Here is a 452,439-nt window from a genome sequence, read left to right as displayed (position 1 = left end):
ACGTCGGTGCGGTTCTTGGTGTGGTCGGAGTCCACGCCCGTGGCCAGGTAGGCGCTGAGCTCGGCGCCGCTGAGGTTGGGGCAGTGGCCGTCCAGGATCGTGCCCTGGGCCCGGGCGGCGGCGGTGACCGCGGCCATCCGCGGATCGCCGGCCACGACCGCCCGGTAGTCCATGACCTCGCCCAGAGCCACCACGCCCGGCCAGCGCAGCATCTCCGCGATGTCGCCGGCGGACAGCGCCGCACCGGCGTGCTCAAGACCTTCGAGCGCGGGCACGCACGAGGGCACGCCCCACAGCTGGGTCTGTGGCGTCCGGTCACCGGCGTCGATCATCCACCGCATGGCGTCCCGGCCCGCGACGTTGACGATCTCGTGCGGGTCGGCGAGGACGGTGGTGGTGCCGCGGGCCAGCGTCACGGCGGCGAACTGCTCCGGCGTGAGGAAGGCGCTCTCGATGTGCATGTGGGCGTCCACGAAGCCGGGGACGATCCGCATGCCGGTGGCGTCGATCTCCTCGCGCGCCTCGGCGGGGGTGCCCGGCGGCAGTACGGCGCTGATCTGACTCCCCCGGACCAGTACGTCCGCGGGGAACTCCTCGCCGGTGAAGGTGGACACCACGCTCCCGCCGAAGATCCGGAGGTCGTGCTGTTCACTCATGTCGTCGTGCTCCTTCGTGGACGGTGTCGTCACGGGACGAGGGTGTAGAAGTAGTAGCCGAGCGGGATCATCACGATCCACAGCGGCCAGGCCACCTCGCGGATCCGTCCGCTGACGGTCTTGACCAGGACGTGCGCGGCCAGGCCCGTCGCGATGCCGGTGCCGAAGTTGCCGAAGAACAAGGTGGTCGCGACGGTCAGCGCCGCGGGGACGGCGTGCGTCGGGTCCTTGAAGTCGACGTTCTTGAGGGCGCCGAGCATGTTCAGCCCGATGTACATGAGGACGGGCGCCGTGGCCGCGGACGGGATCAGTGTCGCGAACGGAGTGACCAGGAGCAGGAGGCCGAAGCCGCAGGCCGCCCACACCGACGCGAGGCCGGTCCTGCCTCCCGAGTCGGCGCCGGCCGACGACTCCAGGTAGGCCGTCATCGAGGGCGCGCCGACGGCGGCCCCGCCCATCACGGAGACGGAGTCGACGAGGAACGGGCGGCGGGAGCCGGGGATGTTGCCGTCCTTGTCGAGGAGTCCGGCCCGCCCGGCGACGGCCAGCAGCGTCCCGGTCATGGAGAAGAACTCCGAGACGAAGAAGGCGAAGATGTACGGGAAGTACTCGGGCTTGAGGGCGCCGAGGATGTCGATGTGGAAGAGCAGCGGGCCGGGCGAGTCCGGCGCCGAGAAGAGGCTGTCGGGGACCTCGGTCACACCCAGCGGGATACCGGCGACCGTCACCGCCGCGATGGTGATGAGGAACGCTCCGGGCACCTTGCGCGACGCGAGCGCGGTGAGCAGCAGCAGGCCGGCCAGGGCCAGCAGCCCGGCGGGCTTGGACAGGTCACCGACGGCCAGGGCCGCCTTGTCGGCGTTGCCGACGACGAGGTCCGCGTCCCGGAATCCGATGAGGGCGATGTAGAGGCCGAGGCCGCCGCTGATGGCGTACTTGAGGTGCATCGGCATCAGACGCGTGACGAGGTCGCGGATGCCGAGGAGGGTGAGCACCAGGAAAGCCACGCCGGACCAGAAGACCATGCCGAGCGCCGTGTCCCAGGGGACGTGGTCCTGGCCGACGATGGTGAAGGCGACGAGCGCCACTCCGCCGAGGCCCGGGGCGACGACGAAGGGCAGGTTGGCCATCAGGCCCATCGCCAGGGTGGCCAGGGCTATCGCGATGATGACGGCGGTGGTGGCGGCGCCGTGCGGTACGCCGGCGCCGGCCAGCTGACCGGGCACGACGACCACGGCGTAGGCGGCGGCCATGAACATCGAGGCGCCCGCCACGAGTTCGGTGCGGTGGGTGCTGCCGCGGCCGCGGACGCCGAAGAGCCGTTCGACGCGCGAGGCGGGTGGCTCGGTCGTGACGGCGGTCTGCTCGCCGGTGGTCGGAGCGGTGGGTGGCATACGAAACCTCGGCGGGGATGAGGGTCGGGCAGGACGGCCTGCGGCGGCGTCGGCGCGGGGAGGACTCGCGGGAGGTGGGGGCACCCGGCTTGGGCCAGGTCTCTGCAACCGGGTTCTGTAACCGGTTGCAGAGACCGGTTGCAGGTATGATGACATGCCGTAAAGCGAATGTGAACACAGGGGCCCGCGCACGCTCGGCGGGCACGTCAGGCAGGGGGTGGCGATGGCGACGCTGATGGATGTGGCGCGCGCGGCGGGGGTGTCCAAGGCCACGGCCTCAAGGGCCCTGCAGCGCCCCGAGCTGGTCGCGGAACCCACCCGCCTGCGCGTGCTGGACGCCGCGCAGCGCCTCGGCTTCCACCCCAACGCCGCCGCCCGCGCGCTGACCACCGGGCGGACGGGACTGGTCGGCCTGGTCGTACCGACGCTCTCCAACCCGTTCTTCGCGCCGCTCGTGATGGGCGCCCAGCAGACCGCCGAGAAGACCGACCATCACCTCCTGATCGCCGTCTCGGAGTACGACCCCACGCGTGAGGCGGAGCTCGCCGACCGCCTGGCCGAGCAGGCCGACGGGCTGATCATGGTCACGCCGGTGGGCACCGACGCCGCGCTGCGGGAACGCGCGCGGCGCTTCCCCCTGGTACTGGTCGACCGCCAGGTGGGCCGGCTGCCCGCGGTCGTGGCCGACACGGCGACGGGCCTGGCCCAGCTCATGGACCACCTCCTCGACCAGGGACACCGGGACATCGCCTACGTCTCGGGACCCGCCGGTTCCTGGGCCGACGGGCAGCGGTCCGCGATCCTGACGGAGCGCGCGGAGCAGGCGAAGGCCCGGCTGCACGTCCTGGGCCCGCTGCCGCCCACGTTCGACGCGGGGATAGAGGCCGCCCGCGACCTTCCCTCCGACGCCACGGCCGTGCTCGCCTACAACAGCTATCTGACGCTCGGCCTGCTGCACGGACTCGCGGCGGCGAATCGCCGGGTGCCCGAGGACGTCAGCCTGGCCGCGGCCGACGACCTGAGCAGCCTCAGGTCCACGACACCTCCCGTGACGGCGCTCGACGTCCCGGTGGAGGAGGTGGGCGCACTCGCCGTCACGCGCCTCATCGACCTGCTCGCGGGCCACCACGTCACGGTCACCTCCCGCCTGCCGTCCCTGCCGGTGCTGCGCGCGTCGACGGCTCCGCCTGCGGACTCCGCGCGCAGGTAGGGCGTCACCCGGTGCCGGTCACCGCGTCCAGGTAATCGTCCAGAAGCCCGGCCTGGCGACGAGGCGGGAACGCCTCGGGGTCGAACAGTGCCTGCACCACCAGGCCGAGCACGAAGGCCTGGGCGCCGGCCGCGATGCGCGCCGGGTCCCCGTCGGGCAGTTCGCCCGCCTCCTGAGCGGCCACGACCAGGTCGCGCAGCTTGTCGCGGCTTCGCGCGTACTTGCCGGCGTAGTCGTCGCTCAGCCCGGGGTCCGCGAGCGCGGTGTCCCAGGAGGACACCCAGATCCGGTTGCTGTCGGTGGCCTCGCCCGTCAGCGGCAGGATGCCCATCAGGGCGGTCCTCAGCGCGGCCAGACCCTCCCCCGCGGCAGGCCGTGGGCGCGAGACGGTCCGCTGCTCGAGCAGGTCGAGGGCGTACGCGACCAGGTCGCGCTTGGCCGGGAAGTAGTGGGTGAGCAGGCCGGTGGACGCGTCGAGTTCGGCGGCGACGGCGCGCATCGTCAGGCCGCCGAATCCATGCGCGACCAGCACCCGCCAGACCGCCTCGGAGACGTCACGGCGACGGGCCTCATGGTCCCCCTTGGTACGTGGCATGCTGCTACGGTACATAGCCAAAACACTTGTTGTGCGAATGGGGTCCCTCATGTTCTCTCTCCCTCTGCGGGACGACGCCCGTCTCGCCCCGCTCGAGATATGGCACGCCGAGGAGTTCGCCGCCCACCTGGACCGGGCGCGCGAGCACATCCGGCCGTGGGTGGGGGCGGGGTTCGTCACCGTCGACGTCGACGGGGCGCGGGCCACACTGCGCCGGTACGCCGAGCGCCGGGCCGCGGACGGCGGCCGCCTCTTCGGCATCTGGCTCGACGGCACGCTCGTCGGCGGCGTGATGTTCGTGGACTTCGACGCCGCCTCGGGTTCCTGCGAGATCGGCTGCTGGCTGGAGCCGGACGCCGAGGGCCACGGCCTCATCACACCGGCGTGCGGCGCCCTGCTCGACTGGGCGTTCACCTCGCGGGGCCTGCACCGCGCCGAGTGGATCTGCCGGGCCGACAACGAACGCAGCGCGGCGGTGGCCAAGCGGCTCGGCATGACGCTCGAGGGCGTACAGCGCGAGTCCTGGCCGTACAAGGGCACCCGTCACGACAAGCAGCTCTGGGCGATCCTCGCCCCGGAATGGCACACCCCGTAGCCACGACACCGCGCGCCTCAAACCGGCTGTCCCGGTAGCCACCACACTGCGCGCCCCCGATGCTCGTACGCGTCCCGTGCACACGTTCCCGTGGTGCGGGACGGCGCACGATCATGTTCCGCCCGACCGTCTGCCTCATTCGGCAGGTTTGCACTTCCAGGACGCGAAATCGCCCCCTTCGCGCCGTACCTGGCCACCACTCCCGGCTGCTTGCCTTGTGGGTGCAACGAGGAGCTTTCGTACCACCGATCGCTTCGCTCACCCTCGTTACACCTCCTGGGAGGGAATGTGTCCGTATCGGACAGCGCCACCGGTCCCGCGAGCGACGAAGAAACCGCACCTGAAGACCCGACCGACCAGCAGCTGACCAGTCTCGGTACCCATGCGGCACGCCGGCTGGCCACGACCACCAAGTCCGCGCCGCAGATGCAGGCCATCACCTCACGATGGCTGCTCAAATCCCTGCCATGGGTGGACGTCAAGGGCGGTACGTACCGCGTCAACCGGCGTCTCCAGCTCAGCATCGGCCGCGGCAGGGTGCAGTTCGACCAGAACAGCGGGAACGACATCAAAGTCATTCCCGAGACGCTCACCGAACTCCCCGTCCTGCGCGGGTACGACGACATCGACGTACTGAAGGAAATCTCCTCCCGGTTCCGGACCCGGGAGGTGCGGGCCGGACAGGTCCTCTTCGAGGCCGGCCAGCCGGTGACCGAGACGTACCTGGTGGCCCACGGGCGGTTCACCCGCTTCACCGAAGGAAAGTACGGCGAGGAGGAGGTCATCGGCGTCGTCACGGACGGCGACCAGATGGGCGACGAGGCCATCGGCCAGCCGGACCCACTGTGGCTCAGCTCGGTCCGGGCCGAGACCGCGGGCACGGTTCTCGTGCTGCCCTGGCACGTCGTCGAGGAACTCACCGAGCGGACGCCGTCCCTCGCCACGCACCTGCGGGACTACGCCGAACGGCAGCGGCTGCCGAGGAACCGCAAGGGCGAGGCCGACGTCCCCGTACAGTCCGGGCACACGGGTGAGCCGACGCTGTCCGGCGGCTTCGTCGACTACGAACTCACGCCGCGCGAATACGAGTTGTCCCTCACCCAGACCGTCCTGCGCGTCCACACCCGCATCGCCGACCTCTACAACGACCCGATGGACCAGACCGAGGAGCAACTCCGCCTCACCATCGAGGAGATCCGCGAGCGCCAGGAGTGGGAGCTCCTCAACAACCGCGAGTTCGGGCTGCTGCACAACGTCGACTACGGCCAGCGCATCAGCACGTTCTCCGGGCCGCCCACTCCCGACGATCTCGACGAACTGCTCTCCATGCGCCGTAAGACACGGCTCTTCCTCGCCCATCCGAAGGCGATCGCCGCGTTCTTCAGGCAGTGCAACCGGCGCGGCCTGGTGCCCGGCACCGCGAACGTCGACGGTCACGAGGTGCCCGCCTGGCGCGGCGTCCCGATCTTCCCCTGCGGCAAGATCCCGGTCACACCGCAGCACACGACCAGCATCCTCGCGCTGCGCACCGGGGAGTCCGACCAAGGGGTCATCGGCCTCTACCAGACCGGCATCCCCGAGGAGTACCAGCCCGGACTCAACGTCCGGTTCATGGGCATCAACACCACCGCGATCATCAACTACCTCGTCACCGCCTACTACTCGCTGGCGATTCTCGTCCCCGACGCGGCGGGGATCCTCGAGAACGTGCAGATCGGACGGACCGCCGAATGACGCACGACGACGGACGGGGTACGCGATGAGCGCACCCCCCGACACCACCACCCCGTTCTCGCCGCCGGGGCCGCCCAACCTGGCGCACACCCTGCAGACACGACGCGGCGGGGCGGTCCCCGGGCTCCGTCACCAGCCGGCGGTCCCCGCCGACCCCGTGAAGGTCGAGGAGGTCGACCGCAGGCTGGAGATCTGGGCCCGCGGGCTCGATCTGTTCCCCGAGGCGTGGTTCGAGGACTTCGCGAGCTTCCAGGTCGGGCGGGCCGTGGTGCTCCAGCACCCGGGGGCGGCGGACCTGGACCGCCTCACCGCCGCGGGCAAGCTGCTGCTCGCCGAGAACGTGGTCGACGACTGCTACTGCGAGGACAAGGGCGGCTCGCCGCGCGGCCTCGGCGGCCGGCTGATCATGGCGCAGTCCGCGATCGATCCGTACCACGGGACAGCCGAGACCGAGGGACAGTGGCGCCACGGCATGCAGGCCGACGGCCCGCTGCGCTCGTACCACGCGGCCTTCCAGGACTACGCCGCCTTCGCCACGCCCAGCCAGACGTCCCGGTTCGTCCACGACATCGCGCGGCTGCACCTCGGGTACCTCGCCGAGGCCGCGTGGGCGGAGACGCGGAACATGCCGCGCGTGTGGGAGTACCTCGTCATGCGGCAGTTCAACAACTTCCGCCCGTGTCTGTCCCTCGTCGACGCGGTGGACGGCTACGAACTGCCCGAGGCCGTCTACGCCCGGCCCGAGATCCAGCGGATCACGGCGCTGGCGTGCAACGCGACGACGCTCGTCAACGACCTGTACTCCTTCACCAAGGAACTGGCCAACGACCCCACCCATCTCAACCTTCCGCAGGTCGTCGCGGCCAACGAACGGTGTGGCCTCAAGGCCGCCTACCTCAAGTCCGTCGACATCCACAACGAGATCCAGACGGCTTTCGAGGAGGAGGCCGCGCTCGTGTCCGCCATGTCACCCCTCGTCGAGCGGTACGTCCAGGGGCTCAGCACCTGGGTGGCCGGCAACCACGAGTGGCACGCCACGAACAGCCACCGCTACCACCTGCCGAACTACTGGTAGCCCGCGCCCCGGCCCAGCCACTCGGACCCGAGGGCTCCACCCGCTCCACCCGCTCCACCATCTCCACCCGCTCGACCTGATCGACCATCAGATGCACTGCGAGGAGTAACTGTTGACCACCGCTCCCCACTTCACCTCGGCCGCACCGGTGCCGACCCAGTCCACGTACCAGTCCCGTGTCGCCGAATACTGGAACGCCGAGGAAAACCCGGTCAACCTCGAACTCGGCAAGATCGACGATCTGTACCACCACCACTACGGGATCGGCCCCGCGGACAACTCGGTGCTCGACGAGCCCGACCCCGCGCGGCGCAACGACCGGCTCACCGCCGAACTGCACCGGCTCGAACACGCCCAGGCGAACGTCCTCGCCGACCACCTCGGGCCGCTCGCCCCCACCGACCGGGTCTTCGACGCCGGCTGCGGACGCGGCGGCGGCAGTGTGGTGGCGCATCTGCGGTACGGCTGCCAGGCCGACGGCGTCACCATCTCGGCCAAACAGGCGGACTTCGCCAACGCCCAGGCCGCCAAACGCGGCATCGACGGCCAGGTCCGCTACCACCACCGCAACATGCTCGACACCGGTCTGCCGACCGGCGCGTTCGCCGCGTCGTGGAACAACGAGTCGACCATGTACGTCGAGCTGGAGCTGCTCTTCGCCGAACACGCCCGGCTGCTGCGCCGCGGCGGCCGGTACGTGGTCATCACCGGCTGCTACAACGACAGTTACGGCCGGGCGTCGCGCGAGGTGTCGCTGATCAACGCCCACTACATCTGCGACATCCACCCACGCTCGGAGTATTTCCGCGCCATGGCCCGCAACCGCCTGGTCCCCGTGCACGTCGAGGACCTCACCGAGGCCGCGCTGCCCTATTGGGAACTGCGCAAGCAGGCCGACCATCTGGTCACCGGCATCGAGGACACGTTCCTCACCGCGTACAAGAACGGCAGTTTCCAGTACCTGATGATCGCTGCCGACCGCGTCTGACTCCGGCCCCGCCCCGACCTCTGATCCGTTGCCGTCAGCGTGAATTGACCTTCGTGGGGTAGGAAGGCATGGCCCGCACACCGGGCTCACGGATCACGCGGATCAAGGAAAGGGCGGTCGGATCATGGCGCTGGAGCAGACGGCCCAAGGAGTGGTTCAGGCGGTCGTCGTCCACAACGGACGCCTGCTCCTGGTGGAACAGCCGGACGGCAGTGCACTGCCGTCCGGCGTTCCCGAGCCCGCCGAGTCGGCGGAGGCCACCGCAGCACGGCTGGTGTACGAGCTCACCGGCTATCTCGTCGACGGTTCGTCGACGCTCGCACCGGAAGCGGCTCAGGTCGATTCGGGGTCGGCTGTTCTGTGCCAGCTGCTGACCGAGGACCCGTCGGACGGAGCGCGGCTCGCGCCGGAGCAGATCCACTGGGTTCCGGTCGCGGAGGCGGTCGACATCACGCCGCCCGGAGTCGTCCGCGACTACTTGGAGGGCCACACGCCCGTGTGAACCCTCCACGTGTAGGGGCCGGACCTCGTCACGGGGCCCAGCGGCCGTTGGCCTTGCGGTGATCGTGGGACTGCTGGGACTTGCCGGGCAGCTGGTCCTTCGCCTGCTTGAGAGCCGCCTGCGGGATCTGCGAGTGGAAGTACAGCAGCTTTCCCTGCCCCCGGGCGCCTATGCCGTGGTGCCCTTTCGCCGGTGAGTTCTTGCTCATGACTCGGCACCTCGCCATCTCACGTCGGCTTCGCGCGGCCGGAACTCTCCGCCCGCGCATTCCGTAGATTTCACGGTACGCCGACCCTGCCGAATACGACGGGTCGAGTACGACGGGTGGAGCCGAACCCCAGTTCAGGGGGCGTACCACGTTACTCGTCGGTTGGCGGTCTCCACCTGCGGGTACGGGGGATCGATGCGACGCTGAGACGGTGCATACCTCCGAACTCACTCCCGAAATCCGTGCCGCCCTGAGCAAGCCGCGGCCGTATCCCGCGATCACGTTGGTCACGCCGACCGATCCGGAATCCCCCTTCAGCGACAAGGACCGCATCCTCATCCGCGACCTGGTCACCGAGGCCAAACGGCGACTGGTGGACGATCCTGACGTGGAGCGGGAGACGAGGTTGGAGCTGCGGGATCAACTGCTGGATCCGGCGGAGATCGAGCGCGCGACCGATCCTTTCCACCCGGACGACGCCATGGTCGTCTATCTGGCCGTGAACGAGCCGGTTCAGGTATGGCGGATGACGTCGCTCGCACCGGTGGAACCCCGCGTGGAATTCTCCACGGCATTCCTGACGCGATACCTGGTGGCAGCCGAGCAGCGTTCCCGCCCGTACCTGGTTCTGGTCCTCGACCAGGAGATGTGCCGTCTGTACCACGGGTCCGTACGACGGCTGGAGGAAGTCGAGAAGAACGGATGGCCGGACAAGCCGCAGATCCCGTCGCCCGAGGACGCAATTCCCGGGTCCATCCCCCACTCCACGCCGTACGAGGGGCATGAGGAGCGGGTCGAGCAGTATCTGCGGACCGTGGACAAACGGCTGGGACAGTCCTTCGAGGAGCACGACGGACTGCCGCTGTTCGTCATCGGCGGCGACAAGATCCTCGCGACGTTCAAGAGCATCACCCGCTACGGGAATCTGATCGCCGGGACATTGCCGCTCACGGGCATGGACAAGGAATCGGCCCGGGATCTGGAGAAGCGGCTTCAGCCGGTCCTCGCCGACTTCTACGCGAAGCAGGTCGCCGAAGCCGTCTCCGAGCTCAGCGAAGCGCGTGGACAGGGCAAGTACGTCGGCGGCGCGCCGGAGGTGTGGACCTCGGTCGCCGACAAGCGCGTGCGCCGACTGGTGGTGGAAGAGGGCCTGATGCTGGCGGGCCGCATCACCGAGTCCGACCGCCAACTGGAACTCGTGGACGTACCGAAGCCGGTGACGTTGCCGGACCCGAAGAAGGACATGGAACCGTCGGCGCACGCAATCGGTGTGGCCACCGACATCGTCGAGCGACTCGTGGACAACGCGATCGCGGCCGACGCCGGGGTTCTGTTCGTCCCCGACGGCACGCTCCAGGAGGCCGGCGGCGTGGCGGCGCTTCTGCGGTACTGATCAGAACCACGAGCACGAGACATCAGAGACGGGATCCCCCGGCAGGGGATCCCGTCTCTCACACATCTCCGGGCAATCTAGAGATACGGCGAACCGGAAACATCAATCACGTGTGTATGGCGCTTGCCGCGTGTCATTTCCACCCTCGGGCCCGGCGCGACGACAGCGGTACTGCCGTCCGCGAAGGTCACTTGGTAGAGATCCCGATTCGCACCGGAGATGATCTCATCGACCCTCACGGTCCGGTCACCCTTGACACTGTGCAGGGTCAGATAATCGCCCTTCTTGGCTTCCATGTGATCAGCCTCAAATGCTGACAGCTTCCGACGCCTCTGATGTGGGGCACCGATTCCACTCAATCCCGGTGGTTGCCGATCCGCAAGCGGAGCGGAAACTGCTCGCCGTCTCCCGGCTCCAGCTCCGCCCGATCCGACGCCCATTTGTGCTAAAGATAGCTTTTGCCCGAATGCGGGGAAATCCGGCGGAGAGAAGGTGCAGTGGTACTAGCAATCGCTCAAGAGACCATGGCGCGATGGCAGTTCGGCATCACCATCGTCTACCACTTCCTCTTCGTCCCGCTGACGATCAGTCTGGCCTCCATCGTGGCGGGCTTCGAGACGGCCTGGGTGCGGACGGGCAACGCGAAGTATTTCCATGCCACGAAGTTCTGGGGCAAGCTCTTTCTCATCAACATCGCGATGGGTGTCGTCACCGGCATCGTCCAGGAGTTCCAGTTCGGCATGAACTGGTCCGACTACTCGCGCTTCGTCGGCGATGTTTTCGGCGCACCGCTGGCGATGGAGGCGCTGATCGCCTTCTTCTTCGAGTCCACGTTCATCGGCCTGTGGATCTTCGGCTGGGACCGGCTTCCCAAGAAGCTGCACTGCGCGTGCATCTGGCTGGTCGCCATCGGCACCTTGCTCTCCGCGTACTTCATTCTGGCGGCCAACTCCTTTATGCAGCACCCGGTCGGCTACCGGATCGACAAGGAGTCCGGACGGGCCCAACTCATCGACATCGGCAGGGTGTTGTTCCAGAACACCACACAGGTGCAGATGTTCCACACCGTCACCGCGGCGTTCCTCACCGGCTCCGCGCTGGTGATCGGCATCTCCTCGTACCATCTGCTGCGCGCCAAGCGCGGCAGGGAGACCAACCGCCGCAACATCGCTCCGATGCGGACCTCGCTGCGGGTCGGCCTGATCATCGCGGTCGTCGCGGGTCTCGGCACCGCAATCAGCGGTGACCGGCTGGGCAAGGTCATGTTCGAGCAGCAGCCGATGAAGATGGCCGCCGCCGAGGCGCTCTGGGACACGCAGGCTCCCGCCCCCTTCTCGATCTTCTCGATCGGCAACGTCTCCGAGGGCCACAACACCGTCGCACTGGAGATCCCCGGCCTGCTGTCCTTCCTCGCCAAGGACAACTTCCACTCCGCCGTCCCCGGCATCAACGACAGGGCCCGTGAGCAGGCGGCCCAGTTCGGCGGTGAGCCGGAGGACTACATCCCGAACATCTTCATGACGTACTGGGGCTTCCGCCTCATGATCTTCTTCGGGATGACCAGCTTCGTGGTGGGTCTGATCGGGCTGTGGACCACACGTCGGAAGTTCTGGCTCACCCGGCCGCGCAAGACGGACGACGACGAGCCGCCGATGCTGATGCTGACCGACAAGGTCGAGATGAACGCCTTCTTCACCAAGTGGAGCTGGCGGGTCGGCATCCTCACCATGGCCTTCCCGCTGGTCGCCAACAGCTTCGGCTGGATCTTCACGGAGATGGGCCGCCAGCCCTGGGTGGTCTACCACCTGATGCGCACCTCCGAAGCCGACTCCCCCAACGTGACCACCGGCACGGTGATCGGCTCGCTGACCGCGTTCACCGTGCTCTACGCGGTACTCGCGGTGATCTGGGTGAAGCTCATGGCCAAGTACGCCATGGCGGGCCCGGACTCCGGTGAGCGGCCGCCGACCAAGGACCCGACCCTGGGCGGGCCCTCCGCGCAGGACGCCGACCAGCCCCTCGCCCACGCGTACTGAGGACGGATCGTCATGCACCTGCACGATCTCTGGTTCATCCTGATCGCTGTCCTGTGGATCGGCTACTTCTTCCTCGAGGGCTTCGACTTCGGCGTCGGCGTCCTCACCAAGCTGCTGGCCCGCGACAGCACCGAGCGGCGGGTCCTCATCAACACCATCGGTCCGGTGTGGGACGGCAACGAGGTCTGGCTCATCACGGCCGCCGGTGCGACCTTCGCGGCCTTCCCGGACTGGTACGCAACGATGTTCAGCGCCTTCTACGTTCCCCTGCTGATCATCCTGTTCTGCCTGATCGTCCGTGGTGTGGCCTTCGAGTACCGGGCCAAGCAGTCCGGTGCGCGCTGGCAGCGCAACTGGGAGGAGGCCACCTTCTGGACCTCCCTGCTGCCCCCGTTCCTCTGGGGCGTGATCTTCGCGAACATGGTCCGCGGGCTCGCGATCGACGCGGACAAGTCGTACGTGGGCGGCCTCGGGGATCTGTTCAACGGTTACGCGATCCTCGGCGGCTTCATGACTCTGGTGCTGTTCGTCTGCCACGGCGCGGTGTTCGCGGCGCTGAAGACGCTCGGCGAGATCCGCGACCGATCCAGGACCCGGGCGACCCAACTGGGCGCCGTGGCAGGCCTGTTGCTGATCGCCTTCCTGATCTGGACGCAGGCGGACTCGGGCAACGGCCGGAGCCTGGGCGTGATGATCGTGGCGTTCGTGGCCCTGGTCGGGGCGCTCGTCATGACCCGGCTCGGCCGTGACGGCTGGGCGTTCACCCTGTCGGGGCTGACCGTCGTGGCGGCGTTCGCGACGTTGTTCCTGGCCCTGTATCCGGACGTCATGCCGTCGACGCTCGACCCCGGCTGGTCGCTGACGGTCTCCGGCGCCGCTTCGTCGTCGTACACGCTGAAGGTGATGACGATCGTCGCGGCGGTGTTCACGCCGATCGTGCTGATCTACCAGAGCTGGACGTACTGGGTCTTCCGCCGGCGGATCGGCGTCCAGCACATTCCGGCCGGCCACTGACCATGCGACCTGTCGACCCCCGGCTACTGGCGTACGCCCGCACCACCCGCGCCTTCCTCACCGGATCCGTGATCCTCGGCGGGGTGGGCGCGGCCCTCCTCGTGGCCCAGGCAAGCCTCATCGCCGACATCGTGGTGCGGGCGTTCAAGGAGCACACGTACGACCTGAGCGGGCCGCTGCTGGGTCTGGTGGCCGTCGCCCTCGGGCGGGCGGTCGTGGCCTGGCTGACCGAGCTGACGGCCCATCGGTCGGTGGCCCGGGTGAAGTCCACCCTGCGGGAGCGGCTGCTCGACCACGCCACCGCGCTCGGCCCGTCGTACCTGACGGGCCGGCGCACCGGCGAGCTCGCCACGCTGGCCACCCGGGGAATCGACGCCTTGGACGACTACTTCGCCCGCTACCTCCCGCAGTTGGCGCTCGCCGTCGTGGTGCCGGTGGTGGTGCTGGCCCGGATCGTCGGTGCCGACTGGCGGTCGGCGGCCGTCATCGCGGTGACGCTGCCGCTCGTCCCGCTGTTCATGGTGCTGGTCGGGCTCGCGACGCAGGACCGGATGACCCGGCAGTGGGCCGGCCTCTCCCGCCTCTCGCACCACTTCCTGGACGTGGTGGCCGGCCTTCCGACGCTGAAGGTCTTCAACCGGGCCAAGGCGCAGGCCCGTTCGATCAGCCGGATCACCGACGATCACCGCAGGGCGACGCTGCGGACGCTGCGGATCGCGTTCATGTCCTCGCTGACGCTGGAACTGCTGTCGACGCTCTCGGTGGCGCTGGTGGCGGTGGCGATCGGGTTCCGGCTGGTCAGCGGCGAGCTGGATCTGCGGACCGGCCTGCTGGTGCTCGTTCTCGCCCCGGAGGTCTACCTGCCGGTTCGTCAGGTGGGCGCCCTGTACCACTCGAGTGCGGAAGGGCTGACGGCCGCGGGCGAGATCTTCGAGGTTCTGGAGACCTCGCCGCCTCGGCCGGGGTCCGATCCGGCACCGTCCGGTGCGGAGATCACCCTGGCGGCGGTGAGTGTCGCCTACGAGGGGCGCTCGGTGCCGGCGTTGCAGGACGTGTCGCTGACGCTCGCGCCCGGGGAGACGGTTGCCCTCACCGGGCCGAGTGGCGCGGGCAAGTCCACCCTGCTCGCGGTGCTGCTCGGGTTCGTCCGCCCCTCGGCCGGTGCCGTGCTGGTCGACGGGCACGACCTCGCCTCCCTCGGCCCGGAGAGCTGGCGTCGGCAGATCGCCTGGGTGCCGCAGCATCCGCATCTCTTCGCGGGAACGGTCGCCGACAACGTACGCCTCGCCCGGCCCGAGGCGACCGACGCGGAGGTCCGGGCCGCGCTCGGCTGCGTCCACGCGCTCGACTTCGCGGAGCCGGGCCTGGTGCTCGGGGAGGGCGGCGCGGGACTCTCGGCCGGGCAGCGCCAGCGGCTGGCGCTGGCCCGCGCGGTACTGGCGAACCGGCCGCTGGTGCTGCTGGACGAGCCGACCGCCAACCTCGACGGCGAGAGCGAGGCCGCGATGGTCGAGGCCGTCCGCTCACTGGCCGTCGGCCGCACGGTCCTGCTCGTGGCCCACCGCCCCGCGCTCCTCGCCATCGCCGACCGACGCGTTCACCTGGGCATCCCTCATGGGGGCGGGGAACAGCGCCCTGCGGAACCCCGGCGTCCCGGAGTGCCGGTCACCGCTCCCGCCCGCCCCCAGCCGGTCCAGCCGCGCCCGTGCTCCGAGCACGGCGAAGAAACCCGGCCGCGGCTCGGCCTTGCCGTGCTCCTCGGGTCACTCGCGCTCGGCTGTGCCGTCGCGCTCCTGTCGACCTCCGGGTGGCTGATCTCCCGGGCCTCCGAGATGCCGCCCGTGCTCTACCTGATGATGGCCGTGACGTCCGTCCGGGCGTTCGGGATCGGGCGGAGCGCGTTCCGATACGCGGAGCGGCTGGTCTCGCACGACGCCGTCCTCAAGGCTCTCGGCGGGGTACGAACGGCCGTGTACCGCCGACTCGAACAGCTGGCCCCGGCCGCGCTCCCCGCCTACCACCGGGGGGACCTGCTCGCCCGGCTGGTCTCCGACGTGGACGCGGTCCAGGACCATCACCTGCGCTGGCGGCTCCCTGCGGCCGTCGCGGCGGTCGTCTCGCTCGGGGCTTCCGCCGCCCTCGGCGCCTTCCTGCCGGCGGCCGGTGCGGTGCTCGCCGTGGGACTGCTGCTGGCCGGTGCCGTGGTGCCCGCGCTGGCGAGCAGCATCTCCGGCCGGGCGGAACGGCAGCAGTCCCCGGCCCGCGGAGAGCTGGCGACGTGCGTCGTCGACACGTTCACCGGAACCGCAGAGCTGATCGTGGCCGGGGCCCTGCCGGCCCGTCTGGCCAGGGCCCGGGCTGCCGACCTGCGCCTGACCGCTCTCGCCGCCCGCTCGGCGGCCACCGCCGCGCTCTCGGCGGGCCTGATCGCCCTGATCACCGGGCTGACCGTCACCGGCTCCGCCGCGCTGGGCATCCACGGCGTGGCCGGCGGCGCGCTCCCAGGAGTGTGCCTGGCAGTCGTCGTGCTCACCCCCCTCGCCGCCTTCGAGGCCGTCGCGGGCATGCCAACAGCCGTGCGGTTCCGGGAGCGGGCGCGCGCGGCGCGGGCCCGGCTGGACGAGGTGCTCGCGGCCCCCGAGCCCGTCGCGGAGCCCGCCGTCCCGGTCGCACTTCCCGCCGAGCCGGCGCCCCTGACGGTCCGCGGCCTCACCGCGCGCTGGCCGGATGCGCAGCGTGACGCTCTGCGAGGCATCGACCTGGACCTCGCCCCTGGCAGACGTATCGCCGTGGTCGGCCCGTCCGGTTCGGGGAAGACCACCCTCGCCCTGGTCCTGCTGCGTTTCCTCGACCAGACCTCGGGAGCGGTCACCGTCGGCACCGGTCCCCGGGCCGTCGACACGCGGACACTCGCTTCGGACGACGTCCGCAGAGTGATCGGGCTGTGCGCGCAGGACGCCCATGTCTTCGACAGCTCACTGCGGGAGAACCTGCGCCTCGCCCGCCCCGACGCCGAGGAGTCCGACCTGCGGGCCGCACTCGCCAGGGCTCGTCTGCTGGAGTGGGTCGACAGCCTGCCCGCCGGGCTCGACACGATGGTGGGCGAGCACGGGGCCCGCCTCTCCGGGGGACAGCGGCAGCGGCTGGCGCTGGCGCGCGCGCTGCTCGCGGACTTCCCCGTACTGATCATGGACGAGCCCGCCGAACACCTCGACCTGCCCACCGCCGACGCCCTGACCGCCGATCTGCTCGCCGTCACCGAGGGCCGTACCGCCCTGCTGATCACCCACCGGCTGGCCGGGCTTCACAGCGCCTGCGTCGACGAGATCCTGGTCCTCGATCATGGCCGAATCGCCGAGCGTGGCAGCTGGCAGGAGTTGATCGATCGGCGGGGCGGACGGCTCCATGACATGTGGCGGCGTGAGCAGCAGGCGGACGCTCTGGTTGCCGCGGGCGACGGTGTCTCCGGGCAGGTGGCGCCCATTGATCAACCGGCATAGCCTGACTGAATCTAAGGTTTTGTCGGCTTATGCCCGTTATCGCATGGTCGAAGGGTTGAGTGTCTTGAGCATCGACAATGAGGCGAAGGAAGAACTGGAACCCAGGGTGGGGCCGCTCCCCAAGGAAGATCCGGAGTATCACCCTTACCATCACCCGGCCGCCGGCTGGGGTGCCGCGAAGAGCGTGACCCAGTTCCTCGTACGCGAGCGCGAACTGGTGGACGGCCCGCGGGCGATCATGAAGATGAACCACGAGAACACGGGCTTCGACTGTCCCGGTTGCGCGTGGCCGGACGACACCAAGGGCCTCAAGCTCGACATCTGTGAGAACGGCATCAAGCACGTCACGTGGGAGATGACGCGCAAGCGCGTCGGGCCCGAGTTCTTCGCCGCCCACACGGTCACCGAGCTGTTCGAGTGGAGCGACTTCCAGCTGGAGGACCAGGGCCGGCTGACCGAGCCGATGGTCTACGACCCCGACACGGACCGTTACGCCCCGATCAGCTGGAAGGACGCGTTCGAGCTCGTCGGCAGCACACTGCGCGGCCTCGAGAACCCGAACCAGGCCTCCTTCTACACGTCGGGCAGGCTCGGCAACGAGGCCACGTTCCTCTACCAGTTGATGGCCCGTGAGCTGGGCACGAACAACCTGCCCGACTGCTCGAACATGTGCCACGAGGCCAGCGGCCGCGCCATGCAGGCGTCGCTGGGAACCGGCAAGGGAACCGTCGACCTCAAGGACTGGGAGAGCGCCGACGCGCTCTTCATCATGGGGGTCAACGCCGCCTCCAACGCGCCCAGGATGCTCACCGCGCTCGCCGAGGCGTACCACCGCGGCGCGCAGATCGTGCACATCAACCCGCTCGTCGAAGCGGCCGCCACACGCACCATCGTCCCGCACGACTTCATGGACATGGCGCTGTTCAAGACCACGAAGACCAGCACGCTGAACCTCCAGCCGCGGATCGGCGGCGACCTGGCGCTCCTGCGCGGCATGGCCAAGGCGGTGCTCGAGGAAGCCAAGCTGGATCCCAAGGCGCTGGACCAGGAGTTCATCGACCGCCACACCACCGGCTTCGACGCGTACCGGGAGTTGTGCGAGAACACGTCCTGGGAGGAACTGGAGAGGCAGTCCGGGGTCAGCCGCGACGACATCCTCAAAGCGGCGCGCGTGTACTGCGATGCCGACCGCAGCATCGTCAGCTGGTGCCTGGGCGTGACCCAGCACGAGCACGGCGTCGACACCGTCCGCGAGATCATCAACCTCCTTCTGCTGCGCGGCAATCTGGGACGCGAAGGAGCGGGCCCCTCCCCCGTCCGCGGTCACAGCAACGTCCAGGGGAACCGCACCTGCGGCATCGATCACCGACCCGACGACGCGTTCCTCGACCGCCTCGCCGAGTACTGCAAGATCGACCCACCGCGTGATCACGGCCTGGACACCGTCGGCACCATCCAGGCCATGCGCCGGGGTGATGTGAAGGTCTTCGTCGGCATGGGCGGCAACTTCGCCCTCGCCGCACCGGATTCGCCGATCACGTACGAGGCCCTGCGCAACTGCGACCTCACGGTCCAGGTGAGCACCAAGCTCAACCGCAGCCACCTCGTGCACGGCCGCAAGGCGCTGATCCTGCCGTGCCTCGGCCGCACCGAGAAGGACCACCAGCGCAAGGGCATCCAGAGCACGTCCGTCGAGGACTCGATGAGCATGGTGCACATGTCCGTCGGCATGAAGCGCCCCGCGTCGCCGCACCTGCTGTCCGAGCCCGCGATCGTCGCCGGCATGGCCCGCGCGGCCCTGCCCGACAGCGTCACGCCGTGGGAGTGGTACATCGAGGACTACGACCGGATCCGCGACACCATGTCCCGGGCCCTCGACGGGTTCGAGGACTTCAACCGCCGCGTGCGCCTGCCCCTGGGCTTCCGCCTCAAGCAGCCCGCCCGCGAACTGGTCTTCCTCACCCCGTCCGGCGGCGCGGAGTTCTCCGACGCCGCCCTGCCCGACGTCGTACCGGCCCCCGGCACCCTGGCACTGGGCACCATGCGCTCCCACGACCAGTGGAACACCACCATCTACTCGGACAACGACCGCTACCGCGGCATCAAGAACCTGCGCGAGCTCGTCTTCATGAACCAGGACGACATGCGCGAGCGCGGCATCGACGAGTTCGACCCCGTCGACATCACCAGCACCGCCAGGGACGGCAGCCACCGCTACCTCAACGGCTATCTCGCCATCCCGTACGACATCCCGCGCGGCTGCGCGGCCGGGTACATGCCCGAGATGAACGTGCTGTGCGCACTCGTCGACTACAGCACGCAGAGCGACCAGCCGATCATGAAGCACGTCAAGGTGACCATCGAAGCGGCCGCCTGAGCGGGACAGGCCCGAAGGCGGGGCCTCGGCCGGGCTGACGCCGGCCGGGGCTCCGCCGCGTTCGGCGGCAGCGGAAAGGGCCGACGGGAGCAGAATCCGTAGGACCCTTAGGACCCCTCGCCTCGTGACGCTGCGTCAGACGACTTGTCCGATTCCGAGATGCCGCAGCGCGGACGTCGCCACCCCGGCGCCGCACATGCCTCGTGCGCCGGGGCCGGGCGGAGTGGCGGCGGAGCGGATGAACACTCCGGGCCGGGTGAGCGGGCGCTGGCCGGGCTGCGCGAGACGCCACGAACGTTCCTCACCCACCACCGCAGCTACGCGGCCACGGCACAGGCGGTGAATCTGCACCGCGACTCCGTCCAGTACCGGGTGCAGCAGGCGATTGCGTTGCTGCCGCGCGGCGACCGCAGCCTCGGCGACGACTTCGACGGCCACGCCGCGCTGCCTGCCGCGCAGGGGCTGGGCGGCACGGTGCCTACGTGCCGGATCCCTCGCGCCCGCCGCCTGCTTGCCGGTGCCGACGGGGTCCACCGTGATGGCGGGGCCGGAGCCGTCGGAGACCGGTGATGCTCACGGGCAGGGTCTGGGAGTGCGTCTCGTCGGGCGACCAGCCTCGCGACCTTGTCCGCCACGCGCTCGCGGTCCTGCTCGGGGCCACCACTGCGGAGGCGCCGTGGCATCAGCTGCGCTCTACCACTGAAGCTCCGGCATGACATCGGTTCGGCTCGACTGCTGGAGTTCCATGACATCGGTTCGGCTCGACTGCTGGAGTTCCATGACATCGGTTCGGCTCGACTACTGGAGCTCCATGACATCGGTTCGGCCTTACGGCTGGAGTTCCATGACGTCGGCGACCACGCAGCCGACGTTGTCGGGACCGCCGATGCCGTTGGCGAGGGCCACCAGAGCGCGGACCGTCTCGTCGGGCTCCCTGGTCTCGGCGAGCACGCGCAGGATGTCTTCGCCCGGGACGACGGTCGACAGTCCGTCGGAGCAGAGCAGATACCGGTCTCCGTGCTGCGCATCGTGCAGGCGCATGTCCGGGGTCTCGTCGGCTCCTTGCCCGAGGGCCCGCGTCAGCAGCGACCGCTGGGGGTGGGAGAGGGCCTCTTCAGGGCTGATGCGCCCTTCGTCGACCATCGACTGGACGAGCGTGTGGTCGTGCGTGATCTGGAACAGCTCTCCGGCGCGCAGGAGATAGACGCGGGAGTCACCGATGTGCACGAGAGCCAGCTGCGCGCCGGTCCAGAGCATCGCGGTGAGTGTGGTTCCGACCGCTGCTCGTGAGGCCTCATCGGACGAGGAGCCGGCCGACGGAACGCCGTGCACGGCCCGCTTGGCTTCTTCCACGGCGTCTTCGAGGAGGCTGAGGAGATCGCCTGCGGGGACACTGTCGGTTTCGAAGCGCTTGAGTACGTCGACAGCCGCGGCGCTCGCGGTGGCTCCACCGCTGCCGTAGCCATCGGCGACGGCGAGCACGCGGGACCCGGCGTACGCGGTGTCCTGGTTGCTCTCACGGACGAGGCCCGTGTCGGACAGTGCGGCGTAGCGGATTCCCAGGGGCTTGGCGGTCGGGGACATGGCGGGGTCCTTCCAGGACAGATGGTCGATGAGGAAGGTGGCCAGGTCCCGCCGTGCGGCGGTGTCTGCTTCGACCTGGGCCCAGAACGCGCGGATCTCCTGCGCCGCCCCGGCCGCATCCAGCGCGGTGACGTGCCGGATGCGGGCCAGGGGCATTCCCAGGCGCCGGAGCCAGGCGACGAGTCGGGCCTGGTCGAGCTGGTCCATCGCGTAGAGGCGGTAGCCGGTCACCGGGTCGACGCGAGCGGGGTTCAGCAGGCCGAGCTCGTCGTACAGACGAAGTGCCTTGCGCGACAGCCGGGACGCCTTCGCGAACGCGCCGATGGTCAGCAGCCCCATGCTCGCTCTCCTCCTCATGCCGAGCACGTCGCCCGGCCCCACCGATGCTGTGGCTTCCCCCAAGGTGAAGGTCAACCGTGCACGCTGCTCGCCCTGTCAGAGCATCCCGGAGTTGGTTACGGCGGGGCACTGCCGACCTGACGGATCAGGCCAGTTCGGCGTCCAGCCACTTCAGGACGTCGGGGGTGACCGGGTCGGTGATGTCGGCGAACTCCTCATGCTTCTTGAGGAACTTGGCGACGTAGGGGCAGACGGGAACGATCCTCTTCCCGGACTTGCGGACGTCGGTGAGTGCCTCCTGGACAAGCCGGCCGGCCAGGCCCTGTCCGGCATACGCCTCGTCAACCTCCGTATGGAAGAAGACGCGTTGCGCGCCGTGGTCGCGGAAGGCGGTCAGGCCGGCACGTACGCCGTCGACCAGGATCTCGTAACGATGCCGCTCGTCGTTCCGCTCGACGGAGGGAACGGGGGAAGGCTGGGTCATCGGGTTCCTTTCGAAGGGGTCAGCGACGCGGAGGGTTCTTGCGCGGCGCGATGGTGGCATGAGGCAGAGCGGGAGCGGGGAGACGGTCTCCGGGGTAGCCCTCGACGGCGCCGAAACGCTCCGAGGCGCTCTCCCATTCCTCTCGCGCCCGGACGATGTCCTCGTGGCTGCGGCCGATGAAGTTCCACCACATCACGATCTCCTCCTCGAACGGCGCTCCGCCGAGAAGGACCGTCCGGGCCGTCTCGTCCGACTCGTTGACGAGGGACAGGGTTTCGGCGCCGGGGTGGACGTATCCCAGGTCCGCGGGGCGCAGCACGGTGTCGGCCACACGGACGTCCCCGTGGTCGACGAGCAGACCGTGCTCGAAGTCGGCATCCACGGCGAGCACGAGCGAAGCGCGCGGCGCGAGCGTGATCTCGGCGCCGAGCAGGGGTGTGAAGGTCGGCACCGGGGAGGCGGAGCCGGCGAGGGCACCCAGGAAGACCCTGATCTCGGCCCCCTCCGTCCGCACCGGCTCGGGCACATGGTGCTGGAAGTCCCGCCCGGTGTGCCGGTGTTCCTCGGGCAGCGCCACCCACAGCTGGACGCCGTGCAGGGTCGTGGTGCGTGGGGTGGAGACCTCGGTGTGGCTGATGCCGTGCCCGCCGGTCATCAGGTTGAGCTCACCGGGCCGTACGTAGGCGTGGCTGCCGAGGCTGTCGCGGTGCTCGATCTCGCCGCTGAACAGCCAGCTCACCGTCTGCAGTCCGGTATGGGGATGCGGGGCGACGTCCATGCCGCCCGTGCGGCCGACATCGTCGGGGCCGTAGTGGTCGGCGAAACACCAGGCACCGATCAGGGTGCGGGATCGCTGCGGGAGCGTACGTCGCACGGTCATCGCCCGCGGCCCGCCGAGCGGGACATCGCGCGGGGCGAGTACGTCGATCCGTGGACCCGTGGCCGGCCGTTCGCCTGCCACCCGGGATCCGCCACGCACTCCGACCTGACCTGCTTCCGCGTCACTCATCGCGGCCACCTCCTCCAACCATGATAGTTTTACGTTCAACCACTTGCCATGATCTTAGAACACGAATCGGCCCCGCGTACACATCGGAGCAAGGGCGCCGCGAGCGGCCCGGAGGAGTCCACGGTGAACCAACCGACGGCGGGATCCACACCCCGGCGGATCTTCATCGACAAGCAGAGCCCCAAGGCGTACCACGCACTGGTGCAGACGTCGGAGGCGGTGCGCGCGGTGGCCGCGGACGCGGGCCTCGACCGCACACTGGTGGAACTGGTCAACCTCCGCGTCTCGCAGATCAACGGCTGCGCCTACTGCCTCCATGTCCACACCCGGGCCGCCCTGCGCGCCGGCGAGACGACACAGCGACTGGGCGTGCTGCCGGCCTGGCGGGACACGGAACTCTTCAGCCCCGCGGAACGAGCGGCGCTGGGACTCGCGGAGGCGACGACGGAGCCCGCCGACGCCGCCGCGCAGGAATCCGCCTACACCGCCGCCCGGGCCGCGCTCACCGAGGACCAGATCTCCGCCGTGATCTGGGTCGCGATAACGATCAACGCATTCAACCGCGTCTCGATCCTGAGCAAACACCCGGTACAAGCCGGTAGTTGACGCAATCTGAGGCGTTCCCACCCGGCGCATCCGAGGCGTTTCCCGCCCGGCACATCCGAGGCGTTCCCGCCCGGCGGATTCCGGGCGGACGAAGGCATGCGGTCCAGCAGCAGCCGTCAAGGGCAAGGCCTGCCGAAATTCGTTTCGGGCGCCGTGGTGGGTGCCTCTACCCTGGCCCGGTGACGACTCAGGTGATCGTGTTGAACGGTGGGTCCAGCTCGGGCAAGTCCGGGATCGCCCGGTGTCTGCAGGCGGTACTGCCGGATCCGTGGCTCGCCTTCGGGATCGACTCGCTGATCGAGGCGATGCCCGCGTCCCTGCGGGAATCGGGCGACGGACTCGACATCGCCGAAGACGGCGGAGTCGATGTCGGATCGGTCTTCCGGGAGCTGGAGGCGGCATGGATGCGGGGCGTCGCCGCGACGGCCGGTGCGGGCGCCCGGATCATCATCGATGACGTCTTCCTCGGCGGAGGAGAGTCCCAACTGCGGTGGCAGAAGGCCCTTGGCACGTTGGACGTGCTGTGGGTGGGGGTCAGGTGCGACAGCGAGGTCGCCGCAGGCCGCGAGATCGTCCGCGGGGACCGGGCCCAGGGAATGGCCGCATCGCAGGCGGAGACGGTCCACCGGGGCGTGGTCTACGACCTGGAGGTGGACACCACCCACACGGAGTCCGTGCAGTGCGCGCGGACCATCGCCGCCCAAGTCACGTCGTCTCCTGTGGGACGGCCCGAATCTTCTGTGGGACAGCCCGACCACGGTCCCCGCCAAGGCGCCGTCTAGGGTGCGATCATGACCTCGCAGAACTACCTCTCCGAACTGTTCTCACTCGACGGCCGGACCGCCGTGGTGACCGGCGGCAGCTCAGGCATCGGCAAGGCCATCGCCGGGGCGCTCGCCCGCGCGGGGGCGAGCGTGGTGATCGTGGCACGCAAGGAGGCGGAACTCGCCTCCACTGTCGACGAGTTGACGGCGGACGGCTGCCGGGCAGCCTGGGTGAGCGCGGACCTGAGCACCCGCGACGGGGTGCGCGCGGCGGCGGAGCAGGCGGCCGGGGTGTTCGGCGAGCCCGACATCCTGGTCAACAGCGCCGGGATCAACCTGCGGCCGCCGATGAGTGAGCTCGGCGACGAGGTGTGGGACACCACCATGGCGGTGAACCTGGAGGCACCCCACCTCCTGGGGCAGCGGTTCGGACCCGGCATGGCCGAGCGGGGCTTCGGACGGATCATCCACATCACCTCCCAGCAGGCGCACCGGGCGTTCGTGCAGAGCGGCGCGTACGGGGTCTCCAAGGGCGCCCTCGAGGCGCTGGCCCGCTCGCAGGCCGAGGCGTGGTCGCCCCACGGCGTCACCTGCAACACGCTCGTACCGGGCTTCGTCATGACGCCGCTCAACGCGCGCCTGTCGTCCGACCCGGAGAAGGTGGCCGCGCTGGCCGCCCGCACGATGGTCGGGCGCAACGGCCTGGCCGAGGACTTCGCCGGAGCGGCGGTGTTCCTGGCCGGCCGCGCGTCCGCCTACGTCACCGGTCAGGCAATCTTCGTCGACGGCGGATTCTCGGTTCACTGACGGCTGACTCTCGGTTCACCAGAGGCGCCGCGCGGGCTCAATTGCCGTTCAGGTCAAGCCGACCGCGTCTACGCGTCTCGGTCGGCTTCCCGCGCCGCACGTTCCAGCCGGCCGCGATGGTCCTCCCACCACGCCGGGTCGTCGGACGGCATGCTGTCGTTGTCCTTGTTCATCCCCACGGCGCCGTCGACGAGTTCGCGGACGATGTCGGCGTGCCCGGCGTGGCGGTGCGTGTCGGCGATGACGCGTACGACGGCATGATTCAACGTCACCTCGTCCCTGCCACTGGGCCACCACGGGACCTTGCCGACGGTGTCCAGTGGCAGCGCGTCGATCGTCGCGTCGGCATGCGCCCACGCCCGCCGGTACAGCTCCACGATGAACGCACGCGACTCGTCGGCGGGGACCCACATGTCCGCGTTGGGTTCGGCGCCCTCGTCGACCCAGGGCAACGACTCACCGGACGGCCGTCCGAAGGTGTCGCCGAGATACCCCAACTCCACGCAAGCCACGTGCTTCACCAGACCGAGCAGGTTCGTGCCGGTCGGCGTCAGCGGGCGCCGGACGTCGTACTCGGAGAGCCCGTCGAGCTTCCACAACAGGGCGTCGCGGGCGGACTGCAGATAGAAGTGAAGGTCAGCTTTCGGATCCGAAGCGGTCATGGGACCAGTCTGCCGCCCGCGTGAGCGTCGCTCGGGGCGTTCAGCCTTCGTCAGCGAACAATATGAACGCTACTGATCACCTCATGGGATTTCGGCTCCGCCCTACCTAGCATCTCCCCCGCCGCGCAACGGTGCGCGCCGGAGGACGAGGAGCAGGCCCATGGGTATGACCAGACGCGTCGCATGGGGTTTCCGCAGGAGGTCCGGGAGCCGTCGGCACCACCGACGCGCGGCGATGGTGGCCGGTGTCGCGGGTCTCGTCGCCTGCGCGCTCCCCGTGCCGGCTTCGGGTTCGGCGACGTCCGTTTCATCGGCCGGGAGCGGACCGGCGTCCACCGCCTGTCCCACGGATCTGACCGGGAAGGCCACCTGTTACACCGGCCAGGACGCGAACGGCGCCTACTACGCGATCGCCATCCCCAAGACTTGGAACCGCTCGCTCGTGGTGCACGCCCACGGAGGCCCCGACCTCGGCGCGGGATCCGACCCCGACCGCAGCGTCGACGACCTGAACCGCTGGTCGGTGATGGTGGACGAGGGTTACGCCTGGGCCGGGTCGTCGTATCGGCGTGGTGGCTACGGAACGCGAATGGCCGCCGCCGACACCGAGAATCTGCGTCGCCTGTTCGTGAGCGAGTTCGGCAAGCCGAGGCGGACCTATGTGCACGGCCAGTCCTGGGGCGGCGATGTCGCCGCCAAGGTCGTGGAGACCTACGGCGCGGCGAAGCACGGCCCGTACGACGGAGCCCTGCTCACCAGCGGCGTTCTCGGCGGCGGTTCACGCGGATACGACTACCGGGTCGACCTGCGCGTGGTCTATCAGTACTACTGCCGCAACCATCCCCGGCCCAGTGAGCCCCAGTACCCGCTGTGGGAGGGGCTGCGCGCCGACTCGGCCATGACGGCCACGGGGTTGCGGGCGCGCCTTCAGGAATGCACCGGGTACGCCTCCGATCCCAAGGAGCGGACCGCGGCGCAGCAGCGCAACCTCGACGACATCCTCGCGGTCACGAAGATCCCCGAGCGCACTCTCGAGTCACACCTGCGGTTCGCCACGTTCACGTTCCGCGACATCGTGCACAGCCGGCTCGGCGGCCGCAATCCGTTCAGCAATCAGGGCGTACGGTATTCCGGTTCCCACGACGACCGGGCGCTGAACGCCGGCGTCGAGCGCTTCTCCGCCGACCCGAGCGCCGTACGCGACCTCTCCTACGACAGCGACCTCACCGGCAAGGTGACCATTCCCGTCCTCACCATGCACGCGATCGACGACCCCACCGCGTTCGTCGAGCACGAGGCCGCCTACCGGGCCGCTCTCCAAGGCGCGCACAGGGAAGGGCACTTGGTGCAGACGTTCACGCGGGAGAGCGAACACAGCGAACTGAGCAACTCCGAGTACGCCAACTCGCTCTCCGCACTGGACGCCTGGGTGCGGACCGGGAAGAAGCCGACACCGCATGCGATCGCGGCCTCGTGCTCCGCGTTCGACCACAGGTACGGCACCGGCTGCTTCTACGACCCGGGGTTCTCCCCCCACTCCTACGCGTCACGGGTGAACCCCCGTCCGGGTGGCCTGCGTTGGCCTGCCATGACCGCCGCCCAGGAGAGGACCTGGAGCCGGATCGACGGCGTGGGAATCGCCCCCTGAGACCGTCGGCGTCGACAGACCGTCGGCGTCGGCCTTGGCGGACCAAGGCCCGATGCACCGGGTGGCATCACACCGTGGTGATCAGGCCTCCGTCGATCACGAAATCGGAGCCGGTCACGTTGGCGGTTCGGTCGGAGGCCAGGAGCAGTACGAGGTCGGCGACCTCCTGGGGGCTGGTGAAGCGGCCGGTCGCGGCGTTCCGCGCGGCGTGTTCGGCGACCGTGTCCGCCTTGAGTCCTCCGGCCTGACCGACCGTTGCCGCCACGCCGTCCTTCCCCAGCCACAGATCCGTGGCGACCGGCCCCGGACTGACCGTGTTGACGCGGATGCCGCGCGGTCCCAGCTCCTTGGACAGCGACTTGCTGAAGCTCAGCAGGGCCGCCTTCGCCGCGGAGTAGTCGATCACGAGCGGGTCGGGCAGGCGCGCGTTGACGGACGCCACCGTGATGATCGACCCGGCGGCGTGCTGGAGCATGAGCGGCAGGACCTCGCGAGTGGCGCGCACCGAGGCGAGGAAGTTGATGTCCAGGGTGGTCGTCCAGTCCTGGTCGGTGACGGACGCGAACCCCTCGGTGCGTGGCCGGACGGCACCGACGTTGTTGACCAGGATGTCGGGCGGCCCGAAGGCGGATGCCGCCGCCTCGACGAGCGCGGCGGGCCCTTCCGGAGTCCCCAGATCCACCTCGACGGCCTGTACGGACCCCGTCCGGGCGAGGTCGGCGAGTTCAGCGCCCATGTGGCGCGCCCCGGCCGTCACGCGGACCCCTTCCGCCACGAGGGCCTTGGTGATCGCCAGTCCGATGCCCTTGCTCGCACCGGTCACCACCGCGGTTCTGCCCTGCAGCTTCAGTTCCATGACACGCCTTTCTGCGCCGAGCGGCGACGGACCACCGCACGAACGGGACGGCGCTTCACGATACGGATTCCGGCGGCACACGCGGCGCGACGCGCGGCAACGCCATGTGGCGGCGAATGGGGGTCATGGTGTCCGCCATCAGCGTCGACGGCGGGAACGTCGTCATTACCCGGGCGCCGGTCCGGCAGACACGGCCGTAGAGGGATCGGTCACGATCGCGGCCCACTGCTCGGCGAACGCACCCCACAGCGCGCGCAACTCTGCCTCCGCCCGAGCCACCTCGGCCACCACACCGGCGGGTTCGAGTCCGAGGTCGTGCAGCGGGCCGACGTCCGACGTTCCCCAGGTGCGGATGTCGTCCGCCAGGACCTCGGGGTGGAACTGCACTCCCCAGACCGATGTGCCGATCCGGTAGGACTGGTGGGCGCAGCGTTCGCTGGTGACGAGTGGGACTGCTCCGTCGGGGAGAGTGCCGGTTTCCTCCCAGTGCCATTGCACGGCGCGCAACCCTCCACCCGTATCCGTGAGGGGACCGAACAGCCGGTCCTCCAGGGCTTCCTGAAGCGGCGTCAGTTCACAGAGGCCTACCTCGGGGAGCGCGGCGCGCCGGACTTCGCCACCGCACGCCACAGTCAGCAGTTCCATGCCCAGGCAGATCGCCAGCGTGGGCAGGTCGCGAGACACGGCCTGGCGCAGCAGTTCACGTACGGCAGGCAGCCAGGGCGCGCGTTCGTCGTCGTGCGGGCCCATCGAACCGCCGAGGACGAGCAGCGCGTCGTAGGCGTCCAGATCTCGGGGCAGCGCGTCTCCCGCCCAGGGACGGCGCATGTCCGTCAACAGCCCTTGCCCGGCAATGCGTTCACCGACCTGGGCCGGACCCGTACCGTCCTCGTGCTCGACGACGAGCACCCGCGCAGCGCTCACCGGCGCCCCTCCTCGATCCGTACATCCTGATGCAGGAAACACAGCACCGCCTTCCCTCAGAGGGTGGTGGACAGGTCGTCCCATGGGACGTGGCCGACCGCACGGCCATGGGGGTCGAGGAGTCGGCCCATGCGCTTGACCGTGATGAGCGTGACCGTGCGGTCGAGCACGCGCAGATCCGGTAGCTGCTCACACATGTGGGCCTCGAAACCCGTGACCTCCTCCGTCGTGCGCAGCCAGGCGATGACCAGGAAGTCGGCCGTCCCGCTCACGGCGCTGCACAGCCGGACCTCGGGCATGAGGCCGAGCGTGCGCGCTGCCGCGGTCAGTCGGTCGGCGGGGAGGTCGATGCGGTAGGTGGCGGTGAGCGGCCAGCCGGCGGCGCCCTGGGCGAAGTCGCAGCGGAAGTGGACCGATCGCGTCTCCATCAGCCGCTGGAGCCTGCGGCGCACCGTCGCCTCGCTGACGCCCAGGTCCCCGGCCAGTTTCTGATGGCTTCGCCGCCCGTCCCGGCCGAGCGCGGCGATGAGTGCCGCGTCGGCGGTGGCTCCGGTCAGGGAGCGGCGCGGAGGTTTCTGTGGGGGCACCAGGAGTGAGCGTTGCTGCCGGTCCAGGGCGCGCATGCGCCAGCCGCTCCCCTCTTGGTAGAGGCGCAGGCCGAGGTGGAGGGCCGTCGCCTCCACGCCGGGCGCGGTGGGCAGATCCCGGCGGACGAGGGCGGCGAGGTCGGCCGGCGTAGGGGCGGCCACGGTCAGGAACAGATCGAAGTCACCCGTGACCTCCTCGACGCTGAGGACTTGGGGCAGTGCGCACAGGTGGCGCGTCACATCGTCGACGGTGTTCGGCCGGCAGCGTACGTCGACGTAGGCGAAGCTCGTCGTACTCGCGGACGGGTAGGCCGTCAGCCAGGCGAGCCCCTGGCCGACCAGCCGGTGCCAGCGCCGGGACGCGGAGGTGGCGTCCACGCCGAGCGCGGGCCCGATCTGTGACCAGGGCGCTCGCGGGCTGTGCTGGAGAGCCTCGATCAACGCCAGGTCCGACTCCTGAAGCGAACCGGCCGCCGCATCCCGGTGTCCGGACGAAGCTTCCGGGCTGCTATCGGGCATGGCTCATGGATCTCCGTCGAATTCCTGCGTTGCCACGGGCAAGTGATCAACGATCCCCATCCTGGACTCACTACGGCCCCGGTGTCGACCCCCGACCCCGCCGGAGACCTGGGAGGACTGACATGGCGACCGACGGATCCCTGACCGCTGCCGCGCCGCGCGAGGGTGTTGCCCTGCGCGACGGCCTCGACGCCCGGCTGAACGGCCTCGGCCTCCTCTACCGCGATCTGCACTCCCATCCTGAGCTGTCCATGGGAGAGCACCGCACCGCCGGGATCGTCGCCGCGGAGCTGCGCGGACAGGGCTGGGATGTCACCGAGGGCGTCGGCGGCACGGGAGTGGTCGGGTTGCTGCGCAACGGCCAAGGACCGGTGGTCGCGCTCCGGGCCGACATGGACGGACTGCCCGTACGCGAGGCGACGGGACTCGACTACGCGTCCACGGATACCGCGCTGTCGCCGGACGGGGAGCCGGTTCCGCTCATGCACGCCTGCGGCCATGATCTGCACACGGCGGCTCTGCTCGGTGCCACCGCCCAGCTCGCGGCACACCGGGAACTCTGGCGCGGCACGCTGCTGGCGGTCTTCCAGCCCGGGGAGGAAACAGCAGCCGGTGCCAGGGCCATGCTGGCCGACGGTCTGCTGGAACGGTTTCCCCGGCCCGATGTGGTGCTCGGCCAGCACGTGGGGCCGCTCCCCCTGGGTTCGGTGGCCACCCGCGCCGGTGTGCTGATGGCCGCCGCGGACAGCCTGAGGGCACGTCTGCTCGGACGGGGCGGGCACGGTTCGGCTCCGCACACCACGGTCGACCCGGTGGTCATGGCGGCGGCGACGGTCATGCGGCTGCAGGGAATTGTGGCCCGCGAGGTCTCACCGACGGAGTCGGCGGTCGTCACGGTGGGCTCGCTACGGGCCGGTACCAAGGAGAACATCATCCCCGAGGAGGCCGAACTCAAGATCAACATCAGGACGTTCGACCCCGCTGTGCGGGAGCGGGTGCTCGCCGCGGTGCGCCGTACGGTCGAAGGGGAGGCGGCGACCTCCGGCGCGCCTCATCCACCGGAGTTCAGCGAGCTCAACTCCTTTCCGCTGACGGTCAATTCGGACGGGGCGACGGAACGCACCGTCCAGGCGATCGCAGCGGGCGGCGCCCAGGTGCACACCATGCGCTCCCCGCTGTCGGGCAGCGAGGACTTCGGCCTGCTCGCCACCGCGGCCGGGTGCCCGTCCGTCTTCTGGTTCTTCGGCGGTACGGAGCCCAGCCGCTGGGAGGGAGCCGATCCGGCCGGCGAGCAGCCGTCCACCGTGCACGGCAACCACTCCCCGTTCTTCGCACCGGTGGCGGATCCGGCGCTGCGCAACGGGGTCACCCATCTGCTCGACGCCGCCGCGGAGTGGCTCGATTCGGTGTGAACCTGGCACCGGTCCCGGGCCGGGGTCTACGCGCACGCGAACCGTGGGGTCGTACGGCGCAGCAGTCAGCCCCGGCCCTCCGGACGCCGCGCGACGAAGACGAACTCCCGGCCGGGGCGGTCAGCGGCATCACGCACCTCGTCGACCACGAAGCCTCGGGAGACCAACTGCGCCTCGATCTGCGGCCGTTCACGAAACCGCAGAGTCGAGTCGGAGGTCAGCACCTCACCGTCCTCGGCGAATACGTACGTCCACCGAAACGTCACCAACGGCCCGCTCACGTCGGTCACCTCGGCCCAGCTCTCGACCACGCCGACTCCCGGGATCCGCGTCTTCGAGTACGACTCCTCGCGGTTCCACTCCTCCCAGACGCGTCCGGCCGGGTCCCGCGTCTCGAACACAAGGCGCCCGCCGGGCCGCAGCGCCTCGTACGCCCCTTGCAGCGTCCGCCGCCAGACCGTCGGGTCGACGATGGCCTGCGCGACGTTCGCGGTCATGGTCGCCAGATCCGTCCGCAGGGGCGGGAGCGCTGTCGCGTCGCCGCAGATCCAGCGCACCCGCTCACTGCCGGGCTTGCCCCGGGCCACATCGACGGACGCCCGTGCGGGGTCGACCCCCACGACCTCGATCCCCCGATCGGCCAGGAGCAGCGCGAACACTCCCGTCCCGCAGCCGATGTCCAGCACCCGACGCGCTCCGAACTCCTGCGCCATATCCACGTACGCGTCGAGATCGCTGCGGTCAGGATCAAGCGCGTCGTACACCGCGGCGAGCCGTGGATGCTCGAATTCCTCATCTGCCATGCGCTCGAAGGTATCGGGCGCGATCAGTGGGCCTCGCACAAATTCCGGCCAGTTCCGCTCGGCACAACCGCGGCGCGCCCTCGTGCGTCCAACCACAGAACGCCGGCAGGAGCCGGCGACGGGGGAACGGGGACGCCAGGCGTGGGGAAATACACGGTCGCCCAGCACATCACACGGTTCTTCTGGTTTCCGCGCGGTGCGGAGCGGCATCGACCCACGTCGTACGCACGCCTGACAGGGATCTGGCTGGCGTCGATCGCCGTCGGGGCGGCGGTCACCGCAGCCGGTGGGGACGAGGAGTTCAGCGGTGCCGACATCATGACGGTGATCGTGGTCCTGAACCTCATCGACGACATCATCACGGGCGTGCGGCACCGTTGGCCGGCCGCACTCGCGGCAGTGGCCCTCCTGTACGGCGGGAGCCGGCTCGCCGAAGCCCTTCTGTCCGACTCCCTCGCTCCGGCCTGGGCCAGGAGCATCGCCGCCGCTGTCGGTGTCACACTCGCCCTCGCAGCAACGGCCACCATCACCCGGCTCCCGCAACGCCCAGCGATGACAGCCCGTTGAGCCGCATGGCACCTCGCTTCGCCCCACAGGTTGAGCGAAGTCGGCACGTGCGCCGTGGCTCCCTGACCGCATGACCATCGAGGTTCGCCCGGCTTCGGTCTTCGAGGATCTCCGTACTCCCGTCGGCCCGAAGTCGCCCGAGTCAACCGTCTGCTGGTGCCTGAGCTACCGGATCCCTTCCAAGCTCGACAACGAGCTCCGTGGACCGGCCCGCGGCGAGTACGTCGCCGAGCTGTGCCGCACGGGTCCCCCGCTCGGAGTTCTCGCCCACGACGCTGACGCACCCGTCGGCTGGGCCGCCGTCGCACCCCGCGCGGACACCTCTTTCGCGCGTAACCGCAAGATCCCCCCTGTAGACGACCTGCCCGTGTGGTCGCTGTGGTGCATCCGCGTCCGTCCGGGCCACCGCAAGAAGGGGATCTCGCACGCCCTCATCGCCGTCGCCGTCGAGTACGCCCGCGCGCAGGGCGCACCGGCGATCGAGGCGTACCCGTTGGACAACGGCGACGCGAAGGTCGACCTCACGATGGCGTACGCGGGCTGCGCAAGAACTTCGAGCGCGCGGGGTTCACCGTCGCCGCCCGGACCACCTCGGTCCTGGCCGGCCGACCGAGGGTCCTGATGCGGCTCAGCCTTGAGTGACCTGGACGAGATGAGGGAGACACCCGCCGGCCCCGCGATCCCGCTGAGTAGGATGCCTCGCACCCCACCCCGAAGGGTGAGGCTCGGGGCAGAGGTTCGGGCGGCGAGGGGCATATGAGATCCGGGATCGGGGACTTCGTCCGCGCGGGAGTGGGCCTGCTGCTGGCAGTCGTGCTGCTCGGGGCGTCCTGGCCTCTGTGGCAGACCGCGCAACAGGGACGACGGGACGACGTCGACTTCTCGAAGGTGGCCATCGTCGAGAACGGTCATCGCACCGGCCAGTTGAAGGTGTGCGGAGACCGCTACCGCAAGCCGTACTGCATGCAGCGCGAACGCGTCACCGTGCGGGACTCCGACTACACCGTCAGTCGCTACCACACCAAGTACACACTGGAGCTGACCCGGGCCGACCATCGCCGCACGATGGAACTCGCCTACAAAGACACCCGCTCCCATGACGAGGCGGACTCGGTGTACGGGCGGGCACAGGCCGGAGAGCCGGTGACGCTGTTCTGGTGGCGCGGCTCGGTACGCCTGATCCAGACCGGTAAGGACAGCGGCGACGACGAGAGGTCGGCCGTACAGACCAGCCACTACCCGGGACAGCTCTTCACCCTGCCCGCGGCCCTGGCCTCCGTCCTGTGGGGGCTAGGGCTCGGGCCGCTGTGGGCGGCGGTGTGGCTGCTGCTGCGTGGTCGGCGCAACCCGCTGACGATGGCGTGGCAGTGGCTGGCACCCGCACTCGCCCTGGCCACCGCGGGCGGCGTCGGCGCGCTGACGGCATGGGTCGAACCCCGGCCCCGAGCGGTGGTGCTGAGCTTCGCGGTGACGGCCGTGGCCCTCCTGGTACCCGCTCTGCTCGGGCTGCGCCGGTGGACGCGGACCCGTCTGCCATGCAAATGCGACGTGGAGCCGGTGCAGCCGGTCGCAGTGCACCCGGTGGACGGCGGCGTCTCCGGCACCGGCCCGTGGAAACTCGGCATCAAGGGCCCGCTGTACGTAGGACCGGACGTCATCGGCACGACTCCCGACCCGGCCGCGAAGGTGGGGCTCAAGCCGCTGCCGGGTCCGCTGCGCGTGATCACCGTACGGCCGCCGTACCGCAGCGACCCGCATGCAGTACGCCGGTACGCGATCCATCCCTACCGGGACGAAGAGGCACGCGCCCGCATGGCAGAGCTGAAGCGCTGGTACACACCCCGCGCGCAGCAGACCGAACCGACCTACCCCCTCGTCGCCGTCTGCGAGGTCCTCGACGGCCCGGGCCGCGGCTCGCAGGTACTGATAGGCGCACCGGAACAGGACATGCCGGAGGTGCTGGGCGCCATTGCCGCTCATGCGCGACGGCGGCAGTGAGCCGGGCAGTGCCTGCCGCGAGCCACTCGGGCAGGTCACCGTCACGGCGTGAGGGAGTTGACTTCGGGGGTCACACAGCAGTGAAGTCACGAATCAGTCACCTACTGTTCATACTTCCTTCACATACTCCGCAGGCGTCATAGCCTCATCCCACCTGTAACACCTCAGGGGGGACAACATGACCAACGCGTACACAACGCCGCCCGCACCGCGCCCGGTTGACACCCGTCCACTGCGCAAACGGAAGCGCGTGTGGCTCGGCGGGTCCGGGCTGCTGCTCACCGGCGCGCTCATAGTGGGCGCCGGGAACGGCGATCCGCAGCCCGTCGCCGCCGAGGCCAAGCCCGCGCCGACGGTCACCGCCACCGTGACCGCGACGCCGGAGCCCGCGCCGACCGTCACGGAGACCATCAAGGCCAAGGCGAAGCCGCGCCCCACGGTCACCGTCACCAAGACCGCCCGGGCTGCCGCCGCCACCGGCAGCGATACGGGCAGCGACGCAGGCAGCGGAAGCGACAGCCAGGACGCCACCGGCACCTGCTCGATCGTCTCCAACGCGGGCAACTGCTATTCGGCCGGCCAGTTCTGCCGCAACAGCGATCACGGCGCCGTCACCACCAATGGGGGCGGCACGCGCATCAAGTGCATGTACAGCTCCAACGCCTGGCGCTGGACTTACGCCTGACGACACGTCACTTCGTTCGCCGGACCCCGTACTGCGTTCGCTCGCGTTGGTCTGCCACTCGCGGGGCGCCGATGCGGGGTCTTCTGCTGTCGGCCAAGGCCTCCTGTCCCGCGTCTCACAGGCGGCAGAATCGTCGCATGCAGCAGCCGGTCTTCGTTCTCGTGCACAGTCCCTCCGTGGGTCCCTCGACCTGGCACCCTGTGGCCCAGCGCCTCAAGGCGGCAGGTCATCAGGTTCGGGTGCCGTCACTCCTGCACGTCGGCGCCGGTGCCCCGCCCTTCTGGCCCCGCGTCGTCAGCGCCGTCCGTGACGACCTCAGACACGTTCCGGACGGCGGGCCCGTCACGTTGGTGGCACACAGCAACGCCGGCCTGTTCCTCCCCGTGATCCGTGCGGGGCTCGACCGTCCGGTGGCCGGTTCGATCTTCGTGGATGCCGCGCTGCCGGCCCGTATCGGACCAACTCCCGTCGCACCACCCGAGTTGCTGGAGTTCCTCGCCCCCATGGCCGTGAACGGCACCCTGCCACGATGGACCGACTGGTGGGACGAGGCCGACGTGGCACCCATGTTCTCCGATCCGGTGATGCGTCGGACCGTCGTCGAGGAACAGCCCACGCTGCCGCTGTCCTACTACGAGCAGCACATCCCGGTCCCGGACGGGTGGGACGACCACCCGTGTTCCTACCTGCTCTTCGCCCCGCAGTACGAGGATGTCGCCGCCGAAGCGCGTGAGCGCGGCCTACGTGTGGCACACCTGCCGGGCGAACACCTCCACCAGATCATCGATCCCGAAGCCACGGCACAGCACCTCATCGAGCTCGCCCGCACACCTTGATGCGCCGGCCGCCTCACCCCGACCGCGCTCCGAACGGTTCCGTTCCCGTGCGAGACTCGGGGTATGGCAGGTACTGGGGAGTTCGAGCCGGAGTCGGAGCGGGTTACGCGGCAGCTCCGGGACGACATTCTCGATGGCGTGCGCAAACCCGGCAGCAAGCTCGTCGAGCGCGAGCTGGCGGCGCAGATAGGGGTGAGCCGCGTACCCGTTCGCGATGCCCTGCGTGTGCTCGTCGCCGAGGGACTGGTCACTCCCCGGCCGCGGACGTGGGCGGTCGTCAGGGAGTTCACACCTACGGACATCGCCGATCTGAACGAGGTCCGCGAGGCCCTTGAGGTGATGACCTTCCGGCTCGCCGCTCAGCGGGGTGACCGCGTCGGCCTCGGGCGGCTCCGCTCGAACCTCGACGAGGAACTCGCGGCCGCCCGGGCGGGCGACGCGGTGCGCGCCCGGCGCGCGGCAGCCGACTTCCACGAGACGGTGACGTCGATGGCGGCCAACGAGTTGCTGAGCGAACTCGAAGGTACGCTGCGCAGCCGGATGCGGTGGCTGCTGGGCCGGCACGACGACCTCCTCGCGATGGCGCAGGAGCACGAGGCCCTCTACGCCGCTGTCGCGGACCGCGATGTGGCACGCGTCGAGGAACTCGTTGTCCAGCACCTGGAGAACAGCCGCCGCGCCATCGCCGACAAGCGCCGCTGACCGCGGCTTCAGGTCCAGTTCCAGTTCCAGGTCCAGGTGCAGGTCCAGTTCCAGGTCCGGGTACAGGTCCAGGTGCAGGTCTAGTTCCGGCCCGGCTGCCGTCACTCCGTGGTGTGCCGCGGTCCAGCCACTGCGAGAACGTCCGGCGCGGCAGTCGCACGGTGATGGCGCTCACCAGCCCTCCCCTGGCGACCCCGGCCGACGTCAGGACATGGGGAGGGCGATGCGCGGGGCTCGACCGCCGGCCCGAGGGGTTCGGGTCAGCTCCGTACCAGCGCCAGTTGGTCGGCGACGACCACTCCGTCGTGCAGGACGGTGCGATCCGTGCCGCGGTCCATCACCGCGCTCGACGGTGTCTCGCCGTCGACGAGGAGCAGGTCGGCACGGTCACCGACCGCGAGGCCGGGCCGGTCGCCGACACCCGCGAGGCGGGCGACGTCGTGACTCATGATCGACGCCCCGCCCATCGTGGCGACCGCCAGGGACATCTCGATCAGCTCGTCACGGCGGAAGTTGTTGGTGAAGGCCAGCTGCCAGGTGCGGTCGAGCATGTCGCAGTTGCCGTACGGGCTCCAGTAGTCGCGCTGGCCGTCCTCGCCCAGGCCCACGCGGACGCCCGCCTCCGTCAGGTCCACCAGCGACAGCTGCCCGCGGGCCGACGGAGCCACGGTGGCCATCGCGATGTCGAGCTCCGCGAATTCGTCGATGATGCGGCGGCTCACCGACTCGGAGACCGAGCCCAGTTCATAGGCGTGGGACATCGTGACCTTGCCCTGCATGCCCAGTGCCCGCGTGCGCTCCAGAATCAGATCGGTGGAGAACACGCCCAGCTCGCCGGGCTCGTGCAGGTGGATGTCCACCTCGACCTGGTACTTCTCGGCGAGCCCGAACACGACGTCCAGGTGCCCCTTGGGATCCCGGTCCAGGGTGCAGGGATCGATGCCGCCCATCACGTCGGCGCCCGCCTTCAGAGAGGCCTCCAGGTATTCGGCGGTGCCCTTCTCCCGGAGGATGCCCGCCTGCGGGAACGTCATGATCTGGACCTCGGCCTGACCGGCGAACTTCTCCTTCGCGGCCACCACCGCCTCGAACTTCTCGAGCTTGCAGTCCACGTCGACCTGGGCGTACGACCGCACGCGGGTGGTGCCACGCGTGATCATCCGCTCCAGGGTGCCGGCCACCCGCTCCACGAGGGGGACCTCCGCGGAGCGCCAGTTCTCCCGGTCGTTCATCGTCATCGTCCACACCCCCGGCCCGCCGGTGTGCGGCCGGAACGGCAGGCCGATCCGGGTCGAGTCCAGGTGCACGTGCACGTCGCTGAACGACGGGAGCAGCAGCCGGCCGCGGCCCTCCACCACTTCACCGGACGGCTGCGCGGCCGGGTCGTGCGGGCGGATCGCCGCGATGCGGTCGCCGGACAGGACGACGTCGCTGCGCTCGCCGCCCCAGGGACGGACGTCACGGATCAACACTGCTGTCACCTTTCTGCTGTGCCTTGTGGTGCTCTGTTGCGCGGTACTTCTGTTCATGTGGACAGGGACCGGGTCGGTCACCGGGATGCCGTCGTGGCCAGCGTCTCGGCCGCGACGTCGGCGTGGTGGCAGGCGATGTCGCCGCTCGGCACGCTCTCCGTGCACAACTGGCGCCGCTGCGGGTCCAGTTGCTTGTGCACGGGGCACCGGGACCGGAACACGCAGCCGCGCGGCGGGTCGGCCGGGCTGGGCAGATCGCCCTTCAGCCTGATCCGCCCGCTCCGGTCCGCCGCCGGGTCGGGCTGCGGCACTGCGGACAGCAGCGCCCGCGTGTAGGGATGCTCCGGAGCGCCGAAAACCCGTGAGGTGTCGCCGTATTCCATGATCTTACCGAGGTACATCACCGCGATGCGGTCGGCGAAGTGCTGGACCACGGACAGGTCGTGGGCGATGAAGAGGTAGGCCACCCCGGTGTCCCGCTGGATGTCCTCGAGGAGGTTGATGACCTGCGCCTGGACCGACACGTCCAGTGCCGACACCGGTTCGTCGCAGATGATGAGTTGCGGGTCCAGGGCGAGCGCCCGGGCGATGCCCACGCGCTGCTTCTGACCGCCGGAGAACTCGTGCGGGAAGCGGTTGTAGTGGTCGGGGCGCAGCCCCACCCGGTCCATCAGGTCCCGCACCTTGGCCTTGACGCCGCCGGCCGGGGTGATCCGCTGGGCGAGGAGCGGTGCGGCGATCGCGCTGCCCACGGACTGGCGGGGGTTGAGCGACGACGACGGGTTCTGGAACACCATCTGCACCCGGCGCCGGTACTCCTGCAGTTCCGACGAACGCAGCTCGGCGATCTCGCGGCCGTCGAGCCGGACGCTCCCGGAGGTCGGCTCGAGGAGGCGCATGAGCAGACGGCCGGTGGTCGACTTGCCGCAGCCGGACTCCCCCACCAGGCCGAGGGTCTGTCCGGCGTCGACGGAGAAGCTGACGCCGTCCACGGCCTTGATCGCACCGCCACCGAGCCTGAAGCCACGGGAGCGGGTCGGGAAGTGCTTGGTCAGGTCGGTGACCTCCAGCAGCGGCGTCATCGGGCCACCTCTCCGGTCGGTTGCAGCGTCTCGAGGTGGCACCGCGACGGGTGCCCGTCGAGGCCGGTCAGTGTCGGGCGGCGCGTACCGCAGGCGTCGTCGGGCACCAGGTGTGCCTTCGGGCAGCGGTCGGCGAAGAGGCAGCCGTCGGGCAGCGCCAACAGCGACGGCGGGAAGCCCGGAATGGGGTTGAGCCGTTCGGACCGCTGCGCCAGTGACGGCATCGAGGCCAGCAGCCCCTGGGTGTAGGGGTGCCGCGGGTCCTTGAAGAGGTTCGCCACGGTCGCCTGCTCCACGCACTCCCCGCCGTACATCACCACGACCTGGTGGCACACCTCGGCGACCACGCCGAGGTCGTGGGTCACCAGGATCACGGACGTCCCGGTCTCGTCCTGCAGCTCGTTGAGCAGGTCGAGGATCTGGGCCTGCACGGTGACGTCGAGGGCGGTGGTGGGTTCGTCGGCGATCAGCAGCTCGGGTTCGCAGACGAGCGCCATGGCGATCATCGCGCGCTGGCGCATGCCGCCGGAGAACTCGTGCGGGTACGCCGAGTAGCGGCGCTTTGGGTCGGGGATCCCGACGCGGCCGAGCATGTCGACGGCGACCTGCGCCGCGGCCTTCTTGGAGACGTCGTTGTGCACCCGGTAGGCCTCGGCGATCTGGGCGCCGACGGAGTAGAAGGGGTGCATGGCCGACAGCGGGTCCTGGAAGATCATCGCGATCTTCTTGCCGCGGTAGGCGCGCATCTGCGTCTCGGTGAGCGTGTTGAGATCCTGTCCGTCGAGGAGGATCTGGCCGGTGACCTCGGCCGTGGTGTCCTTGAGCAGGCCCATCAGCGCCTGGGACGTGACGGTCTTGCCGGAGCCGGATTCGCCGACGATTCCGACGGTTTCCCCGCGCGCCAGGGTCAGGTCCATCCCGTTGACGGCGTGCACCACGCCGTCGTCGGTCGGGAAGCTCACCCGTAGATCGCGGATGGCCAGCATGGGCGCGGCTTCGGGCGTGGTCATCAGGCGACCCTCACTCGCGGGTCGATCACCGCGTAGGCGATGTCGACCAGGACGTTGGCGACAATGATGAAGAACGCGGCCATCATGGTGATGGCCATGGTGACCGGCAGGTCACCTGACTGTGCGGCGTGCACCGCGGTGAATCCGACGCCCGGCACCGAGAAGATCTGCTCGGTGAGTACGGCTCCGCCCAGCAGGCCGCCGATGTCGAGGCCGAGCATGGTGACGACCGGGGTGATGCCGGCCCGCGCGCCGTGCTTGAACACGATGTTCCGCCGGGACAGTCCCTTCGCGCGGGCGGTGCGCATGAAGTCCTCGCCGAAGGTCTCCAGCATGTTGCTGCGGGTGACCCGGATGTACTGCGCGCTGAACAGCACGGCCAGCGCCACCCATGGCAGCAGGTAGTTCAGGAGCCAGCCGCCGGGTCCCGCCGCGCCGAACGGCGAGGCTATCTCGTTGGTGGTGAACGGCAGCAGGTCCAGCGTGCTGACGAACAGGAGCAGCAGCAACAGGCCCGTCACCGGAATGGGCAGCGATACGCCGACGGAGGCGCCGCCGACGATCAGCTTGTCGGCGAACCGGCCCTTGCGGAGCGCCGCGAGCAGGCCGAGGCCGACACCCGCGATGGTCCACAGCACGATCGCACCGCTGGCCACCGACAGTGTGTACGGCAGGGCCCGGCCGATGATCGTGGTGACGTCCTCGTTGGTCTGGAACGACTTGCCCAGGCACGGCCAGTTGCACAGGGTCTCGGCGCCGGGCGCGCCGACGGTGTGGCTGCTCACCAGCCCCGACATGTAGGTGAAGTACTGGGTGAGGAACGGCTTGTCCATCCCGAGCGCGATCCGGGCCTCGGCGATGCGCTGCGGTGTGCACTCCTGACCGCAGGCCGCCGCGGCCGGGTCCGCCGGGCCGAGCTGGAACAGACTGAACGTCACGAAGCTGATGACAAACAAGAGCACGATCATCGCGACGAAGCGCCGCATCAGGAAACTGGTCATGGGTGCGACCTGCCGGCTCGGGCTCGGGATGAACTCACCGTTCGATTACCTCTCTTGTGCGGCGTGCGTCAGTGCTCGGCGCCGACGACCGACAGGTCTATGGCGCCGAAGAAGTAACCCATCTGGGCGCCTCGGACCTTGGAGCCGACCACGCTGCTGGTGTAGCTGCGCACCAGCGGGACGAGCGGGTAGGCCTGCATGGTCCGGTCGAAGAGGGTGGCCCACTTCTTGCCCAGTTCCTCGCTGGTCCCGTTGGTGCCACGGAGCTTGTACATGGCGCGGGCGATCTTCGGGTCGTGGAAGCGCGGGATGTTGGAGAAGCCGTAGGTCTTGCCGTCCAGGCTCGGCCCCACGTTCGGGTCGACGGTGGTGCGCACCGAACCGCTGTCCGCGCCGCCGCACCAGCCGCTGCGGGCGATGTCCGGCATCTGGTCACCGGCGAGCACGGTGTAGTAGTTGGCGGCCGGGATCGGGCGCAGCTGCAGGTCGATGCCGAGCTTCTTGAAGTTCTGCTGGAGCACGGTGCCGACGTTCTTGTAGCGGGCGTTGGTGTCCGCGTAGCCGTAGACCAGCTTCTTGGGGACCTTCTTGCCCTTCAGGAGCTTCTTGGCCTCGTCCAGCTTCGGCTTGCCCGCCGGGTCCAGGTCGGTGTGCTGTGCGACGTAGCCGCGCTGGGCGGGGTTGATGTACGACTGGGCCACCTTGCCGAAGCGTGCGCCGCCGTACTGGACCTGGATGGAGCCGCGGTCGATGGAGAGTGCCATCGCCTTGCGGACGTCGGGGTCCTTGATGGTCTCGGTGTTGAAGTTGAGCACGTCCGTGCAGCCCAGCAGACCGGCCGCGGTGCGCTTCTTGACCTTGGGGTCGTTGAGCTTGGCCGCGTCGGACGCCTGCAGTCCGCCGTTGCTGTCCAGCGTGATCGCCGTCGGGTCCGAGTCGGCGAGCAGCTGCTGGCTGATGGTGGCCTGGGCGGTGGACAGTGTGAAGGTGAACGTGTCAGGCAGGGCGGGCCTGTTGGGGTCGGTGGCCGGGTCCCACTGGTCGTTGCGCACCAGCTTCATCGAGCGTCCGCGGTCGTACGACTTGATCTTGTACGGGCCCGAGGAGACCGGGTGGTTGGTGTAGTCGAGCTTGGTGTCCTTGTCCTTCGGCACCGGCGCCGTGTTCGACCGCGACACCAGCGCGGGGAACTCGGCGAACGGCTGCTTGAGGTGGAAGACGATGGTGTGGTCGTCCGGGGTGTCGATCGCCTTGAAGTCGCCGCCGGCGTACGGGCCCTTGTAGCCGTCGTCGGCCAGCGCCGAGTTCAGCTCCTGCGGTGCCTGGGTGTAGACGTCGCGGGCGTAGGTGCGCTCGACGCCGTACTTGATGGCCTTGCTGGTGATGGGTGTGCCGTCCTCGAACTTCAGCCCCTTCTTGAGGGTGTAGGTCCAGGTGAGACCGTCGGCTGAGGCCTTGCCCAGGTCGGTGGCCAGATCCGGCACGATGGTCGGCGGCCGGCCGGCGGTCTCCTTGGCCATGGTCAGGGTGCGGTAGTACAGCTGCCCGACGTTGGCGGTCTGGACGTAGTTGCTGTTGCCGGGGTCCAGGGTCTGGAAGTCCGAGGACATCAGGACGTTGATGTTCCCGCCCTTGGTGGCGTAGCCCTTCCCGACGGTCACCGGCGCGTAGGCGTCCGTATGGGTGCCCGCCTTGTCACCGGCTGTGGGCTTGGGGCCGCCACAGGCGGTGAGGGCCAGCCCGGCACTCACCGTCAGGGCGAGCGCCGCCTTGGTGCTTCTGTTCACTGCGTCTCCTTGCGGACGGGAAAGGGATGGCGCACGTCGTGGGCCGATCCGGGGTGGAGCAAAGGATGAGAGGTGGGGCAAAGGCTCAGAGGCGGGTGGATCAGCCTCGGGACGACTTGGGGTCGAGGGCGTCCCGGACCGCGTCGCCGAGCAGGTTGAAGGCGAGCACGGTGATCACCAGTGCGCCGGCCGGGACGGCCAGGAACCAGGGGTCGGAGAGGTACCAGTTCCCCGACTGAGCCGCGTTGAGCATCTGGCCCCAGGAGGGCGTGGGGTCCTTGACCCCGACGCCGAGGAACGAGAGGGCCGCCTCCGCGGTGATGTTGGTGGGGATCATCATGGTCGCGTAGACCAGCACGACCCCCATGACGTTCGGGATGATCTGCCGGAAGATGATGCTCCGGTGGGAGGCACCGTAGGCCTGCGCGGCCTCGACGAACTCCTGCTGCCGGATCGAGAGCACCTGGCCACGCACGACTCTCGCCAGGTACGCCCAGCCGAAGAAGCCGAGGATGATCACCAGTGAGGCGATCGGCACCAGGCTGCCCGAGTCGAGGGAGGTACCCCGCAGCCGGGACTGGAGGATCGGGGTCAGCGACAGGACGAGCAGCAGGTGCGGGAAGGCCAGGAACAGGTCCATCACGCGGCTGATCACCATGTCGACCTTGCCACCGAAGTATCCGGCGGCCGCACCGAGCACGGTGCCGAGGAACACCGACACCACCGTCGACAGCAGCGCGATGGTGAGGGAGATCCTCGCGCCGTAGGCCATGCGGGCGAAGATGTCGCGCCCGAGCCCCGGTTCGAGACCGAGCCAGTGCTCGCCGGACGGGAAGCGGTAGTACGACAGCGGCAGGCCCGGTGTGCCGAAGTTGTCGAGGAATTCGGGGCCGGTCCGGGAGGTGAACGGGTCGGAGCCCTCGACGGCCACCAACACCGGAGCCAGGACGGCGAACAGCACCATCAGGGCCACGACGATCAGCGCGGCCACGGCGATCCGGCTGCGCCGGATGCGAAGCCATGCCGTGCCGAGCAGCGATCGCGCGGTGGCGATCTCGGCGGTCGGCTCGCGCTCGGTTGGTGCGGCCTCGGACTCCGGTGAAGGCAGGGTGGCCACCTGCCCTTCGGAGGGCTCCGGCGCGCTGGCGCGGCGCGTCCGACTCGTCGACTCATGCGGATCCGGCACGTCGATCCTTCGGTGCTCGGGGGTGTGGGTGGCCGGAACGGTATACCAAGAATCGCGGTTTCCACCAGGGTGATCCGACATCCGGTGCACCACCGTTGCGCAGACCATAAATCAGCCTTACTTCCCTACTCATCGGCGGGTTATGGTCAGGCGGAGCAGGGCGCGAGACCGGCGCCGGTAACCCGTGCGACGGTGCGGCGCAGCCACCCGCGCCCCGGGCTTCGGGGCTGATTCGCCTACTTGGTGTACCAAATCTGAGAGGGATGTCGATGAGAACCTTGGTGACCGCTTCCTGGGTGATCGCCCACGACGGAAGCTCGCACGTGGAGATAGCCGACGGAGCCGTGCTGATCGACGGCGACACGATCGTCGACGTGGGTGTGCGCACCGAACTCGCCCGCCACCAGGCCGACGAACACATCGACCTCGGTGACGCGGTGATCACTCCCGGCCTCATCGACCTCGACGCACCCACCGACATCGACCACCTGATCCTGGACTCCTGGGCGTCCCCGGACCTGTCCTCGGGCTTCACCTGGTCGACGGACTACTTCGCCGCGCCCCGCGCGGTGTTCGACGCGGCGCAACGACGCACGGTGCGCGAGTACGCGCTGACCCAGCTCGCCCTGCACGGCGTCACCAGCTACATGCCGATCGCCTCCGAGGTGCACAGCGACTGGGCCGAGACGTACGAGGACTTCGTGGCCATGGCCGAGGTGTCCACGAAGCTGGGTCTGCGTGCCTTCCTCGGGCCGTCCTTCCGGTCCGGCGTCAACGTGATCGGCGCGGACGGCAAGCGCACGGTGCAGTTCGACGAGGAGGCGGGCCGGCGCGGCCTTGCCGACGCGCTGCGCTTCCTGGACCACACCTCGCAGCTCGCCGACCCACTGGTGACCGGCGTCCTGCTCCCCTGCCGGATCGAGACACTCACCCCGGACCTCCTGCGCGACGTCGCCCAGGCCGCACACGAACGCGGCGCGCTGGTGCGCCTGCATGCCCTGCAGGGCATGTCCGAGCGCGATTTCATCCAGCACACCTACGGGCGTACACCGCTTCAACTCATCGCCGAATCAGGGCTGTTGTCGGACCGGCTGATCGTTCCGCACGGAGTGGTACTGGACGTACACCCGGAAGTGCTCGGAGCCGACACCGGAGATGTCGCGGTGCTCGCCGACGCGGGTGTGTCGATCGTGCACTGCCCGCTGACCAACGCTCGGTACGCCCACAACCTGCACACGTTCGGCGGCTACCGGGCGCAGGGAGTGAACCTGTGTCTCGGCACGGACTCCTTCCCGCCGGACCTGATCCGGGGAATCGACGTGGGCACCCAGGTCGCCAAGATCCAGGCCGGCGACCTGGGCCAGGGCCACCTCGCCGGCTACTTCGAAGCGCTCTGGACCGGTGGCGCGACCGCACTGCACCGGCCGGACCTCGGCCGCCTGGCCGCGGGGGCCACCGCCGACCTCGCGGCATTCGCCCTCGACGACTTCCGCATGGGCGTCACCGAGGATCCGCTGCGCACCCTCGTACTCAACGGCACCGCGCGCGACGCGGTCCTGACAATGGTCGCGGGCAAGGTCGTCATGCGCGACGGCTCGATCCCCGGCGTCGACCTCCCCGCCCTGAGGCGCGCCGGACAGGAGCTGTTCGACGTGATGCGCGCGGCGTATCCGGAGCGCGACCACCGCCGTCGCCCGGTGGACGAACTCTTCCCGCCGGTGTTTCCGCGAGGGTAGGGCACCTGTATCCGCGGGGGTAGGGCACCTGGCCCCTCCCCCGTCGACAATCGCCGGCACGGCGCTCCACCCCCTGGTGGGGTGTGGGGATGAAGGCAGACAACAAGAAGAGCCGGGCTGCCAGGTCGCGGCTGCCCACGCTGGAGCTGCGGCATCACGCCGTCATCGCGGGCGGAGCCGGTGAGAAGCAGGTCGTGGCGTCCGTCGGTCCGGACGGGCAGGTCATCGCGTTGTGGTCGAAGCCCCGTGATCTCCCCGGGCTCTCGGCCACCACGACCGGTGCCGGAGGCGCGACGTTCCCTGAACCGCGCGCGACAAAAGCCGTCGACGCCCACGTGTCGGTGCTCGCGCCGCACCTCACGGCCTCCGTCGAACTCCCCGGCCTGGAGCTCGCCCACGTCATCGTCCAGCCACTGCACGGCGAGCGGGTGCTGGTGGTGGGCGCCCGAGCCGGGTGGCGTCCGGACGGCGCCGACCGCAACGCGGTCGTCTACGACGCCGACGGCCACGTGGTCGCGGAAGCCACCCTCGGCGACGGCATCGCGCACGTCTTCACCACACGCACCGGCGACATCTGGGTGGGCTACTTCGACGAAGGTGTCTACGGCAACCACGGGTGGGGCAACCCGGGCGCACCGGCGCCCATCGGCGAGTACGGCCTGATCCGGTTCTCCTGCGACCTTCGGACACAGTGGCGCTTCCCGTCGCACACGTCCGAGCCATGGGGAGCGATCAGCGACTGCTACGCGCTCAGCATCGACGGCGACACCGCTTGGGCCTGCCACTACACGGACTTCCCGATCGTCCGCGTCCACGACGGCGTGGTGATGTCCTGGCGCGACAGCGTGGCCGGAGCCAGCGCGCTCGCCGTCAAGGACTCACGCGTCGCGCTGCTCGGCGGCTACGGACCACACCACGAACGGCTCTCCGTGGGCACCCTCGACAGCGAAGACCTCCGCGTCACGGACGTGTACCGGATCGTGTTGCCGAACGGTCGGCCCCTGCCGAAGCACACACAAGTGATCGGCCGCGGCCCGGACTTGCACGTCCTGTCGGGCAACGAATGGTACCGACACGGCCTGGACGACATCCCCCACGCGACTCCCTGAGAGACTGCACGTCATGACCGCCACACGCAGCACAACTGTCGAGATCCCCACCGACGACGGCACCGCCGACGCCTATCTCGCCCACCCCGACGACGCCGCCGCCCACCCGGCCGTCCTGCTCTACATGGATGCCTTCGGGCTGCGCCCTCAGCTGCGGGCGATGGCCGACCGGCTCGCCGCGGCCGGGTACACCGTGCTCGTCCCCAACGTGTTCTACCGTCACGGCCCGGCGCCGGTCGTGGCGCTGCCCGACTTCATCACCGACGCCGCGCGGCCGGCGCTGTTCGAGCAGATCGTCCCCCTCATGGACGACCTGACCGCGGACGCGGTCGCACGCGACTCCGCCGCCTACCTCTCCTGGCTGGCCGACTGCCCCGCGGCGGCCGCCGGACCCGTCGGCGTCACCGGATACTGCCTGGGCGCCCGCCTGGCCCTGCTCACCGCGGGCAGCCATCCCGAGAGGGTCGCGGCGGCGGCCGGCTTCCACGGCGCGGGCCTGGCCACCGACGACCCCACGAGCCCTCATCTCCTCGCCGGCAGGATCACCGCGGAGCTCTGCTTCGGTCACGCCGACCAGGACCCGTCCATGCCGCCCGAGCAGATCGAACGCCTCGACAAGGCGCTCTCGGCGGCCGGCGTCCGCCACCACTCCGAGGTCTACGCGGGCGCCCACCACGGCTTCACCATGGCGGACACCAACCGCTTCGACGCCGAGGCCGCGGAACGGCACTGGGTCGCGCTCCTCGACCTGCTGGGCCGCAACCTCTGATCCTGCGTGGATCGGCCGGGTCCTTCAGGCCGCGACCGTCCTGCGCGTGACCTCCGCGAGTTCGGCGCGCAGCGCCGCGAAGCGGGGGTCTCCGCGCAGTGCGGCCACGTCCGTGGTCGTCTCGCGCGGCAGCGGGACCGTCACCTCGTCGATCACGCGGCCCGGGGCCGCCGCCATGACCAGGACGCGGGAGCCGAGCAGCACGGCCTCCTCGGCGGAGTGCGTGACGAACAGGACGGTCGTTCCCGTGACCGCGGCCAGGGTCCTCACCTCCTCCTGGAGGCGTTCACGGGTGAGCGCGTCCAGCGCGGCGAACGGCTCGTCCATGAGCAGGACCTGCGGTTCCGTGGCCAGGGCGCGGGCGATGGCCACCCGCTGCTGCTGCCCGCCGGACAGCTCCCAGGTGCGGCGCCCGGCCATGCCGGACAGCCCGACGAGGGACAGCAACTCCTCGACACGGGAGGAGCGTTCGGCGCGTGCGGTTCCGTTGCGCGCCAGCGCGAACGCGACGTTGCCGCCCACCGTGCGCCATGGGAACAGGCGCGGCTGCTGGAAGACGACGCCCACCTTGCGTCGTACGTCCACGCTCCCGGTGGCGGGCCGCTCGAAGCCCGCCACCAGGCGCAGCAGCGTCGTCTTGCCGCATCCGGACGGTCCGACGAGGACCACGAACTCACCACGGTCCACGCTCAGGGAAACGTCGGCGACGGCCGTCACCGGAGCCTTCGCCGTGCCGTAGCGGACGCTGACGCCCGCCAGCTCGATGTCGGCGCCGGCGCTCGCCTCCTGCGGGGCCTCACTTGACGACACGGGACAACTCCTTCACTGCGAGGGACTTCGCGAAGACGGACCGGTCGGGCACCGCGTCCACGGCCTTCTGCGCCTTGAGGAAGACGGCCGCGTCACGCAGGTCCCCGGCGAGCGCGCCGGGGGCGCCGGGCTTGCCCAGGTAGTCGGCGCCCTGCTGCTCCTCGGCGGTGAGCAGCGCCAGTTGGGCAAGCTGCTTCTGCGCGTCCGCGGGGCTGACGTTCAGCTCGGCGCCGATGGCCGCGGAGGCCTTCGCGGGGTCACTCTTGGCCAGCTTGACGGCCTGGTCCTCCGCCCTGAGCCAGGCGTCGACGATCTCCGGATGCTTGACGGCGAACGCGTCGGTGACCACGCCCAAGTCGGCTGTCGGCTTGCCCTGTTCGGCGATCTGACGACTGGTGACGAGGACCTTGCCGCCCTTCGCCGCGAGTTCGGTGAGCGTGGGCGTCCACACATACGCGGCGTCGATGTCACCACGCTGCCAGGCGGCGAGCGCGTCCTGCGGCTGGAGGTCGACGAGCGTCACGTCGGACTCCTTGAGTCCGGCCGAGTCCAGTGCCGCGAGGAGGGAGTAGTGGGACGTGGACCCGAAGGGCGTCGCGATCTTCCTGCCCTTGAGCGCCTTGACGGACGTGATGCCCTTCCGGGCGACGAGCGCCTCGTTCTCGCCGATCAGGTCATGGATCCAGAGCACCTTGTACGGGATGTCGAGCGGCGCCGAGAGTCCCTTGGTGACGGGGCTGGAGCCGGCCAGGCCGAGGTCCACCGACCCTGCGATCACCGCCGTGTTGACGTCGGCGCCGGAGTCGAACTTCACCCATTTCACCTCGGCGTCCGGGAGCGCCTTCTCCAGCAGTTTCCGGTTCTTGACCACGAGATCGGCGTTGGGTATCGCCTGGTAGGCGATCCGCACCTGGGTCTTGCCACCCCCGGACGCGGCGTCGGCGCCGTCGCCGCACGCGGTGGCGGTGAGTGCGACCAGGGCGATGGCGGAGGCGAGGGGGAGGGTGCGGCGGGTACGGGCGGGCATCAGGGTTCCTTCACAGGAGAGGCGACGAGGCTGACGAGGCCTAGAGGGCTGACAGAGACGGTGAGTCGGAGGGTTCAGGCGCGGCCGCGCCAGGGCACCGCGAGCCGTTCCGCGCCCTTGAACAGCGCGTCGAGCAGGATCCCGGAGACGCCGATGGCGATGATCCCGGCGATGACGACGTCGGTCTGGTTGAAGCGCTGGGCGTCGCGGATCATGCCGCCGATGCCGGGCACGCCGTTGACCGTCTCGGCGGCGACGACCGAGGTGTACGCGACGCCGACGGCGATCCGTACGCCCGTGAGGATCTCGGGGAGTGAGGCGGGCAGCCGTACGGTCAGCAGCAGGGAGACGGGCCCGGCGCCGAGCGCCCGCGCGGCCTCCACCAGGTCGCCCGGGACACCTCGGACCGCCGCGGCGGTGGCCGCGGCGATGGGCGGCAGCGCGGCGATGACGAGCAGCCAGATCTTCGGGGACTCGTCGATGCCGAACCAGATGACCAGGAGCGAGAGGTACGCCAGCGGCGGCAGCGTCCGCAGGAAGGTGACCGCGGGCTCCAACACCACGGCGAGCGGCTTCACCACGCCTATGAGGAGCCCGAGCGGAACGCCGACGAGCGCCGCGTAGCCGGTTCCGACGCCGATCCGCCGCAGGGACACCGCCAGGTGTTCGACGAGGAGGTGGCCGCTGTAGCCGCGTACGCCCTCGTGGACGGTCGACGCCTGCACGAAGGCGTGCCACACATCGCCGGGCGACGGGACGAGGACGCGGGGCCACAGGTCCGCCGCGACCACCGCCTGCCAGGCCGCGAGGAGCACGACGAGCGCGAGGAGGCGCAGCGCGGTCCAGCGCAGCGCGGCCGCCGCGGCCCACGCGCGCTTCCCTCTGGCCGGGACCGCCACTTCGTCGGGCCCGGCCCGGCCCGGTCGGACCTCCTTGACCAGTGTCATCCCGCCGCCTCCACGAGCGCGCGCAGCCGGGGTGCGACCTCTTCACCGACGCGGTAGGCCTCTTCGAGGTGTGGATAGCCGGAGAGGATGAACTCGTCGACGCCCAACTGCCGGTACTCGAAGAGCCGTTGGGCGACCTCCTCGTGCGAGCCGACCAGTGCGGTGCCGGCCCCTTCGCGGACGAGACCGATGCCGGCCCACAGGTTGGGCGCGACAGTCAGGTTCTCGGCCGATCCGCCGTGCAGGTCGGTCATGCGGGCCTGCCCGGTGGAGTCCATCCGGGCGAAGCGTTCCTGGGAGGCCCGCACCGCCTCGGGGTCGAACCCGGCGAGAATGCGGTCCGCTTCCGACCAGGCCTCGGCGGCCGTGTCGCGGGTGATGACATGCAGGCGGAGACCGAAGCGGAGGGTGCGCCCGAGGACGGAGGCCTTGGCCCGCACCCGCTCGATGCGCTCGGCGACCGCGGCCGGGGGCTCGCCCCACAGCAGTTGCACCTCCGCCTGCCGGGCCGACACGTCCTCGGCGGCGGGGGACGCACCGCCGAAGTAGAGCGGGATACGTGAATCCAGGGCGGGGTCTTCCAGCCTGGCCCCCTCCACATGCACGTGCCGCCCGTCGAAGTCGACAGGCTTGCCGTCGAGCAACGCCCGTATCACATGCATGAGTTCGCGCGTGCGGACGTACCTCTCGTCCTTGGGGAGCTGGTCGCCGTACGCGAGCTGCTCAGCCGGATCTCCGCCGGTGACCACATTCAGCGCCACGCGGTCGCCGAACAACCGCCGGAAGGTGTCGGCCTGTTGGGCGAGGAGCGTCGGCTGGGCGAGTCCGGCGCGGAAGGCGACGAGAAAGCCGATCCGGTCGGTCACCGCCGCGATGGCCGACGTGAGCACCCACGGATCCACACAGCCGAGGCCGACCGGCGTCAGCAGCTTGTCGAACCCCGACTGCTCGGCGGCGCGGGCGACTTGGGCGAGGTAGCCGAGGTCGGCGCTGCGCCGGATCGCGCTCGCGGTGCGGCCCTGGACGGCGGTGACGGCGCCGGGATCGCGGCCGTCACCTCCGGTGGGCAGGAACCAGTGCAGTACGGGGGCAGGGCGGGAGGACATGCGAGAGGCACCTCTGGTGAGGGGGCGGACGCGGACGCACCGCATCGCGTGGCGGGCGGGAGCGCGCGCGACGACCCCGTGTCCGGGGCCGTGAAGAACAGACGTGATGACCCCGCCGGCAGGGCCGTGGAGGTAAGAAGGGGGCCGTCAGCGGCGCGCGGGGTTGCGGATGATCAGCAACAAGCCGTGCGGCAACAGGAGTTCACCCGACAGAGCATCCCCGAAACACGCAGCAGATCCACGTGGCGACGGGAGACGAGGGCGGGGTTCATGGACGCATCCTGACCTGCGGCCGGCGCCGACGACAAGCATGATCCACCATGTGGACACGATCATCTCAACATGCGGCACCGCCCTGCATTGGCCCGGGCCGCGGCACGCCTGACGCACAGTGACCCGGCGTCCCCCCGCGTCTGACACACCGCGAACCGGTACCACTTCCGGGCCTGACGCACCGTGCCCCGGCGCCGCCCGCGGACCTTACGCGCCGCTCCCCAACGCACCTGCCACGCCTGCCACACCGGCACCCGGCACCCGGCACCCGGCACCCGGCACACCTACCGCGCCGTCCTCCATGGCCAGGACCGCGCGAGATCTCACCCGGCGGGCCAGATCAACGCACCAGGGCAATACACCTAGCGCGTCGCCTGGAACGTGCGCCGGTACGCCAGCGGCGAGACACCGATCGCCGCGTGCAGATGCTGCCGCAGGGACGCGGCCGTGGCGAAGCCCACTTCACCGGCGATCCGGTCCACCGGCAGATCGCTGGACTCCAGCAGATGACGCGCCCTCGCAACCCGCTGCTGGGTGAGCCACCGACCGGGGCTCATCCCGGCCTCGTCCCGGAACCGTCGGGCGAACGTCCGCAGACTCATCTGCGCATGGTCCGCGAGCTCGGCCAGCGTCAGCGGCAGGTCGAGGTGGTCGAGTGCCCACTCCCTGGTGGCTGCCGTACCGGCGACGGACGCCTCGGGAACGGGCTGCTCGATGTACTGCGCCTGCCCACCTTCGCGCCAGGGCGGCACCACACACCTGCGCGCCACCTGGTTGGCCACCTCGGCGCCGAAGTCCTGTCGTACGACGTGGAGGCAGACGTCCACGCCGGCGCCCGCGCCGGCGGAGGTGAGGATGTCGCCGTCCTCGACGAAGAGCACATCGGGGTCGAGCTTCACCTGCGGGAAAAGTTGCCGGAACCGGTCGGCCAGGACCCAGTGCGTGGTGGCCCGACGCCCGTCGAGCAGACCGGCCGCCGCGAGGACGAAGGCGCCGGTACAGATGGACATGATGCGGGTGCCGGGCGGGATGTGCGCGAGCGCGGCGGCCACCGGGTCCGGGAGCACGGTCCCGTTGGGCGGGTATTCGTCGACCGGCGGGATCACCACGGTGTCGGCCGCGGCCAGCGCCTCGGGGCCGTGCTCGACGGTGATCAGGAAATCGGCGTCCGTGCGCACCGGTCCCCCGTCGACGCTGCAGGTGCGGATCTCGTACCGGCCGTCCGCGGCACCGAAGATCCGCCGCGGAATGCCCAGCTCGAACGGGTGCACCCCGTCGAGCGCCAGCACCACGACCCTGTGCACACCGTCAGGACCGCCGACATCACCGACGTCGCTGCCACCACTGCCACTCCTGCCACTCCTGCCACCGCTCATGGCACGATCCTATCGAATGGTGGCAGTCATGCCATTTTCTCGGGCGGTCGGCCACGGCACGCTGGAGCCATGAGCACTTCAGAGAACACCGCACCCACCACATCCACCACGCCCGTCGCGCCCGTCGCACCCACCATGCGGGCCATCAGCCAGGACACCCTCGGCGGCCCCGAGGTGCTGAAGGAGGTCGAGCTCGAACGCCCGGCACCGGGACTGAGCGAGATCCTTGTCAGGGTCCATGCCGCAGGCGTCAACCCGACCGACTGGAAGCACCGGGCTCTCGGCATCTTCCTCGGCGAACCGCCTTTCGTCCTGGGCTGGGACGTGTCCGGCGTCGTGGAGGAGACGGGTCTCGGTGTGACCCTGTTCAAGCCGGGCGACGAGGTGTTCGGCATGCTGCCCTACCCGCACGGCGTGGGTTCGCACGCCGAGTTCGTCACCGCGCCCGCCCGTGCCTTCGCGCACAAGCCGACCGAGGTCGACCACGTGCAGGCGGGCGCCATTCCGCTCGCCGCTCTGACTGCCTGGCAGGCCCTGGTCGACACCGCCCAGGTGCAGCCGGGGCAGCGCGTCCTGATCCACGCCGCGGCCGGTGGTGTCGGCCACCTCGCCGTGCAGATCGCCAAGGCGCGCGGCGCGTACGTGATCGCCACGGCCAGCGCGGCCAAGCACGACTTCGTGCGCGGTCTGGGTGCCGACGAGCTGATCGACTACCGGACGACCGACTTCAGCGAGGCGGTCCGCGACGTGGACGTCGTCCTGGACACCATCGGCGACGACTACCGCACGCGGTCCCTGCCCACGCTGCGCCCGGGCGGTCTGCTGGTCTCCATTCTGCCGACCGGCACCACGGAGCTGGCCGAGGAGGCCGAGCGGGTCGGCGTGCGGGCCGTGGAGATGCTCGTGGAGGCCGATCACGCCGGAATGAACGCGATCGCCGACCTGATCGCCACGGGCAGACTCCGCGCGACGATCGCCGACACCTTCCCGCTCGCCGACGCCGCCAAGGCACACGAGCTGGGCGACACCGGCCGTACGACCGGCAAGCTGGTCCTCGTCGTGCGCTGAGCACGTCCGCTCGCTCGTCAGCCCATGGTCGGGTCCCCCTTGATGAGGGCGAAGGTGGCGCCGAACGGGTCCTTGACCATGGCCATGCGGCCGACACCGGGCACGTCCATGGGCGGGAAGAGCGTCGTGGCACCGCGCTCGGTGGCGGCCGCGTAGGTCGCGTCGCAGTCCTCGACGCCGAAGTACGGGTGCCACTCGGCGCCGGATCCGGCGTCGAGGTTCTCCTGCTGGAGCTGCATGATGCCGCCGTGGCCCGCCTCGCCCACGTCCGCGGAGCCGGCCGGGGCGATGACCGTGTACTCGGGGCCGCCCCCGCCCGTCGGCATGTCCTGGTAAAGCCAGGAGAACACCTGGCCGTAGAAGTCCTTGGCCGCGCTCGTGTCGGCCGTGTAGAGCTCGGTCCAGCACAGGGCGTTGGGCCGCATGACCGTTTCGAGACCCTGGACGTCACCGGGCTGCCAGACCGCGAACTGCGCACCGGCCGGATCGGTGAACGCGCCCATCCGCCCCGAGGTGAAGACATCGCCCGGGGGAACGCGGACCGTGCCTCCGGCCGCCTCCACCGCCTTGGCGACACCGTCCGCGTCGGGGGTGTGGAAGTAGACCGTCCAGGACGGGGAGGCACCCTCCTCGGTCAGCGGACCGGCGGCGGCCACGGTCTTGCCGTCGAGCTGGAAGAACCCGTAGCCGCCCCCCTCAGGTCCGGCGGACCGGAAGGTCCAGCCGAACACGCCGCCGTAGAACGCGGCGGCCGCGTCCACGTCCGGCACGCCGAGGTCGAGCCAGTTCGGCGCGCCCGGTACGTACGTCGTCGAAAGCATGATCACGCCTTTCGTGTACTGACGAATCCCGATGCAAGCCAGACTGGCAGCCCTCACTGACAATCGCCGCCCGCGGCACGCTCTGCGCGGGTCGCGGGCGGTGCCGGTGCCTGCGCCTGTTATCCGAACTGGCCGGGCTGGTAGTCGCCGGCGGGCTGCTGAACGAGGACGTTCACCCGGTTGTAGGCGTTGATCAGGGCGATGAGGGACACCAGCGCGGTGAGCTGGTCCTCGTCGTAGTACTTGGCCGCGTTCGCCCAGGCCTCGTCCGAGACACCGCCACCCGCGTCGGCGATACGGGTGCCCTGCTCGGTCAGCTCCAGGGCGGCGCGCTCGGCGTCGGTGAACACCTTCGCCTCGCGCCACGCCGCGACCATGTTGAGGCGCGTCTGGTCCTCCCCGGCCGCCGTGGCGTCCTTGGTGTGCATGTCGGTGCAGAAACTGCAGCCGTTGATCTGGCTGGCGCGGATCTTCACCAGCTCCTGCGTGGCAGCCGGAAGCGTCGAGTCCGTCACCACCTTGGCGCCCGAGTTGATGTGCTTCAGGACCTTGGCCCCGACGTGGTTCGCGAAGAGGTTCAGGCGGGCTTCTTCCATGGCGAGCTCCTAGTTCGTGCCGGTGGTTACATCCCTCTGACGGAGCGGCTCGGCGCGATGTGACGAGTCCAGATGTGACGCGCGTCACACAGGCGCTTACTGGCCTGCCCTCGGCAGGCGGACGACCGCTGTTCCGCGCTCCAGATCCACCATGGTCCGGTTCGGTGGCGCCCCGTCCTCGTCGTCGTCCCGCAGAATCAAGGCCGACTGCCGCTCCTTCAGCTCACTCTGTTTGCCCGGAGAAAAACTCGCGTGGAGCTGCTCGAACCCGGTCGCCGATATCTGCCCCTGCCGCGCGCCGTTCCGCCACGGCAGCAGTCCCGCGCGTCCCGCCCGCAGAACCAGCTGATCGGCGAAGGCCACGACAGTCAGCAGGATGGCCAGACCAGGCAGAGTCATGAAGACGACAAGTCCCATGGCGCAAAGTATCCACGGCGCCCCTTTCCAGGCCGGGCGCCTGTGGCGAGAGACCCGCCGCCGGCGCCCCCGACAGGCAGTCTGCATGTCCGGCCCAGGTACCGCATGGCGGAGATCCCGGTAGCTTGGCCCCATGCCCTCTGCACTTGTTGTTGGTTACGACCCGGCAGCGATTCCCGGCGTCGACGCGGGAGCCCTTCGCAAGGGTCTTGACGAGGAGTTGGACCGGTTCGGCGAGCACGGCATCGATGCGGCCATGGCGCTGGTCGTGTTCGGCGATTCCGCCGAGTCCGTCCTCGTTGCGGCGCTGACGGAGCGCCCGTGGGACGTGGTGGTCGTCGGCGGTGGGATCCGCAAGACGGAGCAGCTGCTGCCGCTCTTCGAAGAGATCATGAACCTGATCCGCCTCCATGCGCCCCAGGCCGCGATCGCGTTCAACACGAGCGGTGGCGACAGCGTCGAGGCGGCACTTCGCCGGATGTGAAGTCCGGCCGGCGCGAGCGTGGCGAGCAGGGCGGGCTAGAACGACGCGGCAAGGGCCGCAGGGCGGACGCCGTAGCGGCTAGGCGGCCTTCGGCAGGTTCAGGTCGCGGTTGACGGCGCGGGCCGCGCGCTCGACGGTCGTGACGCCGTTCTCCATCGTGCGGTTGCCCTGGGAGAGCACGGCCATCCCGTAGTCGTGACCGCCGCCGGTGAACACGCCGACACTGTGCACACGCCAACCATTGGTCGACAACGGCACCCAGCCGTTCTTGACGTGAACGGTCACCGTGCCCGGAGCGCCGGCCGGCGCTCCCCAGCGCTGATCCGGGACGACCCGGTTCATCAGCCGCAGGGCATAGGCCCGGGCGCGCTCGCCGAGCACGTGGTTGTCCGAGGTCAGCAGGCGGAGCAGCTTCACCTGGTCGCCGGCCGTGATCTGGGTGCGACCCCACTTGCCCTTCGGGCCGGGCACCGTGTCCCGCATCCCGGCCAGGTCGAGGAAGTGCTGGATGCCGGCGTGGCCGATCTGATGCCAGAGGGCGTTCGTGGCGGCGTTGTCCGACTTGGTGATCATGGCCTTGGTCAGGTCGACCTCGCGTGAGGTCAGGAGGCGGTGCTCCTCCGCGGCCTGGCGCAGCAGCGCGCCGAGGATCGTGACCTTGACGACGCTCGCCGAGTCGAAGGCCGTGCTCGCCCGGAACGTGCACGAGGTTGCCGTGGTCCGGTCGTAGAGAGCGAGCGCCGAGGCCTTGCCGTGCCCGTGGAGCGCGGTGGCTATGTCGCGCTCCAGGCGGTCCGCCAGTCCGGGCCGGCGGGAGGCGCACGTCACCGGGGAGCCTTCGACACTCGTACCGGCAGCGCTCGTAGCGGCAGCGCTCGTAGCGGCAGCGCTCGTAGCGGCCGCCGTCCGCGCATGGACCGGGGCGGCGGCCGCGATGGCGGTGAGCGCCGAGCCGGCGGCGAGGGCCGCGGCCAGTCCCCGCTTTGCGCGTCGCGTCAGCGGCATGTGCGTTCCCGGCATGGAGGTTCCGTCCTGCTCTGTGTCTGCGGTCGCATCGGCAGGTGGTGCTCGCCGTCGGCGGCGAGGTCGACGTCCTGCGACACGGTCGGAGTTTCGGTCGAGGCCCCACACCGGGGGTTCGCGCCCGCCGGTGGGGAGGTCCGTCCGTTGCACTCGGTGAAGGCGCTTCGTTGCGCGCACCGGGCGTTCGGCCGTCGGATGAGCGACCCGGATCCCGAATGACGGCGACGCTACAGGGACGGAGAAGTCGGCCGGGCGAAGAGTGGGCAGATATGCCCGCTATGGGCGTTTTGGCGGCGTGTGATGTTGCTCATCGCCTGATTTGTCACCAAAGCGGAGATCGGGTCGGCGGGCAGGGAGTGCGGAGAAGGGGGATGTGGCCGGTCAGGGGCGTGGATGCCGGGCCTCCTACGGTGATCGACATGCACCCCGCGTCGGCTCTCCGCCACCTCGACAGCCCCTTCGTCAACTTCCGGGACTTCGACTTCGGCGAGGGCTCCCACGGGTACCGCTGGATCAACACCAAGCGCTTCGGTCTCCCGACGGACACACCGGACGACCGGGCCCTCCTTGCCGCCCTGATCGCACACCCTCAGTTCCGGGACACGTACGACGGCGCCGGTGTCCCGGACTGGCCGCGGCACGGGCAATGGCGGCTCGAGCACATCACCCCCGGCGCGTACCAGGCAGTCGACGCCTCCACGGCAACGACCTCGTCCGCAGCTGGGCCGGCCGGCACGGCGACGTGCCACAGGAGCTGGAAGCGCGGCTGGAGGAGCACCTCTACGCCCCGATCCGCACGGCGACCGGCCGATACGTGCTGGGCGTACCTCCCGAGGACGCCCTCCACGACTACGACCCCATCCACATCGACTTCCACGAACTGGTCCTCATCGACCGGCTTGCGGCCACCCCCCGGGCCCTGCTCGTGGCGTCGGACGACTAGAGCATTCCGTGCGGTGGCCGAACAGGCCGTAACCGCATGGGTGGGTGAACTGACCAACTCGCATGGGTGGTTGAAGAGGCCACCCACGCGGCACCCGTACGACGACGACACGCACCCCCCGTACGCATACGCTTGTCCGCCCTTCCCGGCTCGCATTACCGTGCAGCGGTGGATCTCTTCTCACGCTCCTGGACGGCATTGCGCACCGCCGTCGCCGAAGTCCCGGACGAAGACTTCGAGCGGCCCTCCGGCTGTACGGGGTGGCTCGTGCGGGATCTCGTGTGCCACCTGGTCATCGGCGCCCAGGACGTCCTGATCACCCTGGTCACGCCTGCGGACTCCGAACCGACCGTGGACGCGGTCACGTACTGGGGCATCGTCGAACCCCCGACCGGCGAGGACCCGCTCGACGCGCTGATCCCCCGGCTGGCCGCCGCCTACGGCGAGCCTCGGTGGCTCAAGTTCCATTTCGACGACGTCGGTTCCGCGGCGGGCCGCGCCGCCCGACTCGCCGATCACGCCGCCCGCGTCAGCACGCGCGACGAGGTCCTGACCGTCGGCGACTTCCTCTCCGCGTACGTCCTCGAATGGACCTTGCACCACCTCGATCTGATCGCGCACCTGCCGACCGCCGCCGAGCCACCCGCCGAGGCCCTCACGGCGGTTCGCGCGACGCTGGAGAAGATCGCCGGGACCCCGTTCCCCGCCTCGTTCACCGACAAGGACACACTGCTGGTCGGCACCGGGCGCCGCACACCGACCGACGAGGAGAGAGCCGCGCTGGGCGATTTCGCCGCGAGGCTCCCGCTCGTCATCGGCTGAGCGAGAGGTCGCGCAGCGGGCGGGCGGAGCCGCGTTCGATGGCGCGCACGCCGGGCGTGACCGGGTTCGGTAGCGCGCACGGCCCCCGGCATACACGGGCTCGCGCCAACGCGACGTCCGAATGCCGCCAGCGCTCGTTCGCGCGGGCAGCGAGTATCGGTCACGTCGAAGGTCCCTGCCTGCGGCCACGCGTCGCACTCCGGTGACGCCTCGGCCGCACCCGGCGGGGCAGCACCTCGGGCCCGCCCCGTTCCGCCGCGCGAGAGACCCCTGCCTTGAACCATCTGAACCAGCACACCCCCGCCCCGGACACACTCTTCAGCGACCACGCGCCGACCGGGGCACCGCCGCACATCCCGCACGACCCGACGATCCCGCCTCTCAGCGAACTCAACTGGGCTGATCTTTATAGCCAGTTGAACGACGAAGGTGTCGCCGTCACCCCGCCTCTGCTCTCCCGCGAACAGTGCCAGGAGATCATCGACACGTTCGAGGAACCCGGACTGTTCCGGTCCACCGTGGTCATGCAGCGCCACCAGTTCGGCCGCGGCACGTACAAGTACTATGCCGACCCCGCCGCCGTACCACTCGTCCAGATCCTTCGTGAGCGGCTCTACCCGCCGATGGCGTGGATGGCCAACCAGTGGGCGCCTCAACTCGGCGAGCGCGCCTTCCCCGGAACGCTGGACGAGCTGATCGACGAGTGCGCGGACAACGGTCAGAAGCGCCCCACTCCGCTGATCCTGCAGTACGGCAAGGGCGACTACGCCTGTCTGCACCAGGACATCTACGGCGACATCGTCTTCCCGCTGCAGATCGCCGTCATGCTCAACCAGCCCGGTGAGGACTTCACGGGCGGCGAGAACGTGTTCGTCGAGCAGCGCCCGCGCTTCCAGTCCCGCGCCATGGTGGTCAAGCCGCAGCTCGGCCAGGGCATGATCTTCCCGGTCCGCCACCGTCCGATCCGCGGCAGGAACGGGTTCCACCGTCACCCCATGCGGCACGGCACGAACGCCGTCGCGTCCGGACACCGCAACACCCTCGGCCTCATCTTCCACAACGCCCGCTGACCGGCCTCGCCGGGCCCGCCGCCCCTCACAACAAGGACCGACCTCCGTCAATGTGATGTCCGAATCCCGCCAGACATACCGGCGCACAAGGCGCATAGTCGGCAGCAGGACATCACCGTACGAGGAGACCTGGAAGGAACAGACCCCATGACCGTCTACACGACGCTCGACAGCCCGCTGGGTGAACTGCTGCTCGTGGGCGAGGAGTCGGCCACCGCGAAGGGCGGCACCGCACTCGCCGCGCTGACCGTACCGGGCCAGAAGAACGGCGCCGTCGTCGAGGACGACTGGGCCGAGGACGCGGACGCGTTCGCCGAGATCACCGCGCAGCTGCGCTCCTACTTCGACGGCAGGCTCACGCACTTCGACATCGAGTGCACCGGCAGCGGCTCGGAGTTCCAGCAGCGGGTGTGGCAGGCGTTGGAAGCCATCCCCTACGGCAGCACCCTGACCTACGGCGACGTCGCCGCGCGCATCGGCGCCCCGAAGGCCGCCGTCCGCGCCGTGGGTACGGCGATCGGCGCGAACCCACTGCTCGTCGTGCGCCCCTGCCACCGCGTGATCGGCGCGAACGGCGCCCTCACCGGTTACGCGGGTGGCCTTGAGCGCAAGCGGCAGCTCCTGGACCTGGAGAGCCCTCGCCGTACCGCCTGAACGTGAGACCGCATGAACACTCCGACTCGACTCCCACCACTCCCCGGCTCCGATGGGCACCCGTACCGTCCGAGCCGGGGTGACACCACCGAGACCCGAGGATCCTCACCATGCTGGACACCACGCGCCCGACGGGCCCGGTCACGGACCGCGTCGCCCACGAGGAGTGGGGCGCCCTGGCCGACGAGCTCAACACCTACGGAAACGCCCCTACCGGCCGCCTCCTCACGCCCGAGGAATGCCGACGGATCGCGGACCTCTACGACGACACCGACCGCTTCCGCACCACCGTGGACATGGCCCGCCACCGCTTCGGCTCCGGGCAGTACCGCTACTTCACCCATGAACTGCCCGACCTCGTAGCTGATTTGCGGGAGGCGTTCTACCCGAGGCTGCTCCCCGTCGCCCGGGACTGGGCCGACAAACTCGGCAAGCCCGCACCCTGGCCCGACTCACTCGACGAGTGGATCGGGATGTGCCACGCGGCCGGGCAGGACCGCTCGGCCCAGATTCTGCTGCGGTACGGGCCCGGCGACTGGAACGCGCTGCACCGCGACGTGTTCGGCGACATGCTCTTCCCGCTCCAGGTCGTCATCGGCCTCGACGCACCGGGAACCGACTTCACCGGTGGCGAGTTCCTGATGACCGAGCAGCGCGCCCGCGCACAGTCGAGGGGATCGTCCACCACCCTGCTGCAGGGCCATGCGCTGATCTTCACCACCCGCGACCGGCCCGTCGCCTCGAAGCGCGGCTGGTCCAACGCCCCCATGCGGCACGGCGTGAGTACCGTGCGCAGCGGCCGGCGGCGCACCCTCGGGCTCGTCTTCCACGACGCGGCATGAACCCCGACGACCGCCCGCCCGCCCCGTACGAGCCCGGGCGCACATACACATTGCTCGGCCGGAGCGGCACGCCCTCCCTGAGCGCGACCCCGGGAACGCTCGGCGGGCACCGGCGCGGGCGCCTCTACGGGCGTCTGGACTGCCCGTCCGCGCTGCGGGCCGTCTCCCGAGGCCACTACGTGAAGCACCGGGTGTTCTTCCCGGACGAGGCCACCGCCGTCGCGGCCGGATTCCGGCCGTGCGCGGTCTGCCTGCCCGAGGAGTACGCCCGCTGGAGAGCCGACCGAGAGAGCAGCCACCACGCCATGAACAACCTCTCCGACCGGGAGTCGTCCCGCTCACCCCTGATCAGCCCCAAGGATCTTGCCGCGCACGGCGACCTACCTCAGCCATCCCCGCACACCACTGCCGAACTCGCCGCACTCGTAGGCCTGTTGACGCGCCCGAAATCGCGGATCGAGACCGTCGCCGTGGGGCACAGCCGCGACGAGGCGTCCCGTGCGGCCGCCGGCGCGTTCGCCGCCGCGTGGACGGCGCGGGGCGGCAAGGTCCTCACGACCGTCGACTGGCCCGAGAGCGCGGCCTCCTGGCTGCGACCGGCCACCCGGCTCACGGCCGGACTCCCCGACGCATGGGTGGTGGCCGCGGCCCCGCTCGGCTTCGCCCAACTGGCCCGCCGCCTGCGTCGCTCCACCGACTGGGACCCGTCCCGCACCTACGCGTTCGCCTCCCTCAGCGACTCACGCCTCCCGGCACTCACCGGCCCGGACACCTTGCACGGCCTGCGCGGAGCCACCGCAGACGGCGGCACATGGGAGATACGCCGCGGCTGGGTGACCGCGTACGATCCCGTCGACCCGACCTCATGACCGCGCCGACGGCACCTCTCCGCGAGACGGAAACCGCAGCACTCCGTACAATTTGGCCCCGAACGATACCCTGCCCGGAACGCGCCGCGGTGGCGCCGAAGGAGTGTGCTCGTGCCAGGCCAACGATCCATCACCGAAGCCGAGAAGCTGGCAGAGGCGAAGCTCGGTGGAATGCCGGTCCGCCATGAACAGATGGCGGTGGTGGCCAACATCTACCGGGCCGCCTCGGCCGTCCGTCAGCACCTGGAGAACTCGGTCCTGCGCGAGGCCGACCTCACCTGGACCTCGTTCGTCGTGCTCTGGGTGATCTGGGTCTGGGGCGAGTCCGAGACCCGCCATGTGGCCGAGGAGGCCGGCATCTCCAAGGGCACGCTCACCGGGGTCTCCCGCACGCTGGAGGCGCGGCGTCTGGTGCGGCGTGCCGGGCACCCGAGCGACGGCAGGCTCGTGCTGCTCAGCCTCACGGACGAGGGTGAGGAGCTGATGCGGCGGGTGTTCCCGAAGTTCAACGAGGAGGAGGCCTTCGTCGCCGGGCAGCTCAGCGACGAGGAGTGCCGCAGCGTCGCGGACGGGCTGCGCCGGGTGGTGCTCCAGGTCGAGGAGCACGGCGAGGAACGCCGGCTCGCCCTTCTGGACGGCGCCGAGCCGGCCCCCCGCCGCAGCGGGCGCCGCCCCAAGGCCTGACCGGCGCCACGGGAGGCGTCAGCCGTGAGCGCGCGCCGCCCGGATCAGGGCGTCGAAGACGGCTTGCTGGGCGCCGTCCTCGTGTGCCCTGTCCTCCGGATGCCACTGCACGGCGGTGAACCAGCCGCGCGCTTCCGGGAGTTCGAGCGCCTCCACCGTTCCGTCGGCGGCGCGGGCGGTGACTCTGAGCCCCGAGCCGAGCCGGTCCACCCGCTGATGGTGGTAGCAGGACGCGTCGACCTTCTCGGTCCCGGTGGCCTGTTCGAGAAGCGAGAGGCGCTCGATCGCCACCGGGTGCACGATGTGCCGGTGCTCGCGCTCGGGGCCGCCCATGTCCTGGTGCAGCGTGCCGCCGAGCGCGGTGTTGACCACCTGGAGTCCCCGGCAGATCGCGAGTAGCGGTAGCGCGGCGTCCAGGGCCTGGCGGGCGAGTTCGAGGTCGAAGGCGTCCTGGGTGTCGTCGACGTCGTAGACGCTGGCGTGTGCCGCGGCGACTCCGTAGCGGTGCGGTGCGATGTCGCCGCCACCGGGCAGCAGCAGGCCGTCGAAGCGGGCCAGCCGGGCGGCCACCTCGCCGGGGTCGGCGGTGCCGCCGGGTGCGTGCGGGTGGAGGGTGACCGGTTCCCCGCCGGCGTTCCAGACCGCCTCGATCAGGGCGCGGGCGTTGACCTCCGCCGCGTACCGAAGTGCCGAGGTGGAGGCGGCGAACCGGGCCGGTACGGCGATGAGGGGCCTGGGCGTCACAGCTGGATCCAGGTGGTCTTGAGTTCGGTGTACTTCTCGATGGCGTGGGCGGACTTGTCCCGGCCGTTGCCGGACTGCTTCATGCCGCCGAAGGGCACCGTGAGGTCGCCCTCCTCGTAGCAGTTGACCCACACCGTTCCGGCTTTGAGGGCGCGGGAGACCTGGTGAGCGGTGGACAGGTCGGAGGTCCACAGCCCGGCGGCGAGTCCGTACTCGGTGGCGTTGGCCAGGGCGACGGCCTCGTCGAGGTCGTCGAAGGTGAGAACGGACAGGACGGGGCCGAAGATCTCTTCGCGGGCGAGCCGCATTCCGGGGTTCACCCCGTCGAAGACGGTCGGCTGCAGAAAGCTGCCGCCGGTGTCGGTCAGGGTGCGGGTGCCGCCGGTGCGCAGCCGCGCACCCTCGCTCGTGCCCGTGTCGATGTGGTCGAGTACGCGGCCGAGGTGGGCCTCGCCGACCAGGGCGCCCATCTCGGTGGCGGGGTCGAGGGGGTCGCCGACACGCAGTTCGCCGGCCCGGCGCACGATCGCCTCGGTGACACGTTCGGCGACGGAGGTGTGGACGAGGAGGCGGGAGGGTGCGGTGCACATCTCGCCCTGGTTGAAGAAGATGCCCCAGGCGGCGGTCGCGGCCGCCTTCTCCAGGTCGGGGGCGTCGGGCAGGATGATGTTGGGTGACTTGCCGCCCAGTTCGAGCCAGACGCGCTTGAGGTTGGAGTCCGCGGCATAGTGCAGGAAGTGCCGTCCGACGGCCGTCGACCCCGTGAAGGCGAGGACGTCGACGTCCGGGTGCAGTCCGATGGCGCGCCCGGCGGTGGGGCCGTCGCCGGTGACGACGTTCAGGACGCCGGGGGGCAGGCCCGCCTCGGTGGCCAGCCGCCCCAGGTGCAGCGCCGACAGGGGCGAGTTCTCGGAGGGCTTGAGGACGACGGTGCAGCCGGCCGCGAGCGCCGGGGCGACCTTCCAGGAGGCGATGGTCAGGGGGAAGTTCCACGGGACGACCGCGCCGACGACTCCGGCCGGCTCGCGGGTGACGAGGGCCAGCGCGTCGGGCGCGGTGTGCGGGGACTCGTCGGTCAGCTTGTCGGCCAACTGTCCGTAGAAACGGAAGGTGTTGACGGCGGCGCGCAGCTCGATGTCGTACGCGTCCGTGATGGGCTTGCCCATCTCCAGGCTCACCGTGAGAGCGAGGCGGTCGCGCCGCTCCTCCAGGAGGTCGGCGAGGCGGAGCAGTGCGCGGCCGCGGTCGGCGGGTGCGAGGCGGGGCCACGGGCCGGCGTCGAAGGCGCGGCGCGCGGCGGCCACCGCGGCGTCGACCTCGGCCGCGCCCCCGTCCGCCACCTGCGCGAGAACCTGTCCGTCACGGGGTGACACGGCCGCGTAGGTTGCGCCGCCGCCCGGTTCGTCGGCGCCGTCGATGTGGTGGAAGCCGGACAGGTCCAGCTCCTTGGCGCGGCTCAGCCACTCGTCGTGGGTGAGTTCCAGCATGGTGTGGCCTCCGGCTCACTGAATGTGTTTGAGGTCAAATGAAATCGTGTCCGCGTGTCGGGGTGCGCGGCGACATGTGCGTCGGCGCACCCCGACAGGGAGCGGACGGAGTCAGGCCGTCGCGCCCGGCCGTGCGCGGACGGCCCGGGCCGCGACGGCGCTCAGCACGAGGACGGCCGGGACGCTCAGCACGAGCCAGGTCGCCGTCTCGGCCGAACCGCCGATGAGCGTCGTGAAGTTGGCCAGGATCACCCAGATCGCGCCACCGATTCCGAGCGCGCCCAGGGCCGGTGCGATCAGCGTGTTCCAGGGGCGGGTGTCGAGGCGTTCGCGGCGGAAGAAGACGATCACGGAGACCGACGTCAGGAAGTACAGCAGCATCATCGCGAGGACGGCCACGCCGCTGAACCAGGAGAAGAGGCTCAGCACGGGGTCCTTGCCGAGCAGCGCGAACGGCACGACGAGCAGCAGCGCGAGCGCGGTCTGCACGGTGCCGGCGGCCCAGGGCGAGTGGCGCCGGTTGAGCGTACAGAGCCTGCGCGGGAGCACCCCTTCACGGCCGAGCGAGAACAGATAGCGGTTGGCGGAGTTGTGGAAGGCGAGGATGCCGGCGAAGAGCGAGGTGGCGAGCAGGACCGGCAGGACGTCACCCGCCCAGCCACCGAACAGGTCCGCGACGGGTGAGAGGACGAACACCACGCCGTCGCCGCCCGCCAGCGCCTTGCCCGCGGCCGCAGGAGCGTGCGAGGCCCCGTAGGCGGAGACGAGCATCCAGGAGGTGAAGGCGAAGAAGCCGGTGACGACGGCGACGGACAGGTACGTGGCGCGCGGGACGGTCTTCTTGGGCTCACGCGCCTCCTCTCCGTAGATCGCGGTCGCCTCGAAGCCGAACATCGACGCCACCGCGAACATCAGCGCCACCCCCGGTGCCCCCTGCAGCGCGGCCTTCGGCGAGAAGCTCTCGGCGAAGCCGAGTCCTTCCGGGCCGCCGCCCTTGACCAGGGTGACCAGCGCGAAGACGAGCAGGATGCTGAACTCGGCGAGGACGAAGACCGCGAGCACCTTGGCGCCCATCTCGATGCCCGCGGCGCCGAGCACCTGGACGATCACCATCGTCACCACGGCCCAGACCCACCAGGGCGCGTCGAGGCCCGTGTACTGCGCCACCAGCCCGCTCACGATGGACCCGTAGAGCCCGTACATGGCGGCCTGGATCGTGCAGTAGGCGAAGAGTGCGACACCGGCGCTGCCGGTACCCGTGGTCCGGCCGAGGCCCCTGCCTATGTACGTGTAGAAGGCGCCGGCGTCCACGACATGGCGGCCCATGGCGACGAAGCCGACCGAGAAGAGGAAGATCACCGCCCCTGCCACGGCGTATCCGGCCGGGGCGCCCGCGCCGTTGCCGAGGCCGACGGAGATGGGGAGGGCGCCTGCGATGCCGGTCAGCGGCGCCTGCGCGGAGAGGACGAAGAAGAGGATGCCCACGACGCCGAGGGCGTTGGACTTGAGCTTGCCTGCTGTGGGCGGGTCCTGCACGGTCTGTTGCCTTGCGACCGTCTGACTGTCCACGCGGATCACCTGCCGGGGATGAGGGAGGGGCGATTCGTTTCAGGCCAAACGAGTTGCCCCATAGTCGGATGGGACCCGGCGTTTGGCAAGGCCCTGCGGGATGGTTCCGGCCGGGGCCCCGCCTGCCCCCTCGAACCCGTGGGTGGCGAAGGGTCAGCCGTCGTCTTCGGAGTCGGCCCCGAGCCCGCGCAGCAGCGACCTCAGCTCCTCCAGAGCGGCTTCGGTCATCTCCGGTTCGCCCAGCACCAGTTGGTGCAGGACGAGGCCGTCCAGCGCGGCGAAGACGAGCCGCATGAGGGCCGGGCTCGCGTCCTTCGGGAGCATGCGGTTCAACTCGCGCTGGGCCGCGTCGAAGTACTCGTCGTACAGGGTGCGCAACGGCGGCAGCAGCTCCGGCCTGCGCCGGGACTCCAGCATCAGCTCGTACTGGAACGCCTGCAGGTCCGGGTTGGCGGCGACCATCTGCGACAGCCCCGCCGAGAAGTCCGCGGTCCTGCCGGTGCCGGACTCCATGGCGCTGGTGTGCAGGCTGGTGTGCACCGTGTGGGCCAGCGCCGCCTCGATGAGCGCGTCGCGGGAACCGAAGTGGTGCACGACCAGACCGTGGGTGACACCGGCCTCCTCCGCGACGGCGCGGTAGGTCAGTCTGCGCAGGCCACCGCGGGCCACCACCCGCACGGCCGCGCTCAGGAGCGCGTCACGGCCCGCTCCGTAGTCCAGCCGTTTGCGCGCCTTGCCACGAGGGCTTCGGCTGATCTTCTCGTCTGGCGCTTCGGCGGATTCGGTCACGTCAGGGACCCTACCTAGCCCGCGGTGGCTGCCGGTCGATCGTGCAGCACCGCGCTCGGGGCGCCGCGCCGGGCGGCTTCGGGGGCCGGCCCGGCACGGCGCGGTTCGTGATCCGTCAGCCCCGGCGGGGCGGGCGGATGCCGCGGAACTCCCAGTCGCCGCCCAGCGCGGTGGACAGGACTTCCTCGGACTCGGTCGGCTGGGCACCCACGTCGGAGCGGATCGCGGTGGGACCGGTGACGATGTGGTTGGTCAGCCGCCCCAGACCTTCCACCTCCACCTCGACGACGTCACCGGGCTGCACGGGACGGGAGTTGGCCGGTGTGCCGGAGAGCAGCACGTCGCCGGGGTACAGCGTGATGGTGCGCGCGATGTCGGCCACGAGGTAGTGCATGTCCCACTCCATCTCCGCGGTGGAGCCGTCCTGCACCACCTCTCCGTTGACGTAGGTGCGCAGGTACTTGTCGCGGAAGTCCCAGTCGGTGACCAGGCCCGGGCCGAGCGGACACAGGGTGTCGGAGCCCTTCACCCGCAGCATGGAGCCGGCGTCGGTGTCGCGGAAGTCGTGCAGGCCGTAGTCGTTGGCGATCGTGTAGCCCGCGATGTACTCCCCCGCGTCGGCCGGCGAGATGTTGCGGGCCGTCCTGCCGATCACGATGGCGACCTCGCCCTCGTAGTTGAGCCACTTGCAGCCCTCGGGGCGCACGATCGCGCCCTTGTGGGAGTTGAGGGCCGAGGTGGGCTTGTGGAAGTACGTCGGGGTGGGCGTGAGCTCGATCTGGAACTCGTCGACGCGGCTGCGGTGGTTGAGATGGACGGCGACGACCTTCGAGGGGACGACCGGGGGAAGGTGCTGGGCGTCCTCCACCTTGACGCGGCGGCCGTCGCCGGCGACCAGTTCGTCGTCCTCGCGGAGGACCTGGACGGCCGCGCCGTCCAGGAGGATGCGGCGGTACTCGGGCATGAGGGGGCTCCTAGGCGCGGCTGTGGGGGTTGTGCGGTGCGGGGTGTGCGGACAGGCCGTCGCCGGTCCAGCCGCCGGCGGGGCGGTCGAACCACAGGTGGACCTGGCCGGTGCCGATCGAGTTCTCGTACTCGCCGTACTGGCGCGCCCTGGCGACGCAGGCGCGCTCGCCGAGGGCGCCCGCCATCATCAGGTAGTGGAAGAACTTGGCCTCGGGCTTGAACTTCCAGAACGCGTCCATCGTGTCGATGACCTTGTCGTGACGGCCTTCCTTGAACCAGGCGATGCGTTCGTGGTCGGCCTCGCGCGCCTCGGCGGTGAAGATGTGCGCGGGGTCGCTCGATTCGTGGTCGCGCAGTTGCCGCAGCGGCCAGAAGGTGTGCGACAGGGCGCCAGAGGCGATGAGCAGGACGCGGCGGCCCGGGGTGGCGGCGATGCCGTCGGCGAGCGCTCGTCCGAGGCGCAGGTGGTCCTCCATGTCACCGGTCTGGCAGACGCCGATGGTGACCCACTTCTTGTCGGGCAGGCCCTCGCCGAGGAACTTCCACAGGTTGGTCGTGGCGTAGTAGATCGGCAGGTACGGGTCGTCGATCGCGGTGATCCAGGTGCCGTGCTTGTCCGCGAACCCGGCTATGTTCTCGGCGAGTTCGGGGTCGCCCGGGAAGTCGTAGGGCATCCGGCACATGCCGCGCGGCAGCTCTTCGGAGGTGAAGAGCCCGGCCCGGCGCTGCTGCGCGGTGACGACGAATTCGACGGTGGTGGCCCAGTGCGAGTCCAGGACGACGACGGTGTCGTACTCCTGGGCGGCATCCCCCTCGAAGACCTCGCGCCGCAGTTCGTTCAGACCGGTGACGAGGGTGATCTCCTTGCCCTCGTTCAGTTCCAGGCGCGTCTCCTGCGGGAGCACGACGGTGGGCACATGGGCGAGCAGCCCCGCCCCGACGATCTCACCCATGGTCCCGCCAGCCCTTCGGCGCCGTCACGGTGTTCTTGAGGTCGCAGTAGAAGTCGAAGCTCCAGGTGCCTCCCTCGCGGCCCACCCCGGAGTGCCGGGAGCCGCCGAAGGGCGCCTGGAGGTCGCGTACGAAGAAGCAGTTGACCCAGACCGTGCCGGCTACGAGACGGTCGGTGACGCGCTCGGCGCGACCGCGGTCTCCGGTGGCGACGGTGGCGGCGAGCCCGAAGCGGGTGTCGTTGGCCAGGCGGACCGCCTCGTCCTCGTCGGCGAACGTCTGCAGTGTCAGGACGGGGCCGAAGACCTCTTCCTGGACGATCTCGGAGTCCTGGGCGACATCGGTGAGCAGGGTCGGCGCGTAGTACTGACCTTCGCCCCGTCGGCCGCCGATGACGGCTCGGGCCCCGGCTGCGAGGGCCCGCTGCACGAAGCCGTCGATCTTCTCCAGCTGGCGGGTGTGGATGTTGGGGCCGATGTCGGTACTCTCGTCGCGCGGATCTCCCTGCCGCAGGGCCGATGCCTTCTCGGCGAAGCGCCGCGTGAACTCCTCCGCGATCGTCTCCTCGACGAGGATGCGGGTGGCGGCCAGGCACACCTGTCCGGCGTTGTCGTACTGCTCCACGGCCAGGTCGACCGCCAGGTCGAGGTCGGCGTCCGCGAACACCAACAGCGGTGACTTTCCGCCGAGTTCGAAGCTGGCGGGCACCAGGTTGGCGGCTGCCGCCGCGGCGATGGTCTTCGCGGTGGGCACCGATCCGGTGAAGCTGATGCGGCGCACGTCGGGGTTCGAGACGAGCGCGCTGCCGGCCTCGACGCCGTAGCCCTGCACGACGTTCAGGACCCCGGCGGGCAGTCCGGCCTCGGCGGCGATGTCGGCGAACAGGGAGGCGGTGAGGGGCGACCACTCGGCAGGCTTGAGGATCACGGTGTTGCCCGCGGCGAGCGCCGGGGCGATCTTCCAGCTGGCCAGCATCAGCGGTGCGTTCCACGGGGTGATCAGCACGCAGGGGCCCGCCGGGTCCCAGCTGACGTGGTTGGTGTGGCCGCGGGTGTCGAAGTCGTCGTGGCCGAGGCCGAGGAGCCAGTCGGCGAAGAAGCGGAAGTTGTGTGCCACGCGTGGCATCACACCGCGCCGGTGCGAGCGCAGCAGAGCGCCGTTGTCGTGGGTCTCGACGATCGAGAGGTCTTCGACGCGCTTCTCGACGGCGTCGGCGACGGCGTGCAGGATCCGCGCCCGTTCGGCGCGCGGGGTGGCCGCCCAGCCGGGGAAGGCGGCGCGGGCCGCGGCAACGGCGGCCGACGCTTCTGCCGCCGTACCGCGGGCGATCTCGCCGATGACGCTCCCGTCGATCGGCGAGACGTCCACGAAGGTGTCGGCGGAGGCGACGCGTTCGCCGCCGATCCAGTGCCGGGTGTCGACGGTGACACCGGCCACGGTGAGGGTGTGTTCGCTCATGTCCAGTCTCCAAGTGGCAGGTAGTGGGCGGGAGTCACTCGGCTCCGGAGGTGCCGGACTCGAGCAGCGTGCCGCCGTCCCACACGACGCCGACCTGCCGGTGGTAGGCGGCGATCGGCTCCCTGATCTCCAGTCGGGCCAGCTCCTCGGTGGGCGCTTCGAACAGCTCCAGCTCCGCGTCACCGACCCACGCCTGACCGGCCTCGAAGGACGCGGCGCCGGTCTCGATCAGCTCGTCGAGAGCCAGCCCCTTGCCCTTCTCGATGGAGGGCAGCCAGCGGTGGTGGGCCATCGGGTGGCTGTTGACGAAGCCGTTGGTCTCGGACGGTTCGCGCAGGGTGACCACGGCCTGGGCCAGGCGGCGGTCGGCCGCGGCGAGGGTCGCGCCGAAGCGGGCGCCGGCTTCGATGCGCGGCGCGGGGCCGTACGGGTGCGGGCGGGTCTGGTGGATGGAGCCGAGCTTCTTCGGGTAGCCCTGGTGCAGGCCGCGCGCGACGGCGAAGTCCTTGTCGACCCAGATGTACACGCACCGCGAGTAGGTGCGCCCCTTGTACCGGCAGCGCACGACCGCGAAGGCCTCCTTGTACTGGGCGAGCACGGGGTCGAGCAGTTGGCTCCCGTCCGCGGCGCAGGACTGCCAGTCGGCCCAGATCAGCGCGACGGCGCCGGGGTCCTCATCGGCCAACTCCAGTGGTTCGGGAAGGAGTTCGCGCACCCGGGCGGGGTCGGTGCGGTACTCGACGGTGAGCAGGTCGCCGGAGTAGTGCCACGGCGGGGAGGGGATCAGCGAGGCGTCGCCGGTCGCCGTCTTGGGGTGGAAGTATCCACGGACGCTGGCCATGACTGGGGGTTCCTTACGAGATGAGGGCGGGCCGCGCGAGGAGCTGGGCGCGGTAGCGGGCGGCGCCGGTGGTGGCGGCGGGGCCGCCGAGCGCCACCACCCCGACGAGCCGGTCGTCGCGGTGGTAGCCGACGAGGACGTCACCTTCCGGGTGGCCGTCCAGGACGCGCACGTCGGCGATGCCGAGGGCGGGTGCGCCGAAGGACTGCAGCCGGAACTCGTGCTGGTCGCTCCAGAAGGTGGGCAGCGGGGCGAACGGCGCGGGTTGTGCCACGCTGCCGGCGAGGTGGGCCACGAGGCTCTTCGCGGCGTGCTTGGCGGAGTCGGTGGGGATCGACCAGTGCTCGACGCGGCGGGGCACGCCGTCGTAGCGGGCGTTGGGGAAGCGGGCGACGTCGCCGACGGCGACGACGTTCGGGTGGCCGCCGACGCGCAGCTGCTCGTCGGTCAGGACCCCGTCGGACAGATCCAGGCCGTTGCCGTCCAGCCATTCGGTGTTGGCGACCGAGCCGACGGACTCCACGACCACATCGGCCGCGAGCACCGTCCCGTCGGTGAGGACGACACCGGTCACCCGGTCCTCGCCCTCGAAGCCCGCGACACCTGCGCCGAGGGCGAAGCGCACGCCGCGTTCCTCGTGGCGCCGGTGCAGCGAGCGGGCCAGGAGTTCGCCGAGCGGGCGCAGCATCGGCAACGGCTCGGGGTCGACCACCGTCACCTCGCCGACGCCCAGGCCCTTGGCGGTGGCGGCGACCTCGCAGCCGATGAAGCCCGCGCCGATGACGACCACACGGACGCCCGGCCGGGTCAGTTCGTCACGCAGGCCCCGGGCGTCGGCGAGGGTGCGCACGGTGTGCCGGCCGCTGCCGGGACCCGAAGGGCCGTCGCAGCGCAGCTTGCGCGGCCGCATGCCGGTGGCGACGACCAGGCCGTCGAAGGCGAGCTCCGTACCGTCGTCGAGTCCGACGACGCGTTCGTCGAGGCGGGCGGAGGTGACGGTCGTGCCCAGTCGCCACTCGACGTCCGCCGCACTCGCTCGGGGCGTGAACGCGAGGGACTCGAAGGATGCGGTCCCGGCGAGCACGTCCTTGCTCAGCGGCGGCCGGTTGTACGGCATATGGGGCTCGTCGCCGATGACCGTGATCGCGCCCGTCCAGCCGGCGGCGCGCAGCTGTTCGGCGGCGCGCAGGCCGCCCATCGAGGCACCGGCCACGACGACGCGCCCCGGGCTCCGGGGGACGTGAGCCGTCTCGGCCATCTCAGGCCTCGATCCGGATGGCCTGCAGCGGACAGACGTCTGCGGCTTCCTCGACCTCGTCGCGCAGCGCGTCGTCGGGGTCGCTGACGTAGGCGAGGCGCCCGGTGTCGTCCAGCTGGAAGACGTCGGGGGCCGAGAAGACGCACTGTCCGTGGTCCTGGCACTTGTTCATGTCGACGACGACCTTCATGGCCGGTCCTCCTGGAGGTGAGGGCGTCGGGGCGCACTGAGGGAAGTGGGGCCCGGCTCCGTGGCCGGGCCCCTGCCAAAGGGGTACGGATGGCCGCACTCCCCAACTCGTTTGGCTTCAAACAACATAGGAAGCGAACGGATCCTGGTCAAGAGCTATCCAGATGGATAAATTCTTTCCCTGCACCCCTTGCGGAGAGGGGCGGCCGTCCATACCGTTTGGCACCAAACAACGGGTGGACGCCGGTCTGGCGTCCACACCCCGACGCCGGGCCCTCGCCTGACGGGCCACCCCGCCCGGCGGCCGGCCGCCACGCCCCCGTTCACATCCGCCGAGGAGACATCGGTGAGCGCTCAAGACACCCCAGAAGTCCGCACCGCCATGGACCGGCTCGCCGCCGACGGCATCGACGTGGTCCGGGTGACGTATCCCGACCTGATCGGCACCGACCGCGCCCGTGACGTCCTGCTCGACCATCTGCCCTCGGCCTGCGACCACGGCCTCGCCTTCTGCCGCGCCGTCTACCACACCACCCCGCAGGGCGACGTGGTCCCGGTCAGGGGCGGCCTCGACGCGGGCCTCCCCGACGTGACCGTACGACCCGACCTCGCCACCGCCCGCGGTCTGCCCTGGGAGCCGGGCGTCGCCTGGTGCCTGGGCGAGACGACCGACCCCGCCACCGGCTCCCCCAGCCCGGAGTCCCCGCGCGACCTGCTGCGCTCGGTGCTCACCCGCTGCGAAGAAGCCGGTCTGCGACCTGTCGTCGGCCCCGAGCTCGAGTACTTCCTGCTCGAACAGGACACGGCCGCGCCGACCGGCTGGCGCCGCTACGGACAGGGCGTCGCCGGAGTCGTCTACACGGCCGGACTGCGCGCCGACGCGGACAACCACCTGCTGCCCACCCTGCGCGCGCTGCGCGATCTCGACATCGGCGTCATCAGCGCGAACCACGAGTTCGACGCGGGCCAGTTCGAGATCAACCTGACCCACTCGGAAGCGATGGACGCCGCCGACCGCGCCTTCCTCTTCAAGTCCGCGGTCAAGGAAATCGCCCGCAAGGAAGGGAAGTTGGCCACCTTCATGGCCAAGCCCTTCAACGACGCCGGAGGCTCCGGCTTCCACCTCCACTTCTCCGGCGAAGCCACCGGTGACTCCGTCGCCGAAGAGGGCCGTAACGTCTTCGACGACCCCTCAGGCGCCTACGGCTTGTCGGACACGGCCCGGCACGCCATCGCCGGCATCCTCGCCCACGCACCCGCGCTCGCGGCCCTGCTCAACCCGACCGTGAACTCGTACAAGCGCTTCGGACCCGACACCCTCGCGCCGTGGCTGATCGACTGGGGCCTCGACAACCGCAGCGCCATGGTCCGCATCCCGCCCGAGCGTGGCTCCGGCGCCCGCCTGGAGCTCCGGCTCGGCGACGCCAGCGCCAACCCCTATCTCGCGACCGCGGCGCTCTGCGCCGCCGCGCTCCTCGGCATCCAGGACGGCAAGGAGCCGCCGGCACCCCTGCAGGGCTACGGCTACGACCCCGAGAAGTCCCAGATGCTGCCGACGACCCTGCCCGCCGCACTCGACGCCCTCGAAGCGGACGACGCGCTGACCGAGGTCCTCGGCAAGGACTTCACCGAGTCCTTCCTCACCTACAAGCGCGACGAGGTCGACCGCTTCAACCACCACGTCACGGACTGGGAGTTCACCGAGTACTCCTACCACCTCTGACCGGCCGCACCACCTTCAGGAGCACCCCCATGACGAACCCGACCGACGCCATCGCCCCGACCGAACCCATGCCGCTCGCCGACGTCGACCTCGCCGACCTCGACAACTTCACCGACGGCGTCACCCCCTGGCGCATGTTCCACACCCTGCGCCACGAGGACCCGGTCCACTGGCAGCCGGAAGAGGCCCCCAACTCGGGCTTCTGGGCGGTCACCCGGCACGAGGACATCGCACGCGTCGACCGCGACGCCGAGACGTTCACCTCCACCAAATTCGTCAACCTCGAAGAGGTCGACGACGACCAGATCAAGAAGCGCGCCTCCATCCTGGAACTCGACGGCGTGCGTCACCGCGCGATGCGCAGCCTGCTCCAGCGCCAGTTCGGCGCGAGCGTCATCAACAGCTACACCGATTTCCTGCGCGGGCTGACCGCCAAGACCCTGGACACGGCGCTCGCCAAGGGCAGCTTCGACTTCGTCCAGGAGGTCTCCGCCGACTTCCCCATCAACGTACTGGCCCGCCTCCTCGACGTGCCGCCGGAGGACAACCAGCAGCTCATCGACTGGGGCAACCGGATCATCGGCAACACCGACCCCGACTACGCGGACGTGCTCCTCGGGAGCGAGGAGAGCGAGAAGTACCGCGACCTGCCGTTCCGCTCCCCCGCCTCCCTCGAAGTCTTCGAGTACGGACGCGAGTTGGCCCGTCAGCGACGCGGCGGCCACGGCACCGACCTGGTCTCCAAGCTCGTCAACGAGACCCCCCGCGACGGACTGCCGCTGTCCGGGCAGGACTTCGACAACTACTTCCTGCTCCTCGTGGTCGCCGGCAACGAGACCACACGCCACACCATCACGCACTCCATGCTGGCCCTGCTCCAGCACCCCGAGCAGCTGGCCCGCCTCCAGGAGGACCCCTCCCTGATCCCGACGGCGGTCGAGGAGTTCCTGCGCTGGGCGTCCCCCGTCTACCACTTCCGCCGCACCGCGACCCGCGACGTCGAACTCGGCGGCAAGCAGGTCAAGGAGGGCGACAAGGTCGTCATGTGGTACGCCTCCGGCAACCGTGACGAGAAGGTCTTCGGCAACCCGTACAACTTCGACGTCGCCCGCACGGACAACGACCACGTCACCTTCGGCAAGGGAAGCCCGCACCTGTGCCTGGGCAACCTCCTTGCCCGCACCGAGATCCGCATCATGTTCGAGGAGCTGATCCCGCGCCTGGCCGGCATCCGCCTCACCGGCGACGTCCCACGCGTCCGCTCCAACTTCGTCAACGGAATCAAGAAGCTCCCCGTCGAGGTCACCCTCGCCTGACGAGTTCTCCCTGCCTGTCAGCCGCCGCAGAGCCGCTGCGCGAGCTCGACCAGCTCGCGCAGCCGACTGCGGCGACCGGCTCGCTCGGCTCCGATGCCGCGCCCCCGCTGTCTGGCCGCTTCGACGGCCAAGAAACCCCTGTCGGCCGCGCAGTGCTTCGTGCCAGAATCCGCGCATGTCCGTCCGATACCCGCGCCCCCTGCGTCCTGGTGACCGTATCGGTGTCACCTCTCCGTCGAGTGGTGTGTCGAAGGAGATGAGTGCGCGCCTTCAGCTCGCTGTCCGTGAGGTGCAGGACCGTGGGTACGAGGTGGTGGTCGGGCGGTGCATGGACGGGGCCCGGCATGTCAGTGCCTCGGCCGCCGATCGTGCGGGCGAGTTGATGGCGATGCTGACCGATCCCACCATCAGGGCGGTCGTGCCGCCGTGGGGCGGGGAGACGGCGATCGATCTGATCCCGCACCTCGACTGGGACCGGCTGCGCGAGGCCGAGCCCACCTGGTTCGTCGGGTTCTCCGACATCTCGAGCCTCATCACCCCGCTGACCCTGCTCACCGGCACCGCGACCGTCCACGGCAACAACTTCATGGACACGCCCTATCGCGTACCCGAGGGCCTGCTGACGTGGCTCGACATCGTCGCCGCTCCCCCCGGGCACCGCTTCACGCAGACTCCGCCCGGCCGCCACCGTTCCGGCGGCTTCGACGACTTCGCCGTCTACCCGGACGTCCGCGAGTACACGCTGAACGGCCGGGGCACCTGGACCCGGCTCGACGGCAGCGGTGACGTGGATGCCGAGGGGCGGCTGCTCGGCGGCTGCATCGAGACGCTGTGCGATCTCGCGGGAACCCCCTACCTCGACGCATCGGCCTTCGCCCGCGACGAGTCCCCCGACGGACTCCTCATCTACGTCGAGGCGGCCGAGGACAACGCCTTCACCATCTGTCGGAACCTGCACGGCATAAGGCTCGCCGGGCTCTTCGACCACGCGAACGCGATCCTCGTCGGCCGGACCAACGCACCGGACCGCCGCACCCTCACCCAGCACGAGGCCGTGCTCGACGCGCTCGGCTCCCTGAACGTGCCGATCGTCGCCGACGTGGAATGCGGCCATGTCCCGCCGTACATGCCCATCGTCAACGGCGCGCTCGGCCGTCTCGTTCACACGTCGACCCGCAGCGAACTCACGCAGACATTGGCCTGACGACGTAGGCGGGAGAGCCCAGGCCCACCGGCCCTGAGCCCTCCCGCCCGAGGAAACCGCCCTCTCCCCCGTCAGGCGATGTGACGGATCCGGCGCACGGCGAGGAAGACCAGGAGCGCCGCCAGAGCGAGGAAGATGCCCGTCTCGATGCTCTGGAAGGCCCAGAACCTGTCGCCGGGCTGGTAGAGCTGCCAGTTGTGGGAACCCGGCCCCAGGCCCTGATGCGCCATCTGGTCCAGGCACGAACTCGCGTCGCCCTTGAGCTCGTTGGAGGGCGGGCACCCCACCTGGGCGTTCTCCCTCACGAGCTTCCCGGCGCCGTCGCGCAACCCCTGGCTGAGAATCCAGTCGCTCGACGCGGGGTTCGGTCCCTGGGAGCTCGCCAGGCCGTAGTTCAGGGTTTTGGCGGGCATGTAGTGGGACCGGCCGAGGGTTTCGACGGCGATACGTACGACGGCGAATCCGGCGAGGGTGACCGCCATGGCCGGCAGGACCCGGCGCGCGAAGGTGCCGGCGAAGATGCCCAGCGACACGGCGAAGAGGGTGTAGCCGATCGGCGCGATGCCCTGCACGTCGAACCAGAGGTAGCCGAATCGCCCGTTGCCGTTGGCGGCCAGCGGCTCGTACCACCAGGACACCCCCAGGGCGTAGACCACTGCGAGGAGGGCCGTGACGACACCCACCAGGCCGAACTTGACGAGCGCCCACCGCAGGCGGCTGACGCCCTGCGTCCACACGAACCGGTGCGTGCCGTGTTCGACTTCGCGGGAGATCAGCGGTGCGCCGAGGAACAACCCCACCAGCAGCGGCAGGATCACGAAGAGGATGCCGACGAACGACAGATCCTTGAACTCGTTCTGGAACTGAGTACTGAGGGCGTTGCAGCGGTCCACGGCCTTGTTCGCGGCCAGCACGTCCGTGCCCAGGTTCGAAAGGCACGCGCCCAGGCCGGAGTTGTCGAAGGCGTCGTGCATCCGCAGGCCGGTGGGAATCATGATCGCGGCGAGTGCGGCCAGCCCGATCCCGGCGAACAGCGCTTGCTTGCGATGCTGCTTCCACGTCAGCCAGATCATGCGGTCACCTCCGAAACGGTGCGCGCCGCACGGGTGTCGGCCGTGTGGAGGTAGGCGAGGACGAGGTCTTCCAGAGTCACCTCGTGCCGGGTCCAGGCCGGGTCGTCGACGGGGCGTCCCTTCGTGCGGACGAGCAGCGTGGACTGGCGATCGGTGTGGCTGGCGTTGACGACCTGGGCCGGGCCCTCCATCGGGACAGCGTCCGGCTCGGTGCGCGGACCGACCAACGTCCGGTGTTCGTCGAGCAGCTCGTCGATCGCCCCGACCAGACGGACCTGTGCCTTCTGCAGCACGATCAGGTAGTCGCAGACCCGTTCCAGGTCCGCCACCAGGTGTGAGGACAGCAGCACTGTCGTGCCGCTCTCGGCGACCACGCCCATCAGCGCCTGCATGAACTCCCGTCGCGCCAGGGGGTCGAGCGCCGCGACCGGCTCGTCGAGCAGCAGCAGACGGGGCCGCTTGGCCATGGCCAGCGCCAGTGCCACCTGGGCGCGCTGCCCGCCGGAGAGTTTCCCGACCGGCTTCTTGAGCGGAATGTCGAGTTGACCGATCCGCTCACGGGCGAAGGCGGCGTCCCAGCGGCTGTTGAGCTTTCCGCCGAGGGTGATGAGGTCCGCGGCGGTGAAGTCGCGGTAGAGCGGCGTGTCCTGGGCCACGAATCCGACCTCCCGCAGGACAGCGGTGTTGTCACGCGGATCCTGGCCGAAGACGCGCACCTGTCCGGTGTCGGGCCGCAGCAGTCCGACGGCGAGGTGCAGGAGGGTGGACTTGCCCGCTCCGTTGGGTCCGGCGAGACCGGCGATCCGGCCGGCGGGCAGGTGCAGGGAGCACTCCTGGAGTGCCCATGTGCGCCCGTACCGCTTTCCGAGTGCGTCGGTCTCCAACGCCATGTTCGTCATGTCCGATCCCCCAACTGGTCACGCATGTCTGGTCCCCCAACTGGTCACGAGACGTCCTCGGCCGGCGGTGCGTCGAGCGTGGTGCGCAGAGTGGTGTCGATCAGCGCGGTGATGTCCTCGCGGCCCAGACCCGCGGCCCGGGCCTTGTGCAGCCAGGCGAGCAGGTCCTCGCGCAGCCCGGCCTGGTGGGCCAGGGCCGGGCCGGCGAGGGTGCCTACGAGGAACGTGCCCACGCCGGGGCGTCCCTCCGCCAGTCCTTCGAGTTCGAGCTCGCGGTACGCCTTCAACACCGTGTTCGGATTGATCGCCAGCGACTGAGCCACCTGTCGCACCTTGGGCAGCTGGTCCCCGGGCTCGGCGAGACCGACCCGCAGAGCCTGGCGCACCTGGAGCACAAGTTGCATGTAGGTGGCCACCCGTGAACGGCCGTCAAGTACGAACTCGATCACTGCTTCTCCCGTTGTCTTACGACAGTAAGACAGCTTGCTGACCCTGGATCCAGGTGTCAAGACTGAATGTCCTACGACAGTAAGACAGCGGGAGTGGGAGACGAGACAGAGGGGGTCGTTCAGCGCCCGTCGGCGGCGATGCGGAAGCGAAGTCGGCAGATCACCGCGTCGGTGTCGCGGCGTACCGCGTGCGCGACGACGGAGCCGCGCTGGTTCTGGAGCATCCGCTGCCAGACGCGCGCGGACTCGGCTTCCGGGATCAGCACGGTGATCTGGGAGTCGGGGTGGGTGGCGGCGAGCTCGCGCACGTAGGCCGAGACGGGCCGGCCGAGGGCGCGCGTGGGTGAGCTGAGCTCGACGAGATCGACGCCCGGGTTCCACAACTCCCAGTCCCGGTGCAGGGCTTCGGCCTCGCGACGGTCCTCCGGGGCGGGGTGCGTGACGGTGATCGCCAGCACTTCGTCACCCAGCGAACGGGCCGCGGTGAGCGCCTTGCACGTCAGCTTGGACAGGCCGGAGACGGGTACGACGACCAGCGAGTGGACGCGCTTGGGCGGTTCGGGGACGCGGCCGAGTTCGAGGCGCTCGCCGATGCGGCCGTACGCGCGATGCACCCGCTCGAAGCCGAGGACCAGCAGCGGCAGGGCGAGGACGATGAGCCAGGCACCCTCGGTGAACTTGGTGGCGGTGACGACCACTCCCGCGACACCGGTCAGCAGGGCGCCGAAGCCGTTCAGTGCGGCCTTCGCCCGCCAGCCCTTGACCCCGTCGCCGTACCAGTGCCGGACCATGCCGACCTGGCAGATGGTGAAGCCGATGAAGACGCCGATCGCGAAGAGCGGGACGAGGGTGTTCGTGTCGCCGCCGGAGAAGATCAGCAGGAGCGCGGAGACCAGGGCCAGCGCGAGCACCCCGTGCCGGTGCACCTGCCGGTCGGCCTTGAGGGCGAACACATGTGGGAGGTGGTTGTCACGGGCCAGCAGGCTCATCAGTACGGGCAGTCCGCCGAAGGACGTGTTGGCGGCGAGTGCGAGGAGCACCATCGTCGCGAACTGCACCACGTAGAAGGCCACGTTGTGTCCGAACGAGGCGTCCGCGAGCTGCGCGAGGACCGTCACGCCTTCGACCGGCTGGAGATGGAAGCGGCCGATGAGGATGGAAAGGCCGATGAGCATCACGCCGAGGAGAGCGCCGAGCGCCACCTCGGTGCGCTGGGCGCGTCGGGCGGCCGGGGCGCGGAAGGACGGCACCGCGTTGGCCACGGCCTCCACTCCGGTGAGGGCGGAGCAGCCGGCCGCGAACGCCTTGAGCAGGAGCAGGGCCCCTACGGTGGTGGCACTGTCGCCGAGCGCGGAAGTGTGACCGTCGGCCGAAGCGGTGCTGACCGGGCCGTCGCGGAAGAGCCCGACCACGATCATCGCGAGGATCGAGCCGACGAAGAGGGCGGTCGGCAGCAGGAACGCCTTGGCCGAGTCGACCACGCCCCGCAGGTTGATGGCCGTGACCAGGAGGAGGACGCCGAGGCAGATCCAGGTCCGTTCGCCGTAGAGCTGAGGGAAGGCCGAGGTGAGAGCGGCGACACCGGCGGTGACGGAGACCGCGACGTTCAGCACGTAGTCGAGGATCAGAGAGCCGGCGGCGACCAGGCTGGTGCGGCGCCCCAGATGCCGCTTGGCCACGGCGTACGAGCCGCCGCCGTCCGGGAACGCGGCGATGACCTGACGGTACGAGGCCACCAGCACCGCCAGCAGCCCGGCGATCGCGAGCGTGACGGGAAGCGTGAACCCCATCCCGTAGGCACCGGCCACGGCCAACACCAGAACGATCGATTCCGGTCCGTAGGCCACCGAGGCCATCGCGTCCAGCGACAGCGCGGCCAGCCCCTGGAGCGCGGTGAGCTTGTGCCGGTCACCGGCCCGGGCAGCTGCGGCACCGCCGGCATCAGGCGGCTCCTGAACTCCGTCGCCGTCTTCCGCCGCGTTCGCGCTGCCTGTGTGTACGGCCATGTTGCCGGTCCTCCGATTGAGCAATCCGAGGACCAGCGTGAATGCCGTGCGGCAAGGGGCCCAGCCTTCTTGCCGTGATCCATACGTGCGCCGGAGCACTCTTCACGCGCTCCATACGTCGCGGCAGGAGGCCATCCTCACCGGGCGCCGCCGCGACGGTCACGTCGGACTGGCCGCCGTCGGCTCACGGCACCGGGCGAGCGTCCGCCCACCCCTCAGGCGCCCTTCGCCGGGCGTGTGATGTCCAGCGCCGCACCCGTCTGATCGGCGAGCGTCACGGCGACGAGGCGGGCCTGGAGGGACGGGACGGGGCCCGGTCCGGGCGTGAGCATGTAGCGGCCGAGGTACTGGCCGTTGCCGTACGCGCGGAGTTCGATCTCACCGTCCGGCCAGCCCCCGCTGTCTACGTCCCAGCGCCTGCGGCCGACCACCACGTTCCCGTCCTGCTCCAGGCGCGGCGGCCGCCCCAGGAGGGTGCCGTACTCGAATCGGCAGCCGCGCAGGCCGAGAAGTTCGGTCAGCTGCTCACGCACATGGCCGACGACCGCGTCCGCGGAGGTGGTCGACTGGGCGAGGTCGGCGGTTCCGTGGATGCGCGCGAGGTACTCCGCGTCCGTCACCGTGACCACCTTCAGCCGGCGCGCGCGGGCCGCGAGCTGCGACACGATCAGCCCGACGACGAGGAGCAGCACCGCCGTCTCGACGTCATCCGAGTCGGTGATGCTGAACCGCTGGTACGGGCGGGTGAGGAAGAAGTCGAACCAGGCCGCCGCCGACAGCGCCGCGACAGCGCCCGCCGCTCGACTGCCGACGGCCGCCACGGCGACGACCACCACGACCAGGATCAGGGCGGCGTTGGTGGCCGACAGGTCCGTGCGGAAAGGCACCAGCACGAGCGCGACGAGGAAGGGGCCGACGAGGCCCGCGGCCAGCGCGATCCGGTCCCGCACGGGATAGCCGGTCAGCGGATTGCCGGTCATACGCGTCGCCTCCAGCTCTCGGGCACCGCCCCCAGATCTAGGTATCACGGGGGTGCTCCGCCCGCCCCGCGAAGCGCGGGGGCAGCCGCGTGACCTGCCTTCCTTTCAAGTGTGCTGCGCGGCCTGAACACCGTCCATCGCCCGGTCGGGACCCCCGCCGATTGCGCTCCGTCGCCGTGCCGATCCTCCGGCCGGTGGTGACAATGGCGGCACGGACGAGCGGCGCCGTTCCTCTCGGCGCGGAGCCAGGCGTGGGCCTGGGTCTCGCGAGCTGTGACGTCGGCCCGGGTGTCCGTGTGATGGCCGGGACCCCGGGCTGGGCAGCACGTCAGGAGTACACCGATGGCCACCACCCACGGGCACCGTCAGGGGCGCCTGCGCGCGTGGATGCTCGAGGGCCTGTCCGACATGGCCAAGACCACCCCTCAGGGGGCGGCCGCCGAGCCGGAACCGTCCCACAAGGGGCAGCCCTGGTGGCGCGTGATGTGCCTGACCGGCGTCGACTACTTCTCCACCCTCGGCTACCAGCCCGGCATCGCGGCTCTCGCGGCCGGTCTGCTGTCGCCGGTGGCGACCATCGTGCTGGTGATCGTCACTCTCGTCGGTGCGCTGCCGGTGTACCGCCGGGTCGCCGAGGAGAGCCCGCACGGCGAGGGCTCGATCGCGATGCTGGAGCGGCTGCTGTCCTTCTGGAAGGGCAAGCTGTTCGTCCTCACCCTGCTCGGCTTCGCCGCGACCGACTTCCTCATCACCATCACCCTGTCGGCGGCGGACGCCTCCACCCACCTCGTGGAGAACCCCCATCTGACGGACACCCTGCACAACAAACAGATGGTCATCACCCTCGTACTGGTGGCCCTGCTCGGCGCGGTGTTCCTCAAGGGTTTCCTGGAGGCGATCGGCGTCGCCGTCGTCCTCGTCGGCATCTATCTCTCGCTCAACGTCGTGGTGGTGGTGACCGGCCTCTGGCACGTGATCACGAAGGAGCATGTGATCACCGACTGGACCACGGCGCTCACCACCCAGCACGGCAACGCGTTCGCCATGATCGGGGTCGCCCTGCTAGTCTTCCCCAAGCTCGCGCTCGGCCTCTCCGGCTTCGAGACCGGCGTGGCGGTCATGCCTCACGTGAAGGGCGACCCCACCGACACCGAGGAGCGGCCGGCGGGCCGTATCCGGGGCGCCAAGAAACTGCTGACGACGGCCGCCGTGATCATGAGTGTGTTCCTCGTCTGCACCAGCTTCATCACCACACTGCTCATCCCGGAGAAGGAGTTCGAGTCCGGCGGCCAGGCAAACGGCCGGGCGCTCGCGTATCTGGCGCACGAGTACCTGGGCAGCGCCTTCGGCACGGTCTACGACATCTCCACCATCGCGATCCTGTGGTTCGCGGGGGCCTCCGCGATGGCCGGGCTCCTCAACCTGATGCCCCGCTACCTGCCGCGGTACGGCATGGCGCCGCACTGGGCCCGCGCCGTACGTCCGATGGTGATCGTCTTCACCCTGATCGCGTTCCTGGTGACCTGGATCTTCGACGCCGACGTCGACGCGCAGGGCGGCGCCTACGCGACCGGTGTCCTTGTCCTGATCTGCTCCGCCGCGATCGCCGTCACCATCGCCGCGCGCAAGGCCGGGCAGCGCAACTGGACCATCGGCTTCGCCATCATCTCGGCGGTGTTCCTCTACACGACGGTCGTCAACGTCATCGAGCGCCCGGACGGTGTGAAGATCGGTGCCTGCTTCATCGCCGGCATCATGCTCGTCTCGTTCCTCTCCCGGCTGGCCCGCGCCTTCGAACTGCGTGTCACCCACGTCACGTTCGACGCCATGGCCGAGCGCTTCGTCCGCGACATCGCCAGCCGCAAGGTCAGGTTCATCGCGAACGAGCCCGACAACCGCGACATCGCCGAGTACCGCGAGAAGATCGACCAGATCCGCCACGACAACGACGTCCCGGCCCAGGAGGACTTCGTCTTCGTCGAGGTCACGGTGCTCGACCCGTCGGAATTCGAGGGGGATCTGAACGTACGCGGCGAGGTGCTGCACAGCCGCTACCGGGTCCTCAGCCTGGAGGCCACCTCCATCCCCAACGCCCTGGCCGCCCTGCTCCTGCACATCCGCGACACCACCGGCCGGGTTCCCCACATCTACTTCGAGTGGACGGAGGGCAATCCCCTCGCCAACTTCCTGCGCTTCTTCCTCTTCGGCCAGGGCGAGGTGGCCCCCGTCACCCGCGAGGTCCTGCGAGAGGCCGAACCGAACCCGGCCCGCCGCCCTCGCGTGCACGTGGGCTGAACGCCCCCGCGGACATCGGGCCGCCCGCTATCGCTCAACCAGCCACCGGAAAACCGTAGTTGGCCCAGTTCTCGACCACCCGCCGACGCACGTCGTCCGGGAACGAGTTCGCGAACGAAGCGGTGACGCCCGCCGCCCGGCCCTCGAACTGCCCGGGCAGCAGACAGCTCATGACGGACTTGCCGCCCCTGCCCGTGCGCACCTCTTCCTCGGTGAGGTACGGGACCATCGGAATACCCGGCGCCTGCGGGTAGACGTACTCGCCCGTGCCGGGGTGGTAGCGGGTGGCCATCGCCCACACCAGCTGGTCGATGTCGGTGATGTCGATGTCGTCCGCGACGAGCACCACCTTGGGCACCAGCCATCCCGTGTGCGAGCCGAAGAGGACCCCGGCCACGGCGTCCGCCAGCTCCTTCTCCCCCATCCCCGTCTCCGCCAGGCGCCGCGTGTCGACCGCGACGGCGATCCAGCAGGTCGCGGCCTCGTACGAGCACCAGGCCATGGACACCGGCAGACCGGCGGAACGCAGGACATCGAGGGACGTGGCCGAGATCATCGTGCCCCAGATGGTGTGGTTCTCCTCCGGGGGCAGACCCGCCACGCAGGCAGGGAGAATGGCGTCGTTCCGGTGGGTCACCGCCTCGACGTGGAAGACGGGCTGCGGCTTGCTGCCGGTGAAGGAGTAGCCGTGGTACTCCCCCATCGGCCCTTCGGGCGCCGTCTCGTCGTGGCCGATCCAGCCCTCCAGCACGATCTCGGCGTTGGCCGGTACGTAGAGGCCGTTGGTCTCGGTACGGACCACCTCGACGGGGCTTCCGGTCAGCGCGCCGACGTAGCCGTCCTCGTCGACCCCGGCGGGCAGCGGCATGCCCGCGGCGGCGAGCGCGGCGGGCGGGGCGCCGAGCACCATCGCCCAAGGGGTTGGCTCGCCCCTCTCCCGCCACATCTGGTGGATCATGCCGATGTGCTGCTGCGGCATGGCCGGGCCGACCAGGGTGTCGCGGGTGTTGAGCATGGTGCGGGCGACCGACCAGCTCGTCCACTCCCCGTCGGGCGTGCGCACCACGTGGAAGCCGTACGTGCCGAGGTAGCGGCCGCCGTCCTGTTCGTGCAGCAGCGGCGCCGGGAATCGGCGGAGGTCGACGTCGCTGCCGCGCACCACGTTCTCCTTGCAGGGGCCGGTTTCCACCACGCGTGGGGCGACGGGGTCGGCGTGCATGGCGGAGACGAGGTGTTCCAGCAGGGCGCGGGGCGTCGTGTCGCGCGGCAGTCCGAAGTGCGTGGCGATCCGACCGTAGGCGCCGCCCTTGAGGGGGCTCAGGCCGGCGGGCGCTCCGAGGATCCTGAATCCCGCGTCTCCCTCGGTGAGGTTGCCGAACAGCGGGGCGGCGCTGCGGGTCTCGTAGACGCGACGGGTGATGGCACCGGCTTCGAGTGTGGGGCTGACCGGCTCCTGGATGGCGACCGCGTCTCCCGAGTCGAGCAACTCCTGTACGAAGTCACGAAAGTTGAGCGCGCTGCCGTGTTGAGTCATGACACATCCCTGTTCTGTATAAGTGAATTGGGGCGCCGGGCTGGATCCGGGTAGGTGGACGCCTCAGGCGCCCTTGACGTCCCGGGCAGGTCCGCCGGGTGCGGCCGCCGTCAGGCCCTGCCAGCGCTTGGCGGCGGGCATGTCCAGGTCGAACTGGTCGAGGACGCGCGCCACGATGTGGTCGACGAGGTCCGCGATGGAGGTGGGTTGGTTGTAGAACGCGGGCACCGGTGGCATGACGGTGGCGCCCATACGGGTCAACTCGAGCATGTTCTCCAGATGCACGGCCGACAGCGGGGTCTCGCGCGCCACCAGGACAAGGCGCCGCCGCTCCTTGAGCATCACGTCCGCCGCGCGTCCGATCAGCCCGTCCCCGTAGCCCGTCCGAATGGCGGCCAGCGTCTTCATGCTGCACGGCACGACGACCATGCCGTCCACGCGGAAGGACCCGCTGGAGATCGACGCCCCTTGGTCGTCGGGGCTGTGGCACACCGATGCCATCGCCTGCACCTGGCGCACGCTGAGCCCGGTCTCCTGGGTGAGAGTCGCCCGGGCCCATCGACTCACGACCAGGTGCGTCTCCACGCCCAGTTCACCCAGCACCTCCAGAAGCCGTACGCCGAAGGGCGCACCGGTCGCTCCTGTCATCGCGACGACAAGCCGCACGTCGCCACCTCCGTCTCACGTCGTCGCCCACCACAAACAAGGACGTACACGTCCTACTCCTGCGACGGTATAGTACGTGTACGTCCTGATCAATTCCGAAAGGGCAGCGCAGAGCGATGAACGGAACCCACACACCGGCCGACGGCACGTCCGGCGCCTCCGCGACCATCCACGCCGCTCTCGACGGACTCGGCCCCCTGGCGCGCCAGCTCGGCCAGATCCACACCCGCCTGTGGCACGAACAGGTCCACCAGGACCTGACCGGCCCCCAGTTCACCGTCCTGGGCCTGCTCCGGACCCACGGACCCATGGATCAGGGCACACTCGGCACCCTCGCCAGCCTCGACAAGTCGACCGCGGCACCGATGCTGGAACGCCTCAGGCGACGAGGCCTCGTGACGATCACGAAGGACGACAAGGACCGGCGGCGCAAGCTCGTCACCGTCACCGACGCCGGCCGCGAACTGGCCACGGCTCTCGCCCCCGCCGTCGTCGGCATCAGCGAAGAGATGCTGGCCCACTTCAACCCCGTCGAGCGGGACCAGTTCCTCAGCCTCATGCGGCGCGCCGTCGAGGCGGCGAATCAGTAGCCGCACGACACCCCGGCAGTCCCGTCAGTCGGTGGACGTCAGAGCTTCCCGCGCGGCCGTGAGGATCTCCTCGGAAAGCGGGAATTCCCTGGTGGCGCGAGCCAGAACGAGTGCGCCGACCATCGTGCACAGCCGGGCCATGCCGTCCTGATCGTCGGCGGCGAGCCAGTCGGCGAAGTCACCGACCCCCTCGCTGTACACGCGGCGGGCCTCACGGTCACCCGACCCGCGGGCCATGTCGGAGGCGAGAGCGGCGGCGGGACAGCCGTCCGCCGAGTTGTCGCGGTGCGCGACAGAGAGATAGACGTCGATCAGCGCCTGCTGCGCGGCATCGCGCTGCCCGTCGCTCTGCTCGAGGCCGGCTGCGCGACGCCGGGTCAGCTCGTCGAACGCGTGGGCGGTGGCTTCGTCGACCAGCGCCTCCTTGGAGGCGAACTGCTTGTAGAAACCACCATGCGTCAGGCCGGACGCCTTCATGAGCTCGGCGACGCTGACGTGCGTCCCCTGCTCCCGGAACAGCCGGGAGGCGTTCTCCACGACGCGCCTGCGGTTCTCCAGCGCCTGCGCCTGCGATACGCGGCCCATCGGCCACCTCCCCGTTCTCCCCATTGGATGTCGGTTGCAATCTATCCTAGACCCGGTTTAGATTACATACGTAATCTACTTGGCGGACCCGATCACCGGGCCCCGCGAATCACTGGGAGCGGACATGGAACTCAAGGGCGCGGTCGCAGTCGTCACCGGAGCCAACCGAGGGCTGGGCCGCCACCTGGCCGACCAGCTCGTACAGCGCGGAGCGAAGGTGTACGCGGCGGCGCGACACCCCGAGACCGTGGACCTGGCGGGCGTCACCCCGCTCCGCCTGGACGTGACCGACGAAGAATCGGTCCGGGCCGCGGCCCGCGTCGCATCCGACGCGACACTGCTCGTGAACAATGCCGGGATCTCCACCGGCACGACTCTCGTCACCGGCGAACTGGACGCGGTCCGCCTTGAGCTGGAGACGAACTTCTTCGGGCCGCTCGCCCTGACGCGGGCGTTCGCCCCGGTCATCGAGGGCAATGGCGGAGGCGCGGTCCTGAACGTGCTCTCGGCACTGTCCTGGCTGCACCCGGCCGGTCTCGGGTCCTACGCGGCGACGAAGGCCGCCACGTGGGCGCAGACGAACGCCGTGCGCGAGGAGCTGGCACCCCGCGGCATCACGGTCACGGCCCTGCACGTGGCATACATGGACACCGACATGGCCACCGGCGTCCCCGCCGACCAGAAGGTCGACCCCGCGGATGTGGCGGCGCAGGCCCTCGACGCCGTGGCGGACGGCCTCCCGGAAATCCTCGCCGACGACGTCACGCGGCAGGTCAAGCGGGGTCTGACCACTGCCTGAAGGCGATTGCGCGGGGCCGGCAACCGGCGCGCTTCCGGCACTCCCGGTCAGCGGATATCCGGGAGCCGGTCCACGACAGTGCGTGCTCAGCGGGGGTCTTTGCGCCAGATGAAGATCTCCGTGCTCGGCTGACGCTCGGAGAACCGGCCTGACGGGGAGGCCTCACGCAGGAGTCGGCGCAGGTCCGCCTCGAATGCGTCGCGCCGTGGGCCGAAGAGGTGCGGCGCCGAGAACGACATCGAGAACACACCGGCGACCAGATCGTCAGCGGTGCGCTCCAGAGGCTGTCCGCCGAGGACGACATGCCGCCGCGGACCGGAGAATCCCGCCCGGGAGAGCACCGCGGCCTCACCGCCCGGTGTCCCGTGCGGGAGAACGCCCCGGCCGGCCCGGCGGACCGGCCCGAGATACTCCTTCACCAGCTCGTCGATGGCCGAACAGGGCGCCGCCGGATGAGGAAGACCCCCGACGATTCGCATACCCGTCCCTGCCCCTGGCCCCGTCCCCGACCCTGACGCTGGCCCCGTCCCTGTCTCCCTCTCCGTCTTCAGATCGGAGATGTGTACGAGCACCCCGCCGGTCTTGAGCATGGCCTTGATGGTTACGGCAACCAGATCACGGTCCATCCAGTGGAAGGACTGGGCGAAGGTCGCGACGTCGAACGTGCCGAGGCCCGCAGGCAGATCCTCGGCCCGGGCCCGGACCCACCGCGCCTTCCCGGCCACGCCCTGCTCGGCGGCTTCACGCGTCGCTTCCGCGACCATCCCGCGGTCCGGGTCCACGCCCACGATCTCGCTGAACAGGTGCGCCAGGCTCAGCGCGATGACGCCCGGTCCGCATCCGACATCGATGAGCCGCCCTCGCCCGTCAAGGTTCAAGACCTCGGCGAGCGCGCCCGCCAGCCCGGGCGCGTACGGGAGCCGCCCGCGCCGGTAGTGACGAGCGGTCCCGGCGAACAGGCTGTCGTCCCACTCCCAGCCCGCGGTCATCCCCGCCCACCGCCCGTCAAAGAGTTCACGCACGCGTCCTGCGGCCGATGATTCCACGACTGGATCCGGTGGGCTGCCAGGACACGGATTGAGGTGCTCGTGGGCCTGGCAGGCGCGAGCGGAACGACCGGACGGTAACGTGCCGTCACATGCCGTTTCCCGCTGAGACCGGCCCCGTGACGGTCGTCGACAGCCGGTCGCAACGGCCGCTGGAGTTCGAGCAGTTGGCCGGGCAGGTGCGGGCGGCCACGGGTGGCGGCTGTCGTACCAACTCCCGTTCACAGGCGGCGATATCGCGCCTACCCGCACCCCGCCTCCCCACTCCATGATTTCGATCATGGGTAATCCGTGCGCTTCGCCCTAGCATTGCGCGCCGTGAACAGACACCCGATGCGCAAGAAGCTCGTCCTCCTCGGCGTGGCGGGCGCCCTCACCGGCGCGGTGGTCGCCGCGGGCGCTCTTTGGCCGGACACCGAGGCCACGGCGGCGGCGGACGGCGCACAGCAGCGCGCCGTGGCGGCGGAGCTCAAGCACTGGCCGGCGCCCGTGGCGAAGAAGCTGGCCAAGGTCATCGCCGCGCATGACCACCAGGGCGCGTACGCGGTTTTCGACGCGGACAACACGACGTACCGCAACGACCTGGAAGAGTCCCTGCTCCCCTTCCTGGAGATGAAGGGCGTCCTGACGCGCGACACCATGGACCCGTCCCTGAAGATCATTCCTTTCGAGGACACGGCCACGCACAAGGAGACGCTGACCGAGTACTACGCCCGCCTGTGCGACATCGACGACCAGGTCTCGTACCCGTGGGCCGCGCAGATCTTCTCCGGGTTCACGCTGAAGCAGCTCAAGGGCTACATCGACGAGTTGCTGGCCTACGACAAGCCGCTGCCGGGCGGGGTGAAGCCGCCGCAGTTCTCGACGGGCATGCAGGAGCTCTACCGCACACTGAGCAAGCACGGCATCAAGGTGTACGTGGTGAGTGCCGCGAGCGAGGACCTCGTACGGATGGTGCTCGCCGACCCCAAGTACGGCTACGGCGCCCGGCCCGAGAACGTACTCGGCGTCTCCGCCCTCCTCAAGGACCGCACGACGGGTGAAGTGACCAGCTCCCGCAAGGAGATCGCGGCCGGACACTACGACCAGGCGAAGCTCGCCGACCACGAACTGACTTCCACTCTCTGGGCGCCGGCCACCTGGTACGAGGGCAAGCCCGCCGCGATCAGCACGTACATCGACGCCTGGCAGAAGCCCATCCTGGCCGCGGGCGACACCCCCAAGAGCGACGGGCCGATGCTGCTGCGGTCGACGGATGTGGAGCACGGCGGCGTGCGCGTGTGGGTCAACCGCAAGGACAGCTACATGAAGGAGATCGACGGCATGAAGGCCGCGGGCGCGAAACGCCAGAAGGAGCTGGGCCAGAAGGTGACCGCGGACAAGCAGTGGCTGACCGTGACGCCGGAACAGATCCGCTGACGCCGGCGCGTTCCGCGTAGCCGCGTAGCCGCGTAGCCGCGTTCCGCGAGGAGCGCGGCCATTTCCGTCCCGACTGCTCGGCCTGACTGTTTCGGGCGGGGCTATTCAGAGTGCGGCTGTTCGTGTGGTGCGTCCGCTCCCGGAGGCGCAGGCTCCGAGACCGCGTCGATCAGCAGCGGCAGAAAGGTGACGGCCAGTTCCTCGGGTGCCAACTGGTCGGGTTCCACGAGGCTTTGGGCCAGGGACCCTTCGTGGACGGCTGTCGTGAGGCGGGCCAGGGAGTCCAGGTCGACGGTGGGGCTGCGGCCGATGCCGGCGAAGAGGCGGGCGAGTATGCCGGCGATCTCCTCGCGCAGTCCGCGGTCGCGCTCCGCGAGGACGCGTGCCGTCTCGGGGTGCCTGATGGCGTGCAGGGTGAACTCGGTGGACAGCAGGTACCAGCGGCGCTCGGCCGCGTCGACGGAGCCCGTTCTCGCGAGCACCGCCCGCACGGGGTCGTCCGAGTCCTCGAGTTCGGCGACGGCCTGCGTCAGACGGTCGACGACGCTCTGGGCGTGCAGGTCGAAGAGGGCGAAGAAGAGCTCTTCCTTGTTGCGGAAGTTGGAGTAGAAAGCGCCGCGCGTGAGCCCGGCGCGCTCGCTGATCATCTCGATCGAGGTTCCGTAGAAGCCGCGCTCGGCGAACGTCTCCTGCGCCGCTTCCAACAGCCGCGCCGTCGTCTGCGGGCGACGCTTGGTGGGCCCCTTCGGCAACGCGTCACTCCCTGTCCGTCGACACCCCGATGTGACCCGCACCACGATACAGCACCGTATCGGATACACCTCCGTATCCCATACGGTGCTGTATCGCATACGGGTGCCCCCACCCCTTGTCCGGTGCGGCGCTGCACGCGCGCCTGTGCCGTTCGGCGCTCACGAGGAGGCAATCGATGGACACGTTCGCCGCGACGACATCGCCCAACACAGGCATCGGGCCGGTACCGCCGGGGTTCAAGGCGATGCTCCCGCCCACCTTCGACTCGGTGGAGCAGGAGAGGCTGCACCGCAAGCAGGAACTGGCAGCGGCCTTCCGGCTGTTCGGCAAGTTCGGGTTCTCGGAGGGTGTGGCGGGGCACATCACGGCGCGGGACCCGGAGAACCCGCGATGGTTCTGGGTCAACCCCTTCGGCATGAGTTTCACCCAGATCAAGGTCTCCGACCTCGTCCTCGTCGACCACGACGGCAACGTCGTCGAGGGCGACCACCCCGTCAACCGCGCCGCCTTCTGCATCCACTCCGAAGTACACAAGGCCCGCGAGGACGCCGTCGCCGCGGCCCACGCCCACTCCGTGCACGGCAAGGCGTTCTCCACGCTCCGCCGTCGGCTCGACCCGCTCACTCAGGACGCCTGCGCGTTCTTCGAGGACCACGGGCTCTACGAGGATTTCCGCGGAGTCGTCAACGACACCGAGGAGGGCCGGCGGATCGGTGAGGCGCTCGGCCCGAACAAGGCCGTCATTCTCGCCAACCACGGCTTGCTGACGGTCGGTCAGAGCGTGGCCGAGGCCGCCTGGTGGTTCATCACGATGGAGCGCTCCTGCCAGGCGCAGCTCCTGGCCATGGCAGCCGGCACTCCGTACCTCATCGACCGGGAGACGGCGCTCCAGGTACGGGAGCAGATCGGCAGTCCGTTGTCGGGGTGGTTCCAGCTCCGGCCGCTGTGGGACCAGATCATCGCGGAGCAGCCGGACCTCTTCGACTGACGGCTCCGGCCCTGGGCGCACCGGCGGCTCGGCGCCGAACGGTACGCGGCCGTCGCCGCGCGTCGAGCCGCACCAGCTCGCGGTGACGCATGACGGACACCTCCGTGGTCACGAGTGCGTCCAGTAGTCACGCCGAGGCAGTTCGACCCACCTGTCCGGTGGGCCGAGGACGGCGCGCGCGTCGGTCAGGCGCAGGCCGGCAGAGGCACAGGAGTAGGCCACGGCGTTGTGCTGGAAGAGGTAGGCGAACAGGACCTCCTCCGACGTGTCGCCATGGTCCGGTCCGCCGCCCGGGTGGAGGTCCGAACCTTCGATGGCCCCGTCGCGGGCGATGATGCCCTGGTTGCCGCTCTTGGGGTTGGCGTACAGACCGTAGGAGTAGGTGCCGGCGGACAGCATGGTCATCACACCTGGCGTCTGGGGCGCATAGCCCCAGGGCTGGGTGACGACGCACCCGCCGGGCACGGTCGTCACTCCGATGATCCGGAGGCTCTCGTCCATGTCGTACGCGTAGGGGTCGTCCAGCAGTTCTTCCAGGTCCTCGACGTCCGCGGGCTTCGCCTCCAGGCGGCGGATCGCCTCCTGGGCGTCGATCCCGGCCACGCAGGCGAGACCCGTGCCCTCGTAGTGGAAGGTGCCCAGCGCCTCGACGAGGCGTCTGCCCTCCCGGGCGACAGTGCGCTCCGCCTCGGTCAGTCCGCGTTCACCCTCGGGCATCGGGAAGAGGTCAGGCGCCGGTCCGGCCAGGCTCAGCCGGCCGGGCGACCAACCGCCGAACTGGGGTCGCCAGGGATCGGCACCGGCGGCGGCCAACGCCCGTGCGTTGTCCGGCCGGTCCCCCATGACCGCCTCCCACAGCGCGGTCGTCCCGTCGTCGAGCGCGTCCACATCCCGTACGCGTCGCGCCAGTTCCGCCACGACCTCCGGTGAGCCGAAGGCCGCCGCCCGGTGCAACGGCCTACCTCCGCCCCACACTTCGGGATCGGCCCCCTGATCGAGACGCCGCCGGATGTTGTCGGCGTCCCGCCAGTGCTCCCACCTCACGCCCGACCAGCCGCTGTTGACCTGTGCCATCGTCCGCCCCTCCAGTGCCCGCACGAGCAGTCCGTCGCACCGCCCCCGTACGAGCACCATCGCAGAGGGGTCTGACAACGCAGGCCCCGGCGCGGTCGATCAGCCGATTCGTACGTCCGCCGAGCGCGACACAACCGCGTCGAGCGAGGTGATGGTCGCCTCGTCGAACGTGATCGCGCCCGCGGCGATGTTGGCCTCGAGATGGCCGGGGTCCGCGGTCCCCGGGATGAGCAGCGTGTTCGGGGAGTGGTGGAGCAGCCAGGCGAGGCCGACCTGCGACGGCGTGCTGCCGAGGGACTGCGCGGCAGCCAGGACCGCGGGCTCCTCGGTCACCTTCGGGATGCCGGGGAACGCGCCGCCGAGGGGGAAGTACGGCACCCAGGCGATTCCCTCGGCTGCGCACATCTCCACCATGGCCTCGTCGTCGCGCGCCACGAGGCTGTACGCGTTCTGCACGCACACGATGCCGGCCGGGATCGCCCGGCGCAGCCCTTCGGCCGTCACGCTGCTCAGGCCGATCGCGCCGATCATGCCCTCGTCGCGCATCGCGGTCATGGCCGCGAGCTGGTCGTCGATGTCGACCGCCTGGTCGCCCTCGGCCCGCAGCCCGGGTCCGGAGTCGAGTCGCCGCAGGTTCACCACGGGGACCTGGTCGACGCCCAGGGATGTGAGGTTGTCCTCGACACTCGCCCGGAGTTCCTCGGGCCGCTGCGCGGGACGCAGGGGGATGCGACCGCCCGGATCGGGGTCGGCGCCGACCTTGCTCACGACGAGGACACCGTCCTCTGGGCGGAGCGCCTCGCGCAGAAGCCCGTTGACGAAGCTGTTGCCGTAGAAATGGGCGGTGTCGACGTGGTCGACGCCCAGCTCGACCGCGCGGCGCAGGAGGGCAAGGGCTCCGCGGCGGTCGTCGCGCAGGCGCTCGAGCTGCATCGCGCCGAAGCCGACGCGCGAGACCGTGCGGCCCGCGAGCCGTCCGGGGCCGCCCGGGCGTGCAGCGCCTGTGGCCGTGGTATCGGAAGAGGATGTGCCGGTGGTCGTCATAGGAAGTCGCTCCTGTGGGACGATTGGCGTAAGCGGAGGAACCTCCGCTCTATCGACCGTACCACTACCGGAGGGACCTCCGCTTTGACTCGGCCGGAACCGACGCCCACCGGCGCACCCGCCGGCACGCCCCCACCCGCCGACGGGGCCCGTCGCGCCGAACGCCCCCTGCGCGCGGACGCGCAGCGCAACCGCGAGCACCTCGTCGCTGTCGCGCGGGCCGCCTTCGCCGCCGCGGACGACACCGTCGCGCTGGAGGGCATCGCCCGCGAGGCGGGCGTCGGGATCGGCACGCTCTACCGCCACTTCCCCACCCGCGAAGCGCTCGTCGAGGCCGTCTACGCCGCCGAGCTCGACGCCGTCACCGGGAGCGCACCCGCGCTGCTCGAGGAGTTCCCGCCCGATGTGGCGCTCCGCGCCTGGCTGGACAACTACGCGAAGTTCACGGCGACGAAGCGCGGGATGATCGACACGCTGCGCGCCGGCTGGGCCTCGGGGCGGATCGCGACCCCGACGACGCGTGAACGCATCACGGCGGCCATCGGGACGATCCTGACGGCGGGCGCCGAAGCCGGTTCGCTCCGCGGGGACGTCGACCCGGACGACGTCACCGCGATCGTCTTCGGTGCGTTCCTGTCGACGGCCGCCAACGGCACCACGCCGGAGCAGACCGGTCGGCTGCTCGACCTCGTCGTCGACGCCGTACGCCCGAAGTCGCGCCCTTAGGGGCGACGGGGCCGGTGAGTCACTCCGCGTCGAACCGGCCCAGCAGCTCCAACGTCGTGTCCAGCGCCGCCTCCAGATGGGCGATGCCGCCGGTGGCCATGAGGACGGTGACCCCGCCCTGCACCGCGGCGATCAGAGCGGCCGCCGTACGGTCGGCGTCCAGCGCGGGGTTCATCCGCCCGCTGCCTTGCATGCACCGCACTCCGTCCCTCAGCGCGGCCTGCCACTGGGCGAGCAGTTGCCCGGTCAGCTGCTGCGAGGCGGGCGTTCTGCGGCCGAGCTCGGTCATGAGCACGCCCAAGGGGCAGTTGACTCCCTGCCGTTCGTAGCGCCGGACGACGGCGTCGCGCCAGTCGCGCCACGCCTGCCAGGTGTCGAGGCGGCCGAGGTCGTCCAGGTGGGGCTGCTGGTCCTCCAGGATCCGTTCCGCCTCCAGGGCGGCGACGGCGAGGAGCAGTTCGTCCTTGCCGCCGGGGAAGTAGTGGAAGATCTGGCTCTTGCTGGTCGCGGTGCGGGCGCGGATGTCGTCGAGCGTGGTCGTGGCGGCGCCCCGCTCCCTGATCTCGGCGGCCGCACCCTCGACGATGCGCAGCCGGGTCGCGGCGCCCTTCGCGGTCAGGCGCATCGTCGTCGTCCCGCTGGTGATCATGGCTTCCCTCGCTGCCGCTGTGGACCCGCTGGTCCATTTTACGCGCCGGCGACCACTCACGGCGCTACGGACGGCCCGATACGGGACTGGGCCCGCCCAGGGTGACCCGGGCGGGCCCAGCCGTGGCGCTCCGGCGCCGGATCAGCCGTTGGCGCAGCCGTTGCCGGCAGCGGGGTTCAGCAGACCGATGACACTGACGGAGTCGCCACAGGCGTTGACCGGAATGCCGATCGGCAGCTGGATGACGTTGCCGGAGAGGAAACCGGGCGAGTTGGCGGCGGCGCCGTCCGTGTCGGTGTCGGCGCTGGCCACGCCGGCACCTGCGAGGACGGTGGCAGCACCCAGGGCGGCAGTGACGATAAGGGTCCGGATACGCATTCTTCTCCTCAAGTGAGATGACGGTACTTCCGGACCAATAACACCCCTATCGCCCGCCGCGCGCGATTCATTGCACCCATCAGGGGCGTGGCGTCGGCCCCCGGGGATGCTGTCGGCGGGTGGTGATCTCGTTCGACAGGGGGACTGCCCCGGGTGTGACCGGCGGCCTTCACCACGAGGCGGATACCTGCGGTGGCAACGGCGCTCGGGCGGGACCTCTCCAGGGAGGAGGGCGCGCCGGCGAGGGGCGGACGTCCCACTACCTCCGCGTCGACCCCCTGGGCCGGAAACGAGCCGCGGTCACCCGGGGCGACGCCGCTTCCTCACCGGCGATGAGCGCCTGGAGGATGTCCAGCAGCCCCCCCACGGTCTCCACCGGGTTGAGCTCGACCGCCGAGATGGCCGGCCGGCTGTTGCGCGCGTGCTCGGAGTCCGACCCCGTCACGACCAGGGTCCGCTCGGGCACGTTCACACCGCGCGCCATGAGCCCTTGCTGCACACCGGCCGCGTGTCGCCCGGTGAGGCAGAAGACCGCGTCCGGCACACCGTCCTCAGCGATCTGCGCAGCCAGCCCCACGCCGCCCTCGACGCCCGCGCGCTCGGCCAGCGTGTACAGCCGGGGTGGCACTCCCCGCTCGGCACACCAGCTCAGGTAGGTCTGCTCGTGCTCGACGTTCCATGCGTTCGGGTCGGTGCCGCGCACCAGCGCGATGCTCCGCGCGCCCACGCCCTCCAGATGGGACAGGACCAGGCGCGCGGAGGCGACGTCGTCCTCCGACGCCCAGTGCGGGAAGTCCGGGCGCCCGGGTACACGGCCGTAGGTGACGTAAGGGATGCCCCGCTTCTCCAGCAGCGCTACGACGGGGTCGTCCAGGTGCGGGTTGGTGACGATGTAGCCGTCCATGGAGAACGCGAGCGGTGGTACCGGCGTCCGTGTCAGGTCCGGCACCAGCATGAGGCTCAGCCCCCTGGCCAGCGCCTGAGAGGCGGCCGCGCCCACGAACCGCTCGAAGACGTCGACGCCCGCCGGGGTGTAGTCACCCAGGGCGTCGAGGGAGCGGAGAACCAGACCCACCGCCCCCATGGTGGAGCGGCGCAGGCCGCGGGCGAGCGCGTCGGCCTCGTAGCCCATGCCGTCGGCGACGGCGCGGATGTGCTCGCGGGTGGCAGCGCTCAGCGTGCCCTTGCCGTTGAGGGCGTGCGACACGGCGGTGATGGAGACGCCGGCCCGCCGGGCCACGTCCTTGATGGTGATGCCCTGCGTCCGCGCCACGGTCCCGCCCGAATTCTCGAAAAACCAATACCTGTCCGGCATTGTATAAAACGTTTTACCTTTCTAGCGTGATCCGCGCCGCACCGAACTCGTCAGCGGCGTCTGTGGGTGACCACATCCCCACGCCATGCCCGGAAGGATCCTCTGTGGAGCTGCACACCCTGAAGACCGAGACGGTCGATCCCTCAGAACGCGGATCGCTTCTCGGCACCCGATACGGCGCTCAGGTCCGGCGGGCCGGCGAGCTGTACCTGGAGCACTTCGCGCTGCTGGGCATCCCGGCGGACCGGGTGAGGGACATCGCGGAACGCAGTCATGCGGCCCTGCGCGCCTGGGCGCCGGGCCTCGCCGAGGAGTCCGACGCCTGCGCCGACGCCGCCGGTGCCGACCGCTGGACGGTGGCCGCCGTCGGAGCCCGTACCGAGATCCTCGCCGCCTGTCGGCCGGCCCCGGAGGGCGAGTGCTCGACGGCCGTGTTCGCGCCCGCGGGACGCCGGCCCGAGACGATGCAGACCTGGGACTGGCACGACTCGCTCGTGCCCGACGGTCTGCTGCACGAACTGACCCCGCGCGAGGGACGCACGGTGAAGCTGTTCACCGAGTTCGGTGCCGCGGGCAAGATCGGCGTCAACAGCGCGGGCCTCGGCGTGCACTTCAACATCCTTTTCCACCAGGCCGATTCCGACGCCGGCGGCGTCCCCGTGCACGCGGTCGCCCGCCACATCCTCGATGAGGCGGACACCCTCGACCAGGCGGTGGAACTCGCCTCGTCCGCACGCGTCAGCGCCTCGACCTCGCTCACCGTGGTCACCACCGGCTCCGCCGCGAGCCTCGAACTCTCCCCCGCCGGACTCGCGGTGGTCCCCGCCGGCGAGGACGGCTGGCTGCTGCACACCAATCACTTCCTCGACGCCCGACTCGGCACCGGGGACGTCCACTCCCCCGAGTCGTCGTCGGTGGAACGCTTCGCGCACCTGCGCGCGGTCCGCTCCACCCTTCCCCGGCTCGCCCCCGCCGAACGTGCGAAGGCGCTGTGCGGCAGCCCGGGGCCGGACGCCGTCATCTGCATGCGACCGGACGAAGGCAAGCCGCTCCACGAACAGTGGGGCACCTTGCTCACCGTCGGCCTCGATGTCACGCACTGCGCCCTCGACTATGTGGCCGGTACGCCGGACGAAGCGGCACAGCTCGGCTTCACCCGCTTCTGACTCCTGGGCCTCCCCACCCCAGGCGCTCCTTCCCCATCCGCTCCGCCCCACCACGTCCCCTGGAAGGACCTGCCATGACGGACACAGTCCGGCCCGGCCTGAAGGCACAAGTGGCCACAGCCACGCGCACCTTCTTCATCTCCGGCTTCGGAACCGCCCTGGAGTTCTACGACTTCATCATCTACGGCCTCGCCGCCGCCATCGTCTTCCCGAGCGTCTTCTTCCCCGGCTTCGACCACACGGTCGGCACCCTCGTGGCGTTCGCCGCGTTCGGCAGCGGCTTCGTCGCCCGGCCTCTCGGCGGCATCGTGATCGGTCACTTCGGCGACCGCATCGGCCGTAAGTCCATGCTGATCCTCACCCTCGTGATCATGGGGAGCAGCACCTTCCTCATCGGCTGTCTGCCGAGTTACCGGAGTGTGGGCGTCGCCGCGCCGGTGATGGTCGTGGCGCTGCGCCTCATCCAGGGCTTCGCGGCCGGCGGTGAATGGGGCGGCGCGTCCCTCTACGGCATCGAGAACGCGCCGGAGGACCGCCGCGGCCTGTGGGGCAGTTTCACGAGCGCCGGAATCGGCATCGGCAGCCTCTTCGGAACCAGCGTGTTCGCCCTGATCACCCTGCTGCCGCAGGAGGATCTGACGGCGTGGGCCTGGCGTGTGCCGTTCTGGCTCGGCGGTCTGCTCGTCCTGATCGGCGTCGTGGCACGCAGCCGCATGCCCCAGGAGGAACGCCGCACCGAGCACGCTCCCCGGGTGCCGATCCTCGACTCCATCAAGCGCCACCCGCGCCAGATGCTCCTGGCCATCGGCGTGGCCTTCGGCTACAACACCCTGGCCTACATCGGCTCGATCTTCACCGTGACGTACGCCGAGGAACTGGGCTACGACTACACCGAGTCGCTCCTGCTCCAGGTGGCCGGCTCGATCGCCTTCACGGTGGCCGTCCCGGTCATGGCCAAGCTCTCCGACCGCGTCGGCCGCAAGCCGGTCGTCATCCTCGGCACCCTCGCGTACGGGGCGTTCTTCTTCGCCTACTTCCCCATGGTGAACGGGCACGTCCTGGCGCTGGCGACCGTCGCCTACGTCCTCGTGAACGTGCTGATGGCCGCTCCCCAGGGCTGCATCCCCGCCTTCCTCGGCGAGCAGTTCCCCGGCAGCACCCGCTACTCGTCGATCTCCGCCACGTACCAGACCGGTGCGGCGCTCGGCGGCGGCACGGCAGCCACCGCCGCGACGGCCCTGCTCCTCGCCTTCGACGGCAACCCGATCGGCGTCGGCCTCTACTCCGGCGCGGCCGCGGTCGTCCTGGCCCTGTGCGCCTGGGGCCTGCGGGAGACCTTCAAGGTCCCGACGGCAGAGCTCGGTTCAGCGACGAAGGCGAACGGCGGCGCGAAGGCGGTCGTCGACACGATGACCGGCTGAGGCCGTTCGACGACCGTCGCACCACCTGGCCCGAGCGCGTCCCACGCGCTCGGGCCAGACCGCTTCCACCGGCCGGAGCCGACGCTCGAGCGCGCCACCACGGCTCAACACGAACAGGCTCTCGTCGCTCGTGCAGCCCGGTCCGTCGGAGATCTGGTCGGTGTCGAGGTTCTGCAAGCCCCGCATGGTCCTTCTCGACATGTGCGTCCGACACGGCGCTCACTGGGACACCGCGAACGGCGCCCGCCCGGACGCCGCACGGCGCCGTCGTCGCGCCGGCGGTGGCAGGCCGTCAGCTCGGGAACATGCCCGCCGTCGCGTTGATCCACGTACCCGTGATCGAGGAGGCGGCGTCGGACGAGAGGAACGTCGCGAGCGCGGCGATGTCCGCGATGCGCGGTGAACGCTTCGTCATGCGCAGGCTGTCGAGATGCGCGAGTACCCCCTGCAGCGCCGCCTCGTCCATGGCCGGTGCGCCGGCCCCGGCCAGCTTCTCCGGAGTCAGCGTGTCCGCGACGCCGGCGGTCCAGATGCCCAGGGCACGCACTCCGGACGGGCCCAGCTCCTGAGCGAGCTGGCGGATCAGCGCGTCCGTCGCGCCGTCCGCTGCGCCGGTGCCGCCCAGCATCGGGGTGCCGTTCCTGGAGCCGCTGTCGAGGGAGAGGATCACGCCCCCGCCCTGGGCCACCATGCGCCGGGCTGCTGCTCGCGCGGTGATGAACTGGCAGGAGATGCCCTGTACGACCGGCCGCGTGTAGTCGTCGACGGACATCTCCGTGAGCGGGATGCCCTGCAGATCGCCTCGCGGCACGAGGTTGAAGGAGATGTCGATCCGGCCGGCCCGCTCGACCACCGCGCCCGCGTGCTCCTCCACGGCCTCTTCGTCCAGGGCGTCGACGACGTCGTACTCCGCACCCACCTCGGCCGAGACCTTCCGCAGGGTGTCCTCCGTGCGCCCCGCCAGGAAGACCCGCGCGCCCGCGTCCGTGTACGCCCGTGCCACGCCCGCCCCCAGGGAGCCGGCTCCGCCGTAGATGACCGCGACCTTGTCCTTCAGCACGTCCGTGAGCGTGAGCATGGGGCGTCGTCCTCTCCTCGGCCGGACGCCGCGTGCGTCCGCTGCTTCATAGGACTCATCGTCCGCCGGAACTCATCGGCGCACCGGCAGATTTGTATCGGAGCGGCACAGAGCGGCACCCCATGGGGTGAAGCTTGCGGGCCCGCCCGTTCGCCGCCGAGGACATGTGGGAGGGCTATGGCCGTACCTCCCGCCACCGGAACGAGGTCGTCACATGCGCAGCATCAGGTTCCTGTCCGTCACCGCCGCGTCCCTGCTCGTCGGGCTCGGTTCGGCGGCCCCCGCGGTCTCCGCACCGCCCGGCGCCACGGTCACCGTCACGTCTCCGGCCGCCGACTCCGTGCACCCCGTGAACAGCAGTCTCTTCGTCGGCTGGCGCAACGACACTGGGCAGGAGGTCGACGTCTGGCTGGCGCAGGGCGACGGTGCGGGCGGGACGCAGCGCGTGTTCAAACTGGCCTCGAAGGCGAGCAGCAAGCCGACGAGTGAGCTGGTCGCCGCGGTGCCGGCCGTGCCCAGCGGCACCGAATACACCGTCGAGGTCACGACCCGGGAGACGGGTGTACACGGCTACAGCGCCCCCTTCGAGGTGGGCCCTGTTCGGGCCAACGGCCCGGGCGTCGGCACCAGCACCGGCATCGGCACCGACTCTGACACCGACTCCGGCTCCGGCTCCGGCTCCGATTCCAGAGGGGTGCCGTGGCCGTCACTCAGCTGGGTTCAGGCGCAGGACGGGCACAGTCCTCGGTAGGTCACCTCGACCTTGGACACCTCGAAGCCGAACCGCTCCTGCGCCGGGAGACCGGAGAGCGGGTCGCCCGTCGGGTGGACGTCTCGGATGATTCCGCAGCTGGAGCACACCAAGTGCTGGTGCGGCCGGTGCGCGTTCGGGTCGTAGCGCTTCGCACGGCCGTCCGTGGAGACCTCTATGACCTCGCCCAGCGCGACCAGCTCGCCCAGCGCGTTGTACACGGTCGCTCTGGAGATCTCTGGCAGCCGCTGCACCGCGCGGGCGTGCACCTCGTCGGCCGTGAGGTGCACGTGATCACCGTCGAGAACCTCCGCCACGACGCGCCGCTGAGAGGTCATCCGCCAGCCACGCCCCCGCAGTCGCTCAAGCAGGCCACTCATATCGGTTCACCTTTTCAGGTTCGGTGGGATACCCGAGGTTGACCGGCGCACTCCCGGTCCCATCGGAAATGCGGTTGGTGCACTTCTTGACTTGGATTCTGTCCATCGTAGGATCGGTTATGGCGATAGCCAAGGGACAGGAAGACTCCAGTGCGGCAGGAGACAGAAGTTGATCACCTCCGAGGGGCGCACGATCGTGCGTCGGTCGTTGCTCTCCTCATGCCGCCTGAGGCCCTCCCCGCGCCCGACGCGGCCGGATTCGTGCCGCTTCGCCTCACTCTGAGCCGTAGTGTCGACCCGTCCCGGAAGACCACGGCCTCGCGATCGACACGGTCCGCCCGATCGAGACGATCACTCCGATCACCCGGATCGCCGCGATCGTCCGGATCGACGAGGCTGAGGCCGTCCACGGGGCCCGCGCCCCACCCGTTCCACCGCCGTAGTTCCTGAGCAGTGTGATCCGCCCCGTCCGGAAGGATTCCCAATGTCTGAGAACCAAGATGCGATCGTCACAGACGCGAAAACACAGGACGGAGGAGGCTGCCCGGTCGTACACGGCAGCGCCGCGCACCCGACGCAGGGCAACGGCGCGAACAGCCAGTGGTGGCCGCAGCGGCTCAACCTGAAGATCCTTGCCAAGAACCCCGCCGTAGCCAACCCGCTCGGCGAGGAGTTCGACTACGCCGCGGCGTTCAAGACCCTCGACCTTGCCGAGGTCAAGCAGGACATCGCGGAGGTGCTGACCACCTCGAAGGACTGGTGGCCCGCCGACTTCGGCCACTACGGCCCGTTCATGATCCGCATGGCGTGGCACAGCGCCGGCACCTACCGGATCAGCGACGGCCGCGGTGGCGCCGACACCGGACAGCAGCGCTTCGCCCCGCTCAACAGCTGGCCGGACAACGGGAACCTCGACAAGGCCCGCCGTCTGCTGTGGCCCGTCAAGAAGAAGTACGGCAAGAACCTGTCGTGGGCCGACCTCATGATCCTCACGGGCAACGTCGCCCTGGAGACGATGGGCTTCGACACCTTCGGCTTCGGCGGCGGACGTGTCGACGCCTGGGAGCCCGACGACGACGTCTACTGGGGTCCCGAGACCACCTGGCTCGGCGACGAGCGCTACACGGGTGACCGTGAGCTGGAGAACCCGCTCGCCGCGGTCCAGATGGGCCTCATCTACGTCAACCCGGAGGGCCCCAACGGCAACCCGGACCCGCTCGCCGCGGCCCGCGACATCCGCGAGACGTTCCGCCGCATGGCGATGAACGACGAGGAGACGGTCGCCCTGATCGCCGGCGGCCACACCTTCGGCAAGACCCACGGCGCGGGCCCCGCGGAGGAGGTCGGCGAGGCCCCCGAGGCCGCCCCGATCGAGGAGATGGGCCTCGGCTGGAAGAACGCGTACGGCACCGGCAAGGGCGACGACGCGATCACCAGCGGTCTCGAGGGGATCTGGACGAACACCCCGACCACCTGGGACAACACCTTCTTCGACATCCTGTTCGGCTACGAGTGGGAGCTCTTCCAGAGCCCTGCGGGCGCGAACCAGTGGCGGCCGAAGGAGGGCGCGGGTGCGGGGTCCGTACCCGACGCCCACGACGCGTCGAAGAGCCACGCTCCCACGATGCTCACGACGGACCTCTCGCTCCGGTTCGACCCGACCTACGAGCCGATCTCGCGCCGCTTCCACGAGAACCCGGCCGAGTTCGCGGACGCCTTCGCCCGCGCGTGGTTCAAGCTGACCCACCGCGACATGGGCCCGATCGTGCGCTACCTCGGCCCGGAGGTCCCGAGCGAGGAGCTGCTGTGGCAGGACCCGCTCCCCGCGGTGACGCACCCGCTCGTCGACGCCGCCGACGTCGCCGCGCTCAAGGGCCAGATCCTGGCCTTGGGCCTGACGGTGTCTCAGCTCGTGTCCACGGCATGGGCGTCGGCCTCGTCCTTCCGTAACAGCGACAAGCGCGGCGGCGCGAACGGCGCGCGCATCCGCCTCCAGCCGCAGAGCGGCTGGGAGGTCAACCAGCCCGACGAGCTGGCGGCCGTGCTGCGCAAGCTGGAGGGGATCAAGGAGACCTTCAACAGCGCGCAGTCCGGTGGCAAGCAGATCTCGCTCGCCGACGTGATCGTGCTCGCCGGTGCCGCCGGCGTCGAGAAGGGCGCGAAGGACGCGGGCTTCGACATCCAGGTGCCCTTCACGCCGGGGCGCGCGGACGCCACGCAGGAGCAGACGGACGTGGAGTCGTTCTCCGCGCTCGAGCCGTCCGCCGACGGGTTCCGCAACTACCTCGGCAAGGGCAACCGCCTGCCGGCCGAGTACCTGCTCGTCGACAAGGGCAACCTGCTCGACCTGAGTGCCCCCGAGCTGACGGTCCTCGTCGGCGGCCTGCGCGTCCTCGGCGCGAACTACGGGCAGTCGACGCACGGCGTCCTCACCACGACCCCCGGGTCGCTGACCAACGACTTCTTCGTGAACCTGCTCGACCTGGACACGACGTGGAGCGCGACGGCCGGCGACGCGAACACCTTCGAGGGCCGCGACGCCTCGGGCAAGGTCATCTGGACCGGCACCCGTGCCGACCTCGTCTTCGGGTCGAACTCCGAGCTGCGCGCCGTCTCGGAGGTCTATGCGAGCGATGACGCGAAGGAGAAGTTCGTGAAGGACTTCGTCTCCGCGTGGGACAAGGTCATGAACCTGGACCGGTTCGACCTCTCCTGATCACGCAGGAACAAGAAGTCCAGGTCGGCCCGCACCGGGCCGACCTGGACTTCCGCGTTTCCGCCCCCATTCCCCCGGCTGATCCGGCGCTGGGCACGCCGTCCCGGAGGTCACCACCAGTACGCCGGGTACTTCGGCGCGCCGCGCCTCACACGGGAAGCCGCGAAGCCGGTCAGGGCGAGCAGCACGGTGGAGCCGAACAGCAGCGGTACGAAGCGGCCGGGCGCCGGCGTCTGGAGCACGACGATCACCGCGGTGGCGCAGGCCGCCGAGTGCGGGGTACGGGCGAGCATCGTCGCGGCGAGGGTGATGCCACCCGCCAGTGCCGCCGTCCACGGGCTGCTGTTCGTCAGCGCGAGGACCGCGTAACCGGACCCCGCACCGAGCAGGTGGCCGATGACGATGCTCCGGGGCTGGGCCAGGGGCAGGGTGGGCGCGCTGTGCACGAGGGCGGCGCTCGCGGCCAGCGGCGGTAGCAGGACCGGCTCATGGATCATCGCCCCGATCGCCACGAGCCCGAGCAGGACCGCGGTGACCGCGCTGATGCTGTGGAAGGCCGCCGCCGCGGTGGGACGGGCCGGCGCCCGTCCGACTCGGCGCGGCGGGCGGGGCGAATCGGAGGCAGGAGTGGGCTGCGGCTGCGGGCGCAGCAGGGAATCAGTGCTCACGGTGACGATTTCTGGGGCAGGCGGCTCTCGGCCGGCAGGACGACGGGAGAAGGAACGGTCGTAGCTGCGCGGAGCACACCTCTGTGATCAACAGTGGTTCTGACCTTGCGCCTGTCCTGGTGGGACCGGCGCAGTCCACCTGGGATTTTACCTGCCGGGCCGGCAGGCGCCGGGCGTGGGGGCGGCCCATCACATGGCGTACTTCCGGAGCGCTGCGCGCTGCGGCCCACAGAGCGCACCGCCTCAGAAACACGGCAGCGTTACCCCACCCTGAACAGACCCTGACCGCAAGCTTGTTGAACGGACTCGGGGCGCACGGAAGCATTCGGCCCATGGACGAGCCGGGCACCGCCTTCGAGATCCGCTACGAATGGACCGCCCCGGCCTGGCTGGCTCTGGCGTTCGCCCTGCTGATCGGCGTGGGGTTCGTCCCCGGCGCCGAGCCCCCGGGGAACGACCACATCGAGCTGGTCCTCGCGCCCTACGTGGCTCTGGTCATACCGGCCGCCGCCCTCCGACGGACCGCCGTACGCATCGACTCCGAAGGCATCACTCTGGGCAGCCTGGTGTTCTTCCGCAGGCCGGAATTCCTTCCCTGGGCCGAGATCGTGTCCGTCAGCTTCTACGCCGACGCTCGGGGAGCGGGACGCTTCCGGCACCCCGAGCTCGAGGTGCGTCACCGCGCGGGCGCTGCTCCCCGATGGGGACCGGCCACGTCCCCGGCACTGCGCGAATTCGACGCGTATCTGTCGACGCACGTGGATCCCGATTTCGTCGAGGCCTTCAAAGGCACCACGGAGTCCACCCGCTCCATGACCCTGTGCAAGGTGGACACCGGACGCCTCAAACAGGCGATACGGGCCTTCGCCCCTCAGGTCCATGTCTTCGGCGACGTCGACCGGCCGTGACGACGGCGCGAGTGATCTGGCTGAACGCAAGCGTCAGGCACGGGAGTTGAGTGACCATGGAGGTGTCTGCGAAGACGGCGCTCGGCCGGCTCGGCAGCAACTGACACGTACGGGGGCAAGGGAGTCATGACCGAACGAGAGGGGCCTCAGTCGCCGCGCTCCTCGGGATCGACCACGTCCAGCGTTGGCTCCGGATGCTTCCCGTGGACGGTGCTCGCGGTTGTGATCGCCCTGGTCTCCGGGCTGTTCCTGTTCCTCGGCAGCAGCGACGAACCCGGGAGCGGCCGCCCTGGGGGCAGTAGACAGCAGGCCTACGTCGACGAGATCGACGAGGCACGGCAGCAGCTCTTCAAGGGCGAACTCGTCCGCACCAGTACGAAGTCGATGCATCTCGTGGCCGGCGGCGATCCGATCCCTTTCCGCGCCCAGATCCTGGGCAGTTGGCGCTCGGACGGGGCCGGCGAGACACACTCCAGAACCAGTGCGGGCGCCCAGATCGGCGTGAAGCTGCACTGCTCGGGTGCCCAAGTGCGGTGCACTCCACTGTCGTCGGAGCGTCAGAACGTCATCTCCAAGAAGGACGCGGCGACATGGCTGTGGGATGTGAGCGCCGAGAAGGCGGGGACGGTCACCCTGTCCGTGACGGTGACCGCCTACTACCAGGACAGCGACACGGTGCTCCTTGAGCAACCGCCTGCAACTGCCCACGTACAGGTGGCAGCCCCACCCGGCGACAGCTTCGGTCGGGCCGAACAGGCGTGGCGGTGGATTTCCGGCGTGATCACAAGTTTGGGCGGCCTCGCCGTGTCCTTGACCGCCCTCATCACCCTGGCCGTCCTGCTCACCCGCCGGACGACCCCGGCGGCCGACTCCGAAACCGGCCATGACGACACAGACGCGGACACCAACTCGCCGTCCTGACGCATCCCGAGCGCCGCGACACTACGTGAGGCCAAGGTCACAGTTTCGCGTGAAGTAGGCGACCTCGCGCCCAAATGCCCAGGTCAGAGCCGCCCACCTGACACCTCCCCACCTCCGCCGCGTGGCGCGGGGACGCCGATTGTCACACCGACCCTCTAGGCTTCTTCACATGTCCACCACTCCGATCCCTGGTTCCGTGCGGTCCGCCGACGATCTGAACGAAGAGATTCGCTGCCTGATGCTGTGCAGCGGTGGCCGGTTGAGCGCGGAGCAGCGCCGGGAGTACGAAGTTCTTGTCATCGAGTGGTCCGCGGCGATACGTGGCGAGGTTGTGAAGGCCGCGTAAGCTCCGGGCCCACCCCTGCCGGTCGCGCACCCGCGGCGTCACTCCGACGGCTGCGGAGTCATACGGTGCAGCCCCTTCCGGTCGTAGTACCGGGTCATCGCGAACCCGAAGACCAGGGAGAGGGCGGCGCCGATCGCGATCATGATCCAGGCCCGCAGCAGACCGGCGTCGGCCCGTGCGTCGAAGAACAGGATCGAGCGGACTCCACCGCTGAGCTGTCTCATCGGTTCGAAAATGCCGAGGAAGCGGTAGAAGCCGGGGACCGCCTCCAGCGGAATGGTCGCTCCGGACGACGGCAGGCCGAGGACGATGAACACGAACATGGACACGAGCTGCCCGATCCCGCCGAAGGCCGCGTTGATGGCCTGGACGCCCATGCCGACCGCCAGCGTGGCGCAGTAGGAGAAGATCCACAGCAGCGGCAGGTGGGAGGCGTCCATGCCGAGGATCCCCACGGTGGCCAGCATGATCAATGTGGTGGTGAGCAGTGTGATGCCGACGGTCATGGCCATCTTCAGGAGCAGCGTCTGGGTGCGGCTGATCGGCACGGTGGGGCGTCGGGCGTGCCAGGGGCCGATCTCACTGTCGGCGTAGCCGAGAGCGGTGTCGACACCCATGCTGGTGAGGTTGGCACCCAGGAACCCGGTCAGAACGAGCAGCAGCGTGTAGTAGAAGGCGCTCAGGCCCAGGCCGCTGTGGTCTCCGATGGGGTGCCCCACCTGCGTGATGACGGCGATCGGATCGGCGAGCAACAGCTGTGCGGTAGGGGTGACTTGCCGGTCGGCGTTGGCTGCCGTCAACTTCTTGCCGATGGTCTGGGAAGTCTGTTCGGCTGCCGTCGTGCTGATCCTGGCTGCCAGGGAGGAGCCGAGGCTGCCCATGCCTGGGTTGGTGAGTACGGTGAGCGTCGGTCGTTGCGTCGCCTTGCTGGTGGTGAGCGCGGCAATGGTGTCGGTGAAGTCCGGGGGGATGACGAGGGCGCCGTAGACCTTGCCCGCTTCCAGCTCGTCCTGGGCCTGACCGCGGGTGAGTGGATGCCAGTCGACCTTGCCACCGGAGGTGTCGGCGAGGGCGGCCTGCGCGACCTGCGTCCCCACGTTCTGACTCTGCCCTGGCAGGGGTTTGCCCCGGTCCGAGTTGACGAGCGCGATGGGCAGGTTCCGCAAGTCGCGGTTCGGGTTCACGATGCCGCCCATGTAGAGCAGGGACAGCAGCAGTGCGAGCATCCCGGTCAGGATCGTGGGCACCAGCCACAGCTTCGGGCGACGCACGAGCGCGGAGGCACGCGCCTTGGCCGGGGCGGGGCGGGGTGCGCTGTCGTCGTCCATGGTGCTCCTTGGTTCGCGGCGCCGGGCCGGGTGATCGCACCGAGGTCGACAGCCGGAAAGGCCCGCGCGAGGTGCATTTGTCACCTTCTCTGCCGCGGCGGCCGTCCGCGAACACCAACACGGCCGAGGACTACGCCCAAGGGTTGTGCCAGGCTCCCGCGCCGGTTCGGCCGCGCGGCGCACCCCACAGACACACGCACCCCACAGACACAGCAAGGCCCGGATCCAAAAGGATCCGGGCCTTGCCCGTCAGTAGCGGGGACAGGATTTGAACCTGCGACCTCTGGGTTATGAGCCCAGCGAGCTACCGAGCTGCTCCACCCCGCGTCGGTAGACACCACCGTACGCCATCGCAGCCGGTCCCCATGACCACGTGCCCGCGGATCGCTAGCGGACGAGGCACGGGCGCTTGCTGTCGAACTGCCAGTCCGCGACGAGATACCGCATCCCGATGGCGTCGTCACGCGCCCCCAGGGCCTTCGTCCTGTAGAGGTCGTGGGCCGCGAGCAGTCGGTCCATGTCGAGCTGGACGCCCAGGCCCGGGGCGTCGGGAACGGCGATCTCACCGTCGACGATCCGGGGCGGGGCGGTGGTGAGGCGCTCCAGGCCTTCCTGCCAGATCCAGTGCGTGTCGAGTGCGTTGTACTCGCCGGGGGCGGCGGCTCCGCAGTGGGTCACCATGGCGAGGGAGATGTCGAAGTGGTTGTTGGAGTGGCAGCCCCAGGTCAGACCCATCGCGTTGCAGAGCTGGGCCACGCGGACCGAGCCCTGCATGGTCCAGAAGTGCGGGTCGGCCAGGGGGATGGAGACCGACTGGAGCGCCAGGGCGTGGGTGAGCTGGCGCCAGTCCGTGGCGATCATGTTGGTCGCGGTGGGCAGGCCCGTGGCACGGCGGAACTCGGCGAGGATCTCCCGGCCGGAGTAGCCGCCTTCGGCACCGCAGGGGTCCTCGGCGTAGGCGAGGGTGCCGGACAGGGGCGCGCACAGCTCGATCGCCTCGCGCAGCGACCACGCGCCGTTGGGGTCGAGAGTGATCCTGGCCTCGGGGAAGCGGTCCTTCAGCGCCTGGACGGCCCTGACCTCCTCAGCGCCTTCCAGGACTCCGCCCTTGAGCTTGAAGTCGCGGAATCCGTACCGGTCGTACGCGGCCTCGGCCTGGCGGACGATTGCGTCGGGTGTCAGGGCCTCTTCGTGCCTGACGCGGTGCCAGTCGACGGCCGAGTCGGGTTCGCGGACGTATTCCAGGTCGGTGCGGTCGGGGTCACCGACGTAGAAGAGGTAGCCCAACACCCTTACGGAGTCCCGCTGTTGACCGTCGCCGAGGAGTGCCGCGACGGGGACGTCGAGGTGCTGGCCGAGGAGGTCGAGCATCGCCGACTCGACCGCGGTGACGGCGTGGACGGTGGTGCGCAGGTCGAAGGTCTGGGCGCCTCGTCCGCCCGCGTCGCGGTCGGCGAACCTGGCTCCGATCTCGCGCAGGACGCGCTTGTAGTCGCCCACCTTCGCCCCGACCACGAGGGACTCGGCGTCGCGCAGGGTCTGGGTGATCTTCTCGCCGCCCGGCACCTCTCCCAGGCCCGTGCGGCCTTCCGAGTCCTGGAGGACGACGACATTGCGGGTGAAGTAGGGGCCGTGCGCGCCGGAGAGATTCAGTTCCATGCAGTCCCGGCCGGCGACCGGATAGACGGCGAACGCGGTGACGGTCGGCTGCTTGCTCAAGGTCATTGCGGTTCCTGTGGTCGGAAGGCGTGCGGATGGATGTGTGTCACAGGCTCAGGAAGTCCAACGCCCATTCCAGGGCAAGGACGCCGCCCAGGCCCAGCACCGCGAGCACCGTCGTGTACGTGGTCCTGACCTTGATCGCCTCGATGACCGAGAGGTTGAAGTACTCCTTGAAGAGCCAGAATCCGGGGTCGTTCACATGGGAGAACGCGATCGACCCGCAGGAGACGGCGAGAACCATGATCTCGGGGTGGATGCCGCTGCCCGCCAGGAGCGGAAGCACCACGCCGGACGCCGTGACGACGGCGACCGTGGCCGAGCCGAGGGCCACGCGCAGGATGACGGCGATGAGCCAGGCCAGGATGAGGGGCGAGATGGCCCAGCTGTCCGTGACGTCCTTGATGTAGTCGGAGATCCCGCCTTCGACGAGGACGTTCTTGAAGGCGCCGCCGGCACCGATGACCAGGAGGATCATCGCCATCGCCTGGGCCGCCGAGGCGCAGGAGGCGCTGACCTCCGTGAGGCTGCGGCCGATGCGCGGACCGAACGCCCAGATCGCCAGGAGCAGCGTCAGCATGAGGGCGATCGGGGCCGAGCCGATGAACGCGACCGCGTGCAGGAACGGGCTCTCGCCGGACGTGACCATGTCGATCACGGCGGCGCCCGCGATCAGGACCACCGGGAAGAGGGCCACGAGCAGGGACCAGCCCATGCCGGGCATCTCTTCGTCGGTGAACTCGCGGTCGCTGACCAGACCCTTGGGGATGGTCGGGTTCATCGCCTTCACGAACGGCAGGCGCGGCCACGCGAGGGCGATGAGCGCTCCGGCCGGTACGGCGATGAAGAGACCGTAGAACAGGGTGTGTCCGACGGAGGCGTGGAAGGTCGCGGCGACGGCGGTGGGGCCGGGGTGCGGCGGCAGGAAGCTGTGCATGGTGGACAGCGCGATCGACATCGGCAGCCCGACCCACAGCAGCTTCGCGCCGGTGACCCGCACGAGGGTGAACGCGATGGGCACGATGATGATGAAGGCGACCTCGTAGAACATGGTGACGCCGATGAGCATGGACGTGACCACCATGGCCACCTGCACCCAGCGCGGCCCGAAGGCGTCGAGGAGCCGGTTGGCTATTCGTTGCGCCGCTCCGGAGTCCCCCATGACGCGGCCGACCATGGCGCCGAGGCCGATGGTCAGCATCGTGTCGCCGATCTGGCCGCCGATGCCCTCCGAGAGGACGTCCGGGATCGTCGCCGCCGGAATCCCCTGCACCAGGGCGACGCCGATCGCCACGAGGAGGAGGGCGGCGAACCCGTTCATTCTCAGCCTGGTCATGAGGAAGAGCAGAATCAGAACGCTGATTCCCACTACGACGAGAGGCAAGTCAGTTCCCCTTTGAACTGTGGATCGAACTGCGGATCGCGGGTCGGGCGGGTACGAAGCCGCGCGCGGCGAAGCAGTGGCGCTTCAACGGCGCGTGTTTGGCGGTCAGTTGACGCGCCGCACGGCTCCGACCAGGTTCAGCCCGGTGTCCAGCACCTTCTCGAGATCCGCGAGGTCGGCGGGCGAGGGATCGGTGAGCGGGGCGCGCACGGGGCCGACCGGGAGACCGCGCAGCCGCGCCGCGGCCTTGACGAGGGAGACGGCGTAGCCCGGGACGCGGTCGCGCAGCTCCACCAGGGGGACGTAGAAGTCACGCAGGAGCTTGTTCGTCGCCTCGTCGTCGCCCTCCCGCAGCGCGGTGAAGAAGGCCTTCGCGATTTCGGGCGCGAAGGCGTGGACCGCGGAGGAGTAGGCGGGCACGCCGACGGTGGCGTAGGCGCGGGCCTGCATCTCGGCGGTGGCGGCGCCGTTGAAGAAGAGGAAGCCGTCGGGTGCGGCGAGTGTCAGGCGCTGGAGCCGGTCCAGGTCGGAGTGCCCGTCCTTCAGGCCTACGACGGTGGGGATTTCGGCGATCCGGCGCAGGGCGTCCACGCTGAAGGTGACCTGGTCGCGCTGGTACGCGATCAGCGGCAGCCGGGTGCCCGCGGCGATCCGGCGCAACTGCTCCACCAGCCCGTCCTGCGGAGCGCCGACCAGGTAGTGCGGCAGCACGAGCAGCGCGTCCGCGCCTTCCTCCTGCGCGATCCGGGCGAACCGCAGCGCCTGTGACCAGCCGTAGCCGATGCCGGCGACCACCGGCAGCCGCCCGTCGGCGACCTCGACCGTGACCCTGACGACCGACCGGTACTCCTCCTCGTCCAGCGAGAAGAACTCCCCCGTTCCGCAGGCGGGGAAGACCATGCCCGGGGCGTTGGCCAACTGGGCGGTCAGATAGGTCCGGTAGGCGTCCAGGTCGAGGCTGCCGTCGTCCCGAAGGCTCGTGAGCGGGAAGGACAGCACCCCCTTCGCCATCCCGTCACGCAGCTTCTGCGCGACGTCCTCGGGTTGCGTGCCGACCTCGTTCATAGATCTGATCCCCATATGCAGATGGCGTCCATGTATGAGAATGGAGGCTAAGTCCGTGAACTGATCGGGTCAATGGGTGAAGCCCCGTCGATTTGCGATGGCCGGCGTCGGGAAGCAGGGGGACGCACGTGACAACAGGGGCCCGTGGGGTGAAGTCGGCGCTGCGCACGGTCGCGCCGCTGGAACTGCTCGCGCGAGGGGCGACCGGCCCGCGCACCTGGAGCGAACCACCGCTCGCCGAAGGCCCGTTGTCCGCCCCGGACGGAGAACACCCCCACCGACCGCGACACGTTGCTCGCCGACCTGGCGGGCCTCCGCGAACAGGGCTGCTCCATCGACCGCGAGAAGACGGCGACCGGCATCGGGGACTTCGCTTCGCCGTGCGGTACGACGCTCCGGCGGTCGACGCCATCAGCCGCTCCGTGCCGGTCGCCCGCCTCACCGCGGAGCGCGAACAACGTGCCGTCGACGTCATACGGGACGTGCAGACGAAGATCGAGGCGCTGCCGTCACCTCGCTCGGGGGCGCCTGACTGACGGTGAGTGCAGGCCGGGGGCGTACCGGACTGGTTGCCCCCGGCCTTCGTCACAGGTGGCGCAGCAGGGCCTCCAACGCCGGATTGTCGTTGTTCCTGCGCCACACCAGATTCAGCTCGACCGGCTTGGGTTCCCGCAGGGACACCGGCTTGTAGGTGATCCCGTCGAACCTCATCTGCGCCGCGGCCTCCGGGACCAGGGCGATGCCCCAGCCCGCGTTCACCATCGCCAGAATGCTGTGCACCTGGCTGAGGTACTGAGTGAAGACGGGTGTGACCTGGGCGGCGCGGAAGATGCTGACGAGCAGCTCGTGGAAGTAGCGGGCCTCGACCGGCGAGTACATCAGCACCTCCTCCCCGTCGAAGTCCTCCACGCGCAGGTCGCCCTCGCGCGCGGCGAGCGGATGGCCGGTGGGCAGGGCGGCGAGCAGGCCCTCCCTGACCGCGGGCCTGGTCTCCAGGTCGGGCCCGGTGTTCGCGGGGCGGATCATGCCCAGGTCGAGGGACCCTTCGGTGATGGCCTCCAACTGGTCGCGGGTGACCAGTTCACGCAGCACCACCTCCACGCGGGGCATGGCCGAGCGGGCCACTTCGAGCAGCGTGCCGAGGGCCGAGTTCGCGCTGGCCGCCGTGAACCCGATGGCGATGGCTCCCGCCTCGCCCGCCGACACCTGCCGTACGGCGAGGGCCGCGTGCTCGGACTGGCGCAGGATGTGGCGCGCCTCGTTGAGGAACGTGCGGCCCGCCGGGGTGAGCCGGACGGACCGGTTGGTGCGGTCGAGGAGCCGTACGCCCAGGTCGTGCTCGAGGAGTTGGATCTGCCGGCTCAGCGGGGGCTGCGTCATCCGGAGGCGCTCCGCGGCACGGGTGAAGTGCAGTTCCTCGGCCACCGCCACGAAGCTCACGAGCTGTGCCAGCGTGAACAATGATTCCCTCCGGGTATCAGCGCATGCAAAATTGGTCTTGGACGTGGATCAATCGCCGACTCTAGCTTCAAGGGGAGTCAACGCCTCCGTCGGCCGCATGGCCGACAGCAGCCCGCGCCGACAGCAGCCCGCCCCCACCCGCCGACTCGGCCGGGCGCGCGCAGCATGCCGGCCGGTCGCATCCGCCTCACACCCCAGGGACACGAAGTGGTGACGAAGACCCACACGACCACCAACGCAGCGCACGTCGCAGGCGAGGCGACGCTCGACAGGATCTCCTGGATCAAGCTCTCCTCCGTCACGCTGCCACTGGCCACGCCGATCAGCGACGCCAAGGTCCTCACCGGGCGTCAGAAGCCCATGACCGAAGTGGCGTTCCTCTTCGTGGAGCTGGAGACCGAGCAGGGGCACGAGGGCATCGGCTTCAGCTACTCCAAGCGGGCCGGTGGCCCCGGCCAGTTCGCCCATGCCAGGGAGATCGCCGACAACCTGCTCGGCGAGGACCCCAGCGACATCGGCAAGATCTGGACGAAGCTGGCGTGGTCCGGCGCCTCGGTGGGCCGCAGCGGCCTGGCCACGCAGGCCATCGCCGCGTACGACGTGGCCCTGTGGGACCTCAAGGGCAGGCGCGCGGGCCTGCCGCTGGCCAAACTCCTGGGCGCCCACCGCGACTCCGTACGCTGCTACAACACCTCCGGCGGCTTCCTGCACACCCCGACCGAGCAGGTGCTCGACAACGCCTCCGCCTCCCTGGCGAGCGGCATCGGCGGCATCAAGATCAAGGTCGGCAACCCCGACCGCAAGCAGGACCTGCGCCGCCTGACCGCCGTCCGCGAGCACATCGGCGACGACGCCCCACTGATGGTCGACGCGAACCAGCAGTGGGACCGGCCGACCGCCCAGCGGATGGGCCGGGCCATGGAGGAATTCGACCTCGTCTGGATCGAGGAGCCGCTCGACGCCTACGACGCGCAGGGTCACGCCGCGCTCGCCGCCTCGCTCGACACCCCCATCGCCACCGGCGAGATGCTCGCCAGCGTCGCCGAGCACTACGAGCTGATCCGCCACAACGCGGCGGACATCATCCAGCCCGACGCGCCCCGCATCGGCGGCATCACGCAGTTCCTCAAGCTGGCCGCGCTCGCCGAGCACCACAACCTCCAGCTCGCACCGCACTTCGCAATGGAGATCCACCTCCACCTCGCGGCCGCCTACCCGATCGAGCCGTGGGTGGAGCACTTCGACTGGCTGGAGCCGCTGTTCAACGAGCGCCTCACCATCAGTGACGGCCGCATGCACGTCCCGTCCCGCCCCGGCCTCGGCATCACCCTGACCGACCAGGCCCGCGCCTGGACCCAGGCCACCCACGAGGCCGGCAAGCGCCACTGACGCCACGACACGCACCGCTTTCTCCCGTCCGCGCCTCCTTCATGGGGGCGCGGACGAGCCATTTCCGCACCTTCCACGCGTCATACCGACCCGGTATCACCGGATGCGAAATCAGTGTTGGACCGGCATGAGTCGTTGCTCGTAGCGTCGTCACCAGAGGCATCCATCACGCCTCCCCCGACTCCAGGAGCAGAACGCACATGACGTCGTCCTACACCCCGTCAGAACTCGGCCGGCGCATCGGATCCGGCCTCCTCTCCTTCCCTGTCACCCACTTCACGGCCGACGACCACTCCTTCGACGAGGGTGCCTACCGGGACCACATCACGCGCCTGGCCGAGTACGAGGTGGGCGGCCTGTTCGCCGCGGGCGGCACCGGCGAGTTCTTCTCCCTGACCGGCGCCGAGGTCGAGCGCGTCGTCACCGCCGCCGTACAGAGCGCCCCCGAGGGAACGCCCATCCTGGCCCCGGCCGGATACGGCACACGCACGGCCGTCGCATACGCGCAGGCCGCCGAACGCGCGGGCGCCGACGGCATCCTGCTCTTCCCGCCGTACCTCACCGAGGCCGGACAGGAGGGTCTGGCCGACCACGTGGAGGCCGTGTGCCGCGCCACGTCGCTCGGCGTCATCGTCTACAGCCGCGCCAACGCCGTCTACACCGCGCCCACGCTCGCCCGGATCGCCGACCGCTGCCCCAACCTCATCGGCTACAAGGACGGCGTCGGCGACATCGACGCGATGACGCGGATCTACACCCGCCTCGGCGAGCGCCTCACCTACATCGGGGGTCTGCCCACCGCGGAGATGTTCGCCCTCCCCTACCTCGAACTCGGCGTCACCACCTACTCGTCGGCCATCTTCAACTTCCTGCCCGAGTTCGCCCTCGAGTTCTACGGCGCCGTCCGCGAGCGCGAGCACGACACCGTCATCAAGCTCCTCGACGACTTCGTCCTGCCGTACACCGAGATCCGCAACCGGCGGGCCGGCTACGCGGTGAGCATCGTGAAGGCCGGCATGACGGCGGTCGGCCACAGCGCGGGGCCGGTGCGCCCACCCTTGACCGACCTGACGCAGGACGAACTGGCCGAGCTCGCAGCGCTGGTCAACGACCGCCTCCCGCACACGACCTGACGCCCCCATCGGAGAGCCGGCCACCGGAGTAACGGGCCGGCCGGCCGGTTCACAGCTTGAACACCACTCCGCGCCACGTCCACCCCGCGCCGAGGACCGCGTCCTGCAACGGGACCTTCATCTCCGCGGGGTCGAAGCGGAACACCTCCGTCTTGTGCAGACGGCCGTCCGGCCCCCGCTGGACCTCCCACTGCCGGCTCACCGTGGTCACCTGCCCTCGGGAGTACTCACGTGACCGGGCCAGCCTGGGCGTGTCCCCGACCCACGTGACCTCCCACTGTTCGTCGAGTGCGCGCACTTCGTGGCTCTCCGCGTCCAGGCGCATCCTCGTCTTCAGGGTCCGGCTCAGCCGACTCCGCGAGAAGAACGTGCGCCAGGCCGGCTCCAGGACCCGCCACTCGGCGACGAGGTCGGCACGCTCGGCAGGGGTGCCGTTGCGTACGGCGTACGGCACGTCGGGCCCGTTGATCGCGAGCAGCGCGGCCCGGACTTCCGCGGCCGGGCACGGTATGACACCGGCGTCGGGATGCTTGGTGCCGGTCAGTTTGTCGAAGAGGCCCATCGGGTCAACCTACGGAGACACCGGCCGAACGGACAACCTCGCCGCCGACCTGCCCCATGCCCCGTATGCGCACCAACTAGCGTTCCGCGCCCGGTTTCCGCCGGCCCCGACAGAACCACCGGCCGACCTCCGCCGCGAGACCCAGCGCGAGTATCGAGCCCAGCGCCATTGCCACCAGAGCCTGCGAGACGGCTGTCGCATACAGGCCGACCTCGAAGAAGCCGACGGCGCCCAGACCGGGCAGCGCTGAGCCGACACCGAGCACCACGACCAGCCGACGTGTCCCGCCAGGCACCCAACGCCCCTGCGCCGCCCACGCCTTCACGCTCTCCCGGAACCAGAACAACGCCAGAGCCGCCACTTCGAGGCCGGTGACCACCACCGCCAGGACAAGATCGACCACCCAGCCCGTCATGCCCCCATGCTTACGCACCGACCGGATCCCAGCCTGAGTACGGATACTCAGGACCCTGCACGCAGGCGCGATTTTGCCGTCATTTTTGCATCCGACCGCACAACCATTTCATGAATGCCATTCGTGCGACCATGCGCAAAAAGAATTCGGGGAATGGTGGAACTGAGGGGCCGCGAGTGCAGTCTTATCCGGTGACCAGAAGCCCGCAGGATTCACTGCGGCACCGAATGACGGGGAAGGTTCCACCGACCATGCACGCTCGCACCCGCACCGCTCTCTTCGCCTCCGCCGCCATCGCGGCCACGCTCTCGCTCACCGCGATCACCCCGGCTCTGGCCGGCACGTCCGCCCACGCCACGGCCGTCGCCGCCGCCCCCGTACCGTCCCAGGGCGACCCGCGCAGCACCACCAACCGCGTCGCCGACTTCTACGGCGCGTACATCGACTCGATCTGGGACAACGAGGACCCGGCCGCCGGCGCCAACGCCAAGGCGCTGCGCTCCTTCTACCTGTCGGCGGCGGCGCAGAAGAAGGTCGCCGCGTTCGAGGCGAAGGAGCACGCCGACGGCATCCTGTTCGCGCAGAACGTGCCCGTGAAGTGGAAGGTCGACTACACGGGCTCCGGCGCGGGCCACGCGACCTCGCTCGTCACGCTCACCTGGAGCGACGGCGCCCACCCCGAGGTCACCAAGATCAAGGTCCAGTCGGACCTCCAGACCCGCAAGATCACCGACCTGGCGGCCGTCAACTAGCCCGCGCCGCACGGCGATGGCCCGTACCGAAGACGTCCGGTACGGGCCACGCGCATTTCCCTTTCAGTGGGGAATTCAAAAGCACTGCTGTCGATCGCAATTTCACGGACCGCGCTTCACTCTTCAGGTTCGACAGTATGAGTGTCCTGGAAATTCGGTCCGCTCTGAGGGGCGCGGCGGATGCGTGAAATTCATGACTGCTCGGCTACGCGCGGGCGCCCCAGGGCGCTCCGACCAAGTCAACCGGCTTGCGTTGTACTGACGTTGTGGATCCGGGGACTCATGCCGGCGTCGCCGTAGAGGCTGACCGAGCTCGACTCCCCGGCAGACGACAAAGGGCAAGGAGAGTGTCCACTCCCTTGCCCTCTTCAACATATAGCGCACAGGGGGCCTTGCGGCAAGGCCCCGGTCCTGGCGCAGAATGGCCGGCCTGGGCCAGGACCTGCGGAAATCGGGGATTCGCGAAGTGCCCGCACCTCCGTCGACGTACGGTCATGCGTGATCGTGTGCGCGTCGTCGGACTTCGCGGACCGCCCGGCCGTCAATCAACTCGTCACGTAGGGGATTTCATGATCGACGTCATCGTTGTGGGCTGCGGACCGACCGGCTTGATGCTGGCCAGTGAGCTGCGGCTGCACGACGTGAACGTGGTCGTGCTGGAGAAGCTGACCGAGCCGACCAAGGAGTCCCGCGGACAGGGCCTGCACGCGCGCAGCGTGGAGGTGATGGACCAGCGCGGCCTGCTGGACCGGTTCCTCGCGGTCAGTGAGAAGTTCAGCGTGGGCGGCCTCTTCGGCGGCATCGTCAAGCCGTGGCCGGACCAGTTGGACACCACGCACCCCTTCGGCGTCCAGGCCTCGCAGCCGGTCACCGAGCGGCTGCTCAACGAGCGTGCGCTCGAACTCGGGACCGAGATCCGGCGCGGGTGCGAAGTGGCCGGGGTGAGTCAGGACGAGGACGGCGTGACCGTCGCGTTGACGGACGGCACGCAGCTGCGCTCGCAGTTCCTCGTCGGGTGCGACGGCGGCCGCAGCGTGGTGCGCAAGCAGATCGGCGTCGACTTCCCCGGTGAACCCGCCACGATCGAGACGCTGCTGGGTGAAATGGCGGTGACCGAGGACCCGGCGACGATCGCCGCGGTCGTCGAGGAAGTCCGCAAGACCCAGTTGCGGTTCGGTCTCATCCCCCAGGGGGACGGGATGTATCGCGTCGGCGTGCCCGCCGCGGACGTGATCGAGGACCGTGCGACCCCGCCGACCCTCGACGATTTCAAGAAGCAGCTGCTTGCGACGGCCGGCACCGACTTCGGCGTGCACTCGCCGCGCTGGCTGTCCCGGTTCGGTGATGCCACCCGGCAGGCAGAGCGCTACCGGGTCGGACGGGTGTTCCTGGCCGGCGACGCGGCACACATCCACCCGCCGACCGGCGGGCAAGGGCTCAACCTCGGCGTCCAGGACGCCTTCAACCTCGGCTGGAAACTGGCGGCCGCGGTCAACGGCTGGGCGCCGGAAGGGCTGTTGGACAGCTACCACGTCGAGCGGCACCCGGTCGGCGCCCGCGTGCTGGACAACACCCGTGCGCAGATGACCCTGTTGGGGACCGATCCGGGCGCGACAGCTCTCCGGGAGCTGTTCTCGAAACTGATGGACTTCGAGGAGGTGAACCGGTACGTGACCGGGATCATCACCGCGGTCGGGGTCAGCTACGACTTCGGCGAGGGCCACGAGCTGCTCGGCCGTCGGATGCGGGACGTCGAGCTGAAGCAGGGGCGCCTCTACGAGCTGATGCACGACGGCCGCGGGCTGCTCCTCGACCCGACGGGCAGCCTCTCGGTGAAGGGCTGGGCGGACCGGGTCGACCACGTCGTCGACGCCGGCGAGGATCTGGACGTTCCCGCGGTGCTGCTGCGGCCGGACGGTCACGTGGCCTGGGTCGGTGAGGATCAGCAGGATCTGCTCGGCCACTTGCCCAAGTGGTTCGGCTCGGCTGCCGGTTGAGCGTGCGAGGGCCCCTGCAGAGTCTGCGAAGCAGGGGCCCCGTCCCTCGCGAGACGCCTGGCCAGTTCCCCGGCCTCCAGGCCGAACGCACCGGCAAGGACCTCAACGCCCAACTGGTCGAGCCCGGCGAGATGAACACCAGCCCCCGGCAGGAGTCCGCGTGAACCACCCCCCGCTCCACGGCTCATGACCTACCCGTCGCTGCCCGAGGTGTCGGGGAACGAGTGGTGCTCGTGCGCCACCGTCCAGCGTCCCTCTTGCTTGCGCAGCCCGAGCGTCAGGCGCAGGCGGTTCTCCGGTTGCCCGGCCAGGTCGGCCGGTGTTCCGCAGTGCAGCAGCGCGTGGGCGTAGGCGACATCGTCGCCGGCGGTGACGTCGAGAGACACGATGTCGAACACGGCCCCTTGCGCCTGCCACTCGAAGAACGGCGGCCACGTCTCGCGGTAGGCGTCGAGGCCGCGTACGCCGTCGTGGGGCGGCGGTACGTCGAACATCACGATGTCGTCGGCGTGGTCGGCCAGGACGCCCTTCATGTCGCCCGCGTGCACCGCCGCGGCCCATCGCTCGACCAGGGCCCGGATCTGCCGCTCGTCGTCCGTCATGGCCGGCTCACCGTCCTTTCGACGCGCGGCGGCGCGCCTCTCGGTCGCCGCGTCCCCACGCCCCGTAGGTCTCTCCCCCCACGCTCATACGCTAGCTCCGTTCGCATGCGCCCGGGCCCTGCGCTCGGTGACGAACCCGGCCGTCACGACCAGTACGCCGGCGGTCACACCGAACGCGGCGGTGAGGCCGTTCAGCCACGCGTAACCGCTGCTGCTGGGGTACGTGGTTCCGTCGTCCAGCACGCAGTCGAAGCGCAGCGGCACGTAGGAGGTCCGGTGCCCGACCAGGTGCTGGAGGGTGCTGTCGTCCACGTCGGCGTCGCGGCACGCGGGTGCCGGTGACGAGGAGGCGCCGCTCTCCGACTCGTGCGCGGACAGCTGCACCGCGCCGAGCCCGAGCACGTACAGGCCGACCGCCGCTGCCGCCGCCATCGCGGCACACCATCGCACCAGATCCTGTGACCAATCCGCCCGGCGGCCGGGAAGTGCGGCGGAGACGAGCTTGACGACCACCGCCACGACCCAGACGGGGATCGCGAGCAGAGCGGGCAGTGCCAGAAAGACGAACACGGGCCAGGCACCCTTCACAGGCGTTCGGCGCGGGCGAGTTCATGGAGCGGAGCTCGGCCGCCTTGACCGGAGTAGACCTTCGAAGGCCTCAACAGGTTGTGGTCGTCGCCCGATCGTCACGGGTTCGCGCTCCCCAGGGTGGGACTCCCAGTACCAGGTGGATCCGCGCCGGGCGGTGCACAGTGGAGTCATGGCGACCACGGAGTTCGGGCACACGGTGCGGCGCTGGCGCGACCGGGTCTCGCCGGAGGCGGCCGGGCTGCCCGTCGGCGGCGCCCGGCGCGCGCCGGGGCTGCGCCGCGAGGAGCTCGCCATGCTGGCCGGTATCTCCGTCGACTACGTGACCCGCCTCGAACAGGGCCGCGCGACCAACCCCTCGGAACAGGTCGTCGAGGCGCTGGGCCGGGCGTTGCGCGTGTCCGCGAGCGAGCGCGAGCACCTGTTCCACCTGGCCGGACTCGTGCCGCCCGGGCAGGGCACGGTGCCCGCCTTCATCACGCCGAGCGTCCAGCGGATGCTGGACCGGCTGACCGGGACGCCCGTCGCGGTCTCCGACGCCACCTGGACGCTGCTGCTGGCCAATCCCCTGTACACGGCGTTGATGGGTGAGCGGCACGGCGACGAGCGCAACGCGGTGTGGCGCAACTTCCTCGGCGCGGCCGGCCGCGTCCGTCACTCGCCGGAGTCCCTGCGCGCCCTCGAGACCGCGCAGGTGTCCGACCTGCGTGCGGCGGCCGGCCGCTATCCGCAGGACCAGCGGCTGCGGCGGCTGATCGCCCAGCTGCGTGCGAACAGTGACCGCTTCGCCGAGCTGTGGGACTCCGGAGCCGTCGGACAGGCGGAGGCGTCACGCAAGACCATCGATCATCCCGAGGTGGGCGCCCTGACGCTGGACTGCGACATCCTCAGCGTCGCGGGCACCGGCCTGCGCATCATCATCTACACGGCCGAGCCCGGCACCCAGGACGCCGAACGCCTCGCGCTCCTCGGCGTCATCGGCACCCAGACACTCGCCGGACAGCAGTCCCGCGCTCAGTGGCCGTAGGGCGGCTCGAAGCAGCCGGTCTCCATGTACGGGCCATTGACCTTGACCCCGTAGTTCGTCTCCTGCACGAACGCCGTGACGCACGCGTCGGCGCGGACGCGAAGGCCGACCTGTGCGCCCTCGGGCGTGACGTAGTGGTCGGTCTCGTAGCGCGCGTCCATCCCCCGTACGCCGAGGGTCCCGCCGGCCCGTTCGCCCGCACCGCCGCTCCCCTCCTCCGTGTACCCGAGCTTGAGGAGAGCCGCGCGGACGCTCTCGGGGTCCCACTCCTTCTGTCCCCAGAGCCGCTTGAGCACGGGCTCGATGCGGGCGGCTTCCCGCCGCGCGGCCTTCTCGCCGGCGGGCGACATGTCGCCGGTGCGGCGGTAGGTGTTGTTGTCGCCGTTGTGCGGAGCGCCGTCGACGACTCCGGGCCCCACGTACGGGGAAGCGGAGGGAGACGTCATGGTGGGAGAAGGCGGGGGAGGCGGGCTGGAACGCGCGAGGGAGGTCGGCAGTCCGGCCGCCGTGTCCGTGGCGCGCTCCCCGCCGCAGCCGGTCAGCGCCACGGCGGGAGCGCTCAGCAGGAGTACCAATGAGGCGCAACGTCTGCGGCGCGGCGTCGTCAAGATCAGCATGGGCAAGACTCTGCCATCGCGGGGCAGGCCATGGAGGCCCGCCGAGTCATGTCGTCCGCCGAAGCGTGACACCGTGTCCGTGGCGTGCGCCGGCTCTCAACCGGCGGTGGACCGGTACGCCGTCGGCGGGGTTCCGTACCTGCCGCGGAAGGCGTGGCTGAAGTGGAAGGGCCCGGCGAATCCCGAGGCCGCGGCCACCTGGGCCACGGTGAGTTCGGTACTGGTCAGCAGGCACGCCGCATGGCGCAGCCGCGCCTCCCGCAGGGCCCGCATCGGCGTGGAGCCGGTCTCCTCGGCGAAGAGGTGGGCGAACCGCGAGGGTGACAGGGCCACCGCCGCGGCAAGGGAGTCGACGGTGTGCGCGGCTGCCGGGTCGGCGTCGATCAGGGCCTGGGCGCGGCGCACGCGCGCGTCGCCGGGGCCGGTGGCGCCGGACGGGGAGGTGGCGAGCAGCAGGGCGCGTTCGAGGGAACCCAGGGCCAGCGCGGCGGCGTCCGGTCCCGTCGCCACCGAGGCCGGCGCGGTGCGCCGGGTGGCGCTCACCGGGCGGGGCGGAGCCCCCGTGCCGGTCCAGCGGCTGTCGGCGTGCGCCTGCCGCAGCGCCGCGGAGACGCCGGTACGCGCTCCGGGGTGGACGTCGGGCATCACGTGGCAGCCGCTGCCGAGGTCGTACGGGCGCAGGCGCTGCTCCCAGCCAGGGCGCAGCAGGAAGTGGGCCCACCACAGCCCCCAGTGCTCGGTGTCCGGCGCTGTCCGGTACGCGTGATGCACGCCCGGCGCGAGCAGCACCAGGCTCCCGGGGCCCGCGGTCGTTTCGGCGCCGCCCTGGCGGACGTGACCGGCACCGGACTCCGTCCACAGCAGGAGCCAGCTCGGGGCGCCGGCCGTCCTGCGGACCGCGTAGTCGGGCCGCCCGTCGTGGCGGCCGACGATCAGGACACCCGGGGGCGGCGCAGCAGTTTCACGAAGGTCTGTGACGGACACGCGCATAGCCTGGCACACCAGGACGCTTCTACGGTCGTCGCATGAACACAGTCGACATCTCGGCCTTCCGGTCCTCGGGCTACGCGATCGCCCGCCGTCTCCTGTCACGCGAAGAGGTGGCCGCGCTCAGCGCCGGTTTCATGGAATACCCCCAACGAGGCTCAGTACCAGGGCACTTCCAGCCGTCGGCACAGGATCCCGACGGCCCGCACGATCCGCTGCGCGAGTACCCGCGGATCATGCACCCGCACCTGATCGACGACACCGCCATGCGTTACCTGCTCGACCCGAGGATCACCGCGACCGTCGCCGAGCTGATCGAGGAGGAACCGATAGCAGCACAGAGCATGCTGTACTTCAAACCGCCCGGCGCGCGCGGGCAGGCGTTGCACCAGGACAACTTCTATCTGCGGGTCGAGCCGGGCACCTGTGTCGCGGCCTGGGTGGCGCTCGACCACGTGGACCGCGACAACGGGGGGCTCGAAGTCGTCCCGGGCACCCATCTCATGGACCTCTTCTGTCCCGAGGAGGCCGACCCTGACACGTATTTCACGAGGGAGTACGTGCCGCCGCCGGCCGGCCTCGCCCGCGTGCCCGTCGACATGGAGCCGGGCGACGTCCTCTTCTTCAACGGCAGCCTGGTCCACGGCTCCGAGCCCAACACGACCACGGACCGGTTCCGCCGCAGCTTCGTGTGCCACTACGCCCCGCGTTCGGCCCGCCGCATCGCCCGCCACTACCGCACGTTCACGCTGGAGGGCCAGGAGGTCTTCCTGGCCGAGGCGGAGGGGGGCGGACCCTGCGGTACGGAGTTCCCGGTCACGTCGCCGCACTAGGTCCCCGGTCTCACCCGCCCCGGGGCATGCCTCGTATGGCATCGGGCGGCGTGCCGCCGGAGGTCGGGCGTGGTGAGCTGGCCCCGGAACAGGCCGCCGGCACGGCGGGCGGGGGAACCTGGCCCATTGGCCGGCACGTAGGCGTCCCCGACGCGCCGCTCACACGCCCGCGCCGGAGGACCGCCATGCTGGCTCTTCGCATCGCACGGGTCTTCGACGGCCGCGCTGTCGTCGAGGGCGCCGGGGTCGTCTTCGTGGACGGTGGGCGGATCGTCGGCGTCGAGCCGTCCTGGTTCGGGATCCCGACGGGCGTCGAGGTCCTCGACCGGCCGTCGGGCACGCTCCTTCCCGGCCTCGTCGACGCGCACGTCCATCTCGTCGGTGACGGCGCACCGGGGGCGTTGGAGCGGCCCGGCGCGCTGTCCCAGGACGACCTGTTCAGCACGATCGAGCGGTCCCTGCGGATCCAGCTGGCGGCCGGTGTCACGACGGTGCGCGACCTCGGGGACGTGGCGTGGTCGGTCGTGGACTGGCGCGCGCGTCGTCCCCGTCCCGACCTGCCCACCGTGGTGGCGTCGGGGCCGCCCCTCACGAGCCGGGCCGGGTACTGCCGGCACATGGATGGTGGGGCGTCCGGGAGTGACGAGCTGCGCGCGGCCGTCCGGGAGCGGGCCGAGCGCGGCGCCGACGTCGTGAAGATCATGGCCGGGGGCGGCATGCCGTCGACCCCCGGATCCGCTGTCGACCAGGGCCGGTTCACGGCCGAGGAGCTCGCGCTCGTCGTCAGGCGGGCGCACGCCGTGGGACTGCCCGTCACCGCTCACGCGCACGCCCTGGTGTCGATCCGGGACGCGATCGCCGCCGGCGTCGACGGGATCGAGCACTGCACGTTCCTCGCCTCCGACAGCGTGCACGTGCCCGAGGAGGCCATCGCGGCCCTGGCCGCCCAGGGCATCGTGGTGTGCCCGACGCTCGGCCATGCGCCGGGTGCCGGGCCTGCTCCGCAGCTCAAAGAGCGCACGTACGAAGCGGGCCCGGCCCATGACGCGTTGCGCCGGCGGGTCGTCCGTGCGCATCTGGCGGGCGTCACGATCGTCTCCGGGACGGACGGAGGCATCGGCCCGGACACACCGCACGGCGGCCTGCCCCGGGCCGTCATGGACCTGGTGTCGGGCGGCATGGCCGCGGCCGACGCCCTCGCCTCCGCGACGTCGGTGGCGGCGAGGGCCTGCGGTCTGGGTGACCGCAAGGGACGCGTCCGGACCGGCTACGACGCCGATCTCGTCGTCGTCGACGGCGACCCCTTCACCGACATGGCGGCCCTGACCCGTCTCGACGTCACGGTCCTGGGCGGACAGGTGCTCAGTTCCCGCTCCTGACCCCCAACGCCCTTCCCAGGACCGGTGCCAGGGCTTCGGCGTAGCCCTCGGCCACATGGCTCTCGTCCCGGTAGACGAAGGTGTCGTACACCGCGACGGGACAGTCGCCGTGCGTGGTGCACAGCCAGGGCGACGGGTCGATCACGGCGACGCCGGTCGAACGTGCCGCTGCCTTCGTGGCGTTCCTGCGGGTCACGTCGTGCAGCGCCTCGGGCACGCGGACCGAGCAGTCCCGCAGGTGGAGGGGGTGGATGGCAGCGCAGTCGAGCGCGTCCTCGCGGGGCCAGGGCGTGTCGAGGAGCGCGACGACCCGGGCGTCGGACCGCGCGAGCCGGCGGAACGTCCGGACGTAGCCGTCGGTCCATCCGGCGAGCGGATCGCGCATCGTCTTCGCCGGGGTGCCCGCGTCGGAGGAGGACACGAGCACGAGGGAGGGACGGAGCTTCTCGATCCGCGCGAGCGCGTCGGCTCGCCAGCGGTCACACGTCGTGTAGGGGCGGTGGGCGTTGAGCGTGGTGACCGTCGCCGCCTTGCAGGAGGCCTTGGTCATCGATAGCAGCCTCCAGTGGTGCTGCACGGCAAGGGCGTTGAGCGCCGGGAACCACTGGGCCGCGTGGGAGTCGCCGAAGAGGACGACGACGTGTTTCGAGGACCGGTCTCCGTACACGCACATGGGCACGCTCGTGCCGGCGTAGTTCTGGTGGCACCCGTCCCGGTACACGGCCGACCGTACGTCCGTGATCCCCGTCAGCGGCGGCGTGAGGTTGTCCGGCAGGCGGGTGCCGGTCGTGTCGAGGGCCTGCGTGAGGCGTGCGCCGGGGTCGGGTGCCGAGGCGAGGGCGTCCTTGAGTACGGGGGCGGGCTCGCCGGAGCTGATCGACGGCGGGAAGGAGGCCGCGACCAGCGCGGTGGACGCGGTGAGGGCGCTCAGGGCGAGGCCGAGCCGCAGCCCTCGGCCAGGGCGGCCGCGCAGGGCCCGGTGGAAGCGCACCGGGTTCTCGACCAGGCGCAGGGTCAGCCAGGCCGGGAGCAGCGCGGCCGCGCCGAGGGCGAGCTCCAGGTGTGTGCCGGCAGGCCGGTCCAGCGCTTTCGGCCCGATGACCAGGAACGGCCAGTGCCACAGGTACCAGCTGTACGACAGGCCGCCGAGCCAGGTCACCGGCCGTGCGGTGAGCATCCGGCGCGCTGCCGGCCACGCGGACGAGGTGCCTCCGACGAGGACGAGAACCGCGCCGATGACCGGTACCGCCGCGGCCGTTCCCGGGAAGGGCGTGTCGGCGTCGAAGCGCAGCGCGGCGCCGATCACGCACGCGAGGCCGGCCCATGTCATCGCCACGGCCACGCCGTCGGGCAGGCGCGGAGGCCGGAGCAGGGCGAGCGCGACCAGCGCTCCGGCGCCCAGCTCCCAGGCGCGGGTGTGCGAACCGAAGTACGCCCAAGGTGCGGACCGCCCGGTCACGTGGACGCTCAGTCCGAACGACATCACGCACAGCGCCACCAGGGGGATCGCCAGGAGCGCGCGGCGCCGCCGGGACAGCCGCCATCCCAGTACCAGGAGCAGCGGCCAGAGCAGGTAGAACTGCTCCTCGACGGCCAGCGACCAGAAGTGCTGGAACGGGGACGGAGGGCTGCCTTCCGCGAGGTAGTCGGTGCCTGTGGCCGCCAGACGGAAGTTGACGGCGTACAGGGCGCTGGCGAACGCGTCGCTCATGTACTCGGCGAAGCGGACCTTCGACAGGAACAGCCACGATCCGGCGAGGGTCACCAGGACGACGAGGGCCGAGGCGGGGAGCAGGCGCAGTGCCCTGCGGGCGTAGAACGCACGGATCGATATGCGGTCCGAGGCGGACAGTTCGCGCAGGAGCGAGGACGTGATGAGGAAGCCCGAGATCACGAAGAAGACGTCGACCCCGACGTAGCCGCCGCTGAACCGGGTGACCCCGGCGTGGCCCAGGACCACCAGCGTGACGGCGAGGGCCCGGAGCCCCTGGATGTCCGGGCGCTGCGCAGGTCCGGAGTGTGTCGCGCCGGGCGGCGGCGAGGTGCGCCCGGAGCCGGGCGCGGGCTTCTGTTCCACCGTCCCTGAAGACGGCGCGGCGGGATCGGTCGCTGTCTGTCCGGTGTACGTTCTTGCGCGGTTTCCGGCGTATGGAGTCCTGGTCACGTCCGGGACTGTCCGGTCGGCCCCTCGTGTTGCGGCCACGCGCCTGTCTTTTTGAGCGCTCAACTAGGTGTTCACCGTCAGGGCGTCTCCGCGTGGTTCGGTGTTGCGCCGGCACCCGGCACCATGGCGTGGCTCACGCAACGGCTGCCGCGAAACGGAGACATGCGGTCATGGAGGACTCACTGCGCGCCCGGATCAGGGCGGGCGACGCCGACGCCTTCGCGGAGCTCTTCGACGACACCTCCCCCGAGGTGCACCGCATGGCCCTGCGGGCGACGGGCGACTGGGCGCAGGCCGAGGACGTCGTCTCGCTCACCTTCCTGGAGATATGGCGGCTCCGGCAGACGGTGCGCCGCGAGGACGCCCCGCTGCGGCCCTTCGTCCTGGGTGTCGGCCTGAACGTCCTGCGCAACCAGTCCCGTTCGGCCCGCCGTCACCGTGCGGCCCTGGCCAGGCTGCCCGCCCGCGAGCACCTGCCGGACTTCGCGGACGAGGTGGTCGACCGCATGGCGGACGCCGAACAGGTCGCCGCCGCCCGCACGGCGCTGGACGGGCTGAACCGCGCCGAGCGCGACGTCGTCCTGCTGTGCGGCTGGTCGGAGCTCGGCTCCGAGGCCGCCGCGAAGATTCTGGGCGTGGCACCGGGCACGGTCCGCTCACGCCTGTCACGGGCGAGGGCGCGGCTGCGGGCGTCCGTCGACGCGTAGCCCGCGAAGGCCGGTTCAGAGCGCGACGGAGGGCCAGTCGAGGAGACGCGCTCCGATCACCGCGGTCTGCAGCGTGTAGCGGTGGACCGGGTCGGAGGGGTCGGCACCGGTCAGCTGGTGGATACGTTCCAGGCGGTACGTGAGGGCGCGCACGCTCAGCGACAGCCGTCGGGCCGCCTCGGCGCCGACGCAGCCCGCGTCGAAGTAGGCGGTGAGCGTGTCGAGAAGGGGCTGCGCTCCCCCGCGGGCGTCGCGCATCGGGCCCAGCACGCTGTGCACGAGGTCGGCCATCGCCTGGCGGTCGCGGGTGAGGACCGGGTAGACGAGAAGGTCGGCGGCCCGCAGGACCGGCGCGTCGAGTTCCAGACGTTCGGCGAGGTTCAGGGCGTTGAGCGCTTCCTCGTACGACTGGACGACGCCACCCGCGCCCGGCTGCGGGCGCCCGATGGCCACCTGGCACCCGTCGGTGGCCGCGTAGGCCTGCTTGGCGAAGAACGCGAGCACCTCGTCCTGGTCGCCCGGGGCGACACAGACGAGACGGCCGTCCTTGGTGGTCAGCAGGATGCTGCGGTCCCCGAAGCGGCCGATGAGCGCGCGCTCCACCTCTCGCAGAACCGCGTCTCCCTCGTCGTACGCGACGGTTCCCTGCGCGACGGCCACCGCGTGCGCGAACGACAGGCGCAACCCGAAGTGCTCGGCGCGCTGGGCGAGCAGGCCGAGGTCACTGCGCCCGTACAGCAGGTCGTCGATGAATTCCCGGCGTGCGGCCTCCTCCTGGCGTACGGCGGCGCGCTGCGCCCTTTCGTACCCCTCGGCGAACGCGTCGACGGCCTGCGCGACGGCGGCGAGCACGCTGTCGGGCGACACCGCGGTGGCCGGCCAGTGCGTGCGCGTCGCGTCCAGGTGTGCGCCGACCAGGGCGCGCAGGCCGTGGCCCGCCTCGGCGGCGCGCTCGCCCACGGCGCGGCGGGATTCGAGTTCGTCACGCGTCAGACGCCGTCCGGTGGCAGCGACCGCGGCGAGGATACGGACGTAACCGTCGAGAGATACGTCGGGTATGCCCTGGTCCGCCACGTTCGCCCCTGGAATCTTGATGAGTCGTTGTCGCCTTTTTAGCGCAGGTCCAAGGGCGTTGTGCCAGGGGGCCGAGGGTTACGTCCGCTACGCGGGCCGGCCCGTCTCCCTCTCGTACTCCGCATCCGCGGCCTGCCGCAGCGCGCGGTAGTGGTCGAGGACCTGCGGATCGCCGGCCCGTTCGGCGGCCGCCCGCGCCGCGTCGAGGACTCCGTCCATCCACAGCCGCGGAATCCCCTCCAAGTGCCGGTCGGCGACCGCGAGCCACCGTCGGGCTGTCGCGTCGTCGGGCGCGAGCGGAACGAGGAGGAAGCACTCTTTGACGAAGAGCCGCCACAGCCCTTGCCGCGTCCCTTGCTTGTCGGGCGGAAGGTGGCCGGCGGCCTCTTCGAGCGTGCCCCATGCGCCCGAGGCGTCGTCGGCCCGCCGTTGCAGCCGGGCAAGGGTGAGCAGGTTTCCGGCCCTCTCCCCCGGCCATGACGCGTCACTGATCCCGACGGCCTCGCGCTGCACGTCAACTGCTTCGGCAAGAAAGCCGAGTTGGGCGAGGTGGAACTGCAGGGCGTTCAGCACGTCTCCGGTACGTGGCTGGCCCGCGGCCCACTGCGTCATGAAGAGGCGCGACGCCTCGCGCTCCCGGAGGCGCGCGGCATGGTGGGCCCAGTCCTTGAGGCTCTCGTCGGCCGGGGAGGACGGGAACCGAGCGCGCTGCTCGTCGAGCCACTCGTCAACTGCCGTGTCGGTGTAGCGGGTTGAACCCGGTTCCGAGTCCGACGCGATGTCGCCGAGGAGGCGGTCTCGATCGGGGTGTCCACTGGCCCGTACCGCCTCGACAGCCGCCGCGACACCACCGGTCAGCAGGTGGTGGATGCGATAGCCGAGGCCCGTGTCGAAGCTGATGTTCTTGGCGCTCCAGTGCAGCCACAGATCCTCCACCCGCCTCTGCTCTGCGACCAGAAACCCCGCGAGCAACAAGTCGGGCGCCAGACCCCAGGGGACGGCTTCCCGGTAGAAGGTGATCTGTTGCTGGAGGAGGAAACGCAGGAGCGGCAGGTCCTGGGGGCGGTGGTCGTATTGGAGCGCCCACAGCACTCCGAAGCGGGCGGCGTAGTTGCGGTCGGTCACGCGACCGTCGCCGGTGCGCTCCGCGGCGAAGGCCAGGGCATGCCAGGTCTCCGGATCCCGCCGAGCCCGCTCGAGGTCGCGTCTCGGCCCACGCAGCAGCCGCTCCTGCTCGGCGGCCACACTCACCGTCATCGACTCCCCCTCACCGACCAGGGCCACGGACAGCCGAACCCGGGCTCCCCCACCCCCACCGGCACCGGGACGGCGAGCGGCAGGTGGGGCGCGAGCCGGGGCAGCCACTCGGACTTCTTCGCGGCCTGTCCGATGACGCCCGCACTCCGAGGAAGACGTACGGAGAGTTCGTCACCGAGCCGGTAGATCACGTGATCCGATCCGGCCGGGTCCACCAACTTCAGCGGCAGTCCCGCCCATTGGGGAAAGTCCCTGTCGACCAGACGCCGAACGAGAGCCTCGCCGATCGCGGGGCGGGCATCCGCGGAGTCCGTCGTCGCCAAGTGCAGCTCCTCGCACGGCCCGCCTCAGCGGCAGGCGTTCCGAGCCATCACAGCCGTTCGCCGTCGCACCCGTCCACCGGATTTCACCCGCGTCCCCACCCCCGCCAGGCCCCTATCGCCCCTCCGGGTTCGGCAGTCGCGCCTCGATGCCGTCGAGCAGGAACGTCAGACTGAGGGCGAACTGCTCGTCCATGTCGGGCCCGGACGGTTCCTCCATCCATCGCGCCAGCAGTTCGTGCCCGCCCTGCTCCGCCACTCCCCTGACCGCACCGACCGCCGCGGCCAGCCGCTCCGGGGTGTCGATGCCCAGTCGGCGGCGCATGGCGTGTTCCTCGGCCTCCTGCTGTGCGCCGCCGAAGACATGGCGGTCGAGCAGGGCGGCGTACGCGACGGCCTCGCCCAGGGCGGCGCCCCGGCCGACGAGCACTCGCAGCTGGAACTCGGTGCGGCGCAGCATATGGGGCCCCAGTGGGGGGCGGGTCGGGACGAGCTGCGCGAACCACAGGTGTCTCTTCGCCATGGCCCAGCTCTCCACGGCGATCCCCCGCAGGTCGGCGCGCCAGTCGGGGCCCGGCTCCGCGGGCACGGGAACCTCCGCGGTGGCGGCGTCGAGCATCAGGTCGACGAGTCCGTCCTTGCTCATCACGTGGCGGTACAGGGCCATCGGCGTGTACGGCCCGAGGCGTCGGGCGACCGCGGCCATGGTCAGGGCCTCCGCTCCGCCCTCGTCCGCGACGGCCGTCGCGGCCCGCACGATGTCGTCCCGCTCCAGCGGGCTCTGCCGGCGCTTCGGCGGCTCGGCACGGGTCCAGATCAAGGGCGTACCGAACTCTCCGGCCGCCGTCCGCTCGTCCTTCATGGTTGTAGTTTATGTCATCAGCTAGAGTTTATGACATAAACGTAAGCGTGAGGAGAACGTCATGGAGCCAACCGCCGCACCCGCCGGGATCCGGCTCGGGATCGTCCGGGGGATCAGCTACGGCATGTTCGGCAAGCCGGATCCCTTCGTCCCGCAGATCCGGGCACTGGGCGGTTCACTGGTGCGTGTCTACGTCTACTGGGGACAGGTCGAGCCGGAACCCGGTCACTACGACTGGACCGTGGTGGACGCGATCCTCGACCAGTTGGACCCGGCCGACGAGGCATGGATCACGGTCTGTTCGAGCTCGCCCTGGGCCACCCGGAACCCCTCGGCGTTCCTGCCGTCGTCCCCGGCGCATGACACCGCGCAGTACGCGCGCTTCGTGAGCCACCTCGTGACCCGCTGCAGGGGCCGTATCGACTACTGGCAGTGCAACAACGAGCCGAGCAATACGGGCCTCCTCTGGGACGGCACCGCGCCCGAGTACGTCGAGCAGCTGACGGCCTTCACGCGCGCGGTGCGTGACGCCGACCCCGGCGCGCGGAGCGTCCTCGGCGGCTGCGGCTACGACGTGCTGTCGACCCCGCCCGGAAGCGAGGAGCGCGCCTTCTTCGACCACGTCGTGGAGCACGGGCGCGACGCGTTCGACCTCTTCTCCGTGCACCTGTACGGCGACCCGCACGACATCCCGGAACACGTGGAGTCCGTGCGCGCGATGATGCGCCGGCACGGCTACGAACGGCCTGTGGTGGCCGGCGAGTACAACGGGCCGACCCTTTTCGAGTTCCCCGAGGCCCAGGCCGTCTTCCAGCAGGAGATGATGGCGGCGTTCACGTCCCCCACCACCGGTGCGCAGGCGGAGCCGCCGGACCGCGCCACCATGCGGGCGCTGTACGCCCGGGAGGCCGAACTCCCCGACTCGCTGCGGATGTTCCTCGAGGACTGCCCTCCGGAACTCGCCGCACGCAGGGACCGGATCAACTGCCGCCAGGTCGTGACCCGCAACGTTCTCGCCCTGGCCGCCGGCGTGACCCGCACCGTGTGCTGGAACCTCGCGCCCGAGATCCCCGGCTACAGCGACCGGCTGAACATGATGGGTTTCCTGTTCGGCAAGCTCGCCCTGCTCGACTACGACGGACCGGAGCCGGCCGTACGCCACCCGTCGGCCGACGCGTTCGCCCGCCTGGCCGGACATCTGGACGGCGCCGACGGCCTGCGCCGCCTCGCGGGCGGGGACCGCCCGGACCTGTACGTCTTCGAGGTGTCGCGGCCCGGGCGCGGTCCTCTGGAGGTCGTGTGGACGGCAGGGGACGTGTTCACCGGCGAGGACGAGCCGCCCACGCGGATCGAACGCCCCTGGCCGCATGCGGAGGCTCACGCCGTCGACGCGTTCGGGGCCGTCGTGCCGGTGACGCGTGACGGGGCGCTGGTCCGCTTCCCGGTGTCCGTGACTCCCGTCTTCCTGTCCGCCGGGCCGTCGACGACCCGGTGAACGCACCGCTCGGCCGCCGCACGGAAGCCGCCGGTTCAGGCATGCGAGGATCGCCCGATGACGACTCAAGGCAGCGGCGGCCCCGCCGAGTACGTACGTTTCCAGGCGGTCACGCCGAACGAGCGCGGACACTTCACGGGCGTGTTCGGTCTGGTCAACCGGCTCGGCCGCGCGGGCAGGCTCAGCGAGGAGCAGGAGCACTTCCGGCGCGAGAACAACGCCTGGTACGACCGCGCGTACCCCGACCCCTCGAACGTGGACCCGACGGTCTACGACCCGGCGGTCAACCCCACCGCCACCGCCTGGTTCAAGCCGACGGCAACGCACCTCATCGAGCGCGTCGACGGCTACCTGGAGATCCTCGCCGCACACGGAGTCGAATGCCGGATGGTCCGGTCCACCGACCCGGGCCACGTCATCTACGAGGACGACGTCCAGGTCGTCGTGACGCGACGCGAACCCCGCCCCGTAAGCTGACCGGCCGTGGGAGACGCAATGGATGACCTCGTCCCGCTCGACTGGGATCAGGTCGAGGCGCGCGCGGCGCGCGGTGACACTTCGTATCTGCGGGAGTTGGGGGCGCGGCTCGCCGACCGGCGCGAGGCCGCCGCCGAGCAGGCGCGGGAGTACGGACGCCACGTGGCCCATGTCGTACGCGTACTTGCTCTCACCCGCGGACGTGACAGCCTGTCGCAGTTGCTCCGGCTCCTCGACGAGAAGCAGGCGTCGACCGGCCTCCACCCCCGCTTCGTCGCCTCGCTCCTCGCCGAGCACCATGAGCCCGCCGACCTGGCGGCCGTCGTGTTCGACCGTCCCCGCACGGACCGCCTCGACGAGCTGCGGGGCTGTCTCTTCCACGAGTTGATCCTTCGCGGCGTGGACATCGACGACTTCCGGCCGCTGCGCACCTGGACGATCGTCCGGCCGGGCTGGTCCGCCCTCGCGTGGCTGCCGGATCAGCTCCGCGACATGGAGTCCGCCGTCGACTTCCCGAGCCGCTCACTGCGCGGCTCCGCGAGAGGTGGCGGGTCGGGCCTGCCGACCGAGCGCCGGATGGATCCGCCCACACCACGCACGTCCCGGCGTTCCGCCCTTCAGGACGTCGCCACCACGGCCGTGCACACGAGCATCGTCGCCGCCCCGGAGGCCGGGGAGTGGGGTGACCACGGGGCGTGGGTCTTCCGCCTCGACGAGGCCATCGCGCCGGAGCAGGTGCCGGCTCTCCTCCCGACCCTTCCCATGCCCTGCGTCGACGGGCTCGGCCCCACGGCGCGCTTCGAGATCGCGGCCCGCCCGGTGGACGAGATCTGGCGGCTGCTGTTCGCCACGGCGTCGATGGGCGGCATGTACGGCGAGGGTGTGCACGGTGCCTACGGACGGCTCTGGACCTGGCGTTCGCTGGCGGGCCTCAGCGGTACCGCCGAGGGCGCGAGTGCCGAGGACGTCGAACGCCACGCGAGCCAGAGCACGTGGTTCCACTTCGAGGCCGACGCGGAGTGGTTCCACAACGACGCCTGCGCCGACTTCGGCATCGCCGCGCTCTCGCCCGACCGTCGCCGGCTCGCCGTCCTCGCCGCGACGGACACCGACTGATACGGACACCGACCGACCAGGCGCCACCAGGGCGTGACGCCGGGCGCGGCACCTTGTCAGATCTCCGGTTCGACCCACTGGTCCAGGAAGTCGTCGCCGACGTCCGGTGCGGCTTCCGGCTCTCCGGCGTGCGGGGACAGCTCGGCCCAGATCACCTTGCCGCGCGGCGAATAGCGCGTACCCCAGCGTTCGGCGTAGTGGGCCACGAGGAACAGACCTCGTCCGCCCTCGTCGGTGGTGGCAGCCCGGCGCAGATGGGGTGCGGTGCTGCTGCCGTCGGAGACCTCGCAGATGAGGTTGCGGTCGTACAGCAGGCGGACCTTGACGGGCTGGGTGCCGTAGCGGATGGCGTTGGTGATGAGCTCGCTGAGGACGAGCTCGGTGGTGAACGCGATCCCGTCCAGGCCCCACGTTTCGAGCTGACGCAGGCACGCGGAGCGTACGGGGGCTACGGCCGCCGGGTCGGAAGGCACCTCCCATTCGGCGACTCGGCCGGGGTCGAGGCGCCGGGTGCGCGCCACCATCAGCGCGACGTCGTCGTCGGGCCGTTCCGGCATCACCGCGCCGAGGACCTCCGTGCAGGTCTCCTGCGGTGTGCGGTCCGCGCCGTGGGAGAGGGCGGCGCGCAGCATCTCGATGCCCGTGTCGAAGTCGCGGTGGCGGTCCTCGATCAAACCGTCCGTGTACAGCACGAGTTGGGACCCTTCGGGCAGGAGCAGTTCGAGGGTCTCCATCGGCAGGCTGTCGCCGAGCCCGAGCGGCGGGGACACGGGTACGTCGAGGAAGGTGACGGTGCCGTCGGGGAGGACCACCGCCGGTCCGGGGTGGCCGGACGAAGCGATCGTCACGTGTCCGGTGACCGCGTCGTAGATCGCGTACAGGCAGGTCGCCCCGACGATGACCGCGCCGTCGCCCTCGCCCTCGCCCTCGCGTGCCACGTCGGCGTCGATGCGGGCGACCTGATCGTCGAGGTGGCTCAGGAGTTCGTCGGGGGCCAGGTCGAGGGACGAGAAGTTGTGCACGGCGGTGCGCAGCTGCCCCATCGTGGCCGCCGCACGTACGCCGTGCCCGACGACGTCGCCGACGACGAGGGCGACGCGGGCGCCGGGCAGCGGGATGAGGTCGAACCAGTCGCCGCCGGCCCCCGCCTCGGCGGGCAGGTACCGGTGGGCGACCTGGAGCGCGCACTGCTCGGGGAGCGAGCCGGGCAGCAGGCTGCGTTGCAGGGTGACGGCCATGGCGTGTTCGCGGGTGAAGCGGCGGGCGTTGTCGATCGCCACGGCGGCGCGTGCCGCCAGCTCCTCGGCGGTCGACAGGTCCTCCGACTCGAAGGTCCCGGTGCTCTCCATCCGCCAGAAGTTCGCGAGGCCGAGGACGACGCCGCGTGCGCTCAGAGGCACGCTGATCAGTGAACGGGTGCCGTACTCAAGAATCCGTCGGGCCCGCTCGGGGTCCTGCATGCGCCAGGCACCCACCGCTCCCAGATCGGCCTCGAGTACCGCGCGGCCGGTGCTCATGGACCTCGCCATCGGCGTCGAGGGGACGAACCGGATCAGTTCGCCGACCGGGTAGAACACGTCCTCGCGCTCGACGCCCATGACCGCCGTGCGGCGCATTTCGGCGGTGTCTTCGCTGGGCTCGCCGCCCCGCATGACGCCGTCCAGGAGTTCGACGCTGACGACGTCGGCGAAGCGGGGGACGGCGACCTGGGCCAGCTCCTCCGCGGTGCGTACGACGTCCAGGGTCGTGCCGATGCGCACGCCTGCGTCGTACAGGAGTTGCAGGCGTTCCCTGGCCGCCTGTGCCCTGCCCGCGAGGGCCCGCAGCTCGGTGGAGTCCCGCAGGGTCACCGCGTTGCCGGCGGGCCCGCCGAACAGGGCGGTCGACCGCACGTTCACCGCGAGCAGGCGGTCGCCCGCGCGGTGCACCTCGTCGGTCACGACACGCTCGGTGACGAGGAGTTCGGCCATGTGCGGGGGGAGGCCGAGCTCCGCGACGGCTCGGCCTTCCGCGCCCGGGGGCAGTCCGAGGAGCCGTTTCGCCTCGTCGTTGGCGAGCAGCAGGTGGCCGTCCCCGCTGGTGATGAGCACGCCTTCCTTCACGGCGTGCAGGACCGCGTCATGGTGCTCGTACATGCGCGAGAGCTGGGCGGGGTCCAGGCCGTGGGTCTGGCGCCGCACTCTCTTGCTCACGAGGACCGAACCTGCCGTCACGACGAGTAGCGCGCCCACGGCCGACCCCACGAGCAAGGGCACTCTGTCCGACACCCCGGCGTTCACGTGTCCCACGGTGATCCCGACGCCCACGAGGCCGACGACGGAGCCGTCGGTGTCCTTGACCGGGACGGTCGTGTTCACGGCGGGGCCGACGGAGGTCTTGAAGGTGCTGGTGACCGTACGGCCGGCGAGCGCGGGCGCGAACGAGCCGATCACATGCTTGCCGATCAGATGCGGATCGGGGTGGGACCAGCGAATGCCCTTCGGGCTGAACGTCACGACGTAGTCGACACCCGTTGCCTTGCGGGTCGCCTCCGAGGCGGGCTGGAGCACGGCGCCGGGGTCGGCGGACTTCATGGCGGCCAGCGTGCCCGGCGAGTGGGCGAACGCCTCGGCGGTCGCGACCGAGCGGTGAGCGGCCTCCTTCATGGCGGAGTCCCTGGCCTGGAGCACGAGTGCCGTGCCGGCCGCGACGACGAGCAGCACGGTCAGTGTCAGCTGCAGCAGAAACACCTGGCCTGCGACGCTGTGCACGCTGACGAGGGAGCGGAGGCTCTGTCCCCAGGAGGGCCGTGGCTCCCCGGAAACTGCGCCCTCCTGTCGGGCGACAGGCCGCCCGAGGGACTGCGTCATATCCCCTTTGTAACACTGTGCGTAATCAGGGGCGAAGCGCCGGCCGGGGACTCACAGAGGGCAGCGACAGTGACGAGTTCGCTCACGAGGCGTGACCCGGCACGAGTCAGCCCGCCTGGGACCCGTACACGCGCTTGACTGTCATCGTCATGAGCACCCTGCGGTCCGACACCATCACCGACCGGTACTCGTCCCAGTCGGGATGCTCACCGGAGGCGGCGCGGTAATAGTTGACGAGGGCCTCGACCTCGGGGCCGTTCGGGTCGGTTCCCGGTCCGACGAGCGTCACCGGGCCCTCGGCCGTGGCCCATGACCGGCCGTCGGCGCTGGTGACCTCCAGAGCGGCGCGCGGGTCGCGGCGCAGATTCGCCGTCTTCGCCCGCCCCTCGGTCATCGAGACGTGAAGCAGGCCGGCCTCTTCGTCGTAGAAGGGCATGACGGGGGAAAGCTGAGGCAGGCCGTCCGACTTGATCGTGGCGAGAACACCGAGTCGGCTCTGGGCGAGGAGCGTGCGCGGGTTGAACGAAGTGTCGGTCATATACAGAACCAAGTCCCGATCCGATACCTCTATTCCCTGGGACACACGCCCACCGCACAGCGGGACCGGGCCCTCGCAGGCCCGCAGCTCGCGGATGGGAGACTGGGCTGCCGTTGGGGGCTTCGAGGGGATGGACGGGATCATGCGACGCCGTCAGGTGACGACGCACATCGTGGCACTGCTCATGGCGGTGGCCGCGACAGCGGCCGCGACGGGCTGCACCCGCCTCATCGACGACAAGGGCCCGCTCCCGCCACGATCCGCGGAACCGCGCCTGTCGGCGGACACCGCGGTGCGCGAGCTGACGTCCGCGCTGGCGGCGGAGGGCGTCACGCTCGATCGGGCGCCGCAGGATCAGATCGTGATCGAGTGCACCGAGCGGCTGACGGGCCGGGGGGAGTCGGCGAAGGCCGGCGCGGCCCTGAAGGCCGGCTTCGCCCGCGCCCGTTCCGACCACGGCTGGAAGAACGGTCCGCACTGGGGCGGCGCGTCACTCACCCTGCGCAAGGGCACCTGGACGGCGGCAGCGAGCCTCCCGCCCACCACGGCGGCGTCCCCCACGACTCCCGTCACGATCATCGTCAACCTCGTGTGCGACGGCGCCCGCTCGAAGTCCCGGACAGACGCCTCCCCGACCTCGACGGCGCCCTGAGGGTCGGACGCGCTCCGGCGCCGGCTACACGCCCGAGCGCCCCGCCTCCGCACGCAGCTTCGCGGCCCGCTCGGTCGGGTCGTAGTCGGGTCCGACGCCCTCGATCAGCACCAGATCCCCCTCGATGTGGTCGGTCCGCAGCCGCAGAATATCCTGGTACGCGGGCGAGTTGTACCAGGCACGCGCCTCGGCGAGGCCGGGGAACTCGATCAGCACCATGCTGCCGGGCCAGCTCCCCTCGACCACTTCCGCGGGCGGGCCGTGGATGACGAAGCGGCCCTCGAAGGGGTCGAGCGTCGCCTGGATGCGCTCCAGGTACTCGATGATGTCGGCGTGATGCTGGCGGCTGCGAAGATGCGCGAAGCCATAGGCGGACACGGTCGGGCTCCCTCGTTCAGGTCCTCGCGGTGCGGAGACGAGGACCTGAACGTAGCCCGCGGGCGTTCGAGGGGTCGATTACCTCTGAGGTAGTTGCCGGCGGGGCATCACAGCCTTCGCCGGCCACCCACCCGTCCCATGCTCAGGAAAGGGCCCCCACGTACGCGAGGGCCTGCTTCAGCAGGACGCCGTGTCCACCCGGCATCTCGTTCTGGACCACCTGCGACGAAGCCTCCTCCGGGGTGAACCAGACCAGGTCGAGCGCGTCCTGCCGAGGCCGGCAGTCACCCGTCACGGGGACGATGTACGCGAGGGACACGGCATGCTGGCGCGGGTCGTGGAACGGCGTGACGCCGAGCGTCGGGAAGTACTCGGCGACAGTGAAAGGCTGCAGGGACGCCGGTACGCGTGGCAGGGCGACCGGGCCGAGGTCCTTCTCCAGATGACGCAGCAGCGCGTCGCGGACGCGTTCGTGGTGCAGCACCCGGCCGGAGACGAAGGAGCGGCTGACCGTCCCGTCCCGCCCGATGCGCAACAGCAGTCCGATGTGGGTGACTTCACCATTGTTGTCGACTCGCACCGGTACGGCCTCGACGTACAGGATCGGCATGCGTGCGCGCGCCAGCTCGAGATCGTCGGAGGTGAGCCAGCCGGGCGTGGTCTCGGTCGTATCAGACATTGGGCGATCGTACTTTCACCGTCTGCCGCGTCACGCACGCCGCTCCCGGCAACACCCCGATCGGGGAGGGACGGTCGTACGCGAATTCAGGCAAACGGCACCAGACGGAACACCGGGTGCCGTGGCGCCTCGGCGGCGAACTCCTCGTCGGCCGAATCGGGTGTGACGTCGAAGTAGGCCCGGGTGACCGGTACTTCCCGCAGGTACTGGCGCAGTACGGGGACGCTCTCCTCCGGGCCGAGTTCGATCACGCGCCATTTCCCGGAGCGGCCGCCGCGGCTCAGGCCGACCTCGCCGGCGACGCGCGCGTTGCGTACCCAGTTACTGACCCCGTAAGCGGCGACGAGCCAGCGCTCGCCGGCCGCCGACATCACGTCGACCGGGGTGGAGTACGGGCGGCCCGACTTCCTGCCGTTCACGGTCAGGATGTGGCGGTAGCCCTTGCCGATCCCCAGCCGGGTCATGGTCAGGAACACCCGGTTGACCGCGCGTGTCCCGGGTCCGACACGGTACGACTTCGCCATGTGCCCCTCCTCTTCTTCCGACATGCCCTGCTCGATCTCGTCCTGCTCGAACGTGTCCCACGCGAACGCGTCGCTGGTGGCGCACGCGCCCGAAGCCTACGGTCTCCTGTAGAACGGCCCCAGTTGACCATTCGAAGGCAGGTAGCCATGTCCACACGCCCACCTCTCCCTCCCTTCACCCGCGAGACCGCGATCGAGAAGGTGCGCCTAGCCGAGGACGGCTGGAACAGCCGCTCTCCGCAGAAGGTGGCCCTGGCGTACAGCGAGGACTCACGCTGGCGCAATCGCGCCGAGTTCATCACCGGCCGGGAAGCGATCGTGGAGTTCCTGTCGCGCAAGTGGAACCGCGAGCTGGACTACCGCCTCATCAAGGAACTGTGGGCCTTCGACGGCCACCGCATCGCGGTTCGCTTCGCCTACGAATGGCATGACGACTCCGGCCACTGGTTCCGTTCGTACGGCAACGAGAACTGGGAGTTCGACGACGACGGCCTGATGAGCACGCGCCACGCGAGCATCAACGACCTGCCGATCGAGGAGTCCGAGCGCAAGTACCACTGGCCTCTCGGCCGCCGCCCCGACGACCACCCGGGCCTGACCGATCTCGGTCTGTGAACTCGCTTCGCCCGACGTGACGGCGTAGCACCCCGCCGTCACGGGGATGGGACGGCGGGGGCTGCCACGACGAGCGTGACTGTTCAAGTTTCACAGACTCCGGACTTGATCGGAAGCACGCCTCGCGAACGGACGGACACGTGCGGCCACGAAGAGCTAGCGTTCAACTCCCCATCTCCGCCTAGCCGTTCACGGTGTTCGACTTGTGGCGATGGTAGTAGCGGGCCACGCGGGCGCGGTTGCCGCAGCGGGCGGCCGAGCACCAGCGGCGGCGGGGGTGGGCCGGCAGGAACAGCAGCACACAGTCCTCGGCCTCGCACTGCCTGACCTTGCCGATCCCGGGGTCGGTGAGGAGTTCGGCGGCGGATTCCGCCAGGTGGGCGGCGAGCCGGACACCCAGCGGTCCGGTCCGGCGGGCGACTGCCGTCACGGCGACTCCGTCCCAGGCCAGTTCGCGCACGGCAGGCGCGAGGCGCTGCGCCTCGGTCAGCGCACGCAGGGCCGAGGCGGGCGGTGCGTTTCCGTCGGTCACCGCGCGGAGGGTGGCCTCGATGTGGGCGCGCACGGCGTGGACGGCGGCGAGGTCGTCCGCGGTCGGGGTGGTGCGGCCGAAGTCCCCGGGGAGTCGGCCCGCTTCGAGGTCCAGCCAGGCAGCCAGGCGTCGGGGCGTGTCGAGCAGGTCGGCGGGGCGGCCGTCAGGCCCCGTCGGTCGGGTGTTGACGAGGTCCAGGGCCAGGGGTTCGCCGGTCAGCGGTTCACCGTCACTCATGCACCTAATGCTACATCCCGCCATTGACGCGTTAGAAGCGCGGTCGCTATAACTAATGCATCTTCTCGCATCGGAGGCATGTGACATGGAGTCCCGGACCGCACCCCGCGTCGCCCTTCCCGCCCGAACCGCCCACCGGCGCATCGACGTCGACGGCGTCGAGGTCTTCTACCGGGAGTCCCTTCCGGAGCGCGCCGACGCCCCCGTGCTGCTCCTGCTGCACGGCTTTCCGTCCGCCTCACACCAGTTCCGGCGCCTGATCGACGCCCTGGGCGCGCGCTACCGTCTCATCGCGCCCGACTACCCCGGCTTCGGTCACACATCGGCGCCCGACGGGTTCGCGTACAGCTTCGACCGGCTCGCGGCCGTCACCGAAGGCTTCGCCGAACGCCTGGGCCTGACCCGGTTCGCCCTGTACCTCTTCGACTTCGGCGCGCCCGTCGGGTTCCGACTCGCGCTGCGTCACCCGGAGCGGATCACCGGCCTGATCGTGCAGAACGGCAATGCCTACGCCGAAGGCCTGTCGGACGCGGCGCGTGACTTCACCGCGCTCACCCCGGACACTCCCGGGGCGGAGCGGACCATCATGGGCCTGTTCACCGAAGAGGCCACCCGCTCCCAGTACGAGGGCGGCACCTCAGATCCCTCACTGGTCGCCCCCGAGGGCTGGCTGCTGGACCAGCACTTCCTGGACCTGCCCGGCCGCAAGCAGGCCCAACTCGCCCTGGCCTACGACTACAAGAGCAACGTCGCCGCCTATCCGGCCTGGCAGAAGTGGCTGCGCGAGCACCGGCCGCCGACGCTGATCACCTGGGGCGTCAACGACCCCTTCTTCCCCGAGCCGGGGGCCCGCGCCTATCTGCGCGACGTCCCGGACGCGGAGCTGCACCTCTTCGAGACGGGTCACTTCGCTTTGGAGGACCACCTGCCGCAGATCGCCCCTCTGATCGCCGACTTCCTGGACCGCGCCTGATCCTCCGTGGACGGGCCTCTCCGTCCGGAGCGCGTACGAGGCCCTGCGGTCGCCCAAATCCCTGCCTTCCGGGGGCTGTTGAAAAGAAGGGCCCATCCCCCGCCCGACGTGATGATGGGCGGCCTCGCGGTACGTGCGAAGTGGACCGCGAGGCCGCCCGGGTGCGCCGTCCGGTCAGGGCGCCCACCGCCGACCGTACGCACAGGACACCCGCCCGGCGCCCTGAGTTACGCCGTCCGGGACCGTCCGGGCGCGGGCTGCCGAGCCAGGTCCAGCTCTCCGACCGTCTGATCACCGCTCGTCTCGCCGGTCGGCCGGAACCCGAGCCCCAGGTAGAACCCTTCCGGGCCACTCGCGCCGGGGTGCCATGTGACCGTGAGACGGGTTCCGCCGCGGCGCCGGATCTCGTCCGCGACGGACTCGACCGCGAAGCGGCCGTACCCCCGCCCCTGTTCTTGGGCAGCGATGTTCAGCCGCCAGAGTCCGGAGCGCACGTCGTCGCCCGTACCGTCCCCGGCGAAGTCGATGTCGAAGAAGGCCATGAGGAAGCCGACGGCCCGGTCGCCGTCCACGATCAGCCGGGGCCAGGCCACTCCGGGATGCACGTAGGCCTCGGCGAGGGACTTCACCACGGGGGCGACCAAGTGGTGCTGGTCCGGCCGGACCTCGAGGGCTGTCGCGGTCTCGAGGTTGGCCGGGGTGATCGCCTCCAGGCGAAGCTCCGTCGTCATGCCTGCACCCTCTGCGCCCGAGGAACGCGGATCAAGTGAATTTCGGCGCCATGAGGGCCGGGCGGCCCTCAGTGAGGCGACGTCCGGCCCGGCGGTTCACCAGGCCAGCATCAGCCAAGCGCGATGCGGCAGTTCCGTCTCGGCCGTGATGCCTTCCTTTCCGTGGAGCACGCTCGCCGGTTCCGGGGATTTCAGCGGGTCGAGGCGGATCGACGACACCGCGTCGGGCGGCGTGGGGATGTCCACGTGGGGCAGGGCGGGGTCGAAGCTGCCGTTGGCCGTGGCGAGTCGTGTCACCCCGTCCTGGTGCGACAAGTGCGGGATCAAGTGCGGTCCGCCGCTGACCAGCGGCAGCGTCGGGGTCTGTCCCTCCAGGAACCGGATGACGGCATGGATGACGCACTGCCCGAAGTCGTCGCGGGGCAGGTCGGCGGGGTCGGTGGCGGCGAGTACGGCGACGCGCCCGCCGAGCTCATTGACGTATCCGCAGCTTCCGGCGCCCCACACGTCCTCGCCCGGTGTGAGGATGTGCGTCCACACGACGGCTTCCGAGCACGGGCGCAGGCGGGCCAGTGCGGGCTGCGTGTTGACGCTCAGCAGCGTGCCGACGAGGTCGGGGTCGGGGTGGTGGGTGATCTGTTCGAAACTGAAGGGGTCCCCCGTCTGCGCGTCCTCACGGTCGACGACCTCGGCGACCTGGACGCCGAGGAGATCGCCGAATCCGCGCCGCGTCAGCACGTCGGCCGCGACTCCGTCGAGCAGCAGTCCGCCCGTCAGCATCTCCCGGATCTCGTCGTCGTCGAACGCCCAGGCCAGCGCGCCGAAGACAGCCTGCACGGGAGCCTTTGAGGCGGTCACCGGGATGCCGTAGCGCAGCAGGAAGTCGGCTGCCCCGCGCGGGCCGGTGCGCAGCTCGTCCAGAGTGCCGTTCCGGGTGCGGACGTGGGCCGCGGCGTCCTGCCGGTACGGCAGCCCGACCCCGAGTGTCCGGGCCTCCTTGGTGTGGCGTCCCGCGATCCAGTCGAGGGCCGGGCGTGAGCGGCGCAGCAGCTGAGCGGTGCCGGGGAAGCGGTCGGGGCGGCCGGCCTGCATGGGGTGCACGTTGAGGAACAGCGCGTCCGCGCCGGACAGTTGGGCCGTGGTCATCTCGGACCAGGTCTGCACGTCCGACTTCGACCAGGTGGTGTGCGGCCAGTTCTCGATCTCCGGCTCGGACTCGACCCAGGCGGGCCGCAGCGCGCGCTGGGACTCCAGGAGCCACATCTGGCCGCTGAGAGAGCGCGGGGCACTGTCGCTGTACGGGGCGAAGTGCGGTCGGTGCGTGGCGCGGCCCCGCACGGCCAGGGCCTGGAACAGCGCCGGCCAGTCGCGGCCCTCGACGGAGTGGACATCGGGCAGCGAGCTCATCAGCCCGAGCCGGGACCGCCCCGACGAACGCTCCTCGACGACCTCGCTCAGCCGCTCGGCCAACTCCGTCTGAACGGTGCGCCAGACCTGTTGGAGGAGGGCGCGCCACGGGTGCGGCGGGCCGGGTTCGGTGATCACCCGCACGACCTCGTCGCGGCCCACGGGGCGGCCGACGAGATCGGCCAGCCGGTCCAGGACAGGGGTCTCGAAGCCGCCGCCCCAGTCCAGCGGGGCGTGGTTGTGGTAGCGGAAGTCGTCCTCCAACCACAGCACGCGGAAGCCGAGTCCGGCGAAGCGTCCGTAGTGGGCGTACAGCCACTCGCGCCAGCTGGGGCAGGTGAACGAGGCCTGCGCGGCGGCCGTCCTGCCGGTGGGCGAGACCATCGGCAGGAAGCCGTGTGCGTCCTTGCGGCCGCGGTCCGCGTGGCCGGTCGTCACCCAGGGGTTGAGGCTGACGTCGAGTCCGGCGTCGCGCAGGATGTCGCTGACGGTGGCCGTGGTCTCGTACCAGCGGTCTTCGGCCTCGCCGGCGAGGTAGCCGTCGAACACCTCCTCGGCGGCGAGCAGGAGAACGACTTCGTCGACCCCGGCCTCCTGGCAGGCCCGGGCCAGGGCGGTGGCGTGCGCGGCCGCCTCGGCCGGGTCCTTGCGGGGAGGAAGCTGGAATCGCAGGTGGTAGCGCGCCGGCAACGGGACTCTCCTTGTACGAGGGCGGGCGCGGCCGGTGGTTCCGCCGGCCGCGCCCGCCCTGTCCACCCGCGCGGCTCCGGGACGTGACCGGGGGAGCTGACGCGAGGAACTGACGATCTGAGGACGAGGGAAAGCTATCTGCTTGAAATTGCTCGGTCAATGGAACTTTCGAGCAGATTCAAGCAGATCCGCCGTGGAGTCCTGAGAATGTGGAGTTCGAAAAATGGGCGTCCGCGAGTTGGAGGTCCGGTGGTCGGCGGGTCCACCCCTACGTCATGCCGGGTGGTCCGACGGCGCCAGGTCCGTGGACATGGCCAGGCTGCGGTGCCGGTCGAGCTCGCGGGCCACGAGGTCGAGCTTGGCCTCGACCCGGGCCACGGCGTCGGCGCCGAGCTGGAGGCGGAGCGGGGGTTCGGGGGTCTCGGCGAGGCCGACGACGGCGGCTGCCGCCTTGGCGGGGTCTCCGGGCTGACGGTGGTTGACGTCCGCGAGGGCCTTGCGGGTGGCGCCTGCCGTGGGCGCGTAGTCGTCGATCACGTGGGGTTCGGTGTAGAGGCTCGACGCGTCGAGGAAGTCGGTACGGAAGCCGCCGGGCTCGACGACGGTGACGTGGACGCCCAGAGGGGCGAGCTCGCCGTGCAGCGCCTCGGTGATGCCTTCGACGGCGAACTTCGTCGCGCCGTACAGGCCGACGCCCGGAGCGGTGGCGAAACCGCCGACCGAGCCGATGTTGATCACGTGGCCCGACCGCTGGGCCCGGAGCGTGGGCAGTACGGCCCGCAGCGTGCTGAGCACCCCGAAGACGTTGATGTCGAACGCGGCACGCACGGCCTCGTCCGAGACCTCTTCCACCGCCCCGAGGAGGCCGCGCCCCGCGTTGTTGACCAGGACGTCGATGCGGCCGAAGCGCGCGAGTGCGGCATCGACCGCGGCCCGCGCCGTCGCCGCCTCGGTGACGTCCAGGTCGACGGCGAGCAGGGCGTCGGACGCGTCCGGGAACGCGCGGCGCACGGCTTCGGCGTCGCGTGCGGTGGCGACGACCTCATGGCCTCGCGCCAGCGCCTCCCGCACGATCTCCGCACCCAGACCGCGCGAGGCGCCGGTGATGAACCAAACAGACATGTCTCCTGCTTTCGTGTGCGTGACTGACTGCGAGTGACGTGTGCGTGTGACGTATGCGTGTGCCGTAGGGCTCGTTCGTGCCAGGTGCGCTGTTCGCGGATGCGGTGCGGGTGGGGGTGCGGGCTATGGGCGGCCCGGCACCCCACGGGCGAAGGTGAAGACGGTTTCCCGCTTCTGGCCGTCGTCGGGAAGCTCCCGGTCGGCCCATCTGTCCATGACTTCCACGATCTCGTCCTTGAACTGGGCGAGTTCGGCATCGGTCATCCGCAGCCACGCCTCGGCGACGAAGGGGCCGAGCGGCCAGCGCTGCTGTTCGGACTGGGGCTGATCGGCCCAGCGGCGCACCTGGTCGACCTGCCGTTCGAGGTTGAGGGACTCGGCGGCGTTCGCCACGGCCTCCCCCGCCGCGTCGTCGGCGAAGTCGACGGAGGACCACAGGAGTTTCGGCGTGGTCCTCCGCCACCAGCGTTCGCGACGGTCGCGGGCGAGTTCGGGGGCCTCCTCGATCAGCCCCGCGGCGGCCAACGCCTTCAGGTGGTGACTCACATTGCCGACGGCTTCGCCCGTCGCCTGCGACAGCGCGCTGGCGGTGGAAGGGCCGTCGAGCTTCAGCAGGTCGAGCAGGCGGCGGCGCACCGGGTGGGCCATGGCGGCCAGCACCCGGGAATCGGTGATCGGAGGGGCCATACGGGCGAGACTACTTGCACAAGAGTTCTTGTGCAATGGTTCTTGTGGGACTGGCTCAACCGCGGTGGAACAGGTCCTGTGGGTCGACGCGCACCCAGCCCTGCCGTGCGTTGGGCGGCCGCGGGACCTCCCGCTGAAGGGCGCGCCATTGGTGCACGAGCGCGTCGTAGATGGGCGTCGGCGAGGCGGCCCCGCCCGTGCCCAGCGGAGCAGCGTGACGCGGTCGGGGCGCAGGAACGCTTTTGCGCGGGTCGTTCATGCGCTGCCCAACGACCGGGTCCGCTCCTGGCCACGCCATTGGCGGGGGATCTTTCCCAGGACACACATCCGAGCGGCGACAACCCGCCCTGCGCAGCTTCCTGTACGCCCCCCTGCGCGCGAAGCGGCTCCGTCACACGTCGAGCGTGAGCCTCGGTCCGGCGCTGCGCGACACGCACAGCAGCATCGTCCGGTTCTCGGCGTGTTCCTGGTCGGTGAGCAGGTCGTCGCGGTGCTCGGGCGTACCGGCCAGCACCGGTGTCTCGCAGGTGCCGCAGGTTCCCTGGCGGCAGCTGCTCAAGGTACGTACGCCCACGCGGTCGAGGGCGTCGAGGATGGACTCGTCCGGAGCGACCGTGACGAGGCGCCCGTCGCGTGTCTCCACCTCGAATGCCGCTCCCTCCCCCGAGGTCGGGGCCGCGACCGGGGCACGTGGGCTGAAGCGTTCACTCGTCAGTGTCAGGTTCGGCCGCTCGGTGGTGAGGCGCTCCAGGGCGTCGAGGAGGCGCGGTGGGCCGCAGGCGATCAGGTCCGCGGGCCCGCCTTCGGTGAGTCGGGTGACGAGTGTGTCGAGGTCGACGGGTCCCGTGCGGGCGGCGGGCAGGGCCTCCACTCGGTCCCCGTAGGGGAGGAGTTCGGGCAGGAACGCCATCGACGGCTCGGCGGCGCCGAGGTAGGCGAGCCGCCAGTCGGCGCCCGCGCGTTCGGCGGCGGCCAGCATCGGCAGGACGGGGGTGATGCCGATGCCGCCCGCCACGAAGAGGGTCCGCCGGCGGCCCGGCCCGTAGGGGAAGGTGTGGTGCGGGCCGCGGACCGCCAGACGCAGCCCGGGGCGGGCGAGGGCGTGCAGCCGCTCGGAGCCGCCCCTTCCGTTCTTCTCGCGCAGGACGGCGATCCGCCACGACCTGGTGTCGGCGGGGTCGGAACAGAGCGAGTAGTGCCGGATCGTGCCGTCGTCCGTGGCCACCTCTATGTGTGCGCCGGGCTCCCAGGGAGGCAGGTCTCCCTGGTCGTCGCGCGCCAGGCGCAGGGCGATGACCCGCTCGGCCACATCGCGGACATCGGTGACGCGTACGTCGAAGAAGTCTCGCGTCATGCCGTTCCCTGCCCCTCCGGTGCCGGACACTCCTGCGCCGGACACTCCTGCGACAGAGCGGCGTCGACCGCCGTGAGGACGTCGCCGTCGTGGACCAGCTCGACGGCCCGGCGCACCCGCGGGTACAGCACGACGTCACGGTCGGTGCGGCCCACGGGCCGGCCGTCGGCGGACCTGGCCGCCCGTACGGTCTCCCAGGCGGTCCGGGTGGCGAGGCTGAGGGCACAGGGGTCCGCGCCGGACGCTTCGAGCCGAAGGTCAAGCGCCTGGGCGGCCATGAGCAGTTCGATCCCGATGACGTTCTCGATGTTGCGTACGACGGTGCGGGCATGGCGTCCCGCGTTGTTGGCCATGCTCACGTGGTCCTCCTGGTTGGCGCTGGTCGGGATGGAGTCCACGCTGTCGGGGTGCGCGAGGGTCTTGCAGTCGGAGACGAGGGCGGCCGCGAGGTACTGCGGGAGCATGTATCCGCAGTCCAGGCCGATGGTCCGGCTGGGGACGAGCATGTCGGGCAGCCCACGGTTGAGGGTGCCGTCGTCGAGGCGGAAGAGCCGGCGTTCGGCGATGCTGCCGACCTCGGTCACCACGATCGACACGAAGTCGGCGGCGAAGGCGACGTATTCGGCATGGAAGTTGCCGCCGGAGACCGCCTTGAGGCGGCGTGTCGCCGGGAGTCCCGGGAAGATCAGCGGGTTGTCGGTGGCGGCGTTGATCTCGTTCTCGATGATGCCGGTGACGAAACCGAGGGTGTCGAGGACGGCGCCGTGCACCTGGGGCACGCAGCGCAGCGAGTACGCGTCCTGCGGAGGCTGGCGACCGGGGTCGCGGTCCCGGTCACCGTCCACGAAGGCGCTGCCCGCAAGCAGTTCACGCATGCGGGCGGCGACGGCGATCTGGCCGGCCTGGCCGCGCGCCTGATGGAGGTCGGCGATGAAGGCGTCCCCGAACCCGTTGAGCGCCTCGGTCGACATGGCGGCGGTGATGTGGGCGTGTTCCAGCAGATTGGCGGCGTCGTGCACGGCGAGCGCGGTCTGGGCGCAGGAGAACGAGGTGCCGTTCAGCAGGGCGAGACCGTCCTTGGCCCCGAGCGGGATGCGCGCGACGCCCGCGGCGGCCATCGCCTCCTTGCCACTGACCACGCGCCCGTCGAGTACGGCCTCGCCGGAGTCCCGCTCGTCGTCCTCGGCGTCGGCCGGGCGGCACAGCACCAGGGCGATGTGGGCCAGCGGGATCAGATCGCCGGACGCGCCCAGCGAGCCGTACTCCGGGACGGCGGGCAGGACACCGCCGTTGAGCATGTCGACGAGCGTCTCGATGACGGCCGCGCCGACGGCGGAGTGCCCCTGGAGGAGGCTGACGATCCGGATCAGCATGGTGGCGCGGACGACTTCGGCGTCCACGGTCGTGCCGACACCGGAGGCGTTCGAGATCACCAGGCGGCGTGACAGTTCGGCGGCGTCGCGCGGGTCGGTGAACGCCTCGCGCCCCGCTAGGGATCCGAAGCCGGTGTTGACGCTGTAGACGGGCTCGACCGGTTCGCCGCGCTCCATCGCGTCGAGCACACCGCCTAGCCATTCGGCGGACGGCCGGGTGAGCTTCAGGGCTTCGGCGGTGATGCGGACCGGGCGGCCGTGCCGGGCCACGTCGACCAGGTCGCGCAGGCTCACGCGGCTGCCGTCGAGCACGAAGGGGTCCGCTGCGGCGGCATCGGGAGCGCCCTCGCGTACGAGCGGTTCGGGGAGCGGCAGTTCAGCTGTCATGGGGTACCTCGTCCGGTCGTCGTCGGTCGGGTGAGTCGGGATGGGGTGCTGGTGCGGTCGGGGCCGCGGGTGCCCATGTGTGCAGCGAGTCGCCGAGTTCGGCGGCCGACGTCAGCAGCGTCTCGTGGGCCGAGGTGATCCACTCCCGGGTGTCGCAGCGCGCGGCCGGGCCCGCCACATCGAGCGAGCAGACGGCCTCGCCGTGGTGAAAGACCGGCACGGCCACGGAGAGCGAGCCGGGATGGAGTTCGCCGCGGGAGACGGCCCATCCGTTACGGCGCACCGCCGGCAGCACGGCGTCGAGCTGCTCGCGGGCCGGTGTCGCGTCGGTGTACCGGGCGAGGGGGCCGCCGAGCACCTGGCGCACGACGGCCGCGGGCGCCCAGGCCAACAGCACGCGCTGCCCCGCACCGGCGTACAGCGGCAGCAACTCGTTGATGCCGAACGTGTACTTGAGGGCTTTGTCCGGCTCCACGCGCCGCAGGCACAGCGCCTGGGTGCCGACCCGGATGATCAGCACGGCGGTCTCCCCCACGCGCTCGACGATCCGGCGCAGGACTGCGGTGCCGGTCTCGATGAGGTGGGCCTGCACGGAACTGGTGCCCCACAGCCCGGCCAGGGCGGGGCCCGCCCGGTACACGCCGTCGTCCTCCTCGGTGTAGTCCTGCTCCCGCAGGACCCGGAAGTAGCGGTAGGTGGTGCTCACCGGAAGGCCGACGCGCGCTGCGGTCGCGGCGACGGTGGTCTCGCCGGTGACCGCGAGGTCGCGGAGCACGGCGAGCCCGCGCTCGAACGACGAGGTCTCCCCCATGGCTTCCTCCTGTCCGCGCCGGCCACTCCGGGGCCGGGACCCACGGGCCGACCCGCCCCTGTCCAGAGGTTCGGTCCGTGCCACCCCGCCCGGCCAGCGCTGTTCTCACTGAGTGAGAACAGCGGTATCACGCGGCGTGGCGTCGTCTCTACCGTGCGGATGCCGACGCAGGGCCCGGAGGGGCGACCGACCCGGGGCGGGCCCGGCGCAGCGGCCCGGCCCGCCAGGGACAAGCCCGGCCGGGCCCGGATCAGCGCAGTTCAGCGAAGCCCAGTTCAGCGAAGCCCAGCTCAGTGAGAGGACAGGACATGACGACGGACGCCCAGGCCCCGCAGATCCCCGTCTTCGACGAAGACCCTTACGCCCCCGAGCACTTGGTCGACCCGTATCCCCTGTTCGCGCGGATGCGAGAGGCCGGTCCCGCTGTGTGGCTCGCCCGCCGCGGGGTCCACGCCTTCACGCGCTACGAGGTATGCCGGGAGATCCTGGCCGACCACGCGCTGTTCCTGTCCGGCGCCGGCGTGGGCCCCCGCGACCTGCGGCGCGAGAAGGCCTGGCGCACCCCCGGCATCCTGGAGACCGACCCGCCGGACCACACCGTGATGCGCGACGCGATGGCGGACGTGATCTCGCCCCGCTCGGTACGGGCCCTGCGTGCCGGATTCGAGGCGTTCGCGGAGGAGTTGGCCGACGTGGTCGTCGCCCGCGGCCGCTTCGACGCTGTCACCGACGTCGCCGAGGTCTTCCCGCTACGGGTCTTCGGTGACGCCGTCGGCATCCCCCGGGCAGGTCGCGGCGAGAACCTCCTGGCGCACGGTGCGATGAACTTCAGCGCGTTCGGCCCGGACAACGCACTCCACCGCAGCTACTTCGCCGCCGGTGAGGGGACCCACGCGTGGGTGATGCGCAACTGTGCCCGCGAGTCCCTGTCCGACGCCGGCCTCGGCGCGCGTATCTGGGAGCACGCCGAGGCGGGCGGCCTGAGCGAGGAACAGGCGACGCTCCTGGTGCGGGCGATGCTGTCGGCCGGTCTCGACACCACGGTGATCGCCATCGGCAACCTGCTGCGCGCCTTGGCCCACGACCCCGGGCAGTGGGCCCTGCTGCGCGAGGATCCGGGGAGCATCCGGTTCGCCGTGGACGAGTCGTTCCGTCACGAATCGCCCTTCCAGTCCTTCTACCGGACGGCCGCGCGCGACGCCCGGCCGGCCGGGTCCCGGTACCGGCCGGGGCGAAGGTCCTGCTGTTCGTCGGCGCGGCCAACCGCGACCCGCGGCAATGGGGGCCCGACGCCGACGCGTTCCGGGTCACGCGGGCGGCGAGTGGCCATCTGGCGTTCGGGATGGGGATCCACCAATGCGTGGGCCAGCCGATCTCGCGGCTCGAGATGGAGGTCCTCCTCACCGCGCTGGTCCGCCGCATCGAACACCTGGAACCCGCCGGTCCGGAGACCCCGTTCGTACACAACACGCTGCGCGGCTGGTCTTCGCTCCCGGTGCGCGCGGTGGCCGGCTGAGCCTGTGGAGCTCCCGGCCGCCGCGCGTGCCCCGATCCTGGGTCAGCCCTTCGTCAGCCTCATGGGAATCGCCTTCAGGCCACCCACGATGAAGCCGCCTGCCGGTGCCAACGACTCTGCGGGCAGGGCGAGTTCCATGTCGGGAAAGCGGTCGAAGAGCGCCGGGAGGGCGACCGCGGCTTCCATACGGGCCAGGGGTGCGCCCAGGCAGCGGTGGACTCCGTGGCCGAAGCTGAGGTGTTCGGCGCTCGGGCGTCGCGCGTCGTACCGGTCGGCGGTGTCCCCGTGCTGCCGCGGATCGCGCCCGGTGGCCGCGAACGACGGCAGGATCGCCTCGCCCTTGCGGATGGTGGGGCCGCCCGGGATCTCGATGTCCTCGACGGCGAACCGAAGCGGAAGGTTGGCGACACTGGGAGCCCAGCGGAGGGTCTCCTCGATCACGTCGTTCCAGGAGAGCTCGCCCGCACGGACCAGTTCGAGCTGCTCCGGGTGCGTGAGCAGGGCGTGAACGGCGTTGCCTATGAGGTTGACCGTGGTCTCGTGTCCCGCGACGAGGACGAGCAGGAGCGTGTCGATCAGCTCCTGTTCGGTCATCCGGTGACCTTCCTCGTCCCAGGCGGCGACCAGCACACTGGTCAGGTCCGACGCGGGCTCCTCACGCTTGAGGGCGGCCAGCCCCTTCAGCAGCGCCTGGATTTCCACGAACGCGGCGCCCGCCTCCTGCGGGTCGACGGAGGTCATGATGATCTCCGACAGCCGGGCCAGCTCCACGCGGGTGTCGCCCTCGGGGATACCGAAGAGCTCGCAGATGACCTGCATCGGCAGCCGGTGCGTGAAGCCCTCGCGGAGGTCGACCACGGATCCCGTGGGCACCGCGGCGAGTTCGTCCAGGAGAGCGGCGGCGATGCGCTCGACCGAGGGTCGCATGGCGTCGGTGCGGCGGGCCGTGAACGCCGGTGCGATCAGCTTGCGCAGCCGTCGGTGGTCGCTCCCGTACGCCGTGAACATGTTGTTCACGCCGACCCAGGTGGCCAGCCAGGACTCGTGGTACTCGCCGCGCTGCCACGCGGGCCAGTGCAGGCGAGCGTCCTTGGACACGCGCGGGTCGGTCAGCAGATCCTTGACCAGGCTGTGGCTGGTGATGGCCCACGCCTCGGGGCCGTCCGGGAGTCGGACGAGCGTCGCGGGGCCCAAGGCGCGCAGCCGGGCGGCTTCGGCGTGGACATCGGCACCGGCCGGGTCGATCGCGACGGGTTGCGGTCCCATGAAGTGGCTCCTGCCTGATCGGGATCTAGGGGCCGTACGGTGACGCGCCGCCCCGCGGCGCGAAAGCCCGTAGGAACCTATCCAAGATCATTACGGCCGTCAGCCGGGGATGGCCGGTTCGACACGGCCGGACCGGCGTCGCCGGTCGCTCGATGACGGTGGCCGGCGGGTCCGACACGGGCATCACCCCTGAGCGGCCCGGTCCTCGACGGACCCCGTCCTGGCCGAAAGTCAGCCGCTCGACGGACCGTCAAGAGTCGCCTGGAAAAAGACCAGTTGACGCGGAAGGCGGACCGGAGCCGCTGCCTGCGGGCGACTCACGCCCATCCCCCTCCTCGGCCACCGCCGCCCTGCGAGACACCGGACTCAGCTCGCCCCGACAGGCAGCTCGAGGCGCGTCAGGTGGTCGGGCGTGAGTGCGCGCAGGAAGCTCTCGGCGTCGAACGCCTCGCCGACCGCGACCACGCCCGTCACCGCCCGGTCGCCTCGGAGAAGGCGCACGAGGGCCTCGACGACGAGCGGCGCCGTGACGGCGTAGATGTCACGGCCTCCCGCGACCGCGCGGCGCGTCTCCTGACCGCGGGTCACGACGGCCTCCACGAGGAAGGACTGCGCGGAACGGCCCTCCGCGTCGGCGGGTACGGGCTCGGGGGTGTCCTCCGCGCGGATGTCGCGCAGCGGCGCGAGGTTCATCACCGCACGCACCTCGGGGGTGCGTACGTGACGCGGGAGCGTGACCTGGTCGGCCGTCGCGAACACGACGGTGTCCTGCTTGCCGAGCGGCTCCGGGAAGTTCCACGGGGAGACTTCCTGCGCGTAGGAGAAGGGGCTCAACTTGCCTGCGGTGTAGGTGAGATGGCGCCCGGCGTTGCTCTCGCCGGTACGGCGGGTGCCCTGCGTCGGGTGCCAGCTGTCGAGGCCGTACGCGAGGGTGATCTCGTCCGCGTCCGGCCAGTCGCCGAGGGCCGCGGTGGCGAGGAGGTCCCCCAGCCCGCCGTAGAACGCCAGGGACGGAACGACAGCGACGCCTGCCTCCTCGGCGCGGTCTCCGTACGTGTCGAACAAGGCGGCGGTGACGGCCTGTTCGGCACCGACGTCCAGGTAGGGAATGCCCGCCCGGAGCGCCGCGTCCACGAGGGGGCGGGCCGTGTCGAGGAACGGTCCGGCGCAGTTGATGACCGCCGCCGCACCGTCGAGGGCCCGGTCGAGCGAGGCCGCGTCGTCGGGGAACGCCTGACGCACGGGCGCGCCGGGAGCGAGGTCTCGCGCCGCGTCGAGTTTGTCCGCGTTCCGCCCGACGAGCACCGGAGTGGCGCCCCGTCTCAGGAGCTCCGCCACGACGAAGCGGCCGGTGTGTCCGTAGGCGCCGTAGACGACGATCGGCCGGCCGGCGAGCGACCCGGCAGTGGTGTGCGCGGCGGTTCCCGAGAGGGTGTTGCTCATCGTTGGCTCCAGTGTCCGAGGTGCGGTGGTGTGCGGTTCGACAGCAATGATCCTGGCGACGGGTCCGCCCAACCAGTGGCAGGAATGACGAGGGGCGTACAGTTTCGGACATGCATCCCGTCGCACGTTCCGCTGCGCAGTCCGTTGCACATTCCGCTAAGCATTCCGCCGTGCATTCAGTGGCGATGGCCCTCCCCGAGGGCACGATGCTCTTCGAGGCCGCGGGGGCGTTCGAAGTGTTCGGCTCCGACCACTCCGACCTGGCCGCTCCCTGGTACTCGTTCACGACCTGCGGACCCGCCGGGTCCCGCGTCGGCGACTGGCTACGGGCCGACACCACCCACGGACTGGAGGCCGTCGCCGATGCGCGGACGGTGATCGTCCCGGCGTGGCGCGACGTCGAGCAGGAGCCTCCGCAGGAGCTGCTCGACGCCCTCCGCACCGCCCACGCCGCGGGCGCCCGGATCGCCTCGTTGTGCACGGGCGCCTTCGTCCTGGCCGCGGCCGGACTCCTCGACGGACGCCGCGCCACCACTCACTGGGCGCACACGGCACGGCTCGCGGAACGGTACCCGCGCGTCAGGGTCGACGCCGACGTGCTGTTCACCGACGAAGGCAGCGTCCTCACGTCCGCGGGGAAGGCCGCCGGGATGGACCTGTGCCTGCACATCGTCCGCACGGACCACGGGGCGACGGTGGCCAACGCCCTCGCGCGGCACCTCGTGACCCCGCCCCACCGGGACGGCGGCCAGGCGCAGTTCATCCCGGCGCCGGTGACGCACGGGCGCGACCACCCGCTCGCCGATCTGCTCCCCTGGGTGCTGGCGCGGATCGACCAGCCGCTCACCGTCGAGGACATGGCCCGGCAGGCGGGCATGAGCAGCCGCAACCTGGTGCGGCACTTCCATGCCGTCACCGGGACGGCACCCCTGAGATGGCTGCTGAGCCAGCGCGTGCGGGAGGCGCAGGAGCTGCTGGAGTCGAGTGACGACTCCGTCGAGCGGATCGCGGCACGCACCGGCATGGGGACCTCCGCCACGCTGCGGCGACACTTCGCCCGCGTCACCGGCCTGCCGCCCGAGGCCTACCGGAGGACGTTCGGCGGACGGTGACACGCGCCGCGCCCAGCACGATGCGCACCCCACAAGATCACCAAACTCTCACCCTGAACCTGAGATCGAGATGGCACTCGACGGGACGAGTCTCGGGCCGGCGCCCGGGAGCACACCTGGGCCCGCGCCCGGCCGCACCGCCTGGTACTGCCGGTCCCAGGAAGACGGGACGCCTGGCTGACGGTGCCGCTCCGCCGCACGCTGGTGTCATGACGAAAACACTCATCACCGGAGCGAACAAGGGTCTCGGTTTCGAGACCGCCCGTCGGCTCGTCGCCGCAGGCCACACCGTCTACGTGGGCAGCCGCGACCCCGAGCGCGGACGCCGCGCCGCCGAGCGGCTCGGCGCGCGCCGGGTCCAGCTCGACGTCACGGACGACGCGTCCGTCGCAGGCGCCGTGAAGGCGATCGAGGCCGACGGCGGCCTCGACGTACTGATCAACAACGCCGGCATCGAGGGCCGGACCCCGGACGGCGGCGTGATCGGCGCCGCGGACGTGACCGCCGACGAGATGCGGTCGACCTTCGAGACGAACGTCTTCGGCGTCGTACGTGTCACCCACGCGTTCCTGCCCCTGCTGCAGAAGTCCGACGCGCCGGTCGTGGTCAACCTGAGCAGCGGCCTGGCCTCGCTGGCGCGGGTCACCGACGCGGGTACGCCGACCCACGCGTATCCCGGAGTCGCCTACCCCGCGTCGAAGGCGGCGGTGAACATGATCACCGTGCAGTACGCGAAGGCGTTCCCCGGCATGCGGATCAACGCGGTCGAGCCCGGCTACACCGCGACGGACCTGAACGCCCACACCGGCATCCAGACCGTCGAGGAGGGCGCCGAGATCATCGTGCGCATGGCCCTGCTGGGTCCCGACGGCCCGACCGGCACGTACGTCTCCGCGGAGGGCCCGCTCCCCTGGTGACGACGCGGGCCTCCCGACGTGGACGCCCCCGCCTCACACCAGCCCGTCCGCCACCATGGCCCGCGTGACGTCACGTCCGCCACGGACACGTCGCGCGAGGTTGGCGGCGGCATCGGGCCACCCGGCGTGGTCGAAGGAGAAGCCCGCGTCGAGCAGTCGGCCCGGGACGACACGGCGGCTCTTCAGAAGGAGTTCGGTGTCCGAGCGGAGCGCGAAGGCGCCGAGTTCGGCCATCCACTTCGTCGCGGGCAGGCCCAGCGGAACACCCCATGCCGTACGAAGCGCACGCATGAAGTCACGCTGCGGCAGCGGCTCCGGGGCAGCGAGGTTCACGGGCCCCTCCAGGTCGTCGCGTGCGATCAGGAACCGGACCGCCCGGGCGAAGTCACGGTCGTATATCCAGGACACGTACTGGCCGCCGCCCGCGACCGGACCGCCGAGGCCGAGCCTGGCCAGGCGCAGGAGGATGTCGAAGACGCCGCCGCGATCGGGGCTCATGACCATCGCGGAGCGCAGGGCGACCTTGCGGGTGTGCGGGGTGTCCGCCTGCTCCTGCGCCCGCTCCCACGCCTTGGCGATCTCGACGCTGTAGCCCCAGTAACCCGGGACGCCGGCCTCGTCGCCGCCGAGCACGCCGGTCGCCTCGTCGTTCGGTGCGGCGAAGCTGTGGGCGTAGATGGTCGCCGTACTCATCTGCAGCCACACCTTCGGAGGGCGCGCGGCGGCGGCGATGGCCTCGCCGACGACCTCGGCGGACCGCACGCGCGAGTCCATCATGGCCCGGAGGTTGGCGGGGGTGTAGCGGCAACTGACGCTGCGTCCGGCGAGGTTGATCACGACGTCGCTGCCGTCGACGGCCTCGGCCCAGGGGCCCAGGGTCTCGCCGTCCCAGCGCGTGTCCCCGTCGCGCACCGGCCGCCGCGTGAGGACCACGACTTCGTGTCCCGCTTCGGCCAGTTCACGCTTCAGGATCGTCCCCACCTGCCCGGTGCCGCCGGGTATCACGATCTTCATGAAGCCCCCTCATCGCGTCGGCACCACCTTAGCGCAGATATTTGAACGCGTTCAAATGAGAGAAGGGCGGCCGGGTGAGACGGCTCTCGGACCCGGTCGCGGACGTGCAGGTCGAGTCCCCACGTGCCCGGTGCCTCCACTCCCGGCGGACAGCGGCGGGGTCGTGTTGTGCGCGGCGGGGCGCAAGCGCCTGAGACACCCGGTGGCGGGGATGCTCACCCTGGACTTCGAGACGCTGCACGTACCGGCCACGCCCGGCGAGACGAGCCTGGCCGTGCACGTCTTCAGTACCGAGGAGGGCAGCGGGGAGGCCGCGGCTCTCGCACGGCTGGCCGAAGCCGTTACAGTGGCGGACAGGCCGTGACTGGCGCTGGGGTGGAGAACCACCGGGGAGCGGCCTGACCAAAGGGTCGATGTATGCCGCGCGCCTGGGCGAATGGTCAATGACGCCTGGGAGGCGACCATGTCCCCGACACAGACAGCCCACCTCATGGACGGCACCGGCCCCGCCCGGCGCCTCGTCGAGGAGTCCGCGGGCAGAGCGGCGGAGCTGGTGAGGCGCACGGGCTCGGCGCCCTGCCTCGCGACCGTACTGGTGGGCGAGGATCCCGCCTCCGTCACGTACGTCCGTATGAAGCAGGCCCGCTGCGCCAAGGCCGGTATCGAGTCGCGGCGCGTCCAGCTCCCCGCCGAGACGACGACCTCGGAGCTGGTCGCCACGCTCCGCGAGCTGTCGCAGGACGCGTCGGTGCACGGGATCCTGCTCCAGCATCCCGTGGGCCCGCACATCGACGAACGCGCGGCGTTCGAGGCCATCGCCCCGGAGAAGGACGTCGACGGCGTCACCATGACCTCGTTCGGCGCGATGGCCTTCGGGCTGCCCGGGTTCGTCTCCTGCACACCGGGCGGAATCATGCGGCTCCTCGACGAGTACGACGTCGAGGTCGCGGGGCGGCATGCCGTCGTCGTGGGCCGGAGCGCGATCCTCGGCAAGCCGGCCGGGATGCTTCTGCTCGCCCGGGACGCCACGGTGACGTACTGCCACTCCCGCACGGCCGACCTGAGCGCGTACGTGAGGGAGGCGGACATCGTGGTGGCGGCCGTGGGCCGGCCCCGGCTCATCCGCGGCGAGGACATCAAGCCCGGCGCGGTCGTCATCGACGCGGGCTACAACGCGGGCAACGTCGGCGACGTCGACTTCGACACCGCGGCCGAGCGGGCTCGCCTGATCACTCCCGTCCCCGGCGGGGTGGGCCCCATGACCATCGCCGTCCTCCTGGCCCAGACGGTCACCGCCGCGTATCACCAGCTCGGCGCGGACCTCGATCGCGCGCTCGTCTGACAGGACCGCGCCGATCGCGCATCCGGGATCCCTGGTCGGTGGCGGCGTCGAGAAGTCCGGCGGCCGCCACCTCGAGGGAGGCGCGCGGCAGCGGTTCGCACTCCAGCGGTGCGCACACCTCGAAGCCGAGGTGCCGTACGGCCGTCTCGCCCGACGGCAGCAGGTGGAGATACTCGGGCCCGTCGGGTTCCTCGCGGCCCAGGAGGAACTCGACGGTCAGCCGTGTGCCGGCGGCGATCCGCGGGGATCCGGCCTGCGGTTCACGGTCGATCAGGGTGAACTCCCGCTCGTACGGGCCCGTCGGCGGCGCCGTAAGGAGCCACCGGGCGAACTCGGCGGCCCGTGGCGCGCCGTGTCCCAGCGGCAGGCGCCCGAGGAAGTACGCGTCGAACCACCAACCGCCTTCCGCATCGCCGTCGAAGGCGATCCACAGGTCCTCGGCGGGGCGGCCCGCATAGGGGGACCCACGCCATGCGAGGCGAAAGAGCGGACCCGTCCCGGGAGGCTCCTCAACTCCGTACGTCATCCAGCGATCTCCCTCATCCTCCGATGCTCAGGCGACCCAGTGCGGCCGTCGCGCGGTGGACGCCGACGGGAGACCGGAGGCGAGCGCGGTCGCCATGCGGTGGACGGCTTCGCGCAAGGTGTCCGCCGGGGTCGTGTACGGGATGCGCATCCGCTGCTCGAAGATGCCGGGGTCGGTGGCGAAGCAGGCGCCGCTCTCGATCCGGACGCCGTTGTCGAGGGCTCGTTCGGACAGCGCGGTGGCCACCGGTTCACCCAGGTCGACCCACAACGACAGCCCACCGGGCGGCAGTTGCCAGGTCCAGTGCGGCATGTGCTCCGTCAGCGCGGAGACCAACGCGGCGCGCTGCAACCGTAGTTGTTCGAGCCGGGGCGCCAGAAGCCCGTCGCCCCGGTCCAGGAGGGCGAGGGCCAGGAGTTGGTCGACGACCGAACCGCCCATGTCGGTGGCCACGCGCTGGCCCGCGAGTTCGGTGACGAGCCGTGCGGGCGCGCGCAGCCAGCCGATGCGCAGGCCGCCCCAGTGGGTCTTGCTCATCGAGCCGATGCTGATGACCTGGCCGGTGCCGCCCTTCGCGGCGTGGGAGGCGAACGGAGGCGGCGGGGGGACGTCGAGCGCGAGGTCGGCCAGTGTCTCGTCGATGACCAGCCAGGTACCGGAACGCTCCGCCGCGCGCAGGAGGCGCGCCCGCTGAGACAGCCGGTCGGGTTGTGGAAGTCGGGGATGAGGTAGGCCAGTTGGGGCACGGCCTGACGGAGGCTCGATTCGGTGATCTCGATGTCCCAGCCGGTATCGGTCACGGGGACGGACACGGTACGCAGCCGGGCTCGACGCAGCGCCTCAAGGGCGTTCGGGTAGGACGGGTTCTCGACCATGACCCGGTCGCCGGGGCTGCTCAGCAGTCCCAGGACGAGGGTCAGCGCGTGCTGTGCGCCGGATGTCACCAGGATCTGTTCGGGCAGGGTGGCGAGACCCCGTCGCGTGTAGCGCTCGGCGACGGCGGCGCGCAGGTCGGGCAGGCCGTAGGGGTGGTAGCCAGGGGTGTGTGCCTGCTGGGCGAGTTGCGGGGTGATGTGCACGAGGGCGTCGACGAGTGCCTGCTGCGGGAGACCGGGGGACGCTCTGGCCAGGTCGATCGCGGTGTCCTGGGGGCCGAGGAGGCGGGTGATGCCACTGGGGGCGCGGCCTTCGGGCAGGGCGGTCCACGTGCCCGATCCCTGGCGGCTGTGTGCGTAGCCGCTCTCGCGCAGCAGGTCGTACACGGCGGTGACGGTGGTTCTGCTGGTGTCGAGGGCGGCGGCCAGTTCGCGCTCGGCGGGGAGTCTGACGTGCAGGGCGATACGCCCGTCCAGGATGAGCGCGCTGATCGCCTGCGCGAGGTGGCGGTAGGCGGGTCTCGTACCGGCGGTGTCGGGCAGCATCGCGGCGAGCCGGCGGCTGCCCAGGGTCCGGTCCGCGCGGCCCACCCTGTCCACCGGCAGGAAGGCGTTCGCGTCAGTCAAACCATTCTCCCGAGATTGGCCATGTCATCCGGGCCAATCACTCTACAGAGTTGCCGCAATGGCCTTGAAGGCCCACGACACCCACGGTGGAGGCAGGCACATATGCGGCAGGAAACGGACACGAGGGCCCGGTCCGAGCAGAGGGCGCCGGGCGACGAAGGGACCGGGCGCCCCCGCCCCACTCCCCCACTCACCTACGTCCGCTTCGGCGAACACCCACTCCGCCGTCTGCCCCAGTTGTTCATCGGCCTCGCCCTGTACGGATTCAGCATGGCCGTCATGGTCCGCGCCGGGCTGGGCCTGAGTCCCTGGAGCGTTCTCAACCAAGGTCTGGAGAAGCACACTTCGCTGAGCTTCGGCACACTGACCGCGATCGTGGGTGCGTCCGTCCTGTTGCTGTGGATCCCTCTGCGGCAGCGGCCGACGTTCGGGACCGCCGCGAACATCGTCGTCATCGCCTTCTCGTCCGACCTCGGGCTCGCGCTCGTTCCCGAGGGCCTGGCCCTTCCCGAACGCGTGGGGCTCCTCCTCGCCGGGACATTCGCCAATGCGCTGTCCGTCGCCGTCTACGTGGGCGCACGGTTCGGGCCGGGGCCCCGGGACGGGCTGATGACCGGTGCGTCCGCCCTGACGGGACGTTCCATCCGCGTCGTGCGCACGTTCATCGAGGTCTCCGTGCTCGCCATCGGGTGGCTGCTCGGCGGCGGCGTGGGGCTCGGCACCGTGCTGTACGCCCTGACCGTCGGGCCCATCACCCAGTTCTTCCTGCCCCGGTTCGCCTACACGAGCCCGACCAGGACCGCACACGCAGGCCCGCATGTCACCGGCTCCCGCACCTCTTCGTAGAGTCTGTGCGGTGAACCTTCACCACGTACCCGATCCACACCTGCCGATGCTGAACGTCCCTCAGGCCGAGCGCCTGCGGAGCCTGACGGCCGCTCACTTCCTCACCCGTCACGGCACGCAGATGACCGTGACGGGGGACGCGGTCCGTCTGGAGGGCAGGCTCAGCCCGCTGTCGAACCTCGCGCAGCGGTGCCGTCAGTCCGCCGAGGACGACTGGCCGCGGATCGTGGAGCAGCACTTCGTCGCCCTGGAGAACTCCTCCCAGGGAGGCGAGAGCGCCACGGAGCTCCTGGGGCGGACGTGCTGGCGGCTGCTGCCCGACGACGCCTTCGAAGGCGACACGGCCGACGGCTTCCGCTATGCGCGGCCGGTGGCCGAGGGGCTGCTCGCGGCCCTCGCGCTGGACGCACCCACTTCCGTACGGATCCTCGACGACCGGGACGTGGCGCGTGTCGGTGCCGAGCAGCTGTGGGCGGCGGGCCGCGCGCACCTGATCCGCGAGCCGGTCGAGCACAGCGAATTCCGCGGCCCGCAGGGCGCGTTGATGCACTCCGTGTACGGCGACTCCTTCTTCGTCTCCAGCAAGGCACTCGTACTCCCCGATCTGGTGAGGGAGTTGACCGGCCGGGAGCTGCCGGAGGCCGGGGCGCTCGTCGTGATGCCGACCAGGCATCTGCTGGCGTTCCACCCGATCGTGGACGGCAGCGTGGTGGACGCCGTCAACGATCTGGGTTCCTACGCCATCGGCGCCTACGAGGACGGGCCGGGCGCGCTCTCACCGCGGCTGTACTGGTGGCATCAGGGGCGGCTTGTCTCGCTGACGGCCTTCGACCACGAGAAGCGGTCGTTCTCCGTGGTGCCGCCGCAGGAGTTGATGGACCTGATGAGGTCCCTGCGCGGCCAGGACTCCGCCGGGGCCGCGCCGGAACCGACCCCACCCACGCAGACGGCCGATGAACTCGCCCTCACAACAACCCAGTTGACAGCGCGACTGCCTCAGTCCCCCGCGGTTTTCGGCGAGGCGTTCGCGGCCTCGCTCGCCCTGAGCCACGTGCGCTGCGCGTCCGACCCCGACGGGGGCGCGCTAGAGACCTGGGAGGCGTGGGTCGGCGCCATGCAGGTCGGCTCGGCGCTGTTCGCCACCACGACCTCCCGCGAGAGCAGCGTCGCCTGCCGGATCGGGCACGACGTCGTGACGCTTCCGGTCACCGGCCCCGCCCCGTACGCGGACGGCCGCGCCTGGCTCAACGCCTTCTATCTCGCCGTCGTCTGCCGTGAGCGGGACCGCACGGCCCGGTTGTGCCACGTACCGCTGGACGACCTGCGTCGGGCCGCGCCCATGGACGAGTACGTCTTCCACTGGATCGACACGCTCCAGACGTACTGGTTGCAGCGCCCCATGGACGATGTGGTCCAGAAGCTGCTCGCCACCATGAACACCTCCCACCCCGACGTGGCGACCCGTACGCCCGCGGACTTCCTGAACCTGGTCGACTACCAGCCCGTCGCGCTCTTCCACCGTCTCGTGACGGGCGACCGCGAGGCTTTCGCGGAAGCGCTCACGGAGGCGCTGGCCCATCACGAGCGCTACTGGAGCGACTCGACGGGGCCGCACAGCCGGGTGGCCCTCGGCCCGCTCGCGCTGGCGTGTCTCGCCTTCGACTCGGAGTTCCCGGTCGACAGCAAGTCGCCGTATCTGCCCACGTGTCTCCTCAACCGGGCCTGGTACGGCGAGTTCGACACGTGAGAGCGGGCTCCGGGAGCGGCTACGGCTACCGCCGGGCGGCCTCGCGACGGTAGAAGTCGAACTGCGTCACGCCGTCGTATCCGTAGCTCTCGGGGTGCAGTTCGTGCAGCGCGACTCCGCAACGGGCCAGCGGACCAAGGGTCTTGGCGAGCAGTTCGCCCGCCTCCGCGATGAACGCGGCCTTCTCCGCGGCGCTGTTCGTGCCGACGGTGACGGTGGCCTCGACATGGGCGTCGAGGCCACCGGTCAGCGGCCTGCCGTCCACGTAGTAGCGGTCGGCCGGCACCAGGTCGACGTGCACGATGGTCCTGGCGCCGGACTTGCGCAGCGCCGACACGGCCAGGCCCGTGAGGCCCTCGGCGAGGGTGCGCCGGACGTCGGCGGGAAGTGCGGTGTCGGTGACGGTGACGCGGATGAAAGGCATGGCTTCTCCTGAGCAGGTGCCGGGGGTGCGTCCGCCGGAGGTGGCGGCACGGACCCAGCGTCACCGACCTGGCACCATTGATCCAACGCATACGTGTCATAGGTATATGAGGCCCACGCATGACCGTGAACCTTTCCCAGCTGAGGGCGTTCCTCGCCGTCGTCGAGGCGGGCGGATTCAGCGCGGCGGCGGCCGAACTCGGTCTGAGCCAGTCGGCGGTGTCGCACGCGGTCGCGTCCCTGGAACGCGAGTTGACCGCTCCGCTGCTGGTCCGCGCCACTCCGGTGCGGACCACGGCGCTCGGCGAGCGGGTCGTGCCGCACGCCCGGACCGCGGTAATTGCGGCCCGGTCCGTGGAGCAACTCGCGGCGGACGCGGCCACCATGTCGGGCACGGTGTGCCTCGCCGCCACACCCACGGTCTGCCAGGGTCTGGTACCCGGCCTGCTGCGACACTGGGGCGAGGACCAGCCCCGCGTCACGGTCAGGGTCTTCGAGGGGGACAGTGCCGAGATCGGCGCCTGGCTGGAGAACGGGACGGCCGATGCCGCCATCCTGATCGACCCTCCCCCCGGCCCGGGCATCCAGCTCACCGCGGACAGCTACCGCGCCGTACTGCCCCTGGACCATCCCCTCGCCGGCGAGCCGGTCGTCGACATCCGTGACCTGGAGGACGATCCCTTCCTGATCTCGCCCAACGGCTGCGAGGACCGCATCCGGACGATCCACCGTCTCGCCGGGCTGCGGTTCACCCCCACGCACCGGGTACGGGATCTGGCGACCCTGATCAGCATGGTGCAGGCCGGTATCGGCGTGACCGTCCTGTCGGAGGTGTCCCGTTCCCTCATCCCGCCCGACCTGGCGCTGCTGCCGCTGCGCCCCCAGACCTCCCGGCGCCTCGTGCTCACCGGCCCCCGGGCCCGCCCCTGGCACCCGGCCGTCCGCACCTTGGCGGACTCCGCCCTGGACCATCTCGCCGCGGCCGGTGCCCTGTCGGACGCACACGCGGGCTGAAGAATTCCGTCGAAGCCACGGACGATGTTGCCTACTGTGGCGGCATGACCCACGGGAAGACCTCATACGTGTGCCTGCCCTGCCGGGTCTCGTACAAGCAGCCCTACGACCGGGACAGGGAGCGGATCTGTCCGCGCTGTGCCGAGCCGATGATCCACGCGGGCTCGGCCTTCGCCGCGCCGCGCCGCCGCGACACCGCCGCATGGCGGGCGCTCTCGGTCCTGCTGCACGCGGGCGTGGGTTTCCACAAGAGCTGCTGCGGAGGCCCGGGGTTCCGGCCCCGCGGTCTGCGTGAGGTGCGCGCGCGCCTTGCGTACGCCGAGCGGTCCGGCGAGCCCGTCTCCCGCGCGCTCAAGCGGTACGACGTGCCGTAGATCTGCGGGCCCGGTCGGCGCCGACGGAGGCCGACGTGGCGAGCGGCGTTGCCGCTGAGCGCGGCGGCCACGGCGCCGACGGTGAGCCAGTGACGCCCTGACCGGCCGTGCGCTTGCTTATTGGTCGCGCACTCAATAACATCCCGGGTATGCCGCCCAGCGTCCAGCACAAGCGAATTCGGAAGACGCCGGCCGCCCGACGCGCGGAGATCGTCGACGCGGCCGCCGCGGTCGCCCTCGCCGAAGGCCTCGAGTGCGTCACGCTGCGGCGGATCGGCGAGGAGCTCGGCGTCCGCCCCGGACTGATCAGCCACTACTTCCCCTCGGCGGACGACCTCGTCGCGGAGGCCTTCGGCAGCGCCTCCAGCGCCGAGCTCGACAGCCTCCTGCCCGCCGAGCGCGCCCAGGGGACGCCCGCGCTGCATCTGGGATGGTTCTTCGCCCGCGCGACGGGCACGTCCTACGACAACATCAGCCGCCTGTGGATCAACGCACGCCACCTCAGCCGCTACCGGCCCGTCCTGTGCGACCGGGTCGCCGAGCAGGAGGCGGCCTGGCGCGAGCGGCTCACCGGCCTGATCCGGCAGGGCGTCGACCGAGGCGAATTCCGCACGGAGGAACCACATGTGACGACCATTCAGATCCTGGTCGTGCTCGACGGCCTCGGCGCGCACGCCAACACCGACACCGGCAACCGCCCCGCCGCAGTGTCGCGCATGGCCGCCACGACGGCGGAACGCGAACTCGGCCTTCCGCACGGGGCGCTCACCCGGCCCGACGCGCCGCTCACGTCGTCACCCACCGGCTAGGGTCCCGCTCCCCGGCCACCACCCACCGGCCGGGACCCCGCGCCCGGCCACCCCCACCCGCCCATCAAGGAGCCGCTGTGCCCACCCCTCTCGTCCTGCTCTCCGCCCGCCTGCTCGACCCGGTCACCGGCGCGTTCCTGCCGCAGACGGCCCTCGCCGTGTCCGGCGGCCGGATCTCCGCCCTGGGCGACGACCACGGCATACGTGAGCGCGTGGACGCTTCGACCACGGTGATCGACCTCAAGGGCGCCGTGGTGACCCCGGGCCTGGTCGACGGGCATCTCCACCCCGTCTCGGGCGCCGAGTTGACGGGCGGCCTCGACCTGTCGGGCTGCGCCGACGTGGAGGACGTGCGCGCGGCGCTCGCAGCCGAGGTGCGGAATCTGGCGCCGGGGGCGTGGCTGCACGGCTGGGGGCTCGACCCGAACGTCTTCGGCGACCGGCCCGTCGGGATCGCCCCCTTCGACTCCGTCCTCGACGGCGTACCGGCCCTTCTGCTGCTGTTCGACGCCCACTCCATGCTGGCCAGCAGGCGCGCGCTGGAACTGGCCGGCGTGGACGGCCCGCGGACCTTCGACCAGGCCTCCGCCGAAGTGGTCTGCGACGCGCAGGGCCGTCCCACCGGCCTGCTCCAGGAGGACGCCGCCTGCGAGCTCGTGGAACGGGTCGCCCCGCAGCCGACGCGGGAGGAGCGCCGCGACCGGCTCGCCGCCACGCTGCGCGCCATGGCCGCCTCGGGGCTCACCGGCGGTCACGTCATGGACGCGAACGGCGACAGCCTCGCCCTGTTCTCCGAGCTCGACACTGCGGGTGAGCTCGCGCTCCGCCTGCGGGTCGCGCCGTGGTGCCAGCCCGGCACCGACGCCGAAGGCGTACGCGCGCTCATCGAGCAGCAGGGCGCCGGCGGCGCGCTGTGGCGCACGGACGGCGTCAAGATCTTCATGGACGGCACCATCGACAACGGCACGGCCTGGCTGGAGCGCCCGGACTGCCACGGCGAGTCCACCCACGCCTTCTGGCCGGACCCCGAGGTCTACACGCGGATCATCGGCGAGCTGCATCGCGCCGGAGTGCCCACCGCCACCCATGCGATCGGCGACGCCGCCGTACGCCATGTCCTCGACGCCGTCGAGAAGGCGCAGGCCACCGGCGGGCGCGGCGCGCGCCACCGGGTCGAGCACATCGAGACCGTGCCCGACGACACCCTGGGCCGGTTCGCCGAGCTCGGCGTCATCGCGTCCATGCAGCCCACCCACTGCTGCGACTTCACCCGGGCCGACCACACCGACAACTGGTCGCGCCGCCTCGGTGAGGAGCGCGCGGCGCGCGCCTGGCGCTGCCGCGATCTGCAGGACTCGGGCGCCACCGTGGTCCTCGGCTCCGACTGGCCGATCGCCCCGTACCCGCCGCTGGGCGTCATGGCCGGCGCGCGCCACCGCCGCCCGAGCCGCGACCTCACCCAGGACCCGCACGGACCCGAGCAGGCGCTCACGCCGCTGGAGGCGCTCCAGGGTCTGACCGTCAACGCGGCCTACGCGGCGGGCGAGGAGCACGAGGCCGGGCGGATCGCCGCGGGTTGTCGCGCCGACCTCACCGTTCTCGCCGACAACCCGCTCACCACGGCCGCCACCGCGCTGCCGGACCTGCCGGTGCTGCTCACCGTCCTGGACGGCCGCCCCACGCACCGCGACGTGAGCCTGTAGTCGTCCGCTGGTACGCGGAGCCGCTCACACCGGCTCCGCGTACCAGCGGCGGTGGACGAACGGCTCCACCACGAGCACCCCCACCGCCGCGACCGCCGCCACCGAGGCCGCCGGAAGCGAACCCCACGCGGCCGCGACCGCCCCGGCGAGCACCACCAGCGGGCGCACCAGGGTCAGCGGCCCGAGGCCGACGACCACGGCGAGGGTGCCGGCCCGGAACGGGCCCCACAGGTAGCAGACCAGGCTCAGTGCGACGATCACCGCGTACGGCGCGTAGCACAGGAGCATCCGGTGGGCGGCGGCGTCGAGTTCGGCGTAGCGCGCGCCCCGGTCCGCCGCGGCGACGAGCAGCGTCACGGCGAGGGCCGCGCTCAGCAGCAGCGCAGGGGCGCCGACCGCAAGACCGCGGCGGGCCGCGAGCAGCGCCCGCTTCGACTTACGAATGCGTCCGTCCCGCCCGGTGTAGGCACGGAACCCGGCGAACGCCGCGTCGACGAGCGCCAGAGCGGCGAGCAGGAGGGCGTTCACGCGGCGCCCTCCCCCGCCGAAGCCCCCTGGCGCGTCCCGCCCACGGTGTCCGCACGCCCGACCAGGCGGCCCGACGGTCCGGGTCCCAGCTCGGCCCGCAGCGGCGGCAACAGGTCCGGGCGTACGCCGATGACGGGGCGCAGCGTGGTGCAGAACGGGTTGCTGCGGCCCCGTGGTTCGTACACGAGCGGGGTCAGGCCGTCGGCGTGGGCGGCGGCCGCCAGCAGTGTCTCGTCGTCGTGGGCGCGGCGGGCCGACATCACGCCGTCGTGGCGGCCCAGCGGATCGCGCATCCGCGCCCGGTGGAAGACCCACGCGCCGATCGGGGCGAGACCGGTGGCGGCGATGTCGAAGTGGCAGAACGCGGCGGTGCCCGGCGTGGCCTGGGCGGCGAAGAAGGCGTCGAGGTCATCGCCCCGGAAGTGGTGCAGGACGCCCGTCGACACGTACACGGTGGCGGGCTCGTCGAGGGCGAACGCGTCGCCCCGGACGAAACGGCAGGGCAGTCCCTCCGCGCGGGCGAGCCGCCCCGCCTCGGTGACCAGGGCCGCGTTGAAGTCCACGCCCACCAGGTCGACATCCGGGCCGAGGGCGCCGGACGCGGCCAGCCACCGCACGAGGTAGCCGAGGCCGCAGCCGACGTCGACCACCCGCAGCGGGCCGTCGGTGTGCCCGGCGGCACGGATCACGGCGAGCAGCGGACGCAGGAGTTCGGCGATGCGGTCGCCGAGGCGCAGTTCCTCGCTGAGCCGCTGGAGCTCGGTGTGGACGGCGACGAGCCGGCGGTCCACGGCGAGCGGATCGAGGTTCCCGTCGTCGTCGCACGCCAGCCCGGCGGCGATACGGGCGCCACCGCGGTCACCCGCGGCGACGAGCCGCGCGACGACGTCGGCGCCCCGCACCGGCAGGCGTTCGCGCGTGCCGGGGTCGTGGTCCACGACCAGATCGGATATCTCGATGAGCTGCACAGGGAGAAGGTACGCGGCTGGGGAGGCCGTCGGCGCCGCGCCCCGGGAGGCGGGATCCGGGAGGCGCTGCCGGCGGCCCGGTGCGGTGTTCGCGCGTGTGGTCCCGCCGTTCGGCCGCCGCGGTGGCAAGGTCGGTCCGTGGGGATGCGGTCGTGGTCCGGGGCGGCGTCCCCGGGCATGCGGCCCGATCCCGACAACGTGCGCCACCGGGCTGTCTGGAAAGGAGATCCGCTGATGAACGACGCGACCATGCTCGCCGCCGGGGTCGACGAGTTCGGGCCCGCCTCCGCTCTCACCGTGTCACGCCGTCCCGTTCCCGAGCCGGGTCCCGGGGAGATCAGCATCGACGTCGCGTACGCGGGCGTCGGGTTCGTCGACACGCTGCTGCGCTCCGGGGCGTTCCCGCTGTGGACGCCGATGGTCCCCGGGATCGAGGTCACCGGCCGGGTGCGCGCGGTGGGCCGCGATGTCCAGGGATTCACGGTCGGCCGGAGCGTCGCCGCGCTGCTCAACGACTTCGGGCGCGGACAGCGCGCCGGCGGCTACGCGCAGGTCGCCGTCGCGCACCACACGATGGCCGCTCCGGTGCCGGACGGCGTCGACCTGCGCCGCGTCACCGCCGTCATCGTCAACGGCGTCACCGCGTGGGTGGCCCTGCACGACGTCGCCCGGCTCGACGCCCGGGACCGGGTCCTCGTCCTCGGGGTGACCGGTGGCCTGGGCGCCACCACGGCGCGGATGGCGGCGCTCTTCCCGGCCCGGCAGGTGATCGGGGTCGTCGGCCGCGACCCGGACCGAGCGCCGGGCGAGTGCACGGACGTGGTGGTCGCGGACGCGCTGGCCGACGGTCTCGACCGGCTCACGCCGGACGGTTCGGTGGACGTCGTCATCGACCCGGTGGGCGGCCCCGCGCGCGCCACCGCGTTCCAGCGTCTCGCCCCTTTCGGACGCCACGTCGTCCTCGGCAACGCCAGCCGCGACGACCGGCCCTTCTCCGGTGACGAGACCTGGCTGGCGACGCGCACCGTGTCCGGCCTGAGCATCGGCGGCGTCGCCCATCTGCGCCCGGCGACCTGCACCGAGGCGCTCACCGCCGTCATCTCCCTGGTGGCCCGCGGCATCCTGGACGAGCCACTGCCGACGGTCGATCCGCTGGAGAACGCCGGCAAGGTGCACGAGGCCCTGGAGAACCGGACGGCCCCGGCGAAGACAGTGCTGTCCGTGGCCGATTGAACACCTGCCCGCACCACGGCCGGACGGCCCCGCCCGCCCTCCGACGGACGGGGCCATCACGCTCGTGGCTACCGCGAAGTCACCTGCTCGGACACCGCACCCGGTACCGGCGCGTAGCCGGTCGCCCGGCTGGTGAACGTGCCCCGGCCCTGGGTCCGGCCGCGCAACTGGGACGCGTAGCCGAAGAGTTCGGCCAGCGGCACCGTCGCCGTGACGACCGCGGTGCCCGCGCGCATCGCGGAGGCGGAGATCCGGCCGCGTCGCGCCGCGAGGTCCCCGAGCACCCCGCCCACGGCGTCCTCGGGCACGGTGGCCGTGACCTCGACGACCGGTTCGAGGAGCGCCATGACACTCGCCCGGAAGGCCGCCCTGAGCGCGAAACGGCCCGCCGTACGGAACGCCATCGGCGAGGAGTCCTTGGGGTGCGTGGACCCGTCGGTGAGCGTGACCTGCACCCCTGTGACCCGATGGCCTCCGAGGGGGCCCTCGCTCAGGGCGTCCCTGCACCCGGCCTCCACGGCCTGGACGTAGTCCCGCGGCAGCCGTCCGCCGATGACGACCGACCGGAACACGAAGTCCGCCGCCCGGCCCGTACCGTCCTGCGCCACCGGCAGCGGCCGTACGTCGATGACGACGTGCGCGAACTGGCCTGCTCCTCCCTCCTGTTTGACATGCCGGTACACCAGACCGGACACCCCGCGCGCGACCGTCTCCCGGTAGGCCACCTGCGGCCTGCCGACGCCGACCTGCAGTCCGTGGGTCCGGCGGATCTTCTCCACCGCCACCTCCAGATGCAGTTCGCCCATGCCCGAAAGGACCGTCTGGCCGCTCTCGCGGTCGGACCTGACGACGAGCGAGGGGTCCTCCTCGACGAGCCGTGCCAGCGCGGACACCAGCCGGGCGCTGTCGGCGTTCCTGTGTGCCTCGACCGCTACGGAGACGACCGGTTCGGCCACCGTGGGCGGTTCGAGGACGACAGGCGCGTCGGGTGCGCACAGGGTCGCGCCGCTGCGGGCGGCCTTCACTCCGGCCACCGCGACGATGTCGCCGGCCACCGCGCGGTCCACCTCGGTGTGCCGGTCGGCCTGGACGCGCAGGATCCGGCCGATCCGCTCCGTACGCCGTGCGCCCGCATCCCACACCGCCTCTCCCCTGTGAACCGTTCCCGAGTACACCCGCAGATAGGTCAGACGCCCACGAGGAGTCGCCTGCACCTTGAACACCAGCGCGGCCAGCGGTGCCGCCGGATCGCAGGCCCGCACCTGCTCGTCGTCACCGACGGCGCCGCGCACCGCGGGCACGTCGAGCGGTGAAGGCAGGTACGCGACGACCGCGTCCAGGAGCGGCTCGACACCGCGGTTGCGGTACGCCGATCCGCACAGCACGACGACGCCCTCACCGCTGCGCGTCAGATCCCGCAGCGCCTCTGCCAGCGTCCCGGCGGACAGAGCCGATCCGTCGCAGAACTCCTCCAGCGCGCCGGGATGCAGTTGCGCCACCGTCTCCTCGAGGAGCCGCCTGCGCCGCCGCGTCTCCTCGCGCAGCTCTTCCGGAACGGGCCCCTCCTCGTACGTGTCGCCGCCCTCGCGCCAGGTGAGGAGACGCATGCGGATCAGGTCGACGACGCCGGTGAACGCGTCCTCGCGGCCGACCGGCAGCTGGACCACCATCGGGACCGTGTCGAGGCGACGGCGCATCGACTCGACCGCCGTGTCGAGGTCGGCACCGGCGCGGTCGAGCTTGTTCACGAAGGCGATGCGCGGCACGCCGTGGCGGTCGGCCTGCCGCCAGACCGACTCGCTCTGCGGCTCGACGCCCGCGACGGCGTCGAACACCGCGACGGCGCCGTCCAGCACGCGCAGGGAGCGCTCGACCTCGTCGGCGAAGTCGACATGGCCCGGGGTGTCGATCAGGTTGATCCGGTGCCCGTCCCAGGCGCAGCTGACGGCCGCGGCGGAGATGGTGATGCCCCGTTCGCGTTCCTGGACGTCGAAGTCGGTGACGGTGGTGCCGTCGTGGACCTCGCCGCGTTTGTGGGTGGCGCCGGTGATGTAGAGGATTCGTTCGGTGACGGTGGTCTTGCCGGCGTCGACGTGGGCGAGGATGCCCACATTGCGGACGGCGGTCAGAGGGTCGGTGTCATGACGGTGCAGGTCGGTACGCACGCCTGTGGCCTTTCAGGTGGTTCCACACAGAGGCAGCGCGATTGCCGGACGGACGGCGCAACCGGCCCCGCCGAAGGGTCGGTTCGGGGTCGTGCGGACACGTGAGGTGTCAGATGTTCGTCACGGGGGTCCGGTACCGGCCGCGCAGCCGGTGCCGGGCGCACCGAGACACCAGGATCACCTCGAACCGTGACCGGGGAACGACGACAGCGGTGCGGTGACGCACGGCCCGGCTCCCCTCACTTGTCACGGCGCGCGCTGCGACGAAGGGCAGCGGCGTGAACACGTGGCGAGTGTAGGGAACCGGGCCCGTGCCGGGCACCCGATTAAAGGCGGCCGCAGGCTCGTCGCTCAGGGATGCATCCGCGCCCCCTTGAGGACCTTGTCGACGGCGCCCCGCGCGCCGTACACGGCCATGCCGACCAGGTCCAGGCGGTCGGTGGGCACGGCCCGGACCGCGGCTCGGTTGTCCCGGTCGTTGCCCGTGCCGAACAGCTCCGCCGTGAACACGGCCGTCGGCAGCGAGCGCGACACGGCACGTGCGTGCGCCGTGGCCAGAGTCTTCTCCGACCCCTCGAAGACCAGCACCGGCTGGCGGAACATCGGCAGGTACACAGTGGCGTCGGCGTCCTCGTACGGGGCTCCGACCACCTCGGGGGCCGTCGTACCGAGCCCGCTGACCAGGAAAGCGGTCACGTTGAGCCGCTGCCAGGGCTCCAGGTCGTCGCGCAGCAGGACGGCGATCTTGGTGTCGAAACGGACCGGCGCGGGGCCGGAGTGGTCGTCCGCGGCGGTCGGCGCCGGGCTCGCAACGTCGGTGGGGGTCTCGTCCATCGTTCTCATGCTTCGAGACTGCGCTGTCCGGGCCGGTCCGGTCTTGTACGTTCCTTGCATGGTGCCCCGGCCGGAGATCTCCGCTTGGCGCCCGCAGGTCGCGGGTGTCGTGGAGGTGTTCCACGCCCACTTCACCGAACACGCGTACCCCATGCACGTCCACGACGCGTGGACGCTGCTGATCGTCGACGACGGCGCGGTCCGCTATCACCTGGACCGCCACGAGCGCGGCACACCGAACGACACCGTCAGTCTGCTTCCGCCGCGCGTGCCGCACAACGGGTCGCCCGCCACCGCGCACGGCTTCCGCAAGCGCGTCCTCTACCTCGACATGACGCAGCTCGACGAGACCTTCATCGGAGCGGCGGTGGACGGACCCGACCTCACCGACCCCGTCCTGCGCACCCGCGTCGGCCAGCTCCACAGCGCCCTCGCCCACCCCGGCGACGAGTTCGAGGCGCAGAGCCGCCTCGCGCTGATCGGCGAACGGCTGCGCACCCACCTGCGCCCCGGGGTCCCCGACACCGAGCGGCCCGGCCGCGGCGTCGCCCACGACCTGCGGGACCTCCTGGACGCACGGCTCCTGGACGGCATCGCCCTGGACGAGGCGTCGCGTCTCGTCCACGCCCACCCGACCCATCTCGTACGCGCCTTCAGCGGCGCCTTCGGCATCCCGCCGCACCAGTACGTGATGTCCCGCCGTGTCGATCTGGCGCGCCGCCTGCTCCTCGGCGGGCAGCCGCCGGGCGAGGTCGCGACCGCCGCCGGGTTCTACGACCAGTCGCACCTCACCCGGCACTTCAAGCGGGTCCTCGGCACCACTCCGGGCCGCTACGCCCGCACCGCTCCCTGAGCACTTCGGGTGCTTTTAGCGGGTGTTGTACCCGTTCGCGGAACCACTTCCCCCTACCGTCGTTGCACGGATGCCGCCGGGCGCCGAGGCCGGGCCGCGAGAAGACCCTGGGAGTGTGCGTGAAGGTTGTCTGTGTCGGTGGAGGACCCGCCACCCTGTACTTCTCCATCCTGCTGAAGCTTCAGGCCCCTTCGCACGACGTCACCGTCTTCGAGCGGAACCCGGCCGGCTCCACCTACGGCTGGGGCGTCACCTACTGGCCGGACATGCTGGAACGGCTCAGGCGCCACGACCCGCACTCCGCGTCCGCGATCAGCGACGCGTCGCTGCGCTGGCGTGACGGGGTCGCCCACGTCGGGGAGCGCACCACGACCCACGAGGGGGACGAGGGCTTCGCCATCGGCCGGCACAAGCTCCTCGACATCCTCGCCCGCCGCGCGGAGTCCCTCGGCGTCGGCATCGAGTACGGCCGCGAGATCCCGGACCGCGAACAGCTGCCCGAGGCCGACCTGATCGTGGCCGGTGACGGCGCCAACAGCACGATGCGCGACCGCCATGCCGACCGCTTCGGCACGCACACCACCCTGGGCAGCAACCCCTACCTCTGGCTCGGCACGACCAAGGTGTTCCGCTCCTTCACGTTCGCCTTCGTACAGACGGCGCACGGCTGGATCTGGTGTTACGCGTACGGGTACAGCGACGAGCACAGCACCTGCGTCGTCGAGTGCTCCAGGGCGACCTGGCGCGGCCTCGAACTCGACCGCCTGCCCCAGCCGGAGGCCCTGCGCCGCCTGGAGGGAATCTTCGCGTCACTCCTCGACGGCCACTCGCTCGTCGGCCGCAGCGACCTCGGCGGCCCGGCCCCCTGGCAGACCTTCCGCACCCTGACCAATCGGACGTGGTCGCACGGCAATCTGGTGCTGCTCGGCGACGCCGCGCACACCACGCACTACTCCATCGGCGCGGGCACGACGCTCGCGATGCAGGACGCGATGGTCCTGGCGAGCTCCCTGGCCGGGGCGAAGACCATCCAGCCCGCGCTCAGCCACTACGAGCACACCCGCAAGAGCGAGCTGCTGTCCGTCCAGAGCGCGGCCCGGCACAGCGCGCAGTGGTACGAGAACCTCCCCCGCTACATCCAGCTCCCGCCGGCCCACATGTTCGCCCTGCTCGGCCAGCGGCACTCCCCGCTGCTCCCCCACATCCCGCCCCAGCTCTACTACCGGATCGACCGGGCCGCCGACCAGTTGCAGTCGCTGCGCAGACTCAAGCAGTGGCTGGGCCCGCGCCTCGCCCGCACCCTCCAGCACCGCAACTCCGCGCGCGGATAGAGCACTTCGAGTCACAGCCCGGAGACCCAGAGATCCAGAGGCTCATAGGCGGATGATCACGACGGCCGTGTCGTCGGAGTTGCCGCCGCGCGGGATCAGTTCGGCCAGCACGGTGTCGGCGAGGCGTTCCGCGTCCGCCGACGCATTGCGCGTAAGACAGTCGGCAAGGCGGGTCAGGCCCGTGTCGATGTCCTCGCGGCGCCGCTCGACCAGGCCGTCGGTGTAGAGGACGAGCGCGGCCCCGTCCTCGAAGGCGGTCTCGGCCTCCGGTCTGGAGACGTGTTCGGGGCGGGCGCCGAGCGGCGGGTCGGTCGCCCGGTCCAGGAACTCCACGGTGCCATCGGTGTGCAGCAGCGCGGGCGGAAGGTGGCCCGCGCTGCTGTAGGCGAGGGTGCGGCGGTCGTAGTCGACGACCACCAGCGCGGCGGTGGTGGACTCGGCACCGTCGACCGAGCGGGCGTAGAGGCCGAGTGCGTCGAGCGCGGCCGCGGGGCCGTCGGCCACGAGCACGGCGGCGCTCAGGGCGCTGCGGAGCTGGCCCATGACGCCGGCCGCGTGCAGTCCGTGGCCGACCACGTCACCCACGGCCACCGCGAGCCGGTTGCCGGGCAGCTCGGCCAGGTCGTACCAGTCGCCGCACACGTTCAGGGCGCCCACGGCCGGCCGGTAGCGCACGGCAGCCCTGCCACCACCGACGCGTTCCGGCACCGGCAGCATGGCGGCCTGGAGAGTCAGCGCCACCTCGCGTTCCCGGGCGTGGGCCTGGCGCAGCCGCTGGTTGACCTCCTGGAGTTCCCTGGCGCGCGTGTACAGCTCCGCCTCCAGCACCTTGGCCCGGTCACCGTCCCGACCGCCCTTGGCGCGGATCAGCTCGGTGACCTCCTCCACCCGGTGCAGCAGCAGTACGACGCTGCCGTCGGGGCCGAAGACGGGGGCGTTGACCGGGCTCCAGTAGCGCTCCTGCCACTGGCCGGACCGGTCGGGGTACTCGACGTCGTACCGCTGGAGCGCCATGGTGTCGCGTTCCCCGGTGGCCACCACCCTGCGCAGCGACGCCTCCAGGTTGCGCATGCCGGTCGCGCCCTCGTCGTTGGGGTTGTCGGGGAACACGTCGAACAGGTAGCGGCCGACGAGCTGTTCACGGGTGCGCCCCGACATCTGGCAGAACGCCTCGTTGGCGTCCGCGTACACGAGGTCGGGTCTGAGGAGTGCGACCGAGCCGGGCAGCGCCTGGAACACCTGCTCGTAGTCGATTCCGGAATCCCTCACGACGCGTCCCGCCTCCTTGCGTGTGCCGCGCGTGCGGCGAACGGTGCCGGGCACCCCGCGGTCGAACGACCACAGGGTGTCCCAGCGGCGGGGGCCGGAGCTCCGATTACGTCATCGGCGGCGTGTCCTGTGGCGGGGCCGCCCACGCCACCGTCAGTGGTGCCAGGCGTGGCCGCCCGTGTTGTGGATGAAGCGCTGCAGCACCTTGAGGGTGGTCAGATACTCCTCGTCCGAGACACCCGCGTGCCGCTCGGCCCACAACTCCCGCTGAAGCAGGGCTACTTCGTCGAAGAAGTCCTTGCCCGCCGCCGTGAGCGACAGCCGCCCCTCGGCGTCCTCGGTGAGCCGGCCGTGGGCGATCGTCGCGTCGATCTCCTCCGCCAGGACGACATCGCCCACGTCGAGGTAGCCGCTGAGGGTGTCGGACACCTCGGCCCGGGTCTTGACGCGGTCGGCCCGTGCGACCTGCGCGAGGACCCACCACTGCGGCTGGGTGGTGCCCTTCTCCGCGAGCGCGCCGCGGGTGCGCGTGACGACGGCCTTGTAGGCGGCCCAGGCCCAGTAGCCGATGGGCTGCTCGATCAGTTCCGCGTCGCTGTGCGAGTACTCCATGGCTGATTCGCTCCGTCCGGTGCGCACGATCCTTCGGTGCGTCCGAGCCTAGAAACTGAACCGCGGTTGAGGTCCAGAGCTCGCGGCGGAGAAGACCGCGGCGATTTCGGATCGCGCGTGGTGGCCGTGCCCTGTCACCCTGCTGTCATGAGTGATGCGGAACTGCTGCTCCTGGGCGGACGGGCCGGCGTCGGCAAGACGACCGTGGGCTGGGAGGTGTCGGCCCTCCTGCGCGCCATGGAGGTGTCTCACGCCGTGATCGAGGGCGACTTCATGGGGCAGGTGCATCCGGCGCCGGAGGGCGACCCGCACCGGGCCGGGATCACCGAGGACAATCTGACGGCCGTGTGGGGCAACTTCGCCCGGCGCGGCTACCGCCGCCTCATCTACACGAACACGGTGAGCGTGCTGCCCGAGGCGGCGGGCATGTTCGAGCGCGCGATGGGTGCGGGCGTCCGGATCGTACGGGTCCTGCTCACCGCGTCCGACGCCACCGCCGCCGAGCGCCTGACCGCCCGGGAGCTCGGCTCGGAGCTGGAGACGGAGATGCGGGGCAGCGCCCGCAAGGCACGGCTCCTGGACGAGCGGGCCCCCGAGGACACCGTGCGGGTGGCGACCGACGGGCGGACGGTCGCCGACATCGCCCGCGAGGTGGCGGCCGCGACCGGCTGGACCGAGCGGCCGCCTGTCCCCGGGTGGACCTAGCTGAAGGACCCCGCGACCGGGGAGACCTGGCTCGCGGTGCCCGAGCGGGCCAGCCAGCGGCCCTCGTGGCGTGACACCTCGATGGGACGGCCGAAGCAGGCCGTCATCCCGGCGGACGTGAGCACCTCGTCGGCCCGGCCTCCCGCGAGAACGCGGCCGTCGCGCAGGAGCAGCGCGTGGCCGATCGCCGGCGACAGCTCCTCCAGGTGGTGGGTGACGGTGATGGTAGCCAACTCGCGGCGCCCCTCGGCGAGTTGACGCATCGTGTCGATGAGGTCCTCGCGCGAGGGCAGGTCGAGCGCGTTGAAGGGCTCGTCGAGCAGGAGCAGGGACGGGTCCGCCATGAGCGCGCGGGCGATGAGGATGCGGGCCCGCTGCCCACCGGAGCAGACGCCGTACGGCCGGTCGGCGAGCTCCTTGATGTCGAGCTCGGCCAGGAGCCTGTGCGCGCGCTCGCGCACGTCGGCGTCGCACTTGCGCCACAGCGGCTGCACGGTGCCGGTGTGCCCGGTCAGGACGACGGTGTGCCCGGTGAGGTCCTGCGGCACGCGCTGCGCGCTCGACACCAGGCCGATGTGCGCGCGCAGTTCGCGTACGTCGACCTTGCCGAGGCGGTGGCCGAGGACCTCGACGGTGCCGGTGGTGGGGTGCATGAGGGCGCCGATGAGGCGGAGCACGCTGGTCTTGCCGGCGCCGTTGGCGCCGAGCAGGGCCCAGTGTTCGCCGGAGCGCACCGTCCAGTTGATGTCGTCGAGGATGACCTGGCCCGTCGTGAACCTGCGCACGCAGGCCCCGTCGAGGGCGGCGACGATCCGTCCGTTGCTCACTGACGCCTCCTGTCGAATGGACCGGCACAGGTTAGCTGCACACGGCATTCAAACGCGGAGATGTCCAGTTCGTGGACCCCGCGGGGTCGCTACGGGCGCTTGACGGCGGCGAGTGGGGCTTCCGCGTCGCCCTCCGCGGACAGGTGCGGCATGATGCGGTCGAGCCAGCGCGGGGTCCACCACGCGGACCGGTCGAGGAGCGTCATCACCGCGGGCACCAGCAGCAGCCGTACGACGGTGGCGTCGATGAGCACGCTCGCCGCGAGGCCGAGGCCGAGCATCTTCACCACGATGTTGTCGCTGATGATGAACGCCGCGAAGACGCTGACCATGATGAGCGCCGCGCAGGTGATGACGCGGGCGGTGATCTCCAGGGCGTGCGCCACGCTGGCCTTCGGGTCGCCCGTGCGCAGCCATGCCTCGTGGATCCGGGACAGCAGGAAGATCTCGTAGTCCATGCTGAGGCCGAACACGATGGCGAACATCATCATCGGCACGTAGCTCTCGATCGGGACCGTGCCCGACACCCCGAGGGCGGGACCGCCCCAGCCCCACTGGAAGACGGCCACCACCACGCCGTACGAGGCGGCGATGGACAGGACGTTGAGCACCGCCGCCTTGACCGCGACCAGCAGGCCGCGGAACACGACGAGGATGACCAGGAAGGCGAGGCCCACCACCACCGCGATGATCAGCGGGAGCCTGCTGGAGACGATTTCGAGGAAGTCGACCTGGGCGGCGGTCGTGCCGGTGATGTAGGGGTGCGCGTCCGTGCCCGAGACCGCCTTCGGCAGGGCGTCGTCGTGCAGATGGTTGACGAGATCGTTGGTCCGCTGGTCCTGCGGGGAGGCGACGGAGTAGGCGGTGGCGATCAGGACGTCGCCGTCCGAGGTGGGCTTGAGCGGGGTGACGGTGGCGGCGTCGGGCACGTCGGTGAGGGCCTTCTGCGCCTGGCTCGCCAGGGCGGAGCGGTCGGACTGCGGGACCGACGTCTGGTCGATCACGATCGTCAGCGGACCGTTCGAACCCGGGCCGAAGGCCGACGACATCAGGTCGAAGGCGCGCCGGTCCGTGAAGGACGTGGGATCGGCGCCGTCACCGATGTGCCCGAGCTGGATGAACGGGAGCGGGAACGCGAGGACGAGCAGGGCGATGACCCCGGCGGCCAGGTACGTCCACGGCCTGCGCTCCACACGCTGCGCGTAGCGGTGCCAGCCTCCGACGGCCTCCTCGCCGGCTTCCGCGTTCACCTCGGCGACGGGCTTGCGCACATGGATCCGGTCGATACGGCGGCCGATCAGGCCGAGGATCGCCGGTACGAGGGTGATCGCCCCGGCCACGGCGGTGACGACGGTGACCGCCGCGGCGAGGCCGAGCTTGCCGATGAAGCTGATGCCGGAGACCCACAGACCGGAGAGCGCGATGATCACGGTGCAGCCGGAGAGCAGGACGGCGTGTCCGCTGGTGGACGTGGCGAAACCCGCGGCGGCCACCGGATCCTGGCCGTTCATCAGGTTCTGCCGGTGCCGGGTGACGAGGAAGAGCGCGTAGTCGATCCCGACGCCGATACCGATCATCGTGGCCAGGGTCGGGGAGACGGTGGCGAACGTGGACGCGGCCGCGAGGAGGCCGAGCAGGGCGATCCCGCACACGGCGCAGATCAGCGCGGTGACCAGCGGCAGCACGGCGGCGATCAGGCTGCCGAAGCCGATCAGCAGGACGACGATCGCCACGGCGAAGCCGATGACCTCGCTGGTTTGGTCATCAGGTTCGGGCCGGGCCAGCTCACCGAGCGGCCCGCCGTACTCCACATCGACGCCGGCCGCGCGCAACGGCTGCACGGCCGAGTCGACGCCGTGCAGGTAGTCGTCACCCAGCGTGGAGGGCTGCGCGTCGAACCGGACGGTGATGTACGCCGTCTTGCCGTCGGTGGACAGGGGGCCGACGTTCGTGGTCCCGCCGGGCTGCGCGGGCGGCGTCGTGCCGGGCTGCGGCAGCGGGTTCTGGACGGACAGGACGTGCGGCAGCCTTCCGAGGGACGTGACGGCGGAGGAGACCTGGCCGCTGAAGCCGGTGAGCGCCTTGGACCCGTCGTGCAGGACCACCTGAGCGCTGTAACCGCCCGCCGCCGGCTCGTGCTCCCTCAGCACGTCGAGGCCGTCCTGCGACTGGGTGCCGGGGAGCGAGAAGTCGTCGGAGTACTCGCCGCCGTAGGCGTGATGCAGTACCTGCAGACCGGCGAGGGCGGCCAGCCACAGCACGATGACGAACACGAAGTGCCGGGCGCACCACTCTCCGGTGCGGCGCAGGAGGCCTTTGGCCGGTGTCCGGGCGGGCGCGACCGCGGTGTTGTTCGTCGCCGGGGGGATCGACATGGGAGCACCACGCCCTCTCCGGGGGAAGGGCACCTGGGGCGTCCCATTCAAAGCCGGTCCGTTCGCACCGGCACGCCGGTGCGGGGGAACGGGTGACGGCCGGGGCGCCGGCCCCTTCTCGTAGGGTCGTCACCACCCGCTCACCCGAGGAGAAGCTCGTGACCATTGCCTTCAACGACGTACGGGCCGCGGCCGACCGCATCGCGGGGCACACACGCCCGCTGGTGGTGGCCCCGCTGGGCGACGGGGCGTTCGACGGTGCCTTCGGTGCGGCCGAAGGGTGGCTTGCGCTGGAGTTCATGCAGCACACCGGCTCGTTCAAGGCCCGTGGCGGCTTCAACTTCGTGCGCAGTCACCTCGAGGCGGGCCTGATGCCGGACGCGGGCGTCGTCATCGCTTCCGGGGGCAACGCCGGGCTCGCCTGCGCCTGGGCCGCGGCCCGGCACTCGGTCCGGGCCACCGTCTTCGTCCCCGAGACGGCGCCCGCGGTGAAGGTCGACAAACTCCGGCGGCTGGGCGCCACGGTCCGGCAGGTCGGCTCGGAGTACGCGGAGGCGCTGGCGGCCTCGCAGAAATACGCGGCCGACAGCGGCGCCCTGGAGTCCCACGCGTACGACCACCCGTTGATCGCGGCCGGTGCCGGCACGGTCATGGAGGAGCTCGTTCAGGCGCAGCCCGGCGTCGACACCGTCCTGGTCGCGGTGGGCGGCGGCGGACTGTTCACGGGCATCGCCGCGTCGGCGCGTGAGCACGGCGTGCGCGTCGTGGCCGTGGAGCCGGAGCACTGCTGCGCCCTGCACTCCGCGCTGGAGGCGGGCACGGTCGTCGATGTCCCGGTCGACTCCGTCGCGGCGGACTCCCTCGGCGCACGCCGCACCTCCGAGATGGCACTCGCATGGGCGGGCAAGAACCACGTACGGTCCGTTCTCGTGACCGACGAGGCGATCGTCTCCGCACGTCAGGCCCTGTGGGACGACCGGCGGCTCGCGGTGGAGCACGCGGCGGCCACGGCGCTCGCGGCGGTGACCTCAGGCGTCTACGCGCCCGCACCCGGCGAGCGGGTCGCCGTGATCCTGTGCGGCGCGAACACGGACCCCGACGACCTCGCGCGGGGCACACGCCTCCCGGCCTGACACATCCCCGCGGTCACGCACCCCGCGGGCGTTCCAGCGCGAACCGGGGCGATCGAACTTACGATGGGGTTCTCCGGCCGTTCCCGCGCGCACGTCCGCGGGGACCGGCGCCGGGGCGAGACGCCGATGAGTTCGGGGTGGAAGACGCATGGCACAGGCCGCAGGCCCAGCGCGCACCGTCATCCTGACCGTGGACGACGACCCGGGGGTCTCCCGCGCCGTCGCCCGTGACCTGCGGCGACGCTTCGGGGAGTCGTACCGCATCGTCCGCGCGGAGTCCGGGGAGTCCGCCCTGGACGCGCTGCGCGAGCTCAAGCTGCGCGGCGACCTGGTGGCGGTGATCCTGGCCGACTACCGGATGCCGGAGATGAACGGCATCGAGTTCCTCGAGCTGGCCATCGACATCTATCCGGGCGCGCGCCGGGTCCTGCTGACCGCGTACGCGGACACGAGCGCCGCCATCGACGCGATCAACGTCGTCGACCTCGACCACTACCTCCTCAAGCCGTGGGACCCGCCGGAGGAGAAGCTCTACCCCGTCGTGGAGGACCTGCTGGAGACGTGGCGGGCCAGCGACCGCAAGCCCGTGGCGACCACGAAGGTCGTCGGGCACCGGTGGTCGGCGCGGTCGTCGGACGTACGGGAGTTCCTCGCCCGCAACCAGGTGCCGTACCGGTGGTACTCGTCCGAGGATCCGGAAGCCCGCTGTCTGCTGGCCGCCGCCGGGCAGGACGGCTCGCGGCTCCCGCTCGTGATCACCCCGGACGGCACGGCGCTCGTCGAACCCGAGGACGCCGAGCTGGCCGCGCGGGTGGGCCTGGCGACGACGCCGACGGCCGACTTCTACGACCTGGTCGTCGTCGGCGGCGGCCCCGCGGGGCTCGGCGCCGCCGTCTACGGGGCGTCCGAGGGCCTGCGGACCGTGCTCGTGGAACGCTCGGCGACCGGCGGACAGGCGGGCCAGAGCTCGCGGATCGAGAACTACCTCGGCTTCCCGGACGGCGTGTCCGGGTCCCAGCTCACCGAACGCGCCCGGCGCCAGGCCATGCGGTTCGGCGCCGAGATCCTCACCGCACGTGAGGTGACGGGCCTGGAGGTGAACGGGCCCGCGCGCACCGTGCTGTTCTCCGACGGCTCCGCCGTCTCCGCGCACAGTGTGATCCTCGCGACCGGAGTGTCGTACCGCCAGCTCGACGCCCCCGGCCTCGCGGGACTCACGGGATGCGGGGTCTTCTACGGTTCCGCGCTGACCGAGGCGAGCGCCTGCCAGGGGCACGACGTGTACATCGTCGGCGGCGCGAACTCGGCGGGACAGGCCGCCATGTATCTGGCGAGGGGCGCCAAGTCCGTCACGCTCCTCGTACGGGGCCCGTCGCTGTCCGCCTCCATGTCGCACTACCTCGTCCAGCAGATCGAGGACGCGCCCAACGTCTCCGTACGCACCGGCACCGTCCTCGACGCCGCGCACGGATCCGATCATCTGGAGCAGCTGACCCTGCGCGACGTGGCGAGCGGGCACACCGAACTCGTGGATGCGCAGTGGCTGTTCGTGTTCATCGGGGCCGCGCCGCTGACCGGCTGGCTGGAGGGGACGGTGCTGCGGGACGGGCGGGGGTTCATCATGGCCGGTCCCGACCTCACCCCGGACGGACGGCCCCCCGCGGACTGGGACCTCGACCGGCCGCCGTACCACCTGGAGACCAATGTGCCCGGTGTGTTCGTGGCCGGGGACGCGCGCTCCGAGTCCGCCAAGCGCGTCGCCTCCGCCGTCGGAGAGGGAGCCATGGCCGTCATGCTCGTACACCGGTATCTGGAGCAGTCGTGAACGGGCGGCGGGTTCCGTGCAGCCGCCAGGAACTGGGCTCGCTGTTCCTGTTCGAGAAGCTCGACGCGGACCAGCTCGACCGGCTGTGCCGCGAGGGGCACGTGGAGGCCTTCGACGCCGGGCCCGTATACGCGGAGAGTGACCCGGCGACCTGCTTCTACGTGCTCCTTGAGGGCGAGCTCGTTCTGTCGCGCCGCGTCGGCGCCGACGACGTCGAGGTGAACCGGAGTTCCAGCCGCGGTGTGTACTCGGGCGCCTTCCAGTCCTATCTCGGCGATCGCGCCCCGCAGACGTACAACAGCTCGATGCGGGTCACGGAGCCTTCGCGGTTCTTCGTCCTGCCGGCCGACACCTTCGCGGCCGTCATGCGGGAGTGGTTCCCCATGGCCGTCCACCTGCTGGAAGGGCTCTTCTTCGGCGTCCAGAGCATCCAGCAGAGGATCGGGCAGCGGGAGCGGCTCCTCGCGCTCGGCTCGCTGTCGGCCGGGCTCACCCACGAGCTCAACAATCCGGCCGCCGCGGCGGCGCGGGCCACGTCGTCGCTGCGGGAGCGGGTCGCGGGCATGCGCCACAAACTGGGCGCGATCGCCGCGGGCCCGTACCGGCGGGCCACACTGGAGACGCTCATCGAACTCCAGGAGCGGACGGCCGAGCAGGTGTCCAAGGCTCCTGTACTGACCCCGCTGGAGACCTCCGACCGCGAGGACGCCCTCACGGACTGGCTGGACGACCACGGGATCACCGCCGGCTGGCAGCTGGCGCCGAACTTCGTCCAGGCCGGCCTCGATGCCGACTGGCTCGACCAGGTCGCCTCGGCCGTCGGCGAGGAGACCCTCGAAGGCGCCGTGCGGTGGCTGAACTACACGGTCGAGACCGAGCTCCTCATGAACGAGATCGAGGACTCCACCGCGCGGATCTCCCACCTCGTGGACGCGGCCAAGCAGTACTCCCAGATCGACCGGGCCCCTTCCCGGTTCGCCGACGTGCACGAGCTGCTCGACAGCACGCTGATGATGCTCTCCGGCAAGTTCGGCAACGGCATCAAGGTCGTCAAGGACTACGACCGCACCCTGCCCGAGGTCCCCGCCTACCCCGGAGAGCTCAACCAGGTGTGGACGAACCTCATCGACAACGCGGTGTCGGCGATGAACGGGGCGGGCGGCGAGGGCACGTTGACGGTGCGCACCGCCCTCGACCGTGACCATCTGCTCGTGGAGTTCCGCGACACCGGGCCGGGGATCCCCGCCGACATCCGTGGCCGCATCTTCGACCCGTTCTTCACCACCAAACCGGTGGGCGAGGGAACCGGGCTCGGCCTCGACATCTCGTGGCGCATCGTCGTCAACAAGCACCACGGCCAACTCGAAGTGCAGTCAGAGCCCGGAGACACCCGCTTCCAGGTACATCTCCCCCTCACGTCCACGAACTCCGACCCGGATCCCGCATCCGACCCCCCACAGGAGCCTTCATGAGCACCCTGAACGGCATCGATCCCTCGGTACCGCCGAGCGGCACCGGATGCTCCGAGTGCGACGCGGCCGGCGGCTGGTGGTTCCACCTGCGGCGCTGTGCGCAGTGCGGCCACATCGGCTGCTGCGACGACTCGATGGGCAAGCACGCGACGGATCACGCCAGGACCAGCGGCCACCCGGTGATCCAGAGCTTCGAGCCGGGCGAGAGCTGGTTCTGGGACTACAACACGTCCTCGCTCATCGAGACGGGCCCGGACCTCGCTCCCCCCGGCAGTCATCCCGAGACACAGTCGACCCCCGGCCCGGCGGGCCGAGTCCCCTCGAACTGGTCCGAGTTGCTGGGCTGACGGGTTCCCCCTCGACGCAGGAGCGCCGGATCAGGCCGGCCCCGGGGCCGTGAACGACACGTCCGCCGAGTGCGTGGTCGTGTCCGCGTCGCTGCCGAGCGCCCAGGCCGCGACCCTGGAGACGGCGGCGGCCGGGACCTCCTCGCTGATGCCGGGGGCCGCCGGGACGTTCTGGGTCGCGTGGGCGTCGTACGGCAGGACCACCCGATAGCCCCGCGCGAGAGCGGTGCGCGCCGTCGCCTGGACGCACATCTCGGACATCACACCGCAGACGACGAGCGCCTCGACCCCCGCGCCCACGAGCAGGTCGCCCAGCGCTGTCCCGTCGAAGCCGTCGTCCCGGGGCTTGCGGATCACGACCTCCGTCGGGCCCGGCTCGACCGGGTGGTGGAGTTGCCAGCCCGGCGTGTGCGGCTCGTCCTCCGCCCCGGGCGGCCCGTCGTTCTGGAGGTGCACGACGAGGGCCCCGCCGCTACGGGCCCGCGCGATCAGGTCCGTCGTCCGCTCCACAAGACGTACCGCATCGGGAACGGCCCCTTCGCCGGAGACGAACGCCGACTGGACGTCCACCACGATCAGGGCCTCTACGCGATTGATCATGCGGTCATCATGACCGTCGCAGCCGCGCGCCTCCACACGGTTTCGTACGCCCCCGGGTCCTGTGTTCCACTGACGTCGGATGCCGATCAGGCCTCTGACGTGGGCGTTGGAGCCGACGCCCCGTGATCGACAGCAGGGAGAGGTTCGATGACGACGACCGCGAAGCCGAGCGTGCAGCACGAGGACGAGCAGGTACGGGTGACCCGCTGGGACTTCGAGCCCGACACGCGTACCGGCCGCCACGTCCACGAGCACGACTACGTGGTCGTGCCCGTGGTGGACGGCCGGATCAGCGCGTTCGCCCCCGACGGCACGGTGACCGAGTCACAGCTGCGCGCGGGCGAGTCCTACGCGCGCCCGGCGGGCGGCGAGCACGACGTCGTCAACACGGGCGGCACGTGGCTGGCGTTCGTCGAGATCGAGCTCAAGGGAACGTCGAAAGCCGTGGCATAGCACTCCGTCGGCCACCTGACGGCGGTCACTTGACGAGGTACTTGCAGCCCGCGATCGACTTGCCGTCCTTGTTGTCCGCGACCTGCTTGCCGTCGACCTTGATGACGCAGGAGGCCGGTTCGAGCTGTCCGTCCGAGCCGGTCACCGAGCCGGGGACGACCGACACCAGGCTGCCGACCTTCAGTTCGGCGCCCTTGACGGTCAGTCGGGTCGTCTTCGTCCAGGGCAGGTTCACCTGCTCCGTCTTGCTGTCGCCTGCCGTCCACAAGACCTGCGTACTGCCCTGGCCCCGCACCTCGAAGGTCACTTCGCGGGTCACCTCCTGACCCCCGGCCGGCTTCGAGGCGGCGGGCGAGGGCGCCTTCGACGTGTCCTGCTTCGCCCCGGCGTCCTTGCCGTCTCCCCCGCCGCTGCCGCACCCGGCCAGCAGAGCGGCTGTCGCCGCGACCAGAGCAATACCGGTTACCGTCCTGCGCACGTTTCCTCCGTGATCCCCGTACAACTCAGCAATCAGGCCCGGGAACACCTCGCCCGGGCCGAACTGCTGAGCATAGTGGGGCGGCCGGGGCGGTCACCCGGAGCGTAGGCCGTCCTTCCGTATCTCCTGGACTCGTCATGGCTCTAGGAAGGTTCGGGCCCCGGCGCTACCCTCCGCGCATGATTTCGACCGTTGTCTGGGGTACCGGAAATGTCGGGCGCGCGGCCATCCGTGCCGTCGAGGCCCACCCGGCGCTGGAGCTCGTCGCCGTGCTGGTCCACGACCCCGCGAAGGTCGGCCGCGACGCGGGTGAACTCGCGGGACTCGAGCATGAGTTGGGCGTCCGGGCCAGCGACGGCATCGAAGCGGTGCTGGCCGCCCGGCCCCGGGCCGTCGTGTACGCCGCCTCCGGCGACATCCGCCCCGACGACGCCCTCGCCGACATCGCCCGGGCCCTGCGGTCCGGCGCGGTCGTCGTCTCGCCCGCCCTCTATCCGCTCTACGACCACCGCAGCGCGCCACCGGAATTCCGGGATCCGGTCGTGGCCGCGATCGCGGAAGGCGGCGGGACCCTGTTCGCCTCCGGAGTCGACCCGGGCTGGGGCAACGACGTCCTGCCGCTCCTCGTCAGCGGGCTCGGCAGCACCGTCGACGCGATCCGCTGCCAGGAGATCTTCGACTACTCGACGTACGACCAGCCCGACTCGGTACGGCTCCTGGTCGGCATGGGCCAGCCGATGGACTACGACCCGCCCATGCTGTGGGACACCGTCCCGACGATGGTGTGGGGTGGGCAGATACGCCTGATGGCGCGGGCGCTCGGGGTCGAACTCGACGAGATCCGCGAGACGTTGGACCGCCGTCCGCTCGACACCACCGTCAGCACGCGCACGATGGGCGACTTCGAGGCCGGCACCCAGGGCGCCGTACGGTTCGAGGTGCAGGGCATCGTCGGGGGTGAACCCCTCATCGTCATCGAGCACGTCACCCGCATCCACCCGTCCTGCGCGCCGGACTGGCCGACGCCCCCCGACGGCACCGGGGCGCACCGGGTGATCGTCGAGGGCCGTCCGCGCATCGAGGTCACCGTCGAGGCCGCGGACGAGGGCGAGAACCGGTCGGCCGGCGGCAACGCCACCGCGGTCGGCCGGCTGGTGAACGCCATCGACTGGCTCGTGGACCAAGCCCCGGGCCTCTACGACGCGCTCGACGTCCCGCTGCGCCCCGCAGTCGGAAAGCTCGGCCATCGCGGAAGGAAGCACTGATGATCATCGACATCCCCGAGGGACAGGAACCGATCGGCTACGTCTGGGGGGACATGGTCCCCGGGATCGGCATGGCGGCCGCCAACTTCTCGCTGTCCGTGTACGCCCATACGACGCTGGGCCTGAGGGAGTTCGAGGCGGCGCGGCTGCGTATCGCGCAGATCAACGGGTGCCGGTTCTGCCTGGACTGGCGTACCGACCGGGACGGGGAGAAGGTCGAGGAGTCCTTCGCCGACTCGGTGACCGAGTGGCGTACCAGCGACGCCTTCGACGACCGGACCCGTCTCGCGGCCGAGTACGCCGAGCGGTACGCGCTCGACCACCACGGCCTGGACGAGGAGTTCTGGTCCCGGATGACCGCCCTGTACAGCCAGGTCGAGATCGTGGAGCTGAGCATGAGCATCGGCTCCTGGCTGGCGTTCGGCCGGCTCAACCACGTGCTGGGGCTCGACACGGTGTGCGTCCTGCCCACGGGCTGAGGCGCATCTGGCGATCGCGACGCTCCCTGCGGAGCAGGGAGGTGTGGACCTCGGACTGCCGGTGCAGAGCATCACGGCTCGTCCCACGCGTCCAACGATCACCGGCGGGCACGATGGGCCGAACCTGAGCGCGAGCGTCAAACGGGAGGGCGATCGTGAACAGTTTCGATCTTCTGGGACGGTGCCCGGGAGGGCGCACCTAGGGTGGCGTTCATGCAGCTGCGGTACGCGTTCCGGCTCTACCCGGAACTGGGTCAACGCCTCGCGTTGGGCCGGGCGTTCGGGTGCGCGCGGGTCGTATTCAACGACGCGGTACGCGCCCGGAAGGACGCCCACGCGGCGGGTCTGCCCTACCCGAAGGCCGCCGAGCTGTCCCGGACTCTGGTCACCCGCGCCAAGCGGACCGTGGAGCGGTCTTGGCTGGGCGAGGTGTCCTCGGTGGTGCTCCAGCAGTCCCTGCGGGATGTGGAGGCCGCCTACCGGGCGTTCTTCGCCTCCCTCAAGGGTGAACGTAAGGGCGCGAGGGTGGGTGCGCCGCGGTTCAAGTCGCGCAAGGACTCGAGGCAGTCGATCCGGTTCACTGCCAACGCCCGCTGGTCCATCACCCCAACCGGCCGGCTGAACCTGCCGAAGATCGGCGAGGTGCGGGTGAAGTGGTCACGCACCCTACCCGTGGTGCCGTCCTCGGTCACCGTGATCAAAGACTCGGCGGGCCGGTACTTCGCAAGCTTTGTCATCGACACCGACCCGGCCGCCGACGCCGCGCGGATGCCCGCCACCGACCAGGCCATCGGCATCGACCTGGGCCTGACCCACTTCGCGGTGCTGTCCGACGGCACGAAAATCGACTCCCCGCGGTTTCTGCGCCGGGCGGAGAAGAAACTCAAGAAAACCCAGCGGGAGCTGTCCCGCAAACGGAAGGGCTCGAAGAACCGGGCCAAGGCCCGGCTCAAGGTTGCCCGCGCGCATGCGCAGGTCGCCGATGCGCGCAAGGAGTTCCACCACCAGCTCTCCACCCGGTTGATCCGCGAGAACCAAGCGATCGCCGTGGAAGACCTGCCGGTCAAGGGCCTCGCGCGCACCAAACTGGCCAAGTCCGTCCATGACGCGGGCTGGTCACAGTTCGTGACCATGCTCGCCTACAAAGCGGCTCGCTACGGGCGGACCCTCATCAAGATCAACCGGTTCGAGCCCACCAGCCAGGTGTGCTCGACCTGCGGACACCACGACGGCCCCAAACCCTTGCACGTACGCGAGTGGACCTGCCCCGTCTGCGGCACCCGGCATGACCGGGATGTCAACGCCGCCAAGAATGTGAAACAGGCCGCCGGACTGGCGGCATCGGCCTGCGGAGCGAAGGTAAGACCAGAACCCGTTCTGGCACAGCGCGAAGAAACAGGAAGCCACGGAATCCCAGCAGGAAGCCGTGCCGCATAGCGGCACAGCAACCCGTGGGACGGCCAGAATCCTCGGGCCTCAGCTCGAGGAGCATGTCAAAGATCGGTGGCGATGATCTTCTCGATGTTCCGCTCGGCGAGCGCCGTGATCGTGACGAACGGGTTGACGCTCGTGTTGCCGGGGATCAGAGAGCCGTCGATGACGTAGAGGCCCGAATAGCCGTGCAGGCGGCCGTAGTTGTCGGTGGCCTTGTTCAGGACCGCGCCACCGAGCGGGTGGTACGTGAGGTGGTCGCCCCAGATCTTGTACGTGCCGAAGAGATCGGTGCGGTAGATCGTGCCCTCCTTCGCGTTGATCTTGTCGAAGATCGTCTTGGCCATGTCGATGGAGGTCTGCTTCCAGGCCGTCTGCCAGTTCAGATCGGCCTTGCCCGCCTGGGCGTTCCACGAGAACTCGGCGCGGTGCGGGGTGTTCGTGATCGACAGGTAGAACGAGGCGTACGTCTCGATCCCGGTCGGCAGCGGCGCGACCTCGGCGAACGCTCCTCCGGCGGCCCAGTTGTCGATGCCGCCGCAGGGGATAGACGCCTGGACCTTACCGGTCGGGTCCCACAGGTGGTTGGCGCGGCCGCACATGACGTTGCCGTTGTCGCCCCATCCCTTGCCCACCTCGCCGTTCAGGGCGGGCAGGGCGCCGGTGGCCTTGAGCTTGACCAGGAGCTTGCTGGTGCCGACGCTGCCGGCCGCGAAGAACACCTTGTCCGCGGTGACGGTCTTGGTGGCTGTGGTCGTGCCGGTGGTGTCGATCTGCTCGATGACGACCGTGTACCCGCCGCCGGATGCCGGCGCGACCGAAGTCACTTTGTGCAGCGGAGAGATGGAGACCTTGCCGGTGGCCCCGGCCTGGGCCAGGTAGGTCTTCTGGAGCGACTTCTTGCCGTAGTTGTTGCCGTAGAGGATCTCGCCGGCGAGTGCCGACTTGGGGACGGTTCCGGCCGCTTCCCGCTTCATGTAGTCCCAGTCGTACACGTCGGGCACGAAGACGAACGGGAAGCCGGAGCGCTGGGCGTGCTTACGGCCGACGCGCGCGAACTGGTAGCACTCGGCGCTCTCGAACCAGGCCGGGTCGACGGTGCCGACGCCGAGCGCGGCGTTGGCGCGCGGGTAGTACGTCGCGTACATCTCGGCGGCGTCGACCGACGGGAGGATGGCGCCGAAGTTCTCGCGCTTGGGCGTGACCGCCATGCCGCCGTTGACCAGGGAACCGCCGCCGACGCCGCGGCCCTGGTAGACGACGATGCCGCCCATTTCCTCGGCGTCCAGAATTCCGGTGTAGCGGGGTACGTCTCTGTCGAGCGGGAAGCCGAGGAAGTTGCTGAGGGGCTGTTTGGTCTTGGTCCGGAGCCAGTAGGAACGGGCGTCCGGACTGGTCGTGTTGGCGAATATCTTGCCATCCGGTCCGGGGGTGTCCCAGGCCATCCCCATTTCGATCATGTGGACGTCGACACCCGCCTGGGCGAGTCTCAGCGCGGCCACGGAGCCTCCGTATCCCGTGCCGACGACGAGGGCGCGGACGTGCGCGCCGGTGTCGATCGGAGCGGCGACGGGGGCGGTGGCCGCGTGGGCCGCTGGGGCGTGGGCCGACAGGGCCGCGGCGCTCAGAATAGAACCGGTTCCAGCGATAAAAGCGCGTCGCGAGACGTTTCTGGAACCGCTTGCACGCGTGGTGGAACCACTCATGGCACGTTCCTCACTTTCGATGGAATCGAAACGAGTTCTACTGCTGATGACGCATCAAGTCACTACACACGAACGGGTAATTCATGTGGGCCGAATAGGTAACTCGCGTCCACTCGCTCCCGGGTGCCCCGGCGACCCCGGGGCGGTCGTCGACAGCCACGGCGGAGTTAGCACTGTCACACAGATCCAGGCAAGTCCCTGCATGTAAACAAACGAGCGAGTTACTACACTTCGTCAGGTTGTTCGGCGCCCGGCCGGACCGGCAGCACGGCTTTCATGCGGGATCACCGTTGATCCAGCTCCGGCGGCGACACGCAAGGAACCCATGACGACCTCAGACAACGGCAGCGACGTCCCCCCGCTGGACGAACCGCTGCCCGGCACGGTGGCACTCGACGCCACGGCGGGCGTCGCCGTCGAGCGCGGAACGCCGCCGGCCGAACCCGTGGACCTGACCGAACCGCTGGACCTGACCGTCACGACCCCCGACGCGGGGTGCTTCGAGAACAGCGCCGTCGCGGCCCGCAGCGGCACGGCCCTGTTCACCGCGGGCCCTGCCGCCCCTCCCCGCACCCTGATGAACATCTTCGGCGCGTCCGTGCGCGACCACCGCGACGAAGTGGCCCTGGACGACGGGGCGAAGCAGCTCACGTACCGCGCGCTCGCCGACGAGGTGGAGAACCTGCGGGTGCGGCTCGCCTTGGCCGGGGTCCGCAGGGGGGACCGGGTCGGGGTCCGTGTCCCGTCCGGGACCAACGATCTCTACGTCGCGATCCTGTCGGTGCTCGCCGTCGGCGCGGCCTACGTCCCCGTGGACGCCGAAGACCCTGACGAACGGGCCGAGTTGGTGTTCGGCGAAGCCGGGGTCCGCTCCGTCATCGGCGCCGGCCACGACCTGACCGCGTGGGGACCCGACGGCAAGGAGGAGGGCGGCGCCAGGGCTCCCCGGGGAACCGCCGACTGCCTGCCCGGCACCGACGACGACGCCTGGATCATCTTCACGTCCGGCTCCACCGGGAAGCCCAAGGGCGTCGCGGTCTCGCACCGCAGCGCCGCCGCCTTCGTCGACGCCGAGGCCGCGCTGTTCCTCACCGACGAGCCGATCGGGCCCGGCGACCGCGTGATGGCCGGCCTGTCCGTGGCCTTCGACGCGTCGTGCGAGGAGATGTGGCTGGCCTGGCGCAACGGCGCCTGCCTGGTGCCGGTGCCGCGCTCCCGCGTCCGCAGCGGCGCCGACCTCGGGCCCTGGCTCGTCGAGCAGGACATCAGCGTCGTGTCCACGGTGCCCACGCTCGCCGCACTGTGGGAGCCCCAAGTCCTCGACGACGTACGTCTTCTGATCTTCGGTGGCGAGGCCTGCCCGCCCGAGCTGGCGCAGCGCCTGGTCACCGAGGGCCGCGAGGTGTGGAACACGTACGGCCCCACGGAGGCCACGGTCGTGGCCTGCGCGTGCCTGATGACCGGCGAGGAGCCCGTCAGGATCGGACTGCCGCTGGACGGCTGGGAGTTGGCCGTCGTCGACGAGGCCGGCGACCCCGTCGCGCTCGGTGCCACCGGCGAACTCGTCATCGGCGGCGTGGGCCTGGCGCGCTATCTCGACCCCGCCAAGGACGCCGAGAAGTACGCGCCGCTGCCCTCCGTCGGCTGGGAACGCGCCTACCGCAGCGGCGACCTCGTCAAGGCGGACCCGGAAGGCCTCGTGTTCCTGGGGCGCGGGGACGAGCAGATCAAGCTCGGTGGGCGCCGTATCGAGCTCGGCGAGGTCGACGCGGCTCTGCAGGCGCTGCCCGGCGTCGCCGGGGCGGCCGCCGCCGTACGCACGGCGCGCAGCGGCAACCAACTGCTCGTCGGCTACGTCGTCGCGCAGGACGGCTGGGACCGCGCCGAAGCCGTGGAACGCCTGCGAGCCGCGCTGCCCGCCGCCCTGGTGCCGCTCCTCGCCCCCGTCGAGAGCCTGCCCACCCGCACGTCCGGCAAGGTGGACCGCGCCGCCCTGCCCTGGCCGCTGCCCGACCTGGAGACCTCCACCGGGCCCACCGAGCAGCTCTACGGCACGGAGGCGTGGCTCGCCGAACAGTGGGCGCACACGCTCGGGGTGTCCGTGACCGGCGCCAAGGACGACTTCTTCGCGATCGGCGGCTCCAGTCTGGCGGCCGCCCAGCTGACCACCCGGCTGCGCACCCGCTATCCCAGCGCCGCCGTCCTCGACATCTACCAGCACCCGACGCTGCGCAAGCTCGCGCGCCATCTGGAGGAGTCCGCGCAGGGCACGGAGGCGCACCGAGACGTCGGAGCCGTGCCGGTGCGCGCTCAGGTCCTTCAACTCCTGCTCCTTCTCCCGCTGTTCACGCTCGTCGGGCTGCGGTGGTGCGTGGCTCTGGCCGCGCTCGGCAACGTCCTGCACTGGTTCGGGTCCTATGCCTGGGCTCCCGCCGTGTCCTGGTGGTGGGTGGCCGCGGGGGCGGCGATGCTGTTCAGCCCGGCGGGGCGGCTCGCGCTCGCCGCGGGAGGCGCGCGGCTGCTGCTGCGAGGCGTCGGGCCGGGCACGTATCCGCGCGGCGGCCACGTCCATCTGCGGCTGTGGACGGCTGAGCGGCTCGCCGAGTACAGCGGCGCGACCTCGCTGACCGGCTCGTGGCTGCTGCGGTACGCGCGCGCCCTCGGCGCCCGGATCGGCGCCGAAGTGGACCTGCACTCGCTCCCGCCGGTGACCGGCATGCTCAAACTGGGCCGCGGCTGCGCCGTCGAGGCCGACGTGGACCTCTCCGGGCACTGGCTCGACGGCGACCGTCTGGTGATCGGTGCCGTCAAGGTCGGCGGCGGAGCGGTCGTCGGCACCCGCAGCCTGCTGTTCCCCGGTGCGCGCGTCGGCAAGAAGGCCGAGGTGGCTCCCGGATCCGCGGTGACCGGCCAGATCCCGACCGGCCAGCGCTGGGCCGGCTCCCCCGCCGTGAAACTGGGCAAGGCCAAACGGGACTGGCCGAAACAGCGGCCGAAGCGCTCGTACGGGTGGCGGCTGATGTACGGCGCGTCGGGGCTCGCCCTCTCCGCGCTGCCGGCGCTCGCGGCCGTGCCCGCGCTCGCGGTGGCGCTTCGCTTCGTGCCCGCGGACGCGGGTCTCGGCGAGGCACTGCGCGGCGCCCTGGTCGCGGTGGTGCCCGCCGCACTGGCCTTCGGATGCGCCTACGCGCTGCTGCTGGTGGGCGCCGTGCGGCTGCTGAGCCTCGGGCTGCGGCCGGGCCTGCATCCGACGCACAGCCGCACCGGCTGGCAGGCCTGGACGATCACGCAGCTGATGGACGCGGCCCGGCAGACGCTGTTCCCGCTGTACGCGGGACTCGTGACGCCGCTGTGGCTGCGGCTGCTCGGCATGAAGATCGGCCGTCGCGCGGAGGTCTCCACGGTCCTCGCCCTGCCGAGCCTGACCACGGTCGGCGACGGGGCGTTCCTCGCCGACGACACCCTGACGGCTCCTTACGAACTCGGCGGGGGCTGGGTCCGCATCGGGCGGGCGGCGATCGGCCGCCGGGCGTTCCTCGGCAACTCCGGCATGACCGGGCCGGGACGCAGCGTCCCCGACGGAGGTCTGGTCGGTGTCCTGTCGGCCACCCCGAAGAAGGCCAAGAAGGGCACCTCGTATCTGGGGCTGCCGCCGATGAAGCTGCCGCGCGCTCCCGAGGGCGGCGACCACTCCCGCACGTACGACCCGCCGACGCGGCTGCTGTGGGCGCGCGGCGCGGTGGAGCTGTTCCGGCTCGTGCCCGTCTTCTGCTCGGCGGCGCTCGCCGTGCTGACGGGAGCGGCGCTGTGCGCGCTCGCCGGGCAGGCGGGCGCGGGCCGGTGGGGTGCCGCCGCGCTGTCCGGGGCGGTGCTCCTCGGCGCGGGCGCCGTGGGCGCGTTGTCCGCGGTCGCCGCGAAGTGGCTTCTGGTCGGCCGGCACAGGGCCGGTGAGCACCCGCTGTGGAGCGGCTTCGTCTGGCGCGACGAGCTCGCCGACACGTTCGTCGAGGTGGTCGCCGTGCCGTGGCTGATCGGCGCGGTGCCGGGCACCCCGCTCATGACGCTGTGGCTGCGCGGCCTGGGGGCACGCGTCGGCCGGGGCGTGTGGTGCGAGAGTTACTGGCTGCCGGAGACGGACCTCGTGACGCTCGGCAGCGCGGTCAGCGTGAACCGTGGCTGCGTACTGCAGACACACCTCTTCCACGACCGGATCCTGCGGATGGACAAGGTGACGCTCGGCGGGGGTTCGACGGTGGGCCCTGGCGGAATCGTCCTGCCGGGCAGTACGGTCGGCGCTCGCGCCACTCTGGGCCCCGCGTCCCTGGTCATGGCCGCGGAGTCCGTACCCGACGACACACGCTGGCTGGGCAATCCGATCGAGGCGTGGCGGTCCTAGAAGGGCGGGCACACCTTAAGGTCGGTCAGGGCTTCGATGCGTACGGCACGGGGTGGGGGGCACCACACAGACACGTTGAGTACGGCGCAGGGAGTGGACACTGCAGTGAGCGGCCAGACAGCGGCTTCGGAGCCGTACTTCCCCGGCCACGGCGACCCCCGCTACCGGGTGCACCGCTACGAGCTGTCCCTCGACTACCGCCCCGGCCCCAACCGCCTCGCGGGGAACGCCCGTATCAGCGCCATAGCGGGCCGGGCCCCGCTGACCGAGTTCCATCTCAACCTCGCGGCCTTCCGGCTCGGCAAGGTGCTCGTCGACGGCCGGCAGCCGCGCTACACGCACCGGGGCGGCAAGCTGCGGATCCGGCCCGCGAAGCCGCTGCGGGCCGGCGCCGCGTTCACGGTGGAGGTGCACTGGTCGGGCAATCCGAAGCCGGTCAACAGCCCCTGGGGCGGGCTCGGCTGGGAGGAGCTGTCCGACGGCGCGGTCGTCGCGAGCCAGCCCGTCGGAGCGCCGTCCTGGTTCCCGTGCAACGACCGGCCCGACGACAAGGCCGCCTACCAGATCTCCCTCACGGTCCCCTCGCCGTACACCGTGGTCGTCGGCGGGCGCCTGCTCACGCGCACGACGAAGTCGTCGACGACGACCTGGGTGTACGAGCAGCAGGCACCGACGCCGAGCTATCTCGTGGGCCTCTCGATCGGCATGTACCAGTCGGTCCTGCTGGGCGATCCGGGGCTCGGCGGTGTGCCGCAGAGCGCGTACGTGCCCGTGCGTCTGCTGCCGGAGTTCTCACGGGACTTCGCCCGGCAGCCCGAGATGATGCGGCTCTTCGAGGAGCTCTTCGGGCCCTATCCCTTCGGTGAGTACGCCGTCGTGGTGGCCGACGAGGACTTCGACGTCCCGGTCGAGGCACAGGGACTCTCCCTGTTCGGCGCGAACCACGTGGACGGCGCGCGGGGCTGGGAGCGGCTCGTCGCGCACGAGCTCGCCCATCAGTGGTTCGGCAACAGCCTCACCATCGCCGACTGGCGGGACATCTGGCTGAACGAGGGCTTCGCCAAGTACGCGGAGTGGCTGTGGTCGGAGCGCACGGGCGGCCGCAGCACGCAGGAACTGGCCGCCGCCGCACACCGGGAGCTGTCCACGCTGCCGCAGGACCTGCTCCTTGCCGACCCGGGCCGCAAGTCCCTGTTCGACGACCAGGTCTACGAGCGCGGCGGGCTCACCGTGCACGCGATCCGCTGCGCGCTGGGCGACGAGCCGTTCTTCCGCATGGTGCGCGACTGGGTCTCGGCGCACCGGCACGGCGTGGTGAGCACCGAGGCGTTCACGGCGCATGTCGCCCGGTACGCGGCGGCGCCGGTCGGCGACCTCTTGACGGCGTGGCTGCGCCGCAGGCCGCTTCCGCCGCTGCCGGCACCTCTCGTCCCCTACCGGTAAGGATTCCCCCGTGGCCGTCGGAACACCGCGCTTCCCTCTGGATCCCACGCCCGTCCACGTGTCCGACGCCGTCCTGGAGGACCTGCGCCGGCGCCTCGGCATGACGCGCTGGGCGGACGACGTCGGGAACGGCGACTGGTTCTACGGAGTCGACCGCGGCTACCTCCAGGAGCTGGCCGAGTACTGGCTCCACAGCTACGACTGGCGCAGGGCCGAAGCCGCGATCAACGCCTACGAGCACTACCAGGTGCGCGTGGACGGTGTCCCGGTGCACTTCATGCGCAGGCCCGGGGCCGGCCCGAACCCCACCCCGCTGATCCTCACCCACGGCTGGCCCTGGACGTTCTGGCACTGGTCCAAGGTCGTCGACCCGCTCGCCGACCCCGCGGCCTTCGGCGGGGACCCGGCCGACGCGTTCGACGTCATCGTCCCGTCCCTGCCCGGGTTCGGCTTCTCGGCGCCCCTGCGCGACCACCCCGACATGAACTTCTGGAAGGTCGCCGACCTCTGGCACACCCTCATGACCGACACCCTCGGCCACACCCGGTACGCCGCCGGAGGGTGCGACATCGGTGCCCTGGTCACCGGTCAGCTGGGCCACAAGTACGCGGACGAACTCCTGGGCATCCACATCGGATCGGGCCTGAAACTCGACTTCTTCACCGGCGACCGCGCATGGGACTTCAGTGGCGGCCGGCCCGTCCCCGAGGGACTGCCCGACGACATCCGCGCCCGGATCCTGGCCCTCGACCGGCGCTTCGCCTCCCACCTCGCCGTCCACGTCCTCGACTCCAGCACGCTCGCCCACGGCCTGAGCGACTCCCCCGTCGGCCTGCTCGCCTGGGTGCTGGAGCGCTGGGTCAACTGGAGCGACCACCACGGCGACATCGAGACCGTCTTCACGAAGGACGATCTCCTCACCCACGCCACGATCTTCTGGGCCGGCAACACGATCGGCACGTCGACGCGGTACTACGCGAACGCCAACCGCTACCCGTGGACGCCCGCCCACACCCGTACGCCCGTGGTCGAGGCACCCACCGGACTCACCCTCGTCGGGTACGAGAACCCGCCCGGCGTCACGACGGCGCAGCAGCGCGTCGCCGACTGGCTCGCGAGCGACCGAGCCGACTGGTATCACCACGTCAACGTCAACGCCCATGACGCAGGAGGACACTTCATCCCGTGGGAGGTCCCCGACGCCTGGGTCGACGACCTGCGCCGCACGTTCCGCGGGCGGCGCTGAGCGGGGTCTGTGTGCGCTACTCGAACCGCGAAGCGTCGCCCGCCCCGCGTCGTACGATCTCCGTCTCGCCGCCGGAGAAGTCGATGACCGTGGTCGGCTCGGTGCCGCAGTCGCCGGAGTCGACCACGACGTCCACCTCGTGGTCGAGCCGCTCCTTGATCTCCCAGCCCTGCGTCAGCGGCTCCTCCTCGTCGGGCAGGAGCAGCGTGCTGGACAGGATCGGCTCGCCCAGTTCGGCCAGCAGGGCCTGTACGACGGCGTGGTCGGGGATCCGGACGCCCACCGTCTTCTTCTTCGGGTGCAGCAGCTGGCGCGGCACCTCCTTCGTCGCGGGCAGGATGAAGGTGTAGCTGCCGGGCGTCGCCGCCTTGATCGCGCGGAACACGTCGTTGTCGATCTGCACGAACTGCCCGAGCTGGGCGAAGTTCTGGCACATGAGCGTGAAGTGGTGCCGGTCGTCGAGGTGGCGGATCGCCCGGATCCGGCTGATGCCGTCCCGGCTGCCGAGCCGGCACCCGAGCGCGTAGCAGGAGTCGGTCGGGTACGCGACGAGTTCGTCGGCGCGGATGCTGTCGGCCACACCGCTGATCGTGCGCCGCTGGGGGTTCTCGGGGTGTACGTCGAAGTACTTCGCCATTCGCCGAGTCTAGTGGCGGAGGGCCTGAATGGATCTCTGAACGGGGGCGGCTCTCCCTCGAAAGTAGTCCCCCGGAGAACATCACGGGCGGCGTGCTGGTGCTCGCGGCGGCGGCCGGGGCGCTTCCCTCGATGCCCGCGCCGACGGCGGCGCCTTCGCGCTGCTGATCGTGCCGGGCGTGGTGGCCGCGGTCCTCGCGGCCAGGACGCCGGTCGTCGGGGCCCGGCTGATGCGCGCAAAAATGCCGTGCGGGCGGGACGCGCCGAGGTGTTGTATGAGCCCCATGGTGTCTTCCGACCGACTGCTGGCCTTCGCGGCCATGTCGTTCCTGCTGATCGTGATTCCGGGCCCCAGCGTGCTGTTCGTGATCGGACGGGCGCTGTCGCAGGGGCGCCGTGCCGCGCTGACCACGGTCGTGGGCAACACGCTCGGCGCCTATGTGCTCGTCGTGGCCGTGGCGCTCGGTGTCGGTGCCGTCGTGGAGCGCTCGGTCCTCGTCTTCACCACGCTGAAGCTCGTGGGCGCCGCGTATCTGGTGTACCTCGGCGTCAAGGCGGTGCGTCAACGGCGTTCGCTGCATGCCGCGTTCAGTGGTGACGGGGTCGCGCACGGCAGTCTGCGCACGTTGTGGGAGGGGTTCGCGGTCGGTGTGGCCAACCCGAAGACGATCGTGTTCTTCGCCGCAGTGCTACCGCAGTTCGTGGACCGCGGCCAGGGGCACGTCAGCCTGCAGATGCTGCTGCTCGGCCTGGTCTTCAACGTCATCGCGGTGGTGTCCGACAGCGTGTGGGGCCTGGTCGCGGCGACGACGCGGAGCTGGTTCGCCCGCTCGCCGCGGCGGCTCGGCATGGTCGGCGGTGTCGGTGGGCTCACGATGATCGGCCTCGGTGTGACGGTCGCGGCGACGGGCCGTACCGACTAGGGGCTGTTCGCCTGCCTACGGCGCGAGTGCGACGCCCAGGGAGTTGGCCCCGATGGGCCTCGGTGCGCCCTTCTCGTAGAAGACGTCGAGTGCCGTGATCGCGAATCCGGCCTCCGTCAGCAGGTCTGTGATCGGGCGGGTGAGGTGACAGCCGCCGAAGAGCCTCTTGTTCACCGGTTCCATGCGTCGCTGCCAGCGGCGTACGTTCTCGTCCTCTTCCGGTGCGAGCCCGTGCTCCAGGAAGTGCAGTGTCCCGCCGGGCCGCAGCACACGGCGCACTTCGCGCAGCGCGGCCCCGGCGTCGGGGATGGTGCACAGCGTCCACGTCGACAGCGCGGTGTCGAAGCTGTGGTCCTCGAAGGGCAGCGACTGGCCGTCCGGGCCCGCGCGGCGCACCGGCACGGATGCCGCCCCGACCCGCGCGGCGGCGAGTCTCCAGCCGACGTCCGAAGGCTCGATGGCGACGACGCCCTCGACGGTCGACGGGTAGTAGGGAACGTTGTGTCCCGTGCCGAACCCGATCTCCACGACCTGGCCCCGCAGCCCCCCGCAGACCCGCCGTCGCAGCGGTGCTGTCATCTTCACGCCACAGGCGACATCGATGATCCGGGGCAGCACCTGCTCGGCATAGAACCCCATGACGGCCCTCCACGTCTCGTTCCCAGCATGGCACCGCGGCGGCCCCGGTGCGACGTTGCGGAACCGCGATCTTCCGGACCGCAACCATGACCGTCCCCGAGCGGTCCTATCCGTAGCTCTGCAGGAGACCCAGGAGGAACGCCTTGTCCCATGTGCCCCGTAAACGCCGTCGGCTGTCTCAGGCGCTGATCGCCTGCGGATGCGCGGTGACGCTGCTCGCGGGCTGCTCCGAGGGCGATGCCCGCGAGGACCGCACCGCAGACCCCGCTCCGAGGGTGCCCACGGGCCGGGGTGCGGGCGAGCGCGGGCTCGGGGACTTCGACCGGGACGGCTACGACGACTTCGTGACGTCCATGACCACGCGGAACAAGTTCAGCCAGCCGACCGGCTATCACCTGCTGGTCCTGCCCGGCTCAGCGAAGGGCCTGGACCCCGGGCGTCGCAGGACCTACCGCGACTTCTTCTACGGTCCGCTGCTCCGCGCCGACCTCAACGGTGACGGCTACACGGACCTGGTGGCGACGCAGACCGACCACCTCGCCAAGGATCCCGCGCGCCGGGACGCCCCCGGCACTGCCGTGATCCTGCCCGGCGGCAAGAAAGGCCTCGGCGACCCGGTCCCCGTCAAGACCTCCGGTCTCGTCATGGCGAGCGCGGCCACCGATGTCGACGGCGACGGGGCCGTCGATCTGGTCTACGCGGGGCACCACCCCAACGGGAACGACACCGAACTGCCGCGCCGGCCGGGCCTGGTGGCCTACGGCCCCTTCGGCAAGGACGGCGCGCCCGCCCGCACCGCCGAACTCGAGAACACGGCGAGCCCGAGCCAGGCGATCAGCGGGGACTTCGACGGCGACGGCTACGGCGATGTCATGTTCACCGACCCCAGCCCGGGCGAGGAGGATGCGGATCCGCCGACGGACAACGGCCCGTACGTGACGTACTTCCGGGGCGGCCCCCGCGGACTGACTCCGACCCGGCCGCCCGGGAACCTCGGCAACGACACCTACGACGGAGTCATGGTGCCGCGCAGCGGTGACGTCGACGGCGACGGGATCGAGGACATTCTCGCGCCCGGCTACCGCGAGGTGGGTGTCGCGGAGGGCCCCGCCTCGGGGCGGCTCACCGTGGCGTACGGGTCCAAGTCGGGTGTGGGAGGCGGGCGGCCCAACGCCGTCTTCGATCAGGAGACACCCGGTGTTCCCGGCGACTCGCAGGGCAAGGACGGTTTCGGAAGGGGCGCCGGCACCGGCGATGTGAACGGTGACGGGCATCCGGATCTGCTCGTGGACACGCCGGGAGAGGACCAGGGAAACGGCCGCTTCACGCTGCTGCCGGGCAGCCCCGACGGTCCCCCGACCGGCGCGAACGCCACCGCCTTCGACCTCGACACCCCCGGTGTGCCCGGCAAGCACGACCCGTCGGGCGGTGACGGGTTCTCCGCCACGTTCCCGCTGCTCGACGTCAACGGTGACGGCCGCTCCGACGTGGTGGCGACCGCCCCCGGCCATCTGCGCGGCAAGGGCGGACTCTGGCTCTTCCCGGGTACCCCGGAGGGACTTGGCACGGCCGGGCAGATCCGGTTCCTGGACCCGTCCGGCCTCGGGCTCCCGCCGCGTACCGCGTAGGGCTCAGCCGTGCGCGGGTGGACCGTCACGTCTGACGGGGTTCGGCGCCGAGGCGCTGGAAGCCGCACCGCCCGCGGCGGTCGCGCTCTCCTCGGCGGGTACGAGCGGCATGCTGCCGCCCTGGAGGCGTTCCAGGTCGGAGGCGCGGACCTGGATGACCACGAGGGCGATCAACGCCGCGACGACGGCGAAGACGGCGGCCACGACGAAGGCACTGGAGATGCCCGACGCGAGCACCTGGTCGCCCCAGGGAGGCGGGAGTTGCCCGGTCGTGCGGAACTGGAACTGCTGGGCCGGGGTCGCCTGCGACAGGAATTTCGGCACCTGGACCTCGGCCTCGTTGCGGCTGGCCGTACCGAAGACCGTGACCAGGATGGACAGGCCGAGCGAGCCGCCGACCTGCTGGTGTGCGTTGAGCACGCCGGACGCCGCTCCCGAGTCCTTCGGCGCCACACCGGAGAGCGCCATGAGCGTCAGCGACACGAACTGCAGGCCCATCCCGCAGCCGAACACCAGCGTGGGGCCCAGGATGCCGCCCACGTACGTGCTGTTGACGTCGGTCATGGTCAGCCAGCCGAGGCCCAGGGCAGCCAGGACCGCGCCCACCACCATGAAGGGCTTGGGCCCCCACTTGGGCAGGAACTGTGAGGCGAAGCCCGCGGCCACCGCGATGATCGCGCTGACCGGCAGGAAGGCGAGGCCGGCCCGCAGCGGGCTGAAGCCCAGAATGTTCTGCACGAACAGGGTCAGGAAGAAGAACATGCCGAACATCGCCGCGGCCAGGCACAGCATCATCCCGTAGACGCCCGCGCGGTTGCGGTCGCGGAACATCCACAGCGGGATGACGGGCTGTTTCGACCGGCTCTCGATGGCGACGAACGCGGTGAGGAGGACGACGGCGGCGCCGAACGCGCCAAGGGTCAGGCTGTCGCTCCAGCCGTCCTTCGAGGCACGGATGAAGCCGTAGACGAGCAGCACCATGCCGACGGTCGAGGTGAGCGCGCCGAGGACGTCGAAGTGGCCCGGGTGGCGTTCCGACTCCCTGATGAAGCGAGGGATGGCGAGCGCGATCAGGATGCCGATGGGCACGTTCACGAAGAGGACCCAGCGCCAGTCGAGCCACTCGACGAGCACGCCGCCCGCGATCAGGCCGATCGCGCTGCCGCCCGCGGAGACGGCCGCGAACACGCCGAACGCCCGGTTCCGCTCGGGCCCTTCGCGGAAGGTCGTCGTGATCAGTGCGAGGGCGGTGGGGGACGCGATGGCGCCGCCGACGCCCTGCAGCGAGCGAGCGGCGAGCAGTTGCCACGACTCCTGCGAGAGGCCGCCGAGGAAGGACGCGAGCACGAAGATCAGGACGCCGGCCATGAAGACGCGGCGCCGGCCGAGGATGTCACCGAGACGCCCGCCGAGCAGCAGCAGACCGCCGAAGGTCAGCGTGTAGGCGTTGATCACCCAGGACAGGTTCTCGGTCGAGAAACCGAGCGCGGTCTGGATGTGCGGGAGAGCGATGTTCACGATGGTGATGTCGAGGACCACCATCAGCTGGCACGAACAGATGACGAGTAGTGCGATCCCCCTGCCGTGGCCCCGCTCCGGGGCTTCGGCAGGCTTCGAGGGTGTCGACTGAAGACCCGACATGGGAAGGTGTGCACCTCAGTACCGCAGTGAACGCTCTCGTTCACTACACCGACGTTAAGCCTGGCCTTGCGGCCCCGCCAATCGATCAACGATCCTGGGACCGCCCCGACCACGCTCCTCGTTTCACCCGGCCTCGGGCGCCTCCAGCAGGTCGCGCACCTCCTCCGCGGTCGTCTCCTGAAGGTCCTCGCCGAGCAGCAGCCAGCGGGTGATGCCGATCGACTCGAGGAAGGGCAGGTCGTGGCTGGCGATCAGGAGGGCGCCCTCGTACGACTCCAGTGCGCTCGTCAACTGCCGCACGCTGGCCATGTCCAGACTGTTGGTCGGCTCGTCGAGCATCAGGAGCTGCGGGGCCGGTGCGGCGAGCATCGTCGCCGCGAGTGCCGCGCGGAAGCGTTCGCCGCCGGAGAGGGTGCCGGCCGGCTGTTCCGCGCGGGCGCCCTTGAACAGGAACCGCGCGAGCTGGGAGCGGACGTGGTTGTCGGTGACGCCCGGGGCCATGCGGGCCACGTTCGCCGCGACGCTCAGCTCCTCGTCCAGCACGTCGAGGCGCTGCGGCAGGAACCGTAGCGGTACGAACGTCTTCGCCTGGCCGGAGAGCGGTTCGAGCTCACCGGTGAGGGTGCGCAGGAGCGTGGTCTTTCCGGCTCCGTTGCGGCCGACCAGCGCGATGCGTTCGGGGCCGTGGATGTGGAGGCTGCCGTCGCGCAACTTGCCGTGCGGGAGGCTCAGTTCGTCGATGCTCAGGACGGTACGGCCCGTGGGTACGGCGGTGTGGGGCAGGCTCACGCGGATCTCGGCGTCGTTGCGGATCGCCTCCGCGGCCTCCTCACGCCGCTCGTGCGCGTCGCTGAGCCGGTCCTCGTGCAGCCCGCGCAGTTTGTCGCCGGACTCCTGCGCGGACCTCTTCTTCTCCCCCGCGACGATTCTCGGGGCCTTGCGCTGGGCGTCCATCTTCTTGCTGTGCCGGGCGCGGCGGGCCACCTTGATCTGGGTCTCCTCCAGTTCGCGTTTCTGCCGGCGCACGTCGGCCTCGGCGGCCCGCAGCATCCGCCCGGCCGCCTCCTGCTGGGTGGCGAGCGCCTCCTCGTACGCGGACCAGCCGCCGCCGTACCAGCTCACGGAGCCGGAGCGCAGTTCGGCGATACGGTCGACCCGCTCGAGGAGTTCACGGTCGTGGCTGACCACGACGAGGACGCCGGAGCGCCAGGAGTCGACCGCCTCGTAGAGCCTGCGGCGCGCGAAGACGTCCAGGTTGTTGGTCGGCTCGTCCAGCAGGAGGACGTCGGGGCGCTCCAGGAGCAGGGCGGCCAGGCGCAGGAGGATGGTCTCGCCACCGGACAACTGACCTACGGTGCGGTCGAGTTCGACGTCCGCGAGGCCGAGTGAGCCCAGTGTCGCGAGGGCCCGCTCCTCGACGTCCCAGTCGTCGCCGACCGTGTCGAAGTGCTCCTCGCTCACGTCGCCGTTCTCGATGGCGCGCAGCGCGGCGCGCCGCTCGGCGATGCCGAGGGCTTGGTCGACGCGCAGCGCGGTGTCGAGCGTGATGTTCTGCGGAAGGTAGGCGAGGTTGCCGCCGACGGTCACCGACCCCCGGGAGGGGGTGAGTTGACCGGCGAGCAGGCGCAACAAGGTGGATTTGCCGGTGCCGTTCGTGCCGACGAGTCCGGTGCGGCCCCGGCCGATGGCGAGGGAGAGCCCGTCGATGACGGGGGTGCCGTCCTGCCACTGGAACGAGAGGGCGGAGCAGGTCAGGGAGGCGCTGGGCGCGGTGGGTGTCGCCATGGTGTGTCTCGCATTCGCAGGCGCGGTGGGAAAGGGCTACGTATGCGAGCACCACGCGACGACCGAACCGGGAACGCGGAGATCCGAGAACCTGGAAGGGGGTGCGGCTGTCCGAGAGATCATCGGGGACGGCTCATGCACCGAGGTCGCATCCACGCGGGGTCACGGGCGGCACGGAACGGCCGCTACGGCGTGACGGGCGTACGGCGGCGAAGGCCGTACGGCGCGGTGATCGCGATCCTCAGATGCGCAACGTCCACCTCGATCGGAGACAACAGAGACGCCCAAAACCTTAACGACCGGATGATCGGAAGGCAAGAGTCCCAGGTCACGAGCCCGATCCCGCCCGACATGCACCCTCTGCGGCAGCGTGCAAGTCTGGGAGTGACCGGCCTGTCGTCGGGCACTCCGGCGCATTCCGGCCAGGAGGAACGATCATGAGCAAGAAACAGAGCCGCCAGAACCGCGGCGCCCGATCGGGCGGCCACGGCCATGACCACAGCTCCACCGCCGAGAAGCGGGCGACGCCGGAGCCGATGACGAAGGCGACCGACCCGTCCGAGGAGCCCGCACGCCGGATCTCGGAACACCACTCGCACAAGCAGCCGCGGAAGTTCGGCCACAACTGACGCCGGCCGGCTGCCCACACCGTCACACGCTGCGACGCGGGGTCACGGCCCCGCGCCGGTGAGTGATGTCCGCCCGCCGCCGGCCGGTCATGATCGCGGCCCTAGAGTGCCCGCATGAGCCGCATCACTTCACACGGTGCCACGATCCACTTCGACGACCTGGGCCCGGCGGACGGCACGCCCGTCGTCCTGATCCACGGCCACCCCTTCAACCGCAGCATGTGGCGCCCCCAGAGCGCCGCGCTCAGCGCCGCCGGATACCGTCTCATCGCTCCTGACCTGCGCGGTTACGGAGACAGCGACACGGTCGCGGGTGCCACCTCGTTCCCTGCCTTCGCGGACGACATCGCCGCCCTCCTCGACCACCTGGAGCTCGACCGCGTGGTTGTCGGGGGTGTGTCCATGGGCGGCCAGATCACCATGGAGTTCCAGCGCAGCCACCCGCGGCGCGTGCGCGCCCTGGTGCTCGCCGACACCTCACCGGTGGCCGAGACCGACGAGGGCAAGGCCTTCCGCAACCGTCTCGCCGACCGGCTCCTCGCGGAGGGCATGGACGGTTACGCGGGCGAGGTCATCGACAAGATGCTGGCCCCCTACAACGTCACCGCGATGCCCCAAGTCGCCGCGCACGTCACGGAGATGATGCGGACCACCGACCCGGCGGGGGCCGCGGCGGCGCTGCGCGGGCGTGCCGAACGCGCCGATTACCGTGCGACGTTGGCGGCCACGACCGTTCCCACCCTCGTCGTGGTGGGCGCGGACGACGTGTACACCCCGCCCGAGGACGCCCAGGGCATCCAGCGCCTGGTCCCGCACGCGACCCTCACGGTCGTCGACGACGCGGGACACCTGCCGAACATGGAACAGCCGGAGGCCTTCAACACCACGCTGGTCCGCTTCCTCGGCTCCCTGCCCCTTTGACTTCCTGGCGGATCAGGGGTTCTGCCGGAACAGGGCCGTCCAGAGGAAGGGTTCGCCGAAGCTCCGCGATTCCGGCGCCTCGTCGCGCATGCGGCGCTGTTCGACCTCGGTCAGGTCGGAGAAGATCCAACGCAGCGAATCGGGCGTGTACGCGAGTCCGCCGTGCAGGCCGGACCCGCGGTACAGGTCGGCGTCGGCCACCTCCGAGCCCATCGCGCCGGACGCGAAGCAGGTGAGGGCGAGGTGGCCACCGGGGGCGAGGGTCCGCTCGATGAGGTCGAGGTAGCTGATCCGGCGGTGCGGCGGCAGATGGTGGAAGCAGCCGGAGTCGTAGATCAGGTCGTACGGGCCGCCGAGTTCGGCGTCGGCCAGGGCGAAGGCGTCGCCGCAGTGGAAGCTGACGGAGGCGCCCGCTTCCGCCGCCCGTTCCTCGGCCCAGGCGATGGCCTCCGGTGACAGGTCGACCGCGTCCACCTCGAAACCCTGCGACGCGAGGTGGACAGCGTTGCGCCCCGGACCGCAGCCGAGGTCGAGTGCGCGGCCCGGGGCGACCAGCCCGCGCCGGAGGTAGGACACGAGGTTCTCGTCGGGCTTGTCCGCGAAGAACGGCACGGACCTGGTGCGGTCCGCGTAGAAGCCGTCCCACCAGGTGGCCGCGCCGCCGGTCCAGCGGTCGGCCTCCGGCGCGAACAGCCCGTCCAGGAGCGCGAGTACGTCATCGACACTGCGTATGTTCCGGTCCATCCGGCTCCCCTTTCCTGTCCGGCGATCCTAGTTTCGCGACGCCTTCGGGGATGGTTCGGCTCCCCCGGCTTCGGCCGTTGCGGACACTTCGACCCACACCGAACTGTCCGCGGCCTAGCGTCTGCGGCATGCGAGACGAATCAGTGGGGAGCGAGGCGCGGTGACGGTGTGGGAGATGGTCGCCGTGTGTGCCGCCGGGGTGGGCGCCGGGGCCATCAACACCGCCGTGGGCTCCGGGACGCTGATCACGTTTCCCGTGCTGCTCGCGACCGGTCTGCCGCCCGTCACCGCCACGGTGTCGAACGCGCTCGGTCTGATCCCGGGCTCCATCAGCGGCGCCATCGGCTACCGCGCCGAACTCGGCGGGCAGCGGCGGCGCATCCTGAAACTGGACGCCGGTGCCGTGCTCGGCGGGTTCGCGGGCGCCACGCTTCTGCTCACCCTTCCGGCGGCGGCGTTCGAGACGATCGTGCCGGTCCTCGTCGGCCTCGCCGTCGTCCTGGTCGCGTGCCGGCCGCTGATCAGCGGCCGGGTACGGCGACGGCGCGCGGGGTCCGGCGTCCGCCCGCGCGGCGACGCGGGACCGCTCCTGTTCACCTCCCTCACGCTCGCCAGCGTCTACGGCGGCTACTTCTCCGCCGCGCAGGGAATCCTCTACGTAGCGCTGATGGGCATGCTTCTGGACGAGCCGCTGCAACGCCTGAACGCCGTCAAGAACGTCCTGGTCGCCCTCGTCAACGCCGTCGCCGCTCTCTTCTTCCTCTTCGTCGCCGACTTCGACTGGACGGCCGTACTGCTCATCGCGGCCGGTTCCGCAGTGGGTGGTCAGCTCGGCGCGAAGGCAGGCCGGCGCCTCAGCCCCGGGGTCCTGCGCGCCCTGGTCGTGACCGTGGGAACGTTCGCCGTCGTCCAGCTGGTGGTCCGGTGACCGAATCGCTCACCCCGCCAAGACGCCCCCACCGGGTTCGAACACCGTGAACTGCGCACCCTGGGCGTCCCGCACGGAGGCCCAGCGTCCGGCCTCGTCCTCCCACTCGCCCGCCACGGTGCCGTCCTGCTTGAGCGCCGCGCGGGTGCACTCGGCGACGTCGTCCACGGTGAACTGGACCTCCCAGTGCGGCCGGACGTCGGGATCGGGCGCCGCCTCGACGGCACCGGAGGTGATCCGCGCCATGGCCAGGCCGCCGCAGACCAGGATGACCTCTTCGTTCTCGTAGCGGACGTCGCAGCCACCGGGCCGGGTCCAGCCCAGGACCTCGCCGTAGAAGATGGCGGCGTCGAAGGCGTTCCTGGTCACGAGCCGGAGCCTGACCTTCGTCTCCTCGTGCCATCCGCTCCAGTCCCGTTCGACGTGCCCGGACCAGACCCCGAAGGCGGCGCCGCTACTGTCGGATGCCAGTGCGACGCGGCCCAGCGGGAAGGGGATCGGGCCCACGCCTACGGTGCCGCCACGTTCGCGCACCCGGCTCGCGGTGTCGTCCGGGTCGCTGACGCCGAAGTACGGCAGCCAGGCCGTGGCCACGCCGAGGTCGGACGCCACCGCGCCGATGCCCGCCACCGGTCTGCCGTCCGCCATCGCGACGGTGAACCGGTCGCCGAGGCGACCCGGGCGGAATTCCCAGCCGAGCACGGCCTCGTAGAACGCTCTGGTGGCGGCCAGGTCGTGCGCCGCGAGGCTCACCCAGCAAGGGGCCCCGAGCACGGCGCCGCTCGGGGGGCCGTCCTCGTCACCGGCCTCGGCGGCCAGTCTGTCGGTCATCGTGCACCATCCCTGAATCACGGCCTGCGCCCATTGCAGCAAGAACGGCCTCGTGCGGCCATCGCCCAGTGGGGCGACACGCACCTGGCCGGAAGCCGCCGGGCGAGAGGCCATGAAGCCCGGGGGCGCCTCGGAACGCCCAGCGTAGAATCAGGATAAAAGGTCCCGAACGGGCACGCTGTGAATGGTGCCGCGTCGGCGTCGTGATCTCGGGGAGGGTGGTGCCGCGGTCCCGCCGGAAGGAGTCCACGATGACGACCGGGCAGGCAGTCGATTCCGAGCGGAAAGAAGAGTTCGCCGGGCGCATGGCCCAGGTGGTCAATGACGCGTGTCTGGGCTATCTGTGCAGCCTCGGCCATCGGACGGGGCTCTTCGACACGATGGCACCTCTTCCACCGTCGACCAGCGTCCAGATCGCCAAGGCCGCGGATCTCGACGAGCGGTACGTACGGGAGTGGCTCGGCGGCCTGACCGTCGCAGGTGTCGTCGAGTACCGGCCGGCCGACGGCACGTACTGGCTCCCGCCCGAGCACGCCGCCTCTCTCACCCGGGCAGCGGGGCCGGAGAACATGGCCTCGCTGCTTCAGGACCTCGCACTCCTCGGCATCGTCGAGGACGAGGTCCTCGACGCGTTCCGCAAGGGCGGCGGCGTCCCCTACTCCTCGTATCCGCGGTTCCAGGAGCTCCAGGCCGAGGAGACGGGGCGTGTCTACGACGTCGCCCTGGTCGACGCGATCGTTCCGCTGGCGCCGGACCTGCCGGAGCGGCTGCGCGCCGGGATCGACGCGCTGGACATCGGGACCGGGCAGGGCCATGCGGTGAATCTGCTGGCCCAGGCGTTCCCCGCCAGCCGGTTCCGCGGCATCGACATCTCCGAGACGGGCATCGCGGCCGCACGCGCCGAGGCGGAGCTGCTCGGCCTCGAGAACGTCCGGTTCGACGTGGTCGACACGGCCGACATCAGCGGTACGTACGACCTCATCACGGCGTTCGACGTGATCCACGACCTGGCCCGCCCGGCGCGCACCCTGGACGCGGTGGCCGCCGCGCTGCGCGACGACGGCGTGTTCCTCATGGGCGACATCTCCGCCTCCAGCAATCTCGAGGAGAACATCGACCACCCCCTCGGCCCCACCCTGTACACCTTCTCGGTCTTCTACTGCATGACCGTGTCGCTGGGCGAGGGCGGCGCGGGGCTCGGCACGGTGTGGGGGCGGCAGCGGGCGCTGCAGATGCTCGCCGACGCCGGGTTCGGTGACATCGACGTGGAGCAGGTCGAGGGCGACATCCTCAACGTGTACTACGTGGCCCGTAAGTGACCGCCGCCGGTTGCCGGGTCATCGGCCGCTCTGGGCGCGGCGGACCAGACGTGCGTGCGTGACCGCCGGGGAGCTCACGAGTTCCACGACCTCGTAGCCGTCGACGCCGTCTCCGAGATTGTCGAGCAGGCGCTCGCCCTTGCCGACGAGGATCGGCGCGATGGCCAGGTGCAGTTCGTCGACGAGGCCGGCGCGCAGGTACTGCTGGATCGTGGCCGGGCCCCCGCCGATGCGCACGTCCTTGCCGTCCGCCGCCTCGTAGGCCCTGGCGAGGACCGTCTCGACGGGCTCGTCGATGAAGTGGAAGTCCGTTCCGCCCTTCATCGACACCGACGGACGCGTGTGGTGCGTGTGCACGAACACCGGATGGTGGAACGGCGGATTGTCGCCCCACCAGCCGGTCCACGCCTCGTTCTCCCACGGTCCGCGACAGGGGCCGAACATGTTGCGGCCCATGATCGTGGCGCCGATGTTGTCCTCGCTGCGCGCGACGAAGTCGACGTCGGTGCCCTGCTTGCCGTCTGCGTGGTCCTTCATGGCGGCGAACATCCAGTCGTGCAGGCTGTCGTCGATCCCGTCGCCGAAGGGCGCGTCCATGCGCTGGTCGGTACCGGCGGCGAACCCGTCGAGCGAGACAGTGACGTTGTGTACGCGAAGCTTCGGCATGACGTCTCCTTCGTGGTGACGGTAGCGGGCCGTTCCCGCTCTCACCCTTGCGTCGAACGGCGCGGGGACGGATCGACAGCCCTCCCGATTTTCTTCCAGGAATCCCGTCACCGCAGCGCGCACCCGGCAGGGGTCCCCTCAGGCGTCGGGGAGCCCGGCAAGCCACTCGATGAGGATGCGGTTGACGTCCTCGCCGCGCTCCTGCTGGATCCAGTGGCCGCAGCCGTCGAGGAGGTGCGACGAGCGCAGGCCCGGCAGAGTGGTCGGGTAGGCGGCGATGGCGTCGGACAGCCACGTGGTGGACGCGTCCAGGGCTCCGCCGATGAACAGGGACGGCTGGGTGACGGGGGCTCCTCCATGGGCCGCGAGGTCCTCCCAGTCCCGGTCCATGTTCCGATAGCGGTTGAGCGCTCCGGTCAGCCCCGTGCGTTCGAACTCCCCCGCGTACACGTCGAGTTCGGCCTCGTCGAGCCAGGCGGGGAGCCGGCCGACGGGGAAGCGGTCGCGCATCCTTCCGCCCCGGGGGACGAAGTGCGGGTCGGGTGCGCCGGGCGCGGGCATCGTGTCGGCCGACAGCGCGGCGAAGATGCCCGCGAGCCATCCGCGCACGTCCGGCTCGATCTCCGCCTCCGCCCTGCCGGGCTCCTGGAAGTACGAGACGTAGAGCTCCTCGTCCCCGCCCATGCCCGCGAAGACGTCGCTGGGCCGCGGTCCGCCCGGCGGGGTGTAGGGGACACTCAGCAGCGCGACCGCGCGGAAGACGTCCGGCCTGAGCAGCGCCGAGTGGGCGGAGATGTTCGCGCCCCAGTCGTGCCCGACGAGCACCGCGGACCGCTCGCCCAGGGCATGCACGACGGCGACGTTGTCGTCCACCAGGTCGAGCATTCCGTACGCGGCCGGGTCCGCGGGCTTCGAGGAGCGGCCGTAGCCGCGGACGTCCAGGGCGACGGCCCGGTATCCGGCCGCAGCGAGCGCCGGCAGCTGGCGGCGCCACGAGTACGAGGTCTCGGGGAACCCGTGCACGAGCAGGACCAGCGGTCCTGCTCCCTGCTCCACGAGGTGGATCCGGCCCGCGGGCCCGTCGACCAGTCGGTGTGTGGCTTCCGCGACCTGCTGCGACATGCGACCTCCTGTAGACACCGTGCGGCCCCGCCGGGTGCGACCGGCGGTGGCGGCCTGACGCCGATCATGCATCGGGCCGCCGCGTGGCACCGACCCTTGTTGCCGCTTCGGCAAAGAATCCGCTCGCGCGGGGCGGTCGGTTCCGGCGCGTTCGGCTCAGTCGCCCGCGTCGCCGATCATGTCCACCAGTTGTGCCAGCGCGGCGGCCGCCATCGGCAGGCCCGGCGTGGGCGTCACCGGTTCGTCCAGGTAGACGTCCCGCCGGAGTTCGATCATGAGGGCGCTGACCCGCGGGTCCATGCCGTAGTGCCGCAGCGGCACGTACGTCCCGGCGAACGGTGTGTCGAGGGCGATGTTCCCGAGCCCCTCGAAGGCGGCGCGGGCCTGCGCGAGCAACACGTCGGGGGTGTGGAAAGGGTCGGTGCCCAGGCACACGGGCGGGCGCGGACCTGCGCCGTGGAGTTCGTAGGGCAGGGCCCGGCTCGGGTACGAGTGCACATCGACGATCACCACGCGCCCGGCGGCGGCGAGGCGGTCCTCGACGGCGTCCGCCATCGCGGCGGCGTAGGGGTGGAAGTAGGTGCCGAGGAGCTCGGTCCCGTCGGCGGGAGGTTCGGGCCTGAGGAGCCGGCGGTGGGTGGTGCGGGTGTACACCGCGCCCATGCCCACCGCGCTCATTTCCTCGCGCTCGTCGGGAAAGCGTTCGGGGTCCACGACGAGGCGGGACAGCTCATTGACGAACCGCCAGGGCGTCACCGCCGCGTCGCGTGCGGCGAGTTCGGCGACGTCCTGCGTGCGAGCGTCCGTGATCAGGTCCAACTCCCGTTCCAGGGAGGCGTCGTCGAGCACGATGCCCTTCCGCACGTGCGGCGGCACGACACGCGAGCCGTGCGGCACGTGGAGGAGGACGGGCGAGGCCGCGCTCCCCGGAATCAGCCTGTACGACGGCCGGGTGTCCTGTACGGAACTGTCCGTGGTGTCCATGCCCCCACTCTCCCCCGCCCGATCCCAACTGGTGAAACACGGGGTTACGGCGCGGGGAGGCCGCGGGTAGGGTGCCCACTCATCCACTACTGAACGGCCGTTGAGTAGTGGCGGGCGGGGCCCTGCCGTCCTGCCCGGACCTACGCATGTGACCTTCGTTCGCGAGGAGTTCTTCACCTTGCCCGACGCACCGTCGACTCTGCTGCGCCACCTCTGGATCCCCCTGGCGGACGGCACACGTCTCGCCGCCCGCGTGTGGCTGCCCGCCGCCGGCAGCGGCCCCGCCCCCGCGGTCCTCGAGTACATCCCGTACCGCAAGAACGACGCGACCGCGGCCCGCGACAACAGCCTCCACGCCCGCTTCGCCGAGGCCGGCTACGCCGCGGTCCGCGTCGACCTGCGCGGCAGCGGCGACTCGGACGGGCTGATGCTCGACGAGTACGCGCAGCAGGAACTGGCCGACGGCGTCGAGGTGATCGACTGGCTGGCGCGGCAGCCGTGGTGCGACGGGAACGTCGGCATGATCGGCAAGTCCTGGGGCGGTTTCAACGGCCTCCAGATCGCCGCGCTGCGCCCGGCCGCGCTCAAGGCGGTCGTCACGGTCTGCTCGACGGACGACCGGTACGCGGACGACGTCCACTACACCGGCGGCTCGCTGATCGCCTCCGAGATGCTGCCGTGGGCGTCGACCATGTTGGCCTACAACGCCCGCCCCGCCGATCCGGCCGTCGTCGGCGACGGCTGGCGCGAGCAGTGGCTGCGGCGGATGGCGGACACCCCCGTGTACGTGGAGGAGTGGCTGCGCCACCAGGCGCGCGACGCGTACTGGAAGCACGGGTCCGTGTGCGAGGACTTCGGCGCGATCCAGGCGCCGGTGCTCGCCGTCGGCGGCTGGTACGACCCGTACTGCGGGGCCGTACTGCGTCTGCTCGAAGGGCTCGACGTGCCGGTGCGGGGGCTGGTGGGGCCGTGGGCCCACACCTATCCGCACCAGGCCGAGCCCGGCCCCGCCATCGACTTCCACGCCGAGGTCGTGCGCTGGTTCGACCAGTTTCTGCGCGGGCGGGACAGCGGCGCCCTGGACGATCCGGCGCTGCGGGTGTGGATGCCCGAGTGGGCGGCGCCCGGCGGCGACCGCGAGGTGCGGCCGGGACGCTGGGTCGCCGAGCAGAACTGGCCGTCGCCCCGGATCGAGCGGCGCGCGTACGCCCTGGGCGGCGAGTCGGCGGGGACGGCCGCCGCGAGCGATCCGCTGCGCGAGCGTGCCGTGCACCTCGACAGCACTCGGACCATCGGCACCGCGGGGGGCAGCTGGCTCCAATTCGGCGACGCGGCAGGTCAGTTCGGGCCGCAGGGCGGTGACGACGGTCTCTCGCACACCTTCACGACCGCGCCCCTCGACGAGGACGCCGAGATCCTCGGCGTGCCGACCGTGACCCTTCGCGTCAGCGCCGACCGCCCGGACGCGCAGCTCGCCGTACGTCTCAACGACGTCGCACCCGACGGCAGTTCACGTCTCGTCACCCGCGGCCTGCTCAACCTCACCCATCGCGACGGCCACGAGGAGCCGCAGGCTCTCGAGCCGGGGCGGGCCTACGACGTGACCGTGCCGCTGGTGGCGACCGCGCACTCCTTCGCACCCGGTCACCGCATCCGCGTCGCGGTCTCGGCCTCGTACTGGCCCCTGGCCTGGCCCTCGCCGCGGCCCGTCACGGTCATGCTCCACCCGGCGCCGTCCGCCGCGCTGCACCTGCCCGTACGACCGGCGAGCGCCGACGACACGAAGCTGCGCCCGTACGGAGAGCCCCTGCCGGACCTGCCCGCGCCGCTGCGCCAGTCCCCCGGGGTCACCGGGCGCCGCATCGAGCACGATCCGGTGAGCGGCACGACCGTCGTCACCCTCCGCGTCGACGACGGCGAGTTCACCGACCTCGCGGACGGGGCCTGGCGGCGCACCGACAGTGTCGACCGCTTCACGCTCACCGAAGGCGATCCGCACTCCGCGCTCGTCGAGTGCGAACGCACGGAGGAGGGCGGGCGCGGTGACTGGACCTGGAAGGTCATGACGGTCAGTCACATGAGCGCCGACGCCGAGGCGTTCACCGTCACCAACACCATCACCGCCCACGAGGGGGACGACCGCGTGTACCACCGCACCACCGATGCCGTGATACCTCGCCGGGGAGTGTGAGCATGCGCCGCCGCACCCTGCTCACCGGCTCCCTCGCCGTCGCGGCCGCCGCCGGGGTGAGCACGGCGGCCGGCTCCGTCGCGGGCACCGGCCCCGTGATCACCGTCGGCTCGAAGCAGTTCACCGAGTCGTGGGTGATGGGCGAGCTGTACGCGCAGATCCTCACGGCCCGTGGCTTCCAGGTCGTCCTCAAGTCGAACATCGGCAGCGCCGACATCATCGACCGAGCGCTGCGCAGCGGCCAGATCGACCTCTATCCCGAGTACACGGGCGTCATCCTCCAGACGTTCGCCCTGCCGAAGAGGATGCCGGTCACGGCGCACGGGACATACGAGGCGGCGAAGAGGTTCGAGGAGGGGCGCGGTCTCACCCTGCTGAGACCCACTCCGTTCCAGAACCGCAACGCCGTCGCCGTGCGCAGCTCCGACGCCCGCAAGCACGGGCTGCGGACCGTCGGCGATCTGCGCCGGATGGGGCGGATCTCGTACGCCGAGTACCCCGACAACATCACGGGCCCGCTCGGCTACGACGCCATCGTCAAGGCGTACCGGCTCTCCGCCATGAAGGTCAGGCCGCTCAACATCGGCCTGCAGTACCCGGCGCTCAAGAACGGTGACGTGGATGCCGCCGACGTCTTCACCACCGACCCGCAGCTGCGGCGTTACGACTTCACCGTCCTGGAGGACGACCAGGCGATCTTCGGCTTCCAGAACGTGTCACCGGTGGTGCGGCGCTCGCTCGTCGAGCGGTACGGCAGCCGGCTCACCGAACCCCTCGACGCGGTGAACGCGCTGCTCACCGAGAAGGCCATGCAGGCGCTGAACGAGGCCGCCGCCATGATGCGGCTGAGCCCGGCGAAGGTCGCCGACCGATTCCTGCGCGCCAACGACCTGAAGTGACCGAGGAGCCCACGATCATGCAGAGCGCTGCCGACATCGTCTTCGACGCGGCCACCAAGACCTACGCGGGCTCCGCCGAACCCGCCGTGGACGCACTGTCCCTGACCGTCCCGGCCGGGGAGATCTGCGTCCTGCTCGGGGCGTCCGGCTGCGGCAAGACGACCGCACTCACCCTCGTCAACCGGCTCACCGAACTGACGTCCGGCGACATCCGCATCGACGGGCGCAGCATCCGCGACCAGGACGTCATCGAACTGCGCCGCTCCATCGGCTACGTCATCCAACAGGCGGGGCTCTTCCCCCACATGACGATCGAGGAGAACATCGCGACGGTCCCGCAGGTCCTCGGCTGGAAGCGGTCACGGACCGCCGACCGCGTCCGCGAGCTCCTCGAACTGGTCGGACTCCCCCACAACGAGTACGCGGACCGGTATCCCGCCCAGCTGTCCGGCGGCCAGCGCCAACGCGTCGGCATCGCACGGGCGTTGGCCGCGGACCCGCCGATCATGCTGATGGACGAGCCGTTCGGCGCGCTGGACCCGGTGACGCGCGAGCACATGCAGGACGAGTTCCTGCGGCTGCACGAACAGGTCCGCAAGACCACGCTGTTCGTGAGCCACGACATCGACGAGGCCGTCCGCATGGGCGACCGCGTCGCGATCCTCGCCAAGGGGGGCAGGCTCCTCCAGTACGACTCCCCCGAACGCATCCTGCGCGAGCCCGCCGACGACTACGTGGCGCGTTTCGTCGGCACGGACCGGGGCCTCAAGGCGCTGACGCTGCGCAGCCTCGGCGAGCTGAAGCTCGACCCGGCGACCGGCGACGACGAGGCGTCTCTCCGCACCGGCGACACCCTGCGGACCGCTCTGTCGGCGCTGCTCGCGGGAGGCGCCGAGCGGCTGCCGGTCGCCGACGAGTCGGGGAAGACCGTCGGCAGCGTGACCGTGGATCTCATCAGGGAGGCGGCGTGAGTTCCGCCCTGCTCGCGGCGGCCGGCCCGCAGCCGGTGATCCCCGACTTCGGAACGGTCAGTTCCTGCGTGCGCGACAACGGCCTGTTCTGCGTCGACTGGTTCACCGCCAACTTCTCCAGCATGTTCGGGCCCGCGCTCGTCCAGCATGTGCGGCTCACGGTGATCGCGGTCGGTGTCGGCTTCCTCATCGCGTTTCCGCTGGCGCTGCTCGCGCACTTCCGGCGCCGGCTGGTGAAGCCGCTCGGTGGTCTGACCTCGTTCCTCTACACGATCCCGCCGATGGCCCTGTTCACGCTGCTCGTCCCGGTGTTCGGCCTCTCCGTCCTCACCGCGGAGATCGCGCTGGTGTCGTACACACTGATGGTGCTGTTCAAGTCGTCGCTGACAGGCCTCGGTGAGGTGCCGGAGGAGGTGCGCCGGGCGGGCGAGGGCATGGGGCTCACGCGGCGCGAGATCCTCTGGCGCATCGAACTCCCGCTGGCCCTGCCCGCGGTGATCAGCGGGCTGCGCGTGGCGACGGTGACCACGATCAGTGTGGTGGAGGTCGCCGCGTTCATCATCGACCAGGGGCTCGGCTCACCGATCATCCAGGGCCTTCAGTCGCCTTTCAACACCCAGTTCATCGGGGCCGGGCTGCTGGCCGTCGCGCTCGCGCTGGCGGCGGACGGACTGATCGTGCTGGTGGGACGGCTGCTCACGCCGTGGGCCCGGACGCGGAGGACCGTCTGATGCACACCTTCTTCGCCAGTTTCTCGTTCATGGCCGACCACTTCGGGCTTCTGGCCGACCGCACGGCGGACCATCTGAAGCTGTCGGCCGCCGCCGTCGCGGTGGCCCTCGTCCTCGCCCTCCCGCTCGGTGTGTGGCTCGGCCACCGCGGCAAGGGTTCCTTCCTCACCGTCAGCATCTCCAACATCGGCCGTGCGCTGCCGTCGCTGGCGCTCATCGCGATCTTCCTCGGGCTGCTCGGCATCGGCTTCGTCAATGTACTGACGGCACTGGTGGTGATGGCGGTCCCGCCGGTGCTCACCCACGCGTACCTCTCGGTCGAGCAGGTGGACCCGGATCTGGTACGTGCCGGACGCGGCATGGGCCTGACGGAGTGGCAGATCCTCACCCGCATCGAACTGCCCCTGGCCCTGCCGGTGCTCTTCACCGGCATCAGGATCGCGGCGGTGTACGTCATCTCCAGCGCGACCCTGGCCGCGGTCGCCGGCGGCGGCGGACTCGGCGACATCATCCTGAACCAGGTGTCGTACGGCCTGTCGGGGGTGATCGCCGCCGCTCTGTGGGTGGCGATCCTGGCGCTGGCCGCGGACGCCCTGTTCGGAGCGCTCCGCAACCGGCTCACCCCGCGCGGGGTCCTCGCGGGACGGAGTGGGTGACCGGCACACCGCTGTCGCCGAGCACTGCGCACGAGAGACCCTGGGCAGGCACCGGCCGCCATGCCGGTGAGCGGCCGAGGATCGCGACGATCTCGTCCAGCCGGGACCCGCCGTCGGCCGTGACCGCCGGCGCGAAGGCCGCACCGGGGCCGCGGCGCGCCTCCCCTCCGGGCACCGCCCGCGCCACGGCCAGTGCCACGTCGAGGAGTTCGGGGTCGAACGTCACCGTGTGGCCCAGCGTCCGCGCCACGTCCCAGGAGTGCACGACGTAGTCGATGAAGTGGAAGCCGACGGCCTGTGCGCCCGGGAGGGGTCCGCCGTCACGGATCTCCGGGAGGGGGAACGCCCGCTCCGTCACCCCGTCGACGGCGAAGGCCTCCAGGACGTGCTGGGCGGCCTCGCGGTACGCCCCGACGGGGTCGTCCCCGAGAGGACGCGGCCGCCACACCGCGATGTCCCCCTCGCCGCGTGAGGCCGCGGCGAATCCATGGTGCTGCGCGGTCATGTGGCCGAGCAGATCACGCAGCGTCCACCCGGCGCACGGCGTCGGCCCGGCCAGGTCCCCGGCCGTCGCCCGCGCCACCATGTCGACGCTCGCCCGCACCGCTTCCGCGTCGAGCGCGACCAGATCCTTATTCGTAGGCATGCGCTTATCATCTGCCCGTGCCTATCACATGTCAACGTCTATCATCGGCGCGTGATGGCCAAGAACGGCGGACGGCGCGACCTCGCCGCGATGCTGCAGCCCCTGGTGCGATCCCTCATCGCCGCCGAGCTGCCGGTGCTCGCGTCGCACGGGATCTCGATGTGGGGATACGTCGTCCTCAGCGCCCTGGACGACGGCCCGGTCCGCACCCAGGGCGCGCTCGCGACGGCGATCGGCGCCGACAAGACCCGGATCATCTCGACGCTGGACACGCTGCAGGAGTCCGGGCTGATCTCCCGCACCCCGGACCCGGACGACCGCCGGGTCCGGCTCCTCTCCATCACCGACGACGGCCGCCGCCTGCGCAGGTCCGCGCAGGCCGGCATCCACGCGCACGAGGACCGCCTCCTGGCCCGGCTCCCCGCCGCCGAGCGTCAGGTCTTCCTCGACGCGGTCCACACCCTCACCCCGGACGCGGACACGCCCTAGGCCGTGTTTTAGAAGTCGCTGATCTGCTTGGTCGGCTGTCCGGCGAGGTTGCGGGCGGCCATCCAGATGGTGAGGTCGTTCGAGATCCTGTCGATACTGGTGTCGGTGGTGACCTCGTGCTCGCGGCGGGTGGTGTCACGGCGGACGACCTCATAACCGCCCTCGTCCAGGACGGCGACTGAGGCGAACCAAGCCGGGTCGTCTTCGTCGGGCTGGATGACGACGAAGGTGTTGTCCGCGTCGTTGAGGTCGTCGATCAGCATGAACACCGCGTCCTCGGACGGGTCGTCGATGTGGTCGCCGTTCTCGCTGTCGGCGCAGTAGTACCGAGCCCCCATCGGACCTGTCCCCTTCAACACGCAGAGCTGTGACCGCCGTCAGCATGGCATGCTGGGCCGACACCGTCGCCAGGTCACAGCCATTCGTTGATTGCGGCGATGTGGACGGTGGCTTCAAAGCGGACGGCGAGCTTGTCGAACCGCATGGCCACCGCCCGATTGCGCTTGAGCCGGTTAATGCCGCACTCGACCGCGTGCCGGGCCTTGTAATCCTCGCGATCGAAGGCCGGTGGGCGCCCGCCACTTGCCCCACGGCGCTTGCGGTGGCCGGCCTGGTCGGCCGGTTCCGGGATGGTGCAGCGGATCCCGCGCCTGCGGAGGTAGGCACGATTGGTGCGCGAGGAATAGGCCTTGTCGCCCCGCACCCGCAGCGGCCGTCTGCGGGGACGCCCGAGCCCCAGCCGGGGTATCCGGATTGCTTCCAGGACAGCCACGAATTGCGGGCTGTCGCCCGCCTGCCCGGCGGTGACCACAAGCGATAACGGCCGTTGGCCCTGTTCACAGGCCAGATGAATCTTGGTGGTCCAGCCGCCCCGGGACCGGCCCAAGCCGTGGTCGTCGGGCTCGGTCCGGATCCCGCCCGGCGGCTCCTTCTGGGCCTGCCCGTCCTTGCGGGCACCAGCCGCATGCTGATGAGCCCGGCAGATCGTGGAGTCGACGTTCACTTCCCACGTGATCAGCCCGGCCGCATCGGCACGAGCCTGCAAACCGGTCAGCACCGCCGACCACACACCATCTCGCTGCCAGCGACGAAAGAGCCCATAGACCGTCTGCCACGGCCCGTACTCCACAGGCAGATCCCGCCAGGGAGCACCGGTTCGCACCCGCCAGCGGATTCCGTCGATCAGCTTCCGCCGACAGACTGAGGGTCTGCCGACCACCGCGACCGGCAACAGCGGCTCCAGCACTGTCCACTGGCCATCTGAGAGATCCCCACGCCCCACACCGAGATCATCACGGCACGAGGCGTGGCCACGAAGCCAGTTCTAAAACATTCCCTAGTCGGTCCCCGCCCCCAAGTGCCCGAGCACCGAGCGCATCGCCCGCCGCACCGCGTCGCGCGACGCGTCGGTGGGGTCGATCGTCTCGAAGCCGTGGTGGCCGAGCGGCACGTCGATCACCTCGAGCGCGGCACCGCAGTCCGCTGCCGCTGACACGAACTCCTCGACCGTCACCGCGATCTCAGGGCGCTCGAGCCCCACCCGCGTCAGCACGATCGGCAGCCGCCCCGCACCACGAACCGCCGCCACCGGGCGGAACCGGCTGTCGGCGAGCCCCCAGCCCGGCAGCGGCGCGAGAATCGGGTACGAAGCCGCCACGCACCGCAGCCAGGACGGCGGCGCCGCGAGCCAGTCGGCCGCGAGGAGTCCGCCGGCGGAGAGGAACCACAGCCCGACGCGGTCGCCGTCCACACGTGGATCGGCCCGCACGAGCTCGATCGCCTCGGCGATGTCGTCGGCGGCCCGCGCGTACGCGGTCAGCTCGTGGAGCCGGTGGTCCACGGTCACGCCGACGGCGCCCAGGCTCGCCGCGTACTGCGCGTAGCCCACGAAGGCGGGCCAGTCGCGCGGTGTCGGACGGGCACCGGCCGGTACCGGTCCGCCGTGGACGAACACCACGGCCGGCCGTGGACCGTCGGCGTCGGGCAGATGCAGGTCGACGCGGCCGGTCCGTTCCCGAGGCCGCTCCTCGATGTCCATGAGGAACGGCCGGAGGTGCGTGGGCTGCTCGCGCACGGCGGCCACCCGGTGCCCCTTCCCTGCGACGGCGCGGAACAGGACGTCCACCAGCTCGCGCGGTGCGGAGAGCATCGGCCAGTGCCCGGTGTCGAGTTCGAAGAAGGTGACGCCCGGGTCGGCGAGCCTCCGGAACGCGGGATCACCCAAGCCCACCATGGCCTCGACCACGGCGATGCTCGACCCGTTGGCCGTGCACAGGACGCCGGTCGTCGGCAGTTCGGCGACCGCGCCCGACAACCGCAGCGGCTGGGTGAGCGTGGGCAGAGGCTGGGGAACGGCCTGTTCGGTCAGCCGCGCCAGCACTTCGGCCGGAAGGCCGGCGACGCTGCCCCAGCGCTGCCACTCCTCCACCGCCGGCGCGGGCAGCGTCCCGGCGCTGTCCTCCTGGGCCAGGCTCAGCACGCGCTCGCGGTTCGTCTGGTCGGGCACCAGCTTGAGGGCCGGGTCGCCGTCCTCGGGGATGCCGACATCCACGTTGACGATCCTGGAGATCCGCTCGGCGCGCCGGTCCGCGGCACCGCGCACCGGGTGGATGCCGTAGCAGTGGCCGACGAGAACCACGTCCTGCTCCTCGACCCGGTCGATCAGCCGGACCAGCTCCTCGATGTGCGTCTCCAGGTCCACGCCCGGTCCCGCCGCACCACCGCCGCCGTCCATGCCGCTGAGAGTCACTTCGTACGCCCGCGCCCCCGCGTCCCGCAGCCCGGCGGCCACTTCCCGCCATACCCAGCCGCCGGTGTGGGCCCCCGCCACCAGAATGAATGCCGTCATGTCCGTCTCCTTCCACGCCGTTGTCCACGGACCGTCCCACCGGCCGTCCGCGCTCGCCGGTACCGTAGGAACTCCCCTTGAGGGAGGTTCAAGCCGTGCCCGCCGACAGCATGTGGTCCATCGGTGAGCTCGCCGAGCGCGCGGGCGTCACCGTCAAAACGGTCCGTTTCTACTCGGACCGCGGTCTGCTGCCCGAAGGCCCCCGCAGCACGGGTGGCCATCGCCGGTACGGGCCCGAGGCGCTCGACCGGCTCCGCGTCATCCGCTCCCTGCGCGCCCTCGACCTGCCGGTGCCGGACGTGCGCCGCGTCCTGGGCGAGGGGGACGGGCTGGACGACGCCCTTGAGGACGTCGTCGCGGGACAGTTGCGGGACATCGGTTCCCAACTGGCCGCGCTGCGCTGGCGGGAGGCCGCGCTTCAGCTGCTCCAGGACTGCACGCCCACCGAGCGCGCCGAGCGGCTGCTGCTCGTCGGCGCGATGTCCGCCCCGCCCAGCACGGCCGCACCGGCCCGCTTCTGGCGCCGGTGGCTGCCGGCCCGGATGCCCGCCCGGGTCGTGTCCGCCGTCCTCGACCAGGCCGTCCCGCAGCCTCCGGCGGACCCGACTCCGGCCCACGTCCTGACCTTCGCCCGGCTGCACGCCTTCACCTCGCGTTCCTGCGAGGGCGGAGACCGCGGCCAGCCGGCGGCACATCGCAGAGAGGACGGGTTCCGCCCCGGGGTGCTCTACGAAGGGCTCAGCGAGGCCTACGCACTGGCGTCACCGCACCTGTGCGACCAGCGGTCACCCCGTGAGGGCGAGGCGCTGGACTGCTTCGTCTCCGCCTACGCCACCTCACGGGGCGTACGTGACACCCCCGCGTTCCGCCGCGCGCTCAGCGGGGTGCTGGCCGCGGATCCGCGGATCGACCACTACTGGCAGCTCGTCGCCGAGCTGACCGGTCCTTCGCGGCCGACGCCGGGGGCCGCCCACGACTGGCTCTGCGCCGCGCTCGACGCCCAGGTCGGGCGTCGGGCCGCGTGAGTCCGAACGGGCGGCCGCCGCCCGTTAATCGCTGGGCCGGCGGCCTCGGTGTCCGTATCTTGGCGCATCGGCAGACGCGCTGTGCGGTTCTACGCGAAAGGCTTCCATGTGTGCTCGTAAGGTGCGGCCCGAAGAGGCGGACATCGACACCTCGTTGGTGCGCCGGCTCGTCGACACGCAGTTCCCGCAATGGGCCGGTCTGCCGCTCACCGAGGTCGTCTCGGCGGGTACGTCCAACGCCATGTACCGCCTCGGCGAGGACATGGCCGTACGACTCCCCCGGCTGGCAGGTTCCGCGCAGGACGTGGAGAAGGAGCACCGGTGGCTGCCGCTGCTCGCCGGAGAGCTCCCCGTGGCCGTCCCCACGCCTCTGGGCAAGGGAAATCCCGGCGAGGGCTACCCGTGGCCGTGGTCCGTCTACGGCTGGCTCGACGGCGCCAACCCCGTCCCCGGACGTCATCCTGAACCGACTCTGCTGGCAAAGGACTTGGCGGAGTTCGTCAGCGTGCTCCGGCGCGTCGACGCCACCGGCGGACCCGCTTCCTACCGCAGCGAGCCGCTGGCACAGCGCGACGAGGTGACGCGTTCGGCGATCCATGAGCTGCGGGCGGAGCTGCACGGGGACGGGGCGACCGCCGTCTGGGAGTCGGCCCTGCGGGCGCACGGGTGGGCCGGGCCCGCCGTGTGGATCCACGCGGATCTGCAGCCCGGGAACGTGCTCGTCGCGGACGGACGACTCAGTGCCGTCATCGACTTCGGGTGCCTCGGCCTGGGCGACCCGGCGGTCGACCTCATCGCGGCCTGGTACCTGCTGCCCGCCGGTGCGCGCGAGGTCTTCCGGACCTGCTCGGGCGCGGACGACGACGCCTGGGCACGGGGCCGCGGCTGGGCCCTGTCGGTCGCCCTCCTGGAGCTCCGGCACTACCGGGAGAGCAACCCGGTGATGGCCTCCATCGCCCGCCATGTGATCGCGGAGCTCCTCACCGACGGCACGACGTCGGCGGCGGTCTGACGATTCGTCCTGCCGGCACCGCCCCGGGTCAGTTCACAGCCGCGCGCAGCCAGTCGTCCAGGACGGCGAAGTCCGCTTCGGTGAGGCCCTGTCGAGGGTCCACGCGATGCAGCAGGGCACGTTCCGCGTGATGCGCGAGGACCCAGGCGCGGTCGATGTCGGTGATCTCGTCGTCGACCCAGGCGAAGGGGCGGCCTTTCGCCTGGCCGACCAGCGCGCGGGTCTTCCAGTGGAGTCCGCGGGCGCCGTGCCATTCCTCCCGTACCGGCGGATCCGGCCAGTCCACGACCGGCAACGGCGGCAGTCCGAGCAGCGGGGCGACGCAGTCGTTCGCGTCCTCCATCCAGGTCGTCGCCCAGACGAGCTCGCACGGGAGCGCCGCGAGCCGGGGCCCGTACTCGGGGTTGATCCTGGCCAGCAGGGGGTTCAGGTCCGCGCCCAGCAGGTCGGGGCTTCCGGGCCGGCGCAGCGGATACGTCGGGTAGCAGTCCGGCGGGCCACCGAACGGAATCAGCGGCCCGTCGATGTCGAGGAAGAGCAGCGGAAGGTGCGCGTATCCGGTCACTTCGGCACAGTATCGACTCGGGGACCAGGCCCCCGCCCGCGCCGCTAGTGTGACGGGCATGACTGGGGACACCGATCCTGCGGACAGCCACGAACTGCCGGGCGGCATGATGAACGCGGGCGCGGTGGTCCGGCGGGGCGAGGTGGTCGAGCGGCCGGCGCCGCCGAACGTCCGGGCACTCCACGCGTACCTTCAGGCGCTGAGGCGTCGCGGATTCGACGCGGCTCCGGTGCCGGTCGGCGTCCGTGCCGACGGGCGGGAGCAATTGAGGTTCATCCCCGGTCGGTCGGGGGCCTGCTGAGGCGCCTGCACGAGGCGAGTGCGGGCGTCTGTGTGGACGTGTCCGCCGGCTGGGCCGGGGAGCTGGCCGATCCCGAGGGCGGAACGATGCTGTGCCACAACGACGTGTGCCTGGAGAACGTCGTGTTCCGGGACGGCCGCGCCGTGGCCCTGATCGACTTCGACCAGGCGGCCCCGGGGCGCCCGGTCTGGGATGTCGCACTGACCGCCGGATACTGGGTTCCCATGCGGGACCCCGAGTCTGCTGCCCCGCTGTACGCGGAACCCGGCATCTCCCACGCGTCCGACGCCCCCGCCCGGCTGCGCCTCCTCGCGGACGGTTACGGGCTCTCGCCGCGGGAGCGCGCCGAACTGCCCGAGGTCGTCGAGCAGGCCGCCGAGGTGTGCCGGGCGTTCGTCGCCCGGCGCGTGGCCGAGGGAAACCCTGTCTACGTTCAGGCGCATCGCGACCTCGGCGGCTGGGAACGCTGGGACCGGATCCAGGCGTGGCTCGCCGCCCGGCGCGAGACGTTCAGGGCGGCGCTGCTCGAAGGCCTCGACACCGGGTCGGTCCGTCCCCTTCCTCCCTTGTGAGGTTCCCGAAACCGCCGATTCATCAAGCAGGCGGTGAATAGGGCTGGTTGACGGGGTGAAGAGTGCGCAACCATGTCCACATGACCGCGGCCCATCGCGCCATGACCCAGCTGGAGTCGTGGCCGAACCTGGTAAGTGGCTCTCCCCGGTGCGCCGTAGGGCGCTCCTTCGGGACAGCGGGGTGCGACATCGTGCATTTCCATGCCAACGATGCGGCAGATCTGTACCTCACCCGGACGGCGGTCGAACGCCTCCTTCCGCAGTTGCGCGACAGCACCGCGATCCGGGTGCGTCCCGGTGCCTCGTGGATCACCGTGCTGCTCGACTGCGACGACGACGTGGCGCTCCTGCTGACACTCATCAGCGTGGCGCTCAAGGAACACGACGCGGTCAGGGGGCCCGAGGAGGAGTACGGCGGACCGCGCACCCCCCGCACGGCTCCGCCCTGCGACTGGGAGCCACGGGCGATGCCTTCGCCGCGTGCGGCCGGGCCGGTGGCGGCGTCCGCTCATCACGGCCGGGTGCACGACGCGTGGAAGGCCGTCGGCCGGATGCTGCCGCACGGCCACTGACGGGAGCGCCGGGTGCGTGAGCGGGATGCCGTGACGGGGTCTCGGCAACTGCATGGACCGCGCGTCAGTTGCCCCCGCTCGCCCCGGTCTCGGCGCCCCGCGCCGCCCCTGTGCTGTCGCGCTCGATCAGGCCCGGCAGCGGCACCTGCACCGTCCGCGCCGGGCCGCCGTCCAGGAGCGCCGTCAGTTCCTGGGCCGCGGTGCGGCCGAACTGGACCGTGTCGCGGGAGAGTGCCGACAGCCAGGGCTTGACCATGCGGCACAGCGGCGAGTCCTCCCAGGCCACCACGGAAACGTCGCCGGGGACCGAGAACCCCAGCTCACCGGCGGCGGCGACTCCGGCGACGGCCATCACGTCGTTGTCGTAGACGAGCGCGGTCGGAGGTGTGTCGCCCTCCATGACGCGGCGCGTGACCGCGGCGCCCTCGGCGTCCGAGTAGTCCGTGGTCACGGAGCGCACCTCGGTCAGTCCGCGCCGCTGCGCCTCGGCGCGCAGGGTGCGGATGCGCCGCTCTGTGTGCGCGAGGCCCGGCAGGCCGGCGATGTGGACGATGCGGCGGTGCCCGAGCGCGTACAGCTCGTCGACGACCGACGCCATCGCGCCGGCGTCGTCCGCCCACACCGTCGACATGCCGGGGTGCTCCGCGTCGGGGACTCCGCCGATCACCACGGCGGGCAGCCCGAGTTCGTCGAGGAGGGCGGGGCGCGGGTCGGCGGTGCGGGGATCGACGACGAGCACGCCGTCCACCCGGTGTTCGGCCCACCAGCGCCGGTAGACGGCACACTCCGCCTCGACGTCCTCCACCACCTGGAACAGCAGGCCGAGGTGACGCTCCGCCAGGACCTCCTGGATGCCCGAGATGAGCTGGAGGAAGAACGAGTCCACGCCCAGCGTGTCCGCCGGGCGGGCCACGACCAGACCGACCGTCGCCGCTCCTTCGCCGGACAGGGCGCGGGCCGCCGTGCTGGGCCGCCAGCCGAGCTGTTCGGCGACCCGCCGCACCCGGTCGCGGGTGACCTCGGAGACCCCTGGCCGGTCGTTGAGCGCGAAGGACACGGCGCTCTCCGAGACACCCGCCCTGAGCGCGATGTCCTTCATGGTCGGTCGGCGCGCGGGAGACCGCTTGGCTGGCACAGCTGCCCCTTTCCCCGTGGAACCCCGGTGGGTTCCGCGCCCAGCGTAGCGCATGCGACTCGGTCACTAATGCGCTTGAGTTCAAGACCCTAAAGCGCATTAGTCCAGAGCCACAAAAGGTCTACTCCACCGCTCTGACCTGCCACTATTTGATGCGTCTCACAAAAGTTTCCGAGAATGCATTGACTTTTTCCGTGATCGCAATGCAGGGTCTGCACGGCAACATTCGACGCCGCCGCAAAGGAGCCGTGTCACCGTGCCCATCTCTCGCAGAGCACTAGCCGCCGCCGCCATCGCTGTCGTCCTGCCGCTGAGCGCGTGCGGCTCCGGGGGTGACGACAGCGGCTCGACGGACGCCTCGGGCAAGATCCAAGGCAACATCACGTTCCAGACGTGGAATCTCAGGGCCAACTTCAAGCCGTACTTCGACGGCCTGGTCAAGGACTTCGAGAAGAAGTACCCCGGCACCCATGTGAAGTGGATCGACCAGCCCGGCGAGGGCTACGCCGACAAGATCAGCGCGGACGCCGCCGGCGGCACGCTGCCCGACGTCGTCAACGTCTCCCCCGACCTCGTGGCCCCGCTCGCCAAGGCCGGTCTCGCGCTCGACCTCGACAAGGCGGCGCCCAAGTACAAGAAGGAGTACCTGCCGGGCGCCTGGGCGAGCCACCAGATACCGGGCACGGACGGCACGTACGCCTTCCCCTGGTACCTCAACACCGGGCCGCTGTTCTACAACAAGGGCCTGTTCAAGAAGGCCGGACTCGACGCCTCCAAGCCCCCGAAGACGTACGACGCGCTGTTCGACGACGCGCTCCGGCTCGCGAAGAAGAGCAAGGGCAAGGTGGCCACGCTCGCCAACGTCCCCACCATCGAGGACTTCGGCCGCTACGGCGCCCCGCTCATGAACAAGGAAGGCACCGGCTTCGCGTTCAACGACGCCAAGGGTGTCGAACTCCTCACGAAGTACAAGGAGTTGTACGACGCGAAGGCGCTCGACCCGCAGGCCCTGACCGCGACGCCCGAGTCGACCGGCAAGAAGTTCCTGACCGGGGCCGTGGCAATGAACCCGGGCAGCGCGCTCGACCTGTCGAAGTTCAAGAAGGACGCGCCGAGCCTCTACAAGAACATCGGGATCACGGACCAGATCACCAGCACCGGCAAGGTGAACATGTACGTGATGGGCGTGATGGTGAACTCGCGCACCAAGCAGAAGCCCGCGGCCGTGGCCTTCGCGCACTACGTCACCGACGCGCAGCACCAGATGGAGTTCGCCAAGAAGGTCGCCATCTTCCCGAGCACCGCCGGCTCTCTGGACGACCCGTACTTCACGAAGCAGGACGGCTCGGACGAGACGCGGGTGCGGATCGCCGCGGCCGACTCCCTGAAGTCCGCGGTCAACTACACGCCGGTCCTGTTCAGCGAGCAGATGAAGACCGAGCTGCGGAACTCCGTCGCCAAGGCCCTCCAGGGCAAGGAGAGTCCCAAGACCGCTCTTGACAACGCTGTCAAGGCCTGCGACCGGCTGCTCCAGCAGCAGGGCTGAGCTCCGGAGCCGTACATCATGACGAGTCCCCTTCCGACCGTGAGGACCGCCGCCGAGACCTCGGCGAACACAGAGGTGACGCGACCCGCGAAGACCTCGGGCGAGCGGCCCGCCTCCCGCGTCAGGCGCCATCTGCCCACCAGCCCCTGGCTGTTCGCCGCCCCCGGGCTGCTGGTCGTCGCCGTCTTCATCCTTTATCCGTTCGTCTCCACCGTGGTCAACTCCTTCACCGACCGGCGGACCCTGATCCCCGGCGAGTTCGTGGGCCTGGCCAACTTCCGGGAGCTGCTGCACGACGACATGTTCTGGACGGGGCTGCGCAACAGCGTGCTGTACATGGTCGGGGTCGTCCCCGCCCTCGTACTCCTTCCGCTGCTGCTCGCCCTCCTCGTCCAGAAGAACATCCCGGGCATCACCTTCTTCCGGTCGGCCTTCTACACGCCGGTGGTCGCGTCCATCGTCGTGGTCGGCCTCATCTGGGTGTGGATGCTGGACGAGCGCGGCCTGGTGAACTCACTGCTCGAAGCCGTGGGCATCGGCAGGGTCGGCTTCCTCAGCGACCAGTGGCTGCTCCTGCTGAGCGCCATGGCCGTCACGGTCTGGAAGGGCCTCGGCTACTACATGATCATTTATCTGGCGGCGCTGGCCAACGTGCCGCGCGAGCTGCACGAGGCCGCCTCGGTGGACGGTGCGGGCGCGGTGCGCCGCTTCTTCACCGTCACCGTGCCCGCCGTGCGCTCCACCATGGTCCTGGTCGCCGCGCTCTCCTCGGTCGCCGCCTTCAAGGTGTTCTCCGAGGTCTACCTGATGGCGGGTCCGAACGGTGGTCCCGCGGGCGAGGACACCACACTCGTGATGCTCGTGCAGCGCACCGGCACGGGCCTGACCGGCCGCGTCGGCTACGCGTCGGCGATCTCCGTCGTCGTCTTCGTCGTCACCGTCGCGCTCATGCTGCTCGTGCTCCGCGCCGACCGGAAGGAGGACGCGTGAGCGTCACCGAGGACGTCCGCGCCACAACAGCCGTGACGCGCAAGCCGGTTCGGCGCCGCCGCGCGCCGCGCATCGCCGACGAGAACGGCCGGGGTATCCGCCTCTGGGAACTCGTGCTGCGCTACGCGCTGCTGCTCGCCGTGCTCGCGATCACCGTCGGGCCCTTCCTCTGGCAGCTGTCCACCTCGCTCAAGGGGACGCACGAGGACATCTTCAGCTCCCCGCCCACGTTCCTGCCGGCCGACCCCACGCTCCACAACTACGAACGCGTCGCCGACACCATCCCCGTCTGGGACTACGCGTTCAACTCCCTGAAGGTGGCCACCGCCAACGTGGTCACCAACTGCGTCGGCTCCGCGCTCGCGGGCTACGCGCTCGCCCGCCTGCGCTACCGCGGCCGCAGGATCGCGGCCCTCGTGTTCATCCTCGCGATGCTGGTGCCCGTCGAGAGCATCGTCATCGCCCAGTTCACGACCATGCGCGAACTCGGCCTCAACAACACGCTCGTCGGTGTGGTCCTGCCGGGCTGCATCGCCGCCATGAACGTCCTGCTGATGCGCAACGCGTTCCTCAACCTGCCCTACGAGATCGAGGAGGCGGCCTACGTCGACGGGGCGAACGCCTGGCAGCGGTTCCTGCGGATCGCGCTGCCGTCCGTGAAAGGCACCCTCGCGGTCGTCGCGATCTTCGCGTTCATGGGTGCCTGGGACGACTTCCTGTGGCCGCTCATCGTGCTCAGCGACCCGGCGAAGTTCACCCTGACCATCGGCCTGAACTATCTGCACGGCACCTTCGCCAACGACGAGCGGATCGTCGCGGCCGGCACGATCATCGCCGTCGCGCCGCTGATCATCCTCTTCGCCTGTCTCCAGCGGTACTTCTTCCGCGGGGTCGGCGAGGGAGCCGTCAAGGGCTGACGCCCGTACCGCGGACATCTCATCACCGAAGCCCCCCACGTACCGAAGAACCAGGACTCCGCATGACCTCTGCCGTGCGCTTCGGCGTCAACTACACCCCCAGCCAAGGGTGGTTCCACCACTGGCTCGACTTCGACCTGGACGCCGTGCGCGCCGATCTCGACTCGATCGCCGCGCTGGGCCTCGACCACATCCGGGTGTTCCCGCTGTGGCCCTACTTCCAGCCCAACCGCACCCTGATCCGTCCACGCGCCGTCGAGCAGCTCGTCCAGCTCGCCGACGCGGCGGCCGAGCGCGGGCTCGACGTGAACGTGGACGGTCTGCAGGGGCACCTGTCCAGCTTCGACTTCCTGCCCGCGTGGACGCAGACGTGGCACCGGCGCAACCTCTTCACCGACCCCGATGTGGTCGACGGCCAGGAGGCGTATCTGCGCACCCTCGCAGGGGCGCTCGCCGACCGGCCCAACTTCATCGGCATGACGATCGGCAACGAGGTCAACCAGTTCGCGGCGGGCCCGCACCCCGACCCGGACCGCATCACGCCGGAGCAGGCCGGGAGTTGGCTGCGTCGGGTGCTCGCCGCGTGCGAGGAGGGAGCGCCGGGGCGAACCCATCTGCACGCCTCGTACGACGCCGCCTGGTATCAGGACGACCAGCCGTTCACGCCCGCGCACTCCGCGCGGCTCGGTGCGCTCACCGCGGTGCATTCGTGGGTGTTCAACGGTACGGCGCAGCGCCACGGCCGCACCGGGACGGCGACCGAGCACCATGCCGCGTATCTCGTCGAGCTGTCCAAGGCCTGGGCCGGCGATCCGCACCGCCCTGTCTGGCTCCAGGAGGTCGGCGCGCCGGCGCCCCTGGTCCCGGCCGAGCACGCGGCGCACTTCACCGAGGCGACCGTCGAGAACGCCCTCGACTGTCCCGACCTGTGGGGCGTGACCTGGTGGTGCTCGCACGACGTCAGCCGTGACCTCGCCGACTTCCCCGAACTCGAGTACAGCCTCGGCCTGTTGACGAGCGAGCGGCAGCCCAAGCCCGCAGCGAAGGCTCTCGCCCGCATCGTCGCGGACCGGCGCGCCCGTCCCCGTCCACCCGCGCCCCGCACCACCGCGCTCGTCGTCGACGCCGGTGACGACGAGGCCGCCCCGCGCCGCTCGGTATGCGCCCCCGGCGGCGCCGTCTTCGAGGCCTTCGCCCGGCTCACCGCCGACGGGGTCCGGCCCACCACGGTCCTCGCGAACCGCGCCGACGACAAGGAACACCTGGCGGCGCGCGGCATCACCGAAGTGGTCGCACCGGACCATGTCACGCGGACCGTCGGCACGGCGCCGTAATGGATCGTCCTCGATGCGGACCGCACGATTCGAGGTGCGCCGCGTCGGGGAGTTGTACAGCGTCCCGTCCGCTCCCCGCCTGGTAACCACCCGCACCCCGGACCTTACGGAGTACCCCTCATGCATGACGACCGCACCCTGGTCGAAGCCCGTCTCAAGCGCGTCCTCGACGAGCGCATCCGACCCGCCGTGTATCCCGAGTCCGTGCCGCTGGAGGTCGCGGTGTGGAACGCGCCGGGCGAGCCGGTGCCGGTCGCCGAAGGGCTCGCGGCGACGCCCGAGCCGATCGCGGTGGGCGCGCGCTGGGGCGCTCCGTGGGCCACCTGCTGGTTCCGCGTGACGGGGACCGTGCCCGAGGCCTGGGCGGGCCGGACCGTCGAGGCGATCCTCGACCTGGGCTTCGACGAGAACATGCCCGGCTTCCAGTGCGAGGGCCTGGTCTACCGTCCGGACGGCACCCCGGTGAAGGGGCTCAATCCGCGCAACCAGTGGGTGCGCGTCGGCGCCCCGGTGGAGGGCGGCGAGGAGGTCCACCTGCACATCGAGGCGGCGTCCAACCCGGTCATTCTCGACTACCACCCCTTCCTGCCCACGCAGTTGGGCGACAAGGAGACCGCGGGCAGCGAGCCGCAGTACACGCTGGCGCGGATGGATCTCGCGGTCCTGGACGAGACCGTGTGGCAGCTCGTCATCGATCTCGAAGTGCTCGGCGAGCTGATGGCCGAGCTGCCGGTGGAGTCCGCGCGGCGCTACGACATCCTGCGCGCCGTCGAGCGCGCCCTGGACGCGGTCGACCTCCAGGACGTGAACGGCACGGCGGCCGCCGCCCGCGAACGGCTGACGGACGTCCTGTCGGCGCCCGCGGTCCCGTCGGCGCACCGCATCAGCGCCGTCGGCCACGCGCACATCGACTCGGCGTGGCTGTGGCCGCTGCGCGAGACGGTACGCAAGGTGGCGCGGACCACGTCCAACATGACGGCGCTCCTGGAGGACGAGCCCGACTTCGTCTTCGCGATGTCGCAGGCCCAGCAGTGGGCCTGGGTCAAGGAGCACCGGCCCGAGGTGTGGGCGCGGGTGAAGAAGGCGGTCGCCGACGGCCGGTTCGTGCCGGCGGGCGGCATGTGGGTGGAGTCCGACACCAACATGCCGGGCTCGGAGGCGATGGCCCGTCAGTTCGTGCACGGCAAGCGGTTCTTCCTCGACGAGTTCGGCATCGAGAACGACGAGGCGTGGCTGCCCGACACCTTCGGGTTCGCCGCGGGGCTGCCTCAGATCATCAAGGCCGCGGGCTCCAAGTGGCTGCTCACGCAGAAGATTTCGTGGTCGCAGACCAACAAGTTCCCCCACCACACGTTCCAGTGGGAGGGCATCGACGGCACCCGGATCTTCACGCACTTCCCGCCCGTGGACACCTACAACTGCTCCATGAAGGGCAGCGAGATCGCCCACGCGGCGAAGAACTTCAAGGACAAGGGGGTCGCCCGGCACTCGCTCGCGCCGACCGGTTGGGGTGACGGGGGCGGCGGCACGACCCGCGAGATGGTCGCCAAGGCGGCCCGCCTTCGTGACCTCGAAGGGTCCGCGCAGGTGGTGTGGGAGACGCCGGAGGAGTTCTTCGAGAAGGCGGAGGCGGAGTACCCGAACCCGCCGGTCTGGGTCGGTGAGCTCTACCTCGAACTCCACCGCGCCACACTCACCAGCCAGGCCAGGACGAAGCAGGGCAACCGGCGCAGCGAGCACCTCCTGCGCGAGGCCGAGCTGTGGGCGGCGACCGCGGCGGTGCGGGCGGGATTCCCTTACCCCTACGAGGAGTTGGACCGGATCTGGAAGACGGTGCTGCTGCACCAGTTCCACGACATCCTGCCCGGCTCGTCGATCGCCTGGGTGCACCGCGAGGCGCGCAGGACGTACGAGCGGGTCGCCGAGGAGCTGAACGGCATCATCGGCGCGGCCCAGCGCGCGCTGGCCGGTGAGGGCTCGGGAACGCTCGTCTTCAACTCGGCGCCGCACACCCGCGACGGCGTGCCCGCGGGCGGCGCCCGCACCCCGGTCGTCGAGGGCGAGGCCGCGATCGCTTCGCGCGCGGCGGGCGGATTCGTCCTGGAGAACGGGCTGTTGAGGGTGGAGGTCGACGCCCGGGGGCTGGTCGTGTCCGCGTACGACCTCGTCGCGGGCCGCGAGACCGTGGCGCCGGGCCGGGCCGCGAACCTGCTCCAGATCCACCCGGACTTCCCGAACATGTGGGACGCGTGGGACGTCGACGAGTTCTACCGCAACACGGTGACCGACCTGGTGGACGCCGACGAGGTGGCTCCGGGCGAGGGTGCCTCGGTGCGGGTCGTGCGCACCTTCGGCGACTCGCGTGTCACCCAGGTCCTCTCGCTGGCGGCCGGTGAGCGGCGACTCGGGATCGACACGGAGGTCGACTGGCACGAGACGGAGAAGTTCCTGAAGCTGGCGTTCCCGCTGGACATCCACGCCGAGCGGTACGCGTCCGAGACGCAGTTCGGGCATTTCCACCGGCCCACGCACACCAACACCAGCTGGGAGGCCGCCAAGTTCGAGGCGTGCAACCACCGGTTCGTACACTTCGAGGAGCCCGGCTGGGGCGTCTCGCTCGTGAACGACTCGACGTACGGCCACGACGTGACGCGGACCGTGCGGGACAGCGACTCGGGCACGACGACCACCGTCCGTGTCTCGCTGCTGCGCGCGCCGCGCTTCCCCGACCCCGAGACCGACCAGGGTGTGCACCGTTTCCGGCACGCGCTGGTGCCGGGCGCGGCCATCGGCGACGCGGTCCGCGAGGGCTACCGGATCAACCTGCCGGAGCGGCGCGTGACCGGCTCCGGAGAGGTCGCTCCGCTGGTGGGCGTCGACGATGACGCGGTGGTGGTGACGGCGGTCAAGCTGGCCGACGACGGCAGCGGCGACGTGGTGGTCCGCTTCCACGAGTCCCGCGGCGGACGGGTGCGCACCACGCTCACGGCGGGCTTCGGGATCGCTGCCTCGGCGGCGACGGACCTCCTCGAGCGTCCGCTCGCCGACGCGGCGGACCCGGAGCGCGACGGCGACCGGATCACGCTGACGCTGCGCCCCTTCGAACTGGTGACGCTGCGTCTGAAGCGGGCCTGAGCTGGTGTCGTCCGGTGGGCCGGTCACGGAACCGGCCCACCGGACGGCGCGTTCAGCCCGCCGCGCCGCGTGCCGTCCTGGCCTCCCGGGACAGCAGGACCAGGCTGCGCGCCTCGACCAGGAGGTCGGTGCCCGGCTTGTGTTCCGTCTCGTCCGCGACGCCTCGTGGGTCGGCGGTGTCGATCCGGGTCGTCCACCGCTCGCCGTAGGCGGCGTCAGGGAGGCGGAAGCGGACCGGCTTCCAGTAGCTGTTGAGGAGCAGCAGGAAGGAGTCGTCGACCACCGGCCGCCCGTACGGATCGGGCTCGGCGATGGCGTCTCCGTTGAGGAACACGGCCACCGAGTGGGCGTCGCCGCGCTGCCAGTCGTCGTCCGTCATCTCGTGCGCGTCCGGGCGCAGCCACACGAGGTCGGGCAGGGGCTGGCCCTCGTGGGTGTGTGTGTCACCGCGGAAGAAGCGGCGGCGGCGCAGCACCGGGTGGGCGGCTCGCAGGGCGATGGTGCGCCGGGTGAACTCCATCAGCTCGCGCTGGTCCTCGTCCAGGCGCCAGTCGGTCCAGGAGATCTCGTTGTCCTGGCAGTAGGCGTTGTTGTTGCCCCGCTGGGTGCGGCCCAGTTCGTCGCCGTGGGCGAGCATGGGGATGCCCTGGGAGAGCAGCAGTGTGGCGAGGAAGTTGCGCTGCTGCCGGCCGCGCAGTTCGAGCACGCCTTCGTCGTCGGTGGGGCCCTCGGCGCCGCAGTTCCAGGACCGGTTGGCGCTCTCGCCGTCCCGGTTGTTCTCGCCGTTGGCCTCGTTGTGCTTGTCGTCGTACGAGACCAGGTCGCGCAGGGTGAACCCGTCGTGGGCGGTGACGAAGTTGACGCTGGCGCGCGGGCGGCGGCTGTCGTGCTGGTAGAGGTCGGAGGACCCGGTGAGCCGGGAGGCGAACTCGGCGAGGGTGTTCTCTCCTGAGCGCCAGAAGTCCCGTACCGAGTCGCGGTACTTGCCGTTCCACTCCGACCACTGGGGCGGGAAATTGCCGACCTGGTAGCCGCCCTCGCCGACGTCCCACGGCTCCGCGATGAGCTTGACGCGTCCGATCACCGGGTCCTGCTGGATGAGGTCGAAGAAGGCGGAGAGCCGGTCCACCTCGTGGAACTGCCGGGCGAGGGTGGCCGCGAGGTCGAACCGGAAGCCGTCGACGTGCATCTCGGTGACCCAGTACCGCAGGGAGTCCATGATGAGCTGGAGCACGCTGGGGTGCCGCATCAGCAGGCTGTTCCCGGTGCCGGTGGTGTCGTAGTAGTGCGCCGGGTCGCCGTCGACGAGCCGGTAGTAGGAGGCGTTGTCGATGCCGCGGAAGGAGAGCGTCGGGCCGTTCTCGTTGCCTTCGGCCGTGTGGTTGTAGACGACGTCGAGGATCACTTCGAGGCCGGCCGCGTGCAGCGCCTTCACCATCGACTTGAACTCGGTGACCTGCCCGCCTCGGCTGCCCTCGGCTGCGTACGCGTTGTGCGGGGCGAAGAAGCCGATCGTGCTGTAGCCCCAGTAGTTCGACAGACCCTGGTCGCGCAGGAATCCGTCCTGCGCGAACTGGTGCACCGGCATCAGTTCGACCGCGGTCACGCCCAGCGACGTCAGGTGCTCGATCACCGCCGGGTGCGCGAGGCCCGCGTAGGTGCCGCGCAGCTTCTTGGGGACCTTGGGATGGGTGCGGGTCAGACCGCGCACGTGGGCCTCGTAGATGACGGTGTCGGCGTACGGGCGCAGGGGCGGGCGGTCGTTGCCCCAGTCGAAGGCGCTGTCGGTCACCACGGCGACGAGGGTGTGCGGCGCGCTGTCGGCCGGGGTCGGTCCGCCGGCCGTCCGCTCGAAGAGTGAGGGGTCGTTGTCCATCTGTCCGTCGACGGCGGTGGCGTACGGGTCGAGGAGCAGCTTCGCGGGGTTGCAGCGGTGGCCCGCCGCCGGGTCCCACGGGCCGTGCACCCGGTAGCCGTAGCGCTGGCCGGGGCCGACGGCGGGCAGATAGCAGTGCCATACGAAGCCGTCGACCTCGGTCATGGTGACCGTGTCATGGGTGCCGTCGTCGTGGAGGAGGACGAGGTCGACGCGCTCGGCGACCTCCGTGAACAGGGCGAAGTTCGTTCCGTCGCCGTCGAATGCCGCGCCGAGGGGATAGGGACGTCCGGTCCAGGTGAGCATCCGGCCACCGTACGGATGATCTTGTAGTCGATGTCGTCACCGCGCCGTCCGCGCCCCGTCTGCCGCGCGCCCGGCCCTCGTGTGCCGCCGTCCTGGCACGCCGCCGGGCCGCGGCTGCCGAAGCAGACCGCGGCCCGGTGCGACACGCTCCGGGCGGAGCGCGGTGCTGATGTCACATCACCGGCGTCGGGCGTACCACCCTGCGTGGGACGGACAGTTCGGGCCCGCGCGCACGGGCCGCCGGGGCGGCGGCCACGAGCGGATCCGTGACCGCTGAGCCCGCAAACGCCGGGACCGGCACCTCGCGCGGCATCTCGAGCGCCTCGCTGATGCGCGGCGCGGGGCCGACGGGGACCAGCGGGGCGCGCTCGCCGAGGCGGGCACGGCGGGAGAACCAGATGATCTTTCCCGTTGCCGTGGCGCAGCCGCCCCAGCCGTCGCTCAACGCGGCGATCTCCGCGAGGCATCCCTGGGGGGCGTAGTGGGGGCCCGGCAGGTCACGCTCGTGGTCGGACACCGCGGTGATCAGGTGCTGGCCGTTCCACCACATCTCAACGGTGGTGTTCTTGTCCGTGGCGTGCTCGTCGATCGTGTGAAGCAGCACCTCGACGCCGCGGCAGACGGGGTCGACGAGAATGTCCAGCTTCCAGTACCGGAGGTGGGCGGCCAGAATGCGCCTGACCTGTGAGACACGCTCTGAGCTGACCTCGACATCGAGGTGGTAGTAGCAGGGCACTGCGGTATTCATCGTCTTCGGCTCCTCACCGGCGAAGCTCCCGCTCGTTGTCCGCCCCCCACGGGCCGTACCCCGAACACGTAGCGTGAGCACTGATCGCTCCTGAGTCAGCCCCAGAATGAGATCGCTACTCCATTCGTGCAACTCGAGGAACCGTTTCCGCTGTCGTTGAAGCTCCAACAGGACGGGAAGTGCCGCCAAATGCACCATAGGACGGGGTACCGATCGGCGTAATGGTTCGGTACCTCTCCGTGCACGGCCCCCGCGCACCGACCCGGTGCACCGTGCGCTCCAAGAGTGGGAAGTGAACAGCGACATGTTGCTACCTACCAAAACCGAAGTCGCCAGTCATCTGGCGCAGTACCGCGCATGGGAACGCCTACGGCTCGCGGCACCCGCCGACCGCCAGGTGCGGGCCCACTTCGAGGACACGGCCTACACGCTGTGCGTGCTGATGGGGAAACGCTGCGGGCGGGAGGCCGCCGACGCGGCCGAGCGCTATCTCCGCCCCAGCGTGGAGCATCCGCCGATGGCCGCCCCGCCGCTCGCGGCACCCGCGGTCGCGGTCGCCGCCCTCAGCGGGCGGTAAGGCCGGACCGCCCAGCAGAAGCGGGACGCCGGCCGACACGCCTGAATCGGGACATTTCCTGACAGGCCGAGCCCGGTCGGCTCCCGTAGCGTGTCGCCGGAGGACGCAGCCCGTCGATGACAGCCTGCTGTGCCCGGCCGCGCGCCGGGCCAACCGGTGTGCGAGTGACGGCGCGTCCCGTGGCGCATGTGAACCCGGCGGGCCCCCACCTGGAACGGGCCTGCCCCGAGCACGGCGGAGGTGCAATCGATGAACCCAGGCACGGTGACGGGCCGCGTCCCGATCGTGGACGTACTCCCGGCCGTCGACTGCGGCAGGCGTCCGGCGAAGGCGGTCCCGGGCGAGACGTTCGAGGTCTCCGCCACGCTCTTCGGCGAGGGCCATGCCGCGGTCGCCGCCAATGTCGTGCTGCGTGGCCCCGACGGCCGGCCGGGCCCGTGGATCCCCATGCGCGAACTGTCCCCGGGCAGCGATCGCTGGGGCGCCGACGTCACCCCGACGGACGTGGGCAACTGGACGTACACGGTGGAGGCGTGGAGCGATCCCGTGTCCTCGTGGCGCCGGTCCGCCGGCATCAAGGTCCCGGCCGGGATCGACACGGAGGTGATCCTGGAGGAGGGCGCCGCGCTGTACGAGCGGGCCGCCGCCGGCGTCCCGGAACAGGCCGGGCGGGACGCGGTCCTCGCGGCCGTGGACGCGCTCCGCGACGAGAGCATGCCGCCCGCCGCCCGGCACGCCGCGGCCCTCGCGCCGGACGTGACCACCGCCCTGGCGGAGCACCCGCTGCGCGAACACGTCTCGCGCTCGGCGCCCATGCCCCTGCTCGTGGAGCGTGAACGGGCGCTGTACGGAGCCTGGTACGAGATGTTCCCGCGCTCCGAGGGCGCCGTGGTCCGCGACGGGGATCGGCCGGTGAGCGGCACCTTCCGCACGGCGGCCGAGCGCCTGCCCGCCGTCGCCGCCATGGGCTTCGACGTGGTCTACCTGCCGCCGATCCACCCCATCGGCACCACCTTCCGCAAGGGGCCGGACAACACTCTGTCGGCCGACCGGTGGGATGTCGGAGTGCCGTGGGCGGTCGGCTCGCCCGAGGGCGGTCACGACGCGGTCCACCCCGACCTCGGCACCATCGAAGACTTCGACGCCTTCGTGCGCCGGGCCGCTGAACTCGATCTGGAGATCGCGCTGGACTTCGCGCTCCAGTGTTCGCCCGACCACCCGTGGGTGGAGAAGCACCCGGAGTGGTTCCAGCACCGGCCGGACGGCACGATCGCGTACGCGGAGAACCCGCCGAAGAAGTACCAGGACATCTACCCGATCGCCTTCGACCAGGACATGCTGGGGCTGATCGAGGAGACGACCCGGATCCTGCGCTTCTGGATGCGTCACGGAGTCCGCGTCTTCCGCGTCGACAACCCGCACACCAAGCCCGTCGTGTTCTGGGAGCGGGTGATCTCCGACATCAACCGCAGCGACCCGGACGTGGTGTTCCTCGCCGAGGCCTTCACCCGGCCCCCCATCATGCGGGCGCTCGCCAAGGCCGGTTTCCAGCAGTCGTACACGTACTTCACGTGGCGCGACACGAAGCAGGAGCTCACCGAGTACCTCACGGAACTCTCCCGGGACACGGCCGCCTACATGCGTCCCAACCTGTTCGTGAACACGCCCGACATCCTGCCCGGCTACCTCCGCAACGGCGGCCGCCGCGCCTTCGAGGTGCGTGCCGTGCTCGCGGCCACGCTCTCCCCGGCCTGGGGGATGTACGCCGGGTACGAGCTGTGCGAGAACACACCGGTCCGCGAGGGCAGCGAGGAGTATCTGCACTCGGAGAAGTACGAACTGCGGCCGCGTGACTGGGAGTCGGCCGAGCGGGCGGGGCGTTCCATCGCTCCGCTCATCACCACTCTGAACCGCGTCAGGCGGAACCACGGCGCCCTGCGCCTGCTCAGGAATCTCCACTTCCACCACACCGACAACGACGCGCTGATCGCGTACAGCAAGCGCTCGGGCTCCGACACGGTCGTGGTGGTCGTCAATCTCGACCCCCACCACACCCAGGAGGCGACAGTCTCCCTGGACATGCCTCAGCTCGGGCTCGACGCGCACGCGAGCGTGCCGGTCCGCGACGAGCTGACCGGCGAGACATACCAATGGGGCAGGACGAACTATGTGCGCCTCGAGCCGGGCCGCGCGCCCGCGCACATCCTCACCGTCCTGCGACCGTCCTCACCGCCCACCGGAGGGTCACCCACCACATGATCGTCAACAAGCCCGTCCCGGACACCTTCGAGGACACCCCCACCAAGGACAGGGATCCCGACTGGTTCAAGCGCGCCGTCTTCTACGAGGTCCTGGTCCGCTCCTTCCAGGACAGCAACGGCGACGGGGTCGGCGACCTCAAGGGCATCACGTCCAGGCTGGACTATCTCCAGTGGCTGGGGGTCGACTGTCTCTGGCTGCCGCCGTTCTTCAAGTCGCCGCTGCGGGACGGCGGTTACGACGTCTCCGACTACACCGCGGTCCTGCCCGAGTTCGGCAATCTCGCGGACTTCGTGGAGTTCGTCGACGCGGCGCACCAGCGCGGGATGCGCGTGATCATCGACTTCGTCATGAACCACACCAGCGACCAGCACCCGTGGTTCCAGGAGTCCCGCAAGGACCCCACCGGCCCCTACGGCGACTACTACGTCTGGGCCGACGACGACAAGCAGTACGAGGACGCGCGGATCATCTTCGTCGACACCGAGTCCTCCAACTGGACGTTCGACCCGGTGCGCAAGCAGTACTACTGGCACCGCTTCTTCTCCCACCAGCCGGATCTCAACTACGAGAACCCGCGCGTCCAGGAGGAGATCCTCGCCGCCCTGCGCTTCTGGCTGGACCTCGGCATCGACGGCTTCCGGCTCGACGCGGTGCCCTACCTCTACGCCGAGGAAGGCACCAACTGCGAGAACCTCCCCGCCTCCCACGCCTTCCTCAAGCGCGTACGGGCCGAGGTCGACACGCACTACCCGGACACGGTGCTGCTGGCCGAGGCCAACCAGTGGCCTGAAGACGTGGTCGACTACTTCGGCGACTACGCCTCCGGCGGCGACGAGTGCCACATGGCGTTCCACTTCCCGGTCATGCCGCGCATCTTCATGGCGGTGCGCAGGGAGTCGCGCTACCCGGTCTCGGAAATCCTGGCCAAAACGCCTGCCATTCCGTCGAGTTGTCAGTGGGGCATCTTCCTGCGCAACCACGACGAGCTCACGCTCGAAATGGTCACCGACGAAGAGCGCGACTACATGTACGCGGAGTACGCCAAGGACCCGCGGATGCGCGCCAACATCGGCATCCGCCGCCGCCTCGCGCCCCTCCTCGACAACGACCGCAACCAGATCGAGCTGTTCACCGCTCTGCTGCTCTCCCTGCCGGGCTCGCCGATCCTCTACTACGGCGACGAGATCGGCATGGGCGACAACATCTGGCTGGGCGACCGCGACGCCGTGCGCACGCCGATGCAGTGGACCCCGGATCGCAACGCGGGCTTCTCGTCCTGCGACCCGGGCCGGCTCTCGCTCCCCACGATCATGGACCCCGTCTACGGCTACCAGGTCACGAACGTGGAAGCGTCCATGTCGTCCCCGTCCTCGCTGCTGCACTGGACGCGCCGGATGATCGAGATCCGCAAGCAGAACGAGGCGTTCGGCCTCGGCTCGTACACCGAACTCCCCTCGTCCAACCCGGCGGTGATCGCGTTCCTGCGCGAGTACAAGGACGACCTCGTCCTGTGCGTGCACAACTTCTCCCGCTTCGCCCAGCCCACCGAACTCGACCTCCAGGCCTTCGACGGCCGCCACCCGGTCGAGCTCATCGGTGGCGTCCGCTTCCCCGCCATCGGCCGGCTCCCGTACCTGCTGACCCTCGCGGGCCACGGCTTCTACTGGTTCCGGCTCCGCAAGGAAGCCGTCAGCACCGCGTGGTGACCGGCGGCCCCACACCCCTGGGACCGTCTGTCCGCCCTCGAAAGGAGTCGTCGCCATGCCCAAGGCCGCACTGCAGAGTCCGACCGGCGTCAGCCCCTCTCTGCTGCTGAACTCACTCGCCGGTCTGCTCCACGAATGGCTGCCCCGGCAGCGCTGGTTCGCGGGAAAGGGCCGGCCGGTCACCGGGCTGACCCTGGCCTCGATGACCGAGCTGCACCCGGGCTGCCTGCACCTGCTGGTGCGCGCCGAACACGCCGAGCAGGTGACCCGCTCCGGCTCGGGCACGCCCCCGGCCGACAATCTCTACCAACTCCTGCTCGGCGTACGGGAGATGCTGCCGCCCTCTCTCGCGCCCGCCTTCATCGGCCGCGCGACCGAGGGCCCGCTGACCGGCCTCATGGTGTACGACGCCCTCCAGGAGCCCCGCTCGGCGGGGCTGCTCCTCGAGCGGCTGCGCCACCCGGGTGCGGCGGGCCCTCTGCGCTTCGAACGCGACCCGCAGGTCACCGTACCCGCGGGGCTCACGCCGCGCGTCATCGACGCCGAGCAGTCCAACACGTCACTGGTGTACGGCGATTCGTACATCCTGAAGGTCTTCCGACGCGTCCAGGCCGGCGTCAACCCGGATCTCGAGGTACCGCAGGCGCTCGCCCGGCAGGGCTGCACCCGTGTGCCGGGACCCGTCGCCTGGTTCCGTACGTCGCAGCCCCAGCAGGCGACACTCGGCGTCCTCCAGCCGTTCCTGCCCGACGCGGACGACGGCTGGACCCTCGCGCTCCGGTCGCTCTCCTCCGGCAGGGACTTCACCGACGAGGCGTACGAACTGGGGCGGGCGACCGCCGAGGTCCATCTCGCGCTGACGGCGGCCTTCCCCGTCGACGCGCCTGAGCCCCACCGCAACCGGCGCCTCGCCGCCGCGATGACCGAGCGCCTCGAGTCCACGGCCCGTTCCGTGCCCGCGCTGCTCCCGCACGCGCCGGGGCTGCGGGCCGCGTTCGACGCGTTCGCGCTCGTCGACTCGGCGCGGCCCGCGCAGCGCATCCACGGCGACCTCCATCTGGGGCAGGTGCTGTGGTCGGGGCAGCAGTGGTTCGTCATCGACTTCGAGGGCGAGCCGGCCCGCCCGCTCGCCGAACGCCGCCATGCGCAGTCCCCCGTACGCGATGTCGCGGGCATGCTCCGCTCCTTCGACTACGCGGCCCGCACCCGTCTGCCCTGGCGGCCGGAGTGGTCGCTGCGCTGCCGGGACGCCTACTGCGCCGGCTACGCGGCCGAGTCGAAGTCGGACCCGCGCGAGGAACCCGACCTGCTCCGCGCCTACGAGACGGACCGGGCCCTTTACGAAGTCCTGTACGAGGCACGGCACCGGCCCGACTGGCTGCCCGTACCGATGGCGGCGATCAGCCGCCTCGCCGAACCCCGTTGAACCAGGCGGCGGCAACCCCGCCGTCCGCCTGCCGAACCCCCATCCCGCCCGAGGAGACAACACCGTGGCAGCTCGCAAGACCTCCGCCTCCAAGACTGCCGGCCCGACCGGCAAGTCCGGCCCCGGTCGCCTCACCGTCCTGCCCGCCCCCGAGCTGGACGGGTCGGACCGCGGACGTCTCCTGTGGGGTGAGCATCACGACCCGCACGCCCTGCTGGGCGCGCACCCGGTGGACGGCGGTGTCGCGTTCCGTGTGCTGCGGCCGTACGCCCAGGCCGTCGCCGTGTCGGTCGAGGGCCGGCGCGTGGAGCTGCGCGACGAGGGTGACGGTCTGTTCACCGCGGTGCTGCCGCTCGACGCGATTCCCGCGTACACGCTGCTCGTGACGTACGACGGGGACGAGAGGGAAGTCGATGACCCCTATCGCTTCCTGCCCGCGCTCGGGGAGTTCGACCTGCATCTGATCGGCGAGGGCCGGCACGAGGAGCTGTGGACCGCTCTCGGCGCCCAGCCGATGACGCACGAAGGCGTCGCGGGCACCCGGTTCACGGTGTGGGCGCCGAACGCCCGGGGCGTGCGCGTCTGCGGTGACTTCTGCGCGTGGGACGGCACCGCGTTCCCTATGCGGTCGCTCGGTTCGTCGGGCGTGTGGGAGCTGTTCCTGCCAGGCATCGGCGAGGGAACGCTGTACAAGTTCGACATCACCCGCCCCGACGGTTCGCACACCGTGCGCGCGGACCCCCTGGCCCGGCGCACCGAGGTGCCGCCCGCCACCGCGTCCGTCGTGACGGCGTCGTCCCACACGTGGGGGGACGCGGCGTGGATGAAGCGGCGCGGGAAGCGTCCGGTGCACGAGGCGCCCTTCTCGGTGTACGAGGTGCATCTGCCGTCGTGGCGGCCGGGACTGGACTACCGCGAGCTCGCCGACCAGCTCGCCGCCTATGTGAGCGATCTGGGCTTCACCCACGTCGAGTTCATGCCGGTGGCCGAGCATCCCTTCGGCGGGTCGTGGGGCTACCAGGTCACCGGCTTCTACGCCCCTACGTCCCGCATGGGCTCCCCCGACGACTTCCGCCACCTCGTCGACACCCTGCACCAGGCGGGGATCGGCGTGATCATGGACTGGGTGCCGGCCCACTTCCCGAAGGACGACTGGGCGCTGGCCGGCTTCGACGGCACCGCCCTGTACGAGCCGCAGGACCCACGCCGCGCCGAGCACCCGGACTGGGGCACTCTCGAGTTCGACTACGGCCGCAAGGAGGTCCGCAACTTCCTCGTGGCCAACGCCGTGTACTGGTGCGAGGAGTTCCACATCGACGGCCTGCGGGTCGACGCCGTGGCCTCCATGCTCTACCTCGACTACTCGCGCGAGGAAGGCCAGTGGTCGCCGAACGAGCACGGCGGCCGCGAGAACCTCGACGCCGTGGCCTTCCTCCAGGAGATGAACGCCACCGTGTACCGGCGCTGCCCGGGTGTCGTCACCATCGCCGAGGAGTCGACCGCGTGGGACGGCGTCACGCGGCAGACCCACCACATCGGCCCCCACGGTTTCGGCGGCCTCGGCTTCGGCCTGAAGTGGAACATGGGCTGGAGCCATGACTCGCTGGCGTACATCGTGCACGAGCCCGTGCACCGCAAGTACCACCACAACGAGCTGACGTTCTCGATGGTGTACGCCTACAGCGAGAACTACCTCCTTCCCCTCTCGCACGACGAAGTGGTGCACGGCAAGCGCGCCCTCGTGTCGAAGATGCCCGGCGACTGGTGGCAGCGGCGCGCCGACCACCGCGCGTACCTCGGCTTCATGTGGGCCCACCCCGGCAAGCAACTCCTGTTCATGGGGCAGGAGTTCGCGCAGGGGGCCGAGTGGTCGGAGGCGCACGGCCCGGACTGGTGGCTCCTCGACCCGGCCTACGACGCCGAGCCGGACCACCGTGGAGTCCTCGACCTGGTGCGCGACCTCAACCGCGAGTACGCGGCCGCTCCCGCCCTCTGGGAACGGGACACCACGCCCGCGGGATTCTCGTGGATCACCGCGGACGCGGCCGACGACAACGTCCTCGCCTTCCTGCGGTTCGCGGCGGACGGCACTCCCCTGCTGGCCGTGTGCAACTTCTCCCCGGCGGTCCGCGAGAACTACCGGCTCGGCGTGCCCGACTCGGTCCCCGGCTGGTCCGAGGTCCTCAACACGGACGCGGCACGGTACGGCGGCGGCGACATCGTCAACTCCGGTGTCCTCAAGCCGGACCCGGAGCCGAGCCACGGCCGGCCCGTCTCACTCCGTCTGACCGTGCCGCCACTGGCGACAGTGTGGCTGCGTCCCGCCTGAGGACCGTCGACACGTCACTCGAAGGCCGCCGCCGCTTCACGCAGGGCGGCGGCCACGGCCGCCGGGGAATCCGGCGCGGGCGCTCCCGGGCGGTAGGTCACGGACCTGAGTCGCCCTGCGTGGCGGAAGCTTCCGTGCCGCTCGTGTACCGGCCAGGACACCGGCGACCTGCGGTCGACGCCGACGCTGATGCCCTGGAACGGCGCCATGCCGATGAGCTGGTGCACGCTGTCCGGCGCGGCGCGCTCCACACCGTCGACGGCGACCGAGAACCGCCAGCGCAGGCCCTTCTCGGCGGTCGCGGCGACGGTGACCTCGTACGGACCCTCCGGTACCGGCCCCGCGTCGGTCTCGTGGAGCACGCCGTACTCGTTGTAGGCGAAGCGCAGCCGGCCGTCCTCCGCGTAGAGGACGTAGCCGCCGCCCTGGTCCCCGTGCGAGACGAGGACGCCCTCGCCCGGCGCGTCCACGGCGACCTCGATGTCGAACGACCGGAACGAGATGAGCCGTGAGGAGCGGTAGCGCTCGAGTTCGGGGGTACCGGGCAGCAGGGTGAGAGGACGGGCGAGGCGTTCCTCGGCGGGGTTGCGGCGGGCGAGCGCGCCGCTTCCGTCGGGCAGCGGGAAGACGCCGTTGCGCCAGGCCGCGCTCTCCCACGCGGCCGACAGCCCCTTCACCAGTTCCGGATGCCGGGCGGCGAGGTCGTGGATCTCGGTGGGATCTGCGCGGATGTCGTAGAGGGCCCACTCGGAGTCGTCGTAGGGCGCGCCGGGGCGGTGCAGGGTGACGAGTTTGTGGCCGTCGCGGTAGTAGCTGCGGTTGCCGGTCATCTCGCAGTACTGCTCGGCGTGCGTGGAGGCATGAGTGGGGTCGGCCAGGACGGGGGTGAGGCTGACGCCGTCCAGTTCCTGGAGCGGCACCCCGGCGCGCCTGTCCGGGCGGGCGATCCCGGCGAGTTCGAGGAGGGTGGGGGCGATGTCGGTGACGTACTGGTACTGCGGTCGCACGCCCTGGGTGAGCCGGCCGTCCCGGACCCCCTCGGGCCAGGACAGCACGAAGGGCACGCGGACACCGCCCGCGTAGGTGTGTCCCTTGTAGAGGCGGAAGGGGGTGTTGGAGGCCATGCCCCAGCCGCGTGGGTAGTGGACGAGGCTGCGGGGACCGCCGATGAGTTCGGGGTCGCGGTCGACGTCCGGGGTCCAGTCGGAGGGGAGCTGGGGGTGGTGGACGAAGCGGCTGAAGTAGGAACGGGTGCCTTCGAGTCCGCCCTCGCCGGTGCCGCCGTTGTCCGAGGTGAACACGATGATGGTGTTGTCGAGTTCGCCGAGTGCGTCGAGGGTGTCGGTGAGGCGGCCGAGGTTCTGGTCGATGTTGTCGACCATCGCCGCGTAGACCTCCATGTAGCGGGCGTACAGCCGCTGTTGGTCCTTGGTGAGCGAGTCCCATGCCGGCACGTCGAGTCCGGCCTCGCTGTTGCGCTGCGGCAGTTCGGTGCCGGGCGGGAAGAGGCCGGCTGCGAGCTGGGCGGCGAAGCGCCGGTCGCGCAGCGCGTCCCAGCCGTCGTCGTAGTGCCCGCGATGGCGGGCGATGTCCTCCTCCTTGGCCTGGAGCGGGCCGTGGACCGCGTTGTGCGCGAGGTAGAGGAAGAACGGCTTGTCCGGGTCGTGGGCCCGCAGCGACTTCACCATGGAAATGGCCTCGTCGGTGATGTCGTCGGTGTAGTAGTAGCCCTCGGGCAGCTCGTCGATGTCGAGAGGGCTGTTGTCGCGCACCAGTTGATGCGGGTGGAAGAGGCTGGTGAGCCCTTCGAGGACGCCGTAGTACCGGTCGAAGCCCTTCTGGAGCGGCCAGTTCCCGCGGTGGTCGGCGGCGTTGGACGCCGAGTCGCGGACCAGGTGCCACTTCCCGACGGCGTACGTCGCGTAGCCGGAGTCATGCAGCAGTTCGGCGAGGGTGGGGATGTCGTCGGCGATCTCCATGCCGTATCCGGGAAACCCCGGGTCGGAGTTGGCGACCATCGCGTAGCCCACGCGGTGCGGGTTGAGACCCGTGAGCAGGGCGGCCCGGGCGGGCGAACACAGCGGCATCGTGTGGTAGTTGGTCAGCCGCACGCCCTGTGCCGCCAGCTCGTCGAGAACCGGGGTGGCGATCTCGGATCCGAAGGGGCCGATGTCGCTGTAGCCCATGTCGTCGACGAGTACGACGACGATGTTCGGGGCCCGGTCCGGCGCGGTGCGGCGCGGTGGCCAGGCGGGCTCCGAGTCGGCGAAGGTGCGCCCGACACGTCCGGGGAAGCCGTCGTAGGGGTCGCGGCGGGTGCTCATGATGTCTCCGTGGGCCGGGTGGTCGGTCGGTCAGGTCGTTGCGGGGTGGGCAGTCATACGGGCGCGCCCACGGGTACGGGATGTGGTGCTGCCGCGAGCAGGGAGCGGGTGTACGGGTCACGGGGCCGTTCGCAGACCTCGTCCGCGCTGCCGCTCTCGACGATGCGGCCCTCGTGCATCACGGCGATCCGGTGGCTGACCTGTCGGACCACCGCCAGGTCGTGGGCGATGAAGACGAGTGCGAGGCCGAGGTCACGCTGGAGGTCCGAGAGCAGGTTGACGATCTGGGCCTGCACCGAGACATCGAGTGCGGAGACGGGCTCGTCACAGATGAGGACGGACGGCCCGGGTGCCAACGCCCGTGCGATACCGATGCGTTGGCGCTGGCCTCCGGCGAACGACCGCGGGTGGCGGTCGGCGACGGAGGGGTCGAGTCCGACCTGGCGCAGCAGGTCCGCGACGCGGTCCCGGCGCCGGTCGCGGTCGCCGAGGCCGAACGCGACGAGCGGCTCGGCGATGATCTCCCCCACCGTCATACGGGGGTTGAGGGACGCGTACGGGTCCTGGAAGACCATCTGTACCTCGCGGCGCACCGCGTGCAGGGCCTTGCGCGCGGGATGGGTGACGTCGCCGCCGCGCAGCCGCAGCGTTCCGCCGTCCGCCGGATGGGCGTGCGCGAGGACGCGGGCGAGCGTGGACTTCCCCGAGCCGGACTCTCCGACGATGCCGAGTGTCTCTCCCTCGGCGAGGGTGAGCGAGACCCCGTCGAGCGCGGTGAAGCGGCGGGTGCCTGCGCCGGCGCCGCGCCCCCGGTAGACCTTGGTGATGTTCTCGGCTTCGAGGACCACCGCCCCGGGAGCGGGCCGTTCGATGCGCGCGGGCCGGGCGGGCCCCGGCAGCGGCCGCGAGCCCTCCGCGGCGGGCCAGCACGCCACGCGTCCCCCTGCCGCCGCCTCGGTCAGAGGGGGTGCGCTGACGCCGCAGCGGTCCTCGGCCAGGGCGCACCTGTCGGCGAAGGCGCACCCGGCACCGAGGAGTGTCAGGTCGGGCGTGCTGCCGGGGATTCCCGTGAGCCGGGTGCCGGACGGAGCCGAGAGCCGGGGCACCGCGGCGAGGAGGCCCGCGGTGTACGGGTGCCGTGGCCGGGTGAGTACCTCGGCGGTCGGCCCGTCCTCGACGACGGTGCCGCCGTACATCACCAGGACGCGTTCACAGGCGCGGGCGACCACACCCATGTTGTGCGTGATCAGGACGAGTGCCGTTCCGGTCTCCTCGTTGAGCTTGGCGAGGAGGGTGAGGATCTGGTCCTGGACGGTGGCGTCGAGGGCGGTGGTCGGCTCGTCGGCGATGAGGACGTCGGGCTCGTTGGCCAGGGCCATCGCGATGAGGATGCGCTGGCGCTGGCCGCCGGAGAACTGGTGCGGGTGGTCGTCGAACCGGCGGCCCGGCTCGGGGATGCCGACCAGGTCGAGGAGTTCGCCCGCGCGGGCACGGCGGGCCTTTCGGTCGCCCGCTCCGTGGGCGCGCAGCACCTCGTCAAGGTGCTGCCCCGCCGTGAGCACCGGATTGAGGGCCGTCATCGGGTCCTGGAAGATCATGCCGATCCGTGCGCCGCGTACGGCACGCAGCTCGTCGGGCCCGGCCGACGCGAGGTCCCGGCCGTCGAGGCGTACGGTCCCGCCCGTGACGCGTCCGGTGCCGGGCAGCATCCGGGTCAGGGCGAGCGCGGTGGTGGACTTGCCGGATCCGGACTCACCGACGACGGCGAGGGTCTCGCCCCGGCGCAGGGTGAAGGTGACATCGTGGACCGCCCGCAGCGGGTCTCCGTCGGGTCCGGTGAACTCGACGCCGAGGTCCCGGACTTCGAGCAGATCGGTCGTCGTCATCGGCGTATCTCCCGGTTGAGTGCCTCGGCGATCAGGGAGAGGCCGAGGACGAGAGCGGTCACGGTGATCAGAGGGCCTGCCGCGAAGTGGGGGGCCTGTGCGAGGTAGGGCACCGACTGGCTGAGGACGCCGCCGAGAGTGGGTTCCGGAGGTCGTACGCCCACGCCGAGAAAGCTCATGGCGCCTTCGATGAAGACGGCGACCGTGAGCGACACGGCGATCTGAACGACGAGCGGGTCGGTGGCGTTGGGCAGGATGTGGCGGACGAGGACACGGGTGCGTGAAGTGCCGCCGACCCGCGCGGCGACCACGTACTCGCGCTCTCTCTGGACGAGGATCCCGCCACGCAGCAGCCGTCCGAACACGGGGATCTCGGCGAGCGCGATCACCAGGACGACGGGAAGCCGTCCCGGGCCGAGGATGGCGGTGACCGCGAGGGCGAGGATCAGTCCGGGGAAGGCGAGGACCAGGTCGAAGGCGCGCTGGACGACGGTGTCGGCGACCGGGTGCGCGGCGGCGAGCAGGGCGAGGACACAGCCCGCGAGGGCGCCGAGCGGCACGGCGACGGCGATGATGCCCAGGTCGGCGCGGATGCCGTAGAGGACACGGCTGAGCAGGTCACGACCGAGGTCGTCGGTGCCGAGCGGATGACCGGGGGCGCCGAACGGCCGGAGCCCGTCGGCGCTCTGGTCGGTCGGGCCGTGGCCGGTCAGGAGGGGTGCGAGCAGTCCGGCGAGGACGACCACGGCGACGAGCGCGATGCCGAGGCGGCCCCGGAGGGTGCCGAGTGCGGCGAGGTACGGGTTACGGGCGCGGGACGGGCGGCGCGCGGGGAGCCGGGTGGTGTTCATGGCGGTCACTCCCACCTGATCCGGGGGTCCAGCCAGGCGTACACCGCGTCGGTGAGCAGCTGGACGAGGACGAAGACGGTGACGAGGAGCAGCAGCAGATCCTGGACGACGGGGTAGTCGCGGCGGGTGAGGCCCGCTTCCGCGAGCTGCCCGAGGCCCGGCCAGGCGAAGATCGCCTCGACGAGTACCGCGCCGCCGAGAAGGTGGCCGGTCTGCATGCCGAGCAGGGTGACCACGGGCGGCAGCGCGTTGGGCATGGCGTGCCGCCACAGCAGACGGCGGGGCGTGACGCCGGCGGCGGTGGCGGTGCGCATGTAGTCCTCGGCAAGGGTGCGCTCGATGCCGTCCTTGAGGTAGCGCCCGAGGACGGCGGCGCTCGGCAGGGCGAGGCACAGCGAGGGCAGGAGGAGGTACTGCACACCGAGGTCGGGGGCGCTCAGGACCGGCACGCGGCCACCGGGCGGGAGGACGCCGAGGGTCACGGCGAAGACGAGGACGAGCAGGACGCCGGTGACGAACGGCGGCACGGCCAGGGCGCCCGTGGTGGCGACGCGGACCACGCCCCTGACCCAGCGGCGGCGCGAGGTGGCGCCGAGCACCCCGAAGGCCGTGCCGAGCAGGATCACGAACAGCAGGGCGCCCAGGGTGAGTTCGACGGTGGCGCCGAGCCCGTCGCGGATGAGGTCGGCGGTGTCGCCTCCGATCGCGTACGACGGCCCGAGGTCCCCGCGCGCGAGGTCGCCGATCCAACTCGTGTACTGCGTCAACAGCGGTGCGTTCAGCCCGAGTCGCTCGCGGATGGCGGCGACGGTCGCGGCGCTCGCGTCGGGCCCCGCGAGGGAACTGGCCGGGTCGCCCGGGACCAGGCGCAGGATCGCGAAGATGAGGAAGGAGGCCAGCAGGAGGACGAGGAGGGCGGACGGCAGCCGCCTGAGGAGATAGCTGCGCATGTCAGACCAGGTACGCGTCGTCGAGGTTGAGGTACGAGAACTTGTTGAGGGTGACGCCGTGCAGCTTCTTGCTCGCGACCTGCACCCGGCCCCGGATGGCGAGGTCGATGATGAAGGCCTGGTCGAGCAGGATGCCGGAGATCTTCCGGTACTGCGCGTTGGTCGCGGCGCCGGCCGTGTCCCTGGTGGTCCACGCCTCGCGCACCACCTTGGTGTACGCGGCGGAGTGGTACTTGGAGGTGTTCTTGGCCTCGTTGAAGGGATAGGCGCTCACCGCGAGGGTGGACGGCTGGACCTGGGCGAAGCCGTGGGACATGGTCCACAGCGCCGGCATGTCCTGCGAGATGAGCTTCTTCTGGGCGGTGGCGGGGTCGGTGGGCTGGAGTTCGACGGCGATGCCGACCTGCTTCAGGTCGTACTGGACCGATTCGGCGATGGCGGTCTCGCCGGGCAGGCTGAGGTGCAGCAGCGGGAGCCGGAGCCTGGTCAGGCCGGCGGACTTCAGGAGCCGGCGGGCCTTGGCGGGGTTGTGCGTGTAGTGGGTGCGGCCGGCTTCGGTGAAGGCGGGCGACGACTTGGGCCAGGGCGCGGCGGATGCCAGTCCGTAGCCGCCGAGCGTCTGATCGACGATGCGCTCACGGTCGAGTGCCCAGGCGACGGCCTGGCGGACCGTCTTGTCGTCGAGCGGCGCGACGGTGGTGTTGACACCCACGTAGGCGGCGCCGTCACCGGTGTCGTAGCTCGTGATCGTGAGATCCGGGTTGCCCTTGACCGCGGCAAGACTCTTGCCGGGGACCTGGTAGGAGAGCTGGGACTGGCCCGAGCGCAACGAGGAGACCAGCGCGTCGGCCTGGGCCATGACGCGCAGTTCGACACCGTCGAGGTACGGGCGGCCGGGCTGCCAGTACGCGTCGTTGCGGACGAGGCTCAGGCCCGAGCCGGGGCTCCACTTCTTCAGCCTGAACGGCCCGGTGCCGTTGAGCTTCGTGCCCTTGACCGCGTCCTCGACGGAGTGCCGATCCGTGATGATCATGAATTCGAAGAGGTCGAAGAGGTTGGCCACGGGGTGCGCCAGCTTGAGCACCACCTCGTGGTCCCCGCGCTTCTCGAATCCACTGACGGCAAGCGCGGTCGCCCTCAACTGCGCTGCCCTCACCGGGTTCTGCAGGTTCTTCACCGCGAAGATCACGTCGTCGGCCGTGAACTTGCGCCCGTCGTGGTAGGTCACGTCGTCGCGCAGTTTCAGGGTGATGCCGCGCCCGTCCGCGGCGTAGTCCCAGGAGGTGGCGAGTTCGGGCTGCGGCTTCAGGCCGTCGTCGTAGCGCGTGAGCGTGTTGTAGAGGAGCCGGTGCTGGTACGACTGCGAGCTCTGCGCGAACAGAAGGCTCGGCGTGAAGTCGGTGTTGACGGCGACGGAGAGAATGCCACCACGCTTGGGTCGCGAACGTGCCTCCTTCGCCGAGGAGTTGGCTTCGGACACCGCGGAGCGGCAGCCGGTCAGGCCGCCGAGCCCGGCCAGCAGGGCGCCGGCGCCCGCGGCCCGCAAGGTGCTGCGGCGGGAGACGTCTGGGGGCGTGAACGGGTACTGCTCGGTCATCGAGGCCTGCCTGTGAAGGGGAGGGACGGTGAGGGAGGGGTCGCGTCGCACCGCCGTGCTCCGACCCGGCCCTGACGGTGGCCGGGCCATGACGGGGCGCACCGGCGCCGGATCGCCGACGCGGTCGGAAACCGACGGGTCCGGGTCACCGACGGATTTGGGTCACCGACGGGGTTCGGGCCGCCGAAAGCGTCAGGGCGCCGCTCCGGCCGGGGCGCCGCCCGGGCCGGGCAGGACGAAGCACTGGATTCTTTTCGCTGCGGCAGGAATCAATGACCGCCACAGCGGCTCAGGAACCGCGTCCGCCAGCGGAGAGCCGGGACGTGCGAGGAGGGAGAGCGCGCGGCCCCGGCCGTGCTGGGGCACGGCCGAGGAGTGCGGAGAAGTGAGCGGAAGTCAGCCCGGGTGTACGGGGGTCGGCCCCGCGTCAGAGCTTGACGGCACAGACCGCGCTGGCCTGTCGACAGAGGTCGACGTGCCTGCGGGAGACGAGGCGCATGTCCGGATTCACGGGAGCAATATGGCAGTGGCTCGCCGGGGCGGTCAACCGGTGATGTCCGAATCCTGGACCGGGGTCAGCCAAGCGCGGCCTCCGACAGGCGGCGGCCGATGGCCTGAAGAGGGCTTCTGAACAGGGGATTCAGGAGAACTGTCCCGGCCGCGACCGGCAGTACGCCCGGTCCGGCATGTGGACTGACGATACGTTCGGGGTCGTCGCAGACGTGGGAGAGGTCGACCGCGGCGCCTCGGATCTCTTCCAGGTAGTCGGGGTCGAGAAGGCTCGACTGCTCGGTCACCACGACAAGATCCGGGTTCAGCACGTCGAGGAGCAGAGCCGTCGCGCGGCCCACCGCCCTGGCCCGCTCGCGCAGGAGCCGGTCGGCCCGTCGGTCACCGGCCGCGGCGGCGTCCACCACCAGCGACGTGTCGGGTTCCGGGACGATGCCGCGCCTCAGCGCCACCTGACCGAGAACGGTGTTCGACGCGGTCGCCTCCAGGCAGCCCGTGCGCCCGCACGAGCAGGGCGCCGTGGAGTCGGGCACCGGCAGATGCGCCACATCGCCGGCGCCCGAACCGGGTCCTTGGTGCACCACCCCGGCGATGCCGAGCGCCGCGTCGACGACGTTGCCCACGAACAGGTGCACAAGGCTGCGGCGTGCGGCGGGTCTGCCGAAGAGGATCTCGGACTGTGCGATGGCACGGGCGTGGTTGTCGAGCCGCACCTCGAGACCGCCGAGCCCACGGGCGAGTTCGGCGGCGACGGGTCTGCGGTGCCAGCCGAGCGCGTCGTGCCGCACGACCGTCCCCTCCCCCGGGTCGACCCAGCCGCCCACGGCCGCGCCCACCCCCAGCAGCGGCCGGCCCTGCACGGTGCGGTCCAGGAACTCCTGCAGCCCGCGCGCGACTTGGCGCGGCAGGTCCTTCGGTTCGATCCCGTCGTGCGTGAACGTGTGCCGGGCGAGCACCCGGCCGCGCAGGTCCACGACGCCGAACGTGGACAGGGGAACGCCCAGGTGAACCCCGCCCGCCACGGGTCCCCCGGACGCGCCCGTGTGCAGATCGACGGGGATCTGCGGCCGGCCCACCGTGCCGCCCGCCGCCAGTTCCGGCAGTTCGCGGACCAGGCCGAGCCGGACCAGGTCGGTGCACTGACGCGAGACGGCGGCGGGGCTCAGGCCGGAGAGCCGGGCGATCCCGCTGCGAGCCACGGGGCCGTGGCCGAGCACCGTGCGCAGAACGGTCGCGGCGTTGGCTTCGCGTCGTCCGTCGCCCGCCATGCGCGGGCCGGGGGTGGCTGGCGTCATCGTGTCCCTCTCGGTGCGGTTCCGCCGGCTGCGACGGCGCAACATTGCGGTGGCATGAATTCGCGCGGGGCGCCCGATGCCGCCCGGCGCGCCCCACGCAGATGGGTGGCACCGATGGGCGGCTCGCGCGAAACTGCGCTGGTCACAGGGGGTTCGGCGGGAGGCGGAGCACAGGGCGTCGCCTTGTGCTCAGGCGCCGATTGAACCATCGGGCGACGTGGTGACGGGACCCGGACCGCGCTTGACGGTGGCTCGTCGCCGCTGCGACTCTCCGAACCATGTCCGCGACGACCGCTCCCACGTCACGGCCCGTCGATGCCCGGCGCGATGCGCCGGTGGCGTGTACGGGCCGTTGTCCGGCGACCTTCCGCATCTGACGCACACCACGTCTGGATCTGACACACCACGTCCGACGCACACCATGTCCGGCGCGGCACCACGCCTGACGGGCATCACGCACAGGTCCGAGACACACCTGCGCCCTCGGACCTCGCCCGTGGTGGCCGTGCGCTGCCGCCCCAATTACTTCCGCTCCAAGGCCAATTGGCCGCGACGGGCGACGAACGCGTCCTTCGCGCCTCCCGAAAGGACTTCCACCATGACCTCCGCACCCGCCACCGACACCCGCCCCGCCCAGGACACCGACGACCCCGGCATCACGGTCGAGAAGGTCGGCGGCCGGCTCGGCGCCGTGATCTCCGGCGTACGTCTCGGCGGCGACCTCCCGGCCGCGACCGTCGCTGCCGTCCGCTCCGCACTGCTGCGTCACAAGGTCGTCTTCTTCCGTGGCCAGGAGCACCTCGACGAGGACAGTCACGAAGCGTTCGGCCGGCTCCTCGGCACACCGGTCGCCCACCCCACCGTGCCGTCCGTGGACGGCCGTTACTCGTTCCCGATCGACTCGGACCACGGCGGACGCGCCAACCAGTGGCACACGGACGTCACCTTCGTCCCCGCCTATCCGGCGTTCTCCATCCTGCGCGCCGTGACCGTGCCGCCCTACGGCGGCAACACCCTGTGGGCCAACACGGCCACCGCCTACGCGCATCTGCCCGAGTCGCTGCGGGCGCTCGCCGACGGCCTGCGCGCCGTGCACTCGAACGACTACGACTACGCGGCGCTGCGCCCGGACGCCGTGCCGGAGCAGCTCGAGCGGTTCCGTGAGGTGTTCGCGTCGACCAAGTTCCTCACCGAGCACCCGGTGGTCCGCGTGCACCCGGAGACCGGTGAGCGCGTGCTGCTGCTCGGCAACTTCGTGCAGCGCGTCGCCGGGCTGACCGGCCGGGACTCGCGCGCGCTCGTCGACCTGTTCCAGTCGCACGTCGAGCGTCCCGAGAACACGGTGCGCTGGCAGTGGCGGGCGGGGGATGTGGCCATCTGGGACAACCGCGCCACTCAGCACTACGGCGTGGACGACTCCGACGACCACGAGCGCAAGCTGCGCCGGGTGACGATCGACGGTGACGTGCCCGTGGGCGTCGACGGCCGTTCCTCGGTCCTCCTGTCCCCCGAATCGGTACCGGACCCGGCGTTCGGCATCGCTTCGGGGAACTCGGCCGCGTAGGGCCTGCCGGCCCGGGGGTCGCATGCACCATGGGTTCCCGTGGTGCTCACCGGTCGCCGGTGAGCACCACGCCGTGGGGTGCGATCCCCGGCGCGGCCGCGTGGAGTCACGGAATGGACCGCAGCGGCGGCACCGGCCACGTCATCGTCGGTGGCTGGAGCAGGGGTGAGGGCTCGGGGCCTGGGTCATCGGTGTCGACGACGCCGGCGGCCGAGCGGTCGAAGCCGGCGGGCCAGCGCGTCAGCTCGCTGGTCACGGCGCCGGTCAGGCGTGCTTCGAGGAGGTCTGCGGTTGTCAGGTCGGTGCCGCGCAGGTCGGCCATGCGCAGGTCGGCGTGGCGGAACACCGCGCCACGGGCGTCGGCCTTGCGCAGGTTCGCCTCACGCAGGTCGGTCTCGGTGAAGTCGGCGTCACGCAGGTCGGTTTGGACCAGCTTCGCGCCCCGCAGGTCGGCCAGGGTGCAGCGAGCCCTGCGGAGAATCGCCGTCGTGAGGTCGGCGTGCCGCAGGTTGACCGAGACCAGGGACGCCTGGGTCAGATTGGCGCGGTACAGGCCCGCCGCCTCCAGGCAGGCGCGGTCGAGGTTGACCTCGGGGAACCACAGTCCGTCGCAGTCGGCCCGTCGTAGGTCGGTGCTGCTGAGATTGACCCAGGACTGCTCCCGGTGCTGACACAGGACGCCGAGTGCGGTCAGCGCCACCTGGGCGTCGGCTGCACGGGTCTCCAGGGGTGTGATGTCGTTGATGGGTATGTCCGCCGCCGGCGATTCCGGACCGGTGAGCGGCCAGGGCAGGTGCGTACGCAGATACGCGGCCTGGATGGAGATGACGGCCTCGCGATCGCGAGCCGACTGCTCCGCGATCCGCCACAGCGCGTGCAGCCCACCGATGCGCACGTCCAGCTTGTCGCTGCCGAGCTGGTCGACCGCCCGGCTGAACCGGTCGGTGACGTAGCCCTCCTGGGTGGCACGCAAACCGTCCTGACTCACCCGCAGTTGCCGCCATGTCGCGTAGGCGCCGAAGAGTACGACGAGACCGCCGACCGCCTGCAGAAGCGCCGTACGGACGTCGTTCACCGCCTTCAGGCGGTCCTGCGCGGCGACGCTCGCCCCGGCGAGATCGTGGCCGACCACCACCCCCGGCAGCACGACGAACACCGCACCCAGAACGACCAGCCCCGCCGCCCCGGCCAGCAGCGCCACGGCTCCGCGACGGCTGATCAACCGGTCGAGCCACGCCTGCCGCCCGTTGCCCTGTTCCCCCGTCCCCATGGGCATCAGAGCCTAGGCGCCGCCCAGTAAGCGATCAAGGGGACTGGTCGTGCCTCCGCCTCAGACCCCGTACCCGCAGGATCCGCCCGCCAGCAGGTCCTCGACCTCGCTGTGGGCGGCGTTGACGATGGCCGTCACTGCCTGCGCCGCTTCGGCCGAGCGGCCCGCGGCCACCGCTTCGGCCACCTCCTGGTGGCGGCGCACTGCCGCCATGTCGATGTCGTGCGGCATCAGGGACAGCTCGCGGCGGGCCACCAGGAGTTCCTCCGTCACCTCCGCGAGCTGGGCGAACATGCCGTTGCCCGACGCGCCGAGCAGCGCTCGGTGGAAGGCCGCATCCGCCTCGACGAAGCCGGCGCTGTCACCGGCCCGGGCCGCGCTCGCCATGGCGCGGGCGTGCTCCGACAGCGCCTGCCGGGCCTCCGCGTCACCGCCGGCCGCGGCGAGGGCCGCCGCGGAGGGCTCCACCGCGGCGCGCAGCTCGGCCAGTTCGCGCAGCTGGACCTCGCGCCGGGGCGAGGCGAGGCGCCAGCGGATGACCTGGGGGTCGTAGAGGTTCCACTCGGGCATCGGGCGGACCGTGATGCCGATGCGCGGGCGGCTGGTCACCGCCCGCTTGGACTCGAGCACTCGGACGGCCTCGCGCGCGACCGTGCGCGAGACGCCGTACCGCTCCTGGACGTCCTCCAGGCGCAGGACCTCCCCGGCGCGGATCTCGTCCGCCGCGAGGGACAGGCCGATCCGGTCGACCACCTGCCCGTGCAGGCCCTGAAGTTCCACGCCACTCCCTGTGTCGTCGTGTGCATCGCGTGCCGGTGATCCCGTCCGGTGCGTTGTCGATTGTCACATCTCCGATGGGAATCGGAGCACCGGGTGTGACGTGCCGGCAGCATCATCGCAGCAGCTCAGGCACCATTTCGGCGAACTCGGCACAGAACCGGTCGATCATGGCGATCTCCTCGCTGTCCAGGCTGTGCCCGGGTGCCCGGCAGTGCGCGGAGCCGAACCAGCCGCGCCGCACGGAGATCTCCTTCTCCGCCGCGACGATCAGCTCGACGCCCTGCATCCAGTAGGAGAGGTAGGGCGTCATACGGGTGTGAAGGGCGACGGCGCCGGTCTCGTCGCCGCGCTCCCAGCGGCGCCACAGTTCCACGTACAACTCCGCGAAGGAGCAGCCCGGTTGGACGCCGACCGCGCCGCGGCGCAGGGCGTCGGGGAACTGGAGTCCGGCGTATCCGACGAGGGCGGGCAGCGGGCGCTCTCCCTGGGCCAGCGCCGCGATGAGGCGTCCGGGCGGGGCCGACTCGACTTTCACCCAGCGGAGGTTGGGGTGTTCCGCGGCGAGGGTGTGCAGGGTGGGTGCGTCCAGTGCGGTGCCTGTCTGGGCGGGGGCGTACTGGACGACGACGGGCAGCGGGTCCACGGCGGCGAGCACCGACCGTACGTGGGTGAGTACCGCGTCCCGTGAGGGGCCGAGGAAGTGCGGCGGCAGGACGTTGACCGCGTCGGCCCCGCGCTCGGCGGCGCGGACGGCCTGGGCGACGGCGTGCCGGGTGGCGTGGTCGGGGACGGACACGATCGCGGCGGCGTCCGCCCGGTCGCGGGTGCGCTCCAGAAGCAGACCGGTGAGCAGGTCCCGCTCTCCCGCGTCGAGCTTGTGGAACTCGCTCGCGAAGCCCGGGAACATCACGGAGCCGACGCCGGTGGCGAGGACGCGGTCGACGACCGTGGCGAAGCCGTCGGGGTCGAGCGCGCCGTCGTCGCGGAAGGGGACTTCGAGTACGGGCGAGACACCGCGAACGAGGGAGTCGACGTCCTTCGTCGAATTCCTGGAGTCCTTCGCCGACTTCCTTGTGTCTTTCATCAACTTCTCGGCCTTTTCAGCATTCATGACGGGTCCTCAGAACGCCTGGCGGGGCGGGGCGGAGTCGCTGGCGCCGACCAGGAAGTCGAGGTCCACGCCGGTGTCGGCCTGGGTGACGTGCTGGGTGTAGAGGTAGGTCCAGCCGCGGTCGGCGGGCGGCGCCGGCGGCTGCCACTCGATGCGGCGCCGCTCCAGCTCGGCGTCCTCGACCAGGACGTCGAGGCGTCGCGCGGGCACGTCGAGGCGTACGTCGTCCCCCGTGCGGACGAGGGCCAGCGGGCCGCCGACCGCCGCCTCGGGCGCGACGTGCAGGACGCAGGTGCCGAAGGCGGTGCCGGACATGCGGGCGTCGGAGATGCGGACCATGTCGCGCACCCCGGCGTCCAGGAGCTTCTTGGGGAGCTGGAGGTTGCCGACCTCGGGCATACCGGGGTAGCCCTTGGGGCCGGTGTTGCGGACGACGAGGACGGTGTCGGCGGTGACGTCCAGGTCGGGGTCCTCGGCGACGGCGAGGTAGTCCTCCAACGAGTCGAAGACGAGCGCGGGCCCGGTGTGGCTGAGCAGTTTCGGGTCGGCGGCCGACTGCTTGATGACGGCTCCGTTCGGGGCGAGGTTGCCGCGCAGGACGGCGGTGCCGGTGCCGGCGGGCTGCACCGGGCGGTCGATGGGGCGGATCACCTCGCGGTCGTGGACCTGCGCTCCCTCGCAGTTGTCGACGAGGCCGCGTCCGGTGACGGTGACCGTGTCACGGTGGAGCCGGTCGCGCAGGTCGTTGACGAGTGCGGGCAGTCCGCCGGCGTACGCGAACTCCTCCATGAGGAAGCGCCCCGACGGCATCAGGTCGATGAGCAGCGGGAGTTCGGCGCCGAGCCGGTCGAAGTCGTCGAGGGCGAGCGGCACGCCGAGGCGGCCCGCGATGGCGAGGAGGTGGACGACGGCGTTGGTGGAGCCGCCGATGGCCGCGTTGATCCGGACGGCGTTCTCGAAGGCGGCGCGCGTCATGATGCGTCCCGGGGTGAGGTCGCTGCCGGCCAGTGCGACGGCGCGGGCGCCGGTCTCCTCGGCGAGGGTGCCGCGGCGTGCGTCGACCGCGGGCAGGCCCGAGCCGCCGGGGAGCATCATGCCGAGGGCCTCGGTCAGGCACGCCATGGTGGAGGCGGTGCCCATCGTCATGCAGTGCCCGGCGCTGCGGTTGAGGGAGCTCTCGAACTCGGTGAACTCCTCCTGGGTGATGGTCCCGGCCCGCAGTTCCTCGGTCATGCGCCAGATGTCCGTGCCGGAGCCGACGTTGCGGCCCTGGAAGCGCCCGTTGAGCATCGGGCCGCCGGTGAAGACGATCGCGGGGACGCCCGCGCTCGCGGCGCCCATGAGGGCGGCGGGGGTGGTCTTGTCGCAGCCGGTGAGCAGGACGACGGCGTCCAGGGGGTTGGCCCGTATCTGTTCCTCGATCTCCATCGCGGCGAGGTTGCGGTAGAGCATCGAGGTGGGGCGCAGGAACGGCTCGCCCAGGGACATGGCGGGGAATTCGAGGGGGAAGCCGCCGGCCTGGAGGACGCCGCGCTTCACGGCGTCCGCGATGAGCTGGAGGTGGCCGTTGCAGGGCGTCAGTTCGGAGAAGGTGTTGCAGATGCCGATGACCGGGCGGCCGTCGAAGTTGTGACCGCCGCGGCCCATCGCGCGCAGATGGTGGCGGGAGATGAAGCCGTTCTTGCCGCCGTCGCCGAACCAGGCGCGGGAGCGCAGCGGCGCCCGGCTGTCGGTGGGCGTGGGTTCGAGCGCGGCCATGTGTGGTCCTTCCGGTGCGATGCCGGGGGCCGTGACCGCGGCCGTGATCAAGCCGTGTCCGACACACCCCTTCAATGGTGCTATCAAATCACGATACGGTCCCGGCGTGTCCAGAGGATCGACGCGGATCCGGCACGAACGACGTGGGAGAACCGTGGAATCGACAGTCATGAAAGCGGTGACCCGGCGGCTGATGCCGTTCCTGGTCCTGCTGTATCTGGTGGCGTACATAGACCGGTCGAACGTCGGCTTCGCCAAGCTGACGCTCCAGGATCAACTCGGCCTGTCGAACGCCGCGTTCACCTTCGGCCAGGTCGCGTTCTTCATCGCGTACGCGATCTTCGAGGTGCCCAGCAACGTCTACCTCGACCGCTTCGGCGCGCGCCGCTGGTTCACCCGCATCATGCTCAGCTGGGGCGTGGTGACCGTACTGACGGCGCTGGTCACCGACGACTGGCAGTTCTACGCCGCGCGCTTCCTGCTCGGCGTCGCCGAGGCCGGCTTCTACCCGGGAGTCCTCTACTACCTCACCAAGTGGTACCCGTACCGCTACCGGGCGCGCATGACCGGCTGGTTCATGATGTCCGCGCCGCTCGCCTTCATCATCGGCAACCCGGTGATGGGCGCGCTCGACGACCTCGACGGCACGTTCGGGCTCGAAGGCTGGCAGTGGATCTTCATCGCGACGGGGGTGCCGGCCATCGTGCTCGGCTTCGTCACCCTGCGGCTCCTGCCCGACGGTCCCGCCGGTGTGCGCTGGCTCGCGGCCGAGGAGCGGGCCTGGATCGCCGGTGAACTCGCTGCCGAGGCAGACGCGTTGGGCGAGGGCGGACACGGCAGTCCACTGCGCGCGCTGCGCGACAAGCGCGTGGTCCTGCTGTCGCTCTTCTATCTGTGCTTCCCGCTGGGCGCCTACGGCCTGAGCTTCTGGCTGCCGACGATCGTCGACGGCTTCGGCGGCCTCTCCTCGACGGCCACCGGCTTCATCACCGCCGTCCCGTACGTCTTCGTGGCCATCGGCCTGTACGTCGTGCCGAAGCTCGCGGACCGCAGCGGTACCCGCTACCCGTGGATCGCGGGCACCGCCGCCCTCGGCGCGCTCGGCCTCGCGGCCAGCGCGCTGACCGGCAACCATGTGCTGCAGATGGCCTTCATCAGCCTGGCCGCGATGTGCATCTTCGCGGGGCAGCCGGTGCTGTGGTCGCTTCCCTCACGCTTCCTGACGGGAATTCAGGCGGCTTCCGGCATCGCGGTGATCAACGCCGTGGGCAATCTGGGCGGCGGATTCGGGCCCATGGGAATCGGCGTGGTCGTCGACCGCACGGGGTCGGCTGTGGGCGGCCTGTGGTTCCTGGTCGCCGCCATGGTCGTCGCGGCGGTCGCCACGCCGGGGATCCGGCGGCTCGTCGAGGGCGGGCCCGTGGTCGCCCACGCGCCCGACACGTCGGCCACGGCTCAGGGCCGTACGAAGGTCTGAACGCGGTGAGGGCGACGGGACGCGGTGGGGACGACGGAACGCCCCCACCGCGACGGCGTCACGCGCCGAGGCACTCGCGCACAGCCGCGATCAGGCGGTCGGCGCGGGCGTCGCCGTGGCCGATCATGCGGTTGGCCACATAGGCGAAGCCGACCCCGAACGCGTCGTCGCCGAAGGCGAACTGGCCTCCGGCGCCGTCGTTCCCGAAGCTGCGGGCTCCGAGCATCGGGCGGAAGGACGGCGAGTCGAGCAGGAAGCCCGAGCCCCAGCGCGCCCCGGCGTCGAAGCCGAGCCAGCCCTCGCCGGAGGACAGCTCGCGCAGCGCGTCGGTCACGGTGTCCGCCGTGAGCATCCGTTCGCGGCCCCCGATCCCGGTGACGGCGGCCGCGTAGAGCCCGGCGAGGCCGCTCGCGGAGGCGACGGCGCCGGCCCCGGGGAGCTCCATGGCGTGCAGCTCGGGGTCGTTCCAGCCGTGCGGCTCGTCGAGGCCCGGGAAGGCCAGCGCGCCGTTCATCGTCACGATGCGCGTGAGCAGATGCTCGGGCCCGGGCATACCGGGGCGCCCCTCGGCCTCGGCGAGCCGGGCCACGCGTCCCGACTCGTCGGCGGGCAGGCCGATCCAGGCCCGCAGCCCGAGCGGGTCACCGACCGCACGGCGGAAGTACGCGCCCGGGGTGAGGCCCGTGATCCGCCGGATCACCTCGCCGACGAGGAAGCCGAGGACATGGCCGTGGTACTCGTACGCGGTGCCGGGCTCCCACAGCGGTTTCTGCTCCTCGATCGCGCGGATCACCGGCGACCATCCGGCGATCTCCTCGAAGGACAGCACCGGGTCGAGGGCGGGGACTCCCGCCCGGTGCCCGAGCACCATGCGCGTGGTGATGGTCTCCTTGCCGTGCTGTGCGAACTCGGGCCAGTACCGGCTGACCGGCGCGTCGAGGTCGAGCCGCCCCTCCTGGGCGAGGAGATGCGCGCTGACGCCCACCAGAGCCTTGGCCACGGAGAAGACGGGGACGATGGTGTCCTGCTCCCAGGCACGCCCGGTCCGCTCGTCCGCGACACCTCCCCACAGGTCGACGACCTTGCGTCCCTCGACGAACACCGTGACGGCGGCGCCGAGTTCGGGGAACTCCGCGAAGTTCCGCGCGAACACGTCGGCGACGGCCCCGAACCGTTCGTCGGCCCCACCGTGGTACTGCTCCATCGTGTCCGTCCTCCGCGTGATCGTGACGCGGGGCATCCGGACGAAGCGGCCCGCACACCCCGCGGTCGTCGAAACGATCACCCTACGGGGGGTGCGCCACAGGGCTCGAATGATTTTCGGGCGTGCGCACGGCGCAGGGCGCGGCAAAGTGCCGGGGCCGCAGCCGCTGGGCGCCCCGGCACCTCGTGGTGCGTCACGCGATGTCGATGATCGTGCGCAGCGCCTCGCCTGTGTGCATCTGGCGGATCGCCTCGTTGATGTCGGTGAGCGGGACGTGGTGCGTGATCATCGAGTCGAGGTCGATCCGGCCCGCGCGCCACAGGTCGATGATCGTGGCGTAGGTGCGGCGGATGTCGTCGCCTCCGTAGAAGGAAGGGAGGATCGCCTTCTCGTTCATGACGAGTTCGCCCATGCTGATGTCGGTGGCCTCCGTGCGGGAGCCGGCGCCGACCAGGCAGACCGTGCCGCCGAGGCGGGTCGCGTCGTACGCGGCGCGCAGCGTGGCTGCCTTGCCGACGGCCTCGAAGGCGTAGTCGACGCCGAAGCCGCCGGTGAGGCTCTTGACGGTCTCTGCCAGGTCCTCGGGGGTGACGGCGTCGGTGGCGCCGAATTTCATGGCCGTCTCGCGGCGGCCGGCGGTGGGGTCGACGGCGATGATCCGCGCGGCGCCCGCGACTTTGGCGCCCTGGAGGATGCTGATGCCGACGCCGCCGACACCGATCACGACGACCGACGAACCCGGCTTCACCTTGGCCGTGTTGAGGGCGGCGCCCACGCCGGTGGTGACGCCGCAGCCGATCAGAGCGGCGATCTCGTAGGGCACGTCGTCGGGGATCGGGATCGCCGCGTACGCCGCGATGACCGTCTCCTCGGCGAACGTGCCGGCGCCGAGCATGCCGGGGACGACCGTCTCGCCGTCCTTGAAGTTGGGGTTGCCGAGGTTGCGGTAGCCGCTGCGGCACATGTGGCCCTCGCCCGCCTTGCAGGAGGGGCACCTGTCGCACGGGGGCATCCAGCAGACGATGACGCGGTCGCCGGGCTTGACGTGCGTGACGCCCTCGCCGACCTCGGCCACCTCGCCCGCGCCCTCGTGGCCGGGGATGAACGGCGCGGGGTGCTGAAGCACGCCGCTCATGGCCGACAGGTCGGAGTGACACAGGCCGGCCTTGTGCATCTTGACGCGGACGCGGCCGGGGCCGAAGGACACGGTCTCGACGTCCCTCACGTCCAGGCTGTCGTCGCCGGTCCTGTGCAGGATCGCTGCGTGCACGGTGTTCGTCTCCTCGTGGTCGTGGGGTCGCTCAGGCCTTGGCCGGAGCCGGCAGGTTGACGGTCTTGTACTCGAAGTAGGCCGCGAGGCCCTCGGGGCCGAACTCGCGGCCGATGCCGGAGTTCTTGTAGCCGCCGAACGGGGCGGCCAGGTCGAGGCGGAAGCCGTTGACGGTGACGGTGCCCGTGCGCACCTGGCGGGCGATCTGCGTGGCGCGCTCCTCGTCGGCGCCGAACACGGCGCCGGACAGGCCGAATTCGGAGTCGTTGGCGAGGGCGACCGCCTCGTCCTCGGTCTCGTAGCGGATCAGGCACACGACCGGGCCGAAGATCTCCTCGCGGGCGATCCGCATCGCGTTGGTGACGTCGCCGAACAGGGTCGGCTCGACGTACCAGCCGGTGGTCAGGCCCGAGGGAACTCCACCGCCGGTGAGGACCTTGGCGCCCTCCTCCTGGCCGATGCGGATGTAGTCGAGGTTCCGCTCCTGCTGCTTCCTGGTCACCATCGGGCCGACCACGGTGTCCGGGTCGGACGGGTCGCCGACCTTGAGCGAGGCGAAGGCGCGGGTGAGGACGGCGGCGACCTCGTCGTAGCGGGCGGCCGGTACGAGGACGCGGGTCAGGGCGACGCACGCCTGGCCGCTGTTCGCGGCGCAGGTGCCGCCCACGATCGCGGGCACGGCGACGGCGAGGTCCGCGTCGTCGAGCAGGATCGCGGCGGACTTGCCGCCCAGTTCGAGGGAGACCCGGGTGAGGTTGCGGGCGGCGGCGGCCGCGATCGCCTTGCCGGCGCCGACCGAGCCGGTGAAGGCGACCTTGTCGATGCCCGGGTGGGCCACCAGGTAGGAGCTGGTCTCACGATCGGCTGGCAGCACGCTCAGCACGCCCTCGGGAAGACCCGCGTCGGCGCACACCTGCGCCAGCCACAGGGCGTCCAGCGGGGTCTCCGGCGACGGCTTGAGGACGACCGTGCAGCCCGCGAGCAGGGCCGGGGCGAGCTTGCCCGCGATGGTCATCTGGGGCACGTTCCACGGGGTGATCGCGGCGATGACGCCGACGGGTTCCCGGCGTACGAGGACGGGTCCGCCGGTGCCCTGACGCGCCTCCTCCTCCTGGAAGCGCCCGGCGGCCGCGATGGTGACACCGAAGGTGCCGACGGCGGACAAGGCCTGGCCGCGCACCGAGAACAGCATGGGCGAGCCGTTCTGCAGGGTGACCAGCTCGGCCAGTTCCTGGTGACGGGCCGCGAGGGCGTCCTTGATGCGGGTGACGACCTCGATGCGCTCGGCAAGCGTCATGCGCGGCCAGGGGCCGTGGTCGAACGCCTCGCGCGCCGCGGCGACCGCGAGATCCACGTCCTCGGGTGTCGCGTGGGGCACGCGGCCGACGACGCGCTCGGTCACCGGCGAGATCACCTCGATGGTGTCGCGGCCGGCCGGCTCGACCCACCGGCCGCCGATGAAGAGGGTGCGGTGTTCCACGACGGCGTTGCTGTCGGTCATGTGCTTGGTCCTCGCTTCGTTGCGCATGCCGGGGGTTCAGGACCGGGCCGTGAGACGTCCCGGAGAGCCACAGAAGTGAATTTTCTCTGAGTCATGCGCGTGCCAGAAGGGCATGAATAACAGGCCCTACGGCAAGTAAGTTAATCCACACTAACGGCCACGTCCATAGTTGCGAACTACATCGAAGCTCTGGACACGGTGGTTATTGCGGATTAACTTAGGCATGGCTCGGCGAGCGTGCCGTGCATGTGAGGAAGGAGCCGTGACCGTGCGTCGCAGGGTGTTCACCAAGGACCACGAGGCATTCCGGGCGACCGTCCGCGATTTCGTCGCCGAGCAGGTCGTCCCCCACTACGCGGACTGGGAGCGGCAGGGCCACGTGCCGCGCGAGCTGTACCGCAAGCTCGGAGACCTCGGCGTCTTCGGCATCAACGTGCCGGAGGAGTACGGCGGCGCGGGCGTCACCGACTTCACGTACCAGACCGTGATCCGCGAGGAGTGCGGGCGGGCGGGCGTCGGGTTCGGCGCGGAGTCCGTGCACACCTGCCTCGTCCTGCCCTACCTCCTGGAATTCGGCAGCGAGGCGCAGAAGAAGCGCTGGCTCCCCGGCTTCCTGTCCGGCGAGACCATGACCGCGATCGCGATGACGGAGCCCGGCACGGGCTCCGACCTCGCCGGCATCGCCACGCGCGCCCGGCTCTCCGACGACGGCACGCACTACGTCCTCAACGGCGCCAAGACGTTCATCACCGGCGGCGCGCAGGCCGACCTGATCCTGGTCGTCTGCCGGACCTCCGCCTACGACCCCGCCGACCGCCGCGGGGGACTCTCGATCCTGTGCGTGGACACCACGTCCGAGGGGTTCGCCGTCGGCCGCGAGCTCGACAAGATCGGTCTGCGCGCGCAGGACACCGCCGAACTGTCCTTCACCGACGTCAAGGTGCCGGTCGCCGACCTGCTCGGCGAGGAGGGCGCGGCCTTCACCTACCTCACCCACAACCTCGCGGTGGAGCGCCTCGCCGCCGCCATCGGCGCCTACGCCAACGCCGCCGGCGCGATCGGCCTCGCCCAGGAGTACGTGAGCGGGCGCCAGGTCTTCGGGAAGCCGGTCGCCGCCTTCCAGAACACCAAGTTCGTCCTCGCCGAGTGCGCCACCGAGGTCGCAGCCGCCCAGTCCCTCGTGGACCGCGCCCTGGAGGAGCACGCGGCGGGTGAGCTGACGCCGGCCGACGCGGCCAGGGCCAAGCTCTTCTGCACCGAGGTGGCGGGCCGCGTCATCGACAAGTGCCTCCAATTGCACGGCGGTTACGGCTACATGCTCGAATACCCGATCGCGCGCCTCTACGCGGACACCCGCGTCAACCGGATCTACGCCGGGACCAGCGAGGTCATGAAGACGATCATCGCCAAGGACCTCGGGCTCTGAAGCCCGCGCTCGTCCCCCCTCTCTCCCTCAGGCCCCCTCAGGAGGACCCCATGCGCGACGCAGTGATCGTCGACGCCGTCCGCACCCCCGTCGGCAGGCGCGGCGGCTCGCTCTCGCGGCTGCACTCCGCCTCGCTCTCCGCCCACGTGCTGAACGCCCTGGTCGAGCGCGTCGGATTCGGCCCGGCCCTCGTCGACGACGTGATCTGGGGCTGCGCCTCGGCGGTCGGCATGCAGGCCGGGTGCGTCGGCCGCGCCGCCGTCCTTGCCGCGGGCTGGCCCGAGTCCGTCCCCGCGGTCACCGTCGACCGCCAGTGCGGCTCCTCGCAGCAGGCCGTGCACCAGGCCGCGGCCGGAGTGATCTCCGGCCAGTACGACGTGGCCGTGGCAGGCGGTGTCGAGATCATGAGCCGGCTGCCGCTCGGCACCACGCGCGGCGACGGCTCGTTCGGCGAGCCCTTCGGCCCCGATGTCTTCGACCGCTATGACGGCATCCGCTTCAACCAGGGCATGGGCGCCCAGATGATCGCCGACGAGTACGGCATCACCCGCACCGAGATGGACCAGCACGGCCTCGACTCCCACGCGCGGGCCGCCCAGGCCGTCGACGAAGGGCGCTTCAAGGGCCAGATCGCCCCGATCACCGTCACCGACGAGGACGGCACCACCCGCGTCTTCGACACCGACGAGGGCATCCGCCGCGGCTCCACCCTCGACAAGCTCGCCGGCCTCGAGCCCGCCTTCAAGGAGGACGGCACCATCACCGCGGGCAACGCCTCGCAGGTCTCCGACGGCACCGGTGCGCTCCTCGTCACGACCGGCGAGTTCGCCAGAGCGCAGGGCTGGACCCCTATGGCGCGGATCCACACCGCCGTGGTCGCGGGCACCGACCCGGTCACCATGCTCAAGGGCCCGATCCCCGCCACCGCCAAGGCACTCAAGAAGGCCGGCCTGTCGATGGACGACATCGGCGCCTTCGAGATCAACGAGGCCTTCGCCTCTGTCTCCCTCGCCTGGCTGCGCGAGACCGGCGCCGACTACGAGCGCATGAACCCGCTCGGCGGCGCGATGGCCATCGGCCACCCCATCGGCGGCTCCGGCGCCCGCATCATGACCACCCTCGTCCACCACATGCGCGACAACGGCATCCGCTATGGCCTCCAGTCCATGTGCGAGGGCGGCGGCATGGCCAACGCCACCATCCTCGAACTCCTCTGAGGACGGCCCGCGATGTCTGCCATGCCCCCGACATCCACACCGCTGGACAACCCGACGGGACGGGGCCGGGCCGGCGACTTCGGTGGCTTCCTGAACCTGGAGCAGCTGGACCGCGACCTGTTCCGCGGCTGGTGCCACGCCGGCATCCCGCTGCGTGCCTTCGGCGGACAGGTCGCGGCCCAGGCCCTCACGGCCGCGGGCCGGACCGTGCCCGACGACCGGGCCGTGCACTCGCTCCACGGGTACTTCCTGCGCGCGGGAGACACCACATGCCCCCTCGTCTACACGGTGGAGCGGGTCCGGGACGGATCGTCCTACCTGTCGCGCCGGGTCACCGCCGTGCAGGGCGGTGAGATCGTCTTCACCCTTTCCGCCTCGTTCAAGAAGCGGGAGCCGGCCGAGGACCGCCAGACCACGATGCCGGACACCCCCGGCCCCGGGTCGCTGCCCGACCTCTACGAGATCTGGTCGCGGAACAACCCTGAGGACTGCGCACAGGCCGAGTTCCGCCGCGTCCTAGAGATGCGCTACGTCCCCGGGCCCGACGCGCCGAGGCCCGGTCTCACGGAGCAGAAGCTCTGGATGCGCGCTGTCGAACCGCTGCCCGACGACCCGATGTTGCACGCCTGCGCGCTCGCGTACGCCTCCGACCTGTTCCTGGCCCCGGCAACCGTCCTGTCGACCGAACTGCCCCGGATACTGCGCGACGAGCCGCCGTCGATGTTCCTCACCTCGCTCGACCACGCCGTCTGGTTCCACCGGCCGTTCCGCGCCGACGCGTGGATGCTGTTCGCCCAGCGCAGTCCCACCGCGGGTGACGGCCGCGGCCTCGCCTTCGCGGACGTGTGGAGCCACGACGGCGATCTCATCGCCCACGTGGTGCAGGAAACCGTGGTGCGCCCGGCGCGCTGACCCTCTGCCACCCCAGCTCAACGTCTCACCGAAGGAACCCACATGTCCGATCTGGTCCTCACCTCGTTCGCCGACGGTGTCGCCGTCGTGACGATCAACCGTCCCGAAGCCCGTAACGCCGTGAACCGGGCCGTGGCCGACGCCGTCGCCGCGGCGATCGACGAGCTCGACGCCCGCGACGACCTCGCCGTCGGTGTCATCACGGGGGCCGGCGGCACCTTCTGTGCCGGCGCCGACCTCAAGGCCCTTGCCGCGGGCGAGCGTTCCGGGATCCCCGGCCGCGGCTTCTGCGGCATCACCGAGACCCCGCCCGCCAAGCCCCTGATCGCGGCGGTCGAGGGGTACGCGCTCGGCGGCGGCACGGAACTCGCCCTGGCCTGCGACATGGTCGTCGCCGCCCGGACCGCGAAGTTCGGCCTCCCGGAGACCAGGCGCGGCCTCATCGCGGCCGGGGGCGGACTGGTGCGCCTGCCCCGCAAGATCCCGTACAACATCGCGATGCAGTACTCGCTCACCGGCGCGTTCCTCGACGCCGAGCGCGCCCACGGCCTCGGCCTGGTCAACGAACTGACCGCGCAGGGCGTGGCGTTGACGGGTGCTCTCGCGCTCGCGAAAGAGATCGCGGCGAACGGTCCGCTCGCCGTGCGGGCCAGCAAGCAGATCGTCGTCGAGTCGGCCGACTGGACGGCGGACGAGACATGGGAGCGCAACACCGCTGCCTGCGCCCCGGTCTTCGCATCGGCGGACGCCAAGGAGGGCGCGCGGGCGTTCGCCGAGAAGCGGGCTCCCGTCTGGGGAAGCCGCTGACGGCGTCCCCGCCGCCCCACCCGGTGTGACGCGTCGTCGAGCGCCACGGCACCGGGGTGATCCACAGCTACAGTCCCGAGGCAACGCGCTCGGGCATGACTGGACGAAGGAGTTCCGCCATGACCACCACCTGGCCCACGGGGATGCCCCGTACCCTCGACTACCCCGGCGGCACGATCGCGGACCTGCTCTCCGGTTCCGCCCATGCCTACCCCGACCGCGCCGCGCTGATCGACGGCGACGAACACCTCTCGTACGCCGAGCTGTACGAGGCTTCCCTGCGCGTCGCCCAGGGGCTGCGCGACCAGGGCATCGCGCCGGGTGACGCGGTGGCCGTCCACATGCCCAACTCGATCTGGTTCACGGTCGCCTACTACGGCACCCTGTTCGCCGGGGCGTCCGTGGTACCGGTCAACCCGACCCAGCCCCCCGTCGCACTGCGCCGCCAGCTCGACGACTCGGCCACGGTCGCCGTCTTCACCCACCCGTCCGTCGCCGCCCGGTTGGCCGAGGGGATCACCGGCTCGGAAACCGTCCGCCTCGTGTCCGTCGCCCCGCCGACGGCCGCCGCCCCCGCGCCGGCCGGTGACGGGGACCCCGTCGCCTTCCCGGTCCCCACGGTCGCCTTCGACGACCTGCTGAAGGCCGAGGTGGCGCCCCCGACCCCGGTGGCGGGGGACGCGATCGCGCACCTCGCCTTCACCGGCGGGACCACGGGCGTGCCGAAGGCCGTCATGGTCCTGCACCGCAATCTCATCGTGAACGTGCTCCAGGTGGCGTGCTGGCGCAGCGCCTCCCTCCCCTCCGCCGACGAGCAGGGCCGCATCACACTGCGCCACGTGGAAGAGGCGCGGACCGAGCACCACGTCCCGATCGGCGCCGCCACCGGCATCTCCATCGCCCCGCTCTTCCACGGCATGGGCATGGTCAGCCAGAGCGTGTTCGCCGCGTCCGGGGTCACGACGGTGGTCTTCGGCCGTTTCGACCCGGTCCGCTACCTGGACACCATCGAACGCCTCGGCGTGCACACCGTCGGAGGCTCCCCGGCCCTGTGCCACGCCCTCCTCGCGGTGCCCGGTGTGCGCGAGCGCGACCTGTCGTGCGTCCGCCTGGTCAGCAGCGGCTCGGCCCCCATCAATCCGGCAGCGACCGCGGAGCTCGCGGAGGTCTTCCCGCGCGCCGACATCAGCGACGGGTACGGACTTACGGAGGCCACCATGGGTGTCTCCATCAGCCCGCTCGACAGTGCGATGCCCCGTCCCGCAGGGAGCACCGGCCTCGCCCTGTTCGACACCGAGATCGAGATCCGCGACATGGACGGCGTCACCCCCATGGCCCGGGGCGAGAAGGGAGAGGTCTGGGTCCGTGGCCCGCAGATCACGGCCGGCTACCTCGGCCACCCGGAACTCACCGCGGGCCAGTACGTCGACGGCTGGCTGCGCACCGGCGACCTCGGGACGTACGACGAGCAGGGCTGGCTGTCACTGGTGGGCCGGGCCAAGGACATGCTGATCTACAAGGGCTACAACGTGTATCCCGGCCCGCTGGAGAACATCCTGCGCGAGCATCCGGCGGTCGCCCAGGCGTCGGTCGTGGGCCGGCCGCACCCCGAGCACGGCGAGATCCCGATCGCGTTCGTCTCCCTCAAGTCCCAAGCGGGCGGCGCGGATTCGGCGGCCACCGCCGGCGAGCTGATGGCGTACGTCGCGGAGCGCGTCGCCCCGTACCAGCGGATCCGTGACGTGGTGATCGTCGACGAGCTGCCGCTCTCGGCGACGGGCAAGATCCTCAAGACGGAGCTGCGCAGGCGGGCGGCTGGTTCCTGACACGGGTCCGGACAGCGCGGAGGGGCCGGGTGGAGTGGTACTCCACCCGGCCCCTCCCCGGTTTCAGCCGAACGGAAAACCGGGGCCCGCGTGTGCGGGCCCCGGTGCTGTGAGCGGTCGTTACGGCAGGACGATCGGGAAGTTCCGGCGGGGCTTCTCGAGGAGGCTGTGGAAGGTGGCGAGCACGGCGATGTCGCCTTCCACGGTCACGGCACCGGACCCGATCGCCTCGGGGAAGGATGTGTGCTGGGCCAGGATCCGGTCGAGCGTGGTGCGTTCCAGGCGCAGGGTGAGCTGCGGGGCCTCCGCGCGGGGCGCGTCGCCGCGCATCGGGGTGAGGACCCCGTTGCCGACGAGCAGGGTCCAGATCTCGTCGGTGTCGGTGAACTCCCAGCGCAGCAGGAGCCGGTGGGCCGCCGCGCGCGGGCCGTCGAGGCGCACCGCCATCGAGTCGAAGATCTGGCCGGTGGCGAGGGCGGCGAGCATCTCGACGCTCTCCTTGCCCGGCGCGCCGGTCCTGCGCCGCTCCTGGCCGGCCTCCCGCAGCTCCTTGGCACCGGTCAGGTAGATGTTGCGCCAGGTGCCGTTCTCCTGGGCGAAGCCCGACCGCTCGTAGGTGGCGATCTGCAGTTCACGGGCCGTGGTGTGCTCCGGCTCGGCGAACAGGACGTGATTGAGCAGTTCGGCGGCCCAGCGCAGGTCTCCGCTCTCGACGGCCTCCCGGGCCGAGGCCACGGTCGCATCCGCGCCGCCGATCGCGGCGACGTACCGCTTGGCCCGCTCGACCGGCGGGTGCTGCCACAGGTGGGCCGGGTTGCCGTCGTACCAGCCCATGTAACGCTGGTACACGGCCTTCACGTTGTGGCTGATGGAGCCGTAGTAGCCGCGCACGCTCCAGGCCTTGCCGAGTTCGCCCGGGAAGGCCTGGATCTCCTCCGCGATCTCCGGTCCGGTGAGGCCCTGGTTCATCAGCCGGACGGTCTGGTCGTGGAGATAGGCATAGGCGTCGCGCTGCTCGGTGAGCATGCGGATCACCTCGTCCTTGCCCCACGTCGGCCAGTTGTGGGAGCCGATGAGAACCTCGGCCTCGTCGAACAGCTGGATGGACTCGGTGATGTACGACGCCCAGGCATGGGCGTCGCGGACCTGGGCGCCGCGCAGGGTGAGGACGTTGTGCAGGGAGTGGTTGACGTTCTCGGCGATGAGCAGGACATGGCGGTCCGGCAGGTAGAAGTTCATCTCCGAGGGTGCTTCGGTGTCCGGTGTCAGCTGGAAGACGAGCCGCACACCGTCCAGGACGAGCTCCTGGCCGGTGCCCGTGATCGACACCGTCGGCGGGATCAGTCCCACGGTGCCGGTGGACAGGGCCTGTCCCAGGCCGAAGCCGACCGAGCCGTCGGCGCCGACCGGCAGCGAACGGCCGTACATGTAAACGGCGCGCCGCAGCATCGCCGGTCCCGCGAAGACGTTCTCGCTGACGGCGTGGTGCATGAACTCGTCGGGGGCGAGGACCGCGCAGTCACCCGCCGCGACCGCCTCCTTGGTGGTGACGCCGAGCACGCCGCCGAAGTGGTCGCCGTGGCTGTGCGTGTAGATCACGGCCTTGACGTGCCGCTCACCGCGGTTGCGGGTGTACAGCCCGAGTGCCTCGGCGGCGACCTCCTTCGACGTCAACGGGTCGACGACGACCACACCGGTGTCACCCTCGATGATCGTCATGTTGGAGACGTCGAGGCCACGCACCTGGTAGATGCCGGGCACGACCTCGAACAGGCCCTGGGCCGTGTTGATCCGGCTCTGCCGCCACAGGCTCGGGTGCACGGTGTCGGGGCACTCGTCCTTGTTCAGGAAGTCCCAGCGGTCGTTGTCCCAGACGACCCGGCCCGCCTCGTTGTACACGACGCAGGGTTCCAGCTTGTCGATGAGGCCGCGGGTGGCGTTGGCCTGGTCGGTGGTGTCGTCCCAGTCGAGTTCGGGAGTGGAAGGCATGGCTCTGCTCATTCCTCGCGGTTGGTGGGTGCGCGGTCTATCGGCCTGTGGCGGTGATGCGGGTCCAGACGCCGGTCTCTCCTGCCCCGGCCGCGCGGCGCCCGAGGCTCTCGGCCCAGCGGCGCTCGGAGGCGACCGCGTCGCGCCAGGACCACAGGCGGCGGGTCAGGCGGTGCAGCGGGTACTCGTCGGTGATGCCCATGGCGCCGTGCAGCTGGTGCGCGATCCGGGCGATCTCGGTCGCGGCAGCCGCCGTGGTGATCCGTACGATCTCGGCGGCGCCGCTGAGCGGTGCCGCCTCGCGCGCCAGGGCCAACGCGGCGTCCGCCTGGATGAGTTGGACCCGCATCCGGGCGAGGTTGCCGGAGACGGCCGGGATCTTCAGGAGCGGTGCGCCGAACTGCTCACGCTCGGAGACATACGCCTTGGTGAGCTTGTACGCGCTGCGGGCTGCGCCGAGCACGGCCGCGGACCACAGCAGTGCCAGCCGCTCGCGTACGGCCTCGTGGGAAGGGGCGCCGTCGAGGGTGACGGTCGGGGTGCCCGCGAGGATCACGGTGTCACGGGGCTCCCCGGCGATGTTGTCGACGTCTCGTACGGTGACCGAGGTGTGCCGCAGGTCCACCAGGAGCGGGGCGCAGCCCGGTGCGCACAGCACGAGGCGGGCCGCGTCGCGCGCCCACGGCACGGCGGTCAGTTCCGCGGTGACGGCGCCGGAGGCCGTCCGAGGCGCCCGGTCGAGCAGCACCACGGTGGTCAGCTCCCCGTCGAGTTCCCTCGCGTGGCCGAGCACCCAGTCCGCGGTGGACGCCTCGACCACGGGTACGCCGATCCCGTGCCCTGCGAGGGCCTCGACCACGACAAGCAGGTCGTCGAGTGAGCCGCCCGAGCCGCCACTCCCCTCGTCGATTCCGACCCTGGGCAGACCGAGGTCGCAGAGGCTGCCCCACAGATCGGGCCTGCCGGACGCGGCCAGGTCGTCGACCAGACTCCGTAGTTCGTCCGCGAACCGGCTCATGAACGGGCCTCCTGTCGGGCGATGAGGGAGAGCAGCACCTCGGCCGCGCCGCCGCGCAGACCGAAGGCCGGCGAGGCGAGGAGCGCCTGGCCGAAGGTGGAGTCGAAGGCGGGGTCCTGGCACAGGCCGGTGCGGCGCAGCGCCTCGATGACGTCGTGCTCGAAGGCGTTGCCCAGGTACTTGAGGGCGGCGGCCTGCTGGACGGGGGCCTGGCCGGCGTCCATGGCGCTCGCGACCTCGAAGCAGAGTCGGCGCAGAACGGCGAGGCGGGCCACCAACGAGCCCAGCAGAGCATGCAGTTCGCGGTCGTCCCCCTGACGCGCGGCCTCGGCGATCAGCTCCACGAGGACGGGGTAACTGGACAGGGAGCGCTCGGCGCCTCCTCGCTCGAAGGAGAGCTGCTCGACGACCTGCTTCCAGCCCTGGCCGACCTCGCCGATGAGACGGTGGGCGGGCACGAAGGCGTTCTCGAAGCGCACCTCGTTGAAGTGGTGTTCGCCCGCGAGGTCGACGATCGGGGTGACCCGCACGCCCTCGGCGTCCATGTCGAGGACGAACTCGCTGAGCCCGTCGTGCTTGCGGTCCTCGCGCGAGGTGCGGGCGAGGAGATAGGCGTGCGTGGCGTGGTGGGCCTGGGTGGTCCAGATCTTGTGGCCGTTGACCAGCCAGCCCCCCTCGACCCGCTCGGCCGACGTGCGCACCGAGGCGAGGTCGGAACCGGCCTCGGGCTCGCTCATCCCGAGGCAGAAGACCGCCTCTCCGGAGGCGATCTTCGGCACGATCTCCTCCTGGAGCTCGCGCGTGCCGTGCCGCAGGACCGCGGGGCCGATCTGCCGGTCACCGATCCAGTGCGCGGCGACGGGGGCGCCCGCGCGCAGCAGCTCCTCGGTGACGGCGAGCCGCTCGACGTTGGTACGCCCGCCGCCGCCGAATTCCTTGGGGTACGTCATCGCGATGAGCCCGCGGGCCGCGAGTTCCTTGCTGAACTCCAGGTCGAAGGAGCGCAGCCAGGAGTCGCTGCGCGGCACGTAGCGTCCCGCGTCCCGCCACTCGTCGGTCAACTCGCGTACCTGTGCGCGTAGTTCGGCGCAGGCATCCGTTCCTGGGGAGTGGTCGGAGTGCTCCATGATGGCCTTTCGGGCGTGACGGTGTGGGGGTCAGCGGCCGTTGAAGACGCCGGGACGCTTCTGCTGGAAGGCGGCGAACGCCTCCGCGGAGTCCTCGGTCGAGGTGATCACGGCCATGTGCGACGAGATCAGGTCGAGCGCCGTGCGCAGGTCGTGCCGGGCGCCCTGGCGGACGGCGCGCTTGATGGTGCGGATCGCGACCGGCGGGCGCTCGGCGAGCCGGGCCGCGTACGCGTACACCGCGTCCATCAGGTCCTCGTCCTCGTGCACCTCGTCGACGAGGCCGATGCGCAGCGCCTCCTCGGCACCGACGAAGTCGCCGGTCCACAGCATGCGCAGCGCGGTGGAGGCGCCGACAGCGCGGGGCAGCAGCCAGCAGCCGCCGTCGCCGGGGACGAGACCGACCTTGATGTAGCCCTCGGAGAAGCGCGCGCCGCGCCCCGCGAAGCGCAGGTCGCACAGGAGCGCCATGTCCATTCCGGCACCCACGGCGGGTCCGGTGACGGCGGCGATCACGGGCTTGTCGACGTCCTCCAGGGCGAGGGCGACGCGATGCACGTTCTGGGTGAGCAGTTCCTTCTCCCCCAGCGGCGGCCGCTCCTCGCCCTTGAAGGCGGAGAGGTCGACGCCGGAGCAGAAGGAGCCACCGGCGCCGGTGAGGACGATGACGCGCACCTCGGGATCGCGCTGGGCCTCGATCAGGGCGTCGGCCCAGGCGTGCACCATGTCGATGGTGAAGGCGTTCTTGCGTTCGGGGCGGTTGAGCAGGATGGTCGCGATCCCGCCGCGGACCGTGTATTCGAGATCGGCCATGGCCGTCCCTCTCTACTTGAGGCGGTCCCGCAGCTCGCGCTTGAGGACCTTGCCGTTGGGGTTGCGGGGCAGCGCCTCGACGACGTGCACGCGGTGGGGCTTCTTGTACGTGGCGATGCGCTCCCGCGTGAAGTCGATGAGCTCCTGCTCGCCGGGGGTCACGGCGCCGCGGCGCACGACGACGACGGCGGTGACGGCCTCGCCCCACTTGTCGTGCGGCACACCGACGACCGCGACCTCGGAGACCGCGGGATGTTCCGCGAGGGCGGACTCGACCTCGGCCGGACAGACGTTCTCGCCGCCGCTGACGATCATGTCCTTGATCCGGTCGGTGAGGAACAGGTAGCCGTCGTCGTCGAGGTAGCCGCCGTCGCCGGTGCACAGCAGGCCGTCGGCGTCGTACAGCGCCGCGGTCTCCTCGGGGCGCTTCCAGTACCCGGGCGTGTTGTGGCGGGAGCGGATACGGATCTCGCCCACGGTGCCCCTCGGGACGGCCTTGCCGGTCGCGGTGTCGGCGATGACGACGTCGACACCTCGCCGCGGCCTGCCCACGGACTTGAGCAGGTGCCGCTTCGGCCCGTCGGCCTCGTGGTCCTCGGGCGGCAGCTGGGTCACCGTGCCGCCGCCCTCGGTCAGCCCGTACTTGCCCATGAAGTGACTAGCGAAGAGATCCATCGAGCGGCGCAGGAGTGCGGGCGTGATGGGGGCGGAGCCGTAGGTGACGAGGGTGAGGCGCGAGAAGTCGCGTCGCTCGATCCCCGGCAGCTCCGTGAGCATGTGGAGCACCGAGGGGACGAGGAAGGCGTGGGTGACACCCTCGCGCTCGACGGCCTCCGCCGCGGCGTCCGGTGCGAACTCGGGGAGCATCAAGCTGTTGGCGCCGGCGGTGAGGGCCACGCGCAGCCAGCCCAGGCCGCCGATGTGGAACATCGGCAGGGCGTTCAGCGCCACCGACCCGGCCTCCCAGAGGTACTCCTCCAGCTCGGTCGCGTCGGCGTGGAAGTTGCCGTGGGTGAGCAGGACGCCCTTGGGCAGGCCGGTGGTGCCGGAGGTGTAGATCTGGAGGAACACCTCGTCCGCGTCGGCGGCGGTGCCGCGGCCAGGGTCGTCGTCGGAGTGGGCGGCGAGCCAGGTCTCGTAGGCGGGTGCCTCCGAGTCGTCCGACGGTCCGATGACGACGAGCCGCAGGCCGGGGAGGGCCGCGCGGACGGCATCGGCCGCGGCCCGGAACTCTGGTTCGACGAGCAGGACGCGCAGCTCGGCGTCGCGGGCGACGGAGGTCAGCTCAGGTGTGGTGAGGCGCCAGTTGAGCGGCACGTTGACCAGTCCCGCCTTGGCGGCGCCGACCAGGATCTCGCCCGCTTCATTGCGGGTGCGGGCGAGGAACCCGATCCGGGACCCGGCGTCGGCGTCGGCGAGGAGGGCCCTCGCGATCCGGCTGCTGCGGGTGTCGAGTTCGGCGTAGGAGACGGTGCTGCCCGCGCACGTGAGCGCGACGGAAGTGCCGCGCTCACGGGCGTGCAGGCGTACGGCATCGGGCAGATGCAGGCCCATAAGAGGGGTCCCTCCATCATCGTGGGCGGAAGACGCGGCGGGTGCCCGGCTCGGCGTGCCGCGGGGCGAATTCCCCGAAGGGAAGGGGCGGCCTACTTGGGCGCCATGCGGATCGCGCCGTCGAGGCGGATCGTCTCGCCGTTGAGCATGGGGTTCTCGATGATGGACGTGGCCAGGTGGGCGTACTCGTCCGGGTTCCCGAGACGCGAGGGGTGCGGCACCTGGGCACCGAGGGCGTCGAGGAACTCCTGCGGCTTCTTGTTGAGGAGCGGGGTGGAGAAGAGGCCCGGGGCGATCGTCATCACGCGGATCCTGGCGGCGGCCAGATCACGGGCGATGGGCAGGGTCATGCCGACGATGCCGCCCTTGGACGCGGAGTAGGCGCACTGGCCGATCTGGCCCTCGAAGGCGGCGGCGGACGCGGTGTTGATGATCACGCCGCGCTCCCCGTCGACCTCCTCGGTCCGCGCCATCTCGGCGGCGGCGAGGCGCAGCACGTTGAACGTGCCGATGAGGTTGACGCCGACGACGAACTCGAAGTCCTCGAGGGCGTACGGCGTTCCGTCGCGCTTGACGGTGCGGCCGCCCCTGCCGAGGCCGGCGCAGTTGACCGTGATGCGCAGCGGGGCCTGCGCGGCGGCGGTGGCCACGGCGCGGGCGGCGTCGTCGGCGCTGCGCACGTCACCGGCGACGAAGTGACATGTTGCGGCGCTGCCGCGGGGGGCACGTTCGCCGAGGTCCTTGGCGACCTGCTCGCCGTCGGAGGTGGGCAGGTCGAGCAGGACGACATGGGCGCCCTGGTCGACCAGGCGCTCGGCGGTGGCGAGGCCGAGACCTGACGCGCCGCCGGTGATGACGGCGGAGACTCCGTTGATCTGCATGGTGTGGGTTCCGTTCCTGGAGGGGTGCGGACGGGACTTGGCCGGTCAGAGGCCGATGGACTTGGCGATGATGGTCTTCATGACCTCGCTGGTACCGCCGTAGATGCGCATGACGCGGGTGTCGGCGTACAGGCGGGCGATCGGGTACTCGAGCATGTAGCCGTAACCGCCGTGCAGCTGGAGGCACTTGTCGATGACGCGGCTCGCGGTCTCGGTGCACAGGAGCTTGGCCATGGCGGCGTAGTCCGCCGACAGCTCGCCCCGCGCGTCGCGCTCCAGCGCCTCGTACGCCATGAGCCGGGCCGCCTCGACCTCGGTGGCGCACTCGGCGAGGACGAACTTGGTGTTCTGGAAGGACGCCACCGACTTGCCGAAGACCGTGCGGTCCTTGGTGTACGCCTTGGCGAACCGCACGGCGGCCTCGGCCGCGGCGGCCGCCTGGACGGCGATGACGAGGCGCTCGCGGGCCAGGTTGCGGCCCAGGCAGAAGAAGCCCTCGCCCTCTTCGCCGAGGAGGTTCCCGACGGGCACCTTGACGTCGGTGAAGGACAGTTCCGCGGTGTCGGAGGCGTGCAGGCCGATCTTGTCGAGGCTGCGGCCGACGGCGAAGCCCTCGCTCTTGGTGTCCACCACGAGGATCGACAGGCCCTTGCGGCGGTCGTCGGTGGGGGCGGGCGAGGTGCGGCAGACCACGAGGACCAGGTCGCACTGGGTGCCGCCGGTGATGAAGGTCTTGGCGCCGTTGAGGACGTAGTGCGTGCCGTCCTCGGACAGGACCGCCCTCGTCCGGATGCCGGCCAGGTCCGAGCCGGTGCCGGGCTCGGTCATCGCGATGGACAGCATGATGTCGCCGGAGGCACAGCCGGGGACCCAACGCCGCTTCTGCTCCTCGGTCCCGAAGTGCAGGAGGTACGGCAGGATGATGTTGGCGTGCGTCATCGCGGTGCCGACGGTGGCACCGGCGCGCGCGACCTCCTCGGCGAACACGGCGCCGAAGTGGTGGCCGGTCTCGGCCCCGCCGCCGTACTCCTCGGGCACCTCTGTGCCGAGGACGCCGAGCTCGCCGAGCTTGCGGTAGAAGTCGCGCGGCACGGCCTTGGCGGCCACCCAGTCCTCCAGGTGCGGAACCGCCTCCTTGGCGAGGAAGTCCCGGACCACCTGCCGGAACGCCTCGTGCTCCTTGTTGTACACCGTGCGCGGCATGACTGCCTCTCTACTGATCGTGGGTTAGCCGATTTTCACTTTTGCGCCCCTTCCCGCCGCTGTCAAGGCTTTCGGAACACCAATGATCACCTAGACAGCGAGGTTAGCTTGGAATAACTTGTTGCTACATCGCGCCTGCTCGCGACCACACCCCCCTCTCCGTCACTCCCTCCCCCAGGAGCAGCCCATGCGTGACGCAGTCATCGTCGACGCCGTGCGTACCCCCGTCGGCAAGCGCGGCGGTTCCCTCTCCGGCATCCACGCCGTCGACCTCTCCGCCCATGTCCTCACCGCCCTCGCCGAACGCAACGGCCTCGACCCCGCCACGGTCGACGACGTCGTCTGGGGCACCGTCTCCCAGGTCGGCGAGCAGGCCGGCGTCGTCGGCAGGTTCGCCGCGCTCGCCGCGGGCTGGCCCGAGTCCGTGCCCGGCGTCTCCGTCTCCCGCGCCTGCGGCTCCTCCCAGCAGTCCGTGCACTTCGCCGCGGGCCTGGTCACCGCCGGTCAGTACGACATCGCCGTGGCCGGTGGCGTGGAGTCGATGAGCCGGGTGCCGATGGGCTCGGCCCGCAGTATTCCGGCGGCCGGCCAGGCGTACGGCCCGCTGGTCCTCAACCGCTACTTCCCGGACGGCGACGGCGAGTTCGACCAGGGGGTCGGCGCCGAACTGATCGCCGAGCAGTACGGCTTCACCCGCGCGCAGCTCGACCAGCACGCCCTGGACTCGCACGAGCGCGCCGCCCGCGCCGTCGACGAGGGCCGCTTCACCGCGCAGATCACACCCGTCACGGTCACCTCCGAGGACGGCACCACGCGCGTCTTCGACACCGACGAGGGCGTCCGGCGCGGCTCGACCCTGGCGAAGCTCGCGGGCCTCAAGACGCCGTTCAAGGCGGACGGCGTGGTCAGCGCGGGCAACTCCTCGCAGATCTCGGACGGCGCCGCCGCGCTCCTGATCACCACGAGCGAGATCGCGCGGCAGAACGGCTGGACCCCGATCGCCCGCGTCCACACGGCGGTGCTCGCCGGCGCCGACCCCGTCACCATGGCCCTCGGCCCGGCGCCGGCCACCGCGAAGGCCCTCAAGCGCTCCGGCCTGTCCATCGGCGACATCGGCGCGTTCGAGATCAACGAGGCGTTCGCCCCGGTCACCCTGGCCTGGCTCAGGGAGACCGGTGCCGACTACTCGCTGATGAACCCGCTCGGGGGCGCCATGGCCATCGGCCACCCGCTCGGCGGCTCCGGCGCCCGCCTGATGACGACACTGGTCCACCACATGCGCGACAACAACATCCGCTTCGGCCTCCAGGCGATGTGCGAGGCGGGCGGCATGGCGAACGCGACGATTCTGGAACTCCTCTGACCTATAAGGGAGTTCAGAGGTTGGAGGAAAGCAATGGTGAAGGGGAGAGGCCGCCTGTGGGCTGCCTCTCCCCTTCACCGTTCCTTCCTCAGCCCTTCGGAGCGAGGGCATCGACCGTGGACGCGTCCAGGCCGACTTCCGTCAGAACGTCCCGCGTGTGCGCGCCGACGACCGGGGCGGGCCGTGGAGTGGCCGCCGGAGTGCCCTGAAATCGAGGGGCGGGCGCCGGCTGGAGCAGGCCGTTGTCGGTGTAGTACGTGCCACGGGCCACGTTGTGCGGATGGGTGGTGGCCTCCGTCAGGCCGTACACCGGCGTGACGCAGGACTGCGTACCGTCGAAGACCTTGGTCCACTCCTCGCGGGTGCGCTCCGCGAAGATGCCGGCGAGCCGGTCCCCCATCGCGGGCCAGGCCTCGCGGTCGTGCTGCTCGGCGAACAGCGGGTCGTCGGCGAGGCCCAGGATCTCCCGGAGCACGGCGTAGAACTGCGGCTCGACGCTGCCGACGGCCATGAACCCGCCGTCGGAGGTGCGGTAGGTGCGGTAGAAGGGGGCGCCCCCGTCGAACAGGTTGACGCCACGCGCGTCCTCCCATCGATCGACCGCCAACAAGCCGTGGACAAGGGCGAGTTGGACTGCCGTGCCGTCGGTCATCGCGGCGTCGACGACCTGGCCCTTGCCGGTTCGGGCCGCGCTGACCAGGGCGGTGGTGATGCCCAGGGCGAGCAGCATGCCGCCGCCACCCATGTCACCGAAGAGGTTCAGCGGGACGGGCGGGTTCTCGTCGGCGGCGCCGAGCGCTCCCAATGCCCCTGCCACGGCGATGTAGTTGATGTCGTGACCGGGAGCCTGGGCCAGCGGGCCGTCCTGGCCCCAGCCGGTCATCCGGCCGTAGACCAGTTCGGGATTACGGGCCAGGCATGCCTCCGGGCCAAGGCCCAGGCGCTCGGCGACGCCGGGGCGGAAGCCCTCGATGAGCGCGTCGGCGCTGTCGACGACGGCGAGGACGGCCTCGACGCCCGCCGGGTCCTTGAGGTCGAGGGCGACCGAGCGGCGGCCCCGGTGCAGGATCGGGTGCTTGGAGGCGGTTCCGGCCTCGGCGGGGCGGTCGACGCGGATGACTTCGGCGCCTTGGTCGGCGAGGAGCATGCCGGCAAAGGGCCCCGGGCCGATGCCGCCGAGCTCGACGACACGGATGCCGGCCAGCGGCCCTGCGGAGGGTGAGGCGGAGGGGATGGAAGTGGCGGCGGTGGGTGCGGTGCTCACGGAAGGGCGGCTCTCTCGGTCGACGGCACAGGGGAACGCGGGCGGAGAAGGTCGGGAACGGCGGGAACGGCGGGAACGGAGAACGGCCGCCCTGCCAGGGGTGGGGCAGGGCGGCCGGAGTGCGCCCGGGCCGGCCCACCGGGGGTGATCGGGCGGCCGGGCACGTCGGGGCCTACAGACCCAGGTCCTTCGCGATGATCGTCTTCATGACCTCGCTCGTGCCGCCATAGATGCGCGACACGCGGGTGTCCGCGTACAGACGGGCGATCGGGTACTCCAGCATGTAGCCATAACCGCCGTGCAGCTGGAGGCACTTGTCGATGACGCGCGCGGCGACCTCGGTGCAGAACAGCTTGATCTTGGCGGCGTCGGCGGGCGACAGCTCGTGCCGGTCGTCGAGTTCGATGCCCTTGTCGACCATGGCCTGGGCGGCCTCGACCTCGGCGGCGCACTCGGCGAGCACGAACTTGGTGTTCTGGAAGGCGGCGACCGGCTTGCCGAAGACCTGACGCTCCAGGACGTACGCCTTGGCGAACTGCATCGCGGCGCTCGCGGTGGCGACACCGCCGACGCCGATGGAGAGGCGCTCGCGGGCGAGGTTGTTGCCGAGGTAGGAGAAGCCCTTGCCGACCTCTCCGAGGACGTTCTCCACCGGCACCTCGACGTCGGTGAAGGACAGCTCGGAGGTGTCGGAGGCGCGCAGGCCTATCTTGTCCAGCTTGCGGCCGTACGCGAAGCCCTCGCTGTCCGTCGGGACGACGAGCAGGGTCAGTCCGAGGCGGCGGTCCTCGGCGGTGGGCGAGGAGGTGCGCGCCACGACGACGCACAGCTCGGAGTTGAGGGCGCCGGTGATGAAGGTCTTCGCGCCGTTGAGGACGTAGTGCGTGCCGTCCTCGGACAGTTCGGCCCGCGTCCGGATGCCCGCGAGGTCGGAGCCGGTGCCGGGCTCGGTCATCGCGATGCACAGGGTGATCGCGCCACTGGCGATGCCCGGCAGCCAGCGCTTCTTCTGCTCGTCGTTCGCGATGTTGAGCAGGTACGGCAGGACGATGCCGGTGGTGACGGTGTAGTGGCCGAAGGAGACGGCGGCTCGCGCGCACTCCTCGGCGATCACCGTCTGGTACTTGTAGCTGGTCTCGCCCGGGCCGTCGTACTCCTCGGGGATGCCGAAGCCCATGACCCCGAGCTCGCCGAGCTTGCGGAACAGCTCGCGCGGAACGCGGTTGTTCTTCTCCCACTCCTCGTAGTGCGGGGACACCTCCTTGGCGATGAAGTCCCGGACGACGGACCGGAACGCCTCGTGGTCCTCGTTGTAGACAGTGCGCTTCATATCTCGTCACTCCTGGGATTCAGCGGGATCCGCCGTCGACGGTCAGGACCTGGGCACTGATGTAGTCGGCCTCTGGCGTGCACAGCAGGTAGATCGCGCCGGCGGCCTCGGCGGGGGTGCCGGGGCGGCCGAAGGGGTTGGTTCGCGAAACCGCGGCGGCGGCCTGCGGGCTGATGCCGACCTTGATCCGGCGGCCCTCGATCTCGACGAAGGCGTCGTCGTCGGCGGTGGCCTCGGTCATGCGGGTCAGGATGAAACCGAAGGCGACGGCGTTGACGTTGACCTTGTAGCGGCCCCACTCCTTGGCCATGGTCTTGGTCAGGCCGATGATTCCGGCCTTGGCGGAGGAGTAGTTGGCCTGGCCGGGGTTGCCGTACTGGCCGGACACCGACGAGACGTTGACGACCTTGCGGTGGTAGTCGGTCGGGTGGGCCTTGATGTACGGCTGGGCGGCGCGCAGGATCCGGAACGGGGCCTTGAGGTGGACGTCGAGGATGGCGTCCCACTGCTCGTCGGTCATCTTCTGGATGACGGTGTCCCAGGTGTATCCGGCGTTGTTGACGATGATGTCCAGGCCGCCGAAGGAGTCCACGGCAGTGTTCACGAAGCGCTCGGCGAAGTCGTCTTCGACCACCGATCCGACGCAGGCCACGGCCTTGCCGCCGGCGCCGACGATGTCCGCGACGGTCTCCTCGGCGGGCTCCTTGTCGAGGTCGTTGATCACGACCGCCGCGCCTTCGGCGGCGAGCTTGAGCGCGACATCGCGCCCGATGCCACGACCGGATCCGGAGACGATGGCGACCTTGCCGTCCAGGGTTCCCATGATGTTCTACGTCCTTGTTGTGTAGGTCAGTCGGTGGTGACGACGGCGGACCCCTGAAGGGTCACCGTGCCGTCGGGAAGGGAGACGGTGAGGTCGAGGTGGGCCAGGCCGTCCTCGACCTTCGTGACGGTTCCCGCGCACACGGGCGTGGTGTTGACCGGCGTGATCGCGGAGAACCGCACCCCGAACGTGCGGATGCGCGCCTGCGGGACCCAGTCGGTGAGCAGCCGGCCCAGATAGGCCATGGAGAGCATGCCGTGCGCGAAGACGTCGGGGATGCCGACGGCCTTGCAGGCATCGGTGTCGATGTGTACGGGGTTGTGGTCGCCCGAGGCGCCCGCGTACAGGGCGAGCGCGGTGCGGGTGATCTTCGGCGCCTGAATGGTGAGGGCGTCGCCCGTGTTCAGGTTCGTCATCACTTGGCCGCCTTCGGGTCGCGCACCACGATGGTGCTGGTGAGCGTGGCGATGGGCTCGCCGTCCCGGGTGACGTGGGTGTCGCGGACGATGAACTCGAGCGCGCCGCCCTTCTTGACGTACACGTCCTTGACCTCGGTGCGGAATGTCAGCGTGTCGCCGGCGTAGGCCTGGGCGTGGAAGGCGAACTCCTGGCCGCCGTGCAGGATCGTGCGGACGTCGACGCCGAGGTCGGTGAGGAACCGGCCGCGGTCGGGGTTGTCCATCTCCAGGCAGAACAGGAAGGTCGGCGGGACGGGCAGGTCGGGGTGACCGGCCGCTGCGGCGGCCTCGACGTCGGTGTAGACCGCCTCGTTCTGGCCGGTGGCCTGCGCGAAGAAGCGCAGTCGGCCGCGCTCCGCGCCGGTGGAGAACGACGGGGCACTGGTGCCGATGACGGCAGGGTCGATGGCCATGGTTCAGGACACCTTCTCGAAGAGCGTGACGACACCGGCGGTGCCGAGGCCGAGATTGTGCTGGAGGCCGAGGGTCACTCCCTCGACCTGACGGGCCCCGGCCGCGCCGCGCAGCTGCCAGGTGATCTCGGCTGTCTGCGCGAGCCCGGTGGCACCCAACGGGTGGCCCTTGGAGAGCAGCCCGCCGGACGGGTTCGTGACGACCCGTCCGCCGTAGGTGTTGTCGCCGTCGAGGATGAAGCGCTCGGCGTCGCCCTCGTCGCACAGGCCCAACCCCTCATAGGCGAGGACCTCGTTGACCGTGAAGCAGTCGTGGAGCTCCACGACCTTGATGTCGCGCGGGTCGACTCCGGCCTTCTCGTAGACCTCGGTGGCGGCGGCCCGCGTCACGTCGGCGCCGACGAGGGACATGGCGCTCTTCTTGCCGAAGAGGTCGGACGCGTCCGACTGGAGGGCCTGCGCGGCGATGGCGACCTTCGGGGTGAGGCCGTTCCTGCGGGCGAACTCCTCGGAGCAGACGATCGCGGCGGCGGCGCCGCAGGTGGGCGGGCAGCACTGGAGACGGGTCAGGGGACCCGCGATCCGGGGGCTGCCGAGGACCTCGTCCAGGGTGATCGGGTCACGGAAGACGGCGTAGGGGTTGTTCGCCGCGTGCCGGCGCGCCTTCACCGAGACCCGGGCGAAGGTCTCCGGCTTCATGCCGTACTTGTCCATGTAGGCGACGCCGGCGGCGGCGAAGTACTGCGGGGTCATCGGGAGATCGGGGTCGACCTCGTAGACGTCGCGCAGGGCCGTGGAGAAGTCGGTCAGCGGGTTCGGCCGGTCGGTCCACTTGGCGCCGAGCGCGCCGGGCGGCATCTGCTCGAAGCCCACGGCGAGCGCGCACTCCACTGCGCCGCTCTCGACGGCCTGGCGGGCCAGCCACAGCGCGGAGGAGCCCGAGGCGCAGTTGTTGTTGACGTTGAGGACCGGGATCCGCGTCATCCCGAACCGGTAGACCACACGCTGGCCGCAGGTGGAGTCGCCGTAGACGTATCCGGCGTACACCTGCTGGATCTTGTCGTACGACAGTCCGGAGTCGGCCAGCACGGCTTCGACCGCTCCCGCGCCCATCTCGTCGTACGCCTTGGCTGCGCCGGGCTTGGCGAAGGGCACCATCCCGACCCCGGCCACGAGCACTCTGCGACCCATGCGATCCTCCAGTCAGTGGGTTATTGCATATTCACTTTCTTGTTTGTCTTGCCAGGTGTCAAGGCCTTCACTGATGAGCACAGTGGTTTTCAGAGCTTTGCTTGCCCGGTGGCGTACGGTCAGGACGCCGCGGCCAGCTTCGCCGCGTCCCGATCGGGATGGACGAGGAGGAGCGCGGCCACGGCGCCGATGATCATCGTGATGCCGAGGACCAGGAAGCCGTCCCCGTAGCCGGCCGCGGCCGACTCCCCGGCGTCGACCAGTCGGCCGATCACCAGTGGGGCCACGACCCCGCCGAGGCTGTAGACGGCGGCGACGATCCCGAACACGGCGGACCGCTGCTTCGCCGGGGCGACATCGGCGAGGCCGGCGAAGGCGACGCCGTACCCGGCGGAGTTCAGGCAGGCCCCGATGACGAGCAGCGTCATCTGCGGCACACCACGGTCCAGCGAGGAGAAGGCGACGGTGCACACCCCGGAGACCAGGACCATCGCGGCGGGGAGGACGCCTCGGGCGATCCTGTTCCCGACCCCTCTCTTCGTCAGTGCGCCGGAGAGCACTCCGACGAGGATGACGGCGACCGTGGCTCCCAGGTACGGCAGCACGACGAGCCTGCCCGCGGTGGTCGCGTCGTAGCCGAGGCCCTCGCGCAGATAGAGCGGCAGCCAGCTGACACCGACGGAGGTGTTGGCGTACGCGACGAAGAACAGGAGCGCCATGCCGATCAGCGTTCCCGTGGAGAACAGGCGCCGCAGCGGCACCCGCTCGGGAAGCACCGTCTCCGCCACCTCGCGATCGCCGCCCCGCGCCCCCTCGGGCCCGGAGTCCCCGCCGAGCAGCCAGAGCACCACGAAGACCGCGCCGAATGCCGCGAGGGCACCGAAGGCCGCGTGCCAGGAGTACGTCTCGATGACCCAGGTCAGCGTGGGCGCCGCGATCAGCGGGCCGACCCCGGCGCCGGCGATGACGATCGAGCTGGGCACGCTCCGCCGGTGCGCGGGGAACCACGAGTGGGCCACCTGCATGGCCAGCGCGACGGTCGGTCCCTCCGCGAAGCCGAGCAGCACCCGGCAGGCGATGATGGTGGTGAAGCCGACCTGGGCGGCCATGGGCGCGAGGCTGAGCGCCCATACCGCGGCGATCCCGGCCAGCAGCCAGCGCGCCCGCACCTTGCCCCCGAGCCAGCCACCGAGCACGGAACCGACGGCGAAGAGCCAGAAGAAACTGCTCTGGATGACACCGAACTGGGAGCCGTCCAGACCGAGTTCCTTCTTCATCCCCACGCCGGACAGGGCCACGACGACCTTGTCCGCGAAGTTGACGAGCATCAGACAGACGAGCAGGGCGAGGACGTACCACGCCCTGCGCTTCACGGCGGGCGCGGGGAACCCGGCGGCGGTCACCGACGGCGGGCCGGGCACTTCTTGTCGATCGACGGCCATGACGGCCCTCCCTGATCCACGGGGCTGATGTGACCAGGAAGTGAAGCATCCCTAACCATCCCACACAACACGTTGGACGCTGATTCTTCAGAGTGACGAGGGTGTGGAGCAGCTGAGTGATTTACCTCTAACGACATGCCGTCCAGCCCGCTTGTTGATCACCGGGTCGCCCGGATGTTGTACCTTTGCCGAAGTGGACGACGGCGAGGGGCGAACTGGGATGCAGACGGAAGCGTCGGGGCGGACGACCGCGCGCAGACCCCCGGACCGTAAAGCCCGGATCGTCGCCGCCGCGTCCGGCCTCTTCCGCGAGCGCGGCTATCACAACGTCTCGGTGGCCGATGTCGCGGCCGAGGTGGGCATCACCGCCCCTGCTCTCTACCGGCACTTCCGCGGCAAGCCCGACCTGCTGCTCCACGTCGTGGACGCCACGGTCAGCGCGATCTCGGTGTCCCTCGACGCGGCCCCCGACCTGGACACCTATCTCCGTGCGACGGCCAACGAGACCATGGACCGGCGCGGCTCGGCCGTCCTGTGGCAGCGCGAGGCCAGGCACCTGCCGGAGGACCGACGCAAGGAACAGCGGCGCGCCCTCAACGACGTCGCCGACCGGATCGCCGCACTGATCGGGGACGAGCGCCCGGGCCTCGACGAGTCCGACCGGCAACTCCTCGCGTGGTCCGTCCTGTCGGTGTTCGGCTCCATCTCCTGGCACCGCACGTCGCTGCCGCGCCGCCGCTTCGAGGAGCTCCTGTACCGGCTCGCGTACGCCGCCGCGCACTGCCCCCTCGGGGCTCGTCCCGCCGCCGAGGCGGGAACCGCGACGGGCGGATACGCGGACCTCGCGGTCTCCCGCCGAGAGGAGATCCTCGTCGAGGCGATCCGTCTCTTCGACGAGCGGGGCTTCCAGTCCGTGAGCACCGACGACATCGGCGAGGCCGCCGGAGCGACGGGCCCCAGCATCTACAAGCACTTCCCGACCAAGACCGATCTGCTCGTGGCCGCCGTGATGCGCGGCGGCGAGCAGCGACGCGCGGGCACGGCACAGGCACTCGCCACGTCCGGCACGCCGCGCCAGACCCTCGACCGGCTGCTGCGCTCGTACATCGACTTCGCCCTGAGCCAGAGCCACTTGATCGGCCTGCTGATCGGCGAACTGGACCAGCTCCCCGAGAAGGAGCGCAAGGCGGCCCGGCAGAATCAGCGGGAGTACCTGGCACTGTGGGTGCGGCTGCTCGACGAGGTGCGCCCAGGGCTCGACGCCGCCGAGGCCAGGATCGTCGTCACCGCGGTGCTGACGGTCATCGACAACGCGGCCCGTACAGGGTCCACAGGCGACCGCCCGGACCTCGCCGACCGCCTCGCCGAACTCGGCACGGCACTGCTCCTGAGCGAGAACCCGGCCGCGTAGCTCCGCGGCCGGCCTGCCGCCGCCCCGGACAACGGCCGATACGGGCTTGCCGTCCGGCCCGCCGATCGCGAGACTCCCGCCCATGTCCTCTGCCGCGCGCGATCTGACGCTCGAGCACTTCCGGTGGATCGACGGCCACGCGGAGGCGTGGGCCGTCGTCCGGGACGCGAAGGCACCGACCTCCATGATCGCCGGGCCGCCGGAAGCCCTTCGCGCGCTGCCGGCCGCCGGGTCGCCTTCCCCCTGCGGACGCCACATGATCGGCTGCGAGGGCGTGTTGGGCATTCTGGCGGCGCTACGACGGGCGGACGTCGACGTGTGGATCGGCGGGGGCTGGGGCATCGACGCGCTCGTCGGCGAGCAGACCCGTGCACACGGCGACCTGGATCTGACGTACCGACAGGAGCAGGAGCCCCGCGTCGTCGCCTCCCTGGCCCTCGAGGGTTTCACCGAGACCCTCGACGCGCGACCGGAACCCTTCGTGCTCTCGACTCCCGACGGCCGCGACATCGATCTGCACACCCACTGGCCTTCGCCCCGGACGGAACCGCCGTCCAGTTCTCCCCCGATCCGCGAAGTCCGTTCGTGTACCGGCCGCGTGCTTCGTGACCGGCACCATCGGCGGGGTCACCGTGCCGTGTCTGTCGGCCCAACGGCAGGTCGACTTCCATCAAGGGTATGAACCTCGTGAACGGGACGTTCACGACATGGCACTTCAGCGCGGCGCCTTCGGCATCACCACGCACTTCTGAGCCTCGTTTCTGAGCCCCCGCTCCCGCTGGGACACGTCTCCGACGCGTGGGTCACCGCCCCCTGCTGTGCCTCCCGGGACGGGGAAGCTACCCTTGCCGACGTACCGGACACGGGGTGCCCCGCACGAGGGCTGAGATCACACCCGTCGAACCTGAACCAGTTAGCACTGGCGGAGGGATGTCAGCCAATGTCGTTGCCCCATGCCCCGAGCAGCACCGGGACCACCGGACCGCGCTCCGTCTTCGACGGGCGGATGCCCGCCGCGCCCGGTGACCTGCGGGTCGAGGCCCGCGGGATCGCGCCGGTCCCCGAGAGCCACCGCTACGGCGGCGCCGGGCGCCTGTTCACCGTGTGGTTCGCCCCGAACCTGACCATGACCGGCGTCTTCACCGGCACCGTCGGCATCGCGCTCGGCCTGGACTTCGCCACCGCGCTGGCCGCCGTCGTCATCGGCACTCTGATCGGCGCCGTGCCCACCGCGTATCTCGGTACGTGGGGCAGCGCGACCGGCGCGGGACAGCTCCCGCTGGCGCGGCTCGCGTTCGGCCGGGCCGTCGCGGTGCCCGGCGCCCTGCAGTGGCTGTCGTCGGTCGCCTGGGACGCGCTGATCGGTCTGTTCGGCGGTGACGCGCTCGCCCGGCTGTGCGGCTGGCCCTTCTGGGTCGGCGTGCTCGTGATGATGCTGGCGCAGGGCGCGCTCGGCGTGCTCGGCTACGAGGCCGTCCACCGGCTCCAGAAGCTGATGACCTTCGTACTGGCCGCCGCGTTCGTGGTTCTGGCCGTCAAGCTCCTCGACGGTGTCCATCCGGTCACCACCGGGACCGCGCACGGGGCCGACCAGGCCGGCGCGTTCGTCCTCACCAGCACGATCGCGCTCAGCCTGTCCGTGTCCTGGGCCCCCTACGCCAGCGACTTCAGCCGCTATCTCCCGGCCGCCACATCCCGTAAGCGCATGTTCTGGTTCACGCTCCTCGGCGTCACCGTCTCCTTCGTCGCCGTCCAGGCGCTCGGGCTGTGGGGCGCCTCCGTGTTCACCGACCAGACCGCGCGCGGGGTCGACGAGCTGCTCGGCGGGGGCGTCCTCGGCTCCTTCGGGCTGCTCGCCGTGGCGCTCGCGGCCCTGTGCAGCAACGCCATGAACGACTACAGCGGTTCGCTGGCCCTGCAGACGATCGGCGTCCGGGTCCCGCGGCCGCTCGCGGCGGCGCTCGCCGCGGTGCTCGGCTTCCCGCTGGTGCTGTGGATGCACGCCGCCGACACCGCGGCCCGCTTCCAGAACGTGCTGCTGTTCGTCGGCTACTGGATCCCCGGGTTCGTCGCGGTCGTGGCCGTCGACTGGTTCGCGCGCGCCAGGGCCCGGGGCGGCGCGCCGGTCGACCTGGCCGCCGAGAGCGCCCGGCCGCAGCCCTGGTGGCCCGGACTCCTCGCTTTCGTCGCCGCCTTCGCCGCCGCGGTCCCGTTCATGGACAGCGGCCTGTACGTGGGCCCGGTCGCCAAGGCCCTGCACGGCGCCGACCTCGCGTACTACGTGGCCTTCGTCGCCGCACTCGTCGTGTACGCGCCCCTCAGGCTGCGCCGCCCGACCGCCCGCACCCGGACCGCACCGCAGCAGGAGGCCCGCGCATGACCGCCCCCGCGAGCACCGGACGCGTCGCGCCGCCCCGCGTCCTGACCGTCGCCGGTTCGGACTCGGGCGGTGGCGCCGGGATCCAGGCCGACCTCAAGACGATGCTGGCGCTCGGCGCCCACGGCATGAGCGTCCTGACGGCCGTCACCGCGCAGAACTCCCTGGGGGTACAGGGAGCGTGGGAACTCCCCGTCGACGCGGTGCGCACGCAGTACCGCAGCGTCGTGGACGACATCGGCGTCCAGGCGGTCAAGACCGGGATGCTCTCGTCGCCGGTGCTCGTCGAGGCGGTGGCCGAACTGCTCGCCGGTACGGACGCCCCCGTGGTCGTGGACCCCGTGAGCGTCTCCAAGCACGGCGATCCGCTGCTCGCCGAGGACGCGCTGGACGCGGTGCGCACCAAGCTGCTGCCGGTCGCGACGGTGGCCACGCCGAACCTGGACGAGGTGGCGCAGCTGACCGGCCTCGCCGTCACGGACGACGACGGCATGCGCCGGGCCGCGGCACGGCTCCTGTCGTTCGGGCCGCGCTGGGTGGTCGTCAAGGGCGGCCATCTGCCCGGGGCGGCCGTGGACCTGCTCACCGACGGCACGGAGGAACACTGGCTGCGCGCTCCCCGCCACGACAACCGGCACACGCACGGCACCGGATGCACCCTGGCGTCGGCCGTCGCCGTGGGTCTCGCCCACGGCCTGCCCGTGCCGGAGTCCGTCCGTCTGGCGAAGGAGTACGTCACGGGGGCGATCGCCGCCGGGTTCGCGCTGGGGTCGGGCATCGGCCCGGTCGACCACGGGTGGCGCCTGCCGGGCGACCGGTCCCGGGCCGCGGGACGCACGGACTGAGAGCCGCCGGGGCCACCTGGCGCGCGCAACACGCCCACCTGCACACAATCAGGGCCCGCTGTGCGTTCCGGCGCTCTCGTCCACTTGACTGTTGCCATGACCACCCTGCCCCGCCAGCCTCAACAGGCCCCGCCGACCGGCCACATGATCGTGTGCGGCGGTGACGCGCTCGCCGAGCGGCTCGCCGCCGAACTGCGCGCCGTCTACGGCGAGCGGGTCACGGTCGTCGTGCCCTTCGTCCGCGTCACCAGGCAGGGCGCCGGTCCCGCCGGACGGGCGCGGGCTGCCACGCTGCTCTCGCGGATGCAGGCGGTCGTGAACCGTACGGTGTCCGCCGCGGCCGACGACAGCGTTCCGCCGCCCCGCGTCCTGGAGGCACCGGAACTCGACGAGGAGGCGCTGGCCGAGGCGGGCGTGGCCGACGCCGCCGCACTGGCCCTCGTCCACGGCGACGACGAGACCAACATCCGGGCCGCCCTGGCCGCCCGCCGTCTCAACCCCCAGCTGCGCCTGGTCATCCGGCTCTACAACCGCAAGCTCGGCCAGCACCTGGAACACCTCCTCGATCAGGCCGCCGCGCTCTCCGCCCCCGGCGTCGACCCCGAGGCGCTGGACACCACGACGACCGTCCTGTCCGACGCCGACACCGCGGCGCCGGCGCTCGCGGCCACTGCCGTCGCCGGTACCAGCAAGGTCGTCCAGGCCGACGGGCTCCTGCTGCGCGCCGTGGAGCGCACCCCGCCGGGCCGTGGCGAGGTCGCCGACCCCGGACTGTGCACCCTCGCCCTGCTGTCCGCGACCGCCAACGACCCGGCGGGCGCCGAGGGTTCGGACGTGGGCGGCGCGGAGGGCCCGCTGCTGCTGCCCGACGAACGCACCGTCGCCGCGGCCACCGGGCGCGGCACGGTGGTCCTGGAGGCCGTCTCCCCCACGGTCGCCGCACCCAACGGCCGCACGACCAGCCGCCGTATGCCCCTCAGCTCGCTGTTCTCGCGCCGGCTGCGCCTGTCCCTGGCCGGACTCGTCACGAGCGTCCTCGGCCTGGCCGTGGCGTCCTGGGCCACCACCGGCGACCACCCGCTGCACGCCGGATACCTCACGCTCCTCGACCTGTTCGCCATCGACGACCCCGCGATCGGGGAGCCGCTCGCCCGCCAGCTCCTCCAACTCCTCACGGGGCTCGCCGGACTGCTCCTGCTGCCCGTCCTGCTCGCGGCCGTGCTCGAAGCCCTCGGCACCTTCCGGACGGCGTCGGCCCTGCGCCGCCCGCCGCGCGGTCTCTCCGGCCACGTCGTGCTGCTCGGCCTCGGCAAGATCGGTACCCGCGTCCTGGCCCGCCTGCGTGAACTCGGCATCCCCGTCGTGTGCGTGGAGGAGGACCCCGAGGCGCGCGGCGTCGCCCTCGCCCGCCGTCTGCGCGTACCTACCGTCATCGGTGACGTCACGCAGGAAGGCGTCCTGGAAGCGGCCAAGGTGCACCGCGCCCACGCCCTGCTCGCCCTCACCAGCAGCGACATCACCAACCTCGAGGCCGCGCTGCACGCGCGGTCGGTCAAGCCCGACCTGCGGGTGGCGCTGCGCCTGTTCGACGACGGATTCGCGACCGCCGTCTACCGCACGCTCCGCTCCGCGCATCCCCGCGCCCTGACCCGCAGCCGGAGTGTCTCCGCCCTCGCAGCGCCCGCGTTCGCCGGCGCCATGATGGGCCGCCAGATCCTCGGCGCCATCCCCGTCGAGCGCAGCGTCCTGCTCTTCGCCGCCCTCGACGTGGCAGGACATCCGCTGCTCGACGGCCGGACCGTCGCCGACACGTTCCGGGCCGGTTCCTGGCGGGTGATCGCCCTCGACGCCACGGCGCCGAGCGAGCGCCGCCCCGACCTGGCCGCGTCCCCCACCGACGACGACCCCGACCGCCCGACCGGCCTCGTGTGGGACCTTCACCCCGGGTACGTGCTGCGTCCGGAGGACCGCGTGGTGCTGGCCGCCACGCGCCGCGGCCTGGCGGAACTCCTGCGGCACGGCCCCCTGGCCCGTACCCGCGCCGGAGACTCCTAGGAGCACCGCGAGCGTGTGATCACCACCCCTCGCCTTCCGTACGGGCCACCCGGCCACGTGTGATCATCGGCTCTCCGCGCGCCTTATCCTTGATCCGCCACACCCCTCCCGCTCGTCCTCGCGCTCGCGCGGGGCGAACTTCGTTCCGTGGCAACCAATTTGACGGGGCTGTCTTTCAAGGGTGGTGCGCAGGTTGTTGCTGGCGGATCGGTACCGGTTGCACAAGGCCATAGGCCGCGGCGGTATGGGTGAGGTGTGGCAGGCGACCGACGAGATGCTCGGCCGGACCGTGGCCGTGAAGCTGCTCATCGCCCAGGACGCGGATCCTTCGGCGGCGGCCAGGTTCCGTATGGAGGCGCAGACTTCGGCGTCGCTCAGCCATCCGCACGTGGTGGGTGTCTACGACTTCGGCTCCTGGGAGCACCGTTTCTACCTCGTCATGGAACTCGTCGAGGGCGGCAGTCTGGCCCACGAGACCGCGGGCGGCGCGCGGCTGACGCCGGAGCGGGTGGCGGACATCGCGGCCGGTGCGGCCGCCGGGCTCGCCGCCGCCCACCGCCAGGGGGTGGTGCACCGGGACATCAAGCCGGGCAATCTGCTGCTCACCCCCGACGGCACGGTCAAGCTCGGCGACTTCGGCATCGCCCGCTTCCTCGACGATCCCGCCGCCGGGCTCACCACCACCGGGCAGATCGTGGGCACCGGCCTGTACCTCGCGCCCGAGCGCGCTCTCGGCAAGAACGCGGGCCCGGCGTCCGACGTGTACTCGCTGGGCTGCGTGCTGTATCAACTCCTGACCGGGAACCCGCCGTTCCGGGCCGACACCGCGACCGGCCTGCTCTACCAGCACGTGGACGCCGCGCCGGTGGCCCCGGGCCGGCTCGGCGTCCAGCTGCCTCCGTCGTTCGAGAACTATCTGCTCGGTCTGCTCGCCAAGCAGCCGGAGGACCGGCCGACGGCCCAGGAGGTCACGGACTGGTTCCGTACGGGTTCCTGGCAGGGCCGCCCCGAACCCCTCCCGGAGCCCGTGCCGGTGGCGCCCGCGCCGACACCCGCTCCCCACTTCCGGACCTCCCCGGAGATCCGGACCACGTCGACGACCTACCAGCTGCCGTCGTCCGGCCGGGCGGCGCGCCGCGGGGCGGCACGGCGCGGCGGCGTCCTGGAGGCGGCGAGACGCAGACCGAGAATCATCGGGGCCGTCGCCGCGGCCGCTCTGTTCGTCGCGTCCCTCCTGATCGGCATGGCGTGGTTCGCCCCCGACGACAGTGCCGCGAACGCACCGACGGGCACCCCTTCGCCCTCAGCGTCCGCGCGCTGACGGGGCGCCCGTCCCGGCGGAACACGCTCGCGCGATGATGGGTGCGACGCCTTCGACCGACCACCATGGAGCTCACCGTGCACACCCGTTCCTGGGCCGATCTCGCCGTCCACCGCAGCCGCGTACGCGGTTGTCTCCTCGGCGGCGCGATCGGTGACGCGCTCGGGTACCCCGTCGAGTTCCTCTCCCTCGACGCCCTCCGCGCCACGCACGGCGCGGCCGGGGTCACCGGCCTGGTGGCCGACGCGGACGGTGTGACGGGCCGGGTCAGCGACGACACCCAGATGACGCTGTTCACCGCCGAGGGGCATCTGCGGGGACACTGCCGCACCCGGGACCGGGGCATCGGCGGCGCCGAGGCGGCCCTCGTGCACGACGCGTACCTGCGGTGGCTGGAGACGCAGAACCACCCCGGGCCGCTGCCCGAGGAGGACTTGCGCCACCGCATCGGGTGGCTGCGGCACGAGCCCTGGCTGTACGCGCGCCGCGCGCCCGGCAACGCCTGCCTGAGCGGCGTCGCAGCGGGATTCACCCCCGACCCGTACGGGAAGCCCACCGGTGAGCCGGGGCCGGTGAACCCGGACTCCAAGGGCTGCGGCGCCGTGATGCGTTCCGCGCCCTTCGGCCTGACGGACCTGGGCGCCCGCCGGTCCTTCGAACTCGCCGCCCAGTGCGCCCAGATCACGCACGGACACCCCACCGGCTATCTCGCCTCCGGTGCGTTCGCCGCCCTCATCAGCCACCTCGTCGACGGCGAGTCCCTGGAGGGCGCGGTGCTGCTGACCCTGCGCCTGCTCTCCGGCTACCGGGGCCACGAGGAGACCACGGCCGCGCTGAGCCGGGCCGTCGCGCTCGCCGAGGAGGAGGGCGAGGCGACCCCCGAGAAGGTGGAGACGCTCGGCGCCGGCTGGGTCGCGGAGGAGGCCCTCGCCATCGGCGTGTACGCGGCGCTCGCCCGCACCCGGCCGCAGACCTTCTACGTCGGCAAGGAGGGCACGGTGTGCAACCCGAAGCCCCCGCGCACACCGATCGAGGCCGCGTTCCTGCTCTCGGTCAACCACTCCGGCGACAGCGACTCCACGGGCTCCGTGTGCGGCAACATCCTCGGCGCACTGCACGGCGACGTACACCTGCCGCACCAGTGGCTGACCGAGATCGAGGGACGCACCACCGTCGCCCGGCTCGGCGACGACATCGCGGCCGAGATCCGGCCCGGCGAGAAGCGCCCCTGGAACTACTGACGCCCTGGCACTACTGACGCCGGGACCCGCGCCTGCCGGCCAGCACCGCCCGCTCCTTGGCCGCCCGCACCGACGCCGACAGACCGTCGATGTCGTACGCCCCGTGGTGGCGCCGTCCGTTGACGAAGAACGTGGGCGTGCCCGAGACGCTGCTGAGGTCGGCCGACTCGAGGTCCTCCGCGACCCGTCCCCCGCCGCTGTGCGCCCGCAGGTCCTTGTGGAACCGGTCGGTGTCCAGGCCGAGCTCCCCCGCGTACTTCAGGAGATCGGGGGCCCGCAGGGCGTCCTGGTGGGTGAACAGCAGGTCGTGCATCTCCCAGTACGCGCCCTGCTCCCCCGCCGCTTCGGCCGCCTCCGCCGCGAGCTGGGCGTGCGGGTGCACGTCGTTCAAGGGCAGGTGCCGCCACACGTAGCGGATGTCGCCGAAGCCGGCGAGCAGCTCCCGCACGACGGGTTCGGCCTGTCCGCAGTAGGGGCACTCGAAGTCGCCGTACTCGACGACCGTCACGGGCGCGTGCCGTGGTCCGCGCACGTGGTCGCGGTCCGGGTCGACCGGCACGGCCAGGTCGACGATGCCCTCGGCCGTTCCGAGGAGCGCCCGCATCCGGGTGGGGCGGGGCAGGATTGCGATGACCCAGGAGACCAGCCAGGTCATGAGGAACGCGCCGGCCACCGCGCTGAGGATGCCGATCTTCGCCTCGGCCAGTTGGTCGCCGTCGAAGGCGAGAGTGGCGATCAGCAGGGCCACGGTGAACCCGACACCCGCGATGGCTCCCCCGGCCGCGGTGGCGCCCCAGCCGACGGGCGGGCGCAGCCGGCCGCGGCTGAGCCGCGTCGTCAGCCAGGAGGCGCCGACGATGCCGAGCGGCTTGCCCAGGACGTAGCCGATGAGGATGCCCAGGGTGATCGGCGAGCTGAAGGCGCGGGCCAGTTCGCCGCCGCTGATCTCGATGCCGGCGTTGGCGAGGGCGAACAGCGGCACGATCACATAGCTCGTCCACGGGTGGTAGAGGCGCTGCAGCCGCTCGTTGGGGGACAAGGCCGACGCGAGGCCGAGTCGCACCGACCGCTCCAGCTCGGGGGTCGGCTGCTCGCGGAAGAGCCGGAACAGGCCGCTCGCCCGCTCCAGCGCGGTACGACTCGCGGGGTACGCGGAGGTCAGCAACCCCATCGCGAGGCCGGTCACGACGGGGTCCACCCCCGACTCCAGCAGCGCCACCCAGGTCGCGACGGCCAACAGCGCGTACACCCAGCCGCGCCGGGTGCCGGTGGCCCGTACCAGCAAGATCACACAGAACAGGCCGAGTGCCACCAGGAGGGCGGGGACGTCGATCTGGCCGCTGTAGGCGACGGCGATGACGATCAGCGCCACGAAATCGTCGACGACGGCCACGGTCAGGATGAAGATGCGCAGGCTGCTGGGCAGGCGGTTGCCGAGCAGGGCCAGCATGCCGAGGGCGAACGCCGTGTCGGTCGACATGGCGGCGCCCCAGCCGTGGGCCGTGCTCTGTCCGGCGTTGACGGCCAGGTAGACGGCGACGGGGACGACCATGCCGCTGAGTCCCGCGACGAGAGGCAGCGTGACGCGCCGGCGTTCGCGGAGCTCCCCCATGTCGAACTCACGCCGCGCCTCCAGGCCGACGACGAAGAAGAACATCGTCATCAGGCCGCTGTTGACCCACTCCCGCAGGTCCAGCGACACTCCGGCGGAACCGACCCGCACGGAGAAGTGCGTCCCCCAGAAGTCCTCGTACGTGCCGGGGTCGATGTTCACCCAGGCCAGGGCCGCGAGCGCCGCGGCCAGCAGCACGGAGGCGCTGCCGGTCTCGGTGCGCAGGAAGTCGCGCAGCGGCGTGCGCAGCTCGTCGCCGCACGTTGTCTGCCCGTCGAACCCCGAGCTCATCGGCGGCATTCCCGTCTCTCGATGGCCCGCGCGGACCATGGCCGGCGGCTGCTCGGGCGAGCGCCCGAGCGCGGTGAGACGGTAGTTGACGCACGGCGGCCCGGACGAATCGACACGGCGACCGCGTTCGAGTGCCCGCCCGGGGGCGGGCACTCGAACGGACCGGTCGACGTCAGCCGAGGCCGACCGCGAACACGTGCAGGTTGCCGTTGTCCGGCAGCGTCACGCTCTTGATGTGCTTCCCTTCCGGCACGTCGTAGGGCTTGGTGGCGAAGACGTACGCGGCGGGCCCGGCGCCCCCGGACTGGTTGCGGTGGTCGGTGCGGGCCACGGTCGTGTTGCCGAAGACGGGGTCCGTCCCGCCGCCCGGCAGCGTCCAGTCGCCGAACGACAGATCCGCGGTGGCGGTGGAGCCGTCGGTGAAGGTCACGGTGGCGCTGCCGCGCTGGTCGCTGTGCGTCGCCGAGCCCACGAACAGCAGCTTCCCGGCGTCCTTCGCCCGGTCCGCCAGGTCGATGCGCTGACCCGCGGCGGCGACGTTGTCGGGCCGCCCCTGGGGCGCGGCGGGCCACACGAAGGACGTGCCCGCCACCTCGACGCGCGTGCCGCCCTTGAGACCGGCGGCTTCGAGCCCTTGACGGGAGTAGGTGTTGCCGTCGCCGTCGTAGTCACCCTGGCCGCGGTCGGCGTCGTCGGAGGAACCGGTGTTGTCGTACGCGGCCGCGAGACCGCCCTCGGGGGCGACGAGCACGAACACCGACAGCTGAACGGGCTTGTCGCCGGCCCCCTTCCCACGGACGGTCACCGGGATCTCGTAATAGCCCTCGGCCGTGCCGGCCGCGGCCTTCACGGACAGGGCGAGTTCACCCGAACCGGTCTTCGCGTCGAGACCGAGCGGCCCGCCCGTGGGCGAGACGGTCAGCCCTTCAGGGGCCTTCGTGGTGACGGTCAGCGACGTGTCGTGCCCGGCCAGCCGCTGACCGTGGACGGTGACCTTCGCCGCGTCTCCGCCGGGAACGGCCGACGCCGCGTTGGGCGTCGCGCTCGCGAGGAAGGAACGCTCACCCGAGCGGTACGAGGGCGGCGCGGCCTTCGCGGACGTCGCCCAGGTCTTGTCCGGCGTGCCGGACAGCGTGAAGTCGAGGCGCGCCCCGTCCTTCACCGCGGACTGCGGGAGGTAGGTGCGCTCCCAGGTGCGGCCGTCGAGCGCGAGCCCGTGGACGTACGGCGCGTCGGCGGACGCCTGCGGGGCGCGGATGTCCAACTCCCGCCCCTTGCCCGGCAGATCGAGGACCGCGTGCTCGAAGAGCGGACTGTGCACGGCGAGATCCGGGGTGCCGGGTGTCGACGGGTACACGCCGAGCGCGGCCCACACGTACCAGGAGGACTGGGCCCCGAGGTCGTCGTTGCCGGGCTCGCCGTCGGGCGTGGGGCTGAACAGGGTGGTGGCCACGTCGCGCACGGCCTGCTGCGTCTTCCACGGCATGCCCAGGTGGTTGTACACCCACGGCACGCCGAAGTCGACCTCGTTCCCCGCCCACATGTAGGGCTCGTTCGGACCCGCGTTCAGCTTCGTGAAGAAGGTGTCGAGTCGGTCGGCGGCCGCGTCGCGCCCGCCCATGGCCGCGATCAGACCCTCGGTGTTCTGCGGGACGAGCCAGTTGTACTGCGCCGCGTTGCCCTCGTCGAAGCCGTCCTGGCCGAACTTGCCCGGGGGCGGCGGCTGGTAGGCCGGGCCGTCCGGGAAGCGGCCGTCCTCGCCGCGCGGCTGGAGGTAGCCGGTGGCGGGGTTGAGGATGTTCTGCCAGTTCTGGCCCCGGCGGGTGAAGGTCGCGGCGGTGTCCTTGTCGCCCGCGGCCTTCGCGAGCTGCGCGATGGCGAAGTCGTCGATCGCCCACTCCAGGGTGACGGATCCGCCCACCCGCTGGTGGTCGCCGCGCGAGGCGTCGTTGTTGGGCATGTAGCCACGCTCGACGTACTCGCCGATCCCCGGCCGCTCCTTGTACGCACCTGGGGTGTCGTCCACCGAAGTGGCGCCCTTGACCAGGTACTTCAGCGCCTTCTTGAGGTCGAAGTCGCGGGCACCGAAGGCATAGAGGTTGGCGATGAGCGGGACGGAGTTGTCGCCCGTCATCTGCCCCGTGTAGTCGTTGGCCAGGGGCCAGCGCGGCCACCAGCCGCCCTGTTCGGCGTCGTTGACGAGCGACTGCGCCATGTCACTGGCCTGCTTCGGCCACAGCATCGCCTGGAGGGGCGCGAGCGAGCGGTAGGTGTCCCAGTCGGAGAAGTTGGCGTACTGGTTGTGGCCCGAGGGCAGCGTGCGCACCTTGTCGTCGAAGCCGATGTAGCGTCCGTCGGCGTCGTTGAAGGTGTTCGGGTGCATCAGCGAGTGGTACAGCGCGGTGTAGAACGTCTTCAGCTCACCGGTGTCGCGCCCGGCGACGCGGATCCTGCCCAGCGTGGCGGCCCACTGGTCGCGGGTCTGCTGGTGCAGGGCGTCCAGGCTCCAGCCGGGCACCTCGGCCGCCATGTTGGCCTCGGCGCCGTCCACGGAGACGTACGACATGGAGACCTTGGCCCGCACCGTGCGCGAGTCGGCCGTCCCGAAGGTGAGGTAGGCGCCCGCCTTGGGGGCGTCCACGGTGTCGCTGTCCTTGGAGACGGTCTTGCCGTCCCAGGTGCCGTGTGCGGTGAACGGGCGATCGAAGGTGATCGCGTAGTGGACGGTGTACTCGTTGCCCTTGCCGCAGAAGTTGCCGGTCGTCGCGGATCCGGTGACCTGCCGGTCGCCGACGACGCGCAGGTCGGCGCGCTTGTTGCCGGAGAGGCTGGCGCCGCCCTTCACGAGCACCTGGGCCGCGTCCGCCCCTTCGGGGAACGTGAACTGCGCCAGTCCCGTACGCGTGGTGGCGGCGAGTTCGGCCCGCACCTTCGAGTCCCCCAGCGTGACCGCGTAGTAGCCGGGTTCGGCCTTCTCGTCGTCGTGCGAGAAGGACTCGGTCCGGTCCCACGGGGCTGCGCCGACGTCTCCGGTCACGGGCAGGATCGGCACGTCGCCGAAGGCCGTGCAGCCGACCGAGGCGTGGTCGAGGCTGAAGCCGCGGATCTTGTCGCTGTGGTACTGGTACCCGGCGTACGAGCCTGCCGTGTCCGGCGAGAACTGCATCATGCCGAACGGGGCCGCGGGGCCCGGGAAGTTGTTGATCTCGCCGACGCTCGCGCCGCCCCGGCCCGTGCCGATGAGCGGGTCCACGTAGTCGGCGGGGTCGTCCACCAGTGACGGCTTCGCGGCGGTGGCGGGTGAGTTGGATGAGATAGACAACGTTGTCTTAGCTGCTGACAACGTTGTCGGATCGGCGGAGGCCACCGTCGACGCCCCCATCAACAACCCGGCAGCCAGTGCGGCGGCCGCCGCGCTGCGGGTTCTACGACTTCTCGGACGAGTCACACATGCCTCCGTGGAATATGGGCGGCTCAGCCACCACACACTCCGGGAGCGGGTGTTGTTCGTCAAGAGGCTTGCGGTGATTGCCCCTTGGGCCGCCGCGACTCACCCTGCCCGGCGGTCCTGTCGCGTCACTCGGCGGTCCTGTCCAGCTTGAGGGCGTTGGCCCAGAGCGCGGTGGACGTCTCGACCAGTTCGTCGAGCGTGTGGTCCTCACCGAGCCCGTACGCGTAGTAGGCCATGCGGCTCACCATGCCCGAGAGCGCCCGCGCCGCCATGAGGGGGTCGAGGTCGCGGTCGGCGAGCCCGCGGTCCTGGAGGTCCTTGATGGCGCGTGCGTTGCGGTCGGCGAACGCGCGGCTCCGGCGCCGCCGGACCTCCCGGAACCCGGAGTCGCCCGCCGCGACCTGGTCGAGGATCAGCATCAGCTTCGCGTTGCGCTTGTACGCCTCGAAGTAGGCCCGGTTGCTGGCCTCGATCACGCCGACGGGCGAGCTGTCCTCGGGGTCGAGGCGCGGCATGCCCGGGTGCAGCATGTCGTCCTGCGCGACTTCGAGCACGGCCTGGAAGATCTCCTCCTTGCCGGCGAAGTACGTGTAGAAGGTGCCGGTCGAGCAGGCGGCCTCGGCGGTGATGTCGGTGAGGCGCGAGTCCAGGTAGCCGTCCCGTTCGAACACGACGCGGGCCGCGGCCACGAGCGCTGCGCGGGTCCGGGCGCCGCGCGCGGTGGCGGGGGGTTCCCGCAGTGCGGAGGTGTCCGCGAGCGAGGGGATGCCCTCCCCGTCGGGTGCGTGGCCGCGGGTGGTCATGTCGTGGGGCCTTCCTCTGCTGGCTTCTGCTGCTGCTCGCCGGTTCCGCCCGCCGGGCACTGCGCGCGCCGACGACCGGCCGTACGGGAGCGAGGCGATCTTCGCACACCCGCGTGCGCCGATCGCCTCCGTCCTCCCTGGGCCCTGCGGGGCCCCGCACCGGAGGCCGGACCGTCAGCTGGTGCGGCCCCACTGCGGCTCGCGGCGGCGCAGTTCCCGCATGGCGATGGTGCGCTTGTGGACCTCGTCGGGGCCGTCGGCGAGGCGCAGGGTGCGCAGATGCGCGTACATGCTGGCGAGCGGGAAGTCGTCGGAGACGCCGCCCCCGCCGTGCACCTGGATGGCCCGGTCGACCACCTTGAGCGCGACCTCCGGCGCGGCCACCTTGATCGCGGCGATCTCGGTGCGCGCGTGCCGGTTCCCCACGGTGTCCATCAGGTACGCGGCCTTGAGGGTGAGCAGCCGGACCATGTCGATCTCGATGCGTGCTTCGGCGATCCAGTCCTGCACGTTGGCGCGGTTCGCGACGGGCTCGCCGAAGGTCGTACGCGCCTGGGCGCGGTCGATCATCAGGTCGAGGGCGCGCTCGGCCATGCCGACGGCGCGCATGCAGTGGTGGATGCGGCCGGGGCCGAGGCGGGCCTGGCTGATCATGAAGCCGTCGCCCTCCCCGGCGAGCAGCGCGGTGACCGGCACCCGGACGTCCTCGAAGACGACCTCGGCGTGCCCCTCGCGGTCCTTGTATCCGAAGACGGGGAGGTTGCGCAGGACGGTGACGCCGGGGGTGTCGATGGGCACCACCATCATGCTCTGCTGACGGTGCGTCGCGGCCTCCGGCTCCGTCTTGCCCATCACGATGAGCACCTTGCAGTTCTTGTGCAGGGCGTTGGAGGTCCACCACTTGCGTCCGTTGAGGACGTAGTCGTCGCCGTCCCGCTCCATCCGGAGCTGGATGTTGGTGGCGTCGGAGCTCGCCACGGCGGGCTCGGTCATCGCGAAGGCGGAGGCTATCTCGCCGTCGAGGAGCGGCTTGAGCCACTTCTCCTTGTGCTCATCGGTGCCGAAGAGCGTCAGCACCTCCATGTTGCCGGTGTCCGGCGCGTTGCAGTTGGTGGCCTCGGGGGCCAGGTGCGCGCTGCGGCCCATGATCTCGGCGAGCGGGGCGTACTCGAGGTTGGTGAGTCCGGGGCCCCACTCGGGGTGGGGGTGGAAGAGGTTCCACAGCCCGCGCTTCTTCGCGTCCGCCTTGAGGTCTTCGAGGATGGGCGGGTGGAAGTGCGGATCGCCCGACTCCGCCATCTGCGCCTCGTAGACCGGCTCCGCCGGGTAGATCCGCTCGTCCATGAAGGCGAGCAGCTTCTCCTGGTACTCCTTGGCCCTGTCGGTCAGCTCGAACACGTGGTTCTCCTCACGGGGGATGGATTCAGGGACCGGCGCGGCAGCGCGGCACGGCCGGCGGGAACGGGGGCCGTGCTACGCGTCTGTCGGTGCTGCCTGCGGTGTCGCTGTCGTCACGTCCTGGTGCAGCAGGGCCCTCAACTCCACGGCGGTCGTGGCCGCTTCGCGGTGGAGGATGCCTGCGAGGCCGGCGCGTCGGGCCGCGACGATGTTGTGTTCGAGGTCGTCGACCATGACGGTCTCGGCAGGCTCGGCGCCCAGGCGCTCGCATGCGATGGCGTACGCGCGCCGGGACGGTTTGCGTACGCCGATCTCGCCGGAGATGACCACGGCGTCGAACATGGACTCCAGGTCGAAGCCCGCGTAGCAGTCGTCGCCCAGGGAGTTGGAGAGCAGGCCCACGCGGTGTCCCGCGTTCCGCACCTCGGCGACGAGGTCGAGCATCGCCGGGTCGGGGCGCAGTCCCGTCTGCATCAGGGACAGGAGGCCGGGCCCCTGGACATCGGCACCGTGGGCGCGCAGCCGCTCGGCGAAACCGTCCTCGAACTCACGCTGGCCGAGCCGGCCTTCTTCGTGCTCGACGAGGAGGGCGCTGGAGCGCTCGTCCTTGGCGAGCAGCCGGAGCGGGAGCCGTGGGTCCACGCCGAGCGCGGCGCCGAAGGCCTCGAACGCCTCGATCAGGCTGGTGGTCAGCACTCCCCCGAAGTCGAAGAGGACAGCGCTGATTCGGGTACTCAAGAGGCAGCCTCCTGGTCGCGGATTCGGCAGGCATGCGCAACGTACCTGAACCCGGACTCAACTTCAATGACACGCACCCCCGCCAGGCCATCTCGGCACTCCGGAGAAACCGGCACATTCCACGCGTGTCGCTCCGGCCCACCCCCACTGGCCCCGGGCGAAAGTGGCCGGACAGCCGAACACTCGCCCCTGCCTGCCGGCCCTCTCCGCCCACCCCGTCACCCAGGCACAGCGCCCCACGGACGCCCCCGAGGATCCCGTCATGAACACCCGCCAGACCCTCCGCCGTTGCGGCCGCGCCCTGAGCCGTGGCGCCGCCCGGCCCAACGTGCTGTTCGGCGGCGTCTACGGAGCCGTCCTCGCCAGTTCCATGGTCGCCGCGCTCACCCCGTACGGGCGCTCGTCACGCGCGGACCGCCTGTACGACGCCAAGTGGCTCCTGATCACCGCGTGCGCCTCGGCCCTGGCGCACGGGTACGCGCACCTCATCGCCCGGCGCGGGGACGAGACCCACCACGGGGCGTTCACCGCGGTGCGGGCGCTCGCGGAGGAATGGCCGCTGCTCCTCGCCACCCTGCCGACGCTCGTGATGCTCTTCGGGGCGGGGCTCGGCTGGTGGAACTACTCGGGGATCGAGTATGTCGCCCTGGGCTTCAACGTCGCCCTGCTCTTCGGCTGGGGTCTGACGGCGGCGCGGGCCAGCGGCCGGACGTGGGCCAGGTCGCTGTTCCTCGGCCTGGGCGACGCGTTGCTCGGCCTGATCGTCGTCGTGGCGAACGCACTGATCAAGTAGCAGGCCGAGCGCGGCAACGGCGGTGCGCGTCAGGGCGCGGCGTGCGCGGCCATGACGTGCTTGATCCGCGTGTAGTCGTCGAAGCCGTAGCGGCTCAGGTCACGGCCGATGCCCGACTGCTTGTACCCGCCGTGGGGCATCTCGGCCAGGACCACCTGGTGGCAGTTGAGCCAGACGCAGCCGAAGTCCAGCTCGGCGCTCAGCCGCATGGCGCGCCCCAGATCGGCGGTCCAGACGCTGGATGCCAGGCCGAAGTCGACGCCGTTCGCCAGAGCGACGGCCTCTTCCTCGGTGTCGAAGGGCTGGACGGTGACGACGGGCCCGAAGATCTCACCCTGCACCACGTCGTCGTCCTGCCGGACGCCGGAGATGACGGTGGGCGGGAAGAAGTACCCGGGGCGGTCGAGGCGCGCGCCCCCTGTCTCGACCTGCGCGTGCTCGGGGAGGGTCGCGATGACGGACTCGACGCGTGCCGCGTGGGCGGCGCTGTTGAGGGGGCCGTAGAAGGCGTCCTCGTCCGGCGCACCGGTCGCCGTGTCGCGTGCGGCGTCGACGAGAGCCGCCAACAGGGCGTCGTGGGACTCGCGTTGGACCAGGATCCGGGTGACGGCCGTGCAGTCCTGGCCGCCGTTGAAGAAGGCGGCGTCGGCGAGGGCGCGGGCCGTGCGGACGGGGTCGACGTCGGCGAAGACGACGGCCGGGGCCTTGCCGCCCAGCTCCAGGTGGACGTTCTTGACCTCGCGGGAGGCCTCGGCCATGACCTCGGAGCCGGCCCGGGTGCTGCCGGTGATGGCCACCATGTCGACGTCCGGGTGGGCGACGAGCGCGCGTCCGGTGTCCCGGTCGCCGCACACGATGTTGACGACGCCCGGCGGGAGGACGCGCGCGGCGAGTTCACCGAGCAGGACGGTCGACCACGGGGTGGTGTCGGACGGCTTGAGAACCACCGTGTTCCCCGCGGCGAGCGCGGGGCCGAGCTTCCACACGGCCATCATCAGCGGATAGTTCCAGGGCGTGACCTGGGCGACCACGCCCACTGCCTCGCGGCGGACGTACGAGGTGTGACCCTCCGCGTACTCGCCGGCGGCGACGCCCTCCAGGACCCGGGCGGCGCCCGCGAAGAAGCGCAACTGGTCGGCGCCACGGCCGACTTCGAGGATCCGGGTCGTCTCTCGCGGCTTGCCGGTGCTGCGCACCTCCGCGTCGACCAGCCGGTCCGCGTGCTCGGTCACCAGGTCGGCCAGGCGCAGGAGTGCCTCCTGCCGCTGGGCCGGGGTGCTGCGACGCCAGGCCGGCAGGGCGCGCCGTGCCGCGGCCACGGCCGCGTCCACGTGTGTGGCGGACGAGCGGGGCGCGGTGCCGTAGACCTCGCCGGTGGCGGGGTCGGTCAGCTCCATGCGGTCGGCGACCTCGGCGCCGCGGCCGTCGACGATGTTGTGCAGGGTCAGGTCAGACATGGCAGCTCTCCTTGCGCAGGGAGGCGACGGTGACGCCGGGGGCGAGGCGCCCCTCGGTCACCTTCAGCTCGATGAGGGCGGCCTTGCCGCTGTCGAGGGACCGCTGGAGCGCGGGCCCGAACTCGCCGGTGACGGTGACGGTTTCGCCGTGGGCGCCGAAGGCTCGGGCGTACGCGGCGAAGTCGGGGTTGCCGAGGGCGGTGCCGCTGACCCGTCCCGGGTAGGTCTGCTCCTGGTGCTGGCGGATGGTGCCGTACTTGGCGTTGTTGAGCACGATGATCAGCGGCTTGGCGCCCTCGGCGACGGCGGTGGCGAGCTCCTGACCGTTCATCAGGAAGCAGCCGTCGCCCGCGACGGAGACGACCCGGCGGTCCGGATCGTGGATCGCGGCGGCCACGGCGGCAGGTATGCCGTATCCCATGGACCCGTTGCGCGGGGCGAGTTGGCGTGTGCCGTCGCGGTACGTGAGGAAGCGCTGCGCCCAGATGGCGTGGTTGCCGGCGCCGAAGGTGATGACGGCGTCCGCGGGGAGCCGGTCGTCGAGGGTGGCGAAGACGGTGGCCAGGTCGAGCGGATCGTGCTCCGGGACCGGGGTGCGGAACGCCAGATGGGCGGCCCTGTCCTGCTTGGTCCGCACGGCCCACGGCAGGGGGCTGCCGGGGCGCAGGGTGCGCACCGCTTCGGCGAACGCCTCGGGGGCGGCGAGCAGGGTGAGTTCGGCGGGGTACAGGGCGCCCGGCGGCTGTGGTTCGGGCAGCGCCTGGACGAGCCGCGGTCCCGTGCCGTCGGTGGGGAGCAGCGTGAATCCGTCGGTCGGGACGTCGCCCGGCGCGGTCCCGACGGACAGCAGCAGGTCGGCCTCGCGGACCCGCCGGGCGAGCACGTCGTCGCGTCCGTAGCCGAGCGGGCCGACGTACACCTCGGACTCGTTGTCGATGAGGTCCTGGCAGCGGAAGTCGACGGCGACGGGAAGGGACCATGCCTCGGCCCAGTCCCGTACGGCGGCGCGGGCGTCCGGGGTCCAGCGGCCGCCGCCGAGGAAGAGGAGGGGACGTTCGGCCGTCGTCAACAGCCGTTCCAGATGGATGAGTTCGGCCTGGGTCACTCCTCCGCCGGGGACGGGCAGCGGGGTCGCGTCGGCGACGCGGACGACGTCCGTGAGCATGTCCTCCGGCAGGCCGAGGACGACGGGTCCCGGCCGGCCGCTGCTCGCGACGGCGAAGGCGCGGGCGACGTACTCGGGGATGCGTGCGGCGTCGTCGATGGTCTCGACGAGCTTGGCGCTCGCGCCGAACGTGCCGCGCAGGTCGAGCTCCTGGAAGGAGGCGCGGTCGGTGTGGCCGCGCGGCACCAGGCCGATGAAGAGGACCATCGGCGTGGCGTCCTGGTAGGCGGTGTGCAGGGCGACCAGCGCGTTGGTGGCTCCGGGGCCCCGGGTCGTGAAGCAGACTCCGGGGCGCCCGGTGAGCTTTCCGTGGGCCTCCGCCATGTAGGCGGCGCCGCCTTCGTGGCGGCAGACCACCATGTGGACGGGGGCGTCGTGCAGGGCGTCGAGCGCGGCGAGGTAGCTCTCGCCGGGCACGCCGTAGACGGTCTCGACGCCATGTGCGGACAGCTGGTCGACGAGGACCTGGCCGCCGGGACGGGCGGGGTGGCGCTGGGTCATGCGGTGGCCTTCTGAGGTGCGGAGGTGTGCTCGGACGGGGTGGCGGACCGGCTGCCGAGCAGCGGGCCGGCCAGGAAGGAGCCGGCCGCGGTGCAGGCGGCGATGAGGACGAGGAGGAGTGCGACACCCCAGGACGCGCCGTCGGTGACGCCGGTCAGCCAGGCGGCGACGAGCGGGACGAAGCCGCCGAGGACACCGGAGAGGTTGTACGACATGGCGACGGCGCTGTAGCGGAAGGTCTCCGGGAACAGGTCCGTGACGACGGCGCCGATGGTGGCGTACGGGATGGAGATGACGGCGACGCCGAGCGTCACACCGAGGACGACGAGGGCGGTCTGGCCGGTGTCGACGAGCCAGAAGACGGGGAAGGCGACCAGGACGGACAGCACACCGCCGACGGCACACACCTTCCAGGGGCCGACGCGGTCGGCGATCCGGCCGCCGATGTAGATCACGACCATCTCGGCCACGGCGGCCAGGAGTGTGGCGTTGAGCATCACGGACTTGGCGATGCCGAGCTGTTCGGTGCCGTACGAGATCATGAAGGTGGTCAGCAGGAAGAAGCCGCCGATGCCGAGGAAGGCCGCGAGCACGCTGATGATCATGCGGCCCCAGGTCTTGCGGAAGGCCTCGACGAGGGGTGCGGGCGCGGGGCCGTTCTTCTCGGCGTCCTCGATCATGGCGCGGAAGACCGGGGACTCCTCGATGCGCAGGCGCAGGTAGAGCGCGAAGACGAGCAGGCCGAAGGCGGCGAGGAACGGGATGCGCCAGCCCCACGCGTAGAAGGCGTCGTCGGGCAGCAGGCCGACGAGGGCGAAGGCGCCGCTGGAGAGCAACGTGCCGACGGGCGAACCGAGTTGGGGCACCGCCGAGTAGGTTCCGTGCTTCTCCTTCGGCGTGTGTTCCAGGGTCAGGAGCATCGCGCCGCTCCACTCCCCGCCGACCGAGATGCCCTGCACGAAGCGGAGCACGGCGAGCAGGACGGGGGCCCAGATGCCGATGGTGTCGTACGACGGGAGGAGGCCGATGCAGCCGGTGGCGACGCCCATCATGACGACCGTGATGATCAGCGCGGCCTTGCGTCCGTAGCGGTCGCCGATGTGGCCGAAGACCGCGGCTCCGATGGGCCGGGCCGCGAAGCCGACGGCGAAGGTCACGAAGGAGGCGATGGTGGCCGTCGTGGCGTCGAGCGAGGGGAAGAACAGCTTGTTGAAGACGAGCGCGGCCGCGGTGCCGTAGAGGAAGTAGTCGTACCACTCGAGGGCGGTGCCGATGAACGCGGCGGACAGGAGGCGCTTGATGTCGGCGGCGCCTGCGACGGTGCGGCCCGTTGGCGGCGTCGTGCTGTTGGAGCTCACGGAATCTCCCGGGGGACGGTGACCGCTGGGCGGTCGGGGGACGGTGGAGCGGGGAGGGTGCCTCAGGTGGAGGCGGTCAGGCCGAGCGGGTCGTGGGCGACGGTGCCGCCGACGGAGGTGGCCAGGATCCGGATCGCACCGATGCGGTCCGGCGAGACGCGGGTGGGGTCGGCGTCCAGGACGGTGAAGTCGGCCAGGTGTCCGGGGCGCAGGACGCCCTTGCGGTCGCCGTGGCCGGTGGCGTGCGCGGAGCCGACGGTCCAGGCACGCAGGGCGGCGAGTGCCGTGACGCTCTCGTCCGCGCCATAGGCCGCGCCGGTCTCGGTGAGGCGCTCCACCATGGACTGCATCGCGGGCAGCGGGGCGCCGGGAGCGACCGGCCGGTCGGAGCTGCCGGGCACGAGAACGCCCAGATCGAGCAGGGAACGCAGCCGGTACGACCACGGGGTGCGCTCCGGCCCGAGCGCCGCCGCCATGGCGTCGCCGAAGGCGTACAGGAAGTTGTGCTGCGGCACGGGCACGGCCCGCAGCTCGGCGAAGCGGGCCAGCTGATCGGGGCGTACGACTCCGGCGTGCTCGATCCGGTGCCGCACCTCGGGGCGTGAGTGGGTGCGTTGGGCGCGGGCGAAGGTGTCGAGTGCGAGGTCGACGGCCCGGTCGCCGATGGCGTGGGCCGCGACGGTCCAGCCGGCCCGGTGGGCGGCCACCACGATGTCGGCCATGGCCTCGGGGTCGTCCTGGAAGTAGCCGGTGGCGGACGTGTCGTGGGGGCAGCCGCAGAACGGTTCGGTGACGGCGGCGGTGCGGCCGAGCAGCGAGCCGTCGAGGAAGATCTTGACGGGGCCCAGCGAGAGCCGGTCGTCGCCGAAGCCGGTGCGCATGCCGAGGTCGAGGCCGAGGGTGATGGCGTCGTCGGCGTGAGCGGTGAGCGGGTGCAGCACGTCGGAGGCGGCCATCACCTGGGCCCGGGTGTGCAGCGCGCCTCTGTCGCGGGCGAGTTGGTAGGCGGCGAGCTCCACCGGGCTGTGCCCGATCCAGCCGCCGCCGATGCCCGCCTCGGTGAAGCTGGTGATGCCCTCGGCGAGGTAGTGCCGGGTGGCGGCGCCGATGGCGTCGGCGAGGGTGGCCACGGGGTAGGGCAGCACCTGGCGCTGCACGAGCTGCTGCGCGGTCTCCTCGAGGAGTCCGTCGGGCCGCCCGTCCGTGTCCCGGGCGACGACGCCGCCGGTGGGGTCGGCGAACCCGTCGGCGAGCGCGCCGGCCTTCTCCAGAACGGGTGAGTTGACGACGCAGGCGTGTCCGGAGGTGTGCTTGAGCCACACGGGGCGGCCGCCCGCCGCGCGGTCGAGGGCGTCGCGGTGCGGCTGGACGCCGCCGAGTTTGTGGTGGTCGAGTCCGGCGCCGATCACCCACGCGTCCCGCGGCATGCCTGCGGCGTGGTCGGCGACGGCGGCGTACACCTCGTCCACCGACCGGGCCTTGGACAGGTCGAGCTGGGCGAGGGTGAGGCCGAACCACGCGGTGTGGCAGTGGGCGTCGTTGAAGCCGGGGACGAGGGTGGCGCCGCCCGCGTCCAGGACGCGGCGCGCGGGCAGGTCTTCGACGTCGTCGTCGAGTCCCGCGATCCTGCCGTGCAGGACTCCCAGGGTGCGGGCGGTGGGCCGGTCGTCGTCGAGGGTGAGGATGTGCGCGTTGCGCACCAGCAGATCGAGGAGCATGGGGTGGGTCCGTCCCTCAGGCGAAGTGGTGCAGTTGGGCGAGGGGCAGTTCGGTGACGGCGTCGGTTCCGGTGGGGACGTCGTCGACCAGGACCGGCGCGGGCTCGCGCGGCACGTGGACGCGGGGCGTGGCGGTGTTGTGCAGCATGTCGGCCCGGGTCAGGCCGCGTGCGCCGACGATCGGCGCGTACTGCAGACCCTGCGGGAGCGCGGCGCGGGCGTTCCGGTCCTCCAGGGCGGCCTGCGCGACGAAGATCCGTGACAGGCGTGCGGGGGCGTCGCCGAGCGCTCCGAAGTAGGGACGGTAGGTACGGGGCTGGGTCAGGCGGGTGGAGCCGGAGCCCGATCCGGTGTTGCCCCAGGCCACGAAGCCGCCCTTGACGACGAGTTCGGGCTTGGTGCCGAACCACGCGGGGTGCCACAGCACGAGGTCGGCCATACGGCCCGGCTGGAGAGATCCCACCTCGTGGGCCAGGCCGTGCGCGATCGCCGGGTTCAGGGTGATCTTCGCCAGATACCGCAACGCCCGCGCGTTGGCGGGGTGTTCCACTCCCCCGGCGCCGTTCGCGAGGGCCTGCACATGGGCGAGCTGCCAGGTTCTGCGCACGGTCTCGGCCATCCGGCCCATGCCCATGGAGTCGGAGTTGACGATGCTGATCGCGCCCAGGTCGTGCAGGGCGTTCTCGGCGGCGATGGCGTGTCCGCGGATGCGGCCCTTGGAGATCTCGATGTCGCTGGGCGAGTGGTGGTTCTGCCGGTGGACCGTCATCGTCATCGGGAACAGCTCGCCGACGGTGTTCGCGGTGTACGGAACCGTCGGGGTGGTCGACGAGGGAAGCACGTTGGGCTCGGAGAGGATCTCCAGGAGGTCGGGGTGACCGCCGCCGCCCTCCACGTGGTAGGCGTGCACGGTGCGGCCGCGGGTGGCGCCGATGGTGTCGCGCAGATAGCCGGACTCGTTCATGGAGTCGGTGTGCATGGCGACGGGCAGGTCCGCCTGTTCCGCGGTGCCCAGGCACGTTTCGATGATGCGCGGGGTGGCCCCGAAGTCCTCATGGATCTTGAAGCCGCCGGCGCCCGCGAGTACGGACTCGTCGAGCAGGGCGCGCGAGGTGGACGAGCCCCGGGCGAGGAAGGCGATGTTGAGCGGGGTGCCGCGCCAGGACGCCATCAGGGTGTGCAGGTTGTGCGCCGGGTTGCAGCCGATCTCCCACACGCCGCCGAGGCCCATGCCGACGAGGGTGGTGACTCCGGCGGACAGCGCGGCGGGCGCCACCTCGGGCGAGGAGAGGTGGACGTGGCTGTCCACGATGCCGGGGGTGGCGATCAGGCCCTCACCCGGGATGACGGAGGTGTGCGAGTCGATGGCGAAGTCGACGTCCATCACGTCCGGGTTGCCGACGCCGCCGACGGCGACGATCCGGCCGTCCTTGATGCCGATGTCGGTCTTGCGGACGCCGAGCACGGGGTCCATCAGGACCACCCCGGCGACCACCATGTCGAGCGCGGAGTCCCGCTCGGAGCGCGGCGAGGCCAGCAGTCCGTCGCGGACCGTCTTGCCACAGCCGCCGAGCAGCTCGTCGCCCGGCGTGCCGTCGTCCTGCTCCACCTCGACCCACAGGCAGGTGTCGCCGAGCCGGATCCGGTCGCCGGTCGTGGGCCCGTAGAGGGCGTTGTACGTGCGGCGGTCGACCTGTGTCATGACGCCTCCTCATGGCGTGCCGTCACCACGTCGACTTCGCGTACGGCGCCGGGTTCGAAGGACAGGGCGGTGCCCGCCGGGATGTCGAGCCGCATGCCCGCGGCGGCCTCGCGGTCGAGCTCCAGGGCCGCGTTCGCCTCGGCGAGCGGGTAGTGCGAGGACAGATAGACGGTGCGGTCTCCGTTGTTGCGGACGGTCAGCCGCGAGCGGAGCCTGCCCGTGTTGATCAGGACCGGGTCGGGTGCGGTGCGCACGGCGCCGGGCCCCGGCCCGCCGCTCCCGCCCGCGGTGGGGATCGGGTGGTCGATCGCCACCAGCGACGTACCGCTCGGGAACAGGGCCTCGACCTGGATCGTGGTGACCATCTGCGGCACCCCGTCCATGACGTCGTCCTCGGTGAGGACCTTGCGGCCCGCCGCGATCACTTCGTCGAGGCTCAGGCCGTCCCAGGCGGCTTCGAGAACCTCGTCGCAGATCAGGGCGATCGCCTCCGGCGCGTTCAGCTTCCGCCCGCGTGCCCTGCGGCGGCGCGCGAGTTCCGCGACGGTGAACAGCTGGATCCGCTCCAGCTCGCGAGGGGTCAAATGCACAGTTTCCCGGCCCTCCATGCGGTGGAATTCCGGCCACGGCCTGCCGGACACTCCAAGAATTCACGGGGTGTGGCGCGAAGCCAACGTTGATTTGGCGCCGATGGGGCGGCCAGGATTGTGCACATGAACAGTGAGTCCATCCTCTTCCCGCCCCCGGATCCCCGGGTGACCGAGCTGGCCCGGCGCTGTCTGGAGGACATCGACAGCCTCGTCGGCCTCTGGGTGGAGTGCGTGCGGCCGGTCCGTGCCTCCTACGCGGACCGCGTCCCGGAGGAGGAGTTCCGTGCCACGGCCTGGGAGGCGTTCGAGTTCCTGCTGCGTACGGTCGCCGGGCTGCCCCTGTCCGAGCGCATCGCCACCGTCTCCGAACGGGTCGGGGAGCGGCGCGCCCGGGAGGGTGTCCCCCTGGACTCCCTCCTCTCGGCGGCGCGCCTCGACTTCCGCGTCGTCTGGGCGGCTCTGGTCGACAAGGCGGGCGAGAAGGACAAGGCCGAGCTGGTGACGTCGGCGTACCACGTGTGGGAGGCCGTGGAGAGGCACGTCACCGGCATCATGACGGCGTATCAGCGCACGATCCTGGACATGGGGCGCCGCGCGGCGGACGAGCGGCGCATGTGGTTCTCCCGGCTCCTGGACAGCGAGGGCCGCAACCCGACGGTGGTGCGGGACGCGGCGCTCGCCCTCGGCTTCCAGGCCGACGACCGGTTCCTGTGCGCGGTGGCGCCGCCGCAGTACGGGGCGGGACTGCGCAGGACCGCCACGGCGCTGCGCACCTCGGAGACTCCCGTCCAGTTGCAGGAGGTCGCCTCGGATCTGGTACTCGCCGTGCAGCTGGGCCGGCGCACGACGGCGGAGTCGGTACTCGCGCTGCTCCAGGAGACGCCGTGCGGGGTCGCTTCCGCCACGGCGGGCCTGGCCTCGGTACCTCGCGCGGTGGTGCTCGCGACGGCCACGGCGCGCGTGCTGCCGTCGGACGCGGCGGGACCCCGACGGCTCGAGGACAGCTGGCTCGACGTCCTGGTGCAGCGCGCCGAGGGCTTCGGGCGGGACCTCGCCGACGACGTCCTCAGTGGGCTCGACGCGGAGGCGGTGCCCGCCGGTGAGACGAGGCGCCTCCTCGATACCGTACGGTCGCATCTGGCCGGGACCGGGTCCGTCGCGGACACCGCGGCCGCCCTGTACTGCCATCGCAACACGATCCAGCAGCGGATCAACCGGTTCGCCGAGCTGACCGGCCGCGACGTGCGGCGCCCCGAGGACGCCGCCCTGGTGGCCCTCGCCCTGCGCGCCCGTGACCAGCACCAGAAGGACCACCGGCCATGAACAGCAAGCATGTGGCGTTCGACGACCTCGACCGCAAGATCGTCGCGGCGCTGATCGCCAACGCCAGGACGAGTTTCGCGGAGATCGGCGCGGCCATCGGCCTCTCCGCCACCGCCGTCAAGCGGCGCGCCGACCGGCTGCGCGAGAACGACGTCATCACCGGGTACACCGCGACGGTCCGGCCGGCCGCGCTCGGCTGGAGCACCGAGGCGTTCGTCGAGGTGTACTGCGACGGCGCGGCGCCGCCCCGTCGGCTCGCCGAAGTCGTGCGCAACCATCCGGAGATCACCTCCGCCATGACGGTGACGGGCGGTGCCGACGCGTTGCTGCACGTCAGAGCCACGGACGTCGGCCACTTCGAAGAGGTGCTCGAACGCATCAGGGCCGAGCCGTTCATCCGCAAGACGATCAGTTACATGGTGCTTTCCCACCTGCTGCCGGACAGCGCGGAGGCCGGGGCCCGCGAGGCCGCCCCGGACGACGCAGCAATCCAGCGCTGACCTCCCGTTCTACGCAGCATTACTGCGGGCACACGCATTCAACTGGCCTTGTCGAGCGTGACCGCCGCTTCCTACCGTGGAGACACCCCCTGATGGTCGTCCCGCAGGAAGCGGAGGTACCCGTCTGTGCCCAGGCGCTATCTGGTGTGTGAGCCCAGATACTTCGACGTTCACTACGCCATCAACCCGTGGATGCGCGACGACGTGCGGGTCGACACCGCGCTCGCCCTCGCGCAGTGGCAGAACCTGATCGACACCTACCGCGCGCACGGGCACACGGTCGAGACCGTGCCGCCGGTGCCGGGCCTGCCCGACATGGTCTTCGCCGCGAACTCGGCGCTCGTCGTGGCCGGCCGCGTCCTCGGCTCGAACTTCCACGCCGAGCAGCGCCGCCCGGAGTCGGCGGAGTACGAGACGTGGTTCAAGGCGGCGGGCTACGACGTCCACCACCCGGCGTCGGTCTGCGAGGGCGAGGGCGACCTCGTACCGGCGGGCCGCTACGTACTCGCGGGCAGCGGATTCCGTACGACGCGTGCCGCGCACGACGAGGCGCAGGAGTTCTTCGGCGTACCGGTCATCGGACTGCGTCTGGTCGACCCGTACTTCTACCACCTGGACACCGCGCTGTTCGCCCTGGACGACCCCGACGATCCCGACGGCGGCACCATCGCGTACTACCCGGACGCGTTCTCGGCCGGGAGTCGCGAGGTGCTCGCGCGGCTCTTCCCGCGTGCCGTGCTCGCCACCCGCGACGACGCGATGGCCTTCGGCCTCAACTCCGTCTCCGACGGCCGCCACGTGTTCGTCGCCCCGCAGGCCACCGGGCTCATCGCACAGCTCGGCCACCGCGGATACGTCCCCGTCCCCGTCGACCTCTCCGAGTTCCACAAGGCCGGCGGAGGCATCAAGTGCTGCACCCAGGAGATCCGTTCATGACCGTCGCCCCCGTCAAGGCCCCGCGTTCCTCGGCCGAGCTCATCAGCGCCGAGACACCGGTGCTCGCGCACAACTACCACCCTCTGCCCGTGGTCGTCGCCCGCGCCGAGGGCACCTGGGTCGAGGACGTCGAGGGCCGCCGCTACCTCGACCTCCTCGCCGGCTACTCGGCCCTCAACTTCGGCCACCGCCACCCGGCACTGATCGAGGCCGCCCACTGTCAGCTCGACCAGCTCACGCTCACGTCGCGCGCCTTCCACAACGACCGGCTGGCCGGCTTCGCCGAGGGCCTCGCGGAGCTGACCGGCCTCGACATGGTCCTGCCGATGAACACGGGCGCCGAGGCCGTGGAGAGCGCCGTCAAGGTCGCCCGCAAGTGGGCGTACGAGGTCAAGGGCGTCCCTGCGGACCGGGCGACGATCGTCGTGGCCGACGGCAACTTCCACGGCCGGACGACCACGATCGTCAGCTTCTCCACCGACGAGTCGGCCCGCGCCGGGTTCGGGCCGTTCACGCCGGGCTTCCGCGTGGTCCCCTACAACGACCTGGCCGCGCTCGAAGCGGCGGTCGACGAGACGACGGCGGCCGTCCTGCTCGAACCCATCCAGGGCGAGGCCGGGGTCGTCATCCCGGACGACGGCTATCTCACCGGGGTACGCGACCTGACGCGGCGGGCCGGATGTCTGTTCATCGCCGACGAGATCCAGTCGGGCCTCGGCCGCACGGGCCGCACGCTCGCCGTCGACCACGAAGCCGTACGCCCCGACATGCTGCTCCTCGGGAAGGCGCTCGGCGGCGGCATCGTGCCGGTGTCGGCGGTCGTCGCGGGTCGGGACGTCCTGGGGGTGCTGCGGCCGGGCGAGCACGGTTCCACGTTCGGCGGGAACCCGCTGTCCGCTGCCGTCGGCTCCGCCGTCGTCGACCTGCTCGCCACGGGCGAGTTCCAGCGCCGGGCTGCCGATCTGGGCGAGGTGCTGCGCTCCGGGCTCGAGGCCCTCACCGGCAAGGGCGTCACGGGCTTCCGGGCCCGCGGACTGTGGGCGGGGGTCGACATCGACCCGGCCATCGGAACGGGCCGCCGGATCAGCGAACTCCTCCTGGCCGAGGGCGTGCTGGTCAAGGACACCCATGGCTCGACGATCCGCCTGGCCCCGCCCTTGACCATCACCCGTGAGGAACTGGAGTCGGCGCTCGCCGCACTGGCGAGGGTGCTGGGACAGCCCTGAGCACCCTGGGTCACGGCCCGCCACCGTCAGCGGTGGCCGGGCCGTGACCTCGGCCTTAGCGTGGGAGGGACCGCTCTCCCCGATCGAAACTGGTGTGTGTCGTCATGGCCGACAAGCCGACTGTCGTTCTGGTGCACGGGTTCTGGGGCGGTGCCGCCCACTGGGCCAAGGTCATCACGCAGCTGCACAACCGCGGCTTCGGCTCTCTGCACGCGGTGGAGAACCCCCTGACCTCACTTAGGGACGACGCCGAGCGCACCCGCAAGATGGTCAAGCAGGTGGACGGCCCCGTACTCCTGGTGGGGCACTCCTACGGCGGCGCCGTCATCACGGAGGCGGGCGACCTGCCGAACGTGACGGGCCTCGTCTACGTCGCCGCGTTCGCGCCCGATGCGGGTGAGAGCCCTGGGCAGATCAGCCAGGAGCTGGCGCCCGCGGCGATCGAGAACCTCGCACCCGACTCCGACGGCTATCTGTGGATCAAGCAGGACAAGTTCCACGAGAGCTTCTGCCAGGATCTGCCCGCGGAGGAGGCCCTCGTCATGGCCGTCACCCAGAAGGCGCCCCTGGCCTCGACGTTCGGGGACAACGTGACCGCCCCCGCCTGGCGGGTCAAGCCGACGTGGTACCAGGTGTCGACGGACGACCGCATGATCAATCCGGCCAACGAACGCCGCATGGCCGAGCGGATGAACCCGCGCGCCGTCATCGAACTCGCCGCAGGGCACGCTTCGTTGGCCTCGCAGCCGACCGCGGTCGCCGACCTGATCGAAAAGGCGGCGAACGAACAGACCGGCTGAACGAACACACCAGCTACACGAACACACCGGCTACACGAACACACCGGCTGCACGAACTCTCCGGCCGATGGCACGGTGGGCCGCTCACGCAGCGGACGGGCAGCGCTCGGGCGCGCGTCGACACGCCGCCCGATGCTTGATTGGGTTGCGCCATGCGCATCGACCGACTCGACCACCTCGTCCTCACCGTGCACGACCTCGACGCCACAGTGGCCTTCTACACGAAGGTCCTGGGCATGGAGGCGGTCACCTTCCGGGGCGGCCGCCGCGCCCTGACCTTCGGCCACAGCAAGATCAACCTCCACGAGGCGGGCCGCGAGTTCGAGCCGAAGGCGGCTCGCCCCACGCCCGGCAGCGCGGACCTGTGCCTGATCGTCGACGGGCCCGTCGACCGGATCATCACCGAACTGGCAAGCCACGGCGTCCCGTTGGAGGAAGGACCGGTCGACCGCACGGGCGCCACCGGTCCCCTCCTCAGCGTGTACGTGCGGGATCCGGACGGCAACCTGATCGAGCTCAGCAACTACGCGTAGACGGCCGACCGTATCCGACCCGACTAGCGCCCCTCGCGCCCCACGTCCCGTACGAGATCCAGCGCCCTGCCCAGCGTGGTCAGACGGGCCTCCAGGGTGTCGCCGGCCGGGTAGAGGCGGACCGTGTCGACGCCCGCGGCGCTCCAGACCCGCAGGCGTTCGCGGACCATGGGCTCGGTGCCGATGAGAGTGGTGGCCAGGACCATGTCGTCGGTGATCAGCTCCGCCGCTCCGCCGCGGTCGCCCGCCTGCCAGCGGGCCCGGACCTCGGCCGCCGTGTCGGCCCAGCCCTGTCTGCTGTAGGCGTTGTTGTAGTAGTTGGTGGTCGCGGATCCCATGCCGCCCAGGCTGAAGGCCAGTTCCTTCTTGCGGCCCGCGACCATCGCGCGCAGCGCGTCCTCGTCGTCGGCGAACGCCACCTCGGCGCCCTGACAGATGTCCAGGTCGGACCGCTTGCGGCCGGCCGCCGCGAGCCCGGCGTCCAGATGGTCGAAATAGGCGCTCTGCGCGCCCTCGGGCACGAAGCTCGTACCGAGCCAGCCGTCCGCGATCTCGCCGGTCAGCCGCAGCATCTTGGGCGAGAGCGTGGCCAGATAGACGGGCAGGTCGTGCTCGGCCCGCATCGACAGGCGCATCGGCTTCGCCTCGCCGCCGGGAAGCGGGAGGGTGAACTCCCTTCCCTCGTAAGCGAGTTTCTCTCCCGCCACGGCCTGCCGGACGATCTCGACGGTCTCGCGCATACGGGTCAGGGGCCGCGCGAACGGGACCCCGTGCAGCCCTTCGATCACCTGCGGCCCCGACGGACCGAGTCCGAGCAGGAAGCGGCCTCCGGAGATGTTGGAGAGAGTGATCGCCGCGCGGGCGATCGCGGCCGGGGTGCGGGTGGCCAGCTGGATGATCCCGGAGCCGAGCAGCATCCTCTCCGTGCGCGCCGCCAGGTACCCGAGCGGCGAGGGGGCCTCCGCGCCCCACGCCTCGGCCACCCAGCAGATGTCCGTCCCGAGCCGTTCGGCCTCGGTCACGAAGTCGACCGTCTCGCCCCAATTGCCGCCCGAGGCCTCGATCGTCGTGGACGTACGCATCACTCGCCCCGCCCTTCCGGAGCCGGGCCGCCCTCGGCCAGGTCCTTGATCGCGTCGAGCGTGGCGCTGATGCTCCGCTCGAACTCCCGCAGCCGCACGAACACGATCTTCTGCTCCTTCTCCGGCATCCGGTCGATCGCGTACGAGAGCCCGGAGCGGCCGGGGCCGAGCTGCATCCACTGGGCCAGCTCGGTGCCGCCGTCGTCGAGCGGTGTCAGGGTGAACTTCCAGAGGGCGCTGGGCTGTTCGGGGTCCTCGACCGCCCAGGCGAACACGCGGGGCGCCTCACACCGGACGACGTACGAGGTGGTCTGCCACTCCCCCAGCGACTCGTGCTTGCTGCGTCCGGCGAACCGTGCACCGAGCGTGGGTCCCGCCGCGCCGTCCAGCCAGGCGACCGACTGGAGTTCGGCGCTGAGCGTGGGCATCAGGTCGATGTCGGAGACGAACTCCCACACCCGCTCCGGCGACGCCAGGACCCTTCTGCGGACCTCGACCGTCGGTCTGTCGGCGTAGCGCGCGCCCGTCCACTCCATTGCCGGTTGCCTCTCCGTCTGCGGGAAGTTCACTCTGCGGGGTCTGCGAAGGCGGCCCTGAGCATGAGAGTTGCGTAGATAGACTTACTCGTCAAGAGGGACGGACAAAGGGCGACGCCCCGGAGTCAGCCGCTGAAGCGTGCCTTGATGTCGGGGCGGTCGGCCAGTCGGGGCGGGTAGCCCGGACCGAGACGGGGGCGCGTGTCCTCGGCCGTCATCGGCTCCTTGCACTCGCTGCACACGACCTCGGCGTGGCCCTCCTGGCCGCACCGGTCGTGGTGGAAGACGACGGGCGGTCCGGCCTCCTCCGCGAGCCAGCGGTCGCCCCAGCGGTTCATGGCGGCGAGCACTCCGAAGAAGTCGCGCCCCATGTCCGTGAGCACGTAGTCGTAGCGGACGGGCTCGTGCTGATAGGCCCGCTTCTCCATGAGCCCCTCGTCCACGAGGCGCCGGAGCCGGTCGGCCAGGGTGTTGCGCGCGATGCCGAGCTCCGCCTGGAACACGTCGAACCGCTTGATCCCGTAGAACGCCTCACGCAGGACGAGCGGCGTCCACCAGTCGCCGAGCAGGTCCATGGTGCGGGCGATGGAGCAGGGCCAGTTGGCAAAGGAGGTCCGCCTCATGCCGTCAGCATACGAGGGTCTCGGATTGAGACCCAGCAGTTCGGACCCGCGAGAAGCGACCGGTTCGGGCGTTCCGTACGGCTGTGGCACGTGACCTACGACGCAAACTCCGCGTCCCTGTTGTGGAGCCCGTCACGCAACTGATCCAGTGGCGGAGACCAGCCGGCGCGAGGCGCCGCACGAGGAGGGGGCTCACGCATGACGTCCGGGTACTTCACGTCCGTCGACGATGTGTCCGCGCGGCTCGCCGCGACGGGCTACCTGGCGTCCCCCGCGGTGGCCACCACGGTCTTCCTCGCCGACCGCCTCGGCAAGCCGCTCCTCGTCGAGGGCCCCGCGGGCGTCGGCAAGACCGAACTGGCCAAGGCCGTCGCCGAGGTCGCGGGCGCCACCCTCGTCCGGCTCCAGTGCTACGAGGGCGTGGACGAATCGCGCGCCCTGTACGAGTGGAACCACGCCAAGCAGCTCCTGCGCATCACGGCGGGCCGCGACGAGTCGTGGGACGAGACCCGTACGGACATCTTCAGCGAGGAGTTCCTGCTGCCGCGCCCGCTGCTGACGGCGATCCGCGGCAGCGACCCCAAGGTGCTGCTCATCGACGAGACCGACAAGGCCGACGTCGAGGTGGAGGGCCTGCTCCTGGAGGTGCTCAGCGACTTCCAGGTGACGGTGCCCGAACTCGGCACGATCAGCGCGACGCGCCGCCCGTTCACCGTCCTCACCTCCAACGCGAGCCGTGAGCTGTCCGAGGCGCTGCGCCGGCGCTGCCTTTTCCTCCACATCGGCTTCCCCGAGGAGGAGTTGGAGCGCCGGATCGTGCGCCTCAAGGTGCCGGGGCTCGACGAGGCGCTGGCGCAGGCCGTGGTGCGGGTGGTCGGTGCGCTGCGCGCGATGGACCTGCGGAAGGTGCCGTCGGTCGCGGAGACCATCGACTGGGCCCGCACGCTCCTCGCGCTCGGCGCCGGAACCCTCGACGAGGAGGTCGTACGCGACACGCTCGGCGTGGTCCTCAAGCATCAGGAGGACGTGCTGAAGGCGGCGGCCAAGCTGGACCTGGACGCCGTGTGAGCGCGACGGCGGCCGGCGTCCCGGAGCGGCTCACCGCCCTCGTGCAGGCGCTGCGCTCGCACGGCGTCCGGATCGGCACCGGCGAGACCGTCGACGCCGGGCTCGCCGTCGAGGCGCTCGGCCTGACCGACCGCGAGCACCTGCGCGAGGGCCTGGCGGCGGCGCTGCTGCACAGCGAGGGGCAGCGGGCCGTCTTCGACCCCGTCTTCGATCTGTACTTCCCCCGGAGTGTCGGCGCCCCGCAGGACACACGGCACGAGTCCGGCGCCGGGCGTGCCTGGCGGGACTCCGACACGGCCGACCTGCGCGAGCGGCTCGCCGCCGCGCTCGCCGCCAACGACCAGGAACTGCTGGACCAGTTGGCGGCCGAAGCGGTGGACGGCCTCGGCGGCTACGGCACGGCGAACGGGGCGGGCGGCCCGGGCGGATCCGGAGGATCGGGTCCGTCCAGCCGCTCGGACGGCTGGTCCTCGCACCAGACGCTGGCACGGCTGCGCCCGGAGACCCTGCTCGCCCGGATCCTCGCCGGGATCCGGGCCGGGGCCGCCGGCGAGGACGAGTTCACCGACCGGCTGCAGGCGGACGAGATCCGGCGCCGTATCCAGGCGTTCCGCGGGCGCGTGGGCAGCGAGGCGCGGCGCCGGGTCGCCGAGCGTCGCGGCACCGACGAGATCGCCCGCCGCGCCATCGCCCCGACCGCGGACCGCGTCGACTTCCTCATCGCGGGGCGCGCCCAGCTGGATGAGCTCCGCAGGGCGGTTCAGCCCCTGGCCCGCATGCTGGCCACCCGTCTCGCCGCCCGCCGGCGCCGGGCCGCGCGCGGGCGGATCGACCTGCGCCGCACGCTCCGTGGGTCCCTGTCGACGGGCGGCGTCCCGATGCGGCCCGTGCTGCGCCGCCGCCGTCCCGCCCGTCCCGAACTCGTCCTCCTGTGCGACGTGTCCGGCTCGGTCGCGGGGTTCGCCAACTTCACGATGCTGCTGGTGCAGGCACTGCACGACCAGTTCAGCAAGGTGCGGGTGTTCGCCTTCGTCAACCGCGTCGACGAGGTGACCGACCTCATCGGCCGCGACGCGGCCGGGCCCGAGGGGCTGAGCGCGCGCATCCTCTCGGCGGCGGCCGTGACGGGCTGGCACGGAAGCAGCGACTACGGCACGTCGCTGGGCGAGTTCGCCGAGCGGTACGCGGACGCGGTCGGCCCGCGCAGCACCGTGTTCGTCCTGGGCGACGCCCGTACGAACATGAGCGACCCCAACACGGGGGCGCTGCGGGACGTCACCGGGCGCGCCCGCAAGGTCTATTGGCTCAACCCCGAACGGCGCTCGCTGTGGGACACCGGCGACTCGGCGGCCGACACGTACGCGGAGATCGTCGAGATGCACGAGTGCCGCAACGCCCAGCAGCTGAGCGCGCTGATCGCGCGGCTGCTGCCTGTCTGACCGGGCCGTTCGCGACGCCTGGGGCAGGCGTGCGCCGGGTCAGGCGTGCGCCGGGTCAGGCGTGTGCCGGGTCAGGCGTGTGCGCAGGGTCTGCCGTGTGCGCGGGGTCTGCCGTGCGTGCCGGAGTCAGACGTGCGGGCGGAGCCAGCCGTGCGCCCCGGAGTCAGACATGCGCGAGGAGCCGGTCCAGAGGGCGTGGCACCCGGTCGAGGTCGAACCGCTCCACGAGTGAGCGCGCGTACTGCGCCTTGCGGCCGCTGTGCGTCCCCATGAACCGCCGCAACTGCCGCTCCACGCCCCGCTCCCGCTGCGCCGGCTGCTTCTGGAAGGTGCGGAAGGACCTCAAGTCGCCCTCGATGTCCAGGACTTCCTGCACGGTGTCCACGCCGAGGCCGCGAATCAGCTCGTCCTCCAGGTCCGCGACGCAGACGTAGAAGCCGAGCTTCTCCATGTCCGCGTGGGTGAGGTGGGGGCGCGGGCCGGTCCGCTCCAGGACACTGCGGAAGTAGTGTTCCTCGCCCGCGTCGCACAGCCCGGCGACGGTGACGTCGAGCCCGTCCGGGCCGCACACGGCGAGGAACCGCCCGATGCTCATCGCGCCGCCGAGCGGCAGCACCGCGACGCCCTCCTCGTCGAGCCTGCGCCCGCGCCGCCGGGCCAGCGCCTCGACGGCGACCAGGTCGCTCTCCCCCTCGACCAGGACGACCTTGCGCACACCGGCCGCGACGGCCAGCTCGCGGGCCGCCTGTGCGGCCGGCCCGTCATCACCTCCGTGCGCCGCCCACGCCCCGGCCGCCCGACGGAACCGTCTCATCTCGTCCACACGCCCAGTTTCGCAGGGCACAGGGTGTCCGCGTCCAGCTAATTAGCTCACACGTTCGAATCTAGGAGTACGCTGTCCTCATGGCAACGCACCAACTCCAGGGGTCCCTGTTCGACCAGGGCGACGACGTGCGACTGAGCCCGCTGGACGGGGTCCGCAGGACCATGCTCGGCGACGGCGCCTGGATCGACCTGCTGCCGGGCTGGCTCAGCGGCGCCGACGCCCTGTTCGAGCAGCTCGCCACGGAGGTGCCGTGGAAGGCCGAACGGCGCCAGATGTACGAGCGGGTCGTGGACGTGCCGCGCCTGCTCGCCTTCTACGGCGAGGGCGAGCCGCTCCCGCACCCCGTCCTCGACGAGGCCCGACGGACACTGTCGGCGCACTACGCGGCCGAGCTCGGGGAACCCTTCACGACGGCCGGGCTGTGCCACTACCGCGACGGCCGCGACAGCGTCGCCTGGCACGGCGACCGCATCGGGCGCGGCGCCCGCGAGGACACCATGGTCGCCATCCTCTCCGTGGGAGCGCCGCGCGATCTGCTGCTGCGCCCACGCGACGGCGGCGACGTGGTCCGCCGGCCGCTGGGCCACGGCGATCTGATCGTGATGGGCGGCTCCTGCCAGCGGACGTGGGAGCACGCCGTCCCGAAGACGACGCGGGCCGCGGGCGGCCGGATCAGCATCCAGTTCCGGCCGCACGGGGTGCAGTGACCCCGCGAGGTCGCATGGATGCCGGGATCCCGGCACGACGGACACGAACGAACTCTCGCGGCGCCCGCGCGCCGACGCCGATCTGCCCCGTTGCGTCGAGGCCCTCGCCGGGGTCCAGGCGGCCGAGCACCATCCGGTGGACCGGCCCGCAGATCCGGCGGGCCGGCTGACCCCACACGGCATGACCGACGCCTGGGTGGTCATGGCGGGCGCCGATGTCGTCGGGCACATGGTGCTCACCCCGCCAGGACTCGCCCTGGCCGCGGCCGCCGGGCCGCCCCTGCGGCGCCCGCCGGCCGGGGCGCGGCTCTTCGCCGGCACCCGCGCCCGGCGGAGCGGAGCGGTCCCCTGCTGCTCGACCGGGCGATCGGGACCGCCGCGGCGCGCGGGCAGACACCGGTCCTGGAGGTCGAGACGGCCGCGCGCGCCGCCATCGGGCTGTACGAACGCGCGGGCCGGCGCCACGTCGGCACCTCCACCGCCGACCGGACGACCGCCGACGGCCGGCTCGCCCGCACGCGGACGTACGTGGCCCCAGCGCCACCCATGAACTCATCCAATTCCGCATCCTCCTGACGCTTCATCAGGCAGTGACCCAACGTCAGGATCGGCCCTTCGGCCACCTGCGGCCGGACCACCGCCGAACACGACTCCGGCCGCGATCAGGACCCGAAGCCGCCGCAACGGACAAACCTTGACATCCGTTCGACCGGCTCTCTACGGTCGGCCGTGGATCTTGAGCGTTCCCGGCACGGCACCGAGCGAGCCGGGACCCCCTGGTCCCCGTCGACCTCGGCACCCACCACACCGGCGCGCGCACCGCTCCCCACGCCGGGCCACCGCCGACGGCCCGCCCACGACGAGCAGGACTGCCATGGCCACACCTTCACACACCGGCGACTCCCCCGAGCACGACGCGTTCCACCCCGACCTCCCGGACCATGGCGCACAGCCGCCACTGCGCGTCCGGCTCCACCACATCCGCGCGGGCGAACTGGACGGCGACACCGCGCAGACCGGCGGCATGCGGCGGTTCGCGGCGATCAGCGGCAGCACGGTCGGCTCCGAGCGCATCTGGATGGGCCAGACACACGTGGCCCCCGACACCGCCTCCTCCAACCACCATCACGGCGCTTCGGAGACGGCGATCCATGTCGTGAAGGGCCACCCGGAGTTCGTGTTCCTGGACGACTCCACCGGCACCCCCGAAGAGGTCCGGCTCCGCACGGCACCCGGCGACTACATCTTCGTTCCGCCCTACGTCCCGCACCGCGAGGAGAACCCGAGCCCGGACGAGGAGGCGGTCGTCGTGATCGCGCGCAGCACGCAGGAGGCGATCGTCGTCAACCTGCCGGAGCTGTACGTACTCGACCAGGATTCACCGGCAGAGAACTGACACCGTGTCACCATCACGGTCACATGGGCGGATCGGGGCGGAGACAGGCCCGTAGCGCACGCGCCATCCGGTCCGCCTCGCCGTCCGTCACCCACTCCCCCTCCGGCCGGCCGAGCATCGCGAAGACACCCGGACCGCGGCGCTCCCGCGGGAGGTCGGGCGGCCGGGGCACCACGTGGAAGTGCACGTGCGAGAAGCCTTCGGCCTCCGCGAACTGCGCCACGTACGTCTTCTCGCAGCCGGTCACCCTGCGCAGCGCGCGGGAGAGCCCGACCTGCCAGGCGCCCAGAGTCCCGGCCTCCGCGTCGGTCAGGTCATGGACGGCCGTCACGTGGCGTCGCGGCAGCAGCACCAGCCATCCCGGCAGCGTCGTTCCGATGGCGTGGACCACCCGCCAGTGCTCGTCGAAGGCGATGCGCTCGCGTGGCGGCAGGCCGGCGAACCGCGCTTCCTCGCCGCACGCGTAGCAGTCGGGATCCGTCATGCCGGGGATCCTAGGTTCCCGAACGGCGCCTTCGCGGCCCCTCCGGCTGGGGCGCGGTGATGCCGGGCGTCGCGGGCCGGGGCCCGAGGTGATGGTCCGCGAGGTTCAGCGCCTCGCTCACCAGGCGTCGCAGATGCCCGTCGGGCAGCGCGTAGATCATGCGGCGGCCCTCCTTGCGGACGGTCACCAGGCCCGCGAGCCGGAGTTTCGCCAGGTGCTGGCTGACGGCGGGGCGGGCCGCGCCGCACGTCTCGGTGAGCGTCGTGACATCCGCCTCGCCACTGCCGAGCGTGTGCAGCAGTACGAGACGGGTGCGGTCGGCGAGGAGGCCGAGGAGGTCGGCGGCGTAGGCAAGCTGCTCGTCGCTCGGGTCTCGCGGGTGCGCACCGTGCGCAGGTGACAGGTGCATGCGTGCGCTCATACGCACATAATGGAACGGGACGCCTTCCGGTGTCCAGCTCCGCCCCGGTCCCTCAGCCTCCGCCCCCGTCCAGGAAGGCCCGACCCTTGAGCCCTCAGCACGGACACGCACCCCATGACGGCGCGCATCACCACGGCGACGATCACCACCGCGGCCACGGCCCCTCGTCGGCGGCGGCCCGGTGGCGGCACCGGCTCGCGCACGTCCTCACCCCGCACTCCCACGAAACCGCCGACAAGACCGACCGGGCACTCGAAGCCTCGGCCCGTGGCCTGCGTGCCCTGTGGATCTCGCTGGCCGTACTGGGCGTGACCGCGGCGGCCCAGGCGGTCGTCGTCGTCCTCTCCGGTTCGGTCGCGCTGCTCGGCGACACGGTCCACAACGCGGCGGACGCCCTCACCGCGCTGCCGCTCGGCGTCGCCTTCGTCCTGGGCCGGCGGGCCGCCAACCGCCGCTTCACCTACGGATACGGGCGCGCCGAGGACATCGCCGGGCTCGTCATCGTCCTGACCATCGCCGCCTCCGCGGCCTTCGCCGCGTGGACGGCCGTCGACCGGCTCATCGACCCGCGGGACATCACGTACCTGCCGGCCGTGGCCGCGGCCGCCGTGATCGGGTTCCTCGGCAACGAATGGGTCGCCCGCTACCGCATCCGCGTCGGCCGTGACATCGGCTCCGCCGCGCTGGTCGCCGACGGACTGCACGCGCGGACGGACGGGTTCACCTCGCTCGCCGTGCTCATCGGCGCGGGCGGCGCCGCCGTCGGCTGGCGGCTCGCCGACCCGCTCGTGGGACTGGCCATCACCGCCGCCATCCTTCTGGTGCTGCGCGACGCCTGCCGCGAGGTCTTCCGGCGTGTGATGGACGCCGTCGACCCGGCCGTCGTCGACAGCGCCGAGCACGCACTGAAACACGTACCCGGCGTGCTGGCCGTCGGCGAACTGCGGATGCGGTGGATCGGGCACCGGCTGCGCGCCGAGGTCGCCATCGTCGTCGACGGCGCGCTCAGCGTGCGCGCCGCCCACGAGGTCGCGGTCGCCGCCGAGCACGCCCTGCTGCACGCCGTCCCCAAGCTCACCGGCGCGCTCGTGCACGCCGACCCTGCGCCCGACCCCGGCGCACCCGACCCGCACGCGGTGCTCGCCCACCACTCCGCGTAGAGACCCGGGAGCTTCGCCCCCTGCCCAACAGGGCGTTCACAGGCACCGCTTAACATCACCGGTGATGACCGGAAGCAGGACGCAGTGTGCGGGGCGCGGCGCGTGGTGGGCCACGCGGATCGCCGCGCTCTGCCCTGCCCTGGGCGTGCTGCTCGCGGCACTGGTGATGTGCCTGGGCCCCGCGGCCCACGGCACCGACAGCACGGCGGACGGCTACCTTCCCACGGTGACCTCTGTTGCGGCCGGGAGCGCGACTCAGCATCACGTGCGATCCGCGCAGCCACACGCGGCGGAGACCGTCGCGCGCCGGGGCGACTGCCCGGCCGGGGACAGGTGTTGCGACCCGGCCTCCCGGGGCGTACGCGCCGTGCTCTCCGCTCCCGCGCAGCCTCATGCGGCGGTTCTCCCCCGCATGCCCGCCGCCGCGATGCCGGACGCCCCGCCCCCGGCCCCGTCGGGCCTCCCGCCCTCCGGCACCGCCCCTGATCTCCACGTCCTCCAGATTCAGCGGACCTAGGCCGATGTCGGGCCGGCGCGGGCGCTCATCGCCGCGCCGCGCCGCACGCGCGCTCGCGCACACCACGACATCACCCGTCCCGCAGAACCGCCGCGCCACGACACCGCGCGGCGGCGAGGAGCCATACCCATGAGCAGAACCAGCAAGAGGGCAGCGGCCACCGCGCGCAAGGCCCGTATCGACGAGATGCGCCGCGCCCAGCAGGTCCGCGACCGGCGCAACCGCATCATCACCGTCACACTCAGCACGGTCATCGTCGCCGGGCTCGTCGGCTTCGGCGCGTACGCCATCGACAGGGCGAACGACAAGGACGAACAGCAGACAGCCGCGGCGAAGAAGCCCGTGCGGGGCGAGAAGAGCTGGGACGCGAAGAAGCTCGGCCGCGACCACGTCACCAAGGCCGTCACCTACAAGATGAACCCGCCCGTCGGCGGGGACCACAACCAGGCCTGGATGACGTGCGACGGCACCGTCTACACCAAGGCCATACCGAACGAGAACGCCGTGCACTCCCTCGAACACGGCGCGGTCTGGGTGACGTACAACGGCAAGGCCGGTGACGCCGACGTCGCGAAGCTCGGCGAGAAGGTCGCCAAGACCCCCTACTCGCTGATGAGTCCGGTCGACGGCCAGGCGGGTCCGATCATGCTGTCCGCGTGGGGCCACCAGCTCACCGTCGACAAGGCGTCCGACCCGCGGGTCGAGCAGTTCTTCACCAAGTACGTGCAGGGTGCGCAGACCCCCGAGCCCGGCGCCGCCTGCACCAACGGTCTGGAGGGGAGCTGATGACGGCGTCCGCGGACACCGTCGGGTCCGGCGAAGCGGCCGGGCGTCCGGCTCCCGTCCGGTTGCTCTTCGTCGGCGCGGCCGTCCTCGTCGCCCTCGCCCTGGCCCTGTGGGTCCTGGCCACCCCCGGCAGTGGCGCGGCGAAGCCGGCGCGGGCCGAGCCGCCGGCCGTCGGCTCCGCGGACGCGGGGTTCGCCCGGGACATGGCCGTCCACCACCAGCAGGCGGTGGAGATGTCCTTCGTCGTCCGCGACCGCACGGACGACGAGGAGGTGCGCCGGCTCGCCTACGACATCGCCAACACCCAGGCCAACCAGCGCGGCATGCTGCTGGGCCGGCTCGACCTGTGGGGGCTGCCCAAGGTCGCGCCGGACGGCGGCTACATGGCGTGGATGGGTGGCAGTCACGCGCATGGCCACGGGGACGACGGAATCGCCGCGAAGGGCGGCGCGCTCATGCCGGGCATGGCCACCGACGCCGAGCTCGACCAGCTGCGCAAGGCCGAGGGCGAGGACGCCGAGGTGCTGTACCTCCAGTTGATGACGGCCCATCACATGGGCGGCGTCGACATGGCGAGCGCCTGCGCCCGGCAGTGCGAGGTCCCGGTGGAACGGCGTCTCGCGCAGGGCATGGTCGACGCGCAGGAGTCGGAGATGAAGCTCATGGCCGACCTGCTGCGGGCGCGCGGTTCGTCGCCTCGCTGACGCGGCCGGGGCCGTCCCGCCGACCACGGGACGGCCCTCCGGGGCACTGCCAGAATGGCGGTGCACCGCCCGACCCCGCCCCGCCCGATCTCTCGTCCTGCCCCATCCCGTCCCGGCAGAAGGCCCCCCATGACGACGACCATCGACTCGCAGGACCCGCTCGCCGTCACGGTCACGCGGGCGATCCGCCAGGGCGACGTACCGGCCCTGCGGCGACTGCTCGCCGAGAACCCGGGGCTGGCCTCCGCCAAGATCGCGGAGACCGCCCACCCGGACTGCTCCGGGATCCGCACGCTGCTGCACATCGCGACCGACTGGCCCGGCCACTTCCCCAACGGTCCGCAGGTGCTCGCCGCCCTGGTGGAGGCCGGGGCGGACCCCCACGCGCGTTTCTCCGGCGCGCACACCGAGACGCCCCTGCACTGGGCGGCGAGCAACGACGACGTCGCCGCCGTCGACGCCCTTGTCGCGGCCGGCGCGGACATCGAGGCGCCGGGCGCGGTGATCGGCGACGGCACTCCTCTCGCCGACGCCTGCGCCTTCGGGCAGTGGCGCGCGGCGTCCCGTCTCGTCGAGCACGGCGCCCGCGTCACGTTCGAGCAGGCCGCGTCGCTCGGTCTGCTCGACCGGGTCCGGGCCCACGCGGCCGCCGAGGCACCGCCGACGCCGGAGGAGGTGTCGAGCGCGTTCTGGTGCGCCTGCCACGGCGGCCGCCTGGCCACCGCCCGGTATCTGTACGAGCTGGGGGCGGATCCCCACCGGGTCGGCTACGGCGACAGGACTCCGCTGGACATCGCGCGGGAGCAGGGGGCCACGGACGTCGTCGAGTGGCTTTCCGCTGTCGTCACGAAGCCGCGGGGTGACTCTGCGTAGTTCCCGTGATTCGGTGCCGCCCCCGGGGTGCTCAATCGGCCCATGGCGGCTCCAATGGAAGGTGGGGAACCTCGGCGAGGAGGCCTGTCCATGACGAATGCGACGCGATTGCTGACCGCTCTTCCTCACGAGCACCGCGAACGACTGATGACGCTCGCCCAGGAGGTGTCGTTCGAAGAGGACGAGCGGATCTTCGAGGAGGGCCACATCGCCGACCGGTTCTGGGTCGTGCGCTCGGGCGCGGTCTCGCTGGACCAGCAGGTCACCGAGACCAGGCGGGTGACCGTCGCCTCGCTGGGCGCGGGTGATCTGCTCGGCTGGTCATGGCTGTTCCCGCCGCACCAGTGGGATTTCGGGGCCGAGGCGTTCAGCACCGTGCGCGCCTACGAGTTCGACGCGCAGGCGGTGCGCAATCTCTGCGAGGCCGATCCCGCGCTGGGCATGACCCTGATCCGTACCGTCGCCGAGATCCTCGCGTACCGGCTCGGAGCGACGCGCGCCAAGCTCATGGAGCAGTACTCCATCCACCGGACGCAGCCGATCTGACGGCGCTCCACGCCCTTTCGCCCGTCGGGCCGATTGTGAACGCCTCGACAAGAGCTGGTCGGATCTGTTGACTGCCCCCACCCCCGGCGATATGAATCCCTGCACATAAGTGATTGTGCACATAGGGGTTGAGGGTCGTGAAGTTCGAGTACGTCCTGCTCGCGCTGCTGTCGTACCGCCCGTTCAGCGGGTACGACCTGCGCAAGTGGGTGGAGACAGAAGGGCAGTTCCTCCGTTCGCGCGCCCATCACAGCCAGATCTACCGGCTGCTCGGACGCATGGTCGACGACGGCTGGGTGGCGTACGAGGTCGATCCGCGCGAGGGCCGGCCGGACGCGAAGGTGTACCGGCTGACGCCACGGGGGCGCGACGTCCTGATGGAGTGGGTGCGCTCCCCGTACGACCCGCCCAGCCGCTTCCAGGACGCCGACTTCCTGGCCAGGTTCAGCTTCGCCGCCCCGCTCGACAAGGACGCGGCGATCCGGCTGATCACGACCGAACTCACGTATCGGCGCGCCCAGATCGCCGCCAACCGCGACCGCGACCGGCGCATCGGATTCGAGAACCCGCTGCCCGAGCTGGACCAGGACCTGGCGCGCGAGATCAGCGACGAGCTGCACGCCTACGGCGCCTCGTCCGTCGACCGCTGGGTGGCCTGGCTCGAAGGGATGCTGCGGCGCCTGGAGACCGGACGGCCGGAGTCCGACGGCCGTACACCCATACAGACAGGGGACGCCGCATGAAGGCGATCATGGTGATGTTCGACAGCCTCAACCGGCGGATGCTGCCGCCGTACGGAGGCGACTGGACGCACGCGCCGAACTTCGCCCGGCTCGCCGAGCGGTCCGTCACGTACGACAACTGCTACGCGGGCTCGATGCCCTGCATGCCGGCCCGCCGTGAGATCCACACCGGGCGGCACAATTTCCTGCACCGCAGCTGGGGTCCGCTGGAGCCGTTCGACGACTCCATGCCCGAACTGCTCAAGCAGAGCGGCGTCTACACCCACCTCGTCAGCGACCACCCCCACTACTGGGAGGACGGCGGCGCGACCTATCACGGCCGGTACAACACCTGGGAGTTCTTCCGCGGGCAGGAGGGCGACCCGTGGAAGGGGCAGGTCGCGGATCCCGAGATGCCCGAGGACCTCAAGAAGGTCCGGTTCGGGGGCATCTACCGGCAGGACTGGGTGAACCGGCCGCACATGGCGACCGAGGACCGTCATCCGCAGACGCTGACGTTCGACGCCGGCCTGGAGTTCGTCCACACCAATCGCGACGCGGACAACTGGTTCGTGCAGATCGAGACCTTCGACCCGCACGAGCCGTTCTTCAGCCACCAGCGCTTCAAGGACCTCTATCCGCACGACTACGACGGCCCGCACTTCGACTGGCCCGACTACAAGCGCGTGGTGGAGACGGACGACCAGGTCGGGCACGCCCGGTACGAGTACGCGGCGCTGCTGTCCATGTGCGACCACTCCCTCGGGCGGGTCCTCGACACGATGGACGAACTCGGCCTGTGGGACGACACGTTGCTCCTCGTCTGCACGGACCACGGTCTGCTGCTCGGCGAGAAGGGGTGGTGGGGCAAGAGCGTGCAGCCCTGGTACAACGAGCTCGTCCATCTGCCCCTGTTCGCCTGGGATCCCCGGACCGGCGCGACGGGCGAGCGGCGCCGGGACCTCGTGCAGACCATCGACCTGGCGCCCACCCTCCTGGAGTTCTTCGGCGTCCCGCGGCCGGGCGACATGCAGGGCGCGCCGCTCTCGGACACGTCCGTACGCGAGGCGGGCCTGTTCGGCATGCACGGCGGGCACGTCAATGTCACCGACGGCCGCTACGTCTACATGAGGGCACCCGTCTCCCCCGACAACGCTCCACTGCACGAGCACACGTTGATGCCGACGCACATGCGGGGCCGCTTCACGCCGCAGGAGCTCGCGGACCTGGAGCTCGCCGAACCCTTCGGCTTCACGAAGGGCGTCCGCACGCTGCGCATGTCCGGGCGCACGCTCTTCAACCCGTACCAGCACGGCACGCTCCTCTACGACCTGGAGTCCGACCCCGAGCAGCGCACCCCGCTCGCCGACGACGCGGTGGAGCTGCGCATGGCGCGTCTGATGGTGGATCTCATGCGGGCGAACGAGGCGCCGCCCGGCCAGTACGAGCGGCTCGGGCTCCCCGCGGTGGGGCCCGTCACCGAGAAACACCTGCTGGTGCGCGCCCAGCGCGAACAGGCCGAGGTCGCCGCGCAGCCCCTGCCGCGCGCCGACGACTACCCGCAGGGCCGCTTCTCGCTGCGCACACCGATCCGGGCTCTGATCTCCGACCCGGTGGCGGTGGAGGTCCTGCGCCGCCACCTGCCAGGTGTCGTGGACTCGGAACTCCTGCAGATCCTGGGGCCGACGCCTCTGATCGACGTCGCCGCCATGGCGGGCGGGCTCTTCCCGGCGCCGCGGCTGCGGCTGGTCGCCGAGGAACTCGCCGCGCTCTGACCGAACCGCGGCCCGGGCCAGAAGGTCCGTGCCGCCGCACCACCGCAGGAACGCCGGTGACGGGGCGGCCACCCCGTCACCGGCAGGCACCTCTCCCCTCCCGCACCGCTCCAGCGAAGAACCATGCCAAGAAAGGGTGGCGCCATGCCCGAGCTTATCGATGGGCCAGCGAGAACGACCAAGGACATCGGACCTCCCGGGGTGCCCCGGCGCGGGCGCCAGTTGTCGCTGCTCGGCGGTGCGCTGCTGGTCGACAGCACGGAGGCGAGCCTCGTCAGCGGCCTCTTCCCGCTGATCCGGCAGTCGCTCGGCATCTCGCTCGGGGCGCTCGGCGTCCTCACCGCCGCGAGCAAGATCGTGGGGGTGTTCACGGGTCCGTTCTGGGTGTGGGCCGCACAGCGCTGGTCCCGCAAGGGCGTCCTCGTCCTCGCGACGGGCCTGTGGGGTGTCTGGGGTGTGGCCGCGGGCTTCTCCCAGAACTTCGCCCAGCTCCTCGTGCTCTACACGATCCTCGCCGCGGGCTACGCGGCCGCCCACCCCGTCATCACCGAGATCATCGGGGACCTCTTCGACAGCTCGTCGCGGGGCCGCGCGGTCGGACTCGTGTACGGCGCCGTGGCGCTGGTCAGTTCGGTGATCGGGCCGCTCAAAGGCCAGTTGGCCGGCGTCGACGACGGCTGGCGATGGGGTCTGTGGGGCATCGGCGCGTTCAACATCGTGCTCGGCTGCGGGATCTGGCTGTGGTTCCGCGATCCCGGCCGGGGCGCCGCGGAGCGGCAGCTCGCCGACCTGGGCCAGGAGGCCCGCGCGGCGCACGCCACCAAGGTCACCTGGTCGCAGGCGGTGGCGCTGTTCAGGGTCCGCAGCCTGTTCATCCTGCTGGTGTCCCGGCTGTTGTCCGGCCACCTCCTGATCTCCACGTTCGGTGTGGTCTATCTGGTGGACGTGTTCGGCTTCAGCACCCAGGTCGCCTCGGTGGTGCTGCTCCCGATGGGCATCGGCTACTTCCTGGGCACCCTCCTCGGCGGCTTCGCGGCCGACTGGGCCGCGCGCCGCAGCCCCCGGTACGGGCTGGTCGCGGTGTTGCAGGGCGCACAGTTCGCGTTCGCCGTGGTGGCCTTCTTCGGCACTCAGATCGCGTACGACGGCATCGCCCTCTTCGCGGTCTTCTTCGGTCTCATGGGCCTGGCCCAGGGGATCAACCCGCCGGTCAACCGGCCCATGGTCATGGCCGTCACCCCACCCGAGCAGCGTGCCGCCGCCTTCGCGATCTACGTGTCCGTCTTCGAGGCGATCGCCTGGGCGGCGTTCAGCCTCGGCGCGGGCTTCCTGGGCGACGTGGTCGGGCTCCGGCCGGTGTTCCTGTGGGTCCTCGTCATCCTGATGCTCGTCAACGGCGCGGTCCTCACCCTGCTCTACCGTCCGTACGCGCAGGACGTGGCACGGGTACAGGGGGAACTCGACCGGCGCAGGAGAGAGGCTCTGGGCGCGGGGTGACATCGGGGTGACGACAGCACCGCGGCCGGGCCGGATCCGTGCCGCCCGGCGCGCGGTGCGCCTCGGCGTGCACGGGTCCTGCCCGGCCGCGGTGAGCTGTCGGCGACGCTCAGACGCCGCTCGCCACCTCCCGTTCCGTCAGCGCGGCCGTCCCCTCCGGCGTCTGCGGCACTCGCAGGCTCCGGAGCCGGGCCGTGCACCAGATGCCGATGGCCGAGACGACCATGAGCATGAGCGCCGTCGGCCAGTAGTGGCCGCCCGCTGCCGCGGCGAGGGAGACCGCCGCGAGCGGCGCGAGGCCACCGAAGACCAGGTTGCAGATCTGGTAGGACAGCGAGATGCCGGTGTAGCGGACGTGCGGGGCGAAGCCCTCCGCGAGGATCGAGGCGATGGGCCCGTACAGCGCGGACATCACCAGGCGCATCGCCAGCATCAGCAGCCAGATCAGGACGACGCTGCCGGTGCCGAGGACCATGAACTGCGGGATCGCCAGGACGATCACGCCGGCCAGGCCCGCGATGACGACCTTGTGCGGGCCCACCCGGTCCGCCAGCCAGGACAGCCACGGCGTGACCAGGAGCTCCAGGAACGCCGCCAGGGTGAGGCCGTTGAGGAGCATCGACTCGGACAGGTGGAGGTCACCGGTGCCGTACGAGAGCAGGAAGCTGGTCACCACGTAGTAGCCGCCGGTCGCGGTGGCCAGGGCGAAGACACCGATGAGGACCGTGCGCCACGCCTTCTGGAAGACCTCCACGACGGGCAGCTTCTGTTCGGTGGCGGCGTGCTCCTCACGCACCTCGGACATGACGGGCGACTCCTCGAGCTTCACCCGTACGACGAGGCCGACGATCACAAGCACCGAGGACGCCAGGAACGGCACGCGCCAGCCCCAGCTCATGAACGCGTCGTTCCCGAAGAGGTTCATGAGGCTGAAGGCGCCGGTCGACAGCAACGCACCCACGGACGAGCCGAGTTGGGCGAACGAACCGAAGAACGAGGCCTTTCCGGGCGGGGCGTTCTCCACCGCGATCAGTACGGCGCCGCCCCACTCGCCGCCGATCGCGATGCCCTGAATGAGGCGCAGCGTGATCAGCAGAACCGGGGCCAGCGCGCCGACCTGGGAGTAGGTGGGGAGCAGACCGATCGCGAACGAGGCGCCGCCCATCATCATGAGCGTGATGACCAGGGTCTTCTTCCGGCCGACGCGGTCGCCTATGTGACCGAAGACGATGCCGCCGAGCGGACGCAGCAGGAAGCCGACGGCGAAGGTCGCGAACGCCGAGAGGGTCTTGAGGTAGGGCGACATGTCCGGCGGGAAGAACAGGTCGTCGAAGACGATCGCCGCCGCGGTGGCGAAGGCGTAGAAGTCGTACCACTCGATCGAGGTGCCGGCGAGGGCCGCGAAGGCGGCTCTGTACGGGCTCTGTCGGGTGGCGGCGGGCTGTGTCGGCATGAAGCCTCCGGGGACAGGAGAGGCGGGGAAGGGGCGGGGAGACGCGGAGGGGTCAGCGGCCGGGGGTGGCCCAGGCGCGGGCGCCGCCGATCCAGGTCTCGCGTACGCCGATGGAGGCGAGTTCGGCCGGGTCCGCGGTGAGCGGGTCGCTGTCGAGGACCACGAAGTCGGCGAGCATGCCGGGGGCCAGGGTGCCGACGGCGTGCTCGCGGTGCAGGGCACTGGCCGCCGCCGCGGTGTGCGCGTGCAGGCCGTCGGCGACGGGCATGCGCAGCGCGGCGTCGCCGAGGACGGTGCCGAGCACGGTGCGGCGGGTGGCCGCCGCGGAGATCGCCTCCAGCGGGGCGGGCGGCGCGACGGGCGCGTCGGAGCTGAAGACGACGGGCACGCCCGCGGCGAGGCAGGCGCCCGCCGGGTTGTAGCGGTGGCCGAGGTCGCCGACGGCGGTGAGTGTGCCGTCGCCGGTGCGCAGGTGGTGCTGGGGCTGCATGACGGGTACGACGCCCAACTCGCCCATGCGCGCGATCTGTTCGTCGGTGGGCAGGCCGGAGTGCTCGATGCGGTGGCGGATGCCGGGGCGCTCGCGGTCGGCCTGCGCCTTCTCGACGGCGTCGAGCACCATGCCGATGGCGAACGGGGACTGGGCGTGCGTGGCGGTCTGCAGGCCGGCGCGGTGGGCGCGGCCGACGAGCTCGGCGTACTCCTCGGCCGAGTGGTAGAGCTGCCCGTGGTGGCAGCAGTCCGCCGCGTATCCGTCGGGGAAGTACGCGGTCCAGCCGCCGAGCGTGCCGTCGGCGTAGAACTTCACGCCCTGGACACGGAAGTGGTCGTCGCCGAAGCCGTTCACGACTCCCAGGTCGAGGGCGGTGTCGAGGAGCGCGGAGGTGAGGTAGGCGGAGACGCGCAGGCGCAGCGAGCCGTCCTGGCGCGCCCGCAGATAGGTCTCCATCTCACGGCGGGAGGCCTGCGCGTCGCCGACGGTGGTGACTCCGGCGGCGAGGAAGACCTCCTGGGCGCGCATCAGGTGGTCGGCCATGATCGCGTCGGGTTCGGAGAGGTGGAAGTTCGGTCCGTGGTTGCCGATCTTCACGCCGCCGGGCCCGGTGAGCAGGTCGCAGGCCGCGTCCCAGAGCTGTCCGTCGGGCTCGCCGGAGGGCAGACGGCCGATGCTGCCGCCCTCGGGGTCGGGGGTGCCCGCGGTGACGCCGCAGGTGCGCAGGGTGTGGGAGTTCACGACGCCGCCGTGACCGGAGGCGTTCATGACGTACACCTCGCGGTCGGTGGCGACGCGGTCGAGGTCGTGACAGGTGGGGTGGCGGCGTTCGGCGAGCCTGCGGTGCTCGTAGCCGAAGCCGCGTACGGGGACTCCGGCGGGGAGTTCGCGGGCGGCGTCGGTGAGGACGGCGACGAGGGTCTCGATGTCGGGGACACGTTCGGGCCGGCAGTCGACCCAGGCCAGGGCCTGCCCGTACATAACGGGGTGGCAGTGGGCGTCGACGAAGCCGGGGTGGACGAGGCCGCCGTCGAGTGCGAGGTGCTCGTCGACGCGGCCGTCGAGAGCGGCGCGTGCCGCGTCCGCGGTGCCGACGTGGACGACGCGGCCGCCCCGGACGGCGAGCGCCTCGGCTCGTACGGGGGTTCCGGCGGCGGCCACCGCCGCGCCGGTCACCAGGAGCGTGCGGTCGGCGTCATCGAGGGGGTGGTGCATGAGGGGGCCTGCTTTCGACCGTGGGAAGACCATGAGGGCCGCCGCGCACAGAGAGGGCGCGGCGACTGATTCGTTCGCATGGACGATAAGCAACCGACGTTGACTTGACTAGATGTATCGCTTAGAAACTTTTCGTAAGTTCCAATGGGTCATCACTTACGTATCATCTGACCGGCGCCTCATCCGGCGGCCGGATCCTCATAGCGCTCCTTGATCAGTTCCAGGTGCACCCAGCTCTCCACCGTGCGCACACCTTTCACGGCCCGCATGTCCTCGACGGCCGTCCGGATCGCGGCGAGGGATTCCACCGTGATCGTGCCGACCAGGTCCGCGCGCCCCATGCAGGAGGACAGGAAGGAGACCTGTTCGCGATCCGCGAGGCGAGCCGCGACCTCGTCGCGCTCCCCCTCGACGCGGACCGCGAAGCCGCACAGGATGCCGAGGCCGAGAAGTTCGGGGCGCACCAGCGCGAGCACCTTCGCGACACCGCCGTCCAGGAGCCTCAGGGTGCGCGCGCGGGCCGCTCCGGCCGACAGGCCGACCCGCTCGGCGAGCTCGGCGAACGGGAGGCGGCCGTCGGCCTCCAGCTCGCGCAGGACGAGCTGGTCGGTCTCGTCGAGTTCCGTGACGGCCGGCTCGCCCGCGAGCAGATACGGGTCCTTGAGGTGGCGGGTGGAGATGAGCGGGTCCACGACGTCGACGCCGGGCAGGCAGCGGACGCGCTCGATCGCCCGGTCCAGATCGGCGATCCCCTTCGTGCGCAGCTCGGCCATGACCGCGTAGCCGCCGGCGGTCAGCGTGACGAACGGCGCCTCGGGCATGGCGGCGATGGCGCGCGCCACGGGCCCGGCCGGACCGCGGACACCGATCGACAGATGCGCCGACGCGGTGAGGCCCCGGACGGCGGGGTGCACGACGGCCGCCACGAGCACACCGCCACCCTCGAGCAGCCGGTGGACGCGGGCCCGCGTGGCGGGCCGGGAGAGACCGACCCGCTGGGCCAGCGTCTCGTACGTCAGACGGCCGTCCGCCTGCAGCTCGCGGACGACGGCGAGGTCGATGTGGTCCAGGTCCACCGGGGCTTCCCCTCAGCTCGGCTGCCCGGGTACGGCCGCACCCGGGGTCGGCGCCCATTGTCTGCCACGGCGACGCGGGCGCCGGACACCCGTGACATCCGTCACGGACGCCCGTCTCATGCGGACTGGACAATTATGGAAGACGAAACGTAACTTCGAGACCGAAGCGACCGACGAATCATTCGTCGCCCTGAATTTGTCGCTCCAGGCGTGGGGAGAATTGAGATGGGTCAGCCCGTGGTGGTCTTCACCGACCCCGAGGAGCTGGATGTCGAGCCGGGCGAGCGCCTGCTGCGCGACGCGGGCTTCGAGGTCCGCGTCGTCGGGAGCCGCGACCCCGCCAGGATCGCGGCGGCCGCGCACGACGCCGAGGCACTGATCGTCGGCTACGCCCCCGTGGACGCGGCCCTCCTGGACCGGCTGCCCACCGTGCGCATGCTGGCCACGATGTCCGCGGGCTACGACATGGTGGACACCGCCGAGGCCCGCCGCCGCGGCCTGTGGGTGAGCAACCTGCCGCACGCGGCCACCGAGGACGTCGCCGTGCACGCGCTCGCCGCCACCCTCTCCCTCGTACGCTACCTGCCGCACGCCGACGCCACGGTGCGCAGCGGCGGCTGGAACACGGAGTTCGGCGAACTGCCGCGCCGGGCGAGCGAGGTGACGCTCGGCCTGGTCGGGTTCGGCCGTATCGCGCGCGCCGTGGCGCGGATGGCGGCGCCCGTCTTCGGCCGCGTGGCCGCCTTCGACCCGCACGCCGACCCGGGCGGCTGGCCGCCCGAGGTCGACCGGCTCGGCCTCGACGAACTGGTCAGCCGCGCCGACGTGCTGTCCCTGCACACCCCGCTCACCCCGCAGACCCACGGTCTCGCGGACGAGGCGCTGCTCGCCCGGATGCGGCCGGGCTCGTTCCTCGTGAACGTCTCGCGCGGTGAACTCGTCGACGCCGACGCGCTCCTGCGGGCGCTGGACAGCGGGCATCTCGCCGGGGCGGCACTCGACGTGTTCCCGGTCGAACCCCCGCCCGCCGACGACCCGTTGCGCACCCACCCGCGCATCCAGCTCTCCCCGCACAGCGCGTTCCTGTCCGACGCCTCGCAGCGCGCATACGTGTGCGCGCCCGCCGAGAACGTGATCGCCTGGCACCGCACCGGCCGCCCGCTCACCCCCGTGGTCGACCCGACTCTCGAAGGAGCCGTCTCGTGACCGACCTGCTGACCCCCGCCGCCGATCAGGACGCCGCGCAGACCGAGCTGCGGCTGCGCCGCGAACTCGCCGCCGTCTACCGGCTCGTGGCCCACTTCCGCATGACCGACCTGATCTTCACGCACATCTCGCTGCGCCTGCCGGGCCCGGACCACCACTTCCTGATCAACCCGTACGGGCTGCTCTTCGAGGAGATCACCGCCTCCAACCTGGTCAAGATCGACCTGTCCGGCAACCCGGTCGAGCCGACCCCCTACCCGGTCAACCCGGCCGGTTTCGTCATCCACAGCGCGATCCACGCCGCCCGCGAGGACGCCCACTGCGTCCTGCACACGCACACCAAGGCGGGTTGCGCCGTCGCCGCGCAGCAGGGCGGCCTTCTGCCGCTGAACCAGATGTCGATGGAGTTCCACAACCGGGTCGGCTACCACGACTACGAGGGTGTGGCGCTCAACCTGGACGAGCAGAAGCGCCTGGTCGACGACATCGGCGGGCACCCCGCGCTGATCCTGCGCAACCACGGCCTGCTCACCGTCGGCGACAGCGCGGCCCAGGCGTTCCTGCGCATGTACTACCTGGAGAAGGCCTGCGAGATCCAGGTCACCGCGCAGGCCGGCGGCGTCCCGCTCACCGTGCCCTCCCCGGAGGTGTGCGAGTACACCGCCCGGCAGCTCGCGGGCGAGGCGGAGGCCGACTCGGACTTCCAGGACGAGGACGCGTACGACCTGGCATGGGCGGCGATGCTGCGCCTGCTCGACCGGATCGCGCCGGACTACAAGGACTGAGCACGAGCCGAGCGCCGAACCGAGCGACAGCGGAAGTGGACGGCGGGGCCCCTTCGGGCCCCGCTCGCCCTTCGTACGGTGGCGCTTCGCCTGGAGTTCACCCTCACGTCACCCCGTGACCGCCATGATCGGTAAGCATTTGTCCTTCCGATCGCGGTTTCATCAGGGGGAACGACAGTGCAGAGCGCCCGTGCCAGACGTGTGATCCGGCGGAGCGTCCCGGCCGGTGCGGCCGCCGTCGCGGCCACGCTCCTGCTCGTGGGGTGCGGGGCGGGCGGCCCGGGTGCCGCCGCCGATCGCGCGTCCTCGGCCGGCGCCTCCCCCGTGGCCGACATCGACTGCGCAGGCAGGAGCCAGGTGCCGGGCTCGGGTTCGACGGCCCAGCAGAACGTGATGAAGTACTGGATCGACCAGTACCAACGCGCCTGCCCCGGCGTCCAGATCGCCTACAACCCGCTCGGATCGGGCGCCGGCGCCGCCCAGTTCCTGCGCGGCGCGACCGCGTTCGGCGGCTCGGACAGCGCGCTGAAGCCCGAAGAGGTCGAGCTGTCGAAGCAGACGTGCGCCGGCGGCCGGGCCATCGACCTGCCCATGGCGGGCGGCCCCATCGCGGTCGGCTACAACCTGCCCGGCGTCGACGACCTGGTCCTCGACGCCCCGACCCTCGCCGGGATCTTCGACACCCGGATCACCACCTGGGACGCCCCACAGATCCGCGCGCTCAACCCCGACGCGGAACTCCCCTCGACCCGCATCCGCCCGGTGCACCGCTCGGACGACTCGGGCACGACGCAGAACCTTCAGGCCTACCTCGCCGGAGCCGCCCCGGCCGCCTGGCCCTACGCGGCGGAGAAGTCCTGGCAGGCCAGGGGCGGCGGCTCGGCGAACGGCTCCAGCGGAGTCGTGTCCGAGGTCAACTCCTCGTACGGGTCGATCGGCTACTTCGAGCTCTCCTTCGCGGCGAGCAGCCACGTACCGACCGTCCGCATCGACACGGGCGGGGCGGATCCCGTCGCCCCGTCGCCGGAGTCCGCGTCCGCCGGAATCGCCGCGGCCCACGTCGCCGGCGAGGGCAAGGACATGTCGCTGAAGTTCCGCTACGGTCACTCGGCCGCGGGCGCGTACCCGATCGTCCTGGTCACGTACGAGATCGTGTGCGACAAGGGCAACCGGGCCGCCACACTCCCGGCGCTCAAGTCCTTCCTCACCTACACCGCGAGCGACGAGGGCCAGCAGGCGCTGGCCCGGATCCACTACGCACCCCTGCCGGACACCGTCGCGGCCCAGGTGCGGCAGACGGTGCGGTCCCTTTCCTGACGCCGCGGGGCAGCACCTTCCAAGCGCACATCTCGCCAAGTACCCTGAGGTCAGCGGGAGTTCGCGCGGCAGGGCGTGACGCCCCGTTCCCCTCGTCGCCCGTGAGTGTCACCATGCTGAGCCCGGGCATGTCCCGCGGCCTGACGGGAGGCTCATATGGCTCAGGTGTACTTGCGGCGGCTGTCGCGGTGGCAGGCGGAACAGCAGCGGGAAGCCGTCGCCGACGTGTACGTCTCGGCGTACCACGGGGCCGCGGGGGCCGAGTACCGCGACCGGCAGGGGTTCTTGACCCGGTTCGAGAAGCACGGTCAGCGGCCCGACTTCGACATGGTGGTGGCCGACTCGGGCGGGCTCGTCGGCTGCCTCTACGGGTACCGGGCCGACCGCACCGGTGACTGGTGGGCGGGCTTCCGGGGTGAGCTGCCGACCGAGTTCGAGGAACTCACCGCGTCCGGCCGGACCTTCGTCCTCGCCGAGCTGATGGTGCTGCCCGCCCATCGGCGCCACGGCGTCGCGACGGACCTGCGGACACGGCTCCTCGCGCGCCACGACACCGACCTGACCGTCGCGGCGGTGCCCCGGCCCGACCCCGCCGCACCCGAGGCGCCGGGCTCCGCGCTGCTGCGCTCCTGGGGCTGGCTGGACCTCGGCACATCGGGCCCCGGCGACGCACCCGGGGCGAGCGACAGGCAGGTGTGGGTGCGCAGGCCCGTGAGGTGAGCCCCGGCCGCTCCCGCACGGACGATCTATAGCCTCTCCCCCATGGGTCTGGACATCACCGTTCTCGTCGTCGACTGGGACCACCTCGCGCGGACGCCTGCCGCGGAGCGCCTCGGAATGCTGGAGGACGCCGCGTACCCGGACGACGACTGCGACGACCGTGACTCCGGTGGCGGTGGCACGGAGGCGCCGGTCGAGCACGGCTGGGTGCGGCGGCCCGATACGCCGTGGTGCGCCCTGTACGAGTTCTTCCGGACCCTCGGATCGTTCAAGCCACACTTCTGGGCCGGCCAGGCGTGGGAGGACGTCCGAGACTTCGCCGAACCCGACCTGCGGGCGGCGCTCGACGCGTTCCTCGCAGGGCTGTTCTGGCTGGGCCCCGACGACGCCGCCGCGGACACGAGCGCGGAGGACGAGCCGGCTGCCGGACTCTTCCCCTGCGAACCGGACCCGTGGCGCCCTCGGCTGCTCATCGTCCGTACACCGGAGCAGGTCACGGACCTGGCGCGCGCGTGGGCCGTTGTCGCCCCCCTCCTCGAAGACCTCCGCGCTCCGTACGCGGTTCACGCGGAGAGACCCGGGAGATGGATAGCGAACTTCGAGGAGTTCGCCATGCTGGTCCGCGACTGGGGCGAGGTGGTGACCGCGGCGTCCCGGAGCGGTCGTGGCCTGATCGGCCTCCCGATCTGACGACACTTGCCCACACTTGACGACAACTGCGGACATCTCAAGGCACCTGACCACCCTGAACACCGTTGCCGCCGACGGTCCCGTACCGCCTCCCACCTCGCACGACCGGGCGCGGACCGAAGTTGACGCGCATGGGATGCTGAGGCGTCCGCGGATCATGGCTGGATCAGGAGAGTGCGGCAGAGTGAGGGCAGTGACACGGCTGACGAGGATCGGTGGCACGTGGGACCGGTTCGTGGCATCCGATCCGGGGCTGCTGCGGCTGATGGCGGGATTGCGGACGGTCGGCGCGATCGGGCTCACCCTGGCCGTCCTCGCGGCGCTCCACACCGATGTGACGCACATGGTCGCCGGTGCCATGGCCGCGATGGTGGCCACCTTCGCGATCAGGGAGAAGGACGTACGCGGCCAGGCGGTCACCCTCGCCCTCGGCCTGCCCGTGGCGCTCACGGCGGTGTCGCTCGCCGCGCTGCTGCACAACAAGGTCATCGCGGGTGACCTCTTCTTCATCGCCCTGATCTTCGGGGCCGTCTACAGCCGCAGGTTCGGGGACCGCGGCACCGCGCTGGGTCTGATCGGCTTTCAGATCTACTTCGTCTCCCTGTTCGTGAGCGCGACGGTCTCGTCGCTGCCACAGCTGTTCGCGACGCTGGCCATCGCCTTCGCGTGCAGCGCGGTCGTGCGCTTCGCCGTCGTGCCCGAGACACCGGAGCGGGTCCTCGGCCGGCTGCGCGACGCGTTCAGGGCGCGGCTCGCGCAGCTGGTGGACACGCAGGCCGAACTGCTCGACGCCGAACCCGACCAGCTGGAGAAGGTCCTCGACGACCTGCGGCGGGGCACCGCACGGCTGCACGAGACGGCGCTGATGATCCAGGGCCGCCTGGAGGAGGGCACCCGTGACTCGGCCACCGCCTCCCTCGTGCAACGCAGGGTCGCCGACGCCGAGATCGCGGCCGAACGGCTCGGCGTCCTGCTGCTCAACGCCCGCAGCGCCGAACGCGCCGACACCCTCACCCTGCACCTGCCGCACGCGCCCGTACCGGAGCCGTCGAAGCGCCTGTACGCCGACGACGACGCGACCGCGACCCTGCGCCGCGACCTCAACGCCCTGCACCTGCTCGTCGCCCGCCCCGTGTCGGGAGCCCGCGGCACGGCGCTCGCGCACGTACGCAACCGGCTGCTCGCCTACCGCGACGAGGACAACCTGCCGCGCGGCTCCGCCGCCGTGCAGGACGTCTACCGCGGCATCGGTGAGGCGGCGCGCGCCGTCATGGGTCTTCGGGTCGCCCTCGACGGACCGCAGGACGAGTCCGACGACACCCCGGCGACCACGCGCTCCCGCGAGGAACTCGACGCCGAGGACCTCGCGATCACCGGCGCCGAGCAGGACGAGGACGACGCGGACGACCGCACCGGGCTCCAGCGGCCCACGACGCGGGCCGCGTTCCAGGTCGCGGTGGGGTCGTCGCTGGCCATCGTCGGCGGCGAGTTCCTGTCCAGCCAGCGCTGGTACTGGGCGGTCCTGACGTGCTGGGTGGTCTTCCTCAACACCGCGTCCACGGGCGAGATCCTCGTCAAGGGCTACCGCCGGCTCCTCGGCACCGTGTTCGGCGTGGTCGCCGGTGTCGCGCTCGCGGGCGTGGTCGGCAATCACACCTGGACGGCGTTCGCCCTCGTCCTGGTCTTCATCTTCGCGATGTTCTTCACCGCGCCGCTGTCGTACGCCCTGATGTCGTTCTTCGTCACCGCGATGCTGGGCCTGCTCTACACGCTGCTCAACACCTACAGCCTGGACGTGCTGGTCCTGCGGATCGAGGAGACGGCGCTCGGCGCCGCGTGCGGCATCGTCGCCGCGGTGCTCGTGCTGCCGGTGCACACGGACCGCCGTACCGACGAACTGCTCAGCACGGTCCTGGTCAGGCTCGGGGACGTCGTGTCGGCGGCCGTGGAGCAGCTCAGCGGTGGACCCGCGGTCGATCTGCTCGACAAGGCGCGGGATCTGGACACGGCCCTCGACGATCTGCGCGCCTCAACGAAGCCGCTGACGCATCCGATCACGCCGCTCCGCGTGCGGCGGCAGACGGCCCGCTATCTGGTGGCGCTCCTGGAGACCTGCGCCTATCACGCCCGGTCGCTGGCGGCGACGGCCGAACTGGTGCCGTACAGCAAGACCATCGCGGCGGATCCGCGGCTCGAGCGGGCCGGGGTGCGTATCGCGCACAACATCGGCGTGATCGACGCGCATGTGCGGGACGAGAAGACCGGCGGGGAGGTCCAGGCGGGCGCGAGCATCGCCTCGATGCTGGAGGCGGACGGGCCCGGAGCGCTGCGCTCGGGCACGGTCACCTTCCGCGTGCTGCGGCATCTCCAGCGACTCGACGAGGGAGTCGTGGGTCTCGCCCGGCCGCTCGATGTGCCGGTCGCGGGGCGCCGGCGCTGAGCGTTGTGGCACTCAGGCGCTCGGGCGCGGTGAGAAGGCGGGCATGGAGCGGGCCGGGGCGGCCTGATCTGCTGCCCCGGCCCGTCGACCATGCCGGTCCGCCGGCCTTCGAGTGGCCGGCGGTCAGGCGTCGTTCCGGAGGCTAGAGAACGCCGGACTCGGAGATGGTGACCTTCGCCGAGGGGGCGCCGCTGCGGGAGCCGAGGGCCTCGATCTTCTTGACGAGCTCCATGCTGGACTCGTCGGCGACCTCACCGAACACGACGTGCTTGCCGTCGAGCCAGTCGGTCACGATCGTGGTGATGAAGAACTGCGAGCCGTTCGTGTTCGGGCCCGCGTTGGCCATGGAGAGCAGGCCCGGCTTGGTGTGCTTGAGCTGGAAGTTCTCGTCGGCGAACTTCTCGCCGTAGATGCTCTTGCCGCCCGTGCCGTTGCCGGCGGTGAAGTCGCCGCCCTGGAGCATGAACTGCGGGATGATGCGGTGGAACGACGACCCCGCGTAGCCGTAGCCCTTCTCGCCCGTGGCCAGGGCACGGAAGTTCTCCACCGTCTTCGGGACGACGTCGTCGAAGAGGTTGAAGCTGATGCGCCCGGCGGGCTTGTCGTCGATGGTGATGTCGAAATATGCCTTGATTGCCATGGCGACATCCTTGCACTCCCCATGGCCCGAGCGCTCCTCGGGCCGGGCTTTCGCAGGTCGCCCGGGCCGCGCGTCCACTCGATCGGCCCGCTCCCGGGTCGGTGACGGCTCGGCGACCGGGCGACGCCCCACTGAACGAGGCGCCCCGTCCGTACGTACGTGAAGCGAGGGGACGGGCCGGTCGGCGATCTCAACGCCCTTTCCTTTCAAGGTCGTTGACCTTCCACCCGTACGCCGTTCCGCACGTTGGGGAGTCTGGATGAGGCACGCGCGACGCACCGCCCGGCGGATCACACGCCTTGCTGCCGTCGGTGGCCTGCTCTGCGGAAGCCTGTTGGTCACGCGCGCGATAGCGAACGAACCCGGCGCTTCCGGTCCACCCGTACCGGTGGGCGAACGGCTGGTGGCGCAGCTCGGCGCCGCCCGCACGGCGGGCAGCTGGCTCGGCGCGGACGGGCGGACGGTGGTCGCGGTGACCGACGCGGGCGCGGCGGCGGACGTGCGTCGGGCCGGGGCGCGGGCCGAGGTCGTGCGCCACAGCATGCGCGACCTGCGCTCGGCCGCCGAGACTTTGCGGGCGGCTCCCCGGGTGTCGGGTACGGCGTGGTCGATGGACTACGGCTCGAACGAGGTCGTGGTGCGGGCCGATTCGACCGTCTCGGCGAACGACTGGTCGCGGCTGGCCGGCGTCGCGAGGACCATCGGGACGTCCGTACGCATGGAGCGCACCCGGGGCACGTTCACCACCCGCGTCGACGGCGCGTCCCCGATCTTCGCCAGCGACGGGCGCTGCTCGGCGGGCTTCGACGTGACCGACGGCAGGGACGCGTTCCTGCTGACGGCCGGGCACTGCGGCCCGGTGGGCACGACGTGGTTCGCACGGCCCGGCGACGCCACCGCACTGGGCACCACGGTGAGGGGCACGTTCCCCGGGAACGACTTCTCCCTCGTGCGATACGGCGATGGGGTGCCGCGCTCCCGGAGCGACGTCGTCGCCATCGGCGGAGGCCGTGGCGTGCGCATCACCGGGGCGGCCGACCCCGTGGTGGGCCAGCGCGTCTTCCGCAGCGGCAGTACCACGGGGCTGCACTCCGGCCGGGTGACCGGCCTGAACGCGACGGTGAACTACCCGGAGGGCACGGTCACGGGCCTCGTCCAGACCACGGTGTGCGCCGAACCGGGCGACAGCGGCGGCCCCCTGTTCGCCGACGGGCTCGCCCTGGGCCTGACCTCGGGCGGCAACGGGAACTGCGATGCCGGGGGCACGACGTTCTTCCAGCCCGTCGAAGCGGCGATGACGGCCCTCGGCGTACACCTGGCCGCCGTCTCGGGGGACGACGGGCCGGGGACGGGGGCCGGTTCGGGACAGGCGCGGCCCGGCGGCGACGTGGCCCCGTCCGCGCCGCCCGCAGACTCCGAGGCAGGCGCTCCGGGTGGGGGCGGGACGGATGCCGGAGTGGGGACGGGAACGAACATGGGCGGGGCCACCGGCACCGCGTCCGGCACAGGCACCGGCACCGCGTCCGGTCCCGACACAGGAACCAGCAACACCGCGTCCGGTACCGGCCCCGTCGCCGCGATCTCCCGGGTCGTGGACACCCGGAGCGTCGGCCCGGGCCTGCTGGTCATCGGTGGGAGTCTGATCGCTCTGGTGGCGGCGCGCTCCATGCGTTCGTCTCGGCGGAGGCGCGGCGCCTGGTGATCGACCGGAGACCGGGCGTGGCCCGCTCCGGGCGGCCGCACGCAGCCGTACCGCGGCCCCCTCCAAATCTTCAGCCCAGACTGGACAGCCTGGACTGAAGGTTTTAGCGTGGGCGCATGAACAACGCCGAGGGCATCGACCACGCCGAGGGCATCTCAGAATCCGCGGACCGTGCCGCGCGCGAACTGCGCGTGATGTTCAGCCGCCTCCGGCGCCGCCTGCGCGAGGTCTCCGACAGTCAGGACCTCACCCCGTCCCAGGTCTCCGCGCTCAACCGGCTCGGCAAGGCGGGGGCCGCCACGGCCAGCGGTCTCGCCGCCTCCGAAGGCGTGCGGCCGCAGTCGATGGCCGCCACGCTCGCCGTGCTCGACCAGCACGGTCTGATCGAGCGCCGCCCCGACCCCGAGGACGGCCGCCGCCAGCTGGTCACCCTCACCGACGCCGGCCGCGAGAGCGCGGAGGGCACCCGGCAGGCCCGCGGGGAATGGCTGGCCCGCGCCTTCCAGGACAACTACACGGAAGAGGAGCGCCGGACCGTCGTCACCGCGCTGACCCTTCTGGAACGGCTCACAGAAGCCTGACCGGAACGCGTGCCCGTCACGGTCGCCCCCGGCCACGCCACCCCGAGATCGAACCACCCCGAAAGGCCCCGCTCATGGCTCTCACCACCCTCGACGAGCGCACCGCCCTCGTCGTCATCGACCTCCAGAAGGGCATTGTCGGCGCACCCACCACCCCGTACACCGGCGCCGAAGTCGTCGCCCGCTCGGTCGAGTTGGCGGACGCCTTCCGCTCGCACGGCCTGCCGGTCGTCCTCGTGCGCGTCAGCGCCGCCGCCGACGGGGCGGACGCCGTACCGGGGCGCAACGAGACCCAGGGACGCACCGGCGCCCGGCCCGAGGGCTGGGACGTCATCGTGGACGAACTGTCCGGCCACCCCGAGGACATCACGGTCACCAAGCGCAACTGGGGCGCCTTCTTCGGTACGGACCTGGACCTCCAGCTCCGCCGCCGCGGCATCACGCAGGTCGTGATGACCGGCGTCGCCACCAGCATCGGTGTCGAGTCCAGCGCCCGCGCCGCCCACGAGCACGGCTATCACGTCACGCTGGCCACCGACGCGATGACGGACCTGGACGTGGAGGCGCACCGCAACAGCATCGAGCGGATCTTCCCGCGCCTCGGCGAGACCGGCACGACCGAGGAGATCGCCGCACTCCTGGCGAAGACCCGCGCCTGACACGCGAGTTGAGCCCTGCCGGCCGCCCCGACCCTGGTCGGATTCCGGCCGGTGCGGCGCCCGACCTTGGCGGAACGAACCCGTCCGGGACAGGATGCCCGCATGAAGGGTGATCTCTTTTCCAGCGAGCACGTCGTACAGCCCGCCACCGCGCCGGGAATGACCGCACAGAACGCGAAGTCGATCCGCTACGTCGTCAACGGCGACATGATGGCCCGCCAGGGAGCGATGGTCGCCTACCGCGGGAACCTGCAGTTCGAGCGCAAGGGCCAGGGCATGGGCGGCATGCTCAAACGCGCGGTCACGGGCGAGGGACTGCCGCTAATGACGGTGCGCGGGCAGGGCGAGGCCTGGTTCGCGCACGAGGCACAGAACTGTTTCATCGTCGATGTCGAGCCGGGCGAGGCCCTGACGGTCAACGGGCGCAACGTCCTGTGCTTCGACTCCACGCTCTCGTACGAGATCAAGACCGTGAAGGGCGCGGGAATATCCGGCGGAGGCCTGTTCAACAGCGTCTTCACCGGTCACGGCAGGCTGGGGCTCGTCTGCGAGGGCAACCCGCTGGTCATCCCCGTGTCGCCGCAGCAGCCGGTGTTCGTCGACACGGACGCGGTCGTGGGCTGGACCGCCCATCTGAACACCTCGTTGCACCGGTCGCAGTCCATCGGGTCGATGATCCGCGGCGGTTCCGGCGAGGCCGTCCAGCTGAAGCTGGAGGGTGAGGGGTACGTCGTCGTGCGCCCCAGCGAGGCGACTCCACAGAAGGCCCAGCAGCACTGACGCTCCGTTGCACCCGAGCACTTCGAGGTGGCGGCCCCGGGACCCGGTGAGCCGTCACCTCAAGGTGCGCCACCTCACGGTGCTTCATCTCAACGTCCTTCATCTCAAGGCGCGTCAGGTCAAGGTGCGCTGCCACCTGACCTCGCCGTCGTGCATCCGGTCCGTGGGCTCCAGTCCGCACGCCGTCGCGACGGCTGCCGACGCGGCGTGGTCCGGGTGGATGTGCGCGACGACGGTGCGTACGCGCCGCTGCCCGAGCCAGTCGACCAGTGCGAGCGCCGCCTCCGTGGCGAGAGCGCGCCCCTGCCACGGCACTCCGACGACCCAGGCGATCTCGGCTTCGAGCCCGTCGTCACCGGGGCCGACCGTGGCCTGGACCGTGCCGGCCAGACAGTCTTCGTCCCTGATCCGGAGCACCCAGTTGCACCACGAGACGGCCGGGTCCGGGGAGCCCGCGACCAGGCGCCCGTAGCGTTCGCGCAACTCCCGCGCCGACAGCGGCGCGCCGCCGATGAACGTATGCAGAGCCTCGTCGCCGAGCACCGCGGCCATCTCGTCGGCGAACTCCACCTGGAGCGGGCGGAGTTCGAGTCTTTTGGTCGTGATGTCCGTCGCGGTCACGGTTCGCGGAGCCTGTCCATCGCGTCACCGTATTCCACGCCGGTGCGCCGGACACCGCGACCACGGCATCCGGCGCACCGGCCCCTCTACTGAACGGTGATCGCGAACACGTGGATCGCGTCCGCGTCGGGCAGGGTGACCGTGCGGATCGTCTTGCCCGCGGTGAGCGGGACGGAGTTGCCGAACAGCTTGTAGCCGGTGCCGAAGTTGGCGGGGCCGGTCGGGGTGTTGCGGTGGTCGGACGTGGCGACCGTCGTCGCGCCGTAATCCGTGCCCGCCGTGCAGCACCAGTTGGGGAAGCCGAGGCTGCCCGTGCTCGTGGTGCCGTCGGTGTAGGTGACCTTGACCTGGCCCGAGGTGAAGCCGGCCTCCGCGCCGAGGAACCAGAGCTTGGATCCACTGCCGGTGAGGGTGATCGACTGGCCGGCGAGTTCGACGTTGTTCGGGGTGCCCGGCTTGGCGGCCGGGAACGTCCAGGTCACGCCGTCCTTGCTGACCTTTGCCCCGGGGGTGACCCCGGCCGCGGCGAGGGCCTGCGCCGAGTAGCTGTCGCCGCCGCCGTCGAAGTTGCCGGTCGTGTAGTTGCCCTCGGCGGGCGGCGCCGCCTCGTTGGTCACGCCGACGTTGTTGAAGGCGGCGTCCAGGCTCGGATACGGCACTTCGGTGACGATCGAGGCGCGTCCCGACACGGAACCGTCACCGGCGCCCCCGGAGCGGTAGCGGGCCGTCGCGGTCAGGGTCGTGACGGTGGTGCCTGGCTCGGCGTCGGGGCCCTTCGCGGTGATGGTCGCGGTGGCCGAACCGCCGGGCCTGACCTTGCCGAGGGACACCTTCGACGTGCTGAGGCGCCAGCCTTCGGGGGCGCTGATACGCAGTTGCGCGCCGGTGAGTCCGGTGGGGCCATGGTCCGCGAGCGCGACCTTCCAGGTGGAGGTGGTGCCTTGACCGCCGGTCCGTGTCCAGGTGATCGCGGTGGCGGGCTGCACGCGGTGGGCGGTGCCGGCGTGGACGCGGTACAGCACGGTCGCGTGGGCGGGCACGTTCGCGGCGATCGTCCCCGTGGTCTGCGTGGTCCGCTTCGACCAGAGGTCCTTGAGGAGGTATGAGGATCCGGCGGGCAGCCCGGCCTTGGCGGCCGTCGTCGTGATGGTCCGCGCCTCGTCGGACGAGTTGAACAGGGCCACGGCCCGGTCGCCGTTCGCGAGGGGCTTGGACAGGACGTCGTAGCCGTCGCCCTGCTGGACGATGCGTCCCTGGAGGCCCTTGGTGTCCTGGTCGACGGCGATGACGTCCTTGTTGCCGAGGACGGCGAGCGCGTCGGGCGAGGCCTTCGTCAGGTCGGTGCTGGAGATGAGAGGGGCGGCCATCACGGACCACAGCGACATCTGGCTGCGGATCTCGTCGCCGGTGAGCCGGGACTGCCCGGCGAGGAGGAAGTCGGGGTCGTTCCAGCGGCCGGGGCTCTGCAGGTCGGCGAGCGGCACGTTGTAGGCGTAGTTGTACTTGATGGAGGCCCACTTGCCGCGCGCGGACGACGACTCCATGGCGACGTCGGCGCCCTCCCGCCACAGGTTGCCGACCTCGGCGGACCAGGAGATGACGTGGTGCCAGTCCTTCTCGCCCTCGAAGTAGGCGGGCGCGGAGACCGAGTAGACGATGGGGCGGCCGGTGTCGAGGAGCGCCTGGCTCATGTCGCCGTAGAGCTTGTGGTAGACGTCGTCCGCGCTCTGGCCCGTGGGGACGGGCACGTTGCAGCCGTCCAGCTTCAGGTAGTCGACCTTCCACTTGGCGAAGAGGTCGGCGTCCTGCTTCATGTGGCCGTACGAGCCGGGGTAGCCGCCGCACGTGGTCGTGCCGGCGTCCTCGTAGATGCCGAACTTGAGGCCCATGGCGTGCAGTTGCTCGCCGACGTAGGCCATGCCGTGCGGAAAGCGGGTGGGGTCGGGGACGAGGTTGCCGTCGGCGTCGCGGGCGTGCGTCATCCAGCAGTCGTCGGTGGTGACGGTGTCGTAGCCCTTGGCGGCCAGGCCGGAGGAGACGAGTGCGCGGGCGTTGGCGAGGACGGTCTCCTCGCTGATGTCGCAGCCGTAGTAGGACCAGTTGTTCCAGCCCATGGGCGGGGTGGGGGTGAGGTTGGGGTACGGCGTGGTGGCCGCGGCGGCGGGTGCGGCGGACGGTCCCGCGAGGCCACCGAGCGCGAGTGCCGCGGCGGTGGCGGCCACGGACAGGGCGCGAACGGCGCGGGCCCGGCCGCGGCGCGCGGGGTTCGGGGTGGTGCGGCGCCGTGCGGATCTGTGCTCTCTGTGAGCTCTCCCGGACAAGGGATCTCCCGTCTACGAGCGTCTACGAGCGCGCCGGGGATGACGCGACGGGGATACCGTGCCCAGGGAAGCTCGTTGCTGCAAGATGTATGGCGATTTCTTGCACAAACAATCAGCCAGCGGGGTAGTTCAACGCCTTGTGCACCAATTCACCCTCACCGCTTGTCAGTTGATCTCCGGGGCGTCGGTGAACCCCGGGCGAACTCCCGTACAACCCTTCCTCCTCATGCGCTGTCAAACAGGGCGCCGGACAAGGAACGGGCCCTTTCCGGACATCCCCCGCGCTGCCCGGCCGTCCTTCTCATCAGGAGCCGCTCGTGCGCAAGAACCGTTCCGCCGCCCTGGCCGCGGCGTCATTCCTCCTTCTGTCCGGTGCGGCCATCGCCACCGCCCCCTCCGCCTACGCCGGAACACCCGGAGGCACGCACGCCGACGACCGCAACAGCGATTTCAACGGCGACGGTTACGAAGACGTCCTGGTCGGCGCGCCCGGCGCCACCGTCAGCGGGAAGAAGGGCGCCGGCCTCGTCACCGTGCAGTACGGGTCGTCGAGAGGCGTCGGGACCACCAACGTCGCCCGCTTCAGCCAGTCCACCTCCGGCGTGGCCGGCGCCGCCGAGACCGGCGACGCGTTCGGGAAGGCCGTGGCCACGGGCGACCTGGACGGGGACGGCTACGACGACGCGATCGTCGGGATCCCCGGCGAGGACATCGGCACGACCACGGACGCGGGCGGCGTGGCCGTCCTCTGGGGCTCCAAGGCCGGTCTCACCGGCGCCGCCAGCGACTGGCTGGAGACCCAGGAACCCACCGCCGGCGAGAAGTTCGGCACGGGCGTCACGGCGGCGCACTTCACGAACGACACGCCGGGCGACGTCCTCGCCGTCCTCGACCGGGACGACCTGGAGCTCTTCGCCTACGACGCCGCGCCGCAGCCCGCCTCGAAGGCACCGCTGGAGCGCCGCTCCACGAGCCGACTGTCCAGGCTCGCCGACGAGCGCGACATCGTGCCCATGTCGCTGACCACGGGGGACTACGACAACAACGGCTTCGCCGACCTCGTCGTCTCGGGCGTGACGGCGGGCTCCGAGCCGGGACACGGCTGGTCGTCGTACCTGTCCGGGCACGCCGACGGCCTCACCTACGAGCGCGATCTGCGCGGCGGCCCCGTGGCGGCGTCGGGCGACATCGACGGCGACGGGTACGACGACCTCGTGACCGGCGAGCCCAACTCCCCCGACGACGGCGGCGCTTCGATGACCGGCGGCCTGGTGGGCGTGCGCCTCGGTGGCGCCGACGGGCCGTCGTCCGACGTGCAGTGGTGGACGCAGGACTCCGCGGGCGTGCCCGGCACCGCCGAGCGCGGCGACGGCTGGGGCACGGACCTGTCCGTCGCGGACACGAACGGGGACGGGTACGCCGACGTGGCGATCGGCGCGGCCGGCGAGGACATCGGCACGGTCGCCGACGCGGGCGCCGTGTGGGTGCTGCGCGGCGCGTCCTCGGGCCTGACCGCGACCGGAGCGCAGTCCTGGGACCAGAACTCGGCGAACGTGCCGGGCGCGCCGGAGAAGGGCGACAAGTGGGGCGGCCAGGTCCGCCTCACCGACCCGAACCGCGACGGCCGCTTCGGCCTCCTCGCGGCGGCACCGGGCGAGAACACGAACGACGGAGTGGTCTGGGTGTTCTCCGCGGGCTCCGGCGGCGTCACCGCCTCCGGCTCGTGGACGTACGGCGCGGGCTCACTCGGCGCTCCGTCCGCGGACGCGCAGTTCGGCGCGGCCATCGACGAGTAGGACCGTCACGGAACATCCGAACCAGGCCGCCCGCCTCCCCACCCCCTCAGAGACGGGCGGCCTTCCGTACTTCCCGTACGTCCATTTGATGACCGGCCGACGCCAGGTAGCACTCAAGGCGTACGGCACAACACATACGTGGACGGATCCGCCGGGACCCTCACCGCTCGTACGTTCTTGATCGGAACGCAGCGGCAGGACGGGACCGGCGAAGGGACACGGCTACATGTACGGCAAGGCATTCGCCCCGGAGTACCAGGGCGAGTTGCGCACGGCCCTCGGGGTGAACTCCTCCTACGAGGACGTGCGCGCGGCAGCGGGCCGGTCCCTCGAAGCGGCGGCGGGCCCCCTGGAGCGGGCGCGCGCCGCCCTGGCGCTCGCCGAGGCGAACCGGCGGCTCGGGCACGTCCGCGAGGCGGGCGACGCGTGGCGCGGCAGCTATCGCAGCGCGCGCACCGCCGGGCACACGGGGGCGATGGCCTGGGCGCTGTGGAGCGGCGGCACGCTGGCCCGCCAGTGCGGCTCGCTGCGTCTGGCCCGGCGGCTCCTCGGGCACGCCGTCACCCTGGCCGCCGAGAGCGACGACCGGCTCGCCCACGGCTACGCGCTCGCGGGCCTGGCGGAGACGGGACGCATCCAGGGCGACTACGCGGCGGTCGCCGCACTCCACGAGGAACTGCTCGAACAGGGCCGCGCCCACGGCGAACCCCGGCACATGGTCTGGGCGATGTCCGGCATCGCCCAGATGCACCGCAACACCGGCGACCATGCCAAGGCTCTGGAACTCTTCGAGGAGTCGGTCAGGGTGGCCACCGAGGCGGACGACGCGCGGGGCCGCGCCTGGTCGCTGCGCGGCGTGGCCGATGTGCTGTCCGTGCGGGGTGAACCCGACCGGGCGCTGGCCCTGCTCTCCGAGGCCGAGGGCATCTGCCGGGCGATGGATCTGGCGAGCGCGCTCGCGTACAACCACAAGATGCGCGCCAACGTCCTTTACCGGGACGGGCGTTACGAGGCGGCCCGCGACACCTACGCCTCGACGCTCGCGGAGTTCCGTGCCCTGCACGAGCCCCGCGGTGTGGCGCTGTGCCGGCTCGGTCTGGTCAAGTCGCGCTCCCGGCTCGGCCGCGACCGGCGCGCCACGCTCGCCGAACTCGACGTTCTCGAGGCCGACTTCACACGGATCGGGCTGCGGCACGCGCGGGAGATGGTGGTGGCGTTCCGTGCGGAGACGACGCGGGGTGCTGCGCGGTCCGAGACCCGTGCGGCGGCCTGACCGCCGTGCTCACTCCCCGAGCGTGATGCGGATGCCCACCGTGCCACCGAGGCCGCGGCGCAGACGGCTGCCGAACAGCGTCATCCTGCCGAGCAGGCCGTACTTGCGCCGGATCAGGTTGCGATAGCGAGCGGTGTCCTCCGGGGAGCAGATCTCCGCCGTGGCGGGCGACTGGTCGCCGGTCGGGTTTCCGCGGGCGTCGCACGGCCCCACCAGGACGTCCGCTCGATTGCGGATCCGCTTCACCTTCCAGGAGTCGGCGGCTGTCCAGGCACCGAGCGCGGACCCGTCCCTGACCACCCAGACGGGGGTGGCCACCGGGCTTCCGTTCTTCCGGAAGCTCGTGACCAGCAGATACTTCCCGGCGCTGAGCCGCGCGAGCCGCGTGTGATCCATGCCTCGAGTCTACGGCGCCCCGGCGGGCGAACGCCGGGACCTTGTCACGTCCGCCACTCCAGGTGTGGACGTTGCAACAAATTGTGAAGAAGGTGAGAGCTTTCTCTGCATCCGGGCGATCCGCGCGTCTGTGCCCGCCCGGGCCCGCCACGATGATCACGCCGCGCGCCTCCTCGTGGCATCCAGATCGGGGCGCGCAGAGCCAGGAGACTCCAGGAGCGCCGACGCCTTCGGCGCTTCTGGAGTCGTGCGGGCCACGCGGCCACGGAGATCGGCTCAGGTGCGGGCCGCGCCGGCGCGGGGGTCAGCGCAGAGCCGTCACCAAGAAGGTGGTGAGCGACAGGGTGAGCCCCACGATCGCCATCAAGAGGGTGCCGTACTCACGCCAGGCCCTGGGCCGGCGCTCCGCCTGCGGCCATTGCTCGCCGGGGCACACGCAGGCGGGATCGGCGGGGATCTGTTGTCCGTGCGGCTGGGTCACGCACAGTCAACTCCCCACCGTGCTGCGGCGATGCGGCCGAGATCAGCCACGCAGGACGACCCCGTGGCGGGTTCGCATCGCGCGGAATGGAGGAAGGCGAGGAAGAGGTACGGCAGGCCCCGGCCGAGGACGACCAGCACCACCAGCGCGACCACGCCCGCCGCCAGGAAACGAGCCCTAGGGGTACGGCCCGACCTGGGGCGGGATCGGCCGCCCGGCGTCACCTCACTCCAGGAGGTCCGCGACGAGTTCGGCGAACTCGTCCGGTGTGGCGAGGCGGATGCCCAGGTCCTCGGCCTTGGCCCGCTTGGAACCCGCGCCCTCACCGGCGACGACGAGCGAGGTGCGCTTGGAGACGCTGGAGGACGACTTGCCGCCGGCCCGCTCGATGAGTTCGTTCATCTGGTTGCGGCTGAGCTTCTCCAGGGGGCCGGTCATGCCTCCCGTGACGACGACGGTCATGCCGTCCAGCGGGCCCGCGGCGGCCGCCGGTTCGCCCGCTCCGTCCGTCTCGGTCTCCGGCGCGGGCGGGGTGGCGCCGGGTTCCGTCATGTTCACCCCGGCCGCGGCCAGCCGGTCGATCAGCGGGGCGAGTTCGGCCAGCTCGGAGACGATCACCGGGGCCTTCTCGGCGCCGATTCCCTCGACCCGCTGCATCGCCTCGGCGTCCGCGGCGCGGATGTGGTCCATCGTGGCGAAGTGGCGGGCGATACGCCGGGACATGGACCGCCCGGTGCCCCGCACACCGAGGGCGCACAGGACCCGGGACAGCGGCTGCGCCTTGGCGGCCTCGATCGCGGCGAGGAGGTTGTCCGTGCTGGTCTCCCCCATGCGGTCGAGCGCCAGGAGCCCGTCACGGGTGAGGGCGAACAGGTCGGCGAGGCCGGCGACCAGGCCCGCGTCGACGAGCTGGACGACGCGGGTGGCGCCGAGGCCCTCGATGTCGAGCTGGTCGCGGCCCGCCGCGTAGGAGAGCGAGGCCACCAGATGGCAGTTCCGGCCGCGCTCGCAGCGCCAGCGCTGCTCACTCGTGTCGATGCCGGAGCCGCACTGCGGGCACACGTCGGGGAACGCGATCGGCTGTTCGTCGCCGGTGCGCAGGTGGGCGACGGGCGCCTCGATGCGGGGGATGATGTCGCCCGCCTTGTAGACCATCACGTGGTCGCCGATCCGCAGGTCGCGCCGGGTGATGTCGGCCGGGTTGTGCAGCGTGGCGTACGTGACCGTGCTGCCGTCGATGTCGACGGGTTCGAGGACGGCACGCGGGGCGATGATGCCCGTACGGCCGACGTTCCACTCGACGCCGAGGAGGCGGGTGATCTTCTCGACGGCCGGCAGCTTGAAGGCGATGGCCCAGCGCGGGGCGCGCGTGCCCGATCCGGCGGCCTCCTGGTCGGCCGCGAGGTCCGCCTTGACGACGATCCCGTCGATGCCGAACGGCAGCTCGGCGCGCAGGCCCGCGATGTGCTCGACCCGAGCGAGCACCTCCTCGACGGTGTCCACGGTGAGTCCCGAAACGGCTGTCGTGGCCGGTGTGTTGACGCCGAGCGTGGCCGCGCGGTCCATCAGTTCGCCGTGGGCCAGTGAGCGCAGTGCCTCGGTGTGCTCGGCCGACGTGCCGGGCAGGGGCAGCAGGCCGTACGCGAAGAACGTCATCGGCACCGTGTAGGCGCGCTCCTTGGCCCTGAGCGTGCCCGCAGCGGCGTTCCTCGGGTTGGCGAAGGGGGCGCCGCCGTGCTCCGTACGCACCTCGTTCGCGTGCTCGAACTGGCTGATCGTCATGAGGACTTCGCCGCGCACCTCGACCGTGTGCGGCTCGGCGAGGCGGTCGGGCAGGCCCTCGATGGTGCCGATCGCGTGCGAGACGTCCTCCCCGGCCGTCCCGTCGCCCCTGGTGATCAGCTGCGTGAGGCGCCCCTCGTGGTAGCGCGCGGCGATGGCCAGGCCGTCCAGCTTGGGCTGGACGTTCCACCGGGTCACCTCGTGGCCGATCCGGCGGGCCACCGACGCGGTCCAGGTGGTGAACTGCTCACCGTCGAACACGTTGTCCAGGCTCAGCATCGGGACCGTGTGCGGCACGTCCCCCTCGACGGCGCCGCCCCCGACCTTGCCGGTCGGCGAGTGCGGCAGCACCTCGTCGGGGTGATCCGCCTCGTACGCGGCGACGGCCCGCACGAGCCGGTCGTACGCGTCGTCGTCGAGGGCCGACGTCCCGCCCGTGTAGTAGGCGCCTGCCGCCAGGGACGCGTCCGTGACGGCCTGAGCGTAGGCAGCGGCATCGGCCAGGACGAACTCACCAGAAGTCGTTGTCATGGTGCCATCGTGCCTGGTGGCACTGACAATCGACCGGAGGCGACGGCGGCGCCCGGGGTCAGAGGCTCCCCCTCACACCCGCAGCCGGTCCCGCGCCTGCACCCCGTCCCCGAGGCCCGCGACTCCGAACGCCTTGCCGAGGCCTTGGGCCGGCATGTCCCCGTAGATCGTCTCGTAGGAGCCCTCGGGCACGACGTACGTCTCGTGCCAGATCCCCACGTGGCTCGCGCTCTTGCGGGCGTACCGGTTGATCCGCGCCCACCAGGGGTGATGGCGCTTGTCCGGGGCCGCGGCGTAGGCGAGCAGCTTCTCCTTCGACTCCCAGTACTGGACGACCATGTAGGTGCGCGGCGAGCCCGTGAGCAGGATGTGGTGCAGGAGGCCGAGGGAGCGGTCGCGGTTCAGCTCCCTGATCATCATGGGCATCGCGACGAACACCGGCAGCCATCGGTGGACGGCCCAGAAGTGGTTGATGCGCATGCCGATGAGGAAGACCACCACTTCCCCCTGTGCGCCCGCGGTCATCCGTCCGGCATGTGTCTTCGCGCCCATGTCGCCCCCGATTCGACTGAATTGGAAAGAGTTGAAGAGAGTTGAAGAAGTTGGAGAGTGCCGCTACCCATGCACCCATGCTTGGATAGTGGCACTGTCCAAGGAGGGGTGCAAGAGATGCGACTCGCGGAACTCAGCGAACTGAGCGGGGTCTCCATCCCCACCATCAAGTACTACCTCCGGGAGCAACTCCTGCCGCCAGGACGGCGCATGACGGCGACTCAGGCCGAGTACGACGACTCCCACCTTCGCCGGCTGCGTCTGGTGCGGGCGCTGATCCAGGTGGGCCGAGTGCCGGTGGCGACCGCTCGCGAGGTGCTCGCGGCCGTGGACGACGACTCGCTGGGCCGCACGATCCGCATGGGCGCGGCCCTGTGGGCGCTGCCGCAGCCACCCGAGGCACCCGAGGACGACCCGGCCACGGTCGAGGCGACCTCGGCCGTGGACCGGCTCCTCGTGGAGCTCGGCTGGGACACCGCGCGCGAGATCGGCAGCCTCTCCCCCTCGTACCGCACCCTCGTCACGACCGTGGCCACGCTCAACCGCCTCGGCTACACCTGCGGAACACCCGAACTCAGCCCGTACGCACGGCACATGGAACGCGTCGCCGAGCACGACATCGACCGGCTCGACACCTTCCCCGAGGAGGTGGAGAAGGTCGAGGCCGCGGTGGCGGCGGCGGTCCTGTACGAGCCGGTCCTGCTCATGCTGCGCAGGCTCGCCCAGGAGGAGCACTCGGCGCGCCGGTTCGGGCTCTGAGGACGGTGAGAACTGCGAGGGTCACGAGGACCGTGACCCTGCGCCCGCACGCGCCGCCTCATGCCGACGGATCGAACCCCGTAGCCATCCGGGCGTACGCGTGCAGCATGGCGATCACCTCGGCGCGTGTGCGGCGCCCCGCGAGCACCTCCATCTGGAAGCCGTCCTCCATCGCTACGAACCCGGCGGCCAGTTGGCCCGCGGGCTCGGCGAGCGCGAAGTGCCCCTGAGCCTCGCCGAGGACCAACGTGGCGTAGTACACGGCAATCTGACGCTCAGTCAGCGTGGCATCGAGGGCCGCCGCCCGGGGGTCACGCAGGCTGCGCGGCCAGTACTCGAAGAGCAGCCGGGGCAGCAGGTCGTCCGGCCCGTCGGCGACGCCGTGCTCGACACAGGCCCGCAGCCGGTCCCGGGCGTCCGGGAACTTCTCGGCGCTCTCCTCACGCTCCCGGCTGAAGCGCTCGTTGGCCCGCTGGAAGGTCTCGTACATCAGCTCGTCGAGGTCGTCGTAGTAGTAGAGCACCGCGGCCGACGTGACCCCGGCCTCCTCGGCGACATCGCGCAGCCGCAGCCCTTCGAGACCCCGGCTGTGCAGGGCGCGCAGCGTGGCCTGGTGCAGTTGCGCGCGCCGCGCCTCCTGGTCCTTGCGCCGTCCCACGACCGCCTCCGTCCGACCCGGGTCCCACCCGATTCACTGATGCCGGGGTAAAGATACCGAACCCACTCTTGACAGGCTTCACGGCCCGTTCGTTAAATCTGCGTTTAACGAAACGTCGCCGCCGACCAGAAGGCCGCCGTGAACCCTGATCCCCCTCAGACACTCGCCCCCACCACCACGTCCCCGCCGCCCTCCAAGGGCCTGCGGAGCGGGTCCGTCGGACTCCTCGCCTCCGTGGCGCTCGGCCTCTCCTCGGTCGCCCCCGCCTACAGCATCGCCGTGACCCTCGGCTTCGTGACGGTGGCCGTCGGCCACCTCGCGCCCGCCGCGCTGCTCCTCGGATTCGTACCGATCCTCCTGACGGCGTTCGCCTTCCGCGAGCTCAACAAGGAGATGCCGGACTGCGGGACCACCTTCGTGTGGACGACGCGCGCCTTCGGCCCCTCGTCCGGCTGGCTCCTGGGCGGCTGGGTCACCCAGTTCGCCACGGTCACGGCCATGGCCGCGCTCTCCCAGGTGGGCGCCGGATACCTCCTCGATCTCCTCGGCCTTGACTCACTGGCCTCCGACGAGACCGCGCTCGCCGTCACCGCGGCGCTGCTCATCGGTGCCATCACCGTCATCGCGTACCGCGGGCTCCAGCTCGCCGCGGTCGTCCAGTACGTCCTGCTCGCGCTCCAACTCGTCGCCCTCTTCGGCTTCGGCGCCGCCGCGCTCGCCCGGCACGGGGCGCTCACGCCCTCGCTCGCCTGGTTCGACCCGTTCGGGTTCGACAGCTTCGGCGCGTTCGCCAAGGCGGTCCTGCTCTGCCTCTACATCTACTGGGGCTGGGACGCGCTGCTCACCGTCAACGAAGAGACGCGCGACAGCGAGCGCACCCCCGGCAGGGCCGCGCTCATCTCGACGCTCGTCCTCCTGGTCACCTATCTGTTCACGGCGGTCGCCGCGATCAGCTTCGCGGGGACGGGCACCTCGGGCCTGGGACTCGGCAACGCCGGCAACGCAGCCGACGTCCTGTCCGCGCTCGGACCGCCCGTCCTCGGCACGGCACTCGCGAAGGGCGTCCAGCTCGCCGTGTGTGTGTCCGCGATCTCCGCGCTGCTCACCTGCGTCGTCGGCAGCTCGCGGGCCACCCTGTCGATGAGCGTCCACGGCGCGCTGCCCCGGGCGTTCGCCCGTATCCACCCGCGCCACCGCACACCGTCGTTCGGCACCGTCTTCATGGGCGCGGCGGCCGCGGTTCTCCTCGCGGCCCTGACCTGGCTCTCGCCCGCCTTCCTCGGCGACGCGATCCTGTCCATCGGCCTGCTCATCGCGCTCTACTACGGCGTCACGGGCCTGGCCTGCGCCTGGCTGTTCCGCGGGCAGCTGCGCCGGTCCCGGCGCGACGCGCTCCTCAAGGGAGTGCTGCCGCTCGCCGGCGGACTGATGATGCTCGCCGCGTTCGTCCGCAGCGCGGTCGACATGACCGACCCCTCGTACGGCTCCACCTCACTGTTCGGCGTCGGCGGCGTACTCCTGCTGGGCATCGGCTCCGTCCTGCTCGGCCTGGTCGTGATGCTCGCGCTGCGCCACCGCTTCCGCCCGTTCTTCCGCGACGGCCGCAACGCCGTCACCGCACTGACCGTCACCGAGGACTGATCCATGCGTACGCTCAGCATCGCCGCCGTACAGACCGCGCCCGTCCCCTTCGATCCCGAGGCCACGTGGGCGCTGTTCGCCGACCGGGTCCGCGCCACCCGCGCCATGCTTCCGCACGTCCAGCTCGTCGTGGTTCCCGAGCTGATGCTGTCCGCGGAAGGGCCGCTGTTCGACGCTCGCGAGGACTGGATGGACAAGGCGGCCGTCACCGTCCCCGGGCCGCTCACCGACCGGATCGGCGACCTCGCCCGCGAGACGGGCCTGTGGCTCATACCCGGCAGCGTCTACGAGCGCGCCGCCGACGGCACCGTCTACAACACCGCCCTCGCGGTCTCCCCACAGGGCGAGATCGTCGCGCGCTACCGCAAGGTCTTCCCCTGGCAGCCCTACGAAACGACGGCGCCCGGCAGCGAGTTCGTCGTCTTCGACATGCCCGGCATCGGCAGGATCGGTCTCGCGATCTGTTACGACGGCTCGTTCCCCGAGACCGCGCGCCAGCTCGCCTGGCTGGGCGCGGAAGTGATCGTCCAGCCCACGCTCACCACCACCAGGGACCGCGACATGGAGATCGTCTGCGCCCGCGCCAACGCCTGGACGAACCAGGTGTACGTGGTGAACGTCAACGCCTCGGACCCCGCCGCCGTCGGCACCAGCGTCATCGTCGACCCCGAGGGCACCGTCCGCCAGCAGGCGGGCCCCGGCCAGGAACTCCTGGCGGACGTCCTCGACCTGGACGCCGTCACCCGCGTCCGCGAGTTCGGCTCCTCGGGCCTCAACCGGCCCTGGGCCCAGCTGGAGAGTTACGGCTCCAGCGTGCGACTGCCGATGTACGGCGGCACGTTCCAGCCGCGACCCGAGCGGGGCTGAGCTCCTGATCCCGGGCCCGCCCTTCAGCCACCGGCAGGGCGGGCCCGGACCTCAGGAGTGGAGGGCGAGGTACGGAGCCAGCGCCAGAAGTGTGCCTACGAGGGCGTACTTGAGACGGCGTGCGGGCACGGCGTGGGCGATCCTCCAGCCCACGACCACACCGATCAGCTCCGGCACTCCGACCAGCGCGGCGAGCCCCCAGTCGACGGAACCGTGCAGCACGTACCCGACCGTGCCGATCGCCGCGATCACCACGGACTGCGCCTGCGCCGCGGCCAGGGCGGACAGCACCGGGAGCCCGCAGACGACCAGGAGGGGCACGCTCAGCATCGGACCGCCGAGGCCGAAGAGCCCGGCCACGACGGCAACTCCGAAGCCCACCAAGGCGATCAGCATGCGCGGCACACGCACCGGCTCGCTCCCCGCGGCCGGCGTACGGCGCTCGCGCACCCACACCAGGACACCCGTCACCGTGACGGCGCACGCGAGCAGCATTCCGAAACCCCGGGCCGGGACCAGGGTGTTGAGCAGGACTCCGAGGGGTGTGCCGACGAGTGCGGCCACGGCGAGGACCGTCGCCGTGCGCCGCGTGACCGCCTCCCGCAGCTGTCCCGAGCGGGTGTACGCGGCCGTGCCGAGCGCGCCGGTCGCCACATGGGTGGCGATGGCGGTGCCCGCGACGCCGGCCGGGGAGAGCCCCGTCAGCAGGAACATCCCGATCGTGGGCAGCACACCGCCGGGCCCCACCGCGGTGATCCCGATGCCTCCCGCGAGCCCGAACAGGGCGAGGAGCAACAGAGTGATGACGTCGAGGTGCATGGGCATGGGGGTGCCTCCGGAAGAGGGCGGTGCGTGCGAGGGGGCTTTCGGTCAGGTGCGGGGCGGTACGGGGCCCCGGTGGACCAAGGCCTGCAGGGCGAACCGGTCGGCACGCACCCGTAGGGTCTCCGCGTCCACGGGGCGGCCGTCGGCGAGACACGTCAGGCGGTCGATCGCGAACAGGGCCGCACCCGCGGGGATTTCGAGGAGCCGCGCGGTGTCCGGTTCGGCGGTGACGGCGTGCACGGTGACCTCCGCGCTGCCGAGGCGGTGTCCCGTCGTCTCCTCGATGAGGTCGAAGACGTCCCGGTGGGCCAGATCGCGGTCGAGCAGGGCCCGGCCGATGTCCGGGGCGAGCCAGGTCGAGTCGACGGAGAGGGGGCGGCCGTCGAGGCTCCGCAGGCGCTCCAGGTACACGGCGTCGGACCCGTCGGGCAGCCGGAGCCGTTCAGTGACCGCTTTCGGTGCGTGCGGCACGATCCGGGCCACACGCACCTCGTTGGTCACGGTGCCGTGGTCGACGAGTGTCTCCGCGAGGCCGGTGAGGCGTTCGAGGCCGTGCCCGTACTTCGCCGTCACGATCCGGGTGCCGATGCCGCGCCTGCGGATGATCAGCCCCTCGTCGCTCAGCAGCGCGAGGGCCTCCCTGATGACGTTGCGGGTGGCGCCGAGCGCGTGGCCGAGCTCGCGTTCGTCGGGCAGCGTCCCGTGCGGGTGGACGCCGGAGGTGATCTGCTGGCGAAGCGTGTCGGCGACCCGCCGCGCCCGCTCGGCCCGCGGTTGGGTGCCGCCGGAGTGCGGGGCCCGGCCCGGGTGCGGGGGTTGACCGTCATGTGTGGGGTGGTTCGCCACCGTTCGTCACCTGCTTTCCGGACCCGAAGCTACCCCACCGCACACACCTGCCGCGTTACGCCGACGTTACGCCACCCATCGTGACCTGCGGAAACCGCTGAGCTGCGGTTTCGCGGCCGGCTTTCCGGGTTTCGCCGGGCAGATCACGCGCCTCTCAGTGCCGGAACGCGCCCGCATGCTCCGCGGCCCACTGCGTGAAGGTGCGGGCCGGGCGGCCGAGGACGCGCGGGACCTCGTCGGTGACCGGCGCGGGGCGGCCGACCGAGCGGGCCAGATAGGTCATGAGCGAGTCGACCGCCGCTTCGTCCATCCAGGCGTGGCGGGACAACATGGCCTGTTTCGCCGCCTCGGGGCCGATCTCCTCGAAGCGCAGGGGGCGTTCGAGCGCCCGCCCGAGGATCTCGACCTGCTCGGCCAAGGTCAGCCCTTCCGGCCCGGTCATCGACAGGGCCTGACCCACAAGGTCGTCGCCGAGCAGGGCGTGTACGGCCACGTCGGCGACGTCGGCCTCATGGATGGGTGACGTACCGGCTCCGGCGTACGGGCCCCGGACGACATCTCCGACCGCCAACTGCGCCGCCCACTGGTAGGAGTTGGAGGCGAACGCGCCCGGGCGCAGGTGCGTCCACTCCGGAACGGCCGCCTCTACGGCCCGTTCCAGGTCGAGGTGGATGGCCGCGTTGCTGCAGCTCTCCGGCTCCGCCTCCGTCTCCGTCTCTGTCTCCGTCTCCGTCTCCGTCTCCGTCTCCGCGGAGTTCTCGTCGTCCGCCACGACCAGGGCGGAAACGGTGACGACGCGCCGGACCCCGGCCGCCTTCGCCGCGTCGAGGAAGGGGGCCGGGCCCTGCGACAGCGCCGCCAGGTTGAGCAAGACCGCTTCCACGTCCTGGAAGTCGGGCGCGGCGCTGTCGCACACCTCGACCCCGTCGGGGAATCGAGCGGTGTCGGGCGTACGCGTCAGGGCACGCACCTCGGCGCCGCGCGCGGCCAGCGCGCTGACGACTGGGCGGCCGATGTTTCCGGTGGCTGCGGTGACCAGGATCATGGTGGGGGCCTCTCTGTCCGGTGTCGCTGCGATCGGTGGGACGCGAATCGTGTGGTGGCAACTGCCGTGCACCAAGAGGTAGTTCATCAGCGGGAGGCACGAAGACAGTCGGTTCTTCGCCAGGCGTACGGTCCGCGTGTCCTTGGCGCGCTCCCCCGCCCACGCCCGCAGCCCCACCGGCCGCTACTCTGCCCGGATGCGCGATGGGGGAAGCGGCGGCAGCGCCGTGAGCGAGAACGACGACAAGAACGATGACGAGCACGGCGACGCGACACCCGCGCGCGGGGCCGGTGTCACTGCGGTGCGGCGCCTGGCCGGCCGGTTGCGTGCTCACCGGCTGTTGTCGTCGGCGGTGGCGGTCGCCGTCGTAGCAGCGGTCGCGGTGCCGCTGGTCCTCACCGGGTCCGGTGCCGACGCCGAACCCTGCACCTCGGTGTCCGACACGACGCGCGCCCTCGCGGGCGATCCCGTCGCAGCCACGAAGGCGCTGGACCCGGGTGACAGCATGGACCGTATCGGTGGCGCCAAGAAGCTTCTCGCGCACGACGGGTTCTGCGGGGACGGGGCCCGCGTCCTCGGCCGGGTCATCGACGCGGGCACCCGCGCGTCCGGGCCCGGAAAGCCGCACACCATGGCACAGGCCCGCAGCGCCTACGCCGTGGCCGCGGCCCTCAGCGACCGCGAGATCCCGGCGGCCCTCGCACCCCCGGTGGCACGGATGCTCGCCGAGTACGAGGTGGACGCCCTCCGCGACGACGACTTCGGAGGGCTCTCGTCGGACGACGTGACCGGACCCGCCGCGCCCCCGGCAGAAGCCGCCCTGGACAGCCACGGCTGGGTCCGGCTGGGCCGTTTCCTCTCCCCCGGCGAGGCGCACGCCACCTTCGAGTACGGGGACCGGTACGCGGACGTGAGTGCCGACGTCCCCGGTCTGGTCACCGAACTCGCCAAGAACCCGGAGGCGTTCGCCATCCTCTACGACGCGCACCGCGCCCAGTTCGCGCACTATCTGGAGCGGCTGACCCGCCAGGGTGGCGACCCCTCCTACCGCCCCGGCGACTCGTACACGACCCCCACGACCTGGACCGACAACGACCTCCAGGACCTGGCCGACCACATCGGCACCCTCATGGCCCTGCGGTCCGGCTACGCGAAGGACGGCACGATCAAGGACGTCGCGGCGTTCGACACGTCGGTGCGCAAGCACAGTCGCGGCATCTTCCGGCCCGCGTCGCACCGGCTCACGACCCGCCCGCCGATGGGTGACATCGCCGACCGGCCCACGTCGGGACCTCTGCGCGGCGATGTGATGGACGGCCGGCGCCAGATGTTCACGGTGCTCGACCGCTGGGCGAAGGAGCGCGGCGTCCCTTCCGAACGCGCCACGGCCATGCGGCAGTCGATGGACGACTACTACGTACGGGCCCTGTGGATCACCTACGTCGAGCGTTTCTGACCGACAGCGCCGCGTCGCTGTGGCTCAGGAGTACCGAGGCCGCGTCGCCGTCACTCAGAAGAGCCTCAGTCCGGAGCAGCCGCGCCGCCGCACCTGGTCTTCGGCGAACTCCCTGAGCAGGTGCCGCCGGTCCGCCTTGTCGATACCGGGCGTGTCCTTGGTCGCGTCGAGCGCGAAGTTGGCCGCCTCTCCGTCGCAGCGGGCCGTGGCGGTCAGGGGCCGGCGTTCACCGTTGTCGTCCGATGCCGTGAGGCGGTTGCTCCAGTCCCCGTACCAGGCGCCGAACGTCATACCGGCCCGGTACGCGCCGTCGCCCCCATCGGTGCGGAGCCTGCAACTGCTCGTGGGCGCCGCGTCGTTCGCCTCCGCGACGAGACTCCACCCCTCGCTCTTCGCCAGACCCGCTCCGGCCACCCAGTCGCACCCGGTGCCCTCCGCCTTCGCCGGGGACACGGCCCGCCGCCATCGCTCCTCGGTGTCGAACCCGGTGGTCCGGTGCGGCGTCTTGAGAGGCCTGGCACCGCAACCGAGCTTTTTCGAGGCCGAGTTGGCGAGGGCCAGTGCCGTGCGGTAAACGGCTCCGGAGGCACTCTTGTCCACGTTCCTGGACATCCCGACGCGGACCAGCATCTTCCGTGGCCTGCCCTCGATGTCCTTGCCCAGCGCGGGGCACGGCGTCACGATGCGGATGACTCCGTAGCCGTCGACGATCCCGGGCAGCCCGCCCGACAGCACCATCTGCTGCTCGAAGCCGCCCTCGTTGAAGACCCGCTTGAACTCCCGGTCCTGGTCGTCGCGGCCGGTGTACGCCGCCACGCCGATCATCGCCACGTCCTCGGTGTGGTCCCCGTCGTACGCGAGGCTGCACCCGTAGAAGCCGAGTTCCGGAACGCCGTGCGACTCCCCCTTCGTGAACTGAGCGTCGTCAGGCGTGAGTTGTGCGACGGAGTCGCGGGGCAGGGCCCCGTCGCAGGCGCGTCCGACGAGCCACCAGTCCTGCGCGTACGGCTCGGCGATGTAGCCACCCAGGCCGAGGACTGCCGCGGCCGCCACCGCCACCTTGATCCAGCGCCGCATCGTCCCTGCCCCCGTCACCACCGAAAACGTGCGGCCCCCGTGGCGTCACACGTACGGCCGGACCCTACCCGGCCCGGCCGTTCGCCCCGCGCCCGGCCCGGGCCCCCTCTCCCGCTCAGGCCGTCAGCGTGCGCACGGGGCTCCCCGCGAGGAACGCCTCGATGTCCTCGACCGCGCCCTCGAAATAGCCCTCGTAGTTGCGGCGGGTGACATAGCCGAGGTGCGGCAGGCCGAGGAAGTTCGGGGCGGTGCGCAGTGGGTGGTCGGCCGGGAGCGGTTCCGTATCGAAGACGTCGGCGCCCGCGCCCGCGATCCAGCCGTCGTGCAAGGCACGTACGAGGGCGTCCTGGTCGACGATCGCGGCGCGCGAGGTGTTGACCAGGTAGGCGGTGGAGCGCATGCGCTTGATCTCGTCCGCGCCGATCAGGCCGCGTGTGCGGTCGCTGAGCACGAGGTGGACGGAGACGAAGTCGCTGCTCTCCAGGAGCTCCTCCTTGGAGGACGCGAGGGTGACACCGGCCGCCGCGGCGCGCTCTTCGGTGAGGTTCTCGCTCCACGCGGCCACCTCCATGCCGAAGGCCTGGCCGACGCGGGCGACCTTGGTGCCGATCTTCCCGAGCCCGAGGAGGCCGAGGCGGCGTCCGTGCAGGTCGGCGCCGAGGGTGCTCTGCCAGGGGCCCGCGTCGCGCAGGGCGTTGCTCTCGCGCACCACGTTCCGCGCGAGGCCGAGGATGATCGCCCACGTCAGTTCCACGGGCGGCTCGGAGTTGCTGGCGGTGCCGCACACCGTGACGCCGTGCCGGGCCGCTGCGGCCAGGTCGATGGAGGCGTTGCGCATCCCCGAGGTGATGAGGAGACGCAGCTGCGGGAGGCGGGCGAAGAGGGTGTCCGTGAAGGGGGTGCGCTCCCTCATCGCGACCACGATCTCGCAGCCGCCGGCCGCCGCGACCACGGCGTCCTCGGTCGGCAAGTAGCGCTGCAGGGAACGGACTTCGACGTCCGTCCCGACTCTGGTCCAGTCCGCCATGGACAAGGCCACGCCTTGGTAGTCGTCGAGCACGGCGCAGCGCAGTCTGGTCAACGCAACTCCCCTGAAAGGTCCGGTTCCGGAAACACTAACGGCTCCCCCGGCGAGACCATCAACCTGCGGCTGGTCATGTAGAGATCGGGCGGCACCGTGAAGTCGGTTGCCATCCAGGGAACACCTGATCCGTCCCGCGCTGTGGGGCGGTGATCAAATAAGGCATGGCGTCACGCGACACGAACGTGCTCATCCCCGTCCTGATCACCGCCTTGCTGTCCTCGCTCGTCGCCGGGTGCTCCTCCGGCGCCGGAAAGGGCGCAGGCGGCGGGGCCGACTGGAGTCCGCCGCCCCGGCACGCGGGCTTCGACTACCAGATCGGTGGCGCCTATCCGCCCGCGAAGGACGTCGGCGTCGTGAGCCGGGACCGGGCGACGCGGCCCGCTCCCGGCCTGTACAACATCTGCTACGTCAACGCTTTCCAGGCGCAGCCCGACGAACGGGACGCCTGGCCGGACGACTTGCTGCTGCGCGACCAGAACGGTCAGGTCGTCGTCGACCGGGACTGGGACGAGCCTCTCCTCGACATCGGCACGGCGAAGAAACGCGAGCGGGTGGCGGCCCGCGTCGGCCCCTGGATCGACGGCTGCGCCGACCATGGCTTCGACGCGGTCGAGCCGGACAACTACGACAGTTACACGCGCTCGAAGGGCCTGCTGAGCGCGCGGGACGCGAAGGCGTTCATGGCGTTGCTGGTGAAGCGCGGGCACCGGGCCGGGCTGGCCGTCGGCCAGAAGAACACCGCCGAACTGGCCTCTGCAAGCCGTCAGTTGGGCGCCGACTTCGCCGTCGCCGAGGAGTGCGGCGCCTACGACGAGTGCGGTGTGTACGCGGAGGCCTTCGACGACCGGGTCGTGGTGATCGAGTACACCGACGCCGGCCTGCGCAAGGCCTGCCGCGCGTTCGGAAGGCGATTGGACATCGTCCGCAGGGACCACGACGTGACGACTCCTGGGAGCAACGGCTATGTGCGGCGCACCTGTTGAGGGATGTGCGGGTACGCGTCGGGCAGGATGCCCAGGGCCGGCGACGCGGAGTCCCACAGGGCGACCGCTGCGGCGTGTGTGCCGCGCAGCGGTCCGAGGTCGAGGGAGCGCAGGGACCAGCCGGAAGGGTGGAAGGCGTCGTGGCGTGGACGGTCACCCACGTAGTCGGCGTCCAGGGCGCGGCCCAGGCCGACGCCGACGCCCTTGAGGTAGGCCTCCTTGCGTGACCACACCCGGCAGAACGCCACGGCGCGTGCCTCCGCCGGGAGCGCGGCGAGATCGGCGCGCTCCGCCGGGTGCAGCTCCTTCACCCGGTCGTCCACGGTTCCGGGGTCCGGCACCCGCTCCGCGTCCACACCCACCGGGTTTCCCGCCACGCCGATCAGGACGAGCCCCTCGCAGTGCGAGAGGGAGAAGTGCAGCGGCGGGTGAGGGCCGGGCAGGGCCGGGCGTCCGTGCGGGCCGCCGCACTGCGGACAGGGCTCGCGGGTGAACCGGACACTCCCCGGCGAGGTCCCGAGACTGGCGCCGAGGAGCCGACGCAGGGAGATGTGTGCGGCCAGGTACAGGTCGCGGTCCGAGCTCCGCACGAAGGCGGCCGCCCGGGCGCGCTCGTCCGCGTCGAGAGCGGAGTCGTCCAGTGCGGGCTGCGGTTCTCCGCGCCCCGGGGTCCTGAGCAGCCACAGGGACGGGCGGCCGTCCCAGGGACCCGGAGCCGCGGGATCGGGGGCGAGATCCGGCCCAGGAGTGACGTCCGGGGCCCGGGTCACGCGGATCCCGCCGTCGTCACGCCACCCACCGGCCCCGACGGCCCGCCCGGCTCACTCCGCGGCGCCCGCGCCGGTACGGCATTCCGGGTGGCCCCAGCCCTTCGGGTTCTTGGCGATGGTCTCGCCGGCCGCGTAGGACCGGCCACAGACGCAGCGGCCGGGGAACTTGGCGTTGAGCGTGCGGGTCGAGGCCGTCTTCGATCGGGCCGAGGCCGACTTGGGCTTCCGCTTCGACGGGCCGGCGGCCGTGTCGGGTGACGCCGGGGGTTCCGGGGACCCGTAGTCGGTGCCCGCCGGTTCCTGCACGACGGCGGCCTGGCTCGCCGCCCGGTCGGCGAAGTCGTTCAGCCGGTCGCCGTCGACCTGGTGCGCGGGGACGTACCGGAACTCGACGGCGCGCCCTTCGAGCAGCGCGTCGATGCGTGTGACGAGCTCCTGGTTGGCGACCGGCTTGCCCGCCGCGGTCTTCCACCCGTTGCGCTTCCAGCCGGGCAGCCACGTCGTGACCGCCTTCATCGCGTACTGGGAGTCCATCCGGACCTCGAGCCGCTCGCCCGGGTCCGTGGCGGCGAGGAGGCGCTCCAGAGCGGTGAGCTCCGCGACGTTGTTCGTCGCCGTGCCCAGCGCGCCCGCCTCCCAGCGGACCGGGGTCTCCCGACCGTCGGCGATGACCCAGGCCCAGCCTGCGGGCCCTGGATTTCCTTTCGACGCCCCGTCACACGCGGCGATTACGCGATCTGCCATGACACCGATCATGCCAGTGCCGGTGAGCGCCGAACGCCACACCCCGTCGCCCGCCCCCGACACGTGCGCGGACGCGACCGCACCGGCCGTCAGGCCCGCTCCACCAGCCGTTCGGCAGCGGAACGCGCGGTGGCGAGTACCGCGGACCGTTCGGCGCCGCGCTGACCGATCACGATGCGGGTGCTCAACCCGTCGAGCAGGGCGAGGAGTTGGGAGGCTCGCTCGGCGGTGTCGAGCGGTGCGAACCGTCCCTGCCTGACCCCCCTGTCCAGAAGGGTCTCCAGGTCCTCCTGCCAGCCACGGTCCAGCTCGTCCTGGGCCTCGCGCAGCGCCTCGTCGGTGGAGGTGCGGGCCCACAGCTCGATCCACAGCGTCCAGCGCGGGTCGCGCGGGCCGCGCGGCAGGTACAGCTCGACGAACTGGTCGAGCTTGCGCTCGGCGGTGACGCGCCGGGACAGGAGCGCCCGGCGCTGGTCGGCCAGGCCGCTCTCGCTCCAGCGCAGGGCTTCGAGGAGGAGGCGGTCCTTGCTGCCGAAGTAGTACAGGATGTGGCCGCCGCTGGTGCCCAGACGCTTGCCGAGCGCCGACATCGTGAGCGACGCCAGGCCGTCCTCGGCGATCGCCGTCATCGCCTCTTCGAGCATCCGCTCCTGGGCGACCTGCCCGTCGCGCCGTCGCGCCGTAGCCGCCACAGCCGCGCCTCCCTGATCCGTGGTCCCGACGCCATGACCCTATCCGGCGATTTCCGGGTGGGGTCTTGACGTAGGCGACGAGGAGGCGCATCTTGAATGCCGTTCAAGAAGTTAGAACGATATTCAAGGACGGCGGGATGACACAGCAGCACACCGCGGACCCCGGACCCGTGGAGGCCGGACCGGCGGTCGCCGCCACCGGTGACGAGGTCTTCCAGGTCGAGACCCACGGCATCGACCCCATCCCCGACGAGGAGCGGCACGGCGGCGCCAAGGACCTCTTCTGGCTCTGGTTCGGCTCGAACCTGACCTTCACGTACGTGATCAACGGCGCGCTCGCCGTGTCCTTCGGGCTCTCGTTCTGGCAGGCGACCGCGGCCGTCGTCATCGGCGGCCTGGCGTTCTTCGCGATCAGCGCCGCCGGCCTGAGCGGAATCCGCACCGGCACCGCGACCCTGGTGATCTCCCGCGCGCCCTTCGGCATCCGCGGGAACTGGCCCGCCGGCCTGCTGAACTGGATCGTCTCGATCGGCTACACGATCGTGAACACGGTGGTCGGCGCGCTCGCCCTCGAGGCGTTCTGCGCGGACCTCGGCTGGCACGGCTCCGCCGCCCGCGCCTTCGCGCTGGCCGTCACGATGGTGCTCACCTTCGCCGTCGCCCTGTGGGGCCACGCCACCGTGCAGTTCGCCGAGCGCTGGATGGCGTACATCCTCGCCGTCGGCTTCGCCGCGCTCCTCGTCTTCCTGATCCCGGGCGCCGACACCGGCGCGTCGACCGGCGGCGTCCCCGGCGCCTCGGGCTGGAGCCTCGCGTTCGTCGTGATGCTGGCGGGCCCGTTCTCGTACGTCCCGATGCCCGCCGACTACACCCGCTACCTGCCGCGCACCACCTCCTTGCGCTCGATCACCTGGAGCGGCGCGCTCGGCGGGCTCGTCTCCTCGGTCGCGCTCGGTGTCGCGGGTGTCGCCGCCGCCACCCAGGCCGACATGTCGGACGCGGTGGCCGGCGCAGAAGGTCTGCTGCCGGGCTGGTTCCAGCCGCTCTTCCTGGCCCTGGTGCTCGGCGGCTCGGTCACGAACTCGATCATCACGCTGTACTCGTCGAGCCTGAACCTCCAGGTCCTCGGCATCCCGTGGAGCCGGTCCAAGGCGATCCTCATCAGCGCGGGCGTCACCGTGGCCGGCTCGCTCTACGCGCTGTTCCTCACGGACTTCACCGACTCGCTGCTGTCGTTCCTGTCCCTGCTGATCATCGTGTTCGCGCCGTGGGGCGGCGTCTTCCTCGCCGACATGGTGATGCGCCGCTGCCGGTACGACGCCCCCTCCCTGCACTCCGGCCGCGACGGCGCGTACTGGTACCGGGGCGGCTACCACCCGGCCGGTGTCGTCGCCCTGCTCTCCGGCATCGTCTTCGCCTCGCTGACCTGCGACTCCGAGCTCTGGACCGGCCCGCTGGTCGCCCCGCTCGGCGGCGCCGACCTGACCCTGCTCGGCTCGGTCGTCTCCGCCCTCGTGTACTGGGCGCTCGCCCGGCGGACCGTCGCCCCCGCCGCATAGCCCTTCACCGAACCACCCGTACCCCCAGAGGAGTTCCCCCTCATGTCCCACTCCCCCGCCCCCGCCGACCTCGTCCTGCGCGGCGCGCGCGTCCACACCGTCGACCCGGAGCTGCCCGAGGCGCAGGCGCTCGCCGTGCGCGACGGCAAGATCGTCTGGCTCGGGGCCGACGCGGACGCCGAGGCCTGGACGGGGCCCGGCACCGAGGTCGTCGACGCCGGCGGGAAGCTGGTCCTGCCCGGCTTCATCGACGCGCACAACCACGTACGGCTCGGCTCCGACGACGCCTGCGTCCAGCTGTCCGGCGCGGACACGCTCGACGAGATCCACGACCGGATCCGCGTGTGGCTGGCGGCGCACCCCGGGGCCGCCTGGATCGAGGCGGAGGCGTTCGACTACTCGGCGATCCCCGGCGGCCGGATGCCCACCGTCGCCGACCTCGACCCGGTGACCGGCGACACCCCCGCGTTCGTCCTCAGCTACGACGTGCACACCGCGTGGCTGAACACGGCCGCGCTGCGCCACCTCGGCATCGAAAAGGACCGTACGAGCCTGCCGTTCGGCGAGGCCGCGACCGACCCCGAGACCGGTGAACCCACCGGATTCATCAAGGACTTCGCCGTCAAGGGCCTGTCACGCGACGGACACCGCGCGCTCCAGCAGCTCGGCGTGCCGTGGGCCTCGGCCGACCGCCAGTACGGGCGCCTCGCCAAGTCGCTCGACGACGCGATCCGCTTCGGCATCACGACCGTCGTCGAACCGCAGAACTCCATCGACGACCTCGCCCTGTTCGAGCGCGCCCGCGCCGAGGGCCGGCTCCGCTCGCGGATCGTCGCCGCGCTCTTCCACCCGCGCGGCACCACCGACGCCGACCTCGACGACTTCGCCGCCGCCGCGGACCGCCACGCCGACGACCGGCTGCGCGTAGGACCGCTGAAGCTCTACATAGACGACGTCGTCGAGCCGCGCACCGCCGCACTCCTGGAGCCGTACACGGGGTGCGGCCACCACCGCGGCGAGACGTTCTACCCGCCGGAGGAGTTCGCGGACCTCCTCGCCAAGCTCGACGCGCGCGGCTTCCAGTGCTTCGTCCACGCGACCGGCGACCGCGGCATCCGCACGGTCCTCGACGCGGTCGAGCACGCCCGCACGGTCAACGGCGAGCGGGACGCCCGCCACCAGGTCGTCCACGTCGAATGCCTCGACCCGGCCGACACCGCGCGCTTCGCCGCGCTCGGCGTGGTCGCCTGCATGCAGCCGAGGCACTGCGCGCCCGAGGTCGCCGGCCCTGGCAAGGACTGGGCCGAGAACGTCGGCGCCGACCGCTGGCACAAGGCCTGGCCCATGCGCAGCCTCCACGAGTCGGGCGCGGTCCTCGCCTTCTCCAGCGACTGGAACGTGGCCGAGATGGACCCCATGGTCGGCATCTACACGGCCGTGACCCGGCGCCCGCTGGCCGGCGGCGAGCCCTGGATGCCCGGCGAGACCGTGGACGTGGAGACCGCGGTGTACGGGTACACCATGGGCTCCGCGTACGCCAACTTCCTTGAGCACGAGCGGGGTTCACTGAGCGTGGGCAAGGCAGCGGACTTCGTGGTCCTGTCCCGCGACATTCTGCGCGCCGCACTCGAGGACATCCCGGGCACCGTGGCCGAAACCGTAGTCGTCGCCGGCAAGATCGAGCACCAAGCCTGAGAACCCGCACGACAACCCGCGCACAAAACAGCCCATTAGGAGGGATAAAGTAGCGCGTCAACCCTCGTCCATCCGTGACGCCCCAGGAGAACCTACGTGACCTCAGCGATCACTCCGACCGAAGCGACCGAATCCGCCGCAACGGAGGTCACCTCCGAGGAGGCTGTCCCGGCGCAGGCCGGGCCCGCCGAGGAAAACATCTGGGTACCGGCCGTAACCCCGGACGGCACCCCGGACGAGGTGACGGACGCGACGTCGGAGGACACTTCGGAGGACACGTCGGAGGTCTCCGAGCCGATCGCCGAGGACGCACGAGCCTTCGGCGTCTACGCCCGGACCGGCGGATGGGCGTTCGCCCTCATGGTGGCGCGCAGTGTGCGTCCCGGCGGGCAGGCCGTGGGTGAGACGCCCAAGATCTCGGCCCGCCGGTTCAGCGAGCTGGCGGGCTGCTCGGCCGAGCGCGTCATGCGCTACTACAAGGCCTGGGACAAGGCCGCCGACGACGGACTCGTGCCGCACTTCGAGGCGCTCGCCCCGGGCCAGGACGTCGAACTCCCGGACTCCGACGTCTGGTTGTCGTACTACGCGTCGCGCTCCATCGCCGTGTCACCGCGCGGTCACGCGATCTCGGCGGCCGCCGAGGCCGAGGGCATCCGCCCGACCAAGGCCCTGGAGGTCGCCGAGAACCCGACCGCGCTGCGCGCCGCGATCCTCGCCGACCCCGGCACCGCCGAGGCGGCCAGGAAGGCCCTGATGGACCGCCTGGAGGAGGACCCCGCCCTGCGCACGGAACTGGTCAGGGACATCGTCCGGGCAGACGACCTGAAGAAGGCCGTCGCCGCCGAGGCGAAGGCCGGCGACCGGGTCGAGTACGTGCGTCAGATCGCCGAGAACGGCCAGATCAAGACACCGGCCGGCCAGAAGATCGAAGCGCCGCGCGAACTGCGCGAGGAGGCCGAGCGCCACCTCTCGCTGATCGACGAGCTGGACGACGGCGAGGAGGCGGGCGAGTGGGCGCGTGAGGCGTACGACACCGTCCGCGAGCTCGTCACCAAGACCGTCGAGAGCGACCCCGACCTCCGGGTGAAGGAGCGCAGGGCGAAGTTCTACAACAGCCTGCAGAAGGCGACGAAGGTCTTCGAGGAGCTGACCCTCGACGACGCCGAGGACGACGTCTACGAGGACGACATGCTCAAGCGCCTCGAAGACCTCCAGCAGGCCATCGCCTCCTGCATCTCGGCGATCCAGGCGAAGGTCCACTGACCTGCTCCTCGGGCTGAAGCGGAGGATTCTGACCGTCCCACGGGTTGCTGTGCCGCTATGCGGCACGGCTTCCTGCCGGGATTCCGTGGCTTCCTGCATTCTTCGCGTAGGGCCAGAACGGGTTCTGGCCCTACCTTCGGTTCGGCCCATCGCGCCCTCCAATGATCGTCGGACGCGTGGGACGGAGGCCGGGCGGGAGGCGAGCCATGATGCTCCGCATCGGCAGTCCAGAGGACCTTCCATCCCTGCTCCGCAGGGATGGAAGCCGTGACTCCCCGCGTCGCGATCGCCAGGTTCGCTTCACCAGCGGGCTGAAGCCCGATGCACTGCGAATAAATCCCGGTAGCACGTAAGCACGCAGCGGGACGCCGAGCGAGGCGCCGCGGAACGGCATACGCGATCCCCCACCGGACGATCAGCCGTCTACGAGAGGTGGGCCGGGAGCCCGACCGTGCGGACAGCCGCGTACGAGACGGGAGGGGACGTGGGGGCATGTGCGCGCGGAGCCATCAGCACCACGTACAGGCAATCAACCAGCTGACGTGCACCCGTAGAACAGCGAGCACGTGCATGCCCCCGCGGCCCCGCACCCAAAGACGAACAGCAGCGGCCCGCGCCCGAAAACACATTGCCGCCCCCGCCCGCATGAACTAGGGTCTCGCCCCGTGACTGCCGGGTCGGCCTTGGGCCATCAACGAGTAGGGCACCCGGCCTCCGAGTGAGGCCGGGGCGGGCGCGAGGCCCGCCGATCTTCTTTTGCTTCCGCGATCCAGATTTCTCGTAAGTCCCGGAGACGAAAGAAGAGAATGCCCAACGATTTCAATCAGCACGTCATCGATGAGTTCCGAGCCAACCGTGGCCGGCTCTCAGGCCCCTTCGAAGGCGGCCGGATCCTCCTCCTCACCACCACGGGAGCCCGCTCGGGCGCCGCACACACCACCCCCGTCGGCTTCCTCCCGGACGGCGGCGAGCGCGTCCTGGTGATCGCCTCGGCCGGTGGAGCGCCCAGCCACCCGGACTGGTTCCACAATCTGACGGCCATCCCCCGCGTCACCGTCGAGGACGGCGTGTTCACCTACGCGGCGGAGGCCGAGGTCCTGGCGGGCGCGGAGCGCGACGCCGCGTTCGCCCGGGCCGTAGAGCGCGATCCGGGCTGGGCCGAGTACCAGGCGAAGACGTCCCGCGTCATCCCCGTGGTCGCCCTGCGCGCGATCGAGAGCGGCCCGCCGAACGTGACGGGAGCGACGTCTTGGGGTGACGGACTCAAGGCCGTCCACGACGGGATCCGGCGTGAACTGGGCCTGATCCGCAAGGAGATCGCGGAGTCGGGCCCCGGCCTCGGCGCCCAGCTCCGCATCAACTGCCTCACGCTCTGCAAGGGACTGCACAACCATCACGCCGGAGAGGACGCCGCCCTGTTCCCGTTCATCGGTTCGCGCCACCCCGAACTCGGCGCGGTCCTGGAGCTGATGCGCGAGGAGCACGAGCGGATCGCCGCGCTCCTGGCACAACTTCAGGAGACGGTCTCCACGGACGGCGCCGACCCCGGTCTGGTGCTCCCCGAGGTGGAGCGGCTCACGGACGAACTGGAGAGGCACCTGCTCCACGAGGAGGAGCAGCTCATCCCGCTCCTGGACGCGGCAGCGATGTAGGGCGTCCGGCCCACATCCCGTGACGTCAAGTCCCTCTGCCGCAGGACCGATCACGACAAGGCATCCGGCCGCAACCCGCTCACGACAACGCCTCCTGTCGCAACGCCACTCCCGACAAGGCCCCTGCACGAAGACCGGTCAGGCCACCTCGGTGACCCTCGCCGTGAAGGCGTCCAGGTTGCTCATGGCCCGGGCGATCCGCTCGTCGAGCGAGAGGGACTCCTCGTAACGGCCGGCCCTCAGTTTGGGCTGCCGCTTGCCGCGCAGATAGAGCGAGCAGGCGAGGTCGGCGCAGAGGTAGATGCCGACGGTGTTGCCCTCCCGCCCGCGCGCTCCGGCCAGGGGCGCCGCGAGGAGGGCGACACCGGAGGAGGCGTGCCCGGTCAGGCACACCTGGCAGATGCTGGACTTCACGGCGCTGGTCCGGCCCACGGAGGGGACCCGCAGGGTGATGCCGAGGGGTCCGTCGGGGCCGGGCCGCACGAGGTGGGCCCGCAGGGGCGCTCCCGGGTCGATCCAGCCGAGGAAGTCCAGGTCCTCCCAGGGGAGCTCGGCGAAGTCGAGGGGGAGCTTCATCCGGGCGGCCTCACCCTTCGTGCAGTTCACGAAGGACGCCCGGATCTGTTTCTCGTTCAGTGGTTCCACGTGCGGCGACGATACCCACCGCCGCTCGCACAAGCATCCGCATTTCCTCCTGGCCGCAGTCGCCACCCATCCGGACGACGGGGCGCGAACAAGCCGCGCCACGCCCGAGGACACCCCACCCGGACCGGCCGTACGGCACATGCCGCACCCGCCTCGCCGGTCCGACCGGACGCCCCGACCAGACAGAACACACCCTTGACCGGAGCGGAACAACTGGGTTCGGCCAGATGTCCCTGATGGGCGGAGTGGCCGATCTTCGCGTGGACGGTTGGATGCCCGAGGCATCTAATGAAGATCACCAAGGAAGACTCACCGCCTGCGAGGTCACCATGACCGTGACACCCCCCACGCCGGACACCGTCGCCTTCCCCCAGGACCGCACGTGTCCCTACCACCCGCCGGCCTCCTACGATCCGCTGCGCTCGGCGCGGCCCCTCTCCCATGTCTCGCTCTTCGACGGGCGGACCGTGTGGGTGGTCACCGGCCAGTCGGTCGCGCGCGACCTGCTCATCGACCCGCGCCTGTCCACCGACCGGGAGAACCGCGCCTTCCCGATGCCCACGGAGCGCTTCGCCCTCTCACGCAAACGGCGCATCGCCCTGCTCGGGGTCGACGACCCCGAGCACAACGCCCAGCGCCGCATGCTGATCCCGAGCTTCACCCTCAAGCGGATCACGGCGCTGCGGCCCCGCATCCAGGAGACCGTCGACCGGTTCCTCGACGCGATGGTCGAGCAGGGACCGCCGGCCGACCTGGTGAGCGCGTTCGCGCTGCCCGTGCCGTCGATGGTGATCTGCTCACTGCTCGGGGTGCCCTACGCCGATCACGACTTCTTCGAGGAGCAGTCACGGCGGCTGCTGCGCGGGCCGGACGTGACGGACACGGAGGCCGCGCGCGAGCAGCTCGACGCGTACCTGGGCTCGTTGATCGACCGCAAGCGGCGTGAGCCGGGTGACGGACTGCTCGACGAGCTCATCCACCGCGGGCCGGACGAGAAGGAGATCGACCGCGAGGAACTGATCAGCCTCGCCACGATCCTGCTGATCGCGGGGCACGAGACCACGGCGAACATGATCTCGCTCGGCACGTTCACCCTGCTCCGCCATCCGGACCGACTGGATGAGCTGCGCTCCGCCGACTCGCTGCTGCCCGCCGCGGTCGAGGAGCTGCTGCGCTTCCTGTCCATCGCGGACGGCATCCTGCGCGTCGCCACCGAGGACATCGAGGTCGCGGGCGAGACCATCCGGGCGGATGACGGGGTCGTCTTCTCCACCTCGCTCATCAACCGCGACGACGACAGCTTCACGGCCCCCGACTCCCTCGACTGGCACCGCCCCACGCGCCACCACCTCGCGTTCGGGTACGGAGTCCACCAGTGCCTGGGGCAGAACCTGGCACGGGCCGAGATGGAGATCGCGCTGCGGTCGCTGTTCGCGCGGCTGCCGGGGCTGCGCCTCGCGGCGCCCGCCGAGGAGATCCCGTTCAAGCCGGGCGACACGATCCAGGGCATGCTCGAACTACCGGTCGCCTGGTGACCGCCCGACCGGTCAGAACCGGACCCGGTCTTTCACGACCGACCCCTGCGAACCAAACCCTGAGAACCGAGCCCTGAAGACCCTGAAGACGGACCCCTCAGAACAAACCCCTGAAAGCCGAACCCGAGCGTGAGAGAGGCGCAGACCGTGCGGATCCGGATCGACAAGGACAGCTGTGTGGGTGCGGGCATGTGCGCGCTGACGGCGCCGAACGTGTTCACGCAGGACGACGACGGCTTCAGCGAGGTGCTGGAGGGCCGCGACGACGGCGCCGGTGACCCGCTGGCGCGGGAGGCGGCCCGCGCCTGTCCGGTGCGGGCCATCACCGTCACCGACGGCTGAGGTCCGCGGCTCAGGCGGGCGGTACGACGGCCACCGGGCACGGCGCGTGGTGCATCACGGCATGCGCGACGGACCCGATGCGGGACCCGACGGCCGAGCGTCGGGCGCGGCGGCCCACGACCACCAGCTGGGCCCCCGCACCCGACGCGAGGAGGACCTGGCCGGCGCTGCCGATCTCGACGTGCTCCACCACCGGCACGTCGGGATACCGCGCGCGCAGCGGCGCGAGCGCCTCGCCGAGCGCCTTCCTCTCGTACGGCTCCATGCCGCCTGCCTCGTCGAGCAGCTTCAACGAGGCGGGGCTGTACGCGTACAGGGCCGGGAGAGTCCACGCGCGGACGACCTTGAGGGTCGCGCCGCGTGCGGACGCGGTGGCGAAGGCGAACTCGAGGACCGCGCGGCTGTCCTCGGGCGCCCCCTCCTGGCCGACGACGATCTCGCGACCCGCCGCCTCCGGTTCGGTGCGGTCACCGGCCCTCACCAGGACGACGGGCCGCGCCGACTCGGCGATGACCTGCTGCCCGACCGACCCGACGAGGAAGCCGACGAGCGCGCCGTGTCCCCGCGAGCCGAGGACGAGGAACTCCGCGTCCGTGGCGGCGCCGACGAGTGCGGGAACGGCTGCGTCGGACGGGGACTCGACCGACACCGGCAGCCCGGGGTGACCGCTCGCCACGGCGCGCCCGGCCTCATCGGCCACACTTCTGGCCCAGTCGGCCTGCGCCGCGGCATCGGGCGCGGACGCCGCCACGTCCGGCAGCGGGGACCAGGCGTGCAGCAGGCGCAGCCCGTACCCGCGGCGGACCGCTTCGCGCGCCGCCCATGCCGCGGCGGCCGCGCTCTCCGGCGATCCGTCCACGCCCGCGGTGATCCAGCGGTCCATGCGCCTGCCTCTCCGTCACTGATCAGGTCCCGACCAGTGTGCGTCAGCGAGGCGGACAACACGCCAGAACGGCCTTGGGCCTCTCGGCCGGATCAGGCTGTGCTGCCTGTCGCGCCGGTGGGTGCCGCGGCCACGTCGCCGAGGAACTGCGACCAGCCACCCGTGGGTGCCTCTCCGACCTCCAGTGAGCGGAGCCGGTCGAGCACGTTCGGGTCCTGGACGTCCAGCCAGTCGACGAACTGCCGGAAGGAGACGAGACGTACGTCCTTCTTGCCGGCGATCTCCTTGAACGCTGCCTCGACGGCGTCCATGTAGATCCCGCCGTTCCAGTCCTCGAAGTGGTTGCCGATGAAGAACGGCGCGCGGTTCGTCTCGTACGTCCTGTTGAATCCTGCGAGGTAGGACTCGGTGGCCTGTTGGCGCCAGGCCGGGTAGTTGTAGGACGGCCCTCGCGTGGAATTCTTCGACTGGTTGGCCAGGATGTTGTAGTCCATCGAGAGGACCTCGAATTTGTGGCCGGGGAACGGGATGGCCTGGAGCGGCAGGTCCCACAGTCCCTGTCGCTTCTCGGGCCAGCGCTGGACACCGCCGGGCGATGAGGCGTCGTAGCGCCAGCCCAGCTCGCGGGCGACGGGCAACAGGTTGTCCTGGCCGAGCAGACAGGGTGTGCGGCCGCCGATGAGTTCCTTGTCGTAGTCGAACGGCAGGGGGTCGTCCTCGTGCCAACCCGTGTTCGTACGCCAGGTCTTGACGAACACGCGTGCCTGCTCGATCTCGCTGCGCCACTGCGCGGGCGTCCAGTTGGCGACGGAACCGGAGCCGGCGCAGAAGTGGCCGTTGAAGTGCGTGCCGATCTCGTGGCCGTCGAGCCAGGCCTGCCGCGTGTACTTCAGCGTCTCCTTGAGGTGCGCGTCGGTGAGGTACCCGACGTCGGAGGCGCCGACAGGGTTGTTCGGCGGGTCGTAGAGCCGCTTCTTCGACTCCGGCAGGAGGTAGAGGCCGGAGAGGAAGAACGTCATGTGGGCGCCGTGGTTCTCGGCCAGTTCGAGGAAGCGCGGGAAGAGGCCGTTGCCGACCTCGCCCGCACCGTCCCAGGAGAAGATCACGAACTGCGGAGGCGTCTGGCCGGGTTCGAGGGGGACGGGCACCGGGGGCTGCTTCGGCTGCCTGCCGGTGTACGCCGTCGAGCCGTCACCGATCAGCTGGGGCGCGGCCTTTCTCTCCGATTGGGCGCCCCGGTCGGGGTCGCGGCCGGGACCCGCGGGCGGGCGGGCCTCGTCGCTGCCCGTTCCGCATCCGGCAAGGCCCGCGGCAGCGGCGCCCAGACCGATCCCGATTCCCAGACCCACGGCTCCTCTGCGGGTGATCTCACTCATCGGCATCCCAACCCGCGTCCGCTGAGAACGCGTTGCGCAGCCCCCTGACAACACACGCACCGTAAGTCGGATAAGCACACAAATAGTGCATTTGGGTCGGCGCGGCGGGCAAAGCGCTGCCCAATGCGCCGGCCTCCAGGCCGGAGCAGGCAGTCAGGGAGGGGGTCCCGATGTCGGGTCAGCTCGCGTCGGGGTCGCCGACGACCTTCCCCGGGTTGAACAGGTCCAGCGGGTCAAGGGTGTTCTTCACCGCGCGCTGCACCGCGCAGACCTCGGGGCCGAGTTCCTGCCGCATACCGCCCCGCTTGAGCAGGCCGACGCCGTGCTCCCCGGTGACCGTGCCGCCCGCGGCGACCGCGGCGCCGAGCAGTTCCTCGAACGCGGCCTGCGCCGCGCGGCGCGCCTCGGCGTCGCCGGGCGGGGTGATCAGGAGCGGGTGGAGGTTGCCGTCCCCCGCGTGCGCGATGGTCGCGATCCGCACCCCGTGCCGCTGCCCGATCTCCTCGACGGTGGCGAGCATGGCGGGCACGGCCGAGCGGGGTACACAGATGTCCTCGGTCAGCACGGGGCCCAGACGTTCGAGGGCCGGGTAGGCGAGCCTGCGGACGTCGAACAGGGCCTCCGCCTCGACGGCGTCGGTGGACTGTTCGGCCCAGAGCGCTCCCGCGTCCGTGAACGCCTCGGCCACGGCCGCCGCCTCCGCCGCGCCCGCGTCGCCCGGCGCGTCGATCCTCGCCAGGAGCAGTGCGGCTGCGCCGGGTTCGATCCCGAGGTGCTTCCAGTCCTCGACGGCCTGCATGCAGTGCCGGTCGAGGAGTTCGAGGGCGGCGGGCTGGAGGCCGCGCCGGGTGCACAGCGCGACGGCGGCGCCCGCCGCGACGAGGCCGTCGAAGGCGCCGACGACGGTGCGGGGCTCGGCGGCGGGCGCGGGACGAAGGCGCAGCGTGATCTCGGTGATCACTCCGAAGGTGCCTTCCGAGCCGACGAACAGGCCGGTCAGGTCGTAGCCGCTGACACCCTTCGTGGTGCGCCGGCCGAACCGTACGCGGCTGCCGTACTCGCCCGCGGGCCCGCCCATCACGGCTTCGAGGCCGAGGACGTAGTCGCGGGTGACGCCGTACTTGAGGCAGCACAGGCCGCCGGCGTTCGTGGAGACGTTGCCGCCGATGGTCGACCAAGGGGCGCTGGCCGGGTCCGGCGGGTACCAGAGGCCGTGCTCGGCGACGGCCGCCTTCAGGTCGTTGTTGACGACGCCGGGCTGCACGACGGCGAGCAGGTTCTCGGTGTCGATCTCCAGGATGCGGTTCATCCGCGAGAGGTCGAGGACCAGGCAGCCGTCGGTGGCGTTCGCGCCGCCCGAGAGCCCGGTGCCCGCGCCGCGGGTCACGACGGGCACGGACAGCGCGGCACAGGCGCGCACCACCTGCTGCACTTCGCCGGCGTCCGTCACCCGGACCGCCGCGAGCGCCCGGCCCACCGGCGCCCACTCCGCGTCGTCGTGGCTGAGCCCGGACAGCACGTCGCCGTCCTCGATCAGGGTGAGGCCCGGCAGCGCCTTGGCCAGGTCGTTCAGAAGGTCGCGGTCGGGTGCCGTGTCGATGTCGTCGTCTCCTCGCGCGAGAACCGTTCGATTACGGTCGCAGTCTAAAGACGGCCTTGATCCACTTTCCGACCGGCACCCGCTCCACGATGACCTCGGTGGCGAGGGCGTGGACGATCTCGAGACCGTGCCCGCCGATGCGCGCGGGGTCCTTGACGAAGCGGCGGGGCACGGCGTCGCTGCTGTCGTAAACGGTGACGGACACCTGGTCCTTCGATCCCTCGAGATCGAGGACGTACGGACCGTGGCTGTGGCGGTCTGCGTTGGTGACGAGCTCGCTGACCAGGAGCAGCAGATCACCGCGGGACCTGGCGTCGATCAGGGCGCACCACTCGGACCGCAGCTGTTCGAGGAACACCTCGGCGAAGGCGCGCGCGTCTGCGATGCAGCCAGGCTCTCCGGTGTACTGCGTCGTCCGGCGCAGCGGCTCGGCGCGGTCGGCAGCACCGGTCGGCATCAAGACTCCGTCCAGGTACTCGGTCATGCGGTTCTCTCAATGGGATCGATCGGCACAGTAACTCCCCTGCAGACCTCCTGATACCCAGTGGCGCGTGCGGCAGTCATAACCGGCCGGAACGGGCGGCAGGACATGCCGCCCGCTCCGGTCCGGTCACGCGGTGCGTGAGGTCAGCAGCTCATTTTCCACGTATGCGAGTCGCCGCTGTCGTTGCCCCAGCCGTCGGAGGCGATCTCCTGGCCCGGGGCGAGGCAGACAGTGCCGAGACCGATGAGGCCCGGGTTCTCGTAGACCTGCACGTGGTCCTTGATACCGGGGCCCGAAATGCCATGGTTCGCCCAGGAGGAGTCCTGGTCCTGGATGGGGTCCTCCCAGTCGTGGTCGTCGCCCGACCAATTGGTGCGCTGACCGCCGAAGTCCGCGTCCGTCCAGGCACAGAACTGGCCGCTGGGGCACGAGGCGCCGAAGGCGGAGGACGAGGTGGCGACGGCGCCGCCGAAGGCGAGGGCGACGGCCGCGAGGAGCGCGGCGGAGTTCTTGATGATCACTGTGTCTCTTCCTCTTGCTGCTGAATCGACTGTTGCTGGGGCTGCTGTTTCTGGTGGGTGAGGAGGTCCCTCGCGCGGTTCAGGGCGTGCTCCCGGAGGCGCCGCCAGTCCGCGAATTCGGCGCGGTGTCCGGCCCGTACCGAGGTGAGGCTGGTCTTGCGGTAGGCCGCTTCGGGCTTGAGGTTGTTGACGACGGTCGAGACCTCGAACCATCGGCGCTGGTCGCCGTAGAGCGCGCGCTGCGCCGAGGCCAGGCAGCCGTCGGTGTGGGCGCGCACGGAGTATCCGGTCGGCAGCCGCAGGGAGAGTTCCGTGCGTCCGGCGCCGAAGAGGGCGTCGGACAGGTGTTCCTCCTGGACCTGGGTGCCGGGCCGTCTGCCAGGGCGCGGCGGGGTGATTCCCTGCGCGGTGAGGCAGCGGTCGGTCAGGAGCTGGGTGGCGGCCTTGACGGTGTCGTCCGGGGATAGTGCGGGCCCGGGGTCCGGGGCCGCGCAGCCGGTGACGAGCAGCCCCGCCAGGGACAGCGGGCCGAGCGCGGTGAGCGCCGGGAACGGCCGGCCCCAGGGGCGCGGTCGGTGGGTCATCGGCGGATCAGCCCGCTTCGCATCCCATCTTGTTGTCGCTGACGCCGTCGAACTTGGTGGCCCACGCCTCCCAGTTCTCGTCGTAGTCGTCCTTGCGGATCTCGCGGTAGAGGCAGCTGTTCCCCGGCCCGTAGCTGATCGCATAGACCGTGCCGTCGACGCGGGAGTCGAAGGAGTAGGCGTGGCGCTGGGTGCCGTTCTCCGCCTCGGCGTAGCCGGGTGGCGCGTAACACCAGGCCTGGCCGTGCTGGCCCGGCTCGGTCCAGAAGCAGACCTGTCCCGGGCCCGCGGCCCGCACGGCACCGGCCGGCGCGGTGGCGACGGCGGTCGGGGCGGCGAGGGTCAGCGCGGCGGCGACGCCGGCGAGAGCGGTGGTGAGCAAGGTGGTGCTGCGATGCATTCGAGCGGCTCCGAAAGTGTGGTGACGACGCTGTGCATGACCACAATCCCCCGGCGTTTGCGCAGGTAAGCGCGCCGCCACCCGTACCGGCTACTAGTCATATCGGCGCCGCGTCGATCACGGGTGAGGAACGAGCGCGGCGCTTGACGCGCGGGCGCGCTGCATCCGCAGGGCGTCGACCGACTCGGCGAGGAACTCGTATTCCGTGGTGTCGTCGCGAGCGATCAGCCGGACCAGTTTCCCGTCGGCGAGTTCCTCGGCCACTTGTTCCTGCCGCTCGATATCGCCGCACCAGTCGCGCAGCGCGCCCGGCACATCGGGGACGGTGTCGGTGACCGGGACAATGGCACCCTCGGGGAAATATGGATTGCCGGGGCGCGGATCGAGCCGTTCGGCTATCCAGGAAGCGCGGTCGCGCAGCCACCACATCGCGAGCGGAAGAGTGGGCGCGCGGTACGTTCCGAGCGGTACGCCGACGCGCTGACCGCCGCAGATTCCGTACGCGGTGACATGGCACAGAAATTCCTCGTGCACGTTCTCCCCCGTCGCGTCGTTCGCCGCCCTGCGGGCCTCACTTTCATTCCGTGCGATGTGCGTGATCGGTGCGGGTGCGCCGGGCCGGACCGGCGAAGTGATCTATTGGTCGGGCATCATTCAACTTCCTCAGAAGACGAGTATCGACACTTCCGACGCGCTGTCACCATGCCTTTCTGGCCAGTCTCCTGGCATATTCAGGGTGCCGAATGGCCGGAATGGAACGGGTGCGCGGGTGTGAAATCCGCGCTGTCGAGGAAGCAGCACGTCATGCACTCCAAGGACGTTCTCACCGACGCGTTCGGACGGATCCACGAAACGGTTCACTCGGCGGTGGAAGATCTTTCCGCCGAGGAACTCAACACCCGGCTCAATGACGACTCGAACTCGATCGCGTGGCTGATCTGGCACCTCACACGCGTGCAGGACGATCACCTCTCCGACGCCTTCCGCACCGATCAGGTCTGGCTGTCCGACGGCTGGGCCGACCGTCTCGATCTCGCCCTGCCACCCTCCGACACGGGGTACGGCCACGGCGACAAGCAGGTGGCCAAGGTGCAGGTCCCGTCGGTCGATCTGCTCCTCGGCTACTTCGACGCCGTGCACGAGCGCACCCTCGCCCACGTGGCAGGACTGAGCGACGCGGACCTGGACCAGGTGATCGACGACACCTGGTCGCCACCGGTCACGCTGGGCGTGCGACTGGTGAGCGTCATCTCGGACGATCTCCAGCACGCGGGGCAGGCCGCCTTTGTGCGCGGAATTCTCGAGCGCCTCTGAGACCCGGCGCGCGCCCCGTGTGAATCGGGCGCACCCAGTCACTGTGTTCGCACGCTTCCAGCCATCGGAACGACGCAGTCCACTACGAGAAGAACCCCGCACAGGATTGACGGCTCCTGCGCGGAGGGGCCGCCGGCCACTCCCTACCCACGCCCAGGCCGGCGGCCCCGTTCACTCACTTCCCGGTGTCAGCTCCCGAGCCGCTCCTCGAGCCGGATCGTGACGCGGTCCCCCGCCTCCTTGCCGATCGCCTTGCGTACGTCGGCCTTGACGGGCAGCTTGTGCCTCCCGTCCCCCAGCGCCATGAACGAGCTCCGGAACGGATGGCCGTCGACCGTGCCCCTGACCTTGACCAGGCCGCGCGTCCCGAAGAAGGCGGCCGATTCGGGCCACACGACATAGGTCCAACCGCCTTCGTTCGGGCTCTTCTCCAGAACGGCGCTGAACTCCTCGTTCAGGGTGCTGGACGTGCTCATCTCTGCCTCCTCGGGGGACCTCCGTCATCACTGAAGACCTTCCGTGCGCGCGGAACTCATCGCACCGGGAGCACTCCGACAGCCCTCCCGGGCACGGTCGAGGTCTTGACAACTCGATTGGTCTGGACCAGCTTTGGGCCCTACAGCGGTGGCCACCGTTCACTCCCGCCCCCTTCACTCCCCACCGGAGGCAGTAAGTGGACCGTGCACGCAGATGGATCAAGGGCGCACTGGCCGTCACCGCGGCCGCGGCGCTCGGCGTCACCGCTCTGGCGACCACGGCGCAGGCCGCCGACATCAACGTCGCCAAGAACGCCGGGTTCGAATCGGACCTGAGCAACTGGACGTGCTCCGCCGGCACCGGTTCCGTGGTCGGCTCCCCCGTGCACGGCGGCGCCAAGGCGCTCAAGGGCACACCGACCGCACAGGACACCGCCCAGTGTTCCCAGGCCGTCGCGGTCAAGCCCAACTCGACGTACACGCTGAGCTCCTGGGTCCAGGGCAGTTACGTGTACCTCGGCGCGAGCGGCACCGGCACGACCGACGTGTCGACGTGGACACCGGGATCCTCCGGTTGGCAGCAGCTGAGCACCACGTTCACGACCGGGGCGAACACGACGTCCGTGACCGTCTACACGCACGGCTGGTACGGGCAGGGCGCGTACTACGCCGACGACGTGAGCGTGCTCGGTCCCGACGGCGGCGGTGGCGGCGGCGATCCCGTCGTCGTTCCGGCGGTCCCCGCGGGACTCGCGGCGGGCACCGCGACGTCCTCCTCCGTCGACCTCTCCTGGAACGCGGTCTCCGGCGCCACCGGCTACAACGTGTACCGCGACGGCTCGAAGGTCGCCTCCGTCGGCGGCGCGTCCGCCACCGTCACCGGACTCGCGGCCGCCACCTCGTACAGCTTCCAGGTCAGCGCCACCAACTCGGCCGGTGAGTCCGCGAAGTCGGCGGCCGTCACCGCCAGGACCGCGACCTCCGGCGGCGGTGGCGGCGGCACCGTGCCCAAGCACGCGGTGACCGGCTACTGGCAGAACTTCAACAACGGCGCGACCGTGCAGAAGCTGCGGGACGTCCCCTCGCAGTACGACATCATCGCGGTGTCCTTCGCCGACGCCACCAGCACGCCGGGCCAGATCTCCTTCACGCTCGACCCCGCAGTCGGATACGCGTCGGCCGCCGACTTCAAGGCCGACATCGCCGCGAAGCAGGCCGCGGGCAAGTCCGTGATCCTCTCGGTCGGCGGCGAGAAGGGCAGCGTGTCCGTCAACAGCGACGCGTCGGCCACCGCGTTCGCCGACAGCGCCTACTCCCTGATGCAGCAGTACGGATTCGACGGCGTCGACATCGACCTCGAGAACGGCCTCAACTCCACCTACATGTCGAAGGCCCTGCACCAGCTCTCCGCGAAGGCCGGCGCGAAGCTGGTCCTCACGATGGCACCGCAGACCATCGACATGCAGTCCACGTCGGGTGAGTACTTCAAGACGGCGCTGAACGTGAAGGACATCCTCACGGTCGTCAACATGCAGTACTACAACAGCGGTTCGATGCTCGGCTGCGACGGCAAGGTCTACAGCCAGGGCTCGGTCGACTTCCTGACCGCGCTCGCCTGCATCCAGCTCGAGGGCGGTCTCGACCCGTCGCAGGTCGGCCTCGGCGTCCCGGCGTCGACGCGCGGAGCGGGCAGTGGCTACGTGGACCCGTCGGTCGTCAACAACGCGCTCGACTGCCTGACGCGCGGCACCGGCTGCGGCTCCTTCAAGCCCGCGAGGACCTATCCCGGTCTGCGGGGCGCGATGACCTGGTCCACGAACTGGGACGCGACGGCGGGCAACGCCTGGTCGAACAGCGTTGGCCCCAAGGTGCATTCACTCCCGTAGGCACCCCGCGGTGCGCACTGTGGCACTCAGGTCAGCAGCTGCCACAGGTGGGCGCAGGCGGCGTCCTCCGTGGGATGCCGCGTGATCGTCTCATGGGTGCCGCGCTCGTACGCCCCCGTCTCCCAGCCCCCGCCGGGGTCCTCGCGCACATAGAGGAAGTCGGTGGGGGTGGGGGACGGTTCGTGGACGCCCTCGATCCAGTAGTGGGTCGGGGGCACGGCGGCCTGCCGCAGAGCGCGCTCCAGTGCGTGCCGGTCCACGAAGCCGTCCTCCTGTGCCGATCTCGCCTACGCGGGCTCGAGGTAGTCGTGTTCCACGAGCCACTTCACGTTGAGGCGCTGCCCCTCACCGGGGTTGAGGAACACCTGGTCGAGCTTGATCTGCCGGCCGCCGCCGGGCTGCTCGAACCAGGGAGCGATCGGGCCCTGCCACACGAAGAACGGCTTGGCGACCTCGTAGACGTGATAGTCGCACGCGTAGGCGGGCTCGCGGGTGTTGAGGTTCTGCGGCGGCAGCGCGCGCTTCTTGTACGCGTCCCCGGCGGGCGCCAGGTAGGAGCCGTACTCCGAGCCGAACCGGTCGAGGGTCTGTCCGGTCCGCAGCTCCGTGGGGCGGCGGTCGACCTGGCCGTTGGTCTCGGTGAAGCCGTCGTTCGGCGGGTACTTCCAGCTGCCGGAGTCCGCCGGCCCCTCCCAGTACTTCTTCAGGAACGCCTTCGGACTGAGGGAGCCGGTGCGGTGGTAGGCCTTCAGGAGCGGGCCGACCGGGGCCTGCCACTTCTTGGGCAGGTACTTCGGTCCGAGCCGGGCGTCGCCTCGGAACTCACCCGTGCAGGGCTGGTGCTCGGCGGCAGCCGGTGCGGGCTCCGCTGCCGCTGCGGACGGCGGCGCGGTGAGCGCCACCATCGCTCCCAGGGCGGCCAGGACCAGACGTAGGGACTTCACGCGGTCGTCTCCTCGATGCTTCGACGGATCGTCAGGTCCGCATGCGCACAGTGATCATGCGGACACCCAGGGAGACTACGGTGATCTTCGGCTGTGGCGGCGACATCCGGCCATCGCGCCGTTCACCCCGCCCTGAAGACCCTGCGGCACCCCGCCGCGGAGGTCGCTCGTCGCCCCGCCACGCGGGCGGGTCAGCCCGCCATGAAGACGAGCGTGCCGTCCGGGAGCCGTGCCTCGATCCGGGCGCCGTGTTCCACGGTCCGGCTGACGGTGCAGTACTTCTCGTGGGTCAGACGCACGCCGCGGGCGAAGGCGTCGTCGGCCTGCTCGTCGCCCTCGGGCAGCTCCAGTTCGTAACTGATGCGGACCGCGCCGACGCGGCCGTCGTCCTCGGGGCGCGACACGGACTCCACGACGATGCGCAGTCCGTCGTGTTCGACGGTGCGGGCCGTGCGGTCGGTGACGAGGCCGCCGCAGCCGCCGAGCGCGGCGAGGAGCAGCTCGACCGGGGTGAACGACGGCTGCACGTCGGGGTCTTCGGCGGCGCCGATGCGGACCTCGGCGCCGCGGTCGTTGCGTGCGGTCCAGTCCCGGACGCCGTTGCGGACGGTCTCGATGCGGTAGTCGGCCATGTCGGGTGGTTCTCCCTCGCTGCGGTCGCCCGGTCCTGCTCGTCCCCGGCACCGTACGGGCGAGGGGACACGGGGCGGCGCAGGCCGGACCGTCGGGCGGGCATGAACGCCCGCTCGGTCGCGTCAGGGTGCGGGCAGGCGTCCGCCACAACGGGCGCAGTAGGCCGCCGAGGCGTCGTCGGAGACCCGGTCACAGGCGGGGCAGATCCGGCCGAGCAGGCAGGCCGGTTCGCCGCCCTCGCGGGCCGGGGGCCGCGCGATCGCCAGGCCGGGGCGCCTGCGGTGGGCGGTGAGGTAGGCGAGACCGGCGGCGCCGGCCGTCACGGAGCGTCGTTCGCCGCGCGCGATGAACACCAGGGCGCTGGGCGCGAGTTGCTCCTCTTCCCCGGCGCGCCGGAGCACCCCGTCACCTTCGAGGACGACGAGCAGGACGTCGAGGTCCGGCTCGACGTGCTCGGCGACGACGGTGCCGGGCCGCAGCCGGACGAGGTTCGCGTCGAGCTGCCGTGCCGCGCCGTCGAGCTTCCACAGGGCGCCTGTCCGGGACTCGTCCGCGGTGCGCAGCACGTCCGCAAGTGACACTCGGCCCGACGGCATGGCTCTCCTCTTTCACCGGTTGGTACGTCGTGGACTCCGCAGCCTACGGCGTGCGTGAGGGCATCCCCAACGACTGTCAACTGGCGGTTGACACCCCCCGCACTGTCAACCTACGGTTGTCACATGACGGAATCTGCGGAGCCAGTAGGCATGACCACACCTGTACGCCTCGACGACCTGATCGACGCCATCAAGAAGGTCCACACCGACGCACTCGACCAGCTCTCCGACGCTGTGATCGCCGCGGACCACCTCGGCGACGTCGCCGACCATCTGATCGGCCACTTCGTGGACCAGGCGCGCCGCTCCGGGGCGTCCTGGACCGACATCGGCAGGAGCATGGGGGTGACCCGGCAGGCCGCCCAGAAGCGGTTCGTGCCCAAGGCCTCCGGCGAGGCCGGTGACCTCGATCCCAGCTCGGGCTTCGGCCGCTACACCCCGCGGGCGCGCAACGTCGTGATGTCCGCGCAGAACGAGGCCCAGGCCGCCGGCAACGACGAGATCCGGCCCGAACACCTCGTCCTCGGCCTCCTCGCCGAGCCCGAGGGGCTCGCCGCGCAGGCCATCCGGGCGCAGGGCGTGCTCCTCGACACCGTGCGGCAGAACGCGACGGCCACACTGCCCCCGGCCGTCGCCGACGTGCCCGGCCTCGTCAAGTTCGACGCGAACGCGAAGAAGGCGCTGGAGCTGACCTTCCGCGAGGCGCTGCGCCTCGGCCACAACTACATCGGTACGGAGCACATCCTGCTGGCCCTTCTGGAGCAGGAGAACGGCTCGGGCACCCTCGCCGAGTCGGGCATCGACAAGGCCGCGTCCGAGGCGTACGTCGCGGACGCGCTGGCCGCGATCGTCAAGGAGCGGGCGAAGCGGCAGTCCTGACGGACCGTCCGCCGGTCGGGGTGTCCCGGAGTTGCCGCGGCGCTTCGGGACACCTTTGCGGTCCTGCGTCCTACGCGGCCGTGATGGGAGAATGCCCGCATGACTGAGCGCGCAGGAACCCAGGCCCGGCCGGAGGACCTCGTCGACATCGATGAACTCGTCGACGCGTATTTCACCAAGGTCCCCGACGTGGACCGCCCCGAGCAGCGCGTCGTCTTCGGCACGAGCGGGCACCGCGGCTCCAGCCTGGACGGCGCGTTCAACGAACGGCACATCGCGGCGATCACGCAGGCCATCGTCGAGTACCGCACGGGCGAGGGCATCACGGGCCCGCTGTTCATCGGGCCCGACACCCACGCCCTCTCGCGCCCCGCGCTCGACACCGCACTCGGCGTCCTCGCGGCGAACGGCGTGCGCGTCTTCGCCGACGTCCACGACGGCTACGTGCCGACCCCCGCGCTCAGCCACGCCATCCTGCGCTGGAACAGCTCCGCGTCCGAGGAGCTCGGCCAGGCGGACGGCATCGTCATCACGCCGAGCCACAACCCTCCGCGCGACGGCGGCTTCAAGTACAACCCGCCGCACGGCGGCCCCGCCGACTCCACGGCGACGTCCTGGATCGCTCGCCGCGCCAACGAGCTGCTCGCCGACGGCAATCGGGAGGTGCGCAGCACGAAGGACGTGGCTCCGGAGGCGTACGACTTCCGCGAGCGGTACGTCGAGGAGCTGAGCACCGTCATCGACACCGACGCCGTCCGGGCGTCGGGGCTGCGCATCGGCGCGGACCCGCTCGGCGGGGCGAGTGTGCACTACTGGGCGCGGATCGCCGAGATGTACGGACTCGACCTGACGGTGGTCAACCCCGAGGTGGACCCGACCTGGCGCTTCATGACGCTCGACTGGGACGGCAAGATCCGGATGGATCCCTCGTCGGCCCCCGCGATGGCGTCCGTCCTCGCGAAGCGGCACGACTACGACCTGCTGACGGGGAACGACGCGGACGCCGACCGGCACGGCATCGTCACGCCCGACGCCGGGCTCATGAACCCGAACCACTATCTCGCCGTCGCGATCCACTACCTGGCGACGCACCGCACCGGCTGGCGGTCCGACGCCGCGATCGGCAAGACGCTGGTGTCGAGCGCCGTCATCGACCGGATCGTCGCGTCCCTCGGGCGCGAGCTGCTCGAAGTCCCCGTCGGGTTCAAGTGGTTCGTGCCGGGACTCGTCGACGGATCGGTCGCCTTCGGCGGCGAGGAGAGCGCCGGCGCGAGCTTCGTGCGCAAGGACGGCGCCGTCTGGACGACCGACAAGGACGGCATCCTGCTCGCGCTGCTCGCGGCCGAGATCACCGCGGTGACCGGGAAGACCCCGTCGCAGTACTACGCCGAACTCGCCGCGGAGCACGGCTCGTCCTCGTACGCGCGCGTGGACGCGAAGGCGACCAAGCAGCAGAAGGCCCGTCTCGCCGAACTCGGCGGCGACGCGATCACTGCGGACACCCTCGCAGGCGAGACCATCACCGGACGGCTCAGCCACGCGCCGGGCAACGGCGCCGCGATCGGCGGCGTGAAGGTCACCACGGAGAACGCCTGGTTCGCCGCGCGGCCGAGCGGCACGGAGGACGTGTACAAGATCTACGCCGAGTCGTTCCTCGGCCCCGACCACCTGGCCCAGGTGCAGACGGAGGCGCAGTCGATCGTGGACGCGGCGCTCGCGGAGGAGTGACGGGACGTGGGCGGCGGCGCGCGGGTCCGCCCGGGCGCTGCCGCCCACGTCCCTTCGCCGTACGACTACTCCGCGGCCGTCACCTCGGCGAGGCCCGGTACCTCGGCGACACTGTCCAGCACGTAGGTGTGCGGGTTCAGTTCGAGCTCCGTGCGCGGGAGCTGGCCGGTGAGGACGCCGACGACAATCGCCGCGCCCGCGTGGTGCCCCGCCTGGAGGTCGACCGCGGTGTCGCCCGCGACGAGCACCTTACGGACGTCCACGACGCCGGTCTTCTCCATCGCCCGGTGGATCATGTACGGGGCGGGACGGCCGCGGACGACCTCGTCGGCGGTGACGACCGCGTCGAGGTTGCCGCCCTCACCCGTGGACCAGCCGAGCGACGCGAGCAGCGGAAGGGCGACGTCGGCGCTGAATCCGGTGGTCAGGGCGACCTTGATGCCCCGGGCCCGCAGTTCGGCGAGGGCCTTGTCCGCCCGGGCTATGGGCTGCGGCGGGACCACTTCGTAGCGCTCCTTCAGGAACGTGCGGAAGACCGCGTACTGCCGCTCGACCAGCTCCGCGTCGGGGGTGCCGCCGCCGAGTCGGACCAGCGCGTCGATGGCCTCGCGCTTGTCCGTGCCCATCCACGTCTGGAGGTCCTGCGCGTCGACCGTCACGCCGGTCGACTCGACGGCGTGGCGCAGCGCCTCGTACACCGCGCCGTGCTCCTCGATCGTGGTGCCTGCCATGTCGAAGACGGCGAGTTCAATCACTGGGGTTCTCCTCGTCAGTGCGGTACCGGCCGACGACGGTGCGTCCCTCGGCGGTGTTCTCGATGGTGAAGTTGGCGAGTGCGGGCAGATAGCGGTCGTCGGCGTACTCCAGGGGCACGCCGTCCCGCGAGAACGCCAACCGCCTTACGCGCAGCAGGGGTTCACCCGGCTCGATGCCGAGGAGCGCCGAGTCCTGCGTGTCGGCGGCGATGGCGTCGATGGTGTGGCGGGCGTGGTGCAGGTCCACGTCGCGCGCACAGAGGGCCTCGTAGATCGAGCCCGCGTCGGGGTCCATGTCGAACAGGTGCCGGCCGACGTGGAGGACGAACGTGGAGCGCTCGACCATGACCGGCACACCGTCCAGGTGACGCAGCCGGACCAGGTCGACCACGGGTTCGCCCTCGTCGAGGCCCAGCCGTGAGGCGGCCTCCGGGGAGGCCCGGCGGCGGGCGACCTCGACGGTCAGCTGCCCGGGTTCGCGGCCGATGGATCTGGCCCACTGGGTGAACGACATGAGTGACGCGAAAGGCTGCGACGGAGCCGCCCTTCTGGCGACGGGCGGCTTGCCCCGGCCGCCCACGAGATGCCCGTCCGACCGCAGTATCGACAAGGCTTGCCTGACCGGCCCCCGCGAGGTCCCGAACTCTTCGCAGAGCTGGGATTCGCTCGGTACCGGCTCGCCCTCCGGCCACTCACCGGACTCGATACGCCGCAGGAACTCGGCGCCGAGCTGCTCATGGAGCGGCACACCCTTACTTGTCTTCACAAGATGACTATGGCAGCTCGACCCGCCTCCCCTCAAGGTCCGGGCGTGGCCAGCATGGGGACACCCGGTGACATCTCAGGGTCGCCCACCCCCGTTACGGAGCACGGAAGGTAAACAGACGGAAAACTTGTACACACAAGTCTTGCCCCACGAGCCCGAAGCCTCGCACGCTGCAGTCCATGAGCATCACAACAGCGCCCTCGTCCGCCCCTTCGCCCGCCGCCGACCTCCCCAGCGGCCGCAGCGACCTGGTCATCGTCGGTGCCGGGGTCGTCGGCCTCGCCCACGCCTTCGAGGCCGCCCGGCGCGGTCTGACCGTCACGGTCGTCGAGCGCGACTGGCAGCCCGTAGGCGCTTCGGTACGCAACTTCGGGCACTGCTGCATCACGGCACAGCGCGGCGACCTGCTGGAACTCGCCTACCGTTCGCGGGCGGGGTGGCTGGAGGCCGCGAAGAGCTCGGGCCTGTGGGCCAAGGAGGCCGGCGCCCTCGTGGTGGCGAGGTCGGAGGCGGAACTGGCGGTCCTGGAGGAGCTGCGCGAGGAGCGCGGCGCGGACACCGTCCGGCTGCGGACCCGCGAGGAGGTCGCGGGCGAACTCGGCCGGGGCGCCGACGCGGGTGACATCGTGGGCGGCGCCTTCCTCCCCGACGACCTGCGCGTCAACCCCCGCGAGGCGGCACCGGACCTGGCCGCATGGCTGTCCGTACAGCCCAACGTCACCGTGGTGTGGGGCACCAACGTGAACGGCGTCGAGGAGGGCACCGTCCACACCAGCCGCGGCCCGGTCCACGGCGACCGGATCCTCGTCTGCGTGGGCCACGACCTGGACCGCCTGTACCCCACGGCGGCGGAGGAGCACGGCATCGAGCGCTGCCGCCTGACCATGGCGCGGGTCACGGCGCCCGATGCCTTCCGTACGGACGCGGCGATCCTGACCGCGACGTCCATGCTGCGCTACGACGCCTTCACGGCCATGCCGTCGGGGCGGAGGCTGCGCGAGGAGGTCACCGGTCACAGTCCCGAGCTGCTCGACGTCGTCGCGAACGTCATGTTCACCCGCCTGCCCGACGGCACGGTCCTGGTCGGGGACTCCCACGCCTACGGGCGCACCGCCACCCCGTTCGAGGACGAGCCGACAGCGCGACTGCTGCTCGACTCGGCGGCCGAGGTCCTCGGCGCCGGCGACCTGCGGGTGACGGAACGCTGGCAGGGCGTCTACGCGAGCAGCGGCCGCGGCCCGCTCCTGGTCCGCGACATGGCACCGGGCGTGCGGGCCATCTCGGTCACCTCGGGCATCGGCATGACGCTCTCGTTCGGCCTCGCCGCCGCCACGTTCGACGAGTCCCTGGCCGCCACCGCCTGACCGCCCGCCGCGGACGAGATCCCGGCCACCACCACTCCACCCCGGCACAGAGGGCGGCCCGCGCCGCGAGCACGTCTCGCGGCGCGGCGCCCGGCACTGCGTAGCACTGCGGCACGTCACCCCCCGCACTCATCGCTCACCAGGCACCGAGGACAAGGAGACCACCATGCCCGACGGCACCCGGCCAGGGGTCGCGCCCGACCCGCTCCGGTCCCCCGCGGCAGACCCCGCTTCCACCCGGCGGTCGCTGCGCTGGCGCTGGCAGATCTTCGCCGTCACCTGGATCGCGTACGCGGGCTTCTACTTCGTCCGGCAGGCGTTCTCGGTCGCCAAGCTCGGCATTCTGGACGACCCCGCGGTCAACCACACCCTCACGTCCCACACGCTCGGACTGATCGACGCCGTGTATCTCGCGGCGTACGCGGTGGGGCAGTTCGCGTGGGGCTCGTGGGCGGACCGGTTCGGGCCGCGGGTCGTCGTGATCGGCGGGATGGCGGGCGCGGTGGTCGCGTCGGCGGTCATCGGCCTGAGCACCTCGCTCGTGGTGTTCGGCGTCGCGATGGCCGTGCAGGGGCTCGCGCAGTCGACGGGCTGGGCGCCGCTGTGCAAGAACGTCACCAGTTTCGTGCCGGTGAAGGAGCGCGGCCGGATCCTCGGCCTGTGGTGCACGAACTACGCGTTCGGCGGCCTGGCGGCGCCGCCGTTCCTCGGCTGGTGGGCGTACTCGGTCTTCGACAGCTGGCACGCGGCGTTCCTGGCGGGGTCGGCGACGCTGGCCGTCGTCCTCGCGCTGTTCGTCGTCTTCCAGCGCGACGAGCCCGCGGACGTGGGTCTCCCCCGGCCGGACGCCCAGGGGACGACGGCCGAGTCCGGCGCCGCGCCCGAGCCGGCCGAGGCGCCGCCCACCTCGCGCGAGATCTACCGCGAGATCCTGCGCAACCGGATGGTCCTGACGCTCAGCGCCGCGTACTTCCTGCTCAAGCCCGCCCGGTACGCGCTCCTGCTGTGGGGCCCGGTGATCGTCAGTGAACGGCTGCCCGAGGTGGGCAAGTTGGAGGCCACGCTGATCCCGGTGGCGTTCGGCGTGGCCGGTGTGCTGGCGCCGATGACGGTCGGCTGGATCTCGGACCGTCTGTTCTCCTCCCGGCGTGTGCCGCCGTGCGTCCTCTCGCTCGGGCTGCTGATGGTGATGCTCGCGGCGTTCGTGCCGCTCACCGCGACCGGCAGCACCATGACGATGGTCGGCGTCCTGGCCGTGATCGGCTTCGGTCTCTACGCCGCCGACGCCCTGATCGCGGGCGTCGCCGCCGTCGACTCGGGAGGCATGGCCGGGGCGGGCACCGCCACCGGTTTCGTCAACGGCTGCGGCTCCGTCGGCGCGATCCTCGGCGGGCTGCTCCCGGGCTTCCTCTCGACCACCGCGCTCTTCTACGGCTTCGCCGCCGCCGCGGCACTCGCGGGAGCGGTCATGCTGCCGCACTGGAACCGGACGGCCGTGACGGCCTGAGGACCACGGGGTCCGGCCAGGGGTTGATCAAGTTTTTGCCCTTGGCCGGATCCCGCCCGTCCGGCCCGCCCGCATTCCGGCAACGACCGGCGCGCCGCCGCGATTTGCGATGGGGACCGCTCCACCCTGTCAAGCAAAGCGCGGCCGAAACCGTCGGGTCACCCGCCTCCACCGCGTTACCGGCGCGTTGACCGTACACAGCGCCATGTCACACGCTCGACATATAGGTGCTGGATACAACTGATTCGGCGCCGGAACGGCATGCAGGAGGAACGTATGTGTGGCATCACCGGCTGGGTCTCCTTCGATCGCGACCTTCGCGCTTCGTCCGACACATTGGATGCGATGACGCAGACGATGGAGTGCCGTGGTCCGGACGACCGCGGCACGTGGACGGAGGGGCCCGCGGCGCTCGGCCACCGCAGGCTCGCGATCATCGACCTGCCGGGCGGGCGTCAGCCGATGACCGCCGAGACACCGCGCGGCACCGTCGCGCTCGTGTACTCCGGCGAGACGTACAACTACACGGAACTCCGCAGCGAACTGACCGGACGCGGCCACAGGTTCACCACGGACTCCGACACCGAGGTCGTGCTGCGCGGCTACCTGGAGTGGGGCGAGGCGCTGGCCGAGCGCCTCAACGGCATGTACGCGTTCGCCGTCTGGGACGGCCGCGAGAACAAGCTCGTGATGATCAGGGACCGCATGGGCATCAAGCCCTTCTATTTCTACGAGACTCCGGACGGCGTCCTGTTCGGGTCCGAGCCCAAGGCGATCCTCGCCAATCCGCTCGCGAAGTCGCGGGTGACGCTCGACGGCCTGCGGGAGCTCTTCACCATCGTGAAGACACCGGGTCACGCGGTCTGGGACGGGATGCACGAGGTGGAGCCGGGCACCGTCGTGACCGTCGACCGCGGTGGACTGCGGCAGCGGGCGTACTGGACGCTGGAGACCCGCGCGCACACCGACGACCGCGACACGTCGATCGCGACCGTACGCTCGCTCCTCGACGACATCGTGCGGCGCCAGCTCGTCTCCGACGTCCCGCGCTGCACGCTGCTGTCCGGCGGCCTCGACTCCTCCGCCATGACGGCGATCGCCGCGCGGCAGCTCGGCGAACAGGGCGAGACCGTACGCAGCTTCGCCGTGGACTTCGTCGGCCAGACGGAGAACTTCGTCGCCGACGAGATGCGCGGCACGCCCGACACCCCGTACGTGCACGACGTGGCGAAGGCCGCCGGCACCGACCACCGCGACATCGTCCTCGACTCGAACGAGCTGGCCGACCCGGAGGTCCGGGCCCGGGTGATCCGGGCCCGTGACATCCCCGCGGGCTTCGGCGACATGGACGCGTCGCTCTATCTGCTGTTCCGGGCGATCAGGGAGCACTCGACGGTCGCCCTGTCGGGCGAGTCCGCCGACGAGGTGTTCGGCGGCTACCTCCAGTTCTTCGACGAGGAGGCGCGCAATGCCGACACGTTCCCGTGGCTGGTGCGCATGTCCCAGCACTTCGGCGACGACTCCGACGTCCTGCGCGGCGACCTGACCGGCGCCCTCGACCTGGACGGATACGTCCGCAACAGCTACGCCGGTGCCGTGCGGGGTATCCAACGCCTGGACGGCGAGAGCGACTTCGAGTACCGGATGCGCAGGATGTGCCATCTGCACCTGACCCGGTTCGTGCGGGTCCTGCTCGACCGCAAGGACCGCGCGAGCATGGCCGTCGGTCTGGAGGTGCGGGTCCCGTTCTGCGACCACCGCCTCGTCGAGTACGTGTACAACACGCCCTGGTCGCTGAAGTCGTTCGACGGCCGGGAGAAGAGCCTGCTGCGCGAGGCGACCGCGGATGTGCTGCCGAAGTCGGTGTACGACCGGGTGAAGAGCCCGTATCCGTCGACGCAGGACCCGAAGTACGCCGTCGCGCTCCAGAACCACGCGAAGGATCTGCTCGCCCGGCCCTCGCACCGGGTGTTCGACCTGGTCGACCGGGAGCGGGTGACGCGGGCCGCGCACCGTGACGTACCGCAGATCACGCAGGCGTCCCGGCGCGGGCTCGAACGCACACTGGACCTCGCGCTCTGGCTCGACCTGTACAACCCGGAGCTGGCCCTTTCCTGAACCCGGTCCGTCCGGCGGCAGCGCCCCGGCGACAGCCGTACGCTGCCGCCGGGGCGCGGCGCCAGGTGCGCGGAGTCCTCAGCCCGCGTAGACGTCCTCCACGTACAGTCCGTCCGCGATCAGACCGGCCAGCCAGCGCTCCGCATCGGCGTCGTCGGCTCCCGGCGTGCGGTCCCGGAACAGAGCGCGGAACGCGTCGCGGACACCGGGCGCCATCCGGGCCCCGTCACCGCAGACGTAGACGCGCGCCCCGGACCCGAGCAGCGCCCACAGTTCGTCGGCCTCGGCGGCCACCCGGTGCTGGACGAAGGCGTGGCCCGCCTCGGGTGCCTCGCTGAAGACGGGGCGCAGAGAGACGGCACCCGCGGCCTCGGCGGCGCGCAGTTCGTCGGCGTGCAGGAAGTCACCACTGGGGTGGTCGCAGCCGAAGTAGCACAGGGCGGGTGCGAGCGGGGCGCCGGCGGCGAGCAGGGCACCGCGGTCGGCGATGGCGCCGCGGAACGGTGCGAGGCCCGTCCCCGCGGCGATCATGACAACCGGGGTCTCCGAGTCGTTGGGGACGCGGAAGACCTCGCGGCACGGCTGGACGCGGGCGAGCACCGTGTCACCGGGCCGGAGCCCGGCCAGGTACGTCGATCCGGTGCCGCGGAACCGGCCGCGGCCCGAGCGGGCCGGGGCGTCGAGGACGGACACCATGAGGTCGGCGTGCGTGGGGCTCCGCTCGGCGCTCGACGAGATCGAGTAGTGCCGGGGCTTCAGCGGCGGCAGCAGGTCGAGGAGCTGCGGCCAGGTCAGCGCGCCGCGCAGCGCGGGGTGGTCCTCCACGAGTTCGACGAGCGTGCGCGGGTCGTCGGCGAGGGCCCCCAGCGCGGCCTTCTCGGGAGGGCAGGGGTTGATCTCGGCGAGCAGCGCCACCTGCGCCGGGGTGGGGATCTGCCCCAACTCGACGTGGCAGGTGAGGAGTTCGCGGACCGTCACCGGCCGGTCGAGCGCGAGCCCGTCGCGGCGCGGGCGGCGGGCCCTGATGTCGAGGACCGTGTCCAGGCCGACTCCGAAAGCGGCGGCCGCCCGTTCCACGAGCGCGGGATCCTGCGCGGGCAGCACGGTCAGATGGTCCCCCGTGCGGTACGTGACACCCTCGGGCAGCGCGAGACGCACGAAGCGCTTGGTGCGCGGGTGGTCGGGCGCGGTGAGAGAGCTCGCCTCGGTGACGGTGAACGGCACGAGCCCGTGCCGGACGGCCGCGGCGTCGAGCGGCCCGCCGCCGATCTCCCGGATCTCGTACACGTCCTCGGGCTCCGCGGCGCCGGCGGGGGCGGGGGCGGCGTCGGGGTCCCCGTACTGCGTGAGGAGCGCGGCACGCAGTCCGGTCGTGAACGTACGCACCGTCGCGTTGAGGTCGCCGGAGGCGTCGGCCGCGGCACGCTCGCACAGGCGGGTGCCGCCGAGCGCGCCGAGCCGATCGTCGATGCGGGTCGGGACGTGCTGGTAGGTAGCGGCCCAATTGCGGTCGCCCACGCCGAGGACCGCGTAGGAGACGTCGTTCGCGGCGCCGTCCGGCGCGCCGTCGAGCCAGGTGGCGAACTCGGCCGCGTCGTCGGTGGGGCGGCCGTTGTAGGAGGCCGCGACCACGACGACGGGACGGTCGGTGGGCAGCGCTCCCGCATGGGTGTCGAGGGGCGCGACGGCCGTGTCGCAGCCCAGGGCGGCGACGTCGTCGGCGAGCTGCTCGGCGAGGTCGCGGCAGGTCCCGTAGTTGCTGCCGTGCAGGAACAGGACCCCGGTGCCGGGCCGCACCCGCGCGGGCAGCGTGTCCGGTGCGGCCGTCCGCTCCTCGACGGGCGCGTGTCCGGGCAGGGCCGGGTGGTTGCGGTCGGCGGAGGTGCGCGGGACGAGCGTGAGGGTGAAGCCCTCGGGCTTGAGCGTCAGCGTCTCCTTGACCGTGAGGTCGTAGTCGGCGTGGTCGACGAGCCGGTAACGGTGCACCAGCAGGGCGAGCAGCATCGTCGCCTCGTGAAGCGCGAACTGCCGCCCGATGCAGGCGCGTTCACCGGTGCCGAACGGCTTGAAGGCGTGCGGCGAGCGCGCGGCCTCCGCCTCGGGCGTGAACCGGGAGGGGTCGAACAGTTCCGGGTTGTCGCCCCACACCGGCTGCCGGTGCAGCATCGGCGCGAGGACGGTGACCGGCTGCCCGGCACGCAGCGGGATGCGTCCGCCGAGGAGCGTGTCCTCGCGCGCGTGGCGGCTGAACGCGGCCGCGGTCGGCCACAGGCGGAGCGCCTCGTTCAGTACCTGCCGGGTGTACGTGAGCCGGCCGACCTCCTCGAAGGTGGGCTCGGGGTCGGCCGCGTCCCCGAACAGGGCGTCGGCCTCACGGCGTACGAGGTCGAGCACGGCCGGGTGCTTGGCCAGGTAGTACAGGGCGAAGGACATCGCGCCCGAGGTCGTCTCGTGGCCCGCGATGAGGAAGGTGATGACCTGGTTGCGGATGTTCGCCGTGTCGAGCGCGGAGCCGTCGGGGTGGCGGGCTGTGAGCATCAGGCCGAGCAGGTCGTCGCCTTCGGGGGCGTCGGCGCGCGCCGCGATGACCTCGTCGACCACCTGCGCCAGATAGTCCGCGTCGGCCTTGAACGCGGCGTCGGCTGCCGAGTGGTCGGAGCCGGGCGTGCGGGCGAGGCGCTTCATCGACCATTCGAGGCAGCGGACCATGGCCTCCACGAAGGGGTGCGGCTCGGAGCCCTCGAAGGACCCGAAGTCGTAGCCGAAGCCCGCGAGTCCGATGGTGTCGAGGGTCATGCGCGTCATGTCGCCCGGCACGTCCACGGGGCTGCCCGAGTGCGCGGCGCGGTCCCAGGACTCGATGAGGCGGCGGGACACCTGGTACATGACGGGGTGGTAGGTCCGCATGGAGCCCAGGGCGAAGGCGGGCATGAGGATGTCGTGGGCGCGGGCCCAGTTCGGTTCGTCGTTGTAGGCGGTGAAGAGGCCGTCGGCGGTGAAGGCGCGGACGTTCTCCAGCGCGGGGCCCACGTGCTTGGCGAAGCGGGTCTCGTCGGCGAGCTCGGTGACGAGGTCGAGGTCGCTGACGAAGAGGGCGTCGCGGCCGTGCAGCCTGCGCACCAGCGCGGAGCCGTGGCGGCGGGACAGCTCCATGGCCTGCTGGAGGGGCGCGGGTCCGGGACCCGTGGCGGAGATGTCGATGAGCGGAAGGCCGTCGGTGGGGGCCGGCGGGAGCAGCGCGGAGTCGGGCATGGGGGCGGCAACTGCCTTTCGCGGTACGGAGTTCGGTGCCTGTCCAGCTTGGTCCCGTGGCCCCGCCGGGCCGGGCCGCCGCCCTACATGATTGTGTAGTGACCTGCGGCGCGCCGCGCTTGCGCTCGCCCGGCGGACGTGCAAAGGGACCGGTGTGGCGCCGGCCCGGCCCTGCCGTAGGACCGGCCGCGACCCGGGACCGGACGTGACATGCGAAAGGGGTACGTGATGGACGGGGTGCTGTGGCGCAATCGCGCGATGCTGCTCTTCGACCGGATCCCGATGCCCGTCGCGGTGTGCGGACCACGCGGGACGATCATGCTGGCGAACGCGGCGATGGCCGCCGAGTGCGACACCACCCCCGGCCGCCTGAAGGGCCGGGACATCCTGCATCTGTTCCGCCCGGGGGACGAGTCGCAGCTCCACCGGATCGCCGAGGCGCTGCGTCTGCGGCGGCGCTCCCGCTATCAGGTCTCGGTCACCTGGGACACGCCCGACGGAGCCCTTCGGGAGGGCGAGCTGACGGTGGATCCGGTCAGCGACACCGTCGACCGGACGCCGGATCTGCTCGTCATGCTGCGGGTCGTCGGCGAGCGCCCGGCCGCGCCCGACCGGCCGCGGGCGACGGCAGGCGCGGCCGAGTCGCGCATCCTCGAACTGCTCGCCGCCGGCGCCACCACGGCGCAGGCGGCCCGAGATACGGGCCTCACCACGGACGGCGTCAACTACCACCTGCGGCGCCTGTCCCGGCGGTGGGGCGCGACGAACCGTACGGAACTGGTCGCGCGCGCCTACGCGTCGGGCGTCCTGACGCCCGGGGTGTGGCCGCCGCGCGCCGCGGCACCGGACGGCTGACGGCTGACGGCTGACGGCTGACGGCTGACGGCTGACGGCTGACGGCTGACGGCTGACGGCTGACGGCGCTCCGTAAGGGACGGGCTTACGCCTCGTCCATGCCCGGGACCGGCGCGCCCGAAGGCAATCCGGCCTCGACGTACGCGTCGTAGCGGACCTTCCACGGGGCGAGCGTCCCCGCGTGCGGGCCGTCGAAGCTCTCGCCGCGGTCGGCCGCGTCCAGGGCGTCGAGGCAGACCTCCCAGCCCGCGGCGTTACGGGCCGCGGTGTCGGCGGCCTCCAGGACATTGGTCAGGGTGAAGCGGGTGTGCCCCTCGTCGAGCGCCTCCAGGTCGAAGCGGAGTTCGTCGCCGCCCCAGCTGAACGAGAGGTGGCGCGGCGCGTCCACGGCGAGGACGCGGCCGGTCGACTCCGGCATGTTCGGGTCGCCGTGGAAACGGATCACGCCGCCCTCGCGCAGCTCGATCTCGACCTGGGAAGGGAACCAGTGCGCGAGTTCGGCGGGGTCGGTGACGTATCGCCAGACCCGCTCGATCGCGTGGTCGTACGTGCGGGTGAAGCGGACGGCGGGGCGGCCGTCGTCGAGCGGGGCGTAGCTGCCGGCGGGGCCGGGGTGCGGGGTGGTCATGGCCTTCAGTCCTTCGCTGGTTCGTCGTCCTCGGGGGCGTGGGCGTCGAGGCGGCGCCCGAGTGCGTCGAGGCGGTCGTTCCACAGGCGCCGGTAGGGCTCGAGCCAGGCGTCGAGCTCGGCGACCGGCCCGGGGCGGAGCCGGTAGACACGGCGCTGGGCTTCCTGTTCGACGTCGACCAGGCCCGCCTCGCGCAGCACCCGCAGGTGCTTCGAGGTGCTGGGCTGGCTCAGGCCGCACGCCTCGACGATCTCACCGACCGGCCGCGGACGCTCGAGCAGCAGCGCGACGATGGCGCGGCGGTGCGGGTCGGCGAGTGCGGTCCAGACGGCGGAGGCGGGCATGACCTCAATATGCCTCGCCGGTTATATGCCAGTCAAGGCATGCAAGCTCGGGCAGCCGCTGCCTGCGGCGACGGCCCCCGTCGGCCGTGGCAGCTCCCGGATAGTGTTCGAAGGTTGAAGCAGCACAGCTCGCGCCCCCCGGACCCGGAGCCGCCATGTCCCAGCCGTCCCGCCCGTCCCGCCCGTACGTCCTGCTGTCGGCCGCCGTCTCCCTCGACGGCTGCCTGGACGACGCGGGACCCGAGCGCCTGCTCCTGTCCAACGCCGAGGACTTCGACCGGGTCGACGCGGTGCGTGCGTCGTGCGACGCGATCCTCGTGGGGGCGGGCACCCTGCGGGCCGACCGGCCACGGCTCCTGGTCAAGTCGGCGCAGCGGCGCGCCGACCGGGTGGCCGCCGGGCTGCCCGCGTATCCGCTGAAGGTGGCGGTGACCGCATCGGGCGACCTGGACGCGGGGGACCCGTTCTGGACGACGGGCGGCGGCAAGGTCGTGTACACCACCGACGCCGGGGCGGTCCTCGCAAGGGAGCGGCTCGGCGCGCTCGCCGAGGTCGTCGCCCTCGGGGACACCGTCGACTGGGCGAGAGTGCTCGACGACCTGGCCTCGGCCCACGGCGTGCGGCGCCTGATGGTGGAGGGGGGCGCCCGGGTCCACACCCAACTGCTCCAGCGCGGCCTGGCCGACGAGGTGCAGCTGGCCCTGGCGCCGCTCGTCGTGGGCGAACCGGACGCGCCCCGGCTCTTCGGCTCCGGCGCGTACCCCGGCGGCAGCCGGCACCGGATGCGGCTCCTGGAGACCCGCCCCGTCGGCGACGTGGTGCTGATGCGGTACGCGCCCTGCGCGCCCGGCACCGACGACTCCCCCACCGCGGCCGACCGGCACTGGCTCGCCCTCGCCTGCGCCCTCGCCGCGGACTGCCCGCCCTCCGAAACGGCGTTCAGCGTCGGCGCGGTGATCGTCTCGAGTGACGGCACGGAGCTGGCACGCGGTCACTCCCGGGAGGGCGGCGATCCGGTCGTGCACGCCGAGGAGGCGGCGCTCGCCAAGATCGATCCGGCGGACCCCCGGCTGCGTACCGCCACCGTCTACAGCAGCCTCGAACCGTGCGCCCGCCGCGCGTCACGGCCCAAGCCCTGCGCCCGGCTCATCCTCGACGCGGGCGCGCGGCGCGTGGTGACGGCCTGGCGGGAGCCCGACACCTTCGTGGCGGGCGCCGACGGCATCGGAATCCTGGAGGGCGCGGGCGTGACCGTCGCGGAGATTCCAGACCTCGCCGAGGCGGCGATTCGCCCCAATCGGCACCTCATTCCCACCACAGGTACACATAAGGATTAAATAAGCGCAGAATGAGAGGTGCGTGGCAGCCCGCCGCGCTGCGCGGTCAGGCTTCGAAACCTAAGGAGTCGATTCTCATGGCCGACGTTCACCACAGGACTGACCTCTCCAGTCACCCTGATGTCTCGGAAATGCGGGACCGGTACGCGCGCGTACTCGGTGGCCGCGATGTGGCGCTCATGGACGCACCGGTCTTCCTGATCGGTCTCTACTGCGCCATCTCCCCCTGGGTGGTCCACTACAGCGCCACCCAGCCGCAGCTCGCGACCCATAACCTGATCATGGGTATCGCGATCGGAGTCCTGGCCGTCGGGTTCGCCGTCACCCCGGCCCGTATGTACGGCCTCAGCTGGGCCATGTGCGCCATGGGCGCCTGGATGATCATCGCGCCGTGGGTCGTGGGCTCCAGCCCAGACCTGGGAGTCATCCTCAACAACGTGATCATCGGTGGTCTCATCGTCCTGCTCGGGCTCATGTGCGCGAGCCTGTCGATGAAGAGCAATCGGGCAACGTAGTAGGCACCACCGCCCCAGAAGAGTCGGCAGATCCAACGGAATCGGGAGTCACTGACGGCCCGGGAGCGCTCACACCGCTCCCGGGCCGTCGACGCTCCAGCGTGACAAGGGCGATGCCCGCGCACGCGGCGGCGAGCAGCGCGGCCTCGGTGACCCCCGGAGCACCCGCCGTGCCCAGCGCCCAGTCGCCGATCCGCACCGTGAACGGCACGGCGAGCTGGACGGCGGCGGTGAAGACGGGCCCCTTGAGCAGGATCAGCCGGTGCTGCACCAGGTAGGCGGGGGCGTACACGGCGCCCCCGAGCAGCGTGATCCCCGCCCACTGCGCCGGCGACGGGGGATGCGCGAGGAGCCCCGGCAGGGTGAGGGGCAGCAGCATGACGGTGGCGGCGGCGAGGAGCACCGGCAGTACGGCCAGCGGTGGCAGTCCGGCGAGGGTGCGCCGGTAGAGGAACCCGTACACCGCGAACCCGAGCATCCCCGCGAGCGCCAGGAGCAGCCCCGCTGCGTCGAGGGTGCCCTGACCGCCGAGTGCCGCGTAGGCGCCCGTCGCCGCCGTCGCGAGGAGGGCGCCGAGCACGGAGCGCGCGCTCGCGCGCTCGCCGAACCAGAGCGCGCCGATCGCGACGCCCGCGCACGGCATGAGGGCGACGACGAGATTCGTGAGGGAGGTGCCGACGCGCGGGATGGCGAAGAGCGTGCCCGCCGCGTATCCGGCGAAGCCGAGCAGGGCCAACAAGCAGACCAGCCACGGGCGTTGGGATACTTGACGCAGTTGCGCGCGCCCCGAGGAACGGGCGGCCGCGAAGGCGGTGAGGACGGCGCAGCACACAGCGGTGCGCCCCGTGGCGACCGTCGGGGGCCCGGCGGCCTGCACGAGGGCGCCGGACATGAGCCAGGTCCCGGCGAGCAGTGCGACGAGTACCGTCGCGAGCAGTGGCACGAGCGCGCGCCCGGCCGCCGGGAGACGCCTCTTGTTGGTCACGCCCTCGCGCATCCTCTCCTCCGAGTCGTGGTCACGCGTCCGTCGAGTCTGTCACCGCCGGCATCCAAGTCACGGGAAAATCATTGGGTTTCGGGAGACGATGGCTCGCCCTGGACATGGTGGAGACCGAGCGGTCGCGGATGGGGTGGAGTGCGGATGAACGAGTTCGAATCCGGATCGGCGTCCGGGACGGGCGGCGGGGGTCCGTGGGAAGCGGGCGCCGGAGGTCGCTGGGAGGTGGGCGCCGCCGGCGTGCTGCTTCTGCCCTCCGGACGGACGGTTCGCGGGCGCGGCCTGCGCCGCCCGCTCCCGCCGGGCCCCTCGCCCTCGTACGCGGTCCATCTCCTCGGCCGGCGGCCGCCCGAAGTGGCATGGGAGTCACGATGGCTGCGGTGGCCCGACTTCTGGCTGCCGAGCAACCGTGCGGAGGCCCGGGAGGTGTTCACGGACGCGTGGGAGCGGGCCGCCGGGGAGCGGGTCGAGTTCGCGTGCGGTGGCGGCCGCGGGCGCACCGGGACGGCGCTGGCCTGCCTGGCCGTCCTGGACGGCGTTCCGGCCGACCGCGCCGTGCAGTTCGTGCGCGGGAACTACGACGCGCACGCGGTGGAGACGCCCTGGCAGAAGCGGTACGTACGGCAGTTCTCGGGCTGACACCCCTTGCCGGAACCGGGAGCGCCGGACGCCGGACGCCGGAAAATGAGTTGCGCAGGCCCAGCTGTCGCCCCGCATCATGGTCGGGCCACGCCCCCGACAGCCCTGGAGCACGGAATGCGTCATTCCTTCGAAGCAGTTCAGCGCCCTGACCGGACGAACTCTTTCGAGGACTCGACCTTCCATGCATGCCCAGCCCCCGCGGCACACCCTGAACATCGGCATTCTCGCCCACGTCGACGCCGGTAAGACCAGCCTCACCGAGCGCCTTCTCTTCGACACCGGCACGATCACCCGCCTCGGCAGCGTCGACGCGGGCGACACCCGTACCGACACGGGCGAGATCGAGCGGCAGCGCGGCATCACGATCCGCTCGGCCGTCGCCGCGTTCACCGTCGGCGACGTCCAGATCAACCTGATCGACACTCCTGGGCACTCCGACTTCATCGCCGAGGTCGAGCGCGCCCTCGAAGTCCTCGACGGCGCCGTGCTCCTGCTGTCCGCCGTGGAGGGCGTCCAGGCCCAGACGCGTGTCCTCCTGAAGACGCTGCGCCGGCTGCGGCTGCCCACACTCGTTTTCGTCAACAAGATCGACCGGGCGGGCGCGCGGGACGAGGCGCTGCTCGACGAGGTCCGCCGCCGTCTGACCCCGCACATCGTGCCGCTCACGGAAGTCCACGACGCGGGCACCCCGCACGCCCGGACGCAACCGCGGCGCCTCGCCGACCCGGCCGTACGGGCCGCTGTCGCGGAAGCGCTCGCCGAGGTCGACGACTCGGTGCTCGCAGGCCTCGTCGACGGCCCCGAACCGACCGCCGCCGACCTGCGCCGCGCCCTGGCGGCCCGCACCGCGGACGGCTCCGTTCACCCCGTCCTGTTCGGCTCGGCCCTCGGTGGCCAGGGAGTCGCCCAACTCGTCGAGGAAATCCCCCGGTTGATCCCGCCCCCTCCGGTCGCACCAGACCGGGAGGCAGCACCGCGTGGCACCGTTTTCGCGGTACGACGCGGCCCGGCGGGCGAGCGAGTGGCCTATCTCCGCCTGTACGACGGAGAGATGACGGAACGTCAGCGAATGACGTTCCTGCGGGACTCGTCCGACGGCTCTGTCACCCAGATCCCCGGACGAGCCACCGGACTCGACGTGGTGGGGCGAACGACCCACACCCTCACGGCCGGGAACATCGGTGAGCTGCGGGGCGTGCCGGACGTCCGGGTCGGCGACCGGCTCGGCCCGCGCGACGGCCCCGGCCGGGCGCCGGGTTTCGCGCCGCCCACGCTGGAGACCCTGGTACGGGCCGTGCGCCCCGGCCTCTCGGCGGCTCTGCGGAGCGCGCTCCTCGACATCGCGGGGCAGGATCCGCTCATCCACGCGGAGGCCGCGCCCGACGGAAGCACGGCCCTGCTGCTCTACGGGGAGGTGCAGAAGGAGGTCCTGGCCGCGACCCTCGTCCAGGACTACGGCATCGAGGCCGTCTTCGAGCCGAGCCGCATCCGCTGCGTCGAGCGACCCGCGGGCACCGTCGAGGTGTACGAGGACATCACGAACAGCCGCGCGACGGGATTCTGCGCGACGGTCGGGCTGCGCGTGGAGCCGGGACCACGGGGATCCGGGCGGGTCTTCGCGTACGAGACGGAGCTGGGCGCGCTGCCCCGCGCGTTCCACCTGGCCGTCGAGGACACGGTGCACGCGACGCTCGGCGAGGGCCCGAGCGGGTGGCCCGTGACGGACTGCCGGGTCACGCTCGTCCGCTCCGGGTTCTGCTCGCCGATCAGTGTCGCCGGGGACTTCCGGGGGCTGACGCGTCTCGTCCTGCGTCGTGCTCTGGGGCGGGCGGGGACGACGGTGCACGAGCCGGTGCACGCGTTCGAGGCGGAGATCCCGCTGGACAAGCTCGCCGCTGTGACCGCTCGGCTCTCCGCCGCGGAGGCCGAGTTCGGTGACACGACAGGCGGCGCCACGTCCTGGGTGGTCACGGGCACACTTCCGGCCCGCAAGGTCCGGGAGGCCGAGCTCGCGCTGCCGGGGCTGACGCGCGGGGAGGGCGTGTGGTGGTCCCGGGTGTCCGGCGACCGACTCGTCCGTACGCCGGAACATGCGGCGTAGGCGGCGGTTCTGCCCGCGCCGCGCCCCCGCGCCCCGGGACTCCCGCGTGTCGCGGCGCACGCGGGGGTGAGCCACGCTGGAGGGAAGCGGGACGCGACGCGGGAGCGGGAGGTGGGGAAGGCCATGGCGATGCAACCCGTCGAGGCGCTGGAGCGGGTCGCCTTCCTCCTGGAGCGCACGCTCGCGCCCCCGTACCGGGCCGGAGCCTTCCGTACCGCCGCCCAGGTGCTCGGCGCGCTGCCGGACGGGGAGGTGGCCGAGCGCGCCGCGGCCGGGACGCTCGAATCGCTCAAGGGGGTCGGGCCCAAGACGGCGCAGGTGGTGCGGGAGGCACTGGCGGGCGAGGTGCCTGACTATCTGGAGCGCCTGGAGAACGAGGGCGCGGCGGCGCCGCTCGCCGAGGGCGGCGAGCGGCTGCGCGCGCTGCTGCGCGGCGACTGTCATCTGCACTCCGACTGGTCGGACGGCGGCAGCACCGTCGAGGAGATGGGCCGCGCGGCGATCGCCCTCGGGCACGAGTGGGCGGTGCTGACCGACCACTCTCCGCGCCTGACGGTGGCGCGTGGCCTGTCGCCGGAGCGGTTACGTGAACAGCTGGCCGTAGTGGCGGAGTTGAACGAGCGCTGGGCGCCCTTCCGGCTGCTCACCGGCATCGAGTGCGACATCCTCGCCGACGGGTCCCTGGACCAGGAGCCCGAACTCCTCGACCAGCTCGACGTGGTCGTCGTGTCGGTCCACTCCAAGCTGCGCATGGACGCTCCGGCGATGACGCGCCGGATGGTGGCCGCGGTGACGAACCCGCTCGCCGACGTGCTCGGCCACTGCACGGGACGGCTCGTGACGGGAAGGAACAAGGTGGGGCGGGGCCGCCCCGAGTCGCAGTTCGACGCGGCTGCCGTGTTCGCGGCGTGCGCGGAGTCGGGCACCGCCGTCGAGATCAACAGCCGCCCCGAACGCCTCGACCCACCGCGTCGGCTGCTGCGCGAGGCGGTGGCGGCGGGCACGCTGTTCTCCGTCGACACGGACGCGCACGCACCGGGGCAGCTCGACTGGCAGCCTCTCGGCTGCGCCCGCGCCGAGGAGTGCGAGGTACCGGCCGACCGCGTGGTGAACACGTGGCCGGCCGGCGAACTCCTCGAGTGGACACGGACGCGCCGGGTACCCGGCCGGGCGGGGTAGGCACGAGGCGTGTCCCGCGGAGGTGGGCTCGCTACCCGTCCCCCGCCGCACGGCGCTTCGTGCCGATGACCACGGTCGCGTAGAGGTCGTCGTCCGTCACCACCCGGGCCGACAGACCGCTGCGGGTGACCGCCGCGACGGCCTCGGCGGCCTGCTGTTCGCTGGTCTCCACGAAGAGATGTCCGCCCGGGGCGAGCCACTGAGGGGCCCCGGCCGCGACGCGGCGCATGATGTCGAGCCCGTCGACGCCTCCGTCGAGGGCCATGCGCCGCTCGTGGTCGCGGGCCTCGGGCGGGAGCAGGGCGACGTCGCCGGTGGGGACGTACGGGCCGTTGGCGGCCAGGATGTCGACGCGGCCCCTGAGCGCCGCGGGCAGGGGCCCGTACAGGTCGCCCTCGTGGACCTCGCCGCCGAAACGCGAGACGTTCCGGTGGGCGCAGCGCACGGCGGCCGGGTCCAGATCGGCCGCGTGGAGTTCGGCGGGGTCGGCGTGGGTGGCGAGCGCGGCGGCGACGGCCCCGCTGCCGCAGCACAGATCGAGCACGACGGCCCCGGCGGGTGCGAGGGCGGCCGCCTGGCGGGCGAGGAACTCGGTGCGGCGCCGCGGTACGAAGACACCGGGTTCGAGCGTGATGCGCAGACCGCAGAACTCCGCCCAGCCGACGACGTGTTCGAGGGGCAGGCCCTCCACGCGGCGCTCGACCATCGCGGCGAGTTCGTCCGGTGTACGGGCCGTCGACAGGAGGATGTCCGCCTCTTCCTCGGCGAAGACGCAGCCCGCTGCTCGCAGTCGGGCGACGACGGCGGAGTGGTGTGACGGGGGTGACGGGTGAACCGACATGTATGAAGCGTGACCTTTCGGGATGCCGATGGGGCTCCCGACGACTCGCGGCCACCTACGTTCGGTGGACCGCGGGGGTCTGTGAAGGGAGCACCCGACCTGACACAGCGGTAATGGGGCTCACCTCCTCGGCCGAAGCGCTGCTGGGAGCGGTAACACTACCCCAGCCGTCGCCGTGGCCCGGCCGGGAGTTGGGACCGCCGGCGGGTTGCCGACCGGTCGCCGGAGTCCCCGTTCCCTGTGCGCCACGAGGCGGAATCGGTCACTCCGTGTGACCGCCCACCACTCCTCGCCTTATCCAACATTTCGGGCATATCGTTGATTAGGCACACCAGCCTGCCTACGCACACCACGCCGGCTCCCGTACCCCGAGCCGGCCTCCGCACATCGAGCTGGACGACTCGAAAGACAGGGGGTCGCCATGCTGGCGGAACTGCTCACGGTCGCGGCCGCGACCGCTTCGGTCTGCGCTGTCTACGCCGCCGCGGCGGCCCGTGTCGTCAAGCAGTACGAGCGGGGCGTGGTCTTCCGGCTGGGCCGGCTGCACGGCGCCGTCCGCGGGCCGGGCTTCACCACCGTCGTCCCCGGCATCGACCGGCTGCACAAGGTCAACATGCAGATAGTGACCATGCCGGTGCCCGCGCAGGACGGGATCACCCGCGACAACGTCACGGTGCGGGTCGACGCCGTCATCTACTTCAAGGTCGTCGACGCCGCCAGCGCGATCGTGCAGGTCGAGGACTACCGGTTCGCCGTCTCCCAGATGGCTCAGACCTCACTGCGGTCCATCATCGGCAAGAGCGACCTCGACGATCTGCTGTCCAACCGCGAAAAGCTCAACCAGGGTCTCGAGCTGATGATCGACAGCCCGGCCATCGGCTGGGGCGTGCAGATCGACCGCGTCGAGATCAAGGACGTGTCGCTGCCCGAGACCATGAAGCGGTCCATGGCCCGGCAGGCCGAGGCCGACCGCGAGCGGCGCGCCCGCGTCATCAACGCCGACGCCGAACTCCAGGCCTCCAAGAAGCTCGCCGAGGCGGCGGCCCAGATGTCCGAACAGCCCGCGGCGCTCCAACTCCGGCTCCTGCAGACCGTGGTGGCCGTCGCCGCCGAGAAGAACTCGACCCTCGTGCTGCCCTTCCCGGTGGAGCTCCTGCGCTTCCTCGAACGGGCCCAGCAGCCCGCTCCCCCACCGCCCGCCGTCGAGGAAGGCGAACACGAGAAGCCGGCGAGCCCCGAGGAATGACGGCGCCACGCAAGCGCGTTCGCACCGTCATGGACACAGCTGACGCGGCACGGCGGTTCGTCGAGACCTGGGAGCGGGGATGGGCGCACCACGACGTCCCGGCGCTCCTCGCCCTCTACGCGCAGGACTGCGTGCACCGCTCGATGCCGTTCCGGGAGCCGCACCGGGGGCGAGCGGCGCTCGCCGACTATCTGCACCGGTCGTTCGAGGACGAGCGCCCGCTCGACGTGCGGTTCGGACCGCCGGTGGTCGGACCGGGCAAACTGGCCGTGGCCGAGTTCCGGGTGGTGGCGGAGAAGGGCGGCGGGGTCTCGACGCTGGCGGGCTGTGTGTTCGTACGGTTCCGTGGTGACGGGCTCGCCGTCGAGACGCGGGACTACTGGCATCAGAGCGGCGGCCGGCACGAACCCGAGGGCGGACTGTTCCTCGGAGAAGAGGGCGGCCTCACGCCTTGAGGGGCGCGTTCCCCCTCTGTCCGACCGGGGACATCTGATGTCCGATGCCTTGGTAGCGTAGAAACGGCCCCGGCTGCGGGTCCAGGTGCGTCCAGAGGTGGGGAGACCGCTCATGCCCGGTACCAGGCCGGTCCGGCCACTGCTCCGGCAGGAAGTCGCCGACGGCATCAAGCGGTACATCCTCGAGAACCGGCTGCACCCCGGCGATCCGCTGCCCACGGAGACGGAGCTGTGCGAGGCGCTCGGCGCGAGCCGGTCCAGCGTCCGCGAGGCGGTCAAGATCCTGCACGCGCTCGACATCGTCGAGGTCAGGCACGGCCACGGTACGTACGTGGGACACCTGAGCCTGTCCGCCCTTGTCGAGAGCCTGACGTTCCGGGGGCTGCTGAGCCCCGACGACGACGTGCAGGTGCTCGCCGACCTCGTCGACGTGCGCGAGCTGTTCGAGCGCGGCATGGCCGAGCGGATCGTCGCGTCGCTCAGCGGCGATCAACTCGACGCGTTGGAACGCCTGGTGACCCGGATGAGCGACGCCGGCGTCGGCAGTGACGGCCAGGGGCTCATCGAGGCCGACCGCGCGTTCCACGCCCTGCTCGTCGCGCCGCTCGGCAATGACCTCATGGGCCAGCTCTCGATGGCGTTCTGGGATGTGTATTCCATCGTGGCCCCGCAGATCGACGGCTTCACGCACACCGAGCAGGCGGAGACCGTCGCCGCGCACCACAGCATCGTGACGGCGGCCCGCGCGGGCGACGCGGCGGCGTTCGTCCAGGCGATCGGTGAGCACTACGCACCGGTCCGGCGGCGCATCTCCGAGGCCCGCACGCGCTCTTGACGGCCTTCTGCGGCGCCCCTAGGGTCCGTCGACGAACAGGACATCTGACGTCTGCTGTCCTCTTTTTCGTACGGACATATGACGTCGGCTGCGCCCGCAGGAACCTCCGCAGAGATGAGAGCCGTCCATGCATCGAAGAATGCTCGTCGCGCTGGTGTCCGCCGGACTTCTCGCCCTGGGATCGGGGACGCCCGCCCTCGCCCACGGTGACCGACATCCGGACCGCCGGGGCGAGTTGACCTCCCAGGACCTCGCCACCCGGGGAGACGGATTCCCGCAGTACCGGATACCGGCCCTGACCACGTCCACGAAGGGCACGCTCATAGCGGCCTACGACGGCCGGCCCACCATGGCCGACCTGCCCAGCCATATCGCCCTCGTGGTACGGCGCAGCACGGACGGCGGCGCCACCTGGCGGGCGCAGCGGGTCGTGCGGAGCGAGGCCGCCCCGCAGGGGTTCGGCGACCCGAGCCTGCTCACCGACCGCGCCACGGGCCGGATCTTCCTCTTCCACGCCGCCTCGGTGAACCAGGGCTTCGCCGGATCGCACACCGGCAACAGCGACGACGATCCCGACATCCTGCACGCCGACTACAGCTACTCGGACGACGACGGGGTGACCTGGCGCCACCGCCGCATCACGTCGATGGTCAAGAACCCCGCGTGGGGCGGCCTGTTCGCCGCGTCCGGTGAGGGCATCCAGCTGCGGCACGGCCCGCACAAGGGGCGCCTCCTCCAGCAGTACGCGATCAGGATCGACGGCGCGAACTACGCGGCGAGCGCGTACAGCGACGACCACGGCACGACCTGGAAGATGGGTGAGCCGGTCGGCCCGGGCGGCGACGAGAACAAGACGGTGGAGCTGTCCGACGGGACGGTCATGCTCAACAACCGTTCGGCGCCGTACCGGACCGTCGCGTACTCCACGGACGGTGGCGCAACCTACACGCCGTTCACGCCCGACCCGCAACTGCCGGACCCGGCGAACAACGCGTCGGTCATCCGGTACGCCCCCGACGCGCCGCCGGGCGACCCCCGCTCGAAGTGGCTCCTGTTCAGCAACACCGAGGACACCGGGGCCCGTCGCAACCTCACCGTCAAGATGTCCTGCGACAGCGGCAGGACGTGGCCCGTGAAGAAGGTCGTCGACCCCGGGGCGGCCGCCTACTCCACCCTGACCCGGCTGCCGGACGGGCGCGTGGGCCTGCTGTACGAGCGCGGCGACTACCAGTACATGACGTACGCCTCGTTCGACCTGAAGTGGCTGGGCGGCGGATGCGGGCGCCGACAGTGACCGTCGCGGGAATGTGACCTCCACCCCTTGACCGCCCCCGCAGGGTGCGACTTAAGGTGACGCCAGGACGTAGGACGTCTTATGTCTGACGCCCTACCCCCTCTGAACCGAAGAGAACCCGGAGCGCCGCCATGCCCCTGACCGCACCCCTGCGCGGGGTCGTCCCGCCCGTCTGCACCCCCCTCGACGCGACGGGTGAGGTGGACACCGCGTCCCTCGCCCGTCTCGTCGAGCACCTCGTCGCGGGCGGCGTGCACGGACTGTTCGCCCTCGGCTCGACCAGCGAGGTCGCGTACCTGACCGACGAGCAGCGTGCCGTCACCCTGCGGACCGTCGTGGAGGCGGCGGCCGGCCGGGTCCCCGTGCTCGCCGGTGTCATCGACACGACGACCGCGCGTGTCGTCGCCCACGCGCGCGTGGCCGCCGATCTCGGCGCCGACGCCTTGGTCGCCACCGCGCCCTTCTACACCCGCACCCATCCCAAGGAGATCGCGGGCCACTTCCGCACCCTGCGCGCGAGTGTGGACCTGCCGCTGTTCGCGTACGACATCCCGGTCGCCGTCCACAGCAAGCTCCCGGCGTCGCTGGTGCGGGAGCTCGCCGAGGACGGCACGCTCGCCGGTCTCAAGGACAGCAGCGGCGACGAGGGCGGCCTGCGCCGTGTGCTCGTCGAGCTCGGCGGCCGCGACGGCCGCACGGACGGGCCCGCCCCGCACTTCTCCGTCCTGACCGGATCCGAACTCACCGTGGACTGCGCCCTGTTGGCGGGCGCGGACGGCGTCGTACCCGGCATCGGCAACGTCGACCCCGCCGGATACGTGCGCCTCTACGACGCCGCGCTGGCCGGTGACTGGGCGCTCGCCGCCAAGGAGCAGGAGCGTCTCGTGGCGCTGTTCGGCATGGTCGACGTGGGCCCCGAGGCCGACATGGGGCGCAGCTCGTCCGCGCTCGGCTCGTTCAAGGCGGCGCTGCGCCTCCTCGGGGTCGTCGAGTGCGGCGACACGGCGTTCCCGCAGATCCAGCTCGGTGAGGAGTCCGTCGCCGAGGTCGCGCGGCACCTGCGGGCCGCCGGGCTCGCGCCGGTCCGATGACGGTCACGGGTCCGGCGATCGGCCTCGACCTCGGAGGCACGAAGATCGCCGCCGCGCTCGTCGCCCCGGACGGCACGGTCCTCGCCCGGCACACGCGGGCCACGCCCGCCTCCGAGGGGCCCGACGCCGTGCTCGACGCGCTCGCCGCCGCGGCCCGTTCGGTCGACGGCGGCAGCGGCCCCGGTGTCCTCGGGGTCGCCGCGGCCGGGGTGATCGACCCGGTGACGGGCACCGTCACCAGCGCCACGGACTCGATCCGCGGCTGGGCAGGGACGGCACTGGCCGCCGGTCTCGCGGCCCGTACGGGCCTCCCGGTCGCGTGCGACAACGACGTACGCGCGGCGGCGGCCCCCGAACTGGCCGCCGCCGGCGCGGGGGCGTCCCTCGTCTACGCGGCGATCGGCACGGGTGTCGGAGGCGCGGTGGCCGTGGGCGGGCGCATGGTGCCCGGAACCGCCGGCATCGCCGGTCATCTCGGCCATGTGCCGAGTCCCGAAGCGGCGGGGCTGCCCTGCACCTGCGGCGGCACGGGGCATCTGGAGGCCGTCGCCTCGGGACCGGGGATCGCCGCGCTGTACGGGCGGCTCACGGGCCGGCCCGTGGACCGTCTGGAGACCGTCGCCGAGCGGGCCGCGTCGGGGGAGGAGCCGGCCGTGCGCGCCATCGTGACCGGCGCGGTCGCCGCGGGCCGGGTCCTGGGCGGTCTCGCCAACACGCTCGGGCCCGACCGGGTCGTCGTCGGCGGCGGAGTGCCGCACATCGGGTCGCTCTACTGGGACGCGCTGACCGAGGCGTTCGCCGCCGAGCTCATGCCTCCCCTGGCCCGGCTACGGCCCTCAAGGCCCCTCTTCGGGGCCGACGCCGCCGTCATCGGCGCCGCGCGCCTGCCCACCCAAGTCCCGCTGCACGCGCCGCCCCCGTCCTGAACCTCCCCTCCCTGGAGCCCTCGATGAACGACCCCGCGCCCACGTCCCCCGTCGCCGGCCTGCTCCGCGGCAGGCTGATCGTCTCCTGTCAGGCGCCGCCCGGAGATCCCATGCGCGACACCGGCACCCTCGTACGGCTGGCCCGGGCCGCCGCGGCCGGCGGGGCAGCCGGGATCCGGGCGAACGAACCCGAGGTCGTGGCCGCGATCTCCGCCGCCGTCGACCTCCCGCTCATCGGACTGTGGAAGGACGGGGACACCGGCGTCTACATCACGCCGACCGTCCGGCACGCGCTGGCCGTCGCCGAGGCGGGCGCCGACGTCGTCGCCGCCGACGCCACGGCGCGCCCCCGGCCCGACGGCGGCACGTTCGCCGACATCGTGGCGGCGGTGCACACCGCCGGGGCCCTGGTGATGGCCGATGTGGCGACCCTCGACGAGGGCGTCGCCGCGGCCGCCGCCGGCGCGGACCTCGTGTCGACGACGCTGTCCGGCTACGTTCCCGGCTCCCCGCGCCAGGACGGCCCCGACCTCGATCTGGTGGCCGCGCTCTCCGCCGCGCTGGCCGTCCCGGTCGTCGCCGAAGGCCGTATCAGCACCCCCGAAGAGGCCACGCTGGCGCTCGCGCGGGGTGCGCACAGCGTCGTCGTCGGCACCGCGATCACCGCACCCACCGCGCTGACCTCACGTTTCGTGACCGCGCTCCCCCACAAGTAGTTCCCGCTCACCCCCCACTCAGGTCGTACCGCACCCCACACCGCAGACGGGACTCGACGGCGAGTCCTTCCGGCATCCTGGAGTAATCGTGCACACCACAGCCAAGCCACCGCTCCCCTGGTACCGCGAGGTGAGCCGCACCCAGTGGAAGGCGTTCTTCGCCGCCTGGATCGGCTACGTCCTCGACGGGTTCGACTTCGTCCTGATCACCCTCGTGCTGACCGAGATCAGCGCGGACTTCGGCCTGAGCACCGTGCAGGCCGCGAGTCTGATCTCCGGCGCGTTCATCACACGCTGGCTCGGCGGGGCGGTCCTGGGCGCGCTCGGCGACCGGTACGGCCGCAAGCTCTCGATGGTCCTCAGCATCCTGCTGTACTCCCTGGGCACCTTCGCGTGCGGCTTCGCCTGGGACTACACGAGCCTGTTCGTGGCGCGTCTCGCGATCGGGATGGGCATGGCCGGCGAGTACAGCGCCAGCGCCACGTACGTCATGGAGAGCTGGCCCACACGCGTGCGCAACCGGGCCAGCGGCTTCCTGATCTCGGGCTTCTCGATGGGCTCGGTGCTCGCCGCGCAGGTCTACAACTGGGTCGTTCCCACGCTGGGCTGGCGCTGGATGTTCTACGTGGGCCTCCTCCCGATCGCCGTCGCCCTGTGGATGCGTCGGGCGCTGCCGGAGGCGGCGGACTGGAACGAGTCGGTCGGCAAGCAGGCCGAGAAGGAGCGGCCGAACCCGTTCCGTCCGCTGTTCGCGACCCCCGCCAGGGCGACGGTGAACGTCGTCCTCGCCGTGGCCGCCACCGTCTCGCTGTTCGCCGTCTTCACGCCCGCCGGCGACGGGCTCGTGCCCGTGCTGTCCGTCGTGGCCGCGGCCGCGCTCATCGCGTTCGCCGTGCAGCTGGGCGGGCGCAGGAGCTGGCTGCTCTACGTGTCGATGATCGTGACGATCTTCTCCGCGTTCCTCTATTCGTGGCCGATCCAGGCACTGCTGCCGACGTACCTCAAGACCGAGCTGGGCTACTCGCCGGAACAGGTCACCGACGCGCTGTACTTCGCGGGCTTCGGCACGATGGCGGGCTGCTGGCTCGCGGGCTTCGCCGGGGACTGGATGGGCACGAAGAAGGCGTACGCGCTGACGCTGCTCGCCTCGCTGGTCTTCGTCTTCCCGGTGTTCGCGGTGCGCGACAACCTTCTCCTGCTCGGCGCCCTGCTCTTCGTGCTCCAGGCGACGAGCTTCGGCATCTCGGGGCTGCTGCCCCGGTACATCGGCGGCCACTTCCCCACCGAGAACCGCGCCGCCGCGCTGGGGTTCACCTACAACGTGGGTGCGCTCGGCGGGGCCGTCGCGCCGGTCCTCGGCGCGCATCTCGCCGCGGGCATGGACCTGGGGCGCGCCCTGGCCGTGCTGACCTTCGCGGGGACGGTGATCGTGGTCCTGCTGGTCGGCTTCGACGTACCGGGACGCCTGAACCGCCTCACCGACCCGGACGGCACCGTCGACCACCTCGCGGAAGGGACACCGGAGAGCGCGTCGTCGGCGTCCTCCGATGCGGTCCCCGCGGCGTCCGGCTGACACCCGGGTCCCGCCACCGTCAGCCCTCTGTCCAGGGGCGCAGTTTCTCCGGGTTGCGTACGGCCCAGATGTGGGTGATCCGGTCGCCGGCGACGCGGAACGCGAACACGGTGACGGTGACACCGTCCTGCTGGGCGACCAGGCCGGGCCGGCCGTTGACCGTGCGCTCCAGGAGCGTCAGGTCGGGCGCGAGGCGGGCGACGTTGAGATAGGCGTGAGCGACCCGTTCGCGACCCGTGATCGGCCGCCGCAGGGCGCCGACCAGGCCCCCGCCGTCGGCGATCACGGTGGCGTCCGGGTCGAGGAGGCCGACGAGGGCGCTCACGTCCTTCGCCGCCCAGGCCTGTTTGAACTGCCGGACGATGACGGCCTGGGCGGTCGTCGGCCCGACGGGTGCCTGCGCGTCGCGGATGCGGCGGCGGGCCGAGGAGGCCAGTTGGCGGCAGGCCGCCGGTGTGCGGCCGACGATCTCGGCCACCTCGGCGAACGCGTAACGGAAGACGTCGTGAAGGATGAAGGCGACGCGTTCGGCCGGTGTCATGGATTCCAGTACGACGAGGAAGGCCATGTCGACCGACTCGTCGAGGGTGATCCGGTCCGCCGGGTCCGCCGCGACGCCGTCGGTCCACTCCCGGCGCTCGGGAAGCGGCTCGGGGATCCACTCGCCCACGTACCGCTCCCTGCGCGCGCGGGCGGAGCCGAGCAGATTGAGGCAGATACGGCTCGCGACCGTCGTCAGCCAGGCGCCGGGGGATTCGATGGCATCCCGTTGCGGCCGGTCCATGCCGTACCAGCGGACGTACGTCTCCTGTACGACGTCCTCGGCGTCGGCCAGCGAGCCGAGGAGCCGGTACGCCAGATCGGTCAGCCTGCGCCGCTCGCTCATGATCGCGTCCAGGCCCGGATCGGGCGGATGGCCGTGTGCCGTCTCGGATCGGTTGGCCATGGTGTCGTGCACTCCCTTGCCTCGGCCTCGTACATGCCCTCCATCTCTTTGACGGGCCGGCCCTTCGGAATGTGACGTCGTTCCCGTCGCCTCACATTCCGGAGGGCTGCGTTGTCGTAACAGGCATACGGAACGGAGGAAGCCGATGACCGACTTTCAAGCGATTGCCGACCGCGTGGAGATCGAAGCGTTGCGCGGTGAGTTCACCGACGCGGCGATGATGCGGGACCGCGCCCGCCTCGCGTCCCTGTTCACCGAGGACGGCGTGCTGCGGATGCCCGCCGGTTCCATCGAGATGACCGGCCGGGAGGAGATCCGCACCGGGGGCGAGCGGCTCCAGGCCCAGTGGGACTACTTCGTGCAGAACACGCATCCGGGCGTGATCCGGATCGACGGAGACACCGCGACCGGCCGCGCCTACATGCAGGAGATCGCGCGCCTGCAGAACGGTTTCCAGGGCCTCAACTACGCCATCTACCACGACCGTTACCGCCGCACCGACGAAGGCTGGAAGTTCTCCGAGCGGGTCTACGAGATCAGGTACCTCGACACCACCCCGCTGACGGGCTCGGCGCCGACCGGAGACCCCCACACGACCCAGGAGGCACGATGACCGTCTCGACTCCCGCCACACAGTTCACCGACCCGGCGTCGGCGGACCGCTTGGAGCGGGCGGCCGCCGCGCTGGCGGCGCATCGCTTCACCGTCGAGATCCTCGATGACGCCGCCGCCGCGCGGACCCGGGTCCAGGAGCTTGTCCCGGACGACGCCAGTGTGTTCACCGTGGCCAGCGAGACGCTGCGGCTGTCCGGCATCGACGACGACATCAACACCAGCGGCCAGTACCCGGCGGCCGTCAAGCCCTGCGCGGTGACCATGGACCGGGCCACCGAGGCGGACGACATCCGGCGCCTCATCGCCGTCCCCGACGTCGTCGTGGGCAGCGTCGCCGCGCTCACCGAGACCGGCTCCCTCGTGGTGGCCTCGGCCAGCGGAAGCCAGTTGCCCGCGTACGCCGGCGGCGCCGGGCGCTCGATCTGGATCGTCGGGGCTCAGAAGGTGGTGCCCGACCTGGACACCGCAATGCGCCGCCTCGAGGAACACGCCCTCCCGCTCGAGAACGTCCGCGCCCTGGAGGTGTACGGACAGCCCAGTTCCGTCAACCAGCTCCTGGTCCTCAACGCGCAACCCCTCACCGGCCAGGGAATCGTCCTGCTGCTCCGCGAGGCGATCGGGTTCTGAACCGCACGCTCGACCGAGTCTCCCCCGGCTGACGCCGGGGGAGACTCGGGGCGCGTGTGGGTGTCAGGCCGTGACGTCGATGTACGTCGAGGGGCCGTAGCTGGATCCGCTGACCGGAGTGACGTACATGCGGACGGTCCGGCCCTCCTTGAGGTCGCCGCCCTTCCACGGGCTGCAGTAACCGGCGGTGTGGCCGCGCGTGTCGACGCGCCGGTCCATGATGCCGTCGTAGTTGTAGTCGAGCGCGGTCTCGATGCCCCAGCCGTCCGACTTGGTGTCGCACGCGCGGATCGCGTCGCCGGGGGTTGAGCCGTCCGGGTCGGCGTTCCACGTGGCGTTGCCGGCGCCGCTGGGCGCGTAGATGGTGACCGTTCCGGCCCAGGCCTGGCCCTGCAGGCCGGCCACGAGACCGATCGCGCAGGCTCCGGTGGCGAGTGCTCTGATCACGGTGCTTCGGGTCTTCATGATGTCCCCTCCCCTTGCCGGCGGACCGGTGCCCACCGACGCTCGGGAGGAGAATGCCATACGTAGATCAACTGCGGGGGACGGGGCGCCCGTTCACCGTGTCGCTCACTTCTCCACCAGCCGCTCCATGAGCGCGGTGGCCTCGGCGAGCGTGCGCAGTTCGGCCTCGTCGAGCTCGCCGGCCAGGGCCTGGACGAGCCAGCCGTGCTTGGCCGCGCGGACCGAGGCGAGGGTGCTCCGGCCGCTCTCCGTGATGGCGACGACGGACTGACGGCCGTCGTCCGGGTCGGGCGTGCGCGCCACGAAGTCGCGTTCCTCGAGGGCGGCGAGGGTGAGCCGCATCGACTGGGGCCGCACGTACTCGGCGCGCGCGAGCGCGGCCGTGGTGGCGGGACCCTCTCCGTCGAGGCGCGCCAGCACGGTCCGCTGCGTCGGCGTGAGGAGGCTGTCGGGCGACGCGGTGCGCAGCCGCCTGAGCAGCCGTCCGACGACGGTGGAGAGATCGGCGGCCACCTGTTCGGCGAGCGGCTCGTCCGCGGGTTCTCGCTGCATGGCCTCACCGTAGAAGGCCGACAGGCAGCCTTGCAATTTCGCCCCTCTTCGCCTGACGGACCGGCGCGCCGGAACCATCGGCCGCCACCCTCTTCCCGCTGGTCCGACCAGTCGGTATGTTCACCTCCTGCGGACCCGTTCCGACTCGCCCCGCCGCACCGCTTCGGCCCACGGAGACCCCATGACCCAGCACGCGCCCCGCATCGAAGGACACTGCGACGCACGCTTCGAGGCCGTTCGCGCCGCCTTCGAGGAGAACTTCGACGAACGCGAGGAACTGGGCGCGGCCGTCACCGTCCTGATCGACGGCGCGCCCGTCGTCGACCTGTGGGGCGGCTGGGCCGACGCGGCCCGCACGCGCGCGTGGGAACGCGACACGGTCGTCAACGTGTGGTCGACGACGAAGGGCCCGACGGCTCTGTGCGCCCACATCCTCATCGACCGCGGCCTGCTCGACCCGGACGCGCCGGTCGCCACGTACTGGCCCGAGTTCGCCGCGGCCGGCAAGGAAGGCGTACTCGTACGTCATCTGCTGTCGCACCGGGCCGGGCTCGCCGGGCTGCGCGAGCCGCACTCCCTGGAGCAGCTCTTCGACTGGGAGCTCACCACGTCCCGGCTCGCGGCGCAGGAGCCCTGGTGGGAGCCCGGCTCGGTCTCCGGCTACCACGCGCTGACGTACGGGTTCCTGGTCGGCGAGGTCGTCCGGCGCGTCAGCGGTCTGCTGCCGGGTGCATTCCTGGAGCGCGAGGTGACGGGCCCGCTCGGCATCGACTTCACGATCGGACTGCCGGACAAGGAGGCGGGCCGCGCGGCGCAGCTGGTGCACCCGCGCGCGCAGGCAACCAGCGAACAGGCCGCGATCTTCGCCCAGTTGGCGCCCGCCGCCCTCGCCGCGCTGACCAATCCGATCGCCGGCGCGTCGGAGGCGAACACCGCGGCATGGCGCGCCGCCGAGATCCCGGCCGCCAACGGCCACGGCACCGCGCGCGCCGTGGCCGCGCTGTACGCGATCGTCGCGGACAAGGGCCGCTCCGGCGACCGGCAGATCCTCTCCCCGCAGGGCGCCGAGCGGATCCGCGAGGGTCAGGGAAGCTGCCGGGACCTGGTCCTGGGGGCCGGATTCACGCACGAGACGGAGCTGGGCCTCGGGCTCTGGCTGAGCGGACCGAACGGCTCGTACGGGCCCAACCCGCGCGCGGTCGGACACGACGGCTTCGGCGGCTCGTTCGGATCGGCCGACCCCGAGTCGGGTGTCGCGATGGGCTATGTGATGAACCGGATGGGCCCTCATATCGCCGACGACCCGCGCAAGATGGCCCTGATCAGCGCGGTGTACGACGCCCTCGGCTGAGAGCCGACCGCCGGAAACCGGCCACCGGGCGCCGTCCTGCGCACCCTTACCGCCGCGCAACCTTACGGTAACCACACGGGCAGTTGGCCAGGCTAATCTGCTGACTGCCCAGGAGGATGACGAGGCGACGCGACCAGGGGGCCGACCGGATGGCACGGGGCACGACGACAGCGAGGGCCTGCCTGATGGCCCTCACCGTCGGCATGCTCGTCCTCCAACTCCTGGTCAAGGGCGCCACGTCCGCGTCCGCGCACCAGCCGGTGACGCACACCGGCGGCCCGGTCGCCACCTGCGACGACACCGAGCTGCCCCGGAGTTCGTCCCACCACTACCTGCCTCGCGACCGGTACCGCGCGGAGGAGTATGTGCCCGACGGCACCGTGCGCGGGGCCGCGTGCCCGTGGCAGGTCCGGGCCGGGGACCCGGGTGTCGCGCCGACGGCGGGCGCCGGCGAGCGGTCCCCGCACCGCCAGCCGAGACGGGCGGCCGACTCCCTCCCCGTCATACTCCAGGTCTTCCGCTGCTGAGAGCGCCCGAGGGCAGGAGCAGTTCCCCCGCGTCTTCGGCGCACCCTCCTGCCCGCCTCCCGTGACACTCCGCACGTGTAGGACTACGCGCCCCGCACGGGGCGCGCTGGAGGTATGCGCTCGTGAAGCGTTTGGTACCGCGGCAGGACTTCGCCGCGTCTCTCGTCGTGTTCCTGGTCGCCCTGCCGCTGTGCGTGGGCGTGGCCGTGGCGTCCGGCGTCCCGGCCGAACTGGGCCTCGTCACCGGCATCGTGGGCGGTCTCGTGGCCGGCTCGATGCCCGGCAGCAGTCTGCAGGTGAGCGGGCCCGCGGCCGGGCTCACCGTTCTCGTGTACGAGGCCGTGCAGGCGTACGGCCTGCCGGTGCTCGGCGTCATCGTGCTCGCGGCGGGGCTGCTCCAGCTCCTGATGGGCAGCCTGCGCCTGGGCCGCTGGTTCCGGGCGATCTCCGTAGCGGTCGTCGAGGGCATGCTCGCCGGGATCGGCCTCGTGCTGATCGCCGGGCAGCTCTACGCGATGGCCGACACACCGGCGCCCGCGTCGGGTGTCGGCAAACTCGCCGGACTGCCCGGGCTGTTGATCGAATCGGCCACCTCACCGACGGCGCTCACCGCGCTCGCCCTGGGGGTGGGCACGATCGTCGTGCTTCTCGGCTGGAAGCGGCTACCCAAGGCGGCCCAGGTGGTGCCCGCACCGCTCGCCGCGGTGGGTCTCGCGACACTCGCGGCCGCCGGGTTCGGGCTGCCGGTCGCGCGGGTCGAGGTGCAGGGTCTGATCGAGTCCGTACAGCCGCCCGGCGCCGACGCGTTCGGGCAGCTCGCGAGCGTCGGGGTCGTCGCCACCGTTCTCGCGTTCACCCTCATCGCCTCCGCCGAGAGCCTGTTCAGCGCGGCCGCCGTCGACCGGATGCACGACGGGCCGCGCACCTCGTACGACAAGGAACTGATCGCGCAGGGCACCGGCAACGCGGTGTGCGGGCTGCTCGGCGCGCTGCCGATGACGGCGGTGATCGTGCGCAGCTCCGCCAACGTCCAGGCGGGCGCCCGCACCAAGGCGTCCCGGGTCCTGCACGGTGTGTGGCTGCTGCTGTTCGCGGCGCTGCTCCCCGCCGCGCTCGGCGTGATCCCGGTCGCCGCGCTCGCGGCCGTCCTGGTCCACGCGGGCGGCAAGCTGATCCCCGTACCGCAGATCGCGGGGCTGTGGCGTGACCACCGGGGCGAGGCGCTGGTGCTGGTCGTCACGGCGGTGTCGATCGTCGCGGTCAGCATGTTCGAGGGCGTGCTCATCGGCCTCGCTCTCGCGGTGGCCAAGACGGCGTGGGAGGCCTCGCACGTGCGGCTCGACGTCATAGACAAGGGGGCCGGGCCGATCCAGGTGTATCTGACGGGCAACGCGACGTTCCTGCGGCTGCCGAAGATCCTCGACAGCCTGGAGGCACTGCCGCAGGACCGGCCCGTCGTGCTCGACCTGTCCGGTCTTCACCACCTCGACCACGCCTTCGGGACGGCGCTGCGGAACTGGGCGGACCGGCACAGCGGCACCGGCACGGAGCCCGTCAAGGTCACTCCGGGCCAGGCCACTCCAGGGGGCTGACTGGCCCGCGCGGCGCGCTACGGCGTGATCGCGCCCAGTAGGGCCCGCGCGCACAGGTCGCGCACCTGCTCCCGTGTCAGCTCCGGCTCGTCGAGCCACTCGAGGCACACGGCCACCATGAAGGCCAGCCAGCCGCGTACGGCGAGCCGGAGCACGGGGGATTCACCGTCGGCACGGGACCGGTCGGGGTCGGCGGCGATCGCTTCGACGATCTGGCGCTCCTGCGCCGCCAGGCCCTGCCGGTACACCTCGCGCACGGCCGGGTCGCCCGCGGCCTCGGCCCGGTGGAAGGCACGGAAGCCCTCGCCGTGGGCCTCCACATACCCCAGGAACGTCTCCAGGCCCACGGCGATCTGGTCGCGCACGGGGATCCCGGGAACGGCCGCGGTCAGGCGCAGCATCCGCTCGCTCTCGCGCTGGACGACGGCGGCGAAGAAGTCCCGTTTCGTCGGGAAGTAGTGGTAGAGCAGTCCGCGCGAGACGCCGGCGATCTCGGCGACCTGCTCGATCCAGACGTCGTCGTACGTGCTCTGCGCGAACAGCCGCGCGCCCACGCTGAGCAGCTGCTCGCGGCGCTCCTCGGTGCTCAGCCGACGGCGCGTGCGCTCCTGCTCCCTGGCGGCCATGGCAGCACCTTACTCGAATTACTTGACGTGAATTCAATAGCGGGACCACACTGGGGCGCGTATTGAACCCACGTATAACAACGGTCGGGTACAGGCACTCTCTACGTCCAACAGGTGGGGATCATGGCTCAGTTGACGCGGCCGGCGACGGACTCGACACCGCCGAAGGGCTTTCGCAGCGCCGAGCTCGGCTGGCCCGGACTCGACCGGATTCCGCACCCGCCGCGACGCGTTCCCCTCGTCGGCGACATCCTCGGCGCGAACGTGCGCACGCCGGTGCAGGACTCGATGCGGATCGGCAAGGAGCTCGGGCCGGTCTTCCGCCGCAAGGCCTTCGGGAACGAGATTGTGTTCGTCTGGGGCGCGCGGTTCGCCGCCGACATGGCGGACGAGTCACGCTTCGCCAAGCATGTCGGCCTGGGCGTCGCCAACCTGCGGCCGGTGGCCGGTGACGGCCTGTTCACCGCGTACAACCACGAGCCCAACTGGCAGCTGGCGCACGACGTGCTCGCCCCCGGTTTCGGCCGCGACGCCATGGAGGGCTACCACCCGCTGATGCTGGACGTCGCGGGGCGCCTGATGGCGGCCTGGGACGCCCGGGAGGCGGCGGGCCTGGCCGTGGACGTGCCCGGCGACATGACGAAGCTGACCCTGGAGACGATCGCGCGGACCGGTTTCGGCCATGACTTCGGGTCGTTCGAGCGGGAGCGGCCGCACCCGTTCGTGACCGCCATGGTCGGCACACTGTCGTTCGCGCAGCGCCGCAACGTGGTGCCACCGGCGCTCGCTCCCCTGCTGCTGCGGAGCACGGAGCGGCGCAACGCCGCGGACATGGCGTATCTCAACCGGACCGTGGACGACGTCGTCGCCGCCCGGCGGGCCGCGTCCGGATCGCCCTCCGCCGGGCAGGGCGACCTGCTCGACCGCATGCTGCAGGTCGCCCACCCCGACACCGGGGAGCGCCTCTCCCCCGAGAACATCCGGCGCCAGGTCATCACGTTCCTCATCGCCGGGCACGAGACGACGTCGGGCGCGCTGTCGTTCGCGCTGCACTATCTGGCGCACCACCCCGACGTCCTCGCGAAGGCGCGCGAGGAGGTGGAGCGGGTGTGGGGCGACGCGGACGAGCCCGCGTACGAGCAGGTGGCCAAGCTCCGCTATCTGCGCCGCGTTCTCGACGAGTCCCTGCGGCTGTGGCCGACGGCTCCGGCGTTCGCCCGCGAGGCCCACGTCGACACGACGCTCGGCGGGGTCCACCCGATGCGCAGGGGCGCTTGGGCTCTGGTCCTGACATCGCTCCTGCACCGCGACCCGGAGGCGTGGGGTGACGACCCGGAGGCCTTCGACCCGGACCGCTTCGCTCCGGCGGCCGTGCGCTCGCGCGCCCCACATGTCTTCAAGCCGTTCGGCACGGGGGCACGCGCGTGCATCGGCCGCCAATTCGCGCTGCACGAGGCGACGTTGGTACTCGGCCTGCTCCTGCGCCGCTACGACCTGCACCCCGAACCGGGCTACCGGCTGCGCGTCGCGGAGCGCCTGACGCTGATGCCGGAAGGCCTGCGGCTCAACTTGGGACGGCGCGCGACGGTCCGTACGTCGGACTGAGTTCGATCGACCGGGTTCGACGACCGAGCACCCCCTCTCGACCCTCGCGTCGAAGGCGAATTGTCAGACCCGTGCGCAAGAGTGGAAGCGCATGTCTCTACATCTACGTCTTCGCCGAGCCGAGGGGCCCATCGACATGAACGCGACCAGGAATGCCGAACTCGCCGCGGCCCAGGCCTGCCTGCGCCTGCTGCACACCGCGCGCGCCGCACTGACCGGATGCGAGCCGGCGAACGCCGCCTCGCTGCTCGCCCTGCCGATCGCGGAGGCCGACGAGGCCCTGGACAGGGCGGGACTCGCGGGAAACGAAGCCTGGCTGCTCGAGAAGCTGTACGACTTGGGAACGGAGACGCGTGTTCATACGTGAGGTAGGTGTACTCGTCCGTAGGTGAGGTACGTGCGTTCGTCCGTAGGGGGCGGGCGTGCGTCCCCTGCCCGCGTTCCGGCGTTTCCGCGTTCCCGAGACCGTTCAGGAGAGCTCCGTTGACGATCCCACCCGTGGTCCCGCACCGTATCGACCCGGCCGGTGGCTGCCCGCACGCGGCGAACGCGCGACTGCTCGAGCGGGGCGCCGTCGCCCCGGTCGTGCTGCCCGGTGACGTCGAGGGCATGGTGGTCCTCGGCCACGACGCCCTCAGGGACTTCCTCGCGCACCCCGATGTCGCCAAGAGCGCCCGGCACTTCACCGCGCTGAGCGAGGGCCGTATACCCGACGGCTGGCCGCTCATGACGTTCGCGACCGTGCAGGGCATGACGACCGCGGACGACGAGGACCACCGGCGGCTGCGGTCGCTGGTGAGCCGGGCGTTCACCGCGCGCCGCGTCGAGGCCCTGCGGCCACGCGTCGAGGAGCTGACCGGCGAACTGCTCGACGGGCTGGATGCGGCCGTGTCGGAGGGCGAGGACGTCGTGGAGCTGCGGCGGCGGTTCGCGCTGCCGCTCCCGATGAGCGTGATCTGTGAGTTGCTGGGTGTGGACGAGGAGTTCAGAGGCCGGCTGCACCACCTGTCGGGCCAGGTCGTGGCCACCGACATCGGCCCGCGCGAGGCGGTGGCCGCCAACCGTGAGCTGGTCTCCGTGCTCGCGGCGGTCGCCGCGTCGCGGACGAGCCGCCCGGGCGACGACCTGACGAGCGCGCTGATCGCGGCGCGCGAGGAGGACGGCGACCGGCTCAGCGAGCAGGAGCTGATCGGCACCCTGCTCCTCATGATCATCGCTGGGCACGAGACGACGCTGAACCTGATCACCAACGCCGTGCGTGCGCTGTGCGCCCACCGCGACCAGCTCGACCTCGTCCAGTCGGGCGCGGCGTCCTGGTCCGACGTGGTGGAGGAGACGCTGCGCTGGGACAGCCCCGTCAGCTACTTCCCGTTCCGCTACCCGACGCGGGATCTGACGGTGGACGGAACGCTGATCCCCCGGGGCACTCCCGTGCTCGCGGGCTACTCGGCGGCGGGGCGTGACAGGAGTGCGCACGGCCCGGACGCGGACCGCTTCGACGTCACGCGCGCCTCGGCCGCCCGCCATCTCTCACTGGGCCACGGCCCGCACTACTGCCTGGGGGCACCGCTCGCCCGCCTGGAGACCACCGTCGCCCTGGAGCGCCTGTTCACCCGTTTCCCCGACCTCGATCTGGCCGCGCCCGACGCGGAGCTCGGGCGTAAGGCGGGCTTCGTGGGCAACAGCGTCGACCAACTCCCGGTGCGCCTGCGGCCGGTGGCGGGGGCGGCCTGACGGACGGCTCCTCGGGGTTCCTGGTCCGCTGGTCCTAGGCCGTGCGACCTGGGCCGATTCGGTCCCTCAGCCCGTGGCCCAGGGCCGCCCGGCCGTCCAGACTGGCCCTATGGACGCCTCACGCACCGACGCCTATCTCCGCCGCATCGCGACGCCCCGCCCCGCGGCGCCGACCGCACAGGCACTGCGCACCCTGCACCTCGCGCACCAGCGGGCGGTCCCGTTCGAGAACCTCTCGATCCACCTGGGCGAGGACATCTCCATCGATGAGGACGCGATCGTCGCCAAACTCGTGGACCGCCATCGCGGCGGCTTCTGTTACGAGCTCAACGGCGGGTTCGCGGCGCTGCTCACCGCGCTGGGCTTCGAGGTGTCCCTGCTCCAGGCCCGGGTGTACGGCAAGGAGGGGCACCTCGGCATCCCGTACGACCATCTCGCACTCCGTGTCCGTACCGTCGACGGGGCCGATCTGCTCGCGGACGTCGGTTTCGGGGCGCACAGCCACTTCCCGCTCGACCTCGGCGAGCGGGGGGAACAGCGGGATCCGGGTGGCGTCTTCCGGATCGCCGAGACGAAGGAGGGCGACCTGCGCGTCTCCAAGGACGGGGTGCCGGAGTACCTCCTCGACCAACGCCCGCGGGAACTGCGGGACTTCGAGGTCGGCTGCTGGTACAACTCCACTTCGCCGCAGTCCATGTTCACGCGGTCGCTGGTCTGCTCGCTGGTCACGGACGAGGGCCGGCTGACCCTGAGCGGCCGCACGCTGAAGACGACGGTCGGCGGCGAGCGCCACAGCACGGAGCTCACGTCCGACCGGGAGGTGCTCGACACGTACCGCGACTCGTTCGGCATCGAGCTCGACCGGCTGCCGACGGATCCGACCGCCTGAAACCGGCCCTCCGACCTCTCCGAATCGACGGGCCCCCGGCCCCTCCCGCTCTCCGGTACGCCGACTCGACGGCTCTCCGGCTCCCGCCCTCAGCCGTCGGCGGTGTGCGCGGCGACGGTGCGGTCGAGCGCGGGGGCGAGCCAGTCGAGGGTCAGCTCCGCCCGCCGCGCGAGCCACTCGGGGTCGGATTCGGCCGGGCCTCCCTCGTACCGTCGGCGTTCGATGTCCGCCACGACGTCGGCGGGCGCGCCGAGTTCGGTGAGGACGGCGAGTGCCTCGGCCTTGCTGATGAGGGTGCCGTCGCGCAGGGTGACCGTGGCCCGGGCCACGACCATCAGCCCCAGGTCGACCCAGCTGTTCTCCAGCCACAGCTCGCGGCGTCCGGTCCTGGGCCGCCAGTAGCCGGCCAGGTCGGCGAGGATGTACTCCCTGAGCGTGCGGTCGTCCACCGGCGGCAGGGTGCCCGCGATCGGGTCCCCATGGAGCACGAGGCCGAAGGTGTGGAGCTCGCGCCGGGTGATGGGCGTGACCGTGCGGGCGTAGGCCTCCTGGTGCGCCCAGGTGAAGTGCGTACGGTCAGGGTCGTCGAGGTCGCCCTGCGGCATGTAGGAGCAGTGGAGGCGCGCCGCGAGGGGCAGTTCGGCGTCGATTCGCTCGTGCAGCGTGGTGAGCCGCGTCTGCTCGTCCGGCTTGAGCGGGCGCGGGACGACGGCGACGAGGTCGAGGTCGCTGCGCCCTTCCTGGTAGTCCCCGCCGGCGAGCGACCCGTGCGCCCACAGCGAGAACGGGGCGGACAGCACCTCGCGGAGACCGGCCAGAAAGCGGGCGAGCAGGTCGGACGTGGCCGCCGGATGTTCCTCCGCTGTGGTCATCCGGCCAGTGTGCCAGGAGTCAACTGGGCCTGTACGGCTGGTCCGTAGCGTTCGGCGATCTCTTCGATGGGCGCGGAGCGCACATGGGGGCCGCGCGCGATGCCGTACATGACGCCGAGGCCGAGGAGCAGCGAGACGGCGAGTTCGGCGCGCAGGCCCGTGTCCGGTCCGTGCAGGCGCTCGGCGAGGCGGTCGCTGACCTGGGTACGGAAGTTGGCGCGGAGGATGTCGCCCTGTTCGCCGTGGAGCGGGGCGAACACGATGCGCAGGATGGGGTCGGCGCCCTGCTCGGACTGGCCGGTGAGGAGGTGGCGCACCATGTGCCGGCCGAGGTCTTCCAGCGGCGCGTCGAGGAAGGTCTCCACGTCCGCCTCGAAGTTCATGACCTGGGAGAACAGGGCGTCCTTGTTGCCGAAGTACTTGAGGATCAGCGGGGCGCTGACCCCGGCGCGCTCGGCTACGGCCTTGAGGGTGATGTCGGTGTGCGCGTGCCGGGCGAGGAGGTGGCGGCAGGCGCGGATGATGGCGGCCTTGGTCTCCTCGGCGTCGCGGCGTGCCGGCCCCGAACGGTGGTCTTCGGTCACCCCGGGGACGGAGTGCGCCTCGGCGGATGCCGTGGGGGCCGGGCTCGTCACGGGGTCACGCTCCTTCGAGGGTCTTGTCCGTCCGCCCGGTCGTGCCACTGACGGACCTGCGCCCTCCATTGTCCGCCGCGTCGGCGGGGACGGTGAACGCCGCCGCTATGACCACGAGGGCGACCGCACCCGCCATGACGAAGGCCATCTGATACCCGCGCAGTGAGGGGAAACCGGCGCCGGTCGCGTGGTGGACGAGGATCGCGGCGACCGCGGCGCTGGAGACGGCCTGGCCGATGGTCCGCATCAGGACGTTCACGCCGTTCGCCGACGCGGTCTGGCCCGCGGGCACAGCCCGCAGGATGAGGGTGGGCAGCGCCGAGTACGCGAACGTGGTGCCGGTCGACACGATGGCGGCGCCCAGGACGATCACCCACAGGTCGCGGCTGTCGGCGATGCGGACGACATAGCCGAGCGCCATCGCCGCGCCGCCGATGGCGAGGCTCACGCGGGGGCCGCGCGCGGCGGAGACGCGGGCCGACACCGGCGAGAGGAGCAGCATGATCACGCCGTTGGGCAGCAGGCACAGGCCGGTCTGCACGATGGAGAGGCCGAGCCCGTAGCCGCTGGACCTGGGCGCCTGGACGAGCTGTGCCGTGACGAGCGAGTTGGCGTAGAAGGCGAATCCGGCGATCAGGGCGGCGAGGTGCGGCAGGCCGACGCGGCGGCCGACGGCGAGCCGGAGGTCCACCAGTGGACGCTCGGCCCGCAACTGCTGCCACGACCACAGCGCCAGGATCACGACGGCTCCGGCGAACAGGCCGACCACACGGGCGCTGCCCCAGCCCCACTGGCCGCCCTGCGACACGGCGAGCAGCAGACAGACGAGGCCGCCGGCGATCCCGGCCGCGCCGACTGTGTCGAACCGGCCCGGTTCGCGTACGGGCGACTCGCGCACGGCCCAGCAGGCGAGGGCGAGGCCGAGCGCGCCGAGGGCACTGGTCGCCCAGAACATGACGTGCCAGTTCGCGTACTGGACGATCAGGGCGGCGAGCGGCAGGCCGAGCGCGGCGCCGATGCCCACGGTCGAGCTCATGAGGGCGACCGCGGATCCCGTGCGGTGGGGCGGGAGTTCGTCACGCAGGATGCTGATGGAGAGCGGGACGACCGCGGCGGCCGCGCCCTGGAGCGCGCGGGCCGCGATCAGGACGCGGATGTCGGCGGTGAGCGCGCACAGCACCGACCCGCCGGTCATCAGGCCCAGCGCGAGCAGCAGGACGCGCCGCTTGCCGTACATGTCGCCCGCCCTGCCGAGCACGGGGGTGAGAACTGCGCCCGCGAGGAGAGTCGCGGTGACCGTCCAGGAGACCGCTCCGGGCGAGGCTCCGGTCAGCCGGGGCAGGTCGGGGAGCAGCGGGACCACGACGGTCTGCATGACGGCCATGAGGATGCCGCCGAAGGCGAGGACCGGGATCGTCAGCCGGCCGCGCAGACCGGGCAGTGGGGCTGTTTCGGGGCGTATGTCAGGGTTTATCGGGGGCTCCATGAACGCTCCGGTGGACGCCTCGAGGGCGGGGGCGGGAGGTCGGGTGAATTCCTATTCACCCACATGGTGAATCAGTATTCACCAGAGCGCTCGCATCTGACCAGAACGCACGGACAAAGCCGCGCATACCTGCTGCAAGCCCCGGCGCACCCACGCGTCCCGTCGGTCCGCCCCTCAGCCCGTCGCCGCCTCCAGCGCCGCCTCGACGAACCCCTGGAGGGCGGGCTGCGTGGAGGCCACGTCGCGGGTGGCCGCACAGATCACGCGGATCGGCTCCGGTTTACGGACCTTGCGCAGGACGACGTCGGGATGCCGGTTCCTGAGGCCCATCAGAGGCATGAGGCCGATGCCCATGCCGGCGGCGACAAAGCCCTGGGCGGTCGCGTAGTCCTGGCTCTCGACCGAGAAATCGGGGCTGAATCCGGCGGCGGCACAGGCGTCGCGGACGATCTCGTGGCAGGGGCCCGCGACACCCTCGGTGTCGACCCAGGGTTCGTCGGCGAGTTCGGCCAGGTCGATGACGCGCCGTTCGGTGAGCGGATGGTTCCTGGGCAGGACCGCACGGTAGGGGTCGTCGGCCAGGTGGCACATGCGGATCCCGGTGGGCGGCACGTCGCGCGTGCGCACGACGACGGCCACGTCGGCCCGCCCCTGCCGCACCTCGGGCAGCGGGTCCTTGGGGTCGGTCACTCTCAGGTCGACGCGCACGCCGGGGTGCCGCTCACGCAGGCGCGCCACGGCGGGCGCCACGAGCGCGGCTCCGGCGGTGGCGAAGTAGCGCACGGAGAGCGTGCCGGTGCGGCCCTC

General features: G+C 71.1%; 416 protein-coding genes, 1 tRNA gene, 5 pseudogenes and 2 riboswitches (2 of these 424 cut by a window edge). Of the genes and pseudogenes, 206 read left to right on the top strand and 216 right to left on the bottom strand.

Annotated elements, in window-relative coordinates; genetic code table 11:
- Together LGI35_RS41080 and LGI35_RS41075 are read right to left on the bottom strand one after the other, a co-directional pair.
- Positions 1-656, bottom strand: partial view of an adenine deaminase C-terminal domain-containing protein gene (locus tag LGI35_RS41080; protein ID WP_227299514.1) — the 5' end (the start) only. Its footprint begins 1,054 nt before the window's first position; only the first 656 of its 1,710 coding nucleotides appear in the window; the start codon lies at positions 654-656; its stop codon lies off the left edge, out of view.
- Between the two features lie 29 nt (positions 657-685).
- A complete protein-coding gene (locus LGI35_RS41075) occupies positions 686-2,050 on the bottom strand; it encodes an NCS2 family permease (RefSeq protein ID WP_227299513.1) in 1,365 nt (454 codons plus the stop codon).
- A gap of 223 nt (positions 2,051-2,273) precedes the next feature.
- On the opposite strand from LGI35_RS41075, the gene LGI35_RS41070 reads away from it, so the two are divergent.
- The gene (locus LGI35_RS41070) at positions 2,274-3,260 is read left to right on the top strand and encodes a LacI family DNA-binding transcriptional regulator (RefSeq protein WP_227299512.1); all 987 of its coding nucleotides are present in this window, start codon (positions 2,274-2,276) and stop codon (positions 3,258-3,260) included.
- Positions 3,261-3,264: 4 nt separating this feature from the next.
- Here the strand turns inward: LGI35_RS41070 and LGI35_RS41065 are convergent, their stop codons facing one another.
- The gene (locus LGI35_RS41065; protein ID WP_227299511.1) at positions 3,265-3,855 is read right to left on the bottom strand and encodes a TetR/AcrR family transcriptional regulator; all 591 of its coding nucleotides are present in this window, start codon (positions 3,853-3,855) and stop codon (positions 3,265-3,267) included.
- 49 nt (positions 3,856-3,904) lie between these two features.
- Here LGI35_RS41065 and LGI35_RS41060 point away from each other — a divergent pair, with 49 nt between their 5' ends.
- The 5 genes from LGI35_RS41060 (at position 3,905) to LGI35_RS41040 (ending at position 8,749) form a co-directional block, all read left to right on the top strand.
- Positions 3,905-4,450: a GNAT family N-acetyltransferase gene (locus LGI35_RS41060; RefSeq protein WP_227299510.1), complete on the top strand. Its 546-nt coding sequence runs from the start codon at positions 3,905-3,907 to the stop codon at positions 4,448-4,450.
- Positions 4,451-4,738: 288 nt separating this feature from the next.
- Complete coding sequence (locus LGI35_RS41055) at positions 4,739-6,184, top strand: family 2B encapsulin nanocompartment shell protein (protein WP_227299509.1); 1,446 nt, start codon at positions 4,739-4,741, stop codon at positions 6,182-6,184.
- Between the two features lie 25 nt (positions 6,185-6,209).
- Positions 6,210-7,259: a family 2 encapsulin nanocompartment cargo protein terpene cyclase gene (locus LGI35_RS41050; protein WP_227299508.1), complete on the top strand. Its 1,050-nt coding sequence runs from the start codon at positions 6,210-6,212 to the stop codon at positions 7,257-7,259.
- Between the two features lie 112 nt (positions 7,260-7,371).
- Positions 7,372-8,247, top strand: a complete 876-nt coding sequence (locus LGI35_RS41045; RefSeq protein ID WP_227299507.1) for a geranyl diphosphate 2-C-methyltransferase — start codon at positions 7,372-7,374, stop codon at positions 8,245-8,247.
- Positions 8,248-8,371: 124 nt separating this feature from the next.
- Positions 8,372-8,749 (top strand): NUDIX hydrolase, encoded by a 378-nt coding sequence (locus LGI35_RS41040; protein ID WP_227299506.1) that lies wholly within the window; start codon positions 8,372-8,374, stop codon positions 8,747-8,749.
- Positions 8,750-8,777: 28 nt separating this feature from the next.
- Here the strand turns inward: LGI35_RS41040 and LGI35_RS41035 are convergent, their stop codons facing one another.
- Positions 8,778-8,957, bottom strand: a complete 180-nt coding sequence (locus LGI35_RS41035; RefSeq protein WP_227299505.1) for a hypothetical protein — start codon at positions 8,955-8,957, stop codon at positions 8,778-8,780.
- Positions 8,958-9,168: 211 nt separating this feature from the next.
- Between LGI35_RS41035 and LGI35_RS41030 the strand changes: the two genes are divergently transcribed.
- Complete coding sequence (locus LGI35_RS41030) at positions 9,169-10,350, top strand: baeRF3 domain-containing protein (RefSeq protein WP_227299504.1); 1,182 nt, start codon at positions 9,169-9,171, stop codon at positions 10,348-10,350.
- Between the two features lie 77 nt (positions 10,351-10,427).
- Here the strand turns inward: LGI35_RS41030 and LGI35_RS41025 are convergent, their stop codons facing one another.
- Positions 10,428-10,646 carry a DUF1918 domain-containing protein gene (locus LGI35_RS41025; RefSeq protein WP_227299503.1) on the bottom strand — a complete coding sequence of 73 codons (219 nt, stop codon included), beginning with the start codon at positions 10,644-10,646 and terminating at the stop codon, positions 10,428-10,430.
- A gap of 201 nt (positions 10,647-10,847) precedes the next feature.
- Here LGI35_RS41025 and LGI35_RS41020 point away from each other — a divergent pair, with 201 nt between their 5' ends.
- From LGI35_RS41020 to LGI35_RS41000, 5 genes are all read left to right on the top strand, one after another.
- Positions 10,848-12,386: a cytochrome ubiquinol oxidase subunit I gene (locus LGI35_RS41020; protein ID WP_227299502.1), complete on the top strand. Its 1,539-nt coding sequence runs from the start codon at positions 10,848-10,850 to the stop codon at positions 12,384-12,386.
- A gap of 12 nt (positions 12,387-12,398) precedes the next feature.
- Positions 12,399-13,400 carry a cytochrome d ubiquinol oxidase subunit II gene (gene cydB, locus LGI35_RS41015; RefSeq protein WP_227299501.1) on the top strand — a complete coding sequence of 334 codons (1,002 nt, stop codon included), beginning with the start codon at positions 12,399-12,401 and terminating at the stop codon, positions 13,398-13,400.
- Positions 13,401-13,402: 2 nt separating this feature from the next.
- Positions 13,403-16,900, top strand: coding sequence for a thiol reductant ABC exporter subunit CydD (gene cydD / locus LGI35_RS41010; RefSeq protein WP_227299500.1), 3,498 nt, complete (start codon positions 13,403-13,405; stop codon positions 16,898-16,900).
- 43 nt (positions 16,901-16,943) lie between these two features.
- Positions 16,944-19,277, top strand: coding sequence for an FdhF/YdeP family oxidoreductase (locus LGI35_RS41005; protein ID WP_227299499.1), 2,334 nt, complete (start codon positions 16,944-16,946; stop codon positions 19,275-19,277).
- 159 nt (positions 19,278-19,436) lie between these two features.
- Entirely contained in the window at positions 19,437-19,847 is a 411-nt protein-coding gene (locus LGI35_RS41000) for a helix-turn-helix domain-containing protein (protein ID WP_376600658.1), read from the top strand.
- A gap of 258 nt (positions 19,848-20,105) precedes the next feature.
- On the opposite strand, the gene LGI35_RS40995 is transcribed toward LGI35_RS41000, so the two are convergent.
- The 3 genes from LGI35_RS40995 to LGI35_RS40985 form a co-directional block, all read right to left on the bottom strand.
- Entirely contained in the window at positions 20,106-21,200 is a 1,095-nt protein-coding gene (locus tag LGI35_RS40995; RefSeq protein ID WP_227299498.1) for a protein phosphatase 2C domain-containing protein, read from the bottom strand.
- 145 nt (positions 21,201-21,345) lie between these two features.
- Positions 21,346-21,684 carry a GNAT family N-acetyltransferase gene (locus LGI35_RS40990; protein WP_227299497.1) on the bottom strand — a complete coding sequence of 113 codons (339 nt, stop codon included), beginning with the start codon at positions 21,682-21,684 and terminating at the stop codon, positions 21,346-21,348.
- Positions 21,685-21,703: 19 nt separating this feature from the next.
- Complete coding sequence (locus tag LGI35_RS40985) at positions 21,704-22,693, bottom strand: pirin family protein (protein ID WP_227299496.1); 990 nt, start codon at positions 22,691-22,693, stop codon at positions 21,704-21,706.
- Between the two features lie 123 nt (positions 22,694-22,816).
- Between LGI35_RS40985 and LGI35_RS40980 the strand changes: the two genes are divergently transcribed.
- The 3 genes from LGI35_RS40980 to LGI35_RS40970 all read left to right on the top strand — a co-directional run bounded on the left by LGI35_RS40980 (position 22,817) and on the right by LGI35_RS40970 (position 24,870).
- Complete coding sequence (locus LGI35_RS40980) at positions 22,817-23,299, top strand: carboxymuconolactone decarboxylase family protein (protein WP_227299495.1); 483 nt, start codon at positions 22,817-22,819, stop codon at positions 23,297-23,299.
- Between the two features lie 179 nt (positions 23,300-23,478).
- Positions 23,479-24,081, top strand: coding sequence for a chloramphenicol phosphotransferase CPT (gene cpt, locus LGI35_RS40975; RefSeq protein WP_227299494.1), 603 nt, complete (start codon positions 23,479-23,481; stop codon positions 24,079-24,081).
- A 9-nt stretch (positions 24,082-24,090) separates the two neighbouring features.
- Entirely contained in the window at positions 24,091-24,870 is a 780-nt protein-coding gene (locus LGI35_RS40970; protein ID WP_227299493.1) for an SDR family NAD(P)-dependent oxidoreductase, read from the top strand.
- Positions 24,871-24,938: 68 nt separating this feature from the next.
- On the opposite strand, the gene LGI35_RS40965 is transcribed toward LGI35_RS40970, so the two are convergent.
- Positions 24,939-25,532, bottom strand: coding sequence for a DinB family protein (locus tag LGI35_RS40965; RefSeq protein WP_227299492.1), 594 nt, complete (start codon positions 25,530-25,532; stop codon positions 24,939-24,941).
- Positions 25,533-25,767: 235 nt separating this feature from the next.
- Here LGI35_RS40965 and LGI35_RS40960 point away from each other — a divergent pair, with 235 nt between their 5' ends.
- Entirely contained in the window at positions 25,768-27,180 is a 1,413-nt protein-coding gene (locus LGI35_RS40960) for a hypothetical protein (RefSeq protein ID WP_227300729.1), read from the top strand.
- A gap of 67 nt (positions 27,181-27,247) precedes the next feature.
- Here the strand turns inward: LGI35_RS40960 and LGI35_RS40955 are convergent, their stop codons facing one another.
- The 3 genes from LGI35_RS40955 to LGI35_RS40945 all read right to left on the bottom strand — a co-directional run bounded on the left by LGI35_RS40955 (position 27,248) and on the right by LGI35_RS40945 (position 30,066).
- A complete protein-coding gene (locus tag LGI35_RS40955; protein ID WP_227299491.1) occupies positions 27,248-28,036 on the bottom strand; it encodes an SDR family NAD(P)-dependent oxidoreductase in 789 nt (262 codons plus the stop codon).
- A 165-nt stretch (positions 28,037-28,201) separates the two neighbouring features.
- Entirely contained in the window at positions 28,202-28,960 is a 759-nt protein-coding gene (locus LGI35_RS40950; protein WP_227299490.1) for a type 1 glutamine amidotransferase, read from the bottom strand.
- A 56-nt stretch (positions 28,961-29,016) separates the two neighbouring features.
- Complete coding sequence (locus tag LGI35_RS40945) at positions 29,017-30,066, bottom strand: Lrp/AsnC family transcriptional regulator (protein ID WP_227299489.1); 1,050 nt, start codon at positions 30,064-30,066, stop codon at positions 29,017-29,019.
- 122 nt (positions 30,067-30,188) lie between these two features.
- Between LGI35_RS40945 and LGI35_RS40940 the strand changes: the two genes are divergently transcribed.
- A complete protein-coding gene (locus tag LGI35_RS40940; RefSeq protein ID WP_227299488.1) occupies positions 30,189-31,478 on the top strand; it encodes an amidohydrolase in 1,290 nt (429 codons plus the stop codon).
- A 65-nt stretch (positions 31,479-31,543) separates the two neighbouring features.
- On the opposite strand, the gene LGI35_RS40935 is transcribed toward LGI35_RS40940, so the two are convergent.
- Entirely contained in the window at positions 31,544-32,281 is a 738-nt protein-coding gene (locus LGI35_RS40935; protein ID WP_227299487.1) for a class I SAM-dependent methyltransferase, read from the bottom strand.
- A gap of 141 nt (positions 32,282-32,422) precedes the next feature.
- On the opposite strand from LGI35_RS40935, the gene LGI35_RS40930 reads away from it, so the two are divergent.
- The 6 genes and pseudogenes from LGI35_RS40930 (at position 32,423) to LGI35_RS40905 (ending at position 37,069) form a co-directional block, all read left to right on the top strand.
- Positions 32,423-32,848 carry a hypothetical protein gene (locus tag LGI35_RS40930; protein ID WP_227299486.1) on the top strand — a complete coding sequence of 142 codons (426 nt, stop codon included), beginning with the start codon at positions 32,423-32,425 and terminating at the stop codon, positions 32,846-32,848.
- Positions 32,849-32,918: 70 nt separating this feature from the next.
- Positions 32,919-33,490, top strand: a pseudogene (locus LGI35_RS40925) (GNAT family N-acetyltransferase).
- A gap of 114 nt (positions 33,491-33,604) precedes the next feature.
- Positions 33,605-34,846: a hypothetical protein gene (locus LGI35_RS40920; RefSeq protein ID WP_227299485.1), complete on the top strand. Its 1,242-nt coding sequence runs from the start codon at positions 33,605-33,607 to the stop codon at positions 34,844-34,846.
- Positions 34,847-35,024: 178 nt separating this feature from the next.
- Positions 35,025-35,531, top strand: a complete 507-nt coding sequence (locus LGI35_RS40915; protein ID WP_227299484.1) for a hypothetical protein — start codon at positions 35,025-35,027, stop codon at positions 35,529-35,531.
- A 137-nt stretch (positions 35,532-35,668) separates the two neighbouring features.
- A complete protein-coding gene (locus LGI35_RS40910; RefSeq protein ID WP_227299483.1) occupies positions 35,669-36,367 on the top strand; it encodes an alpha/beta fold hydrolase in 699 nt (232 codons plus the stop codon).
- Between the two features lie 63 nt (positions 36,368-36,430).
- Positions 36,431-37,069, top strand: coding sequence for a GntR family transcriptional regulator (locus LGI35_RS40905; RefSeq protein WP_227299482.1), 639 nt, complete (start codon positions 36,431-36,433; stop codon positions 37,067-37,069).
- Positions 37,070-37,329: 260 nt separating this feature from the next.
- Here LGI35_RS40905 and LGI35_RS40900 read toward each other — a convergent pair whose 3' ends face one another.
- From LGI35_RS40900 to LGI35_RS40875, 6 genes are all read right to left on the bottom strand, one after another.
- Positions 37,330-38,541, bottom strand: coding sequence for an amidohydrolase (locus LGI35_RS40900; protein WP_227300728.1), 1,212 nt, complete (start codon positions 38,539-38,541; stop codon positions 37,330-37,332).
- A gap of 77 nt (positions 38,542-38,618) precedes the next feature.
- The gene (locus LGI35_RS40895) at positions 38,619-39,623 is read right to left on the bottom strand and encodes an ABC transporter ATP-binding protein (protein WP_227299481.1); all 1,005 of its coding nucleotides are present in this window, start codon (positions 39,621-39,623) and stop codon (positions 38,619-38,621) included.
- Entirely contained in the window at positions 39,620-40,633 is a 1,014-nt protein-coding gene (locus tag LGI35_RS40890) for an ABC transporter ATP-binding protein (protein ID WP_227299480.1), read from the bottom strand. Before LGI35_RS40890 ends, LGI35_RS40895 begins: the two co-directional genes overlap by 4 nt.
- Positions 40,633-41,634 (bottom strand): ABC transporter permease, encoded by a 1,002-nt coding sequence (locus tag LGI35_RS40885; protein ID WP_227299479.1) that lies wholly within the window; start codon positions 41,632-41,634, stop codon positions 40,633-40,635. The genes LGI35_RS40890 and LGI35_RS40885 overlap by 1 nt, the downstream gene beginning before the upstream one ends.
- A gap of 68 nt (positions 41,635-41,702) precedes the next feature.
- Positions 41,703-43,421 carry an ABC transporter substrate-binding protein gene (locus tag LGI35_RS40880; protein ID WP_227299478.1) on the bottom strand — a complete coding sequence of 573 codons (1,719 nt, stop codon included), beginning with the start codon at positions 43,419-43,421 and terminating at the stop codon, positions 41,703-41,705.
- A 100-nt stretch (positions 43,422-43,521) separates the two neighbouring features.
- A complete protein-coding gene (locus tag LGI35_RS40875) occupies positions 43,522-44,529 on the bottom strand; it encodes an ABC transporter permease (protein WP_376224829.1) in 1,008 nt (335 codons plus the stop codon).
- Between the two features lie 359 nt (positions 44,530-44,888).
- Between LGI35_RS40875 and LGI35_RS40870 the strand changes: the two genes are divergently transcribed.
- The 3 genes from LGI35_RS40870 (at position 44,889) to LGI35_RS40860 (ending at position 48,221) form a co-directional block, all read left to right on the top strand.
- Complete coding sequence (locus LGI35_RS40870; RefSeq protein WP_264484706.1) at positions 44,889-46,343, top strand: chlorohydrolase family protein; 1,455 nt, start codon at positions 44,889-44,891, stop codon at positions 46,341-46,343.
- Positions 46,344-46,432: 89 nt separating this feature from the next.
- Positions 46,433-47,452 (top strand): hypothetical protein, encoded by a 1,020-nt coding sequence (locus LGI35_RS40865; protein ID WP_227299475.1) that lies wholly within the window; start codon positions 46,433-46,435, stop codon positions 47,450-47,452.
- A 13-nt stretch (positions 47,453-47,465) separates the two neighbouring features.
- Positions 47,466-48,221, top strand: coding sequence for a dienelactone hydrolase family protein (locus LGI35_RS40860; RefSeq protein ID WP_227299474.1), 756 nt, complete (start codon positions 47,466-47,468; stop codon positions 48,219-48,221).
- A gap of 24 nt (positions 48,222-48,245) precedes the next feature.
- Here the strand turns inward: LGI35_RS40860 and LGI35_RS40855 are convergent, their stop codons facing one another.
- The 6 genes from LGI35_RS40855 to LGI35_RS40835 all read right to left on the bottom strand — a co-directional run bounded on the left by LGI35_RS40855 (position 48,246) and on the right by LGI35_RS40835 (position 53,760).
- Positions 48,246-49,031, bottom strand: coding sequence for an ABC transporter ATP-binding protein (locus LGI35_RS40855; RefSeq protein ID WP_227299473.1), 786 nt, complete (start codon positions 49,029-49,031; stop codon positions 48,246-48,248).
- Positions 49,018-50,058 (bottom strand): taurine ABC transporter substrate-binding protein, encoded by a 1,041-nt coding sequence (locus tag LGI35_RS40850; RefSeq protein WP_227299472.1) that lies wholly within the window; start codon positions 50,056-50,058, stop codon positions 49,018-49,020. The genes LGI35_RS40855 and LGI35_RS40850 overlap by 14 nt, the downstream gene beginning before the upstream one ends.
- Before the next feature lie 74 nt (positions 50,059-50,132).
- The gene (locus tag LGI35_RS40845) at positions 50,133-51,005 is read right to left on the bottom strand and encodes an ABC transporter permease (protein ID WP_227299471.1); all 873 of its coding nucleotides are present in this window, start codon (positions 51,003-51,005) and stop codon (positions 50,133-50,135) included.
- Positions 51,002-52,111 (bottom strand): LLM class flavin-dependent oxidoreductase, encoded by a 1,110-nt coding sequence (locus tag LGI35_RS40840; protein ID WP_227299470.1) that lies wholly within the window; start codon positions 52,109-52,111, stop codon positions 51,002-51,004. The genes LGI35_RS40845 and LGI35_RS40840 overlap by 4 nt, the downstream gene beginning before the upstream one ends.
- A 173-nt stretch (positions 52,112-52,284) precedes the next feature.
- Positions 52,285-52,383: a putative leader peptide gene (locus LGI35_RS46700; RefSeq protein WP_376567007.1), complete on the bottom strand. Its 99-nt coding sequence runs from the start codon at positions 52,381-52,383 to the stop codon at positions 52,285-52,287.
- 363 nt (positions 52,384-52,746) lie between these two features.
- Positions 52,747-53,760: a GlxA family transcriptional regulator gene (locus LGI35_RS40835; RefSeq protein WP_227299469.1), complete on the bottom strand. Its 1,014-nt coding sequence runs from the start codon at positions 53,758-53,760 to the stop codon at positions 52,747-52,749.
- Between the two features lie 135 nt (positions 53,761-53,895).
- Between LGI35_RS40835 and LGI35_RS40830 the strand changes: the two genes are divergently transcribed.
- Positions 53,896-54,828 (top strand): NADP-dependent oxidoreductase, encoded by a 933-nt coding sequence (locus LGI35_RS40830; protein WP_227300727.1) that lies wholly within the window; start codon positions 53,896-53,898, stop codon positions 54,826-54,828.
- A gap of 17 nt (positions 54,829-54,845) precedes the next feature.
- On the opposite strand, the gene LGI35_RS40825 is transcribed toward LGI35_RS40830, so the two are convergent.
- The 3 genes from LGI35_RS40825 to LGI35_RS40815 all read right to left on the bottom strand — a co-directional run bounded on the left by LGI35_RS40825 (position 54,846) and on the right by LGI35_RS40815 (position 56,662).
- On the bottom strand, positions 54,846-55,649 hold the full coding sequence (locus tag LGI35_RS40825) for a VOC family protein (protein WP_227299468.1): 804 nt from the start codon (positions 55,647-55,649) through the stop codon (positions 54,846-54,848).
- A 119-nt stretch (positions 55,650-55,768) separates the two neighbouring features.
- A complete protein-coding gene (locus LGI35_RS40820; protein ID WP_227299467.1) occupies positions 55,769-56,245 on the bottom strand; it encodes a carboxymuconolactone decarboxylase family protein in 477 nt (158 codons plus the stop codon).
- A gap of 96 nt (positions 56,246-56,341) precedes the next feature.
- The gene (locus LGI35_RS40815) at positions 56,342-56,662 is read right to left on the bottom strand and encodes a DUF6191 domain-containing protein (RefSeq protein ID WP_227299466.1); all 321 of its coding nucleotides are present in this window, start codon (positions 56,660-56,662) and stop codon (positions 56,342-56,344) included.
- A gap of 133 nt (positions 56,663-56,795) precedes the next feature.
- On the opposite strand from LGI35_RS40815, the gene LGI35_RS40810 reads away from it, so the two are divergent.
- Complete coding sequence (locus LGI35_RS40810; RefSeq protein WP_227299465.1) at positions 56,796-57,146, top strand: hypothetical protein; 351 nt, start codon at positions 56,796-56,798, stop codon at positions 57,144-57,146.
- Positions 57,147-57,224: 78 nt separating this feature from the next.
- Here LGI35_RS40810 and LGI35_RS40805 read toward each other — a convergent pair whose 3' ends face one another.
- Positions 57,225-58,151, bottom strand: a complete 927-nt coding sequence (locus tag LGI35_RS40805; RefSeq protein ID WP_227299464.1) for a serine hydrolase — start codon at positions 58,149-58,151, stop codon at positions 57,225-57,227.
- 664 nt (positions 58,152-58,815) lie between these two features.
- On the opposite strand from LGI35_RS40805, the gene LGI35_RS40800 reads away from it, so the two are divergent.
- The 7 genes from LGI35_RS40800 (at position 58,816) to LGI35_RS40770 (ending at position 64,053) form a co-directional block, all read left to right on the top strand.
- A complete protein-coding gene (locus LGI35_RS40800; protein WP_227299463.1) occupies positions 58,816-59,112 on the top strand; it encodes a hypothetical protein in 297 nt (98 codons plus the stop codon).
- A gap of 168 nt (positions 59,113-59,280) precedes the next feature.
- On the top strand, positions 59,281-59,934 hold the full coding sequence (locus LGI35_RS40795) for a maleylpyruvate isomerase N-terminal domain-containing protein (protein ID WP_227299462.1): 654 nt from the start codon (positions 59,281-59,283) through the stop codon (positions 59,932-59,934).
- Positions 59,935-60,209: 275 nt separating this feature from the next.
- On the top strand, positions 60,210-61,004 hold the full coding sequence (locus LGI35_RS40790; RefSeq protein WP_227299461.1) for a 2OG-Fe(II) oxygenase: 795 nt from the start codon (positions 60,210-60,212) through the stop codon (positions 61,002-61,004).
- A 147-nt stretch (positions 61,005-61,151) separates the two neighbouring features.
- Positions 61,152-61,658 carry a methylated-DNA--[protein]-cysteine S-methyltransferase gene (locus LGI35_RS40785; RefSeq protein WP_227299460.1) on the top strand — a complete coding sequence of 169 codons (507 nt, stop codon included), beginning with the start codon at positions 61,152-61,154 and terminating at the stop codon, positions 61,656-61,658.
- Between the two features lie 110 nt (positions 61,659-61,768).
- Entirely contained in the window at positions 61,769-62,500 is a 732-nt protein-coding gene (locus LGI35_RS40780) for a 2OG-Fe(II) oxygenase (RefSeq protein ID WP_227299459.1), read from the top strand.
- Positions 62,497-63,369, top strand: coding sequence for an Ada metal-binding domain-containing protein (locus LGI35_RS40775; protein WP_227299458.1), 873 nt, complete (start codon positions 62,497-62,499; stop codon positions 63,367-63,369). The genes LGI35_RS40780 and LGI35_RS40775 overlap by 4 nt, the downstream gene beginning before the upstream one ends.
- A gap of 111 nt (positions 63,370-63,480) precedes the next feature.
- Complete coding sequence (locus tag LGI35_RS40770) at positions 63,481-64,053, top strand: MarR family winged helix-turn-helix transcriptional regulator (RefSeq protein WP_227299457.1); 573 nt, start codon at positions 63,481-63,483, stop codon at positions 64,051-64,053.
- Positions 64,054-64,071: 18 nt separating this feature from the next.
- Here the strand turns inward: LGI35_RS40770 and LGI35_RS40765 are convergent, their stop codons facing one another.
- From LGI35_RS40765 to LGI35_RS40720, 10 genes are all read right to left on the bottom strand, one after another.
- Complete coding sequence (locus LGI35_RS40765) at positions 64,072-64,797, bottom strand: gamma-glutamyl-gamma-aminobutyrate hydrolase family protein (protein WP_227299456.1); 726 nt, start codon at positions 64,795-64,797, stop codon at positions 64,072-64,074.
- The gene (locus LGI35_RS40760) at positions 64,794-66,284 is read right to left on the bottom strand and encodes an aldehyde dehydrogenase (RefSeq protein WP_227299455.1); all 1,491 of its coding nucleotides are present in this window, start codon (positions 66,282-66,284) and stop codon (positions 64,794-64,796) included. The genes LGI35_RS40765 and LGI35_RS40760 overlap by 4 nt, the downstream gene beginning before the upstream one ends.
- Positions 66,285-66,395: 111 nt before the next feature.
- Positions 66,396-67,853: an APC family permease gene (locus LGI35_RS40755; protein ID WP_227299454.1), complete on the bottom strand. Its 1,458-nt coding sequence runs from the start codon at positions 67,851-67,853 to the stop codon at positions 66,396-66,398.
- A 153-nt stretch (positions 67,854-68,006) separates the two neighbouring features.
- Entirely contained in the window at positions 68,007-68,642 is a 636-nt protein-coding gene (locus LGI35_RS40750) for a TetR/AcrR family transcriptional regulator (protein WP_227299453.1), read from the bottom strand.
- 115 nt (positions 68,643-68,757) lie between these two features.
- Positions 68,758-69,606: a fumarylacetoacetate hydrolase family protein gene (locus LGI35_RS40745; RefSeq protein ID WP_227299452.1), complete on the bottom strand. Its 849-nt coding sequence runs from the start codon at positions 69,604-69,606 to the stop codon at positions 68,758-68,760.
- A gap of 10 nt (positions 69,607-69,616) precedes the next feature.
- A complete protein-coding gene (locus LGI35_RS40740) occupies positions 69,617-70,561 on the bottom strand; it encodes a 3,4-dihydroxyphenylacetate 2,3-dioxygenase (protein WP_227299451.1) in 945 nt (314 codons plus the stop codon).
- On the bottom strand, positions 70,554-72,017 hold the full coding sequence (locus tag LGI35_RS40735) for an aldehyde dehydrogenase (RefSeq protein WP_227299450.1): 1,464 nt from the start codon (positions 72,015-72,017) through the stop codon (positions 70,554-70,556). Before LGI35_RS40735 ends, LGI35_RS40740 begins: the two co-directional genes overlap by 8 nt.
- A 34-nt stretch (positions 72,018-72,051) precedes the next feature.
- Entirely contained in the window at positions 72,052-72,858 is an 807-nt protein-coding gene (locus LGI35_RS40730; protein WP_227299449.1) for an acetoacetate decarboxylase family protein, read from the bottom strand.
- A gap of 13 nt (positions 72,859-72,871) precedes the next feature.
- Positions 72,872-74,116 carry an NAD(P)/FAD-dependent oxidoreductase gene (locus LGI35_RS40725; RefSeq protein WP_227299448.1) on the bottom strand — a complete coding sequence of 415 codons (1,245 nt, stop codon included), beginning with the start codon at positions 74,114-74,116 and terminating at the stop codon, positions 72,872-72,874.
- Between the two features lies 1 nt (position 74,117).
- On the bottom strand, positions 74,118-74,306 hold the full coding sequence (locus LGI35_RS40720) for a ferredoxin (RefSeq protein ID WP_100593447.1): 189 nt from the start codon (positions 74,304-74,306) through the stop codon (positions 74,118-74,120).
- Positions 74,307-74,651: 345 nt separating this feature from the next.
- Between LGI35_RS40720 and LGI35_RS40715 the strand changes: the two genes are divergently transcribed.
- The 3 genes from LGI35_RS40715 (at position 74,652) to LGI35_RS40705 (ending at position 78,548) form a co-directional block, all read left to right on the top strand.
- Entirely contained in the window at positions 74,652-76,028 is a 1,377-nt protein-coding gene (locus LGI35_RS40715; protein ID WP_227299447.1) for a glutamine synthetase family protein, read from the top strand.
- Between the two features lie 29 nt (positions 76,029-76,057).
- The gene (locus LGI35_RS40710; RefSeq protein ID WP_227299446.1) at positions 76,058-77,344 is read left to right on the top strand and encodes a cytochrome P450; all 1,287 of its coding nucleotides are present in this window, start codon (positions 76,058-76,060) and stop codon (positions 77,342-77,344) included.
- Positions 77,345-77,519: 175 nt separating this feature from the next.
- Complete coding sequence (locus tag LGI35_RS40705) at positions 77,520-78,548, top strand: S66 family peptidase (protein WP_227299445.1); 1,029 nt, start codon at positions 77,520-77,522, stop codon at positions 78,546-78,548.
- Between the two features lie 71 nt (positions 78,549-78,619).
- Here the strand turns inward: LGI35_RS40705 and LGI35_RS40700 are convergent, their stop codons facing one another.
- The 5 genes from LGI35_RS40700 to LGI35_RS40680 all read right to left on the bottom strand — a co-directional run bounded on the left by LGI35_RS40700 (position 78,620) and on the right by LGI35_RS40680 (position 83,955).
- On the bottom strand, positions 78,620-79,621 hold the full coding sequence (locus tag LGI35_RS40700; protein ID WP_227299444.1) for an ABC transporter permease: 1,002 nt from the start codon (positions 79,619-79,621) through the stop codon (positions 78,620-78,622).
- Positions 79,618-80,520: an ABC transporter ATP-binding protein gene (locus LGI35_RS40695; protein ID WP_227299443.1), complete on the bottom strand. Its 903-nt coding sequence runs from the start codon at positions 80,518-80,520 to the stop codon at positions 79,618-79,620. Before LGI35_RS40695 ends, LGI35_RS40700 begins: the two co-directional genes overlap by 4 nt.
- A gap of 44 nt (positions 80,521-80,564) precedes the next feature.
- Positions 80,565-80,969 carry a GntR family transcriptional regulator gene (locus LGI35_RS40690; RefSeq protein WP_227299442.1) on the bottom strand — a complete coding sequence of 135 codons (405 nt, stop codon included), beginning with the start codon at positions 80,967-80,969 and terminating at the stop codon, positions 80,565-80,567.
- Between the two features lie 119 nt (positions 80,970-81,088).
- Positions 81,089-82,975 carry an APC family permease gene (locus LGI35_RS40685; RefSeq protein WP_227299441.1) on the bottom strand — a complete coding sequence of 629 codons (1,887 nt, stop codon included), beginning with the start codon at positions 82,973-82,975 and terminating at the stop codon, positions 81,089-81,091.
- A 215-nt stretch (positions 82,976-83,190) separates the two neighbouring features.
- Positions 83,191-83,955, bottom strand: coding sequence for a DUF4118 domain-containing protein (locus LGI35_RS40680; protein WP_227299440.1), 765 nt, complete (start codon positions 83,953-83,955; stop codon positions 83,191-83,193).
- Positions 83,956-84,297: 342 nt separating this feature from the next.
- On the opposite strand from LGI35_RS40680, the gene LGI35_RS40675 reads away from it, so the two are divergent.
- Positions 84,298-86,250: an APC family permease gene (locus LGI35_RS40675; protein ID WP_227299439.1), complete on the top strand. Its 1,953-nt coding sequence runs from the start codon at positions 84,298-84,300 to the stop codon at positions 86,248-86,250.
- Positions 86,251-86,284: 34 nt separating this feature from the next.
- On the opposite strand, the gene LGI35_RS40670 is transcribed toward LGI35_RS40675, so the two are convergent.
- The gene (locus tag LGI35_RS40670) at positions 86,285-87,784 is read right to left on the bottom strand and encodes a UbiD family decarboxylase (protein ID WP_227299438.1); all 1,500 of its coding nucleotides are present in this window, start codon (positions 87,782-87,784) and stop codon (positions 86,285-86,287) included.
- Between the two features lie 63 nt (positions 87,785-87,847).
- Complete coding sequence (locus tag LGI35_RS40665; protein WP_264484705.1) at positions 87,848-88,450, bottom strand: non-oxidative hydroxyarylic acid decarboxylases subunit B; 603 nt, start codon at positions 88,448-88,450, stop codon at positions 87,848-87,850.
- Positions 88,451-88,566: 116 nt separating this feature from the next.
- Here LGI35_RS40665 and LGI35_RS40660 point away from each other — a divergent pair, with 116 nt between their 5' ends.
- Positions 88,567-89,040 (top strand): MarR family winged helix-turn-helix transcriptional regulator, encoded by a 474-nt coding sequence (locus LGI35_RS40660; protein ID WP_227299437.1) that lies wholly within the window; start codon positions 88,567-88,569, stop codon positions 89,038-89,040.
- Between the two features lie 24 nt (positions 89,041-89,064).
- On the opposite strand, the gene LGI35_RS40655 is transcribed toward LGI35_RS40660, so the two are convergent.
- On the bottom strand, positions 89,065-89,625 hold the full coding sequence (locus tag LGI35_RS40655; protein WP_227299436.1) for a TetR/AcrR family transcriptional regulator: 561 nt from the start codon (positions 89,623-89,625) through the stop codon (positions 89,065-89,067).
- 124 nt (positions 89,626-89,749) lie between these two features.
- Between LGI35_RS40655 and LGI35_RS40650 the strand changes: the two genes are divergently transcribed.
- Complete coding sequence (locus LGI35_RS40650; protein WP_227299435.1) at positions 89,750-90,424, top strand: SDR family oxidoreductase; 675 nt, start codon at positions 89,750-89,752, stop codon at positions 90,422-90,424.
- A gap of 86 nt (positions 90,425-90,510) precedes the next feature.
- Here the strand turns inward: LGI35_RS40650 and LGI35_RS40645 are convergent, their stop codons facing one another.
- Complete coding sequence (locus LGI35_RS40645; protein WP_227300725.1) at positions 90,511-91,413, bottom strand: class I SAM-dependent methyltransferase; 903 nt, start codon at positions 91,411-91,413, stop codon at positions 90,511-90,513.
- Positions 91,414-91,788: 375 nt separating this feature from the next.
- Here LGI35_RS40645 and LGI35_RS40640 point away from each other — a divergent pair, with 375 nt between their 5' ends.
- Complete coding sequence (locus LGI35_RS40640; RefSeq protein WP_279348704.1) at positions 91,789-92,889, top strand: HAD family hydrolase; 1,101 nt, start codon at positions 91,789-91,791, stop codon at positions 92,887-92,889.
- Between the two features lie 101 nt (positions 92,890-92,990).
- Here the strand turns inward: LGI35_RS40640 and LGI35_RS40635 are convergent, their stop codons facing one another.
- Entirely contained in the window at positions 92,991-93,641 is a 651-nt protein-coding gene (locus tag LGI35_RS40635) for a TetR/AcrR family transcriptional regulator (RefSeq protein WP_227299434.1), read from the bottom strand.
- A 176-nt stretch (positions 93,642-93,817) separates the two neighbouring features.
- On the opposite strand from LGI35_RS40635, the gene LGI35_RS40630 reads away from it, so the two are divergent.
- The gene (locus LGI35_RS40630) at positions 93,818-94,630 is read left to right on the top strand and encodes a class II aldolase/adducin family protein (protein WP_376222712.1); all 813 of its coding nucleotides are present in this window, start codon (positions 93,818-93,820) and stop codon (positions 94,628-94,630) included.
- 108 nt (positions 94,631-94,738) lie between these two features.
- Here LGI35_RS40630 and LGI35_RS40625 read toward each other — a convergent pair whose 3' ends face one another.
- Positions 94,739-95,764, bottom strand: coding sequence for a DUF6461 domain-containing protein (locus LGI35_RS40625; RefSeq protein WP_341483480.1), 1,026 nt, complete (start codon positions 95,762-95,764; stop codon positions 94,739-94,741).
- Between the two features lie 39 nt (positions 95,765-95,803).
- Positions 95,804-96,748: an aldo/keto reductase gene (locus tag LGI35_RS40620; RefSeq protein ID WP_227299433.1), complete on the bottom strand. Its 945-nt coding sequence runs from the start codon at positions 96,746-96,748 to the stop codon at positions 95,804-95,806.
- 84 nt (positions 96,749-96,832) lie between these two features.
- Between LGI35_RS40620 and LGI35_RS40615 the strand changes: the two genes are divergently transcribed.
- Positions 96,833-97,474 carry a TetR/AcrR family transcriptional regulator gene (locus LGI35_RS40615; protein ID WP_376222709.1) on the top strand — a complete coding sequence of 214 codons (642 nt, stop codon included), beginning with the start codon at positions 96,833-96,835 and terminating at the stop codon, positions 97,472-97,474.
- Between the two features lie 19 nt (positions 97,475-97,493).
- Here LGI35_RS40615 and LGI35_RS40610 read toward each other — a convergent pair whose 3' ends face one another.
- The 3 genes from LGI35_RS40610 to LGI35_RS40600 all read right to left on the bottom strand — a co-directional run bounded on the left by LGI35_RS40610 (position 97,494) and on the right by LGI35_RS40600 (position 99,774).
- Positions 97,494-98,123 carry a TetR/AcrR family transcriptional regulator gene (locus LGI35_RS40610; protein ID WP_227299432.1) on the bottom strand — a complete coding sequence of 210 codons (630 nt, stop codon included), beginning with the start codon at positions 98,121-98,123 and terminating at the stop codon, positions 97,494-97,496.
- A gap of 141 nt (positions 98,124-98,264) precedes the next feature.
- A complete protein-coding gene (locus LGI35_RS40605; RefSeq protein WP_227299431.1) occupies positions 98,265-98,501 on the bottom strand; it encodes a chaplin in 237 nt (78 codons plus the stop codon).
- A gap of 259 nt (positions 98,502-98,760) precedes the next feature.
- Positions 98,761-99,774 carry a LacI family DNA-binding transcriptional regulator gene (locus tag LGI35_RS40600; RefSeq protein WP_227299430.1) on the bottom strand — a complete coding sequence of 338 codons (1,014 nt, stop codon included), beginning with the start codon at positions 99,772-99,774 and terminating at the stop codon, positions 98,761-98,763.
- Positions 99,775-99,920: 146 nt separating this feature from the next.
- Between LGI35_RS40600 and LGI35_RS40595 the strand changes: the two genes are divergently transcribed.
- Together LGI35_RS40595 and LGI35_RS40590 are read left to right on the top strand one after the other, a co-directional pair.
- Positions 99,921-100,982, top strand: coding sequence for a C45 family autoproteolytic acyltransferase/hydrolase (locus LGI35_RS40595; RefSeq protein ID WP_227299429.1), 1,062 nt, complete (start codon positions 99,921-99,923; stop codon positions 100,980-100,982).
- Between the two features lie 74 nt (positions 100,983-101,056).
- The gene (locus LGI35_RS40590) at positions 101,057-102,403 is read left to right on the top strand and encodes an MFS transporter (RefSeq protein ID WP_227299428.1); all 1,347 of its coding nucleotides are present in this window, start codon (positions 101,057-101,059) and stop codon (positions 102,401-102,403) included.
- A 292-nt stretch (positions 102,404-102,695) separates the two neighbouring features.
- Here the strand turns inward: LGI35_RS40590 and LGI35_RS40585 are convergent, their stop codons facing one another.
- Complete coding sequence (locus LGI35_RS40585; protein ID WP_227299427.1) at positions 102,696-103,481, bottom strand: SDR family NAD(P)-dependent oxidoreductase; 786 nt, start codon at positions 103,479-103,481, stop codon at positions 102,696-102,698.
- 214 nt (positions 103,482-103,695) lie between these two features.
- Here LGI35_RS40585 and LGI35_RS40580 point away from each other — a divergent pair, with 214 nt between their 5' ends.
- Complete coding sequence (locus LGI35_RS40580; protein WP_227299426.1) at positions 103,696-104,232, top strand: Ser-Thr-rich GPI-anchored membrane family protein; 537 nt, start codon at positions 103,696-103,698, stop codon at positions 104,230-104,232.
- Here the strand turns inward: LGI35_RS40580 and LGI35_RS40575 are convergent.
- Positions 104,202-104,612 carry a Fur family transcriptional regulator gene (locus LGI35_RS40575; protein ID WP_227299425.1) on the bottom strand — a complete coding sequence of 137 codons (411 nt, stop codon included), beginning with the start codon at positions 104,610-104,612 and terminating at the stop codon, positions 104,202-104,204. The two genes, LGI35_RS40580 and LGI35_RS40575, sit on opposite strands and share 31 nt — an antisense overlap.
- A gap of 484 nt (positions 104,613-105,096) precedes the next feature.
- Here LGI35_RS40575 and katG point away from each other — a divergent pair, with 484 nt between their 5' ends.
- Positions 105,097-107,328, top strand: a complete 2,232-nt coding sequence (katG, locus tag LGI35_RS40570) for a catalase/peroxidase HPI (protein WP_227299424.1) — start codon at positions 105,097-105,099, stop codon at positions 107,326-107,328.
- Between the two features lie 110 nt (positions 107,329-107,438).
- On the opposite strand, the gene LGI35_RS40565 is transcribed toward katG, so the two are convergent.
- Complete coding sequence (locus LGI35_RS40565) at positions 107,439-107,996, bottom strand: HPP family protein (protein WP_227299423.1); 558 nt, start codon at positions 107,994-107,996, stop codon at positions 107,439-107,441.
- A 332-nt stretch (positions 107,997-108,328) separates the two neighbouring features.
- Here LGI35_RS40565 and LGI35_RS40560 point away from each other — a divergent pair, with 332 nt between their 5' ends.
- The 3 genes from LGI35_RS40560 (at position 108,329) to LGI35_RS40550 (ending at position 110,171) form a co-directional block, all read left to right on the top strand.
- Positions 108,329-108,904 (top strand): hypothetical protein, encoded by a 576-nt coding sequence (locus LGI35_RS40560; protein WP_227299422.1) that lies wholly within the window; start codon positions 108,329-108,331, stop codon positions 108,902-108,904.
- Between the two features lie 126 nt (positions 108,905-109,030).
- A complete protein-coding gene (locus LGI35_RS40555) occupies positions 109,031-109,825 on the top strand; it encodes a hypothetical protein (RefSeq protein WP_227299421.1) in 795 nt (264 codons plus the stop codon).
- A gap of 169 nt (positions 109,826-109,994) precedes the next feature.
- Positions 109,995-110,171 carry a hypothetical protein gene (locus LGI35_RS40550; RefSeq protein ID WP_165914507.1) on the top strand — a complete coding sequence of 59 codons (177 nt, stop codon included), beginning with the start codon at positions 109,995-109,997 and terminating at the stop codon, positions 110,169-110,171.
- A 38-nt stretch (positions 110,172-110,209) separates the two neighbouring features.
- Here the strand turns inward: LGI35_RS40550 and LGI35_RS40545 are convergent, their stop codons facing one another.
- The 5 genes from LGI35_RS40545 to LGI35_RS40525 all read right to left on the bottom strand — a co-directional run bounded on the left by LGI35_RS40545 (position 110,210) and on the right by LGI35_RS40525 (position 115,682).
- A complete protein-coding gene (locus tag LGI35_RS40545; RefSeq protein WP_227299420.1) occupies positions 110,210-111,499 on the bottom strand; it encodes a YhgE/Pip domain-containing protein in 1,290 nt (429 codons plus the stop codon).
- A gap of 253 nt (positions 111,500-111,752) precedes the next feature.
- A tRNA-Met gene (locus LGI35_RS40540) sits at positions 111,753-111,826 on the bottom strand.
- 60 nt (positions 111,827-111,886) lie between these two features.
- Positions 111,887-113,224, bottom strand: a complete 1,338-nt coding sequence (locus LGI35_RS40535; protein WP_227299419.1) for an enolase C-terminal domain-like protein — start codon at positions 113,222-113,224, stop codon at positions 111,887-111,889.
- A gap of 40 nt (positions 113,225-113,264) precedes the next feature.
- Entirely contained in the window at positions 113,265-114,602 is a 1,338-nt protein-coding gene (locus LGI35_RS40530) for a gluconate:H+ symporter (RefSeq protein WP_227299418.1), read from the bottom strand.
- Between the two features lie 105 nt (positions 114,603-114,707).
- Positions 114,708-115,682 (bottom strand): 5-dehydro-4-deoxyglucarate dehydratase, encoded by a 975-nt coding sequence (locus LGI35_RS40525; protein ID WP_227299417.1) that lies wholly within the window; start codon positions 115,680-115,682, stop codon positions 114,708-114,710.
- Between the two features lie 365 nt (positions 115,683-116,047).
- On the opposite strand from LGI35_RS40525, the gene LGI35_RS46430 reads away from it, so the two are divergent.
- Entirely contained in the window at positions 116,048-116,203 is a 156-nt protein-coding gene (locus tag LGI35_RS46430) for a hypothetical protein (RefSeq protein WP_341483479.1), read from the top strand.
- Positions 116,204-116,252: 49 nt separating this feature from the next.
- Here the strand turns inward: LGI35_RS46430 and LGI35_RS40515 are convergent, their stop codons facing one another.
- The gene (locus tag LGI35_RS40515; RefSeq protein WP_227299416.1) at positions 116,253-117,128 is read right to left on the bottom strand and encodes a LysR family transcriptional regulator; all 876 of its coding nucleotides are present in this window, start codon (positions 117,126-117,128) and stop codon (positions 116,253-116,255) included.
- 207 nt (positions 117,129-117,335) lie between these two features.
- On the opposite strand from LGI35_RS40515, the gene LGI35_RS40510 reads away from it, so the two are divergent.
- Positions 117,336-118,517: an L-talarate/galactarate dehydratase gene (locus LGI35_RS40510; RefSeq protein ID WP_227299415.1), complete on the top strand. Its 1,182-nt coding sequence runs from the start codon at positions 117,336-117,338 to the stop codon at positions 118,515-118,517.
- 200 nt (positions 118,518-118,717) lie between these two features.
- Complete coding sequence (kdgD, locus tag LGI35_RS40505) at positions 118,718-119,650, top strand: 5-dehydro-4-deoxyglucarate dehydratase (RefSeq protein WP_227299414.1); 933 nt, start codon at positions 118,718-118,720, stop codon at positions 119,648-119,650.
- Between the two features lie 49 nt (positions 119,651-119,699).
- On the opposite strand, the gene LGI35_RS40500 is transcribed toward kdgD, so the two are convergent.
- Complete coding sequence (locus LGI35_RS40500; RefSeq protein ID WP_227299413.1) at positions 119,700-120,212, bottom strand: hypothetical protein; 513 nt, start codon at positions 120,210-120,212, stop codon at positions 119,700-119,702.
- A gap of 76 nt (positions 120,213-120,288) precedes the next feature.
- Positions 120,289-120,627 (bottom strand): DUF6234 family protein, encoded by a 339-nt coding sequence (locus tag LGI35_RS40495; protein ID WP_227299412.1) that lies wholly within the window; start codon positions 120,625-120,627, stop codon positions 120,289-120,291.
- A gap of 251 nt (positions 120,628-120,878) precedes the next feature.
- Between LGI35_RS40495 and LGI35_RS40490 the strand changes: the two genes are divergently transcribed.
- Complete coding sequence (locus tag LGI35_RS40490; protein ID WP_227299411.1) at positions 120,879-121,379, top strand: hypothetical protein; 501 nt, start codon at positions 120,879-120,881, stop codon at positions 121,377-121,379.
- A gap of 569 nt (positions 121,380-121,948) precedes the next feature.
- Positions 121,949-123,376, top strand: coding sequence for a rifampin monooxygenase (gene rox, locus LGI35_RS40485; protein ID WP_227299410.1), 1,428 nt, complete (start codon positions 121,949-121,951; stop codon positions 123,374-123,376).
- A 191-nt stretch (positions 123,377-123,567) separates the two neighbouring features.
- Here the strand turns inward: rox and LGI35_RS40480 are convergent, their stop codons facing one another.
- Positions 123,568-123,978: a YybH family protein gene (locus tag LGI35_RS40480; protein ID WP_227299409.1), complete on the bottom strand. Its 411-nt coding sequence runs from the start codon at positions 123,976-123,978 to the stop codon at positions 123,568-123,570.
- A gap of 84 nt (positions 123,979-124,062) precedes the next feature.
- Positions 124,063-124,548, bottom strand: a complete 486-nt coding sequence (locus LGI35_RS40475) for a hypothetical protein (protein ID WP_227299408.1) — start codon at positions 124,546-124,548, stop codon at positions 124,063-124,065.
- 190 nt (positions 124,549-124,738) lie between these two features.
- On the opposite strand from LGI35_RS40475, the gene LGI35_RS40470 reads away from it, so the two are divergent.
- Positions 124,739-125,593, top strand: a complete 855-nt coding sequence (locus LGI35_RS40470; RefSeq protein ID WP_227299407.1) for a helix-turn-helix transcriptional regulator — start codon at positions 124,739-124,741, stop codon at positions 125,591-125,593.
- On the opposite strand, the gene LGI35_RS40465 is transcribed toward LGI35_RS40470, so the two are convergent.
- Both LGI35_RS40465 and LGI35_RS40460 read right to left on the bottom strand, forming a co-directional pair.
- Positions 125,581-126,210 carry a hypothetical protein gene (locus LGI35_RS40465; RefSeq protein WP_227299406.1) on the bottom strand — a complete coding sequence of 210 codons (630 nt, stop codon included), beginning with the start codon at positions 126,208-126,210 and terminating at the stop codon, positions 125,581-125,583. The two genes, LGI35_RS40470 and LGI35_RS40465, sit on opposite strands and share 13 nt — an antisense overlap.
- A gap of 96 nt (positions 126,211-126,306) precedes the next feature.
- Entirely contained in the window at positions 126,307-127,200 is an 894-nt protein-coding gene (locus LGI35_RS40460) for a helix-turn-helix domain-containing protein (protein WP_227299405.1), read from the bottom strand.
- Positions 127,201-127,235: 35 nt separating this feature from the next.
- Between LGI35_RS40460 and LGI35_RS40455 the strand changes: the two genes are divergently transcribed.
- Together LGI35_RS40455 and LGI35_RS40450 are read left to right on the top strand one after the other, a co-directional pair.
- Entirely contained in the window at positions 127,236-128,030 is a 795-nt protein-coding gene (locus LGI35_RS40455) for a phytanoyl-CoA dioxygenase family protein (RefSeq protein WP_227299404.1), read from the top strand.
- A gap of 185 nt (positions 128,031-128,215) precedes the next feature.
- Positions 128,216-129,409: an amidohydrolase family protein gene (locus LGI35_RS40450; protein WP_227299403.1), complete on the top strand. Its 1,194-nt coding sequence runs from the start codon at positions 128,216-128,218 to the stop codon at positions 129,407-129,409.
- Here the strand turns inward: LGI35_RS40450 and LGI35_RS40445 are convergent.
- Entirely contained in the window at positions 129,393-131,573 is a 2,181-nt protein-coding gene (locus LGI35_RS40445; RefSeq protein WP_227299402.1) for an acyltransferase family protein, read from the bottom strand. The two genes, LGI35_RS40450 and LGI35_RS40445, sit on opposite strands and share 17 nt — an antisense overlap.
- 170 nt (positions 131,574-131,743) lie before the next feature.
- Here LGI35_RS40445 and LGI35_RS40440 point away from each other — a divergent pair, with 170 nt between their 5' ends.
- Positions 131,744-132,280 (top strand): RNA polymerase sigma factor, encoded by a 537-nt coding sequence (locus LGI35_RS40440; RefSeq protein ID WP_341483477.1) that lies wholly within the window; start codon positions 131,744-131,746, stop codon positions 132,278-132,280.
- Positions 132,281-132,295: 15 nt separating this feature from the next.
- Here LGI35_RS40440 and LGI35_RS40435 read toward each other — a convergent pair whose 3' ends face one another.
- The 4 genes and pseudogenes from LGI35_RS40435 to LGI35_RS40420 all read right to left on the bottom strand — a co-directional run bounded on the left by LGI35_RS40435 (position 132,296) and on the right by LGI35_RS40420 (position 135,793).
- On the bottom strand, positions 132,296-133,354 hold the full coding sequence (locus tag LGI35_RS40435; RefSeq protein ID WP_227299401.1) for a PucR family transcriptional regulator: 1,059 nt from the start codon (positions 133,352-133,354) through the stop codon (positions 132,296-132,298).
- Positions 133,355-133,441: 87 nt separating this feature from the next.
- Positions 133,442-134,611, bottom strand: a complete 1,170-nt coding sequence (locus LGI35_RS40430; protein WP_227299400.1) for a hypothetical protein — start codon at positions 134,609-134,611, stop codon at positions 133,442-133,444.
- Positions 134,612-134,622: 11 nt separating this feature from the next.
- Positions 134,623-134,934 (bottom strand): annotated as a pseudogene (locus LGI35_RS40425) (phosphotransferase); the annotation flags it as partial.
- A gap of 112 nt (positions 134,935-135,046) precedes the next feature.
- A complete protein-coding gene (locus LGI35_RS40420; protein ID WP_227299399.1) occupies positions 135,047-135,793 on the bottom strand; it encodes a TetR/AcrR family transcriptional regulator in 747 nt (248 codons plus the stop codon).
- A 61-nt stretch (positions 135,794-135,854) separates the two neighbouring features.
- Between LGI35_RS40420 and LGI35_RS40415 the strand changes: the two genes are divergently transcribed.
- Genes LGI35_RS40415 through LGI35_RS40405 form a run of 3 tightly spaced genes read left to right on the top strand, consistent with a single transcriptional unit; the run spans position 135,855 to position 138,881 of the window.
- Positions 135,855-137,288 carry a glycoside hydrolase family protein gene (locus LGI35_RS40415; protein WP_227299398.1) on the top strand — a complete coding sequence of 478 codons (1,434 nt, stop codon included), beginning with the start codon at positions 135,855-135,857 and terminating at the stop codon, positions 137,286-137,288.
- Between the two features lie 57 nt (positions 137,289-137,345).
- A complete protein-coding gene (locus LGI35_RS40410) occupies positions 137,346-137,765 on the top strand; it encodes a hypothetical protein (RefSeq protein WP_227299397.1) in 420 nt (139 codons plus the stop codon).
- An 18-nt stretch (positions 137,766-137,783) separates the two neighbouring features.
- The gene (locus tag LGI35_RS40405; RefSeq protein WP_227299396.1) at positions 137,784-138,881 is read left to right on the top strand and encodes a DUF6183 family protein; all 1,098 of its coding nucleotides are present in this window, start codon (positions 137,784-137,786) and stop codon (positions 138,879-138,881) included.
- Positions 138,882-138,937: 56 nt separating this feature from the next.
- Here LGI35_RS40405 and LGI35_RS40400 read toward each other — a convergent pair whose 3' ends face one another.
- Positions 138,938-141,730, bottom strand: a complete 2,793-nt coding sequence (locus tag LGI35_RS40400) for a SpoIIE family protein phosphatase (RefSeq protein WP_376570057.1) — start codon at positions 141,728-141,730, stop codon at positions 138,938-138,940.
- A 106-nt stretch (positions 141,731-141,836) separates the two neighbouring features.
- The gene (locus LGI35_RS40395) at positions 141,837-142,268 is read right to left on the bottom strand and encodes a PPOX class F420-dependent oxidoreductase (RefSeq protein ID WP_227299394.1); all 432 of its coding nucleotides are present in this window, start codon (positions 142,266-142,268) and stop codon (positions 141,837-141,839) included.
- Positions 142,269-142,410: 142 nt separating this feature from the next.
- Between LGI35_RS40395 and LGI35_RS40390 the strand changes: the two genes are divergently transcribed.
- On the top strand, positions 142,411-142,920 hold the full coding sequence (locus LGI35_RS40390; RefSeq protein WP_227299393.1) for a hypothetical protein: 510 nt from the start codon (positions 142,411-142,413) through the stop codon (positions 142,918-142,920).
- Positions 142,921-142,944: 24 nt separating this feature from the next.
- On the opposite strand, the gene LGI35_RS40385 is transcribed toward LGI35_RS40390, so the two are convergent.
- The 3 genes from LGI35_RS40385 to LGI35_RS40375 form a co-directional block, all read right to left on the bottom strand.
- Complete coding sequence (locus LGI35_RS40385) at positions 142,945-143,298, bottom strand: DUF1330 domain-containing protein (protein ID WP_227299392.1); 354 nt, start codon at positions 143,296-143,298, stop codon at positions 142,945-142,947.
- A 142-nt stretch (positions 143,299-143,440) separates the two neighbouring features.
- Entirely contained in the window at positions 143,441-143,977 is a 537-nt protein-coding gene (locus LGI35_RS40380; protein ID WP_116505047.1) for an NUDIX hydrolase family protein, read from the bottom strand.
- A gap of 86 nt (positions 143,978-144,063) precedes the next feature.
- Entirely contained in the window at positions 144,064-144,501 is a 438-nt protein-coding gene (locus LGI35_RS40375; protein WP_227299391.1) for a nitroreductase/quinone reductase family protein, read from the bottom strand.
- Between the two features lie 147 nt (positions 144,502-144,648).
- Between LGI35_RS40375 and LGI35_RS40370 the strand changes: the two genes are divergently transcribed.
- Positions 144,649-145,116 (top strand): nuclear transport factor 2 family protein, encoded by a 468-nt coding sequence (locus LGI35_RS40370; protein ID WP_227299390.1) that lies wholly within the window; start codon positions 144,649-144,651, stop codon positions 145,114-145,116.
- A gap of 181 nt (positions 145,117-145,297) precedes the next feature.
- On the opposite strand, the gene LGI35_RS40365 is transcribed toward LGI35_RS40370, so the two are convergent.
- Positions 145,298-145,885 carry a CGNR zinc finger domain-containing protein gene (locus tag LGI35_RS40365; protein ID WP_227299389.1) on the bottom strand — a complete coding sequence of 196 codons (588 nt, stop codon included), beginning with the start codon at positions 145,883-145,885 and terminating at the stop codon, positions 145,298-145,300.
- Positions 145,886-145,970: 85 nt separating this feature from the next.
- On the opposite strand from LGI35_RS40365, the gene LGI35_RS40360 reads away from it, so the two are divergent.
- Positions 145,971-146,858 carry an alpha/beta fold hydrolase gene (locus LGI35_RS40360; RefSeq protein WP_227299388.1) on the top strand — a complete coding sequence of 296 codons (888 nt, stop codon included), beginning with the start codon at positions 145,971-145,973 and terminating at the stop codon, positions 146,856-146,858.
- A 227-nt stretch (positions 146,859-147,085) separates the two neighbouring features.
- On the opposite strand, the gene LGI35_RS40355 is transcribed toward LGI35_RS40360, so the two are convergent.
- From LGI35_RS40355 to LGI35_RS40320, 8 genes are all read right to left on the bottom strand, one after another.
- Positions 147,086-147,589 (bottom strand): GNAT family N-acetyltransferase, encoded by a 504-nt coding sequence (locus LGI35_RS40355; protein WP_227299387.1) that lies wholly within the window; start codon positions 147,587-147,589, stop codon positions 147,086-147,088.
- A gap of 96 nt (positions 147,590-147,685) precedes the next feature.
- Positions 147,686-149,686: a hypothetical protein gene (locus tag LGI35_RS40350; RefSeq protein ID WP_227299386.1), complete on the bottom strand. Its 2,001-nt coding sequence runs from the start codon at positions 149,684-149,686 to the stop codon at positions 147,686-147,688.
- A gap of 273 nt (positions 149,687-149,959) precedes the next feature.
- Positions 149,960-150,808 carry an oxidoreductase gene (locus tag LGI35_RS40345; protein ID WP_227299385.1) on the bottom strand — a complete coding sequence of 283 codons (849 nt, stop codon included), beginning with the start codon at positions 150,806-150,808 and terminating at the stop codon, positions 149,960-149,962.
- Between the two features lie 123 nt (positions 150,809-150,931).
- The gene (locus tag LGI35_RS40340) at positions 150,932-151,495 is read right to left on the bottom strand and encodes a winged helix-turn-helix domain-containing protein (RefSeq protein ID WP_227299384.1); all 564 of its coding nucleotides are present in this window, start codon (positions 151,493-151,495) and stop codon (positions 150,932-150,934) included.
- Between the two features lie 391 nt (positions 151,496-151,886).
- The gene (locus LGI35_RS40335; RefSeq protein ID WP_227299383.1) at positions 151,887-152,849 is read right to left on the bottom strand and encodes a PDR/VanB family oxidoreductase; all 963 of its coding nucleotides are present in this window, start codon (positions 152,847-152,849) and stop codon (positions 151,887-151,889) included.
- The gene (locus tag LGI35_RS40330) at positions 152,846-154,609 is read right to left on the bottom strand and encodes an HAL/PAL/TAL family ammonia-lyase (RefSeq protein WP_227299382.1); all 1,764 of its coding nucleotides are present in this window, start codon (positions 154,607-154,609) and stop codon (positions 152,846-152,848) included. Before LGI35_RS40330 ends, LGI35_RS40335 begins: the two co-directional genes overlap by 4 nt.
- Positions 154,599-155,420 (bottom strand): IclR family transcriptional regulator, encoded by an 822-nt coding sequence (locus LGI35_RS40325; RefSeq protein ID WP_227299381.1) that lies wholly within the window; start codon positions 155,418-155,420, stop codon positions 154,599-154,601. Before LGI35_RS40325 ends, LGI35_RS40330 begins: the two co-directional genes overlap by 11 nt.
- A gap of 749 nt (positions 155,421-156,169) precedes the next feature.
- Positions 156,170-156,577: a hypothetical protein gene (locus LGI35_RS40320; protein ID WP_227300779.1), complete on the bottom strand. Its 408-nt coding sequence runs from the start codon at positions 156,575-156,577 to the stop codon at positions 156,170-156,172.
- Between LGI35_RS40320 and LGI35_RS40315 the strand changes: the two genes are divergently transcribed.
- Positions 156,514-156,936 carry a cytochrome P450 gene (locus LGI35_RS40315; protein ID WP_227299380.1) on the top strand — a complete coding sequence of 141 codons (423 nt, stop codon included), beginning with the start codon at positions 156,514-156,516 and terminating at the stop codon, positions 156,934-156,936. The two genes, LGI35_RS40320 and LGI35_RS40315, sit on opposite strands and share 64 nt — an antisense overlap.
- Before the next feature lie 42 nt (positions 156,937-156,978).
- Here the strand turns inward: LGI35_RS40315 and LGI35_RS40310 are convergent, their stop codons facing one another.
- Positions 156,979-158,202, bottom strand: a complete 1,224-nt coding sequence (locus LGI35_RS40310) for a cytochrome P450 family protein (protein ID WP_227299379.1) — start codon at positions 158,200-158,202, stop codon at positions 156,979-156,981.
- 366 nt (positions 158,203-158,568) lie between these two features.
- Complete coding sequence (locus tag LGI35_RS40305; RefSeq protein ID WP_227299378.1) at positions 158,569-159,645, bottom strand: saccharopine dehydrogenase family protein; 1,077 nt, start codon at positions 159,643-159,645, stop codon at positions 158,569-158,571.
- Between the two features lie 170 nt (positions 159,646-159,815).
- Between LGI35_RS40305 and LGI35_RS40300 the strand changes: the two genes are divergently transcribed.
- Positions 159,816-160,757, top strand: coding sequence for a helix-turn-helix domain-containing protein (locus LGI35_RS40300; protein ID WP_227299377.1), 942 nt, complete (start codon positions 159,816-159,818; stop codon positions 160,755-160,757).
- Positions 160,758-160,966: 209 nt separating this feature from the next.
- On the top strand, positions 160,967-161,674 hold the full coding sequence (locus LGI35_RS40295) for an SDR family oxidoreductase (protein ID WP_227299376.1): 708 nt from the start codon (positions 160,967-160,969) through the stop codon (positions 161,672-161,674).
- Positions 161,675-161,707: 33 nt separating this feature from the next.
- Here LGI35_RS40295 and LGI35_RS40290 read toward each other — a convergent pair whose 3' ends face one another.
- Complete coding sequence (locus tag LGI35_RS40290; protein ID WP_227299375.1) at positions 161,708-162,688, bottom strand: TIGR01777 family oxidoreductase; 981 nt, start codon at positions 162,686-162,688, stop codon at positions 161,708-161,710.
- On the opposite strand from LGI35_RS40290, the gene LGI35_RS40285 reads away from it, so the two are divergent.
- Both LGI35_RS40285 and LGI35_RS40280 read left to right on the top strand, forming a co-directional pair.
- Positions 162,687-163,052, top strand: coding sequence for an MmyB family transcriptional regulator (locus LGI35_RS40285; protein WP_341483476.1), 366 nt, complete (start codon positions 162,687-162,689; stop codon positions 163,050-163,052). The two genes, LGI35_RS40290 and LGI35_RS40285, sit on opposite strands and share 2 nt — an antisense overlap.
- Positions 163,039-163,129: riboswitch (ZMP/ZTP riboswitch) on the top strand. Its footprint overlaps the gene before it by 14 nt.
- 22 nt (positions 163,130-163,151) lie before the next feature.
- Positions 163,152-164,030 (top strand): bifunctional 5,10-methylenetetrahydrofolate dehydrogenase/5,10-methenyltetrahydrofolate cyclohydrolase, encoded by an 879-nt coding sequence (locus LGI35_RS40280; protein ID WP_227299373.1) that lies wholly within the window; start codon positions 163,152-163,154, stop codon positions 164,028-164,030.
- On the opposite strand, the gene LGI35_RS40275 is transcribed toward LGI35_RS40280, so the two are convergent.
- The 3 genes from LGI35_RS40275 to LGI35_RS46225 are packed head-to-tail and all read right to left on the bottom strand — an operon-like array spanning position 163,978 to position 166,058.
- On the bottom strand, positions 163,978-164,556 hold the full coding sequence (locus LGI35_RS40275; RefSeq protein WP_227299372.1) for a hypothetical protein: 579 nt from the start codon (positions 164,554-164,556) through the stop codon (positions 163,978-163,980). The two genes, LGI35_RS40280 and LGI35_RS40275, sit on opposite strands and share 53 nt — an antisense overlap.
- 27 nt (positions 164,557-164,583) lie before the next feature.
- Positions 164,584-165,186 carry an aminotransferase class I/II-fold pyridoxal phosphate-dependent enzyme gene (locus LGI35_RS46230; RefSeq protein ID WP_264484734.1) on the bottom strand — a complete coding sequence of 201 codons (603 nt, stop codon included), beginning with the start codon at positions 165,184-165,186 and terminating at the stop codon, positions 164,584-164,586.
- On the bottom strand, positions 165,090-166,058 hold the full coding sequence (locus tag LGI35_RS46225; protein WP_264484704.1) for an aminotransferase-like domain-containing protein: 969 nt from the start codon (positions 166,056-166,058) through the stop codon (positions 165,090-165,092). The genes LGI35_RS46230 and LGI35_RS46225 overlap by 97 nt, the downstream gene beginning before the upstream one ends.
- A gap of 102 nt (positions 166,059-166,160) precedes the next feature.
- On the opposite strand from LGI35_RS46225, the gene yczE reads away from it, so the two are divergent.
- Both yczE and LGI35_RS40260 read left to right on the top strand, forming a co-directional pair.
- A complete protein-coding gene (gene yczE, locus LGI35_RS40265) occupies positions 166,161-166,904 on the top strand; it encodes a membrane protein YczE (protein ID WP_227299371.1) in 744 nt (247 codons plus the stop codon).
- A gap of 10 nt (positions 166,905-166,914) precedes the next feature.
- Complete coding sequence (locus tag LGI35_RS40260) at positions 166,915-168,651, top strand: immunity 49 family protein (RefSeq protein WP_227299370.1); 1,737 nt, start codon at positions 166,915-166,917, stop codon at positions 168,649-168,651.
- 25 nt (positions 168,652-168,676) lie between these two features.
- Here the strand turns inward: LGI35_RS40260 and LGI35_RS40255 are convergent, their stop codons facing one another.
- A complete protein-coding gene (locus LGI35_RS40255; protein WP_227299369.1) occupies positions 168,677-169,075 on the bottom strand; it encodes a tautomerase family protein in 399 nt (132 codons plus the stop codon).
- Between the two features lie 119 nt (positions 169,076-169,194).
- Between LGI35_RS40255 and LGI35_RS40250 the strand changes: the two genes are divergently transcribed.
- From LGI35_RS40250 to LGI35_RS40235, 4 genes are all read left to right on the top strand, one after another.
- On the top strand, positions 169,195-170,088 hold the full coding sequence (locus LGI35_RS40250) for a LysR family transcriptional regulator (RefSeq protein ID WP_227299368.1): 894 nt from the start codon (positions 169,195-169,197) through the stop codon (positions 170,086-170,088).
- A gap of 44 nt (positions 170,089-170,132) precedes the next feature.
- Positions 170,133-170,462 (top strand): deoxyxylulose-5-phosphate synthase, encoded by a 330-nt coding sequence (locus tag LGI35_RS40245; RefSeq protein ID WP_227299367.1) that lies wholly within the window; start codon positions 170,133-170,135, stop codon positions 170,460-170,462.
- Between the two features lie 149 nt (positions 170,463-170,611).
- Positions 170,612-171,271, top strand: coding sequence for a TetR/AcrR family transcriptional regulator (locus LGI35_RS40240; RefSeq protein WP_227299366.1), 660 nt, complete (start codon positions 170,612-170,614; stop codon positions 171,269-171,271).
- Between the two features lie 77 nt (positions 171,272-171,348).
- Entirely contained in the window at positions 171,349-172,974 is a 1,626-nt protein-coding gene (locus LGI35_RS40235) for an amidohydrolase (RefSeq protein ID WP_227299365.1), read from the top strand.
- Between the two features lie 24 nt (positions 172,975-172,998).
- Here LGI35_RS40235 and LGI35_RS40230 read toward each other — a convergent pair whose 3' ends face one another.
- Together LGI35_RS40230 and LGI35_RS40225 are read right to left on the bottom strand one after the other, a co-directional pair.
- Positions 172,999-173,502, bottom strand: a complete 504-nt coding sequence (locus LGI35_RS40230; RefSeq protein WP_227299364.1) for a hypothetical protein — start codon at positions 173,500-173,502, stop codon at positions 172,999-173,001.
- Positions 173,499-174,470 (bottom strand): class I SAM-dependent methyltransferase, encoded by a 972-nt coding sequence (locus LGI35_RS40225; RefSeq protein ID WP_227299363.1) that lies wholly within the window; start codon positions 174,468-174,470, stop codon positions 173,499-173,501. Before LGI35_RS40225 ends, LGI35_RS40230 begins: the two co-directional genes overlap by 4 nt.
- Positions 174,471-174,704: 234 nt before the next feature.
- Here LGI35_RS40225 and LGI35_RS40220 point away from each other — a divergent pair, with 234 nt between their 5' ends.
- Complete coding sequence (locus tag LGI35_RS40220; protein ID WP_227299362.1) at positions 174,705-175,703, top strand: quinone oxidoreductase family protein; 999 nt, start codon at positions 174,705-174,707, stop codon at positions 175,701-175,703.
- 68 nt (positions 175,704-175,771) lie between these two features.
- Here LGI35_RS40220 and fusA read toward each other — a convergent pair whose 3' ends face one another.
- Complete coding sequence (gene fusA, locus LGI35_RS40215) at positions 175,772-177,868, bottom strand: elongation factor G (RefSeq protein WP_227299361.1); 2,097 nt, start codon at positions 177,866-177,868, stop codon at positions 175,772-175,774.
- A 351-nt stretch (positions 177,869-178,219) separates the two neighbouring features.
- Positions 178,220-178,702 (bottom strand): DUF2000 domain-containing protein, encoded by a 483-nt coding sequence (locus LGI35_RS40210; protein ID WP_227300720.1) that lies wholly within the window; start codon positions 178,700-178,702, stop codon positions 178,220-178,222.
- Between the two features lie 58 nt (positions 178,703-178,760).
- Here LGI35_RS40210 and LGI35_RS40205 point away from each other — a divergent pair, with 58 nt between their 5' ends.
- Positions 178,761-179,555, top strand: coding sequence for a helix-turn-helix transcriptional regulator (locus tag LGI35_RS40205; RefSeq protein ID WP_227299360.1), 795 nt, complete (start codon positions 178,761-178,763; stop codon positions 179,553-179,555).
- Positions 179,556-179,674: 119 nt separating this feature from the next.
- Positions 179,675-180,886: an FAD-dependent monooxygenase gene (locus LGI35_RS40200; RefSeq protein ID WP_227299359.1), complete on the top strand. Its 1,212-nt coding sequence runs from the start codon at positions 179,675-179,677 to the stop codon at positions 180,884-180,886.
- 42 nt (positions 180,887-180,928) lie between these two features.
- Here LGI35_RS40200 and LGI35_RS40195 read toward each other — a convergent pair whose 3' ends face one another.
- Together LGI35_RS40195 and LGI35_RS40190 are read right to left on the bottom strand one after the other, a co-directional pair.
- Positions 180,929-182,155, bottom strand: a complete 1,227-nt coding sequence (locus LGI35_RS40195) for a SpoIIE family protein phosphatase (RefSeq protein ID WP_227299358.1) — start codon at positions 182,153-182,155, stop codon at positions 180,929-180,931.
- Between the two features lie 153 nt (positions 182,156-182,308).
- Complete coding sequence (locus LGI35_RS40190) at positions 182,309-182,767, bottom strand: MarR family transcriptional regulator (RefSeq protein ID WP_227299357.1); 459 nt, start codon at positions 182,765-182,767, stop codon at positions 182,309-182,311.
- Between the two features lie 147 nt (positions 182,768-182,914).
- Here LGI35_RS40190 and LGI35_RS40185 point away from each other — a divergent pair, with 147 nt between their 5' ends.
- The gene (locus LGI35_RS40185; protein WP_227299356.1) at positions 182,915-183,472 is read left to right on the top strand and encodes an AAA family ATPase; all 558 of its coding nucleotides are present in this window, start codon (positions 182,915-182,917) and stop codon (positions 183,470-183,472) included.
- Here LGI35_RS40185 and LGI35_RS40180 read toward each other — a convergent pair.
- Both LGI35_RS40180 and LGI35_RS40175 read right to left on the bottom strand, forming a co-directional pair.
- Complete coding sequence (locus LGI35_RS40180) at positions 183,469-184,299, bottom strand: ABC transporter ATP-binding protein (RefSeq protein WP_227299355.1); 831 nt, start codon at positions 184,297-184,299, stop codon at positions 183,469-183,471. The two genes, LGI35_RS40185 and LGI35_RS40180, sit on opposite strands and share 4 nt — an antisense overlap.
- 89 nt (positions 184,300-184,388) lie before the next feature.
- Positions 184,389-186,674 (bottom strand): MMPL family transporter, encoded by a 2,286-nt coding sequence (locus tag LGI35_RS40175; protein ID WP_227299354.1) that lies wholly within the window; start codon positions 186,672-186,674, stop codon positions 184,389-184,391.
- A 158-nt stretch (positions 186,675-186,832) separates the two neighbouring features.
- Between LGI35_RS40175 and LGI35_RS40170 the strand changes: the two genes are divergently transcribed.
- From LGI35_RS40170 to LGI35_RS40155, 4 genes are all read left to right on the top strand, one after another.
- Entirely contained in the window at positions 186,833-187,807 is a 975-nt protein-coding gene (locus LGI35_RS40170; protein WP_227299353.1) for a threonine/serine dehydratase, read from the top strand.
- Positions 187,808-187,955: 148 nt separating this feature from the next.
- Entirely contained in the window at positions 187,956-189,632 is a 1,677-nt protein-coding gene (locus tag LGI35_RS40165) for an NAD(P)/FAD-dependent oxidoreductase (protein ID WP_227299352.1), read from the top strand.
- Positions 189,629-191,104 carry an ATP-binding protein gene (locus tag LGI35_RS40160; RefSeq protein ID WP_227299351.1) on the top strand — a complete coding sequence of 492 codons (1,476 nt, stop codon included), beginning with the start codon at positions 189,629-189,631 and terminating at the stop codon, positions 191,102-191,104. Before LGI35_RS40165 ends, LGI35_RS40160 begins: the two co-directional genes overlap by 4 nt.
- The gene (locus LGI35_RS40155) at positions 191,101-191,451 is read left to right on the top strand and encodes a UBP-type zinc finger domain-containing protein (RefSeq protein ID WP_227299350.1); all 351 of its coding nucleotides are present in this window, start codon (positions 191,101-191,103) and stop codon (positions 191,449-191,451) included. The genes LGI35_RS40160 and LGI35_RS40155 overlap by 4 nt, the downstream gene beginning before the upstream one ends.
- A 30-nt stretch (positions 191,452-191,481) precedes the next feature.
- Here LGI35_RS40155 and LGI35_RS40150 read toward each other — a convergent pair whose 3' ends face one another.
- A complete protein-coding gene (locus tag LGI35_RS40150; protein WP_227299349.1) occupies positions 191,482-192,051 on the bottom strand; it encodes an isochorismatase family protein in 570 nt (189 codons plus the stop codon).
- 147 nt (positions 192,052-192,198) lie between these two features.
- Between LGI35_RS40150 and LGI35_RS40145 the strand changes: the two genes are divergently transcribed.
- On the top strand, positions 192,199-192,504 hold the full coding sequence (locus LGI35_RS40145; RefSeq protein ID WP_227299348.1) for a cupin domain-containing protein: 306 nt from the start codon (positions 192,199-192,201) through the stop codon (positions 192,502-192,504).
- 25 nt (positions 192,505-192,529) lie between these two features.
- Here the strand turns inward: LGI35_RS40145 and LGI35_RS40140 are convergent, their stop codons facing one another.
- The gene (locus LGI35_RS40140; RefSeq protein ID WP_227299347.1) at positions 192,530-192,982 is read right to left on the bottom strand and encodes a hypothetical protein; all 453 of its coding nucleotides are present in this window, start codon (positions 192,980-192,982) and stop codon (positions 192,530-192,532) included.
- 179 nt (positions 192,983-193,161) lie between these two features.
- Between LGI35_RS40140 and LGI35_RS40135 the strand changes: the two genes are divergently transcribed.
- From LGI35_RS40135 to LGI35_RS40125, 3 genes are all read left to right on the top strand, one after another.
- A complete protein-coding gene (locus LGI35_RS40135) occupies positions 193,162-194,247 on the top strand; it encodes an NAD(P)H-dependent amine dehydrogenase family protein (RefSeq protein ID WP_227299346.1) in 1,086 nt (361 codons plus the stop codon).
- Positions 194,247-194,726 (top strand): carboxymuconolactone decarboxylase family protein, encoded by a 480-nt coding sequence (locus tag LGI35_RS40130; protein ID WP_227299345.1) that lies wholly within the window; start codon positions 194,247-194,249, stop codon positions 194,724-194,726. Before LGI35_RS40135 ends, LGI35_RS40130 begins: the two co-directional genes overlap by 1 nt.
- A gap of 213 nt (positions 194,727-194,939) precedes the next feature.
- The gene (locus LGI35_RS40125) at positions 194,940-196,163 is read left to right on the top strand and encodes an RNA-guided endonuclease InsQ/TnpB family protein (protein ID WP_227299344.1); all 1,224 of its coding nucleotides are present in this window, start codon (positions 194,940-194,942) and stop codon (positions 196,161-196,163) included.
- Between the two features lie 56 nt (positions 196,164-196,219).
- On the opposite strand, the gene LGI35_RS40120 is transcribed toward LGI35_RS40125, so the two are convergent.
- A complete protein-coding gene (locus LGI35_RS40120; protein WP_227299343.1) occupies positions 196,220-197,863 on the bottom strand; it encodes a GMC oxidoreductase in 1,644 nt (547 codons plus the stop codon).
- A gap of 325 nt (positions 197,864-198,188) precedes the next feature.
- On the opposite strand from LGI35_RS40120, the gene LGI35_RS40115 reads away from it, so the two are divergent.
- From LGI35_RS40115 to LGI35_RS40105, 3 genes are all read left to right on the top strand, one after another.
- Positions 198,189-202,259 carry a Pls/PosA family non-ribosomal peptide synthetase gene (locus LGI35_RS40115; RefSeq protein ID WP_227299342.1) on the top strand — a complete coding sequence of 1,357 codons (4,071 nt, stop codon included), beginning with the start codon at positions 198,189-198,191 and terminating at the stop codon, positions 202,257-202,259.
- 105 nt (positions 202,260-202,364) lie between these two features.
- Positions 202,365-203,702, top strand: a complete 1,338-nt coding sequence (locus LGI35_RS40110) for a M1 family metallopeptidase (RefSeq protein WP_227299341.1) — start codon at positions 202,365-202,367, stop codon at positions 203,700-203,702.
- 10 nt (positions 203,703-203,712) lie between these two features.
- Complete coding sequence (locus LGI35_RS40105; RefSeq protein ID WP_227299340.1) at positions 203,713-204,948, top strand: epoxide hydrolase family protein; 1,236 nt, start codon at positions 203,713-203,715, stop codon at positions 204,946-204,948.
- 16 nt (positions 204,949-204,964) lie between these two features.
- Here LGI35_RS40105 and LGI35_RS40100 read toward each other — a convergent pair whose 3' ends face one another.
- Entirely contained in the window at positions 204,965-205,585 is a 621-nt protein-coding gene (locus tag LGI35_RS40100; RefSeq protein WP_227299339.1) for an L-threonylcarbamoyladenylate synthase, read from the bottom strand.
- Positions 205,586-205,868: 283 nt separating this feature from the next.
- Between LGI35_RS40100 and LGI35_RS40095 the strand changes: the two genes are divergently transcribed.
- A complete protein-coding gene (locus tag LGI35_RS40095) occupies positions 205,869-206,507 on the top strand; it encodes a LysE family translocator (protein WP_227299338.1) in 639 nt (212 codons plus the stop codon).
- A gap of 15 nt (positions 206,508-206,522) precedes the next feature.
- On the opposite strand, the gene LGI35_RS40090 is transcribed toward LGI35_RS40095, so the two are convergent.
- On the bottom strand, positions 206,523-207,146 hold the full coding sequence (locus tag LGI35_RS40090; RefSeq protein WP_279348696.1) for a class I SAM-dependent methyltransferase: 624 nt from the start codon (positions 207,144-207,146) through the stop codon (positions 206,523-206,525).
- Between the two features lie 152 nt (positions 207,147-207,298).
- Between LGI35_RS40090 and LGI35_RS40085 the strand changes: the two genes are divergently transcribed.
- Positions 207,299-208,774, top strand: a complete 1,476-nt coding sequence (locus LGI35_RS40085) for a VCBS repeat-containing protein (protein ID WP_227300718.1) — start codon at positions 207,299-207,301, stop codon at positions 208,772-208,774.
- 3 nt (positions 208,775-208,777) lie between these two features.
- On the opposite strand, the gene LGI35_RS40080 is transcribed toward LGI35_RS40085, so the two are convergent.
- On the bottom strand, positions 208,778-210,415 hold the full coding sequence (locus LGI35_RS40080) for an MFS transporter (protein ID WP_227299337.1): 1,638 nt from the start codon (positions 210,413-210,415) through the stop codon (positions 208,778-208,780).
- 123 nt (positions 210,416-210,538) lie between these two features.
- Entirely contained in the window at positions 210,539-212,200 is a 1,662-nt protein-coding gene (locus LGI35_RS40075) for an ABC-F family ATP-binding cassette domain-containing protein (protein WP_227299336.1), read from the bottom strand.
- A gap of 437 nt (positions 212,201-212,637) precedes the next feature.
- Between LGI35_RS40075 and LGI35_RS40070 the strand changes: the two genes are divergently transcribed.
- Together LGI35_RS40070 and LGI35_RS40065 are read left to right on the top strand one after the other, a co-directional pair.
- Entirely contained in the window at positions 212,638-212,829 is a 192-nt protein-coding gene (locus LGI35_RS40070) for a hypothetical protein (protein WP_227299335.1), read from the top strand.
- Positions 212,830-212,943: 114 nt separating this feature from the next.
- On the top strand, positions 212,944-213,750 hold the full coding sequence (locus LGI35_RS40065; RefSeq protein WP_227299334.1) for an alpha/beta fold hydrolase: 807 nt from the start codon (positions 212,944-212,946) through the stop codon (positions 213,748-213,750).
- A gap of 12 nt (positions 213,751-213,762) precedes the next feature.
- On the opposite strand, the gene LGI35_RS40060 is transcribed toward LGI35_RS40065, so the two are convergent.
- Positions 213,763-214,494 (bottom strand): class I SAM-dependent methyltransferase, encoded by a 732-nt coding sequence (locus LGI35_RS40060; protein ID WP_227299333.1) that lies wholly within the window; start codon positions 214,492-214,494, stop codon positions 213,763-213,765.
- A gap of 160 nt (positions 214,495-214,654) precedes the next feature.
- Between LGI35_RS40060 and LGI35_RS40055 the strand changes: the two genes are divergently transcribed.
- Positions 214,655-215,422, top strand: a complete 768-nt coding sequence (locus tag LGI35_RS40055; protein WP_227299332.1) for a sulfite exporter TauE/SafE family protein — start codon at positions 214,655-214,657, stop codon at positions 215,420-215,422.
- 9 nt (positions 215,423-215,431) lie between these two features.
- Here the strand turns inward: LGI35_RS40055 and LGI35_RS40050 are convergent, their stop codons facing one another.
- Positions 215,432-216,253, bottom strand: coding sequence for a VOC family protein (locus LGI35_RS40050; RefSeq protein WP_227299331.1), 822 nt, complete (start codon positions 216,251-216,253; stop codon positions 215,432-215,434).
- Positions 216,254-216,504: 251 nt separating this feature from the next.
- Here LGI35_RS40050 and LGI35_RS40045 point away from each other — a divergent pair, with 251 nt between their 5' ends.
- Positions 216,505-217,572, top strand: coding sequence for a class I SAM-dependent methyltransferase (locus tag LGI35_RS40045; RefSeq protein ID WP_227299330.1), 1,068 nt, complete (start codon positions 216,505-216,507; stop codon positions 217,570-217,572).
- Positions 217,573-217,590: 18 nt separating this feature from the next.
- On the opposite strand, the gene LGI35_RS40040 is transcribed toward LGI35_RS40045, so the two are convergent.
- The 3 genes from LGI35_RS40040 to LGI35_RS40030 all read right to left on the bottom strand — a co-directional run bounded on the left by LGI35_RS40040 (position 217,591) and on the right by LGI35_RS40030 (position 220,344).
- Positions 217,591-218,238, bottom strand: a complete 648-nt coding sequence (locus LGI35_RS40040; protein WP_227299329.1) for a dihydrofolate reductase family protein — start codon at positions 218,236-218,238, stop codon at positions 217,591-217,593.
- 138 nt (positions 218,239-218,376) lie between these two features.
- Entirely contained in the window at positions 218,377-219,360 is a 984-nt protein-coding gene (locus LGI35_RS40035) for an alpha/beta fold hydrolase (protein ID WP_227299328.1), read from the bottom strand.
- A 156-nt stretch (positions 219,361-219,516) separates the two neighbouring features.
- On the bottom strand, positions 219,517-220,344 hold the full coding sequence (locus tag LGI35_RS40030; protein ID WP_227299327.1) for an N-formylglutamate amidohydrolase: 828 nt from the start codon (positions 220,342-220,344) through the stop codon (positions 219,517-219,519).
- Between the two features lie 148 nt (positions 220,345-220,492).
- Here LGI35_RS40030 and LGI35_RS40025 point away from each other — a divergent pair, with 148 nt between their 5' ends.
- The 5 genes from LGI35_RS40025 to LGI35_RS40005 are packed head-to-tail and all read left to right on the top strand — an operon-like array spanning position 220,493 to position 225,792.
- On the top strand, positions 220,493-222,535 hold the full coding sequence (locus tag LGI35_RS40025) for a CocE/NonD family hydrolase (RefSeq protein WP_227299326.1): 2,043 nt from the start codon (positions 220,493-220,495) through the stop codon (positions 222,533-222,535).
- 2 nt (positions 222,536-222,537) lie between these two features.
- On the top strand, positions 222,538-223,434 hold the full coding sequence (locus LGI35_RS40020) for an ABC transporter substrate-binding protein (RefSeq protein ID WP_227299325.1): 897 nt from the start codon (positions 222,538-222,540) through the stop codon (positions 223,432-223,434).
- Between the two features lie 17 nt (positions 223,435-223,451).
- On the top strand, positions 223,452-224,405 hold the full coding sequence (locus tag LGI35_RS40015; RefSeq protein ID WP_227299324.1) for an ABC transporter ATP-binding protein: 954 nt from the start codon (positions 223,452-223,454) through the stop codon (positions 224,403-224,405).
- A complete protein-coding gene (locus LGI35_RS40010) occupies positions 224,402-225,136 on the top strand; it encodes an ABC transporter permease (protein ID WP_227299323.1) in 735 nt (244 codons plus the stop codon). The genes LGI35_RS40015 and LGI35_RS40010 overlap by 4 nt, the downstream gene beginning before the upstream one ends.
- Positions 225,136-225,792, top strand: a complete 657-nt coding sequence (locus tag LGI35_RS40005; RefSeq protein WP_227299322.1) for an ABC transporter permease — start codon at positions 225,136-225,138, stop codon at positions 225,790-225,792. The genes LGI35_RS40010 and LGI35_RS40005 overlap by 1 nt, the downstream gene beginning before the upstream one ends.
- Here the strand turns inward: LGI35_RS40005 and LGI35_RS40000 are convergent.
- Entirely contained in the window at positions 225,755-226,438 is a 684-nt protein-coding gene (locus tag LGI35_RS40000; RefSeq protein WP_227299321.1) for a TIGR03086 family metal-binding protein, read from the bottom strand. The two genes, LGI35_RS40005 and LGI35_RS40000, sit on opposite strands and share 38 nt — an antisense overlap.
- A 54-nt stretch (positions 226,439-226,492) precedes the next feature.
- On the opposite strand from LGI35_RS40000, the gene LGI35_RS39995 reads away from it, so the two are divergent.
- On the top strand, positions 226,493-226,927 hold the full coding sequence (locus LGI35_RS39995; RefSeq protein ID WP_227300717.1) for a MarR family winged helix-turn-helix transcriptional regulator: 435 nt from the start codon (positions 226,493-226,495) through the stop codon (positions 226,925-226,927).
- Between the two features lie 8 nt (positions 226,928-226,935).
- Here LGI35_RS39995 and LGI35_RS39990 read toward each other — a convergent pair whose 3' ends face one another.
- From LGI35_RS39990 to LGI35_RS39980, 3 genes are all read right to left on the bottom strand, one after another.
- On the bottom strand, positions 226,936-227,265 hold the full coding sequence (locus LGI35_RS39990; protein ID WP_227292464.1) for a hypothetical protein: 330 nt from the start codon (positions 227,263-227,265) through the stop codon (positions 226,936-226,938).
- A 74-nt stretch (positions 227,266-227,339) separates the two neighbouring features.
- The gene (locus tag LGI35_RS39985) at positions 227,340-228,209 is read right to left on the bottom strand and encodes an IS5 family transposase (protein ID WP_227292466.1); all 870 of its coding nucleotides are present in this window, start codon (positions 228,207-228,209) and stop codon (positions 227,340-227,342) included.
- A 54-nt stretch (positions 228,210-228,263) separates the two neighbouring features.
- Entirely contained in the window at positions 228,264-229,775 is a 1,512-nt protein-coding gene (locus LGI35_RS39980; protein WP_227299320.1) for an alpha/beta hydrolase, read from the bottom strand.
- Positions 229,776-229,870: 95 nt separating this feature from the next.
- Here LGI35_RS39980 and LGI35_RS39975 point away from each other — a divergent pair, with 95 nt between their 5' ends.
- On the top strand, positions 229,871-230,800 hold the full coding sequence (locus LGI35_RS39975) for a helix-turn-helix domain-containing protein (RefSeq protein WP_423835760.1): 930 nt from the start codon (positions 229,871-229,873) through the stop codon (positions 230,798-230,800).
- A gap of 106 nt (positions 230,801-230,906) precedes the next feature.
- The gene (locus LGI35_RS39970; protein WP_227299319.1) at positions 230,907-231,812 is read left to right on the top strand and encodes an aminoglycoside phosphotransferase family protein; all 906 of its coding nucleotides are present in this window, start codon (positions 230,907-230,909) and stop codon (positions 231,810-231,812) included.
- Between the two features lie 28 nt (positions 231,813-231,840).
- Here LGI35_RS39970 and LGI35_RS39965 read toward each other — a convergent pair whose 3' ends face one another.
- Positions 231,841-232,377, bottom strand: a complete 537-nt coding sequence (locus tag LGI35_RS39965; protein ID WP_227299318.1) for an HAD domain-containing protein — start codon at positions 232,375-232,377, stop codon at positions 231,841-231,843.
- A 58-nt stretch (positions 232,378-232,435) separates the two neighbouring features.
- Here LGI35_RS39965 and LGI35_RS39960 point away from each other — a divergent pair.
- Positions 232,436-233,250: pseudogene (locus LGI35_RS39960) on the top strand (phosphotransferase).
- A 191-nt stretch (positions 233,251-233,441) separates the two neighbouring features.
- The gene (locus LGI35_RS39955) at positions 233,442-233,822 is read left to right on the top strand and encodes a luciferase domain-containing protein (protein ID WP_451024347.1); all 381 of its coding nucleotides are present in this window, start codon (positions 233,442-233,444) and stop codon (positions 233,820-233,822) included.
- Positions 233,823-233,886: 64 nt separating this feature from the next.
- Here the strand turns inward: LGI35_RS39955 and LGI35_RS39950 are convergent, their stop codons facing one another.
- Positions 233,887-234,957, bottom strand: a complete 1,071-nt coding sequence (locus tag LGI35_RS39950; protein WP_227299316.1) for a LacI family DNA-binding transcriptional regulator — start codon at positions 234,955-234,957, stop codon at positions 233,887-233,889.
- Positions 234,958-235,213: 256 nt separating this feature from the next.
- Here LGI35_RS39950 and LGI35_RS39945 point away from each other — a divergent pair, with 256 nt between their 5' ends.
- The 5 genes from LGI35_RS39945 to LGI35_RS39925 all read left to right on the top strand — a co-directional run bounded on the left by LGI35_RS39945 (position 235,214) and on the right by LGI35_RS39925 (position 242,879).
- Positions 235,214-236,503 carry an ABC transporter substrate-binding protein gene (locus tag LGI35_RS39945; RefSeq protein WP_227299315.1) on the top strand — a complete coding sequence of 430 codons (1,290 nt, stop codon included), beginning with the start codon at positions 235,214-235,216 and terminating at the stop codon, positions 236,501-236,503.
- A gap of 18 nt (positions 236,504-236,521) precedes the next feature.
- Positions 236,522-237,493, top strand: coding sequence for a carbohydrate ABC transporter permease (locus tag LGI35_RS39940; protein ID WP_376223700.1), 972 nt, complete (start codon positions 236,522-236,524; stop codon positions 237,491-237,493).
- A 32-nt stretch (positions 237,494-237,525) separates the two neighbouring features.
- Positions 237,526-238,410, top strand: coding sequence for a carbohydrate ABC transporter permease (locus LGI35_RS39935; protein ID WP_227300715.1), 885 nt, complete (start codon positions 237,526-237,528; stop codon positions 238,408-238,410).
- Positions 238,411-238,472: 62 nt separating this feature from the next.
- Positions 238,473-239,744: a glycoside hydrolase 5 family protein gene (locus LGI35_RS39930; RefSeq protein ID WP_227299314.1), complete on the top strand. Its 1,272-nt coding sequence runs from the start codon at positions 238,473-238,475 to the stop codon at positions 239,742-239,744.
- A 120-nt stretch (positions 239,745-239,864) separates the two neighbouring features.
- Positions 239,865-242,879 (top strand): alpha-mannosidase, encoded by a 3,015-nt coding sequence (locus LGI35_RS39925; protein ID WP_227299313.1) that lies wholly within the window; start codon positions 239,865-239,867, stop codon positions 242,877-242,879.
- Between the two features lie 52 nt (positions 242,880-242,931).
- Here LGI35_RS39925 and glgX read toward each other — a convergent pair whose 3' ends face one another.
- Positions 242,932-245,061, bottom strand: coding sequence for a glycogen debranching protein GlgX (gene glgX, locus LGI35_RS39920; protein WP_227299312.1), 2,130 nt, complete (start codon positions 245,059-245,061; stop codon positions 242,932-242,934).
- Between the two features lie 172 nt (positions 245,062-245,233).
- Entirely contained in the window at positions 245,234-245,809 is a 576-nt protein-coding gene (locus LGI35_RS39915) for a pep a2 (protein WP_227299311.1), read from the bottom strand.
- A 304-nt stretch (positions 245,810-246,113) separates the two neighbouring features.
- Here LGI35_RS39915 and LGI35_RS39910 point away from each other — a divergent pair, with 304 nt between their 5' ends.
- The 5 genes from LGI35_RS39910 (at position 246,114) to glgB (ending at position 254,109) form a co-directional block, all read left to right on the top strand.
- Entirely contained in the window at positions 246,114-246,386 is a 273-nt protein-coding gene (locus LGI35_RS39910; RefSeq protein ID WP_116513117.1) for a DUF5133 domain-containing protein, read from the top strand.
- Positions 246,387-246,650: 264 nt separating this feature from the next.
- Positions 246,651-248,645, top strand: coding sequence for an alpha-1,4-glucan--maltose-1-phosphate maltosyltransferase (locus tag LGI35_RS39905; protein ID WP_227300714.1), 1,995 nt, complete (start codon positions 246,651-246,653; stop codon positions 248,643-248,645).
- Positions 248,642-250,354: a maltose alpha-D-glucosyltransferase gene (treS, locus tag LGI35_RS39900; protein ID WP_227299310.1), complete on the top strand. Its 1,713-nt coding sequence runs from the start codon at positions 248,642-248,644 to the stop codon at positions 250,352-250,354. The genes LGI35_RS39905 and treS overlap by 4 nt, the downstream gene beginning before the upstream one ends.
- Positions 250,355-250,409: 55 nt before the next feature.
- Positions 250,410-251,780 (top strand): maltokinase N-terminal cap-like domain-containing protein, encoded by a 1,371-nt coding sequence (locus tag LGI35_RS39895; protein ID WP_227299309.1) that lies wholly within the window; start codon positions 250,410-250,412, stop codon positions 251,778-251,780.
- Between the two features lie 139 nt (positions 251,781-251,919).
- Positions 251,920-254,109, top strand: coding sequence for a 1,4-alpha-glucan branching enzyme (gene glgB / locus LGI35_RS39890; RefSeq protein ID WP_227300713.1), 2,190 nt, complete (start codon positions 251,920-251,922; stop codon positions 254,107-254,109).
- A 14-nt stretch (positions 254,110-254,123) separates the two neighbouring features.
- On the opposite strand, the gene LGI35_RS39885 is transcribed toward glgB, so the two are convergent.
- From LGI35_RS39885 to LGI35_RS39860, 7 genes are all read right to left on the bottom strand, one after another.
- The gene (locus LGI35_RS39885; RefSeq protein ID WP_227299308.1) at positions 254,124-256,433 is read right to left on the bottom strand and encodes an arylsulfatase; all 2,310 of its coding nucleotides are present in this window, start codon (positions 256,431-256,433) and stop codon (positions 254,124-254,126) included.
- A 53-nt stretch (positions 256,434-256,486) separates the two neighbouring features.
- A complete protein-coding gene (locus LGI35_RS39880) occupies positions 256,487-258,319 on the bottom strand; it encodes a dipeptide ABC transporter ATP-binding protein (protein WP_227299307.1) in 1,833 nt (610 codons plus the stop codon).
- Positions 258,316-259,170 (bottom strand): ABC transporter permease, encoded by an 855-nt coding sequence (locus LGI35_RS39875; protein ID WP_227299306.1) that lies wholly within the window; start codon positions 259,168-259,170, stop codon positions 258,316-258,318. The genes LGI35_RS39880 and LGI35_RS39875 overlap by 4 nt, the downstream gene beginning before the upstream one ends.
- 5 nt (positions 259,171-259,175) lie before the next feature.
- Positions 259,176-260,120 carry an ABC transporter permease gene (locus LGI35_RS39870; RefSeq protein WP_227299305.1) on the bottom strand — a complete coding sequence of 315 codons (945 nt, stop codon included), beginning with the start codon at positions 260,118-260,120 and terminating at the stop codon, positions 259,176-259,178.
- Between the two features lies 1 nt (position 260,121).
- Positions 260,122-261,717, bottom strand: a complete 1,596-nt coding sequence (locus tag LGI35_RS39865) for an ABC transporter substrate-binding protein (protein WP_227299304.1) — start codon at positions 261,715-261,717, stop codon at positions 260,122-260,124.
- A 427-nt stretch (positions 261,718-262,144) separates the two neighbouring features.
- Positions 262,145-262,216, bottom strand: a complete 72-nt coding sequence (locus tag LGI35_RS46425; protein WP_341483509.1) for a putative leader peptide — start codon at positions 262,214-262,216, stop codon at positions 262,145-262,147.
- A gap of 76 nt (positions 262,217-262,292) precedes the next feature.
- Positions 262,293-263,522, bottom strand: a complete 1,230-nt coding sequence (locus tag LGI35_RS39860) for an ROK family transcriptional regulator (RefSeq protein ID WP_227299303.1) — start codon at positions 263,520-263,522, stop codon at positions 262,293-262,295.
- A 598-nt stretch (positions 263,523-264,120) separates the two neighbouring features.
- On the opposite strand from LGI35_RS39860, the gene LGI35_RS39855 reads away from it, so the two are divergent.
- A complete protein-coding gene (locus tag LGI35_RS39855; protein ID WP_227299302.1) occupies positions 264,121-265,086 on the top strand; it encodes a TauD/TfdA dioxygenase family protein in 966 nt (321 codons plus the stop codon).
- A 106-nt stretch (positions 265,087-265,192) separates the two neighbouring features.
- On the opposite strand, the gene LGI35_RS39850 is transcribed toward LGI35_RS39855, so the two are convergent.
- The 4 genes from LGI35_RS39850 to LGI35_RS39835 all read right to left on the bottom strand — a co-directional run bounded on the left by LGI35_RS39850 (position 265,193) and on the right by LGI35_RS39835 (position 270,005).
- On the bottom strand, positions 265,193-266,356 hold the full coding sequence (locus LGI35_RS39850) for a pentapeptide repeat-containing protein (RefSeq protein WP_227299301.1): 1,164 nt from the start codon (positions 266,354-266,356) through the stop codon (positions 265,193-265,195).
- A gap of 60 nt (positions 266,357-266,416) precedes the next feature.
- Entirely contained in the window at positions 266,417-267,136 is a 720-nt protein-coding gene (locus LGI35_RS39845) for a FadR/GntR family transcriptional regulator (RefSeq protein WP_227299300.1), read from the bottom strand.
- Between the two features lie 112 nt (positions 267,137-267,248).
- Positions 267,249-268,247 (bottom strand): dihydrodipicolinate synthase family protein, encoded by a 999-nt coding sequence (locus tag LGI35_RS39840; RefSeq protein WP_227299299.1) that lies wholly within the window; start codon positions 268,245-268,247, stop codon positions 267,249-267,251.
- 9 nt (positions 268,248-268,256) lie between these two features.
- Positions 268,257-270,005: an IlvD/Edd family dehydratase gene (locus tag LGI35_RS39835; RefSeq protein WP_227299298.1), complete on the bottom strand. Its 1,749-nt coding sequence runs from the start codon at positions 270,003-270,005 to the stop codon at positions 268,257-268,259.
- 169 nt (positions 270,006-270,174) lie between these two features.
- Between LGI35_RS39835 and LGI35_RS39830 the strand changes: the two genes are divergently transcribed.
- Positions 270,175-271,482, top strand: coding sequence for an MFS transporter (locus tag LGI35_RS39830; RefSeq protein ID WP_227299297.1), 1,308 nt, complete (start codon positions 270,175-270,177; stop codon positions 271,480-271,482).
- A gap of 58 nt (positions 271,483-271,540) precedes the next feature.
- On the opposite strand, the gene LGI35_RS39825 is transcribed toward LGI35_RS39830, so the two are convergent.
- From LGI35_RS39825 to LGI35_RS39815, 3 genes are all read right to left on the bottom strand, one after another.
- Entirely contained in the window at positions 271,541-272,686 is a 1,146-nt protein-coding gene (locus LGI35_RS39825; RefSeq protein WP_227299296.1) for a serine hydrolase domain-containing protein, read from the bottom strand.
- Positions 272,687-272,879: 193 nt separating this feature from the next.
- Positions 272,880-273,956, bottom strand: coding sequence for a zinc-binding dehydrogenase (locus tag LGI35_RS39820; protein WP_227299295.1), 1,077 nt, complete (start codon positions 273,954-273,956; stop codon positions 272,880-272,882).
- Positions 273,957-273,987: 31 nt separating this feature from the next.
- Entirely contained in the window at positions 273,988-275,457 is a 1,470-nt protein-coding gene (locus LGI35_RS39815) for an aldehyde dehydrogenase (RefSeq protein ID WP_227299294.1), read from the bottom strand.
- A 268-nt stretch (positions 275,458-275,725) separates the two neighbouring features.
- Here LGI35_RS39815 and LGI35_RS39810 point away from each other — a divergent pair, with 268 nt between their 5' ends.
- From LGI35_RS39810 to LGI35_RS39790, 5 genes are all read left to right on the top strand, one after another.
- Positions 275,726-276,883, top strand: a complete 1,158-nt coding sequence (locus LGI35_RS39810) for an acyl-CoA dehydrogenase family protein (protein WP_227299293.1) — start codon at positions 275,726-275,728, stop codon at positions 276,881-276,883.
- Positions 276,884-276,933: 50 nt separating this feature from the next.
- Complete coding sequence (locus LGI35_RS39805) at positions 276,934-278,100, top strand: thiolase family protein (RefSeq protein ID WP_227299292.1); 1,167 nt, start codon at positions 276,934-276,936, stop codon at positions 278,098-278,100.
- 21 nt (positions 278,101-278,121) lie between these two features.
- Positions 278,122-279,012 carry an acyl-CoA thioesterase gene (locus LGI35_RS39800; RefSeq protein WP_227299291.1) on the top strand — a complete coding sequence of 297 codons (891 nt, stop codon included), beginning with the start codon at positions 278,122-278,124 and terminating at the stop codon, positions 279,010-279,012.
- Between the two features lie 42 nt (positions 279,013-279,054).
- On the top strand, positions 279,055-279,819 hold the full coding sequence (locus LGI35_RS39795) for a crotonase/enoyl-CoA hydratase family protein (protein WP_227299290.1): 765 nt from the start codon (positions 279,055-279,057) through the stop codon (positions 279,817-279,819).
- A gap of 119 nt (positions 279,820-279,938) precedes the next feature.
- Positions 279,939-281,645 carry a class I adenylate-forming enzyme family protein gene (locus tag LGI35_RS39790; protein WP_227299289.1) on the top strand — a complete coding sequence of 569 codons (1,707 nt, stop codon included), beginning with the start codon at positions 279,939-279,941 and terminating at the stop codon, positions 281,643-281,645.
- Positions 281,646-281,765: 120 nt separating this feature from the next.
- On the opposite strand, the gene LGI35_RS39785 is transcribed toward LGI35_RS39790, so the two are convergent.
- From LGI35_RS39785 to LGI35_RS39755, 7 genes are all read right to left on the bottom strand, one after another.
- A complete protein-coding gene (locus tag LGI35_RS39785) occupies positions 281,766-283,634 on the bottom strand; it encodes an alkyl/aryl-sulfatase (RefSeq protein WP_227299288.1) in 1,869 nt (622 codons plus the stop codon).
- A 37-nt stretch (positions 283,635-283,671) separates the two neighbouring features.
- The gene (locus LGI35_RS39780; protein ID WP_227299287.1) at positions 283,672-284,652 is read right to left on the bottom strand and encodes an acyl-CoA dehydrogenase family protein; all 981 of its coding nucleotides are present in this window, start codon (positions 284,650-284,652) and stop codon (positions 283,672-283,674) included.
- Positions 284,649-285,779 carry an acyl-CoA dehydrogenase family protein gene (locus tag LGI35_RS39775; RefSeq protein ID WP_227299286.1) on the bottom strand — a complete coding sequence of 377 codons (1,131 nt, stop codon included), beginning with the start codon at positions 285,777-285,779 and terminating at the stop codon, positions 284,649-284,651. The genes LGI35_RS39780 and LGI35_RS39775 overlap by 4 nt, the downstream gene beginning before the upstream one ends.
- 30 nt (positions 285,780-285,809) lie before the next feature.
- Positions 285,810-286,592, bottom strand: a complete 783-nt coding sequence (locus LGI35_RS39770) for an enoyl-CoA hydratase/isomerase family protein (protein WP_227299285.1) — start codon at positions 286,590-286,592, stop codon at positions 285,810-285,812.
- A gap of 12 nt (positions 286,593-286,604) precedes the next feature.
- On the bottom strand, positions 286,605-288,146 hold the full coding sequence (locus LGI35_RS39765; RefSeq protein WP_227299284.1) for an AMP-binding protein: 1,542 nt from the start codon (positions 288,144-288,146) through the stop codon (positions 286,605-286,607).
- A gap of 92 nt (positions 288,147-288,238) precedes the next feature.
- On the bottom strand, positions 288,239-289,027 hold the full coding sequence (locus tag LGI35_RS39760) for an SDR family NAD(P)-dependent oxidoreductase (RefSeq protein ID WP_227299283.1): 789 nt from the start codon (positions 289,025-289,027) through the stop codon (positions 288,239-288,241).
- A gap of 45 nt (positions 289,028-289,072) precedes the next feature.
- A complete protein-coding gene (locus LGI35_RS39755; protein WP_227299282.1) occupies positions 289,073-290,230 on the bottom strand; it encodes an acyl-CoA dehydrogenase family protein in 1,158 nt (385 codons plus the stop codon).
- 187 nt (positions 290,231-290,417) lie between these two features.
- Here LGI35_RS39755 and LGI35_RS39750 point away from each other — a divergent pair, with 187 nt between their 5' ends.
- Complete coding sequence (locus tag LGI35_RS39750) at positions 290,418-291,593, top strand: thiolase family protein (protein ID WP_227299281.1); 1,176 nt, start codon at positions 290,418-290,420, stop codon at positions 291,591-291,593.
- An 88-nt stretch (positions 291,594-291,681) separates the two neighbouring features.
- Here LGI35_RS39750 and LGI35_RS39745 read toward each other — a convergent pair whose 3' ends face one another.
- From LGI35_RS39745 to LGI35_RS39715, 7 genes are all read right to left on the bottom strand, one after another.
- Positions 291,682-292,857, bottom strand: coding sequence for a CaiB/BaiF CoA transferase family protein (locus LGI35_RS39745; protein WP_227299280.1), 1,176 nt, complete (start codon positions 292,855-292,857; stop codon positions 291,682-291,684).
- Positions 292,858-293,029: 172 nt separating this feature from the next.
- Entirely contained in the window at positions 293,030-294,187 is a 1,158-nt protein-coding gene (locus LGI35_RS39740) for an acyl-CoA dehydrogenase family protein (RefSeq protein WP_227299279.1), read from the bottom strand.
- Positions 294,188-294,206: 19 nt separating this feature from the next.
- Positions 294,207-295,010: an SDR family NAD(P)-dependent oxidoreductase gene (locus tag LGI35_RS39735; protein ID WP_227299278.1), complete on the bottom strand. Its 804-nt coding sequence runs from the start codon at positions 295,008-295,010 to the stop codon at positions 294,207-294,209.
- A 26-nt stretch (positions 295,011-295,036) separates the two neighbouring features.
- The gene (locus LGI35_RS39730; protein WP_227299277.1) at positions 295,037-295,426 is read right to left on the bottom strand and encodes a MaoC/PaaZ C-terminal domain-containing protein; all 390 of its coding nucleotides are present in this window, start codon (positions 295,424-295,426) and stop codon (positions 295,037-295,039) included.
- Entirely contained in the window at positions 295,426-295,881 is a 456-nt protein-coding gene (locus LGI35_RS39725) for a MaoC family dehydratase N-terminal domain-containing protein (protein ID WP_227299276.1), read from the bottom strand. Before LGI35_RS39725 ends, LGI35_RS39730 begins: the two co-directional genes overlap by 1 nt.
- Before the next feature lie 3 nt (positions 295,882-295,884).
- Complete coding sequence (locus tag LGI35_RS39720; RefSeq protein WP_227299275.1) at positions 295,885-297,072, bottom strand: lipid-transfer protein; 1,188 nt, start codon at positions 297,070-297,072, stop codon at positions 295,885-295,887.
- Positions 297,073-297,191: 119 nt separating this feature from the next.
- On the bottom strand, positions 297,192-298,514 hold the full coding sequence (locus LGI35_RS39715) for an MFS transporter (RefSeq protein ID WP_227299274.1): 1,323 nt from the start codon (positions 298,512-298,514) through the stop codon (positions 297,192-297,194).
- A gap of 220 nt (positions 298,515-298,734) precedes the next feature.
- Between LGI35_RS39715 and LGI35_RS39710 the strand changes: the two genes are divergently transcribed.
- The 7 genes and pseudogenes from LGI35_RS39710 (at position 298,735) to LGI35_RS39680 (ending at position 307,764) form a co-directional block, all read left to right on the top strand.
- Complete coding sequence (locus LGI35_RS39710) at positions 298,735-299,925, top strand: TetR/AcrR family transcriptional regulator (protein WP_227299273.1); 1,191 nt, start codon at positions 298,735-298,737, stop codon at positions 299,923-299,925.
- A gap of 256 nt (positions 299,926-300,181) precedes the next feature.
- Positions 300,182-300,677, top strand: a pseudogene (locus LGI35_RS39705) (nucleotidyltransferase domain-containing protein).
- A gap of 101 nt (positions 300,678-300,778) precedes the next feature.
- Positions 300,779-300,873: riboswitch (TPP riboswitch) on the top strand.
- Entirely contained in the window at positions 300,866-302,305 is a 1,440-nt protein-coding gene (locus tag LGI35_RS39700) for a purine-cytosine permease family protein (RefSeq protein ID WP_227299272.1), read from the top strand. (Overlaps the previous riboswitch by 8 nt.)
- On the top strand, positions 302,302-303,147 hold the full coding sequence (gene thiD, locus LGI35_RS39695) for a bifunctional hydroxymethylpyrimidine kinase/phosphomethylpyrimidine kinase (protein ID WP_227299271.1): 846 nt from the start codon (positions 302,302-302,304) through the stop codon (positions 303,145-303,147). Before LGI35_RS39700 ends, thiD begins: the two co-directional genes overlap by 4 nt.
- A 96-nt stretch (positions 303,148-303,243) precedes the next feature.
- Positions 303,244-305,202, top strand: coding sequence for a potassium channel family protein (locus LGI35_RS39690; protein WP_227299270.1), 1,959 nt, complete (start codon positions 303,244-303,246; stop codon positions 305,200-305,202).
- A 244-nt stretch (positions 305,203-305,446) separates the two neighbouring features.
- Entirely contained in the window at positions 305,447-306,523 is a 1,077-nt protein-coding gene (locus LGI35_RS39685; RefSeq protein ID WP_264484703.1) for a serine/threonine-protein kinase, read from the top strand.
- Positions 306,524-306,600: 77 nt separating this feature from the next.
- Complete coding sequence (locus tag LGI35_RS39680; RefSeq protein WP_227299268.1) at positions 306,601-307,764, top strand: ADP-ribosylglycohydrolase family protein; 1,164 nt, start codon at positions 306,601-306,603, stop codon at positions 307,762-307,764.
- Positions 307,765-307,774: 10 nt separating this feature from the next.
- On the opposite strand, the gene nhaA is transcribed toward LGI35_RS39680, so the two are convergent.
- The 5 genes from nhaA to LGI35_RS39655 form a co-directional block, all read right to left on the bottom strand.
- Complete coding sequence (gene nhaA, locus LGI35_RS39675; protein WP_227299267.1) at positions 307,775-309,676, bottom strand: Na+/H+ antiporter NhaA; 1,902 nt, start codon at positions 309,674-309,676, stop codon at positions 307,775-307,777.
- 163 nt (positions 309,677-309,839) lie between these two features.
- Positions 309,840-312,989, bottom strand: a complete 3,150-nt coding sequence (locus LGI35_RS39670; RefSeq protein WP_227299266.1) for a GH92 family glycosyl hydrolase — start codon at positions 312,987-312,989, stop codon at positions 309,840-309,842.
- Positions 312,990-313,243: 254 nt separating this feature from the next.
- Entirely contained in the window at positions 313,244-313,921 is a 678-nt protein-coding gene (locus LGI35_RS39665; RefSeq protein WP_227299265.1) for a TetR/AcrR family transcriptional regulator, read from the bottom strand.
- A 174-nt stretch (positions 313,922-314,095) separates the two neighbouring features.
- Entirely contained in the window at positions 314,096-315,319 is a 1,224-nt protein-coding gene (locus LGI35_RS39660) for an acyl-CoA dehydrogenase family protein (protein WP_227299264.1), read from the bottom strand.
- A 75-nt stretch (positions 315,320-315,394) separates the two neighbouring features.
- The gene (locus LGI35_RS39655; protein WP_227299263.1) at positions 315,395-316,057 is read right to left on the bottom strand and encodes an HAD family hydrolase; all 663 of its coding nucleotides are present in this window, start codon (positions 316,055-316,057) and stop codon (positions 315,395-315,397) included.
- Between the two features lie 262 nt (positions 316,058-316,319).
- Between LGI35_RS39655 and LGI35_RS39650 the strand changes: the two genes are divergently transcribed.
- Positions 316,320-316,850, top strand: coding sequence for a hypothetical protein (locus LGI35_RS39650; protein WP_227299262.1), 531 nt, complete (start codon positions 316,320-316,322; stop codon positions 316,848-316,850).
- A 29-nt stretch (positions 316,851-316,879) separates the two neighbouring features.
- Here LGI35_RS39650 and LGI35_RS39645 read toward each other — a convergent pair whose 3' ends face one another.
- The 6 genes from LGI35_RS39645 to LGI35_RS39620 form a co-directional block, all read right to left on the bottom strand.
- On the bottom strand, positions 316,880-318,307 hold the full coding sequence (locus LGI35_RS39645; protein ID WP_227299261.1) for an aminobutyraldehyde dehydrogenase: 1,428 nt from the start codon (positions 318,305-318,307) through the stop codon (positions 316,880-316,882).
- On the bottom strand, positions 318,300-319,973 hold the full coding sequence (locus tag LGI35_RS39640; protein WP_227299260.1) for a thiamine pyrophosphate-dependent enzyme: 1,674 nt from the start codon (positions 319,971-319,973) through the stop codon (positions 318,300-318,302). Before LGI35_RS39640 ends, LGI35_RS39645 begins: the two co-directional genes overlap by 8 nt.
- Positions 319,970-321,331: an MFS transporter gene (locus LGI35_RS39635; protein WP_227299259.1), complete on the bottom strand. Its 1,362-nt coding sequence runs from the start codon at positions 321,329-321,331 to the stop codon at positions 319,970-319,972. The genes LGI35_RS39640 and LGI35_RS39635 overlap by 4 nt, the downstream gene beginning before the upstream one ends.
- Before the next feature lie 62 nt (positions 321,332-321,393).
- Positions 321,394-323,049, bottom strand: coding sequence for an amidohydrolase (locus LGI35_RS39630; protein ID WP_227299258.1), 1,656 nt, complete (start codon positions 323,047-323,049; stop codon positions 321,394-321,396).
- Between the two features lie 16 nt (positions 323,050-323,065).
- Positions 323,066-324,751, bottom strand: coding sequence for an urease subunit alpha (locus tag LGI35_RS39625; RefSeq protein ID WP_227299257.1), 1,686 nt, complete (start codon positions 324,749-324,751; stop codon positions 323,066-323,068).
- Positions 324,748-325,341, bottom strand: coding sequence for an urease subunit gamma (locus LGI35_RS39620; RefSeq protein WP_264484702.1), 594 nt, complete (start codon positions 325,339-325,341; stop codon positions 324,748-324,750). The genes LGI35_RS39625 and LGI35_RS39620 overlap by 4 nt, the downstream gene beginning before the upstream one ends.
- Before the next feature lie 123 nt (positions 325,342-325,464).
- Between LGI35_RS39620 and LGI35_RS39615 the strand changes: the two genes are divergently transcribed.
- The 6 genes from LGI35_RS39615 (at position 325,465) to LGI35_RS39590 (ending at position 330,659) form a co-directional block, all read left to right on the top strand.
- On the top strand, positions 325,465-326,664 hold the full coding sequence (locus LGI35_RS39615) for a PucR family transcriptional regulator (protein ID WP_227299255.1): 1,200 nt from the start codon (positions 325,465-325,467) through the stop codon (positions 326,662-326,664).
- Complete coding sequence (locus tag LGI35_RS39610) at positions 326,661-327,164, top strand: Lrp/AsnC family transcriptional regulator (protein WP_227299254.1); 504 nt, start codon at positions 326,661-326,663, stop codon at positions 327,162-327,164. The genes LGI35_RS39615 and LGI35_RS39610 overlap by 4 nt, the downstream gene beginning before the upstream one ends.
- A 144-nt stretch (positions 327,165-327,308) precedes the next feature.
- Positions 327,309-328,100: a dimethylargininase gene (gene ddaH, locus LGI35_RS39605; protein ID WP_376220007.1), complete on the top strand. Its 792-nt coding sequence runs from the start codon at positions 327,309-327,311 to the stop codon at positions 328,098-328,100.
- The gene (rocD, locus tag LGI35_RS39600) at positions 328,097-329,326 is read left to right on the top strand and encodes an ornithine--oxo-acid transaminase (RefSeq protein WP_227299252.1); all 1,230 of its coding nucleotides are present in this window, start codon (positions 328,097-328,099) and stop codon (positions 329,324-329,326) included. Before ddaH ends, rocD begins: the two co-directional genes overlap by 4 nt.
- Positions 329,327-329,430: 104 nt before the next feature.
- Complete coding sequence (locus tag LGI35_RS39595) at positions 329,431-330,126, top strand: alpha/beta hydrolase (protein ID WP_227299251.1); 696 nt, start codon at positions 329,431-329,433, stop codon at positions 330,124-330,126.
- A 152-nt stretch (positions 330,127-330,278) separates the two neighbouring features.
- Positions 330,279-330,659: a VOC family protein gene (locus tag LGI35_RS39590; protein WP_227299250.1), complete on the top strand. Its 381-nt coding sequence runs from the start codon at positions 330,279-330,281 to the stop codon at positions 330,657-330,659.
- 23 nt (positions 330,660-330,682) lie between these two features.
- Here LGI35_RS39590 and LGI35_RS39585 read toward each other — a convergent pair whose 3' ends face one another.
- The 3 genes from LGI35_RS39585 to LGI35_RS39575 all read right to left on the bottom strand — a co-directional run bounded on the left by LGI35_RS39585 (position 330,683) and on the right by LGI35_RS39575 (position 332,900).
- Positions 330,683-331,741: an LLM class flavin-dependent oxidoreductase gene (locus LGI35_RS39585; RefSeq protein WP_227299249.1), complete on the bottom strand. Its 1,059-nt coding sequence runs from the start codon at positions 331,739-331,741 to the stop codon at positions 330,683-330,685.
- Positions 331,741-332,277, bottom strand: a complete 537-nt coding sequence (locus tag LGI35_RS39580; RefSeq protein WP_227299248.1) for an SRPBCC family protein — start codon at positions 332,275-332,277, stop codon at positions 331,741-331,743. Before LGI35_RS39580 ends, LGI35_RS39585 begins: the two co-directional genes overlap by 1 nt.
- Positions 332,278-332,402: 125 nt before the next feature.
- The gene (locus LGI35_RS39575; protein ID WP_227299247.1) at positions 332,403-332,900 is read right to left on the bottom strand and encodes a winged helix-turn-helix transcriptional regulator; all 498 of its coding nucleotides are present in this window, start codon (positions 332,898-332,900) and stop codon (positions 332,403-332,405) included.
- A gap of 198 nt (positions 332,901-333,098) precedes the next feature.
- Here LGI35_RS39575 and LGI35_RS39570 point away from each other — a divergent pair, with 198 nt between their 5' ends.
- Both LGI35_RS39570 and LGI35_RS39565 read left to right on the top strand, forming a co-directional pair.
- Positions 333,099-333,968: an AAA family ATPase gene (locus tag LGI35_RS39570; protein ID WP_127826944.1), complete on the top strand. Its 870-nt coding sequence runs from the start codon at positions 333,099-333,101 to the stop codon at positions 333,966-333,968.
- The gene (locus tag LGI35_RS39565; RefSeq protein WP_227299246.1) at positions 333,965-335,407 is read left to right on the top strand and encodes a VWA domain-containing protein; all 1,443 of its coding nucleotides are present in this window, start codon (positions 333,965-333,967) and stop codon (positions 335,405-335,407) included. Before LGI35_RS39570 ends, LGI35_RS39565 begins: the two co-directional genes overlap by 4 nt.
- Before the next feature lie 163 nt (positions 335,408-335,570).
- Here LGI35_RS39565 and LGI35_RS39560 read toward each other — a convergent pair whose 3' ends face one another.
- Complete coding sequence (locus LGI35_RS39560) at positions 335,571-336,230, bottom strand: TOPRIM nucleotidyl transferase/hydrolase domain-containing protein (protein ID WP_376220433.1); 660 nt, start codon at positions 336,228-336,230, stop codon at positions 335,571-335,573.
- An 80-nt stretch (positions 336,231-336,310) separates the two neighbouring features.
- Between LGI35_RS39560 and LGI35_RS39555 the strand changes: the two genes are divergently transcribed.
- Both LGI35_RS39555 and LGI35_RS39550 read left to right on the top strand, forming a co-directional pair.
- Positions 336,311-336,940: an alpha-ketoglutarate-dependent dioxygenase AlkB gene (locus LGI35_RS39555; protein WP_227299245.1), complete on the top strand. Its 630-nt coding sequence runs from the start codon at positions 336,311-336,313 to the stop codon at positions 336,938-336,940.
- 874 nt (positions 336,941-337,814) lie between these two features.
- On the top strand, positions 337,815-338,336 hold the full coding sequence (locus tag LGI35_RS39550) for a cupin domain-containing protein (protein WP_227299244.1): 522 nt from the start codon (positions 337,815-337,817) through the stop codon (positions 338,334-338,336).
- A gap of 19 nt (positions 338,337-338,355) precedes the next feature.
- Here LGI35_RS39550 and LGI35_RS39545 read toward each other — a convergent pair whose 3' ends face one another.
- Together LGI35_RS39545 and LGI35_RS39540 are read right to left on the bottom strand one after the other, a co-directional pair.
- Entirely contained in the window at positions 338,356-338,820 is a 465-nt protein-coding gene (locus LGI35_RS39545; RefSeq protein ID WP_227299243.1) for an HIT family protein, read from the bottom strand.
- 10 nt (positions 338,821-338,830) lie between these two features.
- Positions 338,831-339,241 carry an ArsR/SmtB family transcription factor gene (locus tag LGI35_RS39540; protein WP_227299242.1) on the bottom strand — a complete coding sequence of 137 codons (411 nt, stop codon included), beginning with the start codon at positions 339,239-339,241 and terminating at the stop codon, positions 338,831-338,833.
- Between the two features lie 86 nt (positions 339,242-339,327).
- On the opposite strand from LGI35_RS39540, the gene LGI35_RS39535 reads away from it, so the two are divergent.
- The 9 genes from LGI35_RS39535 (at position 339,328) to LGI35_RS39495 (ending at position 347,821) form a co-directional block, all read left to right on the top strand.
- Positions 339,328-340,401: a cation diffusion facilitator family transporter gene (locus tag LGI35_RS39535; protein WP_227299241.1), complete on the top strand. Its 1,074-nt coding sequence runs from the start codon at positions 339,328-339,330 to the stop codon at positions 340,399-340,401.
- 64 nt (positions 340,402-340,465) lie between these two features.
- On the top strand, positions 340,466-340,918 hold the full coding sequence (locus LGI35_RS39530; protein ID WP_227299240.1) for a hypothetical protein: 453 nt from the start codon (positions 340,466-340,468) through the stop codon (positions 340,916-340,918).
- Between the two features lie 129 nt (positions 340,919-341,047).
- The gene (locus LGI35_RS39525; protein ID WP_227299239.1) at positions 341,048-341,704 is read left to right on the top strand and encodes a DUF3105 domain-containing protein; all 657 of its coding nucleotides are present in this window, start codon (positions 341,048-341,050) and stop codon (positions 341,702-341,704) included.
- Entirely contained in the window at positions 341,704-342,408 is a 705-nt protein-coding gene (locus LGI35_RS39520; protein WP_227299238.1) for a DUF305 domain-containing protein, read from the top strand. The genes LGI35_RS39525 and LGI35_RS39520 overlap by 1 nt, the downstream gene beginning before the upstream one ends.
- Positions 342,409-342,537: 129 nt before the next feature.
- Positions 342,538-343,281 (top strand): ankyrin repeat domain-containing protein, encoded by a 744-nt coding sequence (locus LGI35_RS39515; protein ID WP_227299237.1) that lies wholly within the window; start codon positions 342,538-342,540, stop codon positions 343,279-343,281.
- A gap of 90 nt (positions 343,282-343,371) precedes the next feature.
- Complete coding sequence (locus tag LGI35_RS39510) at positions 343,372-343,827, top strand: cyclic nucleotide-binding domain-containing protein (protein WP_227299236.1); 456 nt, start codon at positions 343,372-343,374, stop codon at positions 343,825-343,827.
- Positions 343,828-343,964: 137 nt separating this feature from the next.
- Complete coding sequence (locus LGI35_RS39505; RefSeq protein ID WP_227299235.1) at positions 343,965-344,570, top strand: PadR family transcriptional regulator; 606 nt, start codon at positions 343,965-343,967, stop codon at positions 344,568-344,570.
- Positions 344,567-346,324 (top strand): sulfatase, encoded by a 1,758-nt coding sequence (locus tag LGI35_RS39500; RefSeq protein ID WP_227299234.1) that lies wholly within the window; start codon positions 344,567-344,569, stop codon positions 346,322-346,324. The genes LGI35_RS39505 and LGI35_RS39500 overlap by 4 nt, the downstream gene beginning before the upstream one ends.
- Before the next feature lie 144 nt (positions 346,325-346,468).
- The gene (locus tag LGI35_RS39495; RefSeq protein ID WP_227299233.1) at positions 346,469-347,821 is read left to right on the top strand and encodes an MFS transporter; all 1,353 of its coding nucleotides are present in this window, start codon (positions 346,469-346,471) and stop codon (positions 347,819-347,821) included.
- A 109-nt stretch (positions 347,822-347,930) separates the two neighbouring features.
- On the opposite strand, the gene LGI35_RS39490 is transcribed toward LGI35_RS39495, so the two are convergent.
- The 3 genes from LGI35_RS39490 to LGI35_RS39480 all read right to left on the bottom strand — a co-directional run bounded on the left by LGI35_RS39490 (position 347,931) and on the right by LGI35_RS39480 (position 352,058).
- Positions 347,931-349,274, bottom strand: coding sequence for an MFS transporter (locus tag LGI35_RS39490; protein WP_227299232.1), 1,344 nt, complete (start codon positions 349,272-349,274; stop codon positions 347,931-347,933).
- A 52-nt stretch (positions 349,275-349,326) separates the two neighbouring features.
- The gene (locus LGI35_RS39485) at positions 349,327-350,982 is read right to left on the bottom strand and encodes an amidohydrolase (RefSeq protein ID WP_227299231.1); all 1,656 of its coding nucleotides are present in this window, start codon (positions 350,980-350,982) and stop codon (positions 349,327-349,329) included.
- A gap of 179 nt (positions 350,983-351,161) precedes the next feature.
- Entirely contained in the window at positions 351,162-352,058 is an 897-nt protein-coding gene (locus LGI35_RS39480; protein WP_227299230.1) for an Lrp/AsnC family transcriptional regulator, read from the bottom strand.
- Positions 352,059-352,283: 225 nt separating this feature from the next.
- Here LGI35_RS39480 and LGI35_RS39475 point away from each other — a divergent pair, with 225 nt between their 5' ends.
- The 6 genes from LGI35_RS39475 to LGI35_RS39450 all read left to right on the top strand — a co-directional run bounded on the left by LGI35_RS39475 (position 352,284) and on the right by LGI35_RS39450 (position 359,216).
- Entirely contained in the window at positions 352,284-353,264 is a 981-nt protein-coding gene (locus tag LGI35_RS39475) for a C-terminal binding protein (RefSeq protein ID WP_227299229.1), read from the top strand.
- Positions 353,261-354,049, top strand: a complete 789-nt coding sequence (locus LGI35_RS39470) for a class II aldolase/adducin family protein (RefSeq protein WP_227299228.1) — start codon at positions 353,261-353,263, stop codon at positions 354,047-354,049. The genes LGI35_RS39475 and LGI35_RS39470 overlap by 4 nt, the downstream gene beginning before the upstream one ends.
- Positions 354,050-354,226: 177 nt before the next feature.
- Positions 354,227-355,366 carry a phosphate ABC transporter substrate-binding protein PstS gene (gene pstS, locus LGI35_RS39465; protein WP_227299227.1) on the top strand — a complete coding sequence of 380 codons (1,140 nt, stop codon included), beginning with the start codon at positions 354,227-354,229 and terminating at the stop codon, positions 355,364-355,366.
- A gap of 156 nt (positions 355,367-355,522) precedes the next feature.
- On the top strand, positions 355,523-356,086 hold the full coding sequence (locus LGI35_RS39460; RefSeq protein ID WP_227299226.1) for a hypothetical protein: 564 nt from the start codon (positions 355,523-355,525) through the stop codon (positions 356,084-356,086).
- A gap of 42 nt (positions 356,087-356,128) precedes the next feature.
- A complete protein-coding gene (locus tag LGI35_RS39455) occupies positions 356,129-356,776 on the top strand; it encodes a hypothetical protein (RefSeq protein ID WP_227299225.1) in 648 nt (215 codons plus the stop codon).
- 265 nt (positions 356,777-357,041) lie between these two features.
- Positions 357,042-359,216, top strand: coding sequence for an FUSC family protein (locus LGI35_RS39450; RefSeq protein ID WP_227300711.1), 2,175 nt, complete (start codon positions 357,042-357,044; stop codon positions 359,214-359,216).
- A 142-nt stretch (positions 359,217-359,358) separates the two neighbouring features.
- On the opposite strand, the gene LGI35_RS39445 is transcribed toward LGI35_RS39450, so the two are convergent.
- A complete protein-coding gene (locus LGI35_RS39445; protein ID WP_116505392.1) occupies positions 359,359-359,856 on the bottom strand; it encodes a peptidylprolyl isomerase in 498 nt (165 codons plus the stop codon).
- A gap of 259 nt (positions 359,857-360,115) precedes the next feature.
- On the opposite strand from LGI35_RS39445, the gene LGI35_RS39440 reads away from it, so the two are divergent.
- From LGI35_RS39440 to LGI35_RS39425, 4 genes are all read left to right on the top strand, one after another.
- Entirely contained in the window at positions 360,116-361,558 is a 1,443-nt protein-coding gene (locus LGI35_RS39440) for a S1 family peptidase (RefSeq protein ID WP_227299224.1), read from the top strand.
- A 116-nt stretch (positions 361,559-361,674) separates the two neighbouring features.
- The gene (locus tag LGI35_RS39435) at positions 361,675-362,139 is read left to right on the top strand and encodes a MarR family winged helix-turn-helix transcriptional regulator (RefSeq protein ID WP_227299223.1); all 465 of its coding nucleotides are present in this window, start codon (positions 361,675-361,677) and stop codon (positions 362,137-362,139) included.
- A gap of 74 nt (positions 362,140-362,213) precedes the next feature.
- A complete protein-coding gene (locus LGI35_RS39430) occupies positions 362,214-362,798 on the top strand; it encodes a hydrolase (protein ID WP_227299222.1) in 585 nt (194 codons plus the stop codon).
- A 102-nt stretch (positions 362,799-362,900) separates the two neighbouring features.
- Positions 362,901-363,578 carry an AIM24 family protein gene (locus LGI35_RS39425; RefSeq protein ID WP_227299221.1) on the top strand — a complete coding sequence of 226 codons (678 nt, stop codon included), beginning with the start codon at positions 362,901-362,903 and terminating at the stop codon, positions 363,576-363,578.
- 114 nt (positions 363,579-363,692) lie between these two features.
- Here LGI35_RS39425 and LGI35_RS39420 read toward each other — a convergent pair whose 3' ends face one another.
- Together LGI35_RS39420 and LGI35_RS39415 are read right to left on the bottom strand one after the other, a co-directional pair.
- Positions 363,693-364,199: a GNAT family N-acetyltransferase gene (locus tag LGI35_RS39420; protein ID WP_227299220.1), complete on the bottom strand. Its 507-nt coding sequence runs from the start codon at positions 364,197-364,199 to the stop codon at positions 363,693-363,695.
- Between the two features lie 86 nt (positions 364,200-364,285).
- Entirely contained in the window at positions 364,286-366,421 is a 2,136-nt protein-coding gene (locus LGI35_RS39415; RefSeq protein ID WP_227299219.1) for an NEW3 domain-containing protein, read from the bottom strand.
- 416 nt (positions 366,422-366,837) lie between these two features.
- Here LGI35_RS39415 and LGI35_RS39410 point away from each other — a divergent pair, with 416 nt between their 5' ends.
- Complete coding sequence (locus tag LGI35_RS39410) at positions 366,838-368,316, top strand: FG-GAP-like repeat-containing protein (RefSeq protein WP_227299218.1); 1,479 nt, start codon at positions 366,838-366,840, stop codon at positions 368,314-368,316.
- A gap of 226 nt (positions 368,317-368,542) precedes the next feature.
- Positions 368,543-369,589, top strand: coding sequence for a tetratricopeptide repeat protein (locus LGI35_RS39405; RefSeq protein WP_227299217.1), 1,047 nt, complete (start codon positions 368,543-368,545; stop codon positions 369,587-369,589).
- 9 nt (positions 369,590-369,598) lie between these two features.
- Here LGI35_RS39405 and LGI35_RS39400 read toward each other — a convergent pair whose 3' ends face one another.
- The 4 genes from LGI35_RS39400 to LGI35_RS39385 form a co-directional block, all read right to left on the bottom strand.
- A complete protein-coding gene (locus LGI35_RS39400; protein ID WP_227299216.1) occupies positions 369,599-369,985 on the bottom strand; it encodes a PPOX class F420-dependent oxidoreductase in 387 nt (128 codons plus the stop codon).
- Positions 369,986-370,289: 304 nt separating this feature from the next.
- Entirely contained in the window at positions 370,290-370,466 is a 177-nt protein-coding gene (locus tag LGI35_RS39395) for a hypothetical protein (RefSeq protein ID WP_227299215.1), read from the bottom strand.
- Between the two features lie 225 nt (positions 370,467-370,691).
- Positions 370,692-372,779 (bottom strand): NAD-dependent DNA ligase LigA, encoded by a 2,088-nt coding sequence (gene ligA / locus LGI35_RS39390; protein WP_227299214.1) that lies wholly within the window; start codon positions 372,777-372,779, stop codon positions 370,692-370,694.
- 72 nt (positions 372,780-372,851) lie between these two features.
- Complete coding sequence (locus LGI35_RS39385) at positions 372,852-373,331, bottom strand: DUF4188 domain-containing protein (protein WP_227299213.1); 480 nt, start codon at positions 373,329-373,331, stop codon at positions 372,852-372,854.
- 117 nt (positions 373,332-373,448) lie between these two features.
- Between LGI35_RS39385 and LGI35_RS39380 the strand changes: the two genes are divergently transcribed.
- Entirely contained in the window at positions 373,449-374,090 is a 642-nt protein-coding gene (locus LGI35_RS39380; protein ID WP_227299212.1) for a MerR family transcriptional regulator, read from the top strand.
- A 58-nt stretch (positions 374,091-374,148) separates the two neighbouring features.
- Here LGI35_RS39380 and LGI35_RS39375 read toward each other — a convergent pair whose 3' ends face one another.
- A complete protein-coding gene (locus LGI35_RS39375; RefSeq protein WP_227299211.1) occupies positions 374,149-374,748 on the bottom strand; it encodes a TetR/AcrR family transcriptional regulator in 600 nt (199 codons plus the stop codon).
- Between the two features lie 138 nt (positions 374,749-374,886).
- Here LGI35_RS39375 and LGI35_RS39370 point away from each other — a divergent pair, with 138 nt between their 5' ends.
- Together LGI35_RS39370 and LGI35_RS39365 are read left to right on the top strand one after the other, a co-directional pair.
- Complete coding sequence (locus tag LGI35_RS39370) at positions 374,887-376,389, top strand: APC family permease (RefSeq protein WP_227299210.1); 1,503 nt, start codon at positions 374,887-374,889, stop codon at positions 376,387-376,389.
- 3 nt (positions 376,390-376,392) lie between these two features.
- Positions 376,393-377,256: a carbon-nitrogen hydrolase family protein gene (locus LGI35_RS39365; protein WP_227299209.1), complete on the top strand. Its 864-nt coding sequence runs from the start codon at positions 376,393-376,395 to the stop codon at positions 377,254-377,256.
- A gap of 51 nt (positions 377,257-377,307) precedes the next feature.
- Here the strand turns inward: LGI35_RS39365 and LGI35_RS39360 are convergent, their stop codons facing one another.
- The 3 genes from LGI35_RS39360 to LGI35_RS39350 form a co-directional block, all read right to left on the bottom strand.
- Positions 377,308-378,081 (bottom strand): sulfite exporter TauE/SafE family protein, encoded by a 774-nt coding sequence (locus LGI35_RS39360; protein ID WP_227299208.1) that lies wholly within the window; start codon positions 378,079-378,081, stop codon positions 377,308-377,310.
- A 45-nt stretch (positions 378,082-378,126) separates the two neighbouring features.
- Positions 378,127-378,927 carry a GntR family transcriptional regulator gene (locus LGI35_RS39355; RefSeq protein ID WP_227299207.1) on the bottom strand — a complete coding sequence of 267 codons (801 nt, stop codon included), beginning with the start codon at positions 378,925-378,927 and terminating at the stop codon, positions 378,127-378,129.
- Between the two features lie 154 nt (positions 378,928-379,081).
- The gene (locus LGI35_RS39350) at positions 379,082-379,972 is read right to left on the bottom strand and encodes an SDR family oxidoreductase (protein WP_227299206.1); all 891 of its coding nucleotides are present in this window, start codon (positions 379,970-379,972) and stop codon (positions 379,082-379,084) included.
- A 196-nt stretch (positions 379,973-380,168) separates the two neighbouring features.
- On the opposite strand from LGI35_RS39350, the gene LGI35_RS39345 reads away from it, so the two are divergent.
- On the top strand, positions 380,169-381,428 hold the full coding sequence (locus LGI35_RS39345) for a hypothetical protein (RefSeq protein WP_227299205.1): 1,260 nt from the start codon (positions 380,169-380,171) through the stop codon (positions 381,426-381,428).
- A 54-nt stretch (positions 381,429-381,482) separates the two neighbouring features.
- Here LGI35_RS39345 and LGI35_RS39340 read toward each other — a convergent pair whose 3' ends face one another.
- On the bottom strand, positions 381,483-382,523 hold the full coding sequence (locus LGI35_RS39340) for a hypothetical protein (RefSeq protein WP_227299204.1): 1,041 nt from the start codon (positions 382,521-382,523) through the stop codon (positions 381,483-381,485).
- A 97-nt stretch (positions 382,524-382,620) separates the two neighbouring features.
- Positions 382,621-383,532, bottom strand: coding sequence for a D-2-hydroxyacid dehydrogenase family protein (locus tag LGI35_RS39335; RefSeq protein ID WP_227300710.1), 912 nt, complete (start codon positions 383,530-383,532; stop codon positions 382,621-382,623).
- A gap of 218 nt (positions 383,533-383,750) precedes the next feature.
- Here LGI35_RS39335 and LGI35_RS39330 point away from each other — a divergent pair, with 218 nt between their 5' ends.
- Entirely contained in the window at positions 383,751-384,572 is an 822-nt protein-coding gene (locus LGI35_RS39330) for an endo alpha-1,4 polygalactosaminidase (protein ID WP_227299203.1), read from the top strand.
- On the opposite strand, the gene LGI35_RS39325 is transcribed toward LGI35_RS39330, so the two are convergent.
- The 3 genes from LGI35_RS39325 to LGI35_RS39315 form a co-directional block, all read right to left on the bottom strand.
- Positions 384,551-385,342, bottom strand: coding sequence for a 4'-phosphopantetheinyl transferase family protein (locus tag LGI35_RS39325; protein WP_227299202.1), 792 nt, complete (start codon positions 385,340-385,342; stop codon positions 384,551-384,553). The genes LGI35_RS39330 and LGI35_RS39325 overlap by 22 nt on opposite strands.
- A 51-nt stretch (positions 385,343-385,393) precedes the next feature.
- Entirely contained in the window at positions 385,394-386,098 is a 705-nt protein-coding gene (locus LGI35_RS39320; RefSeq protein WP_227299201.1) for a ribonuclease H family protein, read from the bottom strand.
- 77 nt (positions 386,099-386,175) lie between these two features.
- Complete coding sequence (locus tag LGI35_RS39315; RefSeq protein WP_227299200.1) at positions 386,176-386,778, bottom strand: TetR/AcrR family transcriptional regulator; 603 nt, start codon at positions 386,776-386,778, stop codon at positions 386,176-386,178.
- A gap of 137 nt (positions 386,779-386,915) precedes the next feature.
- Between LGI35_RS39315 and LGI35_RS39310 the strand changes: the two genes are divergently transcribed.
- From LGI35_RS39310 to LGI35_RS39295, 4 genes are all read left to right on the top strand, one after another.
- Positions 386,916-388,337, top strand: coding sequence for a purine-cytosine permease family protein (locus LGI35_RS39310; RefSeq protein WP_227299199.1), 1,422 nt, complete (start codon positions 386,916-386,918; stop codon positions 388,335-388,337).
- A 42-nt stretch (positions 388,338-388,379) separates the two neighbouring features.
- Positions 388,380-390,032 carry an amidohydrolase gene (locus LGI35_RS39305; RefSeq protein ID WP_227299198.1) on the top strand — a complete coding sequence of 551 codons (1,653 nt, stop codon included), beginning with the start codon at positions 388,380-388,382 and terminating at the stop codon, positions 390,030-390,032.
- Between the two features lie 240 nt (positions 390,033-390,272).
- Positions 390,273-391,295 (top strand): hypothetical protein, encoded by a 1,023-nt coding sequence (locus tag LGI35_RS39300; protein WP_376226814.1) that lies wholly within the window; start codon positions 390,273-390,275, stop codon positions 391,293-391,295.
- 806 nt (positions 391,296-392,101) lie between these two features.
- Positions 392,102-392,947 (top strand): nitroreductase/quinone reductase family protein, encoded by an 846-nt coding sequence (locus LGI35_RS39295; protein WP_227299196.1) that lies wholly within the window; start codon positions 392,102-392,104, stop codon positions 392,945-392,947.
- Between the two features lie 138 nt (positions 392,948-393,085).
- Here LGI35_RS39295 and LGI35_RS39290 read toward each other — a convergent pair whose 3' ends face one another.
- Positions 393,086-393,592 carry an FBP domain-containing protein gene (locus LGI35_RS39290; protein ID WP_227299195.1) on the bottom strand — a complete coding sequence of 169 codons (507 nt, stop codon included), beginning with the start codon at positions 393,590-393,592 and terminating at the stop codon, positions 393,086-393,088.
- Positions 393,593-393,921: 329 nt separating this feature from the next.
- Between LGI35_RS39290 and LGI35_RS39285 the strand changes: the two genes are divergently transcribed.
- A complete protein-coding gene (locus tag LGI35_RS39285; protein ID WP_227299194.1) occupies positions 393,922-395,127 on the top strand; it encodes a cytochrome P450 in 1,206 nt (401 codons plus the stop codon).
- 147 nt (positions 395,128-395,274) lie between these two features.
- Positions 395,275-395,469, top strand: a complete 195-nt coding sequence (locus LGI35_RS39280; protein ID WP_227300709.1) for a ferredoxin — start codon at positions 395,275-395,277, stop codon at positions 395,467-395,469.
- Between the two features lie 10 nt (positions 395,470-395,479).
- Here the strand turns inward: LGI35_RS39280 and LGI35_RS39275 are convergent, their stop codons facing one another.
- The 8 genes from LGI35_RS39275 to LGI35_RS39240 all read right to left on the bottom strand — a co-directional run bounded on the left by LGI35_RS39275 (position 395,480) and on the right by LGI35_RS39240 (position 401,851).
- The gene (locus LGI35_RS39275; protein WP_227299193.1) at positions 395,480-396,352 is read right to left on the bottom strand and encodes a universal stress protein; all 873 of its coding nucleotides are present in this window, start codon (positions 396,350-396,352) and stop codon (positions 395,480-395,482) included.
- A 92-nt stretch (positions 396,353-396,444) separates the two neighbouring features.
- On the bottom strand, positions 396,445-397,728 hold the full coding sequence (locus LGI35_RS39270) for a polysaccharide deacetylase family protein (protein WP_227299192.1): 1,284 nt from the start codon (positions 397,726-397,728) through the stop codon (positions 396,445-396,447).
- Between the two features lie 178 nt (positions 397,729-397,906).
- Entirely contained in the window at positions 397,907-399,247 is a 1,341-nt protein-coding gene (locus tag LGI35_RS39265; RefSeq protein WP_227299191.1) for an FAD-binding oxidoreductase, read from the bottom strand.
- Between the two features lie 112 nt (positions 399,248-399,359).
- Positions 399,360-399,812 (bottom strand): ATP-binding protein, encoded by a 453-nt coding sequence (locus LGI35_RS39260; protein ID WP_227299190.1) that lies wholly within the window; start codon positions 399,810-399,812, stop codon positions 399,360-399,362.
- Between the two features lie 143 nt (positions 399,813-399,955).
- Positions 399,956-400,327, bottom strand: coding sequence for a peptidase inhibitor family I36 protein (locus tag LGI35_RS39255; protein ID WP_227300708.1), 372 nt, complete (start codon positions 400,325-400,327; stop codon positions 399,956-399,958).
- 2 nt (positions 400,328-400,329) lie between these two features.
- Positions 400,330-400,917 carry a hypothetical protein gene (locus tag LGI35_RS39250; protein WP_227299189.1) on the bottom strand — a complete coding sequence of 196 codons (588 nt, stop codon included), beginning with the start codon at positions 400,915-400,917 and terminating at the stop codon, positions 400,330-400,332.
- A 7-nt stretch (positions 400,918-400,924) separates the two neighbouring features.
- On the bottom strand, positions 400,925-401,317 hold the full coding sequence (locus LGI35_RS39245; RefSeq protein ID WP_227299188.1) for a hypothetical protein: 393 nt from the start codon (positions 401,315-401,317) through the stop codon (positions 400,925-400,927).
- Between the two features lie 117 nt (positions 401,318-401,434).
- Positions 401,435-401,851, bottom strand: coding sequence for a hypothetical protein (locus LGI35_RS39240; RefSeq protein WP_227299187.1), 417 nt, complete (start codon positions 401,849-401,851; stop codon positions 401,435-401,437).
- A 270-nt stretch (positions 401,852-402,121) separates the two neighbouring features.
- On the opposite strand from LGI35_RS39240, the gene LGI35_RS39235 reads away from it, so the two are divergent.
- Entirely contained in the window at positions 402,122-402,631 is a 510-nt protein-coding gene (locus LGI35_RS39235; RefSeq protein WP_227299186.1) for a mycothiol transferase, read from the top strand.
- A 188-nt stretch (positions 402,632-402,819) separates the two neighbouring features.
- Here the strand turns inward: LGI35_RS39235 and LGI35_RS39230 are convergent, their stop codons facing one another.
- Complete coding sequence (locus tag LGI35_RS39230) at positions 402,820-403,107, bottom strand: DUF1905 domain-containing protein (RefSeq protein WP_227299185.1); 288 nt, start codon at positions 403,105-403,107, stop codon at positions 402,820-402,822.
- Between the two features lie 197 nt (positions 403,108-403,304).
- On the opposite strand from LGI35_RS39230, the gene LGI35_RS39225 reads away from it, so the two are divergent.
- Positions 403,305-404,993, top strand: a complete 1,689-nt coding sequence (locus tag LGI35_RS39225) for a chitinase (RefSeq protein WP_341483473.1) — start codon at positions 403,305-403,307, stop codon at positions 404,991-404,993.
- A gap of 26 nt (positions 404,994-405,019) precedes the next feature.
- On the opposite strand, the gene LGI35_RS39220 is transcribed toward LGI35_RS39225, so the two are convergent.
- From LGI35_RS39220 to LGI35_RS39205, 4 genes are all read right to left on the bottom strand, one after another.
- The gene (locus LGI35_RS39220; RefSeq protein WP_227299184.1) at positions 405,020-405,253 is read right to left on the bottom strand and encodes a hypothetical protein; all 234 of its coding nucleotides are present in this window, start codon (positions 405,251-405,253) and stop codon (positions 405,020-405,022) included.
- Positions 405,254-405,280: 27 nt separating this feature from the next.
- Positions 405,281-405,937: a TNT domain-containing protein gene (locus LGI35_RS39215; RefSeq protein ID WP_376223447.1), complete on the bottom strand. Its 657-nt coding sequence runs from the start codon at positions 405,935-405,937 to the stop codon at positions 405,281-405,283.
- Between the two features lie 191 nt (positions 405,938-406,128).
- Complete coding sequence (locus tag LGI35_RS39210) at positions 406,129-406,569, bottom strand: OsmC family protein (RefSeq protein ID WP_227299183.1); 441 nt, start codon at positions 406,567-406,569, stop codon at positions 406,129-406,131.
- A gap of 123 nt (positions 406,570-406,692) precedes the next feature.
- Complete coding sequence (locus LGI35_RS39205; protein ID WP_227299182.1) at positions 406,693-407,166, bottom strand: cupin domain-containing protein; 474 nt, start codon at positions 407,164-407,166, stop codon at positions 406,693-406,695.
- A 150-nt stretch (positions 407,167-407,316) separates the two neighbouring features.
- Between LGI35_RS39205 and LGI35_RS39200 the strand changes: the two genes are divergently transcribed.
- Together LGI35_RS39200 and pgm are read left to right on the top strand one after the other, a co-directional pair.
- Positions 407,317-408,045 carry a Clp protease N-terminal domain-containing protein gene (locus tag LGI35_RS39200; RefSeq protein WP_227299181.1) on the top strand — a complete coding sequence of 243 codons (729 nt, stop codon included), beginning with the start codon at positions 407,317-407,319 and terminating at the stop codon, positions 408,043-408,045.
- Between the two features lie 99 nt (positions 408,046-408,144).
- The gene (gene pgm, locus LGI35_RS39195) at positions 408,145-409,773 is read left to right on the top strand and encodes a phosphoglucomutase (alpha-D-glucose-1,6-bisphosphate-dependent) (protein WP_227299180.1); all 1,629 of its coding nucleotides are present in this window, start codon (positions 408,145-408,147) and stop codon (positions 409,771-409,773) included.
- A gap of 65 nt (positions 409,774-409,838) precedes the next feature.
- Here pgm and LGI35_RS39190 read toward each other — a convergent pair whose 3' ends face one another.
- Both LGI35_RS39190 and LGI35_RS39185 read right to left on the bottom strand, forming a co-directional pair.
- On the bottom strand, positions 409,839-410,528 hold the full coding sequence (locus LGI35_RS39190) for a phosphonatase-like hydrolase (RefSeq protein WP_227299179.1): 690 nt from the start codon (positions 410,526-410,528) through the stop codon (positions 409,839-409,841).
- Positions 410,521-411,294, bottom strand: coding sequence for a GntR family transcriptional regulator (locus tag LGI35_RS39185; RefSeq protein ID WP_227299178.1), 774 nt, complete (start codon positions 411,292-411,294; stop codon positions 410,521-410,523). Before LGI35_RS39185 ends, LGI35_RS39190 begins: the two co-directional genes overlap by 8 nt.
- A gap of 179 nt (positions 411,295-411,473) precedes the next feature.
- Here LGI35_RS39185 and LGI35_RS39180 point away from each other — a divergent pair, with 179 nt between their 5' ends.
- The 3 genes from LGI35_RS39180 (at position 411,474) to asnB (ending at position 416,283) form a co-directional block, all read left to right on the top strand.
- Positions 411,474-412,658, top strand: coding sequence for a TIGR03364 family FAD-dependent oxidoreductase (locus tag LGI35_RS39180; RefSeq protein WP_227299177.1), 1,185 nt, complete (start codon positions 411,474-411,476; stop codon positions 412,656-412,658).
- A 166-nt stretch (positions 412,659-412,824) separates the two neighbouring features.
- Positions 412,825-414,165, top strand: a complete 1,341-nt coding sequence (locus LGI35_RS39175; RefSeq protein ID WP_227299176.1) for an MFS transporter — start codon at positions 412,825-412,827, stop codon at positions 414,163-414,165.
- A gap of 276 nt (positions 414,166-414,441) precedes the next feature.
- Complete coding sequence (asnB, locus tag LGI35_RS39170) at positions 414,442-416,283, top strand: asparagine synthase (glutamine-hydrolyzing) (RefSeq protein ID WP_227299175.1); 1,842 nt, start codon at positions 414,442-414,444, stop codon at positions 416,281-416,283.
- Between the two features lie 78 nt (positions 416,284-416,361).
- On the opposite strand, the gene LGI35_RS39165 is transcribed toward asnB, so the two are convergent.
- A complete protein-coding gene (locus LGI35_RS39165; RefSeq protein WP_227299174.1) occupies positions 416,362-419,535 on the bottom strand; it encodes a cytochrome P450 in 3,174 nt (1,057 codons plus the stop codon).
- 210 nt (positions 419,536-419,745) lie between these two features.
- Between LGI35_RS39165 and LGI35_RS39160 the strand changes: the two genes are divergently transcribed.
- Positions 419,746-420,390 (top strand): PAS domain-containing protein, encoded by a 645-nt coding sequence (locus tag LGI35_RS39160; protein WP_227299173.1) that lies wholly within the window; start codon positions 419,746-419,748, stop codon positions 420,388-420,390.
- A gap of 85 nt (positions 420,391-420,475) precedes the next feature.
- Here LGI35_RS39160 and LGI35_RS39155 read toward each other — a convergent pair whose 3' ends face one another.
- Positions 420,476-421,018, bottom strand: coding sequence for an SRPBCC family protein (locus LGI35_RS39155; RefSeq protein WP_227299172.1), 543 nt, complete (start codon positions 421,016-421,018; stop codon positions 420,476-420,478).
- 5 nt (positions 421,019-421,023) lie between these two features.
- The gene (locus LGI35_RS39150) at positions 421,024-421,362 is read right to left on the bottom strand and encodes an ArsR/SmtB family transcription factor (RefSeq protein ID WP_227299171.1); all 339 of its coding nucleotides are present in this window, start codon (positions 421,360-421,362) and stop codon (positions 421,024-421,026) included.
- A gap of 155 nt (positions 421,363-421,517) precedes the next feature.
- Between LGI35_RS39150 and LGI35_RS39145 the strand changes: the two genes are divergently transcribed.
- Together LGI35_RS39145 and LGI35_RS39140 are read left to right on the top strand one after the other, a co-directional pair.
- Positions 421,518-422,699, top strand: a complete 1,182-nt coding sequence (locus LGI35_RS39145) for a dihydrofolate reductase family protein (RefSeq protein ID WP_227299170.1) — start codon at positions 421,518-421,520, stop codon at positions 422,697-422,699.
- Positions 422,700-422,776: 77 nt separating this feature from the next.
- On the top strand, positions 422,777-423,214 hold the full coding sequence (locus tag LGI35_RS39140; RefSeq protein WP_227299169.1) for an SPW repeat protein: 438 nt from the start codon (positions 422,777-422,779) through the stop codon (positions 423,212-423,214).
- On the opposite strand, the gene LGI35_RS39135 is transcribed toward LGI35_RS39140, so the two are convergent.
- Positions 423,171-424,199 carry a DMT family transporter gene (locus LGI35_RS39135; protein ID WP_227299168.1) on the bottom strand — a complete coding sequence of 343 codons (1,029 nt, stop codon included), beginning with the start codon at positions 424,197-424,199 and terminating at the stop codon, positions 423,171-423,173. The genes LGI35_RS39140 and LGI35_RS39135 overlap by 44 nt on opposite strands.
- 156 nt (positions 424,200-424,355) lie before the next feature.
- Here LGI35_RS39135 and LGI35_RS39130 point away from each other — a divergent pair, with 156 nt between their 5' ends.
- The 3 genes from LGI35_RS39130 to LGI35_RS39120 all read left to right on the top strand — a co-directional run bounded on the left by LGI35_RS39130 (position 424,356) and on the right by LGI35_RS39120 (position 428,133).
- A complete protein-coding gene (locus LGI35_RS39130; RefSeq protein WP_227299167.1) occupies positions 424,356-424,850 on the top strand; it encodes a protein phosphatase in 495 nt (164 codons plus the stop codon).
- Positions 424,851-425,034: 184 nt separating this feature from the next.
- The gene (otr(A), locus tag LGI35_RS39125; RefSeq protein WP_227299166.1) at positions 425,035-426,954 is read left to right on the top strand and encodes a tetracycline resistance ribosomal protection protein Otr(A); all 1,920 of its coding nucleotides are present in this window, start codon (positions 425,035-425,037) and stop codon (positions 426,952-426,954) included.
- Positions 426,955-427,083: 129 nt separating this feature from the next.
- Positions 427,084-428,133 carry a PHP domain-containing protein gene (locus LGI35_RS39120; protein WP_227300705.1) on the top strand — a complete coding sequence of 350 codons (1,050 nt, stop codon included), beginning with the start codon at positions 427,084-427,086 and terminating at the stop codon, positions 428,131-428,133.
- 31 nt (positions 428,134-428,164) lie between these two features.
- On the opposite strand, the gene LGI35_RS39115 is transcribed toward LGI35_RS39120, so the two are convergent.
- Complete coding sequence (locus tag LGI35_RS39115) at positions 428,165-428,974, bottom strand: putative protein N(5)-glutamine methyltransferase (protein ID WP_227299165.1); 810 nt, start codon at positions 428,972-428,974, stop codon at positions 428,165-428,167.
- Positions 428,975-429,395: 421 nt separating this feature from the next.
- Here LGI35_RS39115 and LGI35_RS39110 point away from each other — a divergent pair, with 421 nt between their 5' ends.
- The 8 genes and pseudogenes from LGI35_RS39110 (at position 429,396) to LGI35_RS39075 (ending at position 437,110) form a co-directional block, all read left to right on the top strand.
- Positions 429,396-430,220 carry a slipin family protein gene (locus LGI35_RS39110; RefSeq protein WP_227299164.1) on the top strand — a complete coding sequence of 275 codons (825 nt, stop codon included), beginning with the start codon at positions 429,396-429,398 and terminating at the stop codon, positions 430,218-430,220.
- Between the two features lie 29 nt (positions 430,221-430,249).
- The gene (locus tag LGI35_RS39105) at positions 430,250-430,675 is read left to right on the top strand and encodes a nuclear transport factor 2 family protein (RefSeq protein WP_227299163.1); all 426 of its coding nucleotides are present in this window, start codon (positions 430,250-430,252) and stop codon (positions 430,673-430,675) included.
- 112 nt (positions 430,676-430,787) lie between these two features.
- The gene (locus LGI35_RS39100) at positions 430,788-431,510 is read left to right on the top strand and encodes a FadR/GntR family transcriptional regulator (protein ID WP_227299162.1); all 723 of its coding nucleotides are present in this window, start codon (positions 430,788-430,790) and stop codon (positions 431,508-431,510) included.
- A gap of 127 nt (positions 431,511-431,637) precedes the next feature.
- A pseudogene (locus tag LGI35_RS39095) lies at positions 431,638-432,789 on the top strand (sialidase family protein); the annotation flags it as partial.
- Positions 432,790-432,935: 146 nt separating this feature from the next.
- Positions 432,936-433,895: a dihydrodipicolinate synthase family protein gene (locus LGI35_RS39090; RefSeq protein WP_227299161.1), complete on the top strand. Its 960-nt coding sequence runs from the start codon at positions 432,936-432,938 to the stop codon at positions 433,893-433,895.
- Positions 433,892-434,821 carry an ROK family protein gene (locus LGI35_RS39085; RefSeq protein WP_227299160.1) on the top strand — a complete coding sequence of 310 codons (930 nt, stop codon included), beginning with the start codon at positions 433,892-433,894 and terminating at the stop codon, positions 434,819-434,821. Before LGI35_RS39090 ends, LGI35_RS39085 begins: the two co-directional genes overlap by 4 nt.
- Positions 434,822-434,844: 23 nt before the next feature.
- Entirely contained in the window at positions 434,845-435,537 is a 693-nt protein-coding gene (locus LGI35_RS39080) for an N-acetylmannosamine-6-phosphate 2-epimerase (RefSeq protein ID WP_227299159.1), read from the top strand.
- An 88-nt stretch (positions 435,538-435,625) separates the two neighbouring features.
- Positions 435,626-437,110 (top strand): sialate:H+ symport family MFS transporter, encoded by a 1,485-nt coding sequence (locus tag LGI35_RS39075; protein WP_227299158.1) that lies wholly within the window; start codon positions 435,626-435,628, stop codon positions 437,108-437,110.
- Between the two features lie 19 nt (positions 437,111-437,129).
- On the opposite strand, the gene sigJ is transcribed toward LGI35_RS39075, so the two are convergent.
- Positions 437,130-438,056 (bottom strand): RNA polymerase sigma factor SigJ, encoded by a 927-nt coding sequence (sigJ, locus tag LGI35_RS39070; RefSeq protein ID WP_227299157.1) that lies wholly within the window; start codon positions 438,054-438,056, stop codon positions 437,130-437,132.
- A gap of 145 nt (positions 438,057-438,201) precedes the next feature.
- On the opposite strand from sigJ, the gene LGI35_RS39065 reads away from it, so the two are divergent.
- Both LGI35_RS39065 and LGI35_RS39060 read left to right on the top strand, forming a co-directional pair.
- The gene (locus LGI35_RS39065; RefSeq protein WP_227299156.1) at positions 438,202-438,669 is read left to right on the top strand and encodes a nuclear transport factor 2 family protein; all 468 of its coding nucleotides are present in this window, start codon (positions 438,202-438,204) and stop codon (positions 438,667-438,669) included.
- Positions 438,666-439,298 carry an LUD domain-containing protein gene (locus LGI35_RS39060; protein ID WP_227299155.1) on the top strand — a complete coding sequence of 211 codons (633 nt, stop codon included), beginning with the start codon at positions 438,666-438,668 and terminating at the stop codon, positions 439,296-439,298. Before LGI35_RS39065 ends, LGI35_RS39060 begins: the two co-directional genes overlap by 4 nt.
- 63 nt (positions 439,299-439,361) lie before the next feature.
- On the opposite strand, the gene LGI35_RS39055 is transcribed toward LGI35_RS39060, so the two are convergent.
- Complete coding sequence (locus LGI35_RS39055; RefSeq protein ID WP_227299154.1) at positions 439,362-439,763, bottom strand: hypothetical protein; 402 nt, start codon at positions 439,761-439,763, stop codon at positions 439,362-439,364.
- Positions 439,764-439,868: 105 nt separating this feature from the next.
- Entirely contained in the window at positions 439,869-440,315 is a 447-nt protein-coding gene (locus LGI35_RS39050) for a MarR family winged helix-turn-helix transcriptional regulator (protein WP_116513140.1), read from the bottom strand.
- Between the two features lie 181 nt (positions 440,316-440,496).
- Here LGI35_RS39050 and LGI35_RS39045 point away from each other — a divergent pair, with 181 nt between their 5' ends.
- From LGI35_RS39045 to LGI35_RS39035, 3 genes are all read left to right on the top strand, one after another.
- A complete protein-coding gene (locus tag LGI35_RS39045) occupies positions 440,497-441,666 on the top strand; it encodes a serine hydrolase domain-containing protein (RefSeq protein ID WP_227299153.1) in 1,170 nt (389 codons plus the stop codon).
- 149 nt (positions 441,667-441,815) lie between these two features.
- Positions 441,816-442,193, top strand: coding sequence for a hypothetical protein (locus tag LGI35_RS39040; RefSeq protein ID WP_227299152.1), 378 nt, complete (start codon positions 441,816-441,818; stop codon positions 442,191-442,193).
- A gap of 122 nt (positions 442,194-442,315) precedes the next feature.
- Complete coding sequence (locus LGI35_RS39035) at positions 442,316-443,785, top strand: SulP family inorganic anion transporter (RefSeq protein WP_227299151.1); 1,470 nt, start codon at positions 442,316-442,318, stop codon at positions 443,783-443,785.
- A gap of 17 nt (positions 443,786-443,802) precedes the next feature.
- On the opposite strand, the gene LGI35_RS39030 is transcribed toward LGI35_RS39035, so the two are convergent.
- Positions 443,803-444,411: a TetR/AcrR family transcriptional regulator gene (locus tag LGI35_RS39030; RefSeq protein ID WP_227299150.1), complete on the bottom strand. Its 609-nt coding sequence runs from the start codon at positions 444,409-444,411 to the stop codon at positions 443,803-443,805.
- 123 nt (positions 444,412-444,534) lie between these two features.
- On the opposite strand from LGI35_RS39030, the gene LGI35_RS39025 reads away from it, so the two are divergent.
- From LGI35_RS39025 to LGI35_RS39010, 4 genes are all read left to right on the top strand, one after another.
- Positions 444,535-446,016: a cytochrome P450 gene (locus tag LGI35_RS39025; RefSeq protein ID WP_227299149.1), complete on the top strand. Its 1,482-nt coding sequence runs from the start codon at positions 444,535-444,537 to the stop codon at positions 446,014-446,016.
- 136 nt (positions 446,017-446,152) lie between these two features.
- Positions 446,153-446,383: a hypothetical protein gene (locus LGI35_RS39020; protein ID WP_227299148.1), complete on the top strand. Its 231-nt coding sequence runs from the start codon at positions 446,153-446,155 to the stop codon at positions 446,381-446,383.
- A gap of 116 nt (positions 446,384-446,499) precedes the next feature.
- Positions 446,500-447,750, top strand: coding sequence for a cytochrome P450 family protein (locus LGI35_RS39015; RefSeq protein ID WP_227299147.1), 1,251 nt, complete (start codon positions 446,500-446,502; stop codon positions 447,748-447,750).
- A gap of 109 nt (positions 447,751-447,859) precedes the next feature.
- Positions 447,860-448,639, top strand: a complete 780-nt coding sequence (locus tag LGI35_RS39010) for an arylamine N-acetyltransferase family protein (RefSeq protein ID WP_227299146.1) — start codon at positions 447,860-447,862, stop codon at positions 448,637-448,639.
- Positions 448,640-448,728: 89 nt separating this feature from the next.
- On the opposite strand, the gene LGI35_RS39005 is transcribed toward LGI35_RS39010, so the two are convergent.
- The 4 genes from LGI35_RS39005 to LGI35_RS38990 form a co-directional block, all read right to left on the bottom strand.
- Positions 448,729-449,511 carry a nucleotidyltransferase domain-containing protein gene (locus LGI35_RS39005; RefSeq protein WP_227299145.1) on the bottom strand — a complete coding sequence of 261 codons (783 nt, stop codon included), beginning with the start codon at positions 449,509-449,511 and terminating at the stop codon, positions 448,729-448,731.
- Complete coding sequence (locus tag LGI35_RS39000; RefSeq protein WP_227299144.1) at positions 449,508-450,146, bottom strand: TetR/AcrR family transcriptional regulator; 639 nt, start codon at positions 450,144-450,146, stop codon at positions 449,508-449,510. Before LGI35_RS39000 ends, LGI35_RS39005 begins: the two co-directional genes overlap by 4 nt.
- A 4-nt stretch (positions 450,147-450,150) precedes the next feature.
- A complete protein-coding gene (locus LGI35_RS38995; RefSeq protein ID WP_227299143.1) occupies positions 450,151-451,632 on the bottom strand; it encodes an MFS transporter in 1,482 nt (493 codons plus the stop codon).
- Between the two features lie 174 nt (positions 451,633-451,806).
- On the bottom strand, positions 451,807-452,439 hold the 3' portion of the coding sequence (locus tag LGI35_RS38990; protein WP_227299142.1) for a LysR substrate-binding domain-containing protein. The gene runs 261 nt beyond the window's last position; 633 of the gene's 894 nt are visible here — the last part of the coding sequence; its start codon lies off the right edge, out of view — the gene reads right to left on this strand; the stop codon is at positions 451,807-451,809.

Origin of the sequence: Streptomyces longhuiensis (assembly GCF_020616555.1) — a bacterium.
GTDB classification, from domain to species: Bacteria; Actinomycetota; Actinomycetes; order Streptomycetales; family Streptomycetaceae; genus Streptomyces; species Streptomyces longhuiensis.
The sequence above is the reverse complement of the archived record's forward strand: the minus strand, read 5'-3'. Positions and strand labels throughout refer to the sequence as shown.

Coding starts and splice junctions, on each gene's coding strand:
- LGI35_RS41075 (WP_227299513.1), bottom strand. CDS start 2,050: ATGCCACCCACCGCTCCGACCACCGGCGAGCAGACCGCCGTCACGACC.
- LGI35_RS41070 (WP_227299512.1), top strand. CDS start 2,274: ATGGCGACGCTGATGGATGTGGCGCGCGCGGCGGGGGTGTCCAAGGCC.
- LGI35_RS41065 (WP_227299511.1), bottom strand. CDS start 3,855: ATGCCACGTACCAAGGGGGACCATGAGGCCCGTCGCCGTGACGTCTCC.
- LGI35_RS41060 (WP_227299510.1), top strand. CDS start 3,905: ATGTTCTCTCTCCCTCTGCGGGACGACGCCCGTCTCGCCCCGCTCGAG.
- LGI35_RS41050 (WP_227299508.1), top strand. CDS start 6,210: ATGAGCGCACCCCCCGACACCACCACCCCGTTCTCGCCGCCGGGGCCG.
- LGI35_RS41040 (WP_227299506.1), top strand. CDS start 8,372: ATGGCGCTGGAGCAGACGGCCCAAGGAGTGGTTCAGGCGGTCGTCGTC.
- LGI35_RS41035 (WP_227299505.1), bottom strand. CDS start 8,957: ATGAGCAAGAACTCACCGGCGAAAGGGCACCACGGCATAGGCGCCCGG.
- LGI35_RS41025 (WP_227299503.1), bottom strand. CDS start 10,646: ATGGAAGCCAAGAAGGGCGATTATCTGACCCTGCACAGTGTCAAGGGT.
- cydB (WP_227299501.1), top strand. CDS start 12,399: ATGCACCTGCACGATCTCTGGTTCATCCTGATCGCTGTCCTGTGGATC.
- cydD (WP_227299500.1), top strand. CDS start 13,403: ATGCGACCTGTCGACCCCCGGCTACTGGCGTACGCCCGCACCACCCGC.
- LGI35_RS41005 (WP_227299499.1), top strand. CDS start 16,944: ATGGTCGAAGGGTTGAGTGTCTTGAGCATCGACAATGAGGCGAAGGAA.
- LGI35_RS41000 (WP_376600658.1), top strand. CDS start 19,437: ATGCCGCAGCGCGGACGTCGCCACCCCGGCGCCGCACATGCCTCGTGC.
- LGI35_RS40995 (WP_227299498.1), bottom strand. CDS start 21,200: ATGGGGCTGCTGACCATCGGCGCGTTCGCGAAGGCGTCCCGGCTGTCG.
- LGI35_RS40990 (WP_227299497.1), bottom strand. CDS start 21,684: ATGACCCAGCCTTCCCCCGTTCCCTCCGTCGAGCGGAACGACGAGCGG.
- LGI35_RS40985 (WP_227299496.1), bottom strand. CDS start 22,693: ATGAGTGACGCGGAAGCAGGTCAGGTCGGAGTGCGTGGCGGATCCCGG.
- LGI35_RS40970 (WP_227299493.1), top strand. CDS start 24,091: ATGACCTCGCAGAACTACCTCTCCGAACTGTTCTCACTCGACGGCCGG.
- LGI35_RS40965 (WP_227299492.1), bottom strand. CDS start 25,532: ATGACCGCTTCGGATCCGAAAGCTGACCTTCACTTCTATCTGCAGTCC.
- LGI35_RS40960 (WP_227300729.1), top strand. CDS start 25,768: ATGGTGGCCGGTGTCGCGGGTCTCGTCGCCTGCGCGCTCCCCGTGCCG.
- LGI35_RS40955 (WP_227299491.1), bottom strand. CDS start 28,036: ATGGAACTGAAGCTGCAGGGCAGAACCGCGGTGGTGACCGGTGCGAGC.
- LGI35_RS40945 (WP_227299489.1), bottom strand. CDS start 30,066: ATGCCCGATAGCAGCCCGGAAGCTTCGTCCGGACACCGGGATGCGGCG.
- LGI35_RS40940 (WP_227299488.1), top strand. CDS start 30,189: ATGGCGACCGACGGATCCCTGACCGCTGCCGCGCCGCGCGAGGGTGTT.
- LGI35_RS40935 (WP_227299487.1), bottom strand. CDS start 32,281: ATGGCAGATGAGGAATTCGAGCATCCACGGCTCGCCGCGGTGTACGAC.
- LGI35_RS40920 (WP_227299485.1), top strand. CDS start 33,605: ATGAGATCCGGGATCGGGGACTTCGTCCGCGCGGGAGTGGGCCTGCTG.
- LGI35_RS40915 (WP_227299484.1), top strand. CDS start 35,025: ATGACCAACGCGTACACAACGCCGCCCGCACCGCGCCCGGTTGACACC.
- LGI35_RS40910 (WP_227299483.1), top strand. CDS start 35,669: ATGCAGCAGCCGGTCTTCGTTCTCGTGCACAGTCCCTCCGTGGGTCCC.
- LGI35_RS40905 (WP_227299482.1), top strand. CDS start 36,431: ATGGCAGGTACTGGGGAGTTCGAGCCGGAGTCGGAGCGGGTTACGCGG.
- LGI35_RS40895 (WP_227299481.1), bottom strand. CDS start 39,623: ATGACGCCGCTGCTGGAGGTCACCGACCTGACCAAGCACTTCCCGACC.
- LGI35_RS40890 (WP_227299480.1), bottom strand. CDS start 40,633: ATGACCACGCCCGAAGCCGCGCCCATGCTGGCCATCCGCGATCTACGG.
- LGI35_RS40885 (WP_227299479.1), bottom strand. CDS start 41,634: ATGACCAGTTTCCTGATGCGGCGCTTCGTCGCGATGATCGTGCTCTTG.
- LGI35_RS40865 (WP_227299475.1), top strand. CDS start 46,433: ATGAAGGCAGACAACAAGAAGAGCCGGGCTGCCAGGTCGCGGCTGCCC.
- LGI35_RS40860 (WP_227299474.1), top strand. CDS start 47,466: ATGACCGCCACACGCAGCACAACTGTCGAGATCCCCACCGACGACGGC.
- LGI35_RS40850 (WP_227299472.1), bottom strand. CDS start 50,058: ATGCCCGCCCGTACCCGCCGCACCCTCCCCCTCGCCTCCGCCATCGCC.
- LGI35_RS40845 (WP_227299471.1), bottom strand. CDS start 51,005: ATGACACTGGTCAAGGAGGTCCGACCGGGCCGGGCCGGGCCCGACGAA.
- LGI35_RS40840 (WP_227299470.1), bottom strand. CDS start 52,111: ATGTCCTCCCGCCCTGCCCCCGTACTGCACTGGTTCCTGCCCACCGGA.
- LGI35_RS46700 (WP_376567007.1), bottom strand. CDS start 52,383: ATGAACCCCGCCCTCGTCTCCCGTCGCCACGTGGATCTGCTGCGTGTT.
- LGI35_RS40835 (WP_227299469.1), bottom strand. CDS start 53,760: ATGAGCGGTGGCAGGAGTGGCAGGAGTGGCAGTGGTGGCAGCGACGTC.
- LGI35_RS40830 (WP_227300727.1), top strand. CDS start 53,896: ATGCGGGCCATCAGCCAGGACACCCTCGGCGGCCCCGAGGTGCTGAAG.
- LGI35_RS40825 (WP_227299468.1), bottom strand. CDS start 55,649: ATGCTTTCGACGACGTACGTACCGGGCGCGCCGAACTGGCTCGACCTC.
- LGI35_RS40820 (WP_227299467.1), bottom strand. CDS start 56,245: ATGGAAGAAGCCCGCCTGAACCTCTTCGCGAACCACGTCGGGGCCAAG.
- LGI35_RS40815 (WP_227299466.1), bottom strand. CDS start 56,662: ATGGGACTTGTCGTCTTCATGACTCTGCCTGGTCTGGCCATCCTGCTG.
- LGI35_RS40810 (WP_227299465.1), top strand. CDS start 56,796: ATGCCCTCTGCACTTGTTGTTGGTTACGACCCGGCAGCGATTCCCGGC.
- LGI35_RS40805 (WP_227299464.1), bottom strand. CDS start 58,151: ATGCCGCTGACGCGACGCGCAAAGCGGGGACTGGCCGCGGCCCTCGCC.
- LGI35_RS40800 (WP_227299463.1), top strand. CDS start 58,816: ATGGCGGCTCGAGCACATCACCCCCGGCGCGTACCAGGCAGTCGACGC.
- LGI35_RS40785 (WP_227299460.1), top strand. CDS start 61,152: ATGACCGTCTACACGACGCTCGACAGCCCGCTGGGTGAACTGCTGCTC.
- LGI35_RS40780 (WP_227299459.1), top strand. CDS start 61,769: ATGCTGGACACCACGCGCCCGACGGGCCCGGTCACGGACCGCGTCGCC.
- LGI35_RS40775 (WP_227299458.1), top strand. CDS start 62,497: ATGAACCCCGACGACCGCCCGCCCGCCCCGTACGAGCCCGGGCGCACA.
- LGI35_RS40760 (WP_227299455.1), bottom strand. CDS start 66,284: ATGCTGGAACTCACCCACGACGAGTGGCTGAGCCGCGCCAAGGAGCTG.
- LGI35_RS40745 (WP_227299452.1), bottom strand. CDS start 69,606: ATGCCCGAGTACCGCCGCATCCTCCTGGACGGCGCGGCCGTCCAGGTC.
- LGI35_RS40740 (WP_227299451.1), bottom strand. CDS start 70,561: ATGGGTGAGATCGTCGGGGCGGGGCTGCTCGCCCATGTGCCCACCGTC.
- LGI35_RS40735 (WP_227299450.1), bottom strand. CDS start 72,017: ATGAGCGAACACACCCTCACCGTGGCCGGTGTCACCGTCGACACCCGG.
- LGI35_RS40730 (WP_227299449.1), bottom strand. CDS start 72,858: ATGGCCAGCGTCCGTGGATACTTCCACCCCAAGACGGCGACCGGCGAC.
- LGI35_RS40725 (WP_227299448.1), bottom strand. CDS start 74,116: ATGGCCGAGACGGCTCACGTCCCCCGGAGCCCGGGGCGCGTCGTCGTG.
- LGI35_RS40720 (WP_100593447.1), bottom strand. CDS start 74,306: ATGAAGGTCGTCGTCGACATGAACAAGTGCCAGGACCACGGACAGTGC.
- LGI35_RS40710 (WP_227299446.1), top strand. CDS start 76,058: ATGACGAACCCGACCGACGCCATCGCCCCGACCGAACCCATGCCGCTC.
- LGI35_RS40705 (WP_227299445.1), top strand. CDS start 77,520: ATGTCCGTCCGATACCCGCGCCCCCTGCGTCCTGGTGACCGTATCGGT.
- LGI35_RS40700 (WP_227299444.1), bottom strand. CDS start 79,621: ATGATCTGGCTGACGTGGAAGCAGCATCGCAAGCAAGCGCTGTTCGCC.
- LGI35_RS40695 (WP_227299443.1), bottom strand. CDS start 80,520: ATGACGAACATGGCGTTGGAGACCGACGCACTCGGAAAGCGGTACGGG.
- LGI35_RS40685 (WP_227299441.1), bottom strand. CDS start 82,975: ATGGCCGTACACACAGGCAGCGCGAACGCGGCGGAAGACGGCGACGGA.
- LGI35_RS40680 (WP_227299440.1), bottom strand. CDS start 83,955: ATGACCGGCAATCCGCTGACCGGCTATCCCGTGCGGGACCGGATCGCG.
- LGI35_RS40675 (WP_227299439.1), top strand. CDS start 84,298: ATGGCCACCACCCACGGGCACCGTCAGGGGCGCCTGCGCGCGTGGATG.
- LGI35_RS40670 (WP_227299438.1), bottom strand. CDS start 87,784: ATGACTCAACACGGCAGCGCGCTCAACTTTCGTGACTTCGTACAGGAG.
- LGI35_RS40660 (WP_227299437.1), top strand. CDS start 88,567: ATGAACGGAACCCACACACCGGCCGACGGCACGTCCGGCGCCTCCGCG.
- LGI35_RS40655 (WP_227299436.1), bottom strand. CDS start 89,625: ATGGGCCGCGTATCGCAGGCGCAGGCGCTGGAGAACCGCAGGCGCGTC.
- LGI35_RS40650 (WP_227299435.1), top strand. CDS start 89,750: ATGGAACTCAAGGGCGCGGTCGCAGTCGTCACCGGAGCCAACCGAGGG.
- LGI35_RS40645 (WP_227300725.1), bottom strand. CDS start 91,413: ATGACCGCGGGCTGGGAGTGGGACGACAGCCTGTTCGCCGGGACCGCT.
- LGI35_RS40630 (WP_376222712.1), top strand. CDS start 93,818: ATGGACACGTTCGCCGCGACGACATCGCCCAACACAGGCATCGGGCCG.
- LGI35_RS40625 (WP_341483480.1), bottom strand. CDS start 95,764: ATGGTGCTCGTACGGGGGCGGTGCGACGGACTGCTCGTGCGGGCACTG.
- LGI35_RS40620 (WP_227299433.1), bottom strand. CDS start 96,748: ATGACGACCACCGGCACATCCTCTTCCGATACCACGGCCACAGGCGCT.
- LGI35_RS40610 (WP_227299432.1), bottom strand. CDS start 98,123: ATGATCACCAGCGGGACGACGACGATGCGCCTGACCGCGAAGGGCGCC.
- LGI35_RS40605 (WP_227299431.1), bottom strand. CDS start 98,501: ATGCGTATCCGGACCCTTATCGTCACTGCCGCCCTGGGTGCTGCCACC.
- LGI35_RS40590 (WP_227299428.1), top strand. CDS start 101,057: ATGACGGACACAGTCCGGCCCGGCCTGAAGGCACAAGTGGCCACAGCC.
- LGI35_RS40585 (WP_227299427.1), bottom strand. CDS start 103,481: ATGCTCACGCTCACGGACGTGCTGAAGGACAAGGTCGCGGTCATCTAC.
- LGI35_RS40580 (WP_227299426.1), top strand. CDS start 103,696: ATGCGCAGCATCAGGTTCCTGTCCGTCACCGCCGCGTCCCTGCTCGTC.
- LGI35_RS40575 (WP_227299425.1), bottom strand. CDS start 104,612: ATGAGTGGCCTGCTTGAGCGACTGCGGGGGCGTGGCTGGCGGATGACC.
- katG (WP_227299424.1), top strand. CDS start 105,097: ATGTCTGAGAACCAAGATGCGATCGTCACAGACGCGAAAACACAGGAC.
- LGI35_RS40560 (WP_227299422.1), top strand. CDS start 108,329: ATGGACGAGCCGGGCACCGCCTTCGAGATCCGCTACGAATGGACCGCC.
- LGI35_RS40555 (WP_227299421.1), top strand. CDS start 109,031: ATGACCGAACGAGAGGGGCCTCAGTCGCCGCGCTCCTCGGGATCGACC.
- LGI35_RS40550 (WP_165914507.1), top strand. CDS start 109,995: ATGTCCACCACTCCGATCCCTGGTTCCGTGCGGTCCGCCGACGATCTG.
- LGI35_RS40545 (WP_227299420.1), bottom strand. CDS start 111,499: ATGGACGACGACAGCGCACCCCGCCCCGCCCCGGCCAAGGCGCGTGCC.
- LGI35_RS40535 (WP_227299419.1), bottom strand. CDS start 113,224: ATGACCTTGAGCAAGCAGCCGACCGTCACCGCGTTCGCCGTCTATCCG.
- LGI35_RS40525 (WP_227299417.1), bottom strand. CDS start 115,682: ATGGGGATCAGATCTATGAACGAGGTCGGCACGCAACCCGAGGACGTC.
- kdgD (WP_227299414.1), top strand. CDS start 118,718: ATGACGTCGTCCTACACCCCGTCAGAACTCGGCCGGCGCATCGGATCC.
- LGI35_RS40500 (WP_227299413.1), bottom strand. CDS start 120,212: ATGGGCCTCTTCGACAAACTGACCGGCACCAAGCATCCCGACGCCGGT.
- LGI35_RS40495 (WP_227299412.1), bottom strand. CDS start 120,627: ATGACGGGCTGGGTGGTCGATCTTGTCCTGGCGGTGGTGGTCACCGGC.
- LGI35_RS40490 (WP_227299411.1), top strand. CDS start 120,879: ATGCACGCTCGCACCCGCACCGCTCTCTTCGCCTCCGCCGCCATCGCG.
- rox (WP_227299410.1), top strand. CDS start 121,949: ATGATCGACGTCATCGTTGTGGGCTGCGGACCGACCGGCTTGATGCTG.
- LGI35_RS40480 (WP_227299409.1), bottom strand. CDS start 123,978: ATGACGGACGACGAGCGGCAGATCCGGGCCCTGGTCGAGCGATGGGCC.
- LGI35_RS40470 (WP_227299407.1), top strand. CDS start 124,739: ATGGCGACCACGGAGTTCGGGCACACGGTGCGGCGCTGGCGCGACCGG.
- LGI35_RS40465 (WP_227299406.1), bottom strand. CDS start 126,210: ATGCTGATCTTGACGACGCCGCGCCGCAGACGTTGCGCCTCATTGGTA.
- LGI35_RS40460 (WP_227299405.1), bottom strand. CDS start 127,200: ATGCGCGTGTCCGTCACAGACCTTCGTGAAACTGCTGCGCCGCCCCCG.
- LGI35_RS40455 (WP_227299404.1), top strand. CDS start 127,236: ATGAACACAGTCGACATCTCGGCCTTCCGGTCCTCGGGCTACGCGATC.
- LGI35_RS40450 (WP_227299403.1), top strand. CDS start 128,216: ATGCTGGCTCTTCGCATCGCACGGGTCTTCGACGGCCGCGCTGTCGTC.
- LGI35_RS40440 (WP_341483477.1), top strand. CDS start 131,744: ATGGAGGACTCACTGCGCGCCCGGATCAGGGCGGGCGACGCCGACGCC.
- LGI35_RS40430 (WP_227299400.1), bottom strand. CDS start 134,611: ATGACGGTGAGTGTGGCCGCCGAGCAGGAGCGGCTGCTGCGTGGGCCG.
- LGI35_RS40420 (WP_227299399.1), bottom strand. CDS start 135,793: ATGAAGGACGAGCGGACGGCGGCCGGAGAGTTCGGTACGCCCTTGATC.
- LGI35_RS40415 (WP_227299398.1), top strand. CDS start 135,855: ATGGAGCCAACCGCCGCACCCGCCGGGATCCGGCTCGGGATCGTCCGG.
- LGI35_RS40410 (WP_227299397.1), top strand. CDS start 137,346: ATGACGACTCAAGGCAGCGGCGGCCCCGCCGAGTACGTACGTTTCCAG.
- LGI35_RS40405 (WP_227299396.1), top strand. CDS start 137,784: ATGGATGACCTCGTCCCGCTCGACTGGGATCAGGTCGAGGCGCGCGCG.
- LGI35_RS40400 (WP_376570057.1), bottom strand. CDS start 141,730: ATGACGCAGTCCCTCGGGCGGCCTGTCGCCCGACAGGAGGGCGCAGTT.
- LGI35_RS40395 (WP_227299394.1), bottom strand. CDS start 142,268: ATGACCGACACTTCGTTCAACCCGCGCACGCTCCTCGCCCAGAGCCGA.
- LGI35_RS40390 (WP_227299393.1), top strand. CDS start 142,411: ATGCGACGCCGTCAGGTGACGACGCACATCGTGGCACTGCTCATGGCG.
- LGI35_RS40380 (WP_116505047.1), bottom strand. CDS start 143,977: ATGTCTGATACGACCGAGACCACGCCCGGCTGGCTCACCTCCGACGAT.
- LGI35_RS40375 (WP_227299391.1), bottom strand. CDS start 144,501: ATGGCGAAGTCGTACCGTGTCGGACCCGGGACACGCGCGGTCAACCGG.
- LGI35_RS40370 (WP_227299390.1), top strand. CDS start 144,649: ATGTCCACACGCCCACCTCTCCCTCCCTTCACCCGCGAGACCGCGATC.
- LGI35_RS40365 (WP_227299389.1), bottom strand. CDS start 145,885: ATGAGTGACGGTGAACCGCTGACCGGCGAACCCCTGGCCCTGGACCTC.
- LGI35_RS40360 (WP_227299388.1), top strand. CDS start 145,971: ATGGAGTCCCGGACCGCACCCCGCGTCGCCCTTCCCGCCCGAACCGCC.
- LGI35_RS40355 (WP_227299387.1), bottom strand. CDS start 147,589: ATGACGACGGAGCTTCGCCTGGAGGCGATCACCCCGGCCAACCTCGAG.
- LGI35_RS40345 (WP_227299385.1), bottom strand. CDS start 150,808: ATGTCTGTTTGGTTCATCACCGGCGCCTCGCGCGGTCTGGGTGCGGAG.
- LGI35_RS40340 (WP_227299384.1), bottom strand. CDS start 151,495: ATGGCCCCTCCGATCACCGATTCCCGGGTGCTGGCCGCCATGGCCCAC.
- LGI35_RS40335 (WP_227299383.1), bottom strand. CDS start 152,849: ATGACGCGAGACTTCTTCGACGTACGCGTCACCGATGTCCGCGATGTG.
- LGI35_RS40330 (WP_227299382.1), bottom strand. CDS start 154,609: ATGACAGCTGAACTGCCGCTCCCCGAACCGCTCGTACGCGAGGGCGCT.
- LGI35_RS40325 (WP_227299381.1), bottom strand. CDS start 155,420: ATGGGGGAGACCTCGTCGTTCGAGCGCGGGCTCGCCGTGCTCCGCGAC.
- LGI35_RS40310 (WP_227299379.1), bottom strand. CDS start 158,202: ATGGGACCGCAACCCGTCGCGATCGACCCGGCCGGTGCCGATGTCCAC.
- LGI35_RS40305 (WP_227299378.1), bottom strand. CDS start 159,645: ATGAGCAACACCCTCTCGGGAACCGCCGCGCACACCACTGCCGGGTCG.
- LGI35_RS40295 (WP_227299376.1), top strand. CDS start 160,967: ATGACGAAAACACTCATCACCGGAGCGAACAAGGGTCTCGGTTTCGAG.
- LGI35_RS40285 (WP_341483476.1), top strand. CDS start 162,687: ATGAAGCCCCCTCATCGCGTCGGCACCACCTTAGCGCAGATATTTGAA.
- LGI35_RS40290 (WP_227299375.1), bottom strand. CDS start 162,688: ATGAAGATCGTGATACCCGGCGGCACCGGGCAGGTGGGGACGATCCTG.
- LGI35_RS40280 (WP_227299373.1), top strand. CDS start 163,152: ATGTCCCCGACACAGACAGCCCACCTCATGGACGGCACCGGCCCCGCC.
- LGI35_RS40275 (WP_227299372.1), bottom strand. CDS start 164,556: ATGACGTACGGAGTTGAGGAGCCTCCCGGGACGGGTCCGCTCTTTCGC.
- yczE (WP_227299371.1), top strand. CDS start 166,161: ATGCGGCAGGAAACGGACACGAGGGCCCGGTCCGAGCAGAGGGCGCCG.
- LGI35_RS40255 (WP_227299369.1), bottom strand. CDS start 169,075: ATGCCTTTCATCCGCGTCACCGTCACCGACACCGCACTTCCCGCCGAC.
- LGI35_RS40250 (WP_227299368.1), top strand. CDS start 169,195: ATGACCGTGAACCTTTCCCAGCTGAGGGCGTTCCTCGCCGTCGTCGAG.
- LGI35_RS40245 (WP_227299367.1), top strand. CDS start 170,133: ATGACCCACGGGAAGACCTCATACGTGTGCCTGCCCTGCCGGGTCTCG.
- LGI35_RS40240 (WP_227299366.1), top strand. CDS start 170,612: ATGCCGCCCAGCGTCCAGCACAAGCGAATTCGGAAGACGCCGGCCGCC.
- LGI35_RS40220 (WP_227299362.1), top strand. CDS start 174,705: ATGAACGACGCGACCATGCTCGCCGCCGGGGTCGACGAGTTCGGGCCC.
- LGI35_RS40210 (WP_227300720.1), bottom strand. CDS start 178,702: ATGGACGAGACCCCCACCGACGTTGCGAGCCCGGCGCCGACCGCCGCG.
- LGI35_RS40205 (WP_227299360.1), top strand. CDS start 178,761: ATGGTGCCCCGGCCGGAGATCTCCGCTTGGCGCCCGCAGGTCGCGGGT.
- LGI35_RS40190 (WP_227299357.1), bottom strand. CDS start 182,767: ATGGAGTACTCGCACAGCGACGCGGAACTGATCGAGCAGCCCATCGGC.
- LGI35_RS40185 (WP_227299356.1), top strand. CDS start 182,915: ATGAGTGATGCGGAACTGCTGCTCCTGGGCGGACGGGCCGGCGTCGGC.
- LGI35_RS40175 (WP_227299354.1), bottom strand. CDS start 186,674: ATGTCGATCCCCCCGGCGACGAACAACACCGCGGTCGCGCCCGCCCGG.
- LGI35_RS40165 (WP_227299352.1), top strand. CDS start 187,956: ATGGCACAGGCCGCAGGCCCAGCGCGCACCGTCATCCTGACCGTGGAC.
- LGI35_RS40155 (WP_227299350.1), top strand. CDS start 191,101: ATGAGCACCCTGAACGGCATCGATCCCTCGGTACCGCCGAGCGGCACC.
- LGI35_RS40150 (WP_227299349.1), bottom strand. CDS start 192,051: ATGATCAATCGCGTAGAGGCCCTGATCGTGGTGGACGTCCAGTCGGCG.
- LGI35_RS40145 (WP_227299348.1), top strand. CDS start 192,199: ATGACGACGACCGCGAAGCCGAGCGTGCAGCACGAGGACGAGCAGGTA.
- LGI35_RS40135 (WP_227299346.1), top strand. CDS start 193,162: ATGATTTCGACCGTTGTCTGGGGTACCGGAAATGTCGGGCGCGCGGCC.
- LGI35_RS40130 (WP_227299345.1), top strand. CDS start 194,247: ATGATCATCGACATCCCCGAGGGACAGGAACCGATCGGCTACGTCTGG.
- LGI35_RS40125 (WP_227299344.1), top strand. CDS start 194,940: ATGCAGCTGCGGTACGCGTTCCGGCTCTACCCGGAACTGGGTCAACGC.
- LGI35_RS40120 (WP_227299343.1), bottom strand. CDS start 197,863: ATGAGTGGTTCCACCACGCGTGCAAGCGGTTCCAGAAACGTCTCGCGA.
- LGI35_RS40115 (WP_227299342.1), top strand. CDS start 198,189: ATGACGACCTCAGACAACGGCAGCGACGTCCCCCCGCTGGACGAACCG.
- LGI35_RS40100 (WP_227299339.1), bottom strand. CDS start 205,585: ATGGCGAAGTACTTCGACGTACACCCCGAGAACCCCCAGCGGCGCACG.
- LGI35_RS40095 (WP_227299338.1), top strand. CDS start 205,869: ATGGTGTCTTCCGACCGACTGCTGGCCTTCGCGGCCATGTCGTTCCTG.
- LGI35_RS40090 (WP_279348696.1), bottom strand. CDS start 207,146: ATGGGGTTCTATGCCGAGCAGGTGCTGCCCCGGATCATCGATGTCGCC.
- LGI35_RS40080 (WP_227299337.1), bottom strand. CDS start 210,415: ATGTCGGGTCTTCAGTCGACACCCTCGAAGCCTGCCGAAGCCCCGGAG.
- LGI35_RS40075 (WP_227299336.1), bottom strand. CDS start 212,200: ATGGCGACACCCACCGCGCCCAGCGCCTCCCTGACCTGCTCCGCCCTC.
- LGI35_RS40070 (WP_227299335.1), top strand. CDS start 212,638: ATGAGCAAGAAACAGAGCCGCCAGAACCGCGGCGCCCGATCGGGCGGC.
- LGI35_RS40065 (WP_227299334.1), top strand. CDS start 212,944: ATGAGCCGCATCACTTCACACGGTGCCACGATCCACTTCGACGACCTG.
- LGI35_RS40060 (WP_227299333.1), bottom strand. CDS start 214,494: ATGGACCGGAACATACGCAGTGTCGATGACGTACTCGCGCTCCTGGAC.
- LGI35_RS40050 (WP_227299331.1), bottom strand. CDS start 216,253: ATGACCGACAGACTGGCCGCCGAGGCCGGTGACGAGGACGGCCCCCCG.
- LGI35_RS40045 (WP_227299330.1), top strand. CDS start 216,505: ATGACGACCGGGCAGGCAGTCGATTCCGAGCGGAAAGAAGAGTTCGCC.
- LGI35_RS40040 (WP_227299329.1), bottom strand. CDS start 218,238: ATGCCGAAGCTTCGCGTACACAACGTCACTGTCTCGCTCGACGGGTTC.
- LGI35_RS40035 (WP_227299328.1), bottom strand. CDS start 219,360: ATGTCGCAGCAGGTCGCGGAAGCCACACACCGACTGGTCGACGGGCCC.
- LGI35_RS40030 (WP_227299327.1), bottom strand. CDS start 220,344: ATGGACACCACGGACAGTTCCGTACAGGACACCCGGCCGTCGTACAGG.
- LGI35_RS40020 (WP_227299325.1), top strand. CDS start 222,538: ATGCGCCGCCGCACCCTGCTCACCGGCTCCCTCGCCGTCGCGGCCGCC.
- LGI35_RS40015 (WP_227299324.1), top strand. CDS start 223,452: ATGCAGAGCGCTGCCGACATCGTCTTCGACGCGGCCACCAAGACCTAC.
- LGI35_RS40005 (WP_227299322.1), top strand. CDS start 225,136: ATGCACACCTTCTTCGCCAGTTTCTCGTTCATGGCCGACCACTTCGGG.
- LGI35_RS40000 (WP_227299321.1), bottom strand. CDS start 226,438: ATGCCTACGAATAAGGATCTGGTCGCGCTCGACGCGGAAGCGGTGCGG.
- LGI35_RS39995 (WP_227300717.1), top strand. CDS start 226,493: ATGGCCAAGAACGGCGGACGGCGCGACCTCGCCGCGATGCTGCAGCCC.
- LGI35_RS39990 (WP_227292464.1), bottom strand. CDS start 227,265: ATGGGGGCTCGGTACTACTGCGCCGACAGCGAGAACGGCGACCACATC.
- LGI35_RS39980 (WP_227299320.1), bottom strand. CDS start 229,775: ATGACGGCATTCATTCTGGTGGCGGGGGCCCACACCGGCGGCTGGGTA.
- LGI35_RS39970 (WP_227299319.1), top strand. CDS start 230,907: ATGTGTGCTCGTAAGGTGCGGCCCGAAGAGGCGGACATCGACACCTCG.
- LGI35_RS39940 (WP_376223700.1), top strand. CDS start 236,522: ATGACGAGTCCCCTTCCGACCGTGAGGACCGCCGCCGAGACCTCGGCG.
- LGI35_RS39930 (WP_227299314.1), top strand. CDS start 238,473: ATGACCTCTGCCGTGCGCTTCGGCGTCAACTACACCCCCAGCCAAGGG.
- LGI35_RS39925 (WP_227299313.1), top strand. CDS start 239,865: ATGCATGACGACCGCACCCTGGTCGAAGCCCGTCTCAAGCGCGTCCTC.
- glgX (WP_227299312.1), bottom strand. CDS start 245,061: ATGCTCACCTGGACCGGACGTCCCTATCCCCTCGGCGCGGCATTCGAC.
- LGI35_RS39915 (WP_227299311.1), bottom strand. CDS start 245,809: ATGAATACCGCAGTGCCCTGCTACTACCACCTCGATGTCGAGGTCAGC.
- LGI35_RS39910 (WP_116513117.1), top strand. CDS start 246,114: ATGTTGCTACCTACCAAAACCGAAGTCGCCAGTCATCTGGCGCAGTAC.
- treS (WP_227299310.1), top strand. CDS start 248,642: ATGATCGTCAACAAGCCCGTCCCGGACACCTTCGAGGACACCCCCACC.
- LGI35_RS39895 (WP_227299309.1), top strand. CDS start 250,410: ATGCCCAAGGCCGCACTGCAGAGTCCGACCGGCGTCAGCCCCTCTCTG.
- LGI35_RS39885 (WP_227299308.1), bottom strand. CDS start 256,433: ATGAGCACCCGCCGCGACCCCTACGACGGCTTCCCCGGACGTGTCGGG.
- LGI35_RS39880 (WP_227299307.1), bottom strand. CDS start 258,319: ATGACGACGACCGATCTGCTCGAAGTCCGGGACCTCGGCGTCGAGTTC.
- LGI35_RS39875 (WP_227299306.1), bottom strand. CDS start 259,170: ATGAACACCACCCGGCTCCCCGCGCGCCGCCCGTCCCGCGCCCGTAAC.
- LGI35_RS39870 (WP_227299305.1), bottom strand. CDS start 260,120: ATGCGCAGCTATCTCCTCAGGCGGCTGCCGTCCGCCCTCCTCGTCCTC.
- LGI35_RS39865 (WP_227299304.1), bottom strand. CDS start 261,717: ATGACCGAGCAGTACCCGTTCACGCCCCCAGACGTCTCCCGCCGCAGC.
- LGI35_RS39860 (WP_227299303.1), bottom strand. CDS start 263,522: ATGACGCCAGCCACCCCCGGCCCGCGCATGGCGGGCGACGGACGACGC.
- LGI35_RS39855 (WP_227299302.1), top strand. CDS start 264,121: ATGACCTCCGCACCCGCCACCGACACCCGCCCCGCCCAGGACACCGAC.
- LGI35_RS39850 (WP_227299301.1), bottom strand. CDS start 266,356: ATGGGGACGGGGGAACAGGGCAACGGGCGGCAGGCGTGGCTCGACCGG.
- LGI35_RS39840 (WP_227299299.1), bottom strand. CDS start 268,247: ATGAATGCTGAAAAGGCCGAGAAGTTGATGAAAGACACAAGGAAGTCG.
- LGI35_RS39835 (WP_227299298.1), bottom strand. CDS start 270,005: ATGGCCGCGCTCGAACCCACGCCCACCGACAGCCGGGCGCCGCTGCGC.
- LGI35_RS39830 (WP_227299297.1), top strand. CDS start 270,175: ATGAAAGCGGTGACCCGGCGGCTGATGCCGTTCCTGGTCCTGCTGTAT.
- LGI35_RS39825 (WP_227299296.1), bottom strand. CDS start 272,686: ATGGAGCAGTACCACGGTGGGGCCGACGAACGGTTCGGGGCCGTCGCC.
- LGI35_RS39815 (WP_227299294.1), bottom strand. CDS start 275,457: ATGACCGACAGCAACGCCGTCGTGGAACACCGCACCCTCTTCATCGGC.
- LGI35_RS39805 (WP_227299292.1), top strand. CDS start 276,934: ATGCGCGACGCAGTGATCGTCGACGCCGTCCGCACCCCCGTCGGCAGG.
- LGI35_RS39800 (WP_227299291.1), top strand. CDS start 278,122: ATGCCCCCGACATCCACACCGCTGGACAACCCGACGGGACGGGGCCGG.
- LGI35_RS39795 (WP_227299290.1), top strand. CDS start 279,055: ATGTCCGATCTGGTCCTCACCTCGTTCGCCGACGGTGTCGCCGTCGTG.
- LGI35_RS39790 (WP_227299289.1), top strand. CDS start 279,939: ATGACCACCACCTGGCCCACGGGGATGCCCCGTACCCTCGACTACCCC.
- LGI35_RS39785 (WP_227299288.1), bottom strand. CDS start 283,634: ATGCCTTCCACTCCCGAACTCGACTGGGACGACACCACCGACCAGGCC.
- LGI35_RS39780 (WP_227299287.1), bottom strand. CDS start 284,652: ATGAGCCGGTTCGCGGACGAACTACGGAGTCTGGTCGACGACCTGGCC.
- LGI35_RS39775 (WP_227299286.1), bottom strand. CDS start 285,779: ATGGAGCACTCCGACCACTCCCCAGGAACGGATGCCTGCGCCGAACTA.
- LGI35_RS39770 (WP_227299285.1), bottom strand. CDS start 286,592: ATGGCCGATCTCGAATACACGGTCCGCGGCGGGATCGCGACCATCCTG.
- LGI35_RS39765 (WP_227299284.1), bottom strand. CDS start 288,146: ATGGGCCTGCATCTGCCCGATGCCGTACGCCTGCACGCCCGTGAGCGC.
- LGI35_RS39760 (WP_227299283.1), bottom strand. CDS start 289,027: ATGCAGATCAACGGAGTCTCCGCCGTCATCACCGGCGGCGCGTCAGGT.
- LGI35_RS39755 (WP_227299282.1), bottom strand. CDS start 290,230: ATGCCGCGCACGGTGTACAACAAGGAGCACGAGGCGTTCCGGCAGGTG.
- LGI35_RS39750 (WP_227299281.1), top strand. CDS start 290,418: ATGCGTGACGCAGTCATCGTCGACGCCGTGCGTACCCCCGTCGGCAAG.
- LGI35_RS39740 (WP_227299279.1), bottom strand. CDS start 294,187: ATGAAGCGCACTGTCTACAACGAGGACCACGAGGCGTTCCGGTCCGTC.
- LGI35_RS39735 (WP_227299278.1), bottom strand. CDS start 295,010: ATGGGAACCCTGGACGGCAAGGTCGCCATCGTCTCCGGATCCGGTCGT.
- LGI35_RS39730 (WP_227299277.1), bottom strand. CDS start 295,426: ATGACGAACCTGAACACGGGCGACGCCCTCACCATTCAGGCGCCGAAG.
- LGI35_RS39725 (WP_227299276.1), bottom strand. CDS start 295,881: ATGGCCATCGACCCTGCCGTCATCGGCACCAGTGCCCCGTCGTTCTCC.
- LGI35_RS39720 (WP_227299275.1), bottom strand. CDS start 297,072: ATGGGTCGCAGAGTGCTCGTGGCCGGGGTCGGGATGGTGCCCTTCGCC.
- LGI35_RS39715 (WP_227299274.1), bottom strand. CDS start 298,514: ATGGCCGTCGATCGACAAGAAGTGCCCGGCCCGCCGTCGGTGACCGCC.
- LGI35_RS39710 (WP_227299273.1), top strand. CDS start 298,735: ATGCAGACGGAAGCGTCGGGGCGGACGACCGCGCGCAGACCCCCGGAC.
- LGI35_RS39700 (WP_227299272.1), top strand. CDS start 300,866: ATGTCGTTGCCCCATGCCCCGAGCAGCACCGGGACCACCGGACCGCGC.
- thiD (WP_227299271.1), top strand. CDS start 302,302: ATGACCGCCCCCGCGAGCACCGGACGCGTCGCGCCGCCCCGCGTCCTG.
- LGI35_RS39690 (WP_227299270.1), top strand. CDS start 303,244: ATGACCACCCTGCCCCGCCAGCCTCAACAGGCCCCGCCGACCGGCCAC.
- LGI35_RS39685 (WP_264484703.1), top strand. CDS start 305,447: ATGGGTGAGGTGTGGCAGGCGACCGACGAGATGCTCGGCCGGACCGTG.
- nhaA (WP_227299267.1), bottom strand. CDS start 309,676: ATGCCGCCGATGAGCTCGGGGTTCGACGGGCAGACAACGTGCGGCGAC.
- LGI35_RS39665 (WP_227299265.1), bottom strand. CDS start 313,921: ATGACCACCCGCGGCCACGCACCCGACGGGGAGGGCATCCCCTCGCTC.
- LGI35_RS39650 (WP_227299262.1), top strand. CDS start 316,320: ATGAACACCCGCCAGACCCTCCGCCGTTGCGGCCGCGCCCTGAGCCGT.
- LGI35_RS39645 (WP_227299261.1), bottom strand. CDS start 318,307: ATGTCTGACCTGACCCTGCACAACATCGTCGACGGCCGCGGCGCCGAG.
- LGI35_RS39640 (WP_227299260.1), bottom strand. CDS start 319,973: ATGACCCAGCGCCACCCCGCCCGTCCCGGCGGCCAGGTCCTCGTCGAC.
- LGI35_RS39630 (WP_227299258.1), bottom strand. CDS start 323,049: ATGCTCCTCGATCTGCTGGTGCGCAACGCGCACATCCTCACCCTCGAC.
- LGI35_RS39625 (WP_227299257.1), bottom strand. CDS start 324,751: ATGACACAGGTCGACCGCCGCACGTACAACGCCCTCTACGGGCCCACG.
- LGI35_RS39615 (WP_227299255.1), top strand. CDS start 325,465: ATGAACAGTGAGTCCATCCTCTTCCCGCCCCCGGATCCCCGGGTGACC.
- LGI35_RS39610 (WP_227299254.1), top strand. CDS start 326,661: ATGAACAGCAAGCATGTGGCGTTCGACGACCTCGACCGCAAGATCGTC.
- rocD (WP_227299252.1), top strand. CDS start 328,097: ATGACCGTCGCCCCCGTCAAGGCCCCGCGTTCCTCGGCCGAGCTCATC.
- LGI35_RS39595 (WP_227299251.1), top strand. CDS start 329,431: ATGGCCGACAAGCCGACTGTCGTTCTGGTGCACGGGTTCTGGGGCGGT.
- LGI35_RS39590 (WP_227299250.1), top strand. CDS start 330,279: ATGCGCATCGACCGACTCGACCACCTCGTCCTCACCGTGCACGACCTC.
- LGI35_RS39585 (WP_227299249.1), bottom strand. CDS start 331,741: ATGCGTACGTCCACGACGATCGAGGCCTCGGGCGGCAATTGGGGCGAG.
- LGI35_RS39580 (WP_227299248.1), bottom strand. CDS start 332,277: ATGGAGTGGACGGGCGCGCGCTACGCCGACAGACCGACGGTCGAGGTC.
- LGI35_RS39575 (WP_227299247.1), bottom strand. CDS start 332,900: ATGAGGCGGACCTCCTTTGCCAACTGGCCCTGCTCCATCGCCCGCACC.
- LGI35_RS39570 (WP_127826944.1), top strand. CDS start 333,099: ATGACGTCCGGGTACTTCACGTCCGTCGACGATGTGTCCGCGCGGCTC.
- LGI35_RS39555 (WP_227299245.1), top strand. CDS start 336,311: ATGGCAACGCACCAACTCCAGGGGTCCCTGTTCGACCAGGGCGACGAC.
- LGI35_RS39550 (WP_227299244.1), top strand. CDS start 337,815: ATGGCCACACCTTCACACACCGGCGACTCCCCCGAGCACGACGCGTTC.
- LGI35_RS39545 (WP_227299243.1), bottom strand. CDS start 338,820: ATGACGGATCCCGACTGCTACGCGTGCGGCGAGGAAGCGCGGTTCGCC.
- LGI35_RS39540 (WP_227299242.1), bottom strand. CDS start 339,241: ATGAGCGCACGCATGCACCTGTCACCTGCGCACGGTGCGCACCCGCGA.
- LGI35_RS39530 (WP_227299240.1), top strand. CDS start 340,466: ATGACCGGAAGCAGGACGCAGTGTGCGGGGCGCGGCGCGTGGTGGGCC.
- LGI35_RS39525 (WP_227299239.1), top strand. CDS start 341,048: ATGAGCAGAACCAGCAAGAGGGCAGCGGCCACCGCGCGCAAGGCCCGT.
- LGI35_RS39520 (WP_227299238.1), top strand. CDS start 341,704: ATGACGGCGTCCGCGGACACCGTCGGGTCCGGCGAAGCGGCCGGGCGT.
- LGI35_RS39515 (WP_227299237.1), top strand. CDS start 342,538: ATGACGACGACCATCGACTCGCAGGACCCGCTCGCCGTCACGGTCACG.
- LGI35_RS39510 (WP_227299236.1), top strand. CDS start 343,372: ATGACGAATGCGACGCGATTGCTGACCGCTCTTCCTCACGAGCACCGC.
- LGI35_RS39500 (WP_227299234.1), top strand. CDS start 344,567: ATGAAGGCGATCATGGTGATGTTCGACAGCCTCAACCGGCGGATGCTG.
- LGI35_RS39495 (WP_227299233.1), top strand. CDS start 346,469: ATGCCCGAGCTTATCGATGGGCCAGCGAGAACGACCAAGGACATCGGA.
- LGI35_RS39490 (WP_227299232.1), bottom strand. CDS start 349,274: ATGCCGACACAGCCCGCCGCCACCCGACAGAGCCCGTACAGAGCCGCC.
- LGI35_RS39485 (WP_227299231.1), bottom strand. CDS start 350,982: ATGCACCACCCCCTCGATGACGCCGACCGCACGCTCCTGGTGACCGGC.
- LGI35_RS39475 (WP_227299229.1), top strand. CDS start 352,284: ATGGGTCAGCCCGTGGTGGTCTTCACCGACCCCGAGGAGCTGGATGTC.
- LGI35_RS39460 (WP_227299226.1), top strand. CDS start 355,523: ATGGCTCAGGTGTACTTGCGGCGGCTGTCGCGGTGGCAGGCGGAACAG.
- LGI35_RS39455 (WP_227299225.1), top strand. CDS start 356,129: ATGGGTCTGGACATCACCGTTCTCGTCGTCGACTGGGACCACCTCGCG.
- LGI35_RS39450 (WP_227300711.1), top strand. CDS start 357,042: ATGGCGGGATTGCGGACGGTCGGCGCGATCGGGCTCACCCTGGCCGTC.
- LGI35_RS39445 (WP_116505392.1), bottom strand. CDS start 359,856: ATGGCAATCAAGGCATATTTCGACATCACCATCGACGACAAGCCCGCC.
- LGI35_RS39440 (WP_227299224.1), top strand. CDS start 360,116: ATGAGGCACGCGCGACGCACCGCCCGGCGGATCACACGCCTTGCTGCC.
- LGI35_RS39435 (WP_227299223.1), top strand. CDS start 361,675: ATGAACAACGCCGAGGGCATCGACCACGCCGAGGGCATCTCAGAATCC.
- LGI35_RS39430 (WP_227299222.1), top strand. CDS start 362,214: ATGGCTCTCACCACCCTCGACGAGCGCACCGCCCTCGTCGTCATCGAC.
- LGI35_RS39425 (WP_227299221.1), top strand. CDS start 362,901: ATGAAGGGTGATCTCTTTTCCAGCGAGCACGTCGTACAGCCCGCCACC.
- LGI35_RS39405 (WP_227299217.1), top strand. CDS start 368,543: ATGTACGGCAAGGCATTCGCCCCGGAGTACCAGGGCGAGTTGCGCACG.
- LGI35_RS39400 (WP_227299216.1), bottom strand. CDS start 369,985: ATGGATCACACGCGGCTCGCGCGGCTCAGCGCCGGGAAGTATCTGCTG.
- ligA (WP_227299214.1), bottom strand. CDS start 372,779: ATGACAACGACTTCTGGTGAGTTCGTCCTGGCCGATGCCGCTGCCTAC.
- LGI35_RS39385 (WP_227299213.1), bottom strand. CDS start 373,331: ATGGGCGCGAAGACACATGCCGGACGGATGACCGCGGGCGCACAGGGG.
- LGI35_RS39380 (WP_227299212.1), top strand. CDS start 373,449: ATGCGACTCGCGGAACTCAGCGAACTGAGCGGGGTCTCCATCCCCACC.
- LGI35_RS39365 (WP_227299209.1), top strand. CDS start 376,393: ATGCGTACGCTCAGCATCGCCGCCGTACAGACCGCGCCCGTCCCCTTC.
- LGI35_RS39360 (WP_227299208.1), bottom strand. CDS start 378,081: ATGCCCATGCACCTCGACGTCATCACTCTGTTGCTCCTCGCCCTGTTC.
- LGI35_RS39350 (WP_227299206.1), bottom strand. CDS start 379,972: ATGATCCTGGTCACCGCAGCCACCGGAAACATCGGCCGCCCAGTCGTC.
- LGI35_RS39345 (WP_227299205.1), top strand. CDS start 380,169: ATGCGCGATGGGGGAAGCGGCGGCAGCGCCGTGAGCGAGAACGACGAC.
- LGI35_RS39335 (WP_227300710.1), bottom strand. CDS start 383,532: ATGGCGGACTGGACCAGAGTCGGGACGGACGTCGAAGTCCGTTCCCTG.
- LGI35_RS39330 (WP_227299203.1), top strand. CDS start 383,751: ATGGCGTCACGCGACACGAACGTGCTCATCCCCGTCCTGATCACCGCC.
- LGI35_RS39320 (WP_227299201.1), bottom strand. CDS start 386,098: ATGATCGGTGTCATGGCAGATCGCGTAATCGCCGCGTGTGACGGGGCG.
- LGI35_RS39310 (WP_227299199.1), top strand. CDS start 386,916: ATGACACAGCAGCACACCGCGGACCCCGGACCCGTGGAGGCCGGACCG.
- LGI35_RS39305 (WP_227299198.1), top strand. CDS start 388,380: ATGTCCCACTCCCCCGCCCCCGCCGACCTCGTCCTGCGCGGCGCGCGC.
- LGI35_RS39295 (WP_227299196.1), top strand. CDS start 392,102: ATGCCCAACGATTTCAATCAGCACGTCATCGATGAGTTCCGAGCCAAC.
- LGI35_RS39285 (WP_227299194.1), top strand. CDS start 393,922: ATGACCGTGACACCCCCCACGCCGGACACCGTCGCCTTCCCCCAGGAC.
- LGI35_RS39275 (WP_227299193.1), bottom strand. CDS start 396,352: ATGGACCGCTGGATCACCGCGGGCGTGGACGGATCGCCGGAGAGCGCG.
- LGI35_RS39270 (WP_227299192.1), bottom strand. CDS start 397,728: ATGAGTGAGATCACCCGCAGAGGAGCCGTGGGTCTGGGAATCGGGATC.
- LGI35_RS39260 (WP_227299190.1), bottom strand. CDS start 399,812: ATGACCGAGTACCTGGACGGAGTCTTGATGCCGACCGGTGCTGCCGAC.
- LGI35_RS39250 (WP_227299189.1), bottom strand. CDS start 400,917: ATGACCCACCGACCGCGCCCCTGGGGCCGGCCGTTCCCGGCGCTCACC.
- LGI35_RS39245 (WP_227299188.1), bottom strand. CDS start 401,317: ATGCATCGCAGCACCACCTTGCTCACCACCGCTCTCGCCGGCGTCGCC.
- LGI35_RS39235 (WP_227299186.1), top strand. CDS start 402,122: ATGCACTCCAAGGACGTTCTCACCGACGCGTTCGGACGGATCCACGAA.
- LGI35_RS39230 (WP_227299185.1), bottom strand. CDS start 403,107: ATGAGCACGTCCAGCACCCTGAACGAGGAGTTCAGCGCCGTTCTGGAG.
- LGI35_RS39210 (WP_227299183.1), bottom strand. CDS start 406,569: ATGGCCGACTACCGCATCGAGACCGTCCGCAACGGCGTCCGGGACTGG.
- LGI35_RS39205 (WP_227299182.1), bottom strand. CDS start 407,166: ATGCCGTCGGGCCGAGTGTCACTTGCGGACGTGCTGCGCACCGCGGAC.
- LGI35_RS39200 (WP_227299181.1), top strand. CDS start 407,317: ATGACCACACCTGTACGCCTCGACGACCTGATCGACGCCATCAAGAAG.
- pgm (WP_227299180.1), top strand. CDS start 408,145: ATGACTGAGCGCGCAGGAACCCAGGCCCGGCCGGAGGACCTCGTCGAC.
- LGI35_RS39180 (WP_227299177.1), top strand. CDS start 411,474: ATGAGCATCACAACAGCGCCCTCGTCCGCCCCTTCGCCCGCCGCCGAC.
- LGI35_RS39175 (WP_227299176.1), top strand. CDS start 412,825: ATGCCCGACGGCACCCGGCCAGGGGTCGCGCCCGACCCGCTCCGGTCC.
- asnB (WP_227299175.1), top strand. CDS start 414,442: ATGTGTGGCATCACCGGCTGGGTCTCCTTCGATCGCGACCTTCGCGCT.
- LGI35_RS39165 (WP_227299174.1), bottom strand. CDS start 419,535: ATGCCCGACTCCGCGCTGCTCCCGCCGGCCCCCACCGACGGCCTTCCG.
- LGI35_RS39160 (WP_227299173.1), top strand. CDS start 419,746: ATGCGAAAGGGGTACGTGATGGACGGGGTGCTGTGGCGCAATCGCGCG.
- LGI35_RS39155 (WP_227299172.1), bottom strand. CDS start 421,018: ATGACCACCCCGCACCCCGGCCCCGCCGGCAGCTACGCCCCGCTCGAC.
- LGI35_RS39150 (WP_227299171.1), bottom strand. CDS start 421,362: ATGCCCGCCTCCGCCGTCTGGACCGCACTCGCCGACCCGCACCGCCGC.
- LGI35_RS39145 (WP_227299170.1), top strand. CDS start 421,518: ATGTCCCAGCCGTCCCGCCCGTCCCGCCCGTACGTCCTGCTGTCGGCC.
- LGI35_RS39140 (WP_227299169.1), top strand. CDS start 422,777: ATGGCCGACGTTCACCACAGGACTGACCTCTCCAGTCACCCTGATGTC.
- LGI35_RS39130 (WP_227299167.1), top strand. CDS start 424,356: ATGAACGAGTTCGAATCCGGATCGGCGTCCGGGACGGGCGGCGGGGGT.
- LGI35_RS39120 (WP_227300705.1), top strand. CDS start 427,084: ATGCAACCCGTCGAGGCGCTGGAGCGGGTCGCCTTCCTCCTGGAGCGC.
- LGI35_RS39115 (WP_227299165.1), bottom strand. CDS start 428,974: ATGTCGGTTCACCCGTCACCCCCGTCACACCACTCCGCCGTCGTCGCC.
- LGI35_RS39110 (WP_227299164.1), top strand. CDS start 429,396: ATGCTGGCGGAACTGCTCACGGTCGCGGCCGCGACCGCTTCGGTCTGC.
- LGI35_RS39105 (WP_227299163.1), top strand. CDS start 430,250: ATGGACACAGCTGACGCGGCACGGCGGTTCGTCGAGACCTGGGAGCGG.
- LGI35_RS39100 (WP_227299162.1), top strand. CDS start 430,788: ATGCCCGGTACCAGGCCGGTCCGGCCACTGCTCCGGCAGGAAGTCGCC.
- LGI35_RS39090 (WP_227299161.1), top strand. CDS start 432,936: ATGCCCCTGACCGCACCCCTGCGCGGGGTCGTCCCGCCCGTCTGCACC.
- LGI35_RS39085 (WP_227299160.1), top strand. CDS start 433,892: ATGACGGTCACGGGTCCGGCGATCGGCCTCGACCTCGGAGGCACGAAG.
- LGI35_RS39080 (WP_227299159.1), top strand. CDS start 434,845: ATGAACGACCCCGCGCCCACGTCCCCCGTCGCCGGCCTGCTCCGCGGC.
- sigJ (WP_227299157.1), bottom strand. CDS start 438,056: ATGGCCAACCGATCCGAGACGGCACACGGCCATCCGCCCGATCCGGGC.
- LGI35_RS39065 (WP_227299156.1), top strand. CDS start 438,202: ATGACCGACTTTCAAGCGATTGCCGACCGCGTGGAGATCGAAGCGTTG.
- LGI35_RS39060 (WP_227299155.1), top strand. CDS start 438,666: ATGACCGTCTCGACTCCCGCCACACAGTTCACCGACCCGGCGTCGGCG.
- LGI35_RS39055 (WP_227299154.1), bottom strand. CDS start 439,763: ATGAAGACCCGAAGCACCGTGATCAGAGCACTCGCCACCGGAGCCTGC.
- LGI35_RS39050 (WP_116513140.1), bottom strand. CDS start 440,315: ATGCAGCGAGAACCCGCGGACGAGCCGCTCGCCGAACAGGTGGCCGCC.
- LGI35_RS39045 (WP_227299153.1), top strand. CDS start 440,497: ATGACCCAGCACGCGCCCCGCATCGAAGGACACTGCGACGCACGCTTC.
- LGI35_RS39040 (WP_227299152.1), top strand. CDS start 441,816: ATGGCACGGGGCACGACGACAGCGAGGGCCTGCCTGATGGCCCTCACC.
- LGI35_RS39030 (WP_227299150.1), bottom strand. CDS start 444,411: ATGGCCGCCAGGGAGCAGGAGCGCACGCGCCGTCGGCTGAGCACCGAG.
- LGI35_RS39025 (WP_227299149.1), top strand. CDS start 444,535: ATGGCTCAGTTGACGCGGCCGGCGACGGACTCGACACCGCCGAAGGGC.
- LGI35_RS39020 (WP_227299148.1), top strand. CDS start 446,153: ATGAACGCGACCAGGAATGCCGAACTCGCCGCGGCCCAGGCCTGCCTG.
- LGI35_RS39010 (WP_227299146.1), top strand. CDS start 447,860: ATGGACGCCTCACGCACCGACGCCTATCTCCGCCGCATCGCGACGCCC.
- LGI35_RS39005 (WP_227299145.1), bottom strand. CDS start 449,511: ATGACCACAGCGGAGGAACATCCGGCGGCCACGTCCGACCTGCTCGCC.
- LGI35_RS38995 (WP_227299143.1), bottom strand. CDS start 451,632: ATGGAGCCCCCGATAAACCCTGACATACGCCCCGAAACAGCCCCACTG.